The sequence below is a fragment of the Bacillus sp. PK6-16 genome (assembly GCF_056530295.1).
Genome location: NZ_CP096511.1, coordinates 2,903,245 through 3,364,617 on the forward strand (window position 1 = coordinate 2,903,245; position 461,373 = coordinate 3,364,617).

At 34.1% G+C, this 461,373-nt stretch carries 437 protein-coding genes, 18 pseudogenes, 1 riboswitch and 6 other annotated features (3 of these 462 running past the window's edge); of the genes and pseudogenes, 109 read left to right on the plus strand and 346 right to left on the minus strand.

Annotated features, from left to right (window positions below; genetic code table 11):
- Window positions 1–8, plus strand: a pseudogene (locus M1D66_RS14920) (peptidase M56) (its annotated part extends 100 nt beyond the left edge of the window); the annotation flags it as partial.
- Here the strand turns inward: M1D66_RS14920 and M1D66_RS14925 are convergent.
- Window positions 1–109 (minus strand): annotated as a pseudogene (locus tag M1D66_RS14925) (polysaccharide deacetylase) (its annotated part extends 5 nt beyond the left edge of the window); the annotation flags it as partial. The pseudogenes M1D66_RS14920 and M1D66_RS14925 overlap by 13 nt on opposite strands.
- A gap of 24 nt (window positions 110–133) precedes the next feature.
- On the minus strand, window positions 134–1,552 hold the full coding sequence (locus tag M1D66_RS14930; RefSeq protein WP_000680977.1) for an S-layer homology domain-containing protein: 1,419 nt from the start codon (window positions 1,550–1,552) through the stop codon (window positions 134–136).
- A gap of 933 nt (window positions 1,553–2,485) precedes the next feature.
- Between M1D66_RS14930 and M1D66_RS14935 the strand changes: the two genes are divergently transcribed.
- Complete coding sequence (locus tag M1D66_RS14935; protein WP_001987408.1) at window positions 2,486–2,671, plus strand: hypothetical protein; 186 nt, start codon at window positions 2,486–2,488, stop codon at window positions 2,669–2,671.
- Window positions 2,672–3,037: 366 nt separating this feature from the next.
- Here the strand turns inward: M1D66_RS14935 and M1D66_RS14940 are convergent, their stop codons facing one another.
- Window positions 3,038–3,544: a GNAT family N-acetyltransferase gene (locus tag M1D66_RS14940; protein ID WP_000470150.1), complete on the minus strand. Its 507-nt coding sequence runs from the start codon at window positions 3,542–3,544 to the stop codon at window positions 3,038–3,040.
- 305 nt (window positions 3,545–3,849) lie between these two features.
- Window positions 3,850–4,497: a lysozyme family protein gene (locus tag M1D66_RS14945; protein WP_000655735.1), complete on the minus strand. Its 648-nt coding sequence runs from the start codon at window positions 4,495–4,497 to the stop codon at window positions 3,850–3,852.
- Window positions 4,498–4,993: 496 nt separating this feature from the next.
- Between M1D66_RS14945 and M1D66_RS14950 the strand changes: the two genes are divergently transcribed.
- Window positions 4,994–5,584 (plus strand): erythromycin esterase family protein, encoded by a 591-nt coding sequence (locus M1D66_RS14950; RefSeq protein WP_242554566.1) that lies wholly within the window; start codon window positions 4,994–4,996, stop codon window positions 5,582–5,584.
- Here M1D66_RS14950 and M1D66_RS14955 read toward each other — a convergent pair.
- The 15 genes and pseudogenes from M1D66_RS14955 to M1D66_RS15025 all read right to left on the minus strand — a co-directional run bounded on the left by M1D66_RS14955 (window position 5,537) and on the right by M1D66_RS15025 (window position 44,692).
- Entirely contained in the window at window positions 5,537–5,809 is a 273-nt protein-coding gene (locus M1D66_RS14955) for a hypothetical protein (protein ID WP_002164541.1), read from the minus strand. The genes M1D66_RS14950 and M1D66_RS14955 overlap by 48 nt on opposite strands.
- Before the next feature lie 1,495 nt (window positions 5,810–7,304).
- Window positions 7,305–8,027 (minus strand): thioesterase II family protein, encoded by a 723-nt coding sequence (locus M1D66_RS14960; RefSeq protein ID WP_001172944.1) that lies wholly within the window; start codon window positions 8,025–8,027, stop codon window positions 7,305–7,307.
- Window positions 8,014–8,718, minus strand: coding sequence for a 4'-phosphopantetheinyl transferase family protein (locus tag M1D66_RS14965; protein WP_425592555.1), 705 nt, complete (start codon window positions 8,716–8,718; stop codon window positions 8,014–8,016). Before M1D66_RS14965 ends, M1D66_RS14960 begins: the two co-directional genes overlap by 14 nt.
- 321 nt (window positions 8,719–9,039) lie before the next feature.
- On the minus strand, window positions 9,040–23,922 hold the full coding sequence (locus M1D66_RS14970) for a non-ribosomal peptide synthetase (RefSeq protein WP_242554567.1): 14,883 nt from the start codon (window positions 23,920–23,922) through the stop codon (window positions 9,040–9,042).
- Window positions 23,919–30,386, minus strand: a complete 6,468-nt coding sequence (locus M1D66_RS14975; RefSeq protein WP_479831904.1) for an amino acid adenylation domain-containing protein — start codon at window positions 30,384–30,386, stop codon at window positions 23,919–23,921. The genes M1D66_RS14970 and M1D66_RS14975 overlap by 4 nt, the downstream gene beginning before the upstream one ends.
- 2 nt (window positions 30,387–30,388) lie before the next feature.
- Complete coding sequence (locus tag M1D66_RS14980) at window positions 30,389–34,945, minus strand: non-ribosomal peptide synthetase (RefSeq protein WP_242554568.1); 4,557 nt, start codon at window positions 34,943–34,945, stop codon at window positions 30,389–30,391.
- A gap of 13 nt (window positions 34,946–34,958) precedes the next feature.
- Window positions 34,959–36,212 carry an MFS transporter gene (locus M1D66_RS14985; protein ID WP_242554569.1) on the minus strand — a complete coding sequence of 418 codons (1,254 nt, stop codon included), beginning with the start codon at window positions 36,210–36,212 and terminating at the stop codon, window positions 34,959–34,961.
- A gap of 1,054 nt (window positions 36,213–37,266) precedes the next feature.
- Window positions 37,267–37,857, minus strand: a complete 591-nt coding sequence (locus M1D66_RS14990) for an SGNH/GDSL hydrolase family protein (protein ID WP_242554570.1) — start codon at window positions 37,855–37,857, stop codon at window positions 37,267–37,269.
- 167 nt (window positions 37,858–38,024) lie between these two features.
- Window positions 38,025–38,153: pseudogene (locus M1D66_RS14995) on the minus strand (acyltransferase family protein); the annotation flags it as partial.
- A gap of 88 nt (window positions 38,154–38,241) precedes the next feature.
- Window positions 38,242–39,555, minus strand: a complete 1,314-nt coding sequence (locus M1D66_RS15000) for a D-alanyl-D-alanine carboxypeptidase family protein (protein WP_011110099.1) — start codon at window positions 39,553–39,555, stop codon at window positions 38,242–38,244.
- 329 nt (window positions 39,556–39,884) lie between these two features.
- On the minus strand, window positions 39,885–40,544 hold the full coding sequence (locus M1D66_RS15005) for a CatB-related O-acetyltransferase (protein WP_242554571.1): 660 nt from the start codon (window positions 40,542–40,544) through the stop codon (window positions 39,885–39,887).
- Window positions 40,545–40,797: 253 nt separating this feature from the next.
- The gene (locus M1D66_RS15010) at window positions 40,798–41,556 is read right to left on the minus strand and encodes a TSUP family transporter (RefSeq protein ID WP_000347986.1); all 759 of its coding nucleotides are present in this window, start codon (window positions 41,554–41,556) and stop codon (window positions 40,798–40,800) included.
- Window positions 41,557–41,623: 67 nt separating this feature from the next.
- On the minus strand, window positions 41,624–42,874 hold the full coding sequence (locus M1D66_RS15015; RefSeq protein ID WP_016122522.1) for a hypothetical protein: 1,251 nt from the start codon (window positions 42,872–42,874) through the stop codon (window positions 41,624–41,626).
- Window positions 42,875–43,394: 520 nt separating this feature from the next.
- Window positions 43,395–43,673 (minus strand): AbrB/MazE/SpoVT family DNA-binding domain-containing protein, encoded by a 279-nt coding sequence (locus M1D66_RS15020; RefSeq protein WP_000842216.1) that lies wholly within the window; start codon window positions 43,671–43,673, stop codon window positions 43,395–43,397.
- 140 nt (window positions 43,674–43,813) lie between these two features.
- Window positions 43,814–44,692, minus strand: a complete 879-nt coding sequence (locus M1D66_RS15025; protein ID WP_000397977.1) for a helix-turn-helix domain-containing protein — start codon at window positions 44,690–44,692, stop codon at window positions 43,814–43,816.
- A 376-nt stretch (window positions 44,693–45,068) separates the two neighbouring features.
- Here M1D66_RS15025 and M1D66_RS15030 point away from each other — a divergent pair, with 376 nt between their 5' ends.
- Window positions 45,069–45,320, plus strand: coding sequence for a response regulator transcription factor (locus M1D66_RS15030; protein ID WP_000827555.1), 252 nt, complete (start codon window positions 45,069–45,071; stop codon window positions 45,318–45,320).
- A 368-nt stretch (window positions 45,321–45,688) separates the two neighbouring features.
- On the opposite strand, the gene M1D66_RS15035 is transcribed toward M1D66_RS15030, so the two are convergent.
- The 4 genes from M1D66_RS15035 to pepD form a co-directional block, all read right to left on the minus strand.
- Complete coding sequence (locus M1D66_RS15035) at window positions 45,689–46,870, minus strand: agmatine deiminase family protein (protein ID WP_016122521.1); 1,182 nt, start codon at window positions 46,868–46,870, stop codon at window positions 45,689–45,691.
- A gap of 286 nt (window positions 46,871–47,156) precedes the next feature.
- Entirely contained in the window at window positions 47,157–47,759 is a 603-nt protein-coding gene (locus M1D66_RS15040) for a hypothetical protein (protein ID WP_000517259.1), read from the minus strand.
- A 25-nt stretch (window positions 47,760–47,784) separates the two neighbouring features.
- A complete protein-coding gene (locus M1D66_RS15045) occupies window positions 47,785–48,594 on the minus strand; it encodes a papain-like cysteine protease family protein (RefSeq protein WP_000664544.1) in 810 nt (269 codons plus the stop codon).
- A gap of 245 nt (window positions 48,595–48,839) precedes the next feature.
- Window positions 48,840–50,309, minus strand: a complete 1,470-nt coding sequence (gene pepD / locus M1D66_RS15050; protein WP_049107769.1) for a beta-Ala-His dipeptidase — start codon at window positions 50,307–50,309, stop codon at window positions 48,840–48,842.
- Window positions 50,310–50,519: 210 nt separating this feature from the next.
- Here pepD and M1D66_RS15055 point away from each other — a divergent pair, with 210 nt between their 5' ends.
- Window positions 50,520–50,909: a YxeA family protein gene (locus M1D66_RS15055; protein WP_242554572.1), complete on the plus strand. Its 390-nt coding sequence runs from the start codon at window positions 50,520–50,522 to the stop codon at window positions 50,907–50,909.
- Window positions 50,910–50,927: 18 nt separating this feature from the next.
- Here M1D66_RS15055 and spoIISB read toward each other — a convergent pair whose 3' ends face one another.
- The 5 genes from spoIISB to M1D66_RS15080 form a co-directional block, all read right to left on the minus strand.
- Complete coding sequence (gene spoIISB / locus M1D66_RS15060; RefSeq protein WP_000852629.1) at window positions 50,928–51,104, minus strand: stage II sporulation protein SB; 177 nt, start codon at window positions 51,102–51,104, stop codon at window positions 50,928–50,930.
- A 72-nt stretch (window positions 51,105–51,176) separates the two neighbouring features.
- The gene (locus tag M1D66_RS15065; RefSeq protein ID WP_000237818.1) at window positions 51,177–51,305 is read right to left on the minus strand and encodes a hypothetical protein; all 129 of its coding nucleotides are present in this window, start codon (window positions 51,303–51,305) and stop codon (window positions 51,177–51,179) included.
- Window positions 51,306–51,417: 112 nt separating this feature from the next.
- Window positions 51,418–52,155, minus strand: coding sequence for a type II toxin-antitoxin system SpoIISA family toxin (locus tag M1D66_RS15070; RefSeq protein WP_000624977.1), 738 nt, complete (start codon window positions 52,153–52,155; stop codon window positions 51,418–51,420).
- A 238-nt stretch (window positions 52,156–52,393) separates the two neighbouring features.
- Window positions 52,394–53,131, minus strand: a complete 738-nt coding sequence (gene gpmA / locus M1D66_RS15075; RefSeq protein WP_000594152.1) for a 2,3-diphosphoglycerate-dependent phosphoglycerate mutase — start codon at window positions 53,129–53,131, stop codon at window positions 52,394–52,396.
- Between the two features lie 166 nt (window positions 53,132–53,297).
- Complete coding sequence (locus tag M1D66_RS15080; protein WP_242554573.1) at window positions 53,298–53,780, minus strand: MarR family winged helix-turn-helix transcriptional regulator; 483 nt, start codon at window positions 53,778–53,780, stop codon at window positions 53,298–53,300.
- Between the two features lie 107 nt (window positions 53,781–53,887).
- Here M1D66_RS15080 and M1D66_RS15085 point away from each other — a divergent pair, with 107 nt between their 5' ends.
- The gene (locus M1D66_RS15085) at window positions 53,888–55,573 is read left to right on the plus strand and encodes an alpha-keto acid decarboxylase family protein (RefSeq protein ID WP_242554574.1); all 1,686 of its coding nucleotides are present in this window, start codon (window positions 53,888–53,890) and stop codon (window positions 55,571–55,573) included.
- Between the two features lie 157 nt (window positions 55,574–55,730).
- On the opposite strand, the gene M1D66_RS15090 is transcribed toward M1D66_RS15085, so the two are convergent.
- The 4 genes and pseudogenes from M1D66_RS15090 to M1D66_RS15105 form a co-directional block, all read right to left on the minus strand.
- Complete coding sequence (locus M1D66_RS15090; RefSeq protein ID WP_074619255.1) at window positions 55,731–56,513, minus strand: class I SAM-dependent methyltransferase; 783 nt, start codon at window positions 56,511–56,513, stop codon at window positions 55,731–55,733.
- Between the two features lie 334 nt (window positions 56,514–56,847).
- On the minus strand, window positions 56,848–57,255 hold the full coding sequence (locus tag M1D66_RS15095; protein ID WP_000072495.1) for a VOC family protein: 408 nt from the start codon (window positions 57,253–57,255) through the stop codon (window positions 56,848–56,850).
- 117 nt (window positions 57,256–57,372) lie between these two features.
- Window positions 57,373–58,083 carry a class I SAM-dependent methyltransferase gene (locus M1D66_RS15100; RefSeq protein ID WP_000846302.1) on the minus strand — a complete coding sequence of 237 codons (711 nt, stop codon included), beginning with the start codon at window positions 58,081–58,083 and terminating at the stop codon, window positions 57,373–57,375.
- 99 nt (window positions 58,084–58,182) lie between these two features.
- Window positions 58,183–58,323 (minus strand): annotated as a pseudogene (locus tag M1D66_RS15105) (ABC transporter ATP-binding protein); the annotation flags it as partial.
- 491 nt (window positions 58,324–58,814) lie between these two features.
- On the opposite strand from M1D66_RS15105, the gene M1D66_RS15110 reads away from it, so the two are divergent.
- Window positions 58,815–59,288: a CDI toxin immunity protein gene (locus M1D66_RS15110; RefSeq protein WP_000342724.1), complete on the plus strand. Its 474-nt coding sequence runs from the start codon at window positions 58,815–58,817 to the stop codon at window positions 59,286–59,288.
- An 18-nt stretch (window positions 59,289–59,306) separates the two neighbouring features.
- Here the strand turns inward: M1D66_RS15110 and M1D66_RS15115 are convergent, their stop codons facing one another.
- Window positions 59,307–60,551 (minus strand): MFS transporter, encoded by a 1,245-nt coding sequence (locus tag M1D66_RS15115; RefSeq protein ID WP_242283904.1) that lies wholly within the window; start codon window positions 60,549–60,551, stop codon window positions 59,307–59,309.
- A 63-nt stretch (window positions 60,552–60,614) separates the two neighbouring features.
- The gene (locus tag M1D66_RS15120) at window positions 60,615–61,250 is read right to left on the minus strand and encodes a TetR/AcrR family transcriptional regulator (RefSeq protein ID WP_001223576.1); all 636 of its coding nucleotides are present in this window, start codon (window positions 61,248–61,250) and stop codon (window positions 60,615–60,617) included.
- A gap of 485 nt (window positions 61,251–61,735) precedes the next feature.
- Between M1D66_RS15120 and M1D66_RS15125 the strand changes: the two genes are divergently transcribed.
- Window positions 61,736–61,948 (plus strand): hypothetical protein, encoded by a 213-nt coding sequence (locus M1D66_RS15125; RefSeq protein ID WP_000033159.1) that lies wholly within the window; start codon window positions 61,736–61,738, stop codon window positions 61,946–61,948.
- A gap of 885 nt (window positions 61,949–62,833) precedes the next feature.
- Here the strand turns inward: M1D66_RS15125 and M1D66_RS15130 are convergent.
- The 4 genes from M1D66_RS15130 to M1D66_RS15145 form a co-directional block, all read right to left on the minus strand.
- Window positions 62,834–62,977: a hypothetical protein gene (locus M1D66_RS15130; RefSeq protein ID WP_003270556.1), complete on the minus strand. Its 144-nt coding sequence runs from the start codon at window positions 62,975–62,977 to the stop codon at window positions 62,834–62,836.
- 470 nt (window positions 62,978–63,447) lie between these two features.
- On the minus strand, window positions 63,448–64,824 hold the full coding sequence (locus M1D66_RS15135; protein ID WP_152122719.1) for a DEAD/DEAH box helicase: 1,377 nt from the start codon (window positions 64,822–64,824) through the stop codon (window positions 63,448–63,450).
- A gap of 73 nt (window positions 64,825–64,897) precedes the next feature.
- Entirely contained in the window at window positions 64,898–65,110 is a 213-nt protein-coding gene (locus tag M1D66_RS15140; protein WP_003270560.1) for a hypothetical protein, read from the minus strand.
- A gap of 215 nt (window positions 65,111–65,325) precedes the next feature.
- Window positions 65,326–66,012: an MBL fold metallo-hydrolase gene (locus M1D66_RS15145; protein WP_000691166.1), complete on the minus strand. Its 687-nt coding sequence runs from the start codon at window positions 66,010–66,012 to the stop codon at window positions 65,326–65,328.
- A gap of 247 nt (window positions 66,013–66,259) precedes the next feature.
- Between M1D66_RS15145 and M1D66_RS15150 the strand changes: the two genes are divergently transcribed.
- Window positions 66,260–66,589, plus strand: a complete 330-nt coding sequence (locus M1D66_RS15150; RefSeq protein WP_000415083.1) for a YkvA family protein — start codon at window positions 66,260–66,262, stop codon at window positions 66,587–66,589.
- Window positions 66,590–66,741: 152 nt separating this feature from the next.
- On the opposite strand, the gene M1D66_RS15155 is transcribed toward M1D66_RS15150, so the two are convergent.
- The 10 genes from M1D66_RS15155 to M1D66_RS15200 form a co-directional block, all read right to left on the minus strand.
- Window positions 66,742–67,977, minus strand: a complete 1,236-nt coding sequence (locus M1D66_RS15155) for an MFS transporter (RefSeq protein WP_479831905.1) — start codon at window positions 67,975–67,977, stop codon at window positions 66,742–66,744.
- Window positions 67,978–68,187: 210 nt separating this feature from the next.
- A complete protein-coding gene (locus M1D66_RS15160) occupies window positions 68,188–68,658 on the minus strand; it encodes a MarR family transcriptional regulator (RefSeq protein ID WP_086386008.1) in 471 nt (156 codons plus the stop codon).
- Between the two features lie 223 nt (window positions 68,659–68,881).
- On the minus strand, window positions 68,882–69,883 hold the full coding sequence (gene tdcB / locus M1D66_RS15165; protein ID WP_061661061.1) for a bifunctional threonine ammonia-lyase/L-serine ammonia-lyase TdcB: 1,002 nt from the start codon (window positions 69,881–69,883) through the stop codon (window positions 68,882–68,884).
- Window positions 69,884–69,957: 74 nt separating this feature from the next.
- On the minus strand, window positions 69,958–71,541 hold the full coding sequence (locus M1D66_RS15170; protein ID WP_242554575.1) for an aminotransferase class V-fold PLP-dependent enzyme: 1,584 nt from the start codon (window positions 71,539–71,541) through the stop codon (window positions 69,958–69,960).
- Between the two features lie 70 nt (window positions 71,542–71,611).
- A complete protein-coding gene (gene plsY / locus M1D66_RS15175; RefSeq protein ID WP_000610870.1) occupies window positions 71,612–72,160 on the minus strand; it encodes a glycerol-3-phosphate 1-O-acyltransferase PlsY in 549 nt (182 codons plus the stop codon).
- A 137-nt stretch (window positions 72,161–72,297) separates the two neighbouring features.
- Window positions 72,298–73,191 carry a BadF/BadG/BcrA/BcrD ATPase family protein gene (locus tag M1D66_RS15180; protein WP_242554576.1) on the minus strand — a complete coding sequence of 298 codons (894 nt, stop codon included), beginning with the start codon at window positions 73,189–73,191 and terminating at the stop codon, window positions 72,298–72,300.
- Complete coding sequence (gene anmK / locus M1D66_RS15185; RefSeq protein WP_242554577.1) at window positions 73,188–74,360, minus strand: anhydro-N-acetylmuramic acid kinase AnmK; 1,173 nt, start codon at window positions 74,358–74,360, stop codon at window positions 73,188–73,190. Before anmK ends, M1D66_RS15180 begins: the two co-directional genes overlap by 4 nt.
- Before the next feature lie 22 nt (window positions 74,361–74,382).
- Entirely contained in the window at window positions 74,383–74,649 is a 267-nt protein-coding gene (locus tag M1D66_RS15190; RefSeq protein WP_001021963.1) for a hypothetical protein, read from the minus strand.
- A gap of 78 nt (window positions 74,650–74,727) precedes the next feature.
- Window positions 74,728–76,011: a PTS sugar transporter subunit IIC gene (locus tag M1D66_RS15195; RefSeq protein WP_001032280.1), complete on the minus strand. Its 1,284-nt coding sequence runs from the start codon at window positions 76,009–76,011 to the stop codon at window positions 74,728–74,730.
- 11 nt (window positions 76,012–76,022) lie between these two features.
- On the minus strand, window positions 76,023–76,328 hold the full coding sequence (locus tag M1D66_RS15200) for a PTS sugar transporter subunit IIB (RefSeq protein WP_000865907.1): 306 nt from the start codon (window positions 76,326–76,328) through the stop codon (window positions 76,023–76,025).
- A gap of 226 nt (window positions 76,329–76,554) precedes the next feature.
- Between M1D66_RS15200 and M1D66_RS15205 the strand changes: the two genes are divergently transcribed.
- The gene (locus M1D66_RS15205; protein ID WP_242554578.1) at window positions 76,555–78,114 is read left to right on the plus strand and encodes a glycoside hydrolase family 10-like protein; all 1,560 of its coding nucleotides are present in this window, start codon (window positions 76,555–76,557) and stop codon (window positions 78,112–78,114) included.
- Between the two features lie 57 nt (window positions 78,115–78,171).
- Here M1D66_RS15205 and M1D66_RS15210 read toward each other — a convergent pair whose 3' ends face one another.
- From M1D66_RS15210 to M1D66_RS15220, 3 genes are all read right to left on the minus strand, one after another.
- A complete protein-coding gene (locus tag M1D66_RS15210; RefSeq protein ID WP_000008369.1) occupies window positions 78,172–79,005 on the minus strand; it encodes a DUF3974 domain-containing protein in 834 nt (277 codons plus the stop codon).
- A 24-nt stretch (window positions 79,006–79,029) separates the two neighbouring features.
- Window positions 79,030–80,142, minus strand: coding sequence for a toxic anion resistance protein (locus tag M1D66_RS15215; protein ID WP_000137402.1), 1,113 nt, complete (start codon window positions 80,140–80,142; stop codon window positions 79,030–79,032).
- Between the two features lie 314 nt (window positions 80,143–80,456).
- Complete coding sequence (locus M1D66_RS15220; protein ID WP_002094007.1) at window positions 80,457–81,050, minus strand: O-methyltransferase; 594 nt, start codon at window positions 81,048–81,050, stop codon at window positions 80,457–80,459.
- 304 nt (window positions 81,051–81,354) lie between these two features.
- Here M1D66_RS15220 and M1D66_RS15225 point away from each other — a divergent pair, with 304 nt between their 5' ends.
- Window positions 81,355–81,513, plus strand: a complete 159-nt coding sequence (locus tag M1D66_RS15225) for a hypothetical protein (protein WP_001100984.1) — start codon at window positions 81,355–81,357, stop codon at window positions 81,511–81,513.
- Window positions 81,514–81,545: 32 nt separating this feature from the next.
- Here M1D66_RS15225 and M1D66_RS15230 read toward each other — a convergent pair whose 3' ends face one another.
- The 3 genes from M1D66_RS15230 to M1D66_RS15240 all read right to left on the minus strand — a co-directional run bounded on the left by M1D66_RS15230 (window position 81,546) and on the right by M1D66_RS15240 (window position 84,103).
- Entirely contained in the window at window positions 81,546–82,415 is an 870-nt protein-coding gene (locus M1D66_RS15230) for a sigma-70 family RNA polymerase sigma factor (protein ID WP_033692368.1), read from the minus strand.
- Window positions 82,393–83,703: a phytoene desaturase family protein gene (locus M1D66_RS15235; RefSeq protein ID WP_242554579.1), complete on the minus strand. Its 1,311-nt coding sequence runs from the start codon at window positions 83,701–83,703 to the stop codon at window positions 82,393–82,395. The genes M1D66_RS15230 and M1D66_RS15235 overlap by 23 nt, the downstream gene beginning before the upstream one ends.
- A 94-nt stretch (window positions 83,704–83,797) precedes the next feature.
- The gene (locus M1D66_RS15240; protein ID WP_006921730.1) at window positions 83,798–84,103 is read right to left on the minus strand and encodes a luciferase domain-containing protein; all 306 of its coding nucleotides are present in this window, start codon (window positions 84,101–84,103) and stop codon (window positions 83,798–83,800) included.
- Between the two features lie 243 nt (window positions 84,104–84,346).
- Between M1D66_RS15240 and M1D66_RS15245 the strand changes: the two genes are divergently transcribed.
- Window positions 84,347–84,979: a cupin domain-containing protein gene (locus tag M1D66_RS15245; protein ID WP_242554580.1), complete on the plus strand. Its 633-nt coding sequence runs from the start codon at window positions 84,347–84,349 to the stop codon at window positions 84,977–84,979.
- Window positions 84,980–85,129: 150 nt separating this feature from the next.
- Window positions 85,130–85,312 carry a hypothetical protein gene (locus tag M1D66_RS15250; RefSeq protein ID WP_089170973.1) on the plus strand — a complete coding sequence of 61 codons (183 nt, stop codon included), beginning with the start codon at window positions 85,130–85,132 and terminating at the stop codon, window positions 85,310–85,312.
- 247 nt (window positions 85,313–85,559) lie between these two features.
- Here M1D66_RS15250 and M1D66_RS15255 read toward each other — a convergent pair whose 3' ends face one another.
- Together M1D66_RS15255 and M1D66_RS15260 are read right to left on the minus strand one after the other, a co-directional pair.
- Window positions 85,560–86,855, minus strand: a complete 1,296-nt coding sequence (locus M1D66_RS15255) for an exosporium glycoprotein BclB-related protein (protein ID WP_242554581.1) — start codon at window positions 86,853–86,855, stop codon at window positions 85,560–85,562.
- 557 nt (window positions 86,856–87,412) lie between these two features.
- Window positions 87,413–88,639 carry a DUF4183 domain-containing protein gene (locus M1D66_RS15260; RefSeq protein ID WP_242554582.1) on the minus strand — a complete coding sequence of 409 codons (1,227 nt, stop codon included), beginning with the start codon at window positions 88,637–88,639 and terminating at the stop codon, window positions 87,413–87,415.
- Window positions 88,640–88,824: 185 nt separating this feature from the next.
- On the opposite strand from M1D66_RS15260, the gene M1D66_RS15265 reads away from it, so the two are divergent.
- A complete protein-coding gene (locus M1D66_RS15265; protein WP_242554583.1) occupies window positions 88,825–89,412 on the plus strand; it encodes a BclA C-terminal domain-containing protein in 588 nt (195 codons plus the stop codon).
- 366 nt (window positions 89,413–89,778) lie between these two features.
- On the opposite strand, the gene M1D66_RS15270 is transcribed toward M1D66_RS15265, so the two are convergent.
- The gene (locus M1D66_RS15270) at window positions 89,779–90,393 is read right to left on the minus strand and encodes a helix-turn-helix domain-containing protein (RefSeq protein WP_130813712.1); all 615 of its coding nucleotides are present in this window, start codon (window positions 90,391–90,393) and stop codon (window positions 89,779–89,781) included.
- Window positions 90,394–90,448: 55 nt separating this feature from the next.
- On the opposite strand from M1D66_RS15270, the gene M1D66_RS15275 reads away from it, so the two are divergent.
- The 5 genes from M1D66_RS15275 to exsF all read left to right on the plus strand — a co-directional run bounded on the left by M1D66_RS15275 (window position 90,449) and on the right by exsF (window position 94,061).
- Window positions 90,449–91,033, plus strand: coding sequence for a LysE family translocator (locus M1D66_RS15275; protein WP_016122493.1), 585 nt, complete (start codon window positions 90,449–90,451; stop codon window positions 91,031–91,033).
- A gap of 179 nt (window positions 91,034–91,212) precedes the next feature.
- Complete coding sequence (locus M1D66_RS15280; protein WP_000598284.1) at window positions 91,213–91,995, plus strand: glycosyltransferase family 2 protein; 783 nt, start codon at window positions 91,213–91,215, stop codon at window positions 91,993–91,995.
- A gap of 386 nt (window positions 91,996–92,381) precedes the next feature.
- Complete coding sequence (locus M1D66_RS15285; protein WP_000774115.1) at window positions 92,382–92,654, plus strand: hypothetical protein; 273 nt, start codon at window positions 92,382–92,384, stop codon at window positions 92,652–92,654.
- Window positions 92,655–92,896: 242 nt separating this feature from the next.
- A complete protein-coding gene (locus M1D66_RS15290) occupies window positions 92,897–93,181 on the plus strand; it encodes a DUF4183 domain-containing protein (protein WP_001123247.1) in 285 nt (94 codons plus the stop codon).
- 376 nt (window positions 93,182–93,557) lie between these two features.
- Window positions 93,558–94,061, plus strand: coding sequence for an exosporium protein ExsF (exsF, locus tag M1D66_RS15295; protein WP_001257876.1), 504 nt, complete (start codon window positions 93,558–93,560; stop codon window positions 94,059–94,061).
- Between the two features lie 662 nt (window positions 94,062–94,723).
- Here exsF and M1D66_RS15300 read toward each other — a convergent pair.
- From M1D66_RS15300 to M1D66_RS15320, 5 genes and pseudogenes are all read right to left on the minus strand, one after another.
- Entirely contained in the window at window positions 94,724–96,520 is a 1,797-nt protein-coding gene (locus M1D66_RS15300; protein WP_049107668.1) for an ABC transporter ATP-binding protein, read from the minus strand.
- Complete coding sequence (locus tag M1D66_RS15305; protein WP_000834783.1) at window positions 96,513–98,267, minus strand: ABC transporter ATP-binding protein; 1,755 nt, start codon at window positions 98,265–98,267, stop codon at window positions 96,513–96,515. The genes M1D66_RS15300 and M1D66_RS15305 overlap by 8 nt, the downstream gene beginning before the upstream one ends.
- 221 nt (window positions 98,268–98,488) lie before the next feature.
- Complete coding sequence (locus M1D66_RS15310) at window positions 98,489–99,085, minus strand: DUF1349 domain-containing protein (protein WP_001027679.1); 597 nt, start codon at window positions 99,083–99,085, stop codon at window positions 98,489–98,491.
- A gap of 33 nt (window positions 99,086–99,118) precedes the next feature.
- Complete coding sequence (locus M1D66_RS15315; RefSeq protein WP_242554584.1) at window positions 99,119–100,006, minus strand: GNAT family N-acetyltransferase; 888 nt, start codon at window positions 100,004–100,006, stop codon at window positions 99,119–99,121.
- Window positions 100,007–100,264: 258 nt separating this feature from the next.
- Window positions 100,265–100,954: pseudogene (locus M1D66_RS15320) on the minus strand (MOSC domain-containing protein).
- Between the two features lie 156 nt (window positions 100,955–101,110).
- Between M1D66_RS15320 and M1D66_RS15325 the strand changes: the two are divergent.
- Window positions 101,111–102,013 carry a LysR family transcriptional regulator gene (locus M1D66_RS15325; protein ID WP_242283878.1) on the plus strand — a complete coding sequence of 301 codons (903 nt, stop codon included), beginning with the start codon at window positions 101,111–101,113 and terminating at the stop codon, window positions 102,011–102,013.
- Window positions 102,014–102,278: 265 nt separating this feature from the next.
- A complete protein-coding gene (locus M1D66_RS15330) occupies window positions 102,279–102,710 on the plus strand; it encodes a hypothetical protein (RefSeq protein WP_242283875.1) in 432 nt (143 codons plus the stop codon).
- A 78-nt stretch (window positions 102,711–102,788) separates the two neighbouring features.
- Here M1D66_RS15330 and M1D66_RS15335 read toward each other — a convergent pair whose 3' ends face one another.
- Window positions 102,789–103,832: an aspartate-semialdehyde dehydrogenase gene (locus M1D66_RS15335; RefSeq protein ID WP_242554585.1), complete on the minus strand. Its 1,044-nt coding sequence runs from the start codon at window positions 103,830–103,832 to the stop codon at window positions 102,789–102,791.
- Between the two features lie 129 nt (window positions 103,833–103,961).
- Here M1D66_RS15335 and M1D66_RS15340 point away from each other — a divergent pair, with 129 nt between their 5' ends.
- On the plus strand, window positions 103,962–104,828 hold the full coding sequence (locus tag M1D66_RS15340) for a LysR family transcriptional regulator (RefSeq protein ID WP_242554586.1): 867 nt from the start codon (window positions 103,962–103,964) through the stop codon (window positions 104,826–104,828).
- A 70-nt stretch (window positions 104,829–104,898) separates the two neighbouring features.
- Here M1D66_RS15340 and M1D66_RS15345 read toward each other — a convergent pair whose 3' ends face one another.
- The 3 genes from M1D66_RS15345 to M1D66_RS15355 form a co-directional block, all read right to left on the minus strand.
- Entirely contained in the window at window positions 104,899–105,504 is a 606-nt protein-coding gene (locus M1D66_RS15345) for a PRK06770 family protein (RefSeq protein ID WP_000846982.1), read from the minus strand.
- A gap of 253 nt (window positions 105,505–105,757) precedes the next feature.
- Window positions 105,758–106,417 (minus strand): AAA family ATPase, encoded by a 660-nt coding sequence (locus M1D66_RS15350; protein ID WP_242283872.1) that lies wholly within the window; start codon window positions 106,415–106,417, stop codon window positions 105,758–105,760.
- Window positions 106,417–107,313, minus strand: a complete 897-nt coding sequence (locus M1D66_RS15355) for a CPBP family intramembrane glutamic endopeptidase (RefSeq protein ID WP_242554587.1) — start codon at window positions 107,311–107,313, stop codon at window positions 106,417–106,419. The genes M1D66_RS15350 and M1D66_RS15355 overlap by 1 nt, the downstream gene beginning before the upstream one ends.
- A gap of 392 nt (window positions 107,314–107,705) precedes the next feature.
- Between M1D66_RS15355 and cspD the strand changes: the two genes are divergently transcribed.
- Window positions 107,706–107,909 carry a cold-shock protein CspD gene (cspD, locus tag M1D66_RS15360; RefSeq protein ID WP_000176366.1) on the plus strand — a complete coding sequence of 68 codons (204 nt, stop codon included), beginning with the start codon at window positions 107,706–107,708 and terminating at the stop codon, window positions 107,907–107,909.
- 86 nt (window positions 107,910–107,995) lie between these two features.
- Window positions 107,996–108,181, plus strand: coding sequence for a cold-shock protein (locus M1D66_RS15365; protein WP_000286203.1), 186 nt, complete (start codon window positions 107,996–107,998; stop codon window positions 108,179–108,181).
- A 43-nt stretch (window positions 108,182–108,224) separates the two neighbouring features.
- Here M1D66_RS15365 and M1D66_RS15370 read toward each other — a convergent pair whose 3' ends face one another.
- A complete protein-coding gene (locus M1D66_RS15370; protein ID WP_242554588.1) occupies window positions 108,225–108,776 on the minus strand; it encodes a GNAT family N-acetyltransferase in 552 nt (183 codons plus the stop codon).
- 309 nt (window positions 108,777–109,085) lie between these two features.
- On the opposite strand from M1D66_RS15370, the gene M1D66_RS15375 reads away from it, so the two are divergent.
- Entirely contained in the window at window positions 109,086–109,634 is a 549-nt protein-coding gene (locus M1D66_RS15375; protein WP_242554589.1) for a hypothetical protein, read from the plus strand.
- Between the two features lie 55 nt (window positions 109,635–109,689).
- Here the strand turns inward: M1D66_RS15375 and M1D66_RS15380 are convergent, their stop codons facing one another.
- The 4 genes from M1D66_RS15380 to M1D66_RS15395 all read right to left on the minus strand — a co-directional run bounded on the left by M1D66_RS15380 (window position 109,690) and on the right by M1D66_RS15395 (window position 113,129).
- Window positions 109,690–111,081, minus strand: coding sequence for a protoporphyrinogen oxidase (locus M1D66_RS15380; RefSeq protein ID WP_048538736.1), 1,392 nt, complete (start codon window positions 111,079–111,081; stop codon window positions 109,690–109,692).
- Between the two features lie 177 nt (window positions 111,082–111,258).
- Window positions 111,259–111,408: an aspartyl-phosphate phosphatase Spo0E family protein gene (locus M1D66_RS15385; protein WP_000417698.1), complete on the minus strand. Its 150-nt coding sequence runs from the start codon at window positions 111,406–111,408 to the stop codon at window positions 111,259–111,261.
- Window positions 111,409–111,578: 170 nt separating this feature from the next.
- Complete coding sequence (locus M1D66_RS15390) at window positions 111,579–112,526, minus strand: hypothetical protein (protein ID WP_086389117.1); 948 nt, start codon at window positions 112,524–112,526, stop codon at window positions 111,579–111,581.
- A 42-nt stretch (window positions 112,527–112,568) separates the two neighbouring features.
- Window positions 112,569–113,129, minus strand: a complete 561-nt coding sequence (locus M1D66_RS15395) for a helix-turn-helix domain-containing protein (RefSeq protein WP_000581029.1) — start codon at window positions 113,127–113,129, stop codon at window positions 112,569–112,571.
- A gap of 170 nt (window positions 113,130–113,299) precedes the next feature.
- On the opposite strand from M1D66_RS15395, the gene M1D66_RS15400 reads away from it, so the two are divergent.
- Window positions 113,300–114,187, plus strand: a complete 888-nt coding sequence (locus M1D66_RS15400; RefSeq protein WP_242554590.1) for a DMT family transporter — start codon at window positions 113,300–113,302, stop codon at window positions 114,185–114,187.
- 22 nt (window positions 114,188–114,209) lie between these two features.
- Here the strand turns inward: M1D66_RS15400 and M1D66_RS15405 are convergent, their stop codons facing one another.
- From M1D66_RS15405 to catA, 3 genes are all read right to left on the minus strand, one after another.
- Window positions 114,210–114,722 carry a GNAT family N-acetyltransferase gene (locus tag M1D66_RS15405; RefSeq protein WP_000512619.1) on the minus strand — a complete coding sequence of 171 codons (513 nt, stop codon included), beginning with the start codon at window positions 114,720–114,722 and terminating at the stop codon, window positions 114,210–114,212.
- A gap of 154 nt (window positions 114,723–114,876) precedes the next feature.
- Window positions 114,877–115,821, minus strand: a complete 945-nt coding sequence (locus M1D66_RS15410) for a GNAT family N-acetyltransferase (RefSeq protein ID WP_242554591.1) — start codon at window positions 115,819–115,821, stop codon at window positions 114,877–114,879.
- 377 nt (window positions 115,822–116,198) lie between these two features.
- A complete protein-coding gene (catA, locus tag M1D66_RS15415; RefSeq protein WP_000668526.1) occupies window positions 116,199–116,849 on the minus strand; it encodes a type A chloramphenicol O-acetyltransferase in 651 nt (216 codons plus the stop codon).
- 202 nt (window positions 116,850–117,051) lie between these two features.
- Between catA and M1D66_RS15420 the strand changes: the two genes are divergently transcribed.
- Complete coding sequence (locus tag M1D66_RS15420; RefSeq protein ID WP_006918627.1) at window positions 117,052–117,234, plus strand: DUF4021 domain-containing protein; 183 nt, start codon at window positions 117,052–117,054, stop codon at window positions 117,232–117,234.
- Between the two features lie 47 nt (window positions 117,235–117,281).
- Here the strand turns inward: M1D66_RS15420 and M1D66_RS15425 are convergent, their stop codons facing one another.
- The gene (locus M1D66_RS15425) at window positions 117,282–119,513 is read right to left on the minus strand and encodes an MMPL family transporter (RefSeq protein WP_088362942.1); all 2,232 of its coding nucleotides are present in this window, start codon (window positions 119,511–119,513) and stop codon (window positions 117,282–117,284) included.
- 121 nt (window positions 119,514–119,634) lie between these two features.
- Between M1D66_RS15425 and M1D66_RS15430 the strand changes: the two genes are divergently transcribed.
- Window positions 119,635–120,258, plus strand: a complete 624-nt coding sequence (locus M1D66_RS15430; RefSeq protein WP_000436025.1) for a TetR/AcrR family transcriptional regulator — start codon at window positions 119,635–119,637, stop codon at window positions 120,256–120,258.
- A 135-nt stretch (window positions 120,259–120,393) separates the two neighbouring features.
- On the opposite strand, the gene M1D66_RS15435 is transcribed toward M1D66_RS15430, so the two are convergent.
- From M1D66_RS15435 to M1D66_RS15465, 7 genes are all read right to left on the minus strand, one after another.
- On the minus strand, window positions 120,394–121,047 hold the full coding sequence (locus M1D66_RS15435) for an MBL fold metallo-hydrolase (protein WP_242554592.1): 654 nt from the start codon (window positions 121,045–121,047) through the stop codon (window positions 120,394–120,396).
- A 117-nt stretch (window positions 121,048–121,164) separates the two neighbouring features.
- Complete coding sequence (locus M1D66_RS15440; protein WP_000431735.1) at window positions 121,165–121,572, minus strand: GNAT family N-acetyltransferase; 408 nt, start codon at window positions 121,570–121,572, stop codon at window positions 121,165–121,167.
- A gap of 615 nt (window positions 121,573–122,187) precedes the next feature.
- Entirely contained in the window at window positions 122,188–123,078 is an 891-nt protein-coding gene (locus M1D66_RS15445) for an alpha/beta fold hydrolase (RefSeq protein WP_049107692.1), read from the minus strand.
- Between the two features lie 81 nt (window positions 123,079–123,159).
- On the minus strand, window positions 123,160–123,630 hold the full coding sequence (locus M1D66_RS15450) for a DMT family transporter (protein WP_000579025.1): 471 nt from the start codon (window positions 123,628–123,630) through the stop codon (window positions 123,160–123,162).
- A gap of 16 nt (window positions 123,631–123,646) precedes the next feature.
- Window positions 123,647–124,342 carry a Crp/Fnr family transcriptional regulator gene (locus tag M1D66_RS15455; RefSeq protein WP_242554593.1) on the minus strand — a complete coding sequence of 232 codons (696 nt, stop codon included), beginning with the start codon at window positions 124,340–124,342 and terminating at the stop codon, window positions 123,647–123,649.
- 18 nt (window positions 124,343–124,360) lie between these two features.
- Window positions 124,361–124,786 (minus strand): DMT family transporter, encoded by a 426-nt coding sequence (locus M1D66_RS15460; protein WP_017657649.1) that lies wholly within the window; start codon window positions 124,784–124,786, stop codon window positions 124,361–124,363.
- A 171-nt stretch (window positions 124,787–124,957) separates the two neighbouring features.
- A complete protein-coding gene (locus M1D66_RS15465) occupies window positions 124,958–125,443 on the minus strand; it encodes a DUF2798 domain-containing protein (RefSeq protein ID WP_006918614.1) in 486 nt (161 codons plus the stop codon).
- Between the two features lie 212 nt (window positions 125,444–125,655).
- On the opposite strand from M1D66_RS15465, the gene M1D66_RS15470 reads away from it, so the two are divergent.
- The 3 genes from M1D66_RS15470 (at window position 125,656) to M1D66_RS15480 (ending at window position 127,953) form a co-directional block, all read left to right on the plus strand.
- Window positions 125,656–126,258: a DUF2441 domain-containing protein gene (locus M1D66_RS15470; RefSeq protein ID WP_049107694.1), complete on the plus strand. Its 603-nt coding sequence runs from the start codon at window positions 125,656–125,658 to the stop codon at window positions 126,256–126,258.
- Window positions 126,259–126,279: 21 nt separating this feature from the next.
- Window positions 126,280–127,233, plus strand: a complete 954-nt coding sequence (locus M1D66_RS15475) for a nucleoside hydrolase (protein ID WP_085964407.1) — start codon at window positions 126,280–126,282, stop codon at window positions 127,231–127,233.
- Window positions 127,234–127,302: 69 nt separating this feature from the next.
- A complete protein-coding gene (locus M1D66_RS15480; protein WP_049107695.1) occupies window positions 127,303–127,953 on the plus strand; it encodes an SMI1/KNR4 family protein in 651 nt (216 codons plus the stop codon).
- 67 nt (window positions 127,954–128,020) lie between these two features.
- On the opposite strand, the gene M1D66_RS15485 is transcribed toward M1D66_RS15480, so the two are convergent.
- On the minus strand, window positions 128,021–128,887 hold the full coding sequence (locus tag M1D66_RS15485) for an MBL fold metallo-hydrolase (protein ID WP_049107696.1): 867 nt from the start codon (window positions 128,885–128,887) through the stop codon (window positions 128,021–128,023).
- Window positions 128,888–129,042: 155 nt separating this feature from the next.
- Between M1D66_RS15485 and M1D66_RS15490 the strand changes: the two genes are divergently transcribed.
- Together M1D66_RS15490 and M1D66_RS15495 are read left to right on the plus strand one after the other, a co-directional pair.
- Window positions 129,043–129,780, plus strand: a complete 738-nt coding sequence (locus M1D66_RS15490; RefSeq protein ID WP_049107697.1) for a ZIP family metal transporter — start codon at window positions 129,043–129,045, stop codon at window positions 129,778–129,780.
- 136 nt (window positions 129,781–129,916) lie between these two features.
- Complete coding sequence (locus M1D66_RS15495) at window positions 129,917–131,617, plus strand: pyruvate oxidase (RefSeq protein ID WP_212125815.1); 1,701 nt, start codon at window positions 129,917–129,919, stop codon at window positions 131,615–131,617.
- Window positions 131,618–131,661: 44 nt separating this feature from the next.
- Here M1D66_RS15495 and M1D66_RS15500 read toward each other — a convergent pair whose 3' ends face one another.
- The 10 genes and pseudogenes from M1D66_RS15500 to M1D66_RS15545 form a co-directional block, all read right to left on the minus strand.
- A complete protein-coding gene (locus tag M1D66_RS15500) occupies window positions 131,662–132,663 on the minus strand; it encodes an ABC transporter permease subunit (RefSeq protein WP_000267878.1) in 1,002 nt (333 codons plus the stop codon).
- A 1-nt stretch (window position 132,664) separates the two neighbouring features.
- A complete protein-coding gene (locus tag M1D66_RS15505) occupies window positions 132,665–133,531 on the minus strand; it encodes an ABC transporter permease subunit (protein WP_000929104.1) in 867 nt (288 codons plus the stop codon).
- A gap of 121 nt (window positions 133,532–133,652) precedes the next feature.
- Window positions 133,653–134,372 (minus strand): annotated as a pseudogene (locus tag M1D66_RS15510) (MFS transporter); the annotation flags it as partial.
- A 152-nt stretch (window positions 134,373–134,524) separates the two neighbouring features.
- Complete coding sequence (locus M1D66_RS15515) at window positions 134,525–136,405, minus strand: FtsX-like permease family protein (RefSeq protein WP_000897863.1); 1,881 nt, start codon at window positions 136,403–136,405, stop codon at window positions 134,525–134,527.
- Between the two features lie 11 nt (window positions 136,406–136,416).
- Entirely contained in the window at window positions 136,417–137,184 is a 768-nt protein-coding gene (locus M1D66_RS15520) for an ABC transporter ATP-binding protein (RefSeq protein WP_242554594.1), read from the minus strand.
- Window positions 137,185–137,433: 249 nt separating this feature from the next.
- Complete coding sequence (thrS, locus tag M1D66_RS15525; protein WP_086385984.1) at window positions 137,434–139,356, minus strand: threonine--tRNA ligase; 1,923 nt, start codon at window positions 139,354–139,356, stop codon at window positions 137,434–137,436.
- A 44-nt stretch (window positions 139,357–139,400) separates the two neighbouring features.
- Window positions 139,401–139,623: a binding site (T-box leader), on the minus strand.
- A 36-nt stretch (window positions 139,624–139,659) separates the two neighbouring features.
- Window positions 139,660–139,883: a binding site (T-box leader), on the minus strand.
- A 122-nt stretch (window positions 139,884–140,005) separates the two neighbouring features.
- Window positions 140,006–140,713, minus strand: coding sequence for a 23S rRNA pseudouridine(2604) synthase RluF (gene rluF, locus M1D66_RS15530; RefSeq protein WP_001222171.1), 708 nt, complete (start codon window positions 140,711–140,713; stop codon window positions 140,006–140,008).
- A gap of 186 nt (window positions 140,714–140,899) precedes the next feature.
- Window positions 140,900–141,520, minus strand: coding sequence for a YdbC family protein (locus tag M1D66_RS15535; RefSeq protein ID WP_049107702.1), 621 nt, complete (start codon window positions 141,518–141,520; stop codon window positions 140,900–140,902).
- A gap of 310 nt (window positions 141,521–141,830) precedes the next feature.
- Complete coding sequence (locus tag M1D66_RS15540; protein ID WP_001139241.1) at window positions 141,831–142,649, minus strand: nucleotidyltransferase family protein; 819 nt, start codon at window positions 142,647–142,649, stop codon at window positions 141,831–141,833.
- Window positions 142,650–142,794: 145 nt separating this feature from the next.
- Entirely contained in the window at window positions 142,795–143,139 is a 345-nt protein-coding gene (locus M1D66_RS15545) for a hypothetical protein (RefSeq protein ID WP_049107703.1), read from the minus strand.
- 132 nt (window positions 143,140–143,271) lie between these two features.
- On the opposite strand from M1D66_RS15545, the gene M1D66_RS15550 reads away from it, so the two are divergent.
- The 3 genes from M1D66_RS15550 to M1D66_RS15560 all read left to right on the plus strand — a co-directional run bounded on the left by M1D66_RS15550 (window position 143,272) and on the right by M1D66_RS15560 (window position 147,076).
- Window positions 143,272–143,847 (plus strand): hypothetical protein, encoded by a 576-nt coding sequence (locus M1D66_RS15550; RefSeq protein WP_001170892.1) that lies wholly within the window; start codon window positions 143,272–143,274, stop codon window positions 143,845–143,847.
- Between the two features lie 208 nt (window positions 143,848–144,055).
- A riboswitch (glycine riboswitch) is annotated at window positions 144,056–144,176 on the plus strand.
- Between the two features lie 106 nt (window positions 144,177–144,282).
- On the plus strand, window positions 144,283–145,650 hold the full coding sequence (locus M1D66_RS15555; protein WP_000451035.1) for an alanine/glycine:cation symporter family protein: 1,368 nt from the start codon (window positions 144,283–144,285) through the stop codon (window positions 145,648–145,650).
- Between the two features lie 232 nt (window positions 145,651–145,882).
- On the plus strand, window positions 145,883–147,076 hold the full coding sequence (locus tag M1D66_RS15560) for a S8 family peptidase (RefSeq protein WP_000790938.1): 1,194 nt from the start codon (window positions 145,883–145,885) through the stop codon (window positions 147,074–147,076).
- Between the two features lie 91 nt (window positions 147,077–147,167).
- On the opposite strand, the gene M1D66_RS15565 is transcribed toward M1D66_RS15560, so the two are convergent.
- Window positions 147,168–147,692: a DinB family protein gene (locus M1D66_RS15565; protein ID WP_000656271.1), complete on the minus strand. Its 525-nt coding sequence runs from the start codon at window positions 147,690–147,692 to the stop codon at window positions 147,168–147,170.
- A 14-nt stretch (window positions 147,693–147,706) separates the two neighbouring features.
- Window positions 147,707–148,474, minus strand: coding sequence for a DUF3891 family protein (locus M1D66_RS15570; RefSeq protein ID WP_242554595.1), 768 nt, complete (start codon window positions 148,472–148,474; stop codon window positions 147,707–147,709).
- Between the two features lie 204 nt (window positions 148,475–148,678).
- On the opposite strand from M1D66_RS15570, the gene M1D66_RS15575 reads away from it, so the two are divergent.
- Window positions 148,679–148,951, plus strand: coding sequence for an HU family DNA-binding protein (locus tag M1D66_RS15575; protein WP_001043905.1), 273 nt, complete (start codon window positions 148,679–148,681; stop codon window positions 148,949–148,951).
- Window positions 148,952–148,991: 40 nt separating this feature from the next.
- On the opposite strand, the gene M1D66_RS15580 is transcribed toward M1D66_RS15575, so the two are convergent.
- The 11 genes from M1D66_RS15580 to M1D66_RS15630 all read right to left on the minus strand — a co-directional run bounded on the left by M1D66_RS15580 (window position 148,992) and on the right by M1D66_RS15630 (window position 166,273).
- Window positions 148,992–149,534 carry a hypothetical protein gene (locus M1D66_RS15580; protein WP_000959126.1) on the minus strand — a complete coding sequence of 181 codons (543 nt, stop codon included), beginning with the start codon at window positions 149,532–149,534 and terminating at the stop codon, window positions 148,992–148,994.
- Between the two features lie 25 nt (window positions 149,535–149,559).
- Complete coding sequence (sfp, locus tag M1D66_RS15585) at window positions 149,560–150,309, minus strand: 4'-phosphopantetheinyl transferase Sfp (RefSeq protein ID WP_049107705.1); 750 nt, start codon at window positions 150,307–150,309, stop codon at window positions 149,560–149,562.
- A 57-nt stretch (window positions 150,310–150,366) separates the two neighbouring features.
- Window positions 150,367–151,797: an MDR family MFS transporter gene (locus M1D66_RS15590; protein WP_242554596.1), complete on the minus strand. Its 1,431-nt coding sequence runs from the start codon at window positions 151,795–151,797 to the stop codon at window positions 150,367–150,369.
- Complete coding sequence (locus M1D66_RS15595) at window positions 151,797–152,021, minus strand: MbtH family protein (RefSeq protein ID WP_000184059.1); 225 nt, start codon at window positions 152,019–152,021, stop codon at window positions 151,797–151,799. The genes M1D66_RS15590 and M1D66_RS15595 overlap by 1 nt, the downstream gene beginning before the upstream one ends.
- On the minus strand, window positions 152,018–159,175 hold the full coding sequence (locus tag M1D66_RS15600; RefSeq protein WP_242554597.1) for an amino acid adenylation domain-containing protein: 7,158 nt from the start codon (window positions 159,173–159,175) through the stop codon (window positions 152,018–152,020). Before M1D66_RS15600 ends, M1D66_RS15595 begins: the two co-directional genes overlap by 4 nt.
- Before the next feature lie 33 nt (window positions 159,176–159,208).
- On the minus strand, window positions 159,209–160,102 hold the full coding sequence (locus M1D66_RS15605; protein WP_001007260.1) for an isochorismatase family protein: 894 nt from the start codon (window positions 160,100–160,102) through the stop codon (window positions 159,209–159,211).
- 24 nt (window positions 160,103–160,126) lie between these two features.
- The gene (locus M1D66_RS15610) at window positions 160,127–161,743 is read right to left on the minus strand and encodes a (2,3-dihydroxybenzoyl)adenylate synthase (RefSeq protein WP_242554598.1); all 1,617 of its coding nucleotides are present in this window, start codon (window positions 161,741–161,743) and stop codon (window positions 160,127–160,129) included.
- A gap of 12 nt (window positions 161,744–161,755) precedes the next feature.
- Window positions 161,756–162,955 carry an isochorismate synthase DhbC gene (dhbC, locus tag M1D66_RS15615; RefSeq protein WP_242554599.1) on the minus strand — a complete coding sequence of 400 codons (1,200 nt, stop codon included), beginning with the start codon at window positions 162,953–162,955 and terminating at the stop codon, window positions 161,756–161,758.
- A gap of 25 nt (window positions 162,956–162,980) precedes the next feature.
- A complete protein-coding gene (dhbA, locus tag M1D66_RS15620) occupies window positions 162,981–163,766 on the minus strand; it encodes a 2,3-dihydro-2,3-dihydroxybenzoate dehydrogenase (RefSeq protein ID WP_242554600.1) in 786 nt (261 codons plus the stop codon).
- Between the two features lie 637 nt (window positions 163,767–164,403).
- Window positions 164,404–165,606 (minus strand): L-lactate MFS transporter, encoded by a 1,203-nt coding sequence (locus M1D66_RS15625; protein WP_000750113.1) that lies wholly within the window; start codon window positions 165,604–165,606, stop codon window positions 164,404–164,406.
- A gap of 349 nt (window positions 165,607–165,955) precedes the next feature.
- Entirely contained in the window at window positions 165,956–166,273 is a 318-nt protein-coding gene (locus tag M1D66_RS15630; RefSeq protein ID WP_000627302.1) for a hypothetical protein, read from the minus strand.
- Between the two features lie 654 nt (window positions 166,274–166,927).
- Between M1D66_RS15630 and M1D66_RS15635 the strand changes: the two genes are divergently transcribed.
- A complete protein-coding gene (locus M1D66_RS15635) occupies window positions 166,928–167,113 on the plus strand; it encodes a YkvS family protein (RefSeq protein ID WP_000646793.1) in 186 nt (61 codons plus the stop codon).
- A 58-nt stretch (window positions 167,114–167,171) separates the two neighbouring features.
- On the opposite strand, the gene M1D66_RS15640 is transcribed toward M1D66_RS15635, so the two are convergent.
- Window positions 167,172–167,471 (minus strand): ArsR/SmtB family transcription factor, encoded by a 300-nt coding sequence (locus tag M1D66_RS15640; protein ID WP_000214801.1) that lies wholly within the window; start codon window positions 167,469–167,471, stop codon window positions 167,172–167,174.
- 340 nt (window positions 167,472–167,811) lie between these two features.
- Between M1D66_RS15640 and M1D66_RS15645 the strand changes: the two genes are divergently transcribed.
- Window positions 167,812–167,985: a hypothetical protein gene (locus M1D66_RS15645; protein WP_001141668.1), complete on the plus strand. Its 174-nt coding sequence runs from the start codon at window positions 167,812–167,814 to the stop codon at window positions 167,983–167,985.
- Window positions 167,986–168,092: 107 nt separating this feature from the next.
- On the opposite strand, the gene M1D66_RS15650 is transcribed toward M1D66_RS15645, so the two are convergent.
- The 4 genes from M1D66_RS15650 to M1D66_RS15665 all read right to left on the minus strand — a co-directional run bounded on the left by M1D66_RS15650 (window position 168,093) and on the right by M1D66_RS15665 (window position 173,033).
- Window positions 168,093–171,182: an AAA family ATPase gene (locus tag M1D66_RS15650; RefSeq protein ID WP_001247461.1), complete on the minus strand. Its 3,090-nt coding sequence runs from the start codon at window positions 171,180–171,182 to the stop codon at window positions 168,093–168,095.
- The gene (locus M1D66_RS15655; RefSeq protein ID WP_000765150.1) at window positions 171,179–172,336 is read right to left on the minus strand and encodes an exonuclease SbcCD subunit D; all 1,158 of its coding nucleotides are present in this window, start codon (window positions 172,334–172,336) and stop codon (window positions 171,179–171,181) included. The genes M1D66_RS15650 and M1D66_RS15655 overlap by 4 nt, the downstream gene beginning before the upstream one ends.
- A gap of 15 nt (window positions 172,337–172,351) precedes the next feature.
- Window positions 172,352–172,591, minus strand: a complete 240-nt coding sequence (locus tag M1D66_RS15660; protein WP_000667346.1) for a DUF2584 family protein — start codon at window positions 172,589–172,591, stop codon at window positions 172,352–172,354.
- 184 nt (window positions 172,592–172,775) lie between these two features.
- Window positions 172,776–173,033 carry a hypothetical protein gene (locus M1D66_RS15665; protein ID WP_001119404.1) on the minus strand — a complete coding sequence of 86 codons (258 nt, stop codon included), beginning with the start codon at window positions 173,031–173,033 and terminating at the stop codon, window positions 172,776–172,778.
- A gap of 329 nt (window positions 173,034–173,362) precedes the next feature.
- On the opposite strand from M1D66_RS15665, the gene M1D66_RS15670 reads away from it, so the two are divergent.
- Entirely contained in the window at window positions 173,363–174,418 is a 1,056-nt protein-coding gene (locus M1D66_RS15670; protein WP_242554601.1) for an enoyl-CoA hydratase/isomerase family protein, read from the plus strand.
- Window positions 174,419–174,670: 252 nt separating this feature from the next.
- Window positions 174,671–175,303: a LysE family translocator gene (locus M1D66_RS15675; protein ID WP_049107713.1), complete on the plus strand. Its 633-nt coding sequence runs from the start codon at window positions 174,671–174,673 to the stop codon at window positions 175,301–175,303.
- A 70-nt stretch (window positions 175,304–175,373) separates the two neighbouring features.
- On the opposite strand, the gene M1D66_RS15680 is transcribed toward M1D66_RS15675, so the two are convergent.
- From M1D66_RS15680 to M1D66_RS15715, 8 genes are all read right to left on the minus strand, one after another.
- The gene (locus tag M1D66_RS15680) at window positions 175,374–176,834 is read right to left on the minus strand and encodes a CoA-acylating methylmalonate-semialdehyde dehydrogenase (protein WP_000633344.1); all 1,461 of its coding nucleotides are present in this window, start codon (window positions 176,832–176,834) and stop codon (window positions 175,374–175,376) included.
- Between the two features lie 22 nt (window positions 176,835–176,856).
- Window positions 176,857–177,747, minus strand: coding sequence for an NAD(P)-dependent oxidoreductase (locus M1D66_RS15685; RefSeq protein ID WP_049107714.1), 891 nt, complete (start codon window positions 177,745–177,747; stop codon window positions 176,857–176,859).
- A 16-nt stretch (window positions 177,748–177,763) separates the two neighbouring features.
- On the minus strand, window positions 177,764–179,473 hold the full coding sequence (locus M1D66_RS15690) for an acyl-CoA dehydrogenase family protein (protein WP_242554602.1): 1,710 nt from the start codon (window positions 179,471–179,473) through the stop codon (window positions 177,764–177,766).
- Window positions 179,474–179,625: 152 nt separating this feature from the next.
- Window positions 179,626–180,534 (minus strand): methylisocitrate lyase, encoded by a 909-nt coding sequence (gene prpB / locus M1D66_RS15695; protein ID WP_000312639.1) that lies wholly within the window; start codon window positions 180,532–180,534, stop codon window positions 179,626–179,628.
- A 19-nt stretch (window positions 180,535–180,553) separates the two neighbouring features.
- Entirely contained in the window at window positions 180,554–181,990 is a 1,437-nt protein-coding gene (gene prpD / locus M1D66_RS15700; RefSeq protein ID WP_000598123.1) for a 2-methylcitrate dehydratase, read from the minus strand.
- 98 nt (window positions 181,991–182,088) lie between these two features.
- Complete coding sequence (mmgD, locus tag M1D66_RS15705) at window positions 182,089–183,210, minus strand: citrate synthase (protein ID WP_002041090.1); 1,122 nt, start codon at window positions 183,208–183,210, stop codon at window positions 182,089–182,091.
- 395 nt (window positions 183,211–183,605) lie between these two features.
- Window positions 183,606–183,896 (minus strand): HesB/YadR/YfhF family protein, encoded by a 291-nt coding sequence (locus tag M1D66_RS15710; protein WP_001222842.1) that lies wholly within the window; start codon window positions 183,894–183,896, stop codon window positions 183,606–183,608.
- A gap of 15 nt (window positions 183,897–183,911) precedes the next feature.
- Window positions 183,912–185,057: an MFS transporter gene (locus M1D66_RS15715; RefSeq protein WP_242554603.1), complete on the minus strand. Its 1,146-nt coding sequence runs from the start codon at window positions 185,055–185,057 to the stop codon at window positions 183,912–183,914.
- A 235-nt stretch (window positions 185,058–185,292) separates the two neighbouring features.
- On the opposite strand from M1D66_RS15715, the gene M1D66_RS15720 reads away from it, so the two are divergent.
- On the plus strand, window positions 185,293–185,577 hold the full coding sequence (locus tag M1D66_RS15720) for a hypothetical protein (RefSeq protein ID WP_000270101.1): 285 nt from the start codon (window positions 185,293–185,295) through the stop codon (window positions 185,575–185,577).
- 101 nt (window positions 185,578–185,678) lie between these two features.
- On the opposite strand, the gene M1D66_RS15725 is transcribed toward M1D66_RS15720, so the two are convergent.
- A complete protein-coding gene (locus M1D66_RS15725; RefSeq protein WP_061684576.1) occupies window positions 185,679–188,171 on the minus strand; it encodes a PBP1A family penicillin-binding protein in 2,493 nt (830 codons plus the stop codon).
- A gap of 466 nt (window positions 188,172–188,637) precedes the next feature.
- On the opposite strand from M1D66_RS15725, the gene M1D66_RS15730 reads away from it, so the two are divergent.
- Window positions 188,638–188,847 carry a KTSC domain-containing protein gene (locus M1D66_RS15730; protein ID WP_000977081.1) on the plus strand — a complete coding sequence of 70 codons (210 nt, stop codon included), beginning with the start codon at window positions 188,638–188,640 and terminating at the stop codon, window positions 188,845–188,847.
- Between the two features lie 67 nt (window positions 188,848–188,914).
- On the opposite strand, the gene M1D66_RS15735 is transcribed toward M1D66_RS15730, so the two are convergent.
- From M1D66_RS15735 to M1D66_RS15755, 5 genes are all read right to left on the minus strand, one after another.
- Complete coding sequence (locus M1D66_RS15735; protein WP_000990233.1) at window positions 188,915–189,127, minus strand: YqaE/Pmp3 family membrane protein; 213 nt, start codon at window positions 189,125–189,127, stop codon at window positions 188,915–188,917.
- A 114-nt stretch (window positions 189,128–189,241) separates the two neighbouring features.
- Window positions 189,242–189,916, minus strand: coding sequence for a DUF6944 family repetitive protein (locus M1D66_RS15740; protein WP_086385974.1), 675 nt, complete (start codon window positions 189,914–189,916; stop codon window positions 189,242–189,244).
- Window positions 189,917–190,054: 138 nt separating this feature from the next.
- Entirely contained in the window at window positions 190,055–190,762 is a 708-nt protein-coding gene (locus tag M1D66_RS15745; RefSeq protein WP_242554604.1) for an SDR family oxidoreductase, read from the minus strand.
- A 142-nt stretch (window positions 190,763–190,904) separates the two neighbouring features.
- Entirely contained in the window at window positions 190,905–191,105 is a 201-nt protein-coding gene (locus M1D66_RS15750; RefSeq protein ID WP_000915148.1) for a hypothetical protein, read from the minus strand.
- A gap of 44 nt (window positions 191,106–191,149) precedes the next feature.
- Window positions 191,150–191,485: a hypothetical protein gene (locus tag M1D66_RS15755; RefSeq protein ID WP_000651907.1), complete on the minus strand. Its 336-nt coding sequence runs from the start codon at window positions 191,483–191,485 to the stop codon at window positions 191,150–191,152.
- Between the two features lie 207 nt (window positions 191,486–191,692).
- Here M1D66_RS15755 and gerPF point away from each other — a divergent pair, with 207 nt between their 5' ends.
- Window positions 191,693–191,908, plus strand: a complete 216-nt coding sequence (gene gerPF, locus M1D66_RS15760) for a spore germination protein GerPF (RefSeq protein ID WP_001141569.1) — start codon at window positions 191,693–191,695, stop codon at window positions 191,906–191,908.
- 209 nt (window positions 191,909–192,117) lie between these two features.
- On the opposite strand, the gene M1D66_RS15765 is transcribed toward gerPF, so the two are convergent.
- The 6 genes from M1D66_RS15765 to M1D66_RS15790 all read right to left on the minus strand — a co-directional run bounded on the left by M1D66_RS15765 (window position 192,118) and on the right by M1D66_RS15790 (window position 197,132).
- Window positions 192,118–192,453 (minus strand): YolD-like family protein, encoded by a 336-nt coding sequence (locus M1D66_RS15765; RefSeq protein WP_002024004.1) that lies wholly within the window; start codon window positions 192,451–192,453, stop codon window positions 192,118–192,120.
- A 320-nt stretch (window positions 192,454–192,773) separates the two neighbouring features.
- Entirely contained in the window at window positions 192,774–193,181 is a 408-nt protein-coding gene (locus M1D66_RS15770) for a KH domain-containing protein (RefSeq protein ID WP_086411576.1), read from the minus strand.
- A 249-nt stretch (window positions 193,182–193,430) separates the two neighbouring features.
- Window positions 193,431–193,649 (minus strand): hypothetical protein, encoded by a 219-nt coding sequence (locus M1D66_RS15775; RefSeq protein ID WP_242554605.1) that lies wholly within the window; start codon window positions 193,647–193,649, stop codon window positions 193,431–193,433.
- Between the two features lie 402 nt (window positions 193,650–194,051).
- Complete coding sequence (locus M1D66_RS15780; RefSeq protein ID WP_000727348.1) at window positions 194,052–194,903, minus strand: peptidylprolyl isomerase PrsA; 852 nt, start codon at window positions 194,901–194,903, stop codon at window positions 194,052–194,054.
- A 161-nt stretch (window positions 194,904–195,064) separates the two neighbouring features.
- Window positions 195,065–196,063: a glycoside hydrolase family 25 protein gene (locus M1D66_RS15785; protein WP_048656788.1), complete on the minus strand. Its 999-nt coding sequence runs from the start codon at window positions 196,061–196,063 to the stop codon at window positions 195,065–195,067.
- Between the two features lie 478 nt (window positions 196,064–196,541).
- Window positions 196,542–197,132 (minus strand): hypothetical protein, encoded by a 591-nt coding sequence (locus M1D66_RS15790; RefSeq protein ID WP_000392281.1) that lies wholly within the window; start codon window positions 197,130–197,132, stop codon window positions 196,542–196,544.
- 265 nt (window positions 197,133–197,397) lie between these two features.
- Between M1D66_RS15790 and M1D66_RS15795 the strand changes: the two genes are divergently transcribed.
- Entirely contained in the window at window positions 197,398–197,592 is a 195-nt protein-coding gene (locus M1D66_RS15795) for a hypothetical protein (RefSeq protein WP_000412555.1), read from the plus strand.
- Between the two features lie 687 nt (window positions 197,593–198,279).
- Here the strand turns inward: M1D66_RS15795 and M1D66_RS15800 are convergent.
- The 6 genes and pseudogenes from M1D66_RS15800 to M1D66_RS15825 all read right to left on the minus strand — a co-directional run.
- Window positions 198,280–198,855 (minus strand): complement C1q domain-containing protein, encoded by a 576-nt coding sequence (locus tag M1D66_RS15800; RefSeq protein ID WP_000122943.1) that lies wholly within the window; start codon window positions 198,853–198,855, stop codon window positions 198,280–198,282.
- A gap of 153 nt (window positions 198,856–199,008) precedes the next feature.
- On the minus strand, window positions 199,009–199,545 hold the full coding sequence (locus tag M1D66_RS15805; protein WP_002183539.1) for a C1q-like domain-containing protein: 537 nt from the start codon (window positions 199,543–199,545) through the stop codon (window positions 199,009–199,011).
- Window positions 199,546–199,682: 137 nt separating this feature from the next.
- The gene (locus M1D66_RS15810; RefSeq protein WP_000500100.1) at window positions 199,683–199,934 is read right to left on the minus strand and encodes a DUF3947 family protein; all 252 of its coding nucleotides are present in this window, start codon (window positions 199,932–199,934) and stop codon (window positions 199,683–199,685) included.
- A 144-nt stretch (window positions 199,935–200,078) separates the two neighbouring features.
- Window positions 200,079–200,354, minus strand: coding sequence for a hypothetical protein (locus M1D66_RS15815; protein WP_000355695.1), 276 nt, complete (start codon window positions 200,352–200,354; stop codon window positions 200,079–200,081).
- A gap of 338 nt (window positions 200,355–200,692) precedes the next feature.
- Window positions 200,693–200,932, minus strand: coding sequence for a hypothetical protein (locus M1D66_RS15820; RefSeq protein WP_000960640.1), 240 nt, complete (start codon window positions 200,930–200,932; stop codon window positions 200,693–200,695).
- A 231-nt stretch (window positions 200,933–201,163) separates the two neighbouring features.
- A pseudogene (locus M1D66_RS15825) lies at window positions 201,164–201,268 on the minus strand (2TM domain-containing protein); the annotation flags it as partial.
- Window positions 201,269–201,743: 475 nt separating this feature from the next.
- Between M1D66_RS15825 and M1D66_RS15830 the strand changes: the two are divergent.
- Entirely contained in the window at window positions 201,744–202,058 is a 315-nt protein-coding gene (locus M1D66_RS15830; protein ID WP_000658787.1) for a thioredoxin family protein, read from the plus strand.
- 352 nt (window positions 202,059–202,410) lie between these two features.
- Entirely contained in the window at window positions 202,411–203,292 is an 882-nt protein-coding gene (locus tag M1D66_RS15835) for a cation diffusion facilitator family transporter (RefSeq protein WP_000380385.1), read from the plus strand.
- Here the strand turns inward: M1D66_RS15835 and M1D66_RS15840 are convergent.
- From M1D66_RS15840 to M1D66_RS15860, 5 genes are all read right to left on the minus strand, one after another.
- Window positions 203,282–203,917: a phosphatase PAP2 family protein gene (locus tag M1D66_RS15840; RefSeq protein WP_000833370.1), complete on the minus strand. Its 636-nt coding sequence runs from the start codon at window positions 203,915–203,917 to the stop codon at window positions 203,282–203,284. The genes M1D66_RS15835 and M1D66_RS15840 overlap by 11 nt on opposite strands.
- A 77-nt stretch (window positions 203,918–203,994) precedes the next feature.
- Window positions 203,995–204,750 carry a sporulation protein gene (locus M1D66_RS15845; protein ID WP_086385973.1) on the minus strand — a complete coding sequence of 252 codons (756 nt, stop codon included), beginning with the start codon at window positions 204,748–204,750 and terminating at the stop codon, window positions 203,995–203,997.
- Window positions 204,732–205,553: a serine/threonine protein kinase gene (locus M1D66_RS15850; RefSeq protein ID WP_000872064.1), complete on the minus strand. Its 822-nt coding sequence runs from the start codon at window positions 205,551–205,553 to the stop codon at window positions 204,732–204,734. The genes M1D66_RS15845 and M1D66_RS15850 overlap by 19 nt, the downstream gene beginning before the upstream one ends.
- Window positions 205,553–205,735 (minus strand): hypothetical protein, encoded by a 183-nt coding sequence (locus tag M1D66_RS15855; protein WP_000473371.1) that lies wholly within the window; start codon window positions 205,733–205,735, stop codon window positions 205,553–205,555. The genes M1D66_RS15850 and M1D66_RS15855 overlap by 1 nt, the downstream gene beginning before the upstream one ends.
- Window positions 205,736–205,845: 110 nt before the next feature.
- Window positions 205,846–206,025 (minus strand): YozD family protein, encoded by a 180-nt coding sequence (locus M1D66_RS15860; protein ID WP_000658451.1) that lies wholly within the window; start codon window positions 206,023–206,025, stop codon window positions 205,846–205,848.
- 149 nt (window positions 206,026–206,174) lie between these two features.
- Between M1D66_RS15860 and M1D66_RS15865 the strand changes: the two genes are divergently transcribed.
- Window positions 206,175–206,330 (plus strand): DUF3930 family protein, encoded by a 156-nt coding sequence (locus M1D66_RS15865; RefSeq protein ID WP_000431486.1) that lies wholly within the window; start codon window positions 206,175–206,177, stop codon window positions 206,328–206,330.
- Between the two features lie 4 nt (window positions 206,331–206,334).
- On the opposite strand, the gene M1D66_RS15870 is transcribed toward M1D66_RS15865, so the two are convergent.
- From M1D66_RS15870 to M1D66_RS15915, 10 genes are all read right to left on the minus strand, one after another.
- On the minus strand, window positions 206,335–206,997 hold the full coding sequence (locus tag M1D66_RS15870; RefSeq protein ID WP_000101499.1) for a hypothetical protein: 663 nt from the start codon (window positions 206,995–206,997) through the stop codon (window positions 206,335–206,337).
- A 248-nt stretch (window positions 206,998–207,245) separates the two neighbouring features.
- Window positions 207,246–207,461 carry a YozE family protein gene (locus M1D66_RS15875; RefSeq protein WP_000750717.1) on the minus strand — a complete coding sequence of 72 codons (216 nt, stop codon included), beginning with the start codon at window positions 207,459–207,461 and terminating at the stop codon, window positions 207,246–207,248.
- 72 nt (window positions 207,462–207,533) lie between these two features.
- Window positions 207,534–207,806: a YokU family protein gene (locus M1D66_RS15880; RefSeq protein WP_000995763.1), complete on the minus strand. Its 273-nt coding sequence runs from the start codon at window positions 207,804–207,806 to the stop codon at window positions 207,534–207,536.
- Window positions 207,803–209,224 (minus strand): lysine 2,3-aminomutase, encoded by a 1,422-nt coding sequence (gene kamA / locus M1D66_RS15885; protein ID WP_000902142.1) that lies wholly within the window; start codon window positions 209,222–209,224, stop codon window positions 207,803–207,805. Before kamA ends, M1D66_RS15880 begins: the two co-directional genes overlap by 4 nt.
- A 210-nt stretch (window positions 209,225–209,434) precedes the next feature.
- Window positions 209,435–210,820, minus strand: a complete 1,386-nt coding sequence (gene rocR / locus M1D66_RS15890; protein ID WP_086412224.1) for an arginine utilization transcriptional regulator RocR — start codon at window positions 210,818–210,820, stop codon at window positions 209,435–209,437.
- Between the two features lie 164 nt (window positions 210,821–210,984).
- On the minus strand, window positions 210,985–211,884 hold the full coding sequence (gene ablB, locus M1D66_RS15895) for a putative beta-lysine N-acetyltransferase (RefSeq protein WP_086385972.1): 900 nt from the start codon (window positions 211,882–211,884) through the stop codon (window positions 210,985–210,987).
- Complete coding sequence (locus M1D66_RS15900; RefSeq protein ID WP_242554606.1) at window positions 211,881–213,149, minus strand: peptidase; 1,269 nt, start codon at window positions 213,147–213,149, stop codon at window positions 211,881–211,883. The genes ablB and M1D66_RS15900 overlap by 4 nt, the downstream gene beginning before the upstream one ends.
- 15 nt (window positions 213,150–213,164) lie before the next feature.
- A complete protein-coding gene (locus M1D66_RS15905) occupies window positions 213,165–213,827 on the minus strand; it encodes a CoA transferase subunit B (protein WP_000525293.1) in 663 nt (220 codons plus the stop codon).
- A complete protein-coding gene (gene atoD / locus M1D66_RS15910) occupies window positions 213,812–214,510 on the minus strand; it encodes an acetate CoA-transferase subunit alpha (protein WP_086385971.1) in 699 nt (232 codons plus the stop codon). Before atoD ends, M1D66_RS15905 begins: the two co-directional genes overlap by 16 nt.
- Window positions 214,507–215,817 carry an aspartate aminotransferase family protein gene (locus M1D66_RS15915; RefSeq protein ID WP_042866874.1) on the minus strand — a complete coding sequence of 437 codons (1,311 nt, stop codon included), beginning with the start codon at window positions 215,815–215,817 and terminating at the stop codon, window positions 214,507–214,509. The genes atoD and M1D66_RS15915 overlap by 4 nt, the downstream gene beginning before the upstream one ends.
- Before the next feature lie 949 nt (window positions 215,818–216,766).
- Between M1D66_RS15915 and M1D66_RS15920 the strand changes: the two genes are divergently transcribed.
- The gene (locus M1D66_RS15920; RefSeq protein ID WP_000083284.1) at window positions 216,767–217,516 is read left to right on the plus strand and encodes a DUF4397 domain-containing protein; all 750 of its coding nucleotides are present in this window, start codon (window positions 216,767–216,769) and stop codon (window positions 217,514–217,516) included.
- A gap of 33 nt (window positions 217,517–217,549) precedes the next feature.
- On the opposite strand, the gene M1D66_RS15925 is transcribed toward M1D66_RS15920, so the two are convergent.
- On the minus strand, window positions 217,550–218,683 hold the full coding sequence (locus tag M1D66_RS15925) for a BA2291 family sporulation histidine kinase (protein ID WP_000425086.1): 1,134 nt from the start codon (window positions 218,681–218,683) through the stop codon (window positions 217,550–217,552).
- A gap of 236 nt (window positions 218,684–218,919) precedes the next feature.
- Between M1D66_RS15925 and M1D66_RS15930 the strand changes: the two genes are divergently transcribed.
- Window positions 218,920–219,312, plus strand: coding sequence for a YueI family protein (locus M1D66_RS15930; RefSeq protein ID WP_000247558.1), 393 nt, complete (start codon window positions 218,920–218,922; stop codon window positions 219,310–219,312).
- Between the two features lie 102 nt (window positions 219,313–219,414).
- On the opposite strand, the gene M1D66_RS15935 is transcribed toward M1D66_RS15930, so the two are convergent.
- Window positions 219,415–220,839 carry an aldehyde dehydrogenase family protein gene (locus M1D66_RS15935; protein WP_000716459.1) on the minus strand — a complete coding sequence of 475 codons (1,425 nt, stop codon included), beginning with the start codon at window positions 220,837–220,839 and terminating at the stop codon, window positions 219,415–219,417.
- Between the two features lie 132 nt (window positions 220,840–220,971).
- Window positions 220,972–222,327 (minus strand): hemolysin family protein, encoded by a 1,356-nt coding sequence (locus M1D66_RS15940; RefSeq protein ID WP_000356250.1) that lies wholly within the window; start codon window positions 222,325–222,327, stop codon window positions 220,972–220,974.
- Between the two features lie 354 nt (window positions 222,328–222,681).
- On the opposite strand from M1D66_RS15940, the gene racA reads away from it, so the two are divergent.
- Entirely contained in the window at window positions 222,682–223,224 is a 543-nt protein-coding gene (gene racA, locus M1D66_RS15945; RefSeq protein ID WP_000456023.1) for a chromosome-anchoring protein RacA, read from the plus strand.
- Between the two features lie 96 nt (window positions 223,225–223,320).
- On the opposite strand, the gene M1D66_RS15950 is transcribed toward racA, so the two are convergent.
- The 12 genes from M1D66_RS15950 to M1D66_RS16005 form a co-directional block, all read right to left on the minus strand.
- Window positions 223,321–223,917 carry a hypothetical protein gene (locus M1D66_RS15950; RefSeq protein ID WP_000487796.1) on the minus strand — a complete coding sequence of 199 codons (597 nt, stop codon included), beginning with the start codon at window positions 223,915–223,917 and terminating at the stop codon, window positions 223,321–223,323.
- Window positions 223,918–224,195: 278 nt separating this feature from the next.
- The gene (locus tag M1D66_RS15955; protein ID WP_001178737.1) at window positions 224,196–226,046 is read right to left on the minus strand and encodes a hypothetical protein; all 1,851 of its coding nucleotides are present in this window, start codon (window positions 226,044–226,046) and stop codon (window positions 224,196–224,198) included.
- Window positions 226,036–227,853 carry an AAA family ATPase gene (locus M1D66_RS15960; RefSeq protein WP_000766194.1) on the minus strand — a complete coding sequence of 606 codons (1,818 nt, stop codon included), beginning with the start codon at window positions 227,851–227,853 and terminating at the stop codon, window positions 226,036–226,038. Before M1D66_RS15960 ends, M1D66_RS15955 begins: the two co-directional genes overlap by 11 nt.
- 105 nt (window positions 227,854–227,958) lie before the next feature.
- Window positions 227,959–228,219 carry a hypothetical protein gene (locus M1D66_RS15965; RefSeq protein WP_000391445.1) on the minus strand — a complete coding sequence of 87 codons (261 nt, stop codon included), beginning with the start codon at window positions 228,217–228,219 and terminating at the stop codon, window positions 227,959–227,961.
- 77 nt (window positions 228,220–228,296) lie between these two features.
- Entirely contained in the window at window positions 228,297–229,724 is a 1,428-nt protein-coding gene (locus tag M1D66_RS15970; protein WP_000129451.1) for a basic amino acid/polyamine antiporter, read from the minus strand.
- 213 nt (window positions 229,725–229,937) lie between these two features.
- Window positions 229,938–231,449: an ABC transporter permease/substrate-binding protein gene (locus tag M1D66_RS15975; protein ID WP_000181014.1), complete on the minus strand. Its 1,512-nt coding sequence runs from the start codon at window positions 231,447–231,449 to the stop codon at window positions 229,938–229,940.
- Window positions 231,450–231,452: 3 nt separating this feature from the next.
- On the minus strand, window positions 231,453–232,400 hold the full coding sequence (locus tag M1D66_RS15980; RefSeq protein ID WP_000614084.1) for an ABC transporter ATP-binding protein: 948 nt from the start codon (window positions 232,398–232,400) through the stop codon (window positions 231,453–231,455).
- A gap of 100 nt (window positions 232,401–232,500) precedes the next feature.
- Entirely contained in the window at window positions 232,501–233,058 is a 558-nt protein-coding gene (locus M1D66_RS15985) for a YdcF family protein (protein WP_001045713.1), read from the minus strand.
- Between the two features lie 64 nt (window positions 233,059–233,122).
- On the minus strand, window positions 233,123–234,352 hold the full coding sequence (locus M1D66_RS15990; protein WP_086385970.1) for an MFS transporter: 1,230 nt from the start codon (window positions 234,350–234,352) through the stop codon (window positions 233,123–233,125).
- A gap of 1 nt (window position 234,353) precedes the next feature.
- Complete coding sequence (locus M1D66_RS15995) at window positions 234,354–234,890, minus strand: NADPH-dependent FMN reductase (protein ID WP_000780355.1); 537 nt, start codon at window positions 234,888–234,890, stop codon at window positions 234,354–234,356.
- Between the two features lie 144 nt (window positions 234,891–235,034).
- The gene (locus tag M1D66_RS16000) at window positions 235,035–236,189 is read right to left on the minus strand and encodes a CgeB family protein (RefSeq protein ID WP_086385969.1); all 1,155 of its coding nucleotides are present in this window, start codon (window positions 236,187–236,189) and stop codon (window positions 235,035–235,037) included.
- Between the two features lie 34 nt (window positions 236,190–236,223).
- Window positions 236,224–237,444: a glycosyltransferase gene (locus tag M1D66_RS16005; RefSeq protein ID WP_000526219.1), complete on the minus strand. Its 1,221-nt coding sequence runs from the start codon at window positions 237,442–237,444 to the stop codon at window positions 236,224–236,226.
- A 139-nt stretch (window positions 237,445–237,583) separates the two neighbouring features.
- On the opposite strand from M1D66_RS16005, the pseudogene M1D66_RS16010 reads away from it, so the two are divergent.
- Window positions 237,584–238,348: pseudogene (locus tag M1D66_RS16010) on the plus strand (DUF2711 domain-containing protein).
- Between the two features lie 68 nt (window positions 238,349–238,416).
- Here M1D66_RS16010 and gnd read toward each other — a convergent pair.
- From gnd to gntK, 3 genes are read right to left on the minus strand one after another with little or no spacing between them, the layout of a single operon-like run.
- Window positions 238,417–239,313, minus strand: a complete 897-nt coding sequence (gene gnd / locus M1D66_RS16015; protein ID WP_000765982.1) for a phosphogluconate dehydrogenase (NAD(+)-dependent, decarboxylating) — start codon at window positions 239,311–239,313, stop codon at window positions 238,417–238,419.
- An 18-nt stretch (window positions 239,314–239,331) separates the two neighbouring features.
- Window positions 239,332–240,681, minus strand: a complete 1,350-nt coding sequence (locus M1D66_RS16020; protein ID WP_242554607.1) for a GntP family permease — start codon at window positions 240,679–240,681, stop codon at window positions 239,332–239,334.
- Between the two features lie 14 nt (window positions 240,682–240,695).
- The gene (gntK, locus tag M1D66_RS16025) at window positions 240,696–242,234 is read right to left on the minus strand and encodes a gluconokinase (RefSeq protein ID WP_000449999.1); all 1,539 of its coding nucleotides are present in this window, start codon (window positions 242,232–242,234) and stop codon (window positions 240,696–240,698) included.
- 561 nt (window positions 242,235–242,795) lie between these two features.
- Between gntK and M1D66_RS16030 the strand changes: the two are divergent.
- Together M1D66_RS16030 and M1D66_RS16035 are read left to right on the plus strand one after the other, a co-directional pair.
- Window positions 242,796–243,697 (plus strand): annotated as a pseudogene (locus tag M1D66_RS16030) (ABC transporter permease subunit).
- Window positions 243,694–244,713 (plus strand): ABC transporter permease, encoded by a 1,020-nt coding sequence (locus tag M1D66_RS16035; RefSeq protein ID WP_000836565.1) that lies wholly within the window; start codon window positions 243,694–243,696, stop codon window positions 244,711–244,713. Before M1D66_RS16030 ends, M1D66_RS16035 begins: the two are co-directional and overlap by 4 nt.
- A gap of 150 nt (window positions 244,714–244,863) precedes the next feature.
- Here the strand turns inward: M1D66_RS16035 and adhP are convergent, their stop codons facing one another.
- The 7 genes from adhP to M1D66_RS16070 all read right to left on the minus strand — a co-directional run bounded on the left by adhP (window position 244,864) and on the right by M1D66_RS16070 (window position 251,846).
- Window positions 244,864–245,901, minus strand: coding sequence for an alcohol dehydrogenase AdhP (adhP, locus tag M1D66_RS16040; protein WP_000649119.1), 1,038 nt, complete (start codon window positions 245,899–245,901; stop codon window positions 244,864–244,866).
- 293 nt (window positions 245,902–246,194) lie between these two features.
- Entirely contained in the window at window positions 246,195–247,058 is an 864-nt protein-coding gene (locus M1D66_RS16045; protein ID WP_086385967.1) for a PhzF family phenazine biosynthesis protein, read from the minus strand.
- A gap of 164 nt (window positions 247,059–247,222) precedes the next feature.
- Entirely contained in the window at window positions 247,223–248,077 is an 855-nt protein-coding gene (locus M1D66_RS16050) for a MurR/RpiR family transcriptional regulator (protein WP_001119646.1), read from the minus strand.
- A gap of 204 nt (window positions 248,078–248,281) precedes the next feature.
- Window positions 248,282–248,923 (minus strand): two-component system response regulator CasR, encoded by a 642-nt coding sequence (gene casR, locus M1D66_RS16055; RefSeq protein ID WP_000694629.1) that lies wholly within the window; start codon window positions 248,921–248,923, stop codon window positions 248,282–248,284.
- Window positions 248,924–248,937: 14 nt separating this feature from the next.
- The gene (casK, locus tag M1D66_RS16060) at window positions 248,938–250,056 is read right to left on the minus strand and encodes a two-component system sensor histidine kinase CasK (RefSeq protein WP_001008465.1); all 1,119 of its coding nucleotides are present in this window, start codon (window positions 250,054–250,056) and stop codon (window positions 248,938–248,940) included.
- A 158-nt stretch (window positions 250,057–250,214) separates the two neighbouring features.
- Window positions 250,215–251,108, minus strand: coding sequence for a mechanosensitive ion channel family protein (locus M1D66_RS16065; protein WP_000055426.1), 894 nt, complete (start codon window positions 251,106–251,108; stop codon window positions 250,215–250,217).
- Window positions 251,109–251,408: 300 nt separating this feature from the next.
- Complete coding sequence (locus M1D66_RS16070) at window positions 251,409–251,846, minus strand: Hsp20/alpha crystallin family protein (protein ID WP_001245050.1); 438 nt, start codon at window positions 251,844–251,846, stop codon at window positions 251,409–251,411.
- Between the two features lie 225 nt (window positions 251,847–252,071).
- On the opposite strand from M1D66_RS16070, the pseudogene M1D66_RS16075 reads away from it, so the two are divergent.
- Window positions 252,072–252,167 (plus strand): annotated as a pseudogene (locus M1D66_RS16075) (NUDIX hydrolase); the annotation flags it as partial.
- Between the two features lie 29 nt (window positions 252,168–252,196).
- On the opposite strand, the gene M1D66_RS16080 reads toward M1D66_RS16075, so the two are convergent.
- From M1D66_RS16080 to asnB, 10 genes are all read right to left on the minus strand, one after another.
- A complete protein-coding gene (locus M1D66_RS16080; protein ID WP_000816761.1) occupies window positions 252,197–252,745 on the minus strand; it encodes a cysteine hydrolase family protein in 549 nt (182 codons plus the stop codon).
- Between the two features lie 114 nt (window positions 252,746–252,859).
- A complete protein-coding gene (locus M1D66_RS16085; RefSeq protein ID WP_017674122.1) occupies window positions 252,860–253,054 on the minus strand; it encodes a hypothetical protein in 195 nt (64 codons plus the stop codon).
- 124 nt (window positions 253,055–253,178) lie between these two features.
- The gene (locus M1D66_RS16090) at window positions 253,179–253,667 is read right to left on the minus strand and encodes a putative periplasmic lipoprotein (protein ID WP_000713500.1); all 489 of its coding nucleotides are present in this window, start codon (window positions 253,665–253,667) and stop codon (window positions 253,179–253,181) included.
- A 258-nt stretch (window positions 253,668–253,925) separates the two neighbouring features.
- On the minus strand, window positions 253,926–254,573 hold the full coding sequence (locus M1D66_RS16095) for a nitroreductase family protein (protein ID WP_001105284.1): 648 nt from the start codon (window positions 254,571–254,573) through the stop codon (window positions 253,926–253,928).
- Between the two features lie 98 nt (window positions 254,574–254,671).
- Window positions 254,672–255,547: a D-amino-acid transaminase gene (gene dat, locus M1D66_RS16100; RefSeq protein ID WP_000643834.1), complete on the minus strand. Its 876-nt coding sequence runs from the start codon at window positions 255,545–255,547 to the stop codon at window positions 254,672–254,674.
- A gap of 126 nt (window positions 255,548–255,673) precedes the next feature.
- Window positions 255,674–256,636: an ABC transporter substrate-binding protein gene (locus M1D66_RS16105; protein ID WP_000581989.1), complete on the minus strand. Its 963-nt coding sequence runs from the start codon at window positions 256,634–256,636 to the stop codon at window positions 255,674–255,676.
- Between the two features lie 238 nt (window positions 256,637–256,874).
- A complete protein-coding gene (locus M1D66_RS16110; protein WP_242554608.1) occupies window positions 256,875–257,861 on the minus strand; it encodes an N-acetylmuramoyl-L-alanine amidase in 987 nt (328 codons plus the stop codon).
- A gap of 102 nt (window positions 257,862–257,963) precedes the next feature.
- Window positions 257,964–258,293 carry a hypothetical protein gene (locus M1D66_RS16115; protein WP_000200455.1) on the minus strand — a complete coding sequence of 110 codons (330 nt, stop codon included), beginning with the start codon at window positions 258,291–258,293 and terminating at the stop codon, window positions 257,964–257,966.
- 51 nt (window positions 258,294–258,344) lie between these two features.
- Window positions 258,345–258,704: a GNAT family N-acetyltransferase gene (locus M1D66_RS16120; RefSeq protein WP_000627523.1), complete on the minus strand. Its 360-nt coding sequence runs from the start codon at window positions 258,702–258,704 to the stop codon at window positions 258,345–258,347.
- A 93-nt stretch (window positions 258,705–258,797) separates the two neighbouring features.
- Window positions 258,798–260,699: an asparagine synthase (glutamine-hydrolyzing) gene (asnB, locus tag M1D66_RS16125; protein WP_000333816.1), complete on the minus strand. Its 1,902-nt coding sequence runs from the start codon at window positions 260,697–260,699 to the stop codon at window positions 258,798–258,800.
- Between the two features lie 217 nt (window positions 260,700–260,916).
- On the opposite strand from asnB, the gene M1D66_RS16130 reads away from it, so the two are divergent.
- Window positions 260,917–261,381 carry an Hsp20/alpha crystallin family protein gene (locus M1D66_RS16130; protein ID WP_001288085.1) on the plus strand — a complete coding sequence of 155 codons (465 nt, stop codon included), beginning with the start codon at window positions 260,917–260,919 and terminating at the stop codon, window positions 261,379–261,381.
- A 34-nt stretch (window positions 261,382–261,415) separates the two neighbouring features.
- On the opposite strand, the gene M1D66_RS16135 is transcribed toward M1D66_RS16130, so the two are convergent.
- Window positions 261,416–262,003: an SCO family protein gene (locus M1D66_RS16135; RefSeq protein WP_000833335.1), complete on the minus strand. Its 588-nt coding sequence runs from the start codon at window positions 262,001–262,003 to the stop codon at window positions 261,416–261,418.
- 335 nt (window positions 262,004–262,338) lie between these two features.
- Here M1D66_RS16135 and M1D66_RS16140 point away from each other — a divergent pair, with 335 nt between their 5' ends.
- On the plus strand, window positions 262,339–263,313 hold the full coding sequence (locus tag M1D66_RS16140; protein WP_242554609.1) for an MBL fold metallo-hydrolase: 975 nt from the start codon (window positions 262,339–262,341) through the stop codon (window positions 263,311–263,313).
- A 329-nt stretch (window positions 263,314–263,642) separates the two neighbouring features.
- On the opposite strand, the gene M1D66_RS16145 is transcribed toward M1D66_RS16140, so the two are convergent.
- The 4 genes from M1D66_RS16145 to M1D66_RS16160 form a co-directional block, all read right to left on the minus strand.
- Window positions 263,643–264,485 (minus strand): DegV family protein, encoded by an 843-nt coding sequence (locus tag M1D66_RS16145; RefSeq protein ID WP_086385963.1) that lies wholly within the window; start codon window positions 264,483–264,485, stop codon window positions 263,643–263,645.
- Window positions 264,486–264,639: 154 nt separating this feature from the next.
- The gene (locus M1D66_RS16150; protein ID WP_000629012.1) at window positions 264,640–264,891 is read right to left on the minus strand and encodes a DUF2535 family protein; all 252 of its coding nucleotides are present in this window, start codon (window positions 264,889–264,891) and stop codon (window positions 264,640–264,642) included.
- A 328-nt stretch (window positions 264,892–265,219) separates the two neighbouring features.
- Window positions 265,220–265,960, minus strand: coding sequence for a twin-arginine translocase subunit TatC (gene tatC / locus M1D66_RS16155; protein ID WP_000431523.1), 741 nt, complete (start codon window positions 265,958–265,960; stop codon window positions 265,220–265,222).
- A 42-nt stretch (window positions 265,961–266,002) separates the two neighbouring features.
- Window positions 266,003–266,188, minus strand: a complete 186-nt coding sequence (locus M1D66_RS16160; RefSeq protein ID WP_000492443.1) for a twin-arginine translocase TatA/TatE family subunit — start codon at window positions 266,186–266,188, stop codon at window positions 266,003–266,005.
- A gap of 213 nt (window positions 266,189–266,401) precedes the next feature.
- Between M1D66_RS16160 and trhA the strand changes: the two genes are divergently transcribed.
- A complete protein-coding gene (trhA, locus tag M1D66_RS16165; RefSeq protein WP_000136889.1) occupies window positions 266,402–267,058 on the plus strand; it encodes a PAQR family membrane homeostasis protein TrhA in 657 nt (218 codons plus the stop codon).
- A gap of 41 nt (window positions 267,059–267,099) precedes the next feature.
- Here the strand turns inward: trhA and M1D66_RS16170 are convergent, their stop codons facing one another.
- The 5 genes from M1D66_RS16170 to M1D66_RS16190 all read right to left on the minus strand — a co-directional run bounded on the left by M1D66_RS16170 (window position 267,100) and on the right by M1D66_RS16190 (window position 272,412).
- Window positions 267,100–267,819, minus strand: coding sequence for a lysophospholipid acyltransferase family protein (locus M1D66_RS16170; protein ID WP_000616577.1), 720 nt, complete (start codon window positions 267,817–267,819; stop codon window positions 267,100–267,102).
- 110 nt (window positions 267,820–267,929) lie between these two features.
- A complete protein-coding gene (locus M1D66_RS16175) occupies window positions 267,930–268,565 on the minus strand; it encodes an FMN-dependent NADH-azoreductase (RefSeq protein ID WP_000170025.1) in 636 nt (211 codons plus the stop codon).
- Between the two features lie 241 nt (window positions 268,566–268,806).
- Entirely contained in the window at window positions 268,807–270,792 is a 1,986-nt protein-coding gene (pbpC, locus tag M1D66_RS16180; protein WP_242554610.1) for a penicillin-binding protein 3, read from the minus strand.
- A 155-nt stretch (window positions 270,793–270,947) separates the two neighbouring features.
- Complete coding sequence (locus M1D66_RS16185; RefSeq protein ID WP_000637205.1) at window positions 270,948–271,436, minus strand: dihydrofolate reductase; 489 nt, start codon at window positions 271,434–271,436, stop codon at window positions 270,948–270,950.
- 19 nt (window positions 271,437–271,455) lie between these two features.
- Window positions 271,456–272,412, minus strand: coding sequence for a thymidylate synthase (locus tag M1D66_RS16190; protein WP_000679609.1), 957 nt, complete (start codon window positions 272,410–272,412; stop codon window positions 271,456–271,458).
- 198 nt (window positions 272,413–272,610) lie between these two features.
- On the opposite strand from M1D66_RS16190, the gene M1D66_RS16195 reads away from it, so the two are divergent.
- On the plus strand, window positions 272,611–274,068 hold the full coding sequence (locus tag M1D66_RS16195; RefSeq protein WP_000034344.1) for a serine hydrolase: 1,458 nt from the start codon (window positions 272,611–272,613) through the stop codon (window positions 274,066–274,068).
- Window positions 274,069–274,118: 50 nt separating this feature from the next.
- Here M1D66_RS16195 and M1D66_RS16200 read toward each other — a convergent pair whose 3' ends face one another.
- From M1D66_RS16200 to M1D66_RS16225, 6 genes are all read right to left on the minus strand, one after another.
- Window positions 274,119–275,051 (minus strand): aminoglycoside phosphotransferase family protein, encoded by a 933-nt coding sequence (locus M1D66_RS16200; protein WP_000692085.1) that lies wholly within the window; start codon window positions 275,049–275,051, stop codon window positions 274,119–274,121.
- Between the two features lie 11 nt (window positions 275,052–275,062).
- Complete coding sequence (locus M1D66_RS16205) at window positions 275,063–275,449, minus strand: VOC family protein (RefSeq protein ID WP_001094668.1); 387 nt, start codon at window positions 275,447–275,449, stop codon at window positions 275,063–275,065.
- Window position 275,450: 1 nt separating this feature from the next.
- Window positions 275,451–276,086, minus strand: coding sequence for an HAD family hydrolase (locus M1D66_RS16210; protein ID WP_041184029.1), 636 nt, complete (start codon window positions 276,084–276,086; stop codon window positions 275,451–275,453).
- 106 nt (window positions 276,087–276,192) lie between these two features.
- Entirely contained in the window at window positions 276,193–276,780 is a 588-nt protein-coding gene (locus M1D66_RS16215) for a YpjP family protein (protein ID WP_001134421.1), read from the minus strand.
- Between the two features lie 282 nt (window positions 276,781–277,062).
- Complete coding sequence (locus M1D66_RS16220) at window positions 277,063–278,262, minus strand: ABC transporter permease (RefSeq protein WP_212125832.1); 1,200 nt, start codon at window positions 278,260–278,262, stop codon at window positions 277,063–277,065.
- On the minus strand, window positions 278,255–278,965 hold the full coding sequence (locus M1D66_RS16225) for an ABC transporter ATP-binding protein (protein WP_086385960.1): 711 nt from the start codon (window positions 278,963–278,965) through the stop codon (window positions 278,255–278,257). The genes M1D66_RS16220 and M1D66_RS16225 overlap by 8 nt, the downstream gene beginning before the upstream one ends.
- Window positions 278,966–279,118: 153 nt before the next feature.
- Here M1D66_RS16225 and M1D66_RS16230 point away from each other — a divergent pair, with 153 nt between their 5' ends.
- Window positions 279,119–279,550: a GNAT family N-acetyltransferase gene (locus M1D66_RS16230; protein ID WP_016122419.1), complete on the plus strand. Its 432-nt coding sequence runs from the start codon at window positions 279,119–279,121 to the stop codon at window positions 279,548–279,550.
- A 30-nt stretch (window positions 279,551–279,580) separates the two neighbouring features.
- Window positions 279,581–280,108, plus strand: a complete 528-nt coding sequence (locus tag M1D66_RS16235; protein ID WP_000181785.1) for an HAD-IIIA family hydrolase — start codon at window positions 279,581–279,583, stop codon at window positions 280,106–280,108.
- A gap of 241 nt (window positions 280,109–280,349) precedes the next feature.
- Here the strand turns inward: M1D66_RS16235 and M1D66_RS16240 are convergent, their stop codons facing one another.
- From M1D66_RS16240 to M1D66_RS16275, 8 genes are all read right to left on the minus strand, one after another.
- Window positions 280,350–280,568 (minus strand): helix-turn-helix domain-containing protein, encoded by a 219-nt coding sequence (locus M1D66_RS16240; protein WP_000152534.1) that lies wholly within the window; start codon window positions 280,566–280,568, stop codon window positions 280,350–280,352.
- Between the two features lie 10 nt (window positions 280,569–280,578).
- Entirely contained in the window at window positions 280,579–281,064 is a 486-nt protein-coding gene (locus M1D66_RS16245; protein WP_076876392.1) for a DUF2975 domain-containing protein, read from the minus strand.
- Between the two features lie 173 nt (window positions 281,065–281,237).
- On the minus strand, window positions 281,238–281,678 hold the full coding sequence (locus M1D66_RS16250; protein WP_001223868.1) for a GNAT family N-acetyltransferase: 441 nt from the start codon (window positions 281,676–281,678) through the stop codon (window positions 281,238–281,240).
- Complete coding sequence (gene tsaA / locus M1D66_RS16255) at window positions 281,675–282,148, minus strand: tRNA (N6-threonylcarbamoyladenosine(37)-N6)-methyltransferase TrmO (protein WP_065223614.1); 474 nt, start codon at window positions 282,146–282,148, stop codon at window positions 281,675–281,677. Before tsaA ends, M1D66_RS16250 begins: the two co-directional genes overlap by 4 nt.
- 88 nt (window positions 282,149–282,236) lie before the next feature.
- Window positions 282,237–282,932: an aspartate/glutamate racemase family protein gene (locus M1D66_RS16260; protein WP_124749749.1), complete on the minus strand. Its 696-nt coding sequence runs from the start codon at window positions 282,930–282,932 to the stop codon at window positions 282,237–282,239.
- Window positions 282,933–283,103: 171 nt separating this feature from the next.
- Complete coding sequence (locus M1D66_RS16265; RefSeq protein ID WP_242554611.1) at window positions 283,104–284,306, minus strand: iron-containing alcohol dehydrogenase; 1,203 nt, start codon at window positions 284,304–284,306, stop codon at window positions 283,104–283,106.
- Window positions 284,307–284,385: 79 nt separating this feature from the next.
- Window positions 284,386–285,825, minus strand: a complete 1,440-nt coding sequence (locus M1D66_RS16270) for a GntP family permease (protein ID WP_000424327.1) — start codon at window positions 285,823–285,825, stop codon at window positions 284,386–284,388.
- Between the two features lie 203 nt (window positions 285,826–286,028).
- Window positions 286,029–286,694, minus strand: coding sequence for an HAD family hydrolase (locus tag M1D66_RS16275; RefSeq protein ID WP_000278481.1), 666 nt, complete (start codon window positions 286,692–286,694; stop codon window positions 286,029–286,031).
- Between the two features lie 190 nt (window positions 286,695–286,884).
- Here M1D66_RS16275 and M1D66_RS16280 point away from each other — a divergent pair, with 190 nt between their 5' ends.
- Together M1D66_RS16280 and M1D66_RS16285 are read left to right on the plus strand one after the other, a co-directional pair.
- A complete protein-coding gene (locus M1D66_RS16280; RefSeq protein ID WP_000028915.1) occupies window positions 286,885–287,682 on the plus strand; it encodes a lipid II flippase Amj family protein in 798 nt (265 codons plus the stop codon).
- Window positions 287,683–287,706: 24 nt separating this feature from the next.
- On the plus strand, window positions 287,707–288,282 hold the full coding sequence (locus tag M1D66_RS16285) for a nucleotidyltransferase family protein (protein WP_242554612.1): 576 nt from the start codon (window positions 287,707–287,709) through the stop codon (window positions 288,280–288,282).
- Window positions 288,283–288,318: 36 nt separating this feature from the next.
- Here M1D66_RS16285 and M1D66_RS16290 read toward each other — a convergent pair whose 3' ends face one another.
- The 3 genes from M1D66_RS16290 to aspS all read right to left on the minus strand — a co-directional run bounded on the left by M1D66_RS16290 (window position 288,319) and on the right by aspS (window position 292,483).
- On the minus strand, window positions 288,319–289,194 hold the full coding sequence (locus M1D66_RS16290) for an alpha/beta fold hydrolase (RefSeq protein WP_242554613.1): 876 nt from the start codon (window positions 289,192–289,194) through the stop codon (window positions 288,319–288,321).
- Window positions 289,195–289,270: 76 nt separating this feature from the next.
- Window positions 289,271–290,611 (minus strand): sodium-dependent transporter, encoded by a 1,341-nt coding sequence (locus M1D66_RS16295; RefSeq protein ID WP_000814535.1) that lies wholly within the window; start codon window positions 290,609–290,611, stop codon window positions 289,271–289,273.
- A 116-nt stretch (window positions 290,612–290,727) separates the two neighbouring features.
- Window positions 290,728–290,976, minus strand: a binding site (T-box leader).
- Window positions 290,977–291,184: 208 nt separating this feature from the next.
- Window positions 291,185–292,483: an aspartate--tRNA(Asn) ligase gene (gene aspS / locus M1D66_RS16300; RefSeq protein ID WP_000377331.1), complete on the minus strand. Its 1,299-nt coding sequence runs from the start codon at window positions 292,481–292,483 to the stop codon at window positions 291,185–291,187.
- A 105-nt stretch (window positions 292,484–292,588) separates the two neighbouring features.
- Window positions 292,589–292,801: a binding site (T-box leader), on the minus strand.
- Between the two features lie 222 nt (window positions 292,802–293,023).
- Here aspS and M1D66_RS16305 point away from each other — a divergent pair.
- Window positions 293,024–293,503, plus strand: a complete 480-nt coding sequence (locus M1D66_RS16305; RefSeq protein WP_001167910.1) for a hypothetical protein — start codon at window positions 293,024–293,026, stop codon at window positions 293,501–293,503.
- Between the two features lie 106 nt (window positions 293,504–293,609).
- On the opposite strand, the gene M1D66_RS16310 is transcribed toward M1D66_RS16305, so the two are convergent.
- Window positions 293,610–295,121, minus strand: a complete 1,512-nt coding sequence (locus M1D66_RS16310) for a M36 family metallopeptidase (protein WP_242554614.1) — start codon at window positions 295,119–295,121, stop codon at window positions 293,610–293,612.
- A gap of 330 nt (window positions 295,122–295,451) precedes the next feature.
- Here M1D66_RS16310 and M1D66_RS16315 point away from each other — a divergent pair, with 330 nt between their 5' ends.
- Complete coding sequence (locus M1D66_RS16315) at window positions 295,452–296,036, plus strand: TetR/AcrR family transcriptional regulator (protein ID WP_000045224.1); 585 nt, start codon at window positions 295,452–295,454, stop codon at window positions 296,034–296,036.
- A gap of 1 nt (window position 296,037) precedes the next feature.
- Complete coding sequence (locus tag M1D66_RS16320) at window positions 296,038–297,123, plus strand: DUF418 domain-containing protein (RefSeq protein ID WP_001022159.1); 1,086 nt, start codon at window positions 296,038–296,040, stop codon at window positions 297,121–297,123.
- 50 nt (window positions 297,124–297,173) lie between these two features.
- Here M1D66_RS16320 and ileS read toward each other — a convergent pair whose 3' ends face one another.
- The 15 genes from ileS to M1D66_RS16395 form a co-directional block, all read right to left on the minus strand.
- On the minus strand, window positions 297,174–300,275 hold the full coding sequence (gene ileS, locus M1D66_RS16325) for an isoleucine--tRNA ligase (protein ID WP_044306552.1): 3,102 nt from the start codon (window positions 300,273–300,275) through the stop codon (window positions 297,174–297,176).
- Between the two features lie 53 nt (window positions 300,276–300,328).
- Window positions 300,329–300,569: a binding site (T-box leader), on the minus strand.
- Between the two features lie 92 nt (window positions 300,570–300,661).
- Complete coding sequence (locus M1D66_RS16330) at window positions 300,662–304,864, minus strand: tetratricopeptide repeat protein (protein ID WP_242554615.1); 4,203 nt, start codon at window positions 304,862–304,864, stop codon at window positions 300,662–300,664.
- Window positions 304,865–305,241: 377 nt separating this feature from the next.
- Window positions 305,242–306,120 (minus strand): class I SAM-dependent methyltransferase, encoded by an 879-nt coding sequence (locus tag M1D66_RS16335; RefSeq protein WP_242555033.1) that lies wholly within the window; start codon window positions 306,118–306,120, stop codon window positions 305,242–305,244.
- A 137-nt stretch (window positions 306,121–306,257) separates the two neighbouring features.
- On the minus strand, window positions 306,258–306,476 hold the full coding sequence (locus M1D66_RS16340) for a hypothetical protein (RefSeq protein ID WP_000498604.1): 219 nt from the start codon (window positions 306,474–306,476) through the stop codon (window positions 306,258–306,260).
- Window positions 306,477–306,505: 29 nt separating this feature from the next.
- Entirely contained in the window at window positions 306,506–306,835 is a 330-nt protein-coding gene (locus tag M1D66_RS16345) for a DUF2085 domain-containing protein (RefSeq protein WP_000621475.1), read from the minus strand.
- A 112-nt stretch (window positions 306,836–306,947) separates the two neighbouring features.
- Entirely contained in the window at window positions 306,948–308,636 is a 1,689-nt protein-coding gene (gene argS, locus M1D66_RS16350) for an arginine--tRNA ligase (RefSeq protein WP_000384911.1), read from the minus strand.
- 45 nt (window positions 308,637–308,681) lie between these two features.
- Window positions 308,682–308,896 (minus strand) — a binding site (T-box leader).
- 40 nt (window positions 308,897–308,936) lie between these two features.
- Window positions 308,937–309,713, minus strand: coding sequence for a class I SAM-dependent methyltransferase (locus tag M1D66_RS16355; RefSeq protein WP_000637455.1), 777 nt, complete (start codon window positions 309,711–309,713; stop codon window positions 308,937–308,939).
- Window positions 309,714–309,762: 49 nt separating this feature from the next.
- On the minus strand, window positions 309,763–310,197 hold the full coding sequence (locus M1D66_RS16360; RefSeq protein WP_000063706.1) for a BrxA/BrxB family bacilliredoxin: 435 nt from the start codon (window positions 310,195–310,197) through the stop codon (window positions 309,763–309,765).
- A gap of 83 nt (window positions 310,198–310,280) precedes the next feature.
- Entirely contained in the window at window positions 310,281–310,664 is a 384-nt protein-coding gene (locus M1D66_RS16365) for a thiol-disulfide oxidoreductase DCC family protein (RefSeq protein ID WP_242554616.1), read from the minus strand.
- Window positions 310,665–310,667: 3 nt separating this feature from the next.
- Window positions 310,668–311,795: a conserved virulence factor C family protein gene (locus tag M1D66_RS16370; RefSeq protein ID WP_086385943.1), complete on the minus strand. Its 1,128-nt coding sequence runs from the start codon at window positions 311,793–311,795 to the stop codon at window positions 310,668–310,670.
- A gap of 548 nt (window positions 311,796–312,343) precedes the next feature.
- Window positions 312,344–312,679, minus strand: coding sequence for a single-stranded DNA-binding protein (locus M1D66_RS16375; protein ID WP_000982018.1), 336 nt, complete (start codon window positions 312,677–312,679; stop codon window positions 312,344–312,346).
- A 161-nt stretch (window positions 312,680–312,840) separates the two neighbouring features.
- A complete protein-coding gene (locus M1D66_RS16380) occupies window positions 312,841–313,095 on the minus strand; it encodes a DUF4318 domain-containing protein (protein ID WP_000975138.1) in 255 nt (84 codons plus the stop codon).
- A 105-nt stretch (window positions 313,096–313,200) separates the two neighbouring features.
- Window positions 313,201–313,932, minus strand: a complete 732-nt coding sequence (locus M1D66_RS16385) for a Bax inhibitor-1/YccA family protein (RefSeq protein WP_001260655.1) — start codon at window positions 313,930–313,932, stop codon at window positions 313,201–313,203.
- Window positions 313,933–314,007: 75 nt separating this feature from the next.
- Window positions 314,008–315,903, minus strand: a complete 1,896-nt coding sequence (locus M1D66_RS16390) for an ABC-F family ATP-binding cassette domain-containing protein (RefSeq protein WP_000783169.1) — start codon at window positions 315,901–315,903, stop codon at window positions 314,008–314,010.
- Entirely contained in the window at window positions 315,900–316,547 is a 648-nt protein-coding gene (locus M1D66_RS16395) for an HD domain-containing protein (protein ID WP_242554617.1), read from the minus strand. The genes M1D66_RS16390 and M1D66_RS16395 overlap by 4 nt, the downstream gene beginning before the upstream one ends.
- Before the next feature lie 109 nt (window positions 316,548–316,656).
- Between M1D66_RS16395 and M1D66_RS16400 the strand changes: the two genes are divergently transcribed.
- Window positions 316,657–317,439, plus strand: coding sequence for a hypothetical protein (locus M1D66_RS16400; protein ID WP_025687368.1), 783 nt, complete (start codon window positions 316,657–316,659; stop codon window positions 317,437–317,439).
- Between the two features lie 296 nt (window positions 317,440–317,735).
- Here the strand turns inward: M1D66_RS16400 and M1D66_RS16405 are convergent, their stop codons facing one another.
- The 8 genes from M1D66_RS16405 to M1D66_RS16440 all read right to left on the minus strand — a co-directional run bounded on the left by M1D66_RS16405 (window position 317,736) and on the right by M1D66_RS16440 (window position 325,122).
- The gene (locus M1D66_RS16405) at window positions 317,736–317,861 is read right to left on the minus strand and encodes an aspartate phosphatase (protein WP_000709201.1); all 126 of its coding nucleotides are present in this window, start codon (window positions 317,859–317,861) and stop codon (window positions 317,736–317,738) included.
- Window positions 317,858–318,931 carry a response regulator aspartate phosphatase gene (locus tag M1D66_RS16410; RefSeq protein ID WP_000109855.1) on the minus strand — a complete coding sequence of 358 codons (1,074 nt, stop codon included), beginning with the start codon at window positions 318,929–318,931 and terminating at the stop codon, window positions 317,858–317,860. The genes M1D66_RS16405 and M1D66_RS16410 overlap by 4 nt, the downstream gene beginning before the upstream one ends.
- Before the next feature lie 343 nt (window positions 318,932–319,274).
- Window positions 319,275–319,619: a DUF3992 domain-containing protein gene (locus M1D66_RS16415; RefSeq protein ID WP_017562367.1), complete on the minus strand. Its 345-nt coding sequence runs from the start codon at window positions 319,617–319,619 to the stop codon at window positions 319,275–319,277.
- Between the two features lie 112 nt (window positions 319,620–319,731).
- Entirely contained in the window at window positions 319,732–320,379 is a 648-nt protein-coding gene (locus tag M1D66_RS16420; protein ID WP_242554618.1) for a BclA C-terminal domain-containing protein, read from the minus strand.
- A gap of 126 nt (window positions 320,380–320,505) precedes the next feature.
- Complete coding sequence (locus M1D66_RS16425) at window positions 320,506–321,213, minus strand: CotZ-related putative spore coat protein (protein WP_242554619.1); 708 nt, start codon at window positions 321,211–321,213, stop codon at window positions 320,506–320,508.
- Between the two features lie 300 nt (window positions 321,214–321,513).
- Window positions 321,514–321,894, minus strand: a complete 381-nt coding sequence (locus M1D66_RS16430; RefSeq protein ID WP_242554620.1) for a DUF6262 family protein — start codon at window positions 321,892–321,894, stop codon at window positions 321,514–321,516.
- Entirely contained in the window at window positions 321,887–323,992 is a 2,106-nt protein-coding gene (locus M1D66_RS16435; RefSeq protein ID WP_242555034.1) for a tyrosine-type recombinase/integrase, read from the minus strand. The genes M1D66_RS16430 and M1D66_RS16435 overlap by 8 nt, the downstream gene beginning before the upstream one ends.
- Before the next feature lie 11 nt (window positions 323,993–324,003).
- On the minus strand, window positions 324,004–325,122 hold the full coding sequence (locus M1D66_RS16440; protein ID WP_242554621.1) for a tyrosine-type recombinase/integrase: 1,119 nt from the start codon (window positions 325,120–325,122) through the stop codon (window positions 324,004–324,006).
- A gap of 248 nt (window positions 325,123–325,370) precedes the next feature.
- On the opposite strand from M1D66_RS16440, the gene M1D66_RS16445 reads away from it, so the two are divergent.
- Window positions 325,371–325,622: a YolD-like family protein gene (locus M1D66_RS16445; protein ID WP_000461372.1), complete on the plus strand. Its 252-nt coding sequence runs from the start codon at window positions 325,371–325,373 to the stop codon at window positions 325,620–325,622.
- Between the two features lie 282 nt (window positions 325,623–325,904).
- Here M1D66_RS16445 and M1D66_RS16450 read toward each other — a convergent pair whose 3' ends face one another.
- The 4 genes from M1D66_RS16450 to M1D66_RS16465 form a co-directional block, all read right to left on the minus strand.
- Window positions 325,905–326,297, minus strand: coding sequence for an HNH endonuclease (locus M1D66_RS16450; RefSeq protein ID WP_016122401.1), 393 nt, complete (start codon window positions 326,295–326,297; stop codon window positions 325,905–325,907).
- Window positions 326,298–326,402: 105 nt separating this feature from the next.
- Window positions 326,403–326,708 (minus strand): hypothetical protein, encoded by a 306-nt coding sequence (locus M1D66_RS16455; RefSeq protein WP_000966113.1) that lies wholly within the window; start codon window positions 326,706–326,708, stop codon window positions 326,403–326,405.
- A 58-nt stretch (window positions 326,709–326,766) separates the two neighbouring features.
- Window positions 326,767–327,054 carry a nucleotide pyrophosphohydrolase gene (locus M1D66_RS16460; RefSeq protein WP_324659582.1) on the minus strand — a complete coding sequence of 96 codons (288 nt, stop codon included), beginning with the start codon at window positions 327,052–327,054 and terminating at the stop codon, window positions 326,767–326,769.
- A gap of 309 nt (window positions 327,055–327,363) precedes the next feature.
- Entirely contained in the window at window positions 327,364–327,639 is a 276-nt protein-coding gene (locus tag M1D66_RS16465) for a stage V sporulation protein S (protein WP_000427801.1), read from the minus strand.
- A gap of 610 nt (window positions 327,640–328,249) precedes the next feature.
- On the opposite strand from M1D66_RS16465, the gene M1D66_RS16470 reads away from it, so the two are divergent.
- Complete coding sequence (locus M1D66_RS16470; RefSeq protein ID WP_144596424.1) at window positions 328,250–328,801, plus strand: preprotein translocase; 552 nt, start codon at window positions 328,250–328,252, stop codon at window positions 328,799–328,801.
- Between the two features lie 156 nt (window positions 328,802–328,957).
- Here the strand turns inward: M1D66_RS16470 and M1D66_RS16475 are convergent, their stop codons facing one another.
- A complete protein-coding gene (locus M1D66_RS16475) occupies window positions 328,958–330,559 on the minus strand; it encodes an esterase/lipase family protein (RefSeq protein ID WP_242554623.1) in 1,602 nt (533 codons plus the stop codon).
- Window positions 330,560–331,112: 553 nt separating this feature from the next.
- On the opposite strand from M1D66_RS16475, the gene M1D66_RS16480 reads away from it, so the two are divergent.
- The gene (locus M1D66_RS16480) at window positions 331,113–331,952 is read left to right on the plus strand and encodes an arylamine N-acetyltransferase family protein (protein WP_086385939.1); all 840 of its coding nucleotides are present in this window, start codon (window positions 331,113–331,115) and stop codon (window positions 331,950–331,952) included.
- 96 nt (window positions 331,953–332,048) lie between these two features.
- Here the strand turns inward: M1D66_RS16480 and M1D66_RS16485 are convergent, their stop codons facing one another.
- Window positions 332,049–332,258 (minus strand): hypothetical protein, encoded by a 210-nt coding sequence (locus tag M1D66_RS16485; RefSeq protein ID WP_000824206.1) that lies wholly within the window; start codon window positions 332,256–332,258, stop codon window positions 332,049–332,051.
- A gap of 218 nt (window positions 332,259–332,476) precedes the next feature.
- Window positions 332,477–332,629, minus strand: coding sequence for an exosporium protein ExsG (gene exsG / locus M1D66_RS16490; RefSeq protein WP_000395679.1), 153 nt, complete (start codon window positions 332,627–332,629; stop codon window positions 332,477–332,479).
- A 208-nt stretch (window positions 332,630–332,837) separates the two neighbouring features.
- Here exsG and M1D66_RS16495 point away from each other — a divergent pair, with 208 nt between their 5' ends.
- The 7 genes from M1D66_RS16495 to M1D66_RS16525 all read left to right on the plus strand — a co-directional run bounded on the left by M1D66_RS16495 (window position 332,838) and on the right by M1D66_RS16525 (window position 340,182).
- Window positions 332,838–333,656 carry an excalibur calcium-binding domain-containing protein gene (locus M1D66_RS16495; protein WP_242554624.1) on the plus strand — a complete coding sequence of 273 codons (819 nt, stop codon included), beginning with the start codon at window positions 332,838–332,840 and terminating at the stop codon, window positions 333,654–333,656.
- Between the two features lie 203 nt (window positions 333,657–333,859).
- A complete protein-coding gene (gene ric, locus M1D66_RS16500; RefSeq protein ID WP_086385937.1) occupies window positions 333,860–334,567 on the plus strand; it encodes an iron-sulfur cluster repair di-iron protein in 708 nt (235 codons plus the stop codon).
- Between the two features lie 208 nt (window positions 334,568–334,775).
- A complete protein-coding gene (gene nirB, locus M1D66_RS16505) occupies window positions 334,776–337,181 on the plus strand; it encodes an NADPH-nitrite reductase large subunit (RefSeq protein WP_242554625.1) in 2,406 nt (801 codons plus the stop codon).
- 15 nt (window positions 337,182–337,196) lie between these two features.
- On the plus strand, window positions 337,197–337,514 hold the full coding sequence (gene nirD, locus M1D66_RS16510) for a nitrite reductase small subunit NirD (protein ID WP_000616677.1): 318 nt from the start codon (window positions 337,197–337,199) through the stop codon (window positions 337,512–337,514).
- Window positions 337,515–337,572: 58 nt separating this feature from the next.
- The gene (locus M1D66_RS16515; protein ID WP_144596427.1) at window positions 337,573–338,997 is read left to right on the plus strand and encodes a uroporphyrin-III C-methyltransferase; all 1,425 of its coding nucleotides are present in this window, start codon (window positions 337,573–337,575) and stop codon (window positions 338,995–338,997) included.
- The gene (locus M1D66_RS16520) at window positions 338,994–339,704 is read left to right on the plus strand and encodes a sirohydrochlorin chelatase (RefSeq protein WP_000676473.1); all 711 of its coding nucleotides are present in this window, start codon (window positions 338,994–338,996) and stop codon (window positions 339,702–339,704) included. The genes M1D66_RS16515 and M1D66_RS16520 overlap by 4 nt, the downstream gene beginning before the upstream one ends.
- Window positions 339,697–340,182, plus strand: a complete 486-nt coding sequence (locus tag M1D66_RS16525) for a precorrin-2 dehydrogenase (protein WP_086385933.1) — start codon at window positions 339,697–339,699, stop codon at window positions 340,180–340,182. The genes M1D66_RS16520 and M1D66_RS16525 overlap by 8 nt, the downstream gene beginning before the upstream one ends.
- A gap of 174 nt (window positions 340,183–340,356) precedes the next feature.
- On the opposite strand, the gene M1D66_RS16530 is transcribed toward M1D66_RS16525, so the two are convergent.
- The 9 genes and pseudogenes from M1D66_RS16530 to moaA form a co-directional block, all read right to left on the minus strand.
- Complete coding sequence (locus M1D66_RS16530) at window positions 340,357–340,734, minus strand: hypothetical protein (RefSeq protein WP_086385932.1); 378 nt, start codon at window positions 340,732–340,734, stop codon at window positions 340,357–340,359.
- 346 nt (window positions 340,735–341,080) lie between these two features.
- Window positions 341,081–341,998, minus strand: coding sequence for an AEC family transporter (locus M1D66_RS16535; protein WP_153595396.1), 918 nt, complete (start codon window positions 341,996–341,998; stop codon window positions 341,081–341,083).
- 300 nt (window positions 341,999–342,298) lie between these two features.
- Window positions 342,299–342,388: pseudogene (locus tag M1D66_RS16540) on the minus strand (hypothetical protein); the annotation flags it as partial.
- A gap of 313 nt (window positions 342,389–342,701) precedes the next feature.
- Window positions 342,702–343,871 carry a nitrate transporter NarK gene (narK, locus tag M1D66_RS16545; protein WP_025709748.1) on the minus strand — a complete coding sequence of 390 codons (1,170 nt, stop codon included), beginning with the start codon at window positions 343,869–343,871 and terminating at the stop codon, window positions 342,702–342,704.
- A gap of 80 nt (window positions 343,872–343,951) precedes the next feature.
- Entirely contained in the window at window positions 343,952–344,185 is a 234-nt protein-coding gene (gene moaD, locus M1D66_RS16550; protein ID WP_000573692.1) for a molybdopterin converting factor subunit 1, read from the minus strand.
- The gene (locus tag M1D66_RS16555; RefSeq protein WP_049107462.1) at window positions 344,182–344,652 is read right to left on the minus strand and encodes a molybdenum cofactor biosynthesis protein MoaE; all 471 of its coding nucleotides are present in this window, start codon (window positions 344,650–344,652) and stop codon (window positions 344,182–344,184) included. Before M1D66_RS16555 ends, moaD begins: the two co-directional genes overlap by 4 nt.
- 44 nt (window positions 344,653–344,696) lie before the next feature.
- A complete protein-coding gene (locus M1D66_RS16560) occupies window positions 344,697–345,986 on the minus strand; it encodes a molybdopterin molybdotransferase MoeA (RefSeq protein WP_061113426.1) in 1,290 nt (429 codons plus the stop codon).
- A 42-nt stretch (window positions 345,987–346,028) separates the two neighbouring features.
- Window positions 346,029–347,042: a molybdopterin-synthase adenylyltransferase MoeB gene (locus M1D66_RS16565; RefSeq protein ID WP_086385928.1), complete on the minus strand. Its 1,014-nt coding sequence runs from the start codon at window positions 347,040–347,042 to the stop codon at window positions 346,029–346,031.
- Between the two features lie 17 nt (window positions 347,043–347,059).
- Entirely contained in the window at window positions 347,060–348,073 is a 1,014-nt protein-coding gene (gene moaA, locus M1D66_RS16570; RefSeq protein WP_086385927.1) for a GTP 3',8-cyclase MoaA, read from the minus strand.
- Between the two features lie 323 nt (window positions 348,074–348,396).
- Here moaA and M1D66_RS16575 point away from each other — a divergent pair, with 323 nt between their 5' ends.
- Window positions 348,397–349,089, plus strand: a complete 693-nt coding sequence (locus tag M1D66_RS16575; protein WP_000013865.1) for a Crp/Fnr family transcriptional regulator — start codon at window positions 348,397–348,399, stop codon at window positions 349,087–349,089.
- 136 nt (window positions 349,090–349,225) lie between these two features.
- Here the strand turns inward: M1D66_RS16575 and narI are convergent, their stop codons facing one another.
- From narI to M1D66_RS16595, 4 genes are read right to left on the minus strand one after another with little or no spacing between them, the layout of a single operon-like run.
- Window positions 349,226–349,915, minus strand: coding sequence for a respiratory nitrate reductase subunit gamma (gene narI / locus M1D66_RS16580; protein WP_000969216.1), 690 nt, complete (start codon window positions 349,913–349,915; stop codon window positions 349,226–349,228).
- Window positions 349,916–349,932: 17 nt separating this feature from the next.
- Window positions 349,933–350,463 (minus strand): nitrate reductase molybdenum cofactor assembly chaperone, encoded by a 531-nt coding sequence (gene narJ / locus M1D66_RS16585; RefSeq protein ID WP_016122390.1) that lies wholly within the window; start codon window positions 350,461–350,463, stop codon window positions 349,933–349,935.
- 19 nt (window positions 350,464–350,482) lie between these two features.
- Window positions 350,483–351,958, minus strand: a complete 1,476-nt coding sequence (gene narH / locus M1D66_RS16590) for a nitrate reductase subunit beta (RefSeq protein WP_000692668.1) — start codon at window positions 351,956–351,958, stop codon at window positions 350,483–350,485.
- Window positions 351,948–355,631, minus strand: coding sequence for a nitrate reductase subunit alpha (locus tag M1D66_RS16595; protein ID WP_000729087.1), 3,684 nt, complete (start codon window positions 355,629–355,631; stop codon window positions 351,948–351,950). The genes narH and M1D66_RS16595 overlap by 11 nt, the downstream gene beginning before the upstream one ends.
- 505 nt (window positions 355,632–356,136) lie before the next feature.
- Here M1D66_RS16595 and M1D66_RS16600 point away from each other — a divergent pair.
- From M1D66_RS16600 to M1D66_RS16610, 3 genes are read left to right on the plus strand one after another with little or no spacing between them, the layout of a single operon-like run.
- Window positions 356,137–357,099 (plus strand): AAA family ATPase, encoded by a 963-nt coding sequence (locus M1D66_RS16600; RefSeq protein WP_001135809.1) that lies wholly within the window; start codon window positions 356,137–356,139, stop codon window positions 357,097–357,099.
- Window positions 357,099–358,313 carry a DUF58 domain-containing protein gene (locus tag M1D66_RS16605; RefSeq protein WP_000827536.1) on the plus strand — a complete coding sequence of 405 codons (1,215 nt, stop codon included), beginning with the start codon at window positions 357,099–357,101 and terminating at the stop codon, window positions 358,311–358,313. The genes M1D66_RS16600 and M1D66_RS16605 overlap by 1 nt, the downstream gene beginning before the upstream one ends.
- Window positions 358,310–360,538, plus strand: coding sequence for a transglutaminase TgpA family protein (locus M1D66_RS16610; protein ID WP_000631795.1), 2,229 nt, complete (start codon window positions 358,310–358,312; stop codon window positions 360,536–360,538). Before M1D66_RS16605 ends, M1D66_RS16610 begins: the two co-directional genes overlap by 4 nt.
- Before the next feature lie 83 nt (window positions 360,539–360,621).
- Here the strand turns inward: M1D66_RS16610 and bsaA are convergent, their stop codons facing one another.
- Window positions 360,622–361,104, minus strand: coding sequence for a glutathione peroxidase (gene bsaA / locus M1D66_RS16615; RefSeq protein WP_000219434.1), 483 nt, complete (start codon window positions 361,102–361,104; stop codon window positions 360,622–360,624).
- A gap of 223 nt (window positions 361,105–361,327) precedes the next feature.
- Between bsaA and M1D66_RS16620 the strand changes: the two genes are divergently transcribed.
- From M1D66_RS16620 to M1D66_RS16630, 3 genes are all read left to right on the plus strand, one after another.
- Window positions 361,328–361,537: a DUF3925 domain-containing protein gene (locus tag M1D66_RS16620; RefSeq protein WP_000844984.1), complete on the plus strand. Its 210-nt coding sequence runs from the start codon at window positions 361,328–361,330 to the stop codon at window positions 361,535–361,537.
- 96 nt (window positions 361,538–361,633) lie between these two features.
- Window positions 361,634–362,605, plus strand: coding sequence for an MBL fold metallo-hydrolase (locus M1D66_RS16625; RefSeq protein WP_242554626.1), 972 nt, complete (start codon window positions 361,634–361,636; stop codon window positions 362,603–362,605).
- A gap of 85 nt (window positions 362,606–362,690) precedes the next feature.
- On the plus strand, window positions 362,691–363,125 hold the full coding sequence (locus tag M1D66_RS16630) for a hypothetical protein (RefSeq protein ID WP_001170913.1): 435 nt from the start codon (window positions 362,691–362,693) through the stop codon (window positions 363,123–363,125).
- 56 nt (window positions 363,126–363,181) lie between these two features.
- Here the strand turns inward: M1D66_RS16630 and M1D66_RS16635 are convergent, their stop codons facing one another.
- On the minus strand, window positions 363,182–363,862 hold the full coding sequence (locus M1D66_RS16635) for a DUF3600 domain-containing protein (RefSeq protein ID WP_000050669.1): 681 nt from the start codon (window positions 363,860–363,862) through the stop codon (window positions 363,182–363,184).
- The gene (locus M1D66_RS16640; RefSeq protein ID WP_000650920.1) at window positions 363,859–364,437 is read right to left on the minus strand and encodes a sigma-70 family RNA polymerase sigma factor; all 579 of its coding nucleotides are present in this window, start codon (window positions 364,435–364,437) and stop codon (window positions 363,859–363,861) included. The genes M1D66_RS16635 and M1D66_RS16640 overlap by 4 nt, the downstream gene beginning before the upstream one ends.
- A 208-nt stretch (window positions 364,438–364,645) precedes the next feature.
- On the opposite strand from M1D66_RS16640, the gene M1D66_RS16645 reads away from it, so the two are divergent.
- Window positions 364,646–365,632, plus strand: coding sequence for a quinone oxidoreductase family protein (locus M1D66_RS16645; RefSeq protein ID WP_086385924.1), 987 nt, complete (start codon window positions 364,646–364,648; stop codon window positions 365,630–365,632).
- A gap of 29 nt (window positions 365,633–365,661) precedes the next feature.
- A complete protein-coding gene (locus M1D66_RS16650) occupies window positions 365,662–366,300 on the plus strand; it encodes a zinc dependent phospholipase C family protein (protein WP_000535624.1) in 639 nt (212 codons plus the stop codon).
- A gap of 45 nt (window positions 366,301–366,345) precedes the next feature.
- Here the strand turns inward: M1D66_RS16650 and M1D66_RS16655 are convergent, their stop codons facing one another.
- From M1D66_RS16655 to M1D66_RS16680, 6 genes are all read right to left on the minus strand, one after another.
- Window positions 366,346–366,729: a VOC family protein gene (locus tag M1D66_RS16655; RefSeq protein ID WP_086385922.1), complete on the minus strand. Its 384-nt coding sequence runs from the start codon at window positions 366,727–366,729 to the stop codon at window positions 366,346–366,348.
- A 54-nt stretch (window positions 366,730–366,783) separates the two neighbouring features.
- Window positions 366,784–367,593 carry a sugar phosphate isomerase/epimerase family protein gene (locus tag M1D66_RS16660; RefSeq protein WP_086385921.1) on the minus strand — a complete coding sequence of 270 codons (810 nt, stop codon included), beginning with the start codon at window positions 367,591–367,593 and terminating at the stop codon, window positions 366,784–366,786.
- A 218-nt stretch (window positions 367,594–367,811) separates the two neighbouring features.
- A complete protein-coding gene (locus M1D66_RS16665; protein WP_000588613.1) occupies window positions 367,812–368,981 on the minus strand; it encodes a DEAD/DEAH box helicase in 1,170 nt (389 codons plus the stop codon).
- A 19-nt stretch (window positions 368,982–369,000) separates the two neighbouring features.
- Window positions 369,001–369,528, minus strand: a complete 528-nt coding sequence (locus tag M1D66_RS16670; protein WP_000460219.1) for a hypothetical protein — start codon at window positions 369,526–369,528, stop codon at window positions 369,001–369,003.
- A gap of 90 nt (window positions 369,529–369,618) precedes the next feature.
- A complete protein-coding gene (locus M1D66_RS16675; RefSeq protein WP_324659588.1) occupies window positions 369,619–371,307 on the minus strand; it encodes a formate--tetrahydrofolate ligase in 1,689 nt (562 codons plus the stop codon).
- A 94-nt stretch (window positions 371,308–371,401) separates the two neighbouring features.
- On the minus strand, window positions 371,402–372,082 hold the full coding sequence (locus tag M1D66_RS16680; RefSeq protein ID WP_000160049.1) for a class I SAM-dependent methyltransferase: 681 nt from the start codon (window positions 372,080–372,082) through the stop codon (window positions 371,402–371,404).
- Window positions 372,083–372,417: 335 nt separating this feature from the next.
- Between M1D66_RS16680 and M1D66_RS16685 the strand changes: the two genes are divergently transcribed.
- The gene (locus M1D66_RS16685; RefSeq protein ID WP_001253200.1) at window positions 372,418–372,756 is read left to right on the plus strand and encodes a hypothetical protein; all 339 of its coding nucleotides are present in this window, start codon (window positions 372,418–372,420) and stop codon (window positions 372,754–372,756) included.
- Window positions 372,757–372,785: 29 nt separating this feature from the next.
- Here the strand turns inward: M1D66_RS16685 and M1D66_RS16690 are convergent, their stop codons facing one another.
- The 4 genes from M1D66_RS16690 to ytfJ form a co-directional block, all read right to left on the minus strand.
- Window positions 372,786–372,998, minus strand: a complete 213-nt coding sequence (locus tag M1D66_RS16690) for a hypothetical protein (RefSeq protein WP_000798747.1) — start codon at window positions 372,996–372,998, stop codon at window positions 372,786–372,788.
- A 69-nt stretch (window positions 372,999–373,067) separates the two neighbouring features.
- A complete protein-coding gene (locus tag M1D66_RS16695) occupies window positions 373,068–373,388 on the minus strand; it encodes a hypothetical protein (protein WP_242554628.1) in 321 nt (106 codons plus the stop codon).
- A gap of 51 nt (window positions 373,389–373,439) precedes the next feature.
- Window positions 373,440–374,216, minus strand: a complete 777-nt coding sequence (locus M1D66_RS16700; RefSeq protein ID WP_000014087.1) for an oxalate:formate antiporter — start codon at window positions 374,214–374,216, stop codon at window positions 373,440–373,442.
- A 161-nt stretch (window positions 374,217–374,377) separates the two neighbouring features.
- The gene (ytfJ, locus tag M1D66_RS16705) at window positions 374,378–374,803 is read right to left on the minus strand and encodes a GerW family sporulation protein (RefSeq protein ID WP_000349991.1); all 426 of its coding nucleotides are present in this window, start codon (window positions 374,801–374,803) and stop codon (window positions 374,378–374,380) included.
- A 132-nt stretch (window positions 374,804–374,935) separates the two neighbouring features.
- Between ytfJ and M1D66_RS16710 the strand changes: the two genes are divergently transcribed.
- Window positions 374,936–375,721 (plus strand): GNAT family N-acetyltransferase, encoded by a 786-nt coding sequence (locus M1D66_RS16710; RefSeq protein ID WP_016124501.1) that lies wholly within the window; start codon window positions 374,936–374,938, stop codon window positions 375,719–375,721.
- A 293-nt stretch (window positions 375,722–376,014) separates the two neighbouring features.
- Here M1D66_RS16710 and M1D66_RS16715 read toward each other — a convergent pair whose 3' ends face one another.
- From M1D66_RS16715 to M1D66_RS16840, 26 genes and pseudogenes are all read right to left on the minus strand, one after another.
- Entirely contained in the window at window positions 376,015–376,815 is an 801-nt protein-coding gene (locus M1D66_RS16715) for a DUF3952 domain-containing protein (protein WP_242554629.1), read from the minus strand.
- A gap of 199 nt (window positions 376,816–377,014) precedes the next feature.
- A complete protein-coding gene (locus M1D66_RS16720; RefSeq protein ID WP_242554630.1) occupies window positions 377,015–377,809 on the minus strand; it encodes a hypothetical protein in 795 nt (264 codons plus the stop codon).
- A 227-nt stretch (window positions 377,810–378,036) separates the two neighbouring features.
- Window positions 378,037–378,130, minus strand: a pseudogene (locus tag M1D66_RS16725) (DUF3952 domain-containing protein); the annotation flags it as partial.
- 86 nt (window positions 378,131–378,216) lie between these two features.
- Entirely contained in the window at window positions 378,217–379,038 is an 822-nt protein-coding gene (locus M1D66_RS16730) for a DUF3952 domain-containing protein (RefSeq protein ID WP_242554631.1), read from the minus strand.
- Between the two features lie 33 nt (window positions 379,039–379,071).
- Window positions 379,072–379,875 (minus strand): DUF3952 domain-containing protein, encoded by an 804-nt coding sequence (locus M1D66_RS16735; RefSeq protein WP_141536751.1) that lies wholly within the window; start codon window positions 379,873–379,875, stop codon window positions 379,072–379,074.
- A 199-nt stretch (window positions 379,876–380,074) separates the two neighbouring features.
- Entirely contained in the window at window positions 380,075–380,869 is a 795-nt protein-coding gene (locus tag M1D66_RS16740) for a hypothetical protein (RefSeq protein WP_242554632.1), read from the minus strand.
- 449 nt (window positions 380,870–381,318) lie between these two features.
- Window positions 381,319–381,957 carry a hypothetical protein gene (locus M1D66_RS16745; protein ID WP_000473569.1) on the minus strand — a complete coding sequence of 213 codons (639 nt, stop codon included), beginning with the start codon at window positions 381,955–381,957 and terminating at the stop codon, window positions 381,319–381,321.
- A 12-nt stretch (window positions 381,958–381,969) separates the two neighbouring features.
- Complete coding sequence (locus M1D66_RS16750) at window positions 381,970–382,230, minus strand: hypothetical protein (protein ID WP_098048518.1); 261 nt, start codon at window positions 382,228–382,230, stop codon at window positions 381,970–381,972.
- Window positions 382,231–382,267: 37 nt separating this feature from the next.
- Window positions 382,268–382,941 (minus strand): annotated as a pseudogene (locus tag M1D66_RS16755) (alpha/beta hydrolase family protein); the annotation flags it as partial.
- A 19-nt stretch (window positions 382,942–382,960) separates the two neighbouring features.
- Complete coding sequence (locus tag M1D66_RS16760; RefSeq protein ID WP_141536972.1) at window positions 382,961–383,782, minus strand: DUF3952 domain-containing protein; 822 nt, start codon at window positions 383,780–383,782, stop codon at window positions 382,961–382,963.
- A gap of 75 nt (window positions 383,783–383,857) precedes the next feature.
- Window positions 383,858–384,208, minus strand: a complete 351-nt coding sequence (locus tag M1D66_RS16765) for a DUF4176 domain-containing protein (protein WP_098522180.1) — start codon at window positions 384,206–384,208, stop codon at window positions 383,858–383,860.
- A 1-nt stretch (window position 384,209) separates the two neighbouring features.
- A complete protein-coding gene (locus M1D66_RS16770) occupies window positions 384,210–384,470 on the minus strand; it encodes a hypothetical protein (protein ID WP_016077813.1) in 261 nt (86 codons plus the stop codon).
- 39 nt (window positions 384,471–384,509) lie between these two features.
- Window positions 384,510–386,069 (minus strand): lipase family protein, encoded by a 1,560-nt coding sequence (locus M1D66_RS16775; RefSeq protein ID WP_098048522.1) that lies wholly within the window; start codon window positions 386,067–386,069, stop codon window positions 384,510–384,512.
- 22 nt (window positions 386,070–386,091) lie between these two features.
- Window positions 386,092–386,913, minus strand: coding sequence for a DUF3952 domain-containing protein (locus M1D66_RS16780; RefSeq protein WP_242554634.1), 822 nt, complete (start codon window positions 386,911–386,913; stop codon window positions 386,092–386,094).
- Window positions 386,910–391,139, minus strand: a pseudogene (gene essC, locus M1D66_RS16785) (type VII secretion protein EssC); the annotation flags it as partial. The pseudogene essC and the gene M1D66_RS16780, both read right to left, overlap by 4 nt.
- A pseudogene (locus M1D66_RS16790) lies at window positions 391,134–391,415 on the minus strand (FtsK/SpoIIIE N-terminal domain-containing protein); the annotation flags it as partial. The pseudogenes essC and M1D66_RS16790, both read right to left, overlap by 6 nt.
- Before the next feature lie 39 nt (window positions 391,416–391,454).
- Window positions 391,455–392,654 carry a type VII secretion protein EssB gene (gene essB, locus M1D66_RS16795; protein WP_098291294.1) on the minus strand — a complete coding sequence of 400 codons (1,200 nt, stop codon included), beginning with the start codon at window positions 392,652–392,654 and terminating at the stop codon, window positions 391,455–391,457.
- A gap of 73 nt (window positions 392,655–392,727) precedes the next feature.
- Complete coding sequence (locus M1D66_RS16800; RefSeq protein WP_001007571.1) at window positions 392,728–392,979, minus strand: EsaB/YukD family protein; 252 nt, start codon at window positions 392,977–392,979, stop codon at window positions 392,728–392,730.
- A gap of 4 nt (window positions 392,980–392,983) precedes the next feature.
- Entirely contained in the window at window positions 392,984–393,487 is a 504-nt protein-coding gene (essA, locus tag M1D66_RS16805) for a type VII secretion protein EssA (RefSeq protein ID WP_098291295.1), read from the minus strand.
- Complete coding sequence (esaA, locus tag M1D66_RS16810) at window positions 393,459–397,286, minus strand: type VII secretion protein EsaA (RefSeq protein ID WP_242554635.1); 3,828 nt, start codon at window positions 397,284–397,286, stop codon at window positions 393,459–393,461. The genes essA and esaA overlap by 29 nt, the downstream gene beginning before the upstream one ends.
- Before the next feature lie 126 nt (window positions 397,287–397,412).
- A complete protein-coding gene (locus M1D66_RS16815; protein WP_000918601.1) occupies window positions 397,413–397,709 on the minus strand; it encodes a WXG100 family type VII secretion target in 297 nt (98 codons plus the stop codon).
- 305 nt (window positions 397,710–398,014) lie between these two features.
- A complete protein-coding gene (locus tag M1D66_RS16820; protein WP_000584245.1) occupies window positions 398,015–398,443 on the minus strand; it encodes a GNAT family N-acetyltransferase in 429 nt (142 codons plus the stop codon).
- A 3-nt stretch (window positions 398,444–398,446) separates the two neighbouring features.
- Complete coding sequence (locus tag M1D66_RS16825; protein WP_242554636.1) at window positions 398,447–398,812, minus strand: cupin domain-containing protein; 366 nt, start codon at window positions 398,810–398,812, stop codon at window positions 398,447–398,449.
- Window positions 398,813–398,824: 12 nt separating this feature from the next.
- Complete coding sequence (locus tag M1D66_RS16830) at window positions 398,825–399,310, minus strand: GNAT family N-acetyltransferase (protein WP_000221048.1); 486 nt, start codon at window positions 399,308–399,310, stop codon at window positions 398,825–398,827.
- Window positions 399,307–399,867 (minus strand): 2'-5' RNA ligase family protein, encoded by a 561-nt coding sequence (locus M1D66_RS16835; RefSeq protein ID WP_242554637.1) that lies wholly within the window; start codon window positions 399,865–399,867, stop codon window positions 399,307–399,309. The genes M1D66_RS16830 and M1D66_RS16835 overlap by 4 nt, the downstream gene beginning before the upstream one ends.
- 6 nt (window positions 399,868–399,873) lie before the next feature.
- The gene (locus M1D66_RS16840) at window positions 399,874–400,440 is read right to left on the minus strand and encodes a GNAT family N-acetyltransferase (protein ID WP_001181784.1); all 567 of its coding nucleotides are present in this window, start codon (window positions 400,438–400,440) and stop codon (window positions 399,874–399,876) included.
- A 136-nt stretch (window positions 400,441–400,576) separates the two neighbouring features.
- Between M1D66_RS16840 and M1D66_RS16845 the strand changes: the two genes are divergently transcribed.
- Window positions 400,577–401,203, plus strand: a complete 627-nt coding sequence (locus M1D66_RS16845; RefSeq protein WP_242554638.1) for a DUF1648 domain-containing protein — start codon at window positions 400,577–400,579, stop codon at window positions 401,201–401,203.
- Between the two features lie 20 nt (window positions 401,204–401,223).
- Here the strand turns inward: M1D66_RS16845 and M1D66_RS16850 are convergent, their stop codons facing one another.
- Complete coding sequence (locus M1D66_RS16850) at window positions 401,224–402,351, minus strand: metallophosphoesterase (RefSeq protein WP_242554639.1); 1,128 nt, start codon at window positions 402,349–402,351, stop codon at window positions 401,224–401,226.
- A gap of 173 nt (window positions 402,352–402,524) precedes the next feature.
- Window positions 402,525–402,947, minus strand: coding sequence for a GNAT family N-acetyltransferase (locus M1D66_RS16855; protein ID WP_098435055.1), 423 nt, complete (start codon window positions 402,945–402,947; stop codon window positions 402,525–402,527).
- A gap of 129 nt (window positions 402,948–403,076) precedes the next feature.
- Between M1D66_RS16855 and pdxR the strand changes: the two genes are divergently transcribed.
- On the plus strand, window positions 403,077–404,492 hold the full coding sequence (pdxR, locus tag M1D66_RS16860) for a MocR-like pyridoxine biosynthesis transcription factor PdxR (RefSeq protein WP_242554640.1): 1,416 nt from the start codon (window positions 403,077–403,079) through the stop codon (window positions 404,490–404,492).
- Between the two features lie 89 nt (window positions 404,493–404,581).
- On the opposite strand, the gene M1D66_RS16865 is transcribed toward pdxR, so the two are convergent.
- Together M1D66_RS16865 and M1D66_RS16870 are read right to left on the minus strand one after the other, a co-directional pair.
- Window positions 404,582–405,427, minus strand: a complete 846-nt coding sequence (locus M1D66_RS16865) for a YitT family protein (protein WP_000755125.1) — start codon at window positions 405,425–405,427, stop codon at window positions 404,582–404,584.
- A 180-nt stretch (window positions 405,428–405,607) separates the two neighbouring features.
- Window positions 405,608–406,816 carry a macrolide family glycosyltransferase gene (locus tag M1D66_RS16870; RefSeq protein ID WP_097796442.1) on the minus strand — a complete coding sequence of 403 codons (1,209 nt, stop codon included), beginning with the start codon at window positions 406,814–406,816 and terminating at the stop codon, window positions 405,608–405,610.
- A gap of 399 nt (window positions 406,817–407,215) precedes the next feature.
- On the opposite strand from M1D66_RS16870, the gene M1D66_RS16875 reads away from it, so the two are divergent.
- The 3 genes and pseudogenes from M1D66_RS16875 to M1D66_RS16885 form a co-directional block, all read left to right on the plus strand.
- Entirely contained in the window at window positions 407,216–408,094 is an 879-nt protein-coding gene (locus M1D66_RS16875; protein ID WP_098518276.1) for a nitrate reductase, read from the plus strand.
- Between the two features lie 23 nt (window positions 408,095–408,117).
- Window positions 408,118–408,987, plus strand: coding sequence for a GNAT family N-acetyltransferase (locus M1D66_RS16880; protein WP_070183735.1), 870 nt, complete (start codon window positions 408,118–408,120; stop codon window positions 408,985–408,987).
- Window positions 408,988–409,160, plus strand: a pseudogene (locus M1D66_RS16885) (class I SAM-dependent methyltransferase); the annotation flags it as partial.
- A gap of 112 nt (window positions 409,161–409,272) precedes the next feature.
- Here the strand turns inward: M1D66_RS16885 and alr are convergent.
- A complete protein-coding gene (gene alr, locus M1D66_RS16890) occupies window positions 409,273–410,448 on the minus strand; it encodes an alanine racemase (protein ID WP_021727885.1) in 1,176 nt (391 codons plus the stop codon).
- A gap of 171 nt (window positions 410,449–410,619) precedes the next feature.
- Between alr and M1D66_RS16895 the strand changes: the two genes are divergently transcribed.
- Window positions 410,620–411,081 (plus strand): DinB family protein, encoded by a 462-nt coding sequence (locus M1D66_RS16895; RefSeq protein ID WP_000498002.1) that lies wholly within the window; start codon window positions 410,620–410,622, stop codon window positions 411,079–411,081.
- An 8-nt stretch (window positions 411,082–411,089) separates the two neighbouring features.
- Here the strand turns inward: M1D66_RS16895 and M1D66_RS16900 are convergent.
- From M1D66_RS16900 to M1D66_RS16925, 6 genes and pseudogenes are all read right to left on the minus strand, one after another.
- Window positions 411,090–411,593: pseudogene (locus M1D66_RS16900) on the minus strand (MFS transporter); the annotation flags it as partial.
- 30 nt (window positions 411,594–411,623) lie between these two features.
- Window positions 411,624–412,400, minus strand: a complete 777-nt coding sequence (locus M1D66_RS16905; RefSeq protein ID WP_000278975.1) for a Cof-type HAD-IIB family hydrolase — start codon at window positions 412,398–412,400, stop codon at window positions 411,624–411,626.
- Between the two features lie 6 nt (window positions 412,401–412,406).
- A complete protein-coding gene (locus M1D66_RS16910) occupies window positions 412,407–412,997 on the minus strand; it encodes a histidine phosphatase family protein (RefSeq protein WP_001166439.1) in 591 nt (196 codons plus the stop codon).
- Between the two features lie 89 nt (window positions 412,998–413,086).
- A complete protein-coding gene (spoIIP, locus tag M1D66_RS16915) occupies window positions 413,087–414,298 on the minus strand; it encodes a stage II sporulation protein P (RefSeq protein ID WP_324659052.1) in 1,212 nt (403 codons plus the stop codon).
- Between the two features lie 15 nt (window positions 414,299–414,313).
- Window positions 414,314–415,282 carry an SPFH domain-containing protein gene (locus M1D66_RS16920; RefSeq protein ID WP_000226251.1) on the minus strand — a complete coding sequence of 323 codons (969 nt, stop codon included), beginning with the start codon at window positions 415,280–415,282 and terminating at the stop codon, window positions 414,314–414,316.
- 2 nt (window positions 415,283–415,284) lie between these two features.
- Window positions 415,285–415,713 carry an NfeD family protein gene (locus tag M1D66_RS16925; protein ID WP_000741976.1) on the minus strand — a complete coding sequence of 143 codons (429 nt, stop codon included), beginning with the start codon at window positions 415,711–415,713 and terminating at the stop codon, window positions 415,285–415,287.
- 274 nt (window positions 415,714–415,987) lie between these two features.
- On the opposite strand from M1D66_RS16925, the pseudogene M1D66_RS16930 reads away from it, so the two are divergent.
- A pseudogene (locus M1D66_RS16930) lies at window positions 415,988–417,216 on the plus strand (MFS transporter).
- A 49-nt stretch (window positions 417,217–417,265) separates the two neighbouring features.
- Here M1D66_RS16930 and M1D66_RS16935 read toward each other — a convergent pair.
- The 5 genes from M1D66_RS16935 to spoIIP (M1D66_RS16955) form a co-directional block, all read right to left on the minus strand.
- Complete coding sequence (locus M1D66_RS16935) at window positions 417,266–418,741, minus strand: amidase family protein (protein ID WP_242554641.1); 1,476 nt, start codon at window positions 418,739–418,741, stop codon at window positions 417,266–417,268.
- A 182-nt stretch (window positions 418,742–418,923) separates the two neighbouring features.
- Window positions 418,924–419,370, minus strand: a complete 447-nt coding sequence (locus tag M1D66_RS16940) for an NUDIX hydrolase (RefSeq protein WP_242554642.1) — start codon at window positions 419,368–419,370, stop codon at window positions 418,924–418,926.
- Window positions 419,371–419,393: 23 nt separating this feature from the next.
- Entirely contained in the window at window positions 419,394–420,134 is a 741-nt protein-coding gene (locus M1D66_RS16945; RefSeq protein WP_000747647.1) for a M15 family metallopeptidase, read from the minus strand.
- 11 nt (window positions 420,135–420,145) lie between these two features.
- On the minus strand, window positions 420,146–420,643 hold the full coding sequence (locus M1D66_RS16950; RefSeq protein ID WP_000617576.1) for a GNAT family N-acetyltransferase: 498 nt from the start codon (window positions 420,641–420,643) through the stop codon (window positions 420,146–420,148).
- Window positions 420,644–420,899: 256 nt separating this feature from the next.
- Window positions 420,900–422,054: a stage II sporulation protein P gene (gene spoIIP / locus M1D66_RS16955; protein WP_001079278.1), complete on the minus strand. Its 1,155-nt coding sequence runs from the start codon at window positions 422,052–422,054 to the stop codon at window positions 420,900–420,902.
- An 88-nt stretch (window positions 422,055–422,142) separates the two neighbouring features.
- Between spoIIP (M1D66_RS16955) and M1D66_RS16960 the strand changes: the two genes are divergently transcribed.
- Together M1D66_RS16960 and M1D66_RS16965 are read left to right on the plus strand one after the other, a co-directional pair.
- On the plus strand, window positions 422,143–422,439 hold the full coding sequence (locus tag M1D66_RS16960; RefSeq protein ID WP_048535520.1) for a hypothetical protein: 297 nt from the start codon (window positions 422,143–422,145) through the stop codon (window positions 422,437–422,439).
- A 4-nt stretch (window positions 422,440–422,443) separates the two neighbouring features.
- Complete coding sequence (locus M1D66_RS16965) at window positions 422,444–422,749, plus strand: hypothetical protein (RefSeq protein WP_002164560.1); 306 nt, start codon at window positions 422,444–422,446, stop codon at window positions 422,747–422,749.
- Here the strand turns inward: M1D66_RS16965 and M1D66_RS16970 are convergent.
- From M1D66_RS16970 to cbpA, 4 genes are all read right to left on the minus strand, one after another.
- Window positions 422,722–423,288, minus strand: coding sequence for a DUF1572 domain-containing protein (locus M1D66_RS16970; RefSeq protein WP_000435830.1), 567 nt, complete (start codon window positions 423,286–423,288; stop codon window positions 422,722–422,724). The two genes, M1D66_RS16965 and M1D66_RS16970, sit on opposite strands and share 28 nt — an antisense overlap.
- Entirely contained in the window at window positions 423,269–423,598 is a 330-nt protein-coding gene (gene csaA, locus M1D66_RS16975) for a chaperone CsaA (RefSeq protein ID WP_001263013.1), read from the minus strand. The genes M1D66_RS16970 and csaA overlap by 20 nt, the downstream gene beginning before the upstream one ends.
- A 65-nt stretch (window positions 423,599–423,663) precedes the next feature.
- Window positions 423,664–425,001 (minus strand): branched-chain amino acid transport system II carrier protein BrnQ4, encoded by a 1,338-nt coding sequence (gene brnQ4, locus M1D66_RS16980; protein ID WP_419836402.1) that lies wholly within the window; start codon window positions 424,999–425,001, stop codon window positions 423,664–423,666.
- Between the two features lie 454 nt (window positions 425,002–425,455).
- Window positions 425,456–426,103, minus strand: coding sequence for a cyclic di-AMP binding protein CbpA (gene cbpA / locus M1D66_RS16985; protein ID WP_001220526.1), 648 nt, complete (start codon window positions 426,101–426,103; stop codon window positions 425,456–425,458).
- Window positions 426,104–426,359: 256 nt separating this feature from the next.
- On the opposite strand from cbpA, the gene M1D66_RS16990 reads away from it, so the two are divergent.
- The 3 genes from M1D66_RS16990 (at window position 426,360) to M1D66_RS17000 (ending at window position 429,229) form a co-directional block, all read left to right on the plus strand.
- Window positions 426,360–427,229: a hypothetical protein gene (locus tag M1D66_RS16990; RefSeq protein ID WP_086385907.1), complete on the plus strand. Its 870-nt coding sequence runs from the start codon at window positions 426,360–426,362 to the stop codon at window positions 427,227–427,229.
- 208 nt (window positions 427,230–427,437) lie between these two features.
- Window positions 427,438–428,745, plus strand: coding sequence for a hemolysin family protein (locus M1D66_RS16995; protein WP_000353738.1), 1,308 nt, complete (start codon window positions 427,438–427,440; stop codon window positions 428,743–428,745).
- Between the two features lies 1 nt (window position 428,746).
- Window positions 428,747–429,229: a DUF456 domain-containing protein gene (locus M1D66_RS17000; RefSeq protein WP_000217339.1), complete on the plus strand. Its 483-nt coding sequence runs from the start codon at window positions 428,747–428,749 to the stop codon at window positions 429,227–429,229.
- Window positions 429,230–429,253: 24 nt separating this feature from the next.
- On the opposite strand, the gene M1D66_RS17005 is transcribed toward M1D66_RS17000, so the two are convergent.
- From M1D66_RS17005 to cls, 4 genes are all read right to left on the minus strand, one after another.
- Entirely contained in the window at window positions 429,254–429,877 is a 624-nt protein-coding gene (locus M1D66_RS17005) for an NAD(P)-dependent oxidoreductase (RefSeq protein ID WP_000861648.1), read from the minus strand.
- Between the two features lie 101 nt (window positions 429,878–429,978).
- Window positions 429,979–430,158, minus strand: coding sequence for a hypothetical protein (locus M1D66_RS17010; RefSeq protein WP_001045960.1), 180 nt, complete (start codon window positions 430,156–430,158; stop codon window positions 429,979–429,981).
- 225 nt (window positions 430,159–430,383) lie between these two features.
- Window positions 430,384–430,842, minus strand: a complete 459-nt coding sequence (locus tag M1D66_RS17015; RefSeq protein WP_000340527.1) for a spore coat protein — start codon at window positions 430,840–430,842, stop codon at window positions 430,384–430,386.
- Between the two features lie 31 nt (window positions 430,843–430,873).
- Window positions 430,874–432,058 (minus strand): cardiolipin synthase, encoded by a 1,185-nt coding sequence (cls, locus tag M1D66_RS17020; RefSeq protein WP_041183980.1) that lies wholly within the window; start codon window positions 432,056–432,058, stop codon window positions 430,874–430,876.
- Window positions 432,059–432,218: 160 nt separating this feature from the next.
- On the opposite strand from cls, the gene M1D66_RS17025 reads away from it, so the two are divergent.
- Entirely contained in the window at window positions 432,219–432,305 is an 87-nt protein-coding gene (locus M1D66_RS17025; RefSeq protein WP_000505094.1) for a YjcZ family sporulation protein, read from the plus strand.
- Window positions 432,306–432,431: 126 nt separating this feature from the next.
- Here M1D66_RS17025 and M1D66_RS17030 read toward each other — a convergent pair whose 3' ends face one another.
- The 8 genes from M1D66_RS17030 to cotH form a co-directional block, all read right to left on the minus strand.
- On the minus strand, window positions 432,432–432,938 hold the full coding sequence (locus M1D66_RS17030) for an acyl-CoA thioesterase (RefSeq protein ID WP_000141164.1): 507 nt from the start codon (window positions 432,936–432,938) through the stop codon (window positions 432,432–432,434).
- Between the two features lie 119 nt (window positions 432,939–433,057).
- Window positions 433,058–433,927, minus strand: coding sequence for a TIGR03943 family putative permease subunit (locus M1D66_RS17035; protein ID WP_000488043.1), 870 nt, complete (start codon window positions 433,925–433,927; stop codon window positions 433,058–433,060).
- Between the two features lie 3 nt (window positions 433,928–433,930).
- Entirely contained in the window at window positions 433,931–434,827 is an 897-nt protein-coding gene (locus M1D66_RS17040) for a permease (protein WP_000418716.1), read from the minus strand.
- Window positions 434,828–435,025: 198 nt separating this feature from the next.
- Window positions 435,026–435,967 (minus strand): magnesium transporter CorA family protein, encoded by a 942-nt coding sequence (locus tag M1D66_RS17045; RefSeq protein WP_000932389.1) that lies wholly within the window; start codon window positions 435,965–435,967, stop codon window positions 435,026–435,028.
- 332 nt (window positions 435,968–436,299) lie between these two features.
- Complete coding sequence (locus M1D66_RS17050; RefSeq protein WP_000678845.1) at window positions 436,300–437,679, minus strand: putative polysaccharide biosynthesis protein; 1,380 nt, start codon at window positions 437,677–437,679, stop codon at window positions 436,300–436,302.
- A 97-nt stretch (window positions 437,680–437,776) separates the two neighbouring features.
- On the minus strand, window positions 437,777–438,379 hold the full coding sequence (gene uptA, locus M1D66_RS17055; protein ID WP_000880691.1) for an undecaprenyl phosphate transporter UptA: 603 nt from the start codon (window positions 438,377–438,379) through the stop codon (window positions 437,777–437,779).
- A 104-nt stretch (window positions 438,380–438,483) separates the two neighbouring features.
- On the minus strand, window positions 438,484–439,101 hold the full coding sequence (locus M1D66_RS17060; RefSeq protein ID WP_000153583.1) for an NUDIX hydrolase N-terminal domain-containing protein: 618 nt from the start codon (window positions 439,099–439,101) through the stop codon (window positions 438,484–438,486).
- A gap of 104 nt (window positions 439,102–439,205) precedes the next feature.
- The gene (gene cotH / locus M1D66_RS17065) at window positions 439,206–440,282 is read right to left on the minus strand and encodes a spore coat protein CotH (protein ID WP_000938001.1); all 1,077 of its coding nucleotides are present in this window, start codon (window positions 440,280–440,282) and stop codon (window positions 439,206–439,208) included.
- Window positions 440,283–440,463: 181 nt separating this feature from the next.
- On the opposite strand from cotH, the gene exsB reads away from it, so the two are divergent.
- Window positions 440,464–441,042 carry an exosporium protein ExsB gene (exsB, locus tag M1D66_RS17070; RefSeq protein WP_000817498.1) on the plus strand — a complete coding sequence of 193 codons (579 nt, stop codon included), beginning with the start codon at window positions 440,464–440,466 and terminating at the stop codon, window positions 441,040–441,042.
- Window positions 441,043–441,087: 45 nt separating this feature from the next.
- Here exsB and M1D66_RS17075 read toward each other — a convergent pair whose 3' ends face one another.
- The 6 genes from M1D66_RS17075 to M1D66_RS17100 form a co-directional block, all read right to left on the minus strand.
- The gene (locus tag M1D66_RS17075; RefSeq protein WP_000858832.1) at window positions 441,088–441,699 is read right to left on the minus strand and encodes a phosphoserine phosphatase 1; all 612 of its coding nucleotides are present in this window, start codon (window positions 441,697–441,699) and stop codon (window positions 441,088–441,090) included.
- A 13-nt stretch (window positions 441,700–441,712) separates the two neighbouring features.
- Window positions 441,713–442,258, minus strand: coding sequence for a short-chain dehydrogenase (locus M1D66_RS17080; RefSeq protein ID WP_000543106.1), 546 nt, complete (start codon window positions 442,256–442,258; stop codon window positions 441,713–441,715).
- A 13-nt stretch (window positions 442,259–442,271) separates the two neighbouring features.
- Entirely contained in the window at window positions 442,272–442,688 is a 417-nt protein-coding gene (fosB, locus tag M1D66_RS17085; RefSeq protein ID WP_000943774.1) for a FosBx1 family fosfomycin resistance bacillithiol transferase, read from the minus strand.
- Window positions 442,689–442,747: 59 nt separating this feature from the next.
- On the minus strand, window positions 442,748–444,409 hold the full coding sequence (locus M1D66_RS17090; RefSeq protein ID WP_000824278.1) for a peptide ABC transporter substrate-binding protein: 1,662 nt from the start codon (window positions 444,407–444,409) through the stop codon (window positions 442,748–442,750).
- 84 nt (window positions 444,410–444,493) lie between these two features.
- Window positions 444,494–445,498, minus strand: coding sequence for a DUF2628 domain-containing protein (locus tag M1D66_RS17095; RefSeq protein ID WP_002023926.1), 1,005 nt, complete (start codon window positions 445,496–445,498; stop codon window positions 444,494–444,496).
- Between the two features lie 7 nt (window positions 445,499–445,505).
- On the minus strand, window positions 445,506–445,958 hold the full coding sequence (locus tag M1D66_RS17100; RefSeq protein ID WP_000283907.1) for a methylated-DNA--[protein]-cysteine S-methyltransferase: 453 nt from the start codon (window positions 445,956–445,958) through the stop codon (window positions 445,506–445,508).
- A 133-nt stretch (window positions 445,959–446,091) separates the two neighbouring features.
- On the opposite strand from M1D66_RS17100, the gene namA reads away from it, so the two are divergent.
- On the plus strand, window positions 446,092–447,129 hold the full coding sequence (namA, locus tag M1D66_RS17105; RefSeq protein ID WP_001086176.1) for an NADPH dehydrogenase NamA: 1,038 nt from the start codon (window positions 446,092–446,094) through the stop codon (window positions 447,127–447,129).
- A 29-nt stretch (window positions 447,130–447,158) separates the two neighbouring features.
- On the opposite strand, the gene M1D66_RS17110 is transcribed toward namA, so the two are convergent.
- Window positions 447,159–447,818 carry an oxidoreductase gene (locus M1D66_RS17110; RefSeq protein ID WP_001042735.1) on the minus strand — a complete coding sequence of 220 codons (660 nt, stop codon included), beginning with the start codon at window positions 447,816–447,818 and terminating at the stop codon, window positions 447,159–447,161.
- A 115-nt stretch (window positions 447,819–447,933) separates the two neighbouring features.
- A complete protein-coding gene (locus M1D66_RS17115; protein ID WP_000540933.1) occupies window positions 447,934–448,083 on the minus strand; it encodes a hypothetical protein in 150 nt (49 codons plus the stop codon).
- 265 nt (window positions 448,084–448,348) lie between these two features.
- Between M1D66_RS17115 and M1D66_RS17120 the strand changes: the two genes are divergently transcribed.
- Together M1D66_RS17120 and M1D66_RS17125 are read left to right on the plus strand one after the other, a co-directional pair.
- Window positions 448,349–449,299 carry a metal ABC transporter substrate-binding protein gene (locus M1D66_RS17120; protein WP_001126148.1) on the plus strand — a complete coding sequence of 317 codons (951 nt, stop codon included), beginning with the start codon at window positions 448,349–448,351 and terminating at the stop codon, window positions 449,297–449,299.
- 138 nt (window positions 449,300–449,437) lie between these two features.
- Window positions 449,438–449,908: a GNAT family N-acetyltransferase gene (locus M1D66_RS17125; protein ID WP_001048677.1), complete on the plus strand. Its 471-nt coding sequence runs from the start codon at window positions 449,438–449,440 to the stop codon at window positions 449,906–449,908.
- Window positions 449,909–450,020: 112 nt separating this feature from the next.
- Here the strand turns inward: M1D66_RS17125 and M1D66_RS17130 are convergent, their stop codons facing one another.
- Window positions 450,021–450,971, minus strand: a complete 951-nt coding sequence (locus M1D66_RS17130; protein ID WP_000613422.1) for a CobW family GTP-binding protein — start codon at window positions 450,969–450,971, stop codon at window positions 450,021–450,023.
- A gap of 165 nt (window positions 450,972–451,136) precedes the next feature.
- On the opposite strand from M1D66_RS17130, the gene M1D66_RS17135 reads away from it, so the two are divergent.
- Window positions 451,137–452,039: an aldo/keto reductase gene (locus tag M1D66_RS17135; RefSeq protein WP_000442820.1), complete on the plus strand. Its 903-nt coding sequence runs from the start codon at window positions 451,137–451,139 to the stop codon at window positions 452,037–452,039.
- Window positions 452,040–452,063: 24 nt separating this feature from the next.
- On the opposite strand, the gene M1D66_RS17140 is transcribed toward M1D66_RS17135, so the two are convergent.
- Both M1D66_RS17140 and M1D66_RS17145 read right to left on the minus strand, forming a co-directional pair.
- Window positions 452,064–452,648 (minus strand): GNAT family N-acetyltransferase, encoded by a 585-nt coding sequence (locus M1D66_RS17140; RefSeq protein ID WP_001068745.1) that lies wholly within the window; start codon window positions 452,646–452,648, stop codon window positions 452,064–452,066.
- Between the two features lie 84 nt (window positions 452,649–452,732).
- A complete protein-coding gene (locus tag M1D66_RS17145; protein ID WP_001168128.1) occupies window positions 452,733–454,196 on the minus strand; it encodes a flavin monoamine oxidase family protein in 1,464 nt (487 codons plus the stop codon).
- Window positions 454,197–454,374: 178 nt separating this feature from the next.
- On the opposite strand from M1D66_RS17145, the gene M1D66_RS17150 reads away from it, so the two are divergent.
- Together M1D66_RS17150 and M1D66_RS17155 are read left to right on the plus strand one after the other, a co-directional pair.
- Window positions 454,375–454,566, plus strand: coding sequence for a DUF3896 domain-containing protein (locus M1D66_RS17150; protein WP_000683366.1), 192 nt, complete (start codon window positions 454,375–454,377; stop codon window positions 454,564–454,566).
- Between the two features lie 104 nt (window positions 454,567–454,670).
- On the plus strand, window positions 454,671–455,672 hold the full coding sequence (locus M1D66_RS17155) for an LLM class flavin-dependent oxidoreductase (protein WP_242554643.1): 1,002 nt from the start codon (window positions 454,671–454,673) through the stop codon (window positions 455,670–455,672).
- A 44-nt stretch (window positions 455,673–455,716) separates the two neighbouring features.
- On the opposite strand, the gene M1D66_RS17160 is transcribed toward M1D66_RS17155, so the two are convergent.
- The 3 genes from M1D66_RS17160 to M1D66_RS17170 all read right to left on the minus strand — a co-directional run bounded on the left by M1D66_RS17160 (window position 455,717) and on the right by M1D66_RS17170 (window position 457,892).
- Complete coding sequence (locus M1D66_RS17160; protein ID WP_000798313.1) at window positions 455,717–456,661, minus strand: alpha/beta hydrolase; 945 nt, start codon at window positions 456,659–456,661, stop codon at window positions 455,717–455,719.
- A 226-nt stretch (window positions 456,662–456,887) separates the two neighbouring features.
- Window positions 456,888–457,343: a DUF3939 domain-containing protein gene (locus tag M1D66_RS17165; protein ID WP_000488209.1), complete on the minus strand. Its 456-nt coding sequence runs from the start codon at window positions 457,341–457,343 to the stop codon at window positions 456,888–456,890.
- Between the two features lie 105 nt (window positions 457,344–457,448).
- The gene (locus M1D66_RS17170) at window positions 457,449–457,892 is read right to left on the minus strand and encodes a Dps family protein (RefSeq protein ID WP_242554644.1); all 444 of its coding nucleotides are present in this window, start codon (window positions 457,890–457,892) and stop codon (window positions 457,449–457,451) included.
- A 240-nt stretch (window positions 457,893–458,132) separates the two neighbouring features.
- Between M1D66_RS17170 and M1D66_RS17175 the strand changes: the two genes are divergently transcribed.
- Complete coding sequence (locus M1D66_RS17175) at window positions 458,133–459,173, plus strand: YkvI family membrane protein (RefSeq protein WP_000370210.1); 1,041 nt, start codon at window positions 458,133–458,135, stop codon at window positions 459,171–459,173.
- 33 nt (window positions 459,174–459,206) lie between these two features.
- On the opposite strand, the gene M1D66_RS17180 is transcribed toward M1D66_RS17175, so the two are convergent.
- From M1D66_RS17180 to M1D66_RS17190, 3 genes are all read right to left on the minus strand, one after another.
- The gene (locus M1D66_RS17180; protein ID WP_000965067.1) at window positions 459,207–459,572 is read right to left on the minus strand and encodes a DUF3979 family protein; all 366 of its coding nucleotides are present in this window, start codon (window positions 459,570–459,572) and stop codon (window positions 459,207–459,209) included.
- A 322-nt stretch (window positions 459,573–459,894) separates the two neighbouring features.
- On the minus strand, window positions 459,895–460,200 hold the full coding sequence (locus M1D66_RS17185; RefSeq protein ID WP_000539569.1) for a hypothetical protein: 306 nt from the start codon (window positions 460,198–460,200) through the stop codon (window positions 459,895–459,897).
- A gap of 197 nt (window positions 460,201–460,397) precedes the next feature.
- On the minus strand, window positions 460,398–461,373 hold the 3' portion of the coding sequence (locus M1D66_RS17190; protein ID WP_242554645.1) for a methyl-accepting chemotaxis protein. Its footprint extends 1,007 nt past the window's final position; 976 of the gene's 1,983 nt are visible here — the last part of the coding sequence; its start codon lies beyond the right edge, outside the window; the stop codon is at window positions 460,398–460,400.

Genomic DNA, 461,373 nt, shown 5'->3' on the forward strand with positions numbered 1-461,373 from the left:
ATGTAGCACCTGCTAAGACATTTTGAATAATCTTTGCAGCTGCTACATCAACGGGTAATTTATTGTATTTCCAATCTAGAGAATCAATTGTCCAATCCCATACTTTTAAAACTAGTGAAATAGATCTTTTTAATTACATACTTAATTTATTTTTTAATGTCCAATATTTTTCTCCATTAGCTTCAAAAGAGAATTCTACCCATCCATTCGGATCTTCACGATAAATAAAGATGGTTGTTCCAGGAGTTACTGTACCAACTTTATTCTCCTCGACAGCTACATCTGGTCTACTTTTAATTTTTAAATTAAATGGATAAGGTACCTGATAGTAAGTAGCTGATGATACAACATTTGAGCTTGAACCGTCTGCATACATTTTATATGGAATTTCATTAGATAACGCGTCGACATCTAATGTTTCAGGATTCTTTGGTAATTTTTTTGCATATGTATAGTCTTCTACACGAAACGGTTTAATACGTTCCATAATACCCGCAATTTTCTTAGCCCAGCCTTTATCTGATGCATATTTCACGTTCATGCCAGTTAATGTTGACCCGTTATAATACATACCACTTTCTTCTAAATATCTTTCTCGTACATAATTAGCGTTATAAGCAATACTATCGCCGTAGCTTGGTAAATATTTCGCATATTTAAACGGATCTCCATCATATGCACGTAGACCGAATAAATTATGTTTTTGATATGCGATTTCTGATTTTCCGTATCCAGATTCTAAAATCGCATGCGCCGCTAAATAATGAGCACTCACGCCATATTGATTTTGCGCATTGATAAAATCTTGTCCATGTCCAACTAAGGGACTATCTGAATGATATTTTGCAATAAAACTATCAATCTCTTGAGCTGTAATTTTCGAAGCCACTGTTAAATTTAAATCTTCATATGAGGTAGCAGTAATAACCTCTTTTTCATCGTTTAAATTTTGTTGTAACATATCTGTTTTTGCAGTAAGTTGAGCAGCTTCAGCACGTGTTATAAATCTATTTGGTTGCCAACCGTTCTCGGTACCATTAGAAATTTTTAAATCTATTAAAATATTGGCATGTTTTTCTCCCCAATGCCCTTTTAAATCTTCAAATCTAACCTGCTCGTTATGATTTGCTGTGCTTTGTAGTTTATATGCATTTACTAGCATGGTAGCCATAGCAGCACGAGTTACTTTTCCGGATGGATTAAAGATTCCATTACCTTCACCTTTAACAATACCAGCTTTTTCAGCAGCAGCAATATAAGGAGTAGCCCAGTGGTTTTGTGAATCTGTAAAAGATGGTTTTGCATTAGGCTCAATTTTTATACCTAAAACTTTTGTCATAATTTTTGTAGCCGAAGCTCTGTCTAAGGAGTCATTTGAACCAAAAGTTCCATCTGGATAACCATTTAATACCTGTTTATCAACTAAATAGTTAACGGATTTATCAGCCCATGTAGGAACATCAGGGAATTTATGAGTATCTGCTAAAATATTAGAAGAATAGGATAATATAGCTCCTGCAAGGATACCTGTTGCAATTAATTTGTGCTTCATTAAAATAAACACCTCTACCATTGTATTTATCAAATTGAGATTTTCTATTTTTATATTTACATGTTTGTAATAATAATAAAATCGTATTATCACGCATTCAATTTGATGTAACGAGTATAGTTACTTATATACACAAGTGTCAATGAATTTCTTTTACAAAAATACATAATATTTACATGATTTTATAATTGACTTATGTATAAATTTTGTAAAGGACCTTTTGATAGATTTTACCTGAAGAAATCTCTTTAGTTGTTAATTTGCCAATCTTTCTCGTTTACTATTAATCAATTAAAAAAAGAATTTTTTGTTTGAAAATCTTAAGTTGATGGATGTGTGAACGTACCGCTACTAAAATTCTTGCTTTTAATTTATTATTACTGTATTATATTTACGTATCAATATAAGGATTATATTATATAAAAAGGAATCAAGTCTATAAGTAAGATTTAAATCCTTTTCCAATTCAAAAAGATTTTGCCAAAATCTAATATAATTTATGCTTATCTTTTTAGTATGTATCTAGTAAAAACATATTTTTTATCCATAGAATTCTGTTTTCAATGATATGAATTAGTGTTCTAAACAAGGAATCCTACAAAGTGATCTGAAAAACCTGAGAGATATTGTATGTAGTTTGCTCATCTCCAGGTACTACAATAAAAGAGCCTTACCTCTCTAGGCAAGACTCTACTAGTTTAGTTGTATACTATTTACATGATAACTAAGAAACAGAAAACATATAACACCAAATAACAGCACCCTATTACTCCTCCTACAGCTAATACCTGTTTAACCCAACTCTTAAATTTTTGATTACTGTAAATCGCTTGCACTCTTTCCATATTTCCTCCTATTAAGGAGAACCCTTAAAGACTCTCACCTCGCTATAGTACCATTAAAAAATGAATAATAGAGATCTAATGTATAAATATGCAATATTGCATACGGAAATGTATTGTTATTATTGTAAGCGCTTACTATAATAAAGTTATAAAGATTTATTACATTTTAATACGAAAAAGAGGAGAGAATAATATGGAAATCGCAATGGCAGTTTTAAAATTTATAGGTGGAGCAATCCCATTAATTCAAGAACTTCTAAAAGCATTTATGTAAATTCACTATTTAGCAATTATTTATAAAAATTATCATACAAATGATCTGTATATCAAAAATGAATTGGCTTACAGATCATTTGCGTGATCAAGGTCCCTTTAACATGGCTAAGGGGCCTTTTTAAAATTTTTAAATAATTAAGGTTACGTCACATCACCCTCAAGTTAGCAAAATAAAATGAAACTTTAACTTGATGGTGATGGGGTAACAGTTGTGATTTAGAGATAAGATCAGATTATACAAAGTTTTGCACGTCAGCGATACCGGAAATAAACTTCGCCTTTAGTAGCAAGAATCCCCAATAAAGATAGTCAACTTGCCTATTTAGGAATAAGAGTGTCAATTTAAATAATGCATTCTGAAACACTACTCTTCTTCTAAAATAGCGTAATAATATTCATCCCACCATTCATTCCCATGTGGTATACACTTCCTGAAATAGCCTTCTCTTCTCATTCCAATCTTCTCCATTACTCGATATGATGGGGTATTTTGTGGCTGACATGTAGCTATAATCCTATGTAATTTCATTTCCTTAAAGCCATATTCCAATGTAGCTTGTGCTGCTTCAGAAGCATATCCTTTATTGAAATATTTAGGATTGAACACCCAACCAATCTCATATGTATGCTCACCAAAATATTTATGAAAAACTATATGACCAATCAGAATATCTTTATGAATTAATACTACAGGAAAGTTCTTAGCGTTTTCACCAATGTTTTCATTCACAAAGTTTCTTGTATTTTCTTCAGTAAAAACCCCTTCAGGTATGTATTTCATAACATTGATATCTGATGTATACTCATGAACAGCTTGCCAATCTTTGAACTCAAATTTCCGTATTAATAATCTTTCTGTTTTTATAAACATTTACTTTTCCCCCTCAAAAAATTGCAACTATATTTTAAATCCACATTTAACCCTTAAAACAAAAAGAACTTGTAGGACTCTCTACAAGTTCTTTTTGTTTTAAGGTGAATATACGAGCCAAACAAACTATCTTACAGATTGACTGTAGAAACTTTAGGGGTAATGCTTTGACAAATATATTATATAACAAATATTAACATCCACAGGATTTATTTTTGAAAATTATGTGAATTAAGAAAGGAAGTAGTTTTTTCTTAGCTATTATTATTATTAACTGACGGTATCATTATATTTTATTCTGCAACTTATTTAGAAGAGCTATGTACATTTCGAAGAAGTTCTTCAATAAGTTTTGTTTTTTCATTTACCTTTGTGGCATATGTGAAATCACCATAACAATATGGATACCTAAAATTATTTTTATTTCCACCACAAGTATACATCGCTGGATTTTGATCAACTTTCATCTTAGAAAACTTTTTGGCTGAATCCTCCGAGTGTTGTTTAACTTCTTGACTAGCAACAAAATCAATATAACCTGGCCCCATATTATAGCTTTGAATAATTGTATCCATGCTAACATCCTTGTCCGTTCCATATTTGTACATTTTAGCAAAGTGTTTTACCCCTTGTTCAATGCTCAAGCTTGTCTCTTGAATTTCATTTGGCTTTAATCCAAGTGATTCAGATGACTGCATAGGATCGTTTCCCTCACCTCTACTCTCTTGATACATAATTCCTAATAAAATTGGTGTTTTCTCTCCTAAATTATATTTTTCTAATTCTTTTTTTAAGGTAGACTCATATTGCAATACACGTTTTTCGGTGGCTTGCGCTTTATTTTGTTGAATATTGGTTTTATGATTAAAATATAGCATTCCAAGTATTATTACTAAGCCTAAAATACTAATAAGGAACACTTTTATAATTTGTTTTTTACTTGTATCCTTCATATATTCCTCCTCGTATAAAAAATTTAATTTTTCAAAGGTAATTGGTTATTTACAAACTATGTAATGAACATCTATCTCCCGCCCTTTTTAGACTCAAACATCAATACTTTAAGGTTTTAAGTTTAATATAAAAATTTAAAGATAAGGTAAAGATAAGATAAAGATAAAATAAAGGGTATTTTTTAGCGTACTTTAAAAGATATTGCTACAAAGGGATATATGGGACAACTTGTTGATATGAATGGATTTAGTGATAATTGAAAGGTTATTGTACAAGTTATTAATTATGGAGACATCATTCCAGAAGATTTAATCCATCTTTTCAATATGCTTTATATAAAAACCACAACATAACATATAATAAAAAACGGCGAACCCTCCACCTAGGAGAATCCACCATCACAAATAATTGATTATTTCACACCTAGTTTTTTTGCTTTCTTAGGGATCCCGTCTTCCAGCACTTCCTCTCAAGCTGTTACACCTGGAATATGATGTGATTGCATTTGAAACAGGGCTTTGGGAAGCAGCAGCTGTTCAGCAAAATTTTGATAACTCAACCGCTACAGAAGCGATGAAACAATCCTTATACTCTGTATGGAAAAATGAGGAACTTGAACAATTATTTACCTATATGAAAGAACAAAAAGAAAAAGGAAAGCCACTCACATTAGCTGGTTTTGATATGAATTTGTTTTATAAATCTTCATTCCGCTCTTATGCAAAAGAATGGTTGCAAAAAGTAAATCCTGAAGTAAAGAGTGAATTTGATACAGCAGTGTCAGAGTTGATTGAACTGGATAGGTATTACAATAAAAATAAAACATATCCCTATGATCGGTTTAAAATGGAGATACAGCCCGTAATTAACAAGTTTGAAAAGGTTAGAATGTTTATTCAGAATCATAAATCTGAATTGATTCAAGTTACACCACATCCTACGTATGATGTAAAAGTCAGAGGTGGCATCTCCTCACCTAACCTGACAGACTATTCTTTTTATATCCGAGATCAAAAAATGGCACAAAACTTCGCATGGCTAACTGAAATGCAGTATGGAAACAAACTGGCCCCCTTTAACAAGTAATAATTTGTTCTGCACCCATGTTGATAATTCTTCTGGTAATCGGAATGTAACGGAACCATGTTGCTCTTTTATAATGACATAGGGATTGCGGAATTCTTCTTGAATGCCGATTCCAATCACTTGATACAATTTCCTGCACTGACTCGGAAACAATATATTTGGAATGTCTAATGATTCAATTTCATGAAAAGAATGACGGAATCTCACATCCATTGCAAATACCATCACACCAACTCCCAGCTATACGTAAAACACAATTAGTATACCGATGAGATCTATGTTACGTGCAGAAATCCCCGTTTTCTCCCCAGACTTATCTACAAGAATAAAAAAGGGATGACAAGATATGTTCCCTTTTCACTATTTGTTTTCTACACTTTTAATTCCAATATTTCTAGATGCTGAATAGATCCGCCCCCTGGCAGGTAGACATCTTCCTCCTTCAGCAGGTATACGGAACTTTCCGTTTCTACTAGTGATGGAAGATTGCGCACGCCAAATAATAATACTTTTCCCCTATTGCCCAAATGACGTGGGGTATGCATGGAAATCGTAAGGTTGTTTATGCATGTAATTGTTCCTGTTCTTAAACATTTCCGGGTATCTATTTTTATTATGTTTTGCTTTTGTAGTATTTCTTATTTTTATTGTTTGATTGTTATGACTGGCATTTGCTCGTTTTCGGAAATTTCACTGTAACCAAAATAAAGTAGAAAAAACAATAAAATAATTGTCCAAATAAATATAAACAATTTATAACTATACTTCATATGAAAAACCTCATTTTCCCTATATAAGTGAATGTACATACACCCTATAAATCTAATTACATAAATTATCGGATGTTTTAGCAGTAGAGAATCATTAAGTATTAGGAATTGTTATTCATAAACATATCCAAGAATTCTTCAAAAAAATATCATCTAGGCATTTTAACATTTCATCAAAATGCACAGATGATATTTTGTACGTTTAGCTTGGTAATGCTTTTTATGTAATGAATTCTTATCTCTATTTCACCTTAATGTTTATATGTACAAGAGTCTGTGTAGCAATTAGACTGTACTTTAAATATGTACTCAATTGTGTGTGGGAAAGGAAGCACATTTTATTTAAAGTGGTTACTTTAAAGCCCTTAATTAGTTGGTAGTCTTCTTCATTCAGACAAAAAGGAAATTTAAAGTGTGCACGTACTTTCAACTCAGACTTTTTACTACACACACTCCTATACACATAACAATATTTATAGTTTTTTGTAACATTACGGAAATAACAAGAAATAATACCGAAACATTTATGATATATTGTAACAACTTAGCAACATTACTGTAACATAACGTGTATAATCGCACAATACTTTTTAACTGAAAATCAATAAATTTATGTAAGCACCCATAACGTATTACATATTGTTTGTGAAACCTTTTAATGAACAAGTATAAGTGGATAGCGGGAATTGAACCCACATCAGAGGTTCTGGAGGCCCCTGTTTTACCCTTAAATTATACCCCCTCGTGGTCGGAATGACAGGACTTGAACCCGCACATTCAACGGCTACTAGATCCACAATCTAGCAAGTCTAGCATTTCGCCACAAACTCCATAAAAATAGAAAAAGACCACCGAATGTACTCGATTGTCTTTTTGCCATGCATATCTGCACAAGAAGTGTATACTTCAAACCCTTTAATATTTTTAGCTATGAGCATACTTATAAAACTCTAAAAACTATTTGATAATCTTTTAGAATCTAACTTTCTTTTAATACTATTTGCTATTTCTTCAATATTTTCATTTAGAAAGAAATGATTACCTTCAAAAGAATGAAAAGTACACGTTTTACTTGTGTATCGTTCCCATTTTATTACTTGATCATATGTAGTAAATTCATCATTTTCCCCATTAAATATAAGAAAATCAATATCACATGGTTGTGTATTTTTGTCATGAATATACGTCTCAACGATTTTAAAATCTGCTCTTAGAATAGGGAGAAAGATCTCCATTAATTCTTCTGATTGCAGTACCCCAGATGGTGTACCTCCCATTGCAATAACTTCTCTTTTAAATTGTTCGTTAGAAAGATTATGTCGGATATTTTTTATTTTACTATTTGGATGATTTCTACCGGACAAAACAAGAAATTCAGGCGATACGTTTTTAGAATCTTTTATTTTTCTGGCTACTTCATAGGCGATCAAACTTCCCATGCTATGCCCGAATAGAATGTAGGGCGAATCATCTATCTGCATAACTATTTTATTGTAGACATCATTTACTGCCTCTTCCATACTTTGGTACAAGTTTTCTTCAATTCTATATCCTCTACCAGCTAACTCTACCGGGACTACCTCAATATATGGATTAAAGTGATTTTTCCATTTTGCGTAACTAAAAGCAGATCCCCCAGCATGTGGAAAGCAAAAAAGTTTAGTCTTCTGCATTGATTTTCTCCTTACTTTCAAATTTGTATATATTTTGGAAAATTGCATAAATGTCTTTAATTATTATCTCTTGCGGAAATTCATCCCTTGTTGCACAAGCAGATAACTTATAATTTGGATCAATGTTATATTGTTTAAAGTAAAAGTTTTTAGGTATATTCTTGTATGAAATTAAAGTTCGTGATTCTTTTTTTATAGAGAATGAATTTAATGGGGTATAAAGCCCTTTTCCAATCGTTTTTATATAGCTTTCTTTTAATGTCCATAAATCAAAAAAACAATTAATTTGTTCATCAGAATTCATATTAGATATATCATAAAATTCATCCGCTGAAAAAAATTCTTTTGCTAATTTAAGAGCCTCTATCTCTGAAATCTTTTCTATATCAATACCCACATTAAAATTAGCAGTAGTACAAACCACCCATTCTCCTGAATGTGACACATTAAAATGAAAGTCAGAAAAATTTTCAACAAAAGGTTTTCCATACTCATTATATTTAAATCTAATTTCTTCATTATTAATTTTATACTTTTGGCAGATTAGAGATCGGATTAGTAAATCCCCTATCAGGGTCCTATTAACGTCGCATGAGTTTAATAAACGCTTTATTCGTTCTTTCTTCTCATTTGAAACCAAGTTACTAAGTTGCTTAAACAAATGACTTTCAATATTCTTTGGTATTTTCACAGCTTGAATGTGTATGATAAATCACTTCCTTTTTTAAAAGATGGCTTCATATATGTGCGTTACATAAATTCAAATTAACTTTATTAAATTGCAAATACAATAGAAAAGGTGCATATTTACATATCAATGAAAATATGCACCTTTCCTCAGTAATATCATCAGGCATTCGCTTCTATTACAAAGATTTCTATGTCTCTACCAATTACTTTTTACATTATCCTCTTAAAAAGTAATACTCTTGATATATTCATTATTGCCTACACTTGATATGCAGGTATTGGTCTCCCCTTTTCGTTCATAGCGTTGCATCTTTTGCACTCTTTACTTTTCAGTTAATGAAAGGGATGTTTCTTTTATCTCTTCAAATTCATTTAATAGGTACTTAGCTATCTTTTCAACTGCGGGGAAGTCTACTATTTCCTCATGTGATCCAGGGACAGAATACTTATTTACTCTTCCTTTTAATAAAGGTCCCCAATCTGTAAACAACTCTTTTCCTTCCTCAGCACTAAAATAGAGAACTTCTCCAGAGTATGGTATTAAATCATGATCTGCCATTATGTTCAGGCATTTCCTATGAGCATTGATAACTTGCTTCAAATTCATAAGATCTGCATCAGGCGGGAGTACTCCTTCCATAAGTAATCGCTCTACAAGCATATCTTGTTCATGGAAGAGGCCTTCCCCCCGCTCAGTAAAATCTCTAGAAATGAAATGCTCATATATATATGAGAGCATATCCTCCGTTGTTTTATAGTCCTGCTCTGAAGGTACTTTAGTATCCATTAGTATCAACAACTCAACTTCCTCACCTTGATTCTTTAGTACAGTTGCGATTTCATAAGCAATCGCACCGCCTAAAGACCATCCTCCAAGACGATATGGACCTTCTGGCTGAACACGTTTGATTTCTTCAATGTAAAGTTGAATTACTTCCGGCAAGGTCAATTCATCAATTTCTCCCTTTTCTATAAGAGGATTCTGTAAACCATAAAATGAACAATGGTTCTTAAGTAATCTTGCTAGTTGAATGTAACAGAATACATTCCCCATAAACGGATGAACACAGAAGAAAGGTCTTTTCTCTGATTCTTGTAGTGGAACCAGCGCTGATACAGATTTTGTCATATCATGCTTATCACGAATAAGGCATGCGATTCCTTCCAATGTTGGATTCTTAATCAATGTAGACACCTTAATCTCTTTTCCAAACTTCTCCTTAATTTTTGAAATCAATTTAATTACAAGGAGAGAATGTCCCCCTCTATTAAAGAAATCATCATTTACATAGACATCTTCTATCTGTAACACATCCTGCCAGATTTTAATCAACTGATATTCAATTTCATCCCTTGGAATGATTGGTGTAGACAAATTATTTTCTCTTTGAATTGTTAAACTGTTCAATGCCTTTCGATCAACTTTTCCATTCGGTGTAAGAGGAATCTTGTCTACCTTTATAAAGTGTGCGGGAACCATATAATTCGGTACTTGTGTCTTGAGATATTCACGCCAGTCATGCATACTTCCATCTCCAACTACATAAGCAACCAATCTCTGCTCTCCTAGCTTATCCTCTGTCACCAAAACTACTGCTTCTTTTACCAATGAATGCCTCTCTATACTCGCTTCAATCTCTTCAAGTTCAATACGAAAGCCCCTAATTTTCACTTGATTATCAATTCTTCTCAAGTAATCTAAATTACCATCAGGTAAATAACGAACCAAATCTCCCGTACGATATAAATGCTCTTCTTCATTAAATGGATGACGGATGAATCGCTCTGTTGTTAATTCTGGACGATTCAAGTATCCTCGCGCTATACCTGCACCACCAATATATAGCTCACCTGTTACACCAACTGGAACAGGTAACAAATTTTTATCTAATACATAAGTTTGAACGTTCGGCAACGGACGTCCAATTGTAACTCTCTTACTATCTGTTTCGATATGATAACACGTTGCATCAACCGTACATTCTGTAGGACCGTATACGTTATAAAAATCAATTTTTTCAGTCTCTACTAGCTGTTTCCATAATGACGGCATGATTGCTTCACCACCGACCAATATCTTGCTTGGCACATGAACATCAGCACTTGTTTCTAGTAATCCTCCATCTATAAGTAATTGAAGTAATGAAGGTGTCATATCAAACATTTCCAATTTATTCTCCCTAATATAAGACACAAATCGTTCCGGATTAGTGCGAACTTCACTTGGGATAATATATAAACTTGAACCATACAGCAGCATTTGTAATTGCTGAATAGATACATCAAAGGCAATTGACGCATTCAAACCGACGCGCATATTACTAGGTATCTCATGTGAGAAAACTTCTTTTTGTAAACCATAGGATAGGTTTATTACAGAATGGTGCTGTACTAAAGCCCCCTTTGGATTCCCTGTCGAACCAGAAGTATAGATAACATACGCTAAGTTTTCCCCTGTTACCTCACATATTGGTGAAAGTTTGCTTTCTTGAGAAAGCATTGCTTGGTCCCTATCTAGGCAAACTGTCTTGATGTCTTTAGGTATCCATCCTAGTAATACCTCATTTGTAACTAACACTCTAATTCCCGTGTCTTCTAAAATATATTGCAGGCGGCTTTCCGGATTCGATGGATCTAATGGAACATAGGCTGCTCCAGCCTTCCAAATTCCCATGAGACCAACAACCATCTCAACTGAACGCTCAAAGCAAAGGCCAACTAATGACTCTGTCCCAATTCCACATTTCTGTAAATGATGGGCTAATTGATTAGCTCTTTCATTCAGCTCTCGATATGTTAGTTGCTGTTTTTCATCTACCACTGCCAACGCGTCAGGCGTACGATTTACTTGCTCTTCGAATAGTTGATGGATTGCATTCTCACGTGGATAGGATATAGTATTATTATTCCATTCTTCCAATAGCTTTCTTTGTTCAGCTTCCGTAATATATACTAGCTCCGATAGATTTTGATCAATGTTTTTGAGCATTTGCATTAACACTTGGTGTAAATGACCCAGCATTCGTTCAATGGTTACTCTATTAAACTTACTACGGTCATACATTAACTTTAACGATAACTGGATTCCTGGAACTACAGCTAACCCTAATGGGTAGTGGGTTTGTTCTACCCCTTCCAATTCACCAATTTCCAGATTTTCTGAAGACTCCTCTTTCACTGGATAATTTTCAAACACATATAAACTATTGAACAGCGGTATTCCTCTAGGAACTTCACTCCACCCCTGAATCTCTGTCAAAGAAGCATACTCATATTGTCTTCTTTCTATCTCTTCCTCTTGTATCTTCTGCAACCAATCTATTAATTTTATATCATCCATCAATTGAATTCGCGTCGGTGACGTTGTAATGAAAGGACCTACGATGTTTTCAACATCAATAATCTCCGTAGAACGCCCTGAGCTTGTTACACCAAAAACAATGTCATTTTCTCCACTATATCGGCTCATGAGATATGCCCATGCACCTTGAATTACTGTACTCAAAGTAAGTTTATTGCGTTTCGTCCATCCTTGTAACGCTTGAGTCTGCTCTTCTGATAAATACGTAACCTTCTCTGTGTAACCTTTTTCTTCCTCTTTACTTTCTAAGCCCAGCAAAGTTGGCGCAGTAAAACCTTTTAGCTTCTCTCTCCAGAATTGTTCCGCCTGCTCCTTATCTTGCTCTCTTAGCCATTGGATATATTTCTTATATGGTGAGGACTTAGGTAACTTCACAGCTTCTCCATTCATTCTCTTCTGATAGACTGTAAGTAATTCATTAAATACTAATGGTAAACTCCATCCATCCAGTAAAATATGGTGATGGGTCCAAACAATCCGATATTCTTCCTCACCTTCTTGAATGACTGTTACCCGCATCAATGGTGCTTCATCAAATTGGAAGGCTTGTTTTCGATCTAATGCCAAAAAGACTTTTCTTTTTTCCTCTATCTCTTCACTTGTCATTGTACGCCAGTCTTCTTTGTTCACTTTAAATGGGATATTTTCATACACCACTTGTACAGGTTCTTCAATTTCGTCCCATACAAATGCTGTACGAAAAATTTCATGCCGCTGAATTACAGATTTCCACGCCTGCTCAAATGTAGAAATATTCATTTTTCCTCGAATCATAAAACTCAATTGCACTATATACGGTGCAACATGTTCATCCCCTTGGTCATGCAATGTGTGGAAAATCATACCTTCTTGCAAAGGTGATAGTGGATATAAATCAGTAATCTGATTGTTCTTTCCGCGATGCATTTTGTTTAGTACATTTGTCAAACCTTCTTGGCTAAGATTAGCCATTGCAAAATCCGAAATGGTCAGTGCAGATTCTCTATCTGAAAATTGAATCAATGTACTCAGTTGATATAGCATATTCTGTGCAATACTTTGAATCGTTGATTTGGCAAATTGTCCAACATTGTATACCCAAGTGAACTGAAGTTTTCCATCCGTTACAACCCCAATTACATCAATTACATGCGATCGCTTGGAACCGGCAGCATGATCTAAACGCTTAAATTCGTTCTCCGGAATAAACATTGCATCGCTAGAAAACATTTGGTCAAATTGTCCAAGATAGTTAAAACTAATAGACGGTGTATATTGGGAGCTTAATGGCTCACACATTGTTGTGTTCATGTAACGCAACACCCCATAATCAACCCCCTTATTAGGAATTTTGCGAACTTGTTCTTTAACTGCTTTTAATGCTGCAATTGGCGTATTAGCATTAGTAATATTTAAATGAACTGGGTAAATACTTGTAAACCATCCCACGGTTCTCGATAAATCAACATCTTCAATAATCTCTTCTCGACCATGTCCCTCTAAATCTACGCTTAGTATCGGCTGCCCCGTACATGCTGCTGTAGCTTGTACTAATGCTGCTAATAATACTTCATTGATTTGGACACGGTGAGTGCTTAAAGTCTCTTGCAATAACATACGGGTCTCATTCTCGTTTAACACCACAGTAATTTCCTCAGTTACTGCGCTTACTGGATTACTTATAGTACCATCTACTGGCAGTATAACTACGTCTCGTTCAACCTGCTGCTCCCAGTAATGTAGCACTTCTTTTGATATTCCAGTTTGAGCGTAATGTTGTAATTTCTCCGACCATTCTTTAAAAGATGTACTCTTCATAGGTAATTGAATTTTTTGCCCTTGGACCGCTTGCGTATATGCTGTTTGCAAATCTTCCAATAAAATCCGCCAAGAAACACCATCCACGGCTAAGTGATGAATTGTCCAAAATAATCGACCAGTCTCCTCACCTTCATCAAAATACACCATTCTCATTAAAGGACCATCATGTAAATTCAATCTTTCTTGCGCAACATTAATCTCTTTTTGAATAACTTCATGCCAATCCGCTTCCGGCACTTCGTCTAATGAAATGACAGTCAGCATCAATTGTTCTTCAATTCCTTCATTCCACTGTTCCCAAGTCCCATTAGGTAAACGTTCATATCTTAAACGCAGGGCATCATGATGAAGTAGAAGGTTACGCGCTGCCTTTTCCAGTGATCCTATGTCCAATTTTTCTTTCGTTCTAAAGAACATGGATTGATTCCAATGATGTGGATTAGGATGATTTTGCGCAAAAAACCTTTGCTGAATAGGTGTAAGTATCGTCTCTCCAGTTATAATTCCTTGTTCAGCTTGTACACCTTGTTCTTCTTTGACTACTTGCGCTAACTCAGCAATCGTTTGGTGTTCAAATAGTTGTTTTGGTGTCAACTGTAAACCAGCTTGCTTTGCGCGAGAGACAATCTGAATGCTAAGAATTGAATCTCCACCAATTTCAAAAAAGTTATCATAAATACCAATACGTTTTGAACCTAGCACACGTTCCCAAATGATAGAAAGCTTATGTTCACGTTCATTTCTTGGGGCTGCGTAGCCTTCTTGTATTCCTTGATAATCTGGTATAGGTAACGATTTCCGATCAACCTTTCCATTTATAGTTAGCGGTAATTCTTTCATTTCGACAAAGTAGGAAGGTATCATATGGATTGGCAGTTTTGTTTTAAGATACTCTCGCCATTCTTCTACACTACCTTCGCCCACTACATAAGCTACTAACCTCTTATCTCCCGACTGATTTTCCCTAACTATTACAACTACCTCTTTTACCAAGTCATGCTCTTGTAAAGTCGACTCAATCTCTCCAAGTTCAATTCGAAATCCTCTAATCTTCACTTGATTATCCATTCTTCCTAAGTAGTCTATATTACCATCAGGAAGATATCTCACAAGATCACCTGTTCTATATAACCTCTCGCCTTCTTTGAATGGATGAGAAATAAATCGTTCGGATGTTAACTCTGGACGATTCAAGTACCCCCTTGCTAGACCTGCTCCTCCGATATAAAGTTCCCCCATCACACCAACTGGAACTGGCAACCTATTTCTATCTAATACATAAGTTTGGATGTTAGGCAATGGACGCCCAATTGTTACTCTCCTACTATCTTTTTTGATATGATAGCATGTTGCATCAACCGTACATTCTGTAGGACCATATACATTATAAAACTGGATTTTATCAGTCTCTACTAGCTGTTCCCATAATGACGGCATAATTGCTTCACCACCAACCAGTACCTTACTTGGAACATGAACGCCATCGCACGTTTCTAACAATCCGACATCTATAAGTAATTGAAGCAATGAAGGTGTTATATCAAAGATTTCTAACTTGTTCTCCCTAATATAAGCTACAAACTGCTCCGGATCACTTCGTACTTCGCTTGGAATAATATACAAACTTGAACCATAAATCAACATTTGTAATTGCTGAATAGATGCATCAAAGGCAATTGAAGCATTTAAACCGACATGCATGTTAGATGGTATCTCATGTTCGAAAACCTCTTTTTGTAAACCATGCGACAAGTTTATTACAGAATGATGCTGTATCAAGACACCCTTTGGGTTCCCCGTCGATCCCGAAGTATAGATAACATACGCTAGGTTTTCTCCTGTTACTTCACATTTTGGTGAAAGAATGCTTTCTTTTGAAATCATTGCCTGATCCCTATCTAGACAAACTGCCTTGACTTCTTTGGGTATCCAACCTTCTAATGACTCATTCGTAACTAATACTTGAATTTCAGTGTCCTCCAAAATATATCGTATGCGACTTTCTGGATATGATGGGTCCAATGGAACGTATGCTGCTCCAGCCTTCCAGATCCCCATAATACTAACAATCATCTCAACTGAACGCTCAAAGCAAATTCCAACTAATGATTCATTCCTAATCCCACATTGCTGAAGATAGTGGGCCAATTGATTAGCTTTTTCATTAAGCTCTCGATATGTTAACTGCTGTTTTTCAGCTACCACTGCTACCGCATCAGGTGTACGATTTACTTGCTCTTCAAACAGCTGATGAATCGTACTTTCCCGTAGATATGCTACAGCATTATTATTCCAATCTTTCAACTGTTTTTGCTGTAATCCTGATAATATAGGCAACTTAGCCAATGATTTATCAGGATTCTCCACGATTACATTCAACCAGTTTCCAAAATGTTCAGCCATGGATTCAATAGTTAAGCTGTCAAATAAATCAGTTCTATAAACAAAAGTAAGTAATAAACCCTCTTCCACTTCTGCAGCTGTTAAACTTAAATCAAACTTAGCGATTGGAGCATTACTTTCCATTACTTCTATATTTCTTCCATGTAGTTCTGGTAGCTTCTGTCCCGCATTTTGCAAAGTAAACATGGTTTGGAAAATCGGAGAATGGCTTGTATTTCGTTCAGGTTGGATAACCTCTACAATTTTCTCAAACGGAACATCTTGATACTCATACGCCTTCAATGCTTTTATCCGCACTTGAGACAACAACTCTTGAAATGCCGGTGCATTACTTAAATCAGCTCGATAAACCAAGGTGTTGACAAAGAAACCAATCAGCCCCTCAATTTCTCGATAATTTCGATTTGCAATTGGGCTACCAACAATAATATCCGTTTGTCCCGTATAACGAGCAAGGAAACTTTGATACGATGCCAATAAGGTCATGAAAAGTGTGGCCCCTTCTTGACGACTTAGTTCGTTTAATTTATCCAGTAATGGGCGCGATAACAAAACATTATGAGTTAATCCATGGTGGGTTTGCACTGGCGGACGCGGACGATCCATTGGCAACATTAAGACTGGTAACTCACCAGATAATTCTTCCTTCCAATATGCAAGCTGTTGATTTAGTACTTCATCTTTCAACCATTCTCTTTGCCACTGAGCAAAATCTGCATATTGAACTGGTAGTGGTTCCAGCTCTGCTTGTTTTTCACCAATCGCATTCTCATAAAATGCCATCCATTCTTGAAGTAAGATTTCCATCGACCATCCATCTGAGATAATATGATGCATATTACACAGAAGAACCCATTCTTCTTCTGAAATTCTTATGAGTTTCCCACGGAACAATGGCCCTTGTTCTAAATCAAATGGAGATTCGACTTCAGTTTGAATCCATTGCTCCAACTTTCTTTCTCTCTCCTCTAATGAAAGCTTAGTTAGGTCCATTTGGAGAAGCGGACGGAAAACGTACGGTTGAATCTGCTGCACAGGATAGCCATCCTCTTCATAAAATACAGTCCGCAAAGATTCGTGACGCTCTATCAACTGATTCCATCCCAACTCCAATGCTTCAGGTAACCAATTCCCTGTAAGGCGGCATGCCATTGGCATATTATAAAGTGCACTATTAGGTGCAAATTGATCAATAAACCATAAGCGCTGTTGGGCATAAGATAGTGGAATATTATTTCCGCGTTCCATCGGCACCAATGGTGGAATTTCTCGTTTTTCGCTCCCCTTACGTAACTGATCTATTCGTTTTGATAATGCCTCGACCGTTGAATATTCGAACAGTTCACGTACTGGCAATTTGATTTGAAAGACTTCCTGTAAACGTGAGACCACTTGTGTAGCAAGTAGAGAGTGACCACCAAGCTCAAAGAAAGAATCCTGAACACCAATTTCTTTTATTCCTAGCACTTGACTCCACACTGAAGCGATAAGTTCTTCCAGCGGAGTTCGTGGGTATACAGTATTTTCGGCGGATTGTTCACTAAGTATAGGCAATGCCTTCAAATCAAGTTTTCCATTCGGTGTAAGTGGTAAAACTTCCATCTCAATAAAGTTTGTTGGAACCATGTAATTTGGTAAATGTGTTTGTAGATGTTCTCGCCATTCATGTACACTTCCTTCACCAACTACATAAGCTACTAATCTCTTGTCACCTTGATTATCCTCTCGTACCAATACCACTGCTTCTTTCACAGAAGAATGTGCCTGCAAAACAGCTTCTATTTCTCCCAATTCAATCCGGAAACCACGAATTTTCACTTGGTCATCTATACGGCCATGGAACTGGAGATTACCATCAGAAAGATAACTTGCTTTGTCTCCTGTATAATAGAGACGTTCTCCTGACTTGAAAGGATGTGGAATAAATTTTTCCTTTGTAAGATCCGGACGATTAGCATATCCACGTGCAAGATTCTTCCCTCCAATATAGAGATCTCCAATTACACCAATTGGTACTAGCTGAAGATGAGAATCTAACACATAAACTTCTGTATTCGCAATCGGTCGACCAATCGATGGCGTACCTGTTGTCACTCCTACAGGTACATAACAATCTGTGGTAACAACGGTATTTTCCGATGGCCCATACTGATTAATTACCGCAAAAGGAATATCGTTAGATGGATACTGCGTTAATTGATCCCCACCAGTAATGATAAAACGAAGATCCGTTTTATCTGGCCAAGATAATTTCAAGAGCCTTTCCAGAATAGGCGTAGGTGCAAAGCTAGCTGTTATTCGTGAATCAATGAGCCAGTCCCTTAGTGCTTCTGGATTAATTCTCAGTTCCTCTGTTGACAAGTAGAGTGCTGCGCCAGCAGTTAGATACGGCCAAATCTCCTGGACAGCCGAATCAAAAGCAACCCCTGCAATCTGAGTCGCACGATCCTCTGCTGAAATATGATAAACTTCCTGATGCCAAGAAACCATATTCATTAATGAGCGATATTCAACCATGACACCCTTCGGTTTTCCTGTAGAACCAGAGGTATAGACAATATAGGCTAAGTTCTCTGGATTTATTAGACGTGTAGGTGCGATTACGCTTTCCACCGTTAATTCTTCTAACCTTACCATTTCGACGTGTGCGAAATGTCCTTCTTGTCCTTCCGCCGTCACTACAAATTGAATTCCTGCATCTTCAATCATGTATTCTAACCTTGATTTTGGATACAACGGATCTAAAACGACATAAGCTCCACCAGCTTTTAAAATGCCTAGTAAACTTGCCATCAGCTCAGCTGACCTCGGAAGATAAACTCCTACCACTGACTCTGGGGCTACTCCCTTTCGTTGTAAAACATTTGCCAACTGATTTGCTTGTGTATCCAGTTCACCATAAGTCCACTGTTTTGTTTGGTCAACTACCGCAATCGCATCAGGACGCCTTGCTACTTGCTCCTCAAATCTGTCGCAAACAAGACCCTGATGAGACATTTCCATTACAGTGTCATTCCATGTTTCTAATAACAAAGTACGCTCGGGTTCTGATAGCATACTCAGGTCATGCAACGGATTTTGTGGACGATGAGAAACTTCATGTAGCCATTTCTCAAAGTGTCCTGCCATCCGTTCAATAGTAGTAGCATTGAATAAATCCTTATTATACTCAAAAGTAAAAAGTAACCCCTCTTCCGTCTCAGCTGCCATTACACTTAAATCAAACTTTGCAATTGGACTATGGCTTTCTATCATTTCAATACTTCTACTAGATAACACCGGAAACTCTTGTTTCATATTTTGCAAAATGAACATAGTCTGGAAGATTGGCGAATGACTTGTACTTCGCTCCGGTTGCACAACTTCTACAATTTTTTCAAATGGAATATCTTGATATTCATACGCCTTCAATGCCTTTTGACGAACCTGATACAGTACATCTTGAAATGTCGGTCTACCACTCAAATTAGCTCGATAAACCAGCGTGTTAACGAAGAAACCAATTAGTCCTTCAATTTCTCTATAATTCCGATTCGCAATTGGGCTTCCGACCAGAATATCTTCTTGTCCCGTATAACGAGATAGAAAACTTTGATATGCAGCTAAAAGCGTCATGAAGAGTGTAGCCCCTTCTTTTCGACTAAGTTCATTCAATTTATCATGTAGCGTGCTTGGCAGAACCAGAGTGTATATCGACCCGTGATGAGTTTGTATTGCGGGACGCGGGCGATCCACAGGAAGTTGGAGTACAGGAAGCTCCCCAGACAATTCTTCCCTCCAATATTGGAGTTGTTGATCAAGCACCTCCTCCTTTAGCCATCCTTTTTGCCACTGAGCAAAGTCGGCATATTGAACCGGTAATGGTTCAAGTTCCGCTACCTTTCCATCCGTTGCTTTCTCATAAAATGCCATCCATTCTTCAAGTAGGATTCCCATTGACCATCCATCTGAAATGATATGATGTAGAGTACAAAGGAGTATCCATTCTTCCTCTCCCACGTGCAAAATACTTGTCCTGATTAATGGACCCTCTGTTAAATCAAATGGCACTTCTGTTTCTTGTTGAATTAAACGTTTAACTTCTTCTTCTTGATCTTCAGAAGAAAGCATAGTTAAATCCGTTTTCGGAATTGATTGAAAAGCATACGGTTCAATTTGCTGTACGGGTTGACCGTTCACTTCTTGAAAGACCGTCCGCAGTGATTCATGACGTTCTATTAGTTGATTCCATCCCGTTTCCAATGCTTCAAGTAACCAATTCCCTGTAAGACGGCATACCATTGGCATATTGTAAAGGGCACTATTAGGTGTAAATTGATCAATAAACCATAAACGTTGTTGGGCATAAGATAGTGGAATAGCTTCTCCTCGTTTCATTGGTATTAGTGGCGGAATCTCTCGTTTTTTATCTCCTTTGCGTAACTGATCTAATCGCTTTGCCAGTGACTCCACTGTTGTATATTCAAATAGTTCACGTACTGGTAAGTCGATTTGAAAAATTCCCTGTAAACGTGACACTACTTGAGTAGCTAGTAGTGAATGACCACCGATTTCAAAAAAGGAATCCTGAACACTAATATTTTTTATTCCTAACACTTGGCTCCAAACGGAAACGATGAGCTCCTCCACTGGTGTTCGTGATGAAGTAATATCTTCACTTATGAACTGTTCTTCTAATTCCAATAATGCTTTCCGATTCACTTTACCATTTGGAGTGAGTGGCATACCTTCAATTTGGAAAAAGTATGCCGGAACCATATAATGTGGTAATTGCTTCTTGAGATATTCACGCCACTCTCCAGTATCCCCTTCACCCACTACATAAGCTACTAACTGCTTATCTCCTGGTCGATCTTCCTTCACCAACACGACTGCCTCTTTTACAGATGAGTGATCATGTAAAGCTGCTTCAATTTCTCCCAATTCAATTCGGAATCCTCTAATTTTAACTTGGTTATCTATTCTTCCAATATATTCTAAGTTACGATCATTCATATATCTCACCAAGTCACCCGTTCGATATAATCGTTCCCCGTCCTTAAAAGGATGCGGAATAAAACGTTCAGTAGTTAAATCCGGTCGATTGAAGTAGCCACGTGCTAATCCTACTCCTCCAAGGTAAAGTTCCCCTGCCACACCAATCGGGACCACTTGTTGATATTGATCTAACACATACAACTCTGTATTATCAATCGGACGACCAATCGGAATAAGCATTGGTTCTTTTTCTAAATCACAATCATAATAAGTCACATCCACAGTTGCTTCAGTAGGACCATACAAGTTAATTAACTTTGTTTGCTGAGCATTGTAAAAGATCCCCTTAAACCGGCGAACCTGCTCAGTGTTTAACGCTTCTCCACTAGTAAAAACTTGAATTAAAGACGAGACATCCCTTTTCGAATTATATAGTTCCATATAATCTAAGAAAGTAGATAACATCGACGGAACAAAGTGCATGGTGGATACACGGTATCGTTCAATATACTCCTCAATCACCGCAGGATCTTTCTCTCCTCCTGGTGGAAGTAAACAAACACGTGCTCCTACAAATGACCACCAAAATAATTCCCAGACAGAAACATCGAACGAAAACGGTGTCTTTTGTAGGATTGTATCCTCCTCGGACAATGGATATTTTTTCTGCATCCACTGTAGGCGATTGATAACGGAATGATGTTCAATCATTACCCCCTTTGGATTTCCCGTCGAACCCGAAGTGTATATGATATAGGCTAAGTTATTTGCTGTTACTCCACTTACCGGAGCTAAATTACTCTCTTTAGAAATCATCACTTGATCCCGGTCTAAACAAATTGCTTGAATATCTTTAGGTAACCAGTCCTGTAGTGTTTCTTTTGTTAACAGCACTTGAATTTGTGAATTCTCCAAAATATATCTCAGGCGGTTTTCGGGATAACTTGGGTCCAGTGGGACATAAGCCCCACCTGCCTTCAAAATCCCAAAGAGACCGATAATCATATCAGGAGAACGTTCAATACATATACCGACCAATGATTCAGGTCCGATACCTCGTTTTTGTAGAAAATGTGCCAATTGATTCGATTTTTCATTAAGTTCTTGATACGTTAGCTTTCCACCCTCATAAACTACCGCCACTGCATCAGGTGTCCGTGCAACTTGCTGCTCAAATAGCTCATGAATCATACAATCATGACCATAAACTACGTCCGTATCATTCCATTCTTCTAGGAGTTGTTTTTGCTCATTATCTGATAACATTGACAGCTTTGCATATGATTCATCTGGATGATACGTGATTTCATTTAGCCAGTTCTCAAAATGTCCTGCCATACGTGCAATGGTACTACTATCAAATAAATCCGTGTTGTATTCAAATGAGACGAATAGACCTTCTTCCACTTCATAGGCAGTTAAGCTCAAATCAAATTTAGCAATAGACATATTACTTTCTACCATTTCAATACTTCTATCAGGCAAATCTAGTCGTTCTTGTTTTATATTCTGTAGCGTAAACATGGTCTGAAATATAGGGGAATGACTCATGCTTCGTTCAGGTTGCACAGCTTCTACTATTTTTTCAAATGGTATATCTTGATATTCGTAAGCTTTTAACGCCTTTTTCTTTGTTTGGTTCAAAATCTCTCGAAAAGTAGGGGTGCCACTCAAATCTGATCGGTAAACCAACGTATTAACAAAGAAACCAATTAATCCTTCTACTCCCTTATGGTTTCGATTTGCAATCGGACTACCAACTAGAATATCTTTTTGTCCCGTATAACGAGCAAGAAAGCTCTGGTATGCGGCCATTAAAGTCATAAATAAAGTAGATCCTTCTTGTCGACTTATATCCTTTAATTGACTGAGCAATTTATAAGGAAAAATTACATGATGCGTAGCCCCAGAGTAAGTCTGTTTAACCGGTCGAGGTCGATCCACTGGCAGTTGTAAGATAGGAAGTTCACCAGACAATTCTTCCTGCCAATACGTAAGCTGACGATTTAGCACATCACCTTGCAACCACTCCTTTTGCCACTTCGCAAAGTCTGCATATTGAATGGATAGTGAACTTAATTTAGCAGGATTTCCGCCCGTTTCTTCTTCATAGAAAGCAAGTAATTCATTCATGAATATACCAATGGACCAAGCATCAGAAATAATATGATGCATCGTACACAGTAATAACCATTCATCCTTCTCTAATTGAACAAGCTGATTACGAATTAAAGGACCATTCATTAAATCAAATGGTTCTTGCGCTTCTCTCGCAATTAAACTATCTACCTCTTTTTCTTTTACTTCTAGAGGAAGTTGAGAGTAATATCTTACAGGTAATGCTCTAGGAAGGAATTCGACAATTTGTTGCACAGGTTGTTCTCCTACTTCTTTAAAAACAGTTCGTAATGATTCATGGCGTTCAATGAGTCGATTGAATCCCTTTTCTAATGCTTCAGGTATCCAATTTCCTTTTAGATGCCATACCGTTGGAATATTATATAAAGAACTGTTTGGATTAAATCTGTCCATAAACCACAAGCGTTGTTGTGCATAAGACAACGGGAGTGCTTCTTTATTCTCCTTTTTTTGCATTTGCTTCTGAAGCCATGCTCTCTTCTCAGGAGAAAGTGAACTCAGCTTTGCAAGTAAATCACTTCTCATTTTTTTACCCCTTCCTCAATCAAATTACTCTCGAATATCCCTTGTGCTTCTTCCTCTGATAGCTCCTCTAATTGCTTAAGTAGTTCCAATAATTCTTCATCATTACTCACTTCTGCTTCTTTTTGAACATAGTCTTGAAGACTTACATTCTCCTTACTATCATTCTGCATTTCTTGATTTTTGTTATCGAGCAATTGATCAATCTGTTCTGCCAATTGCTGCACCGTATGAAACATAAATAAATCATGCAATGGTATCTCGATTCCAAAAGCCTCTTTAAGATTGGAAACAGCTTGCGTAGCGAGTAGTGAATGGCCACCAATTTCAAAAAATGAATCTTGAATTCCGATGTTTTCCATACCTAAAACTTCATGCCATATCGAAACGATTGTTTTTTCCGTAGACGTACGAGGAGCAATATAACCACTTGCTATCTCCTGTCTCTCTGGTGCTGGTAAGGCCTTCCTATCAATTTTCCCATTAGGAGTGAGTGGAAATGCATTTAATCCAACAAAATAGGCTGGAATCATATAATTTGGTAGTTGATCCTTGAGATAATCACGCCACTTTTGAGCATCCCCGTCTCCTACAACATAGGCGATCAAACGCGGATCGCCAGGATAATCTTCCTGCACCATCACAATAACTTCGTTAACCAGTGTATGCCTTTGTAATGTCGCTTCAATTTCTCCTAGTTCAATCCGGAACCCACGAATTTTCACTTGATGATCGATTCGTCCAACATACTCCAAATTTCCATCTGGTAAATACCTTACTAGATCTCCAGTCCGGTATACTCGCTCTCCTTCTTTAAACGGATGCGGTATAAAACGATCTTGCGTTAAGTCAGGGCGGTTTAAATATCCACGCGCTAACCCTGATCCACCAATGTATAGCTCACCAACTACACCAATTGGAACCATTTTTTGTTCGGCACTCAGTACATATACTTCTGTATTGAATATTGGTTTACCAATTGGTGGTACCCTATGCATGTCACACTTTTCTAATTCCATATACGTGGAATACGTAGTATCTTCGGACGGTCCATATAGGTTGTACACCTTTTCGATCGTACTTCTCTCGTATAAATCTTGAACAAGCGAATATGGCAATGGTTCTCCAGCCAAATTCATCACCTTTACCGAAGAAGGGATTGTTTTTGCTCGAACCAGTTCCTTCGCTGCCGATGGTACAGTATTAACCAAAGTTACACCTTTGGTAGACAACTTCTCTAGATGTAGAGCATTTTCAGTGACAATCACCTTACCACCCATCGTTAAGGGAACAAATACTTCAAAAACGGATAAATCAAAAGATAGCGAAGTTGAAGCTAACACTCCCGCTAATTCCTTTCGGGAATACGTATGATGCGCCCAATGAATCATTGTTACTGTATTCCTGTGCTCAATCATTACTCCCTTTGGATTTCCAGTGGAACCTGAAGTATAGATAATATAGGCTAAGTTATCGCCCGTCACTTCACTCGTACATACCGTAGTTACTTCTTGTTCTATTTCTGCTCGATTACTATCAATACAAATCACGTTGACGAGTTTAGGTATAACCATTTTTTGTTGTAACTTTTCCTGTGTCACCAGTACCTTTATTTGAGCATCTTCTAAAATGTACTGTAGTCGACTTTCCGGATACACTGGATCAATTGGGACATATGCTCCTCCCGCCTTCATAATTCCTAAGAGACCGACAATCATCTCAGATGAACGTGTGACGCAAATCCCAACTAATGATTCGCATGTTACACCATTTTTTTGTAAATAATGTGCCAACTGATTCGAGCGTTCGTCCAACTCTCGATATGTTAGTTCTTCATCTTCGCACACTACTGCAATTGCTTCTGGTGTTTTTTTCACCTGTTCTTCAAACATTGTATGAATCGTACTTTCTTCCATATCTATAACACGCGATTTATTCCATTCCTCTAGTAGTTGCTTATATTCTACTTTCGATAACATATTCAGTTCTGATAATACACCTTTTGGATGAGAGACAATTTGATTTAACCAATGCTCAAAATGACTTGCCATACGTTCAATGGTTGTATCATCAAACAAATCAGTATTGTATTCAAAGGTTAGTGATAATCCTTCTTCCGTCTCAGTAACAAATAAACTCAAATCAAATTTCGCTACAGAAGCATGGCTTTCCATGAGTTCCATTTGTCTTTCAGATAGCTGAGGAAATTCTTGCTTCGCATTCTGTAAAGTAAACATAGTTTGGAATATTGGTGAATGACTTGTATTCCGTTCCGGCTTTACGGATTCTACCACTTTCTCAAATGGGATGTCCTGATACTCGTATGCTTTTAGTGCTTTTTTTCTTACCTGCGACAAAAGTTCTTGGAACGACGGATTTTCACTGAAATCAGCTCGATAAACCAACGTATTTGCAAAGAAACCTATTAATCCCTCAATCTCTTTCACATTTCGATTAGCGATTGGGCTTCCAACCAAGATGTCATCCTGTCCTGTATAACGAGAAAGGAAGCTTTGATACGCTGCCATCAATGTCATAAATAAAGTGCATCCTTCTTGCAGACTTAAATCTTTGAGCTTTTCCTGTAGGGAATTCGCCACTATTAAGGACTGACTTGCACCACGATGGGTTTGAACTGCAGGTCGAGGACGATCCATCGGTAATTGTAAAACCGGTAGTTCCCCAGATAATTCTTCCTTCCAATATTGAAGGTGCTGATTCAAATTTCCTTCTTTTTGCCATTCCTTCTGCCACATGACAAAATCTGCATATTGGATAGATAATTCCTTCAATTCCGCCGGTTTTCCGCTTAATGCTCCTTCATAAAAAGCCATCCATTCTTCAAGTAAGATTCCCATTGACCATCCATCTGAAATAATATGATGCATCGTACAAATGAGAATCCATTCTTCCCTGTCCACTTTCAATATTCGTGTTCGAATCAGAGGATCTTGTCCAAAATGAAATGGTTCCTCAGCTTCGTTTTGAATGAGCCGTTTCATTTCTCTTTCCCTATCTTCCAAAGAGAGATCTGTTAGATTCGTTTGAGGAATATGTCTGAATACATGAGATTGAACTTGTTGAAAAGGTTCACCCTCTTGTTCTAGAATTATCGTCCTTAATGATTCATGACGCTCCAACAATTGATTCCATCCGGCCTCCAATGCTTCAATTGACCATTCACCTGTTAAGCGACACGCTACATGAATATTGTACATAGCACTATTTGGCATTAATTGATCAATAAACCATAGACGTTTCTGCGCATAGGAAAGTGGGATAATTTCTTCTCGTTTCATAGGTACAAGGGGAGCAACCTCTCGTTTTTTATCTTTTCGTAACTGATCCACCCGTTTCGCCAATGCTTCCACTGTATCGTGCTTGAAAAGTTCACGTAATGGAATTTTAATTTGGAACAGTTCTTGCAATCGAGAGACAGTTTGAGTAGCAAGTAGTGAGTGCCCACCACGTTCAAAGAAGGAATCTTGAATACCAATATTTTCTGTTCCTAACACTTGGCTCCAAACCGAGGCAATAAGCTCTTCCGATGGCGTCCGAGGTAGCACATTTAAATCTTCAATAGCTTGCTCATCAGGTGCTGGCAAGGCCTTTCGGTCAATTTTCCCATTCGGAGTAAGCGGGAAGTGTTCTAACTCTATAAAGTGCGCCGGAATCATATGATTCGGTAATTGGTTTTGTAAATACTCTCTCCACTCCTCGGTATTTCCATCGCTTATTACATATGCAACCAATCGTTGATCACCTGGACGGTCTTCTCTAACTAATACGACAGCCTCTTTAATAAACGAACATTTTTCTAAAGTGGCTTCAATTTCTCCTAATTCAATCCTAAAACCACGCATTTTGACTTGATGATCCATTCTACCTATAAATTCTATATTTCCATCAGTTAGATATCTTACTGAATCTCCTGTTCGATATAGTCGTTCCCCCAATCGAAATGGGTGCGAAATGAATTTTTCAGTAGTAAGATTCTGACGATTTAAGTATCCACGCGCTAAACCAGCACCACCAATATATAACTCACCCTCAGTTCCTATTGATTGCAAGCGTTGATTTTGGTCTAATACATATAATTGCGTGTTCTGTATTGGCTGCCCAATAGAAACAAATTCTTGATTAGGCTGAATATCAAATGCATTCACGTAAATAGTGGCTTCAGTTGGTCCATAAAAGTTGGTTAATTTCACTTGTCCACTATAATTCCATTTCTGTTGAAATCGTCTAACTAACCCTGAACTTAGTTCTTCTCCACCAGAAAATACATGGCGTACGGACGAACAATTCATGTTCATTTCAATATGATTGAAGTGATCTAAGAAAACAGATAACATCGAAGGTACAAATTGAACTATAGTAACCTGATGTTGTTTAATCACTTCAGCTATAATAGAAGGATCTTTTTCTCCACCTGGAGGTAGGAAAGATACACTTGCACCAACGTGAATGCCCCAAAACAATTCCCAAACAGAGACATCAAATGAGAATGGCGTTTTCTGCAAGACCACATCCTTTTCAGAGAGCGGATATTTATGTTGCATCCATTCTAGATAATTAATTACTGAATGATGCTCAATCATTACTCCCTTTGGATTCCCTGTAGATCCTGAAGTATACATAACATACGCTAAATTTTCTCCTGTTACACCACTTATACATGGGGTTGTTTCTTCTTTTTCAATTGCAGTATAATCTTTATTCATACAAATCGTTTCAATATTTTCAGATACAAACAAATTTTCAGAATTCTCTTCCGTCACTAGTACTTCGATTCCAGCATCCTCTAATATATATCGAAGTCGACTCTCTGGATAAGTAGGGTCAAGTGGAACATACGCTGCTCCTGATTTTAGAATACCTAATAACGCTATCATCATTTGTAATGAACGTTCCATATATACCCCAACTAGAGACTCTGGGCCTACACCATGCTTTTGTAAATAATGAGCTAGCTGATTTGCACGCTTCTCCAACTCTTTATAGGTAATTTGTTCATTTTCGTAACTAGCCGCGATTGCTTCCGGTGTTTTTTTAACTTGTTCCTCAAACATCGTATGAATCATGCCTTCAGCCGAATAATTAACTTGAGTATGATTCCATTCCTCTAGTAACTGTATCTGTTCTTCTTCTGTTAAATGAGTAATTTCAAATAGTTTTGAATCTAGGCTCTTCGTCATCTGAATTAATATTTGCAATAAGTGATTCTGAATCCGATTTATTGTTTCTTCATTAAAATAGCTTCGATCATACATCAACTTTAAAGTAATTTTCTTACCGGGCATTACAATGAGTGTTAAAGGATAATTTGTTTGTTCCGTGCTTGTAACATCTAGTAATCTTAAATCATCATTTCTCTCACCTTGAATTGGATAATTTTCAAACACATACAAGGTATGAAATAAGGAGCTATTTCGCGGAACCTCACTCCAGCCTTGAATATCTATCAACGAATTATACTCATACTGTCTTCGTTCCATTTCTTTCATTTGTATTTTACGAAGCCAATCTACTACTGATGTATTATCCGTTAATCGAATTCTGGTAGGTAATGTGTTAATAAATAGCCCCACCATATTCTCTGCTCCTATTAAATCAGTAGGACGTCCAGCGCTAGTTACGCCAAATACGACGTCACTGTCACCGCTATACCTACTCATCAAATAAGCCCATGCACCTTGTACTAACGTATTCAACGTTAATCGACTATTTCGTACCCACTCTTGTAAATTCTCAGTAAGTTCCTCAGATACTTGATAAGCAAACTCCCCATAACCCTTCTCTTGTCCTTGATCCTTTCTTTCCATTGCTAATGGAGTAGGTGCATAGAACCCTTTTAATTCTTCTTTCCAAAATTCCTCTGCTTGACTTTGATCTTGTTTATTTATCCATTGGATATATTTTTTATAAGGAAGAGATTTAGGAAGATTCAACAATTCTCCCTTTATCATCTTGAGATAAACTTCCATCACTTCACTAAAGACCAATGACACACTCCATCCATCTAGCAAAATATGATGATGTGTCCAAATAATTCTCGTTTCCCCTTCTGCTTCTTTAATCGCAGTGACTCTCATCAATGGTGCTTCATCCAATAAAAACCCTTTGCTACGATCTGCAGTCAAAAACTGGTGTAATTTCTTCTCCTTCTCCTCATGCGAATGGGTACTCCAATCCTCTTGATGAATAGTAAAAGGAAGACGTTCGTAAACTGCTTGTAGAGGTTTTTCTACTTCCTCCCAAACAAATACTGAGCGCAGAACCTCATGTCGTTGAATAACATATTCCCAAGCTTTTTCAAAAGTAGCAACATCCAATTGCCCCCCGAGCAAGAAACCTACTTGTACAATATAGGAAAAAGAATATTCATCATCTTGATCGTATAAAGTATGAAACAGTATTCCTTTTTGCAAAGGTGATAAACCATATATATCAATAATGTCTCCCATTTTTACACCCTCTTCTTTGTTAATTTAAGTAATACTTTGCTCAAGCTTTCTTCCGTAAGATCCTCTGCATCAGCAAAATCTGATACCGTAAAAGCAGACTCTGTTGTTGGTTTATTTATAAGTTGACGAAGATGCCTCAACATACCATCTGCTATCACTTGAATTTTTAATTTAGAAAACTGTTCCCTACTATACAGCCAAATAAAATGTAACTTTTCATCCTTCAACATTCCGATAACATCAATTAGATGAGATGGTTTGGAATCTGGAGCATGATCTAAAAATGTAAATCCTGTCTCTTGCATAAACAAAGAGTCCCTTGAAAACATCTGATCAAATTGGCCCAAATAGTTAAAGCTTATTGAAGGCTTTTGCTGATAAAACGGAAGTAATCCTTTATTCAAGTAACGTAAAATACCATAGTCTACTCCGCGATTTGGGATTCGACGCAATTGTTCTTTGACTGCCTTTAACCCTTCAATAGGTGTCTGAGTTCCTTGAAAATTGAGATGAACGGGATAAATACTCGTGAACCAGCCCACTGTCCTTGATAAATCAATACCTTCAATCATCTCTTCTCTTCCGTGTCCTTCTAGATGAATAGAAACGGTTTGCTGATTTGTACAATCGACGATAGCTTGTCCTAATGCCGTTAATAGTACCTCATCAATCCTTGTCTTATGAGTGACTAGAACTTCGTGTAACAATGCTTGTGTTTCTTCTATTCCTAAAGTCCTCGTCACTTGATCAATCGATTCTTCTGTCGTTTCTTGTATTGGATAGTCCATTGGAATTTTCATCGTTTCTTTTTCTACTTGTTCATTCCAATAATCCTTTACTTCTTTTGAAATACCCGAATCACTGTATGTCTGAAGTCGTTCAGACCATTCTTTAAAAGATGTACTTTTCGCAGGTAAGCGAATTTCTTGACCTTGTTTCATCTGGTTATATACCACCTGTAAATCTTCCAATAGAATCCTCCATGACACTCCATCTACTACTAAATGATGTATCACCCAGAATATTCGATCATTTTCAGTCAAGTTATCTTCAAAGTACACTACTTTCATTAACGGACCAGTAATTAAATTGAAACTAGCTTGATGAATATTCATCTCTTCTTGTATTATTTTATTCCACTCTTTTTCATTAACTTGATTCCGTTTTACAACATGGAGTACTGACAGCTCATCAGTCCCTTCATTTCTCTGCCTCCACGTTCCGTTTGGTAACTGTTCGTACCGGAAACGTAAAGCATCATGATGTTTCAGTAAATTTAATATCGCTCCCTCTAGTAATTTCACATCCAATCTTTCTTTTACTCTTAAAAGCATTGATTGATTCCAATGCTCTGTATGTGGATGTTCTTGCTCGAAGAACCAGCACTGAATTGGAGTAAGAGGCACATCACCTATCACAATTCCCTGCTCCGCTTGTACTCCCTGCGTTTCTATAGCCACTTGTGCCAGCTCAGCGATAGTTGGGCATTCAAACATTTGCTTTGGAGTAAGTTTTAACCCCACTTGACTTGCTTGAGATATAATTTGAATACTGAGAATTGAGTCGCCACCAATTTCAAAGAAATTATCATAGATTCCCACCTTTTTAACACCTAATACTCTCTTCCAAATGGTAGTTAGTATCTGTTCGTTACTATTCCGAGGGCCAACACATTCACTATTAATCTGCTTTTCCTCCGGCATAGGTAAGGCCTCACGATCAACTTTACCGTTAGCTGTAAGTGGAATAGCTTCCATCGCCACAAATCCCGAAGGAACCATATAACTTGGTAGTTTCACTTTAAGATACTCTCTCCACGCATCTACATTTCCATCTCCTACAACATATGCTACTAATCGTTTATCGCCCGGCTGATCTTCTCTTACAATTACAACTGCCTCTTTTACATATGCATATGTATTTAAAGTAGACTCAATTTCCCCAATCTCAATTCGGAAACCACGTATTTTAACCTGATGATCAATTCTTCCACGATAATCTAGATTCCCATCTGGCAAATACCTCGCTAAGTCTCCTGTCCGGTATAATCTTGCTTTCAGATCACTACTAAATGGATGAGATATAAAACGCTCTGCTGTTAATTCAGGTCTATTTAAATACCCACGTGCCAATCCTGCTCCACCAATATAAAGTTCACCATCAACACCTATAGGAATAGGTTGTTGATAAGCGTCTAGTATATACACTTCTAAATCGGGAATCCGCTTTCCAATATTACTTCTTGAAGCATGCTGCACATCATCTAAAGTAATTGGATAATATGTAACATGAACTGTAGTTTCTGTAATTCCATACATATTAATTAACTGTGGTTTTTTCTCCCCATACCTTTTAAACCACGGTAACAAGCTAATAGGTTCTAACGCTTCTCCGCCAAATATTACGTAACGCAGCTGCAAATTTTTATTCTTATCTTCCTGTTCACACACTCGTATTAATTGTCTAAATGCGGAAGGTGTCTGATTTAGAACTGTGACTTCTTCCTCCACCAATAATTGATAAAAATCCTTAGGTGACCGACTAATCCAGTACGGAACAACAACTAATTTTCCACCATATAATAATGCTCCCCAAATTTCCCATACTGAGAAATCAAATGCATACGAATGAAAAAGCGTCCAAGTATCTTTTTCATTAAACTGATACCAACAATCCGTTGATTTAAATAACCGAATGACATTGTGATGCTCTATCATAACGCCCTTTGGATTTCCCGTTGAACCCGAAGTATAGATTACATATGCCAGATTTTTGGGACCAACATTAGAAACCGGCAAAGTCTTACTTTCTTTCCCAATCTCATCTTGATCACAATCCAGGCAAATCGACTCAACATTTTCTGGTAACCATTTCAATTCTTTTAAACTTTCTTGCGTTACGAATAACTGAATGCTAGCATCTTCTAAAATATATTGAAGTCGCTGCTCTGGATATGTTGGATCCAGTGGAACATAAGCCCCACCAGCCTTCAAAACCCCTAAAATACCTACAATCATTTCGAGGGAACGTTCAAAGCATATTCCAACTAAAGTATCAGGTCCTACTCCCTTTTTCTGCAAATAATGAGCTAACTGGTTTGCACGTTCATTAAGCACCTTATAAGTAATTTTTTCTTTTTCATACGTAACTGCAATAGCATTTGGATAAATCATCGCTTGCCGTTCGAACATTTCATGAATAGTTACTTGAGGCGGGACATTCAGTTTAGGATTGTTGAACTCAACTAAACTTATTCTTTTATCTTCCTCAGAAATGATTTCTATTTCAGCCACCTTCTGCTTTGGGTTTTCAAAAGTATTTTCCAGTATCACTAACATAACGTTAAAGAATCGTTCTATCTCTTCCTTAGAAAATAGCTCCTCACGATAATCAATATGTACATGTATAGAGTCTATATCAATTAGATTTTCAATATGCACTGCAAAATCTTGTACCTCTTCACGGTTTGGAATCCATAGTGAGTCACCACTTTCATCACGATCCCTATAATCAATCGTAGTTCCGAAAAGTCTCACATTACTGTTATTCTCTTTATTAATCTGCTTTAATAACAAATCAAATGGATATTTCTGGTGTCTTAATGATTTACTTTGTTTTCTGGACACCCTACTAATAAATGAAAGTACTTCTTCTTCTGGATCAATATCCATTCTTAAAGGAACTGTACTCACCATCATTCCAATCAATTTTCGTTCCATTTTAGTCATACGGTTTCCGTAAGCCATTCCTAAACCAATATCAAGCGATGAGGTCCACCGATACATGGACAACGAGAAAGCAGCAACAAAAAGGGTGTATAAACTGAATTTGTAATCTTCAGAAAATTCTTCTATCTTTCTCTTCAAATGCTCCGTTAATATAAACGTCTCACGTGATGCTTTGGTACTAACTTGGTACGTATTATAAGGCTTCAATCCAGTCACAGATGGCAGTGTTTTAAATTCCTCTAGCCAAAATTTTTGATCTTTTTGAAAGCGACTACTATTCAAATATGTTTGTTCATTGGTCAGAAATTGAACATATGAATTTTTAATTTCGCCTTCCTCATTCTCGTTATGCATGTCATAATAATATTTTGCAATCTGCTCAGTAAATATTTGAATTGATAAACCATCCATAATAATATGATGAACATTTCCAAAGACTGCACATTCATTATCGTTTAATTTTATTAAAGCGAAATAGTATAAATTTGAATTAAATAATGTAAACGTTTCTTTTGTTTTCTGCTCAATCCATTCCTCAAGCAAATTTGTATTCTCCACATTACTGAAATCAAAAAACTCAAATTCTTGTTCTTCATGTTTAGTAAAATATTGTTTCGGTTCCTGATGCCCATTTTCTTTTAACCTAATGCACAGACCGTCATTTTCACTGATAACGCGATTCACAACTTGGTTTAAATTTGAATAGTTCATTTTTCGATGAAGTTTAAATAAAAATCTTAAATTACATATTCCTTTATCAGAATGAACAACTTCTGTATACCATATTCTTCGCTGTGGGTGGCTTAATGGATAACATTCCTCATTGGTCATAAAAATCTTCCCTTCAAAAATTATTTGCTCTTATAGGTTCGTGTTTATGTTTAGCCCATAAATATTTCTGCAGTGAAACTCCAATTACTCCAATAATAACAAGCCCAATCCCTCCATAAACATAGAGTTGAGTTACTCCAAATAAATGCACTAATGGACCACTCATAGCAGGAGAAATAATTAAAACTGCGTTTGTTAAACTGCTTTGAATACCAAATACTCTTCCTACTTGATCTTGATCGGATTCTATTTGTAATATGACTTGATTAGATACAAGCATCAGTCCACTTCCAATACCAGCGATAAAACTAATTAAATAGGCTAAAACGAAGACCGTACCGGGCGTTATCAAACCAATCCCCCCAAAACCAATTCCCATTAAAACCATACCTCCACATACTACCCAGCCATATTGAAATTGTTTTAATTTCTGAGTTAGTAATGCACCAAGTATTCCGCCAAGACCAATAATAGAAATGATATATCCCATTTTACTTTTATCATGTGGGAATAAGCTCTTAAATAAAGTTGGGAATTGTGAGTCTACTAATTGTAATACCGCCATGGCTATTGTAACGAAAATCATGGTTGATAATATTATCCGATTAGATAACACATAACCCCACCCTTGTACCCAAGCGGTCCAAGTACTTTGTTTTTGCTGTTCAACAAATTCTTTCGATATAGTTTCTTTAAATTTTATTGTGGGTATGAGAACTAAGGTAGCTAATAAACAACTTATAGCTCTTATAATGAGGCAGAACTCTGGTTGAAACCAGCTCAACAACACGCCCCCTATAAGTGGGCCTACTATTTTGGTACCCTGCTCTACTATTCCGTTGATACTTACTGCTTTAGTAAGCAAGTCCGGGGATACAATCTGTCTTGTTAGTGTTTGCTGTGCAGGATAATAGAAAACAATAAAAATGGAACGAATCATTAATGCCACTAAGAGCCAGTGGATATCTTGTACAAATAAAAGAGCAATTGTTATTAGACCAACCATTAGATTACAGAACATCATAATTGGAATTTTTCTAAAACGATCTGCAATAACACCTGCCCATGAGCCAAAAATAATTCCAGGAAGTGCATATGCAACAGGAATCAATCCAATCATAGTAGGATCTACTTCCCATTCAAACCCAACTATAGTCATAATCGCTAACATATCAATAAAAACACCAAGCATAAGCAATGAATAGGCAGAGAAAACTTGTAAATAAACCCTATTTCCTAATAGGCCTTTTGAATCAGTAGTTTTCATAAAAGCAAGCTCCTTAGGTTACTAATATAAACGCTTTTGCGTATAAGGTACCTCTTTATTAAACTTAATTAATCATTATTGACATCTCACCTAGAATTTAACTTCGTCAAAACTCAAACTGCTCTTATTTTTCATATATTTAAAATAGTCAGACAAGAGAAAGCGTACCTATTTCTTCATTTTTATATCAACTGTTACAAAATATATCTTTACCTTACACTAATAACAGCTAAACGTTGCCTTAATATAACCCTTTACAGTCGTTTGCACATTCAATTCACATCCTTTTTAAAGTTGGCTTTTTTCTATCTCAAATACTATCACACAAATATTTCACCTACTATATTCATAAAGTTGAAATATTTGAATCAGAAAATTCGGATAAAAAACAAAATCCACAAATCATACCAAACAATTATTTAGTTATATTGTCATTTTATAGATGGCTTTAGCCATAAGGATATCAAGAATTAAGTTTTTTAATTTTATTAACATAATAGTTTAAAGAGACCGTAAATCCTACTAAACAAAAAAAATATACAATAAAGTATATTTTTTTCTTATCCTACATATTTTCTATTCAAATTAATTCCAATAACTAAAGTTGATAATAAAAATATAATATTACTAATCACTAATGTACTCATAACAAGAATTGAATAATATAGTATTAATACTTCTGCACCTACTACCTATTTTATTTATTGGATATTTATACTTCAAAAAAATTACACATCATTCACAATTAAGATACATACCTAAAATATGATTTGAACATGTTATTATATTTTAAGATAATATCAGTTTTTCTATAAGAGAACTTAATTTTTTTGTAGTACGAAACTGTTAGTAATACAGCATATACTAATTTAGTTATAAAAACATTTAAAGACCACCTATTTCCATAAGTAATCTTTCTTTGTGATTCTGTATTTGTGCACTACTGTAGAAATATATCGTAGAAACGCTTTGTTTGCTAAATGTTTAGTTCTTTCCATTTACTAAAAAACATAGCTTCATACAATTAATATCATATTCGTTACATTGCAAACTATTATTTTGTCTTCTGTACAGGCAAACTACTAAAAATTAATTCAGCAACTTTTACATATCCTTTTGAGTTTGGATGAATTAAATCCTTAGACCAAAGCGTATTGTCATTAACTAAATGATGATTCCAAAAATCAACATGATGAAGCTTATACTCTCTGCTCAGTGAATGTATAACTTCATTTGCCTCTAATAATTGTTCTTTTATTACTTGTTTTTTTTCAGAAGCAAAAAGGAGCCTAACTGTAAAATCTGGAAGGTTTGCTATAATAATATCAGCCCCTGCTTTACTTAATGTATCTATCATAAATTCCATATCGTTCTTATATGCATCATGATTCCAACGTCCTTTTAAAACATCGTTTGCCCCTGCAATGAGACTAACCAAATCTGGATTAAAAGTTAACGCCTTTTCCAATTGCTGCAAGCGAATTTCTTCAGTTACTAACCCACGCTTTGCAAAATTGGCATATTCTATATCGTTTTCACACAGTTGAACAAAATGATCTACCCAGCTTTTTAATGCAATTCCCTCAACTTCATCCCCTATCCCCTCTGTAAAACTATCGCCAATTGCTACAAATCGCTTCCACATATGTATTCCCCCTTTATTATTAACCATATCTATACTATACAATAGCTCACACCGTAATTGTTATTTCTAAGTGGTTTTCGATTTCAATTATATTCCACTTTACTATATTTACATTCAGAATCGGTCATATTCATATATTTACTAAAGAAATAAAATCTATCTAGGAATTATACTTTTTTCAAAAAATTTGTTGTTCTTTGTTTCGCCCAGTTGATACATTTCTTTTCGATTAAATGATATGAAACTATAGAAAAAAGTATTGTCATTGCAATGCACAAAGTAAGAAGAAAAATTACACCCTGACATTCCAAGCTATCCACATAAGAATCTATAGTACTTTGAAATCTTTTGTTTCAAACTAATATTTAGTTGTATCCTATAAAATTAGCTTTTTACTATATCAATCGAACGATCCCACATACCACTAAAAAAAGATCCTGTTTTACGTATAAAACGTGTAAGCCAATTTGCTTGTTCGACATCAGATTTTGTTACAAGGTCTATTTGTAATGATTTACCTGATAAGAAACCAGAATCTGTATTATCTTTAGGAGAGATAATCATTTTACTAATAGTTCCCCCCTCTTTAATAGGCGCTCCTTGTTCCATATTGGATACTTTAAATTCTTTTTTATAAATGTCTTTATTGCCCTTCGGCATTGGAAGTGAAACAGCTTGCTTCGTTTGAACTACTACATCTTTTTCTTTTGCATTTGCCACTCGAACTGTTTCATGTCCTTTTATTACTGAATCTTTTCCGTAGACATTCTTCACTTCAAAATTCGCAAATCCATAATCGTATAATTTCTTTGTTTCATCAAAACGTGCCGTATGAGATTTTGCTTTTATCACTACAGAAATTAGTCGCATACCATTTCTTTCTACTGTACCAGTGAAACAATCTCCCGCTTCTGGAGTAGTTCCTGTTTTCAAACCATCTACACCTTCATATTGCTTAATTAAGCCTTTTAACATCCAGTTAAAGTTCGCCATATCAATTGGATATTTACCACCCTCTTGGAATGTTTTTTTAGGAATTTTTGCTGTATTTAATATTTGGGGGAAATCTTGAATAAGACGTTGTGCTAAAATTGCACAATCCCTTGCAGACATTTTATTTTTCTCTTCTAGAGTTGTCCCTTCTAGATGATATCCTTTTAAATCTTGATTTGTTAAGCCAGTAGAGTTTACAAACTTATAATCTTTCATACCAAACTCTTTTGACTTATCGTTCATCATTTTTACAAAATTGACCTCTTTACCAGCAATCTGTTCAACTAAAGCAATTGTTGCACCATTTGCAGAGTAAATTGCCATTGCCTCATATAACTCTTTTACCGTATAAGAGCCACCATTTTCTAATGGAACATTTGATAGTGAACGATCTTGCGAAATCTTATGTGCATATTCAGAGATTTTAACTTTTTGATCCCATTTAAGTTTTCCTTTATCCACCGCTTCATGAACTAAGTATTCGCTCATCATTTTTGTCATACTAGCAATTGCCAATGATTCATCTGCATTTTTTTCATATAAAATTTTCCCGGAATTTGCTTCTATTAAAATTGCTGATCCTGCTTCAACGTCTATAGCAGGATCTGTTTCCGCTGCTGCTTTTCCAATTGTAACGACCATGCTACAAAATATTGTAAGCACTGTTACTATTGCAATAACTCTCTTGCAAAACATACCTTTCACTTCTGTTACCTCCAATTTCTTTGTACTCAAAAAAAGCGTTATTCTAACATAATCCCGCAAAAAATAGACAGTGTTCTCAAATTGTATATACATATAAAACGTTAGAATCGCTTTCATATAGACCACCTCATCCGACACTTTTAGGTGCGCTAATACTTTGTATTCCCACACATATCCTTATTTTTAATCCCCTTATATTTTTCAAAATGATTCACACTTTCATATTTTTTAGGATTACAGTTAATAGACAATCTAAATAATACATTTGTTCCACATTTACAAAAAATAAAAAACTACACCCTATACTGGATGTAGTTTTCCTAACTGATTTATTTATTTTTCACTTCATTTTTATAAAAAGCAAATAATGGTTCGATGGATGGACTAGATAACAGCGGAATTGCCTTCTCAATCAATTTCCTATCCCAATCAAACCAACGCATTTCCATTAACATATTTATCTCTATATCAGTGAATCGTTTCTTTATTTCCTTAGCAGGATTTCCACCAACTATTGTATACGGCGGAACATCTTTACTTACGACAGATCCTGCAGCAACAATTGCCCCTTCACCAATAGTAACGCCAGGCATTATTATAGCATTCATTCCAATCCAAGCATCACTTTGAATGACTGTATCGCCCTTTGGTTCATATGATTGTTTGATTTGCTCAGCAAATGGATATACTGTAATCCATTCTGAGTGATGATTATGATTACCACCCATTAAAATGATTACCCCACTTGCAATGCAAACATAATTCCCAATAATGAGTTTATCAAGATGCCATCCCATCTGTTCAATTGGATTGAAAAGTGCTTGAGACTTAGCATCTCCCCACAAATACCTTACACAGCCATCTTCAAAATTTTGATGGCTATAATAGCCTGAATAATAGGAGTACTCTCCTACTTCAATGAGTGGATTTGTTACTATATCTTTTATATACTTTGTTTCTGACCAATGATTAAATAATGGATGCTTCATAACTTTATTCCTCGCTTCTAAGTATTATATATATTGCTATTTACTTAGAAGCTTACTACGACTGCTACATTTTTTAGCTTTCTCAAACGACGAATCATTATCTTCAAGCCTTTCTTTTATACTATAAAAAAGCATAACGCAATACATTACACTAGTCAAATTGTGTAATTTTGAACACATCTTAAACAGCGTAATACTGCAATAGGAACATGAAAACACTCTAACTTTGATACAAATAATATATTGATTACATTTAGTTCATATTTTGTAAAAAAATCTTAATTGCCATGACAAAGCAAACAATAACCACTATTGGTCGTATTAATGCCGTCCCTTTTGTAAGCACCATCTTCGCCCCAATATATGATCCTATTATTTGACCAAGCATCATAATCAATCCAATTGTCCAATCGATTTGGCCAAAAATAATAAAATACAACAAAGCAGCGAAATTACTTGTAAAGTTCAAAATCTTAGCATTTGCAGTCGCCCGTGTAGCACTATATCCACATAAAAGAATGAATGCTAAAGCAATTAAACTACCTGTTCCTGGGCCGAAGAAACCATCATAAAATCCTAGTAACGGAGCCACTGTTAACGCAAACAACAACATACTTATTTTTCTCGGTCGATCTTCGTTTGCTATATTTGGAGATAATAGAAAATAAATGCCAATAAAAACAAGTAAAAAAGGTAATATCATAATTAGATATTCTGCTCGTATCTGTAAAACAAGCCATCCACCGAAAACTGATCCAAAAAAGGTCATTAAGATGGACAAACGCATTTCTTTAAGATTAATTTCTTTCTTCTTAATAAAAAACACTGTTGCCATGAGAGTTCCGCTACTCCCTTGCAGTTTATTAGTTGCTATCGCTACAGAAGGAGACATACCTACTAATAACATTATCGGGATAGTTATCATACCACCGCCTCCAGCAATCGTATCTATCCATCCTGCTAATACAGCTACTAAAAATAGTAGTATAAGTAATTCAATAGTAAAATCCATACAAAGAATATGGGAAGGCTTGAGCTATTATACCCCAAACCTCCCCATCTTCCCTCCTCTCTTTAAACTAGTTAATTAAATCTTTAAAGTAACTTTCTTTCTGATCACGTAATCGGCTGGAAACGTATTGCCTGCAAACAATTCTTCTTCCGTATTTATTATTTCCAATCGGGATTTTATATTCTTCCTCAGATAACCTTTCTCTACCATGAGTTACATTTGTTTGTTTACCATAGTATGAATTTGGTATAAGTAATAAATCTTCAGATGTAAGTGGAACCTTATAAGTAGGCGTTGTTCGTAAGAGTTCTAAAAACATGTCAAATTTCAATTTTTCTTCTTCACTTTCTCCCACATAAATCAATCTATTTTCTGCTCCATTTAAACAAGTTGCAATAATATCGCCATTATCATCCAAAAATATAATTTGGTTTATTTCCCCTACAAATCCAGATATTTCACCATCAGCCATTCCTGCGATATGAGCAATAGGCATTTTACTTATCGCCAATATGTCATCTTTACTGAAGTGATTTTCTTCAAGATGCTTTTGAAGTAATTTTGGCGTTCCAATATGAGTTTGAGTTTTTAAATTTAACACTCCTTTTAATAAAAGAGCATCAACTCTAGTAAATTTGCCACAAGTAATTTCAGACACTATTCGTTCCACGGATTTATTAAGTCTATTTGATACAATTTCTAAATTTGTATTGAATGTATTCAATCTCGCTTCAATATCTGACTGGTCTTTCATATCTGTATACACTGTGGCATCGTTATGTTGATAAAAGTTCCCGCCACCGGTGCTTGCACCGACATTTCGCAAAACTTCATCGTTGTTTAAAGGTGAAATGAGATGAAATCTATTTTTCCCTGCATGTTCGGATGGGTGAATTAAAGCATCATAATTAAAAAGTGTGGCAAAAAGCCATGTGACCCATTCTGCATAAAAATATTTTTTCATTCTATCGTGTTCGTCTTCACCATAATTAAAACCTCTGCGATTTTCCCCAGGTAATAATGTTTCCATAGGATCACATGGAGTATTTTTAATAAGAGTAGGTGGTACGTTCCCGCCACAATTCGCTATTTTTATCACATGTAGTAGGTTTTTCATATCTGAATTCGGATTTTTCTTTGAATAGTCAATCAAACAATTAAGCCACTCTTTTGAAAAATATGCTGCTATTTCTTGATCACAAGTATAAGGATTATGAGTTTTCAATTCATTTTCTATCAGATTCTTCATTTTATCCTTCAATACATTAGGAATGCTAATTTCTTCAATTTCTGTAATCTGCAGTATTCCTTTATTCATTTTAAAACCTCCGTTGTTTTATTTTTTACACCCTATCTTCTATTAAACAAACTATCCACTTCTTTTTTACTCCTTTACTTTTCGTCAGAGCTATTAGAATTACCGATTTACAAATAAAAAACATGGAGTATAAGAGATTTCTTCTTAGTTACATTTCCCCCACAAACCTCTATTGAATTGACAAATTTAATTTAAAAATCTGATTCATTTTCATACTTTACTTTCAAATTATGTTTATATGATTTTCAATTCAAGTAAGAGTATTTCATTTTCTAAAGTTTTCCTAATTTTAAAATCAGAATTTTCAATACAACTATGTTAACACTAAAAATATAACACGAAACCAAAAAATGTAAATGAATAGTTTTTTTATAAAAAATAGTCAGACTATTTACAAGGTAATCCGTATTCCATTGAACCAACTACGGCCCCTCAATTTTATTGATAACAATAAAAAAGCCCCCTAAATGATAGAGGACTTTTTCCAAGTATATTCTATTTTAAAGTTCTTACTTACCTTTTACTTTAAAAGATATTGCTGTAACTTCTTTATTAACAGTTCCATCCCGTTTGGACTTACAATAATCTTCCCATTCGCTAACGAAATATTGCTGTCTGAAATATCCCCTGTAAGTGCACAAGCTCTTGGAGATTGATATTTTCGTAAAATAATCTGGTCCTCTTCTATAAACATTTCAAGAGAATCTTTTTCTACAATTCCTAAACTCCGTCTTATTTCCATTGGAATAACAATACGCCCCATGCTATCTGCTTTACGAGTAATTCCTCTTGATTTCATAAAATGCCACCCTTTATATTTATCTAATATTACGGTATTTATTTTAGCAATAAACAACAATTAGGAATAGTTCGTATTACAGTACTTTTTTTAGAAATAAATAACAATTAGGAATAGTTTATGTTAGAATTCTTTCTTGTTTATTCTTGATTTTTAATATATTTTTCCTTGATTATTTTTATATATTGTTTTCTTTCAGTTAGTTCAAATATAAATAATGCTTTTTTTATGTCTCTTAAACCAACTTCATTAGAGTGCTGAACTTTCAATAAAATTGCACCTTTTTCAAAAAACAATTCACCTAATAAGTATAAAGTATTCATATTTATGGCTAATTTTATACCTATTTCACTATACTTTATTGCTTCTTCATATTGATTTGCAAGGTGTAAACATTTTGTTAACGTATGAATGAGTCTTAATTTGATTTCTTTTTCTCTAGGAAATTCTATCTTATTAAAATTAATTAAACTTTGTTTTAATATATTTATACTTTTCTCATACTCTTTATTTTCTGCATGTATTATAGCAATTGAATTCATTATGCTTATTTCTTTTTCTGATAAAAAGTTACTACTACTTAAGGTTTGTTTTAGTGCTCTATTTAAAATGTCAAAGGCATTACTTGTTGCTCCATTTACATAATATATAGCAATCGCTTCATGCCATAATAGAAATTGTTTATCTTCTTTTGATTGGAAATTATTTTCGTTTTTCTCTTTTTTCACTATTTCGTAAAGCTCATTATATTCTTTTTGTTTCACACAATCTCTCATTACACATTTTACATTTTCAATATATTTTATTTTTTTATTTTTGGTTAGTGCGAATATATAATTTGGATCAATACCAAGTCTTTCAGATAATTGATACAACAATATGCTAGATGGATAAATAATACCTTTTTCTATCTTACTAATTTGACTTTGTGAACATATTCCATGACATAATTCAGATTGTGACATGTTTTTTTTCTTTCTAAGTTCTTTAATAATAATACCAAGATTGTAGAATTCCATCTTTCCTCCCTCAAATGTAACACTTTATGAGTATAAGAATATTTCCCAACTTTTAATGTAATGTAAAATTAATATAGTTACAATTACTAATTATATGGATTTATAGTTTCTTTTACAAACTTGTATCACAATACGAGAAATTATTAAAATATGGTTCACTAATAATTAATGGGAGTTTTATTCTCCCCCACTGATTATTAGTCCACTCCAGACAGGCTTTTACAGGGAGTTCGACTTCTTTGCCACATCTAAATTTTGAGGTGGGAGTCTTACTATCTGCAAATAGCCTGATTAAAATAAATATGATTTTTCACCTTTATTTCTTTTAATAGTTTCTTTTGATTTTTATATAAATAATTTCGAAGGAGCGTATTTTATGAAAAGAATGTTGACCGAAAGAGAGTTAGAAGTGGCTATTTATGTAGCAAAAGGATTTACAGATGTAGAAATTTCAAAAAAAATATATGTTACCCCTCGAAGAATTTCAACGATAATTAATCATATTAAAGAAAAATGGCATATTAATTCTAGAGTGGAATTAGGTATTTTAGTGTATCATTATGGTTTTATAGATGCACCCTTATTTTCAAATAAAGAAAATCATTTATTCGAAAAGGTTGCACAATAATTGACCAAGTATAATGTGTTCATTTACAAATAAAAACAGAAAAGTCGCTGAACTTTTATTATTTAAGGTAATTCTGAAGGTGATGGGCATGTATGGATTGCTAAAAGAAAAAATATAGATTGTATTTAGATATTTTAGTAAGAATGATTGTACCAGAAACAGCAAGTATAGCTTTTAATGTAGAAAATCCATCCATTTTGATTAAGCTTTTTTGAAAAAGGGTGGGTTTCTTCAGTTTATAGGAAAGGTATACTTAACTCATAAAAATTACAATAAAATAGGTAAACATGCCATCGCATCTTTACCTATCCTATGGATAAACAGGTTCTCATAAGAAATAGAAAACTTCCCTAAACACTATAAATATATTATTTTAAATTAATTGGTTGTTGTTGAGTAATACAATGGATCATACCACCATTTTTATAAAGCTCTCTTACATCAACCCCCACCACTTTACGATCAGGATAAAGTTTTTGAATCGTCTCATTTGCTATTTTATCATTAGGGTCATTATAGTTAGGAACTAAGATAACTTGATTCGCTATATAATAATTAATATATGAACCTTTATAATCAAGTTGCTTTCCGTTTTCTAATGTAACATTATTCTTGCTTAACGGCAGATATACATACTTGTACTTATTACCCTCAGCATCTTTTGCCTGCAACAACTTGTTAATATCTTTATCAGACGTTCCCCATTCAGCTAAATCTTTTTTGTTTAACGTTATAATAGTAGATTTATCGTGGAATTTTGCAAATCCATCAATATGAAAATCAGTAATATCTAAGTTAGGTACTCCATCTAACCAAATAAAATTTGTTACCCCAAGGTCACTAATATATTTTTCAATATCTTTTTCTGACAATTTTGGATTTCTATTTTTATTCGTCACAGCACTTCTAGTTAGTAAAGCAGTTCCATTACCATCTAATTCAAATGCGCCACCTTCAAGAACAAATTTATTCCAATCAATTCTTTCAATTCCTAACTGTTTACTAAGATTCTCGCGAAGACGAGCATCTTTCTTATATGGTGTTTTCTTTCCCCATCCGTTAAATCCTGGGTCTAATATCTTTAGATTTTTATCATTATCATAAACAAAAATTGGTCCAGTATCTCTTGCCCATACATCGTCAGTAGGTGCGATAAAGAAATCAATTTTCCCCATATTTACCCCATAATCTATTAAAACCTCAGTAATTCTTTCTTTTTCTTCTTGATCATATGCAACAATATGAACTTTTTCGCCTTTGCTTAAAGCATTTGTCATTTGAATCCAAATTGGCTCTACTTCTTGCTGATATTTTTGCCCATATGTAAATTCATGAGGCCATTGTAACCATGTTCCTTCATGTTTGCTTTTTTCATCTGGCATTGTATACTTTCCTACTTGTTTTCGCACCTCTACTTTCTTCATATCTTTTCTTTGCGTTTTTTCAATTTCCTTCGCCTGAACTTTCTCAATCCCCTTCCCTAGAGCATAACCACCGAAAATAGATGTGGTTAGTATAGCACTCATACACAAATTCGTTATTTTTTTCATTTCTTAACCTCCTTTTCTGTCTTACTGTAAACCTTTACATAGTGTGAAGGTCAAGCTTTTCTGTTTGAATTATTTAAATATTTTAAATGTGAAGTGCAATTTGATCGAACTCTATACAAAACAAGTAAGAATCAACTCTTCCTACTATAATCATCATTTTTCATAATATCTTACACTCTTTTCTCTTGTTATCCTTTTTATACCATGTACTGTATTATTTTTGAAAATAATACAGTACATGAAATTTCATACTAAATACATATATATTTATTCAGTTTATAATTAACTATTCAAAAGCAGTTACAATTCTCTCTTTCATTTTCTGTAATACTTCACTGCTCAATACTTTTTGACCAGCAGGAAGTTTTAATATGGCAGCGGCACCTTTACTAAGGTATATTTCTTGATCATTATTTTGATTTACTACCAATATTCCTTGCCCTTCAAATTCGAAATAACTAATATCTTTTGTTTCATTTGTATTATTCTTTATTGCTGTATATAATCCATATAAATCTTTACTTCTATTTTCTCCGCCCGTTCGAATCGGTTCAGTATCATTCGCAACAATTAGTCCTTCTGGCTGCTCACCCTTCATAATAAACCACAGCTTTTCATTTGTTGGTAATAGTAAATTCTTAAATTCAGAGCTATTTAAAATTTGCTGTGCTGGAATTGTTGCATAGATTGGTAACGAAAATGGAGATGTTGTTATTTTTTCAAAACTTAAATTTTCAGAAGAACTTCCCTTACTATATTGATAATCTTTTAATGCGATCGATTGTACTGATTCACTTTTATTTTTTGATGCATAACTAATTTTACTAGCGAAAATAATAACGGTCATTAAGCACATGCACAATATCACAAGCTTAAGTAGTTTTCCCATTTATGAACCCCCGCTTTTAATATTATTAGTTTGCATGGATATTATAAACAGTTTCACTCCACCAAAAATTATTATTGTTATGGAACGTACTGAAATTATGATTATAATGATCACCATACCAAGGGTCCATGTACGTTATATAATCTGTTCCATTTGTCCCTTTATAAAACCCATCAAGTACTAGAAAGTGTCCGATGTTAGCTCCATTTTGCCACATAATGAGTGCAATCATCGGCTGATTACTATTAATTTGACTTTTGAACCAATCATAAGATTTTGCTCCAGAACTTATAGCTGAGCTAACACCATATCCTGATAATCCATATTGTATTTCACGTGAAGTTGCAGGATTATTATATGATCCACCCTTAACATACCTAACGTACTGATCTTGTGAAGGAGTTTTCCCAAAATAATTTAGAACTGAAACCGAAGTGCCTGCCCAACACCAATTTGATCTTTCTTGTAATATGTTAGGTACAAATAATTTACGATCTATTGATGTATTTGGAGGATTTCCATTAATATACGCTGACGTTACATATACTTTTTTTCCATCTTTAAAATAATAAAACCAACGATTATCTAAATTTCCTGTCCAATAATCTTTAACCGTTTCACCATACTCCCATCCTTTAAAAGATACTTTTGTATTTCCGGGAATCACATCTACAATATTTGCATTTAAACTTTTTGCCTCTCTAACATTTACATTCAATGGAGCTGTTGTTCCTGAAAATTCAACTTCTTCTGCTATTATTTTCTGAACACCAATAAAACTAAATGTGAAAAACAATAAAAACATACAAACAATAAAATGCTTTCTTTCCTTCATTTCTCCACCCCTTCATCAGTACTAAAAAACATCAACAATTCATCCTTATTAATTGTTCAAGCTTAATATTACATACTAACGAAAAATGACTTCTCATAAAGTGAAACTTTAATCAGTAGTGGTTTTATTCATCCCCCACTGATTATTAGTTAAACCAATCGGACTGCCCGGCAAATTGCGGAATAAATTCCAATACAAAAAAGGAGCCTATAAATTTTTATAGACTCCTTTTTATTTCGTCGTTATTACTTAGCTAATTCTTTTGTACCCTTCATTACATCAATGAAGAATCCCCAGTTATTCACTACAGAAGAGATACTGATATGTTCATCTGGAGTGTGGACGTTAAAAATGTCTGGTCCGAATGAAATTGCATCTAATTCAGGCATTTTTTGAACGAATGCACTACACTCAATCCCCGCATGCACAGCGAAGATTTCAATTTCTTTATTGTATTTTTCTTGATGTACTTTTTCAAATAAATTACGAATTTGTGAGTTTGGATTGTATGGCCATTCTGGATACTCTGACTCTATTTCAAATGTAGCACCAACTAATTCAGCAATATATTTGATTTCTTCTGCAACATGTTGTTTTAAACTACTTACAGAACTTCGCACTTCGTTACGTAATTTAATTTCATCTTGCAACGTTTCAATAACGCCTAAATTTGTTGAACTTTCTACAAGACCTTTAATATCCATGCTCATACTTTGAATGCCATTTGGAATTAAGAATAATGATGAAATAAGCTGCTTTTGTGTCTCTTTAGCAAATACTTTTTCAACTTCTTCATCCAATTTTGTCAGTGTAACATGAACATCTGGATCAACAGCACGCATTTCTTCTTGTAATACACGTGTCCATGATTCTAGTTTTTCTTCTACTTGTCCTACATCTTCTGTACGAATTAAAATTGTAGCTACACTTTCACGCGGAATTGCATTCGTTTTTAATCCGCCGTGAACTTCACTTATGTAAAACTCCGTATGTACTGATAAATCACGTAATACTCGTCCTAATACTTTGTTCGCATTACCGCGTTGTTTATCAATTTCCATACCAGAATGGCCGCCTTTTAGACCACCAACATATATACGGTATGCATCCATATTCGCTGGCGTTTCATCCCAAATTACTTGAATTGTTTCAACAGCTTTCGCACCACCTGCACTACTTACAAGTAATTTATGATCTTCTTCAGAATCAATATTTATAAATATCTTTCCTTCAAAATGATTTGGATCAATAGCAAAAGCTCCGCCCATTGTCGTTTCTTCTTCAGTAGTGATAACGACTTCAAGTGCTGGGTGCGGAATTTCTTTTGAATCTAATAAAGCTAATGCATACGCAACTGCAATACCATTATCAGCACCTAAAGTTGTTTGATTTGCATATAACATGTCCCCAATGATTCGTAATTCAATTGGATCTTTTTCAAAATCATGTACTGTTGCTTGATTTTTTTCGCAAACCATATCCATATGACCTTGAATAATAATAGCTGGTACATTTTCATAACCAGCTGTTGCTTCTTTTTTAATAATGACATTTAATGCTTCATCTTGAATGACTTCTAAGTTACGCTCTTTTGCAAAGCCCACTAAATAATCACTAATTTCCTTTTCATTACCTGATCCTCTAGGAATCTTTGAAATTTCTGCAAAATGAAAAAATACAGGGTGCTTTGTTAATTGTTCTAAAGTAGAATACATTTTTCAAGCTCCTCTCAAAATGAAAAAATAATATGTAAGTCTCATATCATTATACCATGATTCATTATTTTATCTTTCTTTTAACTTTTATTGTTCATTTTATGTACAACACTCTTACAACATTGTAAGGGCGTTTAATCTACATCGATTTTTCTCATTTAATAATAGTCGTATACTTTTTAAAGAAACACATTAAAGGAGATAAAGAAAATGAAAAAGTTTTTAGCAATTATTACACTATGTTTATTATTTTTTAGTTTTACTATTGGCTGTGAGAGAGCGTCACTAAATAGAATTGGTAAAGATGTATATTACATGCAGATAAAAGGCGAAGGAACTATCGAAAAAGTAGATCATAGAAACTTACGAAACTATACGCTGTCCGCATTTGATGAAGATGGCGTCAAAAAACAAATTACATTTAGAAGTACAAAAAAAGAAAACAATCATAAATTAAATGAAGACGCGTTTTTACGCCTTTATGTAGATCAAGATGATAATAGCAACAATGAAATACCATCAATTGAAGTAAAGTCCTATGAAGAGATTCAGAAAACAGATTTACCTGAAAAAGTAAAAGATAAGTTTACTATTAAATAAAAAACAAAAGAAAATGCTCTATGCATTTTCTTTTGTTCTTTTCACCTGTATATATTTTGAACTACTATTATTCATCAGTTTCTCTAACCGATTTATATTCTCCGTTAATGCACCTTTCACAAGAGAGAAATCTGTATTTGATTCTTCTTTTTTTTCTTTAAAAAACGAAGACTTTTGTACATTGACTTCAGCCATCTCTTCTCCCCCTTTTCAAAAAGATACAACCTTTTATTTATATTATATAGCAAATGTAGAAAGAGTGTACACTTATGATTTTCTTTTTAATTCTTCTTCTAATTCTTCTACTTGCTGCAACGTATCCCCTTTTATTAAAGAGAAATCTGTTGTATCTTCGTTATCTTCTTTAAAAAAATCATTGTCATAATCTTTTACCACTACAATCACCTCTACCTGCTAGTGTAGGAATGATTGTCCAATTTTATTCAACTTTGTCGGATTTTGTTTTTAATTTATGTATAGAAGAAAAGGACAGAAAAAGATTCTGTCCTTATTTACTAAAATAACTATGATGTATTGTTAAATTATATACATTTTCAAAATCCCGATCTTGCAGGTTATTTTTCTTTCCATCAATAACAATGAAAACGTCACTTACTATTTTTGCTGGTATAATCCCGACATTTTCCACTTGCACCGCTTTCTGCTCATTCAATTGCTCGATATGTTCTAACGGGACGATAATACTAAATTGTGAGCGAATACCACGAAAGTTTGTATTTAATTCCTTCGCAGCTTCAAAAACAACAATTTTCGCGCCAATCTTTTCCCCATATGAATCTAAAAATGCATTTAAGCTCTTTGTATATTCCTCTTCCGTATGCCATTCCATCGTACCGAATACTGCTGGATTAACATTTTGAATAATTGTCGTGTATATTTCTCCTCTTGCTTTAGATGCAATTAATGATCGTTTTATGGATTGAACTGTCTTGCCAATATCGCTAAATTTTGCACCCCATATTTCTGAAATATTAGGCGTTAAAATGAACGCAATATCAACAAAAATAACCATTGCAGTAAACATTAAAAGATTTTTCCAGAGGGTTAAATCGATTCCTTTTATCATGAAATACACGGTGACAGATATGATAAACAAACCATACCAAGTCTTTCTAATACGTTGCTTTTTCTCCTCGTACAACTCCTCATTTTTCCAATAAAAGAAAACAAGGACTACAAAGACAATCGCTAAAACAAATAAGCCAATTCGAATGTTAGAGATCATTAATCACATCACCCTCCATTCAAAAACTACTCACGATATCATTACATGCGCAAGCTGCTCTCTTTATGACAAAAGACGTGGACAAGCTTCTAAAATTAGCTACATCGCATATATATTAGAAAGTACCACGTCTTTTATCCTGTTATTTGTGGGAAATAAGACCCCCACTGATTAAAATTTCACTTTACCATGAGTCTATATTGTATATGTAGACAAGCATTCATTTCAAATTTTCGTATTAAAAAGAAATATGTTTCGGAATTTCCCCTTCAGGTACTTCTCCATCCATACTTAAATAATAATGACGAATCGGACGTAAGTTTTCGTCTAATTCATAAACAAGCGGAATGCTAGTGGGAATATTTAATGAAACTACACCATCACTTGAAAGGTTGTCTAAATATTTTACTAGCGAGCGAATTGTGTTACCGTGTGATGAAATAATTACTTTATTACCACTTTTTAATGTCGGCGCAATTTCTGAATGCCAATAAGCAAGTACTCTCTTCTCCGTATCCTCTAAACATTCAGTTAATGGAAATTCACCTTTTTTGAGTGTTTTATATCTTGGATCGGTCGCTTCATATCGAGGATCGTCTTCAGTAAGAGCCGGTGGTCTTACATCAACACTTCTTCTCCAAATATGAACTTGCTCCTCACCATATTTTTGTGCAGTTTCATCTTTATTCAGCCCTTGCAATGCACCATAATGTCTTTCATTTAGCTTCCAAGATTTATGTATTGGAACCCAAGTAAGATCCATCTCATGAAGTACAATCCATAACGTCCGAATTGCGCGTTTTAATACTGATGTATAAGCCACATCAAAAGTATATCCGTTTTTCTTTAATATTGCTCCTGCTTCTCTCGCTTCACTTAATCCATTCTCTGATAGATCAACATCTGTCCATCCAGTAAAGCGATTTTCAAGATTCCATAAGCTTTGTCCGTGACGAATAAGTACAAGTTTTATCATTATAATTCCCCTTTCGGAAATGTGAATTTTATTGTTCCATTGCGTACACGTATAAAGTATCTAGTAATGTATCTTTTTATCCATTCACTCTATGACCAAATCATAGTTGCCAAATGTATGGATAAAATTTGTTCTTTTTCAAACGATAAAAACAGAAGTTTTTTCATTATTTTTGATCGACTGGTATTTCACGTTTCGATATCCAAGCATCAAAACCTGATCGGCTATTTGCCATTTCATTCATAACTTGGTGCCAATTGTCCTCACATGATTCACCAAATTTTGAAAAAATAGCACCCATTTGTTGTCTTTGTACATCACTCAGTTTTTTCTCTAAATCTGCACCTTTTCCTGTTAAAGACAACTGTTTTACACGTCGATCATGCATAGCTTCATTACTCTCAATTAAGCCCTTTTCCACAAGTTGACGTAGCGGTCCGTGGAGAGCTTGTTTACTTATTTCTAATAGTGATAGTAACTCATTTACACTTATCCCTGGAAAACGTGCAATAAAAAATAAAATTCGATGATGTACTCGTTGAATGCCATATTCTTTTATAATTTCATCTGGCTTTTCAGTAAATGTTTTATATGCAAAATAAAATAATGCTAATGCCTCATTCATCTGTTCTTCTTTATGTTGTGTCATCTACTTTCCCCCTGTATGTAAATTATACCACAATCTAGTAATGAATATTTTAATCAACGCATTAGAACTTATTTAGTCTATTGAAACATTCATTGCATAATTAGGAGATGATTCATTTGAAAAAACAATATACTATAAGTGCATATTTATTGGATAGACTACACGAATTAGGAATTGAACATATATTTGGCGTTCCTGGTGATTATAATCTTGCCTTTTTAGATGATGTAGTAGCACATGAAAATTTAAAGTGGATTGGAAATTGTAATGAATTAAATGCTGCATATGCAGCAGATGGGTACGCTCGCATAAAAGGAATCGCTGCTCTTATTACTACTTTCGGTGTTGGAGAATTAAGTGCTATTAACGGTATTGCTGGCTCATATGCGGAAAACGTGCCAGTTATAAAAATTACGGGTACGCCACCAACAAAAGTAATGGAAAATGGAGCAATCGTCCATCATACGTTAGGAGATGGAAAGTTCGATCACTTTTCCAATATGTATCGAGAAATCACTATAGCACAAACAAATGTAACACCTGAGCATGCTGCTGAGGAAATTGACCGTGTTTTACGTGCATGTTGGAATGAAAAACGCCCGGTTCATATTAATTTGCCAATTGATGTGTATAATAAACCAATTAATAAACCGACAGAACCTATTATAAATAAACCTATTTTAAGTAATAAAGAAGCATTAAATAAAATACTTCTACATGCCATTTCAAAAATAAATAGTGCCAAAAAACCTGTTATTTTAGCTGATTTTGAAGTAGATCGATTTCACGCTAAAGAAAATTTACATCAATTCGTAGAAAAAACTGGGTTTCCCATCGCGACGTTAGGTATGGGAAAAGGAATATTCCCAGAAAAACAGCCTCAATTTATAGGGGTTTATACTGGTGATGTAAGTTCTCCGTACTTGCGAAAAAGAATTGATGAATCTGATTGTATTATTAGTATTGGTGTGAAGTTAACTGATACTATTACAGGCGGCTTCACACAAGGTTTTACAAAAGAACAAGTTATAGAAATCCATCCCTACACTGTGAAAATTATAGATAAAAAATACGGTCCAGTTGTAATGCAGGATGTTTTACAACATTTAAGTGATTCAATTGAGCATCGTAATAAAGATACCCTTGACGTTAAGCCATTTATTTTAGAATCATCACCTTTTACTGAAGAGTTCATTCCAAAAGCACAAATGGTCACACAAAAACGTTTTTGGCAGCAGATGTACCATTTCTTACAAGAAAACGACGTCTTAATTGTAGAGCAAGGAACACCTTTCTTTGGTAGTGCTGCTATCCCTCTACCTAATAACACTGCATATGTAGGACAACCGTTATGGGGATCTATCGGCTACACACTGCCTGCTCTACTTGGTACACAGCTCGCCAATTTATCACGGCGCAACATTTTAATTATTGGTGACGGTTCTTTCCAAGTAACTGCCCAAGAGTTATCAACTGTACTACGTCATAATTTAAAACCGATTATATTTTTAATCAATAACAACGGATACACTGTTGAACGTGCCATTCACGGCCAAAACCAACCTTATAATGATATACAAATGTGGGATTACAATAAACTATCAATGGTATTTGGGGCAGAAGAAAAAAGTCTAACATTTAAAGTAGAAAATGAATCAGAATTAGCAGAAGTCTTAACAAATATAACTTTTAATAAGAATCAACTTATCTTTATTGAAGTTATAATGAGCCAAAGCGATCAACCTGAATTGTTAGCTAAACTCGGGAAAAGATTTGGTCAGCAAAATACTTAATATAAAAGCATAACCTAATTATACAATTGGTAGTGTAAAACTTGTTTTGAGAATAGTTTCGACACTCAAAATACATAAGGAAAAGGATGGAAAGCACCATCCTTTTCTATTTTAAGAGCGTTCTTCGACTAACGCCCCGTGCGACAAGCAAAAATTCTTAATCCATCTTTAACTTTATAGCTTTTGTCGCAATAAATGTTTTAATATGCTTATCTAATATCCTTGTTCCACCAAAATCATCCTCATAAAAACCTGTTATAGCAAAACCAGCTTCAATTTGGCCTTGGATTTGGTCTTCTAAAGTATGCGCATATTCTATTGTTTGATTTGAATCGATGTAATCTTGAACTTCATCCTCTGGTAAATAATCCAATGTTGATGAAGGAATTGAATGTTTAACATCAAGAATACCTTTTTGTTCTTGGTTATCATCAAAAATCCATAGTAACGGATTTGTAAATCCAGCAATAAGAACACCTTTATTCTTTAAAACCCTAGAAACTTCATTCCATACAAGATGAACATCTTTTACAAACAAGTTAGAGACAGGATTTACAACAATATCAAAATATTCATCCTCAAAGTCACCAAGGTCTGACATATCTCCTTGTACGGTTTTTAAAGTCAAACCATCCCGTTTTGCTACCTTTTCATCTTGTTCCAATTGCTTCTTAGATATATCAGTAACTGTTACATCTGCTCCAGCAGCAGCTAGAACAGGTGCTTGTTGTCCGCCACCTGATGCTAAGCAAAGTATCTTTAATCCATCTAATGACTTTGGAAACCACTTTCTAGGAACTGATTTTTCCGTAGTGACTGTAATTTCCCATTCACCTGATTTGCTTTTCTCAATAACCTCGCTACTTACAGGCTGCGTGTATCTAGAACCTTCTTCAACCTTCTTATCCCATGCATTACTGTTTTGTTGTGTAGTATCCATTGCGATTAGTCCTCCTAACGATCTAGTTGCATTCAATGTGTAAGCTTAATGCTTTCCTTTTTCTATTAACCTGCCTAATAGTTCATACATAGTTGTCTATATTTACATTAACAGATAAATGCAAAAATCACTAAAAAAATTCTAAAAAGACAAAAAATTATACATCTATTCCATTCATTTAAACTAATCATAGAATTGTTAACTTTTAAACAACTCACTTCCACATAAAAAAAGCATTCCAAACCTGTTGACAGTTGGAACGCTTTTTTATGTTATTTCATTTTTCAAGCTTTTAACTAAATCGATTAAACAAATAAGTTACGCTTTTTCTTTTTTATTCAGCAAGAGTTAACTGCCAAGATACACCATACTTATCATTTAACCAGCCAAACTTTTTACTAAACGGATAAGAACCTAAAGGCATAAGAATCGCTCCATCCTGCGCTAGTTTATGAAAGACCGTTTCAATTTCTTCTTCTGTCTCACAAGTTACATAAAGAGACATAGCTGGAGTGAATGTAAAATTATGATTTACATAACTATCAATACACATAAACTCTTGGCCATTTAGCGTAAAAGTTGCATGAATTACAGTTCCCTCTTTACCAGGTCCATTTTCATCGTAGCGAGAAATACTTACAATTTCTGATTGATCAAATAGCGACGTATAAAAATTCATTGCTTCCTCAGCTTTGCCTTCAAACATTAAAAACGTAGTAATTTTTTGATTTGTGTTACTCATATGGAGACAGCCCCTTGTTATATATTTATGTAAAACATAAGTCGGCCAAAAACCGAACGTATATTCCTATAAGTGTATTGTCTATAAAAACGATGAGTTTGTCAATTATCTACTTTATTATTTCTTCTTAAATAATGCTGTCCAAAGAAATGATTCTCCAAACATTTCTTTCGGTTGTTTCATTTGTTTCATCCTTCTAATCTCAATTACCTCAAATTCTTTAAATATCTCTCTTAACTTTTCTTCCGAGTATGCAAGACCACCTTGTAGACTCCATCCTCTATATACATCCCAATCTGTTATTTCCGATCCATTTCGCTCATCTAAATCGCCTGCCGCAAAACATGTTAATCCGAAATAACCACCCGATTTTAATGAGTTTTTAATTAAATCCACATAATTTATTCTTCTATGCGGTGGAATGTGATGCAAACAGCCCGAATCGTATACAAAACCAAATTCGTTTTGAACCTCTAAATTAAAAATTGAATCACAAATAAAATGAATTGCTACCCCTTTTGCCAATGCCCTTTCTTTAGCCCAATTAATGCCTTCTACAGATAAATCCACTGCTGTTACATCAAATCCTTGAGTTGCTAAATAAATGGCATTTCTACCTGGACCACATCCAAGTTCTAATACCTTCCCTTTTGAAACTCTCTCTTTTTGTATATACGAAACTAGATTCTCATCTGGAACATTTTCAAAAAACGGAACATCCTTTTCTCTATTCTCATAAAACTCATTCCAAAATGGTTCTGCAGGTCTTAATAATGAATCAAGCATTTTTAAAATGTCTTCTTGTGTGTGTAACGTTTCAGTTTTCATTAATACCCCTCCATAAATTAATAGTCAGAAAATTATTATATATCTTTTCGAACTTTCAAACAAAGAAAAAACTCCTATATTCAATAGGAGTTTTTGTCTTTAAAATCCGAGTATAGCTACCCATTTTAACAATTTCTCTTCTCGCGCTTTTAAATCATCATTCCTAAACTTGCCTAGTTGTATTTCACTAACAACTTCTCCGTCCTCCATAAAAAGAACTCTTTCTGTTTTCTCTACTACCTATACAACATGAGTCACTTAAGAAGGTTACTTTGCTGAAAAATAAAGCCGATTTCGTTAAGGGATATTTTTGCTAACGCCTCTTCTTTCATACATGTTATTTCATACAATCATACTTTTCTAATAAAATAACGCTTTTGTTCACTTTTTTGATACATTTACGAAACATTCATGTGTTACCTTCATTAAGTTCTTTTCTTTTTATAATGTCGTGTGAGATATACCAACAGAGGAAGCCCTAGATCCCCTAATCCTAGGGCTTTTTTATAAGAATTTTATACATTTTATTATTTCCACTAACTCTTTAAATTGTATATACATAATATAAAATTTTCATGTTGTTATATTTTTTGATGGCCTCTTATCTTTCCTTAAAAGGCTTTTTTTCAAATAACGCTTTTATTTAATTTATATTTAAAAAGTTCCTTTTCATAAAGACTTCCCTTATATGCTATACTCATTCTTAAATAATTGTATAAGGAATGTTAAAAATGGATGATAGATCGTCAAGACAATGGAAATTGCGACAAAAGTTAAGAGCACTGAAAACCAAAAACAACAATGACACAAACCCTTTGTTTAGTGAATGCCTTGAATCCCTAGGAAACGAAACTCTCATTTTCTCCCAAGAAAAAAGCCAGCAGATTGCTATTATTTTAATGAATTCATTTCCTATAACTGTCTCGGGAAGAATAGATTGGGAACAGATAGATAACCAATTCATAGCTTCGAACAAAGAACAACTAATTTCCCTTATTAGAGCAAACCAACTAGATTTTGACGAACAGATTTTTATAATATGGGATAACTATGAAATCCCTGTAGTAAGTACAAATCTTGATAAAGTATTCCAATCATTAGTTGACGTTGATGCAGTCAGTTTTTATTACTGGATATTAGACAAAGAATATAGATTCGTAATTGAAATAAATGATAAAGAATTGATTAGGATTGGGTTTCGCTAATACTCTAAGCATATGAAGCTAGTTCCCTTCATTTCTTAATATTTTCTTCGTCACCACCGCTATTATTATCATTATGAAACTTATAGCTAATATAGGTAAATAAATTTTCGTACTGAATCCTTCAAACATAAAACCATATACGACTTGCCCAATTGGTGCCATACATTGAGATACCGCTGTTATAATTGCCATTACTTTTCCTAGATTTTCATTTGGTGTTTTCTTTTGGACTACAGTAATCACATAGATGGATACAATTGTCATAATCATTGCGATTAGAAGAGAAGAAAGTATAAAGAGGATAAATGGTGGATAGTATCCTAAATTAAGAGTAAACGTTGTAACTGATAGTGCCACTGGTATAACTAATAAAGCTATGATAAGCATCCAATTATATAATGTTTTCATCTGTAACTTTTTAGCAAAGAAACCGATTGACAATGCCCCTAATATGGTTGCAAAATCAATTAATCCCATTCCAATTCCATACATCATATCGCTACTCTGCATAGTTACTCGTAATATAATAGGTCCTCCGACAACAAATAACGGTGTCAAAATTAAATTTAGTAAAGCTGCAAGTAACATAGCCTTCAAAATAAAAGGTTGCTTTAAAACACAAAGAAAACCTTCTTTCATATCTTTTACAATTGTCGGTACGATATGGCCTTCCTGTATTCTTTTTATAAATGGTATTGTAATAAACATTTGTAAAATCGCAGATAAAAAGAAAGCAAAACAACTTGTTATTACGAGCATTTTCAAACCGATTATGCCGTATAATAGTCCTCCTAGTACAGGTGCAACTATATTAGATAATGCTTGCACACCATTTACGATACCGTTCGCTTGTTCTAACTTTTTCTCTGGGACTAATTGCGGAATACTTGCCATAACAACTGGTGCGTACATTGCACTAACGACTGCTAGTAAAAACATAATTGTTCCAATCAATAAAATAGATATCGATTCAGTTAATAACAAAACTATAAAACTTAATACAATAGCAGCGTTTATAAAATCCAAAATGACCATTACATTACGGCGGTTGAAACGATCTGCTATCGCTCCGCCAAGAGGAGCTAACAAAAACGGGATACTCGTTACGGCATATAACCCTGCAAATATATCGGCACGTCCTGTTATATCTAGCACATATAAAGACAGTGCAAAACGTAATAGTGTTGAACCTAAAATAGTAATAATTTGACCACTTACCATTAAGTGAAAATCTTTCAAGGAAGATTGAATACTTGCTGGCATCCTCATCACATCCTTCATTTAGTTAGACCGACTGCCGGTCGATAATACTCAAACAGAAAATCACTATTTCTGTTTAATTAAAACTTCCATCATATAATCAAAAGATCCCTCTTTCGCTCCGACAGATGCTTCCATCATTTTGATATAAGCTTTAGCTCTGTTTATCATTTCTTCCGGTTTCCACTGGAATAAACCATCATCAAATATGACTTGTGCTGAAGAGAGTAATAATTCAATTGTTTCTTGTGGGTATGGAGTAGAAAATATGCCTTCTTCTATTCCTTGCTCTAAAACTTCCGTTAATATAGGAGATAAATGTATAATGGATTGCACTAAACTTTTCTGATGCATTTCTGCATTATTCGGTTGATGGAATTGTTCAATCATTTTTTCTTTTACATCTCCTGATTTTGGTGATTGTTCCATTAAAATTTTAAATAACTTATCTAAAACGGGGATATCGGGATTGGAGACAATCCTTTTCGCCTTAGTGACATCCTCTTTAATAATCCTCATAATGATTTCATCCATTACTTCCTCTTTCGACTTAAAATAATGATAAAACGTCCCCTTTGCTATACCTATTTCTTTTAAAATGTCATTTACGGTTGTTTTCGTATAACCTTTCTTAAGAAACAAACGCTCAGCTGTTTCTAAAATTTCCTTTCTACGCTCCTCATACTCCTTTACAATTCGCATTCAAGTTCTCCTTCCCACCTGACCGACTGTCGGTCTATTAAAATTATATGTTTAGTTTGCAAAAAGTTTCCTATTATTGTATATACAACATCCTACTTTCTATTTCCTTTATAAATTTTTATTTTTTAACGTACGCTCAATTTGTTTAAAACGTATCTCATGTTTTTTATCGTCACCTTTCATTTTAGGAAAAGAACGATGCCCTCCGCTTGATCCTATTTTTCTCGATTCTTCATCCAGACGCACAATACTTTGTAGTTTTTCAGCTCCTTCACCACAAGTCAGCGCATCTCCTTTACATCGATGACTTCAAAAAATGACATTTGATTCATACGATACGGTTCCCCCTCCGTTCAATCTATGTATTTATCAATGGAGTATTTTGTTGAGTTCCAATATGTAATATTGCATATTTCGCACTTTTAATTTTCGCACATGCGATAATTTATTTATAAAAATATAAATTATTAATAAGGGTGATTTATATGAGCAAGTTCCGAAAGAAGATGATTAAATATTTGCAAACATTTTGGGGATGCTTAGCATTTGGTGTATTAATGTTTGCTATCTTCTTAATTACGGATTTAACAGATGCATCTTTAAATACATTAGGCTGGAGAGACTGGCTAGGTTCTGTAGCAGGCGCAACCATTTTATCTGTTGGGATGTTTACTTTAAATAAATTGAATTTAAAATAAATATTCGGTCAATACTGTATGTAGGCTGTATGCCAACATTCATTTAAAGTAGTCTTCTCTGTATCTCCTTGTATTGAGCAGTTAGCTTTTGCTAGCCGCTCTTTTATTTTGTTCCGGTTCTTGCCCTATCTACTTTCCCCCAATAAGTACACATATCTATTCCCTATTGCTACAAAATGAAATCTTTATTTTGTTTTACGGATCGCTTCTTCAATTAGCCAAGATACAATATTAAAATCATTAGCTTCACCCTTTAAAGATGTTCCCTTCCAAAAGTATTCTTTCATCACTTCAAATAATTCTTCAACAGCTTCAATTCATCTCATATTCATTTTCCCTTTCTCCCAAATAACTATTTTGTTTTACTAATTAGCTGATTAATTTCACAAACACCTTTTAAACATTCCATGTTTCTTCACCTCTTGAATATTTTTCAAACAAAAATACATACTATTTTCAAGCCGCCGTTTCCACGGCTAATACCTCTTTCTTTTGTTACAGCAAAAGCAGGTAGGTTCTTCACTTATCTGCTTTCTCTGTATATTTTTTAAGAAATCGAAAATAATACCAACAAGCTGTTTGAACTAGCAGCTTCACTCTTCTCGCAATGGGGATGCAAATTATCACAATTAGCTAACTCATTGAACTCACTGGCAGACAACCAAAATCGTTGTCTGCTTTTTGTATGAGATTTTTCGTTTTACATATACTACTTTTGAACCTGCAGACCAATACGGGCCATTTTGGTGCTTGGGATTTCCCTTCCGGGGATAAGTATTTTTTACTTATCCCTTTTTTGTATAGACACGTATATTTAGGGTAAAACTAATTACAAGCAGATTTTCTGTTTATGCGTAGTTCTAAACAAGATTACTTTTTCTCCTATTAAAGGACGGCAGGTACGACTGCTAGTCCTTTTTTCTTATTTCGCATGCTGTCCCTTCTGGTAACTTCATTCTTCATTACCTTCATCATCATAGTAAGCAATTTACTAATAAGGATGGCAGTTGTGCCTCTTGAGTTCCCCATCGAACAAAAAGAACAAATTATTTTTCCAGTTTCCAACGATCGTACCCCAATACGAGTTAAATTCTTCATAAACTTCTCTTGTCCCCTTTCGATAATTGCGGAACGTGTAATGAAAATACTCGCTCACTTTAATACCTTTTCTTTCAACCAAAGTGTTCTGCCGAAATAATAGACATAATAAGTTCCGTTCTCTTTTGCTACTGCATAACATTCCCGTACCGTTTGAATATGTTACAAATTGCTTTCTCTCGATTTTTCCGCTTAAATATTTTTCATGCATAAGTTGCACTTGTTCTTGAATTGCGACATGGTAGTAATACCCTTGCTCTACTGGTTTTGGACTATAAAATTTCCTTTATAAATTTCAAATACGGTGAATGAAATTTTTGTTTTTTCTTGCCATCATCCTTGTTGTATACAAACAAAAAAAGAGCCACAATATTTTGCGACTCTTTTACAATTATAACTATTTAACGGCCACGTCTTTGCTGACCTTGCTTTGTACTACCTTTTTTATTACTTGGCTTATTAAATGATCGGTTATTTTCATTTCTAGAACTATTTCTCGAACTATTTCTTGAATCACTTCTCGAGCTATTTCTCGAATCACGTCTTGATTCACTTCTTGAACCTTCGCGGCTATCTCTTTGACGATTTTGACCTGATTTCTTTGGAACCGGCTTTGGTACCGGTTTTCCATTTTCATCTACACGTTTTATCTTCGGTTGTTCGATTATTTCTCTTTGTATTGGTGCACCAAGCGTTTTTTCAATTTCTTCTAAATGTTTTTCATCTTTCGCTGCAACGAACGTAATTGCAAGGCCTGATCCACCTGCACGTCCTGTTCGGCCAATGCGGTGAATGTAACTTTCTACATCTTCAGGGATATCAAAATTAAATACGTGCGTTACACCATCTACATCAAGTCCACGAGCTGCTACATCCGTTGCAATTAAGTACTGAATTTTAGCTTCGCGGAAACTCTTCATAACTCTTTCACGTTTCGCTTGAGGTATATCACCATGAAGTTCAGCACAATTATAACCTAGTCCTTTTAAATTATCATAAAGCTTACTTGCTCTAACCTTTGTACGACAGAAAATAACTGCTAAAAACGGCTGATCACGATCCATAACAAAACGAAGTGCATCTGGCTTTGCACGATCTGTCGTCTCAATGACACGCTGTTCAATTGTATCTACCGTTACTTCTTCACTTTGTACTTGAATCATTTGCGGCTCATCCATATAACGCTTCGCTAATTTTTTAATATCTTTTGGCATCGTTGCTGAGAATAACATCGTTTGTTTACTACCAGGTGTCTCATCTAAAATATCTTCAATATCATATAAGAAACCAAAATAAAGCATTTGATCCGCTTCATCTAATACAATCGTTGAAAGATTACTTAAATCAATTGTTTCACGGCGTATATGATCTAATAATCGTCCCGGTGTCGCTACAACAATATGTGTATTACCTTTTAATTTTCTCAACTGTTGTGCGACATCTTGCCCGCCATATATCGCTAGTACATTAATATCTTCTCTTTGAACAAGCATTTTTTTAATTTCAGTTGTAATTTGCAGGGCTAGTTCCCTTGTTGGCGCAACGATTAAAGCCTGAACATCACTACACTCTGGATCGATTTTTTCTAAAATCGGTAACACGAATGCTAACGTTTTACCCGTTCCTGTTTTCGCCTGCCCAATAATATCTTTACCTGACATAATAACTGGAATTGCCTTCTCTTGAATTGGTGTTGCTTCTGTAATTCCATTTTCACGTAATGTATGATTAAAAGTTTCACTAATTCCTAATTCTAAAAAGTTTTTCAAATAGACCACTTCTTTTCCTTATTTTTCACATTAGCTTTCATTGTACCATTTGTTTCGCTAAATATGAAAAATAAAAAAATTCTTATCTTCTTTTTTTATATTCATCCTGTACTAGATGGACAAATTCTTTTTGTTTTTTCTCAGATTTTATTAATGCTTGCATATTAGTAGAAGATAGAATGAACTTTTTAATTTTTCTATTACTCCAAATTAATCTTGTATACTTTGTATCTTCGTGTAGCCTTCGAAACCACTCAAATTCACTTAATTTTGCGATATGGTGTTTCAATTTCATGTCATTTCGAGGATAAAATAAAATAACATTTGCTATTACATCAAATCACGAACCCATCTTTTCCCCCTATACCCTTGCTCAAATTATATATATTCTTCTTTGCATATATATTTCAATTTTACCGAAATATAATGTTACTGATTTGGTTGAAATCGCAAAATATATGAACTAAAAACCCGATCTTTTCGATTTAGGAAAGACCGGTTTTCATTAGTTTATACAGTAAGCTTTCCTCCATGATAGCAATAATACTGCGCTGCTTTAAGACTTTTAATCTTATTTAATGACTCTTTTGCTTTTTCTATATCCAAACAAAAATTCGGATTAGCTATAACTAACTCTCGATTCTCTTGAACCGCTGCGTCTCCTGTAATTACACAGTCTAAATTCGGAAAATATAATGAAATATGCCCCGAAGTATGTCCTGGCGTCGCTACTATTTGACATTCATTATTCAAAATCATTTGACCATCATGTACTTTTTCATCGACGGAAATATGTTTTATATTTTTTAACTGTTGTATAAACCATTTACCAAATTCTTTTTCTTCATTTGGCATACGTTCTAGCATTTTTTCAGCTTGAGCCAACCTCTCTGATTTTATATCACCACTAATATAGTTAGATTCAATTTCACTAGCAATAATATTAATTTGAGGATATTTCAATTTGAAATCATATAAAGCCCCTAGATGATCATCATCATAATGGGTAATAATTATATTCTTTAAGTTTTTCATCTCATATCCATGTTTTAACATTGCATTTTCAATTAAAGGTAAAAAGCTTGGATATCCTGTATCGACTAACGTTAATTCATTATGTACTATAATTAAACTTGGATAAATACATTGTTTTTGCCCATTAAATTCGAATTCAATTGGTAGTTCTATTATTTTCATTTTCCTTCCCCCATACCGCTTATAAAATGCATAATAATAACTAAATCACCCACATACATCTTACAATATATATACTATGTAACGGAACACTGTGAATCGTTGCATAATCCACATTATATTATTTTGAACAGGTATTCCCCTATTTTTATGGAAATATATAATTAAGAAAAACAATAAAATTGATTAATCTCTCACTTCTTTGTCCATCCTTTTAAAAAATCTATGTTTTTGTAAAAGGAGTGTTTATATGGAGAAACAGACACTTTGGAAAAAGTTCAAAAAAAGCTCTGTAAACCTCGGTAAATCCAGCGTATATGAAAGTATTATTTTATTCTACACAATGAAAAAGAAAGAATTACCTACTAAAGCGAAATTCATAATATTAGCCGCTTTATCTTATTACGTATTAGCAATTGATTTCATTCCAGATATAGCTGCTATTATTGGGATTGGCTTATTAGATGATGTTTTAGCAATCGCTGTAGCGCATAAATACGTTATGAGACACGCAGATGCTGAAATTCGAGAGAAGAGCAAATTGAAAATGGAGTCATTATTTACTTCAGCACAAGCATAATTAAACTATCTAGTCATTTACCATGAGAGCATTGCAGAATAAATTCCTAAACAGTAAAAGAATTTCTCTTAGTCCTCAAACTGTAAACAAATAGGGTGTCAGCACTTATTCCTAAGTTCTGTCACCCTATTATTTGTTCTTATATCTATCTGTTATACAGTTGCACGTGTCCCCCTATACAAAACTGCTATTGCCGCGACTATAAGGATCACACCCATAAAAGCAGGTGCAGCATGACCAAGCGATACATAGATTTGCCCTCCAATAATAGGACCAATCATTCTTGCTAAAGCTTGAATAGATTGGCTTCCACCTTGAATCCTTCCTTGTTCACTAGAACTAACAGACTTTGAAAGCATCCCGTTGAATGAAGGCCCGAAAATTGAATCACCAAAGCCGAACATTAACATTCCGACGATAAGTAGTGGATACACCGAAAACAAAGCTGATGCTGCAATAAAACTGTAGCCTATAATCTCCGAAACCATCCCAAGAATTGCTATTTGTTTATCACTAAGCTTGATTAAAAGCTTTGGCATGATAAAACTTTGTGAAACAATGTCTTGAAAGCCCAAAATTGAAAACATAAGTCCGATTAATGCTGGTTTCCAACTGAAAGTATCCATTGTAAATTGCGTGAAAATTGCTTGTAAAGATCCGTTAGGTATCCAAATTAAAAACGCTGAGACAAGTAACCACTTTAAATTTTTCATGGAAAGTATGTTTGCTAGCTGTACAAAAGGATTTAACCTTACAAACGTAATCTCTTTCAACCTATTATTTTTTTCAAGGCTCTCAGGCATATATTTGATCCCATATACAACATTTATTAACGTTATGATTGCACCAAAATACATAGGTACAGTATCACCAAACTTGGCAAGTACCCCCCCAATGGTTGGGCCAATGATAGTTCCCGCACCTACAACTGCACTCACCCATCCAAAGTATTTCGTTCTCTGCTCTTTTGGAATGATGTCTGCAAAATATGCGAAGATAGTACTTATGCTCCCACCTGTTATACCTTCTATTATGCGTCCAGCAAATAGTACCCATAAAGCTCCTCCTATTCCCAAAACTAAGTACCCAATTGCAGAACCAAATAAGCATATTAAAAGTAATGGACGACGGCCATACTTATCGCTTAAAGCTCCGAGTACTGGTGCAGTTAAAAACACGCAGGCCGCATATACGGAAGTTAGTAGTGTAACAACTAATGCTTGTTCTTCTGAATTACTTATATATGGCTGTACTAAGAATGGAACTACAGGCATGATGATACTGAAACCTATACCACAAAGAAATACAGACATAAGTCCGAATAGTAAAGCATGTTTATCTATGTTTTTTTCAGTTTCCCTTTCATTTTGTGATCTAAATATAGACATTTAACTTCTCTCCTCAAAACATTTTGTTGCTGTGTCAACAAAATGATAACTCTGTTTTGTTGATTAGTCAACAAAAATAACATGATAAAAAAGCAGCCTATTCTCATTAGAGTAAGGCTGCCCGTAAAAGCCCGATTGGTGAGGGCTGATAATCAGTAGAGATGAAGAAAACCCCCACTGATTAATGTTTCACTTTATTATTAAAATGTATTACGATTTAATATGTACACCTTGTTTCTTTATTTCTGCATCCAAATGTCTACTATACTTTTCCACGAAACGAATTATACTGTCGAATTCTTCTTCAGTTACTTGCTCAAATACAGCTTTATCCCGCTCTTGAAACTCTTTGTGCAGATTTTCATGGATTTTATAAATTTCTTTCCCTTGTTCGGTAAGCCTAAAATAAATTTCTTTCTTATTTTCTGACTTTTGGTAGCTTTCAATAAGGCCTTTTTGTATGAGTTTCTTAGTCATTCTACTTATAGCACCGCGAGTCACATAAAAAGCCTCTGCGAGTTGTGTCACGTTAGAATCTGCATTGTTTTCAATATATTCAATGCAGTGAACTTCAGAAGACTTAAAACCTTTAAGACCTTCTTCCATCTTATCTTTATTAAGCCAAACCAGCTTATTATATAATTCCCTGAAACCGTTCATGACCTGTTCTTCTTTATTCATGACCTGCCCTCCTCACCGCTCATTAGCACATTAAAACTATTATATTAAATTTCTGCTTATGTTTCGACAATATTGAAATAATTATTGTAACGTTCAAGATATGTGTAAAAATTGGCGCTTAAATAAAACAATTCATTAAACAGCAAAATTATTGCTACTTACAGTAAACGGTAGACAAAAAGTAAGAGCTAAGATCATTTCTCTTAGCTCTTCTTTTATAAAACTATTTCACTTCATTAGCGACAAAAAAGTGCTCACATACACTTGATATGCGCTGTAAGTCCACGTTCCCACCGGATATAACAGCTACTACTTTTTTCCCTTTTATATAACTATCAACTTTTCCTGCAAGAAGTGCAGCAGTTGCTAATGCACCTGCACCTTCTACAACAGCTTTCCCACGTTGTAATAAATCTTTCATCGCTACTTCCAGTTCTTTTTCTGATACAGTTACAATATCATCTACTAATTCTTTTACAATTTCAAATGTTAATTCCCCTGGTATTTTAACTGCGCAACCATCTGCAATAGTAGGTGCCTCATAATGTTCTACGATTGCTCCTTTATCGTAAGATGCCTTCATTCCATGAACATTATCTGCTTGGACACCAATTATATTAATCGATGGATTAAAAGATTTTAATGCTACAGAAATACCAGAAATAATTCCGCCTCCACCTATTGGTACAATAACAGTATCTACATCCCACATATCATCAAGAATATCTAATCCAATTGTACCTTGACCAGCCATTACCTCTACATCATCATATGGATGTAAGTATGTCTCACCTGTTTCCCTTATAATTTCTTCACATTTTGCCTTTGCATCATCAAAGGTTTCACCATGTAAAATCACTTCAGATCCATATCCTCTAGTTGCTTCCACTTTCGCCTGCGGTGCAGAAATTGGCATAACAATTTTACTCTTAATACCGAGTAAATGAGCAGATAATGCAACTCCTTGTGCATGATTACCTGCTGAACATGCAATTACACCTTTTTCTTTTTCTTGATCCGTGAGCCGCGACATTTTATTAAATGCGCCACGGAATTTAAAAGAACCCGTTAATTGCATATTTTCTAATTTCAAATGAATTTCTCCGCCCGTTTTACTAGTCAAGTAAAAAGATTTTACTAATGGCGTTTTACGAGCATTTCTATCTAGAATCTTGTGAGCTTTTTTAATATCGTCTATATGTAATGGTAGTTTTCTAGTTATCATACTTACACCTCTTCCAATGTTCTATTCCTAAGTTTTCGTAAGTCGTAGCTCCTTTATACGAAAAGAAAAAGTCTTTATATATGTACCCCACTCTGAAATAAACACATTTGCAAACAATTTAACATCCTCTTCATGTCGCGTTCTTTATAATGATTTAAACATGCAATTTGGATCCAATTATTCTTTTGTAAATAAGATGACTCATAATGAACGATGTATCCTTGTAATGCTAATGTATCGCCTACTACTTTAGAAGAATAATCTTCGCTCAATACAATAGTAAGTATAATTGGCGCGGCATGTTCTTTAGGTGAAACAAGCCTTAAACCCATATCAGTAATAACTTCTTCAACATAATCATATGTCTCTTTAATTTTTACAAATGCCTTTTCATCTTCAAATCTCTTCAAAGCTTCTTGCAATGCATAAATTAAATTCCATGATTGTGAGTATGGAATACTTTCATTTTCTTCATACATGCCAATGTCCATATAGGCCGGCACAGCCTCGTTTATTTTTACAATGTGGTTATGAAAAACGAAAGAAATTCCTGTATATGATTTAATCGCTTTACCGCTAACACCACTTGCAAAATACACATCCTTCAAGTCTAATGGTATTGCTCCAATTGAGCTTATGCAATCTACACACAGTTTCATTTGATTCTCGTTACAAAGAGTATTTAGCTCGTTTAAATCGTTTAACATTCCAGTAGATGTTTCATGATGAACAAACCAAATCCATTCATAATTTCCAGTTGTCATAATTTCTTCTAATTCGGTATAAATAAATGGATCTCCCATTTCCTTTTTATAAGTATCAAAATGTAACCGTGCTCGTTTTGCATGTCCAACTAATCTATTACCAAATTCCCCATTTGTTAATACTAGTCCTTTCCCTTTTAAAGAACGTAACTGTAAAGCAATCGCATCATTTGCTAACGTCCCTGTTCCTAACATAAGCTGTACATGTTTTGCTTTTGTCATGTGAAGTAACCGTTTTTTCACATTGTCCATCATCACTTGAAATGACTTAGAGCGATGGGAAATAGGTCGCGTAGAAAATGCCTTTCGAACGTTCTCTTCAATATCTACTGGACCAGGTAAAAACGTATATTCTTTCGTCATAATCCCCCCAATACTCGACTCTTCAAACATAGCAGGGGTAACATACATTGGCTGGAAGGCTGCTTCTTCTGTACCAACTAACGTATGGAAAGATTCGAATCCCATTTGCTCATATAAAGCTAGTTCACGTGTTGTTGCAGAAATGAGTGCTAATTCATATCCATTTAGAAGCAAATAACGATGTAGAAAACGAATTAATCCTAACAACGCTCTTCCATTTCTATATTCACGTTCTACTGAAAGTAAACGAATTTCATACACTTTTTCTCCATGCTCTTGCAAATAAATATCTAAATTTGAAATTTTATAATCTAACGAGAATGGTCGTTTTCCCCGCACTGCGACCATACCTACTAATCTATCCTCATCTAAACAAATTAAATATGTATTTTCTTTATGAAACCGATCTATACGAAACCGTTCTTTCGTTTCTTCATGTTGTGGTATCTCTTCTACAAAAGTTTTATAATTCAATTTATGTATACTTTCAAATTCCCAATCTTGATCAGCAACTTTATAAATTAACCCCATGCCTTATCTCCTTTATCTATTTAATAAAAAATGATAAGTGGAGATTATCCCCACTTATTAAACACTCATTTTATTCTCGATTTACATATAGAATAAGTACAATAATTATTCCACTTAATATAGTGGTAACAATAGAATAAGAATAAAGAATCATACAAATTGGTAAACAAGCAATCGTAATTAGTCCTGGCTTCGTAAACCCTTTAAATATTAAATAAAATACAATAAAAATGCCTAAGAGGGTAAGCGCTATCAAATAATCAAATGCGATTAGTCCTCCTATAAATGTTGAAATACCTTTACCGCCCTTGCCTTTAAATAAAACTGGATAAATATGTCCAATAATAACGGCCAATAATGTTAACATTACGAATGTAGGATCTTCAAAAAGATATTTTGCTACAGCAACAACGATTGCCCCTTTAATTGCATCACCTAAAAATGTAGCGATGAAATACCCTTTTCCATATACGCGCCCCATATTTCTTGCGCCAGGATTTCCGCTTCCTTCATCCCTAATATCAACGTTATGTCTCAATTTTGTTACTATATAAGCGGTCAATATGTTTCCAATTAAATAAGAAGCCACCAAATATAAAAACTGCATACTATTAATCATGTAATCATTCACTTTCTACATGGGAATACATATACAATATTCAATTACTACGTATATTGTACGTTTTTAACATACATCCCTTTATACATTTTAACATCATATTTTTACAAATCATACAAAAATTCTCATACCTATTTTTAAAAATATATATCCCTCATTAAATAATATGTTCCTTTCACTGCCATTTCTGCTTGTGATACGAATGTAATTTCTTTCATACTTTCTTCACAGCATTTCTTAAATACAGCAAATATTTCAGGAACTAAACGCAATATACTGCCACTTGCTGCAATTGGCGTTGAGTGCTTAAAGTTCAACTTGTTATAAACATTTACTGTAATCCTTGCTAATTCCTTTCCAGCTTGCATCATAATTTCATGCGCATCATCATTGCCATCTCTCGCTTCCTGAATAACTAATGGGGCGATTGCTGCAATTTTATCTTTAGAAGAAGTATATACTAAGCTTTTTATATGAGACGGTGTCAAAAGTTGAAACTGCCTTTGAATATTCAAACTCAATGGACAAAGACTGATTCCTTGATCGAACTGAATTGCCATTTTCTTTAAAGCTTGTAATGCAATCCAATATCCGCTCCCCTCATCTCCTAAAATATGTCCCCATCCACCGCTATACTGATATACTTCTCCTTTCTTTCCTATACAAATTGCACCTGTACCACCTATAGTTAATATTCCATCCTTACCTTTTAAAGCAGCTGCATGTGCGATCATTGCATCATTAAAAATTTCAATTTTTGTTCCGTATTTCTTTTTTAAACGTAATGTTAATTCATTTGTATTCGCTCCGCTTATACCAGCTAATCCTAAACAAACACAAACGCAATGCCCATTTATTAAACTCTTCTGGCATTGATTAATTGCTTCCATAATATGCACAAGAGCTTCTTCAAAATCTATTAATATGTTTCCAAAACCACTGGTAGCTCTTACAAGTTCATTTCCCTCTTTATCAAATGCAATTGCCTCGGTCTTCGTTCCCCCGCCATCTACTCCAATCATATACTTCATATATTCGCCTCATTTTCATCTGCGTATGGAGGGAATGTTATATTCCCTAAAATTACGGAATTCTTAGCACCTGTTGCGCTCGGCACATTACTCGGATTACGATGATACGTTTCGTTTGCTAAAATAGCAAATGCAATTGCTTCTTTCGCTGCTGAAGAATGACCAATATCTTCTTGTATACATATGCTACATTTCTCTTCTCTTAATCCATTCCGTAACATTTCAACAAGTGTATTATTATAACTTCCACCACCACCTAAAATCACCTCATCAATTTCATAATACGGCAAAATAAACGCCTTATAATGATGAACAATTGAACATGCTGTAAACATCGTGACAGTTGCCAATATATTTTCTTTACTATGCTTTTTAAATCGATTCAATAATTCAGTCACAAACGCTTCTCCAAACTGTTCTCTACCTGTTGATTTTGGTGGTTTCATGTTCAAAAATGGATGGTTCATACAGTATGTTAAAATTTCATCTACAACTACCCCCTGCTTTGCAATCCAACCATTTTGATCATATGGTACATGAAATAATCTTTGACATACTTCATCGATTACCATGTTGCCTGGTCCAGTATCGAAAGCAATAACACTCTCTTTACTTCGTTTACTTGGAACCACTGTAACATTACCAATTCCACCAATATTTTGTAGTAGTCTATTTTTAGTTTGATGCCGATATAAAATAATCTCTGAATATGGTACAAGTGGTGCACCTTGTCCCCCTGCCGCCATGTCCATCGTTCGGAAATTCGAGATAACCGTCGTGTTCGTTTCATATGCTATTACTGCTGGTTCCCCAATTTGCAATGTTGAAGAAATAATATTCCCTTCTTGCTTTGGCTGATGATAAATCGTTTGTCCGTGAGAGCCTATTAAATCTAATTGTCTCAAAGGAAAATTGGCTTCTTTACAAACTTCCTTTACAGCATTGGCGAAGCATAAACCAAGTTTAAAATTTAAACTACATATAAGTTGGACATTCGAAGTTTCAATTGATAACGCTTGTTGGATCTCATTTTTCATATCATTACAAAATGGAACAGTAGTAAAATGGATGAGTTCGATTTTAGAATCTACACCACTTCCTTCTATATGAACGAGCGCTACATCTATTCCATCTAATGAAGTACCAGACATTATCCCTGCAATATACATAACGTGCATGACCTCCTATTTACTAAAAAACAATCATGTAAGTAACGAACGTACAACCAATCGAAAACAATATAAATCTAAAAAACAACTGAGCTTTCGATGCAAACGATCCATCAATGAAAGAAACAACTACCGTAAGCAAAACGCTTGCCGCAATACTTGTAACAAGCCAGATACTATGCATTTGTGATAGATTTAGCATGCCTAATAAAGGGACAAAAAGTAAATTTGCACAAATCACTCCAAATAATAATAAAAATACGCCTTTATAACTAAATTTTATATTCATTCTATTTCCCCCTTTCTAGTTTTAATGTGAAAGAAGTGATAGACAAAAAGTCTATCACTCAAAATAACAGCGTGCAGATTAAGGATTAACAGATTCCCCGTCACCATTTTTTTCAATTTCAAGCATATTTTTGTCGTACATTTTAAAGAATGGTAAATAAATAAGGAACGATATTGCTATATTTATAAAAACTAATACAATCGCACGCCAATCTCCACCTGTTGCTAAATATGCACCAATTGGAGCAGGTAGTGTCCATGGCGGCATAATATGCGTTGGTGTTACAAATCCCATCGCAGTTGCTGAATATGCAACAGTTGCTGTTACAAGTGGTGTAATGATAAATGGGATAATTAAAATTGGATTTAGTACAATCGGTAATCCGAATATGACTGGTTCATTAATATTAAAAATACCCGGAACAATACAAGTTCTTGATAATGCTTTCGAATATTTCGATCGACCAAATACAATCATAGCTAATACAAGCCCTAACGTCGCACCAGAACCGCCAATCCATATAAACCATTGATATAACGGCTCTGGTGAAATAAATGGCAACTGATCTGCTCCACTAGCAACTGCTTCACCATTTTTCCCTAGGTATACTTCCCATAATGGCCGAGCAACAGTTCCAACAACCGACACACCATGGATTCCGAATGACCAAAAAAACGTAATTAAAAACACTGGAATCATTACACCGAAGTAACTATCCCCAGCTTTTACTAATGGTGCTGCTAATTTATCAACAACATGGTGTAAATCAATGCTAAAAACGACAGTTACTAGACTCATTATAATAATAACGAATGCTGCAGGTATAAGTGCTTCAAATGAACGCGATACAGATGGCGGTACTTGTTCTGGCATTTTAATCATTACATTTTTCTTCTTACAAAACCTTAAAATCTCTACGGATAAAATAGAAACAATCATCGTCACAAATAATCCATGACCTCCGAGATTTGTCATCGGAAGCATGAATCCTTTTTTATCAATTAACTCAGGCGTTAATGTTAAAAGTAGTGAACATACCGCGAGCTGTGCTCCTGATAAAGCATCTAATTTATAACTTTTCGCTAAATTATATCCTATTCCAAATGCGATATATAAGGACATAATAAACATGGTTAAACGATATGGTATCAATATACTTGTTTGATTCTTTAATGCCCAAACTGATATAAAACTATCTTTCGGCAGTGGTGGAAATGCTACTATTAAAAAGAAGCTTCCTACTATAATAAATGGTAACGCCGAAATAACTCCATCACGGATTGCTTGTAAATGTCTCTGCTCAGAAAGCCTTGCCATCGGTCCAGATAAGTTTTTATCAAGAAACGTGACAAACTTATTCATAACGTTTCCCCCTAACTGATTAATTCATTTACAGTTTTTAATAAAGTCGGGCCGCCAAGCGGTGTGTATGCTTGCGGCGGTATGATGCCACACGGAATAGATTCCTCCTCTGCAAACTTTTTTACAGAGTCAAATCGGTGTCTTATTTGAGGTGCCACCATTACGACATCCCAGCCATTCTTTACTTCTTCCTCTACCTCATTCGTTCCAATTGCATGCACTTCCATGTTCACACCATTTTTCTCCGCTTCTTTTTTTAAAGCGTTTACAACAATTGCACTGGACATTCCTCCAGAACAGACGAACAAAACTTTCATTTATTAATCCTCCTATACTTATAATTTATTACCCTTCAAATGAAAGGAAGTTTCACTTTACTAACAAGCATATGAAGTAGTAAATGAATTTAGTTATAATGAAAGTAAATTTCATTAAAAATATTTCTCCTATTAAATTAATGTTTCAATATGCAATTTTCTCTATTGCAAGGTCAACCTCGCCTCAGATATTATTTTAAATAATCAATGATAGGGAGGCTTATAAATGATCGTTAAACGTTTATTAATGATATGTTGTATCGTTATCTTGTTCATCCCTTTCTCTTTCATTCCCCCTCACTCTACTTATGCTGAAGTAAATACTACGTACAAAAAACATGAATTACGTGCTGTATGGATCGCATCAGTTCTGAATATTGATTGGCCCTCAAAAACTGGCTTACCTATTGAAAAACAGAAGCAAGAATTTATAAGATTATTAGACGATGTAAAAAGCACTGGTATGAATGCAGTTGTTGTACAAATTAAACCAACCGCTGATGCTTTCTATCCTTCAAATTACGGTCCTTGGTCTGAATACATTACAGGAACACAAGGAAAAGATCCTGGTTATGACCCGCTCGCATTTATGATTGAAGAAACTCATAAAAGAAATATAGAATTCCACGCTTGGATTAACCCATACCGAATAACGATGAATCACACCGATATAAATCGATTATCAAATAATCACCCTGCAAGGCAACATCCCGATTGGGTTGTCCCTTATGGCGGAAAGTTATATTACAATCCCGGTATTCCGGAAGTGAAAAAATTTATAACAGAAGGCGCTTTAGAAATCGTACAAAATTACGATATTGATGCGCTGCATATGGATGATTATTTTTACCCATATAAAGTAGCCGGTGAAGAATTTCCAGATCAGAAAACGTACGAAACATATAATAATGGTAGATTTACAAATATAGAAGATTGGCGACGTAACAATGTAAATGAACTTGTAAAAGATTTAAATACTGCTATAAAACAAGAAAAATCATATGTAAAGTTTGGTATTAGTCCGTTCGGCGTATGGCGAAATATAGCTGACGATCCCACTGGCTCTAACACAACCGCAGGCCAAAGAAACTATGATGACCTTTATGCTGACACACGTGAGTGGATACAAAAAGGATATATTGACTACATTACACCGCAAATATATTGGAATATAGGTTTCACCCCAGCTGCATATGACATATTAGTAGATTGGTGGGTTAAAGAAACAAATAACAAACCGATTCACCTATACATTGGTCAAGCGGCCTATAAAATTAATAATAACTCCGTCCCTGCTTGGTCTGATCCAGAAGAATATCCAAAACAAATTGCATTAAACCGGCTATATCCTGATATAAAAGGTAGTATGCATTTTAGCTTAAAAGATATTAATAACAATCCACTCGGAGTTAAAGATAGACTTTCAAAAAACATATATAAACATCCTGCATTAATCCCGCCTATGCCTTGGCTTGATCATGATCCACCAAAACAACCGACTTTAAAAGGCGTCATTCCAAGAGATGAAGGTATTGCAATCGGTATCATTGACAATAGAGATAATGATTCTGCTTATTACGCTATTTACCGCGTGAATGGGAAAAATGAAGTGGATATACAAAATCCCAAAAATTTACTTACTACTGTAAGAAAAACAAAACTTGGAGAAATTTATGTAGATAAAACCGCTATTTCCGGAGAAACGTATACCTATGTCGTAACTGCAGTTGATCGATTGCATAATGAAAGTGTGGCTTCTAGTCATACTACCGTTAGTGCAAAATAAAACCTCATAAAAAAAGCGCCTTAAAGCTGTGATACTTAGCTTTTAAGGCGCTTTTTGTTATTTATTCTTAAACTTCTCAGTCGCTGCCCTCATCTTCACATTTAAATCGTGATCAATCGAGTCGCGAATATCTCGCTCTACTACTTCCATTTCTTTTTTGAAATTTTCCAAGTAGATCTTCAGTTCTTCTTCCTTCTCTGGTCTTTGTGAAGGTGGTAATTGTACTACCAACGATAACATGGCCGTTAAATCTTTCATTAAGAATGTTTCAAGTTTATGTTGTTGTTCAAACATGCGTTGCTCTTGATAGTACGGAAGTGCATTTAATACCGAAATTGTAATATCATCAACCGTTCTTTGTAATGAAGGATTTATTGAGCGTTTATACGCTTGAATTGTATTTAATGCGTCTGGATAACGGTCATAAAAATACAATTTGTAAAATGATAAGTCTGTCGGTTTTACAGTTTGCTGCGCTTCTTGTCTTAAGAAATCTTTCACTTTCATCGCAGCCACATCAATATCTTCATTCGTAAGCTTTTTCGTAGTTTTTGCCATTACATGCACTTTTTTCTGCTTTTCTTTCGGTAACATCGAGAAGACTTGCTCTCTCGTACGTTGACCTGATGCACAAAATAGAGTATTTAATGTATTTTGTTCTTTCTTTCCTTCGGTGCGAATCCAGCGATAAAACAGTGGATGTTGTGTAAATTCTTGTAGAAACGGTATTGATTTGTTTGATATCTTATCTAAAGAATCTTGCGCTCTTTTATATGGCTTCGTCCATGAAAAATACAGTTTCCGCCCGAAGTATACGACTAAAACAACGACAGTAAATGCTATTAAAAGCAATGTACCGAGTAGTAATAGTACTGTTTGAATGAAACTCATTTGTTCACCTCCTCTAATAATCCGTTATTTCCTTGGACGCTGAATGAGTTTCTGCTTCATCTCATCATTAAATGTGTCTAGTTCAATAACGAACTTCTTACTTGACTCGATAATACGTTCTGACGATTTTTCAGATGCTTCAATTGCAGCGAACACATTTTGGAATGATTCACGTAATTTATCCATGCTAATAGCAGGGTTTTCAAGCAATTTCGTCGTTTCTTCTGTATTTTGTTTTAACGCTTGAGAATTACTTAATACCATCGATTCAATTGCTTCATTCGTCGCATTTACGGCATCAATTGTTTTACGTTGATTCGTTAATGCAAGCTGAATAGCAGCTGAAACTGTTACAACGTTTTGCGTCATCGTAATTGCATTACGTATCGCCTCTGTTAATTTTTCATTATTTTTCTTAATGATGTCTACAGAAGCTATAGATTGTAATAATACACTTTTCGCTTGCTGCATATTACGTGTACGTACAAGTATCTTTTCTAATGCATCGTTAATTAACGGAATATCCCTTTGACGCTCTGGGTTTTGTTTCTCAGCTTCAAGCATGCCAGCAAGCTTTTTCCCTAAGTATACTTGTTTATCAAGCGCATGAATTTTATCGTGCGATTGTTCTTTTAACATTTCAAGACCAACTGTATCCTCTTGTAAGTTATCACGACCAATTAGAAGGGATCTAATAATTTCCTCAATTTGCTTATCTATAGATTGATATTTATGCACGTATGTTTCAAGTGGATTTTTCTTAAATACTTTAAACATAATTTTCTTCATACCACTTGCTTTTAATGAATTCGGATCAAGCTCTGATACTACTTTGCGTAATTCTAACAATGTATTTGGAATTTCTTCATTCTTTCCATTCATCATCGCTGTTACAGGGCGTTTTAATGCTGATAACGTTTGTCCTGCTGCTTGTTGTTCTTTATCCCCCAAATCTCCTAGCTGCGACAATACTTTTGATAAATCTGTATTTTGCTCGCTATTTAACTTTTGTACATAAAGATCGGCTTCTTTATTTAATTCATCAAGTTCTTCATCTTTTATAACTGTATCAACCACTACTTCTACATTATTATCTTTCACAATGGATACAGGTTCTTTTTTCTCAAGTTCAGTCAACAAAATCGCTCCTTTATTTATATGTGCGAATTTATATGCACTATATTTCATCAATTATATCGTATTTCATACACATTCTGATTGCTTGAAATCGATTTTTTTAGAAATGTCTGTTTATGCAGTCATTCCCTGTTTCTTACTATAAGTATACCTGTAATCAACATAATTTTCCTCAGACTTAAGACCTAGAGAACTACATGCTGAAGGCGGATTCTTCATATATTTCCTAAATAATTTACGTTCTTTTAATCGTGCTACACTCAATCTTTTGACATTCACCCGTTTTCAATGTGATAATTCTATTACACTCACTTCTATTTATTTTTGCGAGCTACAAATGCTCCCTTTTGAAACGCTAATAACACTGTTTCAAACGTATCATCTTCTTCAATCATTTTTATAAACTCATCTAATTCACTTGCATGAGAAGTTGCATTATCAACAACAAGAAAACCTTTTGGCTGTAACATACGTTTTATATGCTCAAACCACCACATGTATTGCGTGCGCTCTGAATCTAGGAAAATAAAATCAAATGAATGATCTAATTGGGAATCTAAAAATGCCCCTGCTTCTTGATTATGAATATCAATTCTTTGTAACAGGTTTGCCTTTTCAAAATTGACAAGTGCCTCTCCAACTCGTTCTGAAGAAAGCTCTACAGTTGTTACATTTCCATTTGTTTCTTCTACCGCATTAGCCAACCACAATGTAGAATAACCATTAGAAGTTCCAATTTCTAAGATATTTTTTGCATTACACCCTTTTACTAAAATTGATAAAAATTGCCCCATCTCACGAGAAACATTCCGTAATTTTTCTTCCCTTGTTTTTTTATTTCGATCATGCTCTTCTCCATATTGTTCAAGTTGAAGTAATAATGAATCTACTGTATCCATTCTTTTCATCGCCTTTCCAAGCAATATGATGAAAAAGCTCTTGCTGCCCGTCTACTTTTTATTATATGCGAAACAAAAACCTTTTTCCTGTTATATGACAAAGATTTATAATTTTTTATAGCATATTGTTTCGTTTTTTGGTAAAGTTAATTTCTACGTGCAATTATTCCATTCATATTATTTCATATTAAAATTGCAGTTATTAAATTATATAAACCCCATTTAAATGAATCGGTATTTCAAATTCAATTAAGCGCCCTTTTCGGACGCATTTTCTTTGTTTATATATTTCCAGAAGAAAGGATGCTTACAAATGAACGTGATTAGCTTAGATGCTGCTCGAAAACGAAAGCAGCATAAAAAATTAATGATTACTATACCGATTATTACACGTATTTATGAAGAAGACGGGGAAATTAAATTTGAGGTAGCTGGCGAAAAAGATGTACCTCTTGAAATGTTAGAAAAATAATAAAAAACGCATTTCTGAAGAAATGCGCTTTTTTATATTTTTACATTTAAATGCATAAGTTTTTCAGGATTAACCATCATATAAATATTTGAAATCTTCTCATCCTCAAATGCAAACGAAAGAACATATGTTACTTTATTATTTATTGTAACTATAACTCCTGGTATACCATTTACCATTTTGAAATCAACAGTGTACTCTTCTGTCAATCGTTGTGCAATCCCAAAGAACAAACGTATAATTCGATCTGCAGAATAAATTGGATTGATCGCAGTCGTAACTTTACCGCCACCATCAGCTTTGAATATAGCATCTGTTTTTAATACTTCCAACATACCTTCCGTATCCCCACACTGTAATGATGCTACAAACTTTTCAACATAAGAAGCCATTTTCTCCGTGCTTAATTTTGATTGCTTCGGTTTCTCCAACATGCTTTTTCGTGCACGTTGAAAGATCTTCCTGCAGTTCACACTACTCTTATCAACAATTGAAGCTATTTCTTCGTATTCATAACTGAAAACCTCTCTTAATATGAAAACAATTCTTTCTACCTCAGATAGTTGTTGTAAAAGTAATAAATATGCGGTGGAAAGGGATTCTTTCATTATAAATGACTTTGATGGCTCATCACTCTCTTCTACAAGTGGCTCTGGTAACCACATCCCTACATACACGTTACGTTTATGCGCTGCCGATCGTAATTTATCAATTGAACGATTTGTCGCCATCTTACATAAATATGCTTTCATATTTTCTATAGATTGTGGATCTTCTATATTATTTAGCGAGATAAATACATCCTGAACGATATCCTCAGCATCCATAACACTCCCAAGGATTCTGTATGATAACGAAAATAATAATGGTTGATACGCTTCATATAACTGCTCCGTTTCCATGATGAACTGCCTCACTTTCATATTGCTTTAAAATGTGTAACGCTGCACGTTTCCCGCTTGCTACCGCAGCATCAGCTAATATTTCATCATGCCCTGCCCAATCTCCTGCAACATAAACACCTGGCATTTCAGGTATATTAGGACCCGGCTTTTCAACACGGTCAATATGAGGAAAATCATGTACTACTGTTATTTTCGGTAAATATTGCTGTGCAACAACTTCTCTTTTCCAATTTGGATGTAACAACTCCATCGTACTTTCCAACTGTTCTTTATCTTCATGAATATGATTCATCTCTAGCACAGGATTATGGTACTTAATTAGACTCACTGCAATTGATCCGTCTTCACTTAATTTAGCTGCTCTCGATTGATTTGTGAAAAATATAGGTTGATCTAATCCTAATACAAATTGATGTATAGGATTGGGTAATTGTCTCAAGCCAATATCTAATGCACCAACAGTAACCGGTACCGATTGTTCACTCCATTTATGCAAACTTGTTCCTTCTGCACCTTTTATTATTTTACAAGCCTCTTTCGGCGGAGTCGTCACGATGACTGTACCTACTTCAAAAACCTCATCATCAACACAATGTATTCTTTGTTTACCTTCGGAATGCTCAATTTCCACAACATGCTTTTTAGCCAAAAACTGCACCCCGATATCATTCGCTATAGCTCTTAATTTTGTTATTATCGTCTCCCAACCACCATCTACATAAAGCACTCCTTCTTTTATAGAAAGCTGTATTTGCTTTAGTACAGATGATGCTAATTGTATTGTAGGAGCAAACGTATATGTTGTTGTCCGGCATAGCGCATAAAATATATTACGAACCATTGGATCTTTTATTTCATTTTCTGCCCATGTAGTTAGACTCATTTTCGGAACTTCTCCTACATCTAAATTTCCTAAACGAATCATAAGACGTGAGAATTGTACTTTTGCAGACCACGAAAGTAGTGGTGTTGATAAAATTGAGCGAAAATCTGTTGGGATGGTGAATATATCCCCTTTCCATATTCCATGTGCTTTTGTAGATGGTATTCCACCTGGAAGATTCAAACCGAGCTCATTAAAAGTTATAAATGCTGCCCCGCCTCTATATAAAGCATGTGCACCAAGATTCATGCAGATTCCATTTTTATTTATAGTCATCCCTCGGCCACCGAATTGACTGGATTTTTCTAATACAATCACTTTCTTTCCAGCTTTCGCTAAATATATAGATGCTGTTAATCCGGCAAGCCCACCGCCAACAATTGCTATATCAAATGTATTCATAATAAAATCCCTCCTTAATCGTTCTACATACAAGACGAACGATTAAGGAGGGATGTGACATAAAAATAAATTTTTATTATCCTACTTTGTTTCTTTACTTTTTAATTCGATCATATTGCATACGAAATAACTCAATTGCAAATGGAATATCCTCTTCACTCTTTAAATAATAACTGACCCATCCTGATTCAGGTAATACGTGATGTGGTTTTACCAATCCTTGCTTCACTAATTCATCTCGCTTTAACTTCGGAAATGGTAAATCAGCTAATTTATCACCATGAAGATGCCCAAGTTCTTTCTTACCATAATTTATTTCAATACCACCAAATCGATGCGGTTTTTCAGAAACACCCGCCCAGCTGAGTACTTCATTTCTAATCATTTCACTAAATGACATGAACATTCACTCCTTATAAATGATTGATGTAATTTTAAATTAACATTTTCATTACTTTTTTCCATCAATCCAAAGTATGAATGGGAATACGAATATAGTTTAATCTTTATACTTTATTCTTTATTCTTTATTCTTTATGGAATAAGTGAATTTATTAAGCTACCGACAACAGCACAAAACAAAGACTAGACACATATCCTAATTTTGTAACCTAACTTCCCTATAGAAAGGCGGGTAATATAATTGACTGCAAACATCGACTATACCTCCCCCTCAACCAATTTTACTTATGATGTAAATAAAAGTAATTTTTTTCGGAAAGATGCCCAAAATTATATAAATGTACTTGGTATTAAACAATTAAATACTTTAGAAAATACTTCATTATTAGATATTTATTTAAGTACAGGAAATGTTGTAGAACCACATATTCATCAAAATGCAGCTGAACTTGTTTATTGTATTTCAGGGTCTGCTGTTGTTTCTTTACTTAATCCATTTACGAATCAAATATTAAACTTACCGATAAAACCCGGGCAAGTTGCCAATATTCCACAAGCGTGGTGGCATTATGAAATTGCTACAGCAGATAATACTCATTTATTAGCTATTTTCAATGCCCCAGCGCCAGAAGTTATTTTCGGTTCTGATATTTTAAGATTAACTCCGGCTCATATGATGGCCCATACTTACTGCCTCAATGAACAACAATGGAAACAAGCGGTTTCCCCTATTCAATCAACTACCGTAATTGGTCCTCCGGCAAACTGCAATCAAAACCGTGAAATGAAAAATTATCCAACCCAGCCCCTCGCTCAACAACATAATCCGTATCCCCAAGATTCTTATTACTTTCCTCTTTACTGGGGCTATTAATTTGTAAATTTTTAAAAGAATCATCATTTATCTCCTAGGAAAATACCGAGGAGATTTTTTTATTGTATCTTCTCTTCCTATTAATAATAGTAACAATTGATAGTGTACATACATATAATATTTATATATTAAATTGGAGGTGATAGTACTATGAGTAATTATAACTATCGAAAAAACTACTCTTATAATAAAAATAGTAGCTCTTCAGCATCCTCTCAATCTTCCAATTCTCAATCTTCCAATTCTCAATCTTCCAATTCCCAATCGCAAAGAGACTTAGCCGAGCAAGGCTATGTAAAGAAAAAAGGATGTAACTGCAATAAAAATAAATAGTTTATTTTATGGATGAATTCTTTTTTTAAAGAATTCATCTTTTTTTCTGATCGAAAATTTTTAAAGTTACATAACTTATTCCTTAAATGAGAAAGGGTAAATTATACTTTTTTATACGAACTTAACAAAGAGTAATTGTTCAATTGATTTATTACTTATTTTCCAAAAAAATATAGTCCTTCCTAAATTTATTAGGAAGGACTATATACAAACCCCTGTTTAATTTCCTACTAAACATTGTAACAAATTAAACGATATTAATACCTGCACTTACAAATCCAGCAACTGCAGCTATTGGACTTGCTGCTGTTAATGAAACATATAACAGTATTTTATCCCCAGCTGCTACTGGAATAGCTTCAGGTATGATTCCTGATGCTGTAGAACCAATCGCTATTGCGGCAAATGCTGGTGTTAATAAAAGAGGTGCGCCTTGTACTGTAAACGTATTGCTTGCTGCAGGTGCAGTTAATATTTGTATTTGCACTTGAACAGGTGATAATGGAGCTAATGCAGCTGTTGCACTAAAGAAACCTGCTAATGACGTAATAACCCCTGCTCGTGGTGCTACAAATGCATAATCACCTACACCTAATGCTAATGTGATACTTGTTCCACCCGTTAATGCTATACCAGGCTGACTAAATCCAAATCCAAGAAGAGTTCCTGTATTAGCTACTAACGCATTAACTAACGCTGCTGGTGTTGTACCTGAAGCAAACGGAATAATAGCTCCGCCACCAGTTGCACCCGTTGCTCCTGTTAAGCCTGTTGCTCCTGTTAAACCTGTTGCTCCTGTTGGACCTGTTGCTCCTGTTGGACCTGTTGCTCCTGTTGCTCCCGTTGCTCCTGTTAAGCCTGTTGCACCAGTTAAACCTGTTGCTCCCGTTGGGCCTGTTGCTCCCGTTGGGCCTGTTGCTCCTGTTAAACCTGTTGCGCCACCAGTACCTGCTGGACCTGTCGCTCCTGTTGGGCCTGTTGGACCTGTCGCTCCCGTTGGACCTGTTGCTCCTCCTCCTGGACCTGTTGGACCTGTTGGACCTGTTGCTCCTCCTCCTGGACCTGTTGGACCTGTTGGGCCTGTTGGGCCGCCTCCTGGAGTAGCACCAATTAATTGAGTTAATAAGTTTAATAAAAGTTGTAAACTTGCAGGGTCAATAATTAAAGAGAAGAAGAATGGTGCAAGAGCACTGTAGAATTGTTGTAATAAAGAAAGTAATTGACTTAGATTTGGGTTAGGAGATTGTAGTAAATTAATAATACTTTGAATTAATTGTTTTAAGAAATTCCCTTCTGGAGAAGGTGCTAATTCATTTAGTAAGTTCAATAGTTGAGTAAACAAATTGAGTAAAGCTAATCTGTTTGCATCACTTGGATTTGCAAAAAACGCTGCAATAGCCGCTATTAAAGAGTTTAGTAAAGTAATTAATCTACCTAATTGCTCACTGGTAATTGGAACTGTTTGTGGATTGTTACAGCAATCTGGAGTGAAAACAATCGGATTATTGCAGTGGTTATGACCAAAACAATTATTGTTTGTCATTTATGTCCTCCTTACTTGTTTTATATTTGAGTTTTTCCTATTATAAGGATCATAAAGTTGTAAAAAAATATGTTATATATTGACTTAAAATAGGAAACATGAAATATAATTAAACTTACAAACGCTATTTAATTATGTTCATGACTCACATATTAATTATATGTTTTTAATAATTGACTGCTTAGATTAAATACCTAAACTTACGGGTTTATTTTATTTTTCCACGTTTATCTCTTAGGTTTAAATACACATATTAATTTGAATATACTCAACAATTAACAGTGCCATTTTTTTATATAAATATACATTATTTCTTTACTAAGATTGTGTTCTCTTTTTAAACATGAAGCCGTTTGTATTATAGAGAACTCTCATATAATATATTGAAAAATTCATTTTATATTTTATTCCAATACACTGTGAAAAGGATTGAAGTTAAAATCCCTATCATTCAACCATTTATGACAGCTAGAAATTGAATGTACCTTCACTTAATTTTAACTATTTAAATATAAAACAAAAAAAGACAGATTCCTTTTCATTAAGGATCTGTCCTTTTAATTAATAATGATAAATTGTAATATAATTGAAGATCCTTGCGATGGAGGTTGAGTATCCAATAAAGTTAATTTACCAGTACTCACCTCATATAATGGCTGTGGTTGCATTATTCCATTAATAAATAAATTAATATATGAAACTTCACTAGGCGATAATATATTCGTTGTACCATATTGAGGTATCCCATCGGCATCTGTATATATAAGTTTCTCTCCATCTGCAAAAGTATAATATAACAAATTGGTTGTTGTTATAGGGCCAATACCCCCGGTAGGACCTGTTGCTCCGGTTGGGCCCGTTTCTCCGGTTGGGCCCGTTATTCCAATTGGTCCCGTTTCTCCGGTTAGCCCGGTTACTCCAGTTGGGCCCGTTATTCCAGTCGGGCCCGTTTCTCCAGTTGGACCTGTTGCTCCGGTCGGGCCCGTTATTCCGGTTGGGCCTGTTATTCCGGTTGCTCCTGTTATCCCTGTTGTTCCCGTCGGTCCCGTTATTCCGGTTGCTCCTGTTATCCCTGTTACTCCCGTCGGTCCCGTTATTCCGGTTGCTCCTGTTATTCCGGTTGCTCCTGTTATCCCTGTTGCTCCCGTCGGTCCCGTTATTCCGGTTGCTCCTGTTATTCCGGTTGCTCCTGTTATCCCTGTTGCTCCCGTCGGTCCCGTTATTCCGGTTGCTCCTGTTATCCCTGTTACTCCCGTCGGTCCCGTTATTCCGGTTGCTCCTGTTATTCCGGTTGCTCCTGTTATCCCTGTTGCTCCCGTCGGTCCCGTTATTCCGGTTGCTCCTGTTATTCCGGTTGCTCCTGTTATCCCTGTTGCTCCCGTCGGTCCCGTTATTCCTATTGCTCCGGTTACTCCGGTTGCTCCTGTTATTCCGGTCGGTCCCGTTTCTCCGGTTGCTCCTGTTATTCCGGTCGGTCCCGTTTCTCCGGTTGCTCCTGTTATCCCTGTTACTCCCGTCGGTCCCGTTATTCCGGTTGCTCCTGTTATCCCTGTTGCTCCCGTCGGTCCCGTTATTCCTATTGCTCCGGTTACTCCGGTTGCTCCTGTTATTCCGGTCGGTCCCGTTTCTCCGGTTGCTCCTGTTATTCCGGTCGGCCCCGTTATTCCAGTCGGCCCTGTTGCTCCTGTTGGAATATAAATTGGTGGAAGAATCGGAAATGTAGGTCCAATATTTTCTGGTCCTATCATCCCCTTATTCAATGATAAATTGTCATTGCGTTTCAATTTAATACCTCATTCCACATGTTTTTTAATTCATACACATCATTATGACCCTATCATTAAAGAATAACTTTATAACTATTCTCTTTTTCCTTCCCAAAGAATTATTACATATATTAAACATTTTACCGTTGCTATAACCGCTTTAATTAATATAATAAATTAATCATTCTATTTAAAAAGATGAGGTGATTTATATTCAAGATAATAATGAAATTAGAAAAAAAGAAATAATGTCAATGGCCCTTGACATTATTTTCCCTTACAGGCTTACTGGACCTACGGGGCCTACTGGAAGTACTGGGCTTACCGGGAGTACTGGGTCTACCGGAAGTACTGGACCTACCGGAAGTACTGGTTCAATCGTTACAACAAACTCTATGTTCGCTAATAATACATCAGGTGGTCCTGTTTCAGTCATATTAGGAGGAACAAACATTCTACTTTCAAATAACCAAAGTCTTGGTAATTTTACAGTTAACGCTTCAAATGACGTATTTACAATTCCTGTAACTGGAAGATATCATTTAACCTATCAAGTTAATACGACAACCGCTCTACTTGCTGGAACTAGACTACTATTAAACGCTTCTACGCCAATTCCTGGCTCTATTTTTTCTCCCGCTTTATCAACTTCAAATTATAGTAATAATTTAATTACTAATTTAAATGCTGGTAATACAATTTCACTACAATTATTTGGTATATTATCCGTCGTGAATTTAGTTGGAGGTGGATCAACAGGTGCCTCTCTTACAATTATACGAATTGATTAAAAAATGATTCATTCTTTTTATAATAAACAATCTAAATACTCAATTGATAAATATTACGATAGTGATTAAGTAATAAAAATAAATTGTACTATATCCATAGTAGAAAACATCTATACTAAATTTTCCGTATATATATTATCAATTTACACTTCCCCCATGTCGATGTTACATTAAAGATGAAGATCGTTTCTTCTTTACAGACCATCTCAATATGTATTTGAGGAACATCTCCAATCCTATACGCGAGAGCAATACTATATTGACACTCAATTGAGTGTCTTTTTTTATATTCAAAAAAATAAAACCATCTCTTATAGATGGTTTTAACAATACACATTTACTTTTACTCTTTATATTATTGCCAGCTTATAAAGCTGGATAATAAATAGTCATACTTAACCGAGTTAATGTTCTTCCTGAATTAGTATAAGTATGCGGTCTATCCGCCTTAAAGCGAATTGAGTCTCCATTATTTAACGTATATTGACAATCATTTATGTCAATTGTCAATTTCCCTTCAAATACCGTTATAAACTCTTCTGTTCCTTCTTTATGCGCTTCTGAACTTAATTTCCCTTCTGTATCAATTTCAACCATATAGATTTCAAAATTCCTATCATCTTGGAAAGGAAATGAGGGATACACCTTATATCTCCCATTGTCTTCAGACAATACTTGAACATCATTTCGTAAAACTACTTTCGTATCAGGCTGTGGATTATTAATTAAAGAGGTAAATGATACTTTCAAACCATTAGCAATTTTCCATATTGTTGTTAGTGTCGGGCTTGAATCTCCTCTTTCTATCTGTCCAATCATTGTTTTACTTACACCTGTTAATTGAGAGACCTTTTCTAAACTTAATTTTTCTTTTTCACGTATTGATTTTAAATTTTTTGCCAGAATAAGTTGAATTTCTTCCATAAAAAACACTCCTACACTGTATACAATATAACGACCGTTATGTATAATAAAAAGCACACGTTATATTGTTCTTTTTGGTCATTATAACACACAAAAAATAGGGGGTTTTGAAATGCCTATATTTTCTTTTTTGTTATTTGTATTTATAAGTAGCTTCACACCTGGTCCCAACAATTTCTTAGCTATGACATACGCAAATCAACATGGATTAAAGAGAAGCATAAACTTTTGCTTTGGAGTAGCATTCGGTTTTTTCATCCTCACTTCTTTATGCAGTTTCTTTAATATTGTATTAATTAATATTATCCCTATAATTGAATTTCCTTTAAAAATTTTAGGTGTCGCGTATATGCTATATTTAGCCTTTAAAATAATTACTAGTAAAGGCGGTGCAGATCACAATGAAAAAAATAATAAAAACTTATTTACAGTGGGTATTTTCATTCAATTTGTTAATCCAAAAGGAATATTATTCGGACTCACAGTAGTCTCTACTTTTATACTCCCCTACTACAATTCATATTCAAGTTTTCTGCTTTTCTCATTATTTCTAGGTATAGTCGGTTTACTGAGTACATTTAGTTGGAGTTTATTTGGTTCAATATTCCAAAAATTATTAGTAAAACATAACCAATTATTCAACATCATTATGGCTGTTTTATTAGTTTTCAGTGCCGTTTCAATCGTTATACACTAATTCGATGCTCATTTTAGATTTTGTACTTTTTAATACCACTCTTTATCAATCAGACTACTTTATATACTAATCCATCCACATACCCTATGTGGTTTAAAACTTTTAAGAGGAAACCTTCTAACAATAGGTTTCCTTCCATATCATATTAAATAAGAAGCAGGTTAAATACGGAGGTGATTTTGATTAAGACTACTTTAATTTCTCATTTTTACAATGAAGAATATTTACTTCCATGGTGGTTAATGCACCATACAAAGCTATTTGATCATGGCATTCTTATTAACCGTGGATCCACTGATCGTTCAGTTGAAATCTGTAAAACATTCGCTCCTAATTGGGAAATACGAAACTCAAAATCACTCGAATTTGATGCTTATTTAGTTGATCAAGAAGTTATGGAAATTGAAAGAGAAATTACAGGATGGAAAATGGTATTGAATACGACAGAATTCCTGTGCTGTTATAATAAAGAACAATTTTTCAAATCACTTAACACTATGAGCGGCAATATGTTTTCAATAAGAATGATTATGATGATTGATGAACCGACTCATGGCTACACTAATCCAAGATATAGCTCTCCGCTTGTTAAACAACGTTATCACGGCATAATAATTCAACCTAATCCAAACCAACTATATCTTAACGGTAGATTAATTCACAATAATTCGCACGGGAACTATAGAGTCGGGAGACATGGTTCGCATTATCCTTATAGCATTTACATGGAACCTGCTTTTATTTTTAAATTTTTTTATAGTCCATGGAACGATGCAATGAAAAAACGAAAATTACAAATTGGGCCGACTCTTTCTCAACATAGTGTACGACGCGGATTAGGTTCTCATCACTTAACAACAATTGAAAAATTAGAAAAAAAATACAAATACTATGCAACCTTAACTACGGATCTCCGGTTATTCCCAGAATACCAAATTATATTTCCTGATCTTTGTCCTTAATGTCATGAATATTTAGTTTCGTCATCCATCCGTTTTTTATTAACATACCAACTCCAACTAAATACTTTTCTCTAGTAGAAATCTGAGCTAGGACGCTTGCAGCACGCAAATTCCTCTTATTTAATCTCGTATCACTAGCCTATAATCTTTCATACCATTTCATTAAGCACTTGATGTTGGATCAGAAATAAAAAATCGTAATTCATTTGGAAAATTTTCAATTTCAGATTATATACCTTCTAAAACAAAAAATTCAAACAATAGAACCTAAACTAATGTTTGAAGTTATGGCTTTATTTTTTTCTTATTATTCACTTTAAAATCTTTTTATAATAATATTGAAAAATACGGTATAATATAAATTACTGTTCTTTAGGAGGATCACAATGGCTGATAAGTATAAATTTTTTATTCTCATTGTTACCGCATTTTTTTCATTCTTTTCTTTAATAAAAGATTTCCGCAACACTTCAAAAAGTTTCTTTTGGGGTAGTTTTATCATTCTTACAAGCTTCATGATACTATTAATACATGCTCTAGATTTAACTCAAATACTTTTTTATCCAAAGCAAATTGCGCTTGAATTTATTACAATACCACGTAAATTATTTCTACCATCTGTCACTGAGGCCGCCAGTTTCCCTCCAACACTAAGATAATAATTTGATTAAGAGCTCTTTCTAAAAGAGCTCTCTTTTTTAACATAAACATACCATATACAAAATCCAACCTTAACCACTTAATTACTTATAAGAACCTAACTTATAAAACGCATAATAATTATACTTATTTACTAGTATACAAGCCGTATCTCTTAGTAGAAGCACAGCATAATATACGATACAGGACAAAACTTTCAAAAAACTTGTCTAAGTTAATTCTCAAAAAGGGGTGAATATAAATGCCTATCGTTAAACCTTTTATAGCCGGAAGACGATTTGTAAGTACAGCCGCAACAGGAACTGCTGCTGGTGCAGATTTAACTTTTGCTAACACAGACTTCACTGATGACACTGGTGCTGTAACAACATTCCCTGCTTCTTATGCCTTTTTAACACTTTATATTAATGGTGTTATTCAAACAGGTGATACTATTACTGGTGTGACTACTACAGCTGCTACTATTGTAGGAGGAGCAGTCCTAGATGGAGGCACTCCTATCGCAATTGAATTTACTATAACGTAAATTTAGTTGTCTTTTTAGAGGTTTCATTAAAAGAAACCTCTAATTTTAAAAATTCACATCAATTTTAGTAGCAACTACATAATACAGTGCAAATACTAGATAGAATGATAGAAATTTATACTCACTCTCAAAAAGAGCACTTATCTGTAGTGATCTTTTTGAGAGTGCAATAATTTTGCGCCTATTTGCTCTTGGAGAACCTACTAAGCAGTTAGCTAACTGCTTTTTCCATATAGTATTTATTATTATTCATAGCTTTATCCGTAATAGTAATGCTTGTGCACTATCTACTATAAATTTTCATATATTGTATTATGCTTGTCCAAAATGTGAAGTTAATACTCACGAAATCTAAATACAAGAAAGGAGTGAAAATATGCGCTCATCCATTCGTAAATTCGCTAATTTTAATTGTGAAGCACAAGCACCTAGTACACTACCTGCCCTAGGTTTTGCCTTCAATGCTACTTCACCTCAATTTGCAACATTATTTACACCACTACTATTACCTAGTACAGGCCCAAATCCTAATATTACTGTCCCTGTAATCAATGATACAATTAGTACTGGAACTGGTATTAAAATTCAGGTAGCTGGTATTTATCAAATTAGCTATACATTAACGATTAGCCTTGATAACGTTCCATTAGCCCCGGAAGCAGCACGCTTTTTCTTGACATTAAATTCATCGACTAATGTTATTGCAGGATCCGGAACCGCAGTCCGTTCTAATATTATCGGAACTGGTGAAGTCGATGTATCAAGTGGTGTCATTCTAATTAACTTAAATCCTGGTGATTTAATTCAAATTGTCCCCGTTGAAGTAATAGGTACAGTAGATATTCGTTCTGCAGCGTTAACAGTTGCGCAAATTCGTTAATAAAGTGAAACTTTAATCAGCCCTCACCAATCGGACTTTACGGGCAGTCCAGCCCCCGCCTAACTTCTTTGCTTCTGCTGAATTTTGAGGTGGGGGTCTTACTACCCGGCAAATAGCAGGATAAAAACAAAAGACTTGGCTAATTAACATTTATTGTTCCTTATACACAATATCTTTTTATAGATTTGACACACATTTATATTAAACAAGCATATTTTATTGTATGACTATATAGTCATACAAATCTAAAGCGTTCATAAAAGCACACTTATATGTGTGCTTTATTTTTCATTAAAACCTACAACATTCTCACACAATATCCATATATTATCTTGATTCCTCTCTAAATATATGGTTTGTCTCAGAGCGCTTTTAACAGCGTTCTTTTTATTTAAATTCCAATTTGTAAGGTTCGATTTTATGATTTACGTTATACACATGCTACGCTACTTTTGAAACAAGGTATACATCCAAAGACTATAAGTGAACACTTCAGTTATAAAGATATGTTCATAACATTAAATCGTTATTCACATGTTTTTCCTAGCATACAGGGGATGCTGTTAAAATATATAGTGAAAGACCATTTGAATAGTAATATTTACAAATATAAAAATACGGTTTCTCCTCTCAAGAGAAACCGCAACATATCAATGCTTTTACTATATTTTAAACTGGCTCGTATACAAATCAAAATAAAACCCTTTATCTTCCATGAGAGATTCATGATCCCCTCTTTCTAAAATTCCCCCATCCTTTATAACAAGGATTTGATCTGCTTTTTCAATTGTTTTAAGTCGGTGAGCGATCACAAAACTTGTGCGACCTCTCATTAAATTATTTAGTCCTGCTTGTATTTGTAATTCTGTTCTTGTGTCAATATTAGATGTCGCTTCATCGAGAATTAATATATCTGCATCTGCTAAAATTGCTCGTGCAATCGCAAGAAGTTGTTTTTGTCCTTGACTTAAATTCGATCCTTCTGAAGCAATTTCTGTTTCATATTGATTTGGCAAATGCTTAATAAAAGAATGTGCAGATGCTGCCTTAGCTGCAGTGATAACTTCTTCATCAGTAGCATCTAAGCGTCCATAACGGATATTATCCATAATTGAACCAGCAAATAAATACGTATCCTGTAAAACTACTCCTATTTTACTTCGTAAAGAATTAATATCATAATCTTTTATATCTTTTCCATCAATATGAATTTGTCCTTGCTGTATATCGTAAAAGCGAGTTAATAAATTAATGATTGTTGTTTTCCCTGATCCAGTCGGACCAACTAAAGCAATTGTCTCTCCTGGCTGCGCTTTAAGACTCACTTCTTTTAAAATCGTTTTATTTTCTGCGTAGCCAAATGAAACATTCTCAAGTGCAACATGCCCTTGTAAATTTTGTACAACGAATGCGTCTTTTTTATTTTGAATTTCTGGTACCTCATCCATAATTTCAAAAACACGTTCTCCACCAGCAACTGCCGCTTGAATTGTATTCATTAAAGTCGCAAATTGACTTAGCGGTCTTGAGAATTGACGAGAATAATTAATAAAAGCCGCAATAACTCCTACTGTTGTCATTCCGTTTAAGACCATAACTGATCCAGTCCCAATGACAAGCCCCATACCTAAGTTATTAATAAAGTTCATACTTGGAAAAATAAAAGCTGAAAATGTATCAGCCTTCGTAGCTGAAACTCTTAGCTGTTCATTAATTTTATTGAACTTTTGTACAGTTTCTTTTTCTTTTCCATACAACGTTGTAACATCCGCACCTGTAATTGCTTCCTCAATAAATCCATTTAATTCACCTAAATCTTTTTGACGCTTCGCAAAGTTTTTACCACTATATGCAACTAGTTTTTTTGTAACGTAAAACATAATAGGTACTGTAATTAAAGTTACAATTGCTAAAATCCAATTTAAAGCGAACATCGCAATCGTTACACCTATAAAAGTTAACGCTGATGAAATAATTTGTACAACACTTTGTGTCAAAGCTTGATTCAAATTATCTATATCATTTGTCACACGGCTCATTAAATCACCTTGGGAACGCACATCAAAGAACCGTAAAGAAAGCGTTTGGATTTTCTCAAAAATATCTTGTCGTATTTTTTGAATTGTTTTTAATGCAACGTTAATCATGACAAATGTTTGTAACCATGTTAAAAGTACAGTTACACCGTAAATCGCGATAAGTAACATACACATTCTTGCTGTACCACTTAAATCTTTCGGTACAATATATTGATCTATAATGACCCCCATAAAATAGGGACCTAATAATCCAAGTAAAGTAGTAACAACGACTAGAAATATAACAAACATAAGAGCAGCTTTTTGGTAGCCCATATAGTTCCATATCCGCATTACAGTTCCTTGAGCATTTTTAGCTTTCCCCATCTTTGGCGTGTTTCGTCCACCTTTATTAGCAAATTGCCCTTGAAAATTACGCATGTTCTTCCCCACCTTCTTTATGCAAATTACCACCTTGGGAAAGATAAATTTCCTGATAAACCTCACTTCGTTCTAACAATTGTTCATGTGTACCATTGCCAACTAATTCACCATTATCTAATACAAGTATTTTATCCGCATCCATTATGGAAGAAATTTTGGACGCGATTAATAAAGTCGTTGTGCCTTTATATTTTGTTTTTAAAGCTGTTTGAATAGTAGCCTCTGATTTTGCATCAACTGCTGATGTAGAATCATCTAATATGAGAATCGGTGGTTTTCTCACAAGTGCCCTTGCAATTGATACACGTTGTTTTTGTCCACCTGATAGATTTGTCGCACCTTGTGTTAAATTATATTGATAAGATTCTTCCAGCTTATTGATAAACTCAGTCGCACAAGCTGATGCAGCTGCTACTTCCAGCTCATCATGTGTTGCATTTTCTTTACCATAACGTAAATTCTCTTCTATACTACCTGAGAACAACAAAGCCTTCTGAGGTACAAACCCTATTGAAGCACGGAGTTTTTGCAAATCATATGTTTTAACATCTATTCCATCTATACATATTTCACCTTGATCCACATCATATAGACGTGGTAACAGTTTCGCTAAGGTAGATTTACCACTTCCAGTTGATCCAATAATCCCTACTTTTTCACCTTTTTGTATGTTAAACGAAATATCTTTTAAAACGTATTCATTATTTTTCGTATAGCTATAACTAACATTTTTAAATTCGATATTCCCCTCGATTTTCTCAGGTTCGATTGCATTCGCTTCGCTTATTATATCAACCTCGGTATTTAACACTTGCTGTACACGATCCGCAGATGGAAAAGCTCTCGCAATTTGAATAAATACCATGCTAATCGACATAAGTGACATTAAAATGATATTCAAGTAATTAATAAATGCCAAAATCGCTCCTACTTGAAGCGTTCCATTGAATACTTTTTCTCCACCAATCCATAATGTTGCGACAATCCCGCCACTTACAACTAGCATAATGATTGGCATCATTAAAGAAATAAGCTGCACAGCTCGAATATTTATCTTCGTTAAATTTGTATTTACACTTCCAAATTGAGCGATTTCATATTTTTGTCTTACATACGCTTTTATAACACGCACACCAGATAAATTTTCTTGTAACTTTGTATTCACTTTGTCCAATGCCTCTTGCACCTTTTTAAATGTACCACTTGCTTTACTTGCAATTAAAATAATCGCAAGTAATAAAATCGGAACAACTACAAGTAATATTGGAAATAACTCTCGCGCTGTTACAAAAACAATAATTATACTTCCGATAAATAACAGTGGACCACGAACGAGAACACGTAATGTCATCGTCATTGCCGATTGAATAGAAGTGATATCATTTGTTACGATCGTTAATAATTTACCTGTTCCAAATGAGTCCCGATTATTACTAGAAAATGTTTCTATTTTCGCAAACACATCTTTTCGTATGTCTGTAGCGAAATTAACAGCTGCTTTTGTAGAATACATCATACACCCAAGCCCTCCAACTAAACCGAGTGCTGCTGCTCCTATCATAAGAAGCCCCATTTTTATTACATAATTTAAATCCCGATTTGCAATCCCAACATCAATGATATGTTGCATAATAGTCGGTTGAATTAAGTCCATCGCAACCTCAAGTACCATAAATAGCGGCCCAATAATAGCGAAGAACATGTATGGTTTTAAATACTGTAATAACTTACGAAATGATTTCATACATAATCTCCTTTTCCCATGAAATTACCACTGAATAATTCATATCCCTCCTTATTTAAGCGATATATTTTGTAATTTCTTCATTACTTCTATTATATTATGTAAATTAATATTTAACATTATTAAATGATAAGTATTAATGACTTTCTGGTCAATAAATGTGCTTTATATTATGTAAATACAAAAACCGCATTCTTAATGAAAAGAATACGGTTTTTCATCTATATTTCTTCAATTGTAAAATTTAAAAACTCAGTCTCAAATCCCTTATTTTTAGAAGGACTACACGTGTAAAAACCTATTTTAATAGGCTCATTCCCTATATCCTCCATTAGATGAGCGATTCTTATTTGTTCCCATTGATGGCTCTTTTTCACATATATTGTATAATCACCGCGTTTTCGAATAATTCGAAAACAAAGTTGTTGCTTAGCTGCTTCAGTTGGATAATCTTGCGTTGACCAGTCAGAATATCCATTATTCGTTACGACAGCACCTAAGTGAGATGGCCCTTCAGGGATATATTCCAAAGATGTTTTTAGCCAACAGTTCTCCGAAATCATAACAAAAAGACCTGCTTGATCGAATTTTGAATTTGGATTCATACGTAACTGAACTTCAGCTTGAAAGTCTGTCATCATCTCATTATAAAATACATGACCATTCATTACTTCAAAACCATAATGTGTTTTAAGCCAAAAATCAGTTTCTGCTTTCGAACGGACAATAAACGCATGATTATCATTAATCTTATAGTACTCAGGTACATTCATTATAGTGAGTTGCTCAATACGTTCTGGTATATACGATATATTCATAGTTCCTCCATAATAAAGCATTTATATAGACATTTAAAACTCCGCTAATACTGGGAATTTATAACCTTTAAAATCTAACTCTTTATCACTTCGCACCATTAAATACTTGCTAGACTGTAATTCTGTAAACTGTATATCCTCAACCCCTAATTGATCCGGAGAAAAATAAAATTCGATTTCAGTAAACCTTTCATTGATTTCTCCACATAATTCATCTAAAACCGGAAGTACTGGCGCAAATACTCCAAATAATTTCAACTTTTCATTGTCTACTTCATAAACGATTAAAGCATCTAGTTTCTCTGAATAATACAATTTCTCATTCCATTCCGAATCATACATATTCAAATAAAATGAAGGATGGAAGTTTAAAGTTGAAAAACTATTTGAAAGTCTTTGGCTACTATCAATAGTTTCATGTATTAACTGTCTATTCTCTATATTATAGAAATCTAACTTTTTAAGTAGTGAATCGTTATTATTAATATTTTTATCATATGGTATAGTCATCAAATATTCCTGCACAACTTTAAACCCAAATGCTGTATATAGTTCAGGTTTTTCCGTAAACAATAATGCACATTCACATTTCTTATCGATTTCTTCTATCATTTTATCCATTAATTGTGTCATTAGCCCTTGTCTACGGAAATTAGGGTGTGTCATTACTGATTGAATACCCGCTGCATTTATTTTTTCACCATTAATTAATAATGGGAGTGAAAATGCCGCAACATTTGCAATCACTTTATCTTCTTGTAAAAACGATAAAGCTTTATATGTATCATCCCAATATCCTTTATCCGAAAAATCATTCAATGTTTGAGTTTTAATTCCAAACACTTCTTCAAATAAAGGAAATAACTGCTCTCTTTTCGGTTCTTCTATTAGAAGACTTGCCAATTTTTCAACATTCCCCATGTTGTACCTCCAAATATTAAATTCCATTAAATTAGATATACTTATATGACCTACTCTTAAAAATAGAGGTCTTACCAATCAATATACTATCATAAAACATAAAAAAAAAGTCTAATTAATTTTATGTTTTGACTATTTGAAAATAAGTCGAATAAAACAATATTAAGATTTCTGGATATTAATTAGTTTATTATATAAAAATAGCGCTTTCTAATTAGCTTTTACTAATAGAAATACACTATTTATAATAAAATATTTTTATTCTTTTATCCCTTCAAGTCTTTCCTTCGTATTAATTTCTTCTCCACTTATACGCTTTTCAAAAGACTTTCTCCAACTATTTGAAAGTGCATTTACTTCTAATATCCTTTTTACCCCTTCAATATTTTGTTTTTCCTTATGCATGATACGATTAGCAAACGCTACTGAAACACCTTTTGGATCAGACTGTAGTTTTTTTAAGGTATCGACTGATGATACCCATCCTTCTTTTAATACACGAAAATAAAATCCTGTATATCCTGTTTCTTGAAAATATAGTGGTAACTTTGGAATATTATATTTTTTTGCTAATTTAAAACAAGGTTGCCTTGGCTATGTTACCTGTACGATTGCCTGTCCTAGCTCAAACGTATCACCAATACAAACATCCTCTTCCCGCATACCACTAACTGTTATATTTTCTCCGAAAGCCCCATATACAAGATCTTGATTCAATTCTTTTTCCCAGTATGGATAGTGATCACCAGTATAAACACAAACTGCTTTATCTACTCCTCCATGATGAACTAAGTCAGCTTGTCCATCCCCATTAAATTTTACAAAGGATAAATATACCGGTTCTTTTACTTGTTTCTTATTTATGCCTGTATGAATTACCTTTCCGCCGTATGTAACCTCTTTTGGTAATCCTATATTTAAAGATAATAATTGATATTCATTAGCCATTCTATTTCCTCCTTTACAGGTGTTACATGTATTTTCTCTCGATTAATTTTTACAAACCTCTCTGTTATATAGAGATGATTATAAAATCTCTAAAATCATTGTTCAATTCAATTATTTATATAATAATGATAGGTATAACCTATTATTATACTTGAGGTGATTCCAATCGAATTACGACAACTTGAATACTTTTTAGCTGTTTCAAAAGAATTACATTTCACAAAAGCAGCTGAGAAATTAAATATTTCACAGCCTTCTCTAAGTCAACAAATACGTGCATTAGAGCATGAAGTAGGAATGCCACTTTTCGATCGAATTGGTAAAAAAATATCTTTAACTGAAGCAGGGAAGATTTTATTATCACATAGTAAAACCATTTTTCATGAAGTCGAACAAGCTCGTTCAGCTATTCAAGACCTAAACGGATTACAGCAAGGTTCCTTAACAATAGGGGCTTTGTTAACCGTCGTAAATTATTTACTACCACCAGCTATTTTAAATTTTAATAATTTATATCCCAATATAGAGCTTTCTGTATTAGGGCTTCGTACAGGAGATATTCGTGAAAAATTATTACAAAACGAACTAGATATTGGAATTACATTTCTCCCGGTGCAAGATAAAGAGATTATCTCCATCCCTCTATACAAAAGCGATCTTACATTAGTCGTGCCCACTGGTCATCGATTAGCTGAACGTAATCATGTATCTATTGCTGAATTACAGAACTACCCTTTAATTCTTTTACCTAAAAATTTCTTTTTAACCGAACTAATTACATCTCATTGTCAAAAATTCAACTTTAAACCAAGGCCAATTTTAGAAATTAGTACGATGGAATCTTTAATCCAGATGGTTTCTAAAGGAATGGGAATTACAGTGTTACCCAAACCATATATAGACTTTTTACAAAATAAAAACATTCAAGCTATTAAAATAGAAACCCCTACTCCAACAATTGAAATAGGGCTAATTTATAGAAAAGATAAATATATGTGTGCTGCAACTCGAGAATTTATTGAGCAACTAAAAATCACAGTACGTTCTTTCCAAAACTAAACAAAAGAGATTATCCTATGAAACCGTTTCACAACGATCTAGTAGAATAATCTCTTTTCAAAACAAAGTAAACATTATATTTAACTCTTATAAACTTTAATGTACCCAATTAAAGTTTTGTTAATATTGCTATAATAGCTTGATTTCAAAATAAAGTAGTTTGGATATCAAATGAGCAAAATACTTTCTTGAACCCACTTATAAGCAATCATCTAATTCATGAAACTAAGACACTTATTTATCAAAACAAAAGGAGAATTTATGTATGATTAATTGCAAACCAATTGATGAATTAACTATTGAAGACCTAAAACAAAACCCCATATGGGAATGGGCAATAGATGAAGAGGAAAATGAAGAACATGACGAAACATGGATAAAACCAGCAACAACTACTAATTTTACAGAGGAGTTAAACGGTTCAATCGTACTAGGCGAACTATTCTTACATAATGGTGAAAAATTCCCTATGATGTGTGAAATTGACATTGAAAATAACGAGGCAGTAATTCGTTCTGTTGTTTATTATAACGAAACAGAAAATGAGTATATTGCTATAGAAGATATTGTGAAAACGGTCGAAATGCCGTTATCGATTATTATTAACCTTACAATTCATGCAGAATCCAAAACCTTACGCTTCACTGCACATAAAGTAGATATTTATAAAAATTCAATAACAACTAATTTAAAGTAAAGTTGGTCGAAATATAGAAAACTATTATGAAATAAAAACTGGGAAATCATTAACGATTTCCCAGTTTTTTAAACTATATTAAAGTATCCCCTTTTCCACTAAAGTCTCTGCGATTTGAACTGAATTCCAAGCCGCACCTTTTAATAGGTTATCGGAAACAATCCAGAGGTGGAATCCGTTTGGCGTATCAGGATCTTTACGTATTCTTCCGACAAATGTATCTATTTTCCCTTCTGCATATAATGGCATTGGATACAGCTGTTCACTAGGGTTATCCTGCAAAATAACACCTGGTGCACCCATTAATACTTCCTTAATTTCCGCAACGGTTGCTTCTTTTTCCAGTTCTATATAAACCGATTCTGAATGCCCTGATACAACTGGAACACGTACACAAGTAGCTGCCATTTTCAGGTTTTCATCTTCTAATATTTTCTTCGTTTCTTGAATCATTTTTACTTCTTCAAAAGTAAAATCATTGTCTGTAAATATATCTACTTGAGGCAGTACATTAAACGCTATTGGGTAATGTTTTTTATCTTTTTTCGCCGGTAATATATTACTTTTCACTTCTTCACCAGCAAGCATAGACTTAGCCTGCTCTTGTAATTCATGAATCGCATGAATTCCAGAACCCGATACAGCTTGATATGTTGAAACGATAATTCTTTCTAAACCGAATGATTTTCGAATCGGCTGAAGTGCTGTTACCATCTGTAATGCTGAACAATTTGGAACTGCAATGATACCTTTATGCTGTTTTAAAGTGTGCGCATTCACTTCCGGAACAACGAGCGGTACATCTTGAGCCATTCGGTACTCACTTGTGTTATCAATTACAATCGCACCACTAGAAACTGCATGAGTTACAAATTGTCTAGATACTTCTCCCCCAGCGCTAAAAAAGGCAATATCTACACCTTCAAAGCTAGTTGTTTTTGCCTCTTGTATAATTATCTCTCGTCCTTTGAATCTTACTTTCTTATCAGCGGATCGTTTTGACGAAAGCAATGTAACTTCAACTATATTAAACTTCATTTCATTCTCTAACAGTTCAATAATTTTTTGCCCTACCGCACCTGTAGCCCCAACAACAGCTACATGATAGCCCTTTTTGATCATCTTTTCTCCTCCAATATCACCTGAATGAATATTTCTACAATTTCATTTTATACAAAATTTAATCATTTGGAAAATTAAAATACATGATATAATCATTCACAAATCATGATAATAAAAGAGGGATCGCTTATGGAAATGAGACATGTTAAAACATTTTGCGCCATTGTGAAGTATGGTAATTTTTCTAAAGCTGCGCATGCGCTAGGTTATGCGCAATCTACTGTTACAGCACATATGAAAGCTTTAGAGAACGATTTACATATTCCTCTTTTCGATCGGTTAGGAAAAAAAGTGCTACTTACAAAAGCAGGTCATCAATTTCATCCTTATGCATTAGAATTACTTTCAATATATGAAAAAGCGCAAGAAATCCCCCAAAATACAGATTATTTAGAAGGTACATTAAGTATTACATCTAATGAATCATTAGCGGTATACCGATTACCACAATTATTACGTACTTACAAACAGAAAAATCCGAAAGTAAATATCGTACTTGAAACAAACACAAATGAACAAGCATTACAAAAATTACGTGAAGGAGAAACAGACGTTGTCTTCATAATTGGAGAAAGTATAGAACATAATGATTTTATTACGCGAACTTTTAGTAATGAAACATTTGGATGGATTTTACCAGCTTATTCCGCTGCACATACAAATCCATTCCAGTTATTACAGGACACCCAGTTCATTTTTACAGAACAAAGCTGTGGCTATAGGCCAATGGTAGATCGTTTTTTACGTCAAAGCGAAAATATTCCAGCTAAAACATTTGAAACTTCCAATGTTGAAGTCATTAAACAATCCGTCATGTGTGAGTTAGGCATTTCAATTCTTCCTTATATCGTTGTACAAGAAAGTTGCCAAAAAGAACAACTATGTTTTCAGCCTATCGAAACTCCATCCGTTATTCAAAGTCATGTAATCTATCATAAATCTAGATGGATTTCCCCGGTATTACAGTCGTTTCTTTCCTTACTTGAACGAGATTAAGAAATTAAGAAGTACATATAAAAAGAGTAATTGCCTAATAAGCAATTACTCTCTTTCATTAATTAGTATATTATTTATTAGTCTGTCCCCCACCTGCAATTAATTTACTACCTGAATATGTACCTTTGTTCATAAACACTTGATTAATTAATTCTTTTTGCTCAGCTTCCGACATTACTCCTTTTCCTTCTCCTAAATTCCCACTTTGTAATTTCCAAATCTTATTATGATCCCCATCAACTTTTTCATATTTTCCTTGTTTCCATCGTTCTAAAATTTCTACATATGTACTTCCCTGTACAAGATCATTACTCTTTACAATATCAATTAAACTTTCAATCCGTTCTTGTGTAATAAAAATATAGCCCCACTTTTGATCAGCTTTCGCTTTTTGATGTGCCATTTCATGTAATGCTGTCTGTATGTTCTCATCTGTCCATTTAAAATTTTTATTAAAACCACTATTCGGCAATGAATAATTGCCATTTTCTAAAAGCTTTGCATCTTCTGCTTTTACGTTACTATCAGCTAATACTTCTACTGCTGGAGCAGCTGGTGATGCCTTTTTCGCAGCTGGTTTACTATTATTTAAATAATGCAGCATACCATATGTTAAACCTACTCCGATTACCGCCATACCAGCTATAACACCTATTATTTTCAAAAATGTTTTCATCTCGCTTGTTTCCTCCCAAATATCTCTGTTCTGACTACCTAATTATTTCTTATATAAAAACTGTTACTTCATTCAAAATATCGCATCCCCTATCATATTATTTATATATACTTCCTCATATTGTATTTCTTTTTCTTTAAAATTGAAAGATTATTCTGTTAAATAATGAAAATATTCTACAAATTTTTCCTTTATATTTATAAAGAAACAAAAAAAACAACGAGCGCGTTCTACAACACTCGTTGTTTTTACTTTATGCACGATTTTCTTTTAACCACTTCGTAATAGCATCTAACCTCGAAACATTAAAACGTCTTTCTTCACACACGTTCAAATTTTTTGAGTTTCTCACTATTTCTAATTCATTATTTCTTACACTTTTCGCCTCAATTAATTTACAATACCCATCTGTAACAGTATTTAAATTTTCATAATAACGCTGAAACGATTTTGATATATGTAAATGTTTTTCAAAGTTTCTTCTTCTTTTCGTCTCATCAGATACTTTCCGCTTTCTAAGTTCTTCATCGTTCGTATATAAATAAAAATATTGATCCGGAAAACCAATTTCCCTATTTATCATCTTTTCTTTATAAAAATTTTCTATTAAAGATAATGGCTGATTAAATATATCAAAATGAAAGCACCAATTATAACTAAGTGGTTGATATATATCCCCATCGAGTATTACTAATTCATATTGCTCTGACTTCTGAACAGCTATATTCCAGCGCTCAACTTGTTTTTCAAAATACCATGTTCTATGTTCATTTTTTGGCCTTTCAAATAAAGAATTCACTTCAGGTATTATATAAGCACCATAATTCTTTTCTAATTCACGGCACGTGGTACTTTTACCAACAGCGCTTGCTCCCTCAAATGCTATTATCCCCATAGTTTCCCCCTCTTTCATTAACTACAATTTCGTTGTTTCGCTTTTCTTCCCCATAACTTTCTCCATAAAACAATTGAAGCGATAGTGAGCATGATTGTTGTAATGATACTACCTTCAATTCCGAACGTGCCTCCATGCAATGTTTCTGGTCCATTTGTTATAGACTTAAAAATTGGAGTAGAATATACAGTTGTGCCACTAACTGCAAAGCCATATACATTATATTGAGCCCAGTTCCAAATTGAGTGCCATGCACATATTCCCCACAGACCATCTTCTTTCAATACGTATAAAGCTGCGAAAACACCCACTAATATTATATTCGATATAGATAATATTGTAATTCCCGGATTAAGTAGATGAAGAAATCCAAATAAAAATGAAGTTACAATTATTCCAACCCATATACGACTTCTAACAGAAAGAACCGGGAATAACCAACCTCGTACAATAATTTCTTCCGTTGCCCCTTGTATTAAAAATGCAACTAGAGATCCTACTATTCCTACTATTACTGTTGAGGTAATATGTTGTACTTGCAATTTCACACTCCCCATTAATAATAGTAGAATAACTGGCGTTGAAATAAATACAAACCCTATTAACGCACCTTTTAAATACTTTCTCATCCATTTCTCTTTCCAAAAGCCAATGGATGAAAAAGGTCTTTTTTCTACAAAACGAACCCATATAAATAAAATAAATATAGCTCCGCCAAACGTTAACACCATTCTAACATTGTCATAAATACCTTTCATGAATATCGTTTCAGCTTTTGGTAAAAATAACATAAATAACATAAAAAGTTCGCCTAAAGTCAAAAATATAATGGCTAATATTACAGCAAAGACTGGATGCACCTTTTTTCTCCCTGCTTTTGCTGCTTCAATTATTATAAATGAATTATTTTTCACTTTCTTTTCTCCTTTTATAATATTTAACTACTAACAGTTAACAACCATATTTTACCATAAAAAATGCAATATTAATATTTACTCTAAGTTTTTCTTACATGATTTTGCATAAATCCAAATTAGGAATAATATATAAATAAAAGAGGTGCCTTTGTGCCTTTACTATTATCACCCAGATTACTCAGTGGTATTACCAGCACTTGCTATTTCCAACCATTTGTTGTAAGATAGTAATTAAGGTCAATTTAACACTATATTTTCTTTGCATATTATCAAGTATCAATCAGGGACATTTTGTACTCCTTATGGGTTTTTGATAATATGTGAACTTTTATTTTCATTCAAATAAGGCCGATCATATTGTAATTTTTCTACTTTTAGGAGGCATTACCATGACATTAACAGGTAAAGTAAAATGGTTTAACAGCGAAAAAGGTTTCGGTTTCATCGAAGTTGCAGACGGTAACGACGTATTCGTTCACTTCTCAGCTATCACTGGCGACGGCTTCAAGTCTCTTGACGAAGGTCAAGAAGTTAGCTTCGAAGTTGAAGAAGGTAACCGCGGACCTCAAGCTAAAAACGTTGTAAAGCTATAATTCAAACAATAAAAAGGTTGTTACCAGCAAGGTTAACAACCTTTTTAATATATAACTAAAATTTTTTACATAAAAGGAGTGGTTACATGTATCGCAATCGAAAGAACGATGTAGCAGAAGTACCACCAGAACAAACCCCTGTTTGGGAATGTGAATCAGAGGATTGTTTAGGATGGATGAGAAAGAACTTTTCATTTGAAGAAGAGCCTAAATGCCCTTTATGTAAAAGTAGCATGAAAAGCGGAGAACGTTTATTACCTAAATTAGGTTAATTTATAATAAAAAAAACCTCTTTTAATTAAGAGGTTTTTTTTATTATAAATTTATGTCCTCAACATCAGTTCGCACTATAGAATACAATAATGCATCGTGTTGCTTATTTCCTTGATGAATATATCCACGCAATAGACCTTCCTTTTGGAAGCCAATTTTAGATAACATTCTACAAGAAGTATCATTTTCAGGATATGTAATAGCTCCAATTCTAAACAAACCTAAATCTTTAAATCCATAATCAATAATTTCTCGAGCTGCTTCTGAAGCGTAACCATTTCCCCAATAACGAGGATGCAGGTCATATCCAATCTCAGATCGTTTACTCCATAATTGTAAATTGTTTAGTCCAATTGTTCCTATTAAAACGTTCGTTTCTTTTAACACAATTCCCCATCGTATTGCCTTTTTCTCAAAGTAATTTTTCGAAAAAGATTCGATCATACGTGAAGCTTGTCCAAACTCCGTAAAAGAATTCATACCGTAATAACACGTTACTTCATCCAATGAAAAGATTTCATATATTTTTTGACAATAAGATTGTTCTATTTCAACTAAACGTAAGCGTTCTGTTTCTAATATAGGAAATGCCATAGGATCACTCCTTTCTCTCTACTCATTCATTATATCAGAAAAAATATTTATAATTACTAAAGTCCTTATTGTTCCATAAATCAAACATTTCTAATGACGCATTCCCTCTTTATTCTATATACACGAATTGGATACCTTCTGATTACTACTCAAACATTACGCTATAATTTCCATAAATCGAATTTCAAATTATCAAGAACTGTAAAAAAAATTGTTTCTTCATTTTCTCCTTCTAAACAACCACCCTAACCCATACATTTATGGTAAAATATAGTTAATCTATTTTACGCTATGGAGGTGTAAAAATCTATGTATATATTCATCGGTTTATCCCTCTTACTCATATTACTTATTTTTTTATTCGCAAAAAAATTCACACCAAACTCATTCATGATGACTAGCTTTAAAGGCAATAGCTTTAAGACATTTTCAATCGGTATTTTAATCGCTGCCATACTCTCACTTTCATATGGAACTTATCATGCAGTAACATATCAACCTAGTTATTTAGATATTAAATTAAAAAATCAAAACTACACTGTTTTCGGTAATGTAGGCGAATTCGGTTATTTCTCCGAAGAATTATTAAAAAAAGATACAGAAGTACAACTATATTTCGTCTCTTGGAAAACAATACAGTTAAAAAATCCGGTAATACTTATAGAATATCCTTCAGGAAAACAAGAAACATGGAAGCCAAATATCGTATCAATACCGGTAAATAAATTACAAGAAAAACTTGATATAAAAGATATTTATCAACTATCACCGTATTCATTTAAAGAGTCTGGAGAAATAATATTAACAATAAAAGAAAACAATGTAAAAAACAATACAATTTCCATTCAAATAAAATAAATAAAAACTGTTCCTCCATTTTGCTGAAGGGACAGTTTTTATTTATTCTACAGTATTATTTATTTAATGTATCCATTATTTCATTGGCTATATTCTTTCCATTTCCAATACACGCACCAATTCCAACACCATAATATGAGGCACCAGCTAAATATACATTTGGATAAAGATTCGTCATTTTTTCTTGTAATGCTTGAACCGCTTGATTATGTTCTAAATGATATTTCGGCATTAAATCTTTCCAATTTGTAACTTCAACTACTTCTGGTTCACCTTTAATTCCGAGACTCTTTTCAATATCATATAAAGCGACTCGTACTAATTCTTCTTCACTGTAATTCTTGATTGTTTCATATACCGGATTGGTACTCTTATAAAACATTCTAACTAATAATTTTTGTTTACCCGATGTATGTTTCCACTTTCGACTTGTCCATGTACAAGCATCACAATGTAAATCACTGTTTTCTGTTACAATAAACCCCGTACCATCAGCTGGTAGTTGTTCATCTAGTATGTCAAATCCTAAATAAATACTTATAAGAGATGAGTTTTTAAATGTATTAAACTGCTCATTTAACTCATTAGACTGTAATAAAGTTTGAGCTATATCATGTGGAGCTGCTAAAACAACATAATCAGCTTGTATTGTTTCATGATTTGCAAAAGAAATCTCATATCGATCTTCTTGTTTACTTACAGCCGTCGTTATAGCACCTTTTTTTACGACAGTTTCAGTCAGCACTTCTTCTAAGCGATTAATTATCGTAGATAGTCCACCTTTAAATGATACGAATTTTTTATTTCCTGCTGATTGAAATTGTTTTTTATTCTCTTCAAAACCTTTAATAATACTTCCATACTTATTTTTATAATCCAGTAAATACGGTAATGTAGATGCCATTGTAAGCTCATTCAATTTACCAGAATATACACCTGAAAGCACAGGAGCAATTTGTCTTTCCACTAACTCTTTCCCTAAAAAGCTTTCTAAAAATAAAGCAAGTGATGTATCTTTCGTAAACTCTTTATTTTTCGTTATGAAATCTTTTAAAGCTACGATTTTCCCCTTCGTTGAGACTAGCGTACTGCTAAACAACGACTGGGCGCTCATCGGTATCCCAAATATAGTATCAGAAGGAATCGGATGTAACATGTTTTCAGAATATATGTAAGAAATACCCGTTTCATTATATACCATTTCATTTTCTAAATTTAAATCTTTTACAAGTGGCATAACATGTTCATTGCGAGCAACGATTGAATCCGCCCCTGACTCCATAATGAAATCCTTTTCTTCCACACTATGGATTTTACCACCTAAATACTCTTCTTTCTCAATAAGAATTAAATTTAAATCGATATTATAATCCTTTTTTAATTTTTCTAAATAAAACATAGTAGAAAGTCCCGTTATACCTCCACCGATAACAACAACTGTTTTCATATGTGCTGCGCTCCTAACCGATACAATTAATAATTCCTTTTTATTATAACCAAAAGTCCTTATATTCGACTAGCAAGTTGCGCATTCTGTAAGAAATTAGACAATATATTTTAATATATTTTCAAATTACCTAATAAAAAAGAACTATAACATTTACAACCCCCGTCATAGTTCTCTTTATTTTAAAAACATAAAGTAATTGATTAATTTGTCTAGTTCTTGACTCAATGCCAATACTTTTTCATGTTGAATTCCATAATCCGATACTAAATATAAAAGTTCTTCTTTTTTTATTTCAATTACTTTTTCCAATTTCGCTAGTTCCATGTCGTTTTACATCTCTCCAAAAATAAAATGTATGTATTTCAGTATAGCCTACTTACATAATTAGTAAAAGTAAAATACGCATGTAAAATCTTACATATTTGAAAAAATAATATACTACTAACAAAAAAAGAAACTAGATTAAACATCCTTTTACAGATCATTAACATTCATTAAGAATTAATAACATAACGAAATTTTTCTAATGTGATATCTTTATAATTTGGAGCTCTCTGTATATGATTAAAATAACTATATGAGAATTTAAATACATGACCAAAATCCCAATCGAATTCACTATAGTCTTTTATCCAAAATATATTTTCAGTTGGTAAAATATTTGCACGTTTAGATTGAATTAAAGGTAATCGATCTATAGGTGAGTGTAAAGTTATTTCCGTATTCAGCTTGAGCTTTTGGCTAGCTCTTAGTACGTATACTAGTTTTAACAGCGGACGTATCCCTCGTTGAAATATATCTATATGTCCTAAATCGTACATTATATTAATTGCGTGGGAGTATGTAAGCAAATGCCCAATTAAATCATGATGTGATTCCGCTCGATAAATACTATTAAATTTCGATAACTCATTTAAAATGAACTGAGATACTTGTGTTGGATTACTCAATTCACTTTGTATCTCCTCTTCAAAACTTAATTGTTTTACTTCTTTCGTCGTATAACCAATCCACGATCTACCCGGAATTGTTTTTCGAAATGATAAAATAAGAGTAGTAATCCCTTCAATTGCTTGATTATCACCCCATTTTTGTAGCTCTTTCATAGCTAATAAACTTAATGACGCATAAATGACGTTATGCCCCACCCAATGAAGCTCATCAATCGTTTGTTCTAAAGATTTTATAATCATATTTTCCGCAATTTTAAAATCTATTTCTTTTTTATCATCAATCATCTCACCAATTTTTTTCTTGTTCAGCATCATCCTTGTTTGCGAATACATATTACGAGCTGTTTCTTCATCAATATTATTATCTTTCATAAAAAAATAACTAGCAATTGCAGCTGCTCCAAAATGTGCATGCCAAATATCATTTGTTTCTTTTTTACATTGAGAAATAATTGAAAGACCGCCTTTTAAAATACTTTTGTTTTCCATTGTTTTCCATTTTTTCCTCTCCTAATAAAAATCACTATATTTTCATCCTAAAGATGGTGTCAGGACAAATAAAATGTGATTCGATTCATCACTTTTATTCAAAAATCGATGCTTCACATTCGGTGGAATACGTACAACATCGCCTTCTTCTAAAAAATATTCTTTTCCCTCCAATTCCACATACACTTCCCCTTTCATAATAACAGCAATCTCTTCCTTATCTTCATGGGAATAATGGCTTTCTGTTGTATTTGCTTGTTTATTTAAATCCATCATTAACATTTCAATACGTGCTTTCATAAAATCAGGTGTTAATACATCATATACAATGTGATCATTGTTTTCCCGATATACTTTTTTTCGATCTTTTTTCTTAGAAATGAGCGAATCTGTATCAATATCGTTAATAAAAAGTGTAAACAGCGGTACATTTAATGCTTTTGCAATTAATTCCAAAACATTTAAAGAAGGATTAGCATGTCCTCTTTCAATTTGGCTAATTAGTGATGTACTAATCCCTGCATAATCAGCGAATTCACGAATTGTCATATTATTTTTCTTACGATAACTTAATACTGTTTGTCCAAGCCTATCATGTATCATAGTAAAACTTCCTTTCATCCATCATAATGCATATTTCATTGTCTTTGTGCTGACATACTAAACAAAGGCAAATAATCCTTTCCTATTATCTCCGGGACTTATATACTTACCTTTGTACATTATATCGTATTAAGTTTATTATAATAAACACTCTATCGGAGGGACAAACTTTGAAATCACCTATTCTTTCATATTTCATCCTATTTTTTGGTGTATTCGCCTTATCAACTTCAGCAATCTTTGTAAAATTGGCAGATGCTCCTGCGACAATCATTGCTTTTTACCGATTATTCTTTGCCACACTAATTCTGTTACCGTTATTACTATTTAATAAAAATAGTCGAAATGAGCTAAAAACTTTAACGAAAAAACAATGGACATTCGGATTCATATCTGGGCTATTTTTAGCTGCACATTATGTACTATGGTTTGAATCATTACAATATACTTCTGTAGCAAGCTCTACAGTTATCGTAACGTTACAACCTTTGTTCTCAATGATTGGTGGTTATTTTTTATTTAAGGAAAGATTTACGAAAGGAGCGGTTATTGGTTGCCTCATCGCTATTTCAGGTAGTATCACCATTGGCTGGCAAGACTTCCAAATTAGTGGAGAAGCTTTATATGGAGATATTTTAGCATTTATTGCTGCCGGTATCATTACTGCTTATTTTTTCATTAGCCAACACGTTCGTAAAGATTTGTCACTTATACCCTATTCAGTAATTAGTTATGGAAGTAGCGCTGGCTTTCTTGGCATATTTGCTTTCACGCAACAAGAATCTTTCATCCATTACTCTACACAAACTTGGTTGTGCTTTATTGGATTAGCTTTCATTGCTACAATTTTAGGACAAACCATTTTTAATTGGTTATTAAAATGGATGAGTGCTACTGTAATTTCAATGAGTATTTTAGGTGAAACAATTGGCACTTGTATACTAGCGTACTTTATATTACATGAGACCATTTCTTTACAACAAGGACTAGGAATTACCGTTATTTTTATTGGTTTAGTATTATTTTTATTGCAGCCAAGTTCTAATAAAAAAGCATGACAGTATACTGTCATGCTTTTAACTATTCATTATGTACAATTAAACCATTCGGTCTAAAACGACTCATCATAATTTCATTAATAAACTTTCCATGAGCTTTCAAATTCCCTATCTTTACTCCCTCTTCTACAAATCCAAATTTTTCATATAAAGCTTTTGCTTTTGGATTCGTTTCTAACACACCTAGTTCTACTCTCTCTAACATTAACCAATTATCAGCCAGATCAAGCATCTTCGTAAGAAGTGCTCTCCCAATTCCTTTATTATGATATTCACTGTCTACTCCAATGAATAAATCGCCTGAATGAGATCTTCGGCCCGGACTTTGTGTTAAACCTACAAACCCAACAACTTCTCCATCATATTCTGCAACAAATTCAAATTGATTTGGTGCTAAATTTCGAATTCTATTTTCCATAGCTTCTACACGCATGCTAGGTAAGAAAACCATATACGGTAAAACGTCATCCTGTATACATATACGATGAATTGCTCTAGCATCTTGTATTTCTACTGCTCTAACGTTGATTCCCATCTTTCTCTCCTCCATATAAATAACAATATATTTGTGTGTATTCTAGAAACGTTCACGAATGACCTTCTCGCCCGTATTTCTTTATGTCATTTTTACATAATTATTTCGATATAATACTTAATTTCCAAAAATATTAACGACTATATGGATTTAGTTAACTTTTCACCTTGTTATATAAATCAAGCAAATTTTCAATCAGAATACCATTTAGTTTCATGCCGACTATATCACAATTTTCTATTTCAATATTTTTCAGATTACTATTACTTATAGTGCTACCTTCCAAATCACATTTATCGAATACAATAGGTTCCTTCTCATCTCCGAGACTTGTATTTTTAAATTGCACTCCACCTAAAGTCACCAAATTAAATTTACTGCCAGAAAGATTTAAATCTGCATATGATGACCTTCTAAAATTTATATTTCTAAACTTGGATTGACTTACATTACAATTACTCATATTCATATTCATTATATTGCTACCAACAAATGAACTGTTTTTTAAATTCACTTGATAATACTCTGTATTTGCTAAATTACAGTTTTCGTATTGACTATTTTTCATATCTTTATTTGTAACTACACTCGCTTTGTTTGAGCTTGTTTTTATTCTTTTCACGTAACAATACTCATCTTCCGATTCAAAAATCATTTGGTAACCCATCTTTTTATAAAAGTGATGATTGTTAATTTGTCTACTAGATGTTTCGAGATCCCAAATCTTTATGTTCGGATATTCCTTTTCTATTAATTTTATAACATGTGATCCAATTCCTTTTCCTTGATAAACAGGATCTACAAAAATACGATCAATTCGACCGTACGACTTACCAGAAATCGTAACTATTATCCCTCCGATTATTTCTTTATCCATTACAACTTTGAAAGAATCCAATTCTTCAATGGAATATTCCATCATTTCAACTGAAGAATATCCTGGCGGTTGAATGTTATAATCAATGACATCATCTTGGCCGTATAGCCATTGTTTTGCTTCTGCATCAAATGTTCTTTTCATTATTTCTGTTAATTTCTCAGCATCTAAAATTGTAGCTTTTTCTATAGATATTTTCGTCATTTTCGTTTTCCCCTTCATTATTACAAACCAACCATTTTTGTGAATGGCATAATGATCAATTCACTTTATTACCCCCTATTAAAACATTTATATCCTTATTTTTTTAAAAACAAAGAAAATTAACACTAATCACCCTCTTTACTATTAAACTACAAATCACCCTATATTTTCCACGATTACTTAATATTAATGAATAATAAAAAGAGACCATGTAATATAAACATGTTCTCTTCTTTTATTCATTTTCAATTTTATCCCGCTATTTGCCGGGCAGTAGGACCCCCACCTCAAAATTCAGCGAAAGCAAAGAAGTTAGGTGGGGGTCGGGCTAATAATCAGCGGGGGCTGACACCCCACTGATTAAAGTTTCACTTTATATAATTAAAAATTAGATATTACTTAAGCCACTCGTTGCAAGTATTACTTAACTGCTGTAAATCTTCTATAAATTGACTCGCATCATATCCATCACAAACCGAATGATGTACTTGTAATGAAACTGGTAGCATAACCTTGTTTCCATCGTTAAAATATTTCCCACAAGTTATAATTGGCAATAGAAAATTTTCATCATTATTAATATTAAGATTAAATCCAGTAAAACTAGTCCAAGGTATGCTAGAAATCGGAAATACATTAGGCGGAATATTTTCTTTCGTGAAAAGACCATGAACACTAGCATAGCATCTCATATCGTCTTCATAATTATTATAAAAAGTGCGGAAATCACTTGAATAATCCGTCCATATACTTGAAAAAGACTTATCATCTTTATGAAAGATTGTATAACTCGGTATCATTTCCTCCCAATAGCCTACAACTCCTTCATCGTTAAAACATGTTCGAAATTTTTTATGATTATTTACTACTCTAGAAATTAAATATATAAAAACGGGATAAAATTTTATTCCCTTTTGATATACTTCCCCTAATAACATCGTGATATCAACATTCACAGTCATACTAAATGTACATTTCAACTTTAAATAATGCTCAAAATGCTGCTCTCTATTCCAATCTTCTCTATCAATTACATGAAACTTCATTCTAATAGCCTCCTAAAATTTTCTTTTTATTTTAGAAGGCTAATTCCCTTGCTTTCACCATAATTGTTCACTCCTAACAGTTTATACATTTGACCCTAATTATTTATTTAATTATATAACATATGTAAGAATCAATTCACATATTTCTGGAAATCCATCCACATACTATAGATAAATCAAATGAAATTTGGAGGATACATACATGAATGACAAAAATATGAATAAAAAAGAAAATGTTACTGAAAATACTACATCTATTCAAAATAATAATACTGCAAACCTTACTATTGAAGAACAAGCAATGAACGGCTTATACGGAATGCCCGAAACAACAATTGAAGATGCTGATCACGCTGCAGCTGATGATTTGACTTCAAAAAATTAATTAACTACATTGAAAAAAGCCAAGGGAAATATCCTTGGCTTTTTTCACTATGCATCCACCTTTTGTATTTCTTCACTCTTTCTTGAAAGTTTACCTGGCCAAAAAGCAAATCGACCTAAAACTACTGTAATCGCGGGTACAAGTAACGGTCTTACGATAAACGTATCTAGTAATACGCCAATTGCAGTTACAATACCAAATTGAACTAATACTTGAATTGGAAGTGTACCTAACACAGCAAAAGTTCCTGCTAAAATTAAACCTGCCGATGTAATAACACTACCTGTTTGTATTACACCATTTTTTACTGCATCCAAGTGATTTTGTGTCTTTCTGTTTTTCCATATTTCTGAAACCATAAAGATATTATAATCTTCACCTAAAGCAACTAAAAATACGAATGCGTACAACGGTATCGCACCTTGAATGGCCGGCGCTCCCATACCGTAATGAAGTAATATCCATCCTGCTCCTAACGCTGAGAAGAATGATAGGACAACAGTTACAATTAAATAAATCGTCGCAACAACCGATCGTAAATAGACAAGTAATAGTAAAGCGATAATGCTAATCATTACTGGAATAATTACTGATTCATCACGTTCCGTAATTTGCTTTGTATCATATAATGAAGCTGTTTCTCCACCAATCCACAATTGCTCTTCAGCATTACTAATCCCAGCATCTTTTAATACTTTTTCTACATTACTTTTCAATTTAGGAATTTGATCTAACGCTTCAATTGAGTATGGATTTTCCGCTAAAGAAACTTCATACATTTGTATTTGCTTATTTTCTTTTCCCTCTTTTGGCTCTTTCACTGTATTTACGAAAGAAAATTTCTCTAGTTCTTGTTTAATAGGAAGCTCTTTGCCTTTCGTATCAACAACAACTTTTACTGGTGCTAGTTCACCAGCTGAGAAATGATCACTAATTAACGTAAACCCTTCACGAGAAGGCATATCCTTTGGAAACGACTCTAATAAGTCATATGTGTATTGAATACGTGGTACGAATGAAGCCAATCCGCCTAATACAAATACAGTTAGCATAATTATTGTCCACGGTCTTCGTACTACAATATCTCCAAGTTTTTTACTAAAGGAGCCTTTTGATTTTTCAACTTTTACAGCCCTCTTTTTCTTTCTTGCAAACTCCTCATTCATTGAAGTTGTTCTCGGTATAAACGGGAAAAATGCAATTCTACCGAATATTAATAATAGTGCTGGTAAAATCGTTAAAGCAGCGATTCCCATTATAAATACAGCAACACTAAATGGTACTGCAAATCGATGAAAGGCTCCATAATGAGCAAGTAGTAATGTTCCTAATCCAAGTACAACAGTTAATGCACTCATTATAATTGCACCGCCAGAAGCTTTAATCGCAAGTTGTAATGCTTTATATTTACTTTCTTCTTCTAACAAGTACTCTCTATATCTCGAAATTAAAAATAGACAATAGTCCGTTCCAGCGCCAAACAATAATACTGTCATAATTGATATCGCTTGGGCATCTACTTTAATCCATCCGTGATCAGCTAAAAAACCGAGTGTAGGACTAATAATACCGTATGCAAAGCCAACAACAAGTATAGGTAAAATCGCTAAAATTGGTGAACGATACAGTAAAATTAACAAAACTAACACTAGTAGTACAGTAGCCACTAACAATTTCACATCTGCTTGACTAAATAAACTAACTGCATCCGTTTGAATACCTACAGGTCCTGATAATCGAACATGTAAACCAGATTCACTTATTTTTTGTTTAAATGGATCTTCATCCACCTTACTATTCACTATTTTTCTAAACTCTTCAAGATTTCCTTTTAATATATCCGTACCAGCAGATTTATTAAAAAATACCGGTGTAACAAATGATGTACCATCTTTTGACGCACTTTTTAATAATACTTGCTCTGGGATTGTATCAAATGGTGGTAACGTTGATTGTTCTTTTAAAGGACTAGCTTTTAACTCTTTATAAACATCTTGTATGAGTTTATAATCCTGTGACTGTAATCCACCATCTCTATACCATACTACTAACAATGGATTCCCTGCATTATTCGGAAACTCTTTTTTCATAAGTGCTTCCGCTTGCTGTGACATAGCTGTTTCAGGTAAATTTTTCGGATTCGGTTCTTTCGTACTGTTTACTTGTGGTAACGTAAATGAAAGTAATAATGTAATAAGAACCCACACCGATAAAGTGATCCACTGCGTATTTCTCCCTGCTACAAGCCTCCCTAACATATGTAACGGGTGCTTTTTCATAAAAACCCACCTTCCTTTTTTCCTCCATTATTAATTATATATACTGGTCGGTTAATTAATCAAGAATGATTGAAAATTATGTTATAATTATCTCAATCATAAATGTCAGGAGCGAATGTATTTGGAACAAAAACAACGTCCTCTCGGAAGGCCGCGTCAAAATAAAAATACAAAATCTACAAAAGAAACCATTTTAGAAGTAGCAACCCGCTTATTTCTTACACAAAATTATCAAGTCGTTTCTATGGATGAGGTCGCAAAAGTTTGTGGTGTTACGAAAGCAACTGTCTACTATTACTATTCAACAAAAGCCGATTTATTTACCGCTACTATGATCGAAATGATGGTACGTATACGTGAGAATATGTCTCAAATACTCTCTACAAACAAAACTTTAGAAGAAAGATTATTAGACTTCGCTAAAGTTTACTTACACGCAACGATGGATATTGATATGAAAAATTTTATGAAAGATGCAAAACTGTCGTTATCTGAAGAACAATTGAAACAATTAAAAAATGCTGAAGATAATATGTATGAAGTACTAGAAAAAGCACTCGATAATGCGATGCACATCGGAGAAATTCCGAAAGGAAACGCTAAATTTGCGGCTCATGCTTTCGTATCTTTATTATCTATTGGGAATTTTAAAGATGAAAATCACAATCCTATTCTTGCAAATATAGATGAATTAGCACAAGAAATCGTTTCTTTTTATTGGAACGGATTAGGTCATTCATATTAAACTAATTTGCTTTAATAAAAGAGCATGTTTGAATTTTTTCAAACATGCTTTTTTATCATTTAAGTGTTTTATTTATATACCAACAATTAGACTACACTTTAGCATCCATTATTAAAAAATTATTATCTTTACCTTTTACAAATTTTGAAGTTGAACATTTATATTCTCCTTACTTAATCCCCCATGGTAACAAACTACAGATTTAATATCTAGATTTAAATACTTCTTCAAAGACTGCCGTGCTTCCATAATATTTAAAGTTGTTGGGGCATGAACTCCTCCTAACACTCCATTCACACTATACATCGAGTCTCCAGCGACAAGAATTTTACTTTGTTTCAAATATAAACTAATATGCCCCGGAGTATGCCCTGGAGTATGGAGAATTAGTATTCCACCGCAATACGGAAGTTCTTGCCCGTCAATCACAGTGTCACTCACTTTTCCTTTTGGTCGGTTCTCTATATTTCCGTCCTTCAATAAAGGTAAATCCCCCTCGATATATGGCTTATCTAGTTCGTGCGCATAAACTTTAATATTACTTCGACAGCGCTGCAACAACTCCGGAAGACTACCTATATGATCAATATCCTGATGCGTCAAAATCACGACTTTTAACTTATCAAATGATACCCCAACCTTTTCCATCTCTACTTGTATATCTTCAATTTGTCCTGGGAAACCCGTATCTATTAATACTGCCATTTCATCATTCCATAAAAGAATTGGATGAATAACAAATTCTTGAAATTCAAGTTGTAACATTTCTATCCCTTTAGCAATCTCCATACAGCCATTCTCCTTTATGTTGAAGTTTGAAAATATGTACGAGTAAACTGAAAATATAAAGTGAAACTTTAATCAGTGGGGGTTTTACTACCCGGCAAATAGCGGGATAAAGCACCTCTATCTTATAATATGTTTTGTCATCCCAATAGAGAATGCTTCAAACCCTATAGATTCATAGTAAGATTGCAACTTTTCTACACACATAAGTTGTGGAATAACCTTGTTTTGTTCACAGTGCTGGATTAATCGTTTCACTATTTCTTTTCCGATGCCACTAGACTGATATTTTGGCAATACACCAACTCCACAAATAATGCCTGTTATGACTCCATCTGATATGACACGCCCCATCCCTACCAACCTCTTATCATCAAAAACATAAATTGCATACCAACTTTGCTTACACATTCGTTCTAACTCGTTAACCGTTAATTTAAGAGAATTCCATCCTAAAGATTCGTATAAGGATAATAATCCATTAAAATCTGTAGGATGTTCACTTGTGTAGCGTATACTATTTTCCATGTAAATACTCCCTATTCTCTGGCTTGTTTATATTTCATAAAATTCCTTTTACACAAATCTGATCGATGTAAAAATAACTAGAACAAACTTCAATAAGAAAGATAGAATTCCTTCTCAATATAAAATAAAAAGAAGTTATCTCACTTAAGATAACTTCTTTTTATATAAGACTCTCATTATATTATTAACCAAAAAATATACAACTGCATACGATTAGCACAAACAAAACTAATAAACCATTTGAGAAATACCCCATAGAATACTACCCCTTTATTTCATTATGTAAAAGATTTTATCATAAAATGATTTACAACATAATAACCGAAAAAGACATTGTATTCATTAGTTATATATGTTTAGTAATATTTTATTTTCGGTTATATTCTCGTTCCCTGAAAGTGCTTATCATACTCTTCTACTTCAGTTCATATAAGTTCAAAATATTAAATAATAAGTAAAAAAGACCTCCACCTTACGAGATCTTTTTTACTTATTTTCCAAATACACTAATTGATTCTTCCTCAATTACAAGTAAACAATTAGCATATTACATGATTTAATATCCCAATAGCCAATTCAACTCTATTAATTCGGTTCGACCTTAATATCCCCCTTTTATTCCAAAAACTCAATAATCGTTTCACAGACTTTATCCATCTCCTCGATATCTGGGAAATGTCCACTATTTTCAAATATAACAAGTTTACCATTTTTCAATTGTCTCGTTATTCTATAACTCATTCCTACACCCGTGTTATAGTCATGCGCTCCAACTATGACACACGTATCAATTTCTAAACCTTTAATACGCTCAATAAGCGGTAAAGATACTTTTGTTCCAAAAATAACTTTGCTCATCTTCCCTGTATTACTTAACTGACTTTCCTCCCAAAGACTCCGATTTAGCTTTGCAAATTCTTCATTTTTAAACAATAGTCGATCTACAGCTTTTGTATCAACTATACTCCAAACTTGATTATACCTTTCTTTTAAAGGAATTTCTGACTTACTTATTATCAATATTTGTTCTTTCATTTCCCCTTTCGTTACTTGTAGAAAACCTTCTATCTGCACAGTATACATATCATTAAAATCATCTAACGATGGTGCTTGTAATACCATTTGTTCAACATTTTTTGGATATTTCAAAGCATACTCTAAACAAATTTGTCCACCAAAAGAATATCCTAACAAATTTATCTTCTCTACATGTAATTGCTTTCTTAATTCCTCTAAATCTTCGACTAGAGTATTGATTGAGTACTCACCGTCATCTTGTGGTGCCTCACTTCGTCCGCAACCTCTTTGTTCGTAATAAACTACAGTCATATTTCCTTCTAACTTCAAACCAAGCGTTCTTTCGAATACATAATGATTACCACCTGGACCACCATGTACTATAATAAGAGGGACTGTATTATGAGCTGTCCCTGCAACTTTACACCAATGCATAATCCCATTGATTTTCAAATAGTGTATACCATCTTGCAACATTAACTGATTCATTTATCCTCTCTCCTCATCGCTCACTTATTACTATCTAAATGTATAAGTTCTGACCATTTACACTTTTCCCCTTTATATTCTTTAGACACTATCCTCATTTATATGAATAGCTTTCTTATTCAAAAATAGATTTTTAAAAATTCCTACTCCCACAATTAATAAACCTATACCAACTAATTTATTTACTTGTAATGGAACACTCTCCATTCCAAATAATCCGAATGTATCAATGCATAACGCAACGACCAATTGAGTAATAAGACTAATTAGCACCGTATATGCTGGGCCTAAGCTCTTTATTGCACCCATTATACAAATAATTAACCCGATACCAAACAGTCCACTTACATAAAACAAATAATTTGTAGTATACACTTTAATGTTAATACTGTTTTCTGTAATGATATAAAATAGAATAGAACTAATGAGACCTATTCCAAGGACACATGTAGTTGTTAACCACTGTCCTACATTTTCATTTACTTTTGCATTAAAAACAGATTGTACGCTAATTAATATTCCTGCTAATATAGCTAAACTAAATCCAATCAAAATCTTCCTCTCCCTTTCATTGCTCATATATATTATCTTTAGCGACTTCCTTCATTCTAGAAAAATCTTTAATTACAATAACTCCATTACTCTTTTCAATTAGTTTTTCATTATAAAATCTTTGTAATACCCGAATTACGTGCCTATAACTTACCCCTATAAAATCTGCAATACTCGTTACTGAAGTTGCATCCAAATCCCCTTTATACATATTCCCGTTACTATCTGTTGAAATTGAAAGCAAATAACTAGCTACACGTACTTCTACAGGATAAAGTAAATTAAGAGCAGTAAAACGAGTCGATATTTTTAACGTGTTGGCAATGTTTTCAAGCAAGAACTTCATAAATATAGAATCATGTAATAACTTGTTTCTAATAACCGTATTAGAAATAGAGATTGCTACAACATCTGAACAAGCCTCAACGACATTATGTGCTTTGCTATATTGAATTAATTCAATATCACCAACAATGGCCAATGGATTGATAAAGCGAAGGATTAGTTTCTTCCCTTCAGGTGTAATCGTGTAAACTTTTATTTTACCTTTAACAACAAAATATAAACGATCCATTTCGTCATCTATATTGCAAATAAGCTCGCCTTTTTCAAAGTGATTTAATTGAAAATAAGCTGTATCTATTTCTGAAAAAATCTCGAGCGTTTTATTGGTTCTCAAATAATGCGTAATTAAACCTGATTTATCCTCCATATTCATTTCTCCTTTCATTTACATATTAAATACAACAATACCTATAATCATTACTATTGTTCCCACAATATGATATCTCTCCATCTGTATCTTTTTTATATGAAACAGTCCTTTCATTTCAATAACTGTTGCCGCTAACAATTGAGCAACCATTAGTGTGCCAGCTGTCAATGTAACTCCTAGTGAATATATCGCCATCGTTTCTGCACAAATAATGAATCCACCAAATGCACCCGCTGCTAAATATACTTTTTTTACACTCTTTAAATCTGTTACTTTCTCTTCTTTCTTTAACAAAAATACAGTTGTTGCAATAAGGAATCCAATTAAATGGGTTATAATACTTGTCGACCATATACCGATATGTGAACTAAGTTTCGCATTAAAGGTTCCTTGAAGTGTTATAAATATCCCCGCAAAAACAGCAAATATAATACCTTTCAAAAAATCATCTCCTCATCTTTTATTTCTGACTTAATTAAAAGCTATAATCCTATAATGGCAAAAGGACAAATGTCACATCACTATGAAAATAACTTGGAATGAAAAAAACACACCTCAAAAATGCGAGATGTGTTTTTTTATTATTTATATATAATGTTTTACGAATAAAAATTACGCTACATTAAAAGATTTCTTTTTCATAACAAACTTTGCAAATAAGAAACGTACAAGCGGTCCCATAATAATTAATTGTAATGGATATGCCATTATGAAATTTTTAATAAAAATCGAAAAATAAATTGAAACAAATGAATCTCCTTGTAGTCCACCATGTAAATGCATCATAGCCATACCAAAAAATGACATAAAGAACACCATTCCAATTACCATAGTTGTCGCCATTGCAACGATAATATTTATTTTCTTAGATTTATCAAATGGCAACATGAATACAATTTTTTTCGCACAAGGTCCAACTATACACATTTCAATTAATAGCGCAATAATAAAGCCAATTAATAGTTCTAATGCAATCTCTTTAATATAAATTGATCCTCCTGTTTCATTCATTAGTAAATTGTAAAACGTCATTACGATAACCATTCCAAGGCACATCATCATGCCAAATTGGAGGTTTTCCTTTCTTGTTGTTGGCAAATTTCATCATCCTCTCTCTTTGAGTCTTTGTCATTATATCGACATTGGAACCCCCTTCGTAAGTGAACATTTTGTGAACAAATTTAAAGCGTTTTCATGCATTTTCTTTACTTTCAACTCAAATTCTCACTTTTACTTATAAAGGTTTTATATATTTCAATGTTGAATTACTAAATTTAACATTGCATTACATTATTACTAGGAGGATAACCATGAATGAAGCAGAATTTTACGCATATCACATCGTAACAAGGAAAAAAATGCATATCGGACAAATGATTCCTTTTAACAAAAATCAACACAATACTCTATATCACTTCTTTTTTGAAAGAGAACAATTAAATGCTAATGGTGAAGATGGCATACAAATTTTAAATAATCACTATAAAAATGACGAATTACATATAAATAATGAAAATGCTAAAGTAGTTATGAGTTATATGGATCAAACAATTAGAGCAGTTAGAGAAACAATAGTAGAAATGGTTAGACTACAAGAATTCCCTGAATACCCTTCCAGGTTATCTTGTTTATACGCTTCAAAAAGCTATGAAGATGCTTTAAAATGGAAAGCATTATTTGATTCTTACAATCGAGAAGTTTTACAGATTGTTAAACTACGAGTAATCGGAAGTTCTTTTGAAGGTGACGGTAATCTTTTACCGAAAGAAGATGGCATTCCTTTTTCTCAAAAAATCGAACAAGCTAGAGAGTATTGGAAAGGAAATATTAGAAATGAGCTTCCTGAGCTACTGATTAATGGCGAAATTGAAGTTGTGGAAATTATTGATGACTTCTCCTCAATTCATATTTAATTTCTAACTAAATCATATAGGATGGAGATTACAATGAAGAAAAAAGTGTACTTCAATCATGATGGCGGCGTAGATGATTTAATTTCATTATTTTTATTACTTCAAATGGAAAACGTTGAACTTACCGGTGTATCTGTTATCCCAGCAGACTGCTATTTAGAACCCGCAATGTCTGCCAGTCGTAAAATTATCGATCGTTTCGGCAAAGGTAATATTGCCGTAGCCGCTTCAAACTCTCGCGGGCAAAACCCGTTTCCGAAAGACTGGCGGATGCATGCATTTTATGTAGATGCTTTACCAATTTTAAATGAGTCTGGAAAAGTTGTAACACCCGTGGTGGCAAAGCCTGCACATCACCATTTAATAGAAACACTCCTACAAACGGAAGGAAAAACAACTTTATTATTTACCGGGCCCCTAACTGACCTTGCTCGTGCATTATATGAAACTCCCATCATCGAAGATAAAATTGAACGTCTCGTTTGGATGGGTGGTACATTTCTTACAGCAGGCAATGTACATGAACCAGAGCATGATGGAACAGCTGAGTGGAATTCGTTTTGGGACCCTGAAGCAGTGGCTCGTGTATGGGATGCAAAAATTAAAATCGACTTAGTGACACTAGAAAGTACAAACCAAGTTCCGTTAACTATAAACATACGTGAACAATGGGCAAAAGAACGAAAGTATATTGGTATGGATTTCCTTGGTCAATGCTATGCAATGGTTCCCCCTCTCGTTCACTTCTCAACGAACTCTACCTACTATTTATGGGATGTACTAACTACCGCGCTTGTCGGAAACACTAACCTTGCAAAAACTGAAACAATTAATAGTATTGTTCATACATACGGACCAAGCCAAGGACGTACAGAGGAAACTGCTGATGGACGACCTGTAAATGTCGTTTACGATGTAAAACACGATGTTTTCTTTGAATATATTACTAAATTAGCTAAAAAAGCTGCTACTTGAAACCTCAATAACACGAAAAAAATTTATTAAGAATGATATACTTTAATTAATATAACATGAGGTGATAAGATGGATTATGAGTTACTAAAAGAACGAATAGAAATTATAACTTCTAGAATTAAATACATAGGTGGTGAAGTTCAAGAAGTTTGTATAGATGAACCATCTTCCCTTGAACAAATAATCCAAGTAGAAGAAAAACTGGATATTAAACTACCAAATAGCTTCAAAAAAGTACTTTTAGAGTTCTCAGGAAATTTTAGCTTACGCTGGTTTTTACCTGACGATGTAGAGCTACCAAATGAATTTACTGATATTTTTTGCGGAACACCCCACTGGGGTTTAGAAAGTCTTTCTAAATTCGAAAAAGAACGTAAAGACTTGGTTGACGAGTTTTTTTCAAATTTAGATGATGAATATGATGTAGTTTGGCACAACAAATTAGCATTTTGTGAAGTGGGAAATGGAGATTATTTAGCATTTGATATGAAAGATGATATAGATGCTCCAATAATTTACCTAAGCCACGACGATGGAGAAGGACATGGGTATAAGATTGCGAATAATTTCATTGAATTCATTGAGAATTGGTCAAGAGTAGCTTTTGTAGGATGCGAAGATTGGCAGTGGTTACCTTTCACTACCAGTTTTGAAAGTGGTATAAATCCAGATGATGAACCAGCCAAAAAATTTAGAAATTGCTTGGGACTTAATATTTAAAAGAGTATTGAATTAAATTTCAATACTCTTTTTGTGCAATTTCATTATATTTGATTAATGTAGTGTCTTACAGATTATTCATTTCATAACCATTGACAAAATACGTTATTGTTTCTAACTCATCTTCATTTAATTCTCTATCTAGTTCTTGTTTGTACGCTGCCTTTATCTTCTCTTCATCGCCCTTATGAGCTTCTGTATAAGTTCCTACTGCTTTTAACATGCGAATCTCTTGTAAAAACTCCTCTCGATTTATCGCTTCCCCATGAGAAAGAATATATGTCTCAGCATCAAATTTTTCTAATTCATCTATTAATGCAAACGTTCTTTTCGTCGTATAGTTCCACTTCGAGGAAAAAATATCTGCATATATACAGTCCCCTAAAAACAATATCTTTTCTTCTTTTATGTACATAACAACTGAATCATGTGCATGATCTCCGCCCACATGTTTTAACACGCATGTCACCTCACCAAGATCTAATTCCATTTGATCCTGGAACGTTAAGGCCGCAGGAATAATGTTAATATTTCTCGCTTTTTCTTCAAACTCTTTCTTGATGCAATCCGCACAAAATTCAATTTCAGTACCCTCTTTTACGCGTGCATCCAACGCTTCATCTGTCCATTCATAAGATACTATTGTCTGCATTTCTTTTTTCGTTTCAGCGTGCGAAATAGTTAATGCATTCCGTAATACAGATAATCCAAAAATATGATCCCAATGCCAATGCGTTAGTGCTACAAAATCAGGATTTGATACATTTTGTTCTTTTAACATTTCTAAAAATAATTGTGCATGTTCTTCTGAATTCCCTGCATCGATCATTAACGTTTTTTCTTTTCCAACAACCATTCCTAATATAGGTCTATCTGTTTCAGAAACAGGTGTCATATACCAAAATGAGTTTCCTATTTTTTTAATTTGTTGCATAACCAATTCCCCTTTTCATTTTCTCACTTAAGTTTAATATATAGATTATAACGAATCACTACTTTTTTCTCTATACTCAAACACAATTACTTGGACTAATCTAACTTTTCTTTTCGTAAGCTAAAAATAAGGGAATAGAATCGGAGTGTGATACTATGGAACGTTTATGGATCCCAATGATTGTAACATTTTTTTCGTTCGGTGGATTACTATTAGGCGGTGCTGTTGGAGTAGCAACACGCCAACTCATTGAAGAAAAGATGCATCGTTTATACGCATTATGTGGCGGTATTTTGTTTGGGTTATTGTCACTTGAAATTATTCCTGAAACATTTTCAAGCTATGAAATGATTGGACCTATACTTGGTATAGCTATCGGTATTTTAGTTATGGGCTTATTAGATAACTATTGTCACCATCCAATGATACATAAAAAAGATCAACAAGCATGGCAAACCTTTCTTTTTCTCTCTTTCGCTATATTTATTCATAATATACCGAGTGGATTTGCGTTAGGTACAGCTTTTATAAATCATAATGAATCTGCCATTCCCTTTTTAATAGCAATCGTCGTTCACCATATTCCAGAAGGATTAGCTTTAATTATTCCATTTCTTTTTACAAAACATAAATATATTTCCTTTTTATTAACGACTTTATTACTTTCTCTTATTCTCGGTACTGGCACAGTTTTTGGCATTTTGATGGAAGGAAAAGCTCTTCACCTGCAAGGCCTCATTATGGGAAGTGCTATTGGTTCACTTGGATATGTCACAATTCATGAAATGCTTTGGAAAGCTAAGAAACAGCTCTCTTTCCTTACATTTCTAATGTGGGCAACTAGTGGTTTTTTACTAATAACAGTGTTCACTTTATTCGCTGGTCATCATTAAAGTTGCTAAAGTGAAACTTTTGTTCCTCCCACACTGATTCTTAGATTACAAATAACCAGATAAATTTTCTTATTTGTATATTTTCCCTTTTTATCCAAAACATAATGTTATCTACCTATTATAAGGAGGAACAATTATGTTTGGGAAAACAGCCGGTGAAGCATTAGTTGATTTATTAATTGACTGGGGAGTAGAACACATATACGGTATGCCTGGAGATTCCATCAATTCTATCATTGAAGCTTTAAGAAAAAAACAAGATCAAATTAAATTCATTCAAGTTCGCCATGAAGAAGCTGGTGCATTAGCAGCGGCTGCCTATGCAAAATTAACAGGAAAACTTGGCGTTTGTATGGCAATTGCAGGGCCTGGTGCTATTCATTTATTAAATGGTTTATATGATGCGAAACTCGATAAAGCCCCTGTTCTAGCAATTTCAGGTCAAGTAGAAACCGATTTACTTGGAACGGACTTTTTCCAAGAAGTAAATTTAGAAAGAATGTTTGATGATGTTGCGGTTTATAACCAGCGTATTATGTCAGCAGAGCAACTACCTGCCGTAGTGAATCAAGCAATTCGAATGGCTTATACGAAAAAAGGTGTATCCGTTCTTACAATTCCAGATGATGTCCCTAAATTCGAAGTAAAAAATGGTGCCCGTGTTACAAATACTTCTTTTACTTTGCCTGAGTTGTTTCCACAAAAAGAAGATTTAGATGCAGCGAAACTCGCAATAAATGAAGCGAAAAGGCCTGTGATTTTAGCTGGAAAAGGAACAAAACATGCAAGAGAATCTTTACTTGCATTGGCAGAACATATTGGTGCTCCAATCGTACTTACATTACCAGCTAAAGGAATTATTCCTGATGAACACCCTCTTTGTATTGGTGGATTAGGATTGATTGGAACGAAACCTTCTTATGAAGCAATGAAGCATGCAGATACTTTAATTATGGTCGGTACTTCTTATCCGTTCACCAGCTTCTTACCTGAAAAAGCAAAAACAATTCATATCGATACAGATCCTGCCCAAATCGGGAAACGTTATGCGACAGATATTGGTTTAGCTGGTGATGCTGATAAAACATTACGATGGTTAATTGAAAATGTTGAAGAACACACAGACCATTCCTTCTTAGAACATCACCAAGAAATGATGAAAAAGTGGGAAGAAAAATTACACGATCAAGAAGAAGACTCTTCCATTCCAATTAAACCACAACGCGTTATGCATGCTCTGCAGCAAGTAGCACATGATGACGCAATTCTATCAGTCGATGTCGGAAATGTAACAGTATGGACCGCAAGACACTTCCGTATGACAAACCAGCAATTTGTCATTTCTAGCTGGCTCGCAACACTTGGTTGCGGTTTACCTGGTGCTCTTGCTGGAAAAATTGCATTCCCGGATAAACAAGTATTTGCAGTTTGTGGTGATGGCGGATTTGGAATGACGATGAATGACTTCGTAACAGCTGTAAAATATAAATTGCCAATCGTTGTCGTCGTATTAAACAATAATAAAATTGCGATGATTAAATTCGAGCAAGAAGTTATGGGTAATATCGAATTCGAAACAGATTTAACGAACCCTGATTTTGCAAAATATGCAGAGGCGTGTGGAGGTATTGGATACCGTGTTGAGAATTTAGATGAACTCCTTCCCGCTTTCGAAAATGCAGTAAAACAAAATAAACCGTGTATTATTGATGTAGTTGTAGATGCTAACGAAGCACCAATGCCAGCAAAAATCACATTTGGTCAAGCCGCTGGTTATACGAAGCATATGATAAAAGAATTATTTGAAGAAGGTAAGATTGATTTACCTCCACTTTAAACGAAAAAAGATAGCTGAAAACAATTTGTCTTCAGCTATCTTTTTTATTTTTGTATCTCTCTATAAAAAGAAAAGTCATTCATAGTTGGTTGTACTTGTTTCTCTACTTGTAATTCTTTACTTTCCCTCTCTAGCTTTCTCACATTTCCTAACTTAATCGCATCTTGCATGCTATTACTAATTAGATTTCCAGCTAAAATTGTCATACTATAAAAAGCAATCGGTATAAGTACAATCCATGTATGAGTAGTTAAATGACGGAAGTTTTGACCAATTAGACCGGTCCATTCTTTTGTTACACTATCTGCCTCTGTACCAAAGATAATTGTTCCACCAAAAAATAACTCTAACAAGCCAAGATGCAAGAGAAGTAATAAAGTACTCACAAATTGTTGAGCAACAAGTAAAAAAAATGATGGTAATACGTGTGGCCATACGTGATTTTTCACTCTATGCCATTTACTGCCCCCAAGCACAGTTGCTGCCATCATAAATTCTTCTCTTTTTATCCGACGGACTTCCTGCGCTGTATATAACATAATTGTTGGTACCGCTAAACACGTAAGGATAACCATTTGAAATATTACCCTTAAATGAAACGGCTCTGGTACTGTCCCATTTTCAAACACTAAAACTTCCTTTAACACAAAAAAAGAAATCATAACCATAGGTACAATGCTGAACGGATCAAAAAAAGATGCTATAACTGGAAAAGAACGTTTGCTATACATACCAAGAAGCAAACCAATACCTCCTCCAACTATAACTCGTAGAATCGCTATAATTACGCTCGCACCAACTGTCCATTTCGCTCCTTCTATTATTAGCTGGAAAAGATCGCGTCCTTTCTCATCACTACCGAACCAAAATTTATTCGACGGTGAAAATGGAGCAGCCTCTAGTTCTCCTTTTTCGTTATACATCATCGTAAGTTCACGGATATTCCCATCGAAAAATAAAGTATTTCCAATACTAACAATCATAAGTACGCTTAAAAAAGTAACACCAAACCAAAATCTCACATCTCTTTTTACAACTTGCCACATGCTAAACACGCTCCTTTATTACATTTTGTAAAAACGTATGTAATAAACGAAATAGTATAAAAAGCGGTACGTATAATATAATTAAACTTACTGTAAATATTTCTAATTTCGAATTTTCTTTTACAAAAACAAACATACCGTACGTATTAAATATCCATTCAATAATATATAAATTTGATAACATAAATAAAATATTTGTTTTTGCATAATAGATTGTTGTTAACAAAACATTTCTTGAAATATGATTTGTTAAAATATGTCGTAAACTAAGCCCTTTACTTTTAGCAAATATACTATAATCTTTCTCTAATTCTTCTCTGAAACGTAATAGTAGTAGCTTAATAAATAATAGTGTTGTAGGCAAAGTTAGACATATTATTGGCAATAGGCGAGCCCTTTCCTCCCCAATCCCCGCTAGTTTTACTGGCATAAAGCCTGTCTTTTGAAAGATTATTACGACTAGAAGTTGCGATAATAAAATTATTAAAATATCTGGGATGCTTTCAAGTACAACAAAAATCCCATTCCACATTCGTTGCTTTGATTGAGACCGTTGTAATACCCACACAACGAGAACATACGCAATAAGTAATGACAGTAAAAATGCCGAAATAAATACAAACATTGTCTCTAAATAATGAATCCATATTTGCGGAAATAATTTCCTCGAATCTCGAAATCCATATGTAATTTCCCAAGGTTGGAGTAACTTTCCTCCAATAAACACAATCGTGTTCCAAAAACCAATTAAATCAATTTGTAATCCCTTAAATAATCGAGGGAGCGCACCTAAACAGATTATACATAGAATTGCAGCGAATAATTGTAAACAAGTAATCCCACACCACTTAGCAGTTCGCATCAACATAACTATTACCCCTTTAAAAAAGAATATTCAGAAAAAAGCAAACCTCTTCAACCATACCTTGAATTCGCTTTTTCCCACTTAGTAAAATAGCTTGGAATAAACACGTAACAAAAAATAATCAACCAAACACGATAAATCCCAAAAGTAATTTTTTTAAAGTTTCATTTTGGTATATATACCTAATCCCTTCTTTAAACTCTGTTATTAACATCTTCAAATTAACTTCTTTCCATTTTGTTCTACCATTTGGTAAACGAACTTTTTCTGGAATGGAGATCGTTTGAATCAAAATACCACTCGTAATAAAAGTAAGTGTATTTACTAAAATGCTCCCATAAATTCCAAAAGTCCAGTACACCATCGTTGCAATTCCTACACCAAACAAAGCATACAAACTATTTACCATTTGATTAATACCCGCTGCTGCACCGTATTGGTCTGATTCAACTACTCCCTGTATCATCGATTGTTCTGATGGAGAGAAAAATTGTATACATGCATTTTCCAAAAATAAAAATATAAAGACAAGTATAATCATCCCGTAATAAAGCGAAATTAGGATTCCAATATTACAGAGCGAACAACATATGTTACTTACTGTACATATACGTTGTCTATCAAAACGATTCACTACTGTCCCTACTAATAGAAAAAAGATTCATGCAGGTAATGCAATCATAATTTGTGTCATCGTTGCGTAAACTGGTTGTTTTCCGTATTGATCTAGCAAATAAAACATTAAAGAAATTCCAGCAATCATAGAACCGAGTCGCTCTAAAATATTTGCTAGAAAAAAACGTGCATACACTTTGTTGCGAAATAACTGTAGCATTTCTTTCATACTTCGTATCCTTTCTCTCGACAAAATAGTATTGTTTTAGTCATTTATTGGAAGTTACATTATATTTTTCGACCATTATCCAATCTTTTCCTTCTTAATAAAAAACATAAAAAAAGAGCCCTTATTCTCAACACAAGGACTCTTTTCATAAACTATTTAGCTACCTCTTCTTTCGGCATTACCATACCTTTATAAAGTTGAACAGTTATCCAGTAATAAATGAAATAAATGACTAAGAAAATTCCTATTGGCACCCACACTTTTACAAACGGGTCAACTAATATAAAGCTGAATAAGTTAAGCCCTACTAAAACGTGAGAAATGCCAATGATCGCTGGGAAGATAAATAAATATGAAATTTCTTTATATATACTTTTCGTTAACATACTACGTCTTACACCGATTTTTCGTAACATTTCATAACGGCGTACATCACGAGAAGCACCTGTTAATATTTTGAACATAAGGGAACTCGCCATCATTGCTAAAAAGGCAATTCCGAGGAAAAATCCCATAAACATTGTTCCGCTCATGAAACTGCTCGTTAACTGATAAATTGTCATTTTTGTAAATATGTCTACTTTTGTACCTGTTGTTTTTTCAATTTGTTCTTTTTGTCTCTTATCTATTTCAATCAACAACGGTTTATACTTTTTCATATCATCTACTTTTGCTAATGTTACAGTGTGTTCTGTTCCTTGAATTCCTTTATAATGCGCTTCATCTGCAATTCTTACAGGTTTTCCGTTGAATTGATTATGTGTAATTTGTATCTCTCTTACAATCGCATCTTCCCAATCTTTTGGCATACGAGGAAATTTTGCTACTTCAGGAGCTTCCAAAGCAGAATATATAGGTTCAGTTAAAGGTTCAGCCACCCGTTTACGCGCAGGCTCTTTTAAAGTTTTCGTATCAAAGCGTTCGGAAATTAGTGGTGGTTTCGCTGTTAAATCATTACGTAAGTAGTAAACCGCTTCCCCATCTACTTTATACTTGTACTTGCTTTCTTCAACAATTTCCATTTCTTTTAATGCTGTTGTATCTTGTTCATTTGGATCATGAATTACGACATCATATACACGAGAAAGGTCTGTCATAATACCTACATTTTTTTGGAAAGCCATACCTGCCGTCATCGCACCTGCCCCTAATGCAATTAACATCGCTACAGTACCTAATACTCTCGATAAACTATTTACTCGAAAGCGTAGCTGTGCATATGTAAAACTATTTAGACCAGTTTCATTTCGTTTTTTATTCCCCTTAATTTTCATCACAAAAAATGGGAGTAATGAACTAAAGATAAAATATGTTCCAAGTGTTGTAACGATGGTCGCTATAATAAAACCTAATTCAGCATATATTTTTACATTGATCATAAAATAGTACCCTGTACTTACTAGTAATACACCAAGTACTGTCATTATTATAATGCGAGTTTTACTTTTCTTCACTTCATCTAGTGTTTCATCTTCACGAATTAACTCTAGTTCAGTTTTACGTAACAATCGGACACTGTTCATTAAGCCAGTAATGAAAAATAGTATTAAGAAGAAAATAGCTGTAACTAAAATTGCTGGTGTGTATACAGATGCATAACTACCTTTTGCTGAAATTTCCATTCCATTCATTAAAAAGTTTCCTGCTACACTTGCAAGTAACATCCCTACTAAAATACCGATAATAATACTGACAATCCCCATACCGAATGTTTCAATAAATAATAACTGTGCTACTTTTTTCTTTTTTGCACCAAGCATCATGTACATACCGAGTTCTTTTCTTCTTAATGTGAGCAAGAAAGAGTTGGCATATATAATATAAAATACAGTAATGAAAGATAATAGTATTGCACCTACCCAGAATACGAGTCTAATACTACTAATAAGACTATTATCCTTCGTAAATTCACTATTCATCGCCATCGTTTGGAACATGTAAAAAATACTAATGCTAATAACGAGACCAATAAGTAAAACCATATAATCTTTTAACATCTTTTTCATACTATGACGTGATAATTTAAATAACATAGTTTCGCCCCCTACTTAGACTCAGCAGCTGAGCCCATATGAGCGAGCACACCTAAAATGTCTTGATAGAAATTCTCTCTAGTGCCTTGACGATTTAATTCTTTATAAAGAAGACCATCTTGAATAAATAAAATACGCTCACAATAACTTGCACTAAATGCATCGTGTGTAACCATCAAAATACTTACATTGTGATTTTCATGTAAATCTTGCATCGCTTCTAATAAACTTTTTGCGTTTTTACTATCAAGCGCACCTGTCGGTTCATCTGCTAATACAATTGCTGGATTATGTACTAAAGCTCTGGCCGCCGCTGTTCTTTGCTTTTGTCCTCCAGAAACAGCCATCGGATATTTTGTTAAAATTTCGGTGATGCCTAATTTTTTCGCAACGTCATTTACCTTTCCAGTAATCTCACTTGACGGTACGCCTTGCAAAGAAAGTGGTAAAGCTATATTTTCATAAATTGATAAGTTTTCTAGAAGATTAAAATCTTGAAAAATGAAACCTAATTTTTGAGAGCGAAAATCAGATAACGCATTGCCCTTCATAGAAGTAATATTTGTACCAGCTATCGTCACACTACCACCTGTCGCTTGGTCAAGTGTACTTATCACATTAAGTAAAGTCGTTTTTCCAGACCCAGAAGGTCCCATGATCCCGACAAATTCTCCTTCTTTAATACTTAACGATACACCCCTTAATGCTTTTGACTGATTCTCATTTCTTTTCCCATACGTTTTTTCTACACTTTCTACAGTAACTACATTTGTTGACATCTCTTTCACTCCATCCCTTTTGTATAAAATTAATTTCTCACATATTTCTTATTATTTTGTCATGTGAATCCTTAAGAATTTTTTAATTATTCATTTAAGAAGAGTTACACCTGTAACATGAACCTTTTTCCTACTTCATATTCTCATTTTTCTACAACTCGTTCCCTCGATTTCGCTTACATTTACCTTACATTTTTGTAAGATAAAAAAGAAAACACACTAATTTCTAATAGTGTGTTTTCTTTACAATCAATATTTTCTATTCTTTATTTCTTCTTCAATACTTGCCACAAATACATCTAGCGCAATAACTTCTGACTTCTCTTCCCCATATTTACGTACATTTACAGCTCCGTTTTCCATTTCCTTATCCCCAATAACAAGAACATACGGTACTTTTTGCATTTGTGCTTCTCTTATTTTATATCCTAATTTTTCATCTCGTGCATCTTGTTCAACACGAACTCCAGCTTGTGCTAATTTATGTGCAATCTCATTGGCATATTGTTCATGTACTGCATTTGAAACTGGAATTACTTTCACTTGAACTGGTGCCACCCATGCCGGGAACGCACCTCCAAAGTGCTCAATTAATATTGCTAAGAAGCGATCTAATGACCCTAAAACTGCCCTGTGAATAACAACTGGTCTTTTCTTTTCATTATTTTCATCTATATAATTTAAATCAAATTTCTCTGGCATTTGGAAATCAAGCTGGATTGTTCCGCACTGGTGACTTCTATTTAAAGCATCTTTAATATGAAAATCAATTTTCGGCCCGTAAAATGCGCCATCACCTTCATTTAGTCTATATTTATAATTTAGCGATTGTAATACATTTTCTAATGCCGCTTCTGCTTGCTCCCATAATTTATCATCACCCATTGAATCTTCTGGACGAGTAGAAAGCTCTACTTCATACTCGAATCCAAAAGTTTTATATACGTAATCAATTTGCGCCATTACGGATTTGATTTCATCTTCAATTTGTTTTGGAGTTACAAATAAATGTGCATCATCTTGGCAGAAAGTACGTACTCTTAATAATCCGTTTAACGCACCACTAAATTCATGACGATGTACTTGACCAAATTCACACATACGAATCGGTAATTCACGATAAGAATGCAATTTATTTTTAAACATAAGCATGTGTCCTGGACAGTTCATCGGTTTTAATGCAAAACTTTTATTATCTACTTCAGAGAAATACATATTATCTTTATAATGTCCCCAGTGCCCTGATCTCTCCCATACTTCTTGGTTCATCATGAACGGAGTGCGTACTTCTTGATAATTGTACTCTTTTTGAATTTCTCTTAAAAATGCTTCCAATTCGTTACGAATCATTTGTCCTTTCGGTAAATAAAACGGCATTCCCGGAGCCTCTTCAGAAAACATAAATAACTCAAGCTCACTGCCTAACTTACGATGATTTCTTTTTGCTGCTTCTTCAACGAAATGTAAATACTCTTCTAATTCTTTTTGAGAAGAGAATGCAACACCATATATGCGCTGAAGCACTTGGTTATTACTATCACCTCGCCAATATGCACCGGAAACGTGAGTTAATTGAAATGCTTTCAAATAACCTGTAGATGGTAAATGTGGTCCTCTACATAAATCTACAAATTCACCTTGTTTATATAGTGTTACACTTTCCCCACTAGGAATTGCTTCTAAAAGTTCTAATTTCAAGCGGTCGTTCATTTCTTGAAACAGTTTAGCTGCTTCTTCTCGAGAAACCTCAACTCGTTCTATCTTTATATTTTCATTTATGATCTTTTTCATTTCTTTTTCGATTCTCCGTAAATCTTCTATGTTTACACTTCTTGGAAGATCCATATCATAATAAAATCCATTTTCAATAACAGGTCCTACTCCAAGATTTATATCACCATACAATCTTTTTACAGCTTGCGCTAAAATATGTGCCGCGGAGTGTCTTGCAATTTCTACCCCTTCATTTGAATCTATAGTAATGATTTCCACTTCCGCATTTTCTTCAATATTTCGGCGTAAATCATATAATCCATCATTTACTTTCCCCGCGACTGCTTTCTTTTTCAAACTACTGCTAATGGATCCAGCAATTTCTTCTAAAGTAACTCCATTTACAAATTCTTTAACGCTACCATCTGGAAATTTAATTTCAATCATTTGTTCTTTCATTTTTCATCTCTCCATTTCATAATAAAAAGCACACTCATCCCTAAAATAGGGACGAGCGTGCTTTTACCCGTGGTTCCACCCAGATTCCCATTGTAAATATACAATGGCTTCGTTTACGGTAACGTCGTTTACACGGCACTAGATACTTCATTTCCCTAGTGCAGCTCTAAGGTGGTAAGTTATTTTTCTGCGTTAGGAAGTTCTCAGCTTTCCTTCCTTCTCTGTATAACCGGGGAAAATAACTCGTGTCCTTTTCTTCGCTTATTATAAAATTGAATGCAAAAAAGCATATTCATCCCTAAATATAGGGACGAATATGCTTATATCCGTGGTTCCACCCAGATTCCCATCACAAAAAACATAATGGCTTCTTTTGCGATAACGTCGCATACACGGCACTAGATACTTCATTTCCCTAGTGCAGCTCTAAGGTGGTAAGTTATTTTTCTGCGTTAGGAAGTTCTCAGCTTTCCTTCCTTCTCTGTATAACCGGGGAAAATAACTCGTGTCCTTTTCTTTGCTTTTTGTAAAACATCCATTTATTGTTATTTAATATATCTTATTCATTTTATTTTTGCAAGTGTTTAAAAAAATTATTTATTTAATTTAAAAAAGTGAAACCAATTTTTTTTGGTTTCACTTCACAATTTTACCAATCTTGTGGTTCGTAATTTAAGTCTGCAAATAGACGTCTTTTCTCTTTCTTCGTTAAATCTCTCCACTGCCCAACTGGTAAATTATTCAATTCGATATTCATAATTCTCGTACGTTTTAACGTGTATACTTGATAACCTAAAGCTTCACACATACGGCGAATTTGACGATTTAGCCCTTGTGTTAAAATAATTTGGAACTCATATTTTGATAACTGTGTAACCTCACAAGGAAGCGTTTTTGTTCCTAAAATTTTAACACCCGCTGCCATTTTCTCTAAGAAATCAGGTGTAATTGGCTTATCTACTGAAACGATATATTCTTTCTCATGTTTGTTTTCAGCACGTAAAATTTCATTAACAATATCACCATCATTCGTTAACAAAATTAAACCGTCTGAGTCTTTATCAAGACGTCCAATGTGACTAATTCGTAAAGGATGGTTCACTAAATCGATAATATTACCTTTTACTGATTTTTCACTCGTACATGTAATACCTACTGGTTTATTTAAAGCGATATATACGTGATCTCGAGCAATTCGAAGCTGCTCTCCATTTACTCGTACATCATCACCTGGGTTCACTTGGTCACCAATTTTTGCAACCTTACCGTTAATAATTACTCTTCTCTCATTAATTAGTTTATCCGCTCCACGTCGAGACGCTTTTCCAGCTTCACTAATAAATTTATTGATACGCAAATTAGGCACATCCTTTTCTAAAAAAAATTTCAAGCTCACACTGCTTCTACCGTACAATACAAAAGGGTAAGCCTCCTATTATAACTTAAATATATTAACATGAAAGGGTATATAACGTCTTCTATTAATTACTTGTTTATAAGAAAATATCTTTATTATACATTCATTTATGCACTTTTTCAGCGTTTAATATACAAGCCATTCTTCCTTACATACAGCTTGTTTTCCTTTTATCTCTTCTATCTCTTCATGAATATTAGCTAATTTATATAAACCTGGGAAAATCTCTTCCACATAATGTTGATGCGTCTTTTCATCTTTCCAATACGTTAACACTATGTAACGATTTTCATTTTTTAAAGACTTCCCAACTACTCCACCTAACATTCCTTTTGCTTTTTCCATTCCTTTATTCCAAATTGTTTCTTGCTTCTGTAAAAAATGATTTTCCTTTTCCACCTTTACATCACATATAGCAATTCTTACGAATGATCCTTCTGTAACAACGTCTTTCAAATGCGTATCAGTTATATCATACAACGTTTGAAATAATTCAATTTCACATGAAAGAAACGTATCCTCTTGATTACTATTTACATAAATTGTATCGTGAGCACCATTCATAAATGATTGATATGTACTTCTATCTTCCCATAAAGTAAATACACATGCCTCATCTTCATACCATCCACCAAATTGTCCATGAAACCCATCTAGGTGCCGTATATCACGCCATTTTCCTTGCGCATTTGAAAACAATTCCTTTTTCTCTTCTTCCACCTTACAGTAGATTGTTTTTAGTAGCATTTTTAATTCCCCCTTATCTTACATTCCATTTCCCATCTGCAATACTTTCTACTTTTCTCCTAAACGAACATTATTTTTACTCTCTATTTCTTCAGCTCTTATATGTACTAAAGAGGGCCTTTTCATCTCGTCTCCTTGTTCAACACGCATATTTATTTTTTCTGTTCCCACAAAAACGATACTTTAAAAGATAGGCTGTTAAATATCCATTTGAACTTCCTTTTGTCACATCTTCCGGGATCCCATAATAGTCTGCAAAATCACGAACATTTAGATCGTTCATTTATTTACATAACATAATTATATTCTTCTAGTTATCTATAGTATTCAAAAAAGCAGCCGCTCTTTCTATCAGCCATTCACCAAACGTACTTAAAAATAATAAAATTTCATTTATATCATTTATCGGTTCAATTACATATTGTAATGCCTTTCTCATATTTTTTTCTTGTTCGGGAAAATGCTTACTAAATAATTCATAGGCAGGATATAAGTCTCTGGAATAAAGTCCTTCTCTCTCAATTGTCAATGCTAGACCTGACCTGATTATTATCTTCATAATCCAACGACAACAATCCGCTATATCTTCCACGCCTTTATTATGTATTAACTCTTTGCGTGCTTGTCCAATTTGTTTTCCCAATTGAATAAGATGTTCATAGGCTAACTCCTGACTTACTTTATATTTAGGCAAAGACAATGTTACATCTTCACCAAATATACATACTCCATGTGTCTGTATCATGAAGCTTATAAAAGAAAAACTCTTGGAATTTATCACTTCTTTTTCACTGTAAAAACTCAATTCCACTCCTGTTATACAATTGAATTTTTGCAAAATTTTAATTTCTAGTTTCTTTCGCCAACTTAAGTCTATTAATTTAGGATCCTTTCGCACTAATATAATTACATCTATATCAGCAATACCTTTAATTCCAATCCCTCTTGGAATTGAGCCTCTTATATAAACACTGTGTAAATCATCCTGTAACAATTCACAACAAGTATTTTTTATTTCTTGTATTACCTCCATAAATATAGGTTGAACTTTTTCAATATGTGCATCATTTATAATATATCCTTCATCATCAGTAGAACAAAAACGACCTATCTTTTTTATACTTGGCAATTTGTCATCTCATCTCCATACTAAATATTATTTTATTCTATACACATAGTAATTATAATTTAAATAATTCAGAATTAAAAATCAAAAGATATAGAAAGTAAACAATCCTACAATATCATTCACTTCCTATCTCTCTTATCATCAATTATTTTTCAAATAAATAATACGTAATTTCTCCTGGATAATGTAATACAGTTACCTTCCGCTCCCCTTTTTTAAAACTAACAGTATGCCTGTTTTCCCCTAAGTTCTCCCATCCACTCGCCTTTGTAATTGGCATTACACTTATATATTGATAGTCCTCTTCATTATCATCGTTAATATGGATTGCTGACATTGGCACTGGAAAATCTTTAATTTTAGATTCTTTGTCTACATATATGAGTGCAAATAAACCAACTAATAACATAGCCATTGAAATACTTAAAACCAGTTTTCTTCTATTCATTTTCACTAAAAACCCTCTTTTCTCGCATATAACTTTCATCATTTTACTAAATTTAATTATTCACGTATAGAAAAGACATAATTTAAATTATTTCTAACCTATTTTCTCTACTTTAAACAACATTATTGTTATATATTATAATTATAAGTTTTTAAATTTTGGAGGCGTTACATATTGCAGAAATTACTTTTTACTAAATGGACAGTTGTTATTTCTATTTTCATCATTTTTGGTACAATTTTCTACGTTACTAATGTTAATAATAACAGCGAAAAAGCAACTGTAGAAACAGCGGAGACAAAAACTTTCAAAACGAAATTACAACCTAAAATTAATGAATTGACTACTCATTATAATGACATCATCGAAAAAGATTGGTTACCTGCCTGGGAAGAGATTAACACGAATGGAGATTCAGTAGATCGAAATAAACTATTAGTTACAATGAGTGCTGTTTCCAAACAGTACGAAACAATTATGAACGAAATAGACACGCTTAAAATTGAAGAAAACATAACAGATATAGATATACAAAAACAACTACTTCAATTCACAACTCAGTTTAAATCCGCATCAAATTTCATGAAAAATGCAGCAAATTTAATTATAGACGGAGCAAATAACTCTACTCCAACCAATGAAACTATTGAAAAAACAAAACAAGCTTTAGGACTTGCGGATCAACATATTGTCATCGCTTTATCTACTTTAAATGAAGTTGAAGATAAATTAGGACTTACAAAAAAATAAAACTATTTACTATTTTAAAATAAAAAATGATTGCAATTCACAATTTGTATGTCTATAATGTTTTTATTGATTTACAATCAATGTGTTTATAAATTTTATAATTCGGATGAACCATTCAGGAGAAGGTCTATTGATCTACCGACGGGGCAAAAAGTTGTTATACCAACTTTGAAACTCTCAGGTCTTGGTTACAAGTAGAACTGCATGGGGACGAATCTCTGGAGAGACTCCCTCTCGCTTTCATAGAGCGCGGAGGAAAACGAGCACCGAAGGAGCAAATCCGCTACTTTAGCGGATAATCTCTCAGGTAAAAGGACAGAGACAAGCGAAAGAAAAAGCCGATTGTATCGGTTTATTTTTCTATCCCTTGTTTCTCCAGAGACCATTTCATTTACTTGAAGTGGTTTTTATTTTTTCTAAAAAAGGAGAATAAAGATGGAGACAGTAAGTAAAGTATTAGAACAACTAAATCAATACGTGTGGGGATTACCAACTTTGTTGCTACTCGTTGGAACAGGTATCATTCTCACAGTGCGTTTAAAAGGTTTACAGTTTAGTAAACTATTATACGCTCACAAACTAGCATTTAAAAAATCAGAAGATGCCTCTTCTTCTGGAGATATTAGTCACTTCCAAGCACTTATGACAGCTATGGCCGCAACGATTGGTATGGGAAATATAGCCGGTGTTGCAACAGCTGTTACAATTGGTGGTCCTGGTGCAATATTTTGGATGTGGATTACCGCTTTATTCGGTATGGCAACAAAGTATGCAGAGGCAATACTTGCAGTGAAATACCGTGTTAGTAATGAAAATGGTGAATATTCAGGTGGACCAATGTATTATTTAGAGCGTGGTTTAGGTAAGAAATGGCTTGCTATATTATTCGCTATATTTGGTACAACTGCTTCTTTCGGTATTGGTAATATGGTGCAATCTAATTCAGTTGCAGAGGCAATGCGAATTAATTTCTCTTTCCCTCCTGCTTTAACTGGTATAGTAATGTCATTTTTAATCGCAATTGTTATTTTAGGCGGTGTAAAAAAAATCGGGAAAGTGACGGGATATGTCGTTCCTATTAAAGCTTTCTTTTATATAATTGCTGGTCTTATCATTATTTTCTATCACTACGACCAAATTCCAGAAGCATTTTCACTTATTTTTTCTGGTGCATTTAATGGTACAGCAGCTGCTGGTGGTTTTATCGGGGCAACAGTTGCATCAGCTATCCAAATCGGAATGGCGCGTGGTGTATTTGCGAACGAAGCTGGTTTAGGGAGTGCACCAATTGCTGCTGCGGCTGCAAAAACTGATTCGCCTGCAAAGCAAGCTTTAGTTTCAATGACTGGTACTTTTCTAGATACGTTTATTGTATGTACAATTACAGGACTAGTATTAATCACTACAGGCGCTTGGAAATCTGGTAAAACTGGCGTTGAAGCTACAACACTTGCATTCCAATCTGTATTTGGTACTGCTGGTAGTATGATTCTCGGTATCGCAATTATTTTATTTGCCTACTCTACTATTTTAGGTTGGTCGTATTATGGAGAAAAATGTGTAGCTTATTTATTCGGAGAAAGTGCAGTTAAATATTATAAAGCAATCTTTATTGTCATGATTGCAATTGGTGCTAATTTAAAGCTAGGAATCGTATGGACATTTGCTGATATTGCAAATGGACTTATGGCAATTCCAAACTTGATTGGTCTAATTGGATTAAGTAGTATTGTTGTTGCTGAAACGAATCGTTTTTTACAAGCAGAGAAATTGAAAGAAAATAATAAAAAACAGGCAAGTTAATCTATGAAAAAAGGAATGACTCATACATGATGAGCATTCCTTTTTTCATCCCCTCTTTTACTCAATTACTATCATTAAAAATATATTTATATCAATATTTACTCCTTTTTATTCCTCCAAAAGTTTTTCACATAAATGTCATAAATCGTATGGTCTAACTATATAGTTGAAAAGGAATGCGACATTAAAGTGTCGCTGAAAAACTCATCCAAGAAAAGGGAGGAAAAATCTTTTGAAAAACAAAATCATTGTTTTCCTATCTGTTTTATCATTTATTATTGGTGGTTTCTTCTTTAACACGAATACTTCAAGTGCTGAAACATCATCTACTGATTACGTTCCTAACCAATTAATCGTTAAGTTCAAACAAAATGCATCTTTAAGTAATGTGCAATCTTTTCATAAATCTGTCGGAGCTAATGTCTTATCTAAAGATGATAAGTTAGGTTTTGAAGTCGTACAATTTTCAAAAGGTACTGTAAAAGAAAAAATAAAGAGTTATAAAAATAATCCAGATGTGGAATATGCAGAACCGAATTATTACGTTCACGCCTTTTGGACTCCAAACGACCCATATTTTAATAATCAATATGGATTACAAAAGATTCAAGCTCCACAAGCTTGGGATAGCCAACGAAGTGATCCTGGTGTAAAAGTAGCTATTATTGACACAGGAGTTCAAGGCTCACACCCTGATCTGGCTTCGAAAGTAATTTACGGGCATGATTATGTTGATAACGACAATACATCTGATGATGGTAATGGTCATGGTACACATTGCGCTGGAATTACTGGAGCACTTACGAATAACAGCGTCGGAATTGCTGGTGTTGCCCCACAAACTTCAATTTATGCTGTCCGCGTATTAGATAATCAAGGAAGTGGTACTCTTGATGCTGTAGCGCAAGGTATTCGAGAAGCTGCTGATTCGGGTGCAAAAGTAATTAGTTTAAGTTTAGGAGCTCCAAATGGTGGTACTGCATTACAACAAGCCGTTCAATATGCATGGAATAAAGGCTCTGTTATAGTTGCAGCTGCTGGAAATGCTGGAAATACAAAAGCTAATTACCCTGCTTATTACAGCGAAGTAATTGCAGTTGGTTCTACAGATCAATCAGATAGAAAATCTTCATTCTCTACTTATGGTAGCTGGGTAGATGTTGCAGCACCAGGTTCAAATATATATTCAACATATAAAGGAAGCACATATCAATCATTAAGTGGTACATCTATGGCAACACCTCATGTTGCAGGAGTCGCTGCTCTTTTAGCAAATCAAGGATATAGTAATACACAAATTCGCCAAATTATTGAGTCAACTTCTGATAAAATTAGTGGTACAGGTACGTACTGGAAAAACGGTAGAGTCAATGCATATAAGGCTGTACAATACGCTAAGCAATTACAAGAAAATAAAGCTTCTTAAGAAAACTTTAATCAGTCGATCTACCATGAATGCGGAATAAAATAGAAGGAGAGACTTCTATAATTAAAGCCTCTCCTTCTTACAAACTATATTACTCTCCCTGCTTTTTAACCATATGTAAATACAGTACAAAATCCATCATTGTCGACGAATGACCAAGTTGACGGATCATCGCTGTTATATTTCCTCTATGATATGTACCATGATTTACGACATGTTGCACTAATTCTAAAATCGAAGTTTCTAATTTCCCTACGTATGGATTCTCAATAACAAATACAGCATTCACATCTTGTATTGTAATTAAAAACTCTTTATATTGATTTGCCATGTTTTCAAACATTTTTTCTAATTCATGTAACGATTTAGTTTCAATTTGTTTTCGTAACTCTTCTCGGTCTTGTATTGCTTCATTCATACTTTTACCATGCAATATATGTAACCACACTTGATCTGTAATATAAATATGCACAAAAGTATCCTTAATGGATGGGAATACACTCTGTATCTGCTCATTAAAAATTGTCTCATAGTTTGGTAACTCTTTTAATCGATTGAATAATCTAGTATTAGCCCAAGCATGGTAATCACACTGTTTTAATATATAATCTTTCAATTTATATTACCTCCTTATTGTATGAAACGAATGGTTTGTTTCTTCATTTCTGATTCTCTATCAGCCTTTGCAATCCCTTTTTCTTTCATTTCATGCTTATTTATCGTTTTATATTTTACATACGTATAAAATTCCGTTTGAAATGGAAATGGTGTAATCCGAATTGTTTCCTCGTCCACCCATTCAGCTTGAATAAGTTTCTCCTCTTTACTATTAAACATTTCTGTTCCTTCAAAACCATCTTTAAATAAGTCAATTTCATCTTTCTTTTTGACACCAGGCTTATTCATACATACGTATAAAGAAAGTTCATCACAAAACTTTAATAATCTATAATGCTTATCAAACATCGCAAACTGTTCCTTTGTTAACGTTTTCAAAATTCTTTTTTGTCGTTCTAATTCATGTTTATAAAATGACATCATCTCTTCATCTTCCTCGTTTAGTGGAAATGATAAAAAATGTTGACTACAAAGCAATGCCCCGTATGGATTAGAATTTTCAATTTCATTCAATCCAATCGTATAAAAAACAAAACGTAATGGGCTTGGACAATCCATAAATGTATATGGAATATTTTTAGCATCATTCAAAATTGGTACTTTATCAAGCTCTATCCATCCTCTGTCATGCTCATATATTGCATCAACTGTTTCTTTTAAATATGTTTTATCTTCAAAAAAGTCTTCTTTTATATGCTTTGCAATCTCTCCAGCTAAAAAACCATGATCATGTTGACGAATTAAAATACTTTCCTTCTCATTTTTTTCACGAAAAATCATTCGTATACTCCCCCTCATCCTCATATTAAAGCTTTTTATATGCATCGATTCTTAATTAATCCCTAAATAATAGAAGGGATTCAGTCTCTTGCAACGAAATTAACATAATTATATAGTATTCTTTCTAATCATAGTGATAGCTTTATCTTTACTATCTATTATACTAAAACATTCATTCCAAAAATTTTTTTATGAGGTGAAAACATGAACAAAACAGAATTAATTAAAAACGTAGCTCAATCAGCTGATATTTCTCAAAAGGACGCTTCTGCAGCTGTACAATCCGTATTTGACACAATTGCTAATGCATTACAATCTGGAGATAAAGTTCAACTAATCGGGTTTGGAACTTTTGAAGTACGCGAAAGATCTGCTCGTACAGGACGTAATCCGCAAACTGGCGAAGAAATTCAAATCGCCGCTGGTAAAGTTCCTGCATTTAAAGCGGGTAAAGAATTAAAAGAAGCTGTTAAATAAAAACAAGAAACCAGCCATTTTATAGGCTGGTTTCTTGTTTTTATTTAAGCAATTGCTTTATATTCTCTGCATGATACACTTCACAAATATAAAATACACATTTGCAGTTACTTACAATTTGATACTTTCTAGTCGGATACACATTCGCTGTAACAGAACATCCATCAAACAATTCAATAATATTTCCAGATGGCTGATATCCTTCATATAATACGTTTCTTCTTACTTCCATCTTTTCTATGAGCTTTTCAACAGGAATATTTCCACTCTCTAATTCACTCTTTATTGCGTCCGGTAAAAACGAAGTGTCTGCAAAAATTAGATTTTCAGATAACACCTTTCCTTTATAACTAACATTAGATACACGGTAAAGAAATGTTCCATCTTTATCAAAGAAATTCTTTGCTTCTTTCGGAATGTACTGTCTACCAAGTGCCTCTTGTTCAAGAACATCAAACTGAACTGTATCATTTAAAAGCTTTTCTAAAGCATGAATGGATGATGTATCTCCAGAAAATAAAATATTTTTAATTGCTTGTACATTATAAGTGAATTCATTCTTTCTATTTTCCGCTACTAACATGAGGAACACCTCTTCTGTAATTTTTTTATTTAAGATTTAAAAGTGCTACCGCGTCTAATTGCGTAATTTCAGTCACTTCCTTACTGAATATTGCAACAGAAGCCCTATAATCTAAACTAGGCCTTACATCTTCCATCATTGTATTACTTGCTAACTCTTGTCTATCCTTAAAAACCAACAAGTTTGGAGGGTCATTTGGAGCTGATACTGTAATATGTACTGGTGGAATCATTAGTCCTTCACCTGTCGCTTTCAGCACCGCTTCTTTTCGAGTCCAATATGTTAAAAAACCTTCTATTTTCTGTTCATTTGGCAGTTTCATAACTTGCGCTATTTCAATGTCTGTTAATACACCTTCTGCCATTTTCATAACATCTACATTTGGATTCATTTGTTCTACATCTATGCCAACAGGTGCAGATTTTGTAAAAGCAACGACAACCCACTCACCTGAATGCGAAACGGATAATTGCGGCATACCTTCTGGTAATTGTGGTCTTCCATGCTGCAATTTACATACTGAGCACATTCGATCAATTGGTACTTGGACTGGTGACATAGAAAGTATCTTACCGAGAACTAATCTACTTACTACGCAACCTATTATAAAACGAGCTCGATCTGCCGAATGATGATACGAATTTGCTTTCTCTCGCTCTATATCATTTAGTAAATTGTAATGCCATGATTGTAAATCCGAAATTCTTGCCCACCATATTTGACAATCATTCTCATTCAAAGTTGGAATAGAATCTACAACTTTACTTTCTATCATGTAAACTCTCCTTTATTCAACGAATATCAATTTTCATAAGAAAGCATGCGTATATTCTTATTCATTGACAAGTACTTTCTCTTTTTCTGATACAGATAATGTTTTTTCTTTCTTCTTTGACATTACCTCTTTATCAGAAATACGTAAAGAAAATAGTAGTGCTATGAGCAAAAATATTGCTGATCCAATTAGTGCTGCTTGATATGGTAAAAAATCGGATTGAACGTTATTACCTCCAAAACCAGCTAGTATACTAGCTAAAACAGCTACTCCTATTGCTGAACCTAGTCGATTTTGCACATTGAATATAGTAGTAGCTCTCCCCATAGAAGGCGGCGTGATATTGTTAAAGGCAGAAAATTGAACCGCACCGACAGATTGACCTAAGAAAATACCGATACCAAACAATAATGCGCGGATTTGCCACGGATTCGTATCGTGATTTACAAAACTCAATAAAACAAATATAACCGCCGTACATATTAATCCAATAGAAATTACCTTTCGAGCTCCTAATTTCTTATATGACCATGGCACAATTTGTGAAGAAATCATTAATCCAATCGCCTCTGGAAATGTCGTAAGTCCTGATTCTAGCGCGGAAACTCCTATCACATTTTGATACATAAGTGGAAAAACAAATAACATTCCTAATAAACCGGCTGATGAAAATAATGATATAAGGCTCATCTTTCTAAAGACTGGTTCTTTTAATAAGCGTAAATCTAACATCGGTTGCTTTACTTTCAGTTCTACGATTATAAACAACGTAATGAATACAACCCCAGCTACCCCGGTACTCATAATTTCTGGAGAAATCCATCCTTTTGACGGTCCCTGGCTTAGTGCATATATGAGCATCGCAAATCCTGGTGCTGATAAAATAAAGCCGAGCGAATCAAAGCGACCAGCTGATTTTTCAACATGCTCTGCTAAAAATAGAAGTCCAAAGAGCAATGCAACGATTCCAAACGGTAGATTAATATAAAATACCCAACGCCAAGACATTTGATCTACAAAGAAACCACCGATGATAGGACCAACTGCTGGTGCTACAGCAATTGGCAGTACAATGAACCGGGAAATCTTCGGTCTTTCCTCTGCTGAAAATGTTCGGAATAACATCGCCATTCCGACCGGTGTTAAAAGCCCTCCACCAGCACCTTGAATGATACGGAAAATATTCAATGAAGTAATATCGTTAGCCATTCCGCATAAAGCAGAGGCAATTGTAAATACGAAAAGAGCAATTAAAAATACTCTTTTCGTACCAAAACGATCTCCTAACCAACCAGAAATCGGAAGGAAAACAGCTAAACTAACTAAATACCCAACATTCACCGTCCCCATTGCAGATGCAGGTACTTGTAGTTCTCTACTTATCGTTTGCAGTGCTACATTTACAATCGTTGCGTCCATCGCAGCCATAAACATCGCAGTTATATAAACGATACTTACAACTACTTTTGGATTTAGTTTTTCTTTCATTATCGTTTTCCTACTAATGTTTTTTCGCGAACTTGATTACCTTGTGGATTCAAATCTTTCCAGTTATATTCAACATATTCTAAGCAGCTCTGCCTACTAGCTTCTTCATATACGACATTCCAGCCAATAGGTACATCGAGAAAAGCAGGCCAGAGAGAATACTGGCCCTCCTCATTTATTAATACTTTATATGTGTAATTATCATTTTCAAATGGATTCGTCATACTCTACTTACCCCTTTCTTATTCTGCAAATATTTCGCTAATACTTGCCCAATTTCCGTAAGTGGACCTGGCTGACATAGATCTTTATGTCTACAATCAATATCGTGCTGCACAATTTGCCCGTCTAAATAATTTAGCCACGTATTTGGAGAAATAGGATCAAACCAGTCTGGTATAACAGTAGATCTAAAGAATAAGATATCTCCGTTATAAACTTTCGGTACATATTTCCCTAACAACCCTACTGAATTTACATATGTTTCTTTCAAGTTCAATATAGTCTCTTCTTCAAGACTTGCTAATGCACTTCCATCTTTACGAAGGATTTCAACTGCACTTTCCATTGTAAGTGGTTTACCATCCATGTTATCTGGGTCATATCCGCCTAAAGCAAGTAATGCAATTAACGCTTCCTCTTCAGTAGGCGCTTCCGTATTTGGTAAGAAGTGTCCAGGATAAGAATCAAGCATAACGAGTAATTCTACTTCTTCCCCTTCATTTTGTAGTTGCGCCGCCATTGCATGCACAACATTTCCTCCAAGCGACCAACCTAATAAACGATATGGTCCATGAGGCTGTACTTCACGAACGTGTTTCAAGTAATCCGCCGCCATCTCCTCTAAACTTTTTGGAAGTTCTTCATTTTTAGCAATACCACGTGCTTGTACACCATAGATTGGATAATCTGTTCCTAAAGATTTCATAAGTCCTGCATAGCACCAACTTAATCCACCTGCTGGATGTACACAAAATAGTGGTAATTGATCCCCGCTTGCTCGTAATGGAAGCAACACATCAAGTGCACTTTGACCATTCCCCATCTCAAGTCTTTCAGCTAATCCTGCAACAGTCGGTGCTGCAAATAAAGTACCAATGTTTAGTTCCACTCCAAGCGCCTCTTTCATGCGGCTCATAAGCTGCACTGCAAGGAGTGAATGACCACCAAGATCAAAGAATCCGTCATCAATTCCAATTTGAGGTACACTTAGCACTTCTGTAAACAAGTCACATAACATTTCTTCTTGCGGTGTTCTTGGACCACGACTAGAAGATGATGCGATAAATTCTGGAGCTGGCAATGCCTTTCTATCTAATTTACCGTTTGGAGTTAAAGGTAACTCATTTACTACTACAAAAGCGTATGGAACCATATAATCTGGTAAACTACCACTAGCAAACTGACGCATTTCATTCGTATCAATCGCTTCATTATTTGATGCAACGATATAAGAAACTAACCGTTTATCCCCTGGTTGATCTTCCCGTACAATAACGGCTACTTGCTCAACTTTAGGGTGCTTCATTATGACTGCTTCTATTTCTCCTAATTCAATTCGGAACCCACGAATTTTGATTTGATGATCTGCACGTCCTATATAATCTAGCGTCCCATCTTTACGCCAGCGAGCTAAGTCTCCTGTACGATACATTCTTGTACCTGGCTTTCCAAATGGATCTGCGATAAAGCGTTCAGCCGTTAATCCTGCTCTTCCTAAATATCCACGCGCAAGCCCTGCACCTGCAACATACATTTCTCCAACTACTCCAGGTGGCACTGGTTGTAAATAGTTGTCTAACACATACACTTTAAGGTCAGGTATACTGCACCCAATTAAACTATTTGCTCGTAAAGAGACGATAGTTTCATCTAATTCAATATAACTAACATGTACTGTCGTCTCCGTAATACCGTACATATTAATAAGCTTTGGTGCGTTATGAGGATGTCGACTATACCAATCTTCTAAGCGACTTAGCTCAAGTGCTTCTCCTCCAAAAACAACATATCGTAAAGATAATTTTTGGCCAATCTCTTCATTTTCACGATCTGCTTGCATCAATTGATAGAACGCTGATGGAGTTTGGTTTAAAACCGTAACCTTTTCTTTAACAAGAAGCTGTAAAAATTCTTTCGGTGAGCGACTTACAGTATGTGGCACTACAACTAAACGCCCTCCGTATAATAAAGGTCCCCAAATTTCCCAAACCGAGAAATCAAAAGCGTATGAATGGAACATCGTCCAAACATCGTTTCCGTCAAACTGGAACCAATGATCAGTTGCTCCTAAAAGTCTTACTACATTTTGATGAGGTATCATAACGCCTTTCGGTCTACCCGTTGAGCCTGACGTATAAATAACGTAAGCAATATGTGATGGAGATAATGGCTTAATGCGTTCCACCTCATCAATATTTTCTTCACTATATTTCTCAACTTCTGCTATTACTTTTACATCATCAACTAAAACTTTTAGTGCCTCATCACATTCAATTTCCACTTCTGAATTCGTTAAAACACATGTTGGTTTCGCATCGTGTAGCATAAATGAAATACGGTCTGCTGGGTAATCTGGATCTAACGGAAGGTATCCAGCACCAGCTTTAAGAACAGCTAATAAGCTTACAACCATGTTTAATGATCTTGGCATCGCTAAAGCAACGAGTTGATCAGGACCAATCCCTTTTGCTATTAGGAATCGAGCTATTTTATTTGCTTTTCTATTTAACTCTTCATAAGTTAATTTCTTATCTTCAAAGACAACAGCAATAGAATTTGGATTTATATAAACCTGCTTTTCAAACAATTGTGGCAATGTCATTTCTGGTGCAATTTGAAAACCACCATTCCACTTTTCTAACACTGTATTTTTCTCTGCTACAGTTAATATTTCTAATCTGCCAATTGATTGATCCGGATTTGTAGCTGCATCATCTAATAACAAAATGAATCGTTCTATTAGTTTTTGAACCGTTTCACGTTTATATAAATCGGTACTAAACTCTAGTAATCCATGTAAACCGTTCGGAGTACCATCAACCCCGTTACTCTCACTAATTTCAAATGTTAAATCAAATTTTGCAGAACCGACGCTTTGAATTTCAAGGCTCGCTTCTAAACCTGGTACATGAAACGTTGCTTCTGGTGTATTTTGAAAAGCTAACATAACTTGAAACAACGGGTGGCTGTTTCGAGTACGTACTGGATTTAACACTTCAACAAGCCTTTCAAATGGAACATCTTGATTTTCATAAGCTGCAAGATTTACCTGCTTCACTCTATTTAATAATTCTTTAAAACTTGGATCTCCTGACGTATTTGTACGTAACACTAATGTATTTACAAATAAACCAACAATATCTGAAAGTACATCATCATTTCTTCCAGCAATCGGACTTCCAATTGGTATATCAGTGCCTGCACCTAATCTTGTAAATAGTGCACTAAGCCCTGCTTGCAATACCATAAACAAACTAACTCCATTTTTACGTGCAAGCTCTACTAACCTACTATGCATACCTTCATCTATATGAAAATGAATTGTTTCCCCGCGGTAACTCGTCTCAATTGGACGCTGGAAATCTGTAGGTAACTCCATTTGGTCTGGTAAACCTTTAAGTTCTTCTTTCCAAAAATCTAATTGTGTTGAAATAAGACTCTCTGGTGTCGTTTCATCACCTAGCAATTGCTGTTGCCAAAGTGCATAATCCGCGTATTGAACTGGTAGTGTCTCCAGCTGAACTCTGTCACCTTGACATCGTGCTTTATACGCCACTGTAAAATCTCTCGTTAACGGCTGTAATGACCAGCCATCACCTACAATATGATGTAATAAAATTAATAATACATGTTCGTTTTCACTCACTGTAAAAAGTTGTAAACGAACTGCCGGCTCAAAATCGAGGTTAAAGCTATATCTTACCGCCTCTGAAAGTACACTTTCTAATTCATCTTTACATGTATTAGTTATAACCATTTCTAGATTTAAGTTTTCCATATCTAAAATTCTCTGATAGGAACTACCTAATACGTTAGGGAAAATTGTTCTAAGTGTTTCATGTTTCTCAACTACATCATAAAAAGCACCTTGTAATGCTTCCCGATTCAATATTCCATTCATACGAATGACTAGCGGAATATTATAAGTAGGACTTGGACCTTCTAAACAATTTAAGAACCATAACCTGCGCTGTGCAAATGAAAGTGGAACTTCATTTGGCCTACTTGCTTTCTGAATAGCTGGTCTTGCACTTTTTGCATCGTTTAATTGTTTCGCCAGTTCGGCAACAGTTGGTGATTCAAATAGTTTCCCGATTCCTAATTCCACACTTAACGTTTCACGAATCCTTGCCATTAAACGAGATGCGAGAAGTGAATGTCCACCCATTTCAAAGAAATTATCATCAATGCTAATTCGAGAAACACCAAGTACTTCTGCAAATAAATCACATAATATTTCTTCTTTCGGATTTCTAGCAACTCTCTCATTGTGCATTCCATTAAAATCAGGAGCAGGTAATTTCTTTCTATCCACCTTACCATTTGGCGTTAATGGTAATTCTTCTAGCACAACAAATGCTGATGGTATCATATAATTCGCTAAACTTTCTGAAACATAAGAACGAATTTCTGAAAGATTAATCGGTTCCTTTTCTTCTGCAACGATATACGCAATGATGCGCTTATCATTTGGACGATCTTCTCGTACCATTACTATCGCTTGTTGAATATTTTTATGTCGTTGTAATACCGTTTCAATTTCAGCTAATTCAATTCGGAATCCACGAATTTTAATTTGATGATCTGCGCGACTAATGTACTCTAACGCACCATCACTACGCCATTTCACAAGATCTCCTGTACGGTACATGCGCTTCCCTGATTCTCCATAAGGATTTGCAATAAACCGTTCAGCTGTTAATTCAGGTTTTCCTAAATATCCGCTTGCAAGTCCCTCCCCTGCAATATATAATTCCCCAATAACTCCAGGTGGAACTGGTTGTAACCCTGCATCCAATACATACACTTCTGTATTGCAAATTGGCTTTCCAATAGGAGGTATACCCTTTTCACCTTCATCAATGTTCATAAAAGTAGACCAAATCGTCGTTTCAGTTGGTCCATATAAATTAGTTATTGAGCAACCTAATTCTTTTAATTTATTTGCTAAATGCGCTGGAAGAGCTTCACCACCAACTAGTATATTTAGCCCTTGTAGCTTCTCTGGATAATCAGTTACTAACGCCTGCCAAAGCGTCGGTGTAGCCTGCATAATGGTCACTCTTTCTTCTTGTAAAAGTGTCGTTAATGCTGATGGCTCTTGTATGTCTTCTTTTTGCGCAATTGTTAAACTTGCACCACTAATAAGAGGTAAATAAATTTCTAGAGCAGAAATATCAAACGCAAACGTTGTAACTGCTAATAAATGATCATTTTCATTTAATGAAAACTTTTGTTGCATAGCCATTAAAAAGTTACTTAAACCTCTCATAGGAATAATTACACCTTTTGGGTTTCCTGTTGAGCCTGAAGTATATATTGTATAGGCTGGGTTTAAAAGTGATACATCATTCTTACATGCTATATTCATACGAGAATATGTATGTAACGCTAGTTTCGTTTCTTCTTCATCTAATACAATTTTTTTCATATCATTTTCTATAACTAACTTAGATGAAACAGATGAATGTGTTATGATACAAACTGGTTTTGCATCATTTACTATATAATTAATTCTTTCTGCTGGGTATTCTGGATCTATTGGTAAATACGCTGCACCAGCCTTTAAGACTGCTAGCATACTAACTACCATTTCTATTGATCTAGGGAATACTAAAGCTACAAACTGGTTTGGTCGTATTCCTTCTTCTACTAAATAATGTGCTAGTTCATTCGCTCGTTCATTTAGCTCTTTATACGTAAGGTTTACACCGTCACAAGTAATGGCTAGTTTATTGGGATTTTTTTGCACTTGTTTTTCAAATGATATAGGCAGACTGATTAACTCATCGTCTTCCTTCGTTTCATTCCATTCCAATAAAACTTTATGATTTTCTTCAGGCAGAGTAATGTTTATTTTTCCAATCGACTCGTTTTTCTCATAATTATTTACTACTAATTCAAATAGACTCATAAATCTTTCTTTATGCAATGCTAGCTCCGCGCCATTATATACTTCAGGATTTGCATCAAAATGAATCATTAGCTCATTTTGATCAAAACGTTTATATACATTTATCGATAAATCATCGACAGGTCCTGCTGATAAATTATGCGTAATACCACGATTTCCAGCAAAATTTAGCCCGTAATCGAAAGGCATAACATTCACTAACGGTCCAAACAACCTTTGATTTTCACCTAGTAACTTTAAGTCTCTTCTTAATTCCTCATGACGGTATTTATAATGGCGACGTACATCTCGGATTTCTTTAGAAACTTGCTGCAATAATTCCGCAAGAGTTATATTTGGAGTTACTGTAATACGAAGTGGCACTAAATTCATTACCATACTTGGTGTATGAATAGATACCGAACCTAGACGTCCCATCATCGGTAAACCTAAAACAATATCATTTGCACCTGTTAACTTATGCATATAAATACTTGTTACAGCGACAATGAATTCCGGCCAACTTGTTAACGAAATATTGATATCTTCTAATAAAGTTTTCGTGCTAGAACTAGATAAATAAGCTGTTTCTCGTGAAAATCCATTTGATGTTCTCGGTGCTCGCTCTGCCAAGCTTACAACTTCTGGTTCATCCGCAAATTTTTCTAACCAAAAAGTACGATCTTCCTGAAATTTTTTAGACTCACGATACTCAATATCTTCTTGCACGACTTTTGTAAGAGAACCAAACGGCTTTTCATTCTTGTTTGTTTCTTCTATAAGTGATGTATACTCATTCGCCACTTTTTGGCTAAGAAGTGAAAATCCATAGCCATCCATCACAATGTGATGGATGCGCTGATACCAAAAGAAACGATTATTTTCAACTTGAATAAGTGCTTCAGTAAATAAAGTATCTTTTTTCAAATCGACTGGCATAGATAAATCATTTTTCATCCATACTTTAGCAGCTTCTTCAGGGTTTTCTTCTTTCCGAACGTCAATAAAATGCATATGAAACTGTGATTCTTCAATAACTTGCCATGGGCCAATTTCATCCTCTTCGAAGCGAACGTGAAGTGCTTCTGCTTCCATTACAACTTTACGTACAGCTAATTCAAAAATGTCTTGATGAATATTCCCGTTTATTTCTACATATTCCCCAGTATTATATATCGGATTAAGCGGATCTAATTGTTGCGCAAACCACATACCAGACTGCGCAGATGATAACGAATGACGAATCTTTTGACTGTTAGGCATTCTTTACTACCCCTTTATTATGTAGTCTATTTGTTACAGCACCTGTGCTGTTTGTGAAGATAGTAAACTGTACCAACCTGCAACAGTTGGACGTTCTGCTAAATGTGCAAAAGTGATTTCTTTCCCTTCACGACGCCACTTCTCTACTAAACTCATAATTCTGACCGAATCAAGCCCTCTATTTAATAAGTCCTCATCAATATCAATACTCTCTACTGGCTCACGAAGTAGTTGTGCAACTAGTTCATGCACTTCCTGTATAGTGATTCCTTCACTCTCATCATCTTTTACACTTTGTAAATCGTTTAACAGTAGGTTTGTTGATGTCGTTACTGCACATCTATTAGATGCATACTCCAATGCTTGTTTATGATGCTCTAGTGAAAAATCAGCAACTGCATCTGCTACAAAGAACGGCTCTATACCATCCATAAATGCTTCACAAGCTGTTAAAAGACAGCCAATATGCGCATAAATACCGCAAATAATGAGTTGATCTCTTCCTTGTTCATTTAAAATTTCTAATAGATTTGTCTTTTTAAATGCACTATATCTCCATTTTGTTAGGAATATATCATCCTCATCAGGAGTAAGTTCATCAACAATTTTCTTTTTATCTGGTCCAGCAGGTATACCGTCACCCCAAAAGTCTTGTAATAAACCTCGTTGTTCTAACGTTTGCCCACCAGGTTGTGCTGTATAAACAACTGGTATACCAAGTTCCTTACATTTTTCTCTTATCATTTTAATATTTGAAATAAGTTCTACTTTTGGTGATTCTTTATCGCTATATGCATCAAGAAAGTATTCTTGCATGTCATGAATTAAAAGTACTGCACGTTTCGGATCTGGTGTCCAATTCACTTTATTTTTTGGTAGTTCTGATTCAATTGGCATTTTATATACTGAAATAGATGGGATAGCCATCTAATCACTTCCTTCCGGTTTTTATTATTGTTTTACTGTAATAAGTTTTTCAGCAATGACTTTACGTAGTTCTTTTTTGCTGACTTTTCCGACTCCTGTTTGCGGGAATGATTCAATAAATTCAATTCGATCTGGAATTTTATAAGCCGCTATACCACGTTCTCTTAAAAACATTTTTAATTCACTTACTCCCGGAACTTGTCCGCGAACTATAACAAAAGCACAGGTGCGTTCACCTAAATAATCGTCAGGCATAGATACGATTGCTACGTCATGAATCGCATCGTGTGCTAATAGATGATTTTCAACTTCTTCCGCAGCAACTTTCTCACCACCACGGTTAATTTGATCTTTATCTCTTCCTTCTACAATGATGTATCCTTGTTCATTTACTTTTACAAGATCACCTGTGCGATAAAACCCATCCTTTGTAAATGATCGTGCATTATGCTCTTCGGCTTTATAGTAACCACGAATTGTATATGGACCTCGTGTTAATAAACTACCTACTTCGCCCGGTTGTACATCGTTGTCATTTTCATCAACAACTCGTACTTCATCGAGTGCAGACATTGGTCTACCTTGTGTATGAATAATAATTTCTTCCGGATCGTCTAATCTTGTATAGTTCACTAATCCTTCCGCCATACCGAATACTTGCTGTAACGTACATCCAAATGTAGGGCGTATACGTCTTGCAACCTCAGCGCTAAACTTAGCACCACCTACTTGAATAACCTCTAAGCTCGATAAATCGGCATTACGAGAAGATGCAGCATCAAGCCAAATCATTGCTAATGGCGGAACGAGCGCTGTAATTGTAACTTTTTCTTTTTCAATAAGAGCAAAGGCCTCATCTGGACTACCACCAGTTGCCAATACCACTTTTCCACCCGCATAGAAAGTTCCAAATGTCCCTGGAGAACTCATTGGGTAATTGTGTGCTACTGGAAGAACTGCCATATAGACGCTTTCTGCATTCAAATTACAAATTTCAGCGCTAACACGTAAACTATAAATATAGTCATCATGTGTTCTAGGAATTAATTTAGAAAGACCTGTTGTGCCTCCTGATAATTGGAGAAACGCAACATCACTTGGCTGAACTTCTGGTAATGAGACGGGATCCATATACAGATCATTTATGTTCACAAACTCTTCTTCTTCTCCCACTACAATTACATGTTGTAAAGTTGGCACTTTCTCTTTCACTTCTCTTGCTAGTTTTCGATAATCAAAACCGAGAGCCTTATCTGAAATAACGTAAGCGCTCGCCTCGCCAAAATCACAAAAATAACTAATTTCACTGCTTCGATGTGACGGCAGTGCAAAGACAGGAAGCGCTCCAATTCGAAATAGTGCAAAACATATTTCGAAAAACTCGATAATGTTAGGTAACTGGATTACAACTCTGTCCTCTTTCTTTATTCCTAAATTCAGTAAACCTGCTGCTAAACGATCTACCTTTTTATTAAGTTCACTATATGTTATATGCTTCTTACCACTTACAACCGCGATTTGATCTCCATATTTCTCAGCCCGCTCTCTTAACACTCCTCCAAATGTTTCACCAAGCCAACATCCTTCTTCTCGGTAACGATCGGCAAATTCTTTTGGCCATTCTGTATAACCTACTAGCATTCTTTCTTCCCCCTATTTTTCATTAAGTGAACTATCTCTTAGCCCTAAAGCTTTTAGCATTGTTTGGAACTTAGCTGATGTTTCTGCTAACTCATCTTCTGGTTTTGACTCAGCAACAACTCCAGCTCCTGCATATAAACGCAGTGTATTTTCTTGTACTTCAGCACAACGAATTGTAACAATCCATTCTCCATCTCCATTTAAATCGCTCCATCCTAGCATTCCTGTAAAGAACTTGCGGTCAAATGGCTCAATATGCTGTATAGCCTCTCTTGCTTTTTCCATCGGAGTTCCGCAAACTGCTGGCGTAGGATGAAGGGCAATTGCTAATTGTAAAGAAGAAGTATTTGGATCCTTCAGTTCACCTTTCAATTCTGTAGACAAATGCCACATCGCTTCACTATGAATAACTGATGGCTTTTCTGGAACATGTAATGTATGACAATACGGACGAAGTGCAGCGGCAACCGCTTCAACTACTACCGCATGTTCATGTAAATCTTTTGGAGAAGAAAGTAATTCCTCTGCTCTTCTTTTATCTTCTACTGGGTCCTCACTACGTGGCCTTGAACCAGCTAACGGATTAGAAATAACTTGCATACCATTACGTGAAACAAGTAATTCAGGACTTGCTCCAATTAGCGTCTTACTGTTCTCTTTTTCATCTTTCGGTAAATTCACAGCAAATGTATAACCATGCTTATTATGTTCTGCTAATTCTCGCAGAAGTTTTTGCTTATCAATCTTTTCGGAAGATTTAACATCTAACGATCTGGATAGAACGATTTTCTTTAAATCACCGTCCTGTATTTTTTTAATTCCTTGCTTCACACCATTCATATAAACTTCAGGGTCTGGCATTGGCGTCATTTCAAATGTTACGTTCTCATTTATTTCAAGCTGATTTGTTGTATCCAATTGTAAACGCTCAGAAATCCTACTATATTCTGGTACGATAAGTTGGACTTCTTTTCTACGATCAAATGGCAAAGCACCCACAACGATAGGATTTGGATTTCCAGCTTGTTTCGCATTACTTAATGTCGCTTGCACAAGCTCTGGGAAATTTTCAATTTCACGATGCTTTACTGTAGTAAACTCTCCTTCTGCTAATATCGTTCGAGTTGGTGAAGCGAAAAAGAATGAAGATTCAGTCTTATAATCTTCTAAAAGTTTTTCTGACAATTCCTTTACAGCTATATGTTCATTCATAATATAATAACCTCCTGAATTTTTATTAAACTCCTAACGTAGCACCGCCATCGACACATAAATTGTGCATTGTAATATGACTTGCTCTATCTGAGGCTAAAAATAACACGGCTTCAGCAACTTCTGAAGGTTGTGCAATTTTTTGTAATGGAATTCCGAGTCTATATGTATTTTGAGAACCAGCAATTATATTTTTAGCTCCATTCTCATCAGCCCATAGTAATCTTTGCATCTCAGTTTCAGTAGAACCTGGAGAAACTAAGTTGCAGCGTATATTGTATGCCGCAAGCTCTAGTCCTAAACATTTCATAAACATCGTCGCTGCAGCCTTTGACGCAGCATACGCAGCCATCTCCATTCTCGGCGTATTTGCCGCATTTGAACCGACTGTAACAATTGCCCCTGATTTTCTTAACATCATATTTTTACTTACCGCTCGGGACATATTGAAAACCCCTGTAGTATTTACAGAGAATGTTTTATTCCAATCTTCATCACTTAACGAATGAATTGGTCCCATACGTAAAACCCCTGCAACATTTATTAAAATATCTATTGGCGCTATTTCATTTGCAATATGATTTACCATGTCTTCAACAGCAGCGCTATGACTCACATCTAAACGAAACGTTTTCATACGTGTTTTATTTAATTCATTTTGATTTAAGAGTACATTTAACCCCTCTTCATTTTGATCAACCGCAATAACTGTGGCTCCTCTTTCTAAAAACATTTTGGCAACAACACTGCCTATGCCTTGTGCTGCACCTGTTACTAAAACTGTTTGCCCATCAAATTCCCCTAAGTTCATTTTCTCTATCCTTTCACATAAACATTAATTTCATTAAGTGACACAAATGATATTGATTTTCATTATCAGTTGTGTTGTAAAAAATAATACACTTACTAAACTAATTGGTCAAGTGCGCATTACTTTAAAATCCATTTTATTGATAATGTTTTTCATTTACTATCTTACACCGAAATGATAATGTTTCTCAATAAACTTGTCAATCTTTTTTTATTTTTCAGATAAAGTATTTTAATGCTTCTTAATAAAATCATATGTAAACGCATTAAAAGTACTTATATTATAAATAAAATTCAAAGTCCTCTTTTTAAAATTGAAGAAGCTAAACTAGAGATACGTTCATTTACAATGCTTTATGAAAAACTCAAGTATATATTTTCTCAATATTTTTCTGAAAATATATCTTACAAATACTAATGAATGTCTTTTTTGTCATTTAAGATTTAATATATATTTCGAATACGATGTATCGATTTATTATATTTCAATATAATCCAAATCGGCATTTCACTCACTTTTACATCTATGAAAATCACAAAAGTAATTTAACCTTGTTAAAATAACTCATAAAAAAGCATCCTAATTAATAGAATAGGATGCTTTTTCGTAATCATATTGTTATAGAAGATTTGTATACTTATGCTACGCTGCGATACTCTTCTTCTTGTTCTTTTTTCTGTTTAGGTGCTTGAATTAAAATTGCGATAATGAATGACACGACACATAATACACCGATCACCATGAACGTTGGTTTGAATCCACCTAGAAGTGCACCGATAAAGGAACCTGCAAGCGCCCCAAATCCAAATCCTTGATACACAATTCCGTAGTTCTTACTATGGTTTTTCATACCGAAGAAATCACCAACAATAGCTGGGAAAATAGTGATATTTCCACCAAAGCAAAACGCTACACTTGCTACACATACGAAGTAAATACCATAATTTAAATCTACAAAACTTAGAACTAAGACTGAACTCGCCATAACAACAAAAGTACCAGTAACGATTTTTAAACGTCCAATTTTATCCGATAATGGTCCTAAAATGATACGACCTAATGTATTGAAGATTGCAACCATAGCCACCGCATTAGCTGCTGTTGCTGCGCTAAGTCCTACAAGTTGAACACCAATGTCTTTTACCATACCAATTAAGTATAAGCCACTCATACATGATGTAAATAACATGATAAATAATAAGTATACTTGTTTTGTGCCTAACATTTCTTTCGTTGTGTATTCCTTAGTTTTTGTTTCATGAACTGCTCCTTGATCTGCAGCTTGATGGATTAAACAAGCACCAATTACAATCATAACTGTAACAATTAAACCCCAGTATATAAATGCTTGCGATACACCAACTGATTCAATCAACTGTGCGTTAACGTATTTAAAGATTAAGCTACCTGAACCATATGCAGAGACAGAAATACCAGCAATTAAACCTTTACGCTCTGGAAACCACTTTATTAAATTTGATAGTGAAGTGATATATGCTGTACCATCTGCATAACCTACAACAACTCCCGCTAGTACATAAAGTAATATTAATGAGGACGCTTGTGAGCTAAGTATTAATCCTAGTCCTAATGCTAATCCAGCTATCATAATAAGTTTACGAAGTCCCCATTTTTCTTGCAATTTACTCGCAAATAAAGTTGAAAATGCTAAAGAAAGACTAGTAATTGAGAAAGTTATCGCAACAGCGTTAAGACTCCAACCGTATTTACTAACTAAAGGCTGATTGAATAAACTCCATGTATATATCGTCCCAAGCCCCATTTGTACTATAACTGTGCCAAGGACAACAAACCATGGATTAACAGTTGATTTTTTCATACCTTTCCGCCTCCTCTTTCTATTTCAATGCTATTCGCTAAATTTACTTTTTTTATGTTCATTTTGGTCACCTCTTTTGATTTGACACCTTCATTGTATAAGATGTTTTCGTTTATGTAAGCACTTACAAGACAGAGCGTCAAAAACGTAGAATCAGTTACAAAAAACGAAGGATGAAATACAAAAACTACTTATTAAATACGTAACAGTTATTTAATAAGTAGTTTTTGTATAAGCTCGATTTACATTTGTTTTTGAACCCTTTTTAAAAAGTGAAACAATAAAACCGTCTCTTTACTATTTATTAAAGAGACGGTTTTATTAGGTCAATTCATAAGCCTGACTTTTTTTATACGTTTATAATTGTTTCTTCAAATGTAACAATTGGCTCTACAAATTCCATCATAATGAAAGCATTTTTAATACGTCTTGTTAAAACTTCTTTTAATTCTGCACACATTTCTTCTGTAAGTGATTTTACAAATACAAAGTTGTGATAATAAATCACACTCTTCTCTTTACTTAATGGGTTTAAAAACATCCCCTCTTTTGTGACGAGAGCATTAGAATGCCCCGATAAAGTTGAAAGAAACGTCTCTAAAATTTTTATTTCTCTTTTTGAAAACGATTCTTCACAAACTACTTTAATATTCATTTCTGTTATCATTTATATATTCCCCCAACCATTTTTTCACAAGGGGATACTATAATACTATTAAATTTTCACAAGACTCCCCTTGTCGTTCATAAAATTCACCAGAAAACTAAGTTGACTAACTTGTTTTTTCCCTTTATTCATATAAATCTCTCCTTTCGTATATATTACTTCTCCATTTGTAATTGATTACCTTTTTATATTAAAGTTTTTCTATGTCTTTAATTGGAATTTTACCAATTAGAGATCTTATTAATAAACGTATATTTTTCTTATACTCCTGAAAAAAACTTTACTTATCTACTTTACGTTTTGTGCTACATAGTGTCTGTTTTTTGAATACTTTGTTTCTCTGCAGTATTTACATAGAAATATTGTTTCGCTAATGCTGAAAACAATTTACTTTGCTTATAATACAGTGAAACTTTAATCAGCCCTCGCCTAACTTCTTTGCTTCCACTGAATTTTGAGGCGGGGGTCTTACTGCCCAGCAAATAGCGGGATAAACTTAAATAAAATATAACTTTTAACATAGGAGTACTTTATACTCTTCAATTAGAGAACAAATTTTTTTCCAATAAATAAAACTAAATATTCACTAATATATCTATCCGTGGTTTAATATATATAATAAAAAAATATTTCTGTCTTTAATGAGGAGGTACTATGAAAGCAAACGTAGGGGATACTATACTTTTTCAACGAAATAATTTAAAGATTACAGGATCTGTATTAAAACTTTATACTGAATCGGTCTTAGTTGAAATTACAAATGTAAGCGGTGGTACTTTTGAATTTGATCGAACAATTGTAAATCATAAAAACTATAAAGTTTTAAATACAAATACATAAAACAACACAAAATAGCCCCTGCTCAACAGCAGGGGCTATTTTATATAAAAATATTTCACTAGTTTATATACCCTAAAACATTAACAATCTTACTCGCTTTTAAATTGTTAATATGATAATAAATTTCTAAACCTCTTCTCTCTGCTCGTAACACTTTACCCTTCATTTTTGATAGATGTTGTGAAACAGTAGATTGCGGAATATTCAGTAACTCTGTTAATTGTGTTACATTACAAGTTTTTCTCGTACTTAATTCATTTACAATTTGCAGTCGGATTGGATGCGCCATAATTTTTAAAATATCTACATCTTCTTCTGAAACTAAAGTTTTTCTCATTTCACTCGTATATGTTGTCATAAGACATTCCCCTTTTATATGAATTCCATATTCATAAGATCTATTTCCAAATTTTTTAAAACCCTTGATTAAAACTTTCATATAGAAATAAAAGGATTTTAAATTTTTGAAAACAGAACTTACATTTACTTTATTTATTTATTTATTTGGTACATATACATAATACAATGTTAATATGTGCTCTATGTGAAGTTCACATAAATTTGTGATGAAGATTTACTTAGCCACTCGCATCCTACTCATCTAATTACCCACTGCATAAAATCATCAGTTATTTTAACACATTTTAGGCGTTTGTATATACTATTTATAAAACAACTTTTATAAAGGGAGGATTCATATGCCTACAGCGTTACAAGAAGAAGTCGAAGAAGCACGGGAAACATATGTCAGTCGTATCATCTTAGTTGGAGGATCGACTTTATTTTTAGTAGGCGGGGTTATCTCAGCAATTTCAGCTTTTAAAGCTTATAATCGTTTGGAGAATACGCCGCCTTCTACAGATAATTCATAGATATTTTATAAAATAAAACGTCGCCTCCAATATGAAGAGACGACGTTTTATTATTCATACATATGACACTAAAAGTATCGGTAGATTCCCTACTCCATTTTTTAAGCTTACTTCACCACAAACCGCGTCTGACTACACCCATCCTTCTGCTTCGTTACTTCTAATACAGCCGGCATTGCGTTTTTCAGCTCTTGAACGTGTGAGATGACACCGATAAATCGGCCTGATTTTTGTAAGTCAATTAAAGCATCTACTGCTTTCGTTAATGATTCTTCATCTAATGAACCGAACCCTTCATCGATGAACATCGTTTCGATGGAAATACCACCTTCATATGCTTGAATGACATCTGCCATTCCTAGAGCTAAGCAAAGTGATGCGTTAAATTTCTCTCCGCCGGATAATGTTTTTACATCGCGCGTTTGGCCAGTGTATGCATCGTACACATCTAAGCCTAATCCACTTTGACGGTTTCTTTTTTCAACTCGCTCACTTCGTTTTAAATAAAATTGTCCATTTGATAATTTACGTAGTCGTTCGTTTGCGATTTGAACGATTTGTTCTAAATACTCAATTAAAATGTAACGTTCAAATGATATACGACTTTCGTTATCACCTTTCATTACTTCATATAAATCAACAAGTTCTTGGAAGGCTTTTTCTTCCTCGTGAATTTGTTCGTCAATACGTCTAATGTTTTCATGTAAATCAGAAATATATGTTACCGCATTTTGCGCACGTTGACGTTTTTCTTTAATGATATCAAGATTAATTTCTAGTTCTTTTATGTGTTCACCTAAAGATGTAATATCCATATACTCTTTATCTTTTAATTCTGAGTTTAACTCTTCGATTTGTTTTGCAAGCACTTCAAGCGATGAATAATAACCTTGAATTTCTTTTTGTAACATCTCCATCTCGGCATCGCTTAATTTGGCTTCTTTATACGTGAATTCATCTGTAAACCCACTTTGTTCTAGCTCTTTCATAAAGCGTGCGAAAGTCTCTTCTTTCTTTAATTTTGCACTTTCAAATTGATTAGAAGCACCTTTTTGTTCTGCTTGAATACGTATATTTTCATTTTGCCAATGCTGATACGCTTCCTGGACTTTCTTCCATTCGTCCTCCATTAACCTAAGTTCCTGCATAGCTTGGTCAAACTGTGCTTTCCAAGCTTGTACTGTTTGTAAGTTTTCTGGAATATTTCGTTTATCATGTTCATATGACGTACGAAGTTGCATACACTCCATTTCTGTACGGTGCTGCATTGTTTCCACTTCTCGTTTTTGTTTCTGAAGTTCTTCTATTTTTTCTTCTACGCTTTTCATGTTCGCAGCAATCTGCTTACGTGTTTCTTCACTTGCTTTTAACGTATTCACGTCTGCAGCTAATTGTTTTCCTTTTTGAACAAGTGCACTATATGTTTCAGCTAATTTTTCCGAATTGTAGCCGCGCTTCACAACTTCTTCTATCACTTGTTCATATTGTAGTCGATAGAAATTCCATTTCTCCTCTACTTGCACATGTAATTTTTCAGCAATGTTCTTCTTATCTCTTAAATTGTTTAACTCTTTTTCATCGATCGCATTACTTTGCTCTGTAGCTTTTTGCGGATGATTCGTACTACCACATACCGGACAAGATTCACCGTCATGTAAATGAAGAGCTAATATACCAGCTTGTTCACTTAACCAGCGGCGCTCCATGTTTTCATATGCACGAACTGCCACTTGCATTTTATTAGTTGCCGCTTCTTTTTCTTGCTCGAATTTTTGTTTTTCTTGCCAAACATCATATGCTTGCTTTAAAACTTTTGCATCTTCTCGCATATTCGTTAGTTCTTCTACTTTAGCTACATATTGCTCAAGTGCTTGTTCTAATTGCTGCAATTCATCAGACATTCTCTGTTTTTGGTTTGTATGCTCTTCTAGTTGTTGATCTAACTTTTGCATACTTTCTTTTAATTTCCCTATTTGAATTTCGGCATTTTGTAAATTCAGCTTTCTCTCAGCTAATGATTCAATGATTGCTTGTAACTCTTCTAATCTTTGAACAAGTTTTTTAGCCTCTTCTCGTTCAGCTTCTTTATTCTTTACTACTTCATACTTCTCCTTAGCAAGTTCAAAGCTGTTCATTATCTGTTCTTGTTTGACAATTATCTGTTTTAACAAACTTTCAACTTTCTGCTCATTTTCCATCGCTTCTTCATACCATTGTTCAAATGGTAATAAGCGCTTTGCTTGTTCCGCACGTTTAAAGGATTTTTCTTTCCTTTCAATTGCTGCACGGTTCTCTTGTAAAGTGTTATATTTCTCATTCTTTTGTTGTAAATCTATAAATTTCTCATTTATAGATTTTGCTGCATGAAAACGTGTTTCTGCATCCTTTAATTGCTTCGTTTGAACATCTTGTTCTACTTGTAATTGCTCAACCTCTGCTTTATACACGGTTGTTTCTTGTTCTAACGCTTCTACTACTTGATGCGTATTTACATGTTCTTGTGCCACTAATGTCTCTAATAATGCTCCATCACGGATTGGTAATTTAAAAACATTACGGAAATAGAGCTCTCTCTCTTTTTGTTTTTCTTGCAAGACATCTTTCCATTGTTTTCTCTTTTGATCAAGTAACTCACGCATTAATTTATAACGATCCGTTTTAAAAATACGACGTAAAATCTCTTCTTTGTTTTCCGTCTCAGATGTTAATAGTTTTCGGAATTCCCCTTGGGGTAACATAACAATTTGGCTAAATTGATGTTTACTTAACCCAATTAAATCTTCCACTTTTTTGTTTACGTCTGTTACATGAAAACGATCGACGGCTGGAACGTTTTCTCCATCAATAACTTCATATAATTCTACTGCATGTCCTGTAATGGTCTTATTCCCTTGTTTTTTATGTCCAAGTTGTCGTTTTATTTCATAGCGTTTCCCTTTTAACTGAAAGGTTAATTCAACACTTGTATAAACATTATCATCAGCAAATTGACTTCGAAGCATGCTCGTATCACTACGTTCTTCTCCACTAGCCTCACCATATAACACATAACAAATCGCATCAAAAATCGTTGTTTTTCCAGCTCCCGTATTCCCAGAAATAGCGAAAATACGATGTTCTCCAAGATCTTCAAAATCGATTACTTCTTTCTGTTTATATGGCCCGAATGCTGTCATAATAAGCTGAATCGGTCTCATCCTCGTTCACCTTCCCGTTCTTGCACTGTTTGTAATACATCTATAAATAGGCGTTCTTTCTCTTCTGATAAATCTAACCCTTTCATTTCTTTATAGAAAGCCTTTAAAAGAGATAAATCATCCGTTTTATGTCTTGAAACCGTTACTTCATTTGTATCTGTGAGTTCTCGCCTTTGCATCGCTCTTTCAACGTGCATTGCATTTGGATATACAGATCGTATTTTCTCCATTGGCTGTAAGACAGGGTTTTCGTCTAATAATTTTACAAATACGTAATCTTCACTTACTGGGTGCTGTAATAATTCATCTATTTTCGCTTCTACTGTTCGCATTTTACGACGTGGTGAAAGTAACCTTTTTTCAATTGCTACTTCACCAGTTTCATTCAGTTCTACAATGTAATAACCTTTTTTATGTTTCTCTTCAGAAATTGAATAGGCAAGTGGTGAACCTGAATATCGAATCGTCTCATTACGTACGAAATGCGCTTGATGTAAATGTCCAAGCGCTGTGTAATGAAACTTATCAAAATAATGACTATTTACATATTCAGCACCACCAATTGAAAGTGGTCGTTCTGCATCACTTGTATTCTCCTCCGCTTCTCCTGAAGAAGTTACAAATGCATGTCCAACAAATACATGTCTAGCTTCTTTATCCATCGTTTCGGAGAGCTCATTCATAAAAATGCGCATCGCATCATCATGAGAACGTACGTCTTCATTTTTCAACACGTGCCTCACTATGCTTGGGTCTGCATACGGTATTAAATGGAAGTGAACCTCTCCATATTCATCATTTAGTACAACAGGTTCATAGGGGAATTGAAATTGACCTGCAATATGTAATCCTTGTTTTTTCATTAAACTACTTCCAAAATGGATACGATCCGGACTATCATGATTACCAGCTACTGCAATAACTGGTGTTTGCAAATCAATAACTATTTTTTGCAGCACATCATTTAATAAATCTACTGCTTCTGTAGGTGGAATTGCTCGATCATATAAATCCCCTGCAATAATTACAGCATCTGGTTTTTCTTCTTCAACAGCCTGTACAAACTGATCTAATACAATCTTTTGGTCTTCAGTCATATACACGCCATGAACAAGCTTACCTAAATGCCAATCCGCTGTATGAAATAACTTCATATTTTTCTACTCCTTTTAATTTACTGATTTTAGTGAAACGAGTTGATAGTTTATTGTAGTTTTTCCGTTCTCCCACTCTAGCTTCAATATCGTTGCACTTCCAATTCTTTCTTCATTTGATTTATATAAAGGCAATATTTCTTGAACTGTAAATAAGTGATAACCATCCAATATTAATTGAAATATATTTTCTTCAATATGTAATCTTACTTCTTTTTCATTTGAAATAATTTTTGTGTGCATCTCAAATTTCATGATAGATACAACCCCTTTTTATAATCTCTACATTTTAATAGTATAGTGGGTATGCAAGATTGACAAGTACATACACAGCAAAGTACACACTTTTCTATTGTTATATGCTTTATGTATTTTATATAAAATACGGTATGTGAAATTTTATATTTTCCCCAAAATAAAAATGCCTATTGTGACATCTTTATTTTTGTATAAAGTCTTTCATTACATAATATAAAACGGTAATTAAGACGATTGCGACGAAAAATGAGAACACTGCGACAATGTAGCCATCTTTATTTAATAAAATACAGAATGAAATAGATATTATAAAAATCGGAAATACGAGACGTACTTTATCCTTCACTTCTTCTGTCGTATCTGTATGATGAAAATACTGCGTTATTCCTATCATTAAAAAAGACAAAATAATAACCGACAATAGTAAAGGTCCTGGCATTCCGATTTCTCCTTTCTCTATTTCTAATTCAGTGTAAAATTTTTTATTACAATTGTACGATTTATTTTTTCTTCAAACACACTTTTAGAATTGATAATGAACATTTCACACCTATATAATAGCGCTTTTATCATTATAACTTCAAATAATTACACTTACAGTAATGTTGTAATATTCCCCCTCAGTCTCTGAAATCCTGCAAAGATAACTCGTCAAAATATGCAGTGACCAAATTAATATTTACCGTCAACTTTTGACAAAATTTATAAAGGACATTTCAGTACATATCAAGAATTAAGAATAAGAAGATATGTAAGGGAGGATGCATTATGACTGAACAAGTTTTATTTTCTGTTAGTGAAAACGGCGTTGCTACAATTACTTTAAACCGTCCAAAAGCACTTAATTCTTTATCTTATGACATGTTACAACCTATCGGACAAAAACTTAAAGAGTGGGAACACGATGAGCGTATTGCACTTATCGTGTTAAAAGGAGCTGGCACAAAAGGTTTTTGTGCAGGTGGCGACATTAAAACTCTTTATGAAGCGCGTTCCAATGAAGTGGCATTGCAACATGCAGAACGTTTTTTTGAAGAAGAGTATGAAATTGATACATATATTTATCAATATACAAAACCGATTATTGCTTGTTTAGATGGAATTGTAATGGGCGGTGGTGTCGGTCTTACAAATGGTGCGAAGTATCGCATTGTAACTGAGCGTACGAAATGGGCAATGCCAGAGATGAATATCGGCTTCTTCCCAGACGTCGGAGCTGCATATTTCTTAAATAAAGCACCTGGATATACAGGACGCTTCGTTGCTTTAACAGCATCTATTTTAAAAGCTTCTGACGTATTATTTATTAATGCTGCTGATTACTTTATGACATCTGATTCATTACCAGCGTTTCTTACTGAACTTGAAAGTGTAAATTGGCATAAAGAAGATGATGTACATACTAATTTAAAAGAAGTTATTCGTACATTTGCAACTGCTCCAAACTTAGAAAGCGAGCTTGCTCCTTCATTAGAAGTAATCAATTCACATTTTACTTTCGATACAATTGAAGAAATCATCCATTCATTGGAGAAAGATGAAAGTTCCTTTGCTCTAAAAACGAAAGAAACACTGTTATCAAAATCCCCTATTTCACTAAAAGTAACATTAAAACAGTTTATTGATGGAAAAGATAAATCCGTTGAAGAATGTTTCGCTACGGACCTTATACTTGCTAAAAATTTCATGAGACATGAAGATTTCTTCGAGGGAGTACGCTCCGTTGTCGTTGATAAAGATCAAAATCCGAATTATAAATATAAACAGTTAAGTGACGTTTCAGAAGAAGATGTGAATCGTTTCTTTAACTTACTTAATGCATAAAATGAAATTGTCATGAGGGGAGGTTTTGTTCATCCCCCACCTAACTTCTTTTCTTCAGCTAAATCTTGTGCGGTGAAAATCTTACTACCCGCAAATAGCGGTATAAAATCGAGGCTATATAGTAGTGTAATTACAGCTACTATATAGCCTTTTTTATTTAATTATTTTTAATAAAATTTAATTTTATTAAATCCATTTTTGTGCTACACTGATTTTAATCAAATATTCTAAAAATAAAAAGGAGGGACGGCTATGATAGAAAATTATCTTCTTTTCATCATTATGTCTATTTGCCTCATCATTTTACCTGGTCCAGATACAGCAATGGCTACGAAAAATACATTGGTTGCTGGTAAAGTCGGTGGAGTGAAAACAGTGTTTGGTACATGTATTGCACTATTAATTCATACTTTAGCTGCTGTAATTGGTCTTTCTGCACTTATTGTAAAGTCAGCTCTTTTATTTTCTATTTTCAAGTACGTTGGGGCTCTCTATTTAATATATATCGGTATTAAAGCCCTTTTAGCAGTAAGAAACAAAGAAAACTTAGATACAAATGATCTATCTTTGAATAATGAAAACGAACATACTTCTTGCTTTCGCCAAGGATTTCTTACAAATTTATTAAATCCTAAAGTAGCAGTCTTCTTTTTAACTTTTTTACCACAATTTTTAAATCCAAATCATAATACATTTATTCAACTTCTTGTAATGGGCCTTACTTACCTCGTTTTAACAGTCATTTGGTTTGCATTTTATATATTTTTAATTGATAAAATTAATGCTTTTATGAAAAAACCGAAGACGCAACGTTATATTCAAGGGCTAACAGGAGTCGTCCTAATTGGATTTGGTATTAAACTAGCTTTTGAAAAAAATAATTAACAAGACGAAAACCGCCACTATTAATAGTGGTGGTTTTCATCTAATAACTGATTTGGTTGTTTACTCTATATTAAAACCAGCGCTCAGTTACAACTTTTTTACGTGTATAGAATTGAACGCCATCTGTGCCATTTGTACCTAAATCACCAAAGAATGAAGCTTTATTTCCTGCAAATGCGAAGAATGCCATTGGTGCTGGAACGTTTACGTTTACACCAATCATACCAGCATCGATGTTATCACGGAAGGTTTGTGCATGTTTACCATTTGACGTATAAATAACCGCACCATTTGCAAATTTAGATTGATTTGTTAGTTTAATACCTTCTTCTAAATCTTTAACACGTACAATACTTAATACTGGAGCAAAAATTTCATCTTGCCAAATTTTCATTTCTTGATTCACGCCATCAAAGATTGTCGCACCTACAAAGTAACCTTCTCCAACTTCTTCATTAATTTTACGGCCATCTACTAATAAAGTTGCCCCATCTGCTACACCGCTATTAATATAGCCTAAAACGCGCTCTTTATGAGATTCACGGATTAATGGTCCAACATAGTTATCTTCGTTAAAGCCATCGCCTACTTTTAATTTTTTCGTTTCTGCTACTAATACATCAATAAATTCATCAGCAATTTCATCCACTACTGCTACTACTGAGCATGCCATGCAGCGCTCTCCACTACTTGCAAATGCAGATCCAATTACACCTTGTACTGTTTTCTCAAGATTGCAATCTGGCATTACAATCGCATGGTTTTTCGCACCTGCTAACGCTTGTACACGTTTTCCGTGTTTCGTACCTGTTTCATATACGTAACGAGCTACCGGCTCAGAGCCAACGAACGAAACAGCCTGAATATCTTTATTTTCTAAAATGCTATTTACAACATCTTTTCCGCCTTGCACTAAATTTAATACGCCTTTTGGGAAACCTGCTTCATAGAATAATTCTACAAGTCGCTCCGCTAAAAGTGGCGTTCTTTCAGATGTTTTTAATACGAATGTATTACCGCAAGCAATTGCAAGTGGGAACATCCATAACGGAATCATCATCGGGAAGTTAAACGGTGTAATACCAGCAACAACTCCGATTGGGTAGCGCCAAATCGATCCATCAATTCCGCTAGCGATATTCGGAAGTGCTTGACCCATCATTAAATTTGGCGTAGATGTTGCAAGTTCTACCGCTTCAATACCACGCTGTACTTCACCTGTTGCATCCGTTAGCGTCTTACCATTTTCTAGCGTAATGATTTTTGCAAGCTCATCTTTGTTTTCTTGTAATAGCTGTAAATATTTATATAAATTTCTTGAACGATTTGGAACTGGTACTTTAGACCATGTTTCGAATGCTGCTTTTGCCGCTTCAACAGCTTTTTCAACATCTTCTTTTGGAGATAGTGGAACGTAAGCGATAATTTTTCCAGTCGCTGGATTTGGAACTGCTTCTACTTCCGTACCTGTCGATTCAACCCACTCACCGTTAATGTGATTTTTTACTCGTTTAATTTCAGTTGTAATCATTGTATTCTCTCCTTTGTATAATTTATTTTTGATTAGAAATTAATTGCTCGCTAACTTTCTTATATAAAGCAGCCATATCATTTTCACCATATCCAGCTTGACTCGCTTCGTCATATACGTTTAATAACATTTCGCTTACCGGTAAATGGAGTTCGCTTTCCTTAGCTAAGTCAACTGCAAATCCTAAATCTTTCTTCAATAAGTTCACAGTAAATCCTGGATCGTAGTTTTCAGGTGCTATAAAACTTTTATAATTACGTTCATAAATTCTACTTTGACCGTAACTTACATTTAAAATATCAAACATTTTATCTAAATCCATATTGTTCTTTTTCGCTAATGTTAAAGCTTCACTCACACCAGCTGTATAAAAACCAATTAATAAGTTATTAATTAACTTAACAGTTGTACCACTATCAATCTGCTCACTAACGTGGAAAATGTTCGCGCCTAGTACGCCCATGATAGATTCCGTTTTCTCATATACGTCTTTTGATCCACCAACCATAAACGTTAATGTACGGTTTTCGGCTCCGATTACACCACCGCTCACAGGTGCTGCTAAAAAGTCTACTTTCTTTTCCTTTGCAGCTTCCTCTAACTGTTTGTTTAACTGCGGCGATACCGTACTTGTATCAATGAAAACTACATTCGAGTGACCATTTTCAAATAATCCTTCTGCTCCAAAATATACCGCTTCAACAGCGCGAGGTGAAGGTAAACTTGTAAAAACTACATCACATGTTTCTGCTAGTTTTGAGATTGATAGACCGATAATTCCGCCTTCTTTTTCAAAGGACGCTTCCGCCTCTTTATTTAAGTCCACGCCATATACTGTGTAACCTGATTTAACTAGATTTTTTGACATTGGAAGGCCCATGTTACCTAAACCGATAAAACCAATCTTTTTCATATCGCTTTCCTCCTATTTACACAATATATTTCCCGCGATTTATAATAGCTTTCGCAATTTCTCTCTTCTTCGTAAATACGTTCGTGTATAAAGGCACTAATAATTGACGGATTTCAGCTAAAATCACATGTCTATCTTGTTCTTCTGTGACAGCCGCTGAAAGTACAGAAATCGCCGCTTCTTCTACTTTACGGTATCCTTCTTCACAAATAACATCCGTTATTAATTGCTTCGTACGTTCTTTTTCCTCACCATTTTTACTTACCGCTTTTCTCGTACGTAAAAACGCTGATTCCATGACGTACACGTCCGTCAACATATTTGAAATTACACGTGAATATTCTTGTTCTTGGTCAATTTTTAGGCCTGGAGTTTTAGAGAGCGTTTTCAAAGATTGTTTCAACAATTTTTTCGCTAATAAAATGTAACGATGGTTTCTTTCTACATTTGCTACATCACTTTCTACTTCAGTATCTTCTAATTGTTCGATTTGCTTCATTAACATTTTAGCAACTGTTAATCTATTAATTTCGTTCGTTCCTTCAAAAATACGACTAATTCTAGCATCACGATATAATCGTTCTACCTCATACTCTTGCATATAACCGTAACCACCATGAATTTGTACAGCTTCATCTACGATATAAGCAAGTGTTTCAGAAGCATTTACTTTATTCAGTGCACATTCAATTGCAAATTGGGACATTTTCTTCATAAGATCTTCATCGCTCTCATGAATTGCTTCATCGATTACACCTGCCGTACGATAAGCTGCACTTTCGGCTCCATATGTAGCAATGATCATATTTGCAATTTTCTCTTGAATCATCGTAAAGTCTACTAATTCCGTTTGGAACTGTTTTCGCTCTTTTCCATATTGAACCGACAAACCAATTGCTTGTTTTGCTGTTCCAATATTTCCAAAAGCAAGTTTAAGTCTAGCAAAGTTAAGAATATTAAGGGCTACGTGATGCCCTTTCCCAACTTCCCCTAAAACATTTTCAGCAGGGATGACAACATCTTCTAAAATAAGAGTCGCTGTTGAAGAACCTTTAATCCCCATTTTCTTTTCTTCTAATCCAATAGATACACCTTCACATGTTCTTTCGACAATAAACGCTGTCATTCCTTTATTTGTCTTCGCAAAAACAACGTATACATCTGCCATATGAGCATTTGTAATCCATTGCTTCTCACCATTTAACTTCCAAGCTGTTCCCTCTTCATTCAATACGGCGCTTGTTTTTGCACTTAATGCATCCGAACCAGCATTTGGCTCTGTTAAAGCATAAGCCCCAATCCATTCTCCCGATACGATTTTCGGTAAATATTTTTCTTTTTGCTCTTTCGTTCCATAATATATGTAAGGCAATGTACCGACACCAGCGTGTATATTAAAAGAAACGCTAAACGCACCAGCGTAACCCATTTTCTCTGCTACAAGACCTGAGACAGCCTTTCCTAACTCGAACCCGCCATAATCTTCTGGTACCTCAATGCCTAATAATCCAAGTTCCCCAGCTTTCTCAAATAATTGACGAGAAACTTTATAGTTATGTTGTTCAATATTCTCCATTTGTGGAACAATTTCTTGTTTAACGAATTGTTCTGTCGTTTTTGCGATTAAATCTTCATCACCTGAAAAATCTTCTGGTGTAAAGTAAGTATGATTTATATCTTTATTAAGTGAAAAAAATTCATCCCATGGTAACTTCGTTTTCTCCATATGTATCCCCCTATCATTCGGCTTTCATAGCTTTTTGCTTATGCTCGTCTACGATGAGTGGAATATCTTTTTTGAAAATAGAAGGCGATGATTTTTCACATCAAGCATTTTATTTTGCCAAAGATGTATTTTCATCGCCTTCGCTGCTTTATCTATTGATCTTCTGATAATACTGTTTTTGCAATACCAGTATCTAACTCTTCAAAGTCATGATATGAAATTGTTTCGTATAATTCACTTCTCGTTTGCATATTAGAAAGTGCATCTTTTTGAGAACCTGTTTCTTTAATTAAAGCAAACACATTTTCATACGCTTTCGCTGCAACGCGAAGTGAAGTTACAGGATAAATAACCATTTGGAAACCCATATTCGCAAATTCCTCTGCACTATAATATGGAGTTTTTCCGAATTCAGTCATATTCGCAAGCAAAGGTGCATTTACCTTGCTATTAAATAGACGGAATTCTTCCTCTGATTGAAGCGCTTCAGGGAAAATTGCGTCTGCACCTGCTTTTACATATGCATTTGCTCTTTCAATTGCTTCATCTAATCCTTCAACGCCACGAGCATCAGTACGTGCTACAATGTATAAGCTCGGTGCAACTTCTTTAATCGCTTTAATTTTTTGAACCAATTCTTCTGTAGTAACAAGTTTCTTACCATTTAAATGTCCACATTTTTTTGGTAATTGCTGATCTTCAATTTGGACAGCTGCTACTTTCGCTTCCACCATTTCTACAGCTGTTCTCGCCACATTTAGTACACCACCAAATCCTGTATCAATGTCAACAAGAACAGGTAAGTCTGTAGCTCTTACTAAATCTCTTGCTCTCTCAGCCACTTCAGTAGACGTCACGATACCTAAATCTGGTAAGCCTTTACTTGCAGTATAAGCAGCTCCTGATAAATAAAGAGCTGAAAAACCTGTATTTTTCGCAACAAGAGCTGCCATTGCATCATGAGCACCTGGAATTTGCAAAATTTCATTTGCTTCTACTAAAGCTCGGAATCGATTCGCAAGCTCCTCTTGTGTTGACTGCTTTTTCACAACCCAAGCCATTCTAAATTCCCCCCTATTATTAAATTAAGAATAGATCTACAAATTCGTTTACATTCATATTTTCTAGTTTTTCTTCATTTAAACAAACTTCATGAATTTGTTCTTGTTGCTTACTAGAATAATGACCTGCCATATTTGCAGTGAATTTTTGAACAACTTTTGGAATTGCTTCGTCTCTACGGAAGCGGTGACCAAGCGGATATTCACATTCCACATTTTCTGTTACTGTGCCATCTTTAAAGTGAACTTGAACAGCGTTGGCGATTGAGCGCTTGTTCGGGTCAAGGTAATCTAAACTGTACTGTTTGTTTTCAACAACAACCATCTTATTACGTAATTCATCTACACGTGGATCGTTTGCTACTGCATCTTCATAATCGTCTGCAACGATATCTCCTTTTAATAAACCAATTGCCGTAATGTATTGTAAGCAATGATCACGATCAGCTGGGTTATTTAATGGACCTTCTTTATCAATAATACGAATTGCTGATTCATGAGTTGTAATTGTAATACGGTCAATTTCATCTAATCTCTCTTTAATTTCCGGATGCAACTTCACTGCACATTCTGCAGCCGTTTGTGCATGGAATTCTGCTGGATATGACACTTTAAATAATACATTTTCCATTACATATGACTCTAGTGGTCTTGCTAATTTTAATTCTTGTTTATTGAATAATACATCTTGGAATCCCCATCCTGGCGCAGATAATGCTGTTGGATAACCCATTTCACCTTTTAGAGCAGTCATTGCAAGATGAACACCGCGGCTCGTTGCGTCACCTGCAGCCCATGATTTACGTGAGCCCGTATTTGGAGCATGACGATATGTACGAAGACTAGAATTATCAATCCACGCATGTGATAATGCATTAAAGATTTCTTCACGTGTTCCGCCAAGCATTTTCGCAACTACTGCAGTTGTTGCTACTTTTACATATAATACATGGTCAAGACCAACTCTGTTTAAGCTGTTTTCTAAAGCAAGCACGCCTTGAATTTCATGTGCTTTAATCATCATTTCTAATACTTCACGTACTTTTAAAGCTTCTTTTCCTTCTGAAATACGAACACGGCTAATATAATCTGCAACTGCTAAAATTCCGCCTAGGTTATCAGATGGATGTCCCCACTCTGCTGCAAGCCAAGTATCGTTATAGTCTAACCAACGGATCATACATCCGATATTAAATGCACCTTTTACTGGATCTAGTACATAAGACGTACCTGGTACACGTGTACCATTTGGCACGATTGTTCCTGGCACAACTGGTCCTAGTAATTTCGTACATTCTGGATATTGCAGTGCTAAAATTCCACATCCAAGTGTATCAAGTAATACGTAACGAGCTGTACTGAATGCTTCTGCACTAGTAACCTCTTTATTTAATACATAATCCGTAATCTCTTCTAATAATGCATCTTTTTGCTTAATTTCATTTGTTTTAATCATGCTATTCTTCCCTTTCTGTCGAAAATTCGTTATTATTAATGATGGGTGTCGGTCAAACACCCATCTGGCGGGCGGCGCTAACAACTCCCCAGTTGTTCTTATTTACTAAGTACATGTCGCTCGCCAATATAATTTACACGAGGACGGAACAAACGATTATTTGCATGTTGCTCAATAACATGCGCACATAATCCCACTGTTCTAGAGCTAAAGAAGATTGGTGTGTAAAGTTGAATTGGAATACCTAGCATCCAATATACTGGAGCTGCATAATAATCAAGATTTGGATAAATTCCTTTTTCTTTTTCCATAATCTTTTCTCCAGCTTCACACATTTCATATAGTGTATAATCACCTTTTACATCACATAACTGTTTTAAAGCTTCCTTCATCATAAGTGCTCTTGGATCCATCTTCTTCATATAAACACGGTGTCCAAAGCCCATAATTTTTTCTTTGTTATATAGTTTCTTCTGTAATAACTCTTCAAATTTCTCAACATTACCAGCTTCTAAAAGCATGTACATAACCGCTTCATTTGCACCGCCATGTAAACTTCCTTTTAAAGATGCAACTGCACCTGTTAAAGCACCGTATAAATCTGATTGTGTTGATGCAATAACGCGAGCTGTAAATGTAGAGTTTGGCATTTCATGCTCACTATATAAAACAAGGGAACGATCAAAGATCTTTTCCTCAAGTTCAGTTGGTTTTTTACCAGTTAACATATAGAAGAAATTCGCACTATAAGATAATTCTTTAAGAGGTTCAATTGGCTCCTCATTATTTAAAATATGATAGCTATTCGCTACAATGTTTGGCACTTTACTTAACAGCTTGTACCCTCGGCTTTTATTCACTTCTAACGAGCGGTTTTCGATATCATTATCGTAACCAGCTAACGCTGACACACCTGTACGTAATCCATCCATGGGATGCGTCTCTTTAGGCAATGCCTTTAGTACGTTGAATACACCTTCTGGTACTGCATATTCTTCTTTTAATTTCTTTTCAAGTGTTACTTTTTCATCTTCATTCGGTAGGTGTTCCTCCAATAAAAGGTGCACAATGTCTAAATACTCTTTTGTTTTTGAGAGTTCGATTAAGTCATACCCTTGAATTACAATTTCACCTTTTACTGTGTCAAGAAACGAGATTTTCGTCTCCGCTGCCACTATACCATCTAATCCCGGGGAAAATTTCTCTTCAGCTTTCATCATTATTTCCTCCAATCCTAATAGATCTTCGTGCACATAACTGTAAGCCTTTACAATATTGTGAAACTACATTTCTATTTCAATGTATCAGAGTTTTTAGAAGATTTCAATTTATTTTATAATGATAAGTTTCCTACACTTTTCTTACTGTAACAATACAATTTTTTGAAAATAATTCTTATATTTTATAAAGAAAGGATAGACTTCTTTGCGTATTTTCAAAAACAAGATATAAAGATTTTTCATATAACACCGCCAAATATACAATTATTCTAATTTTATTTGAGAAATAGAAAAAACGAGCTGTACATAAATACAGCTCGTTACTATATGATATTTATTTCACTATCTCTTAAATATAATTTTTATATAAAACTTATTCATTTTTAATAAAGTTATTATTTTACATAATTAAATTGAATTTCTTCCATTTCCTCATGATAACTTACAAATAAATCATAGTTTTGGAAATACCAAAGATCATCAGAATCTACAAAAAATATAATACCTTCCTTCTCAACTGACACTATTTCGCCATCGGGTTTCTCAGCAACAACCCCTAAAGAATATCCGGGCTGAATTGAACTATCCCCTCCGTACCTTACAGTAAAACGTACAGATTCACCGTGCTTTATACGTAATTCTTCCTGGAACCATTGCAGAGCTTTACGATCAATTGAAATTCTCATCTTTATTCCTCCAGTTTACGCAAACTCTTTTTTTCCTAATCGTTGTTTTACAAAGAAGACGAAAATAATTAAGGCTATCAATGCTGAAATTGCACTCCCTGAAAATAAAATACGATAACCAAACATTTGTGAAACAACTCCAAGTAAAATAGCACCTAACCCGATTCCTAAATCAAACGCTGTAAAAAATGAAGCATTTGCAACTCCTCTTTTACTCGGATCGACAATTGTAAGCATTGCCGCTTGCAAAGCTGGCTGCGCTGAACCAAATCCAATACCGTATAATGTTGCTGCGATAATTACACCTATCAAACCATTTGAGATAGTTAAAACAACTATAGCTAAAATAGTAATACATAATGCTGGAAGTATGATGAATACTTCTCCATACTTATCTAATAGTTTCCCTGAAATTGGTCTTACAATTGTTAATGCAATTGCATATACAAGAAAGAAAGTTCCCGGGTTTACATGAATTGATGATGCAAATAACGGTAAAAAGGTTGTTATTCCTCCATATGCAAACGATAAAAAGAATACTACAATCGTGATTGTTAATACAGATTTCTCAAATAGCTGAATTTTCCCTTTTTCTTTTTGTGGCGTAAATGGCATCTTCGTTATTAGTGATAATACGACTGCCATAAAAGATAACAACGTCGCTAATAAAAATAGACCATGAAATGAATAATTTTGCACAACCCATAATCCAATCATAGGTCCGATCGCCATTGCAATTGTCATCGCCATCCCGTACCAACCCATACCTTCACCGCGGCGTGAATCTGGAATAATATCCGTTATTGCTGTTCCAACAGCTGTTGTAGAAACAGCCCATGTTACTCCGTGAATAACACGTAAAACAGCTAAAAGGACAATAGTCGATGCTATATTATAGGAGTACATCGTTAAGCCAAAAAAGATGAGTCCGAAAATAATAAAGGATCTTCTACCATATTGATCTAACATTCCTCCAATAATCGGTCGTATTACAACAGCAGCTATTGTAAACATCCCCATCATAAGTCCAACTTGCGATTCATTGCCACCTATCTCTTTAACAAAGAGCGGGAGCGTTGGAACAAGTAAATAAAATCCTGTAAATAAAAATAACATTGCGAAAGTCATTTGAATAAATGATTTCGTCCATAATCGTTCCATAAAAATACCTCCATACACTCGTAAAATATTACGATTAACACCCTCATTGTATATATTTTTTATCTCTTTTCCCTCCGCAAATAGACGTATCTTTTCATATTAAATAGTCCACCATCAGCTTACATTAGTCTTAAGACTTTGTACGCATATTTTAAACGAAAGTCCTATATATGTACCTTTATACGTGTGAAAAGAATATACTAATTTATTATCACAACTTAGGAGTGATTATTTTATGTGGGTATTATCATCAAGAGTAACTGTCGCGGTTCCTTCGATACCCGAAATACATGCCCCCGCCGTTCATACAGCAAGTTCCGATGTCGGCATTGAACTTCCAGCAATTTGGCAACAATACCAATCACCAGGTCAAGCTACCCCTTCATTTTGGCATCATGGTGCCCATCCAAGTAGCACTACCTTTTATCATCCTAGCCACGCTCCACTACCTCAGGCTCAAGTCTTTTATCATTTCCCATCAATTTATTTTCAAAATTTTTATGGTACGTTTAACATTTAAAACACATCATTTCATAGCTACTACATTTAAACGAAAAAAGCACTTAAGATTGTAATTTTCACAAATCTTAAGTGCTTTTTAATATTTTTTATAAATTTTTCTTATTGCCCATTATTAGCAGGGGTCTCTCCTGCATTACCGCCAGTCTCTGGTTGTGTGGTCGCTGGTGGAGTTGTATTTCCTTGACCTCCTCCATTATTTGCCGGAGGTGTCGTATTTCCTTGACCTCCTCCGTTATTTGCTGGAGGTGTCGTATTTCCTTGACCTCCTCCGTTATTTGCTGGAGGTGTCGTATTTCCTTGACCTCCTCCATTATTTGCTGGAGGTGTCGTATTTCCTTGACCTCCTCCGTTATTTGCTGGAGGTGTCGTTCCTTGGCCATTTCCATTATTTTGTTCCTCTTGTTTCTTTTGCTCTTCTAGTTTCTTTTGTTCTTCTTGCTTCTTAAGTTCCTCTTGTTTCTTTTGTTCTTCTTGTTTTTTCAGTTCTTCTTGTTTCTTTAATTCTTCTTGCTTTTTCTCTTCTTCAGTTTTTTGCTGTTGATCTTGTTTTGGTTGCTCCGTTGTATCCGGTACGCTAGTATTTGGCGATGAATCACGTTTTTCACCTTTTATACGTAGCTCACTACCTTCTTGAATAACACTACTTGGCATTTTAAAGCGTGATTTATCTGTAGCCATTTCGCTCATCATTTCTTTAAAGATCAACTGTGCAATTTTCGTATTCTTACTACTAATATACTCGTCTTTACCATCTTTCATATACCCAGTCCATACTGCCATCGTATATTGCGGTGTATATCCAGCGAACCAACTATCACGAGTTGCACTTTCTGGAATTTTATATTGAGCTAATTGCTTTGATGAATAGTTTGTCGTACCCGTTTTACCAGCTACATCTAAGGAGCCTACATTTGCCGATGTACCAGTACCAGATGTAACTACAGAACGAAGCATATCAGTAATCATGTATGCGGTAGAATCTGTCATAACTTGTTTTGGTTTTTGTCCAAAACTTTGTGACTTACCGTCTGGATAAACGACTTTCTTAACAAAATGCGGTTTCGTATATTTACCTTCATTACCAAATGCCGCATAAGCACCCGCTATTTCAGTTGGCGATACTTCATTTGTACCAATCGCTGTCGATTCTGTCGGTGCTGTATTAAATGTAATACCTAGTTTCTCAGAGAATTCTTTCGATTTACTAATCCCTACTTCTTTTGCAGTTTTAATTGCAGGAATATTACGCGACATTTTTAATGCTTCACGCATTGTAATTGGACCCATATGACTTCTATCTGCATTTCGTACTTCTTGTCCCGTTGAATACTTAAATGGAGAGTCATCAATTTGATGGTACGTAGCCCATTTTAAATATTCAATTGCAGGAGCGTAGTCGAAAATCGGCTTCATCGTTGAACCAGCTGCACGATCTAATTCAATTGCCATATTATGCCCTTTAAATACAGCTTTATTTTCTCCACGGCCACTACCTATAGCACGAACTTCTCCTGTTTTCGTATCCATAAATGTGAATGCACCTTGGAATTTATCGTTCGGATAATCAATGATATTATTATTTAAAATATTATCAGCAAGTTTCTGTGCTTTCGGATCTAACGTTGTATAAATTTCTAAACCGTCAGAACCGATATTAGCATCTGGTAATTCTTTTTCTACTTCTTTCACAACTGCATCCATAAATGCAGGGTATGGCATTGTTTGTAGTTGAGCTGCAGGCTTGAGTCCCTTTTCTACGTCAACTTTTATTGCTTCTTCCATTTCCTGTTTTGTTATATATCCATGTCGGTTCATTAAACTTAGAACAACATTTCTTCTTTCTGTTGCTTTTTGAACATTTTCTTTTTTCGTTGGATCATAGTTATTCGGTGCTTTCGGTAAACCTGCAAGCATCGCAACTTCTGGTAATGTTAAGTCCTTCAATTCTTTACCATAGTAGTTTTGTGCTGCTGTTGCGATCCCATATGAACGGTTTCCTAAGTTAATTTTATTTAAGTACATCTCTAATATTTCATGTTTTGAATACTGTTGTTCTAGCTTATAAGCTAAATATATTTCTTGCGCCTTACGCTTTGGTGTTTTGTCCATTGATAAGAAGTAGTTTTTTATAACTTGCTGTGTTATCGTACTTCCACCTTGAGAACCATAATCCCCTTTAAGACTTACTAGAACAGCACGGGCAGTACCTTTAAAATCTACTCCGCTATGCTCATAAAAACGTGAATCTTCTGTCGCTAAAAATGCATTTTCTACTAATTTAGGTATTTGCTCATACGTAACATTCGTCCTTTTTTCTTTTCCATATTCATATACCAAATCCCCGTTTTTATCATAAATTTTTGAGGATAACGGATTAACAAGTTTTGCTTTCTCAAGTTTTGGTGCATCCTTAATCATTACGAAAAAGGTAGCAACCCCTGCCACTAAACCAACAATACCAAGTAATAAACAAGTAATTAAAAACTTGCGAAAGAATGATGTTTTACCTTTTGGCTTTTGTGTTTTAGAAGCTGGTTGTTTTTTCTTTTTAACTTGTCGTCGTTCCTCTCGAGAACGATAATTTTCTGACATGTTACTTTCTCCTGCCTTTCAATTCTCCCGTTGATTTACTTAAAAATATTGAGGTCACTTTCTAAAATAAATTTGATTAAGAAAGTATATTGACCTGGAGCATTCAATATTTTCCCAATTCACAGATTATAAATTTTAGAATACTTCTTATACAAACTATTTTCACTTCTATTTTTCCTAATAACGCTGCCCCTTGAAGCATAGAATGTAAAAAGTGAATTTTTAATACCTCGTATAAATAATATACCTTTTTTTCAAATGGTCAATATTTTCTTATTTATAAATCAAAGGTGAAATAAAAATAGCACAACGATATGTACTTCGTGTGAACTTCCTTATAATTACGTATAACAAACATTTAATATATTGCATATAAGTATAATACCTCTTAAATTATAAGGATTTCAACATCACAACCTCAACATCTACAAAAAATTATTAAAAATGAAAAGTGAGGAGTTGCGTAATGATGAAGCTATCTCCCGTAATTTCAAAAAATATAGTTGCTGTTGGCTACAATCCTTTTTCTATGATTTTGCGAATCCAATTAAAGAATGGTATGTACGATTTCTTTAATGTACCAGAAAGTATTTATACTGGCCTATTACATGCACAATCTAAAAGTTATTATCATAATACTTACATTAAAAATTCTTTCCGCCACACAAAAATCTAAACTTAACACCCACTAAAAAAGAAAGGAGGTTAATCCTCCTTTCTTTTAAAAACATTTTGCAGCTGAATTATCTTCGATTTCTCTTATTAATTTCATCATATGCTTGAATTTGTTTTTTCAAACGCCGATCAGCTTTTTTATCATGCACTACAAGAATTGCATGTATAACCCCTGGAACCCAAAATATTAATGTTAATATGAAATTTATGATTGCCTGAATTGGTTTTCCACAAAATAATACAGCAACAGGTGGAAGAAGAATTGCTAATAAATACATCATCCCTTGAAAACTCCTTATTTTGTATTTTATATATCACTTTTCAAAATATACGCAAAAAAACCTACTACCATTTTAATCTTAACCTACCTCTAAAATCAATGTATCTCCTTCTATTTAAACAAGTATTTCAGACTTTTTATTGTTTTCTAGCCTATTTTCTTCCTCTATTGCAGTTACTCCAATTGCAGAAATTAACGTTCCTATCGCTTGTATCCAAATACCAATGAGTGCAATGATTCTCTCATCCTTCTTATCAAAAATACTATCTTCATTTTCTCTCTCATCTTTCAATACATTTGAAACACCTTGATACGCTTGTAATCCAGCCCCTAAACTTTGCATGGAGTTACCCAGTATAATAATTTTCTGTAATACATTTATATCCAACAAAGCTGCTTCTACTCCTAAAAAAGCACCGATCGATTGTAAACTGTTCCCTGTAATGATAAGATAATCATTTTCTTTCAATTGTTCATTTATATTAAAATATGTTCCTATTACATTTGATATATTGCCTAATGCTAATAACTCAATTCCTATTTGATCAAGTAATTTACTTTGATTCTCTAAGCCTATATTTTGATTTTCTCTTTTTTCTTCCCCATCATCATAATTGCTCGCAATGATTTGTAATATATATCCGAGGGCTTGTAATGAGCTTCCTACAATAACAAGATCCGATTCAACTTTCTCTTCTCCAATAAATCCTCTTGTCGTTCCAATAGCAGCTGTAAGATTCCCTCCCACTTGAAACCATGCCCCTGTCACTTTTAAACTGCTTGGATTCATTTTTATCACCTATTTAAATATTTTCTAAAGCTTTCAAAACAAACAAATCTCACCCTTAATCTTTTATTTTATTTTTTAGATGTAATTTTGTGAATGATATAATGTGCTACTAATATAAAAGCACCTTAAAGGTGCTTTTTATATGCATGCTGGGCATGTCAATGAATCTCCATTTTTATCTATTGTTATATTCAATATATATTCAATTGCTTTATGTGACCAAGTTTCAGGTGTAGGCGATTCATTTATATATTGTGGCGCACATGACTTCAGCATTGGAGTACTAATACTCCCTCCAGGATCTAAAGCAACTACAGCCATGCCATGGGGTAATTCCAGGGCCATAGATTTAGTGATACCTTCAATAGCAAATTTCGAGGCACAATATGGCGCAAGCTCAGCCTCACCTTCTCTCCCCCAACTAGAACTCATATTAATGATAATTCCTTCTTTCCTAGCTACCATCGCTGGAACAAATGCTCTTATTACATTTACTACACCATTCACGTTTACATTCATTACATTTTCGAATTCTTGAGCCTTAATTTTCCAAAGTTGTGCATTTTGATTTACAATCGATGCATTATTTATTATCATATCGGGAGCTGTATGTGTATTAAGTATATAATTTGCCCAATTGTTAACTTGCTGAGAATCTGAAACATCAATTACTTGGAAATCATGTATTTTACTGTACTGTTTTTTTAGTTCTTCAATTTTATCTTTTGAACGTCCACAACCATATATGTTCCACCCTAATTCATGAAATCGATCAACCATCGCACGCCCTAACCCTTGTGTCACGCCTGTAATAATTACAGATTTACTAATTTCTTTTCGCTTCATTTCTCTCATCCTCCTTTCCTATATCTTACTCTCTTCATTTTTATTCAGCGATTTACTATAGTATCAACTCAACTCATACTTTAGTAATGGTTTTGATATTGTATACATAAACCAAAAAAGTAACCATCATGGTTACTTTTTGCTATATATCTAAAAATTCATTGTTTATTTCATTATTGTTTTTACATTTCAACTTCTCTTTTCCACATTTCTCACACTGGTAAATATAAACTACACCTAATGTACCTTTTTTAAAATCCTCATTATCCTGCATCTTAATAAAAACATATTTATGTTTACAATGCGATTCACCCAAATAATTTTTAAACCACTTTTTCAACACAACACATTCCACCTTTATGATAGAACCTTTATTTAGCTGCTTTATTACATACTTTTATTTAAATGTTCAATCTCATCTTGCAACTTTTTAAATTGCTCAAAATGCATGGTAATAGATTGGCTACTACCATAATCAACATTTTGTTTCACTAATATAACACCCGTATCATGAAAAAGCGCTTCAAGTTCTTTCCTAATAGACACTTTCGCAATATGAGCTGTTTTAATTGCAGATAAAATTGCAATTTCATTAAACTTTAATTTTATTTCATTTGGACAAAATGCGTCTTCAACTAATATAACTTCATTACTATAAATTAGTGCAACAAGATTACTTGATTTGGCATCTGTTAAATCAACTTTTTTCATAATATCTTTCATTACATTTTGCCTCCTTTATTTTCATATATATCGATTATACAAATTTTTTAAAAAAATTACTCAACTTTATTATATTAATTTTAACACACTTTTATTGAAATCCATGCTCCAAACGTTTTACTATTCCACAATTTTTATTATATGAACCATCTGGACTATAACTCCATATAGTAATGTTAACAACTTATTATAAAGCAGGTGAAAATTATGCCATCAGTTGTAGGAAATTTAGTTGTACAAAATAGTAATGGATCATTTAACTTAGGTGATTTCTACAACGTTTCTCCGAAAGAAAATACGAAAGCTTATAATGGTTCCGGCGCATCAAACGTTGGTTTTGTTGTTAATACTTTTAGCGGTGTTAGCGCGACCAATACATTTGATTCTGACCTTGCAGATCAAAACCAAGTGGGTACAGCCTAATCTTATGTTCAACTTTTTGTATAGAAAATTTTAATTTGTCTATACTATAATCAGGCTGTTTGACAGCTCTTATCGATTTTGGAGTACCCTATCTTTTTCTCCCTTTCCCTGGGGCTCAGCAGCTAGCACAAAGCTAGCTGCTTTTTCTTATATTATTTGTCTCATAAATCAGAAATAAAAAAAACTGCCATTTAAATATTCAGCTTCTTTTACATTATTTCAATAATATCCATAGCGTTAAATACGTAAGTTTTATAAAAGGCGTCTGTACAAATTACAATTTGTTTTACCGGATTGATATGTACAACAGTCATGTAGCTTGTTAATATGTAACCATCTTCAAAATATGTTACCAATATTTCTTTCTCAGACAGTAATGACGTTAATAATTTATCAGAAATCCTCTCTTTTGCTTCATTTGTTAAAAGCGGTTTTTGTACTTTTAATTTCTCTCCAATAATCTTTCTCATATTTAAAAGTTGTTCGGACATTACTGTAAACGGAACCCACTCTCTTTCTTCTTTTTGTATCTTTACATCGTTCATTTTTTATCTCCTTGATCATTTATACATTTATTTATTCATGCTATCCCTTAGTTATTTTTAATACTTACTAAACTCGAATTTACTTCTAAACTATAATTAGGTTACCTCTCAAAAGAACATTCGTTCTTATTATACACGAACTTACGTTCCTTTGAGAAGAGCTATACTTATTATTTCTTAACAAAAAACATAATTTTATTTATCTCCATATTTTTTCCTTTATCAAATAAACTTTTCATTTCTTATATAAAATGCATATAAAAACTAAAAGGCGACTTCACACAAAGTGAAATCGCCTTTTTCTAAAAAATATTCAAAGCTTATTTTTCTATCCTAACTAATGTTCTTTCTGGAATACATAATTCATCTATATTAAAATGATTTATTTTTAAGTTCAATTCCCCTACTCGTTCCTTATCTTCATCACCAACCCAACAACTAAATAATTCGAAATAGTCTCCATCTTCCAAATAACTTTCCATAATCTTGCATAAAGTTAAAAGTTTTTCTTTCGCTTCTTTTTTTTCCTTTACATTTTGCCACTCGACAAGTTCAATTCCCCAATTAGTTGAAACCTCATATGTGTAATTTGTTTGGAATTGATAATCTTGTACAATTTCAAGCATACTTTCATCTGAAAAACACGGTCCAAAAACAATTACATCATTAGAATCTGGATCCGTTAACGGAATTTCTACATTACAGCCTGTGTAACTTGCTAAACTCATTTTATACTCCTTCAATATTCGTATAAAAAATACTTCATAGTATATTTATTTACTCAAATATAAAATCCCTGCCTAAACGAAAAAGTTTTAAATTTTTATCGTTTATTAACCATCTATAACTGAAAACATATACTATGATGAACGAACTCACAAAGCATAAGAAAAGAGAGCATTTACAACACTCTCTTTTCTTACATACTCTATGGAACTTTACAAAACTGAATCAGTGATTTTTATTATTATATTTTATTACATATACTTAGGTTGTACTATTATATGTAACTCTCTCTCTGTATCCGCTTTTTTCGGATGACGAAAATAATTAAGTTCGTACTTTAACACTTTATACTCAACCATCCCAATTTTAATCCCTTTCGTTTGTTTTAATATAACTAATAAATCACTTATATTTTCATCATATGACTCAAAAATTTTCGCTCCGCCCTCTCCTTGAAAGATTACTTTCATATATTCTCCCCACCTTAATTTATTGATGTGGTAAATGATGCGTTTAAAACGATTCATTCTTTATCCTAAAATTTTCACAACAAAAAGAACATCCTTTCCAATCGAATGCTCAGCTTTTTACTAATTATCCATGTTAAATATTTATTCAAAAACATTATATGTATTATTTTTTAAATTATGTTCGATATTCATTATTAAAGAGTAAATATATGTAATAAACTTGCATAATGAAAACCGTAAAATATCCACTTTCGTTGAAATAATTATAAACCATAATTTCCCATTGTAATTCTTAATATTTAAATGTAATATTGTATTGTCTTACTATCTATTTATAACTCACACACTAATTAGAAAAGGGAACTCTATATGAGTTCCCTTTTCTAATTATGATTACAGTCATTATTTCTTTTCTAGAAATTTAAATGTATCTTTAAATTCTTTATTATTCACTTTAATATCAGCATCTTTCAATAAATCATTGACTACTTGTTGTTTCCATTTACCTGTCGTATCTTGTAGTCTTTGTTGTTCTATATCTTTACGAATTTTATCCTTTACTTCATCAAATGGCTTCAATTCTTTTTTATCCGTCACTTTAATAATATGGTAACCGTAAGTTGTTTTAACCGGATCACTTACTTGGCCTGCATCTAATTTATACGCAGCTTCCTCAAATTCTTTCACTGTTTGCCCAGGAGCAAAACCAGATATTTCCCCGCCCTGTTCCTTTGAACCAGTATCCTCTGAATACTGTTTTGCTAAGGCAGCAAAATCTTCACCATTATTTACTTTCTCCTTTATTTCTTTAGCCGTTTTTTCATCTTTCACTAAAATGTGACTTACTTTCATTTCTGGTTTATAGTTATTTTTCACATCTTTATCTGTAACTGTTGCTTTAATCGCTTTCTCAAATGCAATTTCTGGCTTCATTTTTTCTTTTAATTCATCTTCGTTTTTCAATCCAAGTTGTTCTAAAGTCGATTTAAAGTTCTCACCCATTTTATCTTTTGCTTCTTCTACTTTCTTTTTTGCTTCCTCATCTGAAACTTTATATTTATCTAACAATGCCTTACTTAACATCATTTGATATAAAGTACTTTCTCCATATTGTTGTCGTAATTCTTTACTTAATTCTTTCTCTGTAACATTCCCTACTTTTGATGTTACTACGTTGTCTGAGGAACCACATGCAGATAATGCTAGCATCACGCATGAAATAATTGTTCCAATAAATATTTTTTTCTTTTTCAATTCAAATACCTCACTTTTATCATTATACAAATTAACTATACACAGTCATTGTGAAAACAGTGTGTTTTCTACATGTAATTCATTTCATATGAGTAGACTATGTATCATGTATTTTCATTTTTAAACGTAAAGAGTCCTTAAAAACAATACTGCCGCTATAGTTACTTAATAATTACATGTTTTTCAGGTATCCAACTATTCTGCCCGATATCTACCGCATTTCCCACTCTACCCCACACTCGAAAAGATGTCGATCCATCTATATTCCCTTTATAATTCATACATTCAGGCTCTTCATAATAATTTACTCCGTAACCGACAGGATATTTCGAAGTTGCATAAAACCATTTCACATTAAAATGTTTTAAATATGCCCACTGCTTATCGTTCTCTAAACAAATCATATCTTGCTCACCGCCTCCCCAATAACCTGTTAAGATTAAATATGGAATTTTCTGAGTGAGTGCACCTGTAAATTGAGGGGTCATGGGAGTTTCATATAAATTTATTCCGTATCCATCAGGATATTTCGAAACTGCAATACCAATGCCATTCGGTTGCTGTGTATACACTATGTTAGATTGATTTGCTTTGTTGGAATCTATAAACCAAGAAAGTGACTTATTTCCTACTAATCGATTCAGATCACATTTCCCAATCCCAGGAACATTCCCTGAATCCGTATATTGCCACATATCGCATGGATATGCTGGCTTATTCCCTCCATAACGAGGGATCCATACGAAATCAGCTTCAATATTACATGCTCCAAATGATAAATACGTGTGATGCCCTACGTATAATCCTACTTTTTCCGCACCTAAACGGCGTAATTCATCAATAAATGCCTGTGTCCCGCCTTGCATATCTACCATCGTTTGAACTTCTATGTCCGCTACCCAAAACTTAGCAGATTGATCACCACGATTCCAAAAATCTTGTGCCTCTTTCTTTGCATCAGCAATAGATATAAAACGGCAAAAAGCATAATTACCGAATGGGATACTATGCTTTTTCATTTCACTAACATAATTTTGATACATAAAATCCACCGTATTAGAGCCATCTTGAACTCTAGCAATCACTAAATCTAGCTGAGATGCTGCAATATCCCAATTAATAGTTCCATTCCATTTTGAAATATCTACAATATACCCCATACATTCCAGCTCCTTTTGAATGTCTTATTCATAGCTTGTTTTATTGTAAGCCTCCTCTCTCTAAAACTAGCTATCTATAATATAAATAAAAAGAATCTTTACTGTTTTTCAAAATATATTCTCTTTCAGAAATATTTCTATCAACTTTAACATGTATGCCACATAAAACATTCGAAATATACCCTACTATTCATTTATTATGTAATCTCGTCCTATCAATCATTTTTACAGATATTAAAAAAAATCTCCTGTATTATTAAATTATAACTTTCAGTATCGATTTCCTTTCAACTAAAAAATTTCATCCCTCATTTTCTATATATTCTTAAGTCAAAATTACTACCTCTACATGAAATTTGAGATTTAGAAAAATTTTAATTAATTGAAGTTTACTCCTATTAAATTGCAATTTTCCAACCTGAACACTATTGGTGCATAAAAAAGACATTTTCTATTACTGAAAATGTCTTTTTACAGTTTAATAAAACAACTTTGGTGCTAAATCTGTATTTTGTAATTGTGAGTTTTCACTGCTCATAACACAACTTGTGGAAAATAGAATTGGGATACCACAAACCTCATCATTCATTACATCACGAAACACATTGGCCGCAACACCTGTAAACGTTTGACATAAGTTAGAAATATCGTCATTGAAAAACTGAATGACTTCCGCAGCGAAAACCGGAAAAACAACATTCGGTCCGCCAGGGAACTGAGGCTGTACCACAACTTGTTCAAAATAAGGATTATTTTCTAGTGCTACTTGAAATAAATGAGCTATTTCAAATGCATCTAGTGGACAAGGAAATGGATTTACAATTTCATTCTCATTATTCGTTACAATAACTGTCACACTTACATTCCCAAATTGTACAAAAGATTTTAAAAGCGTTGCTAATGCTCTCGCTTTTTCGTTGCTTAACGCATGCACTAAAATAATATAATTACCACCAACAGGAATAAGCGGCCCAACTGTAACAGTTGGATCAGCACCTATTGAATTTTTTAATTCATTAAAATATGTGATCCACGGTGGCGAAAGCTGAGCTTGTACATTTTCTTCCACTATTTTATACTACCCCCTTATACCATTCTTACTAACATAATATGTAACAAACAAAAAAATGCATTAGTTATATTAATCATTTGCGTATTTATTGATTATATTAATTAAACATTTTATTTTCCATTCTCAATTTCCCCTTTACATCTTTAAGCACTTTTACTACTATAAAATTCTTTATTATAAGCAAATCCACTGAAATTTCATATTATACTAATACGACTCTATATCCATTAAATTATAATACTCAATATTAGGAGCTGATTTCATGGAAAAAAAACCTATCGTGTTCAAAATCCCACCAAATTCAAAGCTAAAAATTACATTTTTCGGTCCTTGTAACGAAGTAATTACAAATGTGTCTATAATTAATCAACTATGCACCCCTAAATGTCAAACTATCACGCAATACCCAGACTTTAAGAAATATGTAACGGAAGTACGATCGCTATCCCGTTGTTAGTCCGCATAATGCACGATTTTCACAACTTTATTACCTAAAATAACCGAGAAAGAAAATAACTGCATTCCTAGACTAAAATTACTCATGTTATGATATTCCATTGATAATTCATTGATTTTTTACACGTTTTTATGAAAAGAACATATATTATCGTATGGAGATTATCCACTCATAAAACCTATCTTTCTTTGGAGCGTACTTTTTATGTATGCTCTTTTTTTATGTAACCGTCCCCCTTCTAAATTGACCAACAATATATTAAAATTCTTTATATACTCAAGGAGGTCAAATATGTTCAAGTTGCATCCAATACTACTCATCTTAGGATTGATTTTGTTTTTATATAGTGTAATCGCCTTTATGCTATTCTTTTCAGTGTATTAGCATTCCCTACACAAATTTATGTTCAATATATAATTTCTATATAGTAAAGAAAAAACATAATGATACGATCTTTTATGTATTCCGTCTTTCTTGTTCTATAAGAAAACTAGTAAACTTACTAACAATGCGTTTTTACAAGCATGTTACTTATTATTCTGTTTATTATCTGAAGAAGGTTGAAGCCCCTACAAATTAAACTACGCTTTACCTATTTACTTATATATTTTAGAAAAACAATAATAATCCCCCACCATTTGGTAAGGGGATTAACTAAACCTACTAAAAAACATTTAATAATCAGTTTTATTTAGTTGGAGAAGGAAATCTTGCCGCTTCAAAGTGAACCGTATTTACACCATTAACATTTTGTACAATTACGCCAGCAATACTACTTTCTGCAAAAACTTCAACTAAATCTCCTGCTTCTAATTGAAGAATAGTAGTTACGGAAACATCATTATTAAAAAATACTCCTGTTCCAAAGAAATCATTATCTATCGCTATTGCCGGATTGCCATTTACACGAATTTCTACTCTAGCTCTGTAATTTACATTAAAATCATTTGGAGAAAATGTTATATTTCCTAATACACTATATACCCCTCTAGTTTTCGGAGTAAAAATTGACGTTACTGGATTATATTCATTCGCTAGATCAAATTGTTCATTTTGAAATAATACTTTAACAGGAGTATTTGCTAGAACAGGTTGATTAACTGTATTCACAGCTCTAAATGCCGATGCCCTTACAAGCTCCTCTTTCTTATCATCACAACACTTCACCTTTACATACTTCCTATCACATTTACTACTTTTCCTATAACAATCATGACTTTCCTTTTTGTAATCTTTACAATACTTACAGTAATAATAAGACATAGTGAGTCCCCCTTTACACTTATTTTTACATAGTATGCTATATAGATTAGAATAGCTTGGACGACCTGTTACTATTTTTAATAGATTAAAAAACCCTCACCATTTCGGTGAGGGTTTACCTTTAAGCTTCTGCAAACTCATTGTTTAATGACTTTATTTAATTGGAGAAGGAAATCTTGCTGCTTCAAAATGTGCACCATCTTCTAAAGGACTTAAAACTCCATCTATACTACTTTGTGCATAAATCTCAACTTCATCCCCTGCATTCAATTGAACAATCGTCGAAACACTTACGACATTTCCAAAACTTATTGGACCAAAAAAGTCATTATCTATAGCTATCGCTGCGTTTCCATTCACACGAATTTCTACACGCGCTCTATAATTTAAAGTTGGATCGTTTGGAAAAAAACCAATCGTTCCAATAATAGAATATACACCTTTAGTCTTCGGCATAAAAATAGATGTTGCTGGATTATACTCATTCGCTAAATCAAATTGTTCATTTTGAAATAACACTTTCACAAAAGTATTAGCAGGAACATTTTGATTCACAGTATTTCTAGCTCTAAATGCCGATGCTCTAACAAGATTGTCCTTGTTATCATGGCACTTACAAGTGTTCTTACAACAATCATGATGCTTCTTTTTATACTCTTTACAATACTTACAGTAGTAATAACAAGACATACTGATTCCCCTTTCAAACTTATTACTATATATTATGTAAGATTGATTTATAAGGTTTGGACTAGCTATTTTTATTATTCATAAGGGCGCTATTAATCTGCACCCTTATTTATATACACCACTTCATTCCTTACTAGTTATAAGTTGTATATAGTTCCATATGGAATAGTAAGAAAAGAACTTCCGTACGGTGTAACATGATGTACTGGGTAAAAATACTCTACGGATGAGTAATATGGTTGTACTCCTTGCTGCTGCATTTGCATTTGTTGTTGCATTTGCAATGCTTGTTGAATAGCTTGGACTGTACTTTGTGCTCCACTATACGTTATAGATGTACCATATGCTGGCCGCATACCAGTTTCAGAATTAAAATATGAATAAAACATGATTTTCAGCTCCCTTCCCGTATAATTTATTACAAATTATATTATGATTCTTTATTTCAGTGGGTACTATAAAGCTAGTCCGCTCGCTTATATTCAAATGACAAAATAAAAAAGTAGCTGCTAGACTACTTTGACTCCTTCTTATCACCAAATGAAATGATATACATATTCTCCTGTTACACGCTCATTAATTCCCGCAACCCTAACGAACCTAAGTAAATCCGCTCCTTGAAGGAAATATACCGAAATCGTAACCGGTACTTGCGACCACATGAATTGATAAAGCTCATTCACTCTCTGATTCGTCGTAACGATTAAATCATTTACAGGTCCATGATTCCATGCAGAGGTTTGAACTGAAGTGAAAGAAAGGTCTTTCCCATTAACCACTATTCTTGATACGCTTTGAGTTATGTCCACAATAATCCCCTCCAACATTACAAAAATTGGACCTTTTTTAGTTCATATTATTATAAATATTCTTGACTGTAATAAATGTTTAAGGCAAATCCCTAATAAAGTGAAACTTTAATCAGCTCTCACCAATCGGGCTTTTACTGGCAGCCCGACCCCACCTAACTTCTTTGCTTCCGCTGAATTTTGAGGTGGGGGTATTTACTGCCCGACAAATAGCGGGATAAAATTTTTTTATTCATATCCCTCAATTCCCATTACAACCATATAATTTCTAACCTTATTCAATTTTTGGAATTAATATAAAAAGGCATCTTAATTAGATGCCCTTTACTTATCTTCCACTACAATTCCACTATTAAAATAGCAACGCCAAATCCGATGCAAACCAATCCTATCAATATAAATAGCAATCGGAATCCCCATAAATCACTGATTATTTCTATAATATGCACCAGCACAATAATAATAAAATCTTTAAACCCACTGAAACTATGTTCCTTTGTCTCTCTGATTCCATCAATTACAGTCAGACAAACAATAAAAACACCTAAACCAATTAATATAAAACCTAATACAAGCATTCATATATCCTCTTTTTTCTTTTATCTCCTATTAACGAACATTTTTACATTAAAATTCAGTACATACGAGGAAGTTAGATAAAAAATTAACTACCCGTAAAACCTTATTAGTGTGTACTAATAATTAGAGGGAAGGCCCTCCTCTTCACCTTATATTATCATGAAAGGATATGAGCTTCGGAGTTATTTCTTTATAAAATAAAAAATAGCTAATTCACTACTTAAAAAGTAAAAAAGCATCAGATTGACTAGTATGTAGATGGTTAAATGCATGTAAAATGATTTTAAATTATCTACTCTTTTTTTAGCTCGGAAGTAACTCTCATCTCGTCCCATCTTTATACACCACTTTCTTAATCACACTGAACGCAATATTCAATTGATGAGTTTGTCATTTCGTTACCTCCAATTAACGCTTTTGTTCAATGTAGTTATTTTCTTGTATAATAAAAGTTAATTAATCTAGAAGGGATTCTGAGAAAGAGCGAAAAATCAGCTGGAAAGCTTATCGATTTAAATATCTATTCGAAATTAATAAGCGATTAATTTTAGTCCCTCTGCCCATACTCAATCAAAGTGTGGGCTTCTTTAATTTCTGTATAAAATTCAAAAGTTTGACACAATCCTGGAAAAAGCTTATAAAGAAAAGTGAGGTTCCATTATTTTCACACTTAGTAGCGCAGTCATGTTACATATAATTTTATAAGTGTGAACGAACTACAAAACTAAAAAACAAATAATAAGTTTGCAACATGTTTGCAAATACGAATTTTGCATATAAATTCGTGTGATATTGAAAGGAGTTTTACTTATGAAAGAAATTAAAACAGAACAAGAATTCAAAGACATCATCGCAAGCGAGGAGCCTGTAGTTGTTAAGTTCTTTACTACATGGTGCCCAGATTGCGTACGTATGGACAACTTTATCGGAGATGTAATGGAAGAGTTCAATAAATTTGAATGGTACTCTATCAATAAAGATGAGTTTCCAAGTATCGCTGAAGAGTATCAAGTAATGGGTATTCCAAGTTTACTTGTATACCAAAACGGTGAGAAGCTAGGCCACTTACATAGTGCTAATGCAAAAACAGAAGAGCAAGTTACTGAGTTTTTAGAAGCATACTAAAATGAAAGCCCTCTGGAAAATATTTTTCAGAGGGTTTTCATCTATTTTCACAATTATCTTTTGAAGTTTTTCATCGTTTAATGAATTACACCTTGTCATGATAAGAATAATACGTAGTAAGAAAAGTATTCGTTTCCTCATCCATCTACCCTCCTATCTCTTTAGTAAATAAACTCCAATTAGGTTCACACCTTGACTTTGTACTTTTCAACATATTTTTCCTTTACGAAACTTTGTTATCCCCTTCTTAAAAAGCTATAAAACGTCAACAATGTTTGTATAGACCCACACGACTTTCGTTTGATACTCTATTTATAGAAAGAATTCCTTTAAAGAAAGGTGAGTGATTAAAATGGATACTCTTTCTCATAAAGAAGCTGATAAAGGTGCTATTGTCAGCATTATGGCCTACATATTTTTATCCTCTATGAAAATCATCATCAGTTATATTACCCTCTCTAGCGCATTACGCGCTGACGGTTTAAATAACTTAACGGATATCGGTGCTTCTTTAGCGATATTAATTGGTCTAAAAATATCTCGTAAACCTCGTGACCCAGATCATCCGTATGGGCATTCGCGTGCCGAACAAATCGCATCACTTGTTGCGTCCTTCATTATGGCAACAGTCGGATTAGAAGTTGTTATTAGTGCCATTCAATCTTTCTTAAATCCGAAACAAGCAGCGCCTAATGTACTCGCTGCATGGGTTGCTTTATTTTCTGCTGTCGTTATGTACTGCGTGTATTTGTATACGAAAAAAATTGCAGCACGAACAAAAAGTAAATCATTAGAAGCCGCTGCAAAGGATAATTTATCAGATGCACTCGTAAGTATTGGTACCGTAGTAGGTATTGTCGGTTCTCAGTTCCAAATGCCTATTTTAGACCCTATTGCCGCTTTAATTGTCGGTCTTATTATTTGTAAAACTGCATGGGAGATTTTCGTAGAATCTTCTCATATGCTAACAGATGGAATTGATCCTGATAAAATGGAAGAATACGCTGATGCTATTGAGCATATTGGCGGTGTGGAAAACATTGTAGATATTCGAGCACGTATGTATGGGAATCAAACGTATGTTGATATTACAATTGAAGTAGATGCTCGCATGGATGTTGGAGAAAGTCACTGTATTACCGACAACATCGAAGCTATGCTGCGCAAAAAATTTGGAATTTACCATGCACACATTCATGTTGAGCCAATGAAAAAAGAACCTATTATGACATAGGTTCTTTTTTTATGAACGTTTTATGGAATATAACACATAAAACGAGCCAGCTACCGCCAGCTGCCCATCCTGCTAATATGTCAGATGGATAGTGCACGCCAAGATATATTCGGCTAACTGAAATAGATAATACAACAAAGCTTGCTATAAGAATAATTAACAATTTTTTATGCAACGAAATACGCTCTTCAGTAATTGTGACGTATGCAATAAATCCTAAAAAAGCAGTAGCATTCATCGTATGACCGCTCGGAAAACTATATCCAGTTGCAGTAACAAGCTGCGTAACATCAGGTCTTGCTCGTTCGTACCATAGTTTAAGCATACTGTTTAAATAACGAGATCCGTAGTAATTAATTGTTAGAAGTAACGCACTAAGCAACTTTTTTCTAACGAGAAAATACATTACAAGAATAATGAGTAATGGAAAATATATTCTTTTGGAACCGATAAAAGACACCCAAGTAAAATAGGTCGTCAAATAATCGTTTCGAAAGCTTTGAATAAAATGTGCGACTATATTGTCAAAGTTCTCAATACAAGCGGTATGATACGAAAGTGATAATACGACAAAACAAATGAGTAACGTAAAACTTAGCAAGTATAAATGTCGATATCGTTTCACATACATAACCTCACTATGCAAAAAAATGGAGCGGTTGTTTTAGTTTTCCTCTCCATTTCTTTTTTATGCATAGTTTATTAAAAAATATAATTATTAATTTTCCGCTTCATCTCAGGGATATCTTCTCTTGTTACGGTAAAACGAATCACCTTCTCATCAAGATCAAGTGCCTCAGCGAATAAACCAGCTAATCCACGTGATTTTCTATCTACTTCCATAATTATTTCTAGTCGGTCGTATGCACGTGGCAAGATTAATAATTCTAATTCATCTAATTTCCCATAGTACTCTCCAGAAACCGGAATAAACTCAAATTCTTGTGCGAATGGAACTTGCTTACGTAATCGATGCGGTAATTCTTCACATTCTATATGACGTGCTTTAAACCCTAATTCCTTTACACTATCTAAAACACTACTTAATAATGCATTAGGTAACACTTGAACGTAGTCGCGGTCACTTGGGTCTATACTACGTTTAATATCAAGACCTGTATGAATCCAAACCGTTTTCATACCAAGTGTAAGTGGTGCTTCAATTGGCATTGGAAAAGAAAATGGAATTTCAACTTTTTCATTCGGTTCTACAGAAAACGGTTCTGTTAAGCGTACTCGCTCTAAATCATATGTTGCTGTTACTTTTTTATCATCCACTTCTCGTACATACGACGTTGATAATGTTAAGTAAATGCTTTCAATTTGTTGGCTAACTGAACCTCCAGTTATATGAACTTTTCCAACTATTTCTTCCCCAACAATATACTCATCTTTTTCAAGAACAGTATCTACCTTTGCACTTCCAATACCAACGCTTGCTAAAAACTTTTGAAACATGGAGTCTCCATCCTTTCTAAAGCAGAAGCTACATCTTGTTTTAAATCTTGTACATTCTCATAGTACGGCGTTTTCATTTGTAACATTCGCATAAGCATTTCGCGATTATAATGTTCCAAAGTTAATTCTTCGTACCATGGTTTTTCCTGTTTTTCATTAGATTCATATCCTGCATATAATAAAAATAATGAGAAATGACCGAGCGCATAAAAGTCGCTACGAAAGTGAACTTCTCGCATCAAAGCTTGTTCACCTTCGTAAGTTGTAGCTCGCTCATCATCCTCACCTTTCCATTTAGCCAATCCAAAATCAATAATACTAATTTGATTTTCTTTCATTAGTATGTTTGGAATGCGTAAATCTCGATGAATAATGCCTTCACTATGAAACACCGATACAATTTCTAATATTTCATATAAAATCTCAAAAACTTCACGTTCTGTATATACATACCCATCTATGAAAATATAATCTTCAAAATTTTTACCAGGCATGTACTCCATCACAAAGAAGCTCTTTTTCTCCCATAGGAAATGATCATATAGACTAGGAATTGCATGATGATTTAATGTTTGTAAAATCATTTTCTCTTGTTCAAATGATTTTCTACCAGACTCATATCTTTGTTTACTTTGTCTTAATTGTTTTAAGACTTTATATCTATTTATTTGTAAATCATTAACGACATATGTAACCCCATAACTGCCCATTCCAATTACTGATTCAATTTTATAACGCTCTGCAACAATTGTATTTTTTCGCAGTGGTCTATCAAATAATGCTAGTACACGACGCCATTTCATCAGCTACTTGAAAAGAAGCTACGGCTTTTACGTTTTCTTTTATAATGTTGATGTCCATAACCAGATGAACGTCGTTTATAATCGCTACTTGAATACGAGCGCCCTCTACGACGATAATCACTACTTGAATACGAACGATATTTTTTCTTTCCTAATAAAGAATCAATAATTTTTTTGAACATTCCTTCACCTCTTGAGTAAAATTTCCTTTTCATTATACCAATAATTATTGACTATATTTGTGACAGGTTTGTAAAGAGTAAAAAACGACGAGTTATGCCCGTCGTTACTTTCATTCATCCTCTTCATCAAAAACTTCATCAATCATGCATTTCTCTAATAAATACTCAAATGTAATATCTGCGAGATCTTCAATTTCTTCTCGTTTTGGGACGTACCCTCTTTCAATTAGTTGCTCATAAAAAAACTCCGCAATCTCTTCCGTATCAATCACGACTTCAATTTCCTTCATGAGCATCACTCCTTTATTTCTGTTTTATGAAAAAATCTCAAAATTATGTATATGAGATTAGAAAAATAGATTTTATTTTTTTATAGGTCATAAGCTTTGGACGAGATGCATACGATTGTAGTACAAGCTATTCAAAGGGGGAAATAATAATGGAAAATCAATATGAAGTAGGACAAACAAAAGAAGAGTTCATGCATGAAGATCAATGGGCAGACTCTCTTATAAAGTGGCTTTTTATTTTTTTAATAGTTGTAGGCATACCTTATACTGCATATGTTGTTGTTCAATTTATTCTCTCTTTCTAGTTAACTATTTTTTCTCTGTCAATTTAACTAAATAATTATGAACAACATCCATTACAATTTTATATTCTTCATCTTTAAATGTATCGAACAATAATTGATAATCGTTATAAATATCAAGTAATCCATCAATGATTTCTTGACGATTCGTCTTAACACTCACTTTTTTCGAGTTGTTAATTGACTTTAACTTTCCTAAATCTAATTTATTCATACCGGCTTTATCTTGTTTCATTTTCTTCAAAATTGCATTTGCCGTTTGAGCATTGGCGAGTAACGTTAAATCTGATTCATCCGCTTCTAACCATTCACCATCCGTAATCCGTGACAATTCATAAATTGTATCTTCCCATGCGTCATTCTTATATCTCCATACTTCTGTACGAAAACCAACAATACGGAAAACATCTTTATCATATCCAGTTACTTGCACAAGATCACCAAACGTGAAATTATAATTTAATTCAATCCACTCCGTATCGCCCTTTTTCATATCTTGCTCTGTAACGTGCTGCAATGTTTGCTCTACGTAAAATCCATCGTGATTATTGACTTCGTATACATAAACTCCATCTAAAACCTTCATATTTGTGATTTTCCCAACGGTTCCATATAGCGTAATCACGACTATGTCCCCTACGTTGTATTTAGGTTGTTTTTTTCTTGCCATCTCTATCTCTCCTTTTTTTGACGTCGTGATTTTGATATCAGTATATGCAACCTACATAAAAACGCTTATCACAGAAGCTTATATTCATAAATTTTTTCAATAAAAAATATAATCTTATAAAATTTACATTGCACTCAAAAAAAGCTAGTAACTAGACTAGCTTCAAATCAACAAATTTCATAATAAAAAACATACAGAATACATTACTTTAAATAAAGTAATGTATTCTGTATGTTTTCAAATAGTTTTTATCTATCTTGTATGTATAAATCCCAGGCTTCATCAAATATAGACATACTTTCTAGCATTCCGCTCAACTCTAAGTATGAACTAATTTCATCATAGTCTTCAGATTGCTTCGGAAAACTTAAATCATCATACATCGCCTCTGCTAAATCTGAAATTTCATTTCTAAATAAAGCTGCACGATGCTTCATCATATAATGGTAAAATGTCTTTTTCAAAAATATTCCCTACCTTTCTAACTTGGGTACATTATACAAGGCAAAAAAGAAAAAAACCAGCATAAAAGCTGGTTAAAAGTCGAAATAATTTCTTTTTAATAGACGCGGTCTTCCCATTAATTCTTCATATGTTAGTTGTTTTGGTAAATCTTTCGTGTAAATTAAGAATAATTGATCTTCAATTTCTTTTACTGTATGGTCTGATTGATAGTCCATCCCGCACGAGGAACAAGAAATACATGGTGTCTCTTGGATTTCAATGGCTTTCGTACCATCTGGTAATTCCCAATATACAGTATTCAAGCTTTCTTTCGCTTCTGTACTGTCACACCACATACAATTCATACTGCATCACCCTCAGTTTTTTTGTCGTTTTCTTCTAACTTAGCCATTTGTGCTTGATATTTTTTATCTTTTAATTGATCGCGCTTATCACGTTTATCTTTTAAAGATGCATGAGTATCATTATCTTCGTAGTCTTTACGACGGTTCATACGCTGTAAGTCGTCTGGAACGAGGTTAAATTTCTTATCGCTCATAAGACCTGCGATACCAACATCTGAACGTTTTTCTTCGTAGTTCGGATAAATCTCTTTAAAGTATCCTTCCGCTCTTCCTGGAATATAGCTCTCTGGCTCTGGATACGTCGTAATAACACCTTCAAAGTTACGAAGTACAACTTTATCTGCACTTTGTGAGATTAAATAGTTTGGCTGAAGTGCAATTTTACCGCCTCCACCTGGCGCATCAACAACGAATGTCGGAACAGCATAACCAGATGTGTGTCCACGTAAACCTTCAATAATTTCAAGACCTTTAGATACTGGTGCACGGAAGTGACCGATACCTTCAGATAAGTCACATTGATAAATGTAGTATGGACGCACACGGATTTTTACTAAGTCATGCATAAGTTTTTTCATAATTGGAACGCTGTCGTTAATACCAGCTAAAATTACTGCTTGGTTTCCGACTGGAACACCGGCATTCGCTAACATTTCACATGCCTTTTTCGATTCTTCAGTAATTTCAATAGATGTATTGAAATGTGTATTTAACCATACTGGATGGTATTTTTTAATAATGTTACATAAGTTTTCTGTAATACGTTGTGGGAATACTACTGGTGCTCTCGTTCCGATACGAATAATCTCAACATGCGGAATCTCTCGTAAATTTTTTAATACATATTCTAAAATTTTATCGTTAATTAGAAGTCCGTCACCACCGGAGATTAATACATCTCGTACTTGTGGCGTTTCACGAATATAAGCAATTGCATCATCTAATTGTTTCTTCGGTACACCCATTCCAATTTGTCCACTAAAACGACGACGTGTACAGTAACGACAATACATAGAACATTGATTTGTTACTAAGAATAGTACACGGTCCGGATAACGATGTGTTAGCCCTGGAACTGGTGAATCTTCGTCTTCGTGAAGCGGGTCTTCTAAATCATATTTTGTTTTATATAACTCTTCCGAAATCGGTACTGATTGCATCCGAATCGGACAGCGTGGATCATCAGGATTCATTAGCCAAGCATAGTACGGTGTAATATTTAACGGGATCGTTTTCGTTGAAATTTTAACGCCCTCTTCTTCTTCAGGTGTTAAGTTAATCACTTTTCTTAAGTCATCTAACGTTTTGATCGTATTCGTTAATTGCCAAACCCAATCATTCCATTGCTCTTCAGTAACATCTTTCCATAATTCGATATCCTTCCAGTGACGATTTGGTTTGTATACATCATGTAACATTGCTATTCCCCCTTTTTATACGCTCATCCTTTATATAAGCAATAGTTATGCCAACTTTACATTGTTGATAAGTAAATGTGCGGAGAACCCTATTACATAAGCGAAAAAATATTTTTAAGCGTTGTATGAAATCAATACTTAACATCATATTCATTACTTTTTATATATGTAAACGCTCTTTTATTGGTGCAAACACACAAAAACCGCCGATTATTCGGCGGTTTTGTCGTACTTGCTCAGTTTATATTGAAGCGTTTGACGAGGGATACCCAACATTTTTGCGGCTTGTAATATATTCCCTTCCGTTTCAATCAACGCTTGATCTATTAATTCTTTTTCTGTTTGATGAAGTGCTTCTCTAAGTGGCATTATACCCTTCTTCTTCGAAAACTTCTCTTTCCGAAATGTACGTGGTAAACAATTGGCTGTTAATGTATTCCCTTCTGCAATAATAACAGCATGTTCAATCGTATGTTTTAACTCCCGTACATTTCCAGGCCACTGATAAGCTTGCAGTCTATCTTTCGCTTCCTCATCCATTTGAAGTACACCTTTTTTATAACTTTTATTATATTCTTTCAAAAAATAAGATGCTAATAATAGTACATCCTCAGTTCTTTCACGAAGCGGTGGGATATATAATGAAAATACGTTTAAGCGATAATATAAATCAGTGCGAATTTTATTCTCTCGTAAACATATTTCTGGAGGCTGGTTCATCGCGGTAATAACACGAACATCTACTTTTCTCGTCTTATTATCACCAATTCTTCTAATGACTCCATCTTCTAACACTCGTAACATTTTTGCCTGCAAATCAAGAGGCATTGAATTCAGTTCATCTAAAAATAATGTACCACCATCAACAAGTTCAAATAGCCCAGCTCTTTCAATCGCTCCCGTATAGCTTCCTTTTGTCGTTCCAAACAATAAACTTTCTAATAGCGACTCTGGTAAAGCTGCACAGTTTTGTGCAATAAATGGCTTGTTTTTTCTTTTAGAAGCTTCATGAATTGCTTGTACGAACAGTTCTTTTCCTGTTCCTGTTTCACCATATATTAAAACATTCGCGTCTGTTGGTGCTACTTTTTGTGCTAACTCTTTCGTCTGTTTAAACCGTGTATCATTTGTCACTATCGTCTCAAATGCAGCGTGCTTTTTAATCACTTTTTTTCTAGATGATCGCTTTATTTTCGACTGTAAGTCAACAATTGTGTCAGTAAGCTTTTGAATTGTAGAGTAATCCTTTGCAATTTCAACAGCCCCAGCAATATTCCCATCTATAAAAATAGGTAACGTCGTATTTACTGTACAAACATCTTCACCATTTAAATTTTGATAATGTTGTACCTGATGTACGATAGGTTTTTTTGTATCTAGTACTTTCATCAATGTACTCGTTTCCCTTGATAAAGACGGGAACGCTTCTAACAGATGTTTCCCTAACACTTTTTCAATCTTCGATCCATCGTGTTTTGCAGCTACAGAATTATAAAATATTGTAATTCCATTTTCATCTACAGCGTGTATAGCCTCATCAATACTGCCCAAAATCGCTTCAATGACTTCTTGTGTCGAAACTGCTAGCAATGTCATCCCCCCTCTTGCCGAAAATCCAGCAATTACATGCCGATTTTTCGGCACACCTATGTGCGATTGTAAGCATGACGATTCCGTTCTATAATTTTAATCAATTTTATATTTTCATTAGATAACTCGAAACTCTAATTAGTGCGGCTTTTTCAAACACCCAGCTCCACCTAACTGTTTTGCTTTACAGCCAAATTTTGAGGTGGAAGTTTTACTGCTTTCGAATAGCTAGATAGATCTTTCACCCATATATTCATATCTTCCAACTTATCGAAAATGTAGCAATTATTCGCCAGTCTCCCTGTATACGTATAGCCTAATTGATGAAAGGCAGCATTCATTCCGAAAGAAAGCGATCGAGCAATTGTATAGGAGCAGAAAATAGATCTTTCTTGAAGTTCTTCCTCTAATTTAATTAGTAAACTTTTCATAAATCCATGTTTACGGTATTCAGGTAAAGTAGCACAATTCGTTAATTCTGCATTCCCTTCCTTTATGTTCATTTCTGCAGATGCTGTACTAATAATTTTCCCCTCAAATTCATACACGTAGTAAATTGTATCGTCTTCTTTCATCGTCTGTAATACATAACTCGCTTCATTTAAAGGTGTCGGATACACTTCAAATACTTTTCCGAATACAGTTGCTAATTCTTCTGCATCTTCTTCAGTCGCTTTTCTCAGCAAAAATTTCTCTGGAACTACTTTTTCTTTTATTTCTTTTCCTTTTACACCGCTTAATATAGTATCTTCCTCAGTCCAATGCATACTATTTCGTCTTTCATCATTATTATATTTCACAAAAAAGTATGCATCGTGCCCTTGAAAATAATGAGGTATCGTTGCTTCCAACAAAAAACCGAAAGAGAGCCATGTTGAAACATGCTCTCCCTTTCCTTTAATAATACATTTAGTGAAAGAATGTTTCTCTGCTAGTTCGTCAATGGTCTGTATAATACTTTCAACATTTCCTGTATAGTGATCTACCCGAATACGCTTATTAAAATAATCTAAAACACCTTCTACTGTATAACAATTCGTCTGTTCTCTAAAAGATTCATAGTATTTCATTTTTTCACCTCACACCAATCTAGTAATGTACATGCAATAATTTTTGCGGTAGCTATCATTTTATCAACTTCTATATATTCGTTTGGATAGTGTGCTACTTTCGTCTCTCCTGGACCAAATACTATTGTTGGTACGTTTGCAATTTGTGTAAATAAACCTCCATCAGTCCCCCACGGAGATGCTTCAATAATTGGTTCGTTCCCTTCGATTTCAACAAAGTTGTGATGAAGTGTCGTAATGAGTTCATGATTCTCTTCTAGTTCACCAGGAACCCATCTCGCTCCAAACCATTCTACTTCTACTGGATTTTCAACAAACCAATTGTCCACATCATTTAATTCAGCAATCCAATTCTCAAACTCTTCTTTTGCCGCCTCTATAGTCTCATTCGGCGCAACACCGCATCTTCCTTCTAAAATTAATTCATCGGGAACAGAACTTGGCCAACTCCCTCCTTCAATTTTCCCAATGTTAATTGGAATTGGAATCGGAATTTCTTTAAATAACGGATCTGTAATTCGACTATTTCTTTTCTCCTCTAGCTTTCTTACATGTTCTATAACAAACATACTTTTTTCTATTGCACTAACCCCTTCATAGCGCGTTCCACCGTGTGCAGCTTTCCCTTTTACACGTAGACGAAACCACATGGAACCTTGTTGTTTCGGGAAAAACTTCATATTAGTAGGCTCCGGAATAATGACACCATCTGCCTTATATCCTCGTAATATAGTTGCTAATGTCCCTGCTCCGCCACTTTCCTCTTCTATTACACTTTGAAAATAGATGTCTCCTTTTAATTCAATGTTAGATTCAATAATCGCTTCCATCGCAAGCATAAGTGCGACATTTCCGCCCTTCATATCCGTCGTTCCACGGCCATATATACGATTTCCGATTTTCTCACCGCTATAAGGATGATGTTCCCACTGATTCACATCCCCTTCTGGAACTACATCAATATGCCCATTCAATATCATAGATTTCCCGTCGCCACTTCCTTTTAAAGTTGCTACAATATTTGGGCTATCTGAAAAACTTGTACGGGGTGATACAAAATAAGGATGATCTTTCATTTTAGAAAAAGAAGGCTCCCATATATCGAGCTCTAAACCTAATTCACGTAATTTTTCAATCACAATTGCCTGCGCACCGCTTTCATCACCAGATACGCTCTTTTCTTGAATTAATCGTTTTAAAAATTTCACACTTTCCTCTTCATGGCTCTCAATATAATCACAAACTTGCTTTTTTAATTGCTCCATATATTACATCTCCCTTCATTCAATTACTAGTAAGTTAGAACTAATTTGAAAATCAGCTTCTGTATGTCGTTTTACATCTTCTACTGTGTATGGGCTCATTAATTCTTGTAATATAAGTCCACTCGGAGTTACCTCCATGACTGCCATATCAGTAATAATTAAATCTACACATTTCTTTGAAGTTAATGGCAATGTACACTCTGAAACAATTTTTGCATTTCCGTACTTATCAACATGATTCATCACAACAACGACCCGCTTCGCTTTTTGTGCTAAATCCATTGCTCCACCAATACCTGGAACACGTTTTCCAGGTACAATCCAGTTTGCTAAATCACCATTTTCACTTACTTGTAATGAACCAAGAATCGTTATGTCTAGCAAACCTTTTCGAATCATCCCAAACGCTGTGCAGCTATCGAAATAACTCGCTCCTGTTATAAGAGAAGTTGGTAAACCTGCTGCATTACACAAATTTTCATCTTCATTCCCTTTACTTGGCGTTGGTCCCATGCCGACGATTCCATTTTCCGCATGAAACATAACATTTATATCTTCAGGCAAATGATTTGGTACAAGCGATGGTATGCCAATACCTAAATTTACAATCATACCATTTTGTATTTCTTTCGCCGCACGCCTAGCAATCTTATCCCTCACTTCTACGCCCATACCCATTTCCAGTTCACTCCTTCCGACGGTACAATATAATTTACGAAAACACCTGGAACGACAATTTCCTCTGGATCTAAACTTCCAAGCGGGACTATTTCTTCTGCTTCTACAATTGTTATATCCCCAGCCATAGCTACATGGGGATTCATATTTCGTGCACTTTTGTCAAATACAAGGTTACCAAACGGATCTGCCTTTTTCGCATATACAATTGAAACTTCAGCAGTTAATGCTGTTTCAACTAAGTAGGTCTTACCATTCATTTCAACTGTTCGTTTTCCCTCTTCCACAATCGTATCAACACCAACATCAACTAAAACACCACCAAGACCAACGCCACCAGCGCGAATACGCTCTGCTAATGTTCCCTGCGGAGAAAACTCAATTTGTAATCTTCCCTCGTTTAGTTGCCTTCCTGCATTTGGATTGGAGCCAATGTGAGAAGTAATTATTGATTTAACTCTTTCATTTGTAACAAGACGACCGATACCTACATCAGGAAATCCAGTGTCATTTCCAATTAAATTTAAATTTGTAACGCCTTTTTCTAAAATTGCCTGTATTAAAGATGGAGGGGATCCAATCCCTCCAAATCCCCCAAACATCAATGTCATATCATTATGGAACAAAGAAATTACTTCCTCAATTTCTTTTAATTTACCGAATGTATTTGTAATAGTTGTCATGCGATACTATGCCCTCCTTTTTGCATCATCTCTTCCACACTTTTAGAGAAAATTGAAAGTAATTCATCTAACTCGGAATATGTAGTTGTCATTGGCGGTGCTACAAGCAGTGCACTATCTTCTTTTCCTGCTTGCCCTGAAACTGCTTGGTATAAAAGCAGACCATTTTTAGCTGCAACTGAAATAAGCTCCGACGCTTTTGTAAACGGTTGCAATTCTACTCCGATTAGCAACCCTTTTCCGCGCACATCAGCAATGATTGTCGATTGTTGTTGAACTTTCTGTAAGCCTTTTATTAAATACTCTCCCTTTTCTGCTGTTTTTTCAGGAAGATTATATTTCTCCATATATTCAATAACAGCTAAAGCCGTTGCTGCAGACAATGGATTTGCACTTAACGTATGACCGCTCATTACTGAACGTGATCCACGTAATATTGGTTCCATAACACGATCACTTACAACTGTCGCTGCCATCGGTGTATATCCCGCTCCTAACCCTTTACCAAGTGTCATAATATCCGGCTCTACGCCCCAATGCTCCATCGCAAACCATGCTCCAGTACGACCAAGCCCAGTCATTACTTCATCCGCAATAAATAAAATATCGTAATGGTCGCAAATCTCTTTAATGACTTTATAATAGTCTTTCGGCGGAACAACCGCGCCTCCAGCTGCTCCGATAATCGGCTCAGCAATAAAAGCAGCAATATGCTCTGCACCAATTCTTTCAATTGATCTTTCTAGTTCAGTCGCACATGCCAGCTGACAAGTTGGATATACCTTTTGAACAGGACATCTGAAACAATATGGAGCTGGTATAGTCGGATAATCTTCCAAAATAGATACGAAACGTTGTCTACGTAGTGGATGCCCAGACATCGATAAAGCACCCATCGTAATACCGTGATAACTCATCCATCTTGATAAAATTTTATGTTTCCCTTGAATACCTCGCTCTTGAAAATGCTGAATTGCAATTTTCATAGCTGTTTCATTCGCTTCCGTACCACTATTTACAAAAAAACTCCAGTTCAAATCTCCTACACTTAAATCACTTAACTTCTTCGCTAATTTTTCAGCTGGTTCACTCGTAAACTGTGATCTATAAACGAAAGCAATCTCCTCAGCTTGCTTTTTAATAACGTCTGCAATCTCCTTTACGCCATGCCCAATACCTGCCGTAATTGCTCCTGACGAACCATCAAAATATTTATTGCCATTTTGATCATACAAATAAACACCTTTTCCATGTGAAATCATTGGATACGGCTGACCAACAAGTGGTTTAATTAAGTAATCGCGCATAGCGCTCCCCCATTTCTCCAATTTGTATATATATATGAAGAAAATTGACGTTTCTTTCATAAAAAAGAATCCTCTGCAAAAGCAGTGAATTTATCAAAAAACTATTATAAAATATACAAATGAGTGCTTAAAAATTTTTATAAAACAGAAAATTCAGAACTAAAAAACCGAAGACCAACCCTTTTCTATACGCCCAAATAACCCTCCTTTTTATATGAAATGACTACATCACCAAATGTTTTTATAGCATAATGCCAGCTGTCCTTAAATGCCGACATTCTGTACACTTCGACGGAACTCCCGTTAAACTCCTTCCTATTATCCTACTTTAAATTGCATATTTTAAAACAAATTTCGACACCCACCTTACTAATCAATTCAGATTCCTATTCATTATGTAAACTTTTCAGTTTTAAACTATAAAAAAAGAACCGATTAACCACACTAATCAGTTCGTCATGACGCTCTCTTATGGGTTAATACTGTCAATTGCTAAAATAAATAGAAAAATGAAGTTTACAAATTCATCCTACAGCCTATAACACAAAACCTTTTCATAACTTCATTCACAATTACTATCGGGATATCCCTATCCCGAAGTGGCACTCCTTTCCTCAGATTCAAAGTATCTTTCCTTTATAATTTATGTAGGACAATTATCACTTTGTATGTGTATTTGCCTATAATTAAAAAAATCCCTAGTTTTCTAGCGATTTTTGGACATGTATTCAATATGTTAATTGAAATGCACTTTCAATTTGGCATTTATTTTACTTTCGTACAGTCATATGTACTGCTTTACTCTGCGAAATTCTCGTAAGCACCAGCACCTCTTTATGAAAACATATTTGTTGTCAATTTTTAATTTTCCCTTTATAAAATCATTTTTTTTGCATAACCGCTTTCTTGCTTCGCATATAGTTTTAATGATGACAAAGGAGGAATGTTCATGTCTCAATCTGAAATCGAAAAATATGGACAAGAAGTTACACAATACGAACAACTCGCACGTTACTATCAGTTTCGTAATCCTAAAAAATATATAGAATTATATATGAAATATTACGATGCACTATCAAAACTTGTACAGGCGTATGAAACAAGAGACTCACAAGAAGCTGCTTTACCGTCACATATAAGAATTTTTCATGCCGATCCAAATATACCAGCGGTTGACATTTTAGTAAACGGACAAAAGGTTATTAAAAATATTTCATTTAAGCAATTCAGCCCTTATTTATCATTAGTGCAAGGTAAATACCGTATAGATATTGTTCCTGTCGGAAATGAAACTCCAATCTTTTCAGCGTTGGTACCAATAATGGGAAATCATACTTATACTCTTGCTGCAATAAATAGTGATAATCACCTACAATTACAGCCTATACTTGATAATACACATTTACCAGCTGGTCAAGCCAAAATACGGTTTGCACATTTCTCTCCAGATACCCCTGTTGTAAACGTAGATTTAAAAGATGGGGATCATTTATTTGAAAATGTACTCTTTAAACAAATAACAGATTTTTTGCAAGTTAGCCCTGGTACAGCAGATATTGAAATTTCACTCGCAGATAATAAAAACGTTTTATTGACTATACCTAAATTCAATGTTGAACCAAATGTTATTTATACAATTTCAATAGTAGGTTATTCAACTAAAGATCCTAAATTAGAAGCCGTTATACTCACAAATTAAAACAGTCTACACCATTCATTTGGTGTAGACTGTTTATTTTTGAAATGCAATTTGAAATTCTGTCCAATCGTTATCTGATCGACACATAATGGATCCATTATGTTTTTCCACAATTTGTTTACATACAAATAATCCAATACCAGTTCCTAACTTTTTAGTAGTTACAAATGGTTCAAAAATCGTTTCTACATTTTCAGCTGGAATCATTGGTCCATTATTTTTTATCACAATTCGAATAGCTTGATCTTCTTCAAATACATCAATGATAATTTTTCGTTCTTCTTTCATTGATTCAAGAGCATCAATTGAATTCATTAATATGTTTAAAAATACTTGTCTCACTTCACTCCGATAACCAACAAGCGGAATTGGATACGGTAAATTCTTTTCAATCAAAACATTCGCATTGACCAAACTCGGATATAAGAATTGTATAATGTCTTGAAACAAGTCATTAAGCCAAAACCGTTCCGATTCATTCCACATTTCTTTTTTCGATACGAGTAAAAATTGCGAAATACGAAAATTTAATTGATCTAATTCATGCGAAATAATATCTAAATACGATAAACTCGGATGATCCGCCTTTAATAATTTAACAAACCCCATAATAGAAGTAAGCGGATTACGAAATTCATGTACAAAACTAGCTGACATTTGCCCTAAAATCGTCAGCCTTTCTTTATGTGTTTCGTTAATATATTGCTGTTTTTCCTCTAAATTCTTCGATATAATTTCCGAGTATTTTAAAACGGTATAATAAATTAATTTGTCAAAACAAGTATGTATTTTTGCCATAATTGGTTTCAATTCACGAGCGCTAACATCTAATTCACACATCGCTTCGAAAAGTTCATTTCTTCCCACGTTTGCGTTATAAACAAAATCTCCAATATTCGCATCTGCTCCAGCACGTTCAATAGCAATTTTCTCACATAACGGTTGAAGATAATTTATATCTTTATCTTCCATAGTAAGTTCGATAATTAACTCTAGTAAATCCTCTCCATTTTGAACTACTTCTAGTTTAAATGGATCTTTTTCGGAAATTATCATTTTGTTTTTCCAGTTCTCTACGAATTGGTGCCTATTGTTTTTCAAGTGTGAACAAAATATTTCTTTAATATCCTTATCGATTGGAAAAACCTCCATTCCCTCCATTTCCATACGACGAATACCCTTTATATTTTGAATATTAACACAAAAAATACGATTCGTTAATAGATTTTTGTCACATTTTGTTAATTTCTGTTGATAAAATTATTTTTTCTTTCTTATTTAACTAATTGTATACAAATCCCCTTTTTCCTTCACATATTTTCATTATTTCCGTAGTCAAAACGACTTTTTTTTGCATCATTTTTAATTCTTGCGTACAATAGAAAATGAAAGGTGTGAAAAATATGGTAAATAAAAATGTGGAAGATTATCTCCAAGAAGGCATTTACGGCCAAAAGCAAAACAAACCAGAAGAACGTAATATGTATTTAACTACATTACGTGAGCGTGTGGAAATCGCTTTAACAATCGGTCAAGTAATGCAAAGTAATGTATACTCTGAAGTGGCGGGTAGCATGCGCTCTTCTCAATCATTACAACTCCTCCTAAATGGTGGCATTGCTTACCCACATTTATCAAAATACATTAAATTAGCAAACGAAAAAAATGTTCCTTTTACAATTGTTCAAAATAAAGATACAAAAACACCAATCGGTTTAGTATTAACTCATGCTACTGCTATAGATAAAGAACAAATTTATGTAGAAGATACTATTTTCAAACAAGAAATGAAGTAAAAGTTACACTTAATTAAATAGTTACTAGAAGCGTAAAAAACGAGTATGGAATCGTAAACATTTCCTACTCGTTTTTTAGTGCAAGTTTTAAGTTTTTCCACTTTATTTTTTAATACATACTAATTTCATTTCTGTCATTTCTTCTATTGCATATTTAATTCCTTCGCGTCCCGTGCCACTTTCTTTCACACCACCATAAGGCATATGATCTACTCTGAACGTTGGAATATCATTAATCATGACACCACCAACCTCTAGCTCATCAATTGCACGCATTGCTTTAAATAAATTATTTGTAAATACTCCTGCCTGTAAGCCGTAACGCGAATTATTTACTTGCTCAATCGCTTCATCAAATTCTTTAAATGTATTTACTGTCATGAGTGGACCGAATACTTCTTGGCACTGCACAGATACATGATCTGGAACATTTGTTAATACAGTCGGTTCAAAAATTCTTGCATCCCGCTTCTTACCACCGCATAAAACAGTTGCTCCTTCCTTAATTGCTTCTTGAACCCACATATCAATTCGCTCTACATCTCTTTTTGAAATTAAAGCTGATACATCCGTTTCCTCAAGCAGTGGATCACCAACAACAACTGATTCCATCGCTTTCTTTAGCTTCGAAAGAAATTCATGCATTTTCGTTTCATGTACAAAAACACGTTGTACTGAAATACAAACTTGCCCATTATTAACAAATGCTCCCCATTTTACACGTTCAATTATTTCATCTGTTAACTCTACATCTTCATCAATGATAACAGCAGCATTTGAGCCTAGTTCTAACGTAACTCGTTTTAGCCCAGCCTTTTGTTTTATTCCGATTCCAACTTTTGGACTTCCGGTAAAAGTAATAGAAGCAACGTAATCATTTTTGACGATTGCCTCACCAACCGTGGAGCCAGGGCCAGAAATGATATTTAAAGCTCCATTTGGCAATCCTGCCTCTTCAAATAACTCAACTAATGCATAAGATGATAATGGCGTTTGATCAGCTGGCTTTAATACAACTGTATTTCCGGCAGCGATTGCTGGTCCAACTTTATGCGCTACTAAATTTAATGGGAAATTAAATGGTGTAATAGCCCCTATAACCCCAATCGGCTTTCGGATTGTATATGCAATACGCCCATCTGCACCAGGTGCGGCGTCTAATGGCAATGTCTCACCATATATACGCTTCGCTTCTTCAGCTGCAAATTTGTATGTTTGAACAGTACGATCTACTTCTCCCCTTGCAGCACGTATTGGTTTTGCAGCTTCTTTTGCAATAATCTCTGCAAATTCTTCTCTTCTTTCATCCATTTTTTGTGCAACTTTCTCTAAAATAGTCGCACGATCATATGCAGATAATGTATTCATTTTTGTCATTGCATTTTTTGCAGCGGTAACAGCCTCTTTTACATCTTCTTCCGTGCCTTGTGCAATTTCCGCTAATGTTTCTTCAGAATATGGTGCGTATAATGGTTTATACGTGTTTACAGATTTCCAATCTCCATTTATATATAAATGCTTTTTCATACTTCTGCTCCTTCCAAATATATGTATACAACAATACTTCACCTAGTGAAAGGTTTGACTTATGTCATTGTATCATAGCCCTTATCCCTCAAAAAACATTATGCTCAAAAAAACTCTGCTATATAGCAGAGTTTACGAGCTAATTTGCTCTTGTAACGAAATTTGTTTTTCATCTTCTAAAATAACAATCGATTCTACTATCTTTGTAACTTCTAATCTTTTTATATAATGTCCATCTAATTCTTTCACACAAAACTTATAATTTTCAATTTCAATGGAATCCTCTTCAGCAATCTCTATATTCTTCGTTAAAATCCAACCACCGATTGTATCAACACCATCATCATCAATCCCTAAACCAAATAACGTATTCACTTCACTAACAAGTACTTTTCCCTCTAGTATCGTCTTCGTTTCACTAACTTGTTGAATTTCTGGCTGCTCATCCGTATCAAACTCATCCTGAATATCTCCAACAATTTCTTCCAGAATATCTTCAACAGTAACAAGTCCAGATGTTCCACCATATTCATCTATCAATATAGCAATATGTGTTCTTTCTTTTTGCATTTTCAAAAACAAATCATGAATTGGAATAGAATCGATAACTAAAATAATTGGTCTCATATATTGCTCTACTGTCTTCTTATTAACAGCTTTATGTTGTACAAATTCAGTAAAAATATCTTTAAAATTCACAAAACCTATTACGTGGTCTTTGTCGCCATCAACAACTGGATACCTTGTATATTTTTCACGAGACATTTTTTGCAAAGCTTCTTCAGCAGGCATCTCTTTACTTATAATATTCATTTCAGTTCGAGGTACCATTATTTCTTTTGCAATCCGATCATCAAATTCAAAAATTTTATTCACATATTTATATTCAGATTGATTAATCTCACCATTTCTATAACTTTCTGAAACTAACAACCGTAATTCTTCTTCTGAATGAACCTCATCATGCCCCTTCGGCGGTTTCAGCCCTAGCAGCTTCGTAATGATTCGAGCTGAACCATTTAATAGCCAAATGAATGGGAATGCAATACGATAAAAGAAAATTAACGGTTTAGAAACAAGCAAACTCACTTGTTCAGATTTTTGAATTGCAAATGTTTTTGGGGCCAATTCCCCTATTACAACATGTAAAAAAGTAATTAACAAAAATACTAAAATTACAGCAAAAATGTCTGCTAGTTGAGTAGAGATATTCCAATTTGCAAAAAGCGTATCAAACATTTGCTTTAACGCAGGTTTACCAAACCACCCAATTCCTAAAGCTGTAACAGTAATTCCTAGCTGACAAGCAGATAAATATTCGTCTAAGTTTGTAATGACTGTTTTGACCGATGTTGCACGATTATTTCCTTCTGCAATTAAATAGTCAATTCGTGAACTTCTCACTTTAACAATTGCAAATTCTGCTGCAACGAAAAATGCCGTTAAGGCAATTAAAACAATCACTATACTTATACTATATATGTCCAAATACTTTTCCTTACTTACTTTGTAAGCAAGGAAGCCACCTCCTACTTAATTTTATTCAAGTGAAGTAAGCATTCTAATACTCTAACAAAATTCTACATTAGCAACCACCTTTTTATATATTATATGCATACATAAAAAAGATATTTATCATTATGATAATCTAATTCATTTACACTCGTCAAATTATTCTAAATGTTACGATAAGACATTTTTATTTAAAAGAACTATTCTCCTCAACTCAATTTCGTGAAAAAACACTTTCTTTGCCGATTCCACACTTCTTTTGTCGCACTAGAAGGGAACTTACTTCATAGCTCGAAATCATTCAACAGGATATATATAGGAGGGATTATTTTGGAATATAAAACACCATTTATCGCAAAGAAATTAGGTGTTAGCCCAAAGGCTGTTGTCCGGATCGCGCAACAATTAAATCTTACGATAGAGAAAAACAAATATGGCCACTTTATATTCACACAAGAGGATGTCGATCAAATGTTAGAACACCATCGATTTCAAATAGAGCAATCTCAAAATTCTCAATCTACTCAAAAGGCTTCCTCAAATGAAGTTGAGGAATTAAAAACTCAAGTTAATACAATTGTTCAAAACATATCATCGAATGATTTTGAGCAATTAGCTAATCAATTAAACACTATTACGAGAAGACTTGATCGAATGGAAGAACAAATGCAAGATAAGGCAAATGATGTCGTCACGTACCAACTTTTACAACACCGTCGTGAAATGGAGGAAATGTTAGAGCGAATTCAAAAGTTAGAAGCTGCCCTAACGAAAGAAGAACCCATTTATATTACTCCGGATTCAAAACCAACATATGAACGAGAAAAGAAACCGAAGCGCCGCAAAATGATTTTTAGTATATTTGGATTATAATTTTTAGACCCTTATTAAAATAATAAGGGTCTTTTTTAATGAAGAGTTATATCCTATACAAATGTTATTCTCTTTATTATACATATTCACTTCGCTTTATTTCGTTAACATAATATTTTTACTGTATTCTGTAATTAATGCCTGTGCATGAGCATTCCCTTGAATCACATCACGAAATTCTTTTAAAGAATACAAATGCGTAACCCCTTTTCGAGCATGAATTCTTACTGGTACACCTTGTAAAGTATCATGAAACTGAAAAGGATTATCTATTGGTTCAATTGGAAAACCAAGTGTAAGTAAATACATATACATTCTTTTTGTTACTGCTGCAATGTACCATTCAGCTTTTGTTTCTAACGCATGTATAAATAAAATAGCTGTTAGCCTTTTGAAATGTCCTCTTCCACGAGACGTTTTCGAAATACTTAACTTGCCTATTTCATATACATTCTTCAAATCTTTTACTAAATCATTTTTAGAAAACGGATAGAAAAACTCAGAATTCGATTGTTCAGGTACCGTATACTTAATACATTCTACTGTACCAATAGGATGTTCATCTTCTATTAATAAAAATCGTGATGGATTTAAATTACGTTCTACGAACATTAAGTTTCTTTCTTCACAAAAATCTCCCCATAGTTGCTCGAACCCAAAATGTTCTTCCTTTGTTTGAACACGCTGGAACATATTTAACCGCCTTTCCCATCGCCGCTCTGTTTTTTTGATAACGCTTTCACTATCTATCATATAAGAACAAATCTTCGTATGCAACTAAAAATATTTATGACTTATTATATTCTGCAAAATGAATTAGATTCCAATTTAATCGACTTTTATCCCGCGCTCACATTCCTTTTAATAACACATTTGTAGCACTTTTCAAATCTAAATTACACTACGTTTCTTTCCATACAGCATATAATTCTTCTTAATCTAAAGAAATCCTTTATGAAAAAGGATTTCTTTTACTTCTTAATGCTTTTTAGCCATTTTTCAAAAATTTGTACCATCCCATGTTTTCCAGCTAATTTCTCTTCCCCTTGTTTCGTCTTATATGGATATAACTGCAAGAAAACACCGCATCCAGACTCAATTTTTTTACTATGCATATGGCTTCCTGGATATACACAAATGACTTCATAAATTGACCTTCGATAATAGACTCGCTTTCCATCCTGTTCTTCTACATACTTTATAGACCAGTACTTATACATTTGCTCAGTTGCTTTCGTATTTCCGACGTGCTGAAAAATATTGTACATTGGACTATACTTCACTTCAATAATAATAGAAGATTTATATACGTATTTCCCATCTTCTTTTACATAACAGTCTAAGCGAATATCTGGCTTCTTCGTATCCTCACCATTGTAAAAATTACTACCTTTACTTAATGCAATAAGAGGATGTGTTTCAATTAAGTCATTAAATGCGACATGCACCTTTATATCATCTCGTTCTAAAACTACTGTCGTTCCATCTTGTAATCCATCTACATAAAAATGTTCTTGTATTTGTTCACGGATGGAGTTTCTAGCCTCAAAACCAATTTGCTCTAAAAGTGAAATAACGATAAAAAAAGCGTAATATTCATACACTAAAAACGTTGGCTTATAAACAAATAATAATGATGGAGATTGATCCGTATATTGCGGGAGTACTTCTAAATGATGTAGTAATTGTTGATGTGGTATCGGTAAATCATGTAAGTTCATGTTACTTGTTTCAGTAACTTCCCTCCAAAATGAAGAGTGCATTAACATTTGAAAGTATTGTACATTTTCATGCACAATATGCGCCAATATTTTATATTCTTGTATTTTCATTGAGCTCTTTCGTAAATCGGCTTCTTTTAGTAAATGTATATTTTTATATTTTTGCTTCTCTCTATCGGTTACTGATCCATTACGCTCAATTGTTTGTATAATCGTTTTTACAGCTTGAAACTCTTCTGATTTTTTCTTTTTTTCTCTTTCTAAGATTTCAATTGTTTGACGTAAAAAACTTTTAGCTTCAATTAAATAATGATAAAATTGCATCGCTTTATATTTAAGAAATGCATTTTCCTTACTATTTTTTTGTTCCATAAACTTACGATTATAATGTTTGGCATAAGGTTTTCGTTCTGCCACTATAGTTCCTTTTCTTGTTGGCTTTCGCTCTTTTCCTTCCCATTTATATTCATTTATAAAAGTTGAGCTTGATTCTATTTTCTTAAAGATTTGCTTTATCATTTTCATTTTTTGCGGTAACTTTCTAAGTAACACTAAATAAGAAGAATCCTCAATATCGCTAAGTGCAGAGAAGGTCTTTTTATAGTAACCTCTATCCAAAATCAACTCATTTAAAATTGACTTCACATAGTCTTGAATCATTTCAAATTGATCATCAAAAAAGTTTTTCGGTACGATTTGAAATGCGCCATAATACGTTGTATCTTCTATACGCACTTCAAAATGGTATAGACCACAGCGCCATGGATAAAAGAATTCTGTTTTCCCATGTTCATATATTAATACTCTTTGTTTTTTTTCATTTATTTCATATTGAGCCTCTTTTATATTTTTCTGTCCCTCATATACTTTATTCCATATAAAAGTAATATTCATTGGGATTTCATAATTGTACTGTAATCTTATTGGTTTTAATTCTTGTACTTTATAAATACATTGAACTAATGCTGTAGTAGATGTACAAAGACGATTTAATAAAATATAATCTCCTTTCCCTTCATTTCCAATGATTAACTTTAATACAAAAGGGAGCGTTTCATTCGTATCAACGATTTTTGTTTCATAACGCCCTTCATTTTGCATATCCATACAACTCCAGTTCTCTACGTTTTTCTCGTATATATGCTAAAGAGTGTTCAAATGTAGATACTCTGTTTGCAAGTGTAGATTGCAAAAGAGGTACTAAGGTCGCCCCCCTTTTTGCTTCTTCAGAAAGTAAAGGCCCAACCATCATTTCGGTCCCTCTGATTTTCGTCAATACACGCTGCTTTATTTGTAAATCAAACCCCTCTTCTCTACTAATCATATAGGTATGGTTATTTTGAAACGGTATGTTTTGCAAATAAGTCGCAATTGCATTTGCACATCGGAAAGAAATTCCCTTAGACGCGTCATGTGATGACAATACGACATGCAACTTATCTAATAGCTCTAATTCTTCTTCAGAAAACACTTCAATCATCGCTTTATTTCTCATCCAATTTATCCGAAATTCTCCCGCCGTTACTTTCAAAGGTGGATGTAATACGACTTTCCCCTGTTCCATGCCCATCTCACAAAACGGAATTTTCTGTAACGTTATTAGGTTCGTTCGGTCTAATAATCGATCAGAGAGCTCTTTCGTTGTTTCATCAAAATTTACAGTACCTACAAATATAATATTTTCTCCAATTTCAATTGTTGATGGAATTGAATTCTCTATGTCCTGTACACCCTCATACAAGTTTAAAATACGATTTTTTGTTTCAAGTTCAAGAACAGATAGAAACGGAGTAAACCAATGCTCAATATGAGACATGTTCATTTCATCAAAAACGATTATATACAGTTGATTTGGATTTTCTTTCGCCTTCATTAACGTCCTAACTAACTTCGCTTCAGATTCAATAAAAGTACCATTTGGATGAAGGTAACCAAGTAAATCATGTGGTTCTTGATACGATGGCGAAATTGGAATCCAAACCAACTCTTCCCCATACTGTAACCCTAATGCTTCTGCATAAGTTTGCACAAAACGTGATTTTCCAACGCCCGGTATACCACCAAGAATCGTTAACATATTTGTTTTTACACTTATATGGAAATTATAAATATCCGTTTCATCCAAATATAACCCTTTATTATGCACCATACTTTGTACATACTGTAAAAAGGACGATTCACGCTCATCCCATTCCCATTCATCTTTTTGTATTTTTATATCCTCTACTTCAACTAACTTACCTTCTTCATGCATTCGTTTTTTTAATTGCTCATACACATAATCACTTACAAAATATAATTGATCTTCTACCGCTATTTCTACATACTTCGTCCAGTCACTGCAGTTTATATATTTACATTCACGTTTCTGTTCAAAATAGGCGATTGAGCTAATTGATGACTTTAGGGATATGTTTCCGTACAGTCTTCCATCGTGCCACAATAATTCAGGAGGCTCAAAGTCTTTCGGAAATTTTGGCATAAGAAATGATAAATAACCGTTGCTAAGTTTTCGCTCTAAAGATTCTCTTTTTTTATGATTTGTAACTTTAGGTGCCGGAATCATTTTATAGCTGCTTGCTATTTCTTTCGGTTCTTCTGTACATATTAACTCCACGTATACATTTCCTCTTTCATAATAAAGACGAAACATTACTAATTGCTTTTCTAATTTCCTCTTCTTTAATTCCGAAAAGATTTTTTCATTCTTTTTATTGCTACATAACCCTTCAAATACATATGGTTCATTTATAAATTGTTCCTGTAAAGTGAATGGTATTGGCGATAAGCATTGTACAAAAAAATTCTCTCCACTCTTCTCTTTCTCAGCTTTTGTAAATTTCCCTAAAAATCTCATATAGTACATTCGTTTTATAAAACTTGGCTGAAGAGCTTTATGTAATTTCACCTTAGTCACCTTCTTTTTTCATACTATTCTTAGTGTATGAAAGAAACGAAAAACTAGAAATAAAAAACCTGACGTTATCCGCCAGGTTCAATATAAAAACTTATATTAATGAGAAGGAAATGCTTTTTTCTCTTGTAAAATTGCATTATGAGCAATTTTCATTTTCGCAAGTACGTAACGTAATCGATCTTCAGCGTTTTCATCTTTACTTATTTGTAATTCCGCCAAATTTTCAACAGAACTTGCTAAATTTTCAATGACTCCTCTTAGTTCAGGATGATGATTAAAAAAAGATTCTTGCACTAATACTTTCCTTAACTCACTAGCTAAATCAATTATTCTAGACAACTGTTCTTTTTCTTCCATTCTCATCCCTCCTGAATATCTTATGTAGTAAATATTCTCTAAACAAAGAAAAAAGCCCTTTAAATGAAAAGGACTTTTTACATTTTTATATTTCCAGTTAATAACATATATATGGATGTGATAGCCGCAACAATAATTGCCCACATCACATACTTCTCTGCACCTACAAAGCAACGGTTCCCTTGTTCTTTTCTTGCAAACGTGTAAACAATAATTCCAATTCCATACACAATTGAAACGAGTAGTAAATTCTTTAAACCAGCTGCATAAAGAAGCCATACAGAGTAAATAGAAGCAATTAAAGCTAACGCTCCGTTTTTTAATTTAGCGTCTTTTAACTCGTTTGTAATGACTAATTTAAATTGGAATAACGCTGATAATAAATATGGTAATAAAATTGATGTTGATGCAATGAAATACATAATTTGATATGTTGATTCCGAAAACAAAACGATGATAAATATAATTTGGGCAACACCATTTGAAATCCATAATGCCATGTGCGGTGTTTGCTTCTTATTTGTTTTCGTAAAGACTCTCGGAAATACGCCATCTTTTCCTGCTACATGAGAAATTTCAGAAACAAGTAAAAACCAGCCAATTAATGTACCGACAAGTGAAGCAACTAATCCGATGTTAATCGCAACTGCACCCCATGGACCAACAACGTGCTCTAATACATGTCCCATTGACGGAGTTTCTAACACAGAAAGTTCGCCTCTTGTCATAGCTCCCATTGACAGGACAGAAATTAAAATATAAATGGACATTACTAAAATAAGTCCCAATACTGTTGCCTTACCAACATCTCGACTATTCTTCGCTCTTCCAGATAATACAACCGCTCCTTCAACTCCAATGAAAACCCAAAGTGTTACAAGCATTGTATTTTTCACTTGACCAAGTATAGCGGAAAGTGAGATCGTTCCTTCTCCCCAAAAATCATGTGTAAATGTGTCCCAGCGAAAGGCTGTTACCATTACAACAATAAATAAAACGATTGGAACTAACTTCCCTATTGTTGCGATCACATTCATAATAGAAGCTTCACGGATTCCAAATAAAATTAAAAAATGAAGTGTCCATAATAAAAGTGATGCCCCAACGATAGACGCAACATTATTTCCTCCTTTAAAAATTGGAAAGAAATAACCTAATGTACTAAACAGTAACATAATTGTTGCGACATTACCTAAGATTCCTGCTAGCCAATATCCCCAAGCACTATTAAATCCAATGTATTCACCGAAACCAGCACGTGCATAACTATAAATTCCACCTTCAAGTTCCGGTTTTTGTCTTGCTAACGTTTGATATACGAGCGCAAGTGGAATCATTCCCATCGCTGTAATACACCAGCCAATTATTATTGCACCACTGTTTGCTCCTACTGCTAAATCATGCGGTAAACTAAAAACACCGCCACCAACCATTGTTCCAACTACTAATGCGATTAATGGAAAAAATCCTAACTTCTTTTCTATTTGTACCACCCCATCTGTCATTCTAGGTGTTATGTTCGTTCAACTATTAAAGTCACCTTTTTCTCTAATAGACGTTTCTCTTATATTTTTTCAGGAAAACATTACTTATTCTAAAAGAAAATGAGCAAAAATGGAATACTTTTTTGAAAAAATGTATAAGTATGCACAAAAAAACCGCTCATTTTGTAATGAACGGTCATTTCAAACATATAAATTTGTATATTTCTTGTAAATTTAACGAAGTAACTTCTCTTTTTGTAAAAATTGTTTTGCGACTTCTTCACTACTTTTACCATTTACGTTAACTTCATAATTCATTTTTCGCATTTCTTCATCTGTAATCTTTCCAGATAATTTATTTAATACCTTTTCAAGTTCAGGATATTTCTGTAACGTTTCTTTTCTTAATAATGGTGCTCCTTGATAAGGTGGGAATAACCCTTTATCATCTTTCAGCACTTTCAGTCCGTATTGCTCCAATTCACTATCTGTTGAATATGCATCAATTACGTTAACATCTCCAGATTCAATTGCGCTATAACGCAGCTTCGGCTCCATCGTTTTAACATTCGAGAACTTATAGTTATATAATTTTTGCATTCCTTTATAACCATCTTCACGATCAGCAAATTCCAATGTAAATCCTACTTTGGCTTCCTGCGCAACATTCCCTAAATCAGAAATTGTATTTATATTCTTTTGATCTGCTATTTTTTTCGGCATAGCTAGTGCATATGTATTGTTATACTCCATTGGCTTCAACATAATCATATTATATTTCTTTTCCATTCCAATGCGAGCCTGCTCATATACTTCATCACGATTTGTACTCTTTGGTTCTTCTTTCACGAAAGTAGATAAAGCTGTTCCTGAAAATTCTGGGTATATATCTACTTCCCCTGATTTCAACGCTTCAAATACAAATGCTGTTTTTCCAAGACCTGGTTTTAATTGTACGTGTAAATCTGTATCTTGTTCAATAAGCTGCTTATACATTTGAATTAAAATTTCAGGTTCTGATCCAAGTTTGCCCGCAATAACAATATCTTTCTTTTCTGTACTCCAAAGAAATGGAGAAGCAATCATTATACAAACAATACATATCGTCAATATAACACGCTTAGAAGAGCGTTTCGGTCGTTCAAGTATGCGAAGTACTATATCAAAGAATAAAGCGAGTAACGCGGCTGGTACGGCCCCTAAAATGATAAGTGCATGATCATTTCGATCTATACCTAATAGTATAAGCTTACCGAGCCCACCAGCACCAATGAGAGCTGCTAATGTAGCCGTTCCAACAATTAATACCATCGCTGTACGAATACCAGCCATAATGATAGGCAATGCAAGAGGAAGTTCTACCTTCCACAATCTTCTCCAACTATTCATCCCCATAGCTTTCGCGGCTTCTATTAGAGATTCATCTAATTCCCTTATTCCTGTATATGTATTTCGTAAAATAGGTAATAGTGCATACACAACTAATGCGATAATCGCTGGAAGTTTTCCGATTCCTACTAATGGAATTAATAGTCCGAGTAATGCAAGTGATGGCACTGTCTGCATTACTGCAGAAGTTCCTATTATAAATTCAGCCATTCGTTCTTTTCTTGTTAATAAGATGCCAAGTGGCACCGCTATAATTACTGCAAAAAATAATGAAATAAGCGATATTTGTAAATGCTCACTTAATGCAGTTAGTAATTCTATTTTTCGTTCTTGGAACGTTTGTATAAAATTAGTCACTGTTTAGCCTCTTTCCTTCATTTGTTCAACAATGTAATTGACAATATGACGACTTGTTAACGTTCCAATATATTGACCGTTTTTTTCAACTGGAACGACCTCCTCATCACGCACACGAACTAACGCTTCGTGTAAAGAAGAATGTAATGATAGCGCCTGCCCTTCTAATTGCACACTTTGATCGAGCGGCAATACATCTGCTATACTTTTCCCCTCATACCAAGTTCGCCCACGATTTCCAATGAATTCCTCTACAAATTCATTTTTCGGATTATGTATAATTCCTTCTGGTGTATCTAGTTGAACAACTTTTCCTTCTTTCATAATACAAATGCGATCTCCAAGTGATAATGCTTCTTGCATATCATGTGTTACGAATACGATTGTTTTTTGAATCTTTTTTTGCAACTGTACAATATCCTTCTGAAGCTGTTCCCTACTTAATGGATCTAACGCACTAAATGGTTCATCCATAAGAACGATTTTCGGGTTTGCAGCTAATGCTCGCACGACACCGACACGTTGTTTTTGTCCTCCTGACAATTCATCAGGCATACGATTTCGATAAATATCCGGATCTAATCCAACCATATGTAACAATTCATCGACGCGTGCTTTAATTTCTTTTTTGCTCCATTGCCTCATTTCAGGAACAACTGCAATATTTTCAGCAATTGTCATATGAGGAAACAAAGCAATCTGTTGCAACACGTATCCTATATCCCAACGTAATTCGTTTATATTATATTGTTGAATATCTTTTCCATCGATTAAAATCGATCCTTCAGTCGTTTCGATTAAACGATTAATCATCTTCATTGTCGTTGTTTTCCCGCATCCACTCGGACCGATGAGAACAAAAAATTCTCCCTTTTTAATTTCTAAATGCAATGAATCCACTGCTTTCGTGCCATCTTCATACGATTTTGACACATGATTAAATTGAATCACAAATACAACTCCTTTAATGTTGTTTCCTTTATTTTGATGGAATATGGCATTCATTTCAAATGATACGCTTTTAAATTAAAAAAGAGCTCACATTTGAGCTCTAACGGTCGAACAATATTGTTTTCATAATAGCAGCATATTCGCGAACATACATTTTTCTCTTAGAACGAATTGGTGTTTCAGCAGCTAGTGCCTCCATCTTCATGCCTAAACGCTTTGCAATTATTTTCGTTCGATATAAATGATACGTATTACTTACAACTACCGCATGTTTCACATTATATAAATCCATACTAAACTTTAAGTTTTCATACGTATTTGTAGATTGATCTTCTATTAAAATACGACTCTCATCTATACCGTGTACCATTAAATAGTTTCTCATGCTGTGAGCTTCCGGTATATCTTCATCTTCTCCTTGACCACCTGAAACAATTACTTTCGCTTCAGGATGTGAAAATAAATACTCCAACGCTACATCCAAACGATTTTGAAGAGATAAAGACGGTCTATCTCCAAATAACTTTGCACCCAGTATAAGAACGTACGGAGAGTGATAGCTCAACTTTTCACGAGCAACTTTGTTCATTCTAAACGTCATATAAATGATGTATAGTGGCGGTAATAATAAAATGATAAGAAAGATCCATTTGTTCATAAATAAGTTTGCACTCCCTTTCTTTTTATTATACAGAAAAAGAAAGGGCGGCAGAAGTGTTTTTTTAAACGATTGATTTATTAGAAACATTCGCCGCTACTTTACGTTGTGATAGTACATAATAAATAGCGATTCCTAATGAGAAGATCAATATGCAACTTAATACGTAAAACGGAAGCATTACTCCGGCTTTAGATACACCCGCTGTAAACAGCATTAATAATACAATTCGTATTCCAGTACCAATTAGGCGAAATAAGCTGTCTACACGTCCCATTACTTCGTTTGGAATTTCCTCCATCATCAATACATTTCTCGCCACTCTTGTACCCGCATTTCCAACTGCATGAAAAATTGCAAGTCCATATAAGAAAATTACCGAAGGTTCAATAATCATTGCGGTAATTGAAATTACATAAATGAACATCGTCATAACGATTGAAACTTCTGTTTTGATATATTTCATTATGAGTGGAATACAGATTCCTGCAACAACCGCTCCAACACCGTACATCATCCCCTCTATTGCGTATACAGAGGCATTGGCTTTAAGTATATCCGAAATATAAACTGGTATTAAATAATTTGCCATCATAACACCTATAAACGGCATATAAGTGGCCAGTAAGAACCAAAAGAGCTTAGGACTTTTTTTCATAAAGTGAATTCCTTCAAACAATTGCTTCTTAAATGTTATTTTTCTTTTCACTTCTTTTTTCTTTACGTACGGTATACATAAGAAAAGAAAAAATGCTCCAGCAAAAGTTAACATATCTACTAACAAAATCCACTTCAAAGATACAATTTCAATTAAGAAGCTCGCGGCCGCTCCAGAAATAACTTGTGTTAACTGTCCTTGTATTTCCATCGTTCCACTTAAACTTTTATAATGTTCTGCTTGAAATATCTCTTGGTTGAACGCAAATATTGTAGGATAAAATAATAAATAGTAGAATGATCCGGCTATATAAATAAGAATATAGTGAATAGAATGATAAGGTTGCCCAGCAAATCCCCATATAACCATTATTCCGATTACGGCTATTCCGATTCCTTCATTACATAGCAATAAAGATTTTCTTGAAAAACGATCAATACTTTGCCCAATGAATGGTGTTAATAAAAACATAATGAGGGTTGCAATGATAGAAACATAACCAAATGTTGTCTCTCCTCCACTCTCTTTAATTAACAGCCAAGGAATCGTTATCATAACAATTCCGGAACCAATAGCAGATAGACTATTGGCTCCTAGAATGTAATACAAGCGAGAATCATGATAAAGTGAGGACATATCATTCCACTCCTAGTTGTTTTTTCACCTCTTTATATACGCTCATATATGCTTTTAATTCTTTAACTACATCATGAATTAATGGTTTTGCATCTTCTCCAAGTTCACCATCTTGCACATGTAATCCATCAAGCACAACTTGTTTTGGAATTGCATTTGCATAAACACCTCTAGCGACCGTTCGCATGCTGTTTAATGCATTTATTCCACCTTTACCGCCACCAGCAACCGCTAACAATGCAACTGGTTTATGAATAAATTCACTACTACTTAAGTAATCTAAAGAGTTTTTCAGCGCACCGCTCATCGCATTATGATATTCTGGTGTACATAATACAACCCCATCCGCAGCTTTCACTAACGTTTTTAATTTTTTTACTGCCTCTAAATCACGTTGTGACTCTTCTCCATTGTATAAAGGTAACTCCTCAATTGCTAAATCATATAATTCCCCTTCAAATTGATCCGCAATATATTTTGCCACCACACGAGTTCGACCAAATTTTCTTGGTGTACCGTTAATAACGACTAGTTTCATGATTATTTCTCCCCTTTGTTTTCAAGTTCTACTTATATATTATCAGAAATTTCTATACAAAACACAATATAAAGAGTTAACTTGTTTCATAAAATAGTATGATAAACAAAAAAGAACTCATACTTTCGTATGAGTTTTGTACAATTACTTTGTTTCATCTCTCATGCTCAATGTACCTAAACTTTCATTTGCTTCAAAATGATTATATGCTTTTTCCGCTAATCTTTTCCGTTCTTCTGGTAATTCTATATATTTCATTACGTTTTCAATTATTTTTTCGTACGGAGTAAACACAATTCCTGGCCACTCTACCTCATCTTCTGGATTACTATTTTCGGAAATAATAAATTTCTTATTTGCGACTGCATAAGACACGCGAGGTGTTTCAAGAATTCCTGATAAATAAAAATGAATATTTAATATAATTTTAGCTCTAGCAATCAATTCATTTCTAACAATTCCCCACGCATTATTTTTAAAAACTATATTTAAATTCGGGGCAATCGCTTTTAGATGATCAAAAATAGCTTGTCGCCTCGGATTAAGAGCACCTATAAACAGAATATCAATATCTTCAATAATTTCATCTTCAAACGCAACTTTTTTTATTTCCAAAGTTGGAGCATAGTTCATTTCTACATGTTTTATTTCTTTTCCTACCCCTTTTTGTTTAAGCCATTCTATATTTTGTTTACTATAATCCCAAATCACTCTATCTTTTAATAATATTAAATAAAGGGGGTGCGCATATGGACTTCCTTCGTATAGCTGTTCTAAATTATAAACAATTGCATCTTTCGGAAGAAGGTTCGGGTTATATGCGTATGTATGTGCTCCAAAAACAACTGTATTCTTTACATTTTCCAGTATTGTTTCTGATATAATTACTGTATTTCCCTCCTGCTCCAACCTCCACTTTAAAGCTCGCGCAACATCTATGAAACTACCGTATGTCTTTGGGCATATAAAAAGACAATAATCATATTCTTTATTCAAATAAACTTCCATTAATCTTAAATTATTTTTATATAGATCTACATCCGGATGTTTAAGTACCAACTCATTTGCATGTTTTCTTGCTACTTTATATAATCCAGCATAATAAGCAGCGATGCATCTTCTTAATTCGATTCTTTCTCGGTCCTCATCTAATACATCCATGTTTAAAAGAAGATTTGCGATACAATACGCTTTTAAATGATCACGATCATAATAATAGTCTAGTAGTGGCATCAATTCTTCATACGTATTTCCATGCACCGATTCTCCTAGTTCAATCGCCCATCGTATTAATTCCATGATTACTCCACTACTCCTTTAATCGAAAATGTATTTAATAAAATTTCGCATTATTCTCTACTATATTTGCTATATGAAATGGAATCTTTTCTTTTATCGATTCCAAATACTTTTGCGACACCGCCCCTAAATGTTTTTTATGAGGTATATAGAAAGCACTAATAGAAATTTCATAGTCAAATAAGTAATCATACACATGATAATCTACAAATAGTAGATCATCCTTTGGAAAAGGAATTTCCTTCCCTTGCAGAGCATACATCAAAGCAATATTGTTTTGAGATCGTAATCGATACAACCTTGCAAGTTGGTATAATGGTTCAGCCCGGGTTGGTCTATATTCCCAAGCTTTTTGAAAATAAAAAACAGCTAATGCTAAATATTGCTCTTCTTGCCCTTTAACAGTTTCTTTTTCATCAGCATCTGTCACTTCATTTTGTTTATTTGCTGAACGATTTGCTAACTGCTCATAACAAAATCCTATTCGCAATAACGAATAGAATACCTCTTCAACCCATCCTCCTGCTTCCACTCGTTTTTTATACCATTTAATTGAATTCTCAAATTGACTTAAATGAAAATAAGTCTGAGCTAAATAAAATAAATATCTTATATGCAAATCTGGCGTTGTTTCTGGGTCGTTTATTCCCTGTAACAACAACCTCTCATCTCTTTCAAATTTATCAGCTTTGCTCCCGCCATCTCCGGGATCATTCACGACAAGAGTCTCTAACCGAGCTACCCTCGTATTGTAATTCGCTCCAACTTTTGAACGATCTATATCCCAATACTCATGAGTAACACCGACAGATTTCCATGGTAAAGAAGCTTTTAAAAGACGCGTAAGCCAATATTTAATATGAACATCATATTGTAATGTAAGATAATGATCTTCCGTTAAGCTCGTTTTATCGAAATTCGGATCAACCTCTAAAATCATATCCGCATCTAATATTAATAAATAATCTGCTTCTGGGTATGTTTTTTGCGCTAACGAAACAGCTAAGCTTCTGTTATAACCAAAGTTTTTAAACGGCTCATGATGAACCGTCCCAGGTATCTCATTTTCCTTACACCAATTTTCAATAATTTCAGGCGTATTATCCGTCGATCCAGTATCACAAATAGAAACAAAGTCTACAATTGATTTTGTTGCATTTAAACATCTTTCCATAATTCTAGACTCATTTTTGACGATCATACAAAGACATAACTTTTTTTCTTCCTTTACAGACTTCACTTGCTCATTTCCCATTTAACCACCTCATATTTTATTAACACGCTCTTCTCATATGTAACAACATTTCTTAGCTATACTGATGACATAAGCACCCTTTTACTATTTATGAAAACTTCATTTTATTTATTCTTACTTTTATGTTGGGACATATTTCATGCTTCGCTTTATATTTGATACAATCAATACAAAAAACATAATGCGGGAATCCGTACATTTCAAAGTCTAAGAGGTGGTTATATTTTGTTGGATTACATTTGGCTAGATGACAAATCACCAATTTTAGAACAACTACCAAGAAACTTTAAATCTGCAGCTATATTGCTACATCCTTTTATCCAAATGCCTTTAGGATGGGAAAAGTCTGTGAGAAAAAGACCATATGAGCACATCTATCCTAGCGCTGAAGAAATCATTTATAATGGGAAATCCGTTTCTTGGAAGGAAATGATGTCTTGTAGTGGATTACATTCATACGCAGACCTAGCAATGGCCATGTTGACTTCCATTAGTGCCCTTTCAGAAGAATATAAAAGAGAGGATTTAGCTGAAAAGCTACATTCAAACTTAAAAAAAGATCTTTATTATCCAACAGAAGATTATACGTCTATATTTTTATTACACAAATTACTTAAACTCCTCGGTTCTAAAGGTGCAAAAAATCTATATTTCTCTGAACCAATTCTTGATACAAACGGATTATTACAGGTAAATAATACTACTCCATTAGATATTTGGGACATTAGCAATAATGAGTTAAGTATTACTGGCGAAGACAATGAGTATGCGTTTATGAGTATATACGATTCCTTTACAACCTTATTATTAGCTAAAGAAGAAAATATAGAATATATTGTTCATTCAATGAACGTTGAAGCTATCATTTGTGACAAAAAAAACGATGATTGATTGGTATTTTTAAATTAGTAGTTTCTTAAACTATAAAAAAGAAACTTGCGCTTATACACAAGTTTCTTTTTAAAAACATCCTTATTTTTTCACAACTTCATGTCCACCGAACTGATTACGTAATGCTGAAACTACTTTTCCATGGAATGTATCATCTTCCTGAGAACGATAGCGCATAAATAATGACATAGCGATAACTGGTGCTGCAGCTTGAAGTTCAAGTGCAGTTTCAACAGTCCATTTTCCTTCTCCTGAAGAGTTCATTACACCTTTAATGCCATCTAGTTTCGGATCTTCTGCAAATGCTTTTTCAGTTAAGTCCATTAACCAACCACGGATAACTGATCCGTTCGCCCATACTTTTGCAACATCTTCATAATTGAAATCAAAGTCACTCTTATCTAGTACTTCAAATCCTTCAGCGATTGCTTGCATCATGCCGTACTCAATACCGTTATGAACCATTTTTAAGAAATGACCACTACCAACACGGCCAGCATAAGAATAGCCATTTTCTACTGCTAAATCTTTAAATAAAGGTTCTAATTGGTCGTAAATTTCTTTTTCTCCACCAACCATTAAGCAAGCACCGTATCTAGCTCCTTCTACACCGCCTGATGTACCGATATCTACATAATGTAATCCGAAGCTTTTTGCTTCTTCAGCGCGGCGTAACGTATCTTTATAGAATGAATTTCCGCCTTCAATAACGATATCACCTTCATCTAATAATGGATATACATCTTTTAGTACTGACTCTACAACTTCTCCTGCAGGCACCATTACCCAAATTGTACGAGGAGCTTCTAATTCAGCGATCATTTCTTTTAATGTATGACGTGCAGTAATTCCTAGTTTTCCTGCCTTTTCTACAAGCTCTTTATTTACATCGTATACAACTACTTCATGCTTGTCTTCATGTAAGTGTTCAGCTAATGGGAATCCCATTTTTCCTAATCCAATTAAACCTAGTTTCATATTAATCAATCTCCCATTCTATACAAATATATTTAATATCGAAATTAATCCAAGTGCTACAACTGATAGTATCGTCTCCATTGCGGTCCATGTTAATAATGTTTCTTTCACAGTCATTCCGAAATATTCTTTAATCATCCAAAATCCCGAATCATTCACGTGTGATAAAATTAATGAACCTGCGCCTGTTGCAAGTGCTAGTAATTCAACATTTACACCAGGTGTGCTTGCTGCAATCGGCGCAACAATACCAGCTGCTGTCATCATAGAAACAGTTGCCGATCCAGTTGCAATTCGGATTAGTGCCGCAATTCCCCACCCTAATAATATCGGTGAAATATGTGATTCTTTCGCCATATCTGCAATTGTCGTTCCAATTCCAGAATCTAATAATACTTTATTAAATGCGCCGCCTGCACCAATCACTAACAATATGTTTGCAATAGGTCCAAGGCAATCATTTGTAAATTGTAACACTTTATCTTTTGAGAAACCTTTTGCATATCCAAGACTAAAGAAAGAGTAAATGGTTGCAATTAATAAAGCCACAATCGGATCTCCAATAAAGTGTAATACTTGTGCTAGTTGACTCATTTTATTTAATGCAACTTCTGCTATTGATGCACCAAGCATAAGAAATACTGGAAGTAAAATTGTAAACAATGTATTCCAAAAGCTAGGAAGCTCTTTTTTATTATCTTTTTCAACAAATTGCTCCGCTATATCTAATGGTACTTCCTTATGTATACGAGCACCAATCCATTTCCCGTAAAGTGGACCTGAAATAATTGCAGTTGGAAGTCCGACAATTAACGCATATAAAATTGTCTTCCCTACATCTGCTTTAAAAATACCAACTGCCGCCATTGCCGCTGGATGCGGTGGAACAAGTCCGTGTACGACTGACAGTCCTGCTACTAGCGGAATACCAATTGTAATAAGTGATACCCCAGTTTCTAACGCAATTGTAAATACTAACGGAATTAATAGTACAAATCCAACTTGGAAAAATACCGGAATCCCTACTAAAAATGCAACGAACATCATCGCCCAGTGAACTCGTTTCTTCCCAAAACGATTAATTAATGTGTTAGCGATACGTTCAGCACCACCAGATTCGGCCATCATTTTTCCAAGCATCGTTCCTAGTGCTAAAACTATCGCTAAAAACCCTAACGTATTACCAAGCCCTAGTTTAATAGAATCAATAATCCCTGGATCTTTTGGTGAAGTTCCAATTAAAGGCATTCCCATTGCTAATCCTACACCAATTGCTGTTAAAATTAATGCGACAAATGGATGCCATTTTACTACCGTAATAAGTAAAAGTAGTATGACAACTGCCGCTAGTACGATCCCAACTACCATTTCTCCCAATCCCCCTATTGTTTACGTTGGAAAGCAGCTATACAATCAAATTCTTCTTTCAAGCGATTGTAAAGTCGTTCATACATATAAAACATTTCTAAATATATAGCCGTATTTTCTTTATTCGGTACATGGTGATGGACAATATCAATCCAATCCTTTACCTCTTCAAGAGAATCAATTTTTCCTACAGCATATAAAGCAACTGCCGCTGCCCCAAGCGCAGATGCTTCATGACTTTCAGGTACAAGCAATTCTTTTCCCATCATATCGGACAACATTTGTCTCCAAAATGCAGATTTTGCAAACCCTCCTGAAACTCGTATTTCAGTAAGTGGCCCTGTACAATCCCTGATTGCGAGTGCTACTGAATATACACTCATACAAACACCTTCCATCACTGCACGTATAAAATGTTCTCGCTTATGTTGAAGATTGATTCCAAAGAATGTACCACGAGCATTTGCATTCCAGTAAGGTGCGCGTTCTCCAGATAAGAAAGGTAAGAACAATAGCCCATCCGCTCCAGCTGGTACGCTTTCTGCATATTTAATTAATAAATCATAAGGATCAATGCCGAGCTTTCTTGCTACCTCTTGCTCTGGACTACCAAATTCATCACGTAACCATCTCAGTAATATTCCGCCGTTATTCGTTGGACCACCGATTACCCAGTGCTCATCTGTTAATGCGTAACAAAACGTTCTCCCTTTCTCATCTGTATTTATATTTGATGAGATTGTTCGAACCGCACCACTCGTTCCAATCGTAATTGCAGCCGCACCCGGTGATATCGCACCAACTCCTACATTTGCAAGAACCCCATCACTTGCTCCGATGACAATTGGTGTTTCTGCACTTATCCCCATCTTCTGTGCTAATTCTGGCTTCATACCTGATAAAATATATGTAGTTGGTACAGGGGTTGATAATTGTTCTGGTGACATATGTAACATAGTTAAAACATCTTCATCCCAGTTTAATGTTTCTAAATTAAATAACCCCGTAGCAGAAGCAATCGAATAATCAACTACGTAGCGTGAAAATAATTGGTAAATCACATACTCTTTAATGGAAATGAATTTATAGGCACTTGTATATAACTCTGGTTCCTCTTCTTTCATCCATAACAATTTAGAAAGTGGTGACATTGGATGAATCGGTGTACCTGTACGTCTATAAATTTCATGCCCATTCATTTGTTGTAATAATTTTTCTGATTGCTTCGTACTTCGATTATCTGCCCAAATGATAGAACGCGTTAATGGCGCACCATTTTCATCTACTGCAATTAATGCGTGCATAGCTGTACTAATACCGATTGAAGAAATATCTTCTGGTAATACATTACCTTTTTCAATGGCAACGCTTACACTTTTGTATACAGCGGCACATATTACATCAGGATCTTGCTCAGCCCATCCTACATTCGGTTGAATAATTGGGTAATCGATTGCATGTGATGCAATGACTTTTCCTTTTTCTGTGAACACAACCGTTTTTGTACTTGTGGTACCGATATCAATCCCGATTACTCTCCCCCTTGTTTCCATGCGAATCTTCCCTTCATTTCTAGCAAAATACGATTTAGTAAACCGTTTACATGAATTAGTATATAAAATATTTTTTCGTTTATCAAGTTATAAAAAGAAAATTTTTTTCATATCAAAAAATAAATCCCCTCATTCCATTTCACTTATATACTAAATTTAGCTTTTCCATGCGGTAAAATTACGTTATATTCGTTACGCAATACACTCTTTTCTCTCATTAACAACACATACATAGTCCTCCATACGTTCTACTTATTTGCTTGAAGAAAGAGTTGAAAAGCAATATTTATTTTTAGCGGTCACGTAACATCACCATCAAACCAAGAAAAGTAACTAACCGCAGAATGAGAATTCTGTGCATTTTACTCTTATTTATTGTTTTAGGTTCACTAGTCTTTTATCTTGATAAACATAGAGCGTGACCCCCTATTATCACTTTTTTATCTTGTAAATATATCTTGCATACTATAAAATCAAAAAGTATTTTTATTTTTCAGAAAAATAAAAACAATAACATGAAATTTATTGTATAATGTTGTAAAAAGATGTCGGAGGGATTTAATGTTAAATAAAATATCTCAATTCACAATTAAGCTTTCATCAATTCTTTTATCACTCTTACTATTATTAAATTTACCTTATTTATTTATTACTCAACAAGGATTTACCTTTCAACCAATTTATTTTTTTAATCAGACCGTTACTATGTTAAAACAGGTTTTTTCCCCTGAATCATTAGTGATTATAGGATCAGACCCGAAGTTTGGCCATTTCAAAAAACACCATTATTTCCAACGGTTTTAGAACCTTACCTATATTCATTTACTATATTATTTTTAGCCTTTTTTCTTGCTCTCTTTTTATCATCTAGCATGGCATTTTTTTATTTTTTAGCAAAAGATTATATAAAAAAATGGATAAACCGAATTGTGTTCATATTAGAAGCTGTCCCTGATATGATGATGATGATTTGTTTGCAAATTTTTTTCATATGGGTACTTCAGAAATTTGGGGAATCTCCTGTCACTATTATTTCCTTTAATGAAAATCGAGCTTATTTACTCCCTATTTTATCATTAGCTGTCTTACCTACATTACAAATGTTTCGGATGATGGTGTTATACATAAAAGAAGAGCAAGGAAAACATTACGTAGAGGTTGCATATGGAAAAGGCCTTTCATCAAGTTATATACTATGCATTCATTTATTCAAAAATATATCTATCCACTTCTTCCACCATTTAAAAACGATTTTTGTTTTCTTACTTTCTAATTTATTCATTTTAGAATTTGTTTTTAATATGGAAGGCATTATTCAATTTTTATTTAATAAGGCGTTTGTTTCACCTCCAGCTGCATTTATCATACTTGTTATGATTATTTTACCATTTTATGCTATTTTCCAAATAGTCTCATTCATGATGAATAGATGGAAAAAGCAATTGAAAGGAGTATCATTATGAAATCTATTTGGAAATCAAAACGCTTTTTAATCGGCTTTACTTATCTATTCATACTTATTTCAGCTAGTTTTATTTATAGTTGGTTCTTTAAAGATAACATCCCAAAACCTCCTCAGTTACTTTACAATGACAATAACGAATTACTTGGAAAGGCCCCCTTTCCGCCATCGTTAATTCCACCTTTTGGATCTGATCGTTTTGGAGAGTCTGTTTTCTTACAAATTGTAGAAGGAGCAAAATTCACTATTTTATTAGCCATGGCAATTAGCTTCTTTCGAATTTTATGCGGAACATGTATAGGAATCCTCTTAAGTTTATTTGCTCCAAAACTCAAAAGATTTTTCCAGTCATGCTCAGAAGTTTTTTATTATATTCCAACTCTATTTATCGCATTCATACTCATCACGCCCGTTAATATTATAATCACATCAAATGCTGATGGGGTAGATCCAAATATTTCATTTACGTTTTATCAAGTACTCGTACTTATTTTCGTCGCTCTGCCTACACTTTCTTTATACATATCCTCAGAGGTTGATGAATTTATGAAACAAGATTACATCTTAAGTTCACAATTACTGGGGGCTAGTCGTTTTCATATTATTAAAAAACACTTACGAGTCTTATTACTTGACCGCTTATTTGTATTATTTATGGAACATATCGTCCAAACACTCATACTCGTTATCCATTTGGCGCTGCTTAACATTGTAATTGGCGGCATACAAATGCGTGAACTCTATGACGGAGTGCTCAAACCTGTTTCTCTATCTAATGATTGGGCAGGTCTTATTGGATTAAATCGTAATGAAATGAATCTTTCATGGTGGATTATTTTTTATACTCTCGCTTCATTCTTTATTACGATTCTATTTATTAAGCTTATGACCATCGGGATTCAAGATGCACTGAAAGCAAGAGATTCGCAAATTGTAGCAATTCAAAACGTTCCAGATCATAAAAAATTTGTTAAACATAAAGATTCCTTTTCGTTTGCCAATAAAGTAAACCTTTAATCATTTCTCATTAATCAAGTATTAATTGGCATCGATATTAGTAGAAAATAAAGAAGATGATCCCTATTAAATACAGGGATCATCTTCTTATGCTGTCTAACTTTTTTACATGTCCTTTGCTAGACTCATGCTTTTTATATTTAAAGTGAATTATTTGCAATCACAATTATGTTTTTTAAAATCAATTACCATACGCCCTTGAATTCTACCTTGTTCCATTTCTTCGAATACATTTTGTACTTTATCTAGAGAACAAGTTTGAACAACTGGCACTACTTTTCCTTCTGCCCCGAACATAAACGCCTCTTCCAAATCTTTACGAGTACCAACTAGAGAACCAACTACTTCAATTCCATCCAGTACAAGTCGTGGGATGTTTAAGTCCATTGTTTCTACTGGTAGCCCTACTGCAACTACTTTACCGCAAGCACGTACTGCATCAACTGCTGAGTTAAAGGCTACTTTAGAGACTGCTGTTACTACCGCAGCATAAGCGCCACCAAACTCCTCTTGCACAATTTTATCAGCAGGACCTTGAGAAATTGGATTGATAGTCATATCAGCACCAACTTCTTTCGCTAAGGCTAATTTGTCGTCATTAATGTCTACTGCGATTACCTTTGCACCAAATACATTTTTAGCATATTGGATAGCTAAGTTACCTAATCCACCGCAGCCATAGATTACAATAGGTTGACTAGGTTTAATATCTGATACTTTAATAGCTTTATATGTAGTTACACCAGCACAAGTAATTGATGATGCTTGAGCAGGATCTAATCCTTCTGGTACTTTTACCGCATAATCAGCTGTAACGATACATTGTTCAGCCATACCACCATCCACTGAATAACCAGCGTTTTTAACTTCACGGCAAAATGTTTCTCTACCAGTTACACAATATTCACAACGTCCACAAGATTGGAACATCCATGCAATACTTACACGGTCACCTATCTTTAGTGAAGTAACATCATCAGCTATTTTCGTAACAATACCTACACCCTCATGACCAAGAATACGGCCATCAGTGTTACCAAAATCATGATTCGCAACGTGTAAATCAGTGTGGCACACTCCACAATACTCTACATCTACTAACGCTTCACCTGAGTGTAACGGACGTAATTCTTTTTCAATCACTTCGATGTTTGCTTTGCTGTTTTTATTAACCACTACTGCTTTCATATGTGATCTCCCCTTTAGTGTTTTAGCATTTTAATGAGTTTATCTCACAACTACTTTCTTCACTACTTTGGCTAGTTATTGTACCAAATTTAAGTGTTCAATCATCATTACATCTTCATCATAACATGACACTTCATAAACAACTTGTGAAATTATGAACAATATTTGAATTATTACACAAATCGGTCTTTATTTTAAATTTTTAAAAATGAGAGTTTATCATTGACTATAAGTAAGTCACATATTTCTAAAACAAAATAAAGTAACAAACTTCTCACCGATAAAAAAGCTCTTCACTCAATATTTTCTACATGTAAACACTTAGTTTCACAGTAATAACCTTTGCCACCAACATAAACTTTTTCTATTTTATTTTTGCTATTGGTTGCTAATTTAACTAATATTTCAGAAGGCGAGTGTAAAGAATAACCTTGTTCAAATACATAGACTTCTTTTTTCAAGTAGTCCTGTTCATAAAGGTAGCAAGCTAATGCACCGTTCGAAGTTCCAGTCGCTGCTTCTTCATTGATGTCGTATAGCGGAGCAAAATTTCTGCATATAATTCGATTGTCATTAAAAGTATATAAATGCATCCCGACAACATTATAATACTTGCTGATTTCTTTAATTTTTTCAAAATTAGGTTGCAGTGCATGTAATTGTATTTCGCTTTTGATAGGAATTAAAATATCTTTTAAGCCCGTGGAGACAATTTGAATTGGGTATTTATTGTCTATATCTTTACTATCAAAACAGTCGGTGAACTCATTTGGAGATACAACATCATAGAATATCGGTTTATTTTGTTCCATGAATATGATGTCATCTGTTATAGTAATAGCAAGAACACCGCTGTTCGTTTCAATCGTATAGCGATTCCTGAAAAGTTTATTTAAATGCATCAGTATCGCGAAAGAGCCAATTGTGGCATGACCACATAAATCAACTTCTTCTTTTGGAGTAAAATACTCAAATTTATAATCAGCAATTTCAGATTCTGATATAAATGCGGTTTCCGCATAACCCAGTTGTTTGGCTATTTCCATTTTTTGAGTAGTGGTCAATGTATTTGTATTCTCAATAAATACCACTCCTGCTTTATTTCCGCCTTTATGATCCTTGCTAAATGCACTTGCAACATAAACAGATATTTTCATAAGACATCTTCCTCACTTATAGTAAATTATAGTATAGAAAGCACTACATATAAATTCCATTGGATAAATTATCCTTAAAATAAGAAACAAACTATTTTTAGCATTTGAACTCTCCAAAAATAGTTTGTCTACAGTCTGAAAGCTCTTCATTTGAAGAGCTTTTTTTATATTCGCTTCATCGAAATCGTTTCACGTATACTTTGTAAATTTTTTAGAGTTTCCTCTTGTCGCTGCAACGACAACCCTACATACAAAGTATCTAATAAGCTTAACTGTGCTAATCGTGATGAACTTGCTTCTGTGCGGAATTCAGTCTCACGTGTTGATGTATATAACGTTATATCAGCAAGTTGACTTAATGCTGATTTCTTATAGCTCGTAATCGCAATAATTTTGGCCCCTCTTGCTTTCGCTACTTCTAACGCTTCAAGTAATCCTTTATTGCTACCAGAATGAGAAATACCAATAACAACTGAATTTTCCGAGAGTAAACCTGCTCCCATAATTTGAAAATGCGAATCAGTATGAGCGATACAAGAAATACCCGTTCTCATAAACTTATGATACGCATCCATTGCAATAATACCAGAGCCACCATTTCCATAAAACTCAATTCGACTTGCTTCTTGTAAGGCTCGTACAGCCTGCTCAAGTGCCGTTTCATTAAGCAAATGTAAAGTATCTTGCAGTCCTGTAATATGCGAATGAAAAACTTTTTTAGCAACAGTTACCATACTATCTTCTGCTGATACCTCTTCATGGATATTTTGCATCGGTGTATGTACAATTTCACGAGCTAATGTAATCTTTAAATCTTGAAAACCTTGCAAACCAAGGTTTTTACATAAGCGGAATATCGTAGCTTCGGAACTATTCGTAACTTCAGCTAATTCTGTAATAGATTTATGTACAACATCTTGTGGATGTTTCAAAATATGTTCGGCAATACTTCGCAATTTCGGTGATAAACCATTTAACGAAGCCTGAATCTTTCCAATCCCACTTCTTGTACCAGGCATAGCATATCCTCCCCTTCCATCGTAGCTTTATCCTGTAAAAAACGATTAGTTAAACTAATCATCAGTGGGGATGGTCCCCCACTGATTAGAGTTTCACTTTATTGTACCTAATTATCGAAAGAAGAAAAACCTATATTAGGGATTACTATAAATTTTAATTGCTCCTATGTATTCTGTCATACGATATAACAGAATTATTCATGCTTATGAATAATTCTCTCCATGTTTCACCGCGTATAATGCGGCTTGCGTACGATCATCCACTTCCAATTTAGCTAAAACGTTTGAAACGTGTGTTTTCACAGTTTGTTCTGTAATATGAAGTTCTGCTGCAATCTCCTTGTTGCTTCTTCCTTTCGCAATTTCGCGAAGTACCTCTTGCTCTCTTTTCGTTAACATTGAAAAAGGATTTTCCACTTCCTTCTTTACTGCAGAACGCCCCATTAATGCAGGTGTTACTTTCGGGTGAAAATTCGCATTTCCTTGATGTACTGCAATAATAGAAGCGACAAGTTGCTCAGGTTGTACTTCTTTTAATTGATAACCATCTGCTCCAGCTTCAAGTGCTGGTATAACATAATCTTGCTCTGAAAAACTACTTAATATAAGTACCTTTATTGTCTCATCATATTGCTTTAGACGTTTTGTTGCCTCAATTCCATCCATTTTCGGCATCGATACATCCATTAGTACGACATCTGGTCTTTCTTTTTGCACGAAATGTAATGCCTCTTCGCCATTTTCCGCTTCCCCAATAATTTCAAATTCTTCTCTCGTTTTCAAAAAGAATACAAGTCCTCTTCGAACGATATGATGATCCTCAACTAGTAGCAGTTTAATCTTCAACCCTATTCTCCCCTTCAAATCGGCAATTGAATTTCTATTTTTGTACCCTTTTTCAGCTCTGTTATAATTTGAAACGATCCCTTCATTAACTGAATACGTTCCTTCATACTTTTCAGGCCAAGTGCTGATTCCCTTACTTGTTCTTGTATAAATCCTATTCCATTGTCTTCTATGTAAAAATGTAACTGGTTATTTTCTATTTTCAAAAGAATATGTACCTTTTCACACGAAGCATGCTTTTTACAATTATGTAGCGCCTCTTGGCTAATACGCCATAAAACTTCTTCTATTTCATCCCCAATTGAAACCATCCCATCAATTCGAACTTCCACTTGAACTCCTAATAACTTCCCGTAATTTTGAATTGCTTCTGCTAATCCTTTCTCCAATCCTTCAGGTCTTAATTGCCAAATTAATAGCGTCATCTCTTGTAATGCTTCTTGTGATAATTCCCCAATATAACTTAACATCTCTTGCAATTCTCTATCTTGCGTCATATTCAGAGTACCTTTCGCCGTTAGCATAATAGAAAATAACAATTGTTTTACTGAATCATGTAAATCACGTGCAAGTCGATTTCTTTCCGCTACCACTACATATTTACGTTCTTTCTCAACTAATTGAATACGTTGTATTGTCGTTCCAATTTGAAATGCAATTGATTCTAATAATGCTAACTCTTCCTCAGAAAAATGAGTCTTATGAGGTGCAGCCACATTTAGTAGACCAAATTTTTCTGATCCAGACCTAAGCGGAATTGTCGCATGATGTGTAACATCTTCTGTCTCTCCCCAATTACATTCAATTGCATCTTCTATTCGCTTACATTCAATAATATTAGTCGCTTTTTCCAATCTCCCATTCACAAAACGTTCTACACACCAACAGTTTCCTTCACACATCGGCTTCTTCTTTTGCCACGTAAGAGCCTCTGGTAAATTTTCGTCTACAAGCATGCTGTGCTTTCCACTTTCATCAATAAAGAATATCCACCCTGTTTGTAAATTCATTACTTGTAACAATGTATGCAACACTTTTTCTAACATATCCTGTAAGTTTGTTGCTTCATTTAATAATTCAGCAATTTCTTTTAATGCTTCTAAACGACGCATCTCTTTTTCTTCAAAGTTCATTCTCATCACCAACTACAATTATAACATTAAGAAATTTCTAAATTCTATAAATAAAAAAAGAACCGAATTCCTTCAGCCCTTTCTTTATATCAATCATTTTATTATTGTTATTCTATCCAATGTTGGAAGCAGAATTTTTGTTAACAAACGATTCTACTTTAGCTGTCCGATAAAGATTGTCCACCATGGATATGCTGTAAACCTTCAGTAGTAACAACCATATTCGCTGCTGGCATTTGCACTTGATTCTTATGGAACATAGACATTAATTCAAATCTTACTTGTCTAGAAGTTTCAAAATAATCTTCTGGCTTTATTAAACCTGTAATACAAAATTCATAGCCAACATATTTCAAGTTAGGATTTAAGTCTGTAACACCGACGTATTTAAATGGTTCAACAGCCTCATCCTCTACTCTATAAAGAGTTTGATTCAATTCTTCATTACATATAATACATACTTCTTCTAACAATTCCTTCACTCTTGTTGGATCTTCCTGATAACTTACCGTGATGCGTTCAATTACACGCATCCATCCTTTATTAAAATTTTGTATCGTTCTAATCTCTCCGTGCGGGATGGTAAGTAGTTTTCCTGACCATTCACGAATTTGCATAAAACGAATACTAATCTCTTCAATAGTTCCTGAATTTGTTCCGTTAAAAGTTACAAAATCACCAACCCGAAACTCTTTGTCCGCTAATCTTGCAAAGCCTAATATAACATCTTTTAGCATCTGTTGTGCAGCAAAACCGATGACAACTCCAGCTATCCCTGCACCTGCAATAATACTTTTTATATCTACAAATTGGCTAATTAAATATATGATAAGACTGATGATAATGATATATCTAAAAATAGATCGAATTACACTTTGAATCGTCTGCTCTACCTCTTCATCAAAAAAGCTTGATTTCCTAAAAAACCAATCAATAATACGGTTTATTACAAAAGAAATAATGATTAAAACTAAAGCAAATAGTAAAAATCTTAAAAGTAAAAACTCTCTTACATAATTAAAAAATTCTTCAGTATACGTTAATAAGCTCATTTAACCACTTCCTTACTAATTAAAAAATTCATAATCGCCTAAGTTTGTTCCAGAAAAATCTATTATCCTAATCTAAAATGCCACTATCCTTACTATGTATTTTGACTCTATTACTAATTCACCTTAAACAGTATGTCTAGCTGTTCTTTTTCCTTTCCCTTTAAATATACCCTTTTTAATAACCTAAGGGGGAGCAAATCGTGAAATTTTTTTATACGTTAAAACTTTATTCATCTCATTACGATTTCAACTCATTTATTCATTAACTACGTAAAAAAAGAGCTGAATTTATCAGCTCTTTTATTCGATATTAATTGTTGTCTTACTACTTTTTTCTTCTTTCAATTTTGGCAATTCAATTGTCAATACGCCATCTTTATAATTTGCTTTAACATTTTCTTCCTCAACTTGTTTAAAATTAAAGCGTCGAGTTACAGAACCTATAGAACGTTCTTTACGAATATATGTGCCATTCTCATTTTTTTCGTCTACTTCATTATGATTCGTTGCTTGGATCGTTAATATATCTTGTTCAAAATCAACTTGAATGTTTTCTTTTTGAAAACCTGGTAAATCTGCTTTCACAGTATATTTATCAGATTGCTCATGAACATCTACTTTAAAAGTATCCATGTTCAGTGGCTTAAAGAAAGCATCTGTCATCCCTTCTAATAAAGAAGGCCCAAAATCAAAAATACCATTTTGACGTTTTGTTATCTCTGGAAATAAATTACGCATATTTTTTCCTCCTTATTATTTATGAATGAAAGATTATCTCTTTCTGCCTTTATTATAACATTTGGTCAAAAAAGGTCAAAGTTTTTGTTTGACCTTTTTTGATGTATATTTTACCAAATAAAACAAATAAGTTATATGTCATCTCTCCCCTTATAAAGAGGAATATATTTACATAATAACGAATAGTTTATTTACTCTTATTTTTCCTTACAGAGGTTACATACAATGGGATATATTAAAGAAATTAGAAAAGTTGTCGGATCAAGACCACTCAATCTAGCAGGAGTTGCTGTAGCTGTTTTCAATGAACAAGGACAAATAAAAGAGACCTTTTTTAAAGGCCTCTTTTTTCACTTCACTTCTGCATGTAAGCATGACTTAAAATGTCCAAGTGCATATTCATGCCCTTGTGCATTAAAAGATGCAACCGCCTTTTCATAAACAACAATTTTAAACCCTTTATTATAAGCATCTACTGCTGTATGAAGAACACAAATATCGGTACAAACACCTACAAGATGAACTTCTTCTATTCCTCTTTCTCTTAGCTTCATATCTAAATCCGTTCCAGCAAACGCACTGTATCGCGTTTTGTCCATATAATATACATTCTCTGCATTTTTATATGTTTCGTACACATCTTGTAATTCACCAAACAAATCTCTTCCACTTGTACCAGCTATATTATGAGGTGGGAATAACTTTGATTCTGGATGATATACATCATTTTCTTCATGTTTATCAATAGCAAAGACAACGTAATCTCCATTTTCAATATATTGCTTCGTTATATGTACAATTTCCTTCTCAATTTCCTGTCCTGGTTTCCCGCAAGTTAAAGCCCCCTTTTCCGCTACAAAATCATATGTATAATCAATATTAATAAGAGCTCGTTTCATAACCACTATCTCTCCTTCTTCTGTTTCACAGTAAACAATAGAAAATTTGTTATTACGACATCGTATGTACTATTCGACATTTCAAATGAAATACCTACATTTTTCTTCTGAAACTTACCTTAGTCCGAGTTTATCATATAATAGATAAACAATGGTAAAACAAATAGCTCCTATTAACAAGTCATGAATTTGATAATTGAGCGTTATTTGCATAAACTCTTGTATCGTAAACCAAATTACTGCCATCATTAGGCTAATCAAGATGATACGAATACACCGATTCACGTATTCAACCTCTTTCTCTGTCATAGTAGTAACAAGTGATTACTTCCTATTTAATCGTATTAGAAAATGAAATAAGTTATTCACTCTTGCACACTCTGTCCAAACAAAAAAGCACACTACTTTTTGAGTAATGTACTTTTTATTCTTATTAAGACGCAGGTTTTGTCTCAAATGTTGCTTGATTAAAACTAATAACCTTTCCTTTCGGGTCATTGTTTTCATACTGAACTGCAGTAATTGTATGACTACCTGTTTCCAGCGTTTTTTCTTTTAACTGCACTGTTGTCTGCGTTGTACTAGTTACTTGATGTTTATCTGTATACATTTGATCTACAAATACGAATGTTTCTTTATCACTTTGAAAATTAGAAAGTTCTAATTCAACTTGCTGAATTAACGTATCCTTTTTGATAAATACAGTCGGTATATTGCCGTTTTCAGAAGTACCATCTGGAGTAATAACTTTTACTTTCCCTTCTCCAATTGACATTGCTCCTTCAGGAAATACAACCATATTCTCATCACTTGCGTTTACAACTTGTTCTTCCTGTTTTGATTGCGCGTCCTGTTTTTCCTGTGGAGCACCGCAACCAACTAATAACAATACAGACAATCCAGTGATTATGAATTTTTTCAAAATTCATCCCCCCTGTAACTTCATTATAATTTATTATACAAAAATAACTTTTAAATTTTGAGACTACTTTCAACACTTTCATGAACAAATAGAATCTTGCTCACGATTAATGTATCATACTTTCCTTAATAGAACATTAATTTTTTTTATGAAATAAATAGTAATTCCCTCTTATCTATCATTTTAGCCCAACATATGAATTACATACCCTCAAAAATAAAAAGACATTGTTAATTCAATGTCTTTTCTATACAGCAATTAAAAAACAAACGTTGTAATCTCATCTACTTCTTTTCTTGGAAGTTTCTTCGGTTTATCTTTCGGAAATCCGAGTGAAATAACCATATTTATTTGTTTTTCAGGCTCAATTTGTAAATATTGGCGCAGTTCATCTTGAGCTAGTAATACTGGCCCTGTCATTGGACAAGTACCAAGTCCCTTTGCATGTGCAGCTAGCATTAAGTTTTGTGCCGCTAAACAGCTACTCTTAATGCCTTCTTCTTCCCAAACTGAATCTGGAACAAAAGCAATTGGATCAAATATCTTTTCACGGAACTTTGATTCATATGGTGTTGCCAAACATACGATTAATACTGGTGCCTCCGAGAAAGCTGTTGCATATGGTCCGAAAGAACGTGTAAGTAATTTCCCTGCTTTCTCTTCTCCATTTTCTGCTGCTTTTGCCGCAAGTTTATGTAATGCATCCCATGTCATTTGTTCAATTTCTTTAATCTTCTCTCGATTCATGATAACTAAGAATTCCCACGTTTGTGAATTCGTATCACTTGGTGCGTAACGAGCACAATCAATTATTTCTTTTATATCATTAGTAGATACTTCTTGATCTGTAAACTTTCTAACACTTCGTCTTCCGTGAATTACTTCTTTAAAATCTTCATAATTCATATATTAAATCCCCTTTTTACAGCGTTTTCAAAACTTGTCCTATGCTTGAATTATATCATGAAAAAAAGCTGGAAGAATACCAGCTTTTTTCTTCATGATTAATTTGTCACTTTCAACAAACGAATACTCTCTTCGTATGCAGCTTGTAGTTTTTTCGTAATTGGTCCTCTTTCACCAGCCCCGAACTGTTCATCACCAATTTGAACGACTGGGAATATTTCAAGTGGCGTCGCTGTAAAGAAGCACTCCTCAGCGTCATATACTTCTTGTAATGAAAACTCTCGTTCCTCTACATCGATATGTAACTCTTTCGCTAATGTAATTACATAGTGACGTGTAATACCATGTAAAATGAAATGATCCGCTGGATGTGTAATCAACTTATTATTCTTCACGATAAAGAAATTGGAATGACACCCTTCAGTCACAATACCATCTCGTACTAATATTGCTTCTTGATACCCTTGTTCATTTATTTTGTTTTTGATCATGATATTAGGAAGCAAATTTAAAGATTTTATATGGCAAAACTTCCACCTGATGTCCTCTTCTACTGTCACCTTAATCCCTGCCTCCATTGAAGCAACTGGTCTTGGGAACGAAACAAGATTTGCAAAATATGTCGGTTGTAAATCTGATTCATATACATGATTGCGCGGTTGTGCACCTCTTGATATTTGTAAATATACATTCCCATCTTCTTGAAATTGATTTTTTTCAATCATTTGATATAACTCTTCTACTAATTCTTCCTTCGTAAATGGTGGAATTAGTTTTATTTCTGCCATAGAGTTAAAGAATCGTTCCAAATGTAAATCTAATAAATGAGGCTTGCCATCGTATAGTCTAAATACTTCATAAATCCCATCACCAAATTGAAAGCCTCGCTCTTCTAATGCTACCATCGGCTGTTCTTCTTTCGTATTAATCATTCTCCCATTAAACAAGATCCAATCTTTATGAATAGCTTTCATTCTTCCCCACTCCTTTATCACATGATTGATTTTATTGTACAACTTATGACACCCTGAAAGAAGGAATTTTCTGTATTTTTACAAACTAAAAATACATCACTTCGTAAAAGTGATGTATTTTATCATTTATTTAAGGAAATATTTTTCAATATCATCTAACATAAGGTTCGCAGCTTTAATACCGCCTGCTGTATTCCAAATTACCTCATCTACTTGGAATACTTTATTATTTTTAGAAGCCTGTAGTTGCTTAAAGAGTGGATCTTCTGTCCATTCCTTCGCTAACGAATTTCCTTCATTATTCTTATCTGCATCTTTATCAGACGTGAAATAGAATAAGTAGTCTCCGTCCATATTTGGAATCTGCTCTTTTGTAATTCCTTTTATCGCAAAATCATCTTTATCTTGTAATGGTGGTCGTTTAAATCCAATATCATTTAAAACAACGCCCGAGAATGAGTTTTTTTGATAAATACGAACATCACCTGGCACGAAACGAATAATAGAAACTTTAGAATTCAATTTATCGCCCAACTTCTCTTTCATTCCTTCAATGCGTTTTTTATAATCATCAAGAGCTTTTTGCCCTTCTTTTTCTTTATTTACAGCTTTTGTATAAAGTGTAAAGTTTTCTTTCCAATCACCGCGTAATGTTTCTGCATAAACAGTTGGTGCGATTTCTTTTAGCTGATCATATATTTTTTCATGACGCATTTTATTTCCGATAATTAAATCTGGCTTAAGCTTCATTACAGCCTCTAAATTAATATCACGTTCAGTTCCTACAACTTCCGTGTTTTTTAACTCTTTCGCTAAATGAGGATACCATTCATCACCAGCACGTGGTTTCGTAGTCCCCACTGGCGTTACGCCCACAGCTAGGAGAGCCTCTGCGCCTTCATTTGTTAAAACAACAACTTTTTTAGGTGTACCATTTACTGTCGTTTCACCCATTGCATGCTTTACCGTATATGAATCTTTTGCTTTCGCTGATATATTATTTTCTTTTTTCTCTTCTTTACTACATCCTGCAATTACAACCATGAGTATCATAATGCAGAACATAATTAGTTTTTTAGTATGTATCATATGTCCTCCCTAGATGAAATCGATTATCATTAACATTTAAAGATTAATGTATCTTACATACATTGTCAATGTATATCAGAAAACTTTTTTAATATATACTATTTAGATTCTATCCGCTTTTCTAATGTTTCTTTTTAAAACATAGTGCATAAGTATGAAAAAAATGTTGTTATTAAAATGCGTACCCTTGTTATACATAACAAGGATACGCATCCATATTGCACTATCATTTCAATTCCTAATATTGAGTATACTTAATATACGCTGAGTCATTATATACCCACTGATTTCCCCCAAGGTTTAACCAACCATTTTCATTTATATATACTAAATAAGATTCTGGAGAATTTAATTGGCGGATTACTGCAGATGTAGTTGATGGACCACTTCTTAAATTTACATTCATCCCTTGTATATATGCAACCCCAATTGGGCTTCCATCACTATTGCTTGTCTTTACAAAATTAATGTAAGAAGGATCATTATACACCCATTGTCCATTCCCAAAATCTAGCCATCCGTTACTTTCTTGATATACAACGTAAGATTCTGGAGAATTTAATTGACGAATAACTGAGGAAGAAGTTGATGGACCATTTCTTAAATTTACATTTTTCCCAAGAACATAAGCGATTCCCTTCGTTTGAGGTGTCGGTTGTGGGTTAGGAGGTTGTGGATTTGGAGTTACTCCAAAAATAGCTGCTATTCCATTTGCATACGCTTGACTTAAATCTTCAATAAATTGTGGATTTTTTAATAAATTTGCATCAAACGCTGTATCAATAAAAGCAGTCTCAGTTAAAATTGCATCCATTGCTGTTTCTCTTAATACCGCATAATTTTCTTTTTTTGCTCCTCGATCACGAAGACCATATTTTGTTAATACAGGATTGACAGCTGTATGCATTTTTTGTTGCTTTGCATATGCAGTGCTGCTATTGGATAATGCATTATAAATATAACTTTCAAAACCTGTACCCCCGCCGCTATTAATATGAAATGAAATAAAATAATCCGCACTGAAAGCATTAGCAATATTAGCACGTTCAGATAAAGAAATAAACACATCACTATCACGTGTCATTTTAATTGTAATTGGGTAATTTACCGTTAAAATGTCTCGAACGCGTCTAGCAATTTGAAGTGTTAAGTTTTTTTCTACTAAACCATTACCAACAGCACCAGAATCATATCCACCGTGCCCTGCGTCTATAACAAGTTTCATTTTATTGCCCCGCCCCTTTCTTGTAATATGTTTGCATTTCTACTCGTCCTATTTTATGTGAAATATACAAGTTCTGTTACAATTGCAAATAAAAAAAACGCCTTATGTAAGGCGGTTTCTATCATCTTGCTTTAACCAATTTAAAATAAATATATACGATTGATAGTGAACATAACGTATGCAAAATAAAATAAATAAAAGTGCTATTCCAACACCACTATAAAGTAAACCGAACTTTAAAAAAACATTTACAAGTGGTGGAAAGTTTATTAGATTTTGTAATGTACTAAGCATACAAAACATAATGAAAAAGACAGGGACGTATTGTAATTCATACGGCTTTTTTTTCTTAATCATTCTTTTCCGAATGATTATATGACATAATTCTGCTACTATAAAGCACCCTCCAATTAATACAAGACCAGAAGTCATCGTCATACATCCACCTGCCTTATATTTATTGTATCGCATAAATAATCATCGTTATATTTTCTTTACATACTCTTCATCTTCTGAAGTAAAACCAAAACTCTCTATGAAAGACTTCGCCTTTTCTGTTAATTTCTCTTGTAGCACTTTTATTTCTTTCACATTTCTTTGTTTCATCATTTCTTCAAATGTAAAATACGTATTTGTACCATAACCGTAACCTTGGTAATCAAAATGAATAATTAGCTGTGATAAAACAGCCCGTTCCTCTTGTACACTATAATCTATTACACCAATATATGTATCATCAACTTTCACACAGTACTGTACCTTTTTCTCACCTAAACTATGCGATTTAAACATTTCTTTAACAACGCTTTCATTTTCTACAGTAACTTTCTCAAACGTAATCATATGTTGTCCATCCTTTTACTATTATTGTATCAATAATACTTCCTATTTATGAAAAAAACCTTAAGACCGTATGCGATCTTAAGGTTTTTCTAATTAAACTAAGCTATACGCACGTTTTGTTTCTTCATGGAACTTATTCGTATCGTATTTATGCTCAACATAAATTTGGTGCCATACCATAAACGCAAGTACAGTCCAAATTTTACGGCTATAATCGCCTTTATCTGCACAATGTGCTTCCAGTAAGTTTAATACATACTGTTTGTCGATTAAATGCTCTGTCTTACTTTCGTTTATAATATTTATAGCCCAATCATGCATTTCGTCTTTTAACCAGTGACGAATTGGTACTGGGAATCCAAGTTTTTTACGATCTAATACGTGATCTGGAACGATTCCGCGTGCTGCTTCACGTAAAATAGCTTTCGTAGTTCCGTTAGCAATCTTAAATTCAGTTGGAATTTTAGATGCAACATCGAATACTTCTTTATCTAAGAACGGTACACGAAGTTCTAATGAGTTTGCCATTGTCATTTTATCAGCTTTTAATAAAATGTCACCGCGTAACCATGTGAACATGTCAATGTACTGCATTTTACTTACATCATCATAGTCTTTAATCTCGTTATACAATGGTTTCGTGATATCCATATAGTTAACACTTTCATTGTAATACTTCATTAATTCAGCTTTTTCTTCTTCACGGAAGATTTTAGCATTTCCATAGTAACGCTCTTCAATTGGTGTACATCCACGCTCTAGGAAGCTCTTACCTTTAAATCCTTCTTTAAGAGCACCACTTAATGCTTTTAGAACGCTCTTACCTGGGCTAGGAATGTAAGAGAACATTTTTAGTGAGTTTGGCTCACGGTAAATGTTATAACCACCAAATAGCTCGTCTGCGCCTTCACCAGAAAGAACAACTGTTACATGTTTACGTGCTTCTTTCGCAACGAAGTACAATGGTACAGCTGCTGGATCAGCTAAAGGATCATCCATATGCCAAATGATTTTTGGGAACTCATCCATAAATTCTTTCGCTGAAATGAATACGTTATGGTTTTTAACGCCTAATTTCTCAGCAGTTTCTTTCGCAACATCAACTTCACTGAAACCACGTTGCTCAAAACCAACAGAGAATGTTAAAAGATTTGGATTCATTTCTCTTGCGATAGAAGCGATGATAGATGAATCGATACCACCAGATAAGAATGAACCTACTGGTACATCACTACGCATATGCACTTTTACTGAATCATATAACACATCACGAATTGCTTGGATATGCTCCTCTTTCGTTGCACTTGAAGCGTTGAAATAAGGTTTCCAGTAGCGATGGATTTCCATCTCTTTACCAATTTCTTTTACGAAATAATGACCAGGCTCGATTTTATTAACATCAATTGTTAAAGTTTCTGGCTCTGGACCATATTGGTACGTAAAGTAATGTTGTAGTGACGTTGGATTAACGCCTTTATCTTCCATCACATGCATAATACTTTTCTTCTCAGATGCGAAGAATGTAGTATCACCTTGTTGTGCGATGTATAAAGGTTTAATACCGAAGTGGTCACGTGCACCGAAAAGTTTCTTTTCTTCACGATCCCAAATCATAAATGCAAACATACCACGAAGGTAATCTACACATTTTTCTTTCATATGTGCATACAATGCAATGATAACTTCTGTATCAGATTGCGTTGCAAACGTTGCACCTTTTTCAAGTAACATTTCACGTAATTCTACATAGTTGTAAATTTCACCATTAAAAATAATTACATATCGATCATTTTCATAAGTTAGCGGCTGATGTCCTGCCTCTAAGTCAATGATGCTTAAACGGCGGAAGCCAAATTGTACATGTTCATCACGAAAATATCCTTCGTCATCTGGACCACGGTGGAAAATCATCGTGTTCATATTTTCAAATTGATGTTTTTCTGTTTCTGAAAACTCTCTAGGGTTTTCACATAAACATCCTACAAAACCACACATACTTCTTACCCTCTTTCAGTTTTCATTCTGTCTCTATACTACTATATCAACCCTATTTATACTAGCATAATCAACTGAATATGGCGACCAAAAACTATAAAAAAATCACTCCATTTCACATTTTTAACAATTTTTTATGAAAACATGAAAACTAGGCACTCACCTTTCTCCGCTTTTGTCATATGATATTGCAAATTGATTTCTAGGAGGGAATACCATGAGTGAAGAAAAAAAAGATTCTTCTCGCCCACCGGTTCGTAATTACTTAAAGCAAATTGATGATTTCTTCGAGCAAACACCTCTTCGCAATGTAATCGCTGATTTAAATCATTTTTTCCAAAAAGGAAACCGTTTATTAACATTCCCTGTAGATTTATATGAAGTTGGTGAAGAACTCGTTGTTACAGCTGAACTACCAGGTATACAAAAAGAACAAATCCAAATTGAAATACAAAGTGAATACTTAAAAGTCTCTGTAAAAGAAGAGATACTTGAAGAGGAAGAAGAACAAACATCCCATAACTATTATCGCCGAGAACGTTCCATTTCAGAAGCATCAAGATTGATTAAATTGCCGTATTCAATTAATAAAAAAGCGGCAAAAGCTTCTTATCAAAACGGCGTATTAGAAATTCGGGCGCCGAAACTTCCCCAGCAACATGACATTTTATCGATAGACTAATGCAAAAAAATAAGGGTGCTATGCACCCTTATTTTTAACCAACTAATCGCTTCATATCACGTATAATGTCTTCGTATGGCGTATTACTAATGCCACTATACTTTTTCATTACTTTTCCGTTTTGATCAATTAAATAAAATGATGTACCATGCATGACCTGACCGTTCTCCGGCTTATCTACAAGTGATTGGAAATTATCTTTTGAAAACTTTGTAATATCTTCTAACGAATACCCCGTTAATAAATTCCAGTTACTAGTATCCTCTGTAAACTTTTGAATAAAAGCTTTCAGATTTTCTGGCTTATCAAGGTCTGGATCTACACTAAATGAAACAAACTGAACGTCTAATTTCTCTTCTTTTGCCATCTTTTGAAGCTTGGCCATATTTGCAGTCATTGGTGGACAAACTGTCTGACAATTTGTGAACATAAAATCTGCAACCCAAACTTTCCCTTTTAAATCTTTTGTACCAAATTGCTTTCCATCTTGATTTGTAAATTGGAAGGTTTCTAAATCCCAATTTAATGGTTTACGAAGCTTTGAACCTGATTCACTACATCCAGCAAGTACAAAGAGACAAAATACAACCATAAGACCAATTATTTTTTGATAACGCTTCATTTATAAACCTCTTTTCTCTATCCTAAATTTAAATAGGTTATGTTTATAATAACAAAAGTTAACACTACGAGAAAATTGTTTACTACATTTGTTCACGAAATCGTACGAATTTACGTATGTTACTTCTTTATTTCAAGCGAATTACTAGACAAAATATATTTTTTTACTATTATTTCTATAAATAAAAGTGATAAAACTAATTTTATTGTTACTTTTGTAAATACCTCTCCCTATTTTTTAACAATTCCTTAAACATTAATCCATGTTTTACACTGTATTCCTTAACAACATTTCGGTACAATACAAATACAACGATTTTAAATGAGGTGATGTTCATGGCAAAGCGCTATGAAAATATGGATAATGTTAGTACAAAAAAATCAATTCGCTCTTTTTTACGCTGGCGTAAAGAACGAAAGCAAAACAAAAAAGATTTTTCTTTCTTAGTAGAACAATCACCCGTTAAACAAAGTGCATTCTTGCAAAGTAATGTTGAAAAAACGACTATCACATGGATTGGGCATTCCACTTTTCTTATCCAAACGAATGGACTTAATATATTAACAGATCCAGTATGGGCTAATAAATTAAAGCTAGTTCCAAGACTTACAGAACCTGGACTCTCTATAGAAGCACTACCTAAAATTGATATTGTCCTTATTTCACATGGTCATTATGATCATTTAGATTTTTCAACTCTTCGTCAGTTGAATGATGATGTTCTATATCTTGTACCTATTGGATTAAAAAAATTATTTACTCGTAAGAAATTTAAACATGTAGAAGAGTATAAATGGTGGGAAAGTACGATAATTAACGAAGTTTCTTTTCATTTCGTACCTGCTCAGCACTGGACGAGAAGATTCTTATTTGATATGAATACGTCTCACTGGGGTGGATGGATTATTGATAATGAAACGACTATGGAAACCATATATTTTTGTGGTGACAGTGGCTATTTCCAAGGTTTCAAAGAAATTGGTGAACGCTTTTTAATTGATATTGCTCTTATGCCCATTGGCGCTTATGAACCAGAATGGGTTATGAAAGTATCTCATGTTTCACCTGAAGAGGCCGTGCAAGCTTATTTAGATTTAAACGCTACGCATTTTATACCAATGCATTACGGAGCTTTTGCACTCGCCGATGAAACACCTCGTGAAGCAATAACTAGACTTCGAAATAATTGGAATTTGCGCATGTTACCGTGGGAACAACTGCATGTACTCTTTTTAGGTCAAACTTTTATTTATAGTAACGCAACAAATAATAAGCAAATAAACGAAAAAATTGAAACTTTACATGTGTAACGTAATGACTGATTTTCTATATCCAACATATAATATAGAAAATCCTATAGTGAAAATTTAATTAGTGGGTTTTCTTCATCCCCACTGATTATTTGCCTTCACCAATCAAGCTTTTACGGGCAGCCCGCTACCTAACCTCTTTGCTCCAGCTAAATTTGAGGTAGAGAGTTTTACTGTCCGCAAATAGCGGGATAAAGGGTGTTTTCTATGAATGAATATTTACAGACTCGCTATATCATTAGCGGTAGTGCCTGTGTAGCTCTTCTTATTTCTTACTTTCTATTTACATAAAAAAGCTACTTGAAATATATTTTCAAGTAGCTTTTTTATTACTCTGCTAAATACATAAATCCGATTGCGCCCGGACCTGTGTGAGTACTAATAATAGGCGTTGTATAGAAAATTTCTGATTGAGCAAATCCACTCACTTTTTCAACCGCCGCTTTCATACTTTCAGCTAAAGGAATTGCTTTCGCATGCGGAATTGCAACAGCTTTTACGACTTTTCCAGCCGTATCTTGCTCAAATAACTTAGCTAATGTTTTTACAATTTGGCCTTGGCTACGAACTTTCGTTACAGGATTATAAACACCGTCTTCAAGACTAGCAATTGGCTTTATATTAAGTAGAGAACCGATAAACGCTTTTCCTTTACCGATACGTCCACCCTTCACTAAGTTTTCTAATGTATCCACTACTACATATAAACGAGTATTCTTTCTTACTTCATCTACACGTTTTAAAATTTCTTCTAGTGAGCGTCCGCCATTTGCCATTTTTGCAGCTTCAATTACTTGATATGCTAAAGCATGTGTAATAAATTGAGAATCAACAACTGTTACTTTTGTATCAGTCATTGATGCAGCGCTATTTGCAGTTGCTACAGTACCGCTCATTCCACTTGTCATATGGATAGAAAGGACTTCGCTTCCATCTTCCCCTAGCTTGTCATACATTTCTACAAATGTACCCATAGCTGGTTGTGATGTTTTTGGTAATTCCTCTGATTTAATCATTTCTTCAATAAATTCGTCAGGTTGTAAATCAACGCGATCTAAATATGTTTGTCCATTTACAGAGATTGATAATGGTAAAACATGAATGTCATACTTTTCGATTACGTCTTGTGATAAATCTGCCGTTGAATCTGTTACAATTTTAATTTTTTGCATACTATACTTCTTCCCTTTCCAATACGCTCTCCTTGTTATTATACTAGTATTCCCATTGCTTTCAACAATTTGGAACGAAATTTCATCAAATTAATTATATTTTCATATCTAAAATGAAAAAGACAGAGTTTACTAACCCTGTCCGTACTTCGTATCATGCATTTTTTTCAAGGGTATTTGTTTTATATACATTTAAATAATCATTCCACTTCAAACAATTTTGTAAATATTCACGGAAAGAATACGAAAATCTTGGGTGTTTTTGTTTTTGAATTTTTGCAATAAATAATTGAAGACGAGACTGAATTAGAAACGATAATGGATGCTGTGCCTGTAGGACAGGGATTTCGAATATTTTAATGCAATCCCCTGTTGAATGAGTGAAATAAAAACTTTTCGTAATCACAATATCAATCCTCTTTTTCATTGGATTTTGAACTTCCTCTACTTTGCGCTGTAACACGTTGTTTAAAGTGGAGTAAAATCAGCCTTATATGATTTCTGTAGTCCTTATCGCTAGAAGATTTATACTCTATTCATCTCCACCTAATTCACCTTCCCGTCCTAAATATCTCTGAGACGGGAATCTCATTATCCATCAATTGTTTAATACATTTAGTATAAGCTTATAAAAGCGCAAAGTTTGTCTAAATTTTGGAGATTCTATAATTTTTTTCTTCTATATATTGTATACGTTTATAGCTATAGTATAACAAATAAATAAAAAAGTGCCTTTATAACGAGGCACTTTTCGACTGCATTTCTTCTCTTTTCTTTTTCCTCTTACTAACAACCTTTGATAACGCAATACTTACTTCATAAATACAAATAAGCGGCACTGCAACTAAACTATGAGATAAAAAGTCTGGCGGTGATATACAAGATGCAATGATAATTAATGCTACGTAAGCATACCTTCTTATTTTTATTAAAAATTCCGCCGTAAGTATTCCAATACTAGTTAAAAACATTACAACGACTGGCAATTCAAAAATCACAGCAAATGGAACTGTTAAATTAAGTACAAAATGAAAATACTTTTCTGTCGTAAACATCGTATTAAACATTTCATTACCTATCGTAGTTAAAAAGTGAAATAGAAACGGCATTACAATAAAGTATCCAAAACATAAACCTGCAATAAATAATATAGACAATACCGGTATATACATTATTGTCATCTTTTGTTCATTTGGATGTAAACCCGGTTTTACAAATAACCAAATTTGTATAGCAGCAAAAGGAATTGTACAAACGATAGCAAATACTGTAGCAATCGAGAAAAAAATCCACAATACATCACTTGGACCGAGAACAGTTAATTTCATTGGTAAATCTTTTACAAGCCAAAAATAAATATCCTTTGTAAAAGTAAATCCAATAATTAAAAATAGTACAAAGGATAACACCGTATATATTACTCTTTTTCGAAGCTCAACAATATGTTCTACTACGCTCATTTCCCGATTTTCCATCTCGTTCACCACACTTTATTTATCCATTACAAGGAAAATACACTACATTTTTTCTTTCTTTTCCTTTTCTTGAAATGCGTCATCTGTCAATTCTTTCGTTGATTTTTTAAACTCTTTTAACGTTTCCCCTAAAGCCTTCCCGATTTCCGGCAATTTTTTAGGTCCAAATAAAATGAGTACTGCTACTAAAATTAAAATTAACCCTGGAAAGCCAATATTTGAAAACATTTCCCCATCCCCTTTATTAGTAGTTTCCTTGTCCTACTATTACATAATTTTATTTTGTCAAAAAAGTTTGAAAACGTCAACAAATCCATTGTCTTTTGTCAAAAAAATTCAAAAATATAATCAATTATACAAATTTCATTTTCTATTGCTCTTGTGTATGATATGGTAAGGGAAATGACATATTATTTTATGATAGTAGAAAGGATTTGCATTATGACTGAAAAAATGACACGAATGACCCAATTTGTAAAAGAAGAAATTGCAAATGCAATTACACATGGTATCGGTGCCATTTTAAGCATCCCTGCCTTAATCATATTGATTATTCATGCTTCTAAGCACGGTACCGCATCAGCCGTAGTTGCATTTACTGTTTATGGTGTAAGCATGTTCTTACTGTACTTGTTTTCAACATTGCTACATAGCATTCATCATCCTAAAGTAGAAAAAATATTTACTATTTTAGATCATTCAGCCATTTACTTATTGATTGCTGGCACGTATACTCCTTTTCTACTTATTACACTTCGTGGCCCATTAGGATGGACGTTGCTTGCTATAATATGGACACTAGCAATCGGAGGTATCGTCTTCAAAATTTTCTTTGTACGTCGCTTTATAAAGGCTTCAACTTTATGTTACATCATTATGGGATGGCTCATAATCGTTGCTATTAAACCACTTTATGAAAATCTAACTGGACATGGTTTTTCACTACTTTTAGCAGGTGGAATTTTATATTCTGTTGGAGCTATATTCTTCCTTTGGGAAAAGCTACCTTTCAACCATGCCATATGGCACCTGTTCGTTTTAGGTGGTAGTGCGATGATGTTCTTCTGTGTACTCTTTTATGTCTTACCTACAGCATAATAAAAAAGGATTCAGCTTACTATAAGCTGAATCCTTTTTTATTACTTATGTAATTGTGATGCAATAACTTCCTGTGTATGCTTCGTTAATTCTTTAATATCCATATTCGCATAATCTTCAGGTGTAATCGGCTTAGAAATTGTTACTGTTGCATGAGCTGGCTTCATACGATTTCCATTCGCTTCAAACATCTTATATGTACCATCTAACGTTACAGGTAAAATTGCTACACCTGACTTTACTGCCAGATGAAAACTACCAGCCTTAAACTCTCCAACTTCGCCACCCTTACTTCTCGTTCCTTCAGGGAAAATTACAATAGAATGTCCATTCTTTAATAGTTCAATTCCATCTTTAATCGCTTGAAGAGATTGACGACGATCGCTACGATCCATAAATACACAATTCATCAGTTCCATCCAAGTTGGTACAACTGGGAACTTTTTAATCTCTGCTTTTGAAACGAATCCAATTGGTTTATTTAAGTAACCTAGTAAAACAGGGATATCCATATTACTTTGGTGATTACTTACAACTAGTACTGGCTTGTCTTTCGGAACATTTTCAAGTCCTTTCACTTCTACTGCCCCTCCAGCTACACGTACCATTTTCTTACCAAACCAATTTGTCGTTTTATACACAGCATTGTCTTTTTCTTTTGGCGCCATCGTATTTACTTGTCTTTTAAGACGCCACATTCTCGGTGTAATCGCAATTACGATTAAAATTAAATAAAAGATTTTAAAAAACGTTTGAATCATACAGAACCCCCACCTATTATCATTCCGACCTTCATTATACTAGACAAACGAAGGAAAAAGAAGAAAAAAAGTCCAAACAGCAAGTGTTCGGACTTTTTAAGCATTCTATATTAGAAACGTTTTGCTAATTCACGAGCATTAGCAATTGCTGCTTCTTTAATTTCTTGTGCTTTTTCAGGGTTTGCATTCATACCTTCAACTGCAATATATTCAGTATCATTTACACCGACAAATCCTAATACAGTCTTTAAGTGATTGCGACCGAAGTCTACAGCTGCGTATGCTCCTTCAGAATATACGCCACCTGTTGCTTGAATGTGAAGCGCTTTTTTACCTTCTAATAAGCCGACTGGACCATTTTCAGTATATTTGAATGTTTTACCTGCGATTGCTACGTTATCTAAGTATGCTTTTACTACTGGTGGATAGCTAAAGTTCCACATTGGAGTTACGAATACATAACGATCTGCATTCATAAATGTTTCTAAGTTTGTGTTCATTGCTGCTACTTTTTGTTGTTGAACTTCAGTTAAAGCTTCAAAGCCTTCACCTGCTGCAAATTTACCCCAAGCAGCAAATACATCTGCATCAATTGCTGGTACTGTAGTGTTGAATAAATCAATTGTTACAACTTCGTCTTGTGGATGTTCGTTTTTATAAGCTTCGATGAAAGCTTCCCCTACTGCCATTCCGAAAGAACCTTCTGCTGAATTTGGATTTGCTGTAATAAATAGTACTTTTGTCATTGTATTCTCTCCCTTTTTTCTCTTTATCTTTAATTCAAGATTTGTTTTTTAAAAGTTAATAACTTACCTTATGTAAGTATAATACAAAAAGTTTTAATCAATGTCAATAAAAAATAGCTACTTTTTTTTCGTAAGTTAATGATTTACTTTGTTTCCTTAAAATTCAGTATACAGATATTAAGAACTCTTTCATATAAAAAGGCTACCTCTACAACTTATAGAGATAGCCTACTATTACATATTATTTTTGAAATACATGTTTTACTTTTTCAGCTGGAATATTACTTCCGCCTCTACCTTTTACATCTTCAATCATCATTGTAATGACCATATCTGGGGAATTTAAATCAAATGCAGCGAACCAACCTAGTTCTTTTCCTTCGGCCTCTTTTGATACTTTTAATTCCGCTGTACCTGTTTTTCCAGCAAGAGTCATGCCATCAATTTTAGCAATTTTCCCTGTACCATCTGGATCATTAATTACTTTCGTCATTGCAGTTTTTAATATATCCTGATTTCCTTTAGAAATTACATTTTCTTTCCAAGCTTTTGGTTGTTTATCTGTTTTAATAATATACGGTGACGGAATCGTTCCATCATTTACAATTGGCGCATACGTTAAAGCTAAATGAAGAGGAGTCATTAATACTTGTCCTTGTCCATATCCCGTATCTGCCATTTGAATATCATTTTTAATGCCGTCATTTGCAATTTTAGAAGCAGGGAATCCATATTCAATTGGTAGTTTCTCATCGAATCCGAATTTTTTTGCTTCACTCATAAACTTGTCTTTTCCGATTTTCAAAGCTTCTTGTGCGAAGTAAATATTATCCGAGTATTTCATCGCCTTATCAAGATCAATCGGATTTGCATCTTTCACACGCGTTACATAGTAATTACCCCAAGAAGAATCTTTTGTCCATTTTAATCCTTCAATTTTCAACTCTTCTTTTGGATCAATCGTTTTCGTTTCAAGACCAATTGCAGCTGTAATAGGTTTAAATACAGAACCTGGTACCGACAATTGTGTAAAGCGATTTGTCATTGGTTTTTTCGGATCATTATTCCAAGCTTCGCGTTGTGCCTTCGATGTCCCTCGTGCAATTATATTAGGATCATATGCTGGACTACTTACTAGTGCAATTGTTTCTCCACTTTTCGGATTAATTGCTGCACTTGAACCAGCTTCGCCCTTCATTTCATTATACGTTTTTTCTTGAACAGCACTATCAATAGTTAAAGTTACATTTTCTCCATCAACAGCATCTGTTTTTGCCAAGTTTTTAATTTCTTTTCCTTGCGCATCTTCTACAAAGACACGGCCACCTTTTTTACCGCGTAACTTTTCCTCTAATACTTGCTCTAAACCAGCTTTACCAACTGGGTCATCAGCTTGATAGCCTTTCTTTTGTAGCGTTTTTAAATCTTCAGCATTTACCTTTCCAATATAACCAGTCAGATGAGCTGCCGCTTCCCCTAACGGATATGTACGAACATTTACAGGTTTTGTTGAAACACCTGGTAAATCAATGTACGTATTTTGTGTTGCCCCTTCAGGCAAAATTCCAATTGGTACGAGATACCCTGGTTTTACCCATTTAGCAGCTAATTTTTGATCAATTTCTTCTACAGACATATTTAATAACTTCGCTACTGTTTCTTTCGTTTGCGGAGCAGTATCGCCTAACTTTTCAGGAATCAATCCGATTTCAGAAGCTTTCCCATTCGTTGCAAGACCTTTTCCATTACGATCGTATATTTCACCACGTTTTGGCTGTGTTGTCTGCATACGCACTTTACTATCTTTCGTCATGCCTGGGAAAATAAAATCAGGAGTCCAATCTATTTTCCAAGATTCTTTATCTCCATCTTTTTCTTTCACCATTTTTACTTCATGACCAAATGTAATTTTACCACCAACTGTATCCATGCTTACTTTAAAAGGAACAGGACCTTCATCTTTTTTATCTTCTTTTACTTCCCCTGTTTCTACCTTTAAGTCTTTCACTTCGATACCAGAATAAATTTTTTCATATTTCTCAGTAAACTCTTTCTTTGAAATATCTTTTTTTGCATTTTTTGATAGTTGATCATACATATCTGCAAATTTTTGTTTATTCCACGCTTTTACATATGTATCAAACGCTTCTTGTGGTTTTTCTTCTTTACCACATCCAACTAACATGAATGTTAAGCAAAGAAAAAGAATCCCCCATATCTTTCTCAATCGATTCTCCTCCTCTTTCTATATTAGTACTTTTGAAAATTTTAGCATTTTTACATGCTACCTATCATTATAGCACTATCGAATCTCATCTATAAACTTATATTAGTGAATATAAATAAAAAGATTGATGCGAATTCTCACATCAATCTTTTTTATTATTGTTGTTTCTCATATACATGGTAATAATACGTATACGGGTTTTTTTCATCCGTTAAACCTTTTTCTACAAAAATCTCTTTCCAATTTGTCATATCTATTTCTGGGAAGAATGTATCTCCTTCAAATGCATGATGGATTTTTGTTATATATAACTTGTCTACATAAGGTAAAAAGAGATCGTAAATTTGCGCTCCACCAAAAATAAAAATCTCTTCTTCATTTTTACATAGTTCAAACACTTCTTCTACAGAATGAACAACTTCACAGCCTTCAACATGATACCCTTCATTACGAGTTACAATAATATTACGTCTTCCAGGCAGTGGTCTACCAATCGCTTCATAGTTCTTTCTTCCCATAATAAGCGGGTGACCCATCGTTGTTTTCTTCACGTATTGTAATTCACTCGGTAAACGCCAAGGTAAATTATTATCTTTACCAATTACTCTATTTTCGTCCATAGCGACCATAAATGAAACAATCATTTTTTCATCTCCTCTACAATTATACTGCAACCGGTGCTTTAATTGCTGGATGCGGATCGTATCCTTCAATCGTTAAATCTTCCATTTCAAAATCGAAAACAGATTTCACATCTGGATTTAATGTAAGTTTCGGGAATGGACGTGGTTCACGTGCCAATTGCTTTTCTACTTGTTCAAAATGATTTGTATAAATGTGTGCATCACCAATTGTATGAACAAATTCTCCCACTTCAAGTCCGCATTCATGTGCAATTAAATGTGTTAGTAATGAGTAACTTGCAATGTTAAATGGAATTCCAAGGAATATGTCACCACTTCTTTGATATAACTGACAAGAAAGCTTTCCATCTGCTACATAAAACTGGAATAACGTATGACAAGGCGGTAAGGCCATACTTGGTACATCTTCTGGATTCCAAGCAGAAACGATTAAACGACGTGAGTCTGGTGTTTTTTTAATCATTTCAATTACATCTTTTAATTGATCAAGTGTCTCACCAGCTGTCGTTTTCCAAGCACGCCACTGTTTACCGTAAACGTCTCCTAAATAACCATATTTATTTGAGAACTCATCATCTTCTAAAACGTTCTTTTTAAACAATTCCATTTGCTCGTCGTACTGTACTTTAAATTCTTCATCTTGTTGTGAGCGAAGACCAAAATCAGTCATGTCAGGACCAGTATACTCATCACTTTCTACCCAGCTCTTAAAAGCCCATTCATTCCAAATGTTATTATTATGCTGCAATAAATAGCGAATATTTGTATCACCTTTCATAAACCAAAGCAGTTCACTTGCTACAAGGCGAAACGGTACTCTCTTTGTTGTTAATAAAGGAAAACCTTTACTTAGATCAAAACGCATTTGATATCCAAATACAGATACAGTGCCTGTCCCTGTACGGTCTTCTTTCTTCGTACCATGTTCCATTACATGGCGGCATAAATTTAAGTATTCATTTTCAGCATGTTTCATATGTAGGAAAACCTTCTTTCAATCGTATATGCAATTTATCATAACATGAAAAATGATAAATTTAATAATCCTAATTAATAAAATTTCTTGCGCTAATTCTTACAAAATTATTAACTTTCCGAATATAAAAAGGTTTTCATTTTCTATTACCGAAAGTATAGTGCGGTAGAACAAAATTTATATTTGGAGGTTAGAAGTATGTCTAAAATTGAAACGCCTGTTATGACTTCTTTACAAACAACGGTTGAAAAAATGATGAAGGATTTAAATGTTCCTGGTGCTGCTGTCGCTGTTATAAAAGACGGTGAAGTTATTATTTCAGAAGGTTTTGGCTATCGTAATATAGAAACAAAAGAGGCTGTTACACCGAATACTCGATTCGCAATCGGTTCCTCAACGAAAGCATTTGGCACACTTTCATTAAGCTTGTTAGCACAGCAAAAAAAGTTTAATTGGGATACCCCTATCCAGTCTTATATACCTAACTTTACTTTATCTGAACTACTTGCTAGCTCACAAGTTACAGGACGGGATTTAGCTTCTCATCGAACTGGAGTGAGTCGTCATGAGGCTCTTTGGTACAGTTCTTCCTTATCTCGAAAAGATCTCGTTGAAAAAATAAAACATTTACCACTTGATGCACCGTTCCGGACTGCATTTCTATATAACAACTTAATGTATGCAACAATTAGCTACATTGTTGAAAACATTACAAATCAAACGTGGGAGCAATACACTACAGAACATATTTTAGAACCTTTAAATATGAGACATACAAACTTCTCTGTTAACGATTCACAAACTACAGATGATTATGCTTTACCTTACATTGAAAATGACGGTGAAATAAAAGCAGTTCCATTCCGTAACATCGATACAGTTGGCGCTGCTGGGTGTATTAATTCCACAATTGAAGATATGGCAAATTGGGTACTTCTCCACTTAAATGAAGGAAAATTTGGAGATCATGAATTAATCTCCTCTGAATTATTACAACAAATGTATACACCACACAATTCAATTCCAGACCAACCGGTTTTATCACTCCCTGAATCTCCATTAAATAGTTACGGTCTTGGTTGGTTTATTAGCGCTTATCGTGGTAAAAAAGTGATTCATCATGGCGGTAATATCGATGGATTTTCAGCGCTTGTTTCATTCATACCAACAGAAAACATAGGCCTTGTCATTTTAACGAATGCTGGAGGAACATTACTTCCTACTTATCTCGCTAATCAAATTTATGACGAACTACTTGAATTAGAATCCATTGATTGGCATAAACGTGCTGTAGAAGATACTAAAAAAATGAAGGAAATGATGAAAGAAGCAACTGAATCCCTCCCTGAACAAATTAAAGGGACTACACCTTCGCACAAGTTAGAGGATTATACTGGTACTTTTGAACATCCTGCATACGGAACATTACAAGTATACAAACGAGATGATTCGTTATATGTACAATTTATGGAAATGGATATTCAATTAGGGCATCATCATTACGACATCTTCTCCGCAAAAGTTGACTTATTCCAAATGAAAATGAGCTTATTATTCGCTTATGAAATGAATGTAAGTGGTGAATTCCCATCCCTTCAGTTACATGTACCAACTACATTAAGTACTCAGCCGCTTACATTTAAGAAAATTAAATAAGTATCTTGATGGTAAAAAATAAAGGTAGGTGCGAATCACACCTACCTTTTCTATTTCATATCAATCTTATCTGGTTGAAACCAAATTGGCTTCGATAACTCAAAGTTATTATGATCCTCTAAAACTATAGTAAGACGCTCTAACATATCCTCTAACATATGCGGTGCTGCTCGTAATGTCCAGACAACTGAGGAGAAAACTGTCATGCCAACGTACACTGTGTATAATTTCCAGAACTCCTCTGGTATTTTCCTATTAAAGTATCCTTCTATTTGTCCGATTGAATACGGAATACTAATGTCCCTTGCAAACAGTGCAATTTTCACAAAATCATGAAGTGGGTCGCCCCAGTCGTAGCCATTAAAATCAACAACACCTACATATTTTCCATCCCGTACAATTATATTTTCTAAATGAAAATCATCGTGTTGAAATCGATTTGGGCGGTTCTTTAAAGATATTTCATTTTCTTCAATAAACTTTATGATTTTATCATCATTTTTTATGTTTATTCCACATGTTTTATATGCCTCTAAATATTTACTATGTTTTTTCATTGCTCTTTCATACCATGGAAGTATATTATTAGGAGCTTCATATGTATGCATTTTTGCTAAATCTTTTCCTGCCTCTATACCAATATCATATTGTTCTTTTGGTGAATACGTAGGCAATAGCTTCTTCGCATCCTCCCCTTCTAAATATGAAAAAATGCCATAGCATAAACCTTCTTCTGCCAACAAACCCATTTCAATTGGTTTTTGTGCTTGCACACTACGATTTTGCATTTCATTTAAAATTTGAAACTCTATTTTCTTTCTTTCATACTCTTTTATATCGCCTGTCCGCAATAAATATTTTTCATTATTCGTACTCGTAATTATATATTTCTTATCAGGCGAAAAACCTTTAGAAATTTCTTTAATATCCACTGCATCTTTTACTATTTGTATATTATTTTGCCATGCTGTAATTATCTTCATATCTATTCCCCTTACATTTCTGCATTTGGTGTATAGGCAACTTCTACAATAAATCCATTCGGATCGTAAAAATCAATCGTATAATAACCTTCCGAATAATGATTCATTTCAATTGGACCACGTATTACCTTCACTTTCGTACTAGAAAGAAAATCTGCTACTTCATCAACTACTTCTCTATGAATAGCTTGATAACAAATATGTCTAGGCCCTAACGTCCTTACAATTTCCTCATCTACTTCTTTAAAGTATATTTCACTTTCTCCTGTGCTATATGCTACTTCATTTAACTTTCTCCACCCAATTATGGAAAACAACTTATTATAAAAAGAAATGGATTCCTCTAAATTTGCTACCCAAAATTCAATATGATGAATGCCTGCTCGCAGTGTATTCATATTAAGAATACGCTCCTTGTACTACTTGCACAATTTCCATCGGCTTATGAACCATGTAATCTGGTGCATCTTTTTTCACTGTTTCAATAACATCATATCCCCAAGATACCCAAATTACGTTCACTCCAGCCTTTTTACACGCTGCTACGTCTCGCTGTTCATCACCGACATATAACATATCTTTCTCTGTTATTTTTTTTGATTTCAAAAATCTTTTTATGATTTTATCTTTACCAAACAAATTTTTAGAACAATACACTTCTTGAATATTTTCGATACCATTCTTGTGTAAAAACGCCCGAATATGCTCTTCTGAGTTCGATGATATGACTGCAATTCCGTAGCCTTTTTTATGTAGTTCATCTAATACTTCTTTCATCCCATGGAACAAAACGAGATTTTTTATAGCAGGCTGATATAATTTATAAAATTCCAACGCTAATATCGGTAGTTTATACAGTGGTACATTAAGTTGTTTACATCTCTCTGGCATCGTTAATTTACGTAAATGTTCAATTTCGTCTTCCTTTACTGCTTTATACCCATGTTTTTCAGCAAGTTGATTATAAATCGGCACAAATATATTTTGTGAATCTACTAATGTGCCATCAAAGTCAAAAACAATATATTTTTGCATTCCCATACTCCCTTTGCTTCTTTTTTCTAAACCTATGTTATTCAACAACATAGTTGTCTGCCCCTTCTATAAAAATAAAAAAGAACAAGATTTTCTCTTGTTCTTTTTAAGACAACCATTTCGGTGGTACATTCGTATTCCAATAAATATTTCCTAACTCATGATGTCCAGAGTATCCATCATCAAAACGGTGGTAATGGAAATTAAAATAATAACCATCTTGCGGTGGATGATCTCTTCTTACATGGAAACGCAATAAATCATTTCCAGATTTCGTATCGTAGACGTGAAAAATCTTCTCGTTATTTCCACCAGCTGGTTTTTGAGAAATCGCTAATGATTGTAGTGAATCTTCTGGTACATCACTAGCAAGCTCAGCAATTGCCTCTTCAATTTTCGGTAATATTACATCTTTAAACTCATCTTCAATTACTGGACCAATTTTAGTACCAAACTTTTGCATCGACTGCTTCTCTGCTTCTTGCATTGCATAAGTAATAAAAGTATCGGTGGTTAACCTGTCATTCGTTTCTTCATATGTATAGGACGTGCTCTCCAAACTTTGTTGCCCAGCTGTGCTCGTAGGCTTGTCCGCAGCTTTGGCATTATCAAGTAATATGGAAGGAGGCGTCACTAAACCAAATGTAAACACGGTAATTAATGCGACTAAGGTTTTTCTAAACCAATTTGGCATTTATGTTCCCTCCCCTTTCACTCATTATTTTTTATATAACGGTGGTTTCTTCTATTATACAAAATGATTGTAATTTTTGCACTTTACAATTTTGTTAACGTTCACATATTTTTCACTTGAATATGAAATTGTAAGATTTCATACAATAAAAATACAACAACAATAAGGAGGCGATCAGATGACTTTAGATGTCATGTATTCCGCCGCAAGTATACTCGTTTTAGTATATTTTATTTATCAATGTGTTACAGACTAGAAAAAGAGCCGTCAATGGCTCTTTTTTTATGGTACAAATACAATCCATACAATTAATAAAATAAAAACAACGCTGCCTACCACAGCTGGCAATAAATAAAACTGTGAAAGTATAACTATTCCATATAAAAGTATTGCTGGTAGTAATAAATAACGATCTGCCTTCCATCTTAACAATAGTAATTTCCCTTCATCACAATATAAACGAAGAAACATCTTATTCGTAAATTCATTCCAATAATCACGTGCATAGCGAGAAATTGCAACTACAGCAAATACGAGAACAATAGCTGCAATCCACCTTGGAGTCATAATTATACTTGCAGTACTGATACATACAATTTGAATATAAAATATTCGTGCAGTACTTGTACGGAAAAATTCTTTCAAAAAAGATTCGACAATACGAGAATCAGCTTTTTTCCCTAAAAGTCTTTTAGAGCGCGGAAACATCCACGATTTTTTATTCGAACTACTCGGTTTAGCCGCATGACCACCAACTTGCATAATTCCGCTTGTCCAGCGCATGCTTTCCTCCTTTTCTTTCTCGATTTCTTTAAAAAAGAACTTTTTATAATTCATTTTCTCTTTTACTAATACACTACTTAAGAAAATTACTAGACCGATAAATAAAATTGAATACAACGGATTTTTATAAATAAAAAATAAACTAATTCCAAAAAAGGACACGCTCATAGAAAATACTATATTTTTTACAATCCATAAAACCCATCGTTTCCCCACATGTACATGAACAAATCTCGTTAACAACGACAACATAAATCGAAATATAGTAAAGAATACCCAAAATAATAGGACTTGTATTTCTGTTACTTCGATACTTTTCATCAACACCGGTAACATAATAACGACTACTATTATATTCGTTATCGCTATTCGAACAAATGTGTACATCATGCCATACTGGACTAATTTTCGCATATGTGTTGCATACGAAATTAAAAATAAACTATCCGCTTGCTCAAAAAATGAACGAACTCCTCTTGGATATGTTACTAGATAAAATGCGAGTAATCCTAATCCGAAATAAATCGTCTCTTCCGTTGATAATTCATTTATCCATAGCGATCGATAATAGATTCCCATAAATATAAGTGCTGGAATAATAATATATAATGCGACTGTCCAATCTGTTACCGAATATATAGACTTCCATTTCCGCTGGAGTTCATGGCGTAATCTCTTATAAAATTGTTGTTTAATCATGTTGTTCACGCCTTACAATTACATCAAAGCAGTCTAATAATGAACTACCCGGCATTTCCGCTAATATTTGAATAGATTCTAAATGTCCATCTGCGACTAATGTACCTTGTGAAATGAGTAAAAATCTTTCACAAATTTTTTCAGCAGTATCTAATACGTGCGTACAAAGTAAAATTCCTGCCCCGCGCTCTTTTTCTTTATATAAATAATTTAAAAACTCTTTCGTAGCTACTGGATCTAAACCGATAAAAGGTTCGTCAATGATATAAAAATCTGGCTCAGTTAAAAACGCCAATATTAGCATAGATTTTTGTTTCATGCCTTTTGAAAACTTTGATAAATACTCATGTTTATGCTTATTCATTCGAAAAGTATGTAATAATTGTTCCGCTCGTTCTTCCCAACTTCCCATTTCACTTCCACGAGCTGCCATTAATAATTCAATATGTTCCCAGAGCGTCAAGTAATCATAGTATGTTGGATGTTCTGGTACGTATGCATACGGATTTTTCTTTTCACCGAATGATATTTCACCGTCCATATTTACAAGTAATCCGAGTATCGTTTTAATCGTCGTACTTTTCCCAGCACCATTCGCTCCAATAAGAGCAACTAGTTCACCTTTTTCGATAGAAAAAGCTATATCATGAATTGTTTTTTCGCCTATTTCATATCCAGCTGAGCGGATATTTACTTCTAACATGTATTTCCCCTCTTTCCATTTCCAATACAATCAAGGAAAAGAATAACATATAATTATCTATATATCATTATAAAATATTTATTTTCATAGCAGGAAAAAACATTTTTTAACAGAATATTAAATGTTTGATTACATTTTATTGGGGTGGATAATATGTCTTTTCAAATTCGTGAAGCAACGATAGATGATATAGACGCACTTTGTTCTTTAACGAAAGAATTAAAAGGTTCCTCTATTTCCTATGAAGATATGAACAACCGATTACAATTCGTACAAATGAGTCCGTTTGATTTTTTATATGTTTACGAGGAAAAAGAAGCTATATTTGGATTACTTGGATTTCGTATACGTGAAAATTTAGAAGATGTAACACGTTATGGAGAGATTTCAATTATTAGCGTTGATTCTAACATACGACGGAAAGGCATTGGACAAGTTTTGATGGATTATGCCGAGCAATTAGCAAAGAAACATAATTGCATTGGCACATGGCTAGTTAGTGGAACAAAAAGAGTAGAAGCTCATCCTTTTTACAAAAAATTAGGTTATGAAGTAAATGGCTACCGATTTGTAAAATATTTTTAAACTACTTTATAAAGTGAAGGGACTATAACTATGACAAACATTAAAGCAATTTTCATTGATCGTGACGGTACAATTGGTGGTGACACTACAATACATTATCCAGGATCTTTTACATTATTTCCATTCACAAAAACATCCTTGCAAAAACTAAAAGCTAAAAATATAAAAATTTTCTCTTTCACAAATCAACCCGGTATCGCAGATGGAATAGCAACTGTAGCCGATTTTGTACAAGAATTAGAAGGCTTCGGTTTTGATGATATTTATGTATGTCCTCATAAACACGGTGATGGTTGTGAATGCCGTAAACCAAGTACAGGCATGCTGCTTAAAGCAGCAAAAAAACATGGACTTAATTTAACACAATGTGCTGTAGTTGGTGATCGTTGGACTGATATTGTTGCAGGAGCAAAAGTAAATGCGACTACGATTCTAGTCCGAACAGGCGCTGGGTATGATGCTTTGCATACGTACCGAGACAAATGGGCACATATTGAACCAAACTACATTGCAGATAACTTTGAAGATGCAACAAACTGGGTTTTAAATCAACTATAATACAAATGAAAATTTTGATTCACCCGAAATAATTTAAAACATAGTTAAAATAGCCTTTTTGGCAAATAATTGTATTCCACAAAACAGATCAACTCAAAAGGTAGCAAGTTCCCTTTTGATACGCAAACATTGCAATTCAAATTATATTTTTTATTAGTAACAACAATTAACGTAAAGAAGGAATAGCTTAGTGGCTATCCCTTCTTTATTGACTTCTATTATTTACATTTGTTATCTGTTTTTATTGAGTATTCTCATCGTTTTTATACTCCAAAATATCCCCTGGTTGACACTCCAAAGCTTTACATATCGCTTCTAATGTTGAAAAACGAACCGCTTTTGCTTTCCCATTTTTCAAAATAGAAAGATTCGCCATCGTAATTCCAACCTTCTCTGAAAGCTCCGTTACACTCATTTTTCGTTTTGCTAACATGACGTCAATATTAATAATGATTGTCATATCCGCCACCTCAGACCGTCAAATCATTTTCTGATTTTATGTGAATTGCTTCTTGTAGAAGTCGTTGGAGGATAGCAGCAAAAACGGCGATAACGAGCGAAGCAAAAACGATAATGAGTCCCACTAACCCAATAGGAGGGTCCATTTTTTTCGCTATAAAATAAAAAAGTGGCAAACTTAATACATACAAACCACTGATTGTAATTGCACAGCGCTTTATATTCTTTAACGCCTTTACTGATAATTCCGAGAACGCTGTGTTCTCATCAATGTACTGTAAAAGATTGAAAGCCTGATAAAGAGCAACGTAAAAAGGCACAGCTGCTCCATACATCACAATGAAAACAAGATATTTCATCGGAGCAATATTAGGATACAAATTTGCTGCGAAATTCGCCATTTCCGGCACTAAAAGTATGCATAAAGCAAGTACTGAAATTCCAGCAAGAAAAATAATTACTTTTAAGAACGTTGTTGAACTTCGTTTAAGATTCATTTACAATACCTCACTTATTTAATGGCAACATAATTTTATCACAATGTTTATCGTTTAACAATAAATAAATATCGTTTTCATTAATGTATTTTTTAATTTAGGCAAAAATAAAAAAGAATTTCTCATTACAAAGAAATTCTTTTTCTTGAAAATGCCTCTTTCAACTTAATTTTTTAAAACGTTAATTCGTAATGGAAATAACGATTATCTCTCAAATAGCCATTTTCAGCGTATAATCGTTGTGCTGATAAATTATCAATCTCTGTTTGCAATTTTACACCTTTTGCTCCATTTTCTAATGCGTATTCTTTAGCAGCTTCTAATAATTTTTTACCTGTTCCGGCTCCACGCTTCGCCGCTTGTACAAATAAATCATTTAAAATCCATAATTCTTTCATTGAAATGGAAGAAAATGATGGATATAGTTGCGTGAACCCAATATATTCGTCGTCTTCAACTGCTACGAAAATAACGGACTCTTTTCTCTCAATTCGATTTCGTAAAAATACTTTTGCCCCTTCTAAATCAGAATCTTGTCTATAAAACATGCGATAGTTATTAAAAACTGATGCCAGTCCATCTAAATCTGCAATTGTTGCCTCATATATTCTCATTTTACTCCATTCCCCTTCCAATACTGTCTCATTATATCCGTTGCCCATTTAGGCTGGTGTATTTCTTCTGTCGGCATAAACTCTTTCATTATTGGTTTTATATCCAATATAGGAGTGCCATCAATAGCATCTAATCCCTCAACAATAATTGATTTACCTTCTCTTTTGATCACCTTTACAATTGTTACACCTATGCGATTCGGACGATTTTTCCCGCGCTGTGCAAAAATACCTACTTCAGGATAATCCTTATTATTTCTAGGATGTCTAGCAAAATACTGAATTTGCTCGTCAGTTACTTTATGAAAATAAAAAACAACTTCAATATGAGAAAAATTTTCAATCCCTTGTATACTTTCTTCTGCATACATTTCAGTTAAAGTTATACGAGATCTTACTTCTCCCCACTCATCATCTTTTATTTCCTTTCTTTCATTATGTACAAATGCGATTGGTTGAACTGAAAACATACGCATTCCCCCTTAAATGTAACCACTTACATTATAAAATATTTTCTGAATGTTTTCCAGATATACGAATAGAGTTTACATAATATAATTATACTCTATCTAGAGCTACCTTGACCGCTTCAATTGCATGTATATGAGCTGTATCAAATATCGGGACAGATACGTTTTCTTGCTTTATTAATAATCCTATTTCTGTACAACCTAATATGATTCCCTGTGCTCCTTTTTGCACTAACTCTTCGATGACTCTTTTATAATATTCTCTAGATTGAGATACTATTTTTCCTAAACATAATTCTGTATATATTACTTTATTTATTTCTTTTCTATTTTTTTCTGATGGTACTATTACTTTTATATTATTTTCTTCTATACGTGACTTATAGAAATCTTGCTCCATTGTATATTTAGTTCCAAGCAGACCAACCTTTTGAATGTCTTTTCTTTTAATTTCTTTTGCAGTTGCATCAGCAATATGTAAGACTGGAATATCAATTTTCGCCTTTATTTTTCCAACTACCTTATGCATTGTATTTGTACAAATGATTATAAAGTCTGCTCCCCCCTTTTGTAATGAATATGCCGCATTCCCTAGAATTTCTCCAGCACCATCCCAATCTCCGCTAGACTGACATCGTTCAATCTCTTCAAAATCCACACTATTAATCAAACATTTTGCTGAATGTAGCCCTCCTAATCTCTCTTTTATTTCTTCATTAATAATTCGATAATATTCAGAAGTTGATTCCCAACTCATACCACCTATAAGACCTATCGTTTTCATATAAACACCTACCTAAACTATTTTTATAAAACTAATAACAATGTTTTATTATGTATATTATACATAATAAAACAAGACTTTAAGTTTGGAATATAAAGTCTTGTTTTAACGGAATAATAAAGAATAATTCTACTTTCATTTCCAAGGAAATTTTTATAGAATATTCTGAAATTAACAATCTGATGTTTTTATAAATTCTTTATACTTATAATTAAAACACTCTCGATACAACTCTTTGATTTCATCATATGATGGAACACGTGGGTTATTAGCTGGGCTACCACTTTCAATTGCATCTGATGCCATTTTAGAAATAGCATTTTCAAATTCAATTTCATCGATTCCGTATTCTTTTAAATTTGGAATACGAAGATCAAAGCAAAGTTTTTTTATTTCACCAAGTGTGTAGTCTGCTACTTCCTCATCAGAATTCGAATACAAATCCTTATTTAAACTACGTCCAATTTTTGCTAACCTTTTCATTGCACTTGTTTTTGTAAACTCTAACACTGTAGGTAATAGTATGGCATTTGATATTCCATGCGGTACATGAAATAATGCTCCCACTGGCCTTGACATTCCATGAACTAATGTAACTGATGCATTAGAAAATGCAATTCCAGCTTGTAAGGAAGCAATCATCATCGCTTCTCTTGCCTCCATATTACGTCCATCTTCATATGCTATACGTAAATATTTCATAATACTTTCAATAGCTGAAAGGGCAAGTACATCTGTAAGTGGTTGTGAAACTTTAGAAATATATGCTTCAATCGCATGACACAACGCATCTATTCCTGTTGCTGCCGTAATTTGTGGGGGTAACGAACTTGTCAAAACTGGATCTATAATTGCTACTTTCGGTATAAAACTAGGATGCTTCATCATCATTTTTACATCTGTTTTTTTATTCGTAATTACTGCTACACTTGTAACTTCCGATCCAGTACCAGAAGTTGTTGGAATTGCAATAAGTGGTAGTGGATTGTTTTCTATTTTAACATCCTTTTGGACATAATCCTCAACTTCTCCACCATTTGTATATAAAACCGCTACCGCTTTCGCAGCATCAATACAACTTCCACCACCAATACCGATAATAAAATCGCACTTTTCCTCTTTACAAAGAGATAACGCTTCTAATACGTGTATATTTGTAGGCTCAGCATCCACTTTATTATATGTACTAACAGTAATACCTTTCTTATTTAATTGTTGCATACACTTTTCAACATATCCTAATTTTTCCATAATTGTATCAGTAACTATAAAAGCTCTTTTCCCTAACTTTTTTGATTGTTCTCCCAGTTTTTCAAGCGAATTCCTTCCATATAATACCGACTTTGGCATACGAAACTCAGAAACCTCTTGCAAGTCCCCCACCCCTTCTTATCCTAATTAATATTTTATAACATAAATTATCGATTTGATGAATCTTTACGATTCAAATTTTTTAATAGAGTCCTGTTAAAGTATAGAATGCGATAACTAAAAATACAGCAACCGTTTTCAAAATTGTAATAGCAAATATATCTTTATATGACTGTTTATGTGTTAATCCTGTTACTGTAAGAATAGTAATAATAGCCCCGTTATGTGGTAGTGTATCCATTCCTCCTGATGCCATTGATACGATACGGTGCATAACTTCTAATGGAATATCAAATTGATTGGCCGCTGCAATAAATTTATCTCCCATTGCACTTAATACTATTCCCATTCCTCCTGATGCCGAGCCTGTAATTCCAGCTAAAATATTCGTCGTTACTGCACCATTCACTAACGGATTTGTGAAAGTAGCAGAGATGCCATCTCTCATAATTGCGAAACCTGGAAGTGCTGCAATGACACCACCGAATCCAAACTCAGCTCCTGTATTCATCGTTGCAAGTAGCGCTCCACCAATACTTGTATTCAATCCAGCTTGGAAACCTGTTACTACTCGCTTCCAATATAATAATAACGTTGTTAAGATCCCTATAATAAGTGCCAATTCTACAGACCAAATTCCTACTACTGCACTTAATTCTACTTTTCCAAATGCTTTCATACCAATTGCAGAAAAATCAAAACCGCTTGGATACCACTTCGGTATCATAATAGTAAACACTTTATTCATTACACCTACTAAAATAAGTGGTATAAATGCAATAAGTTGTTGTGCTCTTGTGATTTCAATGTTATTAATTAATGGCATATTTTTTTGTTCTACTTGCAAAGATGCTGCCATTTCAGTATTTCCATCATTAAAACCAAAGTATCCTTCACCTGCCGCTTTTGCCTTCTTACGTCTACTCTCTAAATATAGTAAACCTAATGTAAGAACAAAAATTGCTCCTACAATCCCAAGTATCGGTGCAGCATAAATATCCGTTTTAAAAAATGTTGTAGGTATTACATTTTGAATTTGTGGTGATCCAGGTAACGCATCCATTGTAAACGTTACTGCTCCAAGAACAATCGTTCCAGGGATTAAACGCTTTGGAATATTAGCTTGTCGAAACAACTTAGCTGCGAACGGATAAACAGCAAACACTACTACATACACACTAACACCACTATACGTTAAAATAGCCCCCATTAATACAATCGCTAATATAGTACGTTTTTCACCAACTAACTCAATAATCGTTTTTGCGATAGAATCTGCAATTCCTGACATTTCCACTACTTTCCCAAATATTGCTCCTAATAAAAACACAGGAAAATATAATTTTATAAATCCAACCATTTTCTCCATAAAGATATTAGAAAAGAAAGGTAATACATAACTAGGTTCTGTCAAAAATACTGCAAATAATGCAAATATCGGCGCGAATAAAATAACAGAAAAACCTCTGTATGCTACGAACATAAGTAAACTTAGTGCTAATAATATAATAACTAACTCCAATTTTACCCCTCCATCAAACAGAATATTCTAAATTTTATTGATAAATTTCTACTAACCTTTTAATTCTGACATCCCTCCTCTTATTCATACAAATTTTTATGCTAAAAATGTCTATTATAATTATTCGATTACATATGAAAAATCCCTTTAAACAGAAACGAATTCATCGTCATACGTTATAAAGGGATTGCTAGAATCTATATTTACTGCTTTATTAAATTTTTCTCTACACAAAAATGATACAGTTCTTCAACATCTTTCACTATGTAGGTCGCACTAACTTCAGTCAGTTCTTTTTCACAGCCATAGCCATATAAAACACCAATTGAAGCAATTCCATTCTGATTTGCACCTATTATATCGTGCTTTCTATCACCAATCATTATCATTTCTTCTTTATTTAGTTCTTCATTTGTTTGTAAAATATGAGCAATTATTTCTTCTTTTTTTATTCTCGTACCATCTAAATTACTTCCAATGATGTCTTCGAAATAATTCGTTAATTGAAAATGCTCTATAACTTGTTTCGCAAATACAGTGGGCTTTGAAGTTGCTACGAATATGCGATTCCCTGAACTTTTTAATTGTTGCAAGAGCTTCAGAATCCCCTCGTATACATTATTTTCAAACAATCCACGCTGCTTTAAATACTCACGGAAGTAAAAAACAGCACGTTCAACCTCTCCTTCACTCATATTATATCTCTCTATGAATGATTGCTGAATAGGAGGACCTATAAATGAATCTAACTCACTTATATGTACTTCTTCAATTCCTACTTTTTTTAATGCATATAAAACCGAGTTTACAATCCCTTCTTTCGGATCCGTTAAAGTTCCATCTAAATCAAATAGAAATGTTTTATACATGCTTCATTCCTCCACTTAATTTGCTGTATAAATAAGTGCTAACATCTCTTCCACTTCTCCCTATTATACTATCATTATCTATTTTTTCGAAAAATCAATTTCCATATGTCACATACTTTCAGTTACAAAATACGATAGATATGATACAGTAAAAAAGTTACAATTATTTTAATAGAAACTGGTGAAACAAATGTCAATTACGTTAATTTTTATAATGGCTTTCACAATTGTGATCCACGCAGTTGAAACAAGCTCTTATAGTATTCGATTAGCTGGAGTACGTTTAAAGAAGATTGCGGTTGCCCTGTCTGTTGTAGGAATGGTGTTACTTATTTCAAGAACATCAAACTTACTACAAGCCTTTTTAATCGGTGGTATTGTCGATGAAGCAAAACTAGATTCTTCTATTAATTTAGAGCATATTATACGACTCGTACTATTATCGGCTTCTATCGGTACATTAATCGCGATCATTCTTTATCCAACTTTGACAAAATTATTTGGATATGTCATTCAAAACTTTGAAACAGACGGTTCTTTCATTCGAATGATGAAAACGAATAACATTCAAAAATTAAAGTACACAAAAAAATATGTCCGTTTTCCAAAGTTAGAAATGATTCATAGACTGCGTATCGGTGGTATCCCAAAGCGTATTATGCTTATTAACATGTTTGCTACTGCTATTTATACAGCAGGGGTACTTTCAGCCCTTTACGCTTCTTTTTTAAATCCAGATTATGCAACAAATGCAAGTACAGCTTCTGGCCTTGTAAATGGTTTCGCCACTATTTTATTAACTGTATTACTCGATCCACGCATTGCTCTTTTAACAGAACGTGCTCTACAATCAGAAAGCGGTGCTGAATCTATGAGTAAAATGTATGGTTGGCTAATGATTTCTAGACTTCTCGGCACATTATTAGCACAACTGCTATTTGTACCAGGTGCTTACTGGATTTTATGGATTATTGAACTGATGCATTAATTTACTAGAAAGGTGAATTTATCAATGAAGATCAAAACAGAGAAAGATATAATTCGCTTAATAGAAAACGACGAATGGATGCTGAATGTATTACAAATGGCAAAATCACTAGAGCTACCTGATTGGTGGATTTGTGCCGGATTTGTTCGTTCTAAAATTTGGGATACTTTACATGACTATGAAACTAAAACGGCTATGCCTGATGTTGATGTGATTTATTATGATAGTCTACATCAAGATGAGATATACGAACAATCATTAGAAACGAAATTAATGAATATGGATGCTACTATCCCTTGGTCTGTAAAAAATCAAGCTCGTATGCATGTAGTGAATAATATGCCACCATATTCTTCTTCTGTTAATGCTATTTCTAAATTCCCTGAAACAGCAACGGCTTTAGGAGTTACACTTGATGAACTAAACAACGTTATCTTAACAGCCCCATGTGGTATTGGAGATGTCCTTTCTTTACAAGTGAGACCAACAGCTCATTTTCTTGAATCAAAAGAACGATTACATATGTACAAAAACAGAGTTATAAAAAAGAATTGGCAAAGTAAGTGGCCTAACATCACAATCACATATCCAGAAATTTAGAAAGGGTGCCTCTCATTTATAGAAGCACCCTTTTCTTCATTTCAAAAAATGTATGACTGTTTCTGCAAATCTATCTGCTTCCTCATAATGAGGTGAATGACCGCTCTCTTCAAATACGATATACTTGCCGTTTCGGGCATCTTTATTAAATGTTTTAATTTGTTCTTCACACGTTACTACATCATGTTTTCCTACTATTAATAACATTAGATTTTGTACATCTTTTATTTTTGATAATAATGATGTATGACATGCTCCCTCTAATTTTAATCTATCAAAGTGAATTTTGGAGCGATTTGAAAATATTTCCCACTCTTCATCACTGTATAAACTCTCATCTGTCCTATCTTCCTTATTATTGTAAATCTCCATTCTTTTTTCTTCTAATTCAGCGCTTAATCTTATATAAGCTTCTAACAACTCTTCTGAACTAGCATCGCTAGATGAATAAGTAAGAGACTCTTCTGCTACTTCTTCTTTTCCATACTTTTTTAATAAATGCCCTGTCTTTTGCAACAAAGCTCTACTTGTTAATGCAAAATTAAAAGTTGGTCCTTCAAATATTATTTTCTCTATTGAACTTGGATATATCGACGCATAAAGCAATGCTACATATCCACCGAAAGAATGTCCAATTATAGACCACTTCTCAATTTGTAATACTTTTTTTAATTCCTCACAGTCTTCAATCAAATCATTTAATCCAAAAGCTTCGTCTTCAGTAATTTCTTCTGAGCGACAAACACCTCTTTGATCTATCATAATTACATATAGAGAACCTTTTAAACGTTCCGCTTGATGAAATGAAAAATCATAACAACTCTCTCCTGGTCCACCATGCAAGTATAAGACTGGCTTATTTTTAGGATTTCCATGTGTTTCAACGTATAGCTTTTTTCCTCTAATATTCATGTATTTCCCTGCTTCTATCAAATTTCCCTTTATGATCATCACTCCTTTTTTTTACTGAATATTATAACATTTAATATTAAATAATCCCTATTACATTTAAGAAGACGATAATTATTGCAAGTGGTGCTACAAATCGAAGTAAAAATGCCCAACAAGTAAATACTTTCTTTCCATAATTTCCACCTACAAAAAACTCCGCTTCTAGTACCTTCTTCTCCATTTTGAATGAAACGAAAATACTAATAAATAGTGCACCAAGCGGCATTAATATATTACTAGATAAAAAGTCTACTGCATCAAAAATATTCTTTCCGAAAATCGTAATATCACTCCATACTCCAAATGATAACGCTGATGGTATACCTACTAAGAAAATGCCGAAACCGATCAGCCATGATAATTTCGTCCTCTTTTCTTGTTCACCATTTGCTAATGCTGAAACAACAGTCTCTAGTAAAGAAAATGCCGATGTTAATGTCGCAAATGTAAATAGTGCAAGAAATACTGTTAAGAAAAACCCACCAAATGGAATTTGACTAAATACAGATGGTAATACGATAAATAGTAATCCAGGTCCTTCTGTCGGCTCCATTCCTAATGAAAATACGGCCGGAAAAATGGCAAGACCCGCAAATAAAGAAACAAATAAATTCAATCCAACAATTGTTATTGCTGATTTTGGTAAACTTTCTTTTTTATTTAAATAGGAACTATACGTAACCATAATTGAAATCCCGATACTAATTGCAAAGAATGATTGCCCCATTGCAAACAAAATACTTTCTGAAGTAATCTTTGAGAAATCTGGTTGTAAGAAAAACTTCACGCCTTTCATAGCATCATCAAGTGTTAACGACCGAATAATAAGAGCGACAAATAAAACGAACAATGCTGGCAACATATATTTACTTGCTTTTTCAATTCCGTTTTGTACACCCTTTGATACAACCCATATCGTAATGAACATAAAAGCGAAATGTCCCATAATCGCCCAAGCGGGATTCCCAATTGTTTCAGTAAATAATATGCCGTAATTTTGTCCTGGAGTAATTAGTTGTCCAGTTATTCCTCTGAATAAATAAATTAATACCCATCCACCTACAACACTATAAAACGAAAGTAGTATAAAACACGTTCCAACACCAAGGCGTCCAATCCAATGCCATCCTGTATTTGGTGCAATGCTTTTAAATGCGCCAACTGCTTGTTTCTGCGTACTGCGTCCAATCATAAATTCAGCTATAAGTAGCGGTAGTCCAATTAAAACAGTAAATAATATAAAGATTAAAAAGAACGCTCCTCCCCCACTCTTTCCAGCGATATAAGGAAACTTCCATATCGCACCAAGTCCAATTGCAGATCCTGCTGCAGCCATTATAAAACCTAATTTCGAAGTCCATTGCTCCGTTTGTTTCATCTCATTTTCCTCCCAATTAAATCATTTTATATAAATAAATTAATTTTATAGACCTATCCAAATAAACCCTCCATTTCTTTTTCCATATAATAAAAAAATGGCCTAGCATCTCTATATAAAGAGACGCTAAGCCATTTACTTAACGCGGTACCACCCTTATTGATTCCATTATGAATCCACCTTAGTAGTAATCGTTTGATTACAAACCTAATATCGAAGGTTAACCGTTAAGATTTACTAAGAATGTGATTCCGTTCCACCTTACTGCTCCTAGGCGAGTTCAGGATGTCATTTGACTATGTCGCACCAACCCATAGCTCTCTGTACAAATACATGACCTTACTACTCCTATTCAACACATTTTAATATTTAGAATATATTTTCTTTTGAAATTAATATGAAGTATATCGGTTATATTTGTAACTGTCAAGGGGTATATTGATTTTTTTGTCGAAATGGTTCATATTTCAACTGACTTTTACTAAGCTTATTGGAAAAAGAAAGAATCTATATTTTCACCTTTTCAAACGAACTATAAAAAAAGAATCTTCGCGATAATCGCGAAGATTCTTTTTACGGTATGAGACGAGTACAATCTCTCGGAAAAGCACTCGCCTCTCGTACATTTGTTAATTCTAAAAGTTTATATACAACCCTTTCTAACCCAATTCCGAAACCTCCATGTGGTGGACAACCGTATCGGAATGTATTTAAATAAGATTGAAATTTATCTGGGTGTAATCCTTTTTCTTTAAACGAAGCGAGTAACATTTCATAATTATGAATTCGCTGTGCCCCTGACGTTATTTCTAATCCTTTATATAATAAGTCGAATGAATCAGTAATAGCTGGATTCTCTTTATTCGGCATCGTATACATCGGTCTCGCTTTTTTCGGATAATGCGTAATAAAAACAAATTCACTATTATATATTTCCTTCACATATTTCCCTAGTAACTTTTCACCTTCTGTATCTAAATCCCCTACAGGAGATTCTTTACGATACTTACTTTTCAAAATTTCTTGTGCTTCTAACAATGTAATTTTAGGTATTTCAGTAATAACAGGTACTTCTATTTGTAATAGTTGTAGTTCTATTTCACATTTTTTCGCTACTTTTTGAAACATATATCGTAAAACATCCGTTTCTAGTTGCATCACTTCATAAAAATCATGAATAAAACCAAGCTCTAAGTCTAACGATATATATTCATTCAAATGACGGGAAGAATTATGATGTTCCGCTCTATATACAGGTGCAATTTCAAAAACTCGTTCTAACCCACCTGCCACCATCATTTGCTTATAGAACTGTGGTGATTGTGCTAAATAAGCTTCTTTTTGGAAGTATGGAAGCTTAAAAACATTTGCTCCTCCTTCTGCCCCTTGCGAAACAATTTTCGGCGTAAAGATCCGTGTGAAATCGTTCTCTATAAGAAATTCACTAAAGCTCTGAACGAGTGTAGATTTCACTTTAAAAATCGCTGCGGTTCGCTCATGCCTTAATGATATTACTCGCTCATTAAGTAGTTGATCTAAGCCAACTTGTAACTTCTTTTTATTTATTTCAAATGGAAGTGGCTCTGCACCGTTTATTACTTTCACTTCATGAGCAAGTACTTCAACACCCAATTCTGTTTTCGATGTCTCGACTATTTCACCAATTACGTGGACGACACTTTCTACATCAACTTTATATCCAGCCAATTCATTTTCTAATACACATTGAATTACTCCTGTTCTGTCCCGTAATAATAAAAAACTAACATTTCCAAGATGTCGAATCTTTTTTACCCATCCTTGAAGTAATACAACCTTTCCACTTTGCTTTTTACATTCTTTTGTGAGTGAACGCTTCATTATTGAATCCATTATTTTTCCCTCCAGTAATTTTATATTTATTTACGTTATTGTTGTCATCGTCATCATCCACGGTCACTCACCCCCTTTCAAAGAATACAAAAATCCGCCCCTATAAATAGGGACGGATTTTTTCCGCGGTACCACCCAAATTGTCATATTGACCATCTTAGCCCTGATAACGGTAGGTACCGTTTGCTTTTACTAATAATCACGTTCAAAGCAACACTCACAGGTGTCTTTCCATCATGCGGTATCGCAACCTTCCCAGCAATCGGCTGCTCTCTGTAGACCTTTGCACCATGTACTTTTCCTGATCATCACTTTTTATATTTACAGAGTATTCTAACTCCTCACCTTATAAAACGCAAGCTTTTTTTGAAACATTCTGGTTTTATAACTCCTAACTTCTTCTAAATTGTGAAAAGTTAATTTTGTAATACATATTCTTATGTATTAAATCCAAAATTACACCTTTAATATTTTCCAATTTTTACATAAAAACTAATTCATTTACGCATATTAATAAGAATTTTAAAGCGAGGTGTGTATATGCAAAAAGCAATTAGTTTCTTTCTCCTTTTGTTTTGCTTAATTGTAGTAAACGAAACGTATGCCTATTCACCAAAATCTTTACCAATCTCTCAAAACTCTGATCAATGGCAAGTGAATATTGATAAACCGAAAAAAACAAACAAGAATATGCTTCAAGCTAAAAAAGATGAATTTCAAACATATCATTTTTCAGTAAAGAATGTCGGGAATAGTGAAGTATATAATGTAAACGTCGAAGTATTCCGCAACGAACCAAATAAGAAAACGAAATATGAACTCTTTTCCCTAAAGGAAAGTCGTTTGGCAAGTGGAAAAACTGGATTTGAACACGCTAATTTACCCGTTGCTACAAAAGCAGATGAAGTTGATGTTATTATTACATGGCAAGAACACCCATTCCAATCGATGCGAAATGGTCAAAAAGTTGAATCTAGAAAATTTAAAGAGCATTTTGTTTTTAAAGAAGCTAAAAAATAAATGGGATACGGATATATTCACACTATCATTGATATAGCTTTATTTACTAGTACCAGTTCGTAAGCAAATTAAAAAGTCGTGGCTTATAATGCCACGACTTTTTATATTAATTCGTACTAATGCCTCTCGCTGCCCAAATGCGATCGATATCAGCAGCATGTTGTCCGCCATATAAAAGAGCATCCGCTTGCTTAATCGCTTTCGCTCCATCACTGAATTTAGAGTTTGGTGTTAATGACCAGTGTGATTGTAAAATGATTTTTGTTGCTACATCACGGCCAAAAGCTTGTGCCATTTCGTATTGGCCTTGAGCCCAAATTTCACCATCATCATGCACTTCATTCGTTATATCTTTCGGATATACTTTATTCGTATCTAATCGGCGTAAGCATGTTGGATCTGAACTAGAATAAGCTGTCGCATCCCATTCTCCAACACATGCTTTACCATATCCAGTAGTCGATACTGCATCTTCATATGTAGCACCTAAGAAGTCGCCAAATCCTTCTCCCATCGCTCCACCTTCTGCTGAACTACCAAAGCCAGGAACTTGGTTATCTTGAATCGAATGCCCATATTCATGTGCGATAATACCAGCATCTTCTGCATCATCAACACCGCCAGTACCGAAAGTCAAAGCTTTTGTTGATGGAGAATAGAATGAGTTATCATCAGTTGTACCATTAACATTCACTTTTATCGAACGGTTATTAATATTTTTAAAACCTAGACTTTGAATGTAACGTTGCAATGTGTCGATATGATAGTACGACATAACATCTTCAAAGCTATCATTTGCGCGTGTATAGTTAAATTGTAAATTCGTAGATTTTGTTTTCGCTTTTGAAGAAATCGTTACATATTCTCCAATTAAAAATCCTGTTCCATCTAAACCTTTTAACGTAACAGTTTTCAGTTGGTTCGTTAGAGCTGTTGAATCTGCATCGTTATTATCTTTTAAGCCTACTTTACTACCGCTAGATACGACTGGGTTAGGTAAAAATACTTTTCCTGACCCTTCAGCTTTTCGGTTTATATCAACCTTTTTAATTAACTTTCCATTTTCTGCATCAATAAATGTTTCCCATGCACCAAATGGATTATTAGAATGGACTACAACTTTATATACTGGACGAGCAATTCCTTCTTCAATAATATATCCGAACTCTTTATCTGTAGGAGCCCATAAATTTTGCTCACTTGCTTCTCCAACATACGCCATTGATTTTTGTATTGCATCTTTTTCACTAATTTTTGTCGTTACTTCCTTCAAACCTGTAACAGGCTGATAATCAGAAACAGCGAGTACTCCCTTTCCTTCTCCGTTAAGCGTAACTGTTATTTGTTTTGAAAATACAGGTGCACCATTAACAACTTGTTGGAACCTAACATATGAAGCTACTGATGTTTCTGTTGTAGAAATATATTGCAAGTCTGAAAGATCTGTTTTCAATCCATACTGCGCAGCATTTTCTTTTAAATATTCAGTTGCTTTTTTCTGTGGCGAATAAGCTTCTAACTTTACTTGCTGTTGTTTTTCCAATGCCGAAACCGTAGAAATCGTCCCCATTACTAACGGCACGGTCATTGCCATTGCCACCATTTTTTTATTAAACATAGAACCACTCCCCCTAATAAAGTAGCTCAACCTTATCCCATTACCACTAGGCAATCATTCCCCGCAAAACGGATGGATAAAAATTGAATCTACGAGTAATTCTCTATGAACACTTCTATTACCTTTCCATTTAGGGTAAGTGAAATTTTCTCAATATTTATGTGTAAAGTGAACACAATACTTTAGAAAGAAATTTCTAAATCCATTCCTTATCCCTAAAGCTTTTCATATTACTGTTTAAAAAAATAGGCTATTTTTTACCTAACGGTAGGTTGAAAAAATCACTTGTAAATGATACGATTTAAATAACCTTTTTTTAGGAGGATCTATATGAGTAAAAGTGAAGAAACACTCTCTTCAATAATGGAAGCAAGTTATCGCCTTTTTGCTACGTACGGTATTGTTAAAACAACTTATACAATGATTGGTGAGGAGGTTGGTATCGCAAAACCATCTATATATTACTACTTTAAGTCTAAAGATGCTTTAATTGAATGTATTTTTACTGAATTATGTAAAGCTATGCAGTTCTCTTCGTATTTCCATACAGAAGAGTTTACAAAATCAAATTTTATTGAAAAATGTATTGCAATTGGCCTTAAAATAATTGATGAACAGCGAAACGACCCTTATTTTAACCGAGTGCTACAAGAATATGTATTACTATCTTCAAGAAACAAGATGTACAAAGATCGATTACTAACTGTGCAAACAGAATATTTACATGGATTTGAAGTACTCCTTACAAAAGCAAATGAACTTCAATTAATTGAAAATAAAAATCTAGTTTCAAAAGCTCATATGTTAGCATTAGTGCTTGATAATATCGGAAATTTTATGATGATTGATGCAAAGATAGATTATAAACAAATTTGGATTGAAGCTGTAAATAACATTTTTGAAAGAAGGGGTTGAAGTGAATATAAAAAAACGCATTATCGGCTTAGATTTGGCTAGAGCTTGGGCGATGTTTGGTATGCTACTTGTTAATTTCATGGTGATAACAGGTGCAGAAGGAAATGGTCCCCCTTTTTTAATAACCTTCATGTCACTATTTGAAGGTAGAGCCTCTGCTTTGTTTGTTATACTTGCTGGCATCGGTATAACTTTAATGACTAGGTCAGCCGTTGCTAGCAATGAACAAATAAAAATTTCTAATAGCCGAAAGACCATATGGAAACGATCACTTTTCTTATTTATTTTAGGATTACTACTATATGTAATGGAGTGGACTGGGGATATATTACACTACTATGGTGTTTACCTTTTCGTTGCTGCATTACTCATGACAGTACGCAAAAAACTATTACTTTTTCTTTCTATCATTATTTTATTGTTCGCACAATCTCTTCAGCTTACTTTCAATACTTTCGAGGGTTGGGTAGGTCCAACTCCATTTATAAATTATGTAGACTTCTGGACAATAAAGGGTTTTCTTCGCAACTTATTCTTTAATGGCTATCACCCTATTTTCCCTTGGTTCTCGTTCTTCTTAATCGGTATGTTAATTGGCAGGTTAGATCTTCATAATAAAAAAATAAAAAAAAGATTACTCTTACTCGGTATTACAATCACAATATTGACAGAACTTTTATCAAAAGGACTTACACACTTTTTTATTCCATACATCGGCAGAGAGGCCGCCACATTTTTATTTAATACAGGACCCATCTTACCAAATGTATTATATATTTTATCTGCTACAGGATCCTCTATTGCTATATTAATCATTTGCCTCTATATCGCTGAAAAATATAGAAATAATTGGTTTGTCACTTCCATTGTACAAACAGGACAATTAACATTAACTCATTATGTCAGTCATGTATTTATCGGTATTGGGACATTAATTCTATTAAATAGAATGGAAAATCAATCACTACTATTCGTTTTATTATTTGCTACTGCATTTTTCATTTTCAGCATTTTAATTAGTGTGTTATGGAGAAAGAAATTTTCTAGAGGTCCTATCGAATGGATTATGAGGAAATTAGCCGGATAAATTTCCATCATACAAAAAGGAAGTTGGAATCATTCCAACTTCCTTCTCCTTTAATGAGCCGCGCTTAATTTAATTCGAACTTTCGTTTCACCTAAAGAAAGTTCATCATCTTCGTTCGTTAAGTGACCAAATGTAAATTGTTTAACGAGTAAGTTTTCTTCCAATAAATCTTTATGGTTCGTTAACGTTCGCTGTAGCTCTACTTCTGTATCAAGAATAACATCCACTCGTAAATTAACTGGTAAATTCAACTGTTTACGATATTCTTGAACCGCACGAATGAATTCACGCGCTACTCCTTCTTGCAACAATTCTTCCGTTACATTCGTATCTAACATAACCGTATATTGTCCGTTAGTCGTATTAGAGAATCCTGATTTTGCAACTTTCTCAACTAACACATCTTCAGCAGTTACAACTACTTCTTCTCCTGGTGTTGCTTCGTAAACTGCTCTTCCTGTTGATACAAAGTTTTGTACTTCTTCTTGTGATAATTGTTTTAGCCAACCATTCACTGCATTCACATTTTTACCGAATTTCGGCCCCGCTGTTTTAAAATTAAGCTTCAATTGATATGATGTGTATTTTGTTTCATCGAGTTCAACATGGAATGCTTTTACATTTAACTCATCCATAACGATATCACGATAAGATTCCCAATCCATATCATTCTCGTTATGCTCAAGTAATACAAGTTCTGCTAGCGGCTGTTTTACTTTTAAAGAATGCTGATTACGGTTACTTCTTCCAAGTTCAACAACTTGTAAAACAGCATCCATTTCCGCTTCTAATTTCGGTTGAAGTAGTGATTCATTTACAACTGGATAATCAGCTAAATGAACGCTGCCTCCTTCTAAATTTAGATGAATGTCTTCCGCGACAAACGGTGTAAATGGTGCAATTAATTTACTAATTGTTACAAGCACTTCATGAAGTGTCTCATACGCAGCTGCTTTCTCAGCGTTCATACCAGATTCCCAGAAACGATTACGTGAGCGTCTTACATACCAGTTACTCACTTCATCTACAAGTGCTGCAATTTCACGAGCTGCATTCGTAAATTGATAATCATCAAGTGCAGTTCTTACTTTTTTCGTTGTACTATGCAATCTTGATAATACCCATTCGTCTAATTTTGTAAGCCTTACATCATACGTTTCTTTCGGATTATATTCATCTAAATTTGCATATAAAACGTAGAAGCTATACACATTGACTAATGTATCTACAAATTTAGATTTCGCTTCCAGTACTGTTCTTTCAGAAAAACGCTTCGCATTCCACGGGGCACTATCAACAAGTAAAGCCCATCTTAGCGCATCTGCACCAAATTTATCTACTAAATCAACTGGATCTAGTGCATTTCCTTTGCTTTTAGACATTTTCTGCCCTTCTTCATCTAAAACATGCCCTAGTGATAACACTCGTTTATACGGTACTTTTCCTGTATATAGTGCTGATACTGCTAATAAACTATAAAACCAGCCGCGTGTTTGATCAATTCCTTCAGCAATAACATCCGCTGGAAACTGCTCTTCAAATAACTCTTTATTTTCAAATGGGTAATGATATTGTGCAAATGGCATAGAACCACTATCAAACCAAACATCAATCACTTCTGGTGTACGATTCATTGTGCCTCCGCATTTCCCGCAGCACACTTGCACTTCATCTACATAAGGCTTATGCAATTCCAAATCTTCTGGTGTTTCTTTCGTACTATGCTTTCTTAATTCGGCAATGCTTTTCGGTGCGAACTGATGATCACAACTTTCACATTCCCACACGTTTAATGGCGTTCCCCAATATCTATTTCGGCTAATATTCCAGTCCACCATATTTTCTAAAAACTTACCAAAGCGCCCATGTTTCATATGATCCGGATACCAAGTAACAGAATCATTATTTTGTAAAAATGTATCTTTAATTGCAGTTGTTCGGATTAACCAACTTTCTCCTGCATAATAAAGTAGTGGTGAATCACAACGCCAGCAATGCGGATAGCTATGTTCATATTTTTCTTTATGATACAGTAAACCTTCCTTCGCTAAATAACGAACGATATCCACGTCACAATCTTTTACAAATTTCCCTTTCAAAAATGGTACTGCCTCTGTATACTCACCTTTTTCATCTACAACGTGCAAGAATGACAAGCCTTCACTTTGAACAACTCTATAATCGTCCTCTCCATATGCTGGAGCAATATGAACAAGTCCTGTACCACTATCTCCCGTTACAAAATCTGCTGCAATAACGCGGTAACCATTTGTAACTTCTTTCATCGGAAATGGCGCTGTATAAGATGTGTTTAATAATTCTTCGCCTTTATGAACAGATAATACTTCATAGTTCTCTTTTAATACTTCTTGTACACGTTCTTTCGCAACAATGTATACATGACTTTCTTGTTTTGCTTTAACGTATTCCATATTTGGATGGACAGCAAGCGCAACGTTTGCTGGAAGTGTCCAAGGTGTTGTGGTCCAACCTAAGAAATACTCATTTTCACTATCTTTCACTTTAAACTTCACAGTTGCACTTAAATCTTTTACTGTTTTATACCCTTGTGCAACCTCATGTGAGCTCAATGAGGTTTGGCAGCTTGGGCAGTATGGTGAAACTCTATGTCCTTTATATAACAATCCTTTTTCATGGATTGTCCCCAAAATATGCCATACACTTTCGATATATGGATTCTTTAAAGTTACATATGGATCATCCATATCTACCCAATAACCAATACTTTCAGTGAATTCACGCCACTGCTTCTCATATGTGAAAACACTCTCTTTACACTTTTGAATAAATGGTTCAATACCATATTCTTCGATCTCATGTTTACCAGAAATACCAAGTTGCTTCTCAACGCCTAATTCTACAGGTAAACCATGTGTATCCCATCCCGCTTTTCTTAACACTTTATAACCAGCCATCGTTTTATATCTTGCTACTAAATCTTTAATTGTTCGTCCAAGTGCATGACCTACATGCGGTAGTCCGTTCGCCGTTGGTGGTCCTTCATAAAATACGAAAGACTGTGCGCCTTCTCGATTCTGAATTGATTGTTCGAAAATATTTTGTTCGTTCCACTGTTTGCGAATTCGCATTTCTCTTCCTACAGCTGATTCTTTTACATCTACTTTTTCCATATACAATCACTCCTTTGAATATTTTAAAGCACACAAAAAACCCGTCCCTATAAAGTAGGGACGGGTTTACCCGCGATACCACCCTAATTCTATTAGCATTTTCACTAATAGCACTTAGCAACGTACTATCATACGTGTTCTTTGTAACGGTAGACATCCGTCCGGGCTTACTTACTTTCAGCCTCGGCTCCTCGGAGATGATTTTCAAATAACGTCTGCACACCGGCTTTCAGCAATATACCGGCTCTCTGGAGAGCAGCTCACTATTTTACTCTTTCTCGTCTTCAGATTTGTATACTTTGTTAAAAGTTATTTTATGCCATTTAGCAACTAATTGTCAACTAATTCAAAATATATCCTTATCTTTTTTCCCTATTCTTATACAATTACTTTTCAAATTCTCGCAATGCTGCTAAATTTTCATCATCCTCAATAAGTTCAGCAAAGAATCCCGATTCATCCTCACGAAGGACAAATTCAAGCTCTTCCTTCGCCTCTTCATTTCTATTTAACTGCGCTAAATAACAAGCACGATCATATCTTGCTAACAAATCACTCGCGTCAATTATTAATACTTCATTTGTTATTTTTTCCGCCTTTATCGTTTGGCCGACACCATGATATGAAGATGCTAAAGAAAGAAGAATTGCTGTTTCATTTGGATGATGTACAGAAGCATTTTCTAATACATGAATTGCCTCTTCAAACCTTTCTTGACTTTGATATATTTCTCCTAAAGCAAGAAATGCTCTACTTACAAACGGTGTTTGCTCTGTTAATTGTAAGATAATCTTTTCTGCTTTTCTTTCTTCCCCTGCTTTAAAGAATACTTGTGCTTGCAGAAGAAGAGTATCATAATCATCTGGTAGTTCTCGAACCATTTGTTTCGTTAATTCCAAAGCATCTCTTAACATATCTTCTTCCTCGCACTCAACGAAAAGATTTACAAGTTGCTTCGCTACGTCATAATCCCATTTATTTTCTAGTGACGTGTGTAGAATCTCTATTGCTTCTTTATTCATCTCGACATTCTCATAAAATAGCGCAAATCGCTGTGCTGCCATACTATTTTTCGGATTTAACTTTAAAGAGATTTCATATAAATCAATTATCATAGTAACCATTGAAATTTCTTTCGCACGATTTTTCATACGATAAAAAGCTCTCGTAATGATAGATCGTTTCGGCTGTTCATGCAGCTGGCGTTCAATCCATATTTCCGTAACCGCAGCTGCAGCATACATGAATGCTGCACTTCTTTCTGCTTTTTTCACCTTTAATGTATGAAGAAAATCTCGTATGTTAGACAATTTTTTATGTTGCTCTACTGCTTTTACATAAACATCAAATATACGTTCATTATCAAAATCTTTTTGTATTACTTTCATTGCAACTTCAATTGCTTTTACATTTCTTTTTTTCACTAATACTTTTGCATAATGATATAGTACTTCTATATGCTCACCATCTAATTGTAGCGCGTATTCAATCTGTGCTTGTTCTTTATCTGTTTCATTCATCGCTCCATACACATATGCAATCGCATCTAAACGCCATATTTCAGGTACTTCGTCCGCTAATTGTTCTAGTTCAATCAGCAATTCTTCCTGAAGGTTCATTTCTACTGAAAGCTGTGCCAAATATTCCATATTAATATGCAACGGCTCTTCTTTCATCGCCTGAACCATATGACTTTGTTCTTTAGAACGGTTTTCTTCTTTTTCGTATATTTCCGCAAGCTGTAAATGTACACCTACGAAATTCCCATCAAGCTCTAAACATGTTTCATACGCCTGCTTTGCTTCCGTCAATTGCCCTAATGCCATAAGTGTTTCGCCAATTCGGTAATACGGTAATGCCGTTTCCATTTGTTCTATCGCCTTATTATATCTTTTCATCGCTTGGCCGTACTGTCCAATAGATTCATATAAAATACCTGCATAACAACCGTACTCACTTACTTCATTTCTTTCTTTGTGTAACGTTCTTAAAAATGCTATACCTCGTTGTACAAATTCCGTTCCTTTAATTCGATTCACATATTCATCTAACGCACTTGCTACATTATAATCACTTTTCTTTATACCATTTTCTAACTTAGATAGTGCTACTTTAAACCCTTCTTCATTTCCAACAAGTTCAATTTCAGCATCCCATAAAACCATTCCTGCATTCATGAGGAAATCTTGGCTCTTTTCAATTTGCTTCTCAAGACCAAGAATATATTCTTTTGCTTCCTTATATTGTTCTCTTGCCATATAAACTTGTGTAAGTCCGAAGTGAGAATAAACATCCTCATCATTTTCTTCTAAAGCACGCTTATACAATACTTCTGCTTCTTCCAAGCTATCATTTTGAAAATGATAATCACCTAATTTTACGTAAAGAGGTGCTTTATCATCACAATTCTCAATACCGTTTAATAAAATTTCTTTCGCACTTTCCTCATCCTTCAAATCAGATTCGTATATTTCCGAAAGTTTCGTATAAATGTAAGGTGCATTACTATCCAAATGAATCGCTACTTTAAGCCCTTTTATTGCTAAATATAATTTCCCTAGTTGATGTGCACATCTCGCTCGTTCATACCATACATGCGCTTCATATTTGTACTCTTTTAACAAGTCATTAAAGATTTCATATGCTTCTTCATATCTTTCTAAATCTATTAATATTAAACCGTGATTTGTTAAAGTGAACCTTTCAGGACTACGCTCTAACGCAACTTGAGAGTATTGCAATGCTTTTTCAGATTGATCAATATACATATAGGATAAAGCTAGAAAACTCCAAGCAATAGGCTGATCTGCGTCTAATTGTAACGATAAACGAAAGCTTGAAATCGCTTCTAGATAACTTTCCTGTTCAAACGCATATCTTCCGTTTATTAAATGATATAAAGCACGATTATTTTTCTTCTCAACGCTTGTCAGCATTTGCTCCGCTTTCTCTACTTCCTGAAGACGAATAAAACACTGTGCACCATGCAATTTAACAAAGTCCGAGTTCGGAAACTTTTCCATTAACTTATCGATACAATATAAAATAAATTCTTTATCTACTTCAACATCTAAGTGCTTTATCGTATATAACCACGTATTTGGATTATCACTCGTTTCTTTTAAAAATTGTACTAGGTTACTAATTCCCTCTTTGTCATGTTCATCTAAATGATCCGTAAGAGAAAAAATAGATTTAAAATAACGATTTTCTTCTTCACTTAGAAACTCTAGTTGCTCCTTCTTTTCTTTCGGAACAAACGTGATTGCTAAACAGCCTGTATAACGATATTTTTCTTGTACTTTACTATATTCCACAAGAACTGGCTCTATAAAGTTTGGATCTTGAACATAGAAAGCTTGCAATGTATCATCATATCCAGATAGAACTTGTACGTGTGAAGCATGCTCAATATCTATACTTAATAAAACAGGAATTCCTTCGTCAATCAGTCTCTTATAATTCTCTTCATTCCCTTTAAAATAACGATATTCATAACCTAATTCTTCTAAATAAGAAACAGTATCTGAAAACTTCGAACCTGTCATATCAAAAATAAACTCTGCTATTTCATCTTGTGTACGTTTCTCTCCCCATATACGCAACATCATCTCTAAGCTTGTCGGAACACAATAATTATCCTTTTGTACAATAGGAACTATCGGCAAGTGAACCTTTTTTCCATCCGGATTTTTTTCTAAATTATGATATAAAGATTCTTTTAAACCCTTTTCTTCTTTTAATAGTTTTTGTAAATCTGCAAATTTATTCATTTTGTACAGCGCTTCTGCACGTAAATGTACAAAGTAAGTATTATAGGCATGATATGGCAGCTGAGTATTTATATTATCTATTACCGCTAACATCTCTTCATATTGCTCTAAATCTAATAAATACTTTATCTTCTCAAAATGAAAATATGGTACTTGTGGGAATTTTACAATCGCATCATCGATTAACTGTATCGCGCGTTTTTGTTCTCCTTTATTCGCATACAATTGTGATAATAAATAGGTAGATAACTCTTCACAATCTTCATGCTGCATGCCAGCAATAAATTGTTCTTCCGCTTTCTCCCATTCACCTGTATGCATATAAACGTAGCCCCATTTATCAAACACTGCGCGCGCACTGTACTCCTCTGCTTTTTGCATATACATTAACGCTTCTTCGTTTCGTTTCATTTCTAAAAGACATCGTACTAACGTAAAATATGTTTTCGCTAAAAAATCTGCATCTATTTCTTCTTTACTTAACTCTTCTAAAGAAGATTTTAACAACTGCTCCGCTTCAAGAATTTTCCGCTCATCAATTAACTCATCACAATATAAAGAGAGCGTTCTCATATTTGGGAATTTTTTATAAGCGTAACGAATGAGGAATGAACTGTATTGGTGCATAAGCCCTTCATCAGTAAGGCGAATTAATATATCGAACTCCTTATGCGAAGGAATATTGGCAAGCCAATTCTTCACAGAGGATAAAGTATTCGTTTCTTTTATATATGCAATTTCATTATTTATTTCCTGTAATCCATCTACAAATCTCTTGTCTTTTAAACAAGTTTCTAACTGCTTAAAATCTAGCATGCATTCACCTCGAATTTATATTTATACTGCTACTTGCTTAGATTTTACACACCATATAGTATGTATTCAACTAAAATCTCTTATAATGGATGGTATTAATTAATATTATTCAAATTTATAACAAAATATAGTAAAAATGATTGTTTTTCTCCGTATTTTGTTTGATTATATGGAATAACGTAACATGCGGTTTTAATCTTGTAGAAGCTGAAATTAGTACATAAAATTATATCGGCGATAATTCAAATATATCAGCGATTCTTTCATTTTATCGGCGATTTTCAAATTATATCGACCGATTCTTAACATTTATCAGCGATTATATGTCGAATATCGACTTATCGACATTAAACGACAAGCCTTATACATCATACCTTTTAACAAACTATGTCACCAAATGTAATTTTCATATTGGGAGCGTATACAAAAGAAGAATACACATGAAATATTTTAAAAAATCGTAGTTCAGCTTCATATTGAGCTAGCGCATTATCATATGTTAATCCTCTGGCTATTAAACGTTCTACAAATTGTTGCTTATCACCCGGATCACTTGCAATCCCCTCTTCTTTTAATGATTGATACAAATCGTTTTTATCATTGTGATGCATATTTGAATCTAAAAAGTTCACTTTATCGCTTACTCTACATTCAATATTTTTCACACCTAATTCACTTAAATATATCGGTATTTTCATGCCTATATTGCCATCTTTACCATTTCTTTGCGTATCACTTTCAAATAATTTCTGCAAAACACCTAGCTGAATAAATTCCGATTGTTTCTCCCCATCTAGTAAATAAGAAGCCATATTAGAAATCCAATGTGGTTCAAAACAGATTATTTTTCCACCCTTTTTAACTGAATGTATCATTTTTTCTAGCATTGTTTCTGGAGTAGTCATATGTAATAAGAAAGCATGACAGATTGCTATATCGTATTTATCGTTCAGTTCAATTTCTGTAGCATCTCCTTCAAGAAATTCTGAATCATACGGAAGTAAACGAAACAACTCTCTGGCTTCAGCTAATAATGTTTCTCCACTATCAATACCTGTATACTTTGAACCTTCTGGGAGTAATGGCATTAATACTAACCCTAAATAACCATATCCACAACCGTAATCAACCATATGTACAGGCTTAGTAATCTTCCAAACTGTATTTACTAAAAAGCTTACATAATCGTCGTTGTAATATAAATCTCTCGTGTTTTTTAAATATGTTAGTTTATTGTTCCAATCATACGTTTCCAACATCTAACGCCTCCTTTTATATACAAAACTAAAGTTCTCTATATAATAGCCGTATTCCTACACTTTTCTTAAAATTTCAAAGCAAAAAAGCTAGTGTATTTTTAATAATACACTAGCTTTTTATTTGGAAGAAAAATTTAACAAGTACAATCACAATCAAAACAATCCGTACAGTCTAAATCGTCACAATCTGCTTTTCTCTTTCTTTTGTTTCTTTTAAGATAATAATACAGTAGCCCAAACAATAGTATACAAATAACAAAAGCTATTATTGCTTCTGTATACTTATTTTGAGTCATAAAACCAATTCCACTTCCGCCTGAAATAAAAATTAGAATTAAGTAAATCCAGAACATCTATGTAAATACCTCCATTACTATATATCTTAAGATAATATCCATATAACACTAGAGGAAATGAATAATCCCATACCATTACCGCTTAATACACCAGTAGTTATTCTTAGCAAATTTGAGCTACTTCTCCATTTCCACTTTTGGGTGAACCCATCGATAAGTAACGGAATTTGAGCGAAAAATGATAGTATGATTGCCAAAAGAAATGAAGGTGTCATATAAAAATAAATTGGAAACATTAAAATACCAATAAGCATGCCTGTACAACGCGCACATAAAGGTATGTACTTTTGTAGTTTAAAAAAACTCCTATCTAATCTTCTATGACAAGGAATTTGTAAAATAAAAGTTCGAATCAATATGAATCACCCTCTCTAAAAAGATTTTAATTGATTTTGCAAAAAAAATATATATCCAATAAAAAAACAAACCAGGTTTATACTAGACCCAGTTTGTCAGTTTACTACTATGTTACATCTCCTCAGGTGCCCCCACCCCAAGTAAACGTAATCCTTCTTTTAATACAACCGTCACAGCATAAACCAATGCGAGTCTGCTGTCTTTTTCTTTGCTCTCTTCTAATATACGAACATTACCGTAATATTTATTGAATGATTGTGCTACATCTAATATATATTTCGAAATAATCGATGGCTCATTTTTATTGAAAGCCGCTTCAATTACTTGAGGGAATTTATTAAGTAATTTTACGACACTCCAGCTATGATCGTCTTTTAAAGCAAATGTACATGTTTCAAATTCTACACTTTCTTTTCTTAAAATAGAACAAGCACGTGCATGTGTGTACTGTACGTAAGGTCCTGTTTCTCCTTCAAATTTCAGCATATTTTCTAATGAGAATTCGATATTATGCATACGCTCATTTTTTAAATCGTGGAAGATGACTGCACCAACACCGACTTGCTTTGCTACTTCTTCTTTCTGTTTTAAGTTTGGATTTTTCTCTTCAATATTTTGTTTTGCAAGTTCGATTGCTTCTTCGAGTACTTCTTCAAGTAAAATAACTCTTCCTTTACGTGTCGACATTTTCTTACCATCTTTTAAAATGAAGCCAAACGGTACGTGTTCCATACCATCAACCCAAGTATAGCCAAGTTTTTTTAATACGGTGAAAAATTGATTGAAATGTAAGCTTTGTTCTGGACCAACAACATATAGCGCTTTATCAAACCCATAAGTGTTTTGACGATATAAAGCTGCCGTTAAGTCACGCGTTGCATAAATCGTCGCACCATCTGATTTTCTAATTAAACAAGGCGGCATTCCTTCTTCTTCTAAATTAACGACTAATGCACCTTCTGATTGTTCAAGCAACTCATGTTCTTCTAAAATCCCAATAAAATCTTCCATTAAATTATTATAAAATGCTTCTCCCTGAAAATTAGTAAATTCTACGCCGAGAAGTTCATAAATGCGAGAAAATTCTTTAAGGGACTCATGACGAAACCAATTCCAAAGTTCTACCGCTTCTTCATCACCTTCTTCTAGTTTCTTAAACCAAGCACGTCCTTCTTCTTCTAGTTCTTCGTCGTCTTTTACCTCTTCATGGAATTGGACATATAACTTAAATAGCTCACGTATTGGATCTTCTTTAACTACTGCTTCATTTCCCCATTTTTTATAAGCCGTAATTAACTTTCCAAACTGTGTTCCCCAATCTCCTATATAATTAATCCCTACAACTTCATAGCCACATTTTTCAGCGATATGTTTCAGCGAATTTCCTATCATTGTAGAACGTAAATGCCCCATCGAAAAAGGTTTCGCGATATTAGGAGAGGAATAATCAATTACTACTGTTTTTTCACAGCCAAAGTGGTTTTGACCGAACTCTTCTTTCTCCGCTAAAACTGTTTTTAATACTGCATCACTTACAGTTTCACGATTGAAAAATACATTTACATAAGGACCAACGGCTTCTACTTTCGTAAAAAACGGATCATTGAATTTCTCAGCAACTTCCTTTGCGATAAGAGCTGGTGCTTTTTTATATTGCTTCGCTAATGAAAAGCATGGGAACGCTGCATCTCCAAATTCATCTTGTTTCGGTGTTTCAATTAAATCTAAAATTTGTTTTTGCGTTAATTCATTCGTGAAAATATTAGATAAACTTTCCGCAAACTGCATTTTATAATCCATGATACAACCTCCTTATTTTTTAAAACACAAAAAACTCGTCTCTAAAAAAGAGACGAGTTTTAACCCGTGGTACCACCCTTGTTGTTCGTTACGAACCACTTTCCCGTTTATAACGAGGACAGGGGGCCTCGGCTTTCTCTACTATTCGTTCAAGAAGCATCTCCGAAGTGCGCTTCATCTTTTTCTTCCGTACTAGGCTCACACCATCCCTAGCTCGCTTTCCTTCTAAAAAAGACTACTCTCTTCATCACAGACAGTATATTTAATTAATTATTGCTTATTATACATCTTTTCAAACAATTAGCAAGGGTCAATTACACCAAAGTGAAACTTAGCACTTTTTCTTTTGTATACATAAAAATTGTGTTTTTCAAATCTAGAACTACGAAAATGATCTTTTAAAACGACACGTTTTCTCGCCACTCGTTTTGCCTCCGCAATTGTTTCGTCAGTAATATCATGATACAAAGCGAAGTGTTTTAATCCTTTAATTCCATCGGATTCTATGACAGTTTCTTCAAACATCGGATCAAGGTAAACGACATCGTAACTATTGTCTTCACATTGCGCTAAAAATGAAAAATGCTCCGTTTGCTTTACTTGGATTCTTTGCATTGCTTCATCAATTTCAGAAACAGATGAAGACCATGTTTTCAAACCATTTTCCATAATATAAGCCATATACTCATTGCCTTCAAGTCCTGTTACTTTTCCGCTTTCCCCAACAACATAACTAGCTACAATACTATCTGATGCCATCCCGAGCGTACAATCTAACACTGTCATTCCGCTCTCTAATTTAGCAGCTTGTACAAACGGATCGTGTTCTCCACGCATTAACCTTTTCACACGAAACATCGCTGAGTTTGGATGAAAGAAAAACGATTCTTCCGTACCTTTTGGATAAATAGCTAATCGGTTCTTCCCTACGACAAGCACATCTTGTTCATACTGCTCATGTAGCTTATGTACTGGTATGTCATTACGTTTAACGAAAGAAGCATTTAATTCTGCCGCTACCTCGTTTGCATAATCTGTCATTTCTTTGTTCGTTCTTCCTGCTGTTGTTACGATCATTGTTTCACCTCTATATAAAGAAAAGAGGGAGATTTACTCTCCCCCTTCTTTAGCAATTCTTTTCGAAAGCTTGTTCTAAGTTCGTAATAATTTCGTCCATAGTTGCACCTTCAATTTCATGACGGTGAATGAAGTGAACAACTTCTTTTCCTTTTAATAATGCCATAGATGGTGAAGATGGAGGAATTTCTCCGAAGTATTCACGCATTTTTGCAGTAGCATCTTTATCTTGACCTGCGAATACAGTTACAAGATGATCAGGTTGTTTTTCAGCACGAACAACCGCTTGACCTGCTGATGGACGTGCTAAACCAGCTGCACAACCACAAACAGAGTTTACAACTACTAAAGTTGTACCTGATGTATTTTCCATAAATTCTGTTACAGCTTCTTCTGTAGTTAACTCTTCAAACCCAGAACGCACTAACTCTTGGCGCATTGGGATTACCATTTGGCGCATGTATTCTTCATAAGCATTTGACATCTTGTAATCTCTCCTTCAACTTTCATTCCAAATTCATCATATCACGCTCTATTAATAGGTGCAAAAGAAAGATAACGATGATTTCATTTTTTTGTAGGGATTTCACAAACCCCACCACGGCAATGTCCCACTGGAACGAATTTTCTATTATTAGCGATATAATCGTATACTTTACTTCCAAAACCAAGTACGATAGATAGCTTTATAAAAGGAACTGCAAACCAATAAGATGGAACGGCCTTTGCTAATACATCTATGCTCTGAATACCGTCATACCACTTATTATTTTTAAAAATATACAGTCTTTGTTCCATCTTACTTTGTAGTTCTTGAGAAAGCTCATACTTCTCAACTACATCTTCATTTCGAAATGAAACAAATTTCATCTTACCCTTTTTATCTAATTTTTTCGTACGTTCTGCAACGGCCGTACACATCGTACACCAACTATCATAGAAAACAATCATACATTATTCCCCTTTACGAGACTCCGTCATTTGTTTCCATACAGAACCTTTTGCTTCTTCTCCGCCTTCAATACGCTCTAATGCTAGACGTGCTTGCATCGCTACTTCAAACTCTGGATCATCTTGCGCTGCTTTTAATGCTGGAATCGCACTTTCATCTCCAAGTTCAAATAAGAACATCGCTGCACGCCAGCGTACTAATTTACTTGGATCTTTCAGAGATTTAATCATAACGAACATCGCTGCCGGATCACCTACATCTGATAAACAATCTCCTGCAGTACGGCGAACACTTACAGAGCGATCTAACAACGCTTTATATAATAACGGTAATACTTCATCACCTTTTACCATACCTAAATACGCTGTTGCTAAACGGCGTATTGAAACTTTTTCATCATCTAACGCCATCTTCAACACTGGAATATCTTCTTCAGTAGGATCCATTTGTTCTAATGCTGCAAAACGGTTTTTCCAGTCAGAATCTTTCATCATCTCTTCTGTTACTTTATATGGCTCACGCTTTTGAATCGTTACTTCAACAGCACCTGCTTGATTTAATAATTCTTTAACCGTTTCATTTACACGTTCTTCTGAATAAGCAGCAACAATCTCTTCCACTACTTCTTTCCCAATTTCTTCAAAATTACCGTAACGTGTACTTTGTTCTACCCATTTACGCTCTTTTACAACGTTTGGTGCAGACATTTGCACTTTCATAATTGATTCTTTAAAACGATCTGGTAAGCCAACACGTTCTTCCGATGTTCCATCTGTTAACTTTACTTGCATTGGAATTGTAAAGAACATTTGAACAAACACTTTCACTTCTCCAAAATGAGACAGTTGTTGTTCTTCACTCCCTTCCACTACTTCTTCGCCAAAAACAGCACGAACTTGTTGTAATAATACTTTCCAGTCATACTTTGCATTTCGCTCGACTGCTAAAAAGTCGGCTACATGATATACACCTTTAATGCCTTCAATTTTCAAAATTTCTTGCACTTGCATTGGTGCTTGTTCTTTATTTTCATTTGTATAATTATTACGTGCTCCTGATGGTAATACTTCATTCAAAATAACTTTCATTGTATTTGGACTTGGCGTCGGTTCAATTGCTTTAATCTTCACGTAAAAAACTCTCCTTTATTGCATGATCTTAGCTGTATTGTAACATGTTATCACTCTATACTCCTACTCGGATGCTTAATTTTACTACTTTCTTCCCGCTACCATACTATTTCATTCTTTTTACATTTTAAATTAGGAACGGGATTTTAAAAGCTTTCGTTTCCGATGATTTTTATTTTTTATCCATTTCTTGAGGTACCGCCAGTATCAAAAAAAAAAAAACACGCTAAGCACAAAAATATATTAAGCTATCCATATGGATAGCTTATTTACATAATTTTCGTTATTGGTAGCAACAAAAAGGAGGATTCCTTACTCTCAGAAGGAATCCCTTTTTTATTTTCTATCACTCGATTCATCTTTTTATACATTCCTATCCTGTGATGGGTTTTATGGTTCTCGTTTGTTACTGGATTAGCCAAAAAACGTTATAAAACTTTGTATACTCTTTACTTGTTTTTTCAAAAAAGCTGGGGTATCCCCTCTTTAAGTTTATTAAAATACTTTCCACAATTTTTTCCGAAGCTATTACTTCAAATCACCTTTTATTACGATGCCCCCTCCCGCCTTCTCTCCAAAAAGGTAATACTCTCAATCACAACTTCAGTCCTATATATTCTCTTGCCTTGTTCATCATCGTAATTACTAGTCTGAATACGCCCTGTAATCCCAACGAGTGATCCCTTCTTACAATATTCAGTTACATTCTCAGCCGATTTGCGCCAAACGACACAATTAATAAAATCGACTTGTTGTTCACCTAAACTATTTCGAAATCCTCTATTCACCGCAACACATATTCGTGCATAAGCAACGCCTTGTTTTGTGTAGTATAATTCTGGCTCCTTTGTCAATCTACCGATTAATACAACTCGATTCATCATAAGTTATACCACCTCACATGTTTTTCTTCATTGTAAGGAGAAATGTTTGAATGGTAAAAAGCACAAAATGATATATCCGTGAGTAAAAAGTATTATTTTAGACCTTACAAAACAAAAAAAGAAACCATACATAGTTCAAACATGTATGGTTTCAAAATTTATTACACTTCAGTACAAGATATGTAATATCCTCCGCGAGCCATCTTTATTTCAGCACGGTACATTGCATTTTCTAAGTAGAAAGTAATCGGTTTAACTTTACTCTCAAATTTTAGTCTTTCATTGCATTCAGTTGCATATCCTTCAATCGCTGAAGTAATAACTTTTGATGATGGATACGTTAAAGCTTCATCTAGTTCTATGAAAAAACTTTTAGAAAATAGTTTTTTCATAATCCCCTTCTTCTCTTTCATCATATTCCATCTCCTTCACTTCAAGTTGCTATCATCCATATTATACCATACATTCAATATATCTTTGAAAATAAAAAAATCCTGCATTTTTCATGCAGGATTTTTTTATTAGTCATTTTTCGTAAAGTACGAAACGAAACGAAGAATTTCTAAGTATAACCATACTAATGTAAGCATTAGTCCCATCGCAGTATACCACTCCATATATTTCGGAGCTTGACTACGTACACCATTTTCGATTAAATCGAAATCTAGTAATAAGTTTAATGCAGCAACTACAATAACAACTGCACTAATAATAATACCGATTGTACCACCTTGGTGAATGTATGGAACAGTTACACCAAACATATTTAGTAGAAATACGACTAAATACATAACCATAATTCCAAGTGTTGCTGCCATCACGCCTGTACGGAATTTATCCGTTACTTTTACTACGCGTGTTGCATATAACACTAACATTGCAAATAGAATTGAGATTGTTAGTAATACAGCATTTAAAACGATAGAATCGCCAAATTTCATTGTATAAACTGCTGAAATACTTCCTAACACAACCCCTTCTACCGCTGCATAGATTGGTGCACCAAAAGGTGAAATGCGCGGGAAGAACATAGACGCAAATGCGATGATTGCCGCAACGATTAAAGCACCAATTAATACTGGCATCTTCATCGTCCCCTGCATCATCTGTATGTATGAATAGACAGACGTTGCAAGTAGCAAGATAAGCATAATGAACGTTTTGCCTACTGTTCCGCCAATCGTCATCGCAGAAGCACTTGCTCCCTCTTTACGGAATGCCTCTTTTTTCAACATTGGATTAGATGTTCTCATTTTTTCCCTCCTAAAATAGGTTCTACCAATAGTGTAAAGTTTTTCTCTTTACTTTTCAATATATGCAGCTTGTTTTTATTTTAATCCTTCAACGATGTCTGATAGTTCACTCCATCTTTCCATCTTTTTTTCTAGCTCTTCTTCTGTTTTCTGCTGTGCTTCAGATAATTCTTGTGCCTTAGTGAAGTCAGATCCAACTTTCGCAAGTTCTTCTCCAATTGACTCAATTTTCTCTTCAAGTTCGGCAATTGTATCTTCAATCGTTTCCCATTCACGCTGTTCATTGTATGAAAGTTTACGTTTACGTTGTTGTTTTGGAGCTTCTTCTACAACTTTTTTCTCTTTTTGAACTTCCGCTTTCTCCATAAGTTCTCTCGTTTTTTCCATTTCTAAATAATCTGTATAACTACCTAAAAACTCACGCACTTCGCCTCCGCCAGTAAAGATGAACAGTTCATCTACTACTTTATCTAAGAAGTAACGGTCATGCGATACAGTTAAAACGACACCTGGGAAATCTTCTAAATAATCTTCTAGTACTGTTAATGTTTGTGTATCTAGATCGTTCGTAGGTTCATCAAGTAAAAGTACGTTTGGTTCTCCCATTAAAATACGTAATAAATATAAACGTCTTCTTTCACCACCAGATAGTTTACCAAGTGGTGTACCATGTGAATGCGTCGGGAATAAGAAACGTTCTAACATTTGAGATGCACCAATTACTTTTCCATCTGTCGTATGAATAACTTCTGCAATCTCTTTAATGTATTCAATCATACGCTGATTTAAATTCATCTCTTCATTTTCTTGCGTATAATAAGCAACTTTTACAGTTTGTCCTACTTCCACTTCACCACTATCAGGAGATAACTTACCTGCAAGCATATTTAATAGGGAAGATTTCCCGCTTCCATTCGCCCCAATAATTCCGATACGATCACCCGGTTTCACAATATGATTAAAATTATGTAATACCGTCTTATCGCCAAATTTTTTCGTTACATCTTTTAACTCAAGTACTTTCTTTCCTAGACGACTTCCGCTTAGTGCAATATCAACTGACTGTTTTGCAGCTGGTCCTTCTTGTGCCTTTAGCTCATCAAAACGCTGAATACGCGCCTTTTGTTTCGTAGAACGGGCTTTTGCACCACGACGAATCCAAGCAAGTTCACGACGATATAAATTTTGGCGTTTCGATTCTTGTGCCAATTCTTGCTCTTCACGAAGTGCTTTCGCTTCTAAAAATGTACTATAGTTTCCTTCGTAGCTATATAGTTTACCATTATCTAATTCAAAAATACGATTCGTCACACGATCTAAGAAATAACGATCATGGGTTACAAGTAATACCGAACCTGTATATCTCGCTAAATATTCTTCTAACCATTCAACTGTCTCGTGGTCAAGATGGTTCGTAGGCTCGTCTAAAATTAATAAATCCGGTGTTTCAATAAAACATTGTGCCATTGCGATACGTTTTTTCTGTCCACCAGATAAATTCCCAACAATTGCAGTGAAGTCCGTAATTCCTAATTTCGTTAAAAGAGATTTCGCATTTGCATTTGCTTCCCATGCACTCATTGCATCCATACGTTGCTGCACTGCAAATAATTGTTCCTGTACTTTTTCATTACTTGGATCTTTTTCAATATTTAATAGTGCTTTTTCATAATCACGAAGAAGACGAATTAAAGGTGTATCGCCATGGAACACTTGCTCTAATACTGTCAGTTTTTCATCAAACTCTGGTTGCTGTGATAAATAACTAATTGTATACCCACGTGAATGCGTCATATCACCTGTATCAGGAGTTTCTAATCCCGCAATAATTTTTAATAATGTCGATTTACCAGTTCCGTTTACACCAATAATTCCGACACGTTGTCCTTCTGTAATACTACATGATAATCCATCAAATAACGGCTTTTCTCCATATGATTTTGATAAGTTCTCCACAGTTAACATTTTCATATTTGTGCATTCCACTCTTTCATAAATTGTTCAATAAACTGTTCCATATAAAGATGACGAATTTCAGCCTCTTGTTTTGCTGCATTCGTATTCATTAAATCTTTTAATTTCAAAAGTTTTTCATAAAAATGATTTAAAGATGGATCATTATTTTTTCTATACTCTTCTTTCGTCATTTCTTCACGCGGCGGAATAGTTGGGTCATACATTAATCTCCCTTTCGCCCCGCCATATGCAAATGTACGAGCAATTCCTATTGCACCAAGAGCATCTAAACGATCCGCATCTTGAACAATTTTCCCTTCAAGTGACTCTACTGTGCCGCCATGGCCACCTTTATAAGACATATTGGCGATGATATGAAGAATATGTTTACTTTCCTCTTCTTCAACACGTAGCTCTTCTAACCAATCAGAAACTTTTTTCATTCCTGCTTCTTCACTTTCATTTAGCTTTTCATCTGCCACATCGTGAAGTAATGCTGCCATTTCAATTATAAAACGATTTCCACCTTCTTGCTCAGATAAAGAAATCGCCATTTTATGTACACGTTCAATATGATACCAATCATGCCCACTCGCATCTTTTTCTAAAATATGTTTTACAAAAGTAATTGTTTTTTGAATTTTTTCTTGTTTTATCATTTTATCTTCACCCAGTTACTTATTGTAACACGCCCGCATTTTTTCATCACATATTTTCTTGTCCGCCCATACACTAGGTGGTAGGCATCATCATGAAGGAGGAATAAACATGTTCTATAATAATCAACCGCCTTATCCAAGGCAACCATTGTATCCTCAACAACAAGAACAGAGATACACAGAACAATACGAAGAACAAGAGTTACAACAGCAAGAGCAACAACATGACGAAAACCCATATGCAACAACGCAAAACCAAGAAACTGAATTTCAACAAAATCCATATGACACACGTCCAAATTATGAATATCCTCAAAATCCATATGCAGCACCACAAAATCAAGAACAGCGATATCCTCAAAATCCATATGTAATACCACAAAACCAAGAACAACAATATCCTCAAAATCCATATGTAGCACCACAAAACCAAGAACAACAATATCCTCAAAATCCATATGTAGCACCACAAAACCCATACACAACTCAGCCGCAACAACCGCAATATCAACAACAAATGTATCAACCAAACTACGACGCACGTGTCTCACCACCTAAACCACCAACAATAGATCCAACACAACCACAAATTTTACCGCCCGGACCAACACTAGACATTACACAACCACAAATCTTACCACCTGGACCAATTACTGAACCAACACAACAACAAATTCAACAAGTTGTCGGTACACAATTTTTACCTTTCAAGAAACCTGTACTAGATTTCGTAAAACCATGGGTAGATTACGGTTTAAATGAAGCAAAACATACATCACACGAACACGCATTAACAGAAGTTGCTGCGATTATGTTTTTAGTTGGTAAAGGCTTCAATCCGACGATTGCACATTATATCGTTGAATCTTGGGAGAAGAATGAGCAGTTTTAGGGTTGTTTATTTGATAAAATATAAAAAACACAAAAGTGCCAAACCCCTTATACCACAAGGGTTTTGGCACTTTTTAATATCTAAAACAAATTTTATTGAAATAATTATTTTTATAGATTTTCATACTTTTTTATATAGTACGTGAACATATACAGTACAAAAATACACCTTTGTATACACATTTTTAGAAACATCTTACGTTTATCAAACAATAACCAAAAGACGTACCTGCAACCTCATCATATAAATAATAGATATTAAAAAGAGGACACTATAAGCGCCCTCTTCCTTAGGTTTTAAATATGTTCTCCATGATCCATAAACACTTCAATTGCTTCGTTTTGTGGTATGTCTTTTGCATTAGTAAGACCAAAAGTAAAAACAGCGGATAACATCATCATTAATAAGATTGCTTTTTTCATTTTAGCGCCCTTCTTTCTATGCTCTTTTTGTCTGCATCTAAAGCGATGTGCAAATACTTGCTTGCTTTTCTATGATTTTCTGAACCATAGAATATTTCACCTAAAAGAGAAGCATATTCTTTTACCCAATCATATAATTCTTCTTTTTCAAAATACGAAATACCTTCTATAACCACATTTTCTAATTCTTCTTGCGGTACATAGTTATGTACTGCTTTTAAAATTCGGAAATGATGACGATAACATAAGTCGCTAATCTTATAGCCATTCTCAATATATTCATTAGCGATATGACTATAACCTAACTTAAAATGTTCTCTTGCTAAAAGAAACATAGTTTTAGCGTTATTTTCTAATGAATCCTCTAAGTGTTTAATTGCTAACTCTGGCATGTTTTGACTTGCGTATAAAAGTCCTAAATTATGCTTAACTCGTTTAATAAGAAGTTCATCATTAGATTTTTGGAAGGTACCTAGTGCTGAAAGTAAATATTCCTCTGCACTTTCGAATTCATTTAGTCGAATGTGTGCCATTCCTAAAGTATTTAAGCATGCTGCAGTTTTTAATTCATACCCTGGACTAATTGAAAATACTTCATTCGCCTTTGTAGCAAATTGAACTGCTAGGATCGGTTTTAATACGTGATAGTAATGGACTGCAAGCCAATAATTAAATTCAGCTTTTTCAATTTCATCATGCATGTACTCTAAAAACGTTTCAGCTTTTTCAAATTGCATTCTTGCTTCACTATGGTTTGCTTTATTAATAGCGTAAATTGCTTTAAATAAATGATGATAGTACTCTAAAAATGTTTCTGTAGACTCTGGTAAAGGCTCGATTTTGTCCAGAATATCTTTTGTACTATCCATATCCCGAATTAGCAGTTTATACCGTGCATTCAATAAAGCGTAGTAGACTAATATTGTTTGGTCTTCCTTAATATTATTGATTTTATTTGCAATATCTTCTTTTATTTTCTGAGACTGTAATACACGTTGTGAAATCATAGCTTGATACCAGTCGTTTAATAATTTTGTGATTTCTTCTTTAGAAATAATGTCAACACTCATCTACTTCTACCCCCTTTTGTTAAATGTTATCATGACATGCTTGTTTGCATAAATAAGTTTTTGAATATTCTAACTTGAAAAAATTATTTTTGAATATTCATGTTAACAAAATGGTCCCTTTTCAAACCCAAAAAAGAACACACGTTCGTTTGTAGTGGAGTTAAAAAAACAAAAGTGAGGTATTACATCATGGAATATAACGGCTTTCCTGTAGTACGTGGAAGAGGTATGGTGAAATGGAATCCGTTTGTTATCAAGACCTAATTTGTTAAAAGTCACGAAAATTAAAAGATGATACATGTTAGTCATGACTAACATGTATCATCTTTTATCTCTCATTATATTAGAATTTATAATTTATCGAGAAAGAAATTTTAACACTAGATGTACCTGTTCCGGCTCCCACAATTGCAATGGAATTTATATCATTCATCGTAATGGATCTACATTCGCCTGGTGCAACTACAAATCCTCCAACAGCTGTTCCGTTTACAGTGAGAGCAGCTGTTGGTCCAACTCCAACTGTTCCGTTATTTTCCACCATAATTGTCCCATTTATTACAAAAGTAGTAGCATCATCCCAAATAGGTAAAGCGGTACCGCCGGTATCATCTAAAATAATAGTGCAACATACAGCATCATTTACACAGCATAATTGTTCAGTGCAGCAATTTCCTATTTGCGCCAACATGAACCCCTCCTAAATTTATGAACAAGATACACTATTATATGTTTGATTTTTCTATTTTGTTTGGACAATTAAATTTACGGTTTAAAAGAAGTTTCGTTAGAGATACATATTACGAAACCCTAATGATTGTTAAGGCAGCTCCAACCGATCCACCAATCGACAGAAGTGTAGCAACTAAAAGAATACTACTAAATAATTGTAGTTGGATTGTATCTCCAGCATTTAAATTAACTATAACATCATTGTTAAAAGTGGATACACTTAGAGCTGGTCTTAATATAGAAGCAGGAATAGGAGTAGTATTGTTTAATAAAATCCTTGAACCAGCACCAATACCTACTGCAGCTGTAGTATTAATTTGATAAGTAATATAATATCTCCCTGATTGTGGCACTGTAAAAGTGGTATTTGTACCATTGACTGTAAAACCATCTAAGTTTTGATTATTAGGAAGAGGAATACTCGTAGCGCTACCTAAAGCGACATTAATAACGCTACCAATTGTATTAGAGGCAAACATGGAGTTAGTGGTTACTGTTGGTCCAGTGGAACCTGTTGCTCCAGTAAGACCTGTCGCTCCAGTGGAACCTGTCGCTCCAGTGGAACCTGTTGCTCCAGTGGAACCTGTTGCTCCGGTAGGACCTGTCGCTCCAGTGGAACCTGTTGCTCCAGTAGGACCTGTTGCTCCAGTGGGGCCTATTTTCCCACTAATACCACAACATCCAAGTGGTCCAGTGAAATTTAGTCTATTTGCCAATTTATAAACGCTCCTTTTTAATGAATAGTCCAATTAATTTATTAATAGTGTATGTCCTTTTTTAGATTGTGGACATGGATAAAATAAAAAACATAACAATTACAATAATTTGTAATTGTTATGTTTTTAGAAATAGTATTTTTCCTTATAACAATAATTAAGTTGTATTTGTATAGTACCCGCGACAAATTTTTGTGGGGTGAGAATTTCAATACATTTCAAATCTGATATAGTAAGAGATTGACAATGTCCTTTCGGGATAAACATTTTATAAGTTTTGGTTTTAGTATATAAAAACATTTGTAATTCTGAATCTGTTCCATAGTTATAAGAACTTGTTATAGTGGTAATATTATTTCGATGTTTTTTGCTTGTTTCCCATATGTTTTGAGGTGGACAATTTTGTGATAAACAAAAAGCTAAACAAAAGCTATCTTTTATCACTCTTGATTTTATCAAATAATTAAAAACTGGAATTTCTACAAAGGTCAAACCACAAAAGTCAGCAAGATTTACAAATAATTTACTTTTTGTATGGAATAATTTTTTCACACAGCAAAATTTATTTAGCGGAAATTTTTGGTTGTTTTTATTTTCTATAATCGGAAATGGAAATAATAATTCCAGCAAGGCACAATTTTTTTTAGTATCTACTGCTTTAACTATAAAAAAAGGAGTAGTAAATTGGCCTTTCTTAGTGTTACCTGCTAAGGTTAATAATTTTCCATCATAATTAAATAAACAAAAAGGTGGCGTAGTTTGCCATTTTGCAGAATGAGGAGTTTTGTTAATTTCTACAAGTTTTTCTAATTCTAAAGCAAGCCATCTATTCATATTTAAATCATCCCTTAAAATCTCAACTGTCTTTTGACGAAAACTAAATTTCATCAAAAGACAATGATAGGTACAAAACATTGTAAAAAATATAATATTTTCGTTACAGTATATGTTATTCAAGAAATTTAAACACAAATAAAATTAGGGCTAATATTAATAAAGGTATTCGAATTATGAAATAAAATAATATGAACCTATAAAGATTTAACTAATAATAGAGTTTCTAGGATGAAATAGGTATTATAATTAAATCTGAGTTTCGTAAATGTGCTTTAAAAATAAAATCCCTTTATTTTCTTATATCTGTTTATATATATCTCCGTATGCCACTTTTAGTTGATTTCTCAGTTGTTTATTTTCTTCTTCCATTTTTTTCAGTCTTCGCTTCAACGATTCAATAATTACATCTCTATTGCTATCACTTATCTCACATTTTATTTGTTTCGATGTAAGGATTTGCGCTTGTTGTTGGCGTAGGATTTCAATTCGTTTACGAAATTTCTGATTATTATACAGGGTTGCTTTAGCGATACCTGCCTCATTTGCTACGCTATTAAAATTAATATTCTGATTGGCTCGTAAGAGCCTTTGAATCGCTTCATCAACCTTTTGAGAAGTAATTGCCTTTCTGGATGCATGAAGTGCTTTTAACTGCTCTGTACGATCATAACTAGTCATATTTCACACCATACTTTCGTTTTATGCGATTTTGTCGACCAAATATAATATTCCCTTCTCGAATATTGTTTAAAATCCTTTGATATCGGTGTAGATTTCGTTCATGCTTTTCAATCATATCTTCACGATTATGCTGTTTAGCTACTTCTACTGCTCTTGCTGTTGTTTTTATGTGTAACTCATATTTTTCAATATCCAGTTCTGAAAATCCAATAGCCAAGTCTTTGCAAGGGCTACCACTATTGCATGTCAAACAAGGTGGAGCTTCCATATGTGGACAATCTCCTTTTAATCGTGCATGACACGTTCCATAAGGATTATCCATTGCATTTAGTTTATGCTCTTGCCAGAGCGCTTGTAATATATCCTCCGGAATATCTTCACCAGCATTAATTTTTTGTACCTCACCGTTCAAGTCAAAGCTGAAGACTCCTTGATTTATAACAGATTCGAATGCTTTTCGTTTAGTTTCATCTAATAGCTTAGCATATCGTAAAGTCATTTCGGGGGAAGCATGAGCAAGTAATTCCTGTACCGTTAAAATATCTGCACCTCCATTCAATAACTTTACAGCATACGTATGACGAAATTGGTGGGTCTTAAAACGAAAGATATCACCATTTTCATCTACAATGTTTTTCTTTTTTGCTAATTCATTCAAATGTTTTCGAATCCATGCTTGTGTATAGGGCTTACCTTTTCGTATCCCTTGATATCGTACAAAAATGTATTTTTCTGGATTATTATCTTGTGTGCTATTTTCTTTGGAATTTGAAATTAAAACCGAAAGAATTTTTGCGAGCTCCTCATCAATTGGGATTCGATGACCTTGTACAAACGTTTTTTCAATATCAGTTACAATAGAATATTTGCCATTCAATTGTACAAGGCAATCTGTTGTAAGTTCTAATACATCTGAAATGCGAAGGCCTGTTTTAAACGCTACCCATACCACCGGTATGATGTCTTTATGTAGTTCGTTAAGATGAGCGAATAATTGTTCCAGTACAAAGTCAGGAATATAATCAATTTGCCCATAGGGCTTTTTTTTCACTTTTGGTTTATCTCCTGGGAAAATTAATAATCTTATATTTGTAGTTGGGGCAATTTCGTATTCGTATTTTTGAATATCTCCTAAAAACTTACTGATAATCTTTAAACCTTCTGATATATATCTTTCTGGATTTTCAATTTTTTTATTTTTGGTATCTTCATGAAACCATTGAATATATAGCTCCATGTGAGATCGTTTGAGACCTTTCAAATCATTCCATGTTGGTTCTAATGAAAATATGAAAGAAAAAAATTTAGTTAAAGTTCTTGAATAAACTCTTGCTGTAGCGAATGAAAGATCTTGTCGTCCCATTAAACGTTGCTTAATATACTTTTTGGTACTATGTCTTATTTTCATTGGTTCTATTCCAGTAAAATCAAGAAAATGTGCGGTTAAACTTTTGCTGTAGTATATTCCATATTGGCTATGTAATATCCGTACATCCCAACGATCTTTTTCCCATTCATTACGGGAATCTGCTAACACCAAGAAGTTGGAATGAATGATACGAAAATAGGTTGCTGCGGGGGATTTATGTGTATATTCGTCGAACATTGTGGTCTTTGATGTCTTTGTTGTAGGAATTCCATGTTGTTCTAACCAAAACAACCATTCCCGTTCAGCCCTCTCCATATCCAAATCAAATAAAGAGGGAAGATGAGGGTACTTTTCGTTAAGAAAAATGGATAATTTCGTTAAAAGTGCGGCTTTTTGATTAAAACCGCTACTTAGTGCCCACTGTTCTTTGAATAATTTTTGATACCATACATATTTTATTTCAAGATTAACAGTTGGACTATTTATTCGAAAATGTACATTTCGACGTTTCCCCTTGTAATTATCCGCCATTTTCCGAAATTGAGGGATACTTTTTAAAAATTTGATATTCCAATTGTTATTCATTAAAAAATAGGGATTGTCCACACGGTTAGTGGTAACAGATCCATCAGATTGGATTGTTTTTTCTATATAACTAGAAAGCTCATACTTCAATCGTTCATGAAAATTTACTTCTCCTATATTTATTTGTCGTTTTCGCTTCATATTTACCACCTTCAGCTTTTTTCATCGATTTTAAATGCATATTGTGCTTTTTCCCAATCCTTACGGATATCTTCGTCCGAAGGATGGAGGTACAAATTCATTGTTGTTTGAATTTGAGCATGTCCTAGTCTCTCTTGTACTTGTTTGATGTCCTTTGTCTCTTGGTAGTATATGGTGGCATGTGTATGTCGTAACAAGTGAGGATGAATATCAATTTTTGTTTTCTTTCGCAATCGTTTAAAGAGGGATTCTACATCGCTATAATTCATAGGTCTACCCATATTTCTTCCACGTAGCTTAATAAAGACAAAGTTTGTTTCAATATCCAGTTCATCAATAATTTCATATAGATAATCATCATACAAATCCATAAGGTGTTGTGATACAAATATCTCTCGTTCTCCTGTTTTGAGCTTTGCACCATTCTCTAATTCTCCTCGATCCCTCAAGCGAATCCGATGCCCTTTTTTGTAGTCAAATATAAAGTCTTCCAAATATAGAGAAAGGGCCTCTCCAATACGTAATCCCGTTTCAAACAGAAGTTGAATAAGAAAAGCATCTCGTATATTTGTAGTAGCTGTGAAAGTTTGTCGCACTTGCTCTTTTGTTAGTATTTGAATTCTTTTACGAGGCTCTTTTACTTTTAATACATTTCGAATAGAGGGTTTATTTTTATTAATATGATGTAGAAAACTCTTATATCGTGTTCTTCCTCCTGTATAAATCTGACGCATTAGTTTTTCATTCATGTCTTTAGATATCTCTTCGTTACGGTATAAATAATCATAGAAATTTGTAACGGCAGTAATGGTTAAGTTTACTGTTTTTTCAGTCTTTTTAGATTTCACAGGAGTAATAGACGCTACATTTAAGCTAGTATACGGATGACGTAACCAACCAACAAAATCTGCCAAGTCTTCTAATTTTATTTCTTTGTAACTTTTTTCAGTTTCTCTTAAATATAAAAAATATTGTTTTAGGGCATAACAATATGTCTTTTGAGTATTCCTACTTTTACCTGTACTATCCAAATATTTGAGATATTTTACTACCGGAACAATCGGAATCCCTTTTTCATCAACTAACATGTATTTTTTACTGTTCTCAAGCAAGATCTCTTGTACACGCATAGAATTCCCCCTTAGATTTTATACTAAATCTAACTATTATTTTTACACCTACCTTATAGAAGTTACCCTCCAGCTACACCCCCTTACATTTTAAACATAACATACTAAATTTCTAACGCATAGTTAATCATTATATGATGCAATAAAAAAGAATAATAGGCTTTTATATTAAACATACTATTCGCTTTTTATTATAGTAGAGTTAACCGTTTGCTTCAATACCGGAGCAATACGAGGAAATACATAGAATGTTTGAGGAACAATATAAAGTACCTAAACCTTTTTTAACACAAGATACTATGGAACGAATAGAAAGAGCGTTAATGCAATCTTTTCACGAGGAAGAAGAAATACATATCTCATACTATCGTGATGGAATGGTGCAAGACATGTACATAAATGTATTACATATTGAACCGATGACGAAAACTATATATTGTACAGATGCTTTTGGTTTGAATACTAAGTTTAAGTTTGATGAATTGGTGAATATAAATTAAAAGAAGCCGCCCGACAGGACTGAAGTGGCTTTTGTACGACAAAAAAAGAGCTCTGCTATACAGCAGAGCAAAAGAAAAATATATAACCCTATAAAAATAATACAAATTATTGATACTTTCAAAAGACGAAATTTAAATTTCCATCACAATAATACCTATGTTTAAGTATGAAACATTCTACCTTCCCTATAGCTATGAATATTCTTATTTTAGAATTCCATAGTATCCAAATAGCTCTTTGAGAAATACCTCAATACCGAACTTCTTCAAAGAATCTTTTCTTTATTCAAAGAGAAGTTCTAAAACTTTTTTCTTATCTTTGTCTCTTCCATAATGAATCAACCTATGACAGTTCGGACATATACTAACTATACTTCCAACAACATCTAAACTATTTTCAAAATCATGTTGCATTCTTAACGGTATTAGATGATGGGCCTCCATATAATTTTTTCGGCTGGCTTCCGATACAAATGTTTCATGTGTGTCATCTATTTCACATTTAAATTCTGCCTGTTTAATAGCTTGTTTAGCTTTTTTCGGATCACGAGGCCATACTTCCCTACCAGATTCCATTTTAGTTTTTTTTCGATTTTCCGATTTCTCTTCTTCTGCAATCTTTACTTTACTAAAATCCGAATCAATATTAGTAAATCCTTGTGGTGTATGGTTCAATTTGTAGCCAAAGAAAGCTGCGAATTCGATTGCTTTAATGTTTACAGGTTTTAGGTCCTTAATAAAATAGATGTATTCCCAAGTTTCATCATTATCGTTTGTTTTCTAAATTTTTCTAGCCACATCTGGGTTATGAGTCTTAGCAAAAATTGTCCCGAAAAACTTAAATTCCCCTTTAGAATATGCTAAAATCCCGTCACCCTCTTTTAACTTTTCCCATCTATCAACATTTGAAGAACCAGGAGTTGCTCCCCACATACATACATTCTCATGTAATTCATTATCTTTAAGTTTAGTTACTGTATCGGCATCTAAATCTGCTAAACATGTAGAAATAGGATATGTTTTTTCAATAGTAGCTTCCAAATTTTTTATAGCACTATCATTACTTGCAGTAAAAAGATATAACATATTTAATTCCACCTTTTTTAAATTTCATTATATTTCTTTTTAGAGTCTCGAGATTTCTCTACTGGATATTTTTTATTATTTTTTCTATTTTGTTTATACTAATCTCTTCTAAGTCAATATCCAATTGATCTGCCAACTCATCTTTCATGTCTTCTTTTTTTGTTTCTACAGCTTCCTCACTGCTTTTCCACTGAAAATTCTCCAACAACTCACTCGCCTCTAAAGAAAGAGAAATAGCTAAATCTTTAGGATTGTGGAACTGCTTCCAGTTCCTATCATCCCGAAATTTTAGGACTTTCTCTAAAATAGTTTGATTCATTTTTTGAATCCCCCAGTTACTTTTCATTGGTAAACTCTTCTATTTATCAGGTAAACTATCATAAAAACGTTCAATGGCCGCTACTAAAACTAAATCTTCTAAATGAGCAGTTTTAGGGTTGTTTATTTTTAAAAACATCAAAAATACCAAATCCCTTATATCACAAAGGATTTGGCATTTTTAAGTATCTAGAACACACGCTAAATTTAAGGAGAAATTAACAGACATGCGTCCGGCATAATGCCATGTCCACACCCAAGGATCGGTTACATAAAATAACGTATCTAACATGGGAAGTCTATTGGTCTTTTCCCCTTATAGTAACACTCTCTTCTACTAAGACCTTTTCTTTCTAGGGCCTACAATTAATTTAATCGCTGTTCTTTCTTCATTATTGATAGAAATCTCTTGAAATGCTGGTACGAAGGCTAAGTCAATACCACTTGGAGCGACGAACCCTCTTGCAATCGCAATTGCTTTAATCGCTTGATTTATAGCTCCAGCCCCAATCGCTTGAATTTCCACATTACCACTTGTTCTTAGCACTCCTGCTATTGCACCCGCGACTGAATTTGGGCTTGATTTTGAAGATACCTTTAATATATTTTCCATGTAAGTTGCTCCTTCTATTATTTAATCTCTCTTTCGTTACAATTTTAAATATTTTAGCGTATCTTTAATTACTATTCACACCAAAAACAAACGATGCTTCATATGTACATTATTCTATATTTTCTGACTTCTTCCTGCTCAGCTACGCAAATAAAAAATAAACTGAATAACCTAATATACATACAGTTAAATATCATAACTTCACCAAATGATAACATCCATACAGCTAAAGATAATATTGCTGTTTTGTCAGACGAAATTAATATAGTAAAGTGAAACTTTAATGAGTGGGGGTTTAATTCATCCCCCACCTAACTTCTTTGCTTTCGCTGAATTTTGAGATGGAAGTCTTACTGCTCGGAAAATAGCGGGATAAACGTTTCCTCGTTACTTCAATCTATTTAGAAATTCCATTTATTTTTCTATCAAATTATGAACCTTATCATCTTCAAAAGGTGTTACAGGTAATACTCAAATACTACATTTCATCATTTGACCACTTTATATTCCACATCTATCTCCTTTTATAGTACAAGCATACACGCCAATTTTGATTCATCTTCATAAACTACTATGTGGTTTAAATTTATTAAGAATAGGAGGTAATATATTGGGTTCATACTATCATTCTTCAAACTCGTATAAAAAATGCTCATGCAAATCTTCTTCCAGTTCAAATAAAAAATGTTCATGTGGTGACCATTCACATAAACGAAGCTGTCCTGCATACGGAACTTTTTGGCAAACTGAATTTATAACTGTTCCTTTTGGCGATCCTTTTCCATTTAATCACGTTGGACCTTTAGCAGGAGGCGTTTCCTTACTAAATCCTACTACTATACACTTTAGACAAGCTGGTGATTATAGAGTTTCGTTCATTTCCAGTATTAATACTACTTTAAATCCTGTATTTCCACATATCCCAGTTATAACTATATTTTTAAATAACAATCCACTTGCTAATAGTCAAGGTGACTTCGCTATTCAAATGAATACTTCATCAAATAACGAATGTCTTCAACTTGTTGGCGAAACGATTGTTACAGTGCCTGCTAATTCAACTCTTCAACTTAGAAATAATAGTGGTTTTAATCGTCAAAGTATTGTAACTTGTGACAATGGTATAAATTCAGTTGAATTAACAGTTACAAAACTAAGTTAATATTATTTCTTTACATTCAGATGCTATTTCAGCATCTTTTTTTATTGAATAACAGTTTTCTTCGACTTTTATTATCTTTCATCACGCAAAAAAAAGTGCAGAATTCTTTCTAACACAAGATTTCTGCACTTTTATATTATGCTTATTTATTCTTCCTTATTTCTCTACATAAACCGACTTAACAATCGTACGATTATATGGTTTTCCTTCTTTATTCATCCCTTTTATATCCATCGTAACGTTATATACTCCCGGTTGTTTTATATCTTTCAAAGCACCTGTAAATGTATTCGTATTAACATTTTGTAATTCATTAAATTCAGAGACTAACTTACCTTCTTTATTAACGACCCTTACTGTTATGGAAAGATCCCCTTTCATTTCAGGTGCTACAGGTGATTTTTTCAGTTTATACTCAGGTTTATTTACTTTAACTTTTGTAGGCATTTGAAGAACAAATGGCGCGCTATCCTTGTAATCGCTTACAAATAAATATGCATCTTTCGACTGCTTCGCCATCATTTTGATTTTCCATTCGCCTACTTCCAATTTATCAAACTTAAATGTTCTAATTGTCGCCCCGTTAAAGAAAGATTCGCCTTCACTAGTAGTTATAGCGCTATCTTTATTTGCATAGATTTTTCCTTTTGGAGATACCATTTGTACTTCAACATCAGAAGAAGCAGTTAGTACAGAAACTATTCCTTCAGCCTTTTTATCAACAGAAATACTTTGCTCTATCCACTGATTTTGTGGTAATTCGCCTCCTAAAATATTTTGATTTGAAGTTGTATTTAATTGTTCTAGATTTTCATTTGAACTAGTGCTGGATGCTACTAAAGCTGGTAATCCCACATTTGTCGTACGTAAATATGGTTCAATTCGTGCAAAAACAGCTGATCCTTTTCTTATATTGTCATGATCAAATCTGGAATCTGTAAATAAATGTGTACCGTACGATAGCTTGGCACTCCATTCATTTACTAGTCCATCATTTGAACCGTACGATGATAAATATAACCCACCCATAGATAATGCAGAAAATGTTGGCCCCCAGCTAGTTCCAGTAGCCGTATAGTAACGGTTTAATTTAGCTGCTGGGTTGTTATCTATTATTGAACGAAACTTTGCCATTTCACCTATTTGTAACGAGTACGTACCATCATCTTTTTGACCTAATATAGAAGCAAGCCACCCTGCCCACCAACTATATGACAAATCTGCTAAATTTGAGCCGTGATGCGGTGTAGCAAGTGTAATAACATTTCCAACAAATCGATTCGCACCATATTCAACTAATGCAGCTTGTGTATCAATTCCACCTTTACTATGCGCTACAATATTAACTTTCTTACCGAAATGATTATATATTTCTTCAAGTTTTTGTGCCAACAATTTTCCGTTATCCCACTGACTAGCCGAACCTTTCCCCGCTGCATCATACAATTGTATAAACACTGTTTGATAGCCTGCTTTTAAAGCATAATCATACATATCATTTATATCATGATATACTGTCTTTCCATACCAACTATCAGCATTACCATTTCTTCCTTGTACAAAGAGAATTGGCGGTTTATTCTCATCATAATTAGCAGGTTTTTGGCCTAAAAACCATTCTCCAGGTGTGAATACTTCTGTATCAGGAAACCCCTTTCCAAGCTCTTTTACAACTTCTGCCTGTACATTTGTGCTAATTGTTGGAGCCATGATAAAAAATACAATTAGTAAGGCCACACATCTTCTCATCAGTCGCATATTACTCCCCCTATTTTTTTGGAAGAAGGTGTTCTTTATAATATTTTATATTTTCCCTTCCTTAATAATAGCTAATCTTTTATTTTTAAAAGATGATAGCCCTATTTTTAGAAGGTTACTAGTTGTATACCCTCTTCCTTAACTCTCGTTATTCTCTTTGTTTCTACCTCTTCCTTTTGATAGAATACGACAAAAAAGTTTCTCAATAATTGTTAACTTCGCTACATCCAGATATTTTTTAAATCATTATTGTTTATATAAAGCATACAAATCTTGAAAAAATTTTAGTAAAAAAACATTTTATTACTAGTTAGTTATTTAAAAATATAATAAAGATATGTACTTTCTTTTCATTAAATACAAACTAATTTTAAAGGAGCTTGTGTTATAAGACTTTCCTACGATTGAAAATTAAATTGAAATTTCAGAATATAAAATCATATTTCCAGAAACATATATTATGATAATTTCCGCACACTTGAATTAACTTTTTAGAAGTACTAACCTATCGGTGAGCAGAAGAAAATTCTGTAAAAAGAAAGGAGAATACTTTATGATGACCAAATTACAAAAGGAGTTTTTTAAACGCTTAGAAATTCCTGCAAAAGAAATAACATTTGATGATTTAGATGAAATTCTCTTGAAAATGGGAATGATTCTCCCCTATGAAAATCTTGATATTATGGCTGGTACTATTAAAAATATCTCAAAAGATAACTTAATAGAAAAGTTACTTATTCAAAAACGAGGTGGACTTTGTTATGAATTAAACTCCTTATTGTATTATTTTTTAATTGATTGTGGGTTTCAAGTATACAAAGTAGCCGGTACTGTTTATGATCTGTACGATAATAAATGGAAACCCGATGATGGTCATGTCATTATCATATTAAGTCATGAGGATAAAGATTATGTTGTGGATGCAGGTTTTGCATCTCATCTCCCTTTACATCCAGTCCCTTTTAACGGAGAAGTCATCTCCTCTCAAACAGGAGAATATCGAATTCGTAAGCGAAATACTCGAAAAGGTACGCATATTTTAGAAATGAGAAAAGGAGCTAACGGGGAATCTACAAGTTTCTTACAATCTGAACCTTCAAACGAATGGAAAATAGGCTATGCTTTCACTGTAGATCCAATAGATGAGAAAAAAGTGAATAACATTCAAAAAGTGATTGTAGAGCATAAAGAATCTCCTTTTAATAAAGGGGCTATCACTTGTAAATTAACTACTTATGGTCACATATCATTAACAAATAAAAATTATACAGAAACCTTTAAAGGCACTAAAAATAAACGACCAATAGAATCTAAAGATTATGCTCGCATTCTTCGTGAATCTTTTGGAATAACGCAAGAGAAATATGTAGGAAAAACACTAGAAAGAGGTTAGTTGACTACAAGTATTTCATAATAAAGCAGATTCTATATTTAGAATCTGCTTTATTTTATACTTTGTTATAAATTAATTTAATTTTGTTGTTACCCTTTAATTTTCAATTATATATTCATCATCATATTTATCATATTGTAGCCCTTCTCCTATCTTTGACTCCGTAACTTGATCTCTTAAAAACGGTGCAGCATCCATTTTGCTAGTTGCAATTTCAATTCCATATTTTTTCGTTAAATGAGCTAACTCTATTAAAAACCACTCTCTTCGCAATGTAACTGGAATATCCAATGTTTTTCTTTTCATATATAATAGCACCTCTTTTATTTTCATAACTTAACAACATCACTGGATGCACTTATTAAAACTACCTTTCACCGCTAACATCCAATGAAACATTATAGTATATGCATGTCCATTTCAAACGTGCTATCACAAATATGATATTTAAGTTTACATAATTATATTATGTAATAGTAGAAAAGGAAGGCATGTCCCTTCCCCTTCTACTATAGAGATTTAAATTAAGAACATCTTGGTACACCTAAAGCTAAAAATAAACCTGCTACTCCCGCAGTAATCGGTACTTTTAACGTAATAACATCGTCTACCTTCGTTACTAAAAAGTAAGCATTACCTTCTTGTAATATACAAGTTACCAACAATTGAAATTCCATTCAAATCTCCTCCTTTCAATCGATATACTATAATTTATGAAATCTCTTTCAAAACGTAATAGGAAATACATCCATTTTTCCTTATATATAAAATAAATGTTTATAAGTCTATTAAAAATATTAATTTTCTAAATTTATACAAAACGTGTAATATCCAATAAATTCCTATATAATCAATAAGAAGAATCTTACAAATGGAGGTATGAAAATGTCGATTTTAAGTAATATTGGTGCAGCTTTATTTTTTATTGCTTTTATTCTTTTAATCTTATGTATCATTTCATTCTTTAAGAAAAATGGAAAAGCAAAACAATATGGACGTCCTACCGTTATTCTTTTTATGATTTCTATTATATTAATAACGGCCGGTACAACAAAATCGGAACACCCCGTCGTCGAGTTTTTTTCTACTTTAAGTTTCATTCTATTTATATTCTTCCTTGTTCTAGCAATCTTATCTGTTATTAAGAAAACAGGTGTAGCGAAAAAACAATTTATTATTACAGCCGTATTATTTGTCATTTTTGTTGCGCTATCAGGTATTTCAGATCCTTCTTCTGAAAAAACGACAGCAACTAGTACAAAAGTTGCCTCTAATAATGAAGAGCCAAAAGATAGCGAACAGAAAAAAGAGCTAGAAAAGAAAGAGGCGGACGAAAAAACTCAAAAGCAAGAAGATGAGAAGCGTCTAGCCGAAGAACAAGCTCGTAAGCAAGAGGATGAAAAACGTCAGGCTGATGAGCAAGCTCGTAAACAACAAGAAGAGCAAAAACGTCAGGCTGATGAACAAGCTCGTAAACAACAAGAAGAACAAAAACGTCAAGCTGACGAACAAGCTCGTAAGCAACAAGAAGAGCAAAAGGCACAGCAAGTTCAAACACAACCTGCTTCAGGAAATACTAGTAGTGCATATTACAAAAATTGTGCCGCAGTTAGAGCTGCCGGGAAAGCTCCTCTATATAAAGGACAACCAGGTTATGACTCACATCTTGATCGTGATGGCGATGGAGTTGCATGTGAAAAATAGTAGTAAAAAAGAAGCTTCTAGTAAGCTTCTTTTTTATTATCAGAAACTATTATGACGAATTCCCTCTCCCTCTTCCTTTTATAAAACTCATTTTATTATCCTCAAAATTGACACATTATAAGTGATTTCAATCACCACATTGTTTTTCATTTATCGCTATTCTTAATTTAGATATTACATTAAAACTTTATGGAGGCATTCATATGGAACATACATTTACTGAAACTTCAATTGTTGGTGAGATTGTTACACAATTTCCGAAAGCTAGTGATCTTTTTAAATCATATAGAATAGATTTTTGTTGTGGCGGTAATAAGCCACTTATTGATGCAATTCATGAAAGAAATTTATCAGCTACTGAAGTGCTTACAGAGTTAAATACGCTTTATCATAATACGAAACGATTAAATGAATCGGAAATTGATTGGAAAAATGCTTCTTATCGTGAATTGATTGATTATGTTATAAATAAGCATCATCGCTATTTAAATGAAGAATTACCACAGTTAAGTCCGTATGTGACGAAAGTATTACGCGTCCACGGAGCAAGTCAGCCTCACTTAGCTCAAATTCATAAGCTATTTCACGAATTAAAGATGGAATTAGAACAGCATTTAATTAAAGAAGAAACAGAAGATTTCCCATTAATTTTAGAATTTGAACAAAATCCAATTGACGAAAACTATGTGAAATTACGTAAAGTAGTAGATGAGTTGGAAAATGAACATAACCACGCAGGCAACATTATTAAAGAACTTCGTAAAGTTACAAATAACTTTACTCCTCCAGAAGGAGCTTGCGGTACTTATCGACTTGTTTACCAACGTCTTGAAGCGCTAGAGTCTGATTTATTTGAGCACATTCATTTAGAAAATAATATTTTATTTCCACGTGCCATTACGAGAGCATAAATAAAGAGCAGGACATGAGTATACATACTTATGTCCTGCTCTTTCATTTGGTAAAGACTATACACATCCCTCTCGAATAAATCCGAATTTTAACAATTTGTGAATCATTATAAAAATGTGATAAATATCACATCTCCCCCTTATTTGATTTTCTATAATAAAAATATAATCCTTTGTTCAACATTTCACATAAAAAGGGGAAACGAAAATGAAAAAACGTTTAGTTATGATCGGAAATGGTATGGCTGGCATTCGCTGTATGGAAGAAATCTTAAAACATGATAGTGATTCATATGAGATTACTATTTTTGGAGATGAACCGCATCCAAACTACAACCGTATTATGCTCTCTCATGTTTTACAAGGCAAAACAAATATGCAAGATATCATTATGAATGAATACAGTTGGTATGAAGAAAACGAAATAACTTTGTATACGAATGAAAGAGTTCAAAGTATTAACCGAGAAGAAAAAATTATTATTACAGAAAAGAAGCGTACTCTTACATACGACAAGCTCATTATCGCAACAGGTTCTAGTGCTTTTATTTTACCTGTTGAAGGTTCCGCACTTTCTGGTGTAACAGGATTTCGAACTATTGAAGATACACAATTTATGATAGATACCGCTAAAGAAAAGAAAAAGGCCGTTGTTATTGGTGGCGGGTTACTCGGTTTAGAAGCCGCAAGAGGTCTAATTGATTTAGGAATGGACGTACATGTTGTTCATTTAATGCCTAGCTTAATGGAGCAACAACTAGATACGAAAGCAGCTGCTCTTCTGCGTGAAGATTTAGAAGCACAAGGCATGAAGTTTTTAATGGAAAAGAAAACTGTAAAAATTCTTGGTACAGACCATGTTGAGGGCATTCAATTTGAAGACGGTGAAGTTGTAGATTGTGATTTAATCGTAATGGCTGTCGGAATACGCCCAAATACGCAAATAGCAAAAGATGCTGGTCTAATTGTAAATCGCGGTATTGTAGTCAATGACTATATGCTAACAAATGATGAGTCCATTTATGCAGTTGGAGAATGTGCAGAGCATGACGGTATCGCATATGGACTTGTTGCTCCTCTTTATGAACAAGGTGCGATATTAGCAAAACATATAACAAATTTACAAACTGATGGATATTCGGGCAGTATCGTCGGTACACAATTAAAAGTTGCTGGTTGTGATTTATTCTCTGCTGGCCAAATTTATGAAGATGATCAAACGAAAGCAATATCCATCTTTAATGAATGTAAACGTTCCTATAAAAAAGTATTAATTCGTGATAATAAAGTCGTCGGTATCGTTTTATACGGTGATACAGCTGACGGTACACGCCTCTTTAGCATGTTAAAGAAAGAAGAAGATATACAAGAATATACACCAGCTTCCATTCTTCACAAAGCTGGTGAAGAATGTGAACTTGACGTTGCTACTATGAGTGCGGATGACACGATTTGCGGATGTAATGGTGTTACGAAAGGTACAATCGTTCACGCCATTTTAGAACAAGAGTTAACGACTTTTGAAGAAGTTAAAAGCTGTACGAAAGCCGCAGGTTCTTGTGGTAAATGTCGTCCACTTGTGGAACAAGTTTTATCTCATACACTTGGAGATGCTTTTGATGCCTCAGCGCAATCTGCCGGTATGTGTGGATGTACACCTTTATCCCGTGATGAAGTCGTAGCGGCCATTCACGAGAAAGGCTTAAAATCTCCAAAAGAAGTACGAAATGTTCTTGGTTTTGCACATGGAGACGGCTGTTCGAAATGCCGCCCTGCTTTAAACTACTATTTACGTATGGCGATTCCAGAAGAATATGAAGATGATAAATCGTCCCGTCTCGTTAATGAAAGAATGAATGGTAACATCCAGCACGATGGTACATTCTCTGTTATTCCACGTATGTACGGAGGCGTTACAACAGCTGATGATTTAATGAAAATTGCTGAAGTTGCGAAGAAGTATGATGTTCCACTTGTGAAAATTACCGGTGCAAGCCGAATTGGCTTATACGGTGTTAAGAAACAAGATTTACCTAACGTATGGGCTGACTTACATATGACTTCTGGATATGCGTATTCAAAGTCTCTTCGTAATGTAAAATCATGTGTTGGCTCTCGTTTTTGCCGTTTCGGTACGAAAGATTCATTAGGACTTGGTATGTTGCTTGAACAATCATTAGAAATGGTAGATACACCTCATAAAATGAAAATGGGTGTAACCGGTTGTCCGCGTAACTGTGCGGAAGTACTGACGAAAGATTTTGGCGTTGTTTGTGTCGAAAATGGATATCAACTTTATATTGGCGGAAATGGTGGTACAGAAGTACGTGAAGCTGATTTTGTAATGATTGTCCCTACTGAAGATGATGTCCTTCGCATCGCTGCAGCTTACATGCAATATTATCGTGAAACTGGTATTTACGGAGAGCGTACCGCCTACTGGACAGAACGTTTAGGCTTCGATCATATAAAAGAAATACTACAAGATGCAAGTATGGTTACTACGTTAAATGAACGTTTCCAAACAGCTCGTAGAACATATACGGAAGCATGGGGACAAGCACTAGAAACGAAATCATTAAAAGCGATGTATGAAGTAGAAACTGTGAAATAAGGAGCTGTGATCTAAATGATACAAACGAAAGAAAAAATAAAAGTTATGCGTGCGGAAGATCTTGCTATTCAAATCGGTAAAGAAGTGCAAATGAAAGGTATGTCTATCGCCCTATTCCGCCTTTCAAATGGCGATATTCGAGCTGTAGAAAATCGTTGTCCTCATAAAAACGGACCGTTAGCAGAAGGGATTGTGTCTGGAGAATTCGTCTTTTGTCCACTGCATGATTGGAAAATCTCACTACTAACAGGTGAAGTTCAAAAACCTGATGACGGCTGTATTCAAACATACGAAGTAGAAGTTATTGACGGTGACATTTATTTATACATGTAATTTTCGAAAGGAAGCCTCCTCTGGCTTCCTTTTAAATAAAAATTGATGAGGTGCAATTATGAACGGATATGTATATTTAGTTGGTGCAGGACCAGGTGATGAAGGGCTTATTACAAAAAAAGCGATAGAGTGTTTAAAACGTGCAGATATTGTTTTATATGACCGTTTACTAAACCCTTTCTTTCTTAGCTATACAAAACAAACATGTGAACTTATGTATTGCGGAAAAATGCCAAAGAATCATATGATGCGTCAAGAAATAATTAACGCACACCTTCTTCAATTTGCGAAAGAGGGCAAAATTGTTGTCCGATTAAAAGGCGGAGATCCATCTATTTTTGGCCGTGTTGGTGAAGAAGCAGAAACTTTAGCAGCAGCAAATATTCCATATGAAATTGTACCAGGCATTACATCTAGCATCGCCGCTAGTAGCTATGCAGGTATTCCCCTCACTCACCGTGACTACAGTAATAGTGTCACTTTATTAACCGGACATGCAAAAGGTCCCTTAACCGATCATGGAAAATATAATTCATCTCACAATAGCGACACGATTGCCTACTACATGGGTATAAAAAACTTACCTATAATTTGTAAAAACTTACTACAAGCAGGAAAAAAAGAAGATACGCCAGTAGCAGTCATTGAATGGGGTACAACTGGTAAACAGCGCGTTGTCACAGGGACACTGTCTACCATTGTTTCTATTGTCAAAAACGAAAATATTTCTAATCCTTCTATGACAATTGTTGGTGATGTTGTTACTTTGCGGAATCAAATCTCTTGGAAAGAACGTAAACCATTGCACGGCAAGAAAGTTTTATTTGCAGCTGCAACAAATAAAAAAAGCGCAATAAAGCAAAAGTTACAAGAGTCCGGTGCAGAAATATATCAAATTCCAACTTTCAAAAAGAAAGAATACACATTAACCTCTGAACAAATCAATAAGATTTTTAACGTTGATCGTCTTGTATTTTGTTCCGCTGACAGTGTAGACATCTTAATGCAATCATGCAGTAAATATCATAAAGATATTCGTTCCTTACAGGCAGAACTTCAGTATATGAACCTTTCTATTCAAGAAAAGCTCATGCAATATGGATTGTTCAGTAAACCTGCGCAATTTTCTTCGAATTCAACGATTTATTTAGGACGAAACATTAACCGAATTGCTGTTATTCAAGAAAAAATTGGTGCTGGTTCCTATATGATGACTCATGAGTACACAATTGATCATCGCTTCGATGAAATTCATTCCCGTATGCTTTCTGAATTCTCATGGGATAGCATTGTATTTGAAGGTCGTGCTTCTATTGATACGTTTCTAGCAGAAATAAAACGCCTTGGCTTTATCAATATTCTTACTCTCCCATTCTCGTATACCGACGTTCCAACTTTACACTATGCAAATAAAGTTGGGTTTCATAACGTAGATCATCAATTACAAGAAACTCTTATGAAGAAAGACATGGTGAGACAATGAAAGGAATTGTATATGTTGGACATGGGAGCCGGCTACAAGAAGGTAATGAACAATTCATTCAATTTATTCAATCTGTTATGAAAGAGCGAAACGAAAGAATTCAAAAAATAGCTTTTCTAGAACTAACGACACCTACTATTTCGGATGCAGTTACAGAAACGATAATAGAGGGAGTAACTGAAATAATGATTGTACCTGTTTTATTATTTGCAGCAGCTCACTATAAACGTGATATTCCTTTTGAAATAGAACAACTACAAAAGAAATATCCACAAATAACATTTTCAGTTGTACCTCCTTTTAGTACACATCCACATATGGTGGAACTTGTAGTGAAAAGAATACGTGAAGCTATGCCAATGCAAAATAGTAGTATTTTACTCGTAGGGCGAGGCAGTAGTGATCCACAACCGATACATGAATTACAACAAATCGGAGCAGCTGTCGAACGAAAACTTGGTATGCCAGTATCCTGTTCCTTTTTAACGAAAGGAACTCCCTCTTTTGCTGCTGAGCTCAAGGCTATAACATCGACTGCGTCCCATGTATATGTCATGCCGTACCTTCTCTTTACCGGATTATTACTTCAAAAAATTAAATTGCATACAAAAAAATATAATCATGTCACGACTTGTAACTGTCTTCAGTTTGATACATATATGAAACTAACATTATTAGAACGAATGGAGGAATGCATATATGTATAACATGTACCCTGTTATGTTTAATCTACAAAATAAAGTTGTCATTATCATTGGTGGAGGTAAAATTGCATATCGAAAAGCGTCTGGATTAAAAGATACAGGCGCTTTCGTCACTGTTGTCAGCCCAGAAATTTGCGAGGAAATGAAGGAACTTTCTTATATTACTTGGAAGCAAAAAACTTTTAGTAATGATGATATTAAAGATGCTCATCTAATTTATGCAGCTACAAATCAACATGCTGTAAATATGATGGTCAAACAGGCCGCTCATGATTTCCAGTGGGTTAACGTTGTAAGTGATGGTACAGCATCATCGTTTCACACACCTGGTGTCATTCGAAATGATGAATATGTTGTCACTATTTCGACTTCAGGTAAGGACCCATCGTTTACGAAGCGTATGAAACAGGAATTAACTTCTGTCCTTCCTAAACTTATAAAAAGAATTTCTCGTACTCATAAAATGGAATCTATCACTTAGCTAAAATAGGAATTAACTGTGAACAAACGTTTTTTAGAGGCGTTTGTTCTTTTTGCTTTAGTTTCGTTTTTTAGGATCAGACAAACAATTGGACAAGAATCTGTGAAGAAAAATAACGGCAACAATTACGGACAAAAAAGCAGTTGCTTGAGAGCAACTGCTTCAATACAGGTTTTATATTGGATATTCATTCAACCAAATTAGCGCTTGTTCATAATCATCAAAAAATCTCACAGATTCTTTCGTGTTAGATTGTTGTAAATAATCCATTATCTGCCCCTCTTCAAGGAGAAATGCAATTGCCTTACTGTTATTCAAAATGATTTCATTGAAGAACTTCTCTTTCCATACTTTTTGAACAGAAAAATGATTTGGCGTGTATCCTTTTCTATCCACCAACAATTTGTATTTCCGCCCTTCAGAAATGAATTGTTGACAAACCTGCTCAAAACCATTAAACCATTCATACACATCATCTGTTTTTATATTGCCAACTAGATGGGTAACAATTATATCTCCTGAAACTGTTGTGCTGATATTCTGTTTACTCAACTTGGAATCCCCCCTTAGTTACAATTTTGCGGAAAAACCGCATAAAATCAATAAAGAAAAAATTCTTACTTGACGCTCCCACCCCACCGCTATCAAACTAAGCTCATGTAACGTCAATTATAAGCGAAATTGTGTCTTTTTTCGCAAGTCTATATGTAGATGCTTTAAAGATTTTCATACGAAATAACCCGTAACGAGTTTCCTTTTTTTGAATTAAGCCACTTGATTATCAGACACGGTACAATTGTAAACGCCCCCCATATATCATAGACTGTTTTCTTCTCATATCGATGGGGTTTCCGTCCATCATTTACCGCCTCAAATCTATTCGTTTTTGCACGTATATTCAAAACAAAATATATGACAAATAAATAACAACAGTTACTGTAATAATACTGAAAAGTGTTGAAAATAAAACGATTTGTGCATGTAATTCAGGCTCTATTTGATATTCCATAGCAATGGTTGATGTATTTCTTGAAGTAGGAAAAGAACTTGCAATAAATAATGATTGTGCAACAATACCATCGATGTTTAGTATGTATATTACGGCAAGTGCTAATAATGGTCCCATCAGTAACCTTCCAATTAAAGCCCATGTTATGACTCGATGGAAAAAATTAAGTTTAATGTTAGATAATTGTGCCCCTAGCAATATGAGTGCTATTGCAACAAAACCATTCGCAAGCTGATTAAGAGGTAGCAAGATAGAATTAGGTATTTGAATTTTAAAAGATTGAAAGAGACCCCCTAATACGAGCGCATGAAATACAGGCAGTCTTAGAAATGATCGAATAATACCTCCGATTGTTTTTGTTGCTGATAGTAAGTTATATATCCCATATGAATAAGTTAGAAGATTCTGGAAAATAACAATAAAAATTTGAATGGAAACCCCCACTGGATTGTGACTGAAAATCAATTGACTTACTGGTAACCCATAATTACCAGAATTCATTAACGAAATGCTATTTTTTAGAGCTGCACTTTCTCCTTTTTCTAACTTTAATATTTTTGAAATGAAATGACTTACTATGATCAGACTCAGACTATAAAGCATTAAATAGTATATTATCTGGAGCAACAAACCTGTTTCTATACGAATATCATATATATTCACAAATACAGCCGCTGGCATTAAGCAATAAGTAATAAGTGTAGATAGCTGCTTTAAGTTAAATTGGAACTTTCTTTGTAAGATTGCACCAATTAGCATCAATATTAATATCGGTAATATTACGTCTAATATAATAAATACAAACATGTAAAACCTCATTCTAAATATATTTTAATTGGATTAAACGCTTTACTAAATGTGGACACATTTCATTCATCGGAAAACACCCTTAGTTCTCAATAATCAGAAAACTAAAATCGATAATATGAAAATGCTCATCAAAAATTCTTATTTCATTTCCCTCCCCTCTCTTTTCTTTAACATATCAAATATAACTCATAAAGAAAATTATGGATTATTTATACAAATTCATAATTTTATCTTATCGAACTAAACTGTATTCTTTAGTATAGTACTTTTTTCACAATATCCGTTAGCCTTACCAAAAAATTTGGCCCTAAAAAAATCTGATACTGCAGTTACTATGCGAAGAATACTTACATCAATCCCATACTTGTCGCTTAAACCACCTAACACACCTGATACTTGTTTATCTTGAGTGGACTTATATTTTTTTCATCTAAACATCCCGATTCAATTAAATATTTGCATTCTAAAAATGAGTTCGATCTTTAGAATAGATTTAAGATTTCCTTCACTAATCTACCCTTTAATTGAATAACTTTTGACTTCTATATTTTAAAATAAAATTCCATAAACCTTCTGTTTTTCATTTTAAAAGCACATTCTTTTAGAAAACGAGCGTTTGTTGAGATAGCAATAAAAACATGTTGAAGCCTATTACTAAAAGAACCATCCCAATATACTTTGGGATGGTTCTTTTTCCTTATTAATGATTCTTTAACATCACTAACAATTTCTCTTGGCTATACATCCATACTGTAATGATTAAACAAGCAAGTGCGACTTCTGATAGTGCCATAAATCCAATTGCATAATGACCTGTTAATTGGAATAGTAATGTTAAAATTAGCGGTGGGAAGAATCCTCCTAGTCCACCTAAAGCTGATACGAGACCATTTACAATACCAGCTTGTTCTGAGAAATACATTGGAACGAGTTTGAAGATTGTACCATTACCAATCCCTGCACAAAATGCTACTAGTAAGCAACCAAATGTATACACGTTCATACTAGGCATAAATGATAAAATAATACCTGATAGTGTTAAACCGATAAATACGAAGATTAATATTTTAAATGGATTAAACTTATCACCGAGCCAACCACCAATCGGACGCATAATTGTTGCGAGTACGATGAATCCGGCTGTCCGCATACCTGCATCTACTTTCTCTAATCCGAAATGAGATACTAAAAAGTTTGGTAAGTATACGGTAAATGCGACAAATGATCCGAAAGTTAAAAAGTAAAAGATACATAAAAACCAAAGTTTCTCATTTTTATATACACCTTTTATTTGTTCCATTAGTGGTGTATTCACTTTTTTCTCTTTACGATCACCTAATAAAAAGTTCATAAGTGCAAACACTGCAAGTAAAACTAAATAACATTGTACTGTCGTTCTCCAGCCAACTGAAGTTGCAATGACAGGTGCTAAAAACGAAGTAATTGCTGTTCCGGCGTTACCGACACCGTAAATACCATTTACAAAACCGTGACTCTCTTTCGGAAAGTATTTTGGTAAAGAAGTTACTCCTACAGAGAATACAGCACCACCGATTCCTACAAATAATCCACCAATAATTAAATCCATCATAGAATTGGCAACACTAATATAAAAAACAGGAAATAATAATAGAATAAAACTAATATAGAATAATTTTCTTGCTCCGAAACGATTTGTCCAATAACCAATTGGAATGCGAAGAATAGAGCCTAAAATAACAGGTACTGCTGTGACCATAGAAATTTGTCCCGCAGTTAATGGAATATCCGCTTTAATATAAGGCATTAATGATGATAAAATGACCCATACCATAAAACCGATAATTAGATTAGAAGTTTGTAAACTTAATTGAAAATTAGGACTTTTCATCCTGTTCCCTCCTATGTATGCATAGTTAAATTCATTCTCTCCAGCCCAATCACGTCCTAACATCATTAGGCTGAAAAGAATCAACCACCACTTACTGGCGGAATCATTGCTACGACATCACCAATTTGGATGATGTCATCCTCATTTGCGTATTCTTCATTTATCGCGACCATAATCTCGTTTGAAATTGCTATGTTGTATTTCTTAGTGAGGACTTCCTTTAATTCCGCAACTGTAATATTTTCATAGTCTATATGCAAAGCCGGCTTACTTGCTCCTTCTTGCAAATGTGCAAATAATAGTACTTCAATCATATTCTCATCTCCTTTCCAGGCTCGCCATTACCATATGCTGTTTTCTCTAACTGATCACCTATCCACCACTCTCCATCTTCCCAAAACTCTTTTTTCCAAATAGGAACAATTTGTTTTATGCGCTCCATAATATATTCATTCGCCTCATAGGCCGCTTTCCGATGTGGTGTAGACACAGCGACAACGACAGCAAGATCAGAAATTTGTAATGTACCAATGCGATGTGTAATAGCGACATATGTCCCCGGCCACTTCTCTCCTACTTCAATGCTAATTCTCTCAAGCTGTTTCTCCGCCATTGTCTTATAAGCTACATACTCTAAACAAAGTGTACGACGCCCTTTTGTAAATTCTCTAACAGTACCAACGAAAGTAGTAACTGCGCCACACTCACGACGAATTACTTTGTTTGTAACTTCCTCAATTGAAATAGGTGTATCAATTACTTCATAATACGTATATGTCATCTTGCACCTCTGATCCTTATATAAGTTAGCAATCCCTTTTTCTATTACTTGTATGATCGAAGCGGTTCTTCCCACGGCCACTCACTTCCGTTGTTTGATTCTAATAACAGTACCGAAACAGTAATTCCAGCTTCAAATCCTCTCGTTCCCCCTGGTAAAACGATAAATGCATTCGCTTCTGCAAGTGAAGAAATTGCGCTAGATTTATCTAAACCAACTGGTGTAACTTGTAATTGACCATCTATAATTTCTACTCGCCCTCTTACAAAACGAGTAAATGGGTTTGCTTTCGGAAAGTCTTTTTGTAAAATTGCCTCTGCACGATATATGTGCGAATCTTCCCTATGCAAGTATTTTCCAATCACTGGTCTAACATATAATTCACAACCGACATAACAAGCAGAAGGATTACCAGATAGACCAAATAGTAATTTTCCTTCTACCTCAGCTACAGTTGTCACACTTCCTGGTCGCATCGCTATTTTGTCAAAAAGTACATTAGCTCGTAATCTCTCATAGATGGCAGGTAAATAGTCATAGTCTCCTACTGAAACACCACCAGTTGTAATTAATATATCTACTTCTTTTATCGCCTTTTTTACAGTGTTATAACACGTCTCAAAATCGTCAGCGAATTGCCCATAATACTGTACAATCCCCCCTGCTCGTTCAATTTGAACAGCTACCATATAGGAGTTACTATTTCGAATCTTCCCTGGCTTTAATTTTTCATGTACTTCAAGCAGTTCGCTACCCGTCGTTACAATTCCAATCACTGGTTGTTTTATAACATGTACGAAACTATAACCAAACGTAGCAAGAAGCGCTGCTACTCCAGGATTAATAACAGTCCCTTTTTTCACAAGAATGCTATTTTGTTTTACATCTTCACCTTTAAAAGAAATGTTATCACCAGAAGAGAAAGATCGTTTTAATGTCATATAAGTCTTTTCGTTTTTTTCAAATCCTGCCGTTAGTTCTAACATAACAACCGCATTACACCCTCTCGGAATTGCGGCTCCTGTCATAATACGGACAGCTTGAAATGCTTTCACTTCTTCTGTAAAAACAAATCCTGCTCCAATTTCACCAATCACTTCAAACTGAATGGGGTTACTATTACTCGCTTCTTTCGTATCTTCCGCTCGAATCGCAAACCCGTCGTACGGAGAGCGATCAAAATGCGGAACATCATGATCTGCAATAACATCTTCTCCAAGTGTTCTACCGTAGCTTTCTATAAGAGAAACCTTTTCCATTTCACCTTGGTAGGCATATTTCATTACACGAGCAACTGCTTCTGCTACTGGAATTGGTATACGTTTTAATACCATTCTTTTTCACCTCGTTTTTGGAAAGTGAAACTCACTTTCTATTCAGCCTATATATTTTGCGTACAATCGTTTTGCTATTTTCACATCATTTGTCCCATGAATAAATGCCCTACCGTCTGTAAATAAAACGAAACGATATTCATCAATTAGAAATGCTAGTAAGTACGGCGTTTTTTGGACATGTACAATTTTTTGTAATCGTTTTTGAACTTCCTCTAAATGAAGAACACGTTTTACCCCTGAACGGATTTGAACCGTATTCCGTCCGCATAGCACTTCCGTTTTCATCTGTGCTTCAAATGTTAAACTTGGGTACGTGCGTGTATTTCCACAAGAGGGACATGTATTTTTCTTCTGTCTATTTACTTTTAATGAGAGATATTGATTGTTCCAAATATCAAATGATAACATTGTTCCTCTTAGCGCCTCGAAATCATCCACCAATATTTTCATCGCCTCTGTTACTTGATGAGCAACGACCATTTGTACAGCTGGTTGAATGATTCCTGCTGTATCGCATGTTGCACCGCCCATAGGATGATCCATTAAGCAGCGAAAACATGGTGTTTTCCCTGGAAGAATTGTATACGTTACACCGTAACTTCCAATACATCCACCGTATATCCAAGGTATATTTGCTTTTTGTGAAATGTCATTTATAAGTAAGCGCGTATCAAAATTGTCAGTCGCATCTAATATGAGATCCACTTCTTTTGTTAACTCTTTTATTTCTTGCAGTGTGACATCCGATACAACTGGTACAATTTCCACTTCAGAATTAATCTTTCTTACATGTTCTGCCGCTGCAATTGCTTTTGGTTTGCATTGTTTTGCATCTTCTTCTGTATATAACTGTTGCCGTTGTAAATTACTCCATTCGACATAGTCACGATCGGCAATTGTCAATTTCCCAATTCCCATCCTAGCGAGTGCTTCTGCATTCGCAGCCCCTAGTGCACCTGCACCAATTAAGAGCACATGTTTCTTTCTTATTTTCCTTTGTCCCATTTCACCAATTCTAGAAAACAACACTTGCCTTGAATATCGCTCTTGCATAAAGAATCCTCCTTTCGCTATCCACCAATGTAAGACATTTCAACTTTTGGACGTTTACTTGTACTTTCAACTGTTCTTTCATCTGAATATCGATCTGTTCTATATCGCCATGTATGTTGTAAAATTTTTAATAATGAGGCGTCAGAAATATTTTCTCGAAGAAGCGTTCGCAAATCCGTTCCTTTCGCTCCAAATAGGCACGTGAAAAACTTGCCGTCTGCCGAAATACGAGCTCTCGTACAAGAAGAACAAAATGACTCAGAAACAGAAGTAATAAATCCAACTTCTGCATTACTCCCTACATATCGATACAATTTCGCAACCTCTCCAAAATAACGAGGCTGAGCGGGCTCAATTGGATATACACGATTAATTTTCTCTATTAATTGTTCCTTCGTAATGACTTCTTCAAAATTCCATCCGTTTGTACTGCCTACATCCATAAACTCAATGAAACGGAGCTGAATTTCTTGTTCTTTAAAATAACGAGCCATATGAAGAATTTGACTATCATTCATCCCTTTTTTGACGACCATATTTACCTTTACTTCTAATCCAGCAGCATTTGCTGCTTCTATTCCTTTCAGTACAGGTTTTGTACTTACATTTCTTCCGTTAATTTTTTTGAAGACATGGTCCTCTATCGCATCTAAACTAATATTTACACGTTTTAATCCCGCGTCTTTTAGCGCCTTAGCTTGTTTTGCTAAATGAATTCCGTTTGTTGTGAGCCCAATATCTTTTAAGCCTTCTAGCTTTGCAAGTCTTCCAATTAACTTCGGTAAGTCTTTACGCAATAAAGGTTCACCGCCAGTAAGCCTAATTTTATTAACTCCCATACTTATAAATAATCTCGCTAACCTTTCTATTTCATCAAATGTTAATAAACACTCTTCCTGTAAAAAAGCATAATCAGGTCCGAACACTTCAGCAGGCATACAATATGTGCACCTAAAATTACAACGATCAATAACTGAAATGCGTAAATCTTGAAGTGGCCGCTTTAAAGAATCTTTCATGTTCTCGTGCATCTATATCCCTTCTTTTCTGCTGCAATCCTTAGTAAGCTTTCATTTTTTTATTTGCCTTTATTATAAAAAAGAAGCTACATATTCAATGTGACTTTTCTCACATTACTTTCCCCATTCAAAATTTTTTCACAAATCCGTTCGAATTTTGTTCACATCTTTAATCTCATCTACTTTGTCTATTGAATTTTTCAAACTAAAACTGAAAATCTCTTCCCCTTACGGTCATTGAAATTTCAATTTATTTTTAAAATAGCTCTTGCATTTTCATCATATTTACACTCAAAATAGGAAATGTATTGCTTATAAGAAGAAAGGTGATCACTGTGGCAAACAGTATGACATTATCTCAAGATTTAAAAGAATTACTTGCATCTGTTGAATATAAAATGCAGATAAAAAAAGGTAGTTTTATTTTTCAAGAAGGTATGGAGGCAACAGAGCTCTATATCATCCACTCAGGAAAAGTACAAATTAGTAAACTAAGTGCTGACGGACAAGAATTAACACTTCGAATTTGTTCAGAATATGACATTATTGGAGAATTAACATTGTTCACGGACAATGCGAAATACTTATTAAATTCAAAATGTCTTGAGGATGTGGAAGTAGGCGTTATAAAGCGTGAAGCGTTAGAAAAAGCATTACTCCAAAAACCTGCACTCGTATTTGAATTTATGAAATGGATTAGTGAACATTTAAGAAGAATGCAAACGAAGTTCCGAGATTTAGTATTACACGGCAAAAAAGGTGCCCTGTATTCTACCCTTATACGAATGACAAATAGTTACGGTATATTAAAAGAAAATGGGATTCTCATCGATTTACCATTAACAAATCAAGAACTTGCTAATTTCTGTGCAACTTCACGTGAAAGTGTAAATCGAATGTTAAATGAATTAAAAAAGCAAGGTACAATTTCAATTCATAAAGGAAAGATTACAATCCACGATTTACAATTTTTAAAATGTGAAATTGCTTGTGAAGATTGCTCTGCTTCTGTTTGTAGCATTGATTAGCATCTTATTTAGATGCTAATCTTTTTTCAATTTAAGCTATTTATTAACGGTTATTCCCTATGTAAACAAAAACGAGGCCTTCCATATTAGACCTCGTTTCGTTTTAACCATTAGCTCCTATCCGTTTACAGCAGTATTATTTTTTCAACTCATTAGGAATACGTCTTCTGTAAATTACATAACTACGGCTTACATATTTAATTGGGGCACTAAATACATGTACTAGTCTTGTAAATGGCCATACTGCGAATAAACCCATCCCTGCAAGAATATGAATTTTAAACCATACTGGTACTTCCATCATATATTCAACTTTCGGTTGGAAAATAAAGAGACTTCGGAACCAAGGGCCAATTGTTGTACGATAATCAAATCCTTTTGAATCGATATTTAAAAATGTTGAAGAAATTCCTGCTAACATTACGATAAGTAATAAAATAAGCGCAATATAATCTCCCTTTGTACTCGTTGCAATGATACGTTTTACAGTTACGCGGCGGTAAGTTAATATAATTAAACCGATGATAGAAGCAACACCTGCCGGAAGCCCGAAACTAATTGCCATTATGTGATACGTATGCTCAGAAATACCTATCGAACGGTATACAGCTTCTGGAATTAAAATCCCCATAACATGACCGCCAATTACGAACATAATCCCAAAGTGAAATAATAGACTTCCGATTCGGAGCATTTTCTTTTCTAATAGTTCACTAGATTTTGATGTCCATCCAAATTGATCATAGTTGTATCTAAAAATATGTCCACCGATAAAGATTGCAAAAATGATATAGGGAAACAATACCCATAGAAATTGATCCATCATTTTAACAACTCTCCTTTCTAATTTGTCTGTACACCCCATGTATCGATAGCGAGTAGAACAGCCGCAAGAATTGGTTCATACATACTACCTGCTTCTTTTAACTGAACGTGTAATGCTTGGATGTTTTCCTTGTATTTACTCATAATTGGTTCACTGTCTATCTCATTTGCATTTGCAAAAAACTCAAGCAATAGCGGTAAATAATCAGGTAATTCTTTATCTGTTACTTCAAAACCAGATTTTTTATAATGCTGTTTTAACTCCAGTAATTCAATACCTCTTTCTCTTTGTTCACCAGTGTTCATATAAGTAAGATACATATTTGTTTTCTTACCAAAATCGAATGTATATACGTAACTATCAATGAGTTGATCATTCGTTTTATTTAGCGCTTGTTTTATAAAGGCTGTAAGTGATGCTTTAACTTCTTCCTTTTCTATCGTTTCAATCTCTTCTTGCAATTCAGTTACAGCTTCTCTCCACCCTAGTTCAGGATAGGAGAGAAGAAAAGAAGAACAAGAAAAAGCAGTTTGTAAACTTTGTTTCATATTTTTCTGCCCCCTTTATTTAAGAAATTGTCATACAAGAGCCTGGACCACCTGCGAATGCTAAACCACAGCTTCCTTGTTCACTATATAAATCTGCAACTTGTTCTCTGTGAGATGTCGGGATAACAAAACGATCTTTATATTTTGCGATAGCAAGAAGACGATACATATCTTCTACATCCTGTTTCGTTAAGCCAAGTTCTTTTAATACAGCTTCATTTGGTTCTTTATTAATTTGCATTGCTCTCATATGCGTTCGCATAACAGCCATTTTTTTCAATGTAAGACGAATATGTGATTCATCTCCTGCAGTGAGTAAATTCGCTAAATATTGAATTGGAATACGCATATTATCGATAGCAGGGAAAATCTCTTCTGCTTTCCAGTTACTTCCTTTCCCTTCCACCATATTCATAATTGGACTAAGCGGCGGGATATACCAAACCATTGGCATTGTACGATACTCTGGGTGAAGAGGTAGAGCAATTTTCCAATCGATAATCATTTTATAGATTGGTGACTCTTGTGCCGCTTTAATCCATTCTTCAGGAATGCCTTGTTTTTTCGCTTCAGCCGCCACTTCTGGATCATTTGGATCTAGGAAAACAGTAAGCTGAGATTCATATAAATCTTTTTCGTCTTCAACAGACGCTGCTTCTTTTACTTTATCAGCATCATATAGCATTACCCCAATATATCTGATACGTCCTACACATGTTTCTGAACAAATTGTTGGCATACCAGCCTCAATACGTGGGAAACACATTGTACATTTTTCAGCTTTATTCGTTTGCCAGTTAAAATACACTTTTTTATATGGACAAGATGATACGCAGAATCTCCAAGCACGACATGCATTTTGATCCACAAGTACAATCCCGTCTTCTTCACGTTTATACATTGCACCAGATGGACAAGATGATACGCACGATGGATTCATACAATGTTCGCATATGCGTGGTAAATACATCATAAAGACGTTTTCAAAATCAGTTTTAATTTCTTCTTCCATTTTCTTTACGTTCGGATCTTGTAATCCTGTTATATGTCCGCCTGCTAAATCGTCCTCCCAGTTTGGACCCCATTCAATTTTGTCGATAAATTCGCCTGTAATTGCTGATTTCGGACGAGCAACTGGTTGATGCTTACGCTGTGGGCTATTTGTTAATGTTTCATAATCATAATTCCAAGGTTCAAAGTAATCATCAATTGTTGGTTGATCTGGATTGTGGAAAATGTTCATAAGACGTTTCATTTTCGAACCAGATTTCAGCTGAATTTCACCATTTTTCAATTCCCAGCCTCCTTTATATTTCTCCTGATCTTCCCATTGCTTCGGATAACCAATGCCAGGTTTCGTTTCTACGTTATTGAAATACATATATTCAGCACCTGGACGATTTGTCCAGGTGTTTTTGCACGTTACGCTACAAGTATGGCAACCGATGCATTTATCTAGGTTCATAACCATTCCGACTTGTGCTTTAATCTTCAAGCCAATCTACCTCCTTCAGTTTGCGAATTACAACGTTTAAATCGCGCTGGTTCCCAGTCGGACCATAATAGTTAAATCCATAACTTAATTGACCGTATCCACCAATCATATGTGTTGGTTTAACGTGAATTCGAGTTGGACTATTATGCGTTCCCCCCCGGTTACTTGTTAATTTCGTACCAGGTACGTTAATATGACGATCTTGCGCATGGTGCATAAACGCCATTCCTCTCGGTATACGATGCGTTACAACAGCACGCGCTACAACAACACCGTTACGATTAAAGCACTCAATCCAATCATTATCTGCAACACCCGCTTCAGCAGCGTCCTCTTTATTCATCCAAACAGTTGGACCACCTCTAAATAGCGTTAACATCGGTAATGAATCGAAGTACATACTATGAATCGACCACTTATTATGCGGTGTTAAATAGTTTAGTGTAATCTCTTTCCCTTCTACTTCGGGCCGTGATTTACGGAACGGTTTATGTTGCAGAATTGGTTTAAATGTTGCCATCGTTTCACCAAATTCTTTCATCATGTCATGGTCTAAGTAGAAAGATTGTCGACCAGTTATCGTTCTCCAAGGGATAAGACGTTCCACATTTGTTGTAAACGGTGAGTAACGGCGTCCACCTTTTTCTGAACCTGTAAATGCTGGAGAAGTAATTACTGTTTTCGGCTGTGCTGTAATTTGTTCGAATGTGAAGCATTCCTCTTCACGTTCTTCTGCTAAATCACGTAATTTTAGATCTGTTTGTTTTTCAAGTGCTTCCCATGCTTTTACTGCCATATGACCGTTTGTTGTAGAAGATAGTGTTAATACCGCTTCAGCAGCATTGATTGCTTCTTTGATGTCTGGGCAACCTTTCGCGATAGAATCCGTTCGAACAACTCCTAATTTGCTCTTTAATTGCTCATATTCTTTTTCCGCAGACCAAGAGATCCCTTTCGTACCAATCGGTTGTTTTCCGACATTCGGTCCAAGCGCAGTCATTTTGTCATAAATCGTTTTATAATCTCTTTCGACAACATGAATTTGTGGCATCGTTTTACCCGGGATTGGTTCACATTCACCTTTACTCCAATCTTTAATCTTGCCAAGTGGTTGCGCTAATTCTTGCGGTGTATCATGAAGAAGTGGTGTTGCAACAACTTCTTTCATTGGTTCAAGATCAATTTTCTTCGCTAAATCTGACACAGCTTTAGAAAGTGAAGTGAAAATGTCCCAATCAGAGCGTGCTTCCCACGGTGAACCGATTGCTGGATTAAAAGGATGCACAAATGGATGCATATCTGTACTACTTAAATCATGTTTTTCGTACCAAGTTGAAGCTGGTAATACGATATCAGAATACAGTGCTGTTCCAGCCATACGGAAATCTAAATTAATAAGTAAATCAAGCTTCCCTTCTGGTGCTTCTTCATGCCACTTAATTTCTTCTGGTCGTAATGAATCACTATCGTCATTCATTAATCCGTTTGTTGTACCTAGTAAATGTTTTAAGAAATATTCGTGCCCTTTACCGGAACTTGAAATTAAGTTCGCACGCCATACGAATAAGTTGCGCGGGAAGTTATTTTTGTTATCTGGATCTTCAATCGCAAATTTCAGTTCTTTTTCTTTTAGTTTTTGTGCAACGTATTTTCCGATTTCTTCTTGTGTTGTTGCACCAGCAGCAACAGCTTCTTTATATAGTTCAATTCCATTTTTCTCAAATGTAGGATAAGAAGGTAACCAACCAAGTCGCGCCGCTAAAACGTTATAATCACCGTGATGTTGATAACGAGAGTTTCCTTCCACTGGTGATGCTAAATGTCCAACTGGTGTATCTTCATAGCGCCATTGATCTGTTACGAAATAGAAGAAAGATGTACCATTTTGTAATTTTGGTGGCCCTTGCCAATCTTTTGCCATCGCGATTGTTTGCCATCCTTCTGCTGGTCGTAATTTTTCTTGCCCAACGTAATGCGCCCAGCCACCGCCGTTTACACCTTGTGCCCCAACGAGAAGTACAAGATTTAAAACGGCGCGATAAATCGTATCAGAGTTAAACCAATGGTTAATACCAGCTCCGACAATAATCATTGAGCGACCGTTCGTATCAACAGCATTTTGTGCGAACTCACGAGCGATTTGAATAATAAGCTCACGTTTTACTCCTGTCATTTTCTCTTGCCATGCAGGTGTAAACGGAACGTCATCATTGAAGTCTTTCGGCTCTTGTCCGCCAAGCCCTCGGTTCACACCGTAATTTGCTAACGTTAAGTCGTATACAGTTGTAACGAACACTTCGCCTTCTTCTGTCATAACCTTTTTCACTGGAATTGTACGTTCTAATACTTTGTTTCCATCATCAGAGAAGTACGGAATTTGTACAGTTCCAATCGATTCTTCCATTCCAAGTAAAGAAAGACGTGGATCAATCTTTTCACCTGTTTCTTCATCTTCTAAACGCAAGTTCCATTTCTTTTCGTTATCCCAACGTGAGCCCATTGTGCCATGAGGTGTTGCAAAATCATTCGTGTTCTCGTTCCAAAGAACAGGTTTCCATTCTCCTAACTTCGTTTCGCGTCCAATATCAGCAGCGTTTAAGAAACGATCAGCAACGAATTGATCTCCCTTTTGTTTCAATGTGACAAAGAAAGGAAAATCAGTATATTGCTTCGCATACTTTGTGAAATATTCCACTTGATTATCTACGTAAAATTCTTGTAAGATCACATGCCCCATTGCCATCGCAAGTGCACCATCTGTACCTTGTTTCACACTAATCCAATCATCCGCAAACTTTGTAGATTCAGCGAAGTCAGGACTGACAGAAACGACTTTCGTTCCTTTATATCGAACCTCTGCTAAAAAGTGAGCATCTGGTGTTCTCGTCATCGGTACATTTGAACCCCATGTCATAATGTAACCAGAGTTATACCAGTCACTACTTTCTGGTACATCTGTTTGATCGCCCCAAATTTGCGGAGAAGCTGGTGGTAAATCTGCGTACCAATCATAAAAACTAAGCATTGGTCCACCCATAAGTTGCATAAAGCGGCTGCCTGCAGCATGACTTAACATCGACATAGCTGGAATTGGTGAAAAGCCAACATTTCGATCTGGCCCGTATTTAATTACTGTATAAAGTAGAGAAGCTGAAACGAGTTGTAATACTTCATCCCAATTCGCACGAATAAATCCACCTTTACCACGCGCCTGCTTATACTTACGTGCTTTTTCAGGGTTTTCCACAATACTTTTCCAAGCATCTAGTGGTGACTCGTTATTTTGTAGTTCCTCTTGCCACATACTCCAAAGAACACCACGTACATACGGATATTTCACACGAAGTGGACTATAAATGTACCAAGAAAAACTTGCTCCACGTGGGCAGCCTCGCGGTTCAAAATCTGGCATATCAGGACCTGTCGTTGGATAATTAAGCTCTTGCCCTTCCCACGTCACAATTCCATCTTTTACATATATATTCCAGCTACATGAACCAGTACAGTTCACGCCGTGTGTAGAACGAATTACTTTATCATGCTGCCAACGCTTTCTGTACACATTTTCCCATTCGCGATCTTCATATGTTTCTTGTGTATGATTATCGTTATAACGATCTATTGGTGAAAAATATTTTAAACGTCTCATTAGTGCTGAAGGTTTTTTCTTCATACTGTTCACTCCTTTAATACGTCTCTCTTACATACCCTTACTATAAGAGAGGTTGTAAAATACAGATGTGACATTTCGCACAGTTCAAGAGATTGTCAAAAATTCAGTAGAAAATAAGTTTGTGAGAAAATCTTGTGTTCCGTTGTGAAGATTATGGTTAATCTTAATTATTAGGAGAATGGTATTTTGAGGTATCGACTATTTTGCAAAAGAAAAAGAGTTTTGATATTATTTCAAAACTGCCATAAGGAAAAGAGTATAAATTGTATGTAAAAATATTTTTCCTAATGTTATTATTTTATATCGAGTCTTATTTTACATAAAACTACAAATCATTATTTACTGTATTGCCCTTAGTTACGGAAACAATTATACTAGATGTAATCGAAATAAATAATCTGAATATTCTCAGAATTTAAGGTAGAAGTTTTACTATCTACATATAGAATTAGAAATATGTCCACTAAATTGATTAGAAAACGATAATAACATTAGGAGGATTACGATGCCCCAGCTTGATTCATTACATCCCACTGTAGAAAAAATAATCAATAATATTGAAAAAATAATGGTCGGAAAACGAAAAGAAACAATCTTAGCTTTGACAGCTCTCTTAGCTGAAGGTCATGTGCTATTAGAAGATGTTCCTGGTGTCGGGAAAACAATGCTAGTACGTGCTCTTTCTAAATCCATTGATGCTGATTATAAGCGAATTCAATTTACACCTGATTTATTGCCGTCAGATGTAACAGGAGTTTCTATTTATAATCCGAAAGAGCTCCAATTTGAGTTCAAGCCTGGACCAATTATGGGGAATTTTGTACTTGCTGATGAAATTAATCGTACATCTCCAAAGACACAATCTGCTTTACTTGAATGTATGGAAGAAGGCAATATTACAATAGATGGCATTACAAGACCTTTACCAAAACCGTTCTTTGTCATGGCTACACAAAATCCGGTCGAATATGAAGGAACATATTCTCTACCAGAAGCTCAGCTCGATCGTTTCTTATTGAAACTAAAAATGGGATATCCTACACCAGAGGAAGAATTTGAAATTTTAAACCGGATGGAAAAAACAAATCCACTCTCTCAATTACAAACCATTACTACAATACAAGAATTACTTTATTTACAACAAAGCGTACGGGTAGTAAGTATGGACAAAGCAATTAAGCATTACATTGTAAAGCTTGTTAATCAGACTCGTACGTACAGTTCTATACAGTTAGGTGCAAGTCCACGTGGCTCGATTGCTTTAATGAAAGCTTCACAAGCTTATGCATTTATCCATGGCAGGAATTATGTTATTCCAGACGATGTTAAATTTTTAGCTCCTTACGTTTTAGCACATAGACTCATTCTAAAAATGGAAGCAAAATTTGAAGGAATAACTGGCGAACAAGTTATCGCAAAAATCGTTGCACGAACTACCGTGCCTAATCAAAGGACGATGAACCCTTGATGAAACGAATGCTGCGAGCGCTATATCACGTTATGAAGTTATTGCTACTCCCTTTATGCCTAGTCTTAACATTTATGTACGCTATGTTTCAAGGCGGGTTTGTCAGTTGGTTTTTGTTTTACAGCATAATTCCCATTGCTCTTTATTCGCTACTACTCCCCTTCTACGCTTTACGGGACGCTGAAGTAAAACGAATAACAAACCAAAATGGATATGTAGTAGGAGAACAATTTGTAAGCACGATTACAATAAAAAGAAAACTTCCTTTCCCCTTACTTTATTTAGTTATAGAAGATGAACTGCCACCACAATTTATAAGTTGTAAACAAACAAAGATGAATAAGGTAGTACTCTTCCCAGGATTGAAACGAAATATTTCGTTTCAATATGTTATTGACACAATCCCTAGAGGCGAGCACACTTTTTCAAGCGTTCGTGTCAAAACTGGCGATTTATTCGGTATGATAGAGAAAGAAGTAACTTTTTCAGTTCCAGATACATTTTTAGTCTATCCCCAGTATGTAGATATAGCATATCGACAATTGGAAAATCATTTCGAACAAGGAGCGCTTTCAGCAAATATAAATTCAGCAAAAGACTCTACAATCTCTGTCGGTGTCAGAGACTATAAACCTGGTGATCGCTTTTCATGGATTGATTGGAAAGCAACTGCACGAACAAACAATATTATGACAAAAGAGTTTGAACAGCAGCGCAGCCATAATGTCATGATATTCATAGACAGAACCGAGTCTCCTCTATTCGAATCAGTCGTCACATTTACTGCCTCTATCGTAAGGGCTGTCTTGAAACAAAATTCACCAGCATCATTCGTGTCTATCGGAAAAGAACAAACTATCTTCCCTTTAGACAATGGAGATACGCAGTTACAACAAATTCTTTGTCATTTAGCAAAAGTGCAAGCAGACAGTGTATTCCCGCTCTCCCAGAGTGTAGACATGGAACTAAGAAAAATTTATGAGCCCGTCACGGTTATACTCGTGACCAGTAATCTTTCTCCCGATATTCAAAAGGCGGCTGATTGTGCTGCTATAAAAAATAGAAAATGTATGGTTTTTGTCGTGAAAGAAAAAGCGAATCAACTTTCACACCGAGAAATCAGTATAATAGAAACTCTAAAAAAACGACAAATATTTGTAAACACGGTTTATGAAAACCGGTATACAAACGTGTTTTTTGAGGTGAGCAAATGATAACATTACAAACAAAATACAAGTGGGATACGAACAGATTCTTTATGCATGCATGTGTATTTCTTCTTTTACTAGAATGGCTAAGACCTCTTATAGGTATTACAAATGTAGGTAGATTAGATATTTTCGTAACATTTATAGGAATTTGCTTCGCTCTCTCTTTTTTTCAGACGAGGTGGCAGATTCCAATAAAAATTGTCACAGTCCTATTTATCATTCATTCCCTATATTATAAAAATGCTTTTATAAATCCATCTTGGCTAACAACATTCTTTTCTGATATGTCTCGAAATTCCTCCCTATTTTTCCAAGGGAATTTACTAGATATTTCTCCAGTTTTTCCGACGGTTTTATTTTTTCTCTCATTTTGGTTTTTGAGTTCTTTCACTTCATTTTGGATTATTCATAAAAAACGTGGGTTTCTATTTCTTGTATTGACTATTATTTATATCGCAACTTTTCATAACTTACATTTATACAATGCAAACTACGCTATTATTCGAACTGTTGTCATCGGATTTTTTATGCTTAGTCTTCTTCAAGTAGAACGAATAAAAGAGCGTGAACACTTACAAAATTATGCTAGGGAAATCTCTAAATTACTTAGACCACTTACAATATTTATTGTATTATTAGCAACCATCGCATACTTTGCTCCAAAATTTGGCCCTCAATGGCCAAACCCAATGGATTTTTTAAAATTCAACACATCTGAAGCAAGTAAAGAAAAAAAAGTTTCTACAATTGGGTATGGTTTAGATGACTCACGATTAGGTGGTCCTTTTAAGGCGGATCCTACAATTGTTTTCACAGCACGAACGCAAAACAAACAATATTGGAGAGTCGAAACGAAAGATTTTTATACCGGAAAAGGCTGGGAGGTTTCTGAAAATCCGAAAAAGGTTTCTTTTAAAAATAAAAACGACGTCGTAAGCTGGTACGAACAAAATACAAAAACGGAAACGACTGAGGCAACAATTACCATGCAAAAAAGTTACCCTCACCTTACCTATCCAGCAGGATTAGTATCAGTTAAGGCTTCTTCTGATGTATCATACAGTGTTGACCCGTTTTCAGAAAAAATTTATACAATGAATGGAGACTCTTCTACTACTTTACATTCGTATAAAGTAACATATGAGATCCCTGAGTTTTCCATAAAAAACTTGAAAGCTGTAAAAACAAATGAAGGTCAAGAAACAAATCCTTATTTTATGACAAAGTACACACAACTTCCCGAGTCATTACCACAGCGCGTAAAAGACTTGGCTATCAATCTTACAAATGATAAAGACAACCGATATGATAAAGTATTAGCTATTGAAAATTACTTCACAGACAACTCTTTTACATACGAATCAACGAATGTCTCATTCCCTGCCAAAAGCCAAGATTATGTAGATCAATTCCTTTTCGATACAAAAAGCGGCTACTGTAATAATTTTTCGACGTCTATGATTGTACTACTTCGTTCTGCCGGGATTCCAGCTCGCTGGGTGAAAGGCTATACAGAAGGAACTCTTGACAATACACTTGCCTCTGCAGAAGGTGAGGATGTTTATACAATCACGAACGATAACGCACACTCTTGGGTCGAAGTATATTTCCCAGAATACGGATGGATTCCATTCGAACCGACAAAAGGATTTACTAATCCCTATAATTTTATAAATAATACGCCTGCTCCTATTTCACAAAATAGCGAAGCAAATAATTCTAATAACGAGCAAATACAACAACGAAATAATAAAGCAAAACTTAAAAGTTTAATAGAAAATACAGAAGAAGCTTCTACTAAAAAGGTCACAAATTCTAAAACTAGTTTTTCTTGGTGGTACGTATTCCTCTCTACGATACTAATTAGTATTATAGGATACATTCTCTTCACCACTAGAATGAAATGGATGACATTTCTTATTATTCATTTCTATAAATACCGAAAAAATGATGCTGTTTATCAAAAAGCTTACGGTGCACTTTTAAAACAATTTGCGAGAATTGGCATACCACGGAGTGAAAGTCAAACATTCCGAGAATACGCTCTCCATATCGATACACTTTACAACTCGGCCGATATGCAACAACTTACTGCCAGTTATGAGAACGCTATGTATAAACAGGAGCAGGCTGCAGAAGAATGGAAGAAATCTGTACACTTATGGGAAGTGCTTATGAAAAAAGCAGCTTCTCTGCCTAAATCAGATGGCTTTGATACAGTTATTTAATCTTGAAAATGTGAGTTTAAAGAAAACGTCTCAAAGAACTACATTGTTCTTTGAGACGTTTTTTAATAAAGTGAAACTCCTAATTATTCTCCAAGTACCTTCTCAATCTCAACTTCTAAATCTACCGGCTTCGTCTGCGGCGCAAAACGCCCTACTACTTTCCCGTCTTTTCCGATTAAAAACTTCGTAAAATTCCATTTCACTGCTTTCATACCGAGTAAACCTGGTGCTTGTTCTGTCATGTATGTATATAAAGGATGAGCCTTATCACCTTTCACATCAACCTTTGCAAACATCGGGAAGTTTACACCGTAGTTTAATTCACAAAAACTAGTAATGTCCGCTTCTGTACCTGGTTCTTGTCCCCCGAATTGGTTACAAGGGAATCCGAGTATTTCGAGTCCCTGGTCTTTATATTTATCATACACCTCTTGTAATCCTTTATATTGTGGTGTAAAACCACATTTGCTAGCTACATTGACAATAAGAAGTGCTTTTCCTTCGTAATCTTTTAACGATTTTTCTTCACCTGTAATTGTTTTAGCTGAAAAATCATAAACTGTCATTGTCTTTGCCCCTCTCTTCATTATCATTCTATGTTTATACTATACTATATTCGTGAATATACAACTCTTATTACGTACTTATAAGATATAATGATAGCGCTTTATTTCCATTCAAAATTCGACACATACCACTAGACTTTTATGATGGAAAGTTTTACAATTGAAATGTGAACAAAATGTGACAGTTTATATTCCATTATAAAAGAAAAGGATGGTGTCCATTATGAAAACTGCACAACATGAAACGATTTCAAATCGCGAGTTTTATTTCGTACTATATATGATGTTATTGTATGTTACTGGCTGGGTAATCGATGTAAATGGTTTATTCTTAAGCTCCTACTTTAATTTAGCAGGAGAAATTATGCTTCCATTAGTAGGCGGGATTGTTGGACTGTTCATTATGTCTATTAATAAACAACAAACGAAATAATAATATTACAAAAAGGCAGAAGACGAGCTTTCGTTTTCTGCCTTTTTTCTATTTTAGCGTATAATAGAAACATGCAGTATATAAGGAGTGGTAAATATGAAAAAAGTAGAGCAATTATCTTCTCACCTATATCTTATTGATGATTTCGATTTACAGCATAATGAACGAACAGGTACGTATGTTTTATTAGGTGACGATATTACTTTAATTGAAACTTGTGCAGCCCCTTCTCTTCCGTATATTTTAGACGGCTTACAACAATTACATATTGATTTAAACGATGTTAAAAACATTATCGTTACACATGTGCATTTAGATCACGCTGGCGCAGTTGGTTTAATGATGGAACAGTGTCCAAATGCTACGTTATATGTGCATTCTCGTGGTGCTCGTCATATGATTGATCCAACAAAACTTATTTTAGGTGCAAAAGCTGTCTACAAAGAAGATTTCGATAAACTCTTTGACCCAATTCTTCCAATTGAAGAAGAACGTGTTCATATTGTACAACATGGTGATACGTTAAAAATTGCAAAAGACCGCACCCTTACATTTTATGATACACCAGGACATGCGAAGCACCATATTAGCATTCACGATTCATTAACAAACGGGATTTTTACTGGCGATACAATTGGAATTTATTATAGAGAACTCGCAGACCTTGGTGTAGAACTGTATCTACCATCAACGTCCCCTTCACAATTTCAACCAGATGCGATGATTGCTTCTAAAAATCACATTCAAAGTATGGATGTAGATACTATTTATTTCGGGCATTATGGTGCATCATCCAATGTTACAGAAGTATATAATCAACTGGAACATTGGCTACCTATTTTCGTTCAGACTGGTAAGGAAGTCTTTGAAAAGTATAATGATTTCGATGAAGCGACTAAAGCTTTACAAACTTTGTTAATGGATAAAATCTCTTCTCATCTTACAAAGTTAAACGTTCCATCAGATCATTCCGTTTATAATATTTTACATTTAGATATAGAAATTAGCGCAATGGGTATTATTGATTATTTCACGAAGCAAGAAAAAGCAAACTCCACTATTAACTAACAGTAAAAGAAGAGATATACAACAGTAGTTATTGTATATCTCTTCTTTTTTTGAATATATTTTGAGTAAAGGATGGTGGAATATAATGCAAAAATTGATGCTATACCTCTGCTTCACATTATTTATCGTCTTATTATTATTTGTAGGAGTAAAAATTCAATTTTATTTAGATACAGATGCACAAGTGAACTTTAACGTTTATCCAAGATTATTCTACTTTACACTCTTCCCTCTTATAGTTGGCATTTTATTACGATTCCTTCAATCTATTAATCGCGAAACGAGTAAACAAAACTGGAGCTTTCAACCGGATAAATTTATTGCTATTACAGTGCCTACACTATTCATTTCCTTTTCCCCAGCACTACTCTTTTCACCACTTGCCGAATACCTACCTTATTTAGTTAATATTATTCTAATAAATACAACTTTTGTTACGATTATTAGTTTAATAGCTGGTTATTCCCTTTTAGATTGTTTTATACAAAAGGATCATGCAACGATGAAAAAATATAATTGAATACTTTATTTTCTTTCAATAAAAAAAGCTCGAAGCTAAAGCTTTGAGCTTTTTACTTATCGCACCTTTTCATTTACATACTCCATAAACTGCTCTGCTTTAATAAATCTTTCTTTGTACGCCTCAGGTACTTCTTCTACTTTCATTCCACCAGTTGATTTTGTCTTCACTTGTACTATTTCATATGTCATTAAAGCTTCCACATAGCGATCAAACTCTTCTTTTGTTAATATCTCTTTACTAGATTTATGACCATTTAGTTTATCAAAGTATGGTTGAAGGCTCATACTTACCTTTTTCATTTCTGCTCTTTTTCCTGGTGATAATTCATCATAATCAATATTACCGTTTGAATCTCCGTACGCAAGCTTTGCATTAGTTAATTTTTTCAGTTCTTTTGTAAACTCTTCATATTCCTTTGCACCCATTTCATCTTTCGCTTCTGATAATTTTGCATTAAAACGCATATACGTTTCTAATGTCATTGCTCCGGCATGTTTTTTTAAATTCTCAAAAGATCCATATATACCATCCGCCATAATAGATTGATACGCAAAACCTGTCGTCGGGATTAAAAGAGCTGCTGCAAGTACTCCTGCGATAAGGCGTTTCTTCCTCTTACTCTCGCCGTGCTTCATTTTTATTTGCACGATTACTTTTTCTTTTAAATCCGGCGGGGCAACAATACCCTTTGCTTCTTCTTGTATAGATTCCCTAACTCTACAATCTAAACTCATTTCACATTCCCTACCTCTCCTAAAAAAATTTCTTCTACTTGCTCTTTTTGACGTAGTTTCTTTAATGCCGCATGAATTCTAGATTTCACTGTACCGATTGGAATATGTAATATTTGTGCTACTTCTTCTTGTGAATAATCGTGTAAGTATCTTAAGATAATAACTTGTTTCAATTTATACGGTAATTTATGAATGAGTTCGATTAGTTTTTGGTTTGATATTTTACTTACAACATCGTTAGAAAAATCAATTTGCACTGGCTTTCTTTGCTCTTCTGCTTTTTTTATAATTCGTAGTCGCATCCACCTCTTTCTTCTATAAGAATGAATTTGTTTAATCGCAAGCCCAATTAGCCAAGGGCGAAATGGCTTCTCGCTATCATATTTACGAAGCGATTCATATAGCTGTATGTATACTTCTTGAACGACATCATCTACATCCGTTTTATCTTCAATTAAAAAATGTGCTGTTTTATATACTTCTTGAATCGTTACATCATACAATTCGCTATACGCTTCTTTATTGCCTGATAAAGTTAATTGAATTAAATGTGCGTAATCTATTTCATCCTTCATATTCCAGTCCTCCTTTGTCTTACACTATATATTGGCAGGTAATTCATATTTCGTTCGATTTTTCCGAAAAAGTTTTTTATATAAATTAATATAATGATCCACTGAGTTCATAAGCTTCACTTATAACCACACATAACTATTATATAATTTTCCAATTTCTGATAAAGATTTAAAATAATTTATATAGTCAAATTTAGGAGGACATATAATGAAAGCTATCGTTGTAACGTCGTTCGGTGGTCCTGAAGTGATGAAATATACAGATTTTGATATACCGGCTATTTCAGAAGATCAAGTTTTAATTCGCGTAGTTGCTACTAGTGTAAATTTCGCTGATATTAAATCACGTTATGGTAAAAAAGGAAATAAAGCACTACCTTTTATTCCAGGTATAGATGCCACTGGTATTGTAGAACGTGTCGGTTCTCATGTGAAAAATATTCACCCTGGACAACGTGTCATTACTTTTCCTCAAAATGGATCTTACGCAGAATACGTTGTTGCAAATGAAAATCTTACTTTCGTATTACCCCATGAAGTTGACTTTCACACTGCAGCCGCTTGTCCGATCGTATCTTTTACAAGCTATAATTTACTCGCAAATGTTGCAAGGATTCAAAAAGGTGAATCTGTACTCATTCATGCAGCTGCTGGCGGGATTGGTACTACCGCAATTCAATTTGCAAAACTATTAGGGGCTAGAACAGTTATCGGTACTATCGGAAGTGAAACGAAAAGAAAAATCGCTTTAGATGCTGGAGCTGATTATGTTATTTGTCATCAAACTGAAGATTTTGTAGAGAAAGTCAATGAGCTGACAAACGGAGAAGGAGTGAATATTATTTTGGACTCTATTTCTGGAACTGTTTCTGAAAGAAGTTTAAACTGCCTTGCTTTTTACGGTCGCCTCGTTCATTTCGGTAATGCTAGCGGTGAAATTGGTAACTTTCAAACGAAAGATTTACATGCAAGTTGCCGCTCTATACTCGGTTTTAGCTTTGGAACCACACGAAAAAAGCGTCCTGAACTGCTCCAAGAAACTGCAAATGAAGTTTTCCGTTATTTGCGTGACGGACGTTTACAAATTAAGGCTACGAAATCTTTTCCACTTCAAGATGCAGGGAAAGCACATGAATGGGTCGAAAGTAGAAAAAGTACAGGGAAAGTAATACTAACTGTTCAGTCCTCTTCCTGAAATGAATACTGGAAACAGAGGTGGCATTCATGGGATCACGAATTATGCATGTTATTATCGCTAACGGTATTGCTGAGAAACTATCTATTCACGATAAGACTTCTTTCTTACTTGGAGCTGTAGCCCCTGATGCTGTTCATTCAAAAAAAGAAAAAGGAACCTCACATTTTTATGACGGTACAACGAAGAACTATACGAGAAGAATAGATTATGATTCATTTTTTCATAAATATGAATCACATATAGATTCCCCATTTATTTTAGGCTATTATACCCACCTCATTGCCGATGATAATTGGCTAAGTGGATTTTTTCTACCTTGGCTAAAAAATAGAATAGAGAATGACGAAACTATCGCACCCCTGTACTATAACGATTTTAAATTGTTAAATGCAAAGTTGCTTCATCATTACGATCAAGAACAACAGCTTTTCTCTCTTCTCAATCAAGAGGCTCACATTGTGGATATTGAAGAGGTTTCTAAAGAAAACGTTTTAGAATTTCGAAAGTATCTTTTTGAAGATATGTTATATCCAAAGCAACATTTGCATGAAGACTTACAAGTATTTACGTTTGACCAAATCGTGGGCTATATTGAGACAGCTATTGAAAAAGGAGTATTTTTTATTAAACAACTCTCTAATGAAAAATCCACTTCAAAAATTTAATCCCCCTCCAATATATTTGAGGGGGATTTTCACATAGCAATATTATTATTGATTCTTCTCCATAACCGCAAAATAATTCCCTTCGCTATCAGCAAAGTTAAATACTTTACTAGAAGGCATAGTTACCATTTCTCCAACAGTAACATTTTTATTTGTTAAATCTGTATATAATTGATCAAGATTTTCTGAGAAGAACATTAAGGACGGTGTACCAAGATTCAATTCTGGGCTCATTTTAGAAATAACTTCTTTATTATGTAATATAATGCTCGTTTCTGCACCGTTAGTCGGAGCAATTTCAATCCATCTCATTCCTTGTTTATTATCTTCCTCTGCTACTACATGAAACCCTACCTTTTCCGTCCAAAAATTTACTGCCTCATCTTGATTATTTACATATAACATAATTTGTCCGACCTTATGAATCATTTGTATTCCTCCTATTGTTTTTATATTCTATGTAACTTTCTACAGATGCTATCGTTATTCCTTTTGAGTTGGTATGTACTTCTTTGCAAAATTTATCGACTGACTCATCCCATCCAGTTCATCAAAATAATCATTTCTTTCAATCATGTTATATCCGTCGAATCCAATTTTATCTAATACTTTGAAGAATATATCGAAATCTACTTCACCATTCCCTGCTGCGACTTCAATATACTTACTTGAACTATCGCTTTTCACCTTTGTACAATCTTTAATATGAGTTTGTACTATATAATCTTTTAATAGTAATAAACCTTCTCCCGGATTTTCATTTACATCACTTATTAAATTTGCTGGGTCAAAGTTAACAGCTAGTCCTTTCGAGTTTGCAGTTTCTAAAAATCGTTTTAATACTATTGCTTTTTCAGATCCCGTCTCAATGGCGAAGAATCCTCCAAATTTGAACGCTAATTCCCCTATCTCATAACAAACACGTAGCATTTTATCATAGTACTCACTATTTTCATCATCAGGGATTTTCCCAATATGGGCTGTTACTACGTTAGCTCCTAACCCTAACCCTTTATCAGTAATATATTTAAAACTCTCTATTACACATTCAGCTTCAGTTCCTATTATTCCATTTTCTCCGAAGCTAATTGCTAATGATGGGACTTGAATCTCATTAAAAGATAAGTTTTCTTTTAATGTATTCCATTGTATCTTTGAGATGTTAGCTAAGTTGAAAGTCGGATTCATAGCATATAATTGAATATATTCTAAATCCCATTCCCTTGCTTTTTGTATTCCTTCGTTTACTTCAATATGTTTCGTATTTAAAAACATTCCTAATTTCCTATCCATATGTGTACCTTCTTTTTATTATTTCGTGTCAGTTTAATATTCGACTTTTTTTATATTATTTCCTCGTATAAACCAAATAAATAAACTACCCTTTTTTCGATACTCCCAGTAGAAGCATATATATGATAGGCACATTAAAAACACTAATACAATTCCCATTATCGCTTGTTTACAAACAAAAAAGACGTAACTACAAATAGTTACGCCTTCCCTATCATTTATCTAGGCTTTTTCTTCCCAGTAAATGCTGGTTTCTTTTTCTTTGGTGCTTTCGGTTTCGTTTCTACAAATGATCCCTTGAACATTTCTTGCTTCGTAAATACGATGCCTAGTTTTTTCGCAAATTGTAGTAATTTACGCTCTTCTTGTGGTGTTACAAGAGACACGACAGTTCCTTCTTTACCCATACGTCCAGTACGTCCTGAGCGGTGAATATATTGGTCTACTGTGTCTGGTAACTCTAAATGAATTACGTGTGTTAAATCGTCAATATCGATACCGCGCGCTGCAATATCAGTAGCAAGTAGAATTTCTAATTTCCCTCCGCGGAAAGCACGCATTGTCGCTTCACGCTCTTGTTTACTTGCTTCTGCATGAAGAGCTGCTGCTTTCATTTTACGGAATTTCAATTTCTCAGTAATTTCATCTAAACGGAATGGGTCGTTTAAGAACGCAACTGCTTTTACATCGCCCATATGCATAATTCTTCTTACGTAATCATTTTTTTCGCGTCGCTCACAAATGATATACGTATGCTCAACTAAGCTTTTTGATTCTGCACGTGTTACACGTACTAATTGTGGTTCCACTGCTAAATCACGTGCCGCATCTTCTGCCGCTTTTGTCATTGTCGCCGAGAAGAATACTAATTGACGATCGCGCATCGTTGATTTAATTACATCTTGCACTGCGCCCATCATTTTTTGCTTTACAATTTGATCAAACTCATCAAATACAATTGTTTTTACTTCATGCATTTTTAGCTTTTTCATACGAATTAATTCTAAAATACGGCCTGGTGAACCGACAATTACTCTTGGGTGTTTCTTTAATTTTTCAACTTGGCGCTTAATATCTGCACCACCAATTAAAGATGCACCTGAAATTTCAGTTCCTGCTGTAAACTTTTGAACCTCTTCATGAATTTGCATTACAAGTTCACGTGTTGGCGCTAAAACAACAACTTGTGGCTGTTTTACTTCAGGATTAATTTTATGTAAAAGGGGTAATAAGTACGCTAATGTTTTTCCTGTTCCAGTTGGAGATTCAGCTATAACGTCTTGTCCTTCTAAAATAGTTGGAATCGCTTGTTTTTGAATTTCAGTTAACTCTTTAAAACCAGCCTTCTCCCAAGCTTGTTGTAAAAATGGTTGCATATCTTTTATCATTTGTTTTTCTCCTTTATCTCTATTTTTGAAGAAAATGCTGTATTGTTCGCACCGTTTCTATCATGTGTGAAATAACAGCTATTAAATCATCAACATGGTCTTCTGTAATCGCTTTTTGAAATAGAACCTCTACCTTATTATGATATGAAATCGCTTGCTTATTATATTCGTATGAAACTTTCTGCATAATCATTCTTTCTTTTCCCCATATAGAACGCATTAATGTTTCAATTTCTTCGCATTTTACTTCTGGTTGTTCTAACGGGAATGAAAATGCTAGCTTCATTTCACAACCTGGTGTAAACTGAGGCACTTCTAGTATTTCACCAGACAAGTTCTTTGCATCCACAGATAATGAAAATGTTGCTTCTACTAATGGTTCAAACGGTTCTGTTAATTGAAATGAGATATGATATATACGACTTAATGAAGCAAGATCCATCATATCTTTTCGATCTGTTACAAGAATATCTCCATGTAGATCAAAATCATACACAGCACCTTCTACGATTACTTTTAAATTGTCAAAAGCAGTTGGATCAAACATAATTTCCTCCAAAAAACAGGCGCCTTTCGATGGAAAGGCGCCACTTGATGTATATATAGTTTACAGATAAACGAGATGAATTACAACCTTTTAGAATAAACCTACTGCTTTTCCATCTTCATTTACATCCATTTGAAGTGCTGCTGGCTGTTTTGGAAGACCTGGCATTGTTAACATTGTACCTGTTAACGCAACGATAAAGCCTGCACCGATAGATGGTTTTAACTCACGAATTGTAACGATAAAGTCAGATGGACGACCTAATTTTGTTGCATCGTCAGAAAGAGAGTATTGTGTTTTCGCCATACAAACTGGTAGATTACTCCAACCTTCTCCTTCATATTGAGCTAATTGCTTACGTGCTTTCGGAGCAAATTCAATATCTTTTGCGCCATATACTTTTTGAGCAATTGTACGAATTTTTTCTTCTAATGGTAATTCTAATTCATAAAGTGGTGCGTAGTTGTTTTCACCTTTTTCGATTTTTTTTAGTACTTTTTCAGCAAGGTCAACTCCGCCTTGGCCACCTTTCTCCCAAACTTCTGTTAAGGATACTGCATAGCCACGCTCATTACACCACTCTTGTAAGTATGTAACTTCTGCATCTGTATCTGTAATGAATTTATTAATTGCAATTACGAAAGGCACTCCAAAGCTTTGAATTGTTTCAACATGCTTCTGTAAGTTTTCCATACCTTTTGCTAATGCATCTACATTTTCTTCTTTTAATTGATCTTTTGCTACGCCACCATGCATTTTAAGCGCACGAATCGTCGCAACAATAACAACTGCTTCTGGTTTAATGCCAGCTGCACGAGCTTTAATATCTAAAAACTTCTCAGCGCCTAAATCAGCACCAAATCCAGCTTCTGTAATAACATAATCACCTAATTTTGCTGCCATTGTCGTAGCGATAACACTGTTACAACCGTGAGCAATATTCGCAAATGGTCCACCATGAATAATAGCTGGTGTATTTTCTAACGTTTGTACTAAGTTTGGTTTTAATGCGTCTTTTAATAATAGTGTTAACGCACCTTCTACACCTAAATCTTTAACCGTTACAGGTTGATTTGCAAAGTTATAAGCAACTACGATGCGAGATAGACGCGCTTTTAAGTCTTGAATATCTGTTGCAAGGCAGAACACGGCCATAATTTCAGATGCTACTGTAATGTCAAAACCGTCTTCACGTGGTACACCTTGTACAGGTCCACCCAGACCAATTACTACGTTACGAAGGGCACGATCATTTAAGTCAACACAGCGTTTCCAAACAATTTTACGCGTATCAATTCCAAGTGTGTTTCCTTGTTGGATATGATTATCAATAAACGCTGCTAATGCGTTATTGGCAGTTGTGATCGCATGGATATCTCCAGTAAAGTGAAGGTTAATGTCTTCCATTGGTACGACTTGTGAAAAACCGCCACCTGCTGCTCCACCTTTTAATCCCATCGTCGGTCCAAGAGATGGTTCACGAAGTGCAATTACTGTTTTCTTACCAATTTTGTTAAAAGCTTGACCTAAACCAACTGTTACTGTTGATTTACCTTCTCCAGCTGGAGTTGGGTTAATCGCTGTTACTAAAACAACTTTACCGTCTTTCTCATCTTGTAAGCGCTTAAAAATATCAAGAGATAACTTACCTTTATAATGCCCGTATGGCTCTAATTCATCTTCTAAAATATTTAAATCAGCTGCAATTTCTTGAATCTTCTTCATACTCGCTTCTTGTGCGATTTCAATATCGGATTTCACTGTTGTAGTAGTTGTCATATACCCTAGTCCCCCTTTAATTGGTTCTGATGATATTGTATCAGTTTTTTGTATTTTCTGCACTTATTTACCTCCTAAAAATTCTTTCATTTCTTTATACGTTTTTTAACATAAATACCCATAAGAATGTTAACGATTGTTGTAACTCTGTAGGTAGTTGACCTAACATCTTCTCATTTACTCCGCGCTTATATACGCCGATGCCATCTATAACTTTAAAACCTTGTTCTTTCGCTAACTGTTCAAATTCCCAAGGCATCATCGTATTACAAACAACGTCTTTTCCATACAAGCGAGGATAACTGTTCTCTCGTGGCTTTGCTGTCGGCCCTAAAATTGCAATACATGCATATCCATCTTTCTTTAACACACGCTTTATTTCATTTAACGCTCGTAATGGCTCTTCCGTCCATTCTAAAGAATTAATTGCCATAATTGATTCAAATTGCTCATTTTCAAATGGTAATGCAGAAAGATCTCCTTTTATAAAAGATAAATTCGGTCCTTCTCCGCGCTCCTTACCTTTTTGAATCATCACTTCCGATAAATCTACTCCCACTGCTTTATAGCCTGCGCTACTTAATTTATATGTACCGTACCCATCACCACAACCAACATCGAGCACTTGTGCTTCTTTCTTCACGTATTGTTCAAAAAACGGAATAATTGTACTTCTGCTACCACTGTCCCACATCTCTTGACTATTTTGATTCCAAAACTCTGCGCTACTATCCCATTTCTTTTCTGCTGATTCATGCCAATTAAATTTCGTCATACATTCCCCTACCTTCACGCTTTATCACTCATTTCATTCTACATCATTTTCCAAAATTCCTGTTTTATCCCGCTTGCAGTAAGACACCTACCTCAAAATTCAATGGATGCGGACCAGTTAATGGGAGAGAACTGCTCATAAAAATCCAATTGTTGCTGGCTGATAATCAGTCGTGATGGAAAAAATCCCTCACTTTATCTTCAATAGGAGATGGATATGTTAACGATGGAATACGTATTCTCCATTTTTTGCTTTACTTGGGTTTAACTCATACTCATGTTCTTCTCTTTATGAAAGATACTATAGGTACACCCAATTGAAAGAGAGGGATGTACATGCGAAGAAAGAGAAATCATCATTTTAAAAGTGGTGAAAAAAACGAAGAGTATGCAGCTGAAATATCACCAGCTGGCATTCCAATTAGACATAAGCGTAAAGAAATTGCAAATGAGATAGAAGGTACAAATACCGGTGCAATGGTAGGCTATGTCGCTTTATTTCTTTCGTTATTCTCCATTGCTTTTTATCCAGTTACGCTCGGCTCCCTAGCAATTTTAGTTGGCCTATTAGCTGTCAATTTCGGAGCAAGAACACTTGGATATACAGCAATTGGTTTTGGTAGTTTTTCTGTTTTATTCACTTTATTTTATCCGCTTGCTTTGTCAGCGTTTTAAAAAAACACACCAAGTCATACTTGGTGTGTTCATTCATGATACAACATAATATGGCCGCATCCACAACAATGTTTCGCTGTAATTTCTTGAAACACTGGATAATTTTCTTCATCTCGATGCTCAATAAATACTTTTTCAAATCGATACATGTTTGGTGCATATGCCCAATCTTGTTTCGTACGTGCATATAACGTTGAGGAAAAAAACTCCTCACCGCCACAAACAATACATGTGTTCTTCATCAATACCCCTCCTATGCTTGTCTTACTTCATCTATATGAACATAAGCATAAAAAAAAGACCTTCTATTACTAGAAAGTCTTCTCTGAAACAAAAAGAAATGTACCAAACATTCCTACTCCGCTATATTCTTTTGAAACACCAGCTTCTGTTTTAAATGTTTGCTTTACAGTCATAAAGAATACACCATTTCGTGCATCTGTACTTTCAAATTGTAGTTTTTCTTTTTTACCATCTACATTTTGCGTGCATTCAAAACTACTCTCATTACAATTCAACGCATACTTATCCTGTACATACACTTTAAAATCTGATTCTTTCGGACAAGTTATAAGTAATATTGCCACGAGAATAATACTTATAATACCCACAATTATATAATATTTCTTCATTTGTACTCCTTTCAAATGACAAGAAAACTTGACTTCATACGCCAAGTTTTCTTAGTCAACAACCCATTGCCACTCTTGTTCTTTCTTATCAAAAATGAGCCAACCTGTTTCTGTTGCTTCCTCTTTCAATTCATCGATATTATCTAACACCTCATCCGTACTTTCATACGAACCAACTACATATACCGGAATTTCAAGACCTCTTCTTGACTCAATCTTCCCTGCTAGATCTATGTAAAGACCATCTTCCATTAGTGGAATCAGTCCCATGATCAATTCTTTTGAAATTGCTGGGAAAATTTTTGATTTTTGGAAGAAAGAAAAACGTTTCTTACCGAAAGCACCGAGTTTATACGGAATGACTTTACTTAACATTCCTACAAAATCAGCAATTCTACGATAATACACTTTGTTGTACCATCCGTCATCATGTGAAAAATAAACAAATCGATTTTTCAACAGCGGAAAGAATGTTCTTGCAAGTGGTTCTTTTTTGTGAGCCAAATATAATAATTCTGCAATTTCTTTCGGCTCTAATTCATCTAAATCGCTTGCATCATCAAAATCTACCCAACAAAATTCATCAAATTCATCAATCTCTGCTTGAATTAACTTATGTATATTTTCTTCCTCAACATATTCAAATAAAGTATGATAATGAAAATCCGTCCATTCAAAGTTGTGCTTCAAAAGCAACACTTGATGAAGCGGTGAAGGGATGTTACTCGCAAACTCTTTAAACGTAATTCCTGATGTAATAAAACAATGACCTCGACGATTACCATTAATATATATCATATTCTTTACTTGGTCAGATCCTCCAGACAAAGCACCTAGCCACCTTCGTTTTATATGTTTCAATTCTATAGCATATTTTAACATGAAAAATTTTAGAAACATAGAAAAAACTTCAAAAACTATTTACAATTTCATGTGTTTTATTACATAGTGATTACAAGAAAAAAACGCCTGCTCATAAGCAGGCGTTTTTAAAGGATTTCATCAGGGTTTTGAGGATGATGATTTCCCTCTTTCTTTTCTTCTTTTTGGAACATCGATTGAATTTTATCAATTGTTTGTGGAGCTAATTCAATCATTTTTTCTGCTAAATGTGTCGCATTTTGTAGATGCAGAATATTTACTCCATCTTTATTCACCACAAGAAATGCTACTGGTGTAATTGAAACACCACCCGCGCTACCGCCACCAAATGCAGGGTTACCGTTCGCTCTTTGTCCATCATTCGTTTGGAAATCAGAACCTCCTGCTCCAAAACCGAACGCTACTTTAGAAACAGTTAACACCACACCACCGTCAGCCGTTTGAACAGGCTCTCCAACAATCGTATTTACATCGACCATTTCTTTTAAATTTTCCATTGCTGCTTTCATTAACCCTTGAATTGGATGATCCACCGTTCATAACCTCCTTTGTCATATCTTTCCTAGTTTTTCCGAAAGTTTGTGAACTAAACATAAAATTTTATATTGATTTCAAAAAACTTAAGTTGTAATATTTAGAAAAATAAAAAAAGAGGTCGATTCGTTATGATGCGAAAATTAACAAAGAAAGATCATGAACAAGTATTCGCTTACCTAAAAGAAGAAGCAGCCCTTAACTTGTTTATTATTGGAGATATTGAAGCTTTCGGTTATGACACAGATTTTCAAGAATTATGGGGAGTATTTAAAGAGAATGGAACATTAAAATCAATTCTACTCCGATTCCACGATTCATTTATACCCTATAGTAAAGAAGAATTTATTACCACTGATTATGAGGCACTTCTTTCCACATATAAGCCGCTTAAACTCTCTGGTAAGTCAACCATTGTAGAAAAGTTTGAAACTGCTCCAAGTCTACAATTAGGCGTCAAAAATGAAATGTATTTTTGTGAATGTCTAAATGACAACAACTTACCTAGCACACCAATTCATGAAACAATTAAACTTGCCTCACTAGATGATGTAGAGCGAATTATGCAATTGCGAGGTAACATTGCTGAATTTCCAGTTGTTAATGAATCAGAGAAAATATTAAGACAAGCTCTCAAAACAAATACAGGACGCACATATTATATTGAAAAAGACGGTGCTATCATCGCATCCGCCTCTACTTCCGCTGAAAATTCATTATCCGCTATGGTAGTTGGTGTATGTACACACCCGAATTATCGCGGAAATGGTTACGCTTCACTCATATTACAAAAAATGATCCAAGACTTTACGAAAGAAGGCCGAACACTTTGTTTATTTTATAACAATCCAGCTGCTGGACGAATTTATAAACGACTAGGATTTAAAGACATTGGAATGTGGACGATGTATCGATAATAAGAAGTACTCTATAAGAGGAAATAGTTGTAACTTAGCAATAAAAGCAGATTACACAAAAACTTCAAACCGTTGTTATGAAGAAACTACTTGAGGAGCAAGGACTCTAACTAAAAAACGGTATGCATTCAAACTAAATTTAGACACATAAAAGCCCCAATTGTTGCATCTACTCCAGCAATTGGGGCTACCTGTTTATTCTCAAATTCTTTCCGCTACAAATAGAAATATTTATGAAAGATTTATCACACTTATATCACTATTATCTTTACGTGCAAATGCCCTTCTTAATATTACTGCTTCTTATTATACTTTGCTTTAAAATCAATATATTCCTGTCTCGCATCCTGATTATTACCTTGGTGACTATCAAAAGATGTATGTATTTGTGATATATATTCTACTAACTTACCTTCATCATTTCGCTTCTTATAATTTATTACAATACTTACTTCCAATATCTGCTCTGAACCATATTTAGAATCTATATGCAGTACAATCGATCCACCATCATATTCATCATATTGTATTTTCAACTTATCATTAATGATACTCTGAAACTCTAATTCAGTTAATTTGTATCCAACTGTACTAGGTTGATCAAACTTTTTTATATCATCTCCGGGCTTCATCTTTAGTTTCCCTATTCCTTTTAAACGATCAACAATTAAGTTTACGTATGAAACATCCAGATTTGAATCCGGACTTTTCACCTGTCCATTTTTATACATAATATTGGTACGATAAACACCTTCTTTTTTATTATCTTTGCTGTCTACTGCTGAAGTAACCGCTTGTGTTGTACTTCCATATAAACTTTTATCTTTCGTATTATATATCCCTTCCGAAGTTTGATAGATTGTTTTTCTATGCTCTCCATCTTCCTTTTGTTCATATGTACTATATATACCTCTTTGTTTCACATACGCATACCCATCATCACTCGCAGACATAACCTTTCTCATGTCACCTTCATCCAAAGCTTTGACAAATGGCTTATAATCTATCTTCGTCTCCCCAAAACTACATCCACTTAATAAACTTGATACTATTAACAGAACTATCATCATCCTAGCTTTCTTCTTTAACTTCATACTGACACCCCGTTGATTTCTCTAGGCATTTTTAGGTTCATTACATTCCCATTTTGATAGTAATATAGTTCACCTTTACTTACCGGTATTTATTAACTCATACAGATTATGTTGAAGATACTTTAATTTTTAATAGCATCGATTTTTATACAATCCTTAATTGTTTATATATTCCGTTCGAATTTTCAGAAAGCAAAACTTATTTTATTTCTTTGGCTTGCTTTTTTTCCTTTTCTTCATAAAGCTTTAGTCTTTTCTGACGTTCCCTTTCGTGTTCCTCCCATGAAATATAAAATGATGGAAATTTAAATCTACAATAGGCTAATAATTGGAACTCTGCTGCGCCTACGGCTACCGCGTACATTATTAAAGTTCCTCCCGCATACAATCCAAAAATCTTCAGTGTATAATCATTATGCACATAAATTAAAATGAGAAGAGTTAACACATAAATTACAGCACACTTAATTGCAATCCTCTTTGTTTTACTAAAAAATGAAGAGGATTCTTCTCCCGTATTAAATGCCCCTTTACTTGCCTGTATAAAAGTATCAATAGTCGCTAAAATATGTAATATGACTGCACCTAAAAATAATAACCCAACATACATTAATGTAATTTGATCAATTGAATAATTTGACGCTCCTGGAATTATCAACATTGTAAATGTAATAGTACCTAGCTGAAACGCATATAACAGTACCACAAGTGTTTGTAGTTTCTGAAATTTAAATGGCATCTTAGGAAACAGATAAATAATTAAAAAAATTACTTGAAGACTATAAAGCACTAACTCAAGGCTAACAATTATTTTATCAAAGAGAGTCGGGTAATAACTCCAACCAAACCTTATTAACCCTCCAATAAGAAAAAACATTATTAATGAAATAAAAAACATCGTTCCAAACATAAACCCTGTAGCCCAATCGGGGCTTAAGCGATTGTTGCAAGTACTTTTAAATTCATTTAAATCTTCTTCTTTTATATTCCACACCCTGACATTTCACCTTCTATACAGTTTAAATAATTTTCATTCACTAAAATTCTATTACATTCTTAATATTTTTAAGTACATAGATTTTTGTACAACTAAATTCAGATAATCTTTTAGGTATATCATTACCATATTAATTACCATAATCATCTAACCAGAATGCCTTTTGATGGTTCAAGTAGTGTTCTTTTTCCTCAAAAGTTCCAAATATTCTTCTTTCGATTAAGTATAACCGTTTTCATGTCACCTTCATCCAATGCCTTTATTAGACTCTCATACTCTATTTTGATTTACCAGAACTATACGCGCTCAGTAAAACATAACTGTTATCACAATAACTATTTTTTACTACCCCTTTACTCATATCTTCACAACATTTATCATTCTCAAAATTCAATTAAAATATATTATTTTTGATTTATATACTCTTTTTCATAATTTACATATTCTTTTTTGGAACTTTGATTATTATCTTCCCTGGTATGATAATATGTTGAAATCTCTTGATTGCATTTTATAAGCTTATCTTCTTTTTTTTCTTCATAATTTACCGATATTGTTATTTGTGTTATTCTCATTGGATTTTCTTTTGTATCATTAGGCGTATTAAACTCAATCATCAAAATTGCAGAATCAAATTTATCATATTTTAAATTTAACTTATCATTCATTATGCTTTTAAACTGTAATTCAGTTAAATCATAGCTTATTATGCTCGGTTCACTAGATCTTTTTTTATCTTCACTCGGTTTCAATTTACTAAGTTCATTTAATCCTCTAAACATTAATTTTACATATGAAACATTCATAGCTTGATCCTGGGCTACTGAACGGGATTTTTCATTTTTTAAATTTGTACTATAGACCGTTTCTTTTTTGTAATTTTGATTACTACCAACGTTTTTATCATTTTTTATATCAGTAACAACCTTTTGAGTTGTTTTCCCATATAAGTCGTCTTCTTTCACATTATATACTCCATGGGTTGTTTGATATATTATCCTGCTATGTTCACCATCTTCTTTTTCTTCATAAGTACTTTCGCTAGTCTCTTCTTTCACATATGCATATCCATCATCACTCGCAGACATAACCGTTTTCATATCCCCTTCATCCAATGCCTTTACTAATCTCTCATACTCTATTTTTGTTTCCCCGAAACTGCACGCACTTAGTAAAAACGTTACTGTCATTACAATAACTATTTTTTTAACTAACCTTTTACTCATGCCATAATTACACCTTTCCCCTTATTTTATACATTACTTATTATTCAAATATTGTTTTTCATACTCCTCATATCGGGTTTTAGAAGCTTTATCATTATCTTCTTTAGTATTTAAATAGATTGCTATTTTTTGATCATGCCTTATTAATCGGCCTTCTTTATTCTTTTTTTCATATCCCATTGTGATGCTTATTGTAGTGAATTCCATTGGATTTTCTTTTGAATCTTTCGCCGAACTAAATTCCATTAATAATATTGCTTCATCAAATTTATCGTAGTCCGCCTTTAACTTATCATTAATTATTTCTTGAAATTCCGATTCGGTTAAGTAATATGTTACCTTGGATGACTCACTAAATCTTTTTTTATCTTTTTTGGGTCTTAAACTATCTATTCCCTTTAATCTATTAAATATAAATCGAACATTCGAAACATCCAAATTTTGATCTGGACTTTTTGATTGATTATCTTCATATTTAATACTAGTTCTATATACAATCTCTTCTTTTTTTTGCTCACTATTTAATGAACTAGCAATTTCTTGCAAAGTTGTTCCATAGAACTTTTTTTCTTTAATATTGTATACTCCTCCTGTTGTTTGATATACAACGCTAATGCGATTATCATTTTCCGCCCAAAACGTGCTATCCCTAACCTCTTCTTTCACATAAGCATACCCATCATCACTCGCAGACATAACCGTCTTCATATCACCTTCATCCAATGCCTTTACTAATCTCTCATACTCTATATTCGTCTCCCCAAAACCACATCCACTTAATAAATTTGCTATTATTGACAGAACTATCATCATCTTGGCTTTCTTCTTTAACTTCATACTGACACCCCATTGATTTCTCTAGGCATTTTTAAGTTCATTATGTTCCTTTTTGGAAAGTAATACATCTCACCTTTACTTACTGATATTTACTTACTCGTACAGATTATATTGAAGATGCTTTAATTTTTAATAGCATTGATTTATATACAATCCTCAATTGCTTATATATTCTATTCGAATTTTCAGAAACCAAAACTTATTTTATTTCTTTCGCTTTCTTTTCCTCCCTCTCTTTATAACGCTTTAAGAATTCCTGACGTTCCCTTTCATGCTCCTCCCACGAAATATAAAATGATGGAAATTTAAATCTACAATAGGCTAATAATTGGAACTCTGCTGCACCTATGGCTATCGCGTACATGATGAACGTAAATATAAAGTAACCAAACATTATGCTCAATGAGTAATTATTTTGTATATAAATTAAAACGAGAAGAATTAGTACATAAATTACCACACCAAACATTACATTTTTCTTTGCCTTATTAAAAAATGAAGTAGATCTTTCTCCCATACTAAACGCACCTTTACTTGCTTGTTTAAAAGTATCAAATGTTGTTACACCATGAACAAGTATTGCTCCTAATACTAGTAAACCTACATAAATAAGCGTAATAAAATTAATAGAATAATTACTCATCCCTGGAAGAACAAACGCCGTAAGACCTATAGTACCTAACTGAAACGCATATAATAATATCACCAATGTCTGGAGCTTTTGAAATTTAAAACGTACCTTAGGGATCAGATATATAATAAAAAAGATTACTTGTAGGCTATATAACAACAATTCCATTCTGACTATTACTGTGTCAAAAAGAGTCGGATAGTAATCCCAGCCAAATCTAATTAGTGCTCCAAAAATAAAAAGCATCAATAACGAACTATAAAGCATTCCACCAAACATAAACAACATAGCTCCTTCAGGGCTTAAACGATTTCTACATGTTATTTTAAATTCATCTAAATCTTCTTCTTTTATATTCCACATTCAGTTTTTCACCTTCTATAATAGTTTAAATAATTTTCATTCACTAAAATCCCATTACATTCCTAATTTTTTAAGTACATTCATCTTTGTGTAACTAAATTTAGATAATCTTTTATGTATATCATCACTACATTAATTACCGTACATAATCCAAATGCTTTTGATAGTACAAATAGCCTTCTTTCTCCTCAAAAGCTCTAAATATTCTTCTCTCTTTCACTTAAGCATATCCCTCATACTCTATTTTTGTTTCTCTGAAATTGCACTCACTTAGTAAAAACGTTACTGTTATCACAATTGTATCTTCAGAAAGTTGATCACCTCCCATCGACAATATGCTAGGAGGTTATTACAGTTATTTAAAATTTGATTTTTATTTTAATGGATTCGATTTTTGCAAATAATAATGTTATTTAATTTGAGAGAAGCGAATACTAAAAACATACTGCTTAATAACTCGTAATTAAGTCTTCCCCCTCATATCTAGGGTCTTTCTCAACTTTACCATCTTTTGTTTTGATGACTTTTAGTCTACCTAACCACTCTGCTCCGTTATATGTCTCTTCACTTACCCATACATTATGCTTTTTACCATCTACCTCAACTACTAATGTGGGGTGTGTAAACATGAATTCCTTCTCTACATGCCTACCTACAATTTCTGCATGTAATGATGTACCTTCTTCAACTAGTTTACTATTTTGATACCCTTCGATAATAGGTAATCCAATAAATACAAAGAATATCAGTCCAAATACGATTACTTTCTTCTTTGTACTCCATTTATTCTTTTCTTTCAATTCCTTCTGTCTCGCTTCTCTTTCTTCGCGTTCATCCAAACTCTCATTTAAAGCATCTTCCCATGCCTTAACTTCCGCTTCGATTTCTGCTTCAGCTCTTGCTAGTTTTTCTAGTTGTTCATCGGTTGCTACCATCTCATATGAGTTATCTCCAACCAAACGAATTTCAGTACCATTTTCTTTTACTTTTCGCAAGTCTTTTTCTGTACAATTAAACTCTCGAATGATTTCCCCTTGTGTGTTTACCAATCTAACGTAAATGTTTTTTTTCTCCTTCTTCTTAAACATCTGAACTCCCCCTTATTTGTTTCCTATCATAGATAACCCTATTGCAATTAAGAGAAAGAAAACGATAATAAGGAAAGTCTTCCCTTTGCTTACTTGTGTTGTACAACCTTCCAAGACAGCCCATATAAGAATTGGAAAAAGAAGAATACCTAGGAGAATATCGACCAACTTTTTGCTACTCTTCTTTAGCGGTTTTTCTTCTACTATCGGTTTTATCTGAACAGCTTCTTTTCTTATTTGTTTCGGTTTCTTTTTCTTACGTCTATGATTCACCCAACTTACTCCTTTTAGAATAACTTTTTCCTAACTATAAAAATACCGAAATATCCCCATTTTCCATTTTATAAACCTGTCCAGGTATTACAAAATCTGTAGCTTTAATGGCGCCATCCAAAGGACCATATTCATTTATAAGACTGCGGCAATTCTTCATATTGGTCCCGTATACGTACTTAACCACACCCTTATTTAAAACAGGCGCAGGATTTAAAGCTAATACGTTTATATTATCTTCTTGATGTCTTAATGCAACTGTATTCGCTGCTCCGCCACCTAAAGAGTGCCCTAGTAAAGTTATCTTCTTTCCTTTATTACCCGCCTTGACTTTTTCATAAAATTTTTCTGCTTGACTATACTGAAATTCCGCTAATGACCCCAATATAGGTGAATTAGTTAAATTATGCAGCCAAATTGCTCCATCGGTTGCTAAATCGCCTATTTGGCTCGGTTGGGTTCCAACGTATACAATGAAAATTCCATGCGTGTTTCTATTCTCTAAAGCATATGCCCCAAATCCAGTTACTGAATGAATATCATCAGAAGCTATAAGATTAGCATTAAAGTTGTCTTGCAACTTCTGTTTATTTATTATTGGATCAGAGTTATTATATTTTTTTCTTGTGCATTATAATCATAAATATCTCTTGCTGATAATCTTAATTTTCCTACATCACTACTTAATTTATAATCTTCCTCGTTCACCATATTCTCCCCCTTATATATATTAATGGCTTTCTTTAAATTTCTTTTCATATTGTAAGTAATCTTTTTTTGATTTCCGATTATTTTCTTCTTTATTATGTAAATATGTTGTTATTTCTTGATCATGCCTAATCATATTATTTTCTTCATTTCTTTGTTTATAGCCTATCGAAATTGTTATCTCTGTTATTTCCATCGGATTTTCCTTTGTATCCTTAGCAGAATTAAATTCAATTAGTAGTGTTGCATAACTAAACTTCTCATACTCTAATCCTAAATTCCCATTAAATATCTCTTTAAATTGAGTTTCTGATAAATTATAGCTTATCGTAGCTGGTTGGCTGAAGCTTTTTTTATTCACATTTGGTTTCAATTCTTTTATTCCTTGCACTCTATTGAGCATTAATTTTATATTAGACATATCTTTCCCTCGATTTGAAGCTTCTAGCTGTCCATTTTCGTATCTTATATCTGACTTGAATACAAATTCTTCTTTATATTGTGGGTTGTCAATATGTTTTTCATCCTCAACTGGAGTATTGACTTTCTTTTGTGTCTCACCAAAAAGAATATTATCTTTAATGCTATAAATACCTTGCGTTGTTTGATAAACTACTCCTATTTGCTTATTATTATCCTCAATAAAAGTACTATCCCTCACCTCTTCTTTCCCATACGCATACCCTTCATCACCCGCAGACATAACCGTCTTCATATCACCTTCATCCAATGCCTTTACTAATCTCTCATACTCTATCTTCGTCTCCCCTAAACCACATCCACTTAATAAACTTGCTACTATTGACAGAACTATCATCATCTTAGCTTTCTTCTTTAACTTCATACTGACACCCTTATTCAATCAAAATAAGCTTTCCTCTTTCCATTTTGGAAGAGGAAAGCTTATTTCCTTTTAAGTTTATTTTTTTCCCTTTATTTCTAACTCTTGTGCTTGTTGTTGCTTTTTATTTTTTTCAATTACTTTTTCAACAAACTCATTCCGCCACATTTTAAATTTAGCTGCAAATTGACCTTCAATTTTATTTCGATACCCTTCAAATTTAACCTCTGCAATATCCGCGTGATTAAATAATTTATATGTCTCTCCGGTTAAACCCACTGGATGCAACACTCCGCCATAATCATAGAATGTATTTTCATCAAGTAATAAACCTCTCGTAGTGATTACATACTCCACATCTTCTTCTTCTTTAAGACCCAATCTCACAACACTGCCTAAAGGTAATACTTTATCCATATAGTCTTTCATATTAATTCACTGTCCCTTTTAGTACGCTAATTTTCTCTTCTATTTTTTGTCTTTTTTTCTCTAATTGACGAATCCGGTCAATAAATGCCTCACGTGTTTTTCCTTGTAATGTACTATCAATGCTACTCTCTAACCTTCTAATTTCCCCTGTTAAAGATGCAGCTGCTTTTTCCAATTGCACTACAACGTTTATAATTTGTTCTCGTCCACCACTAGCTGGAAATGTACTATGAACCCTTGACATTATCGTATGTAAATCCACCTTCATACCCCTCTCTTTTAAATTTATAAACTTGGAATTTTAATAATATGAAACTGCTCCTAATTCTTCGTCTTTTGCAAACATAGAAAATACCGCTTCTGAAACATCGTCGTTTAATTGCTTTAAATCTTTTGATAACTCCTTCACATCTTTAGCAATTTCACCTAATAAAGAACGGTTTATCCCCCTGCTGTTGTCATTCATAAAGAGATTTAACAATGAGTGACGATGACTTAATATATGTTCAGATACAATTGCAGCTATATTTGTATCAACCACAAAATCTCCCTTAAATAAATCTAGTAAATCTTGCACGTAAGAAGCTGCTACTTCTTTTGCAATTTCTAAAATTTCACTTGTAGCTAAATATACTACAACACTTCCAGCTAAAAAATTTATAGCAGTATTAAATACAGACTCTAATACTTCTAAAACTTTTTCCTTACATTTCGCTAAAGTTGTTTCAATCCATTCTACAGCGATATCTACCGCTCCTTTAATTTCAACTGTAGCCATTATACTAAATTGGATTGCTTCTGCTGTAATTTGAGACTTTAGTCCTTCATACTTTTTATTGAGGTTATAAATACTTTCTGTCACTTGACCCTTTATTTTTCTATATTCTCTCCCAGCTTGTACAGCATCTGAATAGGTAAGTACCGCCCATAAAATCGATGAAATCGGTGTTCCTTGTATGATAAAGTTTATTCCTATACCTGCGACTTGCTCTTCCGCTAAAGAAACTTTTCTTCCAAATTTTTTATTTATAATTCCTGTATAAAAAGCACCTGCCGATTGGGTAAACTCTACAAAACCTGGAATTATATCCCCTCCAGTATCATTAGTACTGGTTAATTTATCAAACCATATTAACTTGCCATGATTATCATAATCTTTCTTAGAAAAAACATAAGAATGCCATGCTTGGTTTGGAATTATATACATTCTCCCAGGTATTGTAAAGTCCGCCAATTTTATTCCGAGATGTAATGGATCCTTTTCGTTAATAACATTCCTAATATTATTCATATCAAATCCATTACCAAATTTATCAACATCTCGGTTTAATACAGGTGCTGGATTTAATGTTAATGATTCAATATTATCTTCTTGGTGTCTTAGCGATACAGTATTAGCTATACCACCACCTAATGAATGCCCTGTTACACTAATTTTGGCAGCAGGGTTATCATGTTTAACCTTCAAATAAAATTCTTCTCCTTGATCATACTGTTTGACTGTAAAATCGTGTTCCCAATTACCTAACACTATTTTATTTGCACCCGTTATATTATGTCCCCCAATTTCACCATCTGTTATCGCATCCGTTAGATCTTCTGTTCCTACGTACGTTATTATAATTTCCCCTGTTGTTTTATCTTCAAAAGCATACGCTGCAAATCCAGTATTTTCATCCACTTTATGATCTATATACTTTGCGTTAAAGTTTTCTTGTAATCTCTTTATATTTTTTTCGTCTGATTTATCATAAGGATATCTTCCTTCCCTAAAAGAATAAATATCAGTTCCAGACAGTTCTAATTTACCCCAATCAGAAGCTATCTTTAAATCCTTATCTTGCTCCTCATTGTTTTTCATTCCAGTTCCCCCTGTTTCTTAATCACTTTATATTTCCGTAACTCACTTTATAGTCCGAATATTCTTTTTTTGCGTCTTGTTCATTATCTCCTTTTTTGTTAAAATACGTTTTTATTTGAACCATATTTTCTAATAAATGCCCCTCATCATTCTTTTTCTTATAATCTATATCAATACTTATTTGTAATATTTGTTTAGGTTTTTTTGCTGAATCAAGATGAATTACAATTGTTGCTCCCTCATATTCATCATATTGTATTTTTAGTTTGTCATTTAAAATACTTTGAAATTCTGATTCAGTTAGTCTATACCCAACAGTATTAGGCTGATCAAATTTCTTTATATTATCACCCGGTTTCATATTTAGTTTCCCTATCCCTTTTAAACGATCTACAATTACGTTCACATATGAAACATCCAGGTTTGAATTTGGACTTTTCACCTGGCCATTTTCATACTTAACATTAGTACTATAAATAGTTTCCTTTTTATAATTTTCATTTGTCCTTTTTTGCTTATTATCTTCTATATCCGTAGCAATTGTTTGTGTCGTGTCACCATATAAAATTTTATCTTTTGTATTATATACACCTTCCGTAGTTTGACGAATTGTTTTACTATGCTCTCCATCTTCCTTTTGTTCAAATGTACTATATATACCTCGTTGAGCCACATACGCATACCCATCATCACTTGCAGACATTACCGTACTCATATCCTCTTCTTCTAATGCCTTAACAAATCTCTCATACTCTATCTTTGTCTCTCCAAAACCACACCCACTCAATAAACTTGCCACTATTGACACGACTATCATCACCTTAGCTTTCTTCTTTAATTTCATACTGTCACCTCGTTAGTTACTCTAGGCATTTTTAGTTTCATTATGTTCCCTTTTTGATAGTAATACACTTCATCTTTACCTAATGGCACTTCGTTGCTTATATATTTTATGTTAAAGATACTTTGATCATTTAATGGCATTGCGATAATTGCTGCTGTTAGTTTACTTCTCATTTTCATAGGTAGAGCTTCACGATTTCGGTCCATGTAGTCGTGGTGACCTGCTAATACAAAGTAAATGCCTACTGTACGAGATAGATCAATTAAAGTTGCTGCATCCTCCATTTCTAAATAAACAAATTTACTAAACTCTTCAACATTTGTCATGATAATGAGTTGTTTTGTGAATGCAGGAATTTCTCTACCTTCTTGTCTTGCTTGCGCTAATTCAAGAGCTCGTTCGCGAATTACTTCCATCCAATACTTCGCATGCATATTGATTTCATTTTCGTCTACAATGTAGTGCGTCACATTATCTTTATATTGAACGAAACTATACTCTGCTGTATCCACCAACGTCACACTTTCAAAATAATCTTTATTCAATTGAGATAGGATACTAGATACAATTTGTTTTCTCATACTATCATCTACACTATAAATCATTAAATGATCATTCACTGCAATATCATGAGCTACAACTTCTACGTTTGCAAAATCAAGCCCCATTGGAATTCTTGCTGCTTGTAGAGCTTTTGTAACGTCTTTATTTTTACGATAAGTAGCAATATCAATAATTTCTGGCATCATTGGAATTGCCTTCGGACGTTCTCCATCCCATTCTCGGTCCATATCATTTGCTTCTTGTTGTAATAATTGAATTTGTTGTAGTTCATCTTCTGCTTTCGTAGGCAATGCAGCCTGGAATAATGTAGGAGATTCTAGTTTTATTAACGCTCTTCCTGCTGTTTCTTCCACTTTTATATCAGATCTCCCTACAATACTAGCTACTTCACTTTGATCAATCATATATAGGCAAGTTTGGATTTTAATATTATTGTACAATTGAATTCTAAGTGCATTTTGTCGCCCTGCACTAATTAAGGTATGAATTCCTAAACTTGCACCATCTCGGACAATTTGCATAATTAGCATTTCAAAGCTTTCATAGAACTTCGCTTCTTTTACTGCATCATAATTGTCGATCGCAATAATAATATGTGGTATTTCTTTCCCACTTGCCTTTTCATACATTTCAATATTTGCAACGTCATATTCACTTAATAATCGTTTACGATTTTTCATTTCTTGAGTTAATCTTTCAACAAACTTTAAACATTTTTCAGATTCATCAATCGTAATCGTATCCGCTACATGAGGTAATCCTTTTAAAGGTAGAAGACCATTTGTTCCAAGGTCCACTAAATACACATGCAAATGCTCCGGACTATGCTGGCGAGCTACATCCATAATGACTGATTGTAAGAATGTTGATTTTCCGTAGCCTGGACTTGAGAAGACCGCTACGTGTCCGTCTTTACTAATATCTAATGTTAATGGTGTTTGTGATTGTAATTCAGGCTGATCTAGTAGACCAATTGTTGCTTGTAATGGTTTCTTTTCTTTCGTCCATGCTTCTTTGAACTGAATAGTATGTAAGTCTTGTAAATATACGCTTTCTGGAAGTGGTGGTAACCACGGTCTTGCTAATGCTTCAATTTCATTTATTTCTGCGTAATCGTGAATGTAGTCAATAACAGCATCCAGTTCAGATGGTACGCTTATTACTTCTTTACTACTACCAAGTCCACTTAAATCTTCACTTAATATTTCATATTGTCCTAGATCATTTATTGCATATATCGTTGCATCTAAATGTTCTTTATCTTCTTTGTTTTCTACATAGTCTGCTCCGCTCCAAGCTGATTGGAATAGTTCATAAATTTCATTATTCCCAACTTGTAAATAAGCACGTCCTGGTAATGTAATTTCAGCAGCATCCGGTGTTTTTAAAATTTCATTACTATCTGACGTATTTTGAACCTTTAATGCTAGTTTGAATTTCGAGTTACTCCAAATTTGATCATCTACAACACCACTCGGTTTTTGCGTAGCTAATATTAAATGGATCCCGAGTGAACGACCGATACGCGCTGTTGAAACTAACTCTTTCATAAATTCTGGTTGTTCTGACTTCAATTCCGCGAATTCATCACTAATTAAAAATAGATGCGGCATCGGCTCACTTACTAAGCCTTCTTTATACAGTTTTTGATACTGATTAATATGGTTTACATCATTTTCACCAAATAATCGTTGTCTTTTCTGTAATTCAGCTTTAATTGATGCGAGCGCTCTCATACTTTGTGCTCCATCTAAGTTCGTAATTGTTCCTAATAAATGCGGTAAGTTTTTGAATAAATTCGCCATTCCGCCACCTTTATAGTCAATTAGTAAAAAGGCTACTTCGTAAGGATGGAAATTGACTGCTAGAGATAAAATATACGATTGTATAATTTCCGATTTACCTGAACCTGTTGTACCTGCTATTAACCCGTGTGGTCCGTGTGCTTTTTCGTGTAAGTTTAAGTTTACGATATCTTCTTTACCACGTAATCCAAGTGGTACAGCTAAAGATTTATGCGCTGCATTTTTCTCCCAACGACTTGTGATATTCAGTTCTTTTACTTTTTCAACGCCGTACATTTCTAAAAATGTTACGCTTTCTGGAATACTATTTTTTAAGTTTTGCAAATGATTTAATGGTGCTAATGCCCGTGAAATATCTTCTAAATTAAACCCTTTCGGTACGTGATTTAGTTTAAATTGACGGTTAACAAGCTCTCCTTGCTCTAAGATGATGTTCCCTTGTTTTGCATCTCTTATATCTATTACCGTTTTCACATGCTCCGGTAAACTTTGCATAACATCTTGTACAAATACAAGTGATACACCTAATTGACTCGGATCATCATTAAAGAATTCCATAACAACATGGTCTAATATTAGTTTTTCATCTGTAATGAGAACGACATAGTGCGGTGCAAAGTACATTTTTTCATTAGTAGAACTTTTTTCATCTAGTTTTAATTTTCGTTCTTTCAATATTTGATACAAGCTATTTAACACTTGATCACGGCTACGATCATGGTATACAAATCCACGTACATTTATATCGCGAACACTTCCATGAGGTAACCAGCGCATCCAATCCCATTTTTCTTTTTCTTCTTCCGGAAAAATAGTAATAAACTGCAAGTCATAATAACTATGGAATAAAGCCGTTTGTGCAACTAATAATTGTAATTGCTCTAACACTAAAGAGCGTTGGCCAATATAACCGACTGGTCCATTCATTAAATCTGTTACAACTGGTACATCTTCCAATGATAGATAACGCTGTCTTAGTTCACGTGCTATATCGATTAATTCATCTTTCGTTTGACTAAATTCTTCTTCATTAAATTGAATTTCAAAACTCGTATTAGCTTGTCCTGTTCCAACGCTAAATGTTAAGAAATCATGATGTAACATTGTTTTTTCATAAATTCTAGGATTTACTTGAACTGCCATATTACGTATTACTTCTACATTTGGATTGTGATAATGTAATGCGTGACGCTGTTTTTCACTTTCTGCATGTAAATCTTTCGTTTTTTGTTTTATATACTCTCTATAGCTTTTATCTCGTTCAACAATGTCGACTTTATATTGCTTCAAATTTTTAATATACGATGTGACAGAAACAATGATTGTTACTAATGTCATCGCAATCGATGCGATAATAAACATTCCATATTTCATGAAAATAGCAAGTAATACAGTTACGACAATCATGACAAGTGAAGGTGCAATGATTCTTGCTAAATGCTCCGTTGGTTTTGATGGCATACTTGAAGGCTTTGCAATTGTCATTTTCTCTTCTGGTTCACGGTAAATAATACGTGGTGAACGATGATAGTCTGGATAACCACTTTGATAATTCGTTTCTGATTCTACTAAAATAGGTAACGCAGATTTCACTTTATCTTCTGAAGAAAGTACTTGAATGTCTTCACTACCAATCTCCAATAAAATACCATCAAAATATAATACGTCTCCTGATTCCAGCATAACGCTATCTTTTAACTTCGTATAATTATGAAATACATCCCCGCCATACACGTTCACTTTAAAAGAATCGTACAACGTTTCGCGAGATAGCATTAAATCTACACTAGTCCCGGTAATAGAAATATCATCGTATTCGTTTTGACTCACCGTAAGAGAATGTTTCGTTCCAATATCAAACACTTTAGTTGTGCCAACAATAGATATAAAGATTTTCAAGCTCACATCTCTTGTTTTCCCAATCTCAATTTCCTTATTGAATTCTATTAATTGATCCTGTACCACCCAAGCATTTACTTCATTATTCCACTTTAACTCTACTTCTTGTTCTAAACTTGGATTCGTAATATCATTTGTCCACTCTTTTCCAATCGACACTATTGATTGCTCATTTGGATGTAATGTGCACTTATATATTTTGTCTCCATAAGTCAATACTAATAGTTGCTCCATCCGTGTTCACTGCTCCTTTTCAACTGTCTCATCAAGTGCTTACTCTTTTTTCTCTGTGTCCGACAAATTTTTATCGTTTGATGAATTGCCATATTTCTTTTTATATTCATCTAATTGTTGCTCATATGTTTTTAACTTTTGATCACGTTCTTCCCCTGATAAATCCGGATTATTTTTCAGTGATTCAATTTGTTTAACAAGGCCGTACATAATAAGCTGAGGATCATCAAGTGTCTTAGCTAAATCTAATGATTTATCAAAATTACCTTTTCCGTTATACATCCAATACAGCAAATACTTTTCATCACTTTTCAAACTAATGTTTTTCATAATCGATTTCTTTTGAGCTTCACCTAGTTTTTCAGCTGTAATGTATGCAAATGCTAACTCATATTTAGATGCAATCGGTAATGATTCAAACTCCTCTTCATTCAATTGCGTAATGACTTTGTCATAATCAGTTGCTATGAAACTTGCATTTGCTTCTAACAATTTATTTTGATAAGGAAATTTTATAAAAGTGAAATATATTAAAGGAGCAGCTAAAATAACTGTCGCCGCTATGAAGGAAAAAGCTAAGTATTTAAATGATTTATAGCTTTTTTTAGGTACTAACTGCATATTTTTTTCTGTTTTTGTTTGTTCCTTCTCAAAGCTGTCATCAAGAAACTGCAGTAATGCATCTAAGCTTTCCATTTGAGCAACGGTCTGTTCAAATGTTGTTTCTTTTGCATCTTTTAGTAACCCAGCATACAAATCATCAAAGTTATGTTTTTGGGAGAATAAAGCAATAATTAGACACTTATATTGTGTTAAAAATTGCTCTTCTAATAACGGGGTTGGCGGAACAATATCTCGAATTCCTCTATGTATAATACTTGGTATTAAATTAGCATTAAAAACTATATTGTCTGGATGTAAAAAGAACGTGATTCGTTTATTTAAATATTTACGAAACTGCGCAACATTCCGAAGTAGTCTTAATTTCTCATTTCTTCCAAAACGGCTAAGATCGTCCCACTTATATAATTTTTTATCTACTTGATATAGAAACGTAAACATATCATCCGTTTCTTCTATTGTTAATGGTACAAATTCAGATGATTCGCCCGTAATTATATCGAATTGACGGAAGTCTTTTATACGTGTTTGAGATTTGGTCATCTCCAATTTCCAATTTTCTTTTTCTATTTGAAATTGATAGTTCATTCCATCAATTTGAATTATTTTTTCCGTCATGTTTATCCTCTTCTCCTTTTCTTTATAACCCGTAATAACTTATTTTCAAATAACTAAAAGTAAAAAATATTCTTTATAAAACTTGCAAAATATCTCCATCTGTTATTTGGTGATCAATTAAACGATCATTATCTGTTAAAACAATTGACTTATTTTTCACTTTAATTACAAAATGTGAACCTTCATGATTATCAATCTTTAGCGTATCTAATAAGTTTTTTAATAAATATTTAATAGATTGATGATTCGGAATACGCAAATCATATGTATTTCCATTCCATTTACTAAAATCTACTGTCACATTGATATGTGTTTGTATTGCCATCGCTTTACCTCCAACTTTTACGAAGAACCGTATAAATACCGATGCAAATAAGTAGAATGCCGCCGCCAAATAATAATATTATTGTTATACTAATTGGCGCTTCATTCATTGTTTCATTACTCGCTACTTCATCTGCACTTTTTCTGACAATGTATTCACTGCTAAATAAACTATTTTTCGTATCTTTAACACTATTATTCTCTTTTGGTTTTGTAAAAAGAGAATCTCGCAAAGCTTCCATATCTTTTTGTTCTTTCTTTTTCTTTTTCTCAATTTCTTCCTCTATATCTTTGTTAAATAACTCAATCGATGCTTTATCTAATTCTGTTTCTTTATGTTCCTTTTTATTTTTTTCTTGGTCGCTTTCTTCAAGTCGATCCACTTTAAACTTAATCTTCCCATCATCACCAAGATAACTGTCAGCCGCGCTCCTTATCGGTAGCGCGACAAACAGTAAAAGGATAGAGAGAAATGATAACTTAGCCACTATGCTCCATTGTTTGATCATTTACTTCTTTTTCCTCCCATTTCTTATGCCATACAAATAGATTACTAACCAATCCAATAATGGCAATTACAAACAATACGACAAAAATAACTTTCCCAGTATCTTTACCACTAATAAAATCATTTAGAAAACTTTCTATATACTGAAGCGGTGAGAATTGACGTATCTTTCCGACAGACGACATTTGATCTACTTTACTTCCAACTGCCTCAGTTAAAAATAGGTACATGCTTAAAAATACTAATAGTATAAACATTCCTACCATTTTTATTTGTCGTAATAAGTAGGTTGAGACCAATACAAACGCCATCATAATAAATGTGATGAACGCAATCCATAGTAAACTTTGATCCTGACCGAACTTTAAAAGACGCCCAGAAATGATACCTATACTAATCCCTTCCACAATTGATATACCGAAAGCTACTACTGTAGTTGGTACATTCATATCAATTAATGAGAATTTCTCTTCAAAATGATCTGATTGCATTCGTTTCTTTTCTTGATTCGCAATTGCGTATGCTGTAAATAATGCAACAATGAAACAAGTTAATACAATTAAGTACGGTGTAAAAGCATTACCTGCTGCAATTACTCCATCATTTTGCTTTTGAACTGGACTAGCTAAAAAGTCATATAGCATCTCATTTTGACGATCTCCAATACGGCTATTCGCTAAAATTTTCGTAAAGTTTTTGGAGAATGATTTATCATCTTCCATTTTCTTCGTAAAGTCATTTAATAATAGATCAGCTTTTGAAACAATTGTCGTTCCGCTGTCTTGAATTTCTTTTGCTTGTCCATTAATTTGATCAAATGTTTTATATACATCGTCTGAAGTTGCTAAACTATGCTTCGAACTTTCGACCAATGACTGACTTTGCATCATTAATGATTTAATACCAGAATCTAACGATAAAATAGCTGTTTGCTCACCAGCATGATTTGTTGTTAATACTTGCTGCTCTTCAACTAGCTTTAAGCTATTCTCACGCCATTTCGCTAAACCTTTTACATACTCTCCTAAATTTTCATTCATACTAGTTGCTTGTTGCGTCGTTCCATTTAATTTCTCCGCTAGTAGCATAGAATTTTGATCCGCACTAGTAATAGATTGTTGATAAGAGTTTATTTTTTGTTTTAAACCTGACATATCTTGCTTTATTTCTGTAGTAATACTTGATGAAACAAGATTTGAAATTAAATCAATTAAACTTTGTTTATTTAATACGTAGTACAAAGATTGATCCGTCGCAATTGCATCTAAACTTCCCTCTTCTAACTTAGGACCTACATCTTTCGTTCTTAAATCAATCCCATAATACATTTCGTAAAGGCTCATTAAACCTTGATAACTTTCGACTGTATCTACTGCTTCTTTTATTAATACACTAGATATATTTTTTGTTAATACTTCTGCTTTTTGATGTACTACTTGATTCGTTGTACTTTCAGTAACTTTACCGTTATCTGTTCCCGTTTCGCCTCCTGGATTTCCTCCGGTCCCGTTGTCTGTTCCCGTTCCGCCTCCTGGGTTTCCTCCGGTTCCGTTGTCTGTTCCCGTTCCGCCTCCTGGATTTCCTCCGGTTCCGTTGTCTGTTCCCGTTCCGCCTCCTGGGTTTCCTCCGGTTCCGTTGTCTGTTCCCGTTCCGCCTCCTGGGTTTCCTCCGGTTCCGTTGTCTGTTCCCGTTCCGCCTCCTGGGTTTCCTCCGGTTCCGTTGTCTGTTCCCGTTCCGCCTCCTGGGTTTCCTCCGGTTCCGTTGTCTGTTCCCGTTCCGCCTCCTGGGTTTCCTCCGGTTCCGTTGTCTGTTCCCGTTCCGCCTCCTGGGTTTCCTCCGGTTCCGTTATCTTTCCCCGTTCCGCCTCCTGGGTTTCCTCCGGTTCCGTTGTCTGTTCCCGTTCCGCCTCCTGGGTTTCCTCCGGTTCCGTTGTCTGTTCCCGTTCCGCCTCCTGGGTTTCCTCCGGTTCCGTTATCTTTCCCCGTTCCGCCTCCTGGGTTTCCTCCAGTTCCGTTATCTTTCCCTGTTGTGTTTTCCATTTTTTTAATAATAGGGTTTTTAGCACTGTGTACTAACGGCATTATGCCATACTGTGATTTATGAACCACATTTTCCACCTTGCTATTTTCCGTTTGTGTTCCTTTATCTTCTTTGTTAGGTTTTTCTTTTTCAGGACTAGTTTCTTTTTTATGAGTCCCACTCAATTCCCACTGCCACATTACAGGAGAGAAAACATCTATATTGATGTTTGGATCTTTTAACTTCACATGCAGATCAATCTTTATATCCCCTTCATTACGAGGAGCTATTGTAATTTCTCCTGCTTCGCTTTGAAGAAAATCACTTGTACGATCCTCACCATCAATATGTAAGAATCCTGTACTTCCATCTAGTTTAAATTCTTCTGGAATCTTTATCTTCAAAATTTGCGGAGATTCCATTTTAATTACTTTCGCAGTATCACTAAATGTAATTCCCTCTGTATAAAGTCTATCCTTTACTTCTTTAATAGCGTTTCCTAAAGATATTTTATTTACAGGATCATAATAAAAATTATTTTCTTTATTATATTTTTTTGTAAATTGAATTACATTTTGCAGTTGTAATTTCGTTGTATCTGGCAAATCACTTTGACCGATTTCTTCCATGTTTAAACTAGGTAATTTCGCAATTAAATTCTCGATTTGTTTCTTTATTCGAGCATCTGGTTGTTTCATTAATGTATTTATGAAGATTTCTTGCTTTCCATCATTCGACATAGATTGCTTTAACTTCTTAATTACCGTCTCTTGAATATCACTTTCTAACTTTCCTGCAAGTTCTGTATCATATTCAGATACTTGTTTTTTTACATCTGCTAAATATTTTTGAATCGCTGCAGCATCAGTTAAAATATTTGGTTCTTTCTCTGAAAACGTAAATTGATTTGAAATACTTTTATTAGCTGATTCCAATGCACTTAATTGCTTTAAAGCATCGCCTGTATTCATATCATTCATATATTGATTGAATTGATTTGTGAAATTATTCGCTAACAAATTGTTATCAGTTTGCATTTTTTGAAAGTTATTAAAACCATCTAAGTACGTACTGTTAGATTTATTCCCTTCATCTAACGCTTGACCGAAACCTTTTAAAACATCCTGAAATCCTTTGAAACTATTAACAGAAACACCTGTATAATCTTGTACTGTTTTAAATTGATTTGTGTAATTTGCTAACGGACTATGTATATCTTTTTTATACATAGTTGTTTGAACGTTTCCTTTTTCAATTATTTTACCTATATTATCTTGTGCACCTTGTAGCTTACCGATAATACTCGCAAAATAAACGTCGATTATTTGCTTATTGAAATCTTCTAAAATAACAGAAGCTGTATTTTCTGCCTCAGCTTTCAAATCCTTATTCCCAGTTGCATTTACTTTGTAGTTTAACGTTAATTTCTCTGGAATCTCTGAATCAATCGCAACTGCCTTCCTAGAAAAATCATTTGGAATAACAATCATCATATTGTAATTATTATTTTTCAATCCATTTTCCGCTACCCCGCGACTAACTACGTACCATTCTTGTTTCGTATTTTTATTTACATTTTTAACAAATTGATCTCCAAACGCTATTTTATTGCCCTCAAATACAGTGCCCTGATCTTCATTTACCAACGCAACTGTCATTTTTGGTGTAGTATTCTCATTAGCTTTCTTAACATTTTGATTTAATGCTAAATAGGAGACCCCTGTCGATAGTACAAGAGCTAAAATAATAAACAACAAGATGCTCCATTTGAACTTTTTCACTACTTATCACTCCTGCGACTGCGAGTCTATCTAATGAAAGACTTCGTATCTTACTCTAGTTTTAAAGTAATTTAGCCATACAACGTATGGTTGCATGGCTAAATTATATATTTCTTTTTATCTGTCTTATTGTAGACCGAAATTACGAGAAAGATCTTCGTCATGTCTAGCAACAGCTTCTGCAGTTTTATTAAGCTGCATATTAATTTCTTGTAATAGCTGTGCGAAGTTTTGTACTTTTGGCTTTAATTGATTGAACTGTTGGTCAAAACCTTCGAAAGCACGACCTTCCCATTCTCCTCTTAATTCATTTTGTAAGTTTTGTAGTTGACGTAAAATGTCCTCAATTTGATTTGCACCTTGTCCATATCGAGTAGCTTTCGATTTAAGCTCCTCTGGTGACATACGAATTTGTCCTGCCATTATTAAATCCCCCTTAAAATTAAAAAATAGTAAAATTAACCAATAATCAATTCTACAAATTGATTATATCAATAATTTAAAAATTTCTAAACAAAAAAATGATATTTTTCCAAAATTTCTCTTTTACTATAATAACGATATATTGTATAATGCTAATTTATTTGTTTTTTAAGCACACTCTATAAATCTACTATAAAATAAAGGCAAACCATCTATTTTATATATTTATAGGGACTTATTCACTTTAAATCCCAGCGAGAAAGTAGCCACTAAATCATTATTTTCTCCCATTCAGACTATAATACTCACTTCAAAGTCATAATTACCTGCCTTTCAACAAACCCAAACTCTTCGTACATCTCTTTTGCAAAATTCCCAGCAAATACATTCAACCGAATTTCTGAATACTTCTCCTTTAATTCCTTAATACCAGCTTCCATCAGTTCTCGCGATAATCCTCTCCCCCGATATTTTGGGAAAACGTACAATTCATATATAAATCCAAGTTTTTCACGAGAAAAATAGTCTGTATTTTCCCCTATTAATATCCATCCCATTACTTTATTTTCTTCTTTAATAATTAAATAGTATGCTCCTTTTTCTACAATCGGCTTTGTAATCTCAATTGCTTTCTTGGTACTTAATTGACAATTGCCTCTCGTCCCTTCAAAAAGCGATTGAGCCGCATATTTTAATATTTCATTGGTATCTTCTTGATTCGCCTTAATTATCATTTTTCACAACTCCCCTTGAATAATAGGCATTACTATCGCTTGTTCAAGATTCTCCGCTTCCATAACAATTGCCGTTAATCCGTGTTCTGTACTTGTTTCATGGAGCTCTCCCTTTTCCCAAAACACAGCTTGTCCCGCCTCTATCTTTATCTTTTCTTTATTTACTCCACATACATATCCTGTCCCGTCCACAATAAGAAGCAGTTGAGATACAACTGCTTCATGATTACCGATGATTCCATTCTCGTGTAAATGCATAGCACCGATATGTATATTTCCTCGATGGTTTAATATTTTCGATATGATGAAATTAGATTGAAATACTGATAGGTGCTTTCCTACTTTTTCACTAAAATCAAAAATTTTCATTACTAGTTCTCCTTATACGTATAAAACCATCCTTACTGTCTGCATCATATGTCCTTCAAAGTCTTCTTCAAATTGCTCTAATTCAGCAAAACCTTTCGCTTCATAAAAGCGTTTTCCTTTTTCATTTGCTGCTTCTACATGTATGTACAATTTCCGTATCCCATTTAATGCTTTAATTCCTTTTTGTAATAAAGCACTTCCGATCCCTTTTCCTTGCTGATCTGGTAACAAATAAATCGCACCTAATTCCGCTTCGTTTTGTAGTCTAACAGGTGAAAAGTTCGCAAACCCTATTACTTCACCCTCTTCTTCCGCAACGAATAAATGCGTATTTTTAAGACGATATTTCATTTTTTCATCAGAATATGCCTCGTCTAAAAAACTATCTTGAATTTCTCTCGGAATAATGCCTTCATATGTATCATGCCAAGCTATTTTTGCTACTGATTGTACAGCGTGAATGTCTTCTTGCTTCATTTCTCTAATTATATATGTCATCTCGATGTCTCCATTCTCTTTAAATTATATTCTGCTAATATACTAGAAGAAACGGCAAAACCATTTTCATAATTCACCTTAATTAATTTTAATTTCTCAATTGAAGCTGTTGCAAAATTAAACTTTCCATAAATATATTCCATTACACTTAAAAACTGCTTTGTATGTAATCTATTTGCAATTGTACAATGCGGAGCCCATTTTCCCGGTACGTAATATGAATTTGGGTTGTCATGAAAAGTTTTAAAATAATCATGATAAGAATAATGAAGTTTTAACAATTCATGGGTAACAGTCGGCGCTAGAAAGACCGTTCCATTAGTAGGAAAAATTCCAACAGAAGGAAAAGTTACTGCGTCTATATTTTCTTGAATAGCTACAAACTCCCCTAGTTTCTCCGTATACAAATGAACATCTAACTCATTATAATCCGCAATCGTTATATGAGGTTCTACTCCAGCTAATTGATTTGTTCCAATTACATTTGTTAATTCATTTTGCAGTTCTGTAATTTTATGAGTAAACACACGATCAAATGTAGCAATAATAGCGTACAATCTTTCTCACCCCTTCGTTACACATAGCGCTTCCCATTCTTCACGAATCATGCCCATTCGAATAGAATCATAGTATGTTCCGTTATAATAACGACACTTTCGCATTCTACCTTCTAAGCTCATTCCTATTTTCTCCGCTACTTTCATCATTCGTTCATTACCAGACCAAGTCGTGAGCCCTACTCTACCAATTTCCATCTTTTCAAATAATAAATCTCGATATAACGTTAACGCTTCTGTACCGTATCCACCATTCCAGTAAGTTGGATTATAAATAACAATTCCCATCTCCAGCCAACGCGTCGGTTTATGCTCCCAATAAAATCCGACCGTCCCTATAATTTGACCGTTATTTTCTATAATTAAATTTGACAGTGGTTCTTCTTGCAAACGAGTTTGCACCTTCTCTTTATAGGAAGAGTATTCTTGCATTGAGAACGGGAAATATGGCGCATCCCATTTCTTCCATTCTGGACTTTCTTCTTTAAATACGATATTCCATAATGTTTTTATATCTGATTCTTCTATTGTACGAATTGTAACTTTCTTCCCCTTTAATATAACGTTTTGCATAATTCCCTCCTGCATTCCTCTTTATTTCATATATAATTATAATATTTTTTCAGAAAAATCAAAACTAATATCATTTATTATATTGTATAATTTTGTTATTAGATACCAATTATTGATTTAGAAAGCTGGTGATTTAGTGAATAATCGATTTAGTATTGCTTTATTTCTCACTATTATTACGACAAATATTATTCTATATTTCTTCTTACCATCAAATATTGTTACGAAATGGGACTTCAATGGAACGCCTACATCAACAATGGATAAAAGCACTTTTGTAATCGTAAATATAATTATATGTTCCTTCTTATTCTTTGTATTTTTAGCTTTATCTAAAGCAGCGAATAACCAGAAATTTCTCCATTGGATCGGCAACACAATGTTACTATTCTTATTTTTTGTCGATATTGTCATCGCCCTCATTGCTCTTGGCTTTTCACTTCCTCTTGATCATTTCATATTTTTAGCATTAGGGCTTTTATTTATATTAATAGGTTATTTCAGTTCCAAAATTGATACGACTAAATCAACCGTTTCATTAGAATGGAATGATAAGCACCTTGAAAAAAGAGCTTCAAATATTAGTAGTATTTCAATGATGATAGCAGGTATTTTTTTAGCGATACTTCCTTTTATCGTTTCTGCTCCCTATAGAGGTTATGGCATACTAGCAATTCTTTTAGGAATGACACTTATCATTCTGCCGAGTACGATTTATTTACTTATTAAAGACAGCAAGCAATCTACTCCTTTAAAAAAATAGGAGGTTATATCCCTCCTATTTCAGCTTAATGTTTTATTTTTCACTTTTTCTATCTCAACTAAAATCCCTTTCTCTATCCAACCCTCTACGCCATCTTTTTTAATTAAATCATATCCTGAACAGCTATCATCAATGAGAGAAACGATATCTCCCTTCCTAACGCTTATTTGCGCACAAGAAATATCGGTTTTCACTGTATATTCACCTGACTTAAGTTGTTTCATATATTCATTTTTTACAGTGAGCACATTATTCGTTTCCTTTTGTTTACATACGGTGTAATCTTGCATCTTCTCGATAGGCTCTATGTAATAATACGGATATGTCACTCCGCCCTGCATTTCTGAATTCGCATTAAAATCCGCTATTACTTCGTACTCTGGAAAATAGTCTACATATGTATAAGAAAACGTATCGCCCGTTTGTTTCCTCTGAATAATAAATACGTTTAATTGCCCTGCTTCTTTAATTGCATTTCCTCCATCAATTGCAATAATTTTTTTCTCCTTATCAATAACTGGATTATTAGACGGTGCTTCTTCAGAATAGTTCACGACAGGCCAATGACCGACTATTACATACTTATTTGCTTTATGTGATTGATTGAAAAACTCCGGCATTGCTATCGCATTTTTGCGCTCAGTTTCTTTCCAATCTACTCTATCTTCTAGACCGGCATGCACAAAAATATAATCTTCTGTTTCAATCGCTGTTGGCAACTCTGTTAGCCAATATAGTTCTTGTGAAAATTCACTTAACAATGCTTCTTTCACTTCACGAATTGAAGTGCCCTCATGAACTGAAAAACCCAATTGCTCTAGCCATTCATTAAAAATTGAATGCTTCCTCGTACATAAATAATTAATAAGACCAGGATTTTCATTTAGAAGAGCATCAACTAAAACTTCACAATTCCCTTCAACAACGTGAACCTTTGAATTGTTCTTTACAAGATTCATAAGGTAGTTTACTACGCCTACACTATCTCGTCCTTTCTCGCAAAGATCTCCATTAATAATTAAATAATCTTCATCTTTAAAGTTAACTTTATGTAGTGCTTCTTTTAAAAGATTTAATTCTCCATGAATATCCGATATGACGATAACTCTAGCATCATTAGGGATTGATAGTTTTTTTATTTTTTTCAAGTATAAGCGCTCCAATCATTCTCTTTATTAAATTAAAACAATTCGACAAAATACACTATATAACCTTTTCAAATACATATACCATAACTTACAACCTATTTACGGTTTAATAATAACTGAAAAAATAAGAAGGAGCTGTTCCCAACTTTTGCGGGACAACTTCTTCTTATTTTTTATAATTCTTTATGAAAAGAATAACTCACCTTATCATACCCTTCTCTTTCATAAAAACGATGAGCATCAATTCTTGAAAATGCTGACGTGAGGACGATAGACTCACATTCGTTTTCCTTTCCCCAGTTCTCTATATACGAAAGTAATACTTTCCCATGTCCTTTTGAACGATGTGCTTCTGCTGTTACAAGGTCATATACGAAAACGTGTTTCTTATTATAAAAGTTCGTACAAATCGCTACACCTGCAAGGCTAACAACTTCATCATTCTCCTTACGCAGCGAAAATAGTTTATAATTTTCTTCTTTCATATTTCGAAATAAAGAGCTTGTTTCCTCTTTTGAAAGTTTCATTCGTAATTGCTGTAAAACAGGTAATACTTCATGTAATTGCTCTTCTGTTACTACTTCTTTAACATTCATTTTTAACTCTCCTCTAAATATTTATTTAATTTTCTAAATGTTATATCATTATTATAGAAAGTAACTGCCCTTCACTTAAGTGACAGTTTAAGTGTTTTTTATAAGGCCAGTTTTAAAGGAGAGTTTTATATGGATTTTACTATCCCATTGCAATTACAAAGTAACACACCTATTTACTTGCAAATTTACGAATATATAAAAGCTGAAATTATACAAGGGACTATTTCTGTCGGCACACGTCTACCCTCACACAGAAATTTAGCATCACAATTTAATATTAGCCGCATTACTGTTGAATCAGCTTATCAACAATTATTAGCTGAAGGTTATGTAGAAAGTAAACCGAAACGTGGTATTTTTGTAGCAAATTTCGATATTGACGTTATCCCAAATAAAAAGCCAAATGCAGCAAAGAAGACGAGCAATTTGATAGACGAAAAATTTGAATATGATTGTAGCCAAGGACTTATTGATCAAAATGCATTTCCGATTACAAATTGGAAACGAGCATTACAAGAATCCATACTTACATACGAAAATGCACTATTTGCCAAAGAAGACCCTCAAGGTGAATTCGCTCTTCGAGAGCATATATCAACATATTTATATCATTCTCGCGGTGTCCATTCTTCACCTGATCAAATTGTGATTGGCGCCGGAACGCAGCCACTTCTCTGGCTACTACTTCAACTGCTTGGCCCTACAAAAGAATACGGCATTGAAAACCCTGGATTTCACCGTATACACGCAATCATTAAAAGCTGTGATAGACAAATTCATCCCATACCATTGGATGAAAAAGGTATTGATATTTCTAGTTTATACAATACAAATTCCAATGTCGCATACGTTACACCATCACACCAATTTCCACTCGGGATTATTATGCCTTTATCTAGAAGATTAGAATTGTTAAAGTGGGCTAATGATTGCAACGGATACATTATTGAAGATGACTATGATGGAGAGTTTCGCTACGCTGGTAAGCCGATTCCTTCTTTACAAAGTCTTGATTCAAATGAACGCGTTATTTATATGGGGACTTTCTCAAAATCTTTTTTACCTTCTTTACGAATGGGATATGTTGTTTTACCACCACACCTTTTAAAAACATATCAAGAACTGCATGGAATTTTCAAACAAACAGTCGCTACAATACAACAACTTGCTTTTGCTAACTTTATACAAAGCGGGAATTGGGAACGTCACCTTAATCGGAGTCGTACACTATATAAAAGAAAACATCATGCGTTAGTAAAATCCATTATGAAAGAAATGGGGGCTAATGTTCAAATTCTTGGCGAACAGTCCGGACTTCATATTGTTTTATGTGTCCATAACAGTATGAATGAAAATGAACTGATTGAATCCGCTAAAAAACAAAGCGTTAAATTATACCCACTTTCTCCATATAATTTCGTGAATGATTTACGTAAGGAATCATACGTATTACTCGGCTTTGGTAGTATTCCAGAAAATAAAATTGAAACGTTGGCTACATTATTAAAAGACGCTTGGTTTCCTAGTTGCAAGGAAACTTTTTAACAGTGGATTTAACTTGTAACATGTTAACAATTCAACAAAATAAAAAAGAAGGCTGTTCCAAAATAACTTTTTGGACAGCCTTCTTCTAGTTATTCACCTGACCTAGCTTTCCTTCCCGGACGTTTCACACCAGTCGTTTCTGTTGAATAGGAAGCTTCGATTATAGCGGCTGGATCTACAGAGAGAACGAGATCTTTCATTTTCGGATAAATGAATCGGTTTGTAATGCAATAAATGATTCTCTTATGCTCCCCTAAAAAACCACCTTCTCCATGTAGATACGTAACAGATAGTTGCAATTCTTTCATAAGTAAATCGCCTATTTCTTTATTCTTACCAGAAATAATCATAACGCTCTTACCTTGATTAATACCATCTAATATAAAATCAATCATCTTCGTAACAATATAGAAAATTGCTAATGAGAACATCGCTTGTTCGATTGAAAATAAAATGGCAACAAAGATGAAAATAACTGCATTTACTGCAAGTAAAAATGTACTAATCGGTACATTAAAGTGTTTATTCATCCAAACTGCTAACATTTCCGAACCGTCAATTGCTCCACCCATTTTAACAACAATCCCAACACCAATTCCAAACAGTACTCCACCATAAAGTACAATTAATAACTCAGAAGTCGTAATTGCTGGAAATGGTTTTAAATAAATTAATCCGAGTGTTGTAACTACATTCGCATAAGATGTACGGATAAAAAATTTCTTTCCCATTACTTTTGCAGTAAATAATAAAATTGGGATATTAATTCCTAAGAACACACCATAAAGCGGCAATCCTGCAACTTTATTTGCCATAATAGCAATAGCCGTTACCCCGCCATCTACTAATCCATTAGGTGCTAAAATAAGCTCTAATGAACCTGCTACTATAATTGAGCCAATTGTTAATAATACGTATTCAAATACTTTCTTCATTCATTACCCCCAAAACTTATATATTTTCTTAGTATTATTTTAACGTAATTTTACTACTAATTCAAAGGTATCGATTTATATACACAAAAGTTTCTCCTTTATCGCTATTTTTATGTAACACATGTAACGCGTAATACTAAAAACACACTTACAAATTAAAAGTAAGTGTGTTTTTAACATCTATTTAATCTTTACGTACGGCTTCATTTTTAATTTGAATATTTCCTCAACTGCCCTTTGATATCCACCGGCATTTCTAAGCGACTCTCCCACTTTACGACTATTCTCCTTAAACGTCACATCCTCCATTACTTTCTTTACAGTCTCACGTAACAATTCAGAAGTTAACTCGTTGCGATTAAGTCTTATTCCTGCCCCTACTTCAGTCAATCGTTTTGCAACGAATGGCTGATCTCCTGTTACCGGAATTACAACTAATGGAACACCGTAATATAACGCTTCACTCGAACTATTCATACCACCATGTGTCACGAATACATCAGCATGCTGTAAAACTTCTAATTGCGGGACATAATTATACAACTTAAAGTTTTTCGGGATATTTTCAAATTGACTTATATTTATCTTCTTACCAACGACTAATACGACTGTCGCATCAACATCTTTAAACGCTTCAAAACATTTTTCATACAAAGCAGGTTGTTCATTAAAAACTGTTCCCATAGAAATGAAAATCACTTTTTCATTTTTTAAATCTTCGGTAGGAAAACTCCCCACTTCTTTTCGAGTAGCAATTGATGGACCTACAAATTTATACGATTCATCAAATACCTCTGAACGTGGCTGATATTCTTTTGAAGTATATACAATCGTAATATCACCAGGATGGTTCATAATATCATACATACTATTACATTTCATTCCATACTGCTTATTCCATCTTTCCATTCCCGCTAAACAAGATTGATATAATGGATCCATTTCATCTACTTGTCTCGCTTCTTGCTCATCATGAAAATTAATGTACTGATTAACAGCAAACGTTGTACAGGATGAAACGCTTGGTAATTGTAAAATATTCGCTATAATACGTCCTACTGGAAAATGATTATCATATATTAAATAATCATATTTTTCCTCTTTTGTTTCTTCTACAATTTGAGTAACAATACGCTCTGATGCTTCAATCATATGAGATAGCATCGTCAAAGGGCTCCCACCTTCATTTACTCGTTCCATAATATTAATTTGAGAGAGAAAATTCTCAAACACTCGGAATTCCGCACCTGTTGCTTCAACCTTCTTTCTATAATCTTCAATACAATAAGAAACAACTGTTTCCCCTCGCTGAATTAACTCACTTACAACAGCTAAAGTCGGATTAATATGACCTTCCCCAGGAAAATTTATTACGAGTACATTTGCCATAACATTCTCTCCTATCCAATTAATATAATAAAATTAACAATTAATTATATTAATTAATTTAAGTCTATTATAAATGAATGCATTCTACTTCTTCATGCTTTTCTCTTCATTTTATTATTGAGAAATATTTTCTATAGTCTACATTATTGTGATTCACAATCTTATAAATGAATGCTTAATTTTACTTTTACTCTTCATAGATTTAAAGATACGAGTCTTACATTCAAGTATTACCACCATTATTTTTAGACAATTCATACAAAAATAGAGAAATATAATATTTTTAATGAGTTTTCACTATAAATGTAAGTATGCTTTCAATCTTTTTATCTTTATCCTCATAACTCATCATCTGTTATATAATGAATTTATGGAATTTACAGAAAAAGGAGTCTTTTCATGTTACAACAACTATTCAATTCACCTATTCTATCCGTTCAAGCCTTGCACCCAGGTTATGAAGATCATGCAAGTGATGTTTTTCTCGTTCAAACAGAAGATACAGAAGTTATCGTTCGTGCTTCTAAAATGAATGAAGAACCAAATAATGATTTTTGGTGGGGATGTAAAAATCTATTTGGAATTGATCCAAGGAACGTCCATCATTTAGAAACTGTACATCCATTGCTGCAAGAACATACGAATCTTCCTATCCCAACAATATTAGAAAAACATGTTTTAAATAGCCGTGAATTTGTGGTGGTCGAAAAGTTAGTAGGTAACACAGTTCAATCTTTTATCGAGCAACCAGATTCTATTTTATTCAGCCTAGGAAAAGGACTTGCAGAAATACATAAATTTAAAGCCGATTTCATAGGAAATCCGTCAGGCACGTTCCAAGTTCCACTAGATGAATTCCAATCACATATTTTAAACGTGAGTAAAGAGCTTGTGAATATGTTTTATTCCGATGATGAAAGCATAAAAAATGCATTCCCTACCTTTGAATCACAACTTTCTTCCCTGTCCGTACCAAAGGAATCTACACTCGTCTTAATTGATATGGATCCTACTCAATTTTTATCTGACGGTACAACTATTACGGGTTTAGTAGATAGTGAAGCTTACGCTGTTGCTCCGCGAGAACTTGATTTTATCGGACTAGAATATGTACTTACCGAAAAAGAAGCACATGCCTTTAAAAGTGGTTACGAAACAATTATGTCTATTCCTCACTTAGAAGAATATAGACAGCCTTATCGTTATTTATACCGACTGTTATCTGTGCAAGGTAATGTGGAATTAAAAAAATGGTTAAGTCACCCATCCTATTTTTAAATACGAATGAGAGGGAATATACAATGGATATTCAGAAAAAGCGTTCTGTAACAGAAAGTGAAATACAGCAAATGAAGGATTTGGCTTATATTTGTGGGCAACAAGACAATCTTGATTACTCTTCAGATTTACATATCAACTTTTTAAAAAATCGAAATGAAGATTATATAAACGATTTTCTTCTTTATAACGGTACTCAATTAATTGGCGCTTTAAATATGTATGATTTCGAAAGACCAACAAAGCTTGAACTAATAGGCTTTGTACATCCTCATTTTAGAAAACAACGTTTCGGAACTATCCTTTTACAAACTGCAATGAAAGAAATACAAAATAGAGAGACAGATGAAGCTCTTCTTATTATTAATGGGGATTCTATTTCTGGGAATGAATTTGTAAAACATATGAAGTTACCATATTTATATAGTGAATATAGTATGGAGTGCAAAACAAACGAAATTCAAAAAACAACAGATAATAATATACAGCTTACTCTTGCACCTTCAGAATCACTTCTTGATCTTATTAAAATTTCTAGTAAAGCTTTTGGTGATTCAGTAGAAAATACGACTACATGGTTACAAAAAATGATGAATTCATCTTCCCATCAAGTTTACAGTGCCCTTATTGCTGAAAAAGTGATAGGAACAATTACAGTTTCTAAACAAGAGCAATCTACTACACTATCAGGATTCGCCGTTCATCCTTCTTATCAAGGTAAAGGATACGGAAAAGATATTCTTTGTAATATAGTACATACCCTTATTACAGAAGGAGTTTCAACAATTGAATTAGACGTCGAAACGAAAAATATCCACGCTTTAAAACTATATACACAATGTGGTTTTGAAATTAAAACGAGGCATGACTATTATAATTTAATGAATTTTTAGGTGAATACATATGTTAACAAAACAATTTATTCTAATTATGATATTTTAGCAGACATCTATAATAAACATTGGGGACATTTTGTTGAATACTCCCATCCAGCCTCGTTTTACAAGATGCTCTTCCCTACTCTCGTATATTAGATCTTTGTTGCGGGACTGGTCATCTCTGCCGGTGATAGTTTAATTTAGTTGAACTAAAAAGTGTGTCTCGCAAAGTTTACTCCGTATTACATAACGAGGGTATATTCGCATTTGATATGAATAAAAAAACTGAATCGAAATGATTCAGTTTTTTCTTAATATATTTACAACTGCAGTTGTTTCGTCATTTTCTTTATAGACACGCGGAATTCTTCTATCTAGCATACATGTAACTTCATAGTTTATTGTACCTAACATATCCGCTATTTCTTCTACTGCGATATTTTCTTCACCTTGTTTACCGTAGAATACTACTTCGTCTCCTACTTGTACTGGCATCGCTTTTGAAACATCCAACATTAACTGATCCATACAAACACGGCCAATAACAGGTACTCGAACCCCATTAATTAACGCATAGCCTTTATTAGATAATTGACGATTATAACCATCAGCATAACCAATTGGTACAGTCGCAATCCATTCTTCACCAGTTGTTACATACGTATTCCCATAACTTACACCACGATTCTTCTTCGCATGTTTAATATGAGCTACTTTTGATTTTAACGACAACGCAGGCTGTAAAGAAACGACTGAATGATCCACTTCTTTTGATGGATACATACCGTACACTCCTATTCCAACGCGTACCATATTTTGAAATGTGTTACTTAATTCCATTGATCCCGCACTATTTGAACTATGAATATATGGTATTTGAATTCCTAATTCTTTCGCTGTATTAACAGCTTTTTCAAATAAACTTGTTTGCATATTCGTATATGATTTATCGATTTCATCTGCCGTAGAGTAATGCGTAAACATCCCTACTACCTCTACATACTCCATACGGTTTAATTCTTCTAAAAATGGTTTAACTTCTTCTTCTTGTAAACCGATACGACTCATTCCTGTATCAATTTTCACTTGAATTTGTACTTTCTTTTGAAGACGGTTTGCAATTTCATTTATACCATGTAAATCTTCTACTCTATAAACAGTCATCATAACGTCATATTGAATTACATCTTCTACAGCCGCTACTGGTGTGTATCCTAAAATTAAAATTGGTACAGTAATTCCTGCTTCTCTTAATTCTATTGCTTCATCTACAAATGCAACTGCAAGTTGATGTATTCCCGCTTCAATTGCAGCTTTGGCAACTTCAACTGCCCCATGGCCATACCCATTCGCTTTTACAGCAGCCATCATCTTAATTTCTTCATCATTTACATGTTTTTTAAATTCTTTTACATTATGTTTTACAGCATTTAAGTCAATTTCTACAATTGTATCTCTTCCATATTTCAAACTCATTGGTCTAACTCCTAACTCAATAATTGCATTCCATTCTATTTCACGTTTCATATGACCTTTTACAATATAATACTTTTCATTATGCTAGTCAAACTACTAGAATTTTCGGAATTTTGAGTATGATATAATATCCTCAAGAAACTATTATATACGGAGACGAGGAGAATTACAATGTTTGTTCAATCTGCATTGCATCAACTAAAAGTTGCTATTGATACTTCTATTTATATGCTTAACCAATATAGTGAAAACGATTTAAAAATACAACCGATTCACTCAAAACGATCATTATTTGAAATGTGTGCACATCTTTCTCTTATTTGTCATGCTGATTTACTCATTTTAAATGGTATTTCAGAAAAAGAATTACATACCTTTTATATAGAACATACGCCCGTAACAGTTGCTCACATGCAACAAACGATGATTGAAGGATACAACCTTCTCTCTAAAACATTTCTTTCCTACTCCCAAATAGAATTAGCAGAAGTTATGACTGCCTATTGGGGTATTTCTTATTCGCGCTTTGAATGGTTACTTGAAATCGTTGCACACTTTTATCATCATCGTGGACAAATTCATATTTTATTATGCGAGCATATGAAAGATCCTCGCATTCCTTTATTTGAGTGATTTTCCACTCATTCATTAATTATAAATAGAGAAGCTACAAAACCAATAAAAAGTATCATTCCTAATAAAATAAATGTTTGAGCATAACCGCCTATTTTCATAAGATAAATAGAAATGATAGGTCCTATACTAGTACCTAAAAATAAAATAAAAGTATAAATAGATACTGCTATTCCCCTTGCTTTCCCTCCTAATTGACCTACAAGAGAAACTAAAGACGGAACGGATATAGCAATACCTATTACAAAACAGACACTCATCATTACAAGTAGAGATAGATACGAAACAAAGCCCATTGAACTTAGACTAAAAATAGCAATCAACAATCCTCCTTGAAGAACTTTCCTTACTTCAAACCTCTTTGTTAAACGACCTGCAAGTGGTGACAGCAACATACCAAACAGCCCTGCTAAGCGAAAATAAAGGATTTGTTCTGCAGTTAAATTGTAAGTAGGAGAGCTCAAATAATTCCCTAAAACAGTATACATATTAACAAAAGCCATTATTAAAACAGGATTTTTCACACTGACTAACTATTAGTTTTAAATAATGCGCAACTTCTTTAACGCATAAGAAATTCCGCCTTCACTCGCCTTCGTTGTAACGAAATCAGCCCTTCTCTTCAACTCCTCTCCACCATTTCCCATCGCAACTCCTAATCCTACATACTGCAACATTTCAATATCATTTCCACCATCGCCAAAGGCAATGGCTTCTGATTTACTAATATTTAAATGTTCCAATACTTTTTGAATTGCAGTTAGCTTCGATACTTTACTATCTTCCAATACATTTATAACGTAACCATGAAAACGCTCAAACGTAAGTGCTGGATATCTTTCAATGAATTTTTGAGCTTCTGTATCATCAGCATACAGACATATGCAATACATCTCATCTGATAAGTTTCTAACTTTGTCAGGATACTGCTCTAAATTTAAAGTTTCATTTAACGCTCGCATGACACGTTCATCTTTGGAAGCAATATTATTCATTGCAAATTCTTCTGTAAAGTAAGAAACACTGTGACCATGTAATTCAGCAAAATTTGAAATATCATGAACGATTTCGCTTGAAAGTACTGATTTATGTATAACTTCTTTCCCACATTTTATATGTGCACCATTTGCTGAAATAAACGTATTTATACCTAGTTCCTTAAATTGTGAGCATAAACTATATGGTCTTCCAGTTGTAACAACTACGTGAATTCCTTTATCTATTAATCTTTGTACCGCTTCTTTTGTACTTTCGTGCATGCTTCTATCAATCTCACTTAATAACGTACCGTCAACATCGAAAAATACAACTTTGTACATAAGTCTTTACATCCCGTCCAAATGATTCGTATCATTAATGAAATGCACCGTTTTTTGTTCACCCTCAATTTCAATTAAACTTATTCCCGTATCTCCCATTTTGAAATAGTAGTCCATTGAAATTGGCATTTTGAAAAATGCACGTAATAGACTATTAATTACGCCTCCATGGGCAACAATTGCAATTCGGTCATATGTATTCTCTGTCAAGATTTTAGAAAAGATTCCTTCTATTCTCATTCGAAACTCAATAAACGATTCCCCGTTTTCAAAACGATCATGAAGAAACTTTGGCTCTGGATATTTCTTTGCTTCTTCAAATGATAAGCCTGCTTGCACTCCATTATTAAACTCCATTAATTCCTCTTCTAATTGAATGGGACAACCAATTGCTTCTGCTAATGTTTCACCCGTTTCACGAGCGCGTTTTAATGTGCTTGCCCAAATGAAATCTGGTGAAAAATCTTTTTTCACTTTCTGTACAAGTCTTTGTACTTGTTGTCTCCCTTTGTCAGTTAACTCAAAATCAGCTCGACCTTCATGCACATGTAAAATATCAGCTTCTGATTCTCCGTGGCGTATTAGTAGTATTTGCATGTTTCTCTCTCCCTTTATTTAACATTCACAAAATTCCATTATATCACATTTTAAGATTCCAAAATAAAAAAGGAACGGTCTCACGTCCCTCATCCATTCACTTTTTCCGCATCATTCCAATAATATTTACTAAACGCTTCTGTTAACACATCAATTGTGTTATATAATTCATCTAACGTATTATCAACACCACCAACTTCAATTAACATCGCATTTTTCGATAAATCTTGATTATAAACGCCATTTCCATCTTTTTTATACTTTGGAAAAATCCCTCTACTTAATCCGTAATAGTTTTCATCTAAATAACCATTGATCGCTCTTGCAATTTTTTCATTTTCAGCACGGCCTTCATTTTCCATCCCAATTATAAAATATAATCTTGCATACGATTTTCCGTTAATTACTTTTGTTGTTACTTTCTTACGCTGATCGTCACGGTGTATATCAATCGGAAACGCAATTTTATTATTTTGTGCTAATGCTTCTTTTACATATTCATGAGACGCTTTATATGACTGATACCATACCCACTTTTTACTCGCTAATAAATCACCCATATTCGTTTTATCATGAACTACCGGAATTCCTTGTCCTTCAAGTTGCTCTTTCATACGTTTCCCTAGTAAAGACACATTTACATCTGGGCTAGATGGATCAGTTGCCCCTGGTAATAATGGAAAGAAGGATTCCCAGCTATGTGTATGATAAATATATACTGCACTTTCACCTTTTTTCGCTCCGTTCTTTTTCTGAACCGGATTATTCTTTTCTGCTTCTGTAACTTTATCTTTTGCTATTTCCCGTTCTTTCGTTACTTCTTCAATCGGTACACTAGATTCATTTGGGATATTCGTCAAGTTTGTCCCTTCCCCAGCTACGATAATATTAGAATAATACTTTGACATACCAGGTACTTCTTTACCGACGAATGTTCTTAAATCTTTAATTTTCAAATCTGTCGCGATAGAGAACATTAAATTCCCAACTGACTCTCTTTTATTCTTCTTAAAATAATCAAATCCGTAATAGCGATTCTCACTTTCTATCATTTGAACAAAACCTTGCATCGATACTTTTCCAAACCATTGATTTGCATAATTCGATTTCATTGTATGTAAAAATGACGTCAAAATCGACGCTATCATAATTACTATTAGCGCATATAAAAGGAGTAACGAAATCAGTTTCTTCCCATGTATTCGAGTTGCATACTTTTTCACTGCATCACCTTCTTTATACATGGATATGTACAAGTTTTTCAGAATATACGCACAAAAAAAAGAGAAATGGTATACCATTTCTCTTCCTCACTTTTATTGTTCTTTTCCTGTATCATTTGAAAGTAGTTTCTTCGCTTGTTTTTCTTTAAATATTTCTCCAATTGCCCCAAGAGTACCAAGTGTTTCAATTGCATTAGACGGAATAAAGACTTTATTTGCTGGTCCTTTTGCAACTTCAGCTAATGATTCAAATGATTTGTAAGCAAGTATACGCTCATCCAAATTTGCTTCACGAAGCAATTCAATACGATTTTGTTCTGCTTTTGCAATTTCTTCAATTGCTCGTGCTTCCCCTTGTGCTTCTAATTCTTTTGCTTCTTTTATACCTTCAGCTTCGCGAATACGCGCTTCTTTATCCCCTTCAGCCATCAAGATTTTACTTTGCTTTTCCCCTTCAGCGCGAAGGACTTTATCTTGTTTTGCTGCTTCAGCTTCTAAAATAATCGCACGTTTATTACGCTCAGCCTTCATTTGTTTTTCCATTGATGCTTGCACATCTTTTGGCGGGTTAATATCAACAACTTCGACACGTTCAATACGTACGCCCCATTTTTCTGTTGCTTCATCAAGCGCTAAGCGGATTTCTGTTGAAATTTTTTCACGACCAGATAACGTTTCATCCAGTTCCATTTTACCGATGATTTGACGCATCGTTGCTGAAGTAATATTACGAACACCATATTCATAGTTTGAAATACCATATGTCGCAAGTTCTGGTTCAACAATTTGATAGAAAATAATTGTATCAATCTCTACTTGAACATTATCTTTCGTAATTACCTTTTGCGGTGGTACATTCGTTTGTTGAATGCGTAAGTCATGATATACACGAACACGATCTACAATTGGTATTAAAATATTTAACCCTGGGTGCATTATACGTTGAAACTTACCAAATCTTTCAACAACCCCAACTTTTTGCTGAGGAATAATTTTAATTGTTAATGCGATAAATGTAACTACAATTAGTGCGAATATAATCGTTAACGTTAATGCTACCATATTTATTCACTCTCCTTTTTCACTTGTAATATAGTACTATGCCTCTTTATAACAACGACTTTTTCTCCAGCATCAATTGAAGAATCTGCAATAGCTGTCCAAGTATCTCCATCCACCTTCACAATACCATTCGCTTCATTTGTAATCGCTTGCATAACAATCCCTCTTTTACCAACAAGCATATCTACTGTATCAGTAAAACCTTTTGCTTCTCGAAAGTTTTTTGAAATTCTTTTCGTAAAGAATGTCAAAGTTAAACTTACAATTGCACCAACAGTAACTTGTAACAGTAGTGCATCAGGAGCAAACAAAGCAATAAGACCTCCGACAACAGCTCCAATTCCAAGCCAAAGCATGTAAAATGTAATCGACAACATTTCCGCGATAAATAAAATACCAGCTATTATAAACCAAATTACCCAAGCAGCCATATGCAACCCTCACTTTCTTTCTCATTTTCTATATGTATATGAAGAAAAGAATGGTTTATCCGCCCTTTCTTACACTTGGGCGTTTGCTACAAGCTATTGTACATATTCACTGTTACAATGATCATTAATATAATACTATATCAATATATTCTTCATTATACATGAAAATCCCTTTCAAAAAGTGACAAAAAATTAAATTCTTTAAAAATTTTAATTTTTAAATTACAATTATTACAATTACTAAATACTATTTTTTATAGAGGTGATATTCTTATTGAGAAACCTGTCACTAATCTACTATTTAGGTTCCAAAATATGCATTACTCTCGCTGACATCGTATATGTAATGATTATTACAACTCATATTTATATAGCAACTAAATCAGCTACTATTACTGCTCTTTTTCCATTATTACAAGTTATCACAAATCTAATTGCTAACATCTCTGCACCACTTATAATAAATCGTTTTCCATCTTATACGCTGTTATATACGCTCCAATGGTTGAAAACAGTCTTTTTACTATTATTAATGATTTTGTTCCCGGTCTTATCCACAAACATTATAGCTCTATTAACTTTTATTTTTGTCATTTCATTATGTAGCGGGTGGAGTGCTCCATTATTATACGGTATTCTTCCGCGCCTTACACCGAAAGAAAAATTAGTAAAAGTAAATAGTATCTTTTCCTTTTCAACACAAATTGTGCAAGCCGTTGCTTATTCATTTACGAGTATTGTCGTTCTTCTCATTGGCGCTACTTCTACAATCATGATTAATAACATTTTAATGATTTTCGGATGCATTGCATTACATTTTTCATTACGTTCCATACATACTGAAAGAATAGCAGATTCTCCCGCTTCCAAAAGTACTGTTTTATTGGAAGGTTGGAAACTCCTATTTCAAAATCCTTCTCTCCGTACCGTTACATATATGGACTTAATCGAAACTTTCGCAGGGACAATATGGATTGGCGCTATTACGATGGCATACGTTACGACTATCCTTCATAAGGGCGAAGAATGGTGGGGATATATTAATACAAGTTATTATGTTGGCACGTTAATCGGTGGTCTATTAGCCTGGAAAATGAGTTCCTATATTCAAAACAATTTAATACGATCTATGTCGATTGGCTCTCTTATATTTAGCATTCTTACATTTTTATATGGTATGACAAGCAGCGGATTTATTGCGGATTTATTGCGCTTTTTCTATGTGTTCTAATGGGACCATGTTATCAAATTAGAGATATTTCCCAAACGACTGTTTTACAATCAAGTGTCGCCCCTTCTTTATTATCAAAAATGTATACAGCACATGGCGCACTTCTTTCAACAGCCTCTGGACTATCTATGCTTAGCATTGGCATTATTACTGATATGTTCGGTGTTCGTACAATTTATATCATCGCTTCTATTCTTATTTTATGTTCCGCTTGTTTATCTTTTAGTTTATTAAAATATCATAAGACAGAGCAGAACGATATTTCAATTTAATCACTAAAACAAAGAGGACAGGGATTCCTGTCCTCTTTGTTTATTCTATTCATGATAAGTTGGGGATTTTTCTATGCTTTGTCGCTTGTTCAAAAGCATAAGCTAATTTAATTAATATCCCTTCACTAAAGGCAGTGCTTGCAATGGTAATTCCAAAAGGCCTCCCGCTTTCCATATACCCTGCCGGTATTGCTATAGACGGATAACCCGCTTTCGCACATATAGTAGAACCTATATAGGAAGGAAACAGTATCGCATCAAGATTATATTTTTCCAATGCAAAATCAATGCCTTGTTCTTGAGAAAAATATATATCTTCTAATCTCGCATTTAAATATTCTGGATTTCGTAACGTATTAGGAAAATCTTTTCTTCCCTCTAACTTAGTTTGTCCATATTTTAAAGCTCTTTCTGCTATGTTTTTATTAAACTCCATTAACTCCGAAATAGAATGTACCGGGATAGTAGAAGGTAATTTAGAAAGATAGTTATCTAAACTATGCTTCAGCTCATAAAGCGGAACTCCCCAGCTCCATTCTCTATGAAAAGAAGGAATATCAATATTTTCTACTACTGTCGCTCCTTCATTACGTAATACTTGGATCGTTTCCTTAAACAAGATTTCATCATACTCACCATTTTCGTAATAATCTTTTGGTGCATCGTTAAACACACCAATCTTCGCTCCATTTAAACCATTTGCATCAAGGTAAGATGTATAATCCCGATATGCCCTACCGTCACTTTTGTGAGTAACTACATCTTTCTCATCCACTCCAGTTAAACTTCCTAGCAAAATAGCAGCATCGGTTACCGTTCTAGCAAATGGTCCAGCTGTATCTTGCGAATAAGTAAATGGAATAATTCCTCTACGACTAATTAAACCGACAGTCGGTTTAATACCTACTACAGAATTTTGAACAGCGGGGCTCAAAATAGAAGCATCGGTTTCTGTCCCAACAGATACTACTGTAAAGTTAGCAGCAACTGCTATTGCAGATCCTGTACTAGATCCGCCAACAAACATATGATCCTTGCCAGTTCCATATGGATTGATTGTTTGACCACCTCTTGCACTATATCCAGCCCACATGTCAAAAGACATTGCATTTGCTAATTCTGTCATATTCGTTTTTCCTATTATCACTGCCCCTGCTTCTCGCAGTTTAGTAACGAGAAATGCATCTTCACTGCTTATATTTTGTTCTAGAGCTATTGTACCTGCACTTGTATGCATGAAGTCATTCGTTTCAATATTATCCTTAAGCAAAACAGGTATTCCATGCAATGGTCCCCTTACGCCGTTTATCTTTCTTTCATAATCTAACGCTTCTGCAATAAAAATAACATCTGGATTGATTTCTAAAATTGAATTAATTTTCGGCCCGTCTTGATCATACTTTGCGATTCTATAGAGATAATACATCACTAGCTCTTTTGAAGTTAGCTTTCCAGATTCCATTTCATTTTGAATATCTTGAATTGTTAATTCCTTTTTTAAGATTGGATTAAACTGAATTTCCATTTATATTCTCCCTTATATGAACTTTTTTTAGCATATACCCCTTACTTTTTCAATTTTTCATCTCAACACATCCTAAATTAATATCCCTTTAAAGAAATTCAATATCCTTATTTAAACACCTTTAATTTCCCGAAAAATAAAAAAAGTCTGAAACGGATTAACCTTCGCTTCAGACTCTTACATTACTGTGCGTATACTTCATCTAATAAATGTAAAAACTCACCTTGTTTTCCAGCTAATTCAGGGCATTTTGCAATATCAACCCATTCGTAGCAAAATACTAATCCTTTATCTTCCTCACCAGCACTTACAATATGTTCCCAAGTATCCTTTACATCTGTTAGTAAAGTTACATGGAAAAAGTGGCGTTTTTCATACTCCTGTTTTTCTTTCATATGTATAATGTAATCTGCTAAAAAACGCTCTATGCATAAATGACGCAATCCGGATTCTTCCTGTACTTCACGCAATATAGCAGCTTCTAACGTTTCACCTTCATCAACCGTTCCCCCTGGCACTTGAATACCAGCTTCATGTATATCACGATGTTTAAAAACAAGTAATTGCATACCCCCCTCTTGTTCTCTTGTAATATATGCATGTACTTTTTTCTTATATAACATCGTCATTGTACGTCTCTCCCCTCAATTGTTCACTCTGTTACTTCTTCAAGTGTCAGTTGATTATCATACAAATATGTAGCTTGTGGATTTCCCACATACCTTACGTGCCATGGTTCATACCGATAGCCCGTAATCGTTTCTTTCGCTTTTGTGTATCGAACCACAAAACCAAATTTATGGGCATTTTCAGAAAGCCACTGACCTTCTTTCGTTTCCCCAAAAACTGTCTCTAACTGAAATTTAGCAGATTGAGACGTAATATCCATAGCTAGTCCAGTTTGATGCTCACTTGTGCCAGGAACCGCGCTAGACATTGCTGTTTTTGCTTCCCCGTCTTGTTTTTTATACATCGTATTTAATGCTTTTTGTCGATCAAAAGATCTAAATCCAGAAACTGCAAAAAGAAAAATACGCTCGTTATCAGCCTGCTGAAACATATCCTCAAGCGCCCTCGCTGCCTCTTTTCTCATCTTTTTCTTTTCTTGATCACCTTCACTAGAGTAGCGCACTTTCGGAATAACTAAATCTGGCGGTCTATACCCATCTGGTAAACGCCTACTTTTATTTACAAGTACAAGCATTGAATTCGGATTATTAATTACCGCAATATCCCCATCCATATTAGCAATCGTTTCTTTCGCTTTCGGAAATATGCTATTTACACTTACTTCCCGCGCCTGCTTATCCTTATACATTTTATAATTGATTCCTGCTACTCCAATAATAATTATTGCAGCTACAATACCAAGTAGTGCCCATCTTTTTTTCATATAACGACCTCTTATTTTAATAATTTGGCCATTTCATACTCATCGATGCCCTTTCCATCGATAATAAGAGCAGCTTTTTTGACACCTTCTTTCTCAAATCCAGCTTTTTTATATAGTGCCTGAGCTCTTGTATTGTGGGCCATTACTGTTAATTCTAAACGCCATACATCATGTAATTTTGCCCACTTCTCAACCTCTTTAAACAATCTCGTCCCAATACCTCGCCCGTTATACTCTTGTAAAATACCAATTACAATGGTTGCCACATGCCTCTTTCTTTGAATGTTATTTCCATTCACTAATATAAAACCTACTATCCTCTCATCTTCAACTGCTACAAATATTGTTGCATATTCATTTTCTATAAAGCGATGGATCATTTTTTCTTGTTGCTCAGCTGTAGTTTTTCTTTCTCCTGGTTCATATAACATAAACTTCGTTTCTTCATCTAATTGCTTACTTAATTGCAAAAATGATGATGCATCTTCTATTTCGATCTCCCTAATCACTTCAATCACCCTACCAGTTTCATCATAAAAAGTTTTCCTTATAAAAAGATTTTCTCTACTTTCCTGAAAATCCCTTTGTAAATCTCCTGCTATAAATTGACAAATTTCGATATTACTATAACAACGACAAATTATGTCTATTCTGTGACGTCTCATCATTACAAAGAAAAAACGCAAGCATTACACTTACGTTTTTTCAAAAATACTGTGAATTCCTCCTCATCAGGTGAGGTCTCTCACCAATTTAAATTTCACTTTATCCATTCACTTTTTCTGCCTGCCAAAAATATTCACCAAATGCTTTAGCAAGTGCATCAATTGATCGATTCAATTCTTCCTCTGTATTATCTACACCGCCAACTTCTATTAATATCGCTTGTCCTGATAGGTCTTGATTATAGATTCCATTTCCTGTCTGGAACCCTTTTTGAATGACCCCACGGCTCACTCCTGGATATTTCTTATTAATCGCCTCATGTAAAGCTGTCGCTAATTGTAAGTTTTTTTCATAGTTTTTATTTCCTTTCCCTACTACAAATGCAAGCTTTGCATATGATTTATCTCCAATTGTTTTTGTCGTTACATTCTTTCGGGCACTATCACGATGCAAATCAAAAAAGTATTGAAGATCTTTATTTCCAGCCATAGCTTGCTGCACAATTTCTCGTGACATTTTATACGAACTATTACTGTTTAAACCTTTACTTATTAACTTTTGACCAACATCACTCTTATCGTTAGTAGCCCCAATCCCTTCACCTTCTAGTTGTTCACGGAAACGATCTCCTAATATAGAAATATTCGACACAGAACTCGTTGCTTTATTCGGATTCGGGTCATTCGTTAAGTTAAGTAAAGGTAAATAAGATTCCCAGCTATGTGTATGATAAATAAACGCAACTTGTCTCTTCCCAGTCGTTTGGGACGGCTGTTTTTTCTCTTTATTCGTATCTTGTTTAGGTGCTTGTCCAGTTCCACTAGTCCGTTCCTTCACTACTTCTTCAAGAGGAACACTCGACTCTATCGGTAAGTTAGAATAATTTGTACCCTCACCCGCAATTACAATTTCTGTATCGTACTTACCAAATCCCGGGAGCTCTTTCCCGACAAAACTGCGTACATCATTAAAGCGAATATTTGTAGCCATAGAAAAGAGAAAAGAAGAAATTGAAAAATCTTGGTTCAAATTTCGATACTCCTGTGTAAAATAATGATTCTCTTTTCCAAGTACATACATGTAACCATTCATCGATAACTCATTTAACCAATTATATAAATACGTTGACTTTGTCTCTTTCATAGAGGTTACCATCAGACTAATAAGAAAAAAAGTCGCTAGCACTGTAGTAATAACAAATAAAACTAACTTACGCATATTTGTAAACTTCATAAAAAAAAAGCCCCGATTCATACTATCACCTCTCTATTTCAAGTTATGTACAAGCCCTAGAGAATAGACCGTTAAAATTTCGGCTATATTGTTAATGAGGTGAAATGAATTGAAGCTATTAATAGGAATATTACCAATCGCTCTATCATTCATTTTTTATTTGTCCGCTAAGCAACCAAAAATCTCTATTGTGCTACATATTTCTGCGTACTTGGCACTATATGCACTTGGTACAATTATTTCCATTAATATATACGATGTTTTAATACAAGATTTAGTTTTCATGACGAGCATTCATGGAATTTTACTGAATCCATTTTTCCTTATTGCAGGAGCGTATATAGGAACATACACTTTGTACCTACTTTTGTCTCACATTATTATGAAAATAAAAAATGGAGCGTAATGAAATGCAACCACCATTTATCTGTCATACATGCAAAAAAAGAATTGTGAGAAAGAAAGACCTTATTACAGCCACATGGTACTTCCGCTTTTATTTATTTCACAGTGATTGTTTTAAACGACAGCAAGTGTTCATCTCACGATTTCTCCCTGTGAATACACTTTTCAATTTCTTTCTTATTATATATGGACTTATTTTTGGCAGTATTCTTATGATTACAGAACCATCTATTATTTGGCTGACTTTCTTTTTTCCTATTTTTTATCGGTTTCTTTCTTATTATTATGTTGAACGTTTTTTCTCTACATAACGCGCAGACTGACCTCTCGGAATACTTAAACATTCCCACTCATTTTCTTTTAACATCTTCCCAATGTAAATAATCTGACCAATATGCAATGCATAATGAGAAATTTGCCTTTCAATTGCTTGCATGACAGTATGTGCTTCACCGCGAATGTATACCGTCTTCAATAAGTGTTCCGGCGTTAAAGTATTCATCGTATTAAAAACATATTTCCATCCTTCTTGCCAAGCTATAAGGGTTTCTTCTTTTGAATGATAGCATCCTTCAAATTCACCATCTCGATTACGATCTGTTTTTTCACCATCAGACGTTAAAAAATCCGTCCATCTAGAACGCATATTACCGTGCAGATGCTTAATAATAATCGCTATACTATTTGTTTCTTCATGAGAAGACCATTGTATTTGTTCATATGATAATTGAGAAAGTGCCCGTTCCCCTTGTTTCTTTGTTGCTTTAAAGTTCGAAATCGCACATTGCAAATATTCTCGTCCGATATCCATATTAGCCCCTACCTTCACCCTAGCTAATTTTTGTTCCATTTGGCAATTCCATATTAGGCTGAAGTAACACAACATCATCAGCTTCAGGAACACCACCAAGCACAAGCACTTCTGATTTGAATCCAGCTACACGCTTTGGTGGAAAGTTTACAACAGCAACGATTTGTTGACCGATTAAATCTTCTGGAATATACCTTTTCGTAATTTGAGCACTTGACTGCTTTATCCCGATTTCTCCAAAATCTATTGCTAGTTTAATCGCTGGTACTCTCGCTTCTTTAAATTCCTCTGCATGTATTACAGTTCCAATTCTCAAATCCAAATTTAAAAAATCTTCAAAATTAGCCATTTATCATTCCCCCCAATTATTACTTAGACAAAATACAAAAATCCCCTTCAAAAAAAGAAAGGTGCCTAAGCACCTTTCTTTTGTAATTCACTTGATTCATTTGATTTATAGAAGAAGAAACCGAGAATCCCGCCAATACATGATGGAATTAACCATCCGATTCCTTCGTTATATAACGGTAACATTTGTAGTACATTAGAAATCGCGTCAATTTTAATTTTCGCACTTTCTAAACCGTTAAAGAAACTAATTAACAATGCACCTAAAATAGCTCCAATATAAATTGTATTACGCTTCCCAATCCACTTATGGAAATACGAAAGTACGATTAATACAATTGCAACTGGATAAATGATCATTAACACAGGTAATGTTACTGCGATTAATTGTGTTAAACCTAGGTTAGATACAATTAAACTAAATACACATACCATTGTTACAATCGTTTTATGCGAAAGTTTTGGGAATAAGTTTGTAAAGAAACCTGCACACGCAGATGTTAACCCAACAGAAGTTGTTAAACAAGCGAGTATAATAACAAGCCCTAATAAAAATTTACCACTCGTCCCATATAGCTCATTTACAACATTCGTTAAAATAAGGCCACCGTTTTCTGAGATACCAAGTGATGTACTTGTTGAACCAAGATAAGCAAGTGATAAATAAATTAACGTTAAACCAAGTACAGCAATAATACCTGATACTACTGTTATTTTTGCAATTTGACTACTCTCTTTTATCCCTTTAGAGCGGATAACTTGTACAACGACAATTCCGAATACAAGCGCGCTAATTGCATCCATCGTTAAATATCCTTGAATAAATCCACCAAAGAAAGCATTTTCTTTGTAAGCAGCTAACGGCGCAGCTGGCTCTCCAATTGGATCAATAATTGCCTTTCCGACAATAACAGCGACAATTAATACTAATAATGGTGTAAGAAACTTTCCGAACCAATCCACTAATTTAGATGGATTTAATGATAAATACCACGTTATTCCGAAGAAAACTATCGTGAAAAGAAATAGCATGTACCACTCTGAAACCATTGCCTCTGATAAAAACGGCTTCATACCCATTTCAAACGAAACAGCTCCAGTACGAGGAATCGCGAAAAATGGTCCAATTGCTAAATAACTAATCAATGGGAAAATAAACGCAAATATAGGGTGGACTCTAGAAGATAGCGCTTTCAAGTCCCCCTCTACAAACGCGACAGCTGTTACAGCTAGTAGGGGTAATCCGACTCCCGTTACAAGGAATCCTATTGTAGCAATCCAAACATTCTCTCCTGCTTGTTGACCTAAAACTGGCGGAAAAATTAAATTTCCTGCTCCTAAAAATAATGCAAATAGCATTAAACCAATTGCTACCGTATCACCTGGCCTTAAACGTCCCTTCATGCTCTTCATTTGCATAGCACTTTTTCATTGTTTATCTCTATATTTTACAATATGCTATGCATCCTCCTCTCTGCTCAAGATGATAAAATATGCCCCTTACAAAGCAGTGTCTTTCTCCATAATTTCTCCATTCCCCTTATTTTTACTCTAATCATTAATACAATTATTATTTTGAATTTTGATTTTTTTGAATTTTTAAATCATTAGAGTGTTATTACGTGGAGTGTAGATGTCAGACCTCTTTGTTTTTATCACACATATAGTAACATATTTAGTTGCAAAATAAAAACATATTTTCAAATTGATTTTTTTGAAAATCGAAATTATCTACATTTTTATTCTCTTACACAAATATTGTTACAATCTCACCTATTATTCAATTGTTATTTTCAAATAACTTTATACACGTAACATACAAAAGCCATCTAATATATAATTAGATGGCTTTTGTATGTTACTCTATCGTTTCAACTTCACGTGGATTTTTCATCTCTTCCACATACACAACTCTAAATCCGTGATCTTCTAAATCTTTCAATAATGTCTCTAATTCACCGTCGTTAAACTCTTCTCCTAATGTAAACATAATTCTACGAACTAATAAGGCATCATTATCAAAAGTCATCAAACTTTGAATACCAGTGTATTTCTTTAAAACTGTCGATAATTTTTGGATTGCTCCATTATAGTCTTGCGTTCCAATCATGACAGAGTATTTACTAGAGTGAACGCCCCATGCATCCTCTAATAACTCAAAAACTTTTTTATGCGTTAAAATTCCAAGGAAAACCCCTTTTTCATCAACTACTGATAAATAAGGCAATTTTTTTATTGTAAAAAATACTTTAAAGAAAGATGAATCTTCTCTCACAAATCCTTCTTTATCGTTTAATAATTGTATTACACTCTCATCAAGTGATCCTTTATATTCTAAAATATCTACTTTATATATATTCCCTAAAAATTTCTCTTTTTTTTCATCTAAAACTGGTACACAACGATACCCCGTTTTATTTAAATGCTCTAACGCTTCCCCAATCGTAATCGAACTTGAGCACAGTAAAACTTCCCTTTTCGGCACGTAATTCCCTTTAATCCTCATAAAAAGCCTCCTTATGTTAAAATACTTTCTGTGCCATAACTATATTATATTTTCAGAAAAAAATAAATGATTTATTTTATTTTTCTGAAAATTATTCATTTTCTTGTCATAATTTATTCATGAATCCTTCACTTGTATATTTTTGCTATCAAATCTTCTCTCTGAATTACTAAATGAAAAATATATTGTAACTTCTTTCAAAAAAAGCTAAAATAAGAATAAGAATTTTCTGAATATTCTAAGAGTAGGTGGTTATATGTCCTTATTACGCTCACATATATGTAAATTTATAATTGGTGTTATTGTTATTTTTGCCATAAGTCCTATTCCAGCTCTTTTTATTACACACAATTACTCTTATCAAAATGGATTTATTAGCATTTTTCAAAACTTCGCACAGCTTTCTTCTATATCAATTCCAAAGGTTGATTGGATGCATGAATCTATCTTTTTCTCAGCAAACCAAATGATACATACTTCTAATCATTCAACACCATTATTCCCTTACATATGGGAAATATATTTTATATCGATTGTTCGTTTTACTTTTACCCTTGCGATCGGATTTTTCATAAGTTTGGGTATCGGCCATTTATTTTTCAAAGCACCTAACTCGTTTAAAAAGTTTACTACTGTATTGAAATGGATACCTTACTCTTTTTGCACTGTAGTATTACAATGTTCAGTCTTATTACTACTTCTATACATCGCACAATTTATAAACCTTCCTTACTACTCATCATTTATCATCGTATGTAGTACTGCCATGATTATCGTTATGCAAGCAGTAAAAAAATGGATTCCTTTCTTAAAAAACACAAATGAATATGAAATAAAACATGATTCTTTTCTTGTGGATACATTGTTTTTGGCGCTTACTTCGAATCATAAATCAATTTTAGGTTCCATTATTCTTTCATTCGTTTTTATGGAATGCGTTTTTCATGCAAATGGACTGTTACAATTTATCGTTCAATTTGGCGGAAATTCACCTATAATTGTTACAATCGGCTTATTACTACTCTATATCCCATATAGCATACTTTCTTTCCTTCAAACACTATGGACCACAAACTACTCCAAGCAACAGTCATACACTTTAACGAGAAGTGTTCCAAAACCTTAATTTAAAATAACCCTCTATAATCTAAAAGTAGGGGGTTATTCCTTTTGTATAGCGGACAAAATAACAGCAAATTCAAAAACTATTACAGAAACATACCAATATTTACCCTTTTCCTTTGACTATTCTTTTCATTTGGATTTATTATAAAAGTATAACATAATTGCAGGAGGTGACATCTTTATTCCAGACCTTGGAATGGAGAACACGCTTGGACATATTAAATATTTTTCTCATCTTTGTACTTATTCTTATTTCTGGCTTTTTCGTTGCATCAGAATTCGCTGTTGTAAAAGTACGAAAAAGTCGAATTGACCAACTTGCAAATGAAGGTAATAAACAAGCTTTAGCTGCAAGAAGCGTCCTATCTAATTTAGATGTTTATTTATCAGCTTGTCAGCTCGGAATTACAATCACTTCTTTAGGGCTTGGTTGGCTTGGTGAACCGACTGTGGAACATATACTACGACCGCTCTTTGAAAAAATTAATATTACTGGAACAATGGCTAACACTTTATCTTTTGTTATTGCTTTTAGTGTTATTACATTTTTCCACGTTGTATTAGGTGAATTAGTTCCAAAGTCTTTCGCAATTCAAAAAGCAGAAGCAATCACACTCAAATTTGCAAGACCGCTTATTTTATTTGATAAAATTATGTATCCATTCATTTGGCTACTCAATAGTACAGCTATATTTTTCACAAAACTACTCGGATTAGAACCTGCGAAGGAAAGTGAACTTGCTCATTCTGAAGAGGAATTGCGACTCATTTTAGGTGAAAGTTTTAAAAGCGGTGAAATAAACCAAACCGAATATAAATATGTAAATAACATTTTTGAATTTGATGATCGAGTTGCGAAAGAAATTATGGTTCCTCGTACCGAAATGATTTGCTTGTCTACTGAAAATACGTTAGAAGAAAATATGGATATCGTCGCTACTGAAAAATATACACGCTATCCAATCATTGAAAAAGATAAAGATGATATCATTGGGATGATCAATACGAAAGAAGTATTCCATGATCAAACGAAAGGTATTTATAAACCACTTGAATCTTATATACATCCTGTTCTAACTGTATTTGAAACAGTTCCAATTCGTAAAACGTTAGTCCACCTTCAAAAAAATCGCGTTCAGATGGCAATCGTTATGGATGAATATGGTGGTACTGCCGGACTTTTAACGATGGAAGATATTCTTGAAGAAATCATTGGAGAAATTCAAGATGAATTCGATGCTGATGAATCACCTATGATTGAAAAGCGTACACCTAAGCTTACTGTTTTAGATGGAAAGGTGCTTATTTCTGAAGTAAATGATATGTTTGGCCTACATATTGATGATAGTGATTTAGATACAATCGGAGGATGGCTTCTCTCTCAAGCAGTTGACTTAAATATTGAAGCTGGCTATTCCATTGAATACGCTGGTTTTCAATTTAAAGTATTAGAACTTGATGGACATCAAGTCAAAAAAGTTGCTGTACATAAACTAGATATTAAAAAGGAGCTATAAAGTGACTGTTTTATTAACAATTTGTATCATTGCCTGTTTCGTTGTTTCATTTCTCGCCTTTATTTATCCAATTATCCCTGGCATACTAGCTGTCTGGGCTGGATATTTGATTTACCATTTCGGTATAAATGGAGGCGAATTAACAACTTCTTTTTGGATTATTCAAGTCATTTTCACTCTTTTCATTTTCGTTGCTGATTTTATTGCAAATGGATATTTCTTAAAAAAATACGGTAGTTCTAAATGGGGTGAACGTGTCGGAATGATTTCTATCATTGTCGGCTCGTTCTTCTTCCCACCATTCGGACTTATTATCATACCGTTCTTATCAGTATTTATAACAGAACTAGTACATAAAAAATCGCCAAAAGATGCTTTTCTAGTTGGAGTCGCTACTGTAGTTGGTTTTTTAAGCAGTACAGTAGCGAAAGCAATTCTCCAAATCATTATGATTATCATCTTCTTGTGTTATATCATCTTTTAACCATCCCGACTTCGGGATGGTTTTTTAATATGCAATACCTACTCGACTATTTTCATATATATTTTTCTTACATAGATCCCATGCAAAGTGTGCTGTATCACCCACTGTAATTTTTGATCCACCCTCTGGCAATATATCTTTTTCAGTTCGATATACCTCTGTCGCCTCACCATCTATTAAATGTGTCGGACAAACAACTGTCCAACATAAATTATTACTATTACTTAGTACCTTATATGCAGCCAAATGATCTTCCGCTGCCGTTGTCGTTTTCCTTTTTGATTCCGTTGATTGAAAACGATATAAATTTAGATCTGTTCTTGCTTGTAAAATACCAGCTGTTCCTATTGTTATGATCCTACGAACCCCATTTTCTTCCATTTTCTTTATAATTTGTGGCATACTCTTCGCTAATGTTCCATTTTGATCCGTTCCAAGTGCACTAATTACTATATCACTTCCTTCTATCGCTTTCTTTATATCATTTTCGTTCAATACATTCCCTTCTATCACTCTTAACCTTTCATGTTGTATTTCTATTCTATTTAAATCACGCGCTAATGCAGTCACTTCAGCTGAATCCTTTAATGCTAAATTAATTATGTTTGAACCTACTCGTCCTGTTGCTCCCAATATACATACTTTCATTTGTTTTCCCCCTCTTTCATTCTCTTTCTATTTTTCAATAATCTCAGTCAATTTACAACAAAAAAACTTCCTCATATATAAGAGGAAGCTTTATTATTACGTTATTTCTTTTCTTTAGAATCAGTAGACTTCTCGGTTCCGCTTGTTTCTTTATCCTTTTTGTCCTCTTGTTGTGTTGTTGTGTCGTCTTCTTTCTTCTTGTCCTCACCTTTACTACAACCTACCATTAATAAAGAACTTGCAAGTGCCATAGCAGTTAATGATTTAACCCATTTGTTCATTTGCGTTTCCTCCTTGTGATAGAATATGTACAACCTCATATTACTCTCTATTTTTAAAGGAGAGATTGAAAAACAGTAAATATACGGTAAATTTTTGTAAATTTTCCGATAACAAAACCTAATTTTAATTTATATATTTCATTTCCAATCGATACACAATAAAACTAGTTTTTTCTCTCAATAGACGTAAAAAAACTAAGGCGCATACCATTTCGCCTTAGTTTCTCATGCAAACTTTTCATTTTCATATAGATGTGTAATCTTATATTCCTTCTTCATAACATATTGCCACACACTATAAGCGTAACGGTTCATTTTCAGGAAACAATTTTCCAAAAATGAGCGAAACTCTGGGTTAGCAACTTCCACTGCAACTTGAGCAAACTTTAAAGCTAATCGTTTCAAATGCGCAATATAACTGGTTGCAATATGAATATCCCCTGTATATTTACTAACTGTTTCCTTTCCCATTTCATGCAAATCAAACTCCATTGTTTCACAGGTTATATGCTGCACATTCTCTCCTTCTTGAAAATTTACTTGTTCATTATATGCTTGTAACATATATGGTAAATGGTGCTGTAATAGATTTTTTAATTCTTCGTCTCTGACCTTTCCAGCATACTCTCCAACCTTGTATATTAGCATATAACTATATTTCATTAATTCTTTCATACAGTCCATTAAAGCGCCTCCCTTCTCTTTTGTCCATATACTATAAATATGATGCTAAAACATTCGCTATTCTCGCTAAAAACCAATCCCATCTACTAATTTTCTCAAAATCTTCTTCAGAAAATCGTTTTGATTTATGAAAGTCTACCTGTAATCGACTCCATACGTCATCAACAACTGTTTTATCATATATGATACAGTTAGACTCACAATTTAAATAAAAACTTCTATTATCAAAATTCGCTGTCCCAATATCAACAATTTCTCCATCAATAATTGTTACTTTCCCATGAAAAAATCCATTTCGATATTGATAAATCTCCGCTCCAGCATGTAACATATCTTTCAAATATGGATAGGCAGCTTGTTTTAACAATATGGCATCACTTTTAAATGGCACGAGAATTTTCACATTAACACCACGATTTAATGCAGCTTTTAACTCTTTCACCATTTCTTTACTTGGTACAAAATATGGTGTAGCGATAATTAAAGACTTTTTAGCCTTTTTTAAAAGTGCCCCATACTTTTCCCATAAGCCTTTTCCATTTGAAAATAAATATTGATATTTCACATTCCCTAATGTAGGTATACTTTCATGTATAGGCATTTTTTCTCCTGTATCTTCTTTCCAATCTTCGGCGAACTTTCTTTCCATATCCGCTGCACCCTCACCATGGATGCGCACGTGATAATCACGCCATGGCCCAAACTTTGGATTTTGTCCAAGGTACTCCTTTCCGATATTAAAACCACCGACGTATGATACCTTTCCATCTATCGTAACAATACGTCTATGATTCCGTTGATGCAAAGAATAGAACACATTTTTCAGTTTCGGTTTTTTACTAAATGTAAACTTCACACCGTTTTCCTTTAATCGGCTAATTACCTTTTTCTTCAGCTTATATCCACCTATCCGATCGACTGACAATTTCACTTCTACTCCGCTAGATGCTTTTTTCTCTAATAACTGTAAAAACTCTTGGCTTATTTCATCTTTTCCTACAATATAAAAATGGATATATATATACTTTTCTGCATCGTTTATATCCTCAAATAATTTTCTATATAACTCTTCACCGTTCGTATATAATTGAAATTCACCTAATCGAACTTGTCCTAATTCATATTCACTAGCCATTTCCTTCCCCATTTCCACATCGATGTTCATCCAAATGAATACACCTATTAAACAAAGGATTATAGCGAAAAAGTGCTTCATGGATAAATTCCTTTCTCCACTTACTGTTATTTCTATATCTTCCCTTTTTTATTACATTATCATTCAAGAAAATATGTCATTGCATGATATATGTCCATATCAAACAATAGCTCATTTGCATATTGTATGTTGTATCTTAAAATAAAAGGAGGAAATAACAATGGGCTTCGCACATGGTAATGGATTTGCGCTATTAGTCGTATTATTTATCCTCTTAATCATCGTCGGTGCTGCTTGCTTCTGCTAAGTAGCTACTGTCATATGATATGTGGATGAAAAAACTATAAAAGCGGACACCTATTTTTAGGTGTCCGCTTTTCATTTTAAAACCATTTCCGACTGCTATAGTAACTTAAATGGCTAAATATTCATCTCAAAAGGTTAACAATGTGGCTACTTTCTTACTCTCTGCCTTACGTATATGACGCTGTTCTGCACGTAACACAGCAATACGATGTAATTCTTTCTCTTCTTCTGTTTCAGGGATAACACGCGGTACTGGAACTGGATTATTTTCCTTACTAAGTGCCACAAAAGTAACGAATGACGTTGCCGCTATACGCTTCTCACCTGAAATTAAATCTTCAGCTACTACCTTCACAAACACTTCCATCGAAGTTCTTCCCGTCCAAATTACGAAAGATTCATAACTAACACAATCTGAAGAACGAACAGGATGTAAGAAATCGACCCAGTCCATAGATGCTGTGACACATTCCTTTCTCGAATGTCTGGATGCTGAAATAGAAGCAACCATATCCATCTCCGCTAATATCTTCCCACCAAATAGCGTGTTATGATCATTTAAATCTGTTGGGAATACTCGGCTCGTTTTGAACACCCTTGACTCATTGGCTGTTTTCCCCTTTACTTCTGTCATTGTTATCACCCCTTTAATGATTTATCCCTAATATTTCAATAATCACTATACTAAATGAACTACACGTTTAATATTAACAACATTCAGAACTTTTAGTCCACAAAAAAGAACCGATTTTATCAATCGGCTCCTCTAAATACATATTGTTCTTTCGGCTGTTCAACTTTATTCCATTTTGTTACTTCTAATACAGGAATATTCGCATGAAACGGCTGATAAAACTCAGTAGTTATCTCTCCTTCTACTTGAATCCAGTCATCATTATTCCACTCTACGCCTTCTGGCTTTTTCACTAACATACCATACACACCAGAATCTGCTACGCAATGTATAATACCGAAACGGAATAAGAAGTATTGTTCTTTTTTAGAAGAATCATCCCTAAAAACAAACCCTTTAAAAGATAATTTTTTCCCAGTAAACTCGCCAGGATAATTATAAATTGTTTCCATACCCTTTAGGAAGTCTTCATCTTTCAAATTAATATTGTCTTTCGTAACAAACTCTTTCTTCCCTTTTTCCATTACACCACGGTATCCTTCTTTCCCGTAATAAATGCTCGTATCAGGTCTTAGAAATTGTCTTGTCATAAATGGATCCTTACTTTCTGCTTGTGCAACAGGAAAGTGAAATCCTTTCGCTTTAACAATATCCGAATCTAACGTCGCAATTGGGAAAAATAACCCTGAGATAATTGGAAAACAAAACAAGGAGTACGAAAATGCTTTTTTCCACCATGTATTCTCATCTTTTGAATGATCATGCCCGCAATGGCTATGGTCACAACTGCAATCATTTTTCTCTTTTTCCTTTTGGTGCTCTTTTTGGAAAACGACGATAATTTGTATAATGGTTAAGAAACCTAAAATAATTGCTGCTGTTGTTGATAAATAGGCATACTTCATATTGATATACTTCGTAATGTTACCGGAAATATGAAGCTGCGCAATTAATATTGTAAAACCTAATAATATATATGCTCGAAACATAACCTACCACCCCATCGCATAAATGAGTAGTGAGCTTGCATAAACAACAAGAGTAACTGTAACTATAACAACAATTACAAATTTAGTTTTAAATGTCGCAAGCATCATAAACATATTTTTAATATCCACCATCGGTCCGTAAACGAGGAACGCGACAAGTGAAGCTGTTGAAAACGTACTTTGGAACGAAGAAGCGATAAATGCATCTGCCTCTGAACAAAGTGATAATATATAAGCAAGTCCCATCATAACAGCTGATGAAGAAAACGGACCTTGTCCAATAGCAAGAAGTGTTGAAGTTTGTACAAACGTTTGTACCGCTGCTGCAATTAACGCACCTAGTACTAAATATTTTCCCATTGAGAAGAATTCCTCAACAGCGTGTGTACATACATCCCACATTTTTTTACGCAGTGGACGCTTATTATTCACTTCTGGGAAGTGATCATCTCTTAATTGATGTTCTTTAAACATAAAGGATAATATAATTCCAACGATAATGGCTACGATAATCGCTACAATAGAACGATACCATACCATGTGCATACTACTCCCAAAGGCAACATAAGTAGCAAATAATACAACTGGATTAATAATAGGTCCAGTTAACATAAATGCAATCCCTGCGTATGGTGGAACGCCTTTTCCAATTAATCGTCTTACAATCGGAACAATTCCACATTCACAACCTGGAAACAACATACCTAAAAAAGTAGCTAATAAAACAGACAGAAATCGGTTCTTCGGCATCCATTTTGCCACCATATCTTCTGTCACGAACATTTGAATGAATCCTGAAATAAATACACCAATGAGCACGAAAGGAAGTGCTTCGATCAATATGGAGATAAAAATTGTATTCATTTGCAGGAATGCTTTCGGTAATTGAAACAATTCCATGATGTATTTCCTCCAACTTTTCATTAACAATATGTAATTTTAACCCCATTTCATTAATTGAACAAGGTTTATATGGCATACATACCCTTTATATACATTACATTGTACAAGTTATATTCTATTCAAAATTTGAGATTTCATAGCAAAAAAGCTGCTCTAGCGTAGTTATATAACTATGCTAGAGCAGCTTTCTTATCGTTAAAAGTAACGTTTCTTCCAAAAAACAAAAGCTAACGTGAAAGATAGTGTTACACATATGATGAGTACAATTACAAAACCGTGGGCTTCCCCTTCAAACGGAACCTTTACGTTCATTCCAAAGAAACTAGAAACCATCGTCGGTAAAGATAAAATGATCGTAATTGACGTTAACAGTTTCATAACACTATTTAAATTATTTGATATAACGGAGCTAAAAGTATTCATCATTCCACTTAAAATGTGACTATATATTTCCGCCATTTCAATAGCCTGTTTATTTTCAATTAATACATCTTCTAATAAATCTTGATCGTCTTCATACATTTTTAAAAATGTACTATTACGCATTAACTTTTGAATTACAATTTTATTAGCCTTTAATGACGTTGTAAAGTATACTAAACTTTTCTCAAGGCCTAACAATGTGAAAATCTCTTTATTTTTCATTGACTGATTTAATTGATGCTCTAAATCAATTGTTTTTCGATTTATTTGCTTTAAGTATCTTAAATAATAAGTAGAAATCGTATATAAGAGCTGAAGTGCAAAGCGCGTCTTCTTAAACGTATAAAATTCTTTAATACGTTGATTAATAAAACGTTCAAAAATTGGATTCTCTTCTAAGCAGATTGTAACAAAACAATCCGGCATCACAATCATACCTATTGGAATCGTGTCATAAATCGAATTTCCTTCTTCATCATGTCTAACTGTCGGAATATCCACGATAATTAAAGTATTATTGTCTTCCTTTTCAATACGAGAGCGTTCTTCATCATCCAAAGGGTCTTTAATGAAATCTAAGTCTACATTTAAAGTTTGTACTAGATATTGAATTTCTTCTTCTGTTGGATGAAGTACATTAATCCAGCACCCCTTTTGCATTTCCTCAATCTCTTGTAGTTTTCCGTTTCGGTCTGTTAAATATATATTTAACATACTATCACCCCGATTCTTTTTACATGTAGGAATCTACCTCTCTTAAATCACAGTTTTTAAACCGCCATTCTCAGCATATGAAACATACGTTTAAATTTCAATAGAAAAATTATTTTGAAAACGTTTTTATAAGAAAAATATTATAAAGTGAAACTTTAATCAATGGGGGGCTTCATCCTCACTAATTATTAGCCCTTACAAATCGGGCTTTTACGGGTTATCCGCCCCCAACCAAACTTCTTTTCTTTCGCTGAATTGTGCGGTGAGGGTCTCACTGCCCGTTAAAGCGGGATAAACATAGAAAAAGACAGAGTGCTCTCTGCCTTAAAAGCTTATGTTGCCTTTATAACATATTTAGAAAGCATCCACAAGTTAAACCCGACTGAAATCGTATAGCCCGCGTATGTTGAAATGATAAAACTTACATAATCGAAATACGGAAGCAATACAATATTTAAAACTATCTTCACAATAATTCCAATCACTAGTCCTAGCACCGTCTTCTGCTGTTGATTGATTCCTTGTAGCATAGCAGCCGTTACTGTAAAAAGAGAAAATAGTATGCAAGCAGGAGCATAATACTGTAAAATGATTCTCCCCATCTCTGGATCATTTCCAGCACCGAATAAAAGAGTATATACAGGTTTGGCTAACACCATCATTCCAATTGCCGCCGGTACCGTAATTGCTACTACTAATACATTTGTTCTCGTAAAATGTTTGTACAATAGCTTCGTATTTCCTGCTGTGTAAGCTTTCGTCATCTCTGGTACGAGAGACATACTAAAAGCTGTCGCAACGGATACCGGGATAAGCACAACCATTTGAACAAGACCAATTATCGCATTAATTTTTTCCGCTTCTCCTTGCATATACCCTATTTGTATAAGTAGTTTATTAATTGTAAATGTATCAATCGTCTGATACAACGGAATTGCTAAGCCCACCACAACAAAAGGAATAGAATATGTAAAGAGCTCCTTATACAATGAGAAAAAAGATTTCGTTGTTTGTGGTATACTTTCCATCTCTTTTTTCTTTAAGTGCCTTCTCCTTCTTATATAATACGCACTTAAAACAGTTAATCCACCTACAGCTCCCATAAATGCACCGAACGTTGAAATACCAACCGCTAGCGAAACAGAAGCTTTTAAAACATATAAAACGACAAAGCTTCCTATTAAAATGGTTAAAACCCGAAAAAATTGCTCTACAACTACACTTAATGCAGAAGGCCCCATCGATTGGAATCCTTGAAAGAAGCCCCTTAATAAACTCATTACTGGCACAAGTATTAACGCAAAACTTACAATTCGAATATTAGTAGTAACCGCTCCTACACTATTCCCCGTTTGATCATTCCCATCGATGACAAGTTTAGCTAAATGCGGAGCTAGCATATATAACGTAAAACACGAAATGACTCCCATTATAAACATAAACACGATTCCACTTTTCAACACTCTCTTAACCGTATGATAATCATTCAGTTGATCATATTTTGATACCATCTTTGAAACAGCTAGCGGTAATCCCATTGTTGCTATACTGAGCATGATGGTATAAGGACGATATGCATATGTGTATAGAACGTAACCACTCGTACCGACCATCGCTGTAAATGGTATAACATATATAAACCCTAACATTTTTGATATCATCGTTGCCATCGTTAAAAATATCGTTCCACGTATAAACGGTGACCCTTTCATCACATTCCTCCGCTACGCTTTATTATTACACATTATGGACAACTCCTTTTCTTTAGAACCGAAACAAACAAAAAAAGCCAATGAAAAATCATTGACTTTAACGCGCTGCTTTTTTCTTTTTGAAATATTTTAAACCAAAGTATAGAGCAATAAAAAGAACAGCTCCTATAATTATGTAATGTGTGTAATCAGATGCATACTCTTTAATTTGTCGCCAATTCCCACCAAGTTTTTCACCTAAGTATATAAATAGAATTGACCATGGAATGATCGCTACAACCGTATAAAGTGTAAATAGTTTTAATGGCATCTTAGCTAGTCCTGCTGGAATAGAGATCGCATGACGTACTACTGGGATAAAGCGCGCAGAAAATATTACGCCTGCTCCATAACGCTTAAACCAACCTTCCGCTATGTCTAAATGATGTTTATTAATAAGTAGATATTTCCCATATTTCTCTACAACCGGACGCCCTCCGTAGTATCCAAGCCAGTATAAAAAGATTTGCGCTAAAGTACCACCAATCGTTCCGGCGATAACTGCACCCACAAAACTAATTTTACCATTCGCTACTAAAAAGCCAGCATACGAAAGTACAATTTCACTCGGGATTACTTCAATCATTAAAGCAAGAGCTACTCCAAAGTAACCTAAGCTTGCAAAAAATTGCAATAACTGATCTATTATGTTTGCTAACATGTTCTTTTTTATCTCCTTTTTTCTTCACATACCATCCCATTATTACATAAAGGCTGCAATCTGCCAATATCTTCATTTTAACAATATGTACAATTCAAGCAGGATTAATCTATTAATTTCTCTTTCTGCGGGTCCTTCATGTAGGCAAACATCTCTTTAATTTGGTCTTCTGTATTTCTAGCAATTGATAAATTAGGCAATTCATTTTCACCAAAAAACTCCACCTCTTCTGTTTCAATACTAGTTTTCTTTTCTCCACCAATAATCTCGCATCCAATGAAAATCTTATATACATGCGTCGCCGATGGAGAGGGTTGATGTTTTTCTTTATCAAATATAGCTAGTAACTTAAAATGATCTACCTCATAACCAGTCTCTTCGAAAACCTCTTTTGCTGCAACTTCGGTTGGCGTATAACCGACATCAGCCCATCCACCTGGCAATGCCCATTTCCCATCGCTTTTTTCTTTCACAAATAATAACTTTTCATTTTGAAAAACAACCGCTCTTATATCAACTTTAGGTGTTTGATAGCCTGTCTCACGTGCAAATAATTTCTCTACGACTTCCCAATCTGTTTTCGTGTAATGTGACATCATTGAAATAGAAATATCTCGTAATTGCTGGAAACGCTCAATATCATACACATCCTTAGAATACGTTAAACCCGCTTGAGCTATAGATTGTATTTGTTTTACCCAATCAATCCATTTAATCGTCATATATCCGCATCCCCATTCTCTATCAAATATATTACTTCATTTTTATCGATACATCTTTATTATACAAAAAAAAGAGATTGATAACGTTTCAATCTCTTTCAAAATTAATCTAATTCATGTAAGTGGTCTTGTATATACTTTCTTCTTTTATTTATATATTCATAAATCATATCAGCCTCTTGATCAAATGTTTCTAATTTTTCTTTCATGTATGGATCTTGTAGTAAATATGGGCGAATCAATTCACACAACCCTTCTACTTTCGGCCTCATAAACGAAACTGTGAATTGATTTTCTAATATTTCTTCCAAAATACTTCGATACTGCTTTCTAAATACAGGTATGTCTAGCAATCTTGCACTTAACGTATTATACCCTTGAATGCGAATATATTCATGATTAAGTGGTCTCCCTTGTACATCTCGCCCCCAAGTCGCATCATAATCCCACGGTATAACTTCAAATAAATTTGTTTCATCGTTATGATATAGTGCATAGTTATGAACGAAACCATCAAAGTTTTGCGTAAAAATAACTCCTGCTAACCATCGTAAATATTTATCTACATGTAGAAACTTCCCAATTTCTTTTTCATAGGCTTCCCTCGTCAAAGTATTCGCTTGAAATACAAATTCACTCAGTTGTTCTTCACTATTTTTATTCGAATATTTAAATTCATAACCCGCAAAGAGCTCTGTCTTAACATCTTTATCTCGTTCACTCATTAATGAAAAATTCGCATCATCATCTATCGCATAATAAATAGAACCACTCGGTAATCCTCTATTTTTCAAAAAATTTTCATCAACCGATTCTAACTGTAAATACACACCTTGAATTTGACCATTAATTTTTATAAATACATGTTGTGATTTTGGCGAAAGTACACCAATATCATGAAAAAAATCTAAAGATAATTTATTTCGTATGAGAGACGGATCCATAAACTCCGAATTCAAATGAAACTCTTTCGCACCTTGAAATTTTTTAGGCTTATAAAACATAACATGATAAGACTTTTTCTCAAATTCGCGAATATGAGCTCCTCGGTATACGATATCAATATCATACTTCTTTTTTCCATAAGTTAATTTTGCTGGCACTGGACTATCTGACCAAATGTCCTTTTTCAATTCCACTAAGTACATTGGATGAACAAAAAAATCATATGAAGGCAGCATGTTTTCTCATCCCTTCTCAGTTCTCTTCATTCAATGTATGCGCCTTGTCTTGTCCATACATCCGCAATCATCTATTTATATAAAATTACACTCTTGTCCTGTTCAGAAAGATGCCTACATACATATCATGTTAAGGAAAAAGAATACCTTTTCACTTTAATACATGATAAGGAGGATTTCTATGAAACGTGATATTAGAAAAGCTGTTGAAGAAATCAAAAGTGCTGGGATGGAGGATTTCTTACACCAAGATCCAAGTACTTTTGAATGCGATGATGATAAATTCACTCATCATCATTGTACAACTGGATGTAAATGTACAACTGGGGGTAAATGTCCAAGAACAAGATGTACTCGCGTGAAACATTGTACGTTCGTTACAAAATGTACGCACGTAAAAAAATGGACATTTGTTACGAAATGCACACGTGTACGTGTTCAAAAATGGACGTTCGTTACGAAAGTAACGCGTAGAAAAGAATGCGTATTAGTTACAAAACGTACTCGCAGAAAACATTGTACATTCATTACAAAATGCATACGCTTTGAAAAGAAATTTTTCTGGACAAAACGAAGTTTCTGTAAAAAATGCGAATTCTTCCCTAACAGACACGGTCACTCTTGCGATGATTCATGTGATCATGGTAAAGACTGTCACGATAGCGGACACAAATGGAATGATTGCAAAGGCGGACATAAATTCCCATCTTGCAAAAATAAGAAATTCGATCACTTCTGGTATAAAAAACGTAACTGCTAGTTTTTATACCACCCAAAAAAGGCCGTTTTGCGGCCTTTTTTACATTTATTGAAAGTGACTTATATCTGCAAATTGTTTCACTTTACCAATACCCTCTTCAAATTCTATTATGCTCAAACTGGCACTATGCATAAATGGATCATCCCACACATTTTCTATTTCAATTCCCGCGAAATGCCCTACAAGTAATTTTGCTGCTGCCGCATGAGAAACAATCAATATGTTTTGTCCTTTATGCTTCTCTAAAAGAAGCTGCATCCCTTCAATTACTCTTTCATAAACGGCCTCAAAATTTTCGCCTGATGTTGACTGAAAAAGATGTGGCTCATTCCAAAACAGATGCACTTCTTCTGGAAATTGGTTTTCTATATCCGCGATTGTTTGTCCTTCCCATATACCCATGTTGATTTCATAGAAATGCTCATCCGCTATAATGGGTATATCACGTTCCCCCTTTATTAACTCTGCCGTATGAAGTGTTCTTTCGCTCGGACTACTATAGATCGCATGGATTGGTAAATCTTTCATTCGATTCCCTAATTGTTTCGCCTGAACTATACCATTTTCAGTTAAAGCAGAATTTTTCCGTCCCTGCATTCGCTTCGCTACATTCCACTCTGTTTCACCATGCCTTGTTACATATATAGTTGTTTTCATTTCTTACTCCCCCTCACCATGTTGGTCGTAATTCCCACGGTTCAACTCTCCCTACAATCCACTCCGCTCGTTTACTTTCAATCCCTTTTATAACTCCATCAGCTATCTCTTCATGAGTAAGCCATCTTCCATATGTATCTTCTAAAATAAAACCTAAAATAATTCTATGATAAATACATCGCGTACTCCCTATTTTTTGTGCAGGCATACGTGATGCTTTACTACCTAAAATATGAAATAAACTATATGTTTTAGACGACAAATCTAGTTCTTTACAAATATTTGATAGTACATGCTTTGCACTTGTGTGTACCCATGCAACAACTAATGTGATTGGGCCATTTTTCTCAATTGTACTTTTAATAGCTAGCTTTACATCTTCATCATTATGATAATCTAACGAAAGGCATGTAATATTTTCTGGTGCAGAACTCATTCGCTTAACATTTTCTAATTTCACTTCATCTCGCCCGATAATAGAAACATAAAATCCTTTCTCACAAAACCACATAGAAACTTTCTTTAGCATTCCTGTTCCACCAATTACAAGTGCATGCAAATGCTATCCCTCCCTAATAAAATGTCATATGAGGTTTCTCATCTCTATAATAATTTAAACGGTCTTGCAGTGTCCCTGAGTGAAACTCAAATTTATGACCGTCAGGATCAACAAAGTATATAGATTCGCAATCTCTTACATCACGTTCTCTTCCTTGTAAAATATGAACATCATTTTCTTCTAATCGCTGTATTAGACATTTAAAGTCTTCTTGTTCAACAGAAAATGCAATGTGCGTATAAGATTGATGAATCTCATTTCTCGAAATATGCGTCTCTTCATTAAGCGCTATCCATACTCCACATATGTTAAAATAAGCCAATTTTCTTCCTTTAACTAATAATTCTCCTTCTAATACTTTTTCATAAAACATAATAGAGTTTTCTAAATTAGATACCGAAAAACAAATATGATTGATTCCCCTTAACAACTATAATTCCTCCTTATACAAATAAAAGATGAGCGAAAATTCACTCACCTTTCATTATACTATTTTTTTGTAATATATGCCCATTTATAACTGAAGTCCCCGCCAAACGTATGGTTAGCAATGCCTTTTACAAACGGCTTCTCTAAATAAGCTGTACTTTGTTGGTACGTAGGAGAAATTGCTGCGTCTTGACCAATTAAGATTTTTTCAGCTTCCGCAAGTGCATTCCAGCGTGCTTTATCATCTTTTAATAGCTCTCCTTTTGATTTCGCTACTAAATCATCATACTTCGGATTAGAATAATCCATTTCATTAAATGAGCTTCCAGTAACAAACATATCAATATAAGTCATTGGATCCGGATAATCAGGGCTCCATGCAGATAATGAGAATTCGTATTGGAATTTCTTTTCTAAATCTAGCTTCTGCTTGTATGGTTGCTGTTTCAAATTTACTTTAATACCAGGCAAGTTTTTCTCTAGTTCTTCCTTAATAAAGTCGCCTACTTTTTTCCGGCTACCGTTATCATCGTTTAGTAATTCAACCGTAATTGTATCTTGACCAAGCTCTTTCTTCGCTTCTTCCCATAATTTTTTTGCTTTCTCTGCATTATCTTTACTATCACGGAAGTTTTTATTTACAGAGCGGAAATCTTTTCCATCCGGACCTGTCGTGAATTTTTCAGGTACTAAGAAATATGCTGGCAATGAACCGTCATTTAAAATGACATCAGCAATTCCTTTTTTATCGTATGCTAAATCAATCGCTTCACGTACTTTTTGGTTTTTAAATGTTGCATTTTTTTGGTTAAAACGCAAGAAATATATGCGTGGATCTAACTTCGTTTTAAATTCATCTGGCTTATTCTTTTTATATTTATCAACAAATTCAGAAGTTAAAATAACTCGATCTGCTTGATCACTATCATATAAATTTACTCCCGTGCTTGTTTCCTTCACAATACTTACATTAATTTCGTCTAATTTTACAGTATCTTTATCCCAATAATTAGGATTTTTCTTCAACTGATAATTTTGTTCATGTTTCCATTGACTCATTGTAAATGGTCCATTATATACTAATTTATCTGCTTCTAATCCGTATTTATCTCCTTGCTCTTTCACATATTTTTCATTTAATGGGAAAAATGTAGGGAACGACGTAAGCTCAAGAAAATAAGGTGCTGGTTGCTCTAATTCTACTACCAACGTTTTATCATCCTTCGCTTTAACACCCAATTGATCTGCTGGTAATTCACCTTTATTTACTTTCTGTGCATTTTTCACATCAAATAAAATGAATGCATATTCTGCCGCTAATGCTTTATCTAATGTACGTTGCCATGCATATACAAAATCTTGTGCTCGAACTGGATCACCATTTGACCATTTCGCATCACGTAATTCAAATGTATATGTCTTTTTATCTTCACTAATCTTCACATCTTTTGCCATACCTGGTGTTGGTTTATTATCTTTATCTAGACGATATAAACCTTCCATTGCATTTACAAATACACGGAAAGATACAGAATCCGTTGATTTAGATGTATCCATTGAAGGAATTTCAGCTGTTTCTAGCAAATTTAAAACTTGTTTATCGGCCATTCCCTTATTCGATTCTTTCTTCGTTGTCGAAGCCTTCTCACCATTCCCACATCCTGCAACCAATACACTTGTCGTTAACGCAAGTGCAGCAATTGTTGTTGTCTTTCTCTTCATTCTTCCTTCCCCCAATCTATATGTATAAGTTAAATCCTATATAATATATTTCATTATACAAAAGATTCTGATTATTTTAAATATTTATTTTAACAAACATAGAAAAAAGCGATCGGAAATTTCTTTCCAGCCGCTTTCTTGAATAGCATTTACTTGTAATCCATCCTCTATATCAAATGGATTTTGAACTTTAAATATTTCTTCCATCAGCTTTAAAAACTCTTCTTCAGTTTTAGATTCACCATTAACCATAAGTGAGTATGGTTCCACTTCACCTAATTTATAATCGACAACAAATTGAATCTTCACCTTTTGTCTTGGCGTTCCGGTGTTATATCCTTGGAATTCTACCAATTCTAACCCTTCCGTTCCACGATAATATATCCAACCTGAATTTTGAAAATAATTTTCGAAAGATTCACCTATTGAAAAGAAAGGATATTCATAAAGCGAGCTTGTACGAACCTTTTGAATAACGTCTCGATCAGTCGGAAAAAAGAAATGACTAAAAAATATGCTAGCAACTGCTAAAATAGTAACAATTGTCGCTCCCATTTTGCTCGTTCCGCCGCTATCATTGATTAGATAGTTTTCAACTGATTTATCTTTTATTTCTCTTGCTTTTATTCGGTATATACGTCTTTCCGCAAATTGATAGTATAATCCATTTGCAAAAATCCCCATTCCAAACAGAATAAAAATGAGTAATAAAAACGTAAGAGGCACCATATTAATGATTGGCAACGCTACATTAAATCCCATATAATACGAAAATGCATCACACGCTACTAATAACAACATAAATAAAGCAGCTGGTACATAATACTTACGATATCCTAGCCAGCCTATATTGAAAATAGCAGCCCAACCATTCCAGCTCCACCTAGCAATCCGCTTATTCTCAAGATCCCATTTCCTTTTGTAATACGGATATTGTCTCCCTACATATACTTCCAGTTCTTTATCTATTAACGAGCTACCTTCCTCTTGTTCATTATCCAAGTTTCGCTGACAACTTGCACAATTTAACTGTTCCTCCTCGCAAGGTTGCCCACAATTTATACATTTCAAAACAATCCCTCTTCCCATCCATACGTCATTTCAAAATACCTTCGTGTTTTAATAACCACTCTTTCCTCCATAAACCACCAGCATATCCAACAAGCTTTCCACTCTTTCCTATTACACGGTGACATGGAACAATTATTGAAATTGGATTCCGACTATTTGCCCCTCCTATTGCCCGTACAGCTTTTATATTTCCAACTTTCTCTGCAATATCTAAATATGAAGCACTTACGCCGTATGGAATAGTATAAAGTGCATCCCATACATTTTTTTGAAATGCTGTTCCCTCCGCAGACAGCGGGACCGTAAACTCTTTTCTTTTCCCTTTAAAATATTCATCTAACTCATTTATACATTGTTCTATCATTTCATTTTTATTTTCTTCTTGTCGTTCATCAACAAATATAACAGACGTAATTCCTTCTTGATTCGCTGTAATTTCAAGCAAACCTAATTCGCTTTCATAATAAGCCTGGTACATATGCCATCCTCCAATTCAGTTCATATTAGTCATTGTAACACGAATATACAAAATTTTTCGTATAAGCGTTTTATTAGAGAAACAAAAAAGAGAATGGTAAAATATAAGAAAATTCAATCAAGGAGGCTATTTGATGAATTCCAAGCTTTTTTCACCTTATACAATTAAGAACGTTACACTAAAAAATCGTATCGTTATGTCGCCTATGTGTATGTATTCCTCGGGGAATGAGGATGGCAGCGTTACGAATTTTCATCTCATTCATTATGGAACTCGCGCTGCTGGCCAAGTAGGTTTAGTTATGGTTGAAGCAACTGCGGTGTTAGCTGAAGGACGAATTTCTAACAAAGACTTAGGTATTTGGGATGACAACCTAATTGAAGGCTTACATAAAACGACTACTTTTATACATGATAACGGCGCAAAAGCTGCCATTCAACTCGCTCACGCCGGAAGAAAAGCTGAATTAGATACGAATGCTTTCGCTCCTTCTGCAATTCCTTTTAATGATAAGATGAAGATACCAGTAGAAATGAATATACAGCAAATCAAAGAGACTATATTAGCTTTTCAGAGGGCCGCGTTACGTTCAAAACAAGCCGGATTTGATGTTATCGAATTACATGGCGCTCACGGTTACCTTATCAATGAATTCCTATCACCACTTACTAATAAACGAACGGATAAATACGGCGGCTCACCTGAAAACCGCTATCGTTTCTTACGCGAAATTATCGACTCTGTAAATGAAGTTTGGGACGGACCAATATTCGTTCGTATTTCAGCAAATGATTATCACCCTGACGGGCTAACGGTTCAAGATTATGTTCAGTATACAAAGTGGATGAAAGAACAGGGAATAGATTTAATAGATTGTAGTTCTGGCGCAGTTGTACCAGCACATATTGATGTGTATCCCGGTTATCAAGTACAATACGCCAAACATATTAAAGAGCATACTAAGATTGCAACTGGTGCAGTTGGATTGATTACGACTGGGTCACAAGCAGAGCAAATTTTAAATAATAACGAAGCTGATTTAATTTTCATCGGACGTGAGTTACTTCGCAATCCGTACTTCCCGAGAATAGCGGCCAATGAACTTGGCTTTGAATTGCAAGAACCATATCAATACAAGCGAGCGCCAGGGAAAATTCATACGAATAAATAAAACCGAGAAGTCATTCTTCTCGGTTTTATTTATTCTATCGTTGTAATTTCATTTGAATTATAAGTATGGATACCCGATTCTTCTCGCAGCGCGGTTATATACATCCCTTTCGCCACATCTTTAGCTGAAATTGGTTTATACTTTTTGAAAGCCCCTTTAAAGATAAAAGGAATAATACGAGATAACTTTTCAGCCATTTGTTCGCCGAAACGAAATTCTTGTCGATTTCCTACTAATAATGATGGTCTAAAAATGTGAATACCACCGATCACTAACTTTTGCAATTCTTCTTCCATTTTCCCTTTCACTTGTGAATAAAAGAAAAATGATTTAGGATTCGCTCCCATAGAAGACACGACAAGGAAATTTTGTACCCCTTGTTTTTCAGCTAAACAAGCAGCTCGTAACGTATATTCATAATCTACTTTTTTAAAATTTGCTTTTGTTTTTGCTTTTTTTATTGTTGTTCCTAAGCAACTAAAAACATCATCCACAGCAAAGAACTCTTTATATTCCTCTAATACCGAAAAATCAACTTGTTTCTGCTGTAACTTCTCATGTTGCAATTGCATTGGCTCTCTTACAAAAATAGTAACCGAATCGTAGTAATCTGATTCAAGTAATAGACGCGTTATCTCTTGTCCAACTAAACCACTTGCACCAAGTATTAACGCTGTTCGCTTATTCATATATGCATATACCTCTTATTTTACTTTTCTCTCCTTCAGTAAAATACAACCTTTAGGAGTTTCCTGCTCTTATTTTACCACAAGTAAAACACTATGCGTACGCATAGTGCTTTACTCACTCTTTTTTCTCATTTCTCTCTTGTAATTTCGTTATTGTTGTAGCGTCCCCTAAATTACTTATTAATCTTCTTAAAAAAATTAATACGAAAGATAATGGCAATACTACCGCTAATATTAATAAAATAGCTTCCATTAAGTAACCCAAGCGCTCATCCCCCTCTTTACCTCCTTTTCAATATATGAAAACAGCGTTGTCACATATGCATGCATTTGCAAAAATAATACACCTATATTTGACAACTTTATAACAAAAACAAATCGGAATGATTATTATTTATTGCAACTTTATTAAAGATGTATTATACTAAGTTCGCAAACTAAAACGTAATTATTCCGTTTTGTATTAAAATGATATTTTTCTTCTATAATTGGGGAAAATATATCCGTAAAAAAGAAAAGAGGAGAACTTCATGCCTAAAAGATTGACTATATTTTCATTCTTACTTATTTTTACCTTAATTTTCGCTGGCTGCTCAAATAAAAAAGAAAGTAATGCCAAGAAAGATGGAAAGCTAACAGTTTATACAACGATTTTCCCACTTGCTGATTTCGCAAAGAAAATTGGTGGCGACTATGTAAATGTTGAAGCAATTTACCCACCTGGTGCAGATTCACATACATTTGAACCAAGTCAAAAACAAACAGTACAAGTTGCAAAAGCCGATTTATTTGTTTATAACGGCGCTGAATTAGAACCATTTGCTGAAAAAATGGAAAAAACATTACAAAAAGAAAATGTTAAAATTGTAAATGCATCTAAAGGTATTGAGCTTCGTGCTTCTACTGAAGAAGAGCATCATGATCATGGAGATGGCCATAAAGAAGATGAACATCATCACGATAAAGACCCACATGTTTGGTTAGATCCTACTCTAGCAATGAAACAAGCAGAAAAAATTAAAAATGCACTTGTAGAATTACAACCTGAACATAAAAAAGAATTCGAAAAAAACTTTGCAGCACTTCAAACTAAATTTACTGATTTAGACGATGGATTTAAGGCAGCTGTAGCGAACGCAAAAACGAAAGAAATTTTAGTTTCTCATGCTGCCTATGGTTACTGGGAACAACGATACGGCCTAAAACAAATTCCTATCGCTGGAATTTCAGCTTCTGATGAACCATCTCAAAAGCAGCTTGCTGACATTACAAAAACAGTAAAAGAACATAATCTAAAATATATTTTATTCGAAACGTTCTCTACTCCAAAAGTAGCATCCGTAATTCAAAAAGAAACTGGTACAAAAGTTTTACGCTTAAATCACTTAGCTACTATTTCTGAAGATGATGCAAAAAATAATAAAGATTACTTCACTTTAATGGAAGAAAACGTAAATACATTGAAAGAAGCAACAAACTAATCCATTATATTTTCTAGGCAGCTGAATCTGTTATTCAGCTGCCTTTTTATGTATTTATCCTTGACTTGACCAAAATAACAAGTAAAATTATCCATATTAGCTTGAAAGCTATATTAATTTAGAAGGTGAGTTGGAATTATGAATCTTCACATTTGTGAAGTAACAGCAAAAAATTGGCGTTCAGTAGTTGCTTTAGACGTCGCAAAAGATCAGCAACAATTTATTGAAAGTAACGCGTTTTCTTTAGCAGAATCATTATATGAAGGAAACGGAACGTCAGTAGGTTTATATGATGGCGAAACACTTGTAGGATACGCAATGTATGGATGGTATTCAGTAAAACATAAAAGTGTATGGCTCGATCGCTTTATGATTGACCAACAATATCAAGGAAAAGGATACGCAAAACGTTTCCTTCGATTACTCATTCAATTCTTACAAGAAAAATTTGAATGTAAAATAATTTACTTAAGTTTACATCCAGACAACAAACTTGCAATGGGACTGTATGAATCATTTGGTTTCCGCTTAAATGGGGATATTGATGATGAAGGTCCAGTTGTAGGTGTTGTAATGGAGTTACTAATAGACGAAAATACAAGCCTGTGAAAACAGGCTTTTTATTATACAGTTATCAATTTTTAGTTTCTTTCCCTTATTTAATTCTGTTTTACAATCTAATAGAATGCTCATAAAAAATAAGCCTACAATTTACGCAGACTTATTTCACACACTCCTCGAAATGTTCTTGGAACCACTCTTTATTAATATCTCTTCCGATAAAAACTACTTCACTTACTCGCTCTTCTCCCTCTTGCCACTCTCTATCGTACGAAGCAGCAAATAACGTATGTACACCTTGGAAAACGATACGTTTATCTACTCCATCTATCGATAAAATTCCTTTGTAACGATATAAATATTCCCCTAGCTCTTGCACGACAGCTGACATCCACTCATTAAGCTTTTGTAAATCCAGCGGACGTTCTTCACGTAATACAAATGATTTCACACCTTCTAAGTGGTTATGTTCTTTATGAGGGTAAATTTGCAACGTATCTTTCGTTTTAAACGTTTGGATTTGTAATAAAGATGGTATATCTACCTCACAGTTAGTCGCCTCAATTAACTTTGCAGTCGGGTTAATTCCTTGAATTTCATGCAAGAGATTTTCTTTCTCATTCTCTTCAATTAAATCTAATTTATTTACTAAAACGACATCAGCAAACGCAATTTGCTCTTTTGCTTCTAATCCTTTTTCAAAATGTTTATGTATATGATAACTATCTACTACCGTTACAACACCGTTAATTTGGTAAGCAGATTGAATGACTGGATCTAAAAAGAATGTTTGAATAATCGGGCCTGGATTTGCAAGGCCAGTCGTTTCAATTACTAAACCATCAAAATCCATTTTCCCTTCCGCTTTTACGTCCAGTAACTGTTTTAAAGCAACGAGTAAATCTTCACGTACAGTACAGCATAAACAGCCATTTGTCATTTCCATAATTTCTTCTTCCACATTCATAATCAACTGATTATCAATGCCAATTTGCCCTATTTCATTTACAATCACCGCTAATTTCTTACCGTGATTTTCTGATAAAATACGATTTAATAATGTCGTTTTCCCAGATCCAAGAAAACCAGTTAATATTGTTACTGGAATCATTTCGTACATCTCCTTCTAGCTATATGTTTCTACATTATAGCATATAGAGAAAATCATTTTTTTAGCAAAACATATTTATTGTATGTACCCCCCCCAAACTATATAATAATACGTAGTAAGAAAGCCTTTTCAAAATAATAATTATTCATCAAGGGGGTACTTATAATGGAACGAGTTCAAATGAATGAAACGCTAGAATTCTCTCGTATTATTCAAGGATTTTGGCGTTTAGCAGAATGGAATATGACGAAACAAGAATTACTTTCTTTCATTGAAGATTGTATGGATATGGGAATTACTACTTTTGATCACGCTGACATTTACGGCGGATATACGTGTGAAGGATTGTTTGGAGAAGCTTTACAATTAAAGCCTTCCTTACGAGAAAACATGCAAATTATTACAAAGTGTGGAATCGCTCCCCCATCACCGAAATTTCCAGAGCGATATGTTGCTCACTACAATACTAGTGCAGAGCACATTATTCAAAGTGCAGAAGCATCACTAAAAAATTTACATACAGATTATATTGACGTATTACTTATTCATCGTCCCGATCCTTTTATGGATCCAAATGAAGTGGCAAAGGCATTTTCACAATTAAAACAAGAAGGAAAAGTTCGTCACTTCGGTGTATCTAACTTCTTACCTTCACAATTTAATATGTTAAGTTCGTACTTAGATTTCCCGCTTATTACGAACCAAATTGAAGTTTCTGCATTGCAGCTTGAGCATTTTGAAAAAGGGACAATTGATTTATGCCAAGAAAAACGAATCAATCCAATGATTTGGTCACCTCTTGCTGGTGGGGAAATTTTTACTGGTCAATCCGAACGTGCCGTACGTGTACGCGAAACTATGCAAAAAGTTGCTACTGAGCTAGGTGTTTCTAGTATCGATACGGTTATGTATGCTTGGTTACTTGCTCATCCAGCTAATATGATGCCAATCGTTGGCTCTGGTAAATTAGATCGCGTAAAAACGGCCGCTCTTGCTACAAACGTTAACTTAGATCGTCAACAATGGTTTACAATTTTCGAAAGCTCTAATGGACATCCTGTACCATAATACACAAAAAGAAGAGCTGTTTCTTTACAGCTCTTCTTTTTTATATGTATTTCTCGTCATTGCAAATACACACATATCCCTTAATCCATTTCCATCTACCGCAACACTCGCACTTTCTAACGTACCTTCTAACTTAAAGCCTAATTTCTCAGGTATCGCTCTACTCTTCTTATTTAAAGAATCACAACGAATTTCTACACGGTTTGCTTTCAATTCAGAAAAAGCGTAATCCGTTATACCTTTCGCAGCCTCTACCATATAGCCTTTTCCGCTAAACCTTGTATCAATCCAATATCCGATTTCAAATTGAGGTATATCCCAATTAATACGATGTAATCCGGCTGAAGCAATAAATTCACCTGTTTCTTTCGAAAATACTAGTAATCTTAAATCCTCACGTTGCAAAAATTGAATATGTGATTTTCTAATACTTTCTTCTATTTCTTGCTCTGTTTGCTCTTTTTGTGCAAACACCATCCAAGGTTTCAGTTCTTGTATTGAAGCCTGAATTGCATCATATACAACTTTACCATCTCCTGGTTTCGGCATTCGAATAAAAAGCCTGTCAGTATAAAATTCAGAAGGAAAATCGAATAATAACGGATTCACTGTAAACACTCCCCATAATTCTTTTATATATAATAATATCCATCTCAAGTTATATAGTAAAGAATTTTCTGAATTAAAAACCTTTTACTCATTCACTTCCGCCGCTACACGAATTCCAGATTCAATCGCACCTTGAATCCATCCGTGATATAGCGTTGTATGATCTCCAGCGAAGAATATTCTCCCCTCTGGTTTGACAATCGCTGGTTGCAGCTCAGATTCTTGACCTGCTTGAAAAAGTGCAAATCCTCCAAGCGCATACGGATCCAATGTCCAGCTTTTTGATATTCCAGATATAAACTCATCATACACTTGACCACCTAATATTGTTGCTAAGTTGTGTAATGCGTAATAAATACGATCACCTTTTGATAAACCATCCCATAACAACGCGTCATAAGACCATGTATAGCTACCTAACATCATAGCCGGTCCTTTCTCCCCAATTCCATAGCTTGGATAATAGGCATAACGAATTGGCAAATCTGTTATAATTCTGCCGCCTAATTGTCCTTGTTCTTCCCAAAATCGGCTTTTAAATTGAATTCCTATTTTCGTCGCAGGCATATAATGTAATTCACGAATTGCTTTCCATTTTTCATGAGATATAGAATCAAACGGATCTACTTCTACAAAACGCATTGTCGAAAACGGAATGGTAACAATAACTAAATCTCCTGTAATACTACTATATTCAAAAGTTTCCTCGTTCCGATAGAAAGCTGTCACACCATTATCGTGTTGATGTAGCTTCATTAATTTTTGATTATATATAATATTCTCTTCTAATTGCGGTAAAAATGACTTTGGCAATCTATCGTTCCCGCCCACAATTTCACAAAATCCGCTCTCCTCTTGCATAATGTATAGAAAGCGTAAAGTCTCTACAAACGATCGTTCCAAAAAACCTTCTAAATCTAATAGAACACCAATCATCTCAATTGTTACTGGCGAAAAGTAAGTATTATACTGATAAGGATGATACTTTAAAAATTGCCCAGTAGAGTATCTTCCAAAATCCTTTACTACAACGTCCCAATTTTTTTCTGGGTTCTTTTTTATAAAATTTATAATGGGCTGTACCGCTAACAATAATAATTCCTCTGACGTTTTTCCAACTTCATTCATTTCCACAGGATATCTTAGAATACTTGGATCTTTTTCATATTGTTTTAACGTCGTTTTCCGTCCATTTACGTATATAATATCCGTCTCATTTCTATTAATAAAAGGTCTCACCTGTAGCCCAAATTTTCTTATATATGTCATCGTTAATGTATGCGAATATGGAATCCTCATTGCTCCAACATCTAAATATAATCCGGTATCTTCCATTCTAACCGTTTCTATACGGCCACCTACCCGGTTATTTGCTTCAAAAATTTTCACATCATGTCCTGCAGCCTTTAATAAAGATGCTGAAACTAATCCAGCCATACCAGCTCCCACTACAATAATTTGTTTTGGATTTGTCGTCTTCTTCAATCCTTTATCTATAACTTTTAACGCTTCATCCATTTCAGTGTTATACATTATATCTTTCTGCACAATTCCACCCCTTACTTCATCAAATGGACGTTAGTGGTTTAGTGCATTTTATTCATACATCCCCATAAACATAACACCATTGCAATTTGAATATTCACTAAAAGTACATAAGAGACAGATTTCATATTTCTTTATGCTTCGTATAATATAGCAACCGCAACGAAGGAGTGACTAAAAAATGAAACATACTTATGATTACCACGCTACAAAAAAGCATTTAGAATTAAAGAAACAAAACTTATGTAAAAAACTTAGCAATATGACACTATCTGAAAAAGAACGTGAACAGCTAAAATGTGAAATTGACAACTATGAATATATTTTAAATCTGGTTGAAATGAATCATTATGAACGCGGATTTTCTCGTTAAAAGCGGAAATAAGATTATCCGCTTTTCATTTTGAGCATTTCACTACGCATTTTTCATAAGTAAATATATAATAGGATGTACATTAAGATTGAGAGGTATATTCTATGATCAAGTTAAGTGTATTAGACCAATCACCTATTTCAGATGGTAGCACAGCAGCCCAAGCTTTTTCACATACAGTTACGCTTGCACAAGAAGTTGAAAAACTCGGATTCACACGTTTTTGGGTATCCGAACATCATAATTCCGTAAGCTTAGCTGGTTCAAGTCCAGAAATACTTATTTCTCATATTGCCGCAAAAACGGACCGTATTAGAGTCGGTTCAGGTGGTGTTATGTTACCGCATTATAGCCCATATAAAGTTGCTGAGAATTTCCGTGTTCTAGAAGCATTGTATCCGAACCGCATCGATCTCGGTGTTGGTAGAGCTCCTGGTGGTATGCCAATAGCAACTCGCGCACTTCAAGAAGGGAAAATGGTCTCACTTGATCAATATCCAGAACAAATTGCAGACGTTGCAATGTACTTACATGATCAAGTACCAGAAAACCATCACTATGCAAACTTAAAAGCCACTCCAGTTATCCCAACGTCTCCTGAAATGTGGATGCTCAGTTCTAGCGGAGAGAGCGCTAAAATTGCTGCAAACAACGGAGCTTCTTTCGCATTTGCACAATTTATTAACGGCTTTGGAGGCCCTGAAGTTATGAGGGCTTACCAAGAACAATATCAGCCTTCATTTTTAGGAGATAAGCCTAATTCAATCGTTGCCATCTTTGTTATATGCGGAGAAACAAATGAAGAAGCGGAAAAAATTGCTTCTAGTTTAGATTTATCAATCTTATTATTAGAGCAAGGAAAACGAACTACTGGTACACCTTCTATTGAAACTGCTCAAAATTATTCATACAGCGCTTATGATTTATTCCGTATAAAAGAAAATCGTCAACGTATGATTGTTGGTGATCCGTCTTCTGTAAAAGAAAAAATAATAAACTTAAGCAAAGCATACAATACTGACGAATTTATGATTGTCACGATTACTCATCAATTTGAACATAAATTAAAGTCTTATCGCTTATTAGCAAATGCTTTTAATTTATAATTCTAAAAAGAGATGCATCACATGTGATGCATCTCTTTTTCTTACTACTTATTGTTTTCATTTCCTATATATTCAATAGCTTCTTTTAATAGCTCTTCAAAGTTAATAGGATAATCATGATCTAAGTCAGGCACAACTTTATACTTATGTTCTATATTCTTCTCTCTTAATAGTTGTACAAATTGCTGCGTGGATTCGAAACAATCTTCATCTTGATCCCCGCATACTATATATCCTTTTATATGTTTATCCTGCAGCACTCTTAACAACTCATCCCATTCTTCAATCTCGGGAAGCCATGGTGCCATAAAAACAAAACCATCTACATTTATATCTTGTTGTAAAATCGTATATAAAGCTACTCTCGCCCCTGCAGAAAAACCACCAATGATTACACTTTCTACTGTATGATTTTCTATAAACTTATTGTAATGCTCTTTTAATTCCTCTTTCCCTCTCTCTATATCATCCCAAACAAATCCATCTGAAAACTCAATTTGTGAAGACTGTGGTAAAGCTAACATATAATCTTGTGTCAACACAGATTTCCAATATGGTTCTACTATTTGTATATTTTCTTGGTCACCGTGCAATGTAAGTAGTAGATTTCCCTCTTTCTTGCTGTATATATATTTCACATCTGGTCTTTCCTTTTTATGTGCTAATTCTTCTCTTTCTTTACATAATTGCACCATTGTATGAAATTCTTCAAATTTATGTAGTGATTTTAAATCTTCGTCGGAAATTAAATACTCATTTCCATACCAGAATCCCTTTTCTATAATGGCCTCTCTCATTAAATGTAATGCTTCTTTTTCAAGTCCCGATGCACTTGCGAGTGCATACTTAAAATTATATATTTGCGCCTCATTCCCTATTACACCTGTAGCGTTTTCCATTATATAATTGTACGCTTCAAAACTTCCTTTATTTGCATAACAACGTAACGTTTCATTTAATAATTGAATGTAAGTCATGCTATTTTTCATGTACCAATTCCCCCGAAACCTTTTATAATATTTATTTTGCGAATCTTTATACCACTTTGTGAAGATTTTATATAACTCGCCCTAGCAATATCTTATTCTCCGAATGATACTTAATAGTTGTCCTTCCCTGTCCAATACATTTAATATAAATATTAATAAACTGAAAAGTCAATATTTTAACAAACAAAAAAAGACAACAATATATGTATTGTTGTTTTCATTACATCTACCCGCTCTTTTGTTTTTTTCTATCTGGTTTACTTGAAACTAAATAATGTTTTTCTGAAATATATAAGTCTCTTTTTAAGCTACGATTTAAGTAAGGTCCTAGTTTCATTCCGCATATGAGGCGATCTTCGCTACCTTCAACAATTGGGAACATTTCTTTTTCTGTTACGTATTGATCTACTGCCTTTTGTACGACATCAATTTCTTTCACTAGGTTTAAATTTTCTGCTGTATGTTCAAATACCTCAAGCGTTTCCTTCGTTATGAGAAAATCATTTGTTGGAAATGCAGGTAAATACGGTTTTAACAAATCATAATTTACTGTATAATCTTCATTTACTAATACTGTATAAACGATATTAGCATTCGTTTCTAAAAACTGAGCCATCGCTTGTTCTAATTCATCTTTCGTAATTTCCCGCTCTTCTTTTCCAGTTCTGAAAAAGCGAAACATCGCATCGCCTCCTTTTTACTATATTATAGCATAAAAGAAAACTGAAAAATCATAAAAAAACCCATTGAAATAATTTTTCAATGGGTTTCTTTATATTTTTTATCGTTATTTTAAGAATGCACTTAGCATCCATACATGTTGTTCTAATGTTGTATGAATTGCTAACAGCATGTCAGCTGATGTTTCATCGCCAGCTTCACCTGCAACTTCCATACCTTCTTTTAATTCTTGAATAAGTGCAGAATAATCCTTCACTAATGTTTGCACCATTTCTTCTGCAGATTCTTTGCTTGTCCCTTCGCTGACACTAGATGTTGCGAGATATTCTTTCATTGTCGCTAATGGTTTACCTTCTAAAGCTAAAATACGTTCTGCTAACTCATCAATATACGTTCCAGCCTCATTATAAAACTCTTCAAATTTCTCATGTAATGTAAAGAAGTGTGGCCCTGTCACATACCAGTGATAATTATGTAGTTTCACATATAACACATTCCAGTTTGCTACCTGCTTGTTTAATACTTCAACAACATTTGTTTTCGTACTCATACAATCACTCCTCTTATCATTTTGTAATGTTTATCTTTTAATAACCTAATTACATTTTACCATACATTCCCTTTCCTTTCGAACAATTGGCTTATATGTAACAAAGTTTTAACACCTTTAATGCTTCCCTAATATCATTAAATTCATGTATTTTTTCAAACACTTCATACGTCTAATTGTCCAAGCTCATACATATGCATAATAGTACATCAAGCTCATCATAGTAGAAAGAGGGATAACATGGACAATCAACAATGGCAAGTAGCAAAGAAAGTAGCCGCTACTTATATCGGAACTGTCGTTGGAGCTGGATTTGCTACTGGACGAGAAATTGTTGAATTTTTCACAGTGAATGGATTATACGGGACAATTGGCATATGTGTAAGTGGATTTTTTTTTATTTGGCTTGGCACAAAGATGATGTTACTTTCATCACAAATCGGGGCATTTTCAGCGCAAGAATTTAACAAATATTTATTTGGGGATGTATTTGGGAATGTTGTAAACACATTATTATTACTCGTTTTATTCGGCGTAACGAGCGTTATGTTATCAGGGGCTGGTGCAGTATTTGAAGAGCAACTTCGCTTACCAAGACAACTCGGTATTCTTATTACAGTTATCGCTTGTCTCATTATAAGTAGCCGCGGATTACAAGGTGTTTTTGAAGTAAATACACTTGTCGTACCTATTATGATGATTTTTATTATCGGACTTGCTATTACAACCTTTTTTCACGGTACAACTCCTATTAACAACACTATTCCTGCAGAAAGCTGGAATATGAAATGGATTACTAGCCCTATTACATATGTCGCCTTAAATCTTTCTCTCGCCCAAAGTGTTCTCGTCCCATTAGCCAGTGAAGTAAAGGATCGAAAAGCTATTTTTTGGGGTGGGATTTTAGGTGGTGCTGGACTTTCTTTAATTTTATTATGCAGCCATTTAGCAATCTTATCAGTCGATCAATTTTACCAATATAACATCCCAATGGCTGAAGTCATAAGAAGATTTAATGCAACTTTTCACTTCTTTTTCGTTCTCATTATTTTCGGTGAAGTTTTCACAACTTTAGTTGGTAATGTGTTCGGAATGACAAAACAGATGCAATCTATTACTGGGTGGAAAAATAACAATATTATTTTCTTCATTTTACTAATTAGTTATTGCTTTAGCTACATCGGTTACAGTGACTTACTTCACATTCTATATCCTATCATCGGATGGGTAAGTATTGTTATACTGCCAATCATTGCGTTTAAACAACTTCAAAAAACATAAAAAGCATCCATGTTATTGGATGCTTTTTTATGCTCATTCACAATCATCACATACTTCCCAATACGGTCCCATTTCTAATGCTAAATATGGCTTTAACTGCAACCGAATCATTCGACTAGGCATGCGCTCTAAAACAAAGTGAATACCTTCTTCATCTTCGTCTAATTCAACTTTTGAAATCGCAATTCTTTGCATAGTCGTAATGGGAATTCCATCTTTATATAAAGTGATTTTCACCTCATCGTATTCATTAAAATATAATTCGACACTCATTTGATTTTTCAGTATTTCATCAACAATTTTAAATGTATTATTTTGTTCTTGGATTATATATTTCCATCCGCCTCTATCTTCTTTCGGAGCTGTTTGAAATAATGTCTCCAAATCCTCGTATAGCATAAGATAACCCCTCTCTTACTAAAAAACGATGAGTATTTTATATACCCTTTATCTCTATCACTATCCATAGCTATTGTACCATATATCAACGTTCTTACCGTATTCATTTGCTTCATACATACTTATAAAATAACTAATTCTATCTCCATTATTATGTATATTACCTCATTACTCCATACACTCTTACAAGTTCAAATAACGACAGACTTTAATCCATGCAAATATTGTCTACTCTCTGCTTTTATTAGCTCACAGCATTCACACTTTTACATATAGTAAGACTACCACAAATAAAAAAGGAGAGTGACTTATACCACTCCCCTCAAAAGACCTTCCCTATAGCTGCTAAAACTAATACGATTATTAAAATTGCAAATAATAATGAGACAATGAAACTAAAAATAGGTAACGCTTTCTTTTCATTCTTCTTAAATAGTAACTTTAAACTAAGAAAAATATTTACTGGTACAAATATAAAATAAAAATATTTAACAATTTGCACCGAGCTATTCGAAAGTGTTTTTAATATAAACACTTCAATTAGAAAAACAATAAAAAATGAAATACTTAGCCAAAATGAGACGTAACTAAGCCAAGAATGTCTTTTTGTCCCCCAATACACTCCCATAATACTCTCCTTTTATTTGTATTCTATACGTTAATAATTATACACAAAGCTAACAAATACCTCTATTTTTCGACAAACATTATGCAAAATACCATTTTAAACGTCATAAAGGAAGTTTACATCTCCATTTGATTTTACACAATAAAACAGACTACCCTCTATTGGCATAATGCTACTAGGGGATAGTCTGTTCTCTATTAAACTTTAAATCTCTCAATTAGTCCTTGCAACTCTTCAGCCATTTGAGATAACGTGCCGGCTGCAGATCCAATTTCCTCCATCGAAGCTAGCTGTTCTTCAGCTGAAGCCGCAACATTTTGTGTGCTTGTCGCATTATTTTGTGCTGTCATTGCAATTTGTCCTACCGAAATAGATACTTCATTTGCCCCTTTTGACATTCCATTAGCCGTTTCAACCATCGTCTTAATTTGATTCGCTATTTCATTTGTAGATTGTAAGATTTCAGCAAAGTTTTGCTTCGTTTCATTTGCGATAACAAGTCCAGATTGAACTTCCTCATTTACATGATTCATAGATTTGACTGTCTTACCCATATCATCTTGTATTTCACATATTAATTTACTAATTTCACTAGAAGATACGCTAGACTGCTCTGCCAATTTACGCACTTCATCTGCAACAATTGCGAAACCTCTTCCATGCTCACCGGCTCTTGCGGCTTCAATCGCCGCATTTAGAGCTAGAAGGTTTGTTTGATCTGCAATATTTTGAATTACTTCTAAAATATCACCAATTTGTTTTGATTTATTATTTAGTAATTGTATAACTGCATCTGATTGTGAAACCGATTCTGCAATAGACTGCATCTGGTTTACTGTTCTTCCTACTAGTTTCCCACCATCTTCTGCTTTTTCACGAGTATGTGCAGAAGCCGTATTAATAGATGATGAACTATTTGCTACATGTTGAATTCCTTCCGTTACATCAAACAGTAACATAGCGCCATTTTCTACGCTTGTTGTTTGCGTCGTTGCCCCACTTGATATTTCATCCATTGCGATTGTGATTTGCTCAGTCGCTTCACTTGCTTGCCTTACACTTGCAGTTAGCTCTTCAGATGCCGCTGCAACATGCCCAGCTGAATCGTTAATTCTTCCAATTAACGTCCGTAACGAATTCGTCATCTCATTAAAGCCTTTAGCAAGTTGGCCG

Bases quoted from the DNA above. Each gene is read 5' to 3' on its own strand.
- dhbA (WP_242554600.1), bottom strand. From the start codon at position 163,766: ATGAACTTAGGGGAATTTGATGGGCAAACAGTTTTAGTAACAGGTGCA.
- M1D66_RS16515 (WP_144596427.1), top strand. From the start codon at position 337,573: ATGAACGGATATGTATATTTAGTTGGTGCAGGACCAGGTGATGAAGGG.
- M1D66_RS15010 (WP_000347986.1), bottom strand. From the start codon at position 41,556: ATGGATTTTACTATTGAATTACTTATACTACTATTTTTAGTAGCTGTA.
- M1D66_RS15045 (WP_000664544.1), bottom strand. From the start codon at position 48,594: ATGAAGGAAAGAAAGCATTTTATTGTTTGTATGTTTTTATTGTTTTTC.
- M1D66_RS17050 (WP_000678845.1), bottom strand. From the start codon at position 437,679: ATGAAAGGGTCACCGTTTATACGTGGAACGATATTTTTAACGATGGCA.
- M1D66_RS15205 (WP_242554578.1), top strand. From the start codon at position 76,555: ATGATCGTTAAACGTTTATTAATGATATGTTGTATCGTTATCTTGTTC.
- M1D66_RS15330 (WP_242283875.1), top strand. From the start codon at position 102,279: ATGATTAATTGCAAACCAATTGATGAATTAACTATTGAAGACCTAAAA.
- M1D66_RS15515 (WP_000897863.1), bottom strand. From the start codon at position 136,405: ATGTTATTTAAATTATCACGTCATAGTATGAAAAAGATGTTAAAAGAT.
- M1D66_RS17095 (WP_002023926.1), bottom strand. From the start codon at position 445,498: ATGGGAAGAGGGATTGTTTTGAAATGTATAAATTGTGGGCAACCTTGC.
- M1D66_RS16400 (WP_025687368.1), top strand. From the start codon at position 316,657: ATGTTCTATAATAATCAACCGCCTTATCCAAGGCAACCATTGTATCCT.
- M1D66_RS15470 (WP_049107694.1), top strand. From the start codon at position 125,656: ATGAATGAAGCAGAATTTTACGCATATCACATCGTAACAAGGAAAAAA.
- M1D66_RS15645 (WP_001141668.1), top strand. From the start codon at position 167,812: ATGCCTACAGCGTTACAAGAAGAAGTCGAAGAAGCACGGGAAACATAT.
- M1D66_RS16240 (WP_000152534.1), bottom strand. From the start codon at position 280,568: ATGACAATCATTATTAATATTGACGTCATGTTAGCAAAACGAAAAATG.
- M1D66_RS15085 (WP_242554574.1), top strand. From the start codon at position 53,888: ATGATTCATTTGAAAAAACAATATACTATAAGTGCATATTTATTGGAT.
- M1D66_RS16645 (WP_086385924.1), top strand. From the start codon at position 364,646: ATGAAAGCTATCGTTGTAACGTCGTTCGGTGGTCCTGAAGTGATGAAA.
- cls (WP_041183980.1), bottom strand. From the start codon at position 432,058: ATGAAGCACTTTTTCGCTATAATCCTTTGTTTAATAGGTGTATTCATT.
- M1D66_RS16455 (WP_000966113.1), bottom strand. From the start codon at position 326,708: ATGTTATATCTTTTTACTGCAAGTAATGATAGTGCTATAAAAAATTTG.
- M1D66_RS16160 (WP_000492443.1), bottom strand. From the start codon at position 266,188: ATGTTTTCAAATATTGGCTTTCCAGGGTTAATTTTAATTTTAGTAGCA.
- M1D66_RS17090 (WP_000824278.1), bottom strand. From the start codon at position 444,409: ATGAAGAGAAAGACAACAACAATTGCTGCACTTGCGTTAACGACAAGT.
- moaA (WP_086385927.1), bottom strand. From the start codon at position 348,073: ATGCACGAGAACATGAAAGATTCTTTAAAGCGGCCACTTCAAGATTTA.
- M1D66_RS15775 (WP_242554605.1), bottom strand. From the start codon at position 193,649: ATGAAAGTAATCTTTCAAGGAGAGGGCGGAGCGAAAATTTTTGAGTCA.
- M1D66_RS16740 (WP_242554632.1), bottom strand. From the start codon at position 380,869: ATGTGGAATATAAAAGAAGAAGATTTAGATGAATTTAAAATAACATGT.
- M1D66_RS15420 (WP_006918627.1), top strand. From the start codon at position 117,052: ATGAATGACAAAAATATGAATAAAAAAGAAAATGTTACTGAAAATACT.
- catA (WP_000668526.1), bottom strand. From the start codon at position 116,849: ATGAAGTTTCATGTAATTGATAGAGAAGATTGGAATAGAGAGCAGCAT.
- M1D66_RS15140 (WP_003270560.1), bottom strand. From the start codon at position 65,110: ATGAAATTGAAACACCATATCGCAAAATTAAGTGAATTTGAGTGGTTT.
- dat (WP_000643834.1), bottom strand. From the start codon at position 255,547: ATGAAAGCTATTCATAAAGATTGGATCTTGTTTAATGGGAGAATGATT.
- M1D66_RS15150 (WP_000415083.1), top strand. From the start codon at position 66,260: ATGGAGAAACAGACACTTTGGAAAAAGTTCAAAAAAAGCTCTGTAAAC.
- M1D66_RS16965 (WP_002164560.1), top strand. From the start codon at position 422,444: ATGCAACCACCATTTATCTGTCATACATGCAAAAAAAGAATTGTGAGA.
- narJ (WP_016122390.1), bottom strand. From the start codon at position 350,463: ATGAAACAAAGTTTACAAACTGCTTTTTCTTGTTCTTCTTTTCTTCTC.
- M1D66_RS16495 (WP_242554624.1), top strand. From the start codon at position 332,838: ATGTCGATTTTAAGTAATATTGGTGCAGCTTTATTTTTTATTGCTTTT.
- cotH (WP_000938001.1), bottom strand. From the start codon at position 440,282: ATGCTGCCTTCATATGATTTTTTTGTTCATCCAATGTACTTAGTGGAA.
- M1D66_RS15235 (WP_242554579.1), bottom strand. From the start codon at position 83,703: ATGAATACATTTGATATAGCAATTGTTGGCGGTGGGCTTGCCGGATTA.
- M1D66_RS16610 (WP_000631795.1), top strand. From the start codon at position 358,310: ATGATAACATTACAAACAAAATACAAGTGGGATACGAACAGATTCTTT.
- narK (WP_025709748.1), bottom strand. From the start codon at position 343,871: ATGAAAAGTCCTAATTTTCAATTAAGTTTACAAACTTCTAATCTAATT.
- M1D66_RS15195 (WP_001032280.1), bottom strand. From the start codon at position 76,011: ATGAATAAGTTTGTCACGTTTCTTGATAAAAACTTATCTGGACCGATG.
- M1D66_RS17035 (WP_000488043.1), bottom strand. From the start codon at position 433,927: ATGTTTCGAGCATATATATTATTAGGTTTTACAATATTAATTGCGCAG.
- M1D66_RS15225 (WP_001100984.1), top strand. From the start codon at position 81,355: ATGAACGTGATTAGCTTAGATGCTGCTCGAAAACGAAAGCAGCATAAA.
- M1D66_RS16800 (WP_001007571.1), bottom strand. From the start codon at position 392,979: ATGGCAATACAAACACATATCAATGTGACAGTAGATTTTAGTAAATGG.
- M1D66_RS16465 (WP_000427801.1), bottom strand. From the start codon at position 327,639: ATGGAAAATATATTAAAGGTATCTTCAAAATCAAGCCCAAATTCAGTC.
- M1D66_RS15180 (WP_242554576.1), bottom strand. From the start codon at position 73,191: ATGAAGTATATGATTGGAGTAGATGGCGGGGGAACGAAGACCGAGGCA.
- ric (WP_086385937.1), top strand. From the start codon at position 333,860: ATGGAACATACATTTACTGAAACTTCAATTGTTGGTGAGATTGTTACA.
- M1D66_RS16480 (WP_086385939.1), top strand. From the start codon at position 331,113: ATGATGACCAAATTACAAAAGGAGTTTTTTAAACGCTTAGAAATTCCT.
- M1D66_RS16935 (WP_242554641.1), bottom strand. From the start codon at position 418,741: ATGGAAATTCAGTTTAATCCAATCTTAAAAAAGGAATTAACAATTCAA.
- M1D66_RS16775 (WP_098048522.1), bottom strand. From the start codon at position 386,069: ATGAAAAACAATGAGGAGCAAGATAAGGATTTAAAGATAGCTTCTGAT.
- M1D66_RS15405 (WP_000512619.1), bottom strand. From the start codon at position 114,722: ATGGGAATCAACGTTAGAGCAGTAGAAATACAAGATGCTAGAGCAATT.
- gerPF (WP_001141569.1), top strand. From the start codon at position 191,693: ATGCCATCAGTTGTAGGAAATTTAGTTGTACAAAATAGTAATGGATCA.
- M1D66_RS17130 (WP_000613422.1), bottom strand. From the start codon at position 450,971: ATGATTCCAGTAACAATATTAACTGGTTTTCTTGGATCTGGGAAAACG.
- M1D66_RS15655 (WP_000765150.1), bottom strand. From the start codon at position 172,336: ATGAAGTTATTTCATACAGCGGATTGGCATTTAGGTAAGCTTGTTCAT.
- ablB (WP_086385972.1), bottom strand. From the start codon at position 211,884: ATGAAATACTATGAATCTTTTAGAGAACAGACGAATTGTTATACAGTA.
- sfp (WP_049107705.1), bottom strand. From the start codon at position 150,309: ATGATAGAAAGTAAAGTTGTAGATTCTATTCCAACTTTGAATGAGAAT.
- M1D66_RS15480 (WP_049107695.1), top strand. From the start codon at position 127,303: ATGGATTATGAGTTACTAAAAGAACGAATAGAAATTATAACTTCTAGA.
- M1D66_RS15230 (WP_033692368.1), bottom strand. From the start codon at position 82,415: ATGGAAACGGAGCAGTTATATGAAGCGTATCAACCATTATTATTTTCG.
- M1D66_RS15755 (WP_000651907.1), bottom strand. From the start codon at position 191,485: ATGAAAGATATTATGAAAAAAGTTGATTTAACAGATGCCAAATCAAGT.
- M1D66_RS15505 (WP_000929104.1), bottom strand. From the start codon at position 133,531: ATGTTGATGCGAACTGCTAAGTGGTGTGGGATTACTTGTTTACAATTA.
- M1D66_RS16555 (WP_049107462.1), bottom strand. From the start codon at position 344,652: ATGACATATACGTATTATGAAGTAATTGATACACCTATTTCAATTGAG.
- M1D66_RS16565 (WP_086385928.1), bottom strand. From the start codon at position 347,042: ATGCAAGAGCGATATTCAAGGCAAGTGTTGTTTTCTAGAATTGGTGAA.
- pdxR (WP_242554640.1), top strand. From the start codon at position 403,077: ATGGATTTTACTATCCCATTGCAATTACAAAGTAACACACCTATTTAC.
- M1D66_RS16200 (WP_000692085.1), bottom strand. From the start codon at position 275,051: ATGAAGATAATTACAGCATGGCAAAATAATATACAAATAGTAAAAGAT.
- M1D66_RS16620 (WP_000844984.1), top strand. From the start codon at position 361,328: ATGAAAACTGCACAACATGAAACGATTTCAAATCGCGAGTTTTATTTC.
- M1D66_RS17185 (WP_000539569.1), bottom strand. From the start codon at position 460,200: ATGGGAGTGTATTGGGGGACAAAAAGACATTCTTGGCTTAGTTACGTC.
- kamA (WP_000902142.1), bottom strand. From the start codon at position 209,224: ATGTTACATGATGTATACAAACCAAATCGTCACTGGAAGGATATCGAA.
- M1D66_RS16560 (WP_061113426.1), bottom strand. From the start codon at position 345,986: ATGGTATTAAAACGTATACCAATTCCAGTAGCAGAAGCAGTTGCTCGT.
- M1D66_RS14935 (WP_001987408.1), top strand. From the start codon at position 2,486: ATGCAATATTGCATACGGAAATGTATTGTTATTATTGTAAGCGCTTAC.
- M1D66_RS16215 (WP_001134421.1), bottom strand. From the start codon at position 276,780: ATGCCAAATTGGTTTAGAAAAACCTTAGTCGCATTAATTACCGTGTTT.
- M1D66_RS16315 (WP_000045224.1), top strand. From the start codon at position 295,452: ATGAGTAAAAGTGAAGAAACACTCTCTTCAATAATGGAAGCAAGTTAT.
- gntK (WP_000449999.1), bottom strand. From the start codon at position 242,234: ATGGAAACAAGGGGGAGAGTAATCGGGATTGATATCGGTACCACAAGT.
- M1D66_RS16840 (WP_001181784.1), bottom strand. From the start codon at position 400,440: ATGCAAAACGTTATATTAAAGGGGAAGAAAGTTACAATTCGTACAATA.
- M1D66_RS15130 (WP_003270556.1), bottom strand. From the start codon at position 62,977: ATGGGGAACTCAAGAGGCACAACTGCCATCCTTATTAGTAAATTGCTT.
- M1D66_RS16630 (WP_001170913.1), top strand. From the start codon at position 362,691: ATGCAAAAATTGATGCTATACCTCTGCTTCACATTATTTATCGTCTTA.
- moaD (WP_000573692.1), bottom strand. From the start codon at position 344,185: ATGATTGAAGTACTATTATTTGCACATTTGCAAGAAGGAGCAAGTAAG.
- M1D66_RS15310 (WP_001027679.1), bottom strand. From the start codon at position 99,085: ATGAATATATCGTATATACCAGAACGTATTGAGCAACTCACTATAATG.
- M1D66_RS15690 (WP_242554602.1), bottom strand. From the start codon at position 179,473: ATGGAGAAAACGAAGTTACCATGGGATGAATTTTTTTCACTTAATAAA.
- M1D66_RS15600 (WP_242554597.1), bottom strand. From the start codon at position 159,175: ATGCCTAACAGTCAAAAGATTCGTCATTCGTTATCATCTGCGCAGTCT.
- M1D66_RS16760 (WP_141536972.1), bottom strand. From the start codon at position 383,782: ATGAAGTTAAAGAAGAAAGCTAAGATGATGATAGTTCTGTCAATAGTA.
- M1D66_RS16245 (WP_076876392.1), bottom strand. From the start codon at position 281,064: ATGAATCTTAAACGAAGTTCAACAACGTTCTTAAAAGTAATTATTTTT.
- M1D66_RS15795 (WP_000412555.1), top strand. From the start codon at position 197,398: ATGGAAAAAAAACCTATCGTGTTCAAAATCCCACCAAATTCAAAGCTA.
- M1D66_RS15340 (WP_242554586.1), top strand. From the start codon at position 103,962: ATGGAAATGAGACATGTTAAAACATTTTGCGCCATTGTGAAGTATGGT.
- M1D66_RS15970 (WP_000129451.1), bottom strand. From the start codon at position 229,724: ATGACAGATGGGGTGGTACAAATAGAAAAGAAGTTAGGATTTTTTCCA.
- M1D66_RS15990 (WP_086385970.1), bottom strand. From the start codon at position 234,352: ATGTCCTCACTTTATCATGATTCTCGCTTGTATTACATTCTAGGAGCC.
- pepD (WP_049107769.1), bottom strand. From the start codon at position 50,309: ATGTATTCTACTTTAGAACAATTAACAAAGCACCCTGTATTTTTTCAT.
- M1D66_RS15275 (WP_016122493.1), top strand. From the start codon at position 90,449: ATGCCTATATTTTCTTTTTTGTTATTTGTATTTATAAGTAGCTTCACA.
- M1D66_RS14980 (WP_242554568.1), bottom strand. From the start codon at position 34,945: ATGACCAATGAGGAATGTTATCCATTAAGCCACCCACAGCGAAGAATA.
- M1D66_RS15040 (WP_000517259.1), bottom strand. From the start codon at position 47,759: ATGGGAAAACTACTTAAGCTTGTGATATTGTGCATGTGCTTAATGACC.
- M1D66_RS15715 (WP_242554603.1), bottom strand. From the start codon at position 185,057: ATGGAACGATTATGGACGAAATCATTTATTCAAATGACTTTCGCAATG.
- M1D66_RS16475 (WP_242554623.1), bottom strand. From the start codon at position 330,559: ATGCGACTGATGAGAAGATGTGTGGCCTTACTAATTGTATTTTTTATC.
- M1D66_RS15935 (WP_000716459.1), bottom strand. From the start codon at position 220,839: ATGAAAAAGCATTTATATATAAATGGAGATTGGAAATCTGTAAACACG.
- rocR (WP_086412224.1), bottom strand. From the start codon at position 210,820: ATGACATTGCTAGCAGTTTCGACACAAGAAGTCATTGAAGCGATTTTG.
- M1D66_RS16710 (WP_016124501.1), top strand. From the start codon at position 374,936: ATGATGCGAAAATTAACAAAGAAAGATCATGAACAAGTATTCGCTTAC.
- M1D66_RS16275 (WP_000278481.1), bottom strand. From the start codon at position 286,694: ATGTATAAAACATTTCTATTTGATTTAGATGGAACTTTAACGGATCCG.
- M1D66_RS15800 (WP_000122943.1), bottom strand. From the start codon at position 198,855: ATGTCTTATTATTACTGTAAGTATTGTAAAGATTACAAAAAGGAAAGT.
- M1D66_RS15055 (WP_242554572.1), top strand. From the start codon at position 50,520: ATGAAAAAGTTTTTAGCAATTATTACACTATGTTTATTATTTTTTAGT.
- M1D66_RS16365 (WP_242554616.1), bottom strand. From the start codon at position 310,664: ATGATTGTTTTCTATGATAGTTGGTGTACGATGTGTACGGCCGTTGCA.
- M1D66_RS16385 (WP_001260655.1), bottom strand. From the start codon at position 313,932: ATGAGAACATCTAATCCAATGTTGAAAAAAGAGGCATTCCGTAAAGAG.
- M1D66_RS16185 (WP_000637205.1), bottom strand. From the start codon at position 271,436: ATGATTGTTTCATTTATGGTCGCTATGGACGAAAATAGAGTAATTGGT.
- M1D66_RS17110 (WP_001042735.1), bottom strand. From the start codon at position 447,818: ATGAATAAGCGAACAGCGTTAATACTTGGTGCAAGTGGTTTAGTTGGA.
- M1D66_RS15030 (WP_000827555.1), top strand. From the start codon at position 45,069: ATGAAAAGAATGTTGACCGAAAGAGAGTTAGAAGTGGCTATTTATGTA.
- M1D66_RS15210 (WP_000008369.1), bottom strand. From the start codon at position 79,005: ATGAGTTTCATTCAAACAGTACTATTACTACTCGGTACATTGCTTTTA.
- M1D66_RS15640 (WP_000214801.1), bottom strand. From the start codon at position 167,471: ATGACAACATATACGAGTGAAATGAGAAAAACTTTAGTTTCAGAAGAA.
- M1D66_RS15350 (WP_242283872.1), bottom strand. From the start codon at position 106,417: ATGAAAGAGGGGGAAACTATGGGGATAATAGCATTTGAGGGAGCAAGC.
- M1D66_RS16940 (WP_242554642.1), bottom strand. From the start codon at position 419,370: ATGACGATGTTATATAAGAAAAAAGTACATGCATATATTACAAGAGAA.
- M1D66_RS16410 (WP_000109855.1), bottom strand. From the start codon at position 318,931: ATGAGTGTTGACATTATTTCTAAAGAAGAAATCACAAAATTATTAAAC.
- M1D66_RS15915 (WP_042866874.1), bottom strand. From the start codon at position 215,817: ATGCGCGATTACTTAATTAAACCACTTGTTGGTCAGCCGTATCCAATG.
- M1D66_RS16745 (WP_000473569.1), bottom strand. From the start codon at position 381,957: ATGTTTAAGAAGAAGGAGAAAAAAAACATTTACGTTAGATTGGTAAAC.
- M1D66_RS15925 (WP_000425086.1), bottom strand. From the start codon at position 218,683: ATGGAAATGGAGGGAATGGAGGTTTTTCCAATCGATAAGGATATTAAA.
- gpmA (WP_000594152.1), bottom strand. From the start codon at position 53,131: ATGATAAAACTTGTACTTATTCGTCACGGACAAAGCTTATGGAATCTT.
- M1D66_RS16460 (WP_324659582.1), bottom strand. From the start codon at position 327,054: ATGAAAAGTAACTGGGGGATTCAAAAAATGAATCAAACTATTTTAGAG.
- prpB (WP_000312639.1), bottom strand. From the start codon at position 180,534: ATGGCTTGGGTTGTGAAAAAGCAGTCAACACAAGAGGAGCTTGCGAAT.
- M1D66_RS16295 (WP_000814535.1), bottom strand. From the start codon at position 290,611: ATGAAACAAACGGAGCAATGGACTTCGAAATTAGGTTTTATAATGGCT.
- uptA (WP_000880691.1), bottom strand. From the start codon at position 438,379: ATGTTAGCAAACATAATAGATCAGTTATTGCAATTTTTTGCAAGCTTA.
- M1D66_RS16290 (WP_242554613.1), bottom strand. From the start codon at position 289,194: ATGAATATTAGAGGAAAAAAGCTATACGTTGAAACACATGGAAATCCT.
- spoIIP (WP_324659052.1), bottom strand. From the start codon at position 414,298: ATGGTATACCATTTCTCTTTTTTTTGTGCGTATATTCTGAAAAACTTG.
- M1D66_RS16210 (WP_041184029.1), bottom strand. From the start codon at position 276,086: ATGCAAAAATATATTGTTTTTGACTTTGATGGCACATTAGTAGATTCA.
- M1D66_RS15860 (WP_000658451.1), bottom strand. From the start codon at position 206,025: ATGAAGGAAATTGAAGTCGTGATTGATACGGAAGAGATTGCGGAGTTT.
- M1D66_RS16670 (WP_000460219.1), bottom strand. From the start codon at position 369,528: ATGTTTGATCCAACTGCTTTTGACAATTTAAAAGTAATCGTAGAAGGT.
- M1D66_RS15575 (WP_001043905.1), top strand. From the start codon at position 148,679: ATGAACAAAACAGAATTAATTAAAAACGTAGCTCAATCAGCTGATATT.
- M1D66_RS16425 (WP_242554619.1), bottom strand. From the start codon at position 321,213: ATGAATAGATGGCTTGCTTTAGAATTAGAAAAACTTGTAGAAATTAAC.
- M1D66_RS16220 (WP_212125832.1), bottom strand. From the start codon at position 278,262: ATGATTAAACAACAATTTTATAAGAGATTACGCCATGAACTCCAGCGG.
- M1D66_RS16140 (WP_242554609.1), top strand. From the start codon at position 262,339: ATGGCAAAGCGCTATGAAAATATGGATAATGTTAGTACAAAAAAATCA.
- M1D66_RS15025 (WP_000397977.1), bottom strand. From the start codon at position 44,692: ATGGAATTCTACAATCTTGGTATTATTATTAAAGAACTTAGAAAGAAA.
- M1D66_RS15930 (WP_000247558.1), top strand. From the start codon at position 218,920: ATGGTAAATAAAAATGTGGAAGATTATCTCCAAGAAGGCATTTACGGC.
- M1D66_RS16910 (WP_001166439.1), bottom strand. From the start codon at position 412,997: ATGCAAATACTACTAATACGCCACGGAGAATCAGAAGCTGATATTTTA.
- M1D66_RS16065 (WP_000055426.1), bottom strand. From the start codon at position 251,108: ATGAGCTTATTAACGTATACTGAAGAATTTTTTAATTATGTAAGAGAG.
- M1D66_RS15810 (WP_000500100.1), bottom strand. From the start codon at position 199,934: ATGTTTTATTCATATTTTAATTCTGAAACTGGTATGCGGCCAGCATAT.
- M1D66_RS16865 (WP_000755125.1), bottom strand. From the start codon at position 405,427: ATGAAGAAAGTATTTGAATACGTATTATTAACAATTGGCTCAATTATA.
- M1D66_RS15485 (WP_049107696.1), bottom strand. From the start codon at position 128,887: ATGCAACAAATTAAAAAAATAGGAAACTCATTTTGGTATATGACACCT.
- M1D66_RS16655 (WP_086385922.1), bottom strand. From the start codon at position 366,729: ATGATTCATAAGGTCGGACAAATTATGTTATATGTAAATAATCAAGAT.
- M1D66_RS15080 (WP_242554573.1), bottom strand. From the start codon at position 53,780: ATGACACAACATAAAGAAGAACAGATGAATGAGGCATTAGCATTATTT.
- M1D66_RS16430 (WP_242554620.1), bottom strand. From the start codon at position 321,894: ATGACTAGTTATGATCGTACAGAGCAGTTAAAAGCACTTCATGCATCC.
- M1D66_RS15445 (WP_049107692.1), bottom strand. From the start codon at position 123,078: ATGAATCAGTTAATGTTGCAAGATGGTATACACTATTTGAAAATCAAT.
- M1D66_RS15255 (WP_242554581.1), bottom strand. From the start codon at position 86,855: ATGACAAACAATAATTGTTTTGGTCATAACCACTGCAATAATCCGATT.
- adhP (WP_000649119.1), bottom strand. From the start codon at position 245,901: ATGAAAGCAGTAGTGGTTAATAAAAACAGCAAAGCAAACATCGAAGTG.
- nirD (WP_000616677.1), top strand. From the start codon at position 337,197: ATGATACAAACGAAAGAAAAAATAAAAGTTATGCGTGCGGAAGATCTT.
- M1D66_RS15435 (WP_242554592.1), bottom strand. From the start codon at position 121,047: ATGGAGATTGCTAAAGGGATAGAAATGTTACAACTTGAATTTCAAGAA.
- M1D66_RS15735 (WP_000990233.1), bottom strand. From the start codon at position 189,127: ATGATGTATTTATTAGCAATTCTTCTTCCACCTGTTGCTGTATTATTT.
- M1D66_RS16945 (WP_000747647.1), bottom strand. From the start codon at position 420,134: ATGAAAAAAAGATGGGCACTACTTGGTATTGTAGCTGCAATAATTATT.
- M1D66_RS15730 (WP_000977081.1), top strand. From the start codon at position 188,638: ATGATGAAGCTATCTCCCGTAATTTCAAAAAATATAGTTGCTGTTGGC.
- M1D66_RS16920 (WP_000226251.1), bottom strand. From the start codon at position 415,282: ATGGTAGCATTAACGTTAACGATTATATTCGCACTAATTGTAGTTACA.
- M1D66_RS15240 (WP_006921730.1), bottom strand. From the start codon at position 84,103: ATGTCATTTAGTGAAATGATTAGAAATGAAGTACTCAGCTGGGCGGGT.
- M1D66_RS16135 (WP_000833335.1), bottom strand. From the start codon at position 262,003: ATGAAGCGTTATCAAAAAATAATTGGTCTTATGGTTGTATTTTGTCTC.
- M1D66_RS15905 (WP_000525293.1), bottom strand. From the start codon at position 213,827: ATGGGTATGGGCGTAGAAGTGAGGGATAAGATTGCTAGGCGTGCGGCG.
- M1D66_RS16520 (WP_000676473.1), top strand. From the start codon at position 338,994: ATGAAAGGAATTGTATATGTTGGACATGGGAGCCGGCTACAAGAAGGT.
- M1D66_RS17075 (WP_000858832.1), bottom strand. From the start codon at position 441,699: ATGAAAACAACTATATATGTAACAAGGCATGGTGAAACAGAGTGGAAT.
- M1D66_RS15770 (WP_086411576.1), bottom strand. From the start codon at position 193,181: ATGAGTTTAGCAAGTTACACAGGCTGTAATGTAGAAATTCCGTTAACG.
- M1D66_RS16000 (WP_086385969.1), bottom strand. From the start codon at position 236,189: ATGGAATTAATACGATGGGCGATTGAACTAGGAGAATCGGTGCATGGA.
- M1D66_RS16020 (WP_242554607.1), bottom strand. From the start codon at position 240,681: ATGGTAGTTGGGATCGTACTAGCGGCAGTTGTCATACTACTTTTACTT.
- dhbC (WP_242554599.1), bottom strand. From the start codon at position 162,955: ATGAATGAACATATAGCTGTAAAGGAATTGTCAGAAAAACTTTTAGAA.
- M1D66_RS16230 (WP_016122419.1), top strand. From the start codon at position 279,119: ATGTCTTTTCAAATTCGTGAAGCAACGATAGATGATATAGACGCACTT.
- csaA (WP_001263013.1), bottom strand. From the start codon at position 423,598: ATGGCTAATTTTGAAGATTTTTTAAATTTGGATTTGAGAATTGGAACT.
- M1D66_RS15870 (WP_000101499.1), bottom strand. From the start codon at position 206,997: ATGGCAAGAAAAAAACAACCTAAATACAACGTAGGGGACATAGTCGTG.
- M1D66_RS16825 (WP_242554636.1), bottom strand. From the start codon at position 398,812: ATGAAAATTTTTGATTTTAGTGAAAAAGTAGGAAAGCACCTATCAGTA.
- M1D66_RS15095 (WP_000072495.1), bottom strand. From the start codon at position 57,255: ATGAGTAACACAAATCAAAAAATTACTACGTTTTTAATGTTTGAAGGC.
- M1D66_RS16145 (WP_086385963.1), bottom strand. From the start codon at position 264,485: ATGCAAAAAATTAAAATTGTAACAGATTCAACGGCAGATTTATCACAA.
- M1D66_RS16735 (WP_141536751.1), bottom strand. From the start codon at position 379,875: ATGAAGTTAAAGAAGAAAGCCAAGATGATGATAGTTCTGTCAATAATA.
- M1D66_RS16390 (WP_000783169.1), bottom strand. From the start codon at position 315,903: ATGAAAATGTTAACTGTGGAGAACTTATCAAAATCATATGGAGAAAAG.
- M1D66_RS15725 (WP_061684576.1), bottom strand. From the start codon at position 188,171: ATGTCAGAAAATTATCGTTCTCGAGAGGAACGACGACAAGTTAAAAAG.
- M1D66_RS15855 (WP_000473371.1), bottom strand. From the start codon at position 205,735: ATGTTCAAAAAAATTATTGATTCTTTATTAGGAAAGAAAAAATATCGT.
- M1D66_RS17125 (WP_001048677.1), top strand. From the start codon at position 449,438: ATGAATCTTCACATTTGTGAAGTAACAGCAAAAAATTGGCGTTCAGTA.
- M1D66_RS15685 (WP_049107714.1), bottom strand. From the start codon at position 177,747: ATGAAAAAGATTGGTTTTATCGGTTTAGGTAACATGGGCCTTCCAATG.
- M1D66_RS15680 (WP_000633344.1), bottom strand. From the start codon at position 176,834: ATGATTACAACTGAAATTAAACGAGTAAAAAATCACATTAACGGTGAG.
- thrS (WP_086385984.1), bottom strand. From the start codon at position 139,356: ATGAAAGAACAAATGATTGAAATTAAATTTCCAGATGGTAGCGTTAAA.
- M1D66_RS15285 (WP_000774115.1), top strand. From the start codon at position 92,382: ATGGCTGATAAGTATAAATTTTTTATTCTCATTGTTACCGCATTTTTT.
- M1D66_RS16605 (WP_000827536.1), top strand. From the start codon at position 357,099: ATGAAACGAATGCTGCGAGCGCTATATCACGTTATGAAGTTATTGCTA.
- M1D66_RS17015 (WP_000340527.1), bottom strand. From the start codon at position 430,842: ATGGACTGTATGAAAGAATTAATGAAATATAGTTATATGCTAATATAC.
- M1D66_RS15410 (WP_242554591.1), bottom strand. From the start codon at position 115,821: ATGAAGGGGAAAACGAAAATGACGAAAATATCTATAGAAAAAGCTACA.
- essA (WP_098291295.1), bottom strand. From the start codon at position 393,487: ATGATCAAACAATGGAGCATAGTGGCTAAGTTATCATTTCTCTCTATC.
- M1D66_RS15865 (WP_000431486.1), top strand. From the start codon at position 206,175: ATGGAAAATCAATATGAAGTAGGACAAACAAAAGAAGAGTTCATGCAT.
- tsaA (WP_065223614.1), bottom strand. From the start codon at position 282,148: ATGTTTTCAGTTCAACCAATCGCATTTGTACATAATGAAAGAAAGGAA.
- M1D66_RS15740 (WP_086385974.1), bottom strand. From the start codon at position 189,916: ATGAATCCAAGCAGTTTAAAAGTGACAGGGGCATGGTTTCAAGTGGGA.
- M1D66_RS14970 (WP_242554567.1), bottom strand. From the start codon at position 23,922: ATGAGAAGTGATTTACTTGCAAAGCTGAGTTCACTTTCTCCTGAGAAG.
- exsG (WP_000395679.1), bottom strand. From the start codon at position 332,629: ATGGAATTTCAATTGTTGGTAACTTGTATATTACAAGAAGGTAATGCT.
- M1D66_RS16690 (WP_000798747.1), bottom strand. From the start codon at position 372,998: ATGAAGAACACATGTATTGTTTGTGGCGGTGAGGAGTTTTTTTCCTCA.
- M1D66_RS17010 (WP_001045960.1), bottom strand. From the start codon at position 430,158: ATGAACAAATGGGTTAAATCATTAACTGCTATGGCACTTGCAAGTTCT.
- M1D66_RS14975 (WP_479831904.1), bottom strand. From the start codon at position 30,386: ATGGGAGACATTATTGATATATATGGTTTATCACCTTTGCAAAAAGGA.
- M1D66_RS16970 (WP_000435830.1), bottom strand. From the start codon at position 423,288: ATGGAACAAAAATTAGCTAGGGTGAAGGTAGGGGCTAATATGGATATC.
- M1D66_RS16305 (WP_001167910.1), top strand. From the start codon at position 293,024: ATGCAAAAAGCAATTAGTTTCTTTCTCCTTTTGTTTTGCTTAATTGTA.
- M1D66_RS15395 (WP_000581029.1), bottom strand. From the start codon at position 113,129: ATGATACATGATAGGCTTGGACAAACAGTATTAAGTTATCGTAAGAAA.
- M1D66_RS16235 (WP_000181785.1), top strand. From the start codon at position 279,581: ATGACAAACATTAAAGCAATTTTCATTGATCGTGACGGTACAATTGGT.
- M1D66_RS16635 (WP_000050669.1), bottom strand. From the start codon at position 363,862: ATGAGTTTAGATTGTAGAGTTAGGGAATCTATACAAGAAGAAGCAAAG.
- M1D66_RS16070 (WP_001245050.1), bottom strand. From the start codon at position 251,846: ATGCGTAATTTATTTCCAGAGATAACAAAACGTCAAAATGGTATTTTT.
- prpD (WP_000598123.1), bottom strand. From the start codon at position 181,990: ATGATTAAAACAAATGAAATTAAGCAAAAAGATGCATTATTAGAAGAG.
- M1D66_RS16175 (WP_000170025.1), bottom strand. From the start codon at position 268,565: ATGACAAAAGTACTATTTATTACAGCAAATCCAAATTCAGCAGAAGGT.
- M1D66_RS14940 (WP_000470150.1), bottom strand. From the start codon at position 3,544: ATGTTTATAAAAACAGAAAGATTATTAATACGGAAATTTGAGTTCAAA.
- M1D66_RS16280 (WP_000028915.1), top strand. From the start codon at position 286,885: ATGTCAATTACGTTAATTTTTATAATGGCTTTCACAATTGTGATCCAC.
- exsF (WP_001257876.1), top strand. From the start codon at position 93,558: ATGCGCTCATCCATTCGTAAATTCGCTAATTTTAATTGTGAAGCACAA.
- M1D66_RS17160 (WP_000798313.1), bottom strand. From the start codon at position 456,661: ATGAAAAATAGCATGACTTACATTCAATTATTAAATGAAACGTTACGT.
- M1D66_RS16310 (WP_242554614.1), bottom strand. From the start codon at position 295,121: ATGTTTAATAAAAAAATGGTGGCAATGGCAATGACCGTGCCGTTAGTA.
- brnQ4 (WP_419836402.1), bottom strand. From the start codon at position 425,001: ATGAAGGGACGTTTAAGGCCAGGTGATACGGTAGCAATTGGTTTAATG.
- M1D66_RS15570 (WP_242554595.1), bottom strand. From the start codon at position 148,474: ATGATTTTTCGTGAAAAAAATGAGAAGGAAAGTATTTTAATTCGTCAA.
- M1D66_RS16130 (WP_001288085.1), top strand. From the start codon at position 260,917: ATGAGTGAAGAAAAAAAAGATTCTTCTCGCCCACCGGTTCGTAATTAC.
- M1D66_RS17120 (WP_001126148.1), top strand. From the start codon at position 448,349: ATGCCTAAAAGATTGACTATATTTTCATTCTTACTTATTTTTACCTTA.
- M1D66_RS15100 (WP_000846302.1), bottom strand. From the start codon at position 58,083: ATGAAAACTGAAACGTTACACACACAAGAAGACATTTTAAAAATGCTT.
- M1D66_RS17040 (WP_000418716.1), bottom strand. From the start codon at position 434,827: ATGGAATTGTTTCAATTACCGAAAGCATTCCTGCAAATGAATACAATT.
- M1D66_RS17135 (WP_000442820.1), top strand. From the start codon at position 451,137: ATGGAACGAGTTCAAATGAATGAAACGCTAGAATTCTCTCGTATTATT.
- M1D66_RS15610 (WP_242554598.1), bottom strand. From the start codon at position 161,743: ATGCTAGTAGGTTATACAGAATGGCCAAAAGAATTTGCCGATCGTTAC.
- M1D66_RS16085 (WP_017674122.1), bottom strand. From the start codon at position 253,054: ATGACAGAGAAAGAGGTTGAATACGTGAATCGGTGTATTCGTATCATC.
- M1D66_RS16675 (WP_324659588.1), bottom strand. From the start codon at position 371,307: ATGACAACTACTACAACAGTGAAATCCGATATTGAAATCGCACAAGAA.
- M1D66_RS17060 (WP_000153583.1), bottom strand. From the start codon at position 439,101: ATGACGATTAAATGGATTGATTGGGTAAAACAAATACAATCTATAGCT.
- M1D66_RS15805 (WP_002183539.1), bottom strand. From the start codon at position 199,545: ATGTCTTGTTATTACTACTGTAAGTATTGTAAAGAGTATAAAAAGAAG.
- M1D66_RS16535 (WP_153595396.1), bottom strand. From the start codon at position 341,998: ATGTTTGTATTTATTATATTAGACGTAATATTACCGATATTAATATTG.
- M1D66_RS16625 (WP_242554626.1), top strand. From the start codon at position 361,634: ATGAAAAAAGTAGAGCAATTATCTTCTCACCTATATCTTATTGATGAT.
- M1D66_RS15965 (WP_000391445.1), bottom strand. From the start codon at position 228,219: ATGGAAGAAAAAGAACAGTTGTCTAGAATAATTGATTTAGCTAGTGAG.
- M1D66_RS15630 (WP_000627302.1), bottom strand. From the start codon at position 166,273: ATGATAACAGAAATGAATATTAAAGTAGTTTGTGAAGAATCGTTTTCA.
- M1D66_RS15115 (WP_242283904.1), bottom strand. From the start codon at position 60,551: ATGCCAGCAAGTATTCAATCTTCCTTGAAAGATTTTCACTTAATGGTA.
- M1D66_RS15475 (WP_085964407.1), top strand. From the start codon at position 126,280: ATGGAGATTACAATGAAGAAAAAAGTGTACTTCAATCATGATGGCGGC.
- M1D66_RS15160 (WP_086386008.1), bottom strand. From the start codon at position 68,658: ATGAATAAAGAAGAACAGGTCATGAACGGTTTCAGGGAATTATATAAT.
- M1D66_RS15290 (WP_001123247.1), top strand. From the start codon at position 92,897: ATGCCTATCGTTAAACCTTTTATAGCCGGAAGACGATTTGTAAGTACA.
- alr (WP_021727885.1), bottom strand. From the start codon at position 410,448: ATGAGTTTGAAATATGGAAGAGATACAATTGTAGAAATTGACTTAAAT.
- M1D66_RS15985 (WP_001045713.1), bottom strand. From the start codon at position 233,058: ATGAACAAATGGATCTTTCTTATCATTTTATTATTACCGCCACTATAC.
- trhA (WP_000136889.1), top strand. From the start codon at position 266,402: ATGACTGAAAAAATGACACGAATGACCCAATTTGTAAAAGAAGAAATT.
- M1D66_RS16445 (WP_000461372.1), top strand. From the start codon at position 325,371: ATGTTTGAGGAACAATATAAAGTACCTAAACCTTTTTTAACACAAGAT.
- M1D66_RS15835 (WP_000380385.1), top strand. From the start codon at position 202,411: ATGGATACTCTTTCTCATAAAGAAGCTGATAAAGGTGCTATTGTCAGC.
- M1D66_RS16005 (WP_000526219.1), bottom strand. From the start codon at position 237,444: ATGGGAAATGAGCAAGTGAAGTCTGTAAAGGAAGAAAAAAAGTTATGT.
- plsY (WP_000610870.1), bottom strand. From the start codon at position 72,160: ATGATTAATAGTATGCAGTTTTTATATTTGGTGGCTTCTTATTTAATT.
- M1D66_RS16285 (WP_242554612.1), top strand. From the start codon at position 287,707: ATGAAGATCAAAACAGAGAAAGATATAATTCGCTTAATAGAAAACGAC.
- M1D66_RS15375 (WP_242554589.1), top strand. From the start codon at position 109,086: ATGTATATATTCATCGGTTTATCCCTCTTACTCATATTACTTATTTTT.
- bsaA (WP_000219434.1), bottom strand. From the start codon at position 361,104: ATGACAGTTTATGATTTTTCAGCTAAAACAATTACAGGTGAAGAAAAA.
- M1D66_RS16355 (WP_000637455.1), bottom strand. From the start codon at position 309,713: ATGATCGTAACAACAGCAGGAAGAACGAACAAAGAAATGACAGATTAT.
- ileS (WP_044306552.1), bottom strand. From the start codon at position 300,275: ATGGAAAAAGTAGATGTAAAAGAATCAGCTGTAGGAAGAGAAATGCGA.
- M1D66_RS15300 (WP_049107668.1), bottom strand. From the start codon at position 96,520: ATGCGTAATTTTCAAGGGCAATTTGCTAATAAAGGTGGACGAAACACG.
- M1D66_RS16485 (WP_000824206.1), bottom strand. From the start codon at position 332,258: ATGAAAAGAAAAACATTGGATATTCCAGTTACATTGCGAAGAGAGTGG.
- M1D66_RS15850 (WP_000872064.1), bottom strand. From the start codon at position 205,553: ATGAAATGGCGTCGTGTACTAGCATTATTTGATAGACCACTGCGAAAA.
- M1D66_RS15535 (WP_049107702.1), bottom strand. From the start codon at position 141,520: ATGCTACTAAAAACAATCTACTGTAAGGTGGAAGAAGAGAAAAAGGAA.
- M1D66_RS17005 (WP_000861648.1), bottom strand. From the start codon at position 429,877: ATGAAAGTATGTATATTGGGAGCAACAGGACGAGTAGGTTCAAACATA.
- M1D66_RS16695 (WP_242554628.1), bottom strand. From the start codon at position 373,388: ATGAAGAAATATTATATAATTGTGGGTATTATAAGTATTATTCTCGTG.
- M1D66_RS16895 (WP_000498002.1), top strand. From the start codon at position 410,620: ATGTTTGTTCAATCTGCATTGCATCAACTAAAAGTTGCTATTGATACT.
- M1D66_RS15390 (WP_086389117.1), bottom strand. From the start codon at position 112,526: ATGGAAAACAAAAGTATTTTAAAAGGCGGTCTTTCAATTATTTCTCAA.
- M1D66_RS16435 (WP_242555034.1), bottom strand. From the start codon at position 323,992: ATGAAGCGAAAACGACAAATAAATATAGGAGAAGTAAATTTTCATGAA.
- M1D66_RS16870 (WP_097796442.1), bottom strand. From the start codon at position 406,816: ATGGCAAATGTACTCGTAATAAATTTTCCTGGGGAAGGTCATATTAAT.
- casK (WP_001008465.1), bottom strand. From the start codon at position 250,056: ATGAACTTTGAAGAAAAAGAGATGCGTCGTTTAGAAGCATTAAAAGAA.
- M1D66_RS15035 (WP_016122521.1), bottom strand. From the start codon at position 46,870: ATGAAAAAAATAACGAATTTGTGTATGAGTGCTATACTAACCACATCT.
- M1D66_RS16195 (WP_000034344.1), top strand. From the start codon at position 272,611: ATGTCTAAAATTGAAACGCCTGTTATGACTTCTTTACAAACAACGGTT.
- M1D66_RS15315 (WP_242554584.1), bottom strand. From the start codon at position 100,006: ATGGGGAATGTTGAAAAATTGGCAAGTCTTCTAATAGAAGAACCGAAA.
- M1D66_RS16360 (WP_000063706.1), bottom strand. From the start codon at position 310,197: ATGTCAAATGCTTATGAAGAATACATGCGCCAAATGGTAATCCCAATG.
- M1D66_RS16260 (WP_124749749.1), bottom strand. From the start codon at position 282,932: ATGAAAACGATAGGTCTTATAGGTGGTATGAGTTGGGAATCAACTTCT.
- M1D66_RS15900 (WP_242554606.1), bottom strand. From the start codon at position 213,149: ATGGAGCAATTAAAAAAGCAAGTTTGTGATTATATTGAGAGCCATGAA.
- M1D66_RS15250 (WP_089170973.1), top strand. From the start codon at position 85,130: ATGAGTAATTATAACTATCGAAAAAACTACTCTTATAATAAAAATAGT.
- M1D66_RS16595 (WP_000729087.1), bottom strand. From the start codon at position 355,631: ATGAAGAAAAAACCTTCAGCACTAATGAGACGTTTAAAATATTTTTCA.
- M1D66_RS16225 (WP_086385960.1), bottom strand. From the start codon at position 278,965: ATGTTAGAAGTAAATATCCGCTCAGCTGGATATGAAATAGGCGAAAAA.
- M1D66_RS15155 (WP_479831905.1), bottom strand. From the start codon at position 67,977: ATGTCTATATTTAGATCACAAAATGAAAGGGAAACTGAAAAAAACATA.
- M1D66_RS16855 (WP_098435055.1), bottom strand. From the start codon at position 402,947: ATGAATGTTAAAGAAGTAGTAACAGAAGAGCAATTACATGAAGTATTA.
- M1D66_RS16525 (WP_086385933.1), top strand. From the start codon at position 339,697: ATGTATAACATGTACCCTGTTATGTTTAATCTACAAAATAAAGTTGTC.
- M1D66_RS15380 (WP_048538736.1), bottom strand. From the start codon at position 111,081: ATGAAAACAGTTGTTGTTATCGGTGGAGGTATAACGGGACTTTCTACT.
- M1D66_RS15745 (WP_242554604.1), bottom strand. From the start codon at position 190,762: ATGAAGCGAAAAGAAATTAGTAAATCTGTAATTATTACAGGCGTGACA.
- M1D66_RS14960 (WP_001172944.1), bottom strand. From the start codon at position 8,027: ATGCAGAAGACTAAACTTTTTTGCTTTCCACATGCTGGGGGATCTGCT.
- M1D66_RS16820 (WP_000584245.1), bottom strand. From the start codon at position 398,443: ATGATAATTAAGGCGAATCAAGAAGATACCAATGAAATATTAAAATAT.
- M1D66_RS15520 (WP_242554594.1), bottom strand. From the start codon at position 137,184: ATGTCAACAAATGTAGTTACTGTAGAAAGTGTAGAAAAAACGTATGGG.
- M1D66_RS15830 (WP_000658787.1), top strand. From the start codon at position 201,744: ATGAAAGAAATTAAAACAGAACAAGAATTCAAAGACATCATCGCAAGC.
- M1D66_RS15110 (WP_000342724.1), top strand. From the start codon at position 58,815: ATGGATGATAGATCGTCAAGACAATGGAAATTGCGACAAAAGTTAAGA.
- M1D66_RS16815 (WP_000918601.1), bottom strand. From the start codon at position 397,709: ATGGCAGGACAAATTCGTATGTCACCAGAGGAGCTTAAATCGAAAGCT.
- M1D66_RS16115 (WP_000200455.1), bottom strand. From the start codon at position 258,293: ATGACTTCTGGTCTTGTATTAATTGGAGGGTGCTTTATAGTAGCAGAA.
- M1D66_RS15090 (WP_074619255.1), bottom strand. From the start codon at position 56,513: ATGGATACTACACAACAAAACAGTAATGCATGGGATAAGAAGGTTGAA.
- M1D66_RS15670 (WP_242554601.1), top strand. From the start codon at position 173,363: ATGACTGAACAAGTTTTATTTTCTGTTAGTGAAAACGGCGTTGCTACA.
- M1D66_RS15785 (WP_048656788.1), bottom strand. From the start codon at position 196,063: ATGGGGTATATTGTAGATATTTCAAAATGGAATGGAACTATTAATTGG.
- exsB (WP_000817498.1), top strand. From the start codon at position 440,464: ATGAAACGTGATATTAGAAAAGCTGTTGAAGAAATCAAAAGTGCTGGG.
- M1D66_RS15070 (WP_000624977.1), bottom strand. From the start codon at position 52,155: ATGATCTCTAACATTCGAATTGGCTTATTTGTTTTAGCGATTGTCTTT.
- M1D66_RS15950 (WP_000487796.1), bottom strand. From the start codon at position 223,917: ATGTTCCAGCGTGTTCAAACAAAGGAAGAACATTTTGGGTTCGAGCAA.
- M1D66_RS15305 (WP_000834783.1), bottom strand. From the start codon at position 98,267: ATGAAATCATTTCGTAAGTTATTACAGTATTTAAAACCATACATGTTC.
- argS (WP_000384911.1), bottom strand. From the start codon at position 308,636: ATGGATTATAAAATGCAGTTTGCGGAAAGTTTATCTAATATTTTCACG.
- M1D66_RS16730 (WP_242554631.1), bottom strand. From the start codon at position 379,038: ATGAGTAAAAGGTTAGTTAAAAAAATAGTTATTGTAATGACAGTAACG.
- mmgD (WP_002041090.1), bottom strand. From the start codon at position 183,210: ATGATGAAAGCTGAAGAGAAATTTTCCCCGGGATTAGATGGTATAGTG.
- M1D66_RS15005 (WP_242554571.1), bottom strand. From the start codon at position 40,544: ATGAAGCATCCATTATTTAATCATTGGTCAGAAACAAAGTATATAAAA.
- M1D66_RS15190 (WP_001021963.1), bottom strand. From the start codon at position 74,649: ATGAATATAAAATTTAGTTATAAAGGCGTATTTTTATTATTATTTGGA.
- M1D66_RS15015 (WP_016122522.1), bottom strand. From the start codon at position 42,874: ATGAATAAAGGAATACTGCAGATTACAGAAATTGAAGAAATTAGCATT.
- M1D66_RS15955 (WP_001178737.1), bottom strand. From the start codon at position 226,046: ATGCAAAATGAAGGGCGTTATGAAACAAAAATCGTTGATACGAATGAA.
- M1D66_RS17175 (WP_000370210.1), top strand. From the start codon at position 458,133: ATGGACAATCAACAATGGCAAGTAGCAAAGAAAGTAGCCGCTACTTAT.
- M1D66_RS15675 (WP_049107713.1), top strand. From the start codon at position 174,671: ATGATAGAAAATTATCTTCTTTTCATCATTATGTCTATTTGCCTCATC.
- M1D66_RS14955 (WP_002164541.1), bottom strand. From the start codon at position 5,809: ATGGTATTTGCAATGGATGTGAGATTCCGTCATTCTTTTCATGAAATT.
- M1D66_RS15490 (WP_049107697.1), top strand. From the start codon at position 129,043: ATGGAACGTTTATGGATCCCAATGATTGTAACATTTTTTTCGTTCGGT.
- M1D66_RS16600 (WP_001135809.1), top strand. From the start codon at position 356,137: ATGCCCCAGCTTGATTCATTACATCCCACTGTAGAAAAAATAATCAAT.
- M1D66_RS15170 (WP_242554575.1), bottom strand. From the start codon at position 71,541: ATGGGGTTAATTTATAAAGTTGCTGATCAAGATTGGGAATTTGAAAGT.
- M1D66_RS15200 (WP_000865907.1), bottom strand. From the start codon at position 76,328: ATGAAAGTTTTGTTCGTCTGTTCTGGAGGAATGTCCAGTGCAATTGTT.
- M1D66_RS16250 (WP_001223868.1), bottom strand. From the start codon at position 281,678: ATGAGAATATATGAGGCAACAATTGCAGATTTAGATGGACTGGCATCA.
- M1D66_RS17170 (WP_242554644.1), bottom strand. From the start codon at position 457,892: ATGAGTACGAAAACAAATGTTGTTGAAGTATTAAACAAGCAGGTAGCA.
- tdcB (WP_061661061.1), bottom strand. From the start codon at position 69,883: ATGATAACTAGAAAACTACCATTACATATAGACGATATTAAAAAAGCT.
- M1D66_RS16665 (WP_000588613.1), bottom strand. From the start codon at position 368,981: ATGATAAAAGATATGCAACCATTTTTACAACAAGCTTGGGAGAAGGCT.
- M1D66_RS14930 (WP_000680977.1), bottom strand. From the start codon at position 1,552: ATGAAGCACAAATTAATTGCAACAGGTATCCTTGCAGGAGCTATATTA.
- M1D66_RS15425 (WP_088362942.1), bottom strand. From the start codon at position 119,513: ATGAAAAAGCACCCGTTACATATGTTAGGGAGGCTTGTAGCAGGGAGA.
- M1D66_RS15455 (WP_242554593.1), bottom strand. From the start codon at position 124,342: ATGGAGGATAAATCAGGTTTAATTACGCATTATTTGAGAACCAATAAA.
- M1D66_RS15920 (WP_000083284.1), top strand. From the start codon at position 216,767: ATGTCTCAATCTGAAATCGAAAAATATGGACAAGAAGTTACACAATAC.
- M1D66_RS16440 (WP_242554621.1), bottom strand. From the start codon at position 325,122: ATGCGTGTACAAGAGATCTTGCTTGAGAACAGTAAAAAATACATGTTA.
- M1D66_RS15880 (WP_000995763.1), bottom strand. From the start codon at position 207,806: ATGAATTGTATGTGGTGTGACAGTACAGAAGCGAAAGAAAGCTTGAAT.
- M1D66_RS15385 (WP_000417698.1), bottom strand. From the start codon at position 111,408: ATGGAACTAGCGAAATTGGAAAAAGTAATTGAAATAAAAAAAGAAGAA.
- M1D66_RS15120 (WP_001223576.1), bottom strand. From the start codon at position 61,250: ATGCGAATTGTAAAGGAGTATGAGGAGCGTAGAAAGGAAATTTTAGAA.
- M1D66_RS17165 (WP_000488209.1), bottom strand. From the start codon at position 457,343: ATGTTTCGCTTTTTCAGAACTGGAAAAGAAGAGCGGGAAATTACGAAA.
- spoIIP (WP_001079278.1), bottom strand. From the start codon at position 422,054: ATGAATCGGGGCTTTTTTTTTATGAAGTTTACAAATATGCGTAAGTTA.
- M1D66_RS15660 (WP_000667346.1), bottom strand. From the start codon at position 172,591: ATGAAATTTGAGATGCACACAAAAATTATTTCAAATGAAAAAGAAGTA.
- M1D66_RS17155 (WP_242554643.1), top strand. From the start codon at position 454,671: ATGATCAAGTTAAGTGTATTAGACCAATCACCTATTTCAGATGGTAGC.
- M1D66_RS16880 (WP_070183735.1), top strand. From the start codon at position 408,118: ATGGATATTCAGAAAAAGCGTTCTGTAACAGAAAGTGAAATACAGCAA.
- namA (WP_001086176.1), top strand. From the start codon at position 446,092: ATGAATTCCAAGCTTTTTTCACCTTATACAATTAAGAACGTTACACTA.
- M1D66_RS16780 (WP_242554634.1), bottom strand. From the start codon at position 386,913: ATGAAATTAAAGAAGAAAGCTAAGGTGATGATAGTCGTGTCAATAGTG.
- M1D66_RS16650 (WP_000535624.1), top strand. From the start codon at position 365,662: ATGGGATCACGAATTATGCATGTTATTATCGCTAACGGTATTGCTGAG.
- M1D66_RS15370 (WP_242554588.1), bottom strand. From the start codon at position 108,776: ATGGCATTTCCTATATTAGAAACAGAACGCTTACGTTTAGTTGAAATA.
- M1D66_RS16905 (WP_000278975.1), bottom strand. From the start codon at position 412,400: ATGTACAAAGTTGTATTTTTCGATGTTGACGGTACGTTATTAAGTGAG.
- M1D66_RS16680 (WP_000160049.1), bottom strand. From the start codon at position 372,082: ATGACGAAATTTAATTGGCATGAATCAGCAGAAAAGAAATGGGATAGT.
- M1D66_RS17100 (WP_000283907.1), bottom strand. From the start codon at position 445,958: ATGTACCAGGCTTATTATGAAAGCGAATTAGGTTTGCTTGAAATTACA.
- M1D66_RS16990 (WP_086385907.1), top strand. From the start codon at position 426,360: ATGTCCTTATTACGCTCACATATATGTAAATTTATAATTGGTGTTATT.
- M1D66_RS15650 (WP_001247461.1), bottom strand. From the start codon at position 171,182: ATGAGACCGATTCAGCTTATTATGACAGCATTCGGGCCATATAAACAG.
- M1D66_RS15345 (WP_000846982.1), bottom strand. From the start codon at position 105,504: ATGAAAACATTTTTGAAAATAATAGGTGTTATAGCTGGTATGGCGGTA.
- M1D66_RS15555 (WP_000451035.1), top strand. From the start codon at position 144,283: ATGGAGACAGTAAGTAAAGTATTAGAACAACTAAATCAATACGTGTGG.
- essB (WP_098291294.1), bottom strand. From the start codon at position 392,654: ATGACGGAAAAAATAATTCAAATTGATGGAATGAACTATCAATTTCAA.
- M1D66_RS16405 (WP_000709201.1), bottom strand. From the start codon at position 317,861: ATGAAAAAAGCAATCTTATTAATGATGATGTTATCCGCTGTTTTTACT.
- M1D66_RS16685 (WP_001253200.1), top strand. From the start codon at position 372,418: ATGCGAAGAAAGAGAAATCATCATTTTAAAAGTGGTGAAAAAAACGAA.
- M1D66_RS17150 (WP_000683366.1), top strand. From the start codon at position 454,375: ATGAAACATACTTATGATTACCACGCTACAAAAAAGCATTTAGAATTA.
- M1D66_RS15365 (WP_000286203.1), top strand. From the start codon at position 107,996: ATGTATCGCAATCGAAAGAACGATGTAGCAGAAGTACCACCAGAACAA.
- M1D66_RS17025 (WP_000505094.1), top strand. From the start codon at position 432,219: ATGGGCTTCGCACATGGTAATGGATTTGCGCTATTAGTCGTATTATTT.
- M1D66_RS15440 (WP_000431735.1), bottom strand. From the start codon at position 121,572: ATGGAAAATAGTATACGCTACACAAGTGAACATCCTACAGATTTTAAT.
- M1D66_RS16105 (WP_000581989.1), bottom strand. From the start codon at position 256,636: ATGATACATACTAAAAAACTAATTATGTTCTGCATTATGATACTCATG.
- M1D66_RS16080 (WP_000816761.1), bottom strand. From the start codon at position 252,745: ATGAAACGAGCTCTTATTAATATTGATTATACATATGATTTTGTAGCG.
- M1D66_RS15335 (WP_242554585.1), bottom strand. From the start codon at position 103,832: ATGATCAAAAAGGGCTATCATGTAGCTGTTGTTGGGGCTACAGGTGCG.
- M1D66_RS16375 (WP_000982018.1), bottom strand. From the start codon at position 312,679: ATGATGAATCGAGTTGTATTAATCGGTAGATTGACAAAGGAGCCAGAA.
- M1D66_RS15820 (WP_000960640.1), bottom strand. From the start codon at position 200,932: ATGCTTGTATTAGGTTTTATATTAATTGGTTTAGGTGTTTTTATTGTT.
- M1D66_RS15625 (WP_000750113.1), bottom strand. From the start codon at position 165,606: ATGAAAAAATCAACTGTTAATCCATGGTTTGTTGTCCTTGGCACAGTT.
- M1D66_RS17180 (WP_000965067.1), bottom strand. From the start codon at position 459,572: ATGCTATACGAGGATTTGGAGACATTATTTCAAACAGCTCCGAAAGAA.
- gnd (WP_000765982.1), bottom strand. From the start codon at position 239,313: ATGAAACTAGGTTTAATTGGATTAGGAAAAATGGGATTCCCATTAGCT.
- cspD (WP_000176366.1), top strand. From the start codon at position 107,706: ATGACATTAACAGGTAAAGTAAAATGGTTTAACAGCGAAAAAGGTTTC.
- M1D66_RS15580 (WP_000959126.1), bottom strand. From the start codon at position 149,534: ATGTTAGTAGCGGAAAATAGAAAGAATGAATTCACTTATAATGTACAA.
- M1D66_RS16330 (WP_242554615.1), bottom strand. From the start codon at position 304,864: ATGCTAGATTTTAAGCAGTTAGAAACTTGTTTAAAAGACAAGAGATTT.
- M1D66_RS15125 (WP_000033159.1), top strand. From the start codon at position 61,736: ATGAGCAAGTTCCGAAAGAAGATGATTAAATATTTGCAAACATTTTGG.
- M1D66_RS15710 (WP_001222842.1), bottom strand. From the start codon at position 183,896: ATGAGAATTTCAATTGATCGTAAAGCTCTGCAATGGTTCCAGGAAGAA.
- M1D66_RS16205 (WP_001094668.1), bottom strand. From the start codon at position 275,449: ATGAATACACTGCGAGCAGGCATTCATCATATTGAATTTTGGGTAGCA.
- M1D66_RS15720 (WP_000270101.1), top strand. From the start codon at position 185,293: ATGTGGGTATTATCATCAAGAGTAACTGTCGCGGTTCCTTCGATACCC.
- M1D66_RS16715 (WP_242554629.1), bottom strand. From the start codon at position 376,815: ATGAAGTTAAAGAAGAAAGCTAGGATGATGATAGTTCTGTTAATAGTA.
- M1D66_RS16640 (WP_000650920.1), bottom strand. From the start codon at position 364,437: ATGAAGGATGAAATAGATTACGCACATTTAATTCAATTAACTTTATCA.
- M1D66_RS14990 (WP_242554570.1), bottom strand. From the start codon at position 37,857: ATGTGGAAGCGATTTGTAGCAATTGGCGATAGTTTTACAGAGGGGATA.
- M1D66_RS16035 (WP_000836565.1), top strand. From the start codon at position 243,694: ATGAAATCTATTTGGAAATCAAAACGCTTTTTAATCGGCTTTACTTAT.
- M1D66_RS15665 (WP_001119404.1), bottom strand. From the start codon at position 173,033: ATGCCAGGACCTTTACTATTGTCGGTTATTATTTTGTCTTTTTTAATG.
- aspS (WP_000377331.1), bottom strand. From the start codon at position 292,483: ATGGATTCAATAATGAAGCGTTCACTCACAAAAGAATGTAAAAAGCAA.
- M1D66_RS15500 (WP_000267878.1), bottom strand. From the start codon at position 132,663: ATGTGGCAAGTTGTAAAAAGAGATGTGAGATTTTGGTTTGGTGTTACT.
- M1D66_RS15220 (WP_002094007.1), bottom strand. From the start codon at position 81,050: ATGAAAAGAATGGATACAGTAGATTCATTATTACTTCAACTTGAACAA.
- M1D66_RS16045 (WP_086385967.1), bottom strand. From the start codon at position 247,058: ATGAAAATATCTGTTTATGTTGCAAGTGCATTTAGCAAGGATCATAAA.
- anmK (WP_242554577.1), bottom strand. From the start codon at position 74,360: ATGTATATTGCAGGGATAATGTCTGGTACTTCATTAGATGGAATAGAT.
- M1D66_RS15495 (WP_212125815.1), top strand. From the start codon at position 129,917: ATGTTTGGGAAAACAGCCGGTGAAGCATTAGTTGATTTATTAATTGAC.
- M1D66_RS16110 (WP_242554608.1), bottom strand. From the start codon at position 257,861: ATGAAACTTGTTATAGACGCAGGGCACGGTGGATATGATTCTGGTGCT.
- M1D66_RS16120 (WP_000627523.1), bottom strand. From the start codon at position 258,704: ATGATTACGTTTGAGAAAGTTACTGTAGAAAATGAAAGCGTTGTTAAA.
- M1D66_RS17030 (WP_000141164.1), bottom strand. From the start codon at position 432,938: ATGACAGAAGTAAAGGGGAAAACAGCCAATGAGTCAAGGGTGTTCAAA.
- M1D66_RS16095 (WP_001105284.1), bottom strand. From the start codon at position 254,573: ATGAATTATGAAGATTTTAAAGAAGTAATTCACGGAAGACGAAGTGTT.
- M1D66_RS16395 (WP_242554617.1), bottom strand. From the start codon at position 316,547: ATGATAAAACAAGAAAAAATTCAAAAAACAATTACTTTTGTAAAACAT.
- M1D66_RS16830 (WP_000221048.1), bottom strand. From the start codon at position 399,310: ATGACATATATAATTAGAGAAATGAAGCAAGAAGACATTCACGCTGTA.
- M1D66_RS16765 (WP_098522180.1), bottom strand. From the start codon at position 384,208: ATGAAAGACTATATGGATAAAGTATTACCTTTAGGCAGTGTTGTGAGA.
- atoD (WP_086385971.1), bottom strand. From the start codon at position 214,510: ATGACAACTATTACAAATACATTCGGTAAATTAAAAGAAATTGAGGAA.
- M1D66_RS16660 (WP_086385921.1), bottom strand. From the start codon at position 367,593: ATGGATAGGAAATTAGGAATGTTTTTAAATACGAAACATATTGAAGTA.
- cbpA (WP_001220526.1), bottom strand. From the start codon at position 426,103: ATGAGGATTAAAGGGAATTACGTGCCGAAAAGGGAAGTTTTACTGTGC.
- M1D66_RS16190 (WP_000679609.1), bottom strand. From the start codon at position 272,412: ATGAAACATGCTGAAAATGAATACTTAAATTTATGCCGCCATGTAATG.
- M1D66_RS15995 (WP_000780355.1), bottom strand. From the start codon at position 234,890: ATGAAACTAGTCGTTATTAACGGTACACCAAGAAAATTTGGTCGAACT.
- M1D66_RS16380 (WP_000975138.1), bottom strand. From the start codon at position 313,095: ATGATGAAAGAGAAGAAGGGGATTATGAAAAAACTATTTTCTAAAAGT.
- M1D66_RS15635 (WP_000646793.1), top strand. From the start codon at position 166,928: ATGAAAGCAAACGTAGGGGATACTATACTTTTTCAACGAAATAATTTA.
- tatC (WP_000431523.1), bottom strand. From the start codon at position 265,960: ATGGAAAATCGGGAAATGAGCGTAGTAGAACATATTGTTGAGCTTCGA.
- spoIISB (WP_000852629.1), bottom strand. From the start codon at position 51,104: ATGGCTGAAGTCAATGTACAAAAGTCTTCGTTTTTTAAAGAAAAAAAA.
- M1D66_RS15545 (WP_049107703.1), bottom strand. From the start codon at position 143,139: ATGATGAAAGTTATATGCGAGAAAAGAGGGTTTTTAGTGAAAATGAAT.
- M1D66_RS16170 (WP_000616577.1), bottom strand. From the start codon at position 267,819: ATGATTCAAACGTTTTTTAAAATCTTTTATTTAATTTTAATCGTAATT.
- M1D66_RS15595 (WP_000184059.1), bottom strand. From the start codon at position 152,021: ATGACGAATCCATTTGAAAATGATAATTACACATATAAAGTATTAATA.
- M1D66_RS16050 (WP_001119646.1), bottom strand. From the start codon at position 248,077: ATGCCTGGTACAAGAAGTGGGATTGGAAAGATTCAGGCTTCGTTAAAT.
- M1D66_RS15845 (WP_086385973.1), bottom strand. From the start codon at position 204,750: ATGTTTCAAAAGTTTTTAGCAAGCGTTGGTATTGGAAGTGCAAAGGTA.
- nirB (WP_242554625.1), top strand. From the start codon at position 334,776: ATGAAAAAACGTTTAGTTATGATCGGAAATGGTATGGCTGGCATTCGC.
- narI (WP_000969216.1), bottom strand. From the start codon at position 349,915: ATGATGGATCAATTTCTATGGGTATTGTTTCCCTATATCATTTTTGCA.
- M1D66_RS14985 (WP_242554569.1), bottom strand. From the start codon at position 36,212: ATGAAAACTACTGATTCAAAAGGCCTATTAGGAAATAGGGTTTATTTA.
- asnB (WP_000333816.1), bottom strand. From the start codon at position 260,699: ATGTGTGGTTTTGTAGGATGTTTATGTGAAAACCCTAGAGAGTTTTCA.
- M1D66_RS15145 (WP_000691166.1), bottom strand. From the start codon at position 66,012: ATGAAAATAATAGAACTACCAATTGAATTCGAATTTAATGGGCAAAAA.
- M1D66_RS15020 (WP_000842216.1), bottom strand. From the start codon at position 43,673: ATGAAATCAAGAGGAATTACTCGTAAAGCAGATAGCATGGGGCGTATT.
- M1D66_RS15590 (WP_242554596.1), bottom strand. From the start codon at position 151,797: ATGAAAGAAAAACTAAATCCAAAAGTAGTTGTAAGTATCGTTTATATA.
- M1D66_RS16925 (WP_000741976.1), bottom strand. From the start codon at position 415,713: ATGGCTGCTTGGGTAATTTGGTTTATAATAGCTGGTATTTTATTTATC.
- M1D66_RS16340 (WP_000498604.1), bottom strand. From the start codon at position 306,476: ATGTTCTGGATTTACTTAATTCTAATTTTTATTTCAGGCGGAAGTGGA.
- M1D66_RS16875 (WP_098518276.1), top strand. From the start codon at position 407,216: ATGTTACAACAACTATTCAATTCACCTATTCTATCCGTTCAAGCCTTG.
- M1D66_RS14945 (WP_000655735.1), bottom strand. From the start codon at position 4,497: ATGAAGGATACAAGTAAAAAACAAATTATAAAAGTGTTCCTTATTAGT.
- M1D66_RS15605 (WP_001007260.1), bottom strand. From the start codon at position 160,102: ATGGCTATCCCATCTATTTCAGTATATAAAATGCCAATTGAATCAGAA.
- M1D66_RS15765 (WP_002024004.1), bottom strand. From the start codon at position 192,453: ATGAACGATGTAAAGATACAAAAAGAAGAAAGAGAGTGGGTTCCGTTT.
- M1D66_RS17045 (WP_000932389.1), bottom strand. From the start codon at position 435,967: ATGTTAAATATATATTTAACAGACCGAAACGGAAAACTACAAGAGATT.